This is a genomic window from Xanthomonas sp. NCPPB 3761 (assembly GCF_041475705.2).
In the GTDB taxonomy this organism is placed as follows: domain Bacteria; phylum Pseudomonadota; class Gammaproteobacteria; order Xanthomonadales; family Xanthomonadaceae; genus Xanthomonas; species Xanthomonas phaseoli.
This window is the reverse complement of the sequence record NZ_CM191262.1, coordinates 229,819-689,517: the sequence shown is the minus strand read 5'-3', so window position 1 is coordinate 689,517 and position 459,699 is coordinate 229,819. Positions and strand designations below refer to the sequence as shown.

General features: G+C 65.5%; 385 protein-coding genes, 3 tRNA genes, 4 other RNA genes and 28 pseudogenes (2 of these 420 cut by a window edge). 203 read left to right on the top strand and 217 right to left on the bottom strand.

What is annotated here, in order from left to right; translation table 11 throughout:
• Positions 1-397 carry the 5' end (the start) of a GGDEF domain-containing protein gene (locus tag ACCQ00_RS03065; RefSeq protein WP_039567599.1) on the bottom strand. Its footprint begins 1,478 nt before the window's first position, so 397 of the gene's 1,875 nt are visible here — the first part of the coding sequence; the start codon lies at positions 395-397; the stop codon falls past the left edge of the window.
• Positions 398-899: 502 nt separating this feature from the next.
• On the opposite strand from ACCQ00_RS03065, the gene ACCQ00_RS03060 reads away from it, so the two are divergent.
• Entirely contained in the window at positions 900-1,991 is a 1,092-nt protein-coding gene (locus ACCQ00_RS03060) for a DUF1615 domain-containing protein (RefSeq protein ID WP_039567535.1), read from the top strand.
• 41 nt (positions 1,992-2,032) lie between these two features.
• On the opposite strand, the gene ACCQ00_RS03055 is transcribed toward ACCQ00_RS03060, so the two are convergent.
• Positions 2,033-3,466 (bottom strand): GAD-like domain-containing protein, encoded by a 1,434-nt coding sequence (locus tag ACCQ00_RS03055; RefSeq protein ID WP_039567532.1) that lies wholly within the window; start codon positions 3,464-3,466, stop codon positions 2,033-2,035.
• A 399-nt stretch (positions 3,467-3,865) separates the two neighbouring features.
• On the opposite strand from ACCQ00_RS03055, the gene ACCQ00_RS03050 reads away from it, so the two are divergent.
• Positions 3,866-6,193 carry a S9 family peptidase gene (locus ACCQ00_RS03050; protein WP_039567529.1) on the top strand — a complete coding sequence of 776 codons (2,328 nt, stop codon included), beginning with the start codon at positions 3,866-3,868 and terminating at the stop codon, positions 6,191-6,193.
• 51 nt (positions 6,194-6,244) lie between these two features.
• On the opposite strand, the pseudogene ACCQ00_RS03045 reads toward ACCQ00_RS03050, so the two are convergent.
• Positions 6,245-6,548 (bottom strand): annotated as a pseudogene (locus ACCQ00_RS03045) (alpha/beta hydrolase family protein).
• Positions 6,549-6,594: 46 nt separating this feature from the next.
• A complete protein-coding gene (locus tag ACCQ00_RS03040) occupies positions 6,595-6,849 on the bottom strand; it encodes a DUF3817 domain-containing protein (protein WP_080948744.1) in 255 nt (84 codons plus the stop codon).
• A gap of 55 nt (positions 6,850-6,904) precedes the next feature.
• On the opposite strand from ACCQ00_RS03040, the gene ACCQ00_RS03035 reads away from it, so the two are divergent.
• Positions 6,905-6,980, top strand: a non-coding RNA gene (locus tag ACCQ00_RS03035) — sX9 sRNA.
• A 10-nt stretch (positions 6,981-6,990) separates the two neighbouring features.
• Here the strand turns inward: ACCQ00_RS03035 and ACCQ00_RS03030 are convergent.
• A pseudogene (locus ACCQ00_RS03030) lies at positions 6,991-7,071 on the bottom strand (DUF3817 domain-containing protein); the annotation flags it as partial.
• A gap of 210 nt (positions 7,072-7,281) precedes the next feature.
• On the opposite strand from ACCQ00_RS03030, the gene ACCQ00_RS03025 reads away from it, so the two are divergent.
• From ACCQ00_RS03025 to ACCQ00_RS03010, 4 genes and pseudogenes are all read left to right on the top strand, one after another.
• Positions 7,282-7,917 carry a YiiX/YebB-like N1pC/P60 family cysteine hydrolase gene (locus ACCQ00_RS03025; protein ID WP_039567522.1) on the top strand — a complete coding sequence of 212 codons (636 nt, stop codon included), beginning with the start codon at positions 7,282-7,284 and terminating at the stop codon, positions 7,915-7,917.
• 197 nt (positions 7,918-8,114) lie between these two features.
• Positions 8,115-9,202, top strand: a protein-coding gene (locus ACCQ00_RS03020) for an IS3-like element ISXac2 family transposase (protein ID WP_099770635.1) whose coding sequence is annotated in 2 segments (ribosomal slippage) — positions 8,115-8,367 and positions 8,367-9,202 — 1,089 coding nt in all. Because the reading frame shifts where the segments join, the coding sequence is not laid out codon by codon here.
• A gap of 39 nt (positions 9,203-9,241) precedes the next feature.
• Positions 9,242-9,465, top strand: a pseudogene (locus tag ACCQ00_RS03015) (alpha/beta hydrolase); the annotation flags it as partial.
• Positions 9,466-9,702: 237 nt separating this feature from the next.
• Positions 9,703-10,164, top strand: coding sequence for a DUF4126 family protein (locus ACCQ00_RS03010; RefSeq protein ID WP_039574501.1), 462 nt, complete (start codon positions 9,703-9,705; stop codon positions 10,162-10,164).
• A 146-nt stretch (positions 10,165-10,310) separates the two neighbouring features.
• Here the strand turns inward: ACCQ00_RS03010 and ACCQ00_RS03005 are convergent, their stop codons facing one another.
• The 3 genes from ACCQ00_RS03005 to ACCQ00_RS02995 form a co-directional block, all read right to left on the bottom strand.
• On the bottom strand, positions 10,311-10,706 hold the full coding sequence (locus tag ACCQ00_RS03005) for a VOC family protein (RefSeq protein ID WP_039574499.1): 396 nt from the start codon (positions 10,704-10,706) through the stop codon (positions 10,311-10,313).
• A 73-nt stretch (positions 10,707-10,779) separates the two neighbouring features.
• The gene (locus tag ACCQ00_RS03000) at positions 10,780-11,754 is read right to left on the bottom strand and encodes a glutathione S-transferase family protein (RefSeq protein ID WP_039574497.1); all 975 of its coding nucleotides are present in this window, start codon (positions 11,752-11,754) and stop codon (positions 10,780-10,782) included.
• A 159-nt stretch (positions 11,755-11,913) separates the two neighbouring features.
• A complete protein-coding gene (locus ACCQ00_RS02995; RefSeq protein WP_039574495.1) occupies positions 11,914-12,693 on the bottom strand; it encodes an SPFH domain-containing protein in 780 nt (259 codons plus the stop codon).
• Positions 12,694-13,051: 358 nt separating this feature from the next.
• On the opposite strand from ACCQ00_RS02995, the gene ACCQ00_RS02990 reads away from it, so the two are divergent.
• Complete coding sequence (locus ACCQ00_RS02990) at positions 13,052-14,638, top strand: SDR family NAD(P)-dependent oxidoreductase (protein ID WP_039574511.1); 1,587 nt, start codon at positions 13,052-13,054, stop codon at positions 14,636-14,638.
• Between the two features lie 72 nt (positions 14,639-14,710).
• Here ACCQ00_RS02990 and ACCQ00_RS02985 read toward each other — a convergent pair whose 3' ends face one another.
• Positions 14,711-15,022, bottom strand: coding sequence for a hypothetical protein (locus ACCQ00_RS02985; RefSeq protein ID WP_039574493.1), 312 nt, complete (start codon positions 15,020-15,022; stop codon positions 14,711-14,713).
• 302 nt (positions 15,023-15,324) lie between these two features.
• Here ACCQ00_RS02985 and ACCQ00_RS02980 point away from each other — a divergent pair.
• Together ACCQ00_RS02980 and ACCQ00_RS02975 are read left to right on the top strand one after the other, a co-directional pair.
• Positions 15,325-16,434: pseudogene (locus tag ACCQ00_RS02980) on the top strand (hypothetical protein); the annotation flags it as partial.
• A 42-nt stretch (positions 16,435-16,476) separates the two neighbouring features.
• Positions 16,477-16,821 carry a hypothetical protein gene (locus ACCQ00_RS02975; RefSeq protein WP_039574507.1) on the top strand — a complete coding sequence of 115 codons (345 nt, stop codon included), beginning with the start codon at positions 16,477-16,479 and terminating at the stop codon, positions 16,819-16,821.
• Here ACCQ00_RS02975 and ACCQ00_RS02970 read toward each other — a convergent pair.
• A pseudogene (locus ACCQ00_RS02970) lies at positions 16,793-17,101 on the bottom strand (DJ-1/PfpI family protein); the annotation flags it as partial. The gene ACCQ00_RS02975 and the pseudogene ACCQ00_RS02970 overlap by 29 nt on opposite strands.
• Before the next feature lie 274 nt (positions 17,102-17,375).
• Positions 17,376-18,320, bottom strand: a complete 945-nt coding sequence (locus tag ACCQ00_RS02965) for an AraC family transcriptional regulator (protein ID WP_039574491.1) — start codon at positions 18,318-18,320, stop codon at positions 17,376-17,378.
• 50 nt (positions 18,321-18,370) lie between these two features.
• Between ACCQ00_RS02965 and ACCQ00_RS02960 the strand changes: the two genes are divergently transcribed.
• Positions 18,371-19,105, top strand: a complete 735-nt coding sequence (locus ACCQ00_RS02960) for an SDR family oxidoreductase (RefSeq protein ID WP_039574489.1) — start codon at positions 18,371-18,373, stop codon at positions 19,103-19,105.
• A 345-nt stretch (positions 19,106-19,450) separates the two neighbouring features.
• Here ACCQ00_RS02960 and ACCQ00_RS02955 read toward each other — a convergent pair whose 3' ends face one another.
• On the bottom strand, positions 19,451-20,158 hold the full coding sequence (locus ACCQ00_RS02955) for a peptidoglycan-binding domain-containing protein (RefSeq protein ID WP_236493355.1): 708 nt from the start codon (positions 20,156-20,158) through the stop codon (positions 19,451-19,453).
• A 66-nt stretch (positions 20,159-20,224) separates the two neighbouring features.
• Between ACCQ00_RS02955 and ACCQ00_RS02950 the strand changes: the two genes are divergently transcribed.
• Positions 20,225-21,451, top strand: a complete 1,227-nt coding sequence (locus tag ACCQ00_RS02950; protein WP_011345585.1) for an IS256-like element ISXax1 family transposase — start codon at positions 20,225-20,227, stop codon at positions 21,449-21,451.
• On the opposite strand, the gene ACCQ00_RS02945 is transcribed toward ACCQ00_RS02950, so the two are convergent.
• The 5 genes from ACCQ00_RS02945 to ACCQ00_RS02925 all read right to left on the bottom strand — a co-directional run bounded on the left by ACCQ00_RS02945 (position 21,442) and on the right by ACCQ00_RS02925 (position 29,194).
• A complete protein-coding gene (locus ACCQ00_RS02945; RefSeq protein ID WP_127446453.1) occupies positions 21,442-22,041 on the bottom strand; it encodes a hypothetical protein in 600 nt (199 codons plus the stop codon). The genes ACCQ00_RS02950 and ACCQ00_RS02945 overlap by 10 nt on opposite strands.
• 174 nt (positions 22,042-22,215) lie before the next feature.
• A complete protein-coding gene (aceE, locus tag ACCQ00_RS02940; protein ID WP_039567877.1) occupies positions 22,216-24,903 on the bottom strand; it encodes a pyruvate dehydrogenase (acetyl-transferring), homodimeric type in 2,688 nt (895 codons plus the stop codon).
• Positions 24,904-25,840: 937 nt separating this feature from the next.
• Positions 25,841-26,842, bottom strand: a complete 1,002-nt coding sequence (locus tag ACCQ00_RS02935; RefSeq protein ID WP_039567878.1) for an arabinogalactan endo-1,4-beta-galactosidase — start codon at positions 26,840-26,842, stop codon at positions 25,841-25,843.
• A 430-nt stretch (positions 26,843-27,272) separates the two neighbouring features.
• Positions 27,273-28,598 carry an XVIPCD domain-containing protein gene (locus ACCQ00_RS02930; protein WP_372354060.1) on the bottom strand — a complete coding sequence of 442 codons (1,326 nt, stop codon included), beginning with the start codon at positions 28,596-28,598 and terminating at the stop codon, positions 27,273-27,275.
• Complete coding sequence (locus ACCQ00_RS02925) at positions 28,595-29,194, bottom strand: hypothetical protein (RefSeq protein ID WP_039567926.1); 600 nt, start codon at positions 29,192-29,194, stop codon at positions 28,595-28,597. Before ACCQ00_RS02925 ends, ACCQ00_RS02930 begins: the two co-directional genes overlap by 4 nt.
• A gap of 137 nt (positions 29,195-29,331) precedes the next feature.
• On the opposite strand from ACCQ00_RS02925, the gene ACCQ00_RS02920 reads away from it, so the two are divergent.
• The 5 genes from ACCQ00_RS02920 (at position 29,332) to ACCQ00_RS02900 (ending at position 34,362) form a co-directional block, all read left to right on the top strand.
• Positions 29,332-31,440, top strand: coding sequence for a SpoIIE family protein phosphatase (locus ACCQ00_RS02920; protein WP_039567882.1), 2,109 nt, complete (start codon positions 29,332-29,334; stop codon positions 31,438-31,440).
• On the top strand, positions 31,437-31,868 hold the full coding sequence (locus tag ACCQ00_RS02915; RefSeq protein ID WP_039567883.1) for an ATP-binding protein: 432 nt from the start codon (positions 31,437-31,439) through the stop codon (positions 31,866-31,868). The genes ACCQ00_RS02920 and ACCQ00_RS02915 overlap by 4 nt, the downstream gene beginning before the upstream one ends.
• A complete protein-coding gene (locus ACCQ00_RS02910) occupies positions 31,865-32,284 on the top strand; it encodes an STAS domain-containing protein (RefSeq protein WP_017155892.1) in 420 nt (139 codons plus the stop codon). Before ACCQ00_RS02915 ends, ACCQ00_RS02910 begins: the two co-directional genes overlap by 4 nt.
• A gap of 226 nt (positions 32,285-32,510) precedes the next feature.
• Complete coding sequence (locus ACCQ00_RS02905) at positions 32,511-33,134, top strand: HAD hydrolase-like protein (protein ID WP_039567884.1); 624 nt, start codon at positions 32,511-32,513, stop codon at positions 33,132-33,134.
• 481 nt (positions 33,135-33,615) lie between these two features.
• A complete protein-coding gene (locus ACCQ00_RS02900; protein ID WP_039567886.1) occupies positions 33,616-34,362 on the top strand; it encodes a hypothetical protein in 747 nt (248 codons plus the stop codon).
• 194 nt (positions 34,363-34,556) lie between these two features.
• Here ACCQ00_RS02900 and ACCQ00_RS02895 read toward each other — a convergent pair whose 3' ends face one another.
• The 9 genes from ACCQ00_RS02895 to mdcA all read right to left on the bottom strand — a co-directional run bounded on the left by ACCQ00_RS02895 (position 34,557) and on the right by mdcA (position 43,267).
• The gene (locus tag ACCQ00_RS02895) at positions 34,557-35,276 is read right to left on the bottom strand and encodes a GntR family transcriptional regulator (protein WP_039567887.1); all 720 of its coding nucleotides are present in this window, start codon (positions 35,274-35,276) and stop codon (positions 34,557-34,559) included.
• 78 nt (positions 35,277-35,354) lie between these two features.
• Positions 35,355-36,710 (bottom strand): SLC13 family permease, encoded by a 1,356-nt coding sequence (locus ACCQ00_RS02890; protein ID WP_039567889.1) that lies wholly within the window; start codon positions 36,708-36,710, stop codon positions 35,355-35,357.
• 87 nt (positions 36,711-36,797) lie between these two features.
• Positions 36,798-37,718 carry a malonate decarboxylase subunit epsilon gene (gene mdcH / locus ACCQ00_RS02885; RefSeq protein WP_039567891.1) on the bottom strand — a complete coding sequence of 307 codons (921 nt, stop codon included), beginning with the start codon at positions 37,716-37,718 and terminating at the stop codon, positions 36,798-36,800.
• A 226-nt stretch (positions 37,719-37,944) separates the two neighbouring features.
• On the bottom strand, positions 37,945-38,814 hold the full coding sequence (gene mdcB, locus ACCQ00_RS02880; protein WP_372354059.1) for a triphosphoribosyl-dephospho-CoA synthase MdcB: 870 nt from the start codon (positions 38,812-38,814) through the stop codon (positions 37,945-37,947).
• Entirely contained in the window at positions 38,811-39,452 is a 642-nt protein-coding gene (mdcG, locus tag ACCQ00_RS02875) for a malonate decarboxylase holo-[acyl-carrier-protein] synthase (RefSeq protein ID WP_039567900.1), read from the bottom strand. Before mdcG ends, mdcB begins: the two co-directional genes overlap by 4 nt.
• A gap of 2 nt (positions 39,453-39,454) precedes the next feature.
• Positions 39,455-40,159 carry a biotin-independent malonate decarboxylase subunit gamma gene (gene mdcE, locus ACCQ00_RS02870; RefSeq protein WP_039567902.1) on the bottom strand — a complete coding sequence of 235 codons (705 nt, stop codon included), beginning with the start codon at positions 40,157-40,159 and terminating at the stop codon, positions 39,455-39,457.
• Positions 40,150-41,052: a biotin-independent malonate decarboxylase subunit beta gene (locus ACCQ00_RS02865; RefSeq protein ID WP_180301588.1), complete on the bottom strand. Its 903-nt coding sequence runs from the start codon at positions 41,050-41,052 to the stop codon at positions 40,150-40,152. Before ACCQ00_RS02865 ends, mdcE begins: the two co-directional genes overlap by 10 nt.
• A 241-nt stretch (positions 41,053-41,293) precedes the next feature.
• Positions 41,294-41,611, bottom strand: coding sequence for a malonate decarboxylase acyl carrier protein (gene mdcC / locus ACCQ00_RS02860; protein ID WP_017155902.1), 318 nt, complete (start codon positions 41,609-41,611; stop codon positions 41,294-41,296).
• Between the two features lie 9 nt (positions 41,612-41,620).
• A complete protein-coding gene (gene mdcA, locus ACCQ00_RS02855) occupies positions 41,621-43,267 on the bottom strand; it encodes a malonate decarboxylase subunit alpha (protein ID WP_039567915.1) in 1,647 nt (548 codons plus the stop codon).
• 186 nt (positions 43,268-43,453) lie between these two features.
• Between mdcA and ACCQ00_RS02850 the strand changes: the two genes are divergently transcribed.
• The 3 genes from ACCQ00_RS02850 (at position 43,454) to ACCQ00_RS02840 (ending at position 45,653) form a co-directional block, all read left to right on the top strand.
• Positions 43,454-43,990, top strand: a complete 537-nt coding sequence (locus ACCQ00_RS02850; protein WP_039567917.1) for a PadR family transcriptional regulator — start codon at positions 43,454-43,456, stop codon at positions 43,988-43,990.
• Between the two features lie 310 nt (positions 43,991-44,300).
• Positions 44,301-45,104 carry a siderophore-interacting protein gene (locus tag ACCQ00_RS02845; RefSeq protein ID WP_039567919.1) on the top strand — a complete coding sequence of 268 codons (804 nt, stop codon included), beginning with the start codon at positions 44,301-44,303 and terminating at the stop codon, positions 45,102-45,104.
• Positions 45,105-45,269: 165 nt separating this feature from the next.
• Positions 45,270-45,653, top strand: coding sequence for a hypothetical protein (locus ACCQ00_RS02840; protein WP_039567920.1), 384 nt, complete (start codon positions 45,270-45,272; stop codon positions 45,651-45,653).
• A gap of 67 nt (positions 45,654-45,720) precedes the next feature.
• On the opposite strand, the gene ACCQ00_RS02835 is transcribed toward ACCQ00_RS02840, so the two are convergent.
• From ACCQ00_RS02835 to ACCQ00_RS02820, 4 genes are all read right to left on the bottom strand, one after another.
• A complete protein-coding gene (locus ACCQ00_RS02835) occupies positions 45,721-46,992 on the bottom strand; it encodes a histidine-type phosphatase (RefSeq protein ID WP_039567922.1) in 1,272 nt (423 codons plus the stop codon).
• Positions 46,993-47,176: 184 nt separating this feature from the next.
• The gene (locus ACCQ00_RS02830; protein WP_039567923.1) at positions 47,177-47,416 is read right to left on the bottom strand and encodes a hypothetical protein; all 240 of its coding nucleotides are present in this window, start codon (positions 47,414-47,416) and stop codon (positions 47,177-47,179) included.
• Between the two features lie 126 nt (positions 47,417-47,542).
• Positions 47,543-48,286, bottom strand: coding sequence for a YceI family protein (locus ACCQ00_RS02825; protein ID WP_080948784.1), 744 nt, complete (start codon positions 48,284-48,286; stop codon positions 47,543-47,545).
• 231 nt (positions 48,287-48,517) lie between these two features.
• Positions 48,518-49,108: a malonic semialdehyde reductase gene (locus ACCQ00_RS02820; protein ID WP_008571724.1), complete on the bottom strand. Its 591-nt coding sequence runs from the start codon at positions 49,106-49,108 to the stop codon at positions 48,518-48,520.
• A gap of 134 nt (positions 49,109-49,242) precedes the next feature.
• Here ACCQ00_RS02820 and ACCQ00_RS02815 point away from each other — a divergent pair, with 134 nt between their 5' ends.
• The 3 genes and pseudogenes from ACCQ00_RS02815 to ACCQ00_RS02805 form a co-directional block, all read left to right on the top strand.
• Positions 49,243-50,190: a mitochondrial fission ELM1 family protein gene (locus ACCQ00_RS02815; RefSeq protein WP_039567932.1), complete on the top strand. Its 948-nt coding sequence runs from the start codon at positions 49,243-49,245 to the stop codon at positions 50,188-50,190.
• A gap of 93 nt (positions 50,191-50,283) precedes the next feature.
• Positions 50,284-50,359: non-coding RNA, sX9 sRNA (locus ACCQ00_RS02810), on the top strand.
• Positions 50,360-50,377: 18 nt separating this feature from the next.
• Positions 50,378-50,871 (top strand): annotated as a pseudogene (locus tag ACCQ00_RS02805) (DUF2145 domain-containing protein); the annotation flags it as partial.
• A gap of 117 nt (positions 50,872-50,988) precedes the next feature.
• Here the strand turns inward: ACCQ00_RS02805 and ACCQ00_RS02800 are convergent.
• Entirely contained in the window at positions 50,989-51,972 is a 984-nt protein-coding gene (locus ACCQ00_RS02800; protein WP_022557821.1) for an IS5-like element ISXfu1 family transposase, read from the bottom strand.
• 68 nt (positions 51,973-52,040) lie between these two features.
• Here ACCQ00_RS02800 and ACCQ00_RS02795 point away from each other — a divergent pair.
• Together ACCQ00_RS02795 and ACCQ00_RS02790 are read left to right on the top strand one after the other, a co-directional pair.
• Positions 52,041-52,409, top strand: a pseudogene (locus ACCQ00_RS02795) (DUF2145 domain-containing protein); the annotation flags it as partial.
• A pseudogene (locus tag ACCQ00_RS02790) lies at positions 52,393-52,910 on the top strand (hypothetical protein). The pseudogenes ACCQ00_RS02795 and ACCQ00_RS02790, both read left to right, overlap by 17 nt.
• Before the next feature lie 106 nt (positions 52,911-53,016).
• Here ACCQ00_RS02790 and ACCQ00_RS02785 read toward each other — a convergent pair.
• Positions 53,017-54,978: a S53 family peptidase gene (locus ACCQ00_RS02785; RefSeq protein ID WP_039584456.1), complete on the bottom strand. Its 1,962-nt coding sequence runs from the start codon at positions 54,976-54,978 to the stop codon at positions 53,017-53,019.
• 794 nt (positions 54,979-55,772) lie between these two features.
• Here ACCQ00_RS02785 and ACCQ00_RS02780 point away from each other — a divergent pair.
• Positions 55,773-56,324 (top strand): VUT family protein, encoded by a 552-nt coding sequence (locus ACCQ00_RS02780; protein WP_017155913.1) that lies wholly within the window; start codon positions 55,773-55,775, stop codon positions 56,322-56,324.
• Between the two features lie 103 nt (positions 56,325-56,427).
• Here the strand turns inward: ACCQ00_RS02780 and glnE are convergent, their stop codons facing one another.
• On the bottom strand, positions 56,428-59,253 hold the full coding sequence (gene glnE / locus ACCQ00_RS02775; RefSeq protein WP_039570892.1) for a bifunctional [glutamate--ammonia ligase]-adenylyl-L-tyrosine phosphorylase/[glutamate--ammonia-ligase] adenylyltransferase: 2,826 nt from the start codon (positions 59,251-59,253) through the stop codon (positions 56,428-56,430).
• A 162-nt stretch (positions 59,254-59,415) separates the two neighbouring features.
• Between glnE and ACCQ00_RS02770 the strand changes: the two genes are divergently transcribed.
• Both ACCQ00_RS02770 and ACCQ00_RS02765 read left to right on the top strand, forming a co-directional pair.
• The gene (locus ACCQ00_RS02770) at positions 59,416-59,934 is read left to right on the top strand and encodes a cupin domain-containing protein (protein ID WP_039570890.1); all 519 of its coding nucleotides are present in this window, start codon (positions 59,416-59,418) and stop codon (positions 59,932-59,934) included.
• Positions 59,934-60,854 carry an SMP-30/gluconolactonase/LRE family protein gene (locus ACCQ00_RS02765; RefSeq protein ID WP_039570887.1) on the top strand — a complete coding sequence of 307 codons (921 nt, stop codon included), beginning with the start codon at positions 59,934-59,936 and terminating at the stop codon, positions 60,852-60,854. The genes ACCQ00_RS02770 and ACCQ00_RS02765 overlap by 1 nt, the downstream gene beginning before the upstream one ends.
• 420 nt (positions 60,855-61,274) lie before the next feature.
• Here ACCQ00_RS02765 and ACCQ00_RS02760 read toward each other — a convergent pair whose 3' ends face one another.
• From ACCQ00_RS02760 to ACCQ00_RS02750, 3 genes are all read right to left on the bottom strand, one after another.
• Positions 61,275-63,719 carry a hypothetical protein gene (locus ACCQ00_RS02760; protein WP_039570880.1) on the bottom strand — a complete coding sequence of 815 codons (2,445 nt, stop codon included), beginning with the start codon at positions 63,717-63,719 and terminating at the stop codon, positions 61,275-61,277.
• Between the two features lie 93 nt (positions 63,720-63,812).
• A complete protein-coding gene (locus ACCQ00_RS02755) occupies positions 63,813-65,990 on the bottom strand; it encodes a translocation/assembly module TamB domain-containing protein (protein ID WP_039570877.1) in 2,178 nt (725 codons plus the stop codon).
• Between the two features lie 817 nt (positions 65,991-66,807).
• Positions 66,808-67,881, bottom strand: coding sequence for a 3-deoxy-7-phosphoheptulonate synthase (locus tag ACCQ00_RS02750; protein ID WP_039570875.1), 1,074 nt, complete (start codon positions 67,879-67,881; stop codon positions 66,808-66,810).
• 784 nt (positions 67,882-68,665) lie between these two features.
• Between ACCQ00_RS02750 and yjjJ the strand changes: the two genes are divergently transcribed.
• Positions 68,666-70,051, top strand: coding sequence for a type II toxin-antitoxin system HipA family toxin YjjJ (yjjJ, locus tag ACCQ00_RS02745; protein WP_372354058.1), 1,386 nt, complete (start codon positions 68,666-68,668; stop codon positions 70,049-70,051).
• Between the two features lie 104 nt (positions 70,052-70,155).
• Here the strand turns inward: yjjJ and ACCQ00_RS02740 are convergent, their stop codons facing one another.
• Positions 70,156-72,978: a TonB-dependent receptor plug domain-containing protein gene (locus tag ACCQ00_RS02740; protein WP_372354057.1), complete on the bottom strand. Its 2,823-nt coding sequence runs from the start codon at positions 72,976-72,978 to the stop codon at positions 70,156-70,158.
• 500 nt (positions 72,979-73,478) lie between these two features.
• On the opposite strand from ACCQ00_RS02740, the gene xopX reads away from it, so the two are divergent.
• Complete coding sequence (gene xopX / locus ACCQ00_RS02735; protein ID WP_039570866.1) at positions 73,479-75,608, top strand: XopX family type III secretion system effector; 2,130 nt, start codon at positions 73,479-73,481, stop codon at positions 75,606-75,608.
• A gap of 110 nt (positions 75,609-75,718) precedes the next feature.
• Here the strand turns inward: xopX and groL are convergent, their stop codons facing one another.
• Both groL and ACCQ00_RS02725 read right to left on the bottom strand, forming a co-directional pair.
• The gene (gene groL, locus ACCQ00_RS02730; protein WP_039570863.1) at positions 75,719-77,359 is read right to left on the bottom strand and encodes a chaperonin GroEL; all 1,641 of its coding nucleotides are present in this window, start codon (positions 77,357-77,359) and stop codon (positions 75,719-75,721) included.
• A gap of 152 nt (positions 77,360-77,511) precedes the next feature.
• Positions 77,512-77,799, bottom strand: a complete 288-nt coding sequence (locus tag ACCQ00_RS02725; RefSeq protein WP_003483210.1) for a co-chaperone GroES — start codon at positions 77,797-77,799, stop codon at positions 77,512-77,514.
• Positions 77,800-78,228: 429 nt separating this feature from the next.
• Between ACCQ00_RS02725 and ACCQ00_RS02720 the strand changes: the two are divergent.
• Positions 78,229-80,024: pseudogene (locus tag ACCQ00_RS02720) on the top strand (endonuclease).
• A gap of 4 nt (positions 80,025-80,028) precedes the next feature.
• On the opposite strand, the gene ACCQ00_RS02715 reads toward ACCQ00_RS02720, so the two are convergent.
• Positions 80,029-80,103, bottom strand: a non-coding RNA gene (locus ACCQ00_RS02715) — sX9 sRNA.
• Between the two features lie 388 nt (positions 80,104-80,491).
• On the opposite strand from ACCQ00_RS02715, the gene cutA reads away from it, so the two are divergent.
• From cutA to accC, 6 genes are all read left to right on the top strand, one after another.
• Positions 80,492-80,833 (top strand): divalent-cation tolerance protein CutA, encoded by a 342-nt coding sequence (cutA, locus tag ACCQ00_RS02710; RefSeq protein ID WP_039570859.1) that lies wholly within the window; start codon positions 80,492-80,494, stop codon positions 80,831-80,833.
• Positions 80,830-83,148 carry a protein-disulfide reductase DsbD family protein gene (locus ACCQ00_RS02705; RefSeq protein ID WP_372354056.1) on the top strand — a complete coding sequence of 773 codons (2,319 nt, stop codon included), beginning with the start codon at positions 80,830-80,832 and terminating at the stop codon, positions 83,146-83,148. The genes cutA and ACCQ00_RS02705 overlap by 4 nt, the downstream gene beginning before the upstream one ends.
• Before the next feature lie 818 nt (positions 83,149-83,966).
• Positions 83,967-84,413, top strand: coding sequence for a type II 3-dehydroquinate dehydratase (aroQ, locus tag ACCQ00_RS02700; protein ID WP_003483185.1), 447 nt, complete (start codon positions 83,967-83,969; stop codon positions 84,411-84,413).
• A gap of 97 nt (positions 84,414-84,510) precedes the next feature.
• Positions 84,511-85,002: an acetyl-CoA carboxylase biotin carboxyl carrier protein gene (gene accB, locus ACCQ00_RS02695; RefSeq protein WP_017155928.1), complete on the top strand. Its 492-nt coding sequence runs from the start codon at positions 84,511-84,513 to the stop codon at positions 85,000-85,002.
• A gap of 76 nt (positions 85,003-85,078) precedes the next feature.
• Complete coding sequence (locus ACCQ00_RS02690) at positions 85,079-85,408, top strand: four helix bundle protein (protein ID WP_236493354.1); 330 nt, start codon at positions 85,079-85,081, stop codon at positions 85,406-85,408.
• A 42-nt stretch (positions 85,409-85,450) separates the two neighbouring features.
• Complete coding sequence (gene accC / locus ACCQ00_RS02685; RefSeq protein WP_008571860.1) at positions 85,451-86,818, top strand: acetyl-CoA carboxylase biotin carboxylase subunit; 1,368 nt, start codon at positions 85,451-85,453, stop codon at positions 86,816-86,818.
• Positions 86,819-87,175: 357 nt separating this feature from the next.
• On the opposite strand, the gene ACCQ00_RS02680 is transcribed toward accC, so the two are convergent.
• Positions 87,176-87,541 (bottom strand): hypothetical protein, encoded by a 366-nt coding sequence (locus ACCQ00_RS02680; protein ID WP_003483177.1) that lies wholly within the window; start codon positions 87,539-87,541, stop codon positions 87,176-87,178.
• Positions 87,538-88,467, bottom strand: coding sequence for a hypothetical protein (locus ACCQ00_RS02675; RefSeq protein ID WP_039570847.1), 930 nt, complete (start codon positions 88,465-88,467; stop codon positions 87,538-87,540). The genes ACCQ00_RS02680 and ACCQ00_RS02675 overlap by 4 nt, the downstream gene beginning before the upstream one ends.
• Before the next feature lie 875 nt (positions 88,468-89,342).
• Here ACCQ00_RS02675 and prmA point away from each other — a divergent pair.
• The gene (gene prmA / locus ACCQ00_RS02670; protein WP_180301590.1) at positions 89,343-90,293 is read left to right on the top strand and encodes a 50S ribosomal protein L11 methyltransferase; all 951 of its coding nucleotides are present in this window, start codon (positions 89,343-89,345) and stop codon (positions 90,291-90,293) included.
• A 31-nt stretch (positions 90,294-90,324) separates the two neighbouring features.
• Here the strand turns inward: prmA and ACCQ00_RS02665 are convergent, their stop codons facing one another.
• On the bottom strand, positions 90,325-90,834 hold the full coding sequence (locus ACCQ00_RS02665; protein WP_039570844.1) for a hypothetical protein: 510 nt from the start codon (positions 90,832-90,834) through the stop codon (positions 90,325-90,327).
• Between the two features lie 143 nt (positions 90,835-90,977).
• On the opposite strand from ACCQ00_RS02665, the gene ACCQ00_RS02660 reads away from it, so the two are divergent.
• The 3 genes from ACCQ00_RS02660 to fis all read left to right on the top strand — a co-directional run bounded on the left by ACCQ00_RS02660 (position 90,978) and on the right by fis (position 93,427).
• Entirely contained in the window at positions 90,978-91,355 is a 378-nt protein-coding gene (locus tag ACCQ00_RS02660; RefSeq protein WP_008571865.1) for a helix-turn-helix domain-containing protein, read from the top strand.
• An 890-nt stretch (positions 91,356-92,245) separates the two neighbouring features.
• A complete protein-coding gene (locus tag ACCQ00_RS02655; RefSeq protein ID WP_080948868.1) occupies positions 92,246-93,049 on the top strand; it encodes a DUF3426 domain-containing protein in 804 nt (267 codons plus the stop codon).
• 105 nt (positions 93,050-93,154) lie between these two features.
• Positions 93,155-93,427: a DNA-binding transcriptional regulator Fis gene (gene fis / locus ACCQ00_RS02650; protein WP_025981816.1), complete on the top strand. Its 273-nt coding sequence runs from the start codon at positions 93,155-93,157 to the stop codon at positions 93,425-93,427.
• A 261-nt stretch (positions 93,428-93,688) separates the two neighbouring features.
• On the opposite strand, the gene ACCQ00_RS02645 is transcribed toward fis, so the two are convergent.
• From ACCQ00_RS02645 to ACCQ00_RS02610, 8 genes are all read right to left on the bottom strand, one after another.
• Positions 93,689-94,663, bottom strand: coding sequence for a phosphatidate cytidylyltransferase (locus tag ACCQ00_RS02645; RefSeq protein WP_017155935.1), 975 nt, complete (start codon positions 94,661-94,663; stop codon positions 93,689-93,691).
• On the bottom strand, positions 94,660-95,292 hold the full coding sequence (locus ACCQ00_RS02640) for a lysophospholipid acyltransferase family protein (RefSeq protein ID WP_017155936.1): 633 nt from the start codon (positions 95,290-95,292) through the stop codon (positions 94,660-94,662). The genes ACCQ00_RS02645 and ACCQ00_RS02640 overlap by 4 nt, the downstream gene beginning before the upstream one ends.
• Positions 95,289-95,927 carry a CDP-alcohol phosphatidyltransferase family protein gene (locus ACCQ00_RS02635; protein WP_039570841.1) on the bottom strand — a complete coding sequence of 213 codons (639 nt, stop codon included), beginning with the start codon at positions 95,925-95,927 and terminating at the stop codon, positions 95,289-95,291. Before ACCQ00_RS02635 ends, ACCQ00_RS02640 begins: the two co-directional genes overlap by 4 nt.
• The gene (locus ACCQ00_RS02630; RefSeq protein WP_039583387.1) at positions 95,927-97,432 is read right to left on the bottom strand and encodes a TIGR04222 domain-containing membrane protein; all 1,506 of its coding nucleotides are present in this window, start codon (positions 97,430-97,432) and stop codon (positions 95,927-95,929) included. Before ACCQ00_RS02630 ends, ACCQ00_RS02635 begins: the two co-directional genes overlap by 1 nt.
• A complete protein-coding gene (locus tag ACCQ00_RS02625; protein WP_039570837.1) occupies positions 97,429-97,875 on the bottom strand; it encodes a hypothetical protein in 447 nt (148 codons plus the stop codon). Before ACCQ00_RS02625 ends, ACCQ00_RS02630 begins: the two co-directional genes overlap by 4 nt.
• Complete coding sequence (locus ACCQ00_RS02620; protein ID WP_039570835.1) at positions 97,872-99,206, bottom strand: phosphatase PAP2/dual specificity phosphatase family protein; 1,335 nt, start codon at positions 99,204-99,206, stop codon at positions 97,872-97,874. The genes ACCQ00_RS02625 and ACCQ00_RS02620 overlap by 4 nt, the downstream gene beginning before the upstream one ends.
• Positions 99,203-100,963 (bottom strand): bifunctional alpha/beta hydrolase/class I SAM-dependent methyltransferase, encoded by a 1,761-nt coding sequence (locus tag ACCQ00_RS02615; RefSeq protein WP_039570832.1) that lies wholly within the window; start codon positions 100,961-100,963, stop codon positions 99,203-99,205. Before ACCQ00_RS02615 ends, ACCQ00_RS02620 begins: the two co-directional genes overlap by 4 nt.
• A gap of 86 nt (positions 100,964-101,049) precedes the next feature.
• Positions 101,050-101,667 (bottom strand): CDP-alcohol phosphatidyltransferase family protein, encoded by a 618-nt coding sequence (locus ACCQ00_RS02610; protein WP_017158911.1) that lies wholly within the window; start codon positions 101,665-101,667, stop codon positions 101,050-101,052.
• Between the two features lie 73 nt (positions 101,668-101,740).
• Between ACCQ00_RS02610 and purH the strand changes: the two genes are divergently transcribed.
• From purH to yccS, 5 genes and pseudogenes are all read left to right on the top strand, one after another.
• Complete coding sequence (purH, locus tag ACCQ00_RS02605) at positions 101,741-103,324, top strand: bifunctional phosphoribosylaminoimidazolecarboxamide formyltransferase/IMP cyclohydrolase (RefSeq protein WP_017155942.1); 1,584 nt, start codon at positions 101,741-101,743, stop codon at positions 103,322-103,324.
• A 24-nt stretch (positions 103,325-103,348) separates the two neighbouring features.
• Positions 103,349-104,194 carry a hypothetical protein gene (locus ACCQ00_RS02600; protein ID WP_039570827.1) on the top strand — a complete coding sequence of 282 codons (846 nt, stop codon included), beginning with the start codon at positions 103,349-103,351 and terminating at the stop codon, positions 104,192-104,194.
• A gap of 32 nt (positions 104,195-104,226) precedes the next feature.
• The gene (gene purD, locus ACCQ00_RS02595; protein ID WP_039570824.1) at positions 104,227-105,522 is read left to right on the top strand and encodes a phosphoribosylamine--glycine ligase; all 1,296 of its coding nucleotides are present in this window, start codon (positions 104,227-104,229) and stop codon (positions 105,520-105,522) included.
• 94 nt (positions 105,523-105,616) lie between these two features.
• Positions 105,617-105,810, top strand: a pseudogene (locus tag ACCQ00_RS02590) (hypothetical protein).
• A gap of 66 nt (positions 105,811-105,876) precedes the next feature.
• Positions 105,877-108,080, top strand: a pseudogene (gene yccS / locus ACCQ00_RS02585) (YccS family putative transporter).
• A 243-nt stretch (positions 108,081-108,323) separates the two neighbouring features.
• On the opposite strand, the gene ACCQ00_RS02580 reads toward yccS, so the two are convergent.
• Positions 108,324-109,514, bottom strand: coding sequence for an MFS transporter (locus ACCQ00_RS02580; protein ID WP_039583388.1), 1,191 nt, complete (start codon positions 109,512-109,514; stop codon positions 108,324-108,326).
• Positions 109,515-109,611: 97 nt separating this feature from the next.
• Between ACCQ00_RS02580 and ACCQ00_RS02575 the strand changes: the two genes are divergently transcribed.
• The 4 genes from ACCQ00_RS02575 (at position 109,612) to ACCQ00_RS02560 (ending at position 113,674) form a co-directional block, all read left to right on the top strand.
• On the top strand, positions 109,612-110,472 hold the full coding sequence (locus tag ACCQ00_RS02575; RefSeq protein WP_039567479.1) for a LysR family transcriptional regulator: 861 nt from the start codon (positions 109,612-109,614) through the stop codon (positions 110,470-110,472).
• A gap of 68 nt (positions 110,473-110,540) precedes the next feature.
• On the top strand, positions 110,541-112,463 hold the full coding sequence (locus tag ACCQ00_RS02570; protein ID WP_039567477.1) for an MFS transporter: 1,923 nt from the start codon (positions 110,541-110,543) through the stop codon (positions 112,461-112,463).
• A 456-nt stretch (positions 112,464-112,919) separates the two neighbouring features.
• Positions 112,920-113,264 carry a CD225/dispanin family protein gene (locus tag ACCQ00_RS02565; protein ID WP_005920117.1) on the top strand — a complete coding sequence of 115 codons (345 nt, stop codon included), beginning with the start codon at positions 112,920-112,922 and terminating at the stop codon, positions 113,262-113,264.
• A complete protein-coding gene (locus ACCQ00_RS02560; protein ID WP_039567474.1) occupies positions 113,264-113,674 on the top strand; it encodes a DUF2752 domain-containing protein in 411 nt (136 codons plus the stop codon). The genes ACCQ00_RS02565 and ACCQ00_RS02560 overlap by 1 nt, the downstream gene beginning before the upstream one ends.
• Positions 113,675-113,940: 266 nt before the next feature.
• Here the strand turns inward: ACCQ00_RS02560 and ACCQ00_RS02555 are convergent, their stop codons facing one another.
• The 6 genes from ACCQ00_RS02555 to ACCQ00_RS02530 all read right to left on the bottom strand — a co-directional run bounded on the left by ACCQ00_RS02555 (position 113,941) and on the right by ACCQ00_RS02530 (position 119,982).
• Entirely contained in the window at positions 113,941-114,831 is an 891-nt protein-coding gene (locus ACCQ00_RS02555; RefSeq protein WP_039567472.1) for a cobalamin biosynthesis protein, read from the bottom strand.
• Positions 114,832-114,904: 73 nt separating this feature from the next.
• Entirely contained in the window at positions 114,905-115,795 is an 891-nt protein-coding gene (gene nudC, locus ACCQ00_RS02550; protein ID WP_039567469.1) for an NAD(+) diphosphatase, read from the bottom strand.
• Positions 115,796-116,098: 303 nt separating this feature from the next.
• The gene (locus tag ACCQ00_RS02545) at positions 116,099-117,367 is read right to left on the bottom strand and encodes a lipase family protein (RefSeq protein ID WP_039567467.1); all 1,269 of its coding nucleotides are present in this window, start codon (positions 117,365-117,367) and stop codon (positions 116,099-116,101) included.
• A gap of 954 nt (positions 117,368-118,321) precedes the next feature.
• Positions 118,322-118,708, bottom strand: coding sequence for an iron-sulfur cluster insertion protein ErpA (erpA, locus tag ACCQ00_RS02540; protein ID WP_002808218.1), 387 nt, complete (start codon positions 118,706-118,708; stop codon positions 118,322-118,324).
• 83 nt (positions 118,709-118,791) lie between these two features.
• Positions 118,792-119,241 carry a bactofilin family protein gene (locus ACCQ00_RS02535; RefSeq protein ID WP_017155954.1) on the bottom strand — a complete coding sequence of 150 codons (450 nt, stop codon included), beginning with the start codon at positions 119,239-119,241 and terminating at the stop codon, positions 118,792-118,794.
• A gap of 3 nt (positions 119,242-119,244) precedes the next feature.
• A complete protein-coding gene (locus ACCQ00_RS02530; protein WP_039567463.1) occupies positions 119,245-119,982 on the bottom strand; it encodes a DUF6776 family protein in 738 nt (245 codons plus the stop codon).
• A gap of 129 nt (positions 119,983-120,111) precedes the next feature.
• Between ACCQ00_RS02530 and ACCQ00_RS02525 the strand changes: the two genes are divergently transcribed.
• From ACCQ00_RS02525 to ACCQ00_RS02515, 3 genes are read left to right on the top strand one after another with little or no spacing between them, the layout of a single operon-like run.
• The gene (locus tag ACCQ00_RS02525; RefSeq protein ID WP_039567461.1) at positions 120,112-120,738 is read left to right on the top strand and encodes a DUF4126 domain-containing protein; all 627 of its coding nucleotides are present in this window, start codon (positions 120,112-120,114) and stop codon (positions 120,736-120,738) included.
• Between the two features lie 38 nt (positions 120,739-120,776).
• On the top strand, positions 120,777-122,753 hold the full coding sequence (locus ACCQ00_RS02520) for an EAL domain-containing protein (protein ID WP_017158545.1): 1,977 nt from the start codon (positions 120,777-120,779) through the stop codon (positions 122,751-122,753).
• A gap of 39 nt (positions 122,754-122,792) precedes the next feature.
• Positions 122,793-125,063, top strand: coding sequence for an ATP-binding protein (locus ACCQ00_RS02515; RefSeq protein ID WP_039567457.1), 2,271 nt, complete (start codon positions 122,793-122,795; stop codon positions 125,061-125,063).
• A gap of 780 nt (positions 125,064-125,843) precedes the next feature.
• On the opposite strand, the gene bfr is transcribed toward ACCQ00_RS02515, so the two are convergent.
• The 3 genes from bfr to ACCQ00_RS02500 form a co-directional block, all read right to left on the bottom strand.
• Entirely contained in the window at positions 125,844-126,314 is a 471-nt protein-coding gene (bfr, locus tag ACCQ00_RS02510) for a bacterioferritin (protein WP_017155002.1), read from the bottom strand.
• Between the two features lie 330 nt (positions 126,315-126,644).
• Positions 126,645-126,854 carry a (2Fe-2S)-binding protein gene (locus ACCQ00_RS02505; RefSeq protein WP_039567454.1) on the bottom strand — a complete coding sequence of 70 codons (210 nt, stop codon included), beginning with the start codon at positions 126,852-126,854 and terminating at the stop codon, positions 126,645-126,647.
• 80 nt (positions 126,855-126,934) lie between these two features.
• Positions 126,935-127,552, bottom strand: a complete 618-nt coding sequence (locus tag ACCQ00_RS02500; RefSeq protein WP_039567452.1) for an RNA pyrophosphohydrolase — start codon at positions 127,550-127,552, stop codon at positions 126,935-126,937.
• A gap of 118 nt (positions 127,553-127,670) precedes the next feature.
• On the opposite strand from ACCQ00_RS02500, the gene ACCQ00_RS02495 reads away from it, so the two are divergent.
• Both ACCQ00_RS02495 and ACCQ00_RS02490 read left to right on the top strand, forming a co-directional pair.
• Positions 127,671-127,747 (top strand) — tRNA-Met (locus ACCQ00_RS02495).
• Positions 127,748-127,799: 52 nt separating this feature from the next.
• A tRNA-Gln gene (locus ACCQ00_RS02490) sits at positions 127,800-127,874 on the top strand.
• Between the two features lie 223 nt (positions 127,875-128,097).
• Here ACCQ00_RS02490 and rpsI read toward each other — a convergent pair.
• Positions 128,098-128,490, bottom strand: coding sequence for a 30S ribosomal protein S9 (gene rpsI / locus ACCQ00_RS02485; protein ID WP_003483085.1), 393 nt, complete (start codon positions 128,488-128,490; stop codon positions 128,098-128,100).
• A gap of 2 nt (positions 128,491-128,492) precedes the next feature.
• Positions 128,493-128,921 (bottom strand): 50S ribosomal protein L13, encoded by a 429-nt coding sequence (rplM, locus tag ACCQ00_RS02480; RefSeq protein WP_039567449.1) that lies wholly within the window; start codon positions 128,919-128,921, stop codon positions 128,493-128,495.
• 182 nt (positions 128,922-129,103) lie between these two features.
• On the opposite strand from rplM, the gene coq7 reads away from it, so the two are divergent.
• Positions 129,104-129,757, top strand: a complete 654-nt coding sequence (coq7, locus tag ACCQ00_RS02475) for a 2-polyprenyl-3-methyl-6-methoxy-1,4-benzoquinone monooxygenase (protein ID WP_039567446.1) — start codon at positions 129,104-129,106, stop codon at positions 129,755-129,757.
• 315 nt (positions 129,758-130,072) lie between these two features.
• Here the strand turns inward: coq7 and ACCQ00_RS02470 are convergent, their stop codons facing one another.
• Both ACCQ00_RS02470 and speD read right to left on the bottom strand, forming a co-directional pair.
• Positions 130,073-130,387, bottom strand: coding sequence for a DMT family transporter (locus ACCQ00_RS02470; protein WP_003483069.1), 315 nt, complete (start codon positions 130,385-130,387; stop codon positions 130,073-130,075).
• A 162-nt stretch (positions 130,388-130,549) separates the two neighbouring features.
• Complete coding sequence (speD, locus tag ACCQ00_RS02465) at positions 130,550-131,344, bottom strand: adenosylmethionine decarboxylase (RefSeq protein WP_007967854.1); 795 nt, start codon at positions 131,342-131,344, stop codon at positions 130,550-130,552.
• Between the two features lie 137 nt (positions 131,345-131,481).
• Here speD and crp point away from each other — a divergent pair, with 137 nt between their 5' ends.
• Positions 131,482-132,174 carry a cAMP-activated global transcriptional regulator CRP gene (gene crp / locus ACCQ00_RS02460; RefSeq protein ID WP_005914205.1) on the top strand — a complete coding sequence of 231 codons (693 nt, stop codon included), beginning with the start codon at positions 131,482-131,484 and terminating at the stop codon, positions 132,172-132,174.
• 321 nt (positions 132,175-132,495) lie between these two features.
• On the opposite strand, the gene ACCQ00_RS02455 is transcribed toward crp, so the two are convergent.
• From ACCQ00_RS02455 to rpe, 11 genes are all read right to left on the bottom strand, one after another.
• The gene (locus ACCQ00_RS02455) at positions 132,496-133,212 is read right to left on the bottom strand and encodes a haloacid dehalogenase-like hydrolase (protein WP_039567444.1); all 717 of its coding nucleotides are present in this window, start codon (positions 133,210-133,212) and stop codon (positions 132,496-132,498) included.
• Positions 133,205-134,080: an indole-3-glycerol phosphate synthase TrpC gene (trpC, locus tag ACCQ00_RS02450; protein WP_172955770.1), complete on the bottom strand. Its 876-nt coding sequence runs from the start codon at positions 134,078-134,080 to the stop codon at positions 133,205-133,207. Before trpC ends, ACCQ00_RS02455 begins: the two co-directional genes overlap by 8 nt.
• Positions 134,081-134,142: 62 nt before the next feature.
• Positions 134,143-135,180 carry an anthranilate phosphoribosyltransferase gene (gene trpD / locus ACCQ00_RS02445; RefSeq protein WP_039567442.1) on the bottom strand — a complete coding sequence of 346 codons (1,038 nt, stop codon included), beginning with the start codon at positions 135,178-135,180 and terminating at the stop codon, positions 134,143-134,145.
• Positions 135,181-135,295: 115 nt separating this feature from the next.
• Complete coding sequence (locus tag ACCQ00_RS02440) at positions 135,296-135,928, bottom strand: flavin reductase family protein (protein ID WP_039567440.1); 633 nt, start codon at positions 135,926-135,928, stop codon at positions 135,296-135,298.
• 143 nt (positions 135,929-136,071) lie between these two features.
• Positions 136,072-136,650, bottom strand: a complete 579-nt coding sequence (locus ACCQ00_RS02435; RefSeq protein ID WP_007967849.1) for an anthranilate synthase component II — start codon at positions 136,648-136,650, stop codon at positions 136,072-136,074.
• Between the two features lie 10 nt (positions 136,651-136,660).
• Positions 136,661-136,822, bottom strand: a complete 162-nt coding sequence (locus ACCQ00_RS02430) for a hypothetical protein (RefSeq protein ID WP_157768394.1) — start codon at positions 136,820-136,822, stop codon at positions 136,661-136,663.
• 27 nt (positions 136,823-136,849) lie between these two features.
• Positions 136,850-137,911, bottom strand: a complete 1,062-nt coding sequence (locus ACCQ00_RS02425) for a threonine aldolase family protein (RefSeq protein WP_033481230.1) — start codon at positions 137,909-137,911, stop codon at positions 136,850-136,852.
• Positions 137,911-139,386, bottom strand: a complete 1,476-nt coding sequence (gene trpE, locus ACCQ00_RS02420; RefSeq protein WP_039567435.1) for an anthranilate synthase component I — start codon at positions 139,384-139,386, stop codon at positions 137,911-137,913. The genes ACCQ00_RS02425 and trpE overlap by 1 nt, the downstream gene beginning before the upstream one ends.
• A 732-nt stretch (positions 139,387-140,118) precedes the next feature.
• Positions 140,119-141,048, bottom strand: coding sequence for a lipid kinase YegS (gene yegS / locus ACCQ00_RS02415; protein ID WP_017157934.1), 930 nt, complete (start codon positions 141,046-141,048; stop codon positions 140,119-140,121).
• A gap of 234 nt (positions 141,049-141,282) precedes the next feature.
• On the bottom strand, positions 141,283-141,774 hold the full coding sequence (locus ACCQ00_RS02410) for a GNAT family N-acetyltransferase (protein WP_039567432.1): 492 nt from the start codon (positions 141,772-141,774) through the stop codon (positions 141,283-141,285).
• On the bottom strand, positions 141,771-142,472 hold the full coding sequence (rpe, locus tag ACCQ00_RS02405; RefSeq protein ID WP_029818472.1) for a ribulose-phosphate 3-epimerase: 702 nt from the start codon (positions 142,470-142,472) through the stop codon (positions 141,771-141,773). The genes ACCQ00_RS02410 and rpe overlap by 4 nt, the downstream gene beginning before the upstream one ends.
• A gap of 253 nt (positions 142,473-142,725) precedes the next feature.
• On the opposite strand from rpe, the gene ACCQ00_RS02400 reads away from it, so the two are divergent.
• Positions 142,726-143,565 (top strand): outer membrane protein, encoded by an 840-nt coding sequence (locus tag ACCQ00_RS02400; RefSeq protein WP_372354055.1) that lies wholly within the window; start codon positions 142,726-142,728, stop codon positions 143,563-143,565.
• A 138-nt stretch (positions 143,566-143,703) separates the two neighbouring features.
• Here the strand turns inward: ACCQ00_RS02400 and ACCQ00_RS02395 are convergent, their stop codons facing one another.
• Entirely contained in the window at positions 143,704-144,033 is a 330-nt protein-coding gene (locus ACCQ00_RS02395; protein WP_017157937.1) for a J domain-containing protein, read from the bottom strand.
• Positions 144,034-144,240: 207 nt separating this feature from the next.
• On the opposite strand from ACCQ00_RS02395, the gene ACCQ00_RS02390 reads away from it, so the two are divergent.
• The 7 genes from ACCQ00_RS02390 to ACCQ00_RS02360 all read left to right on the top strand — a co-directional run bounded on the left by ACCQ00_RS02390 (position 144,241) and on the right by ACCQ00_RS02360 (position 152,050).
• Positions 144,241-145,167: a phosphoribosylaminoimidazolesuccinocarboxamide synthase gene (locus ACCQ00_RS02390; RefSeq protein ID WP_039567428.1), complete on the top strand. Its 927-nt coding sequence runs from the start codon at positions 144,241-144,243 to the stop codon at positions 145,165-145,167.
• A gap of 222 nt (positions 145,168-145,389) precedes the next feature.
• Complete coding sequence (locus ACCQ00_RS02385) at positions 145,390-146,061, top strand: hypothetical protein (RefSeq protein ID WP_080950326.1); 672 nt, start codon at positions 145,390-145,392, stop codon at positions 146,059-146,061.
• Between the two features lie 223 nt (positions 146,062-146,284).
• A complete protein-coding gene (locus ACCQ00_RS02380) occupies positions 146,285-146,863 on the top strand; it encodes a hypothetical protein (RefSeq protein ID WP_236493353.1) in 579 nt (192 codons plus the stop codon).
• A 222-nt stretch (positions 146,864-147,085) separates the two neighbouring features.
• Positions 147,086-147,622, top strand: coding sequence for a hypothetical protein (locus ACCQ00_RS02375; RefSeq protein ID WP_039567420.1), 537 nt, complete (start codon positions 147,086-147,088; stop codon positions 147,620-147,622).
• Between the two features lie 71 nt (positions 147,623-147,693).
• A complete protein-coding gene (locus ACCQ00_RS02370) occupies positions 147,694-149,448 on the top strand; it encodes a peptidoglycan-binding protein (protein ID WP_372354054.1) in 1,755 nt (584 codons plus the stop codon).
• A gap of 421 nt (positions 149,449-149,869) precedes the next feature.
• A complete protein-coding gene (locus tag ACCQ00_RS02365) occupies positions 149,870-151,468 on the top strand; it encodes a M4 family metallopeptidase (protein WP_039567414.1) in 1,599 nt (532 codons plus the stop codon).
• Between the two features lie 96 nt (positions 151,469-151,564).
• Entirely contained in the window at positions 151,565-152,050 is a 486-nt protein-coding gene (locus ACCQ00_RS02360; RefSeq protein WP_039567412.1) for an Mpo1 family 2-hydroxy fatty acid dioxygenase, read from the top strand.
• 39 nt (positions 152,051-152,089) lie between these two features.
• Here ACCQ00_RS02360 and ACCQ00_RS02355 read toward each other — a convergent pair whose 3' ends face one another.
• The gene (locus ACCQ00_RS02355; protein WP_039567410.1) at positions 152,090-152,992 is read right to left on the bottom strand and encodes an NAD-dependent epimerase/dehydratase family protein; all 903 of its coding nucleotides are present in this window, start codon (positions 152,990-152,992) and stop codon (positions 152,090-152,092) included.
• A gap of 166 nt (positions 152,993-153,158) precedes the next feature.
• Here ACCQ00_RS02355 and ACCQ00_RS02350 point away from each other — a divergent pair, with 166 nt between their 5' ends.
• From ACCQ00_RS02350 to ACCQ00_RS02325, 6 genes are read left to right on the top strand one after another with little or no spacing between them, the layout of a single operon-like run.
• Entirely contained in the window at positions 153,159-155,987 is a 2,829-nt protein-coding gene (locus tag ACCQ00_RS02350) for a monovalent cation/H+ antiporter subunit A (protein WP_039567407.1), read from the top strand.
• A complete protein-coding gene (locus tag ACCQ00_RS02345) occupies positions 155,987-156,361 on the top strand; it encodes a Na+/H+ antiporter subunit C (RefSeq protein WP_039567405.1) in 375 nt (124 codons plus the stop codon). The genes ACCQ00_RS02350 and ACCQ00_RS02345 overlap by 1 nt, the downstream gene beginning before the upstream one ends.
• Positions 156,358-157,896 (top strand): monovalent cation/H+ antiporter subunit D, encoded by a 1,539-nt coding sequence (locus tag ACCQ00_RS02340; protein ID WP_039567401.1) that lies wholly within the window; start codon positions 156,358-156,360, stop codon positions 157,894-157,896. The genes ACCQ00_RS02345 and ACCQ00_RS02340 overlap by 4 nt, the downstream gene beginning before the upstream one ends.
• Positions 157,893-158,399 (top strand): Na+/H+ antiporter subunit E, encoded by a 507-nt coding sequence (locus tag ACCQ00_RS02335; RefSeq protein ID WP_039567399.1) that lies wholly within the window; start codon positions 157,893-157,895, stop codon positions 158,397-158,399. The genes ACCQ00_RS02340 and ACCQ00_RS02335 overlap by 4 nt, the downstream gene beginning before the upstream one ends.
• On the top strand, positions 158,396-158,680 hold the full coding sequence (locus tag ACCQ00_RS02330) for a K+/H+ antiporter subunit F (protein ID WP_003486364.1): 285 nt from the start codon (positions 158,396-158,398) through the stop codon (positions 158,678-158,680). Before ACCQ00_RS02335 ends, ACCQ00_RS02330 begins: the two co-directional genes overlap by 4 nt.
• Positions 158,677-159,096, top strand: coding sequence for a Na+/H+ antiporter subunit G (locus tag ACCQ00_RS02325; protein WP_039567396.1), 420 nt, complete (start codon positions 158,677-158,679; stop codon positions 159,094-159,096). The genes ACCQ00_RS02330 and ACCQ00_RS02325 overlap by 4 nt, the downstream gene beginning before the upstream one ends.
• A 431-nt stretch (positions 159,097-159,527) precedes the next feature.
• Here ACCQ00_RS02325 and ACCQ00_RS02320 read toward each other — a convergent pair whose 3' ends face one another.
• Entirely contained in the window at positions 159,528-160,151 is a 624-nt protein-coding gene (locus ACCQ00_RS02320; protein WP_039567395.1) for a hypothetical protein, read from the bottom strand.
• 165 nt (positions 160,152-160,316) lie between these two features.
• Here ACCQ00_RS02320 and ACCQ00_RS02315 point away from each other — a divergent pair, with 165 nt between their 5' ends.
• Together ACCQ00_RS02315 and ACCQ00_RS02310 are read left to right on the top strand one after the other, a co-directional pair.
• On the top strand, positions 160,317-160,868 hold the full coding sequence (locus ACCQ00_RS02315) for a hypothetical protein (protein ID WP_039567392.1): 552 nt from the start codon (positions 160,317-160,319) through the stop codon (positions 160,866-160,868).
• Between the two features lies 1 nt (position 160,869).
• Positions 160,870-161,062: pseudogene (locus ACCQ00_RS02310) on the top strand (hypothetical protein).
• Positions 161,063-161,201: 139 nt separating this feature from the next.
• On the opposite strand, the gene hmgA reads toward ACCQ00_RS02310, so the two are convergent.
• The 3 genes and pseudogenes from hmgA to hppD form a co-directional block, all read right to left on the bottom strand.
• Positions 161,202-162,515, bottom strand: a complete 1,314-nt coding sequence (gene hmgA / locus ACCQ00_RS02305) for a homogentisate 1,2-dioxygenase (protein WP_039567389.1) — start codon at positions 162,513-162,515, stop codon at positions 161,202-161,204.
• A gap of 71 nt (positions 162,516-162,586) precedes the next feature.
• Positions 162,587-162,973: pseudogene (locus ACCQ00_RS02300) on the bottom strand (endonuclease domain-containing protein); the annotation flags it as partial.
• A 380-nt stretch (positions 162,974-163,353) separates the two neighbouring features.
• Entirely contained in the window at positions 163,354-164,469 is a 1,116-nt protein-coding gene (hppD, locus tag ACCQ00_RS02295; protein ID WP_372354053.1) for a 4-hydroxyphenylpyruvate dioxygenase, read from the bottom strand.
• A 123-nt stretch (positions 164,470-164,592) separates the two neighbouring features.
• On the opposite strand from hppD, the gene ACCQ00_RS02290 reads away from it, so the two are divergent.
• On the top strand, positions 164,593-165,081 hold the full coding sequence (locus ACCQ00_RS02290; protein ID WP_017158904.1) for a MarR family winged helix-turn-helix transcriptional regulator: 489 nt from the start codon (positions 164,593-164,595) through the stop codon (positions 165,079-165,081).
• 378 nt (positions 165,082-165,459) lie between these two features.
• On the opposite strand, the gene ACCQ00_RS02285 is transcribed toward ACCQ00_RS02290, so the two are convergent.
• The 3 genes from ACCQ00_RS02285 to ACCQ00_RS02275 form a co-directional block, all read right to left on the bottom strand.
• Positions 165,460-166,050 carry a thioredoxin family protein gene (locus tag ACCQ00_RS02285; RefSeq protein WP_017157955.1) on the bottom strand — a complete coding sequence of 197 codons (591 nt, stop codon included), beginning with the start codon at positions 166,048-166,050 and terminating at the stop codon, positions 165,460-165,462.
• Between the two features lie 11 nt (positions 166,051-166,061).
• Entirely contained in the window at positions 166,062-167,582 is a 1,521-nt protein-coding gene (locus ACCQ00_RS02280; RefSeq protein ID WP_039567379.1) for a peptide MFS transporter, read from the bottom strand.
• A 1,380-nt stretch (positions 167,583-168,962) separates the two neighbouring features.
• Complete coding sequence (locus ACCQ00_RS02275) at positions 168,963-169,859, bottom strand: tryptophan 2,3-dioxygenase (RefSeq protein WP_017161785.1); 897 nt, start codon at positions 169,857-169,859, stop codon at positions 168,963-168,965.
• Positions 169,860-170,349: 490 nt separating this feature from the next.
• Here ACCQ00_RS02275 and ACCQ00_RS02270 point away from each other — a divergent pair, with 490 nt between their 5' ends.
• The 6 genes from ACCQ00_RS02270 (at position 170,350) to ACCQ00_RS02245 (ending at position 179,816) form a co-directional block, all read left to right on the top strand.
• On the top strand, positions 170,350-173,931 hold the full coding sequence (locus ACCQ00_RS02270) for a lamin tail domain-containing protein (RefSeq protein WP_039567376.1): 3,582 nt from the start codon (positions 170,350-170,352) through the stop codon (positions 173,929-173,931).
• A gap of 176 nt (positions 173,932-174,107) precedes the next feature.
• A complete protein-coding gene (gene pdhA, locus ACCQ00_RS02265) occupies positions 174,108-175,196 on the top strand; it encodes a pyruvate dehydrogenase (acetyl-transferring) E1 component subunit alpha (RefSeq protein WP_017156547.1) in 1,089 nt (362 codons plus the stop codon).
• Positions 175,189-176,259: an alpha-ketoacid dehydrogenase subunit beta gene (locus ACCQ00_RS02260; protein WP_017156546.1), complete on the top strand. Its 1,071-nt coding sequence runs from the start codon at positions 175,189-175,191 to the stop codon at positions 176,257-176,259. Before pdhA ends, ACCQ00_RS02260 begins: the two co-directional genes overlap by 8 nt.
• Before the next feature lies 1 nt (position 176,260).
• Positions 176,261-176,644 carry an SH3 domain-containing protein gene (locus ACCQ00_RS02255; RefSeq protein WP_008575527.1) on the top strand — a complete coding sequence of 128 codons (384 nt, stop codon included), beginning with the start codon at positions 176,261-176,263 and terminating at the stop codon, positions 176,642-176,644.
• The gene (locus ACCQ00_RS02250) at positions 176,641-178,191 is read left to right on the top strand and encodes a dihydrolipoamide acetyltransferase family protein (RefSeq protein ID WP_039567371.1); all 1,551 of its coding nucleotides are present in this window, start codon (positions 176,641-176,643) and stop codon (positions 178,189-178,191) included. The genes ACCQ00_RS02255 and ACCQ00_RS02250 overlap by 4 nt, the downstream gene beginning before the upstream one ends.
• 332 nt (positions 178,192-178,523) lie before the next feature.
• Entirely contained in the window at positions 178,524-179,816 is a 1,293-nt protein-coding gene (locus ACCQ00_RS02245; RefSeq protein ID WP_039567368.1) for a DEAD/DEAH box helicase, read from the top strand.
• 437 nt (positions 179,817-180,253) lie between these two features.
• On the opposite strand, the gene ACCQ00_RS02240 is transcribed toward ACCQ00_RS02245, so the two are convergent.
• The 5 genes from ACCQ00_RS02240 to ACCQ00_RS02220 all read right to left on the bottom strand — a co-directional run bounded on the left by ACCQ00_RS02240 (position 180,254) and on the right by ACCQ00_RS02220 (position 186,645).
• A complete protein-coding gene (locus tag ACCQ00_RS02240) occupies positions 180,254-180,589 on the bottom strand; it encodes a DUF6172 family protein (RefSeq protein WP_039567365.1) in 336 nt (111 codons plus the stop codon).
• Between the two features lie 178 nt (positions 180,590-180,767).
• Positions 180,768-181,691 carry an oxidoreductase gene (locus tag ACCQ00_RS02235; RefSeq protein ID WP_039567362.1) on the bottom strand — a complete coding sequence of 308 codons (924 nt, stop codon included), beginning with the start codon at positions 181,689-181,691 and terminating at the stop codon, positions 180,768-180,770.
• Positions 181,692-181,706: 15 nt separating this feature from the next.
• Complete coding sequence (locus ACCQ00_RS02230) at positions 181,707-184,805, bottom strand: efflux RND transporter permease subunit (RefSeq protein WP_039567359.1); 3,099 nt, start codon at positions 184,803-184,805, stop codon at positions 181,707-181,709.
• Positions 184,802-185,950, bottom strand: a complete 1,149-nt coding sequence (locus ACCQ00_RS02225; protein ID WP_039567356.1) for an efflux RND transporter periplasmic adaptor subunit — start codon at positions 185,948-185,950, stop codon at positions 184,802-184,804. Before ACCQ00_RS02225 ends, ACCQ00_RS02230 begins: the two co-directional genes overlap by 4 nt.
• A 77-nt stretch (positions 185,951-186,027) precedes the next feature.
• Positions 186,028-186,645: a TetR/AcrR family transcriptional regulator gene (locus ACCQ00_RS02220; protein ID WP_039567354.1), complete on the bottom strand. Its 618-nt coding sequence runs from the start codon at positions 186,643-186,645 to the stop codon at positions 186,028-186,030.
• Between the two features lie 86 nt (positions 186,646-186,731).
• On the opposite strand from ACCQ00_RS02220, the gene ACCQ00_RS02215 reads away from it, so the two are divergent.
• Positions 186,732-188,240 (top strand): efflux transporter outer membrane subunit, encoded by a 1,509-nt coding sequence (locus ACCQ00_RS02215; RefSeq protein ID WP_039587859.1) that lies wholly within the window; start codon positions 186,732-186,734, stop codon positions 188,238-188,240.
• 122 nt (positions 188,241-188,362) lie between these two features.
• Here ACCQ00_RS02215 and ACCQ00_RS02210 read toward each other — a convergent pair whose 3' ends face one another.
• Positions 188,363-188,794 (bottom strand): VirK family protein, encoded by a 432-nt coding sequence (locus tag ACCQ00_RS02210; protein WP_017156537.1) that lies wholly within the window; start codon positions 188,792-188,794, stop codon positions 188,363-188,365.
• Between the two features lie 227 nt (positions 188,795-189,021).
• Positions 189,022-190,431, bottom strand: a complete 1,410-nt coding sequence (locus ACCQ00_RS02205; RefSeq protein ID WP_039567344.1) for an FAD/NAD(P)-binding protein — start codon at positions 190,429-190,431, stop codon at positions 189,022-189,024.
• Between the two features lie 245 nt (positions 190,432-190,676).
• Here ACCQ00_RS02205 and ACCQ00_RS02200 point away from each other — a divergent pair.
• The 4 genes and pseudogenes from ACCQ00_RS02200 to ACCQ00_RS02185 all read left to right on the top strand — a co-directional run.
• Positions 190,677-190,799 (top strand): annotated as a pseudogene (locus tag ACCQ00_RS02200) (ExbD/TolR family protein); the annotation flags it as partial.
• 134 nt (positions 190,800-190,933) lie between these two features.
• A pseudogene (locus tag ACCQ00_RS02195) lies at positions 190,934-191,053 on the top strand (3-oxoacyl-ACP reductase); the annotation flags it as partial.
• A 60-nt stretch (positions 191,054-191,113) separates the two neighbouring features.
• Entirely contained in the window at positions 191,114-192,340 is a 1,227-nt protein-coding gene (locus ACCQ00_RS02190; RefSeq protein WP_011345585.1) for an IS256-like element ISXax1 family transposase, read from the top strand.
• A 26-nt stretch (positions 192,341-192,366) separates the two neighbouring features.
• Positions 192,367-193,029, top strand: a pseudogene (locus tag ACCQ00_RS02185) (SDR family NAD(P)-dependent oxidoreductase); the annotation flags it as partial.
• 142 nt (positions 193,030-193,171) lie between these two features.
• Here the strand turns inward: ACCQ00_RS02185 and ACCQ00_RS02180 are convergent.
• Together ACCQ00_RS02180 and ACCQ00_RS02175 are read right to left on the bottom strand one after the other, a co-directional pair.
• Complete coding sequence (locus ACCQ00_RS02180; RefSeq protein ID WP_127446451.1) at positions 193,172-193,621, bottom strand: hypothetical protein; 450 nt, start codon at positions 193,619-193,621, stop codon at positions 193,172-193,174.
• Positions 193,622-194,250: 629 nt separating this feature from the next.
• The gene (locus tag ACCQ00_RS02175; protein ID WP_022557821.1) at positions 194,251-195,234 is read right to left on the bottom strand and encodes an IS5-like element ISXfu1 family transposase; all 984 of its coding nucleotides are present in this window, start codon (positions 195,232-195,234) and stop codon (positions 194,251-194,253) included.
• A 109-nt stretch (positions 195,235-195,343) separates the two neighbouring features.
• Between ACCQ00_RS02175 and ACCQ00_RS02170 the strand changes: the two are divergent.
• Positions 195,344-196,050, top strand: a pseudogene (locus ACCQ00_RS02170) (IS3 family transposase); the annotation flags it as partial.
• 37 nt (positions 196,051-196,087) lie between these two features.
• Here ACCQ00_RS02170 and ACCQ00_RS02165 read toward each other — a convergent pair.
• Positions 196,088-197,175 (bottom strand): IS3-like element ISXac2 family transposase gene (locus ACCQ00_RS02165; protein WP_087944778.1). Its coding sequence is split into 2 segments (ribosomal slippage): positions 196,088-196,923 and positions 196,923-197,175, totalling 1,089 coding nucleotides; the frame shifts between segments, so codons are not numbered across the junction.
• A gap of 70 nt (positions 197,176-197,245) precedes the next feature.
• Between ACCQ00_RS02165 and ACCQ00_RS02160 the strand changes: the two are divergent.
• Both ACCQ00_RS02160 and ACCQ00_RS02155 read left to right on the top strand, forming a co-directional pair.
• Positions 197,246-197,686: pseudogene (locus tag ACCQ00_RS02160) on the top strand (IS3 family transposase); the annotation flags it as partial.
• Entirely contained in the window at positions 197,687-198,598 is a 912-nt protein-coding gene (locus ACCQ00_RS02155; RefSeq protein WP_236493348.1) for a cytochrome-c peroxidase, read from the top strand.
• Here ACCQ00_RS02155 and ACCQ00_RS02150 read toward each other — a convergent pair.
• From ACCQ00_RS02150 to glgA, 9 genes are all read right to left on the bottom strand, one after another.
• The gene (locus ACCQ00_RS02150; RefSeq protein WP_127446450.1) at positions 198,595-199,089 is read right to left on the bottom strand and encodes a hypothetical protein; all 495 of its coding nucleotides are present in this window, start codon (positions 199,087-199,089) and stop codon (positions 198,595-198,597) included. The genes ACCQ00_RS02155 and ACCQ00_RS02150 overlap by 4 nt on opposite strands.
• A gap of 179 nt (positions 199,090-199,268) precedes the next feature.
• Complete coding sequence (locus ACCQ00_RS02145) at positions 199,269-199,901, bottom strand: NAD(P)H-binding protein (protein WP_039567161.1); 633 nt, start codon at positions 199,899-199,901, stop codon at positions 199,269-199,271.
• Between the two features lie 16 nt (positions 199,902-199,917).
• Positions 199,918-202,080 carry a glycogen debranching protein GlgX gene (glgX, locus tag ACCQ00_RS02140; protein ID WP_039567160.1) on the bottom strand — a complete coding sequence of 721 codons (2,163 nt, stop codon included), beginning with the start codon at positions 202,078-202,080 and terminating at the stop codon, positions 199,918-199,920.
• A 117-nt stretch (positions 202,081-202,197) separates the two neighbouring features.
• Complete coding sequence (locus tag ACCQ00_RS02135) at positions 202,198-202,383, bottom strand: DUF2934 domain-containing protein (protein ID WP_008575499.1); 186 nt, start codon at positions 202,381-202,383, stop codon at positions 202,198-202,200.
• A 21-nt stretch (positions 202,384-202,404) separates the two neighbouring features.
• Positions 202,405-205,017, bottom strand: coding sequence for a malto-oligosyltrehalose synthase (gene treY / locus ACCQ00_RS02130; RefSeq protein WP_039567159.1), 2,613 nt, complete (start codon positions 205,015-205,017; stop codon positions 202,405-202,407).
• The gene (locus tag ACCQ00_RS02125) at positions 205,014-206,963 is read right to left on the bottom strand and encodes a 4-alpha-glucanotransferase (RefSeq protein WP_022558068.1); all 1,950 of its coding nucleotides are present in this window, start codon (positions 206,961-206,963) and stop codon (positions 205,014-205,016) included. Before ACCQ00_RS02125 ends, treY begins: the two co-directional genes overlap by 4 nt.
• A complete protein-coding gene (treZ, locus tag ACCQ00_RS02120) occupies positions 206,960-208,717 on the bottom strand; it encodes a malto-oligosyltrehalose trehalohydrolase (protein WP_372354052.1) in 1,758 nt (585 codons plus the stop codon). The genes ACCQ00_RS02125 and treZ overlap by 4 nt, the downstream gene beginning before the upstream one ends.
• 2 nt (positions 208,718-208,719) lie before the next feature.
• Positions 208,720-210,951 (bottom strand): 1,4-alpha-glucan branching enzyme, encoded by a 2,232-nt coding sequence (locus tag ACCQ00_RS02115; RefSeq protein WP_039567158.1) that lies wholly within the window; start codon positions 210,949-210,951, stop codon positions 208,720-208,722.
• Positions 210,948-212,531 (bottom strand): glycogen synthase GlgA, encoded by a 1,584-nt coding sequence (glgA, locus tag ACCQ00_RS02110; protein WP_007967777.1) that lies wholly within the window; start codon positions 212,529-212,531, stop codon positions 210,948-210,950. The genes ACCQ00_RS02115 and glgA overlap by 4 nt, the downstream gene beginning before the upstream one ends.
• Before the next feature lie 487 nt (positions 212,532-213,018).
• Between glgA and ACCQ00_RS02105 the strand changes: the two genes are divergently transcribed.
• Entirely contained in the window at positions 213,019-214,647 is a 1,629-nt protein-coding gene (locus ACCQ00_RS02105) for a GGDEF domain-containing protein (protein WP_039583582.1), read from the top strand.
• A gap of 80 nt (positions 214,648-214,727) precedes the next feature.
• Here ACCQ00_RS02105 and ACCQ00_RS02100 read toward each other — a convergent pair whose 3' ends face one another.
• Positions 214,728-215,669, bottom strand: coding sequence for a DUF808 domain-containing protein (locus ACCQ00_RS02100; RefSeq protein ID WP_022558064.1), 942 nt, complete (start codon positions 215,667-215,669; stop codon positions 214,728-214,730).
• Between the two features lie 243 nt (positions 215,670-215,912).
• Here ACCQ00_RS02100 and ACCQ00_RS02095 point away from each other — a divergent pair, with 243 nt between their 5' ends.
• Complete coding sequence (locus ACCQ00_RS02095; protein WP_039567165.1) at positions 215,913-217,631, top strand: ABC1 kinase family protein; 1,719 nt, start codon at positions 215,913-215,915, stop codon at positions 217,629-217,631.
• Positions 217,632-218,057: 426 nt separating this feature from the next.
• Complete coding sequence (locus ACCQ00_RS02090) at positions 218,058-220,166, top strand: phosphoglycerol transferase I (protein ID WP_372354051.1); 2,109 nt, start codon at positions 218,058-218,060, stop codon at positions 220,164-220,166.
• Positions 220,167-220,262: 96 nt separating this feature from the next.
• On the opposite strand, the gene ACCQ00_RS02085 is transcribed toward ACCQ00_RS02090, so the two are convergent.
• Positions 220,263-222,653: a DUF3772 domain-containing protein gene (locus ACCQ00_RS02085; RefSeq protein WP_180959841.1), complete on the bottom strand. Its 2,391-nt coding sequence runs from the start codon at positions 222,651-222,653 to the stop codon at positions 220,263-220,265.
• A gap of 351 nt (positions 222,654-223,004) precedes the next feature.
• Between ACCQ00_RS02085 and ACCQ00_RS02080 the strand changes: the two genes are divergently transcribed.
• Entirely contained in the window at positions 223,005-223,346 is a 342-nt protein-coding gene (locus tag ACCQ00_RS02080; RefSeq protein WP_007974834.1) for an HPF/RaiA family ribosome-associated protein, read from the top strand.
• Between the two features lie 1,418 nt (positions 223,347-224,764).
• Positions 224,765-226,333, top strand: coding sequence for a hypothetical protein (locus ACCQ00_RS02075; protein ID WP_033481227.1), 1,569 nt, complete (start codon positions 224,765-224,767; stop codon positions 226,331-226,333).
• 335 nt (positions 226,334-226,668) lie between these two features.
• Here the strand turns inward: ACCQ00_RS02075 and ACCQ00_RS02070 are convergent, their stop codons facing one another.
• Positions 226,669-227,232, bottom strand: a complete 564-nt coding sequence (locus tag ACCQ00_RS02070; RefSeq protein ID WP_022558058.1) for a lytic transglycosylase domain-containing protein — start codon at positions 227,230-227,232, stop codon at positions 226,669-226,671.
• Positions 227,233-227,605: 373 nt separating this feature from the next.
• On the opposite strand from ACCQ00_RS02070, the gene xopA reads away from it, so the two are divergent.
• Complete coding sequence (gene xopA, locus ACCQ00_RS02065) at positions 227,606-228,004, top strand: XopA/Hpa1 family type III secretion system protein (protein WP_039567163.1); 399 nt, start codon at positions 227,606-227,608, stop codon at positions 228,002-228,004.
• A gap of 724 nt (positions 228,005-228,728) precedes the next feature.
• Here the strand turns inward: xopA and sctC are convergent.
• From sctC to ACCQ00_RS02020, 9 genes are all read right to left on the bottom strand, one after another.
• The gene (sctC, locus tag ACCQ00_RS02060) at positions 228,729-230,561 is read right to left on the bottom strand and encodes a type III secretion system outer membrane ring subunit SctC (RefSeq protein WP_372354050.1); all 1,833 of its coding nucleotides are present in this window, start codon (positions 230,559-230,561) and stop codon (positions 228,729-228,731) included.
• A gap of 81 nt (positions 230,562-230,642) precedes the next feature.
• Positions 230,643-231,473, bottom strand: a complete 831-nt coding sequence (gene sctT / locus ACCQ00_RS02055; protein ID WP_039567154.1) for a type III secretion system export apparatus subunit SctT — start codon at positions 231,471-231,473, stop codon at positions 230,643-230,645.
• Entirely contained in the window at positions 231,470-231,979 is a 510-nt protein-coding gene (locus ACCQ00_RS02050) for a type III secretion protein HrpB7 (protein ID WP_039567153.1), read from the bottom strand. The genes sctT and ACCQ00_RS02050 overlap by 4 nt, the downstream gene beginning before the upstream one ends.
• On the bottom strand, positions 231,972-233,300 hold the full coding sequence (gene sctN, locus ACCQ00_RS02045; RefSeq protein ID WP_039567152.1) for a type III secretion system ATPase SctN: 1,329 nt from the start codon (positions 233,298-233,300) through the stop codon (positions 231,972-231,974). The genes ACCQ00_RS02050 and sctN overlap by 8 nt, the downstream gene beginning before the upstream one ends.
• A complete protein-coding gene (sctL, locus tag ACCQ00_RS02040) occupies positions 233,290-233,991 on the bottom strand; it encodes a type III secretion system stator protein SctL (protein WP_039567151.1) in 702 nt (233 codons plus the stop codon). The genes sctN and sctL overlap by 11 nt, the downstream gene beginning before the upstream one ends.
• Positions 233,976-234,605 (bottom strand): type III secretion protein HrpB4, encoded by a 630-nt coding sequence (locus ACCQ00_RS02035; protein WP_039567150.1) that lies wholly within the window; start codon positions 234,603-234,605, stop codon positions 233,976-233,978. Before ACCQ00_RS02035 ends, sctL begins: the two co-directional genes overlap by 16 nt.
• 7 nt (positions 234,606-234,612) lie before the next feature.
• Positions 234,613-235,374 (bottom strand): type III secretion system inner membrane ring lipoprotein SctJ, encoded by a 762-nt coding sequence (gene sctJ / locus ACCQ00_RS02030; RefSeq protein WP_039567149.1) that lies wholly within the window; start codon positions 235,372-235,374, stop codon positions 234,613-234,615.
• A gap of 1 nt (position 235,375) precedes the next feature.
• Entirely contained in the window at positions 235,376-235,768 is a 393-nt protein-coding gene (locus ACCQ00_RS02025; protein ID WP_039567148.1) for a type III secretion protein HrpB2, read from the bottom strand.
• Positions 235,769-235,801: 33 nt separating this feature from the next.
• Entirely contained in the window at positions 235,802-236,257 is a 456-nt protein-coding gene (locus ACCQ00_RS02020) for an HrpB1 family type III secretion system apparatus protein (protein WP_039567147.1), read from the bottom strand.
• A gap of 213 nt (positions 236,258-236,470) precedes the next feature.
• On the opposite strand from ACCQ00_RS02020, the gene sctU reads away from it, so the two are divergent.
• The 11 genes from sctU (at position 236,471) to ACCQ00_RS01965 (ending at position 244,949) form a co-directional block, all read left to right on the top strand.
• Positions 236,471-237,544 carry a type III secretion system export apparatus subunit SctU gene (sctU, locus tag ACCQ00_RS02015; protein ID WP_372354049.1) on the top strand — a complete coding sequence of 358 codons (1,074 nt, stop codon included), beginning with the start codon at positions 236,471-236,473 and terminating at the stop codon, positions 237,542-237,544.
• A complete protein-coding gene (locus ACCQ00_RS02010; RefSeq protein ID WP_046736071.1) occupies positions 237,538-239,475 on the top strand; it encodes an FHIPEP family type III secretion protein in 1,938 nt (645 codons plus the stop codon). Before sctU ends, ACCQ00_RS02010 begins: the two co-directional genes overlap by 7 nt.
• Positions 239,475-240,113: a type III secretion system protein SctP gene (gene sctP, locus ACCQ00_RS02005; protein WP_039567145.1), complete on the top strand. Its 639-nt coding sequence runs from the start codon at positions 239,475-239,477 to the stop codon at positions 240,111-240,113. Before ACCQ00_RS02010 ends, sctP begins: the two co-directional genes overlap by 1 nt.
• A 92-nt stretch (positions 240,114-240,205) precedes the next feature.
• Entirely contained in the window at positions 240,206-241,159 is a 954-nt protein-coding gene (gene sctQ, locus ACCQ00_RS02000; RefSeq protein ID WP_039567144.1) for a type III secretion system cytoplasmic ring protein SctQ, read from the top strand.
• The gene (sctR, locus tag ACCQ00_RS01995; protein WP_003485742.1) at positions 241,146-241,790 is read left to right on the top strand and encodes a type III secretion system export apparatus subunit SctR; all 645 of its coding nucleotides are present in this window, start codon (positions 241,146-241,148) and stop codon (positions 241,788-241,790) included. The genes sctQ and sctR overlap by 14 nt, the downstream gene beginning before the upstream one ends.
• Positions 241,791-241,794: 4 nt before the next feature.
• Positions 241,795-242,055 carry a type III secretion system export apparatus subunit SctS gene (gene sctS / locus ACCQ00_RS01990; RefSeq protein WP_008575435.1) on the top strand — a complete coding sequence of 87 codons (261 nt, stop codon included), beginning with the start codon at positions 241,795-241,797 and terminating at the stop codon, positions 242,053-242,055.
• Positions 242,052-242,879, top strand: coding sequence for a hypothetical protein (locus ACCQ00_RS01985; RefSeq protein ID WP_039567143.1), 828 nt, complete (start codon positions 242,052-242,054; stop codon positions 242,877-242,879). The genes sctS and ACCQ00_RS01985 overlap by 4 nt, the downstream gene beginning before the upstream one ends.
• The gene (hrpD5, locus tag ACCQ00_RS01980) at positions 242,876-243,814 is read left to right on the top strand and encodes an HrpD5 family protein (protein WP_039567142.1); all 939 of its coding nucleotides are present in this window, start codon (positions 242,876-242,878) and stop codon (positions 243,812-243,814) included. Before ACCQ00_RS01985 ends, hrpD5 begins: the two co-directional genes overlap by 4 nt.
• 9 nt (positions 243,815-243,823) lie before the next feature.
• Positions 243,824-244,066, top strand: coding sequence for an Hrp regulator HrpD6 (hrpD6, locus tag ACCQ00_RS01975; protein ID WP_022558045.1), 243 nt, complete (start codon positions 243,824-243,826; stop codon positions 244,064-244,066).
• Positions 244,067-244,151: 85 nt separating this feature from the next.
• Positions 244,152-244,424 (top strand): HrpE family protein, encoded by a 273-nt coding sequence (gene hrpE / locus ACCQ00_RS01970; RefSeq protein WP_162837114.1) that lies wholly within the window; start codon positions 244,152-244,154, stop codon positions 244,422-244,424.
• A 54-nt stretch (positions 244,425-244,478) separates the two neighbouring features.
• A complete protein-coding gene (locus ACCQ00_RS01965; protein WP_372354048.1) occupies positions 244,479-244,949 on the top strand; it encodes a CesT family type III secretion system chaperone in 471 nt (156 codons plus the stop codon).
• Between the two features lie 630 nt (positions 244,950-245,579).
• On the opposite strand, the gene xopF1 is transcribed toward ACCQ00_RS01965, so the two are convergent.
• From xopF1 to ACCQ00_RS01950, 3 genes are all read right to left on the bottom strand, one after another.
• The gene (xopF1, locus tag ACCQ00_RS01960; protein WP_039567141.1) at positions 245,580-247,589 is read right to left on the bottom strand and encodes a type III secretion system effector XopF1; all 2,010 of its coding nucleotides are present in this window, start codon (positions 247,587-247,589) and stop codon (positions 245,580-245,582) included.
• Positions 247,586-248,032: an Hpa3 family type III secretion system protein gene (gene hap3 / locus ACCQ00_RS01955; RefSeq protein ID WP_022558040.1), complete on the bottom strand. Its 447-nt coding sequence runs from the start codon at positions 248,030-248,032 to the stop codon at positions 247,586-247,588. Before hap3 ends, xopF1 begins: the two co-directional genes overlap by 4 nt.
• 374 nt (positions 248,033-248,406) lie before the next feature.
• The gene (locus ACCQ00_RS01950) at positions 248,407-249,390 is read right to left on the bottom strand and encodes an IS5-like element ISXfu1 family transposase (RefSeq protein ID WP_022557821.1); all 984 of its coding nucleotides are present in this window, start codon (positions 249,388-249,390) and stop codon (positions 248,407-248,409) included.
• Positions 249,391-250,171: 781 nt separating this feature from the next.
• Between ACCQ00_RS01950 and ACCQ00_RS01945 the strand changes: the two genes are divergently transcribed.
• The gene (locus ACCQ00_RS01945) at positions 250,172-252,601 is read left to right on the top strand and encodes an HrpF/NolX family T3SS translocon protein (RefSeq protein WP_039567689.1); all 2,430 of its coding nucleotides are present in this window, start codon (positions 250,172-250,174) and stop codon (positions 252,599-252,601) included.
• Positions 252,602-253,650: 1,049 nt separating this feature from the next.
• A complete protein-coding gene (gene xopAE, locus ACCQ00_RS01940) occupies positions 253,651-255,102 on the top strand; it encodes a type III secretion system effector XopAE (RefSeq protein ID WP_039567687.1) in 1,452 nt (483 codons plus the stop codon).
• A 406-nt stretch (positions 255,103-255,508) separates the two neighbouring features.
• Here xopAE and ACCQ00_RS01935 read toward each other — a convergent pair.
• Positions 255,509-255,585: transfer RNA gene (locus ACCQ00_RS01935), tRNA-Arg, on the bottom strand.
• A 476-nt stretch (positions 255,586-256,061) separates the two neighbouring features.
• Here ACCQ00_RS01935 and ubiA point away from each other — a divergent pair.
• Positions 256,062-256,967: a 4-hydroxybenzoate octaprenyltransferase gene (gene ubiA, locus ACCQ00_RS01930; RefSeq protein WP_039567684.1), complete on the top strand. Its 906-nt coding sequence runs from the start codon at positions 256,062-256,064 to the stop codon at positions 256,965-256,967.
• 295 nt (positions 256,968-257,262) lie between these two features.
• Here the strand turns inward: ubiA and ACCQ00_RS01925 are convergent, their stop codons facing one another.
• A complete protein-coding gene (locus ACCQ00_RS01925; RefSeq protein ID WP_170922336.1) occupies positions 257,263-257,988 on the bottom strand; it encodes a ComF family protein in 726 nt (241 codons plus the stop codon).
• Positions 257,989-258,037: 49 nt separating this feature from the next.
• Here ACCQ00_RS01925 and bioB point away from each other — a divergent pair, with 49 nt between their 5' ends.
• The 7 genes from bioB to lpxO all read left to right on the top strand — a co-directional run bounded on the left by bioB (position 258,038) and on the right by lpxO (position 264,751).
• On the top strand, positions 258,038-259,072 hold the full coding sequence (gene bioB / locus ACCQ00_RS01920) for a biotin synthase BioB (protein WP_017156491.1): 1,035 nt from the start codon (positions 258,038-258,040) through the stop codon (positions 259,070-259,072).
• Positions 258,996-260,369, top strand: coding sequence for an 8-amino-7-oxononanoate synthase (gene bioF, locus ACCQ00_RS01915; protein ID WP_180301596.1), 1,374 nt, complete (start codon positions 258,996-258,998; stop codon positions 260,367-260,369). Before bioB ends, bioF begins: the two co-directional genes overlap by 77 nt.
• Before the next feature lie 191 nt (positions 260,370-260,560).
• Positions 260,561-260,935 (top strand): DUF7079 family protein, encoded by a 375-nt coding sequence (locus ACCQ00_RS01910; RefSeq protein WP_372354047.1) that lies wholly within the window; start codon positions 260,561-260,563, stop codon positions 260,933-260,935.
• A gap of 102 nt (positions 260,936-261,037) precedes the next feature.
• Positions 261,038-261,799 carry a pimeloyl-ACP methyl ester esterase BioH gene (gene bioH / locus ACCQ00_RS01905; protein ID WP_017156488.1) on the top strand — a complete coding sequence of 254 codons (762 nt, stop codon included), beginning with the start codon at positions 261,038-261,040 and terminating at the stop codon, positions 261,797-261,799.
• Between the two features lie 44 nt (positions 261,800-261,843).
• Positions 261,844-262,650 carry an SDR family oxidoreductase gene (locus ACCQ00_RS01900; RefSeq protein ID WP_372354046.1) on the top strand — a complete coding sequence of 269 codons (807 nt, stop codon included), beginning with the start codon at positions 261,844-261,846 and terminating at the stop codon, positions 262,648-262,650.
• A 63-nt stretch (positions 262,651-262,713) separates the two neighbouring features.
• Positions 262,714-263,598 carry a malonyl-ACP O-methyltransferase BioC gene (gene bioC, locus ACCQ00_RS01895; RefSeq protein WP_039567678.1) on the top strand — a complete coding sequence of 295 codons (885 nt, stop codon included), beginning with the start codon at positions 262,714-262,716 and terminating at the stop codon, positions 263,596-263,598.
• A gap of 247 nt (positions 263,599-263,845) precedes the next feature.
• Complete coding sequence (lpxO, locus tag ACCQ00_RS01890) at positions 263,846-264,751, top strand: lipid A hydroxylase LpxO (protein ID WP_008578114.1); 906 nt, start codon at positions 263,846-263,848, stop codon at positions 264,749-264,751.
• Between the two features lie 204 nt (positions 264,752-264,955).
• Here the strand turns inward: lpxO and ACCQ00_RS01885 are convergent, their stop codons facing one another.
• The 3 genes from ACCQ00_RS01885 to ACCQ00_RS01875 are packed head-to-tail and all read right to left on the bottom strand — an operon-like array spanning position 264,956 to position 266,980.
• Positions 264,956-265,375 (bottom strand): ketosteroid isomerase-related protein, encoded by a 420-nt coding sequence (locus ACCQ00_RS01885; RefSeq protein ID WP_017156485.1) that lies wholly within the window; start codon positions 265,373-265,375, stop codon positions 264,956-264,958.
• 43 nt (positions 265,376-265,418) lie between these two features.
• The gene (locus ACCQ00_RS01880; RefSeq protein ID WP_039567676.1) at positions 265,419-266,036 is read right to left on the bottom strand and encodes a YdcF family protein; all 618 of its coding nucleotides are present in this window, start codon (positions 266,034-266,036) and stop codon (positions 265,419-265,421) included.
• Positions 266,021-266,980, bottom strand: coding sequence for a pyridoxal-phosphate dependent enzyme (locus tag ACCQ00_RS01875; RefSeq protein WP_372354045.1), 960 nt, complete (start codon positions 266,978-266,980; stop codon positions 266,021-266,023). Before ACCQ00_RS01875 ends, ACCQ00_RS01880 begins: the two co-directional genes overlap by 16 nt.
• A gap of 157 nt (positions 266,981-267,137) precedes the next feature.
• Between ACCQ00_RS01875 and ACCQ00_RS01870 the strand changes: the two genes are divergently transcribed.
• The 3 genes from ACCQ00_RS01870 (at position 267,138) to ACCQ00_RS01860 (ending at position 271,004) form a co-directional block, all read left to right on the top strand.
• Complete coding sequence (locus ACCQ00_RS01870) at positions 267,138-267,611, top strand: hypothetical protein (RefSeq protein WP_039567671.1); 474 nt, start codon at positions 267,138-267,140, stop codon at positions 267,609-267,611.
• Between the two features lie 570 nt (positions 267,612-268,181).
• Complete coding sequence (mnmG, locus tag ACCQ00_RS01865; protein WP_039567668.1) at positions 268,182-270,086, top strand: tRNA uridine-5-carboxymethylaminomethyl(34) synthesis enzyme MnmG; 1,905 nt, start codon at positions 268,182-268,184, stop codon at positions 270,084-270,086.
• A 207-nt stretch (positions 270,087-270,293) separates the two neighbouring features.
• Positions 270,294-271,004, top strand: coding sequence for a DUF2490 domain-containing protein (locus ACCQ00_RS01860; RefSeq protein ID WP_039567665.1), 711 nt, complete (start codon positions 270,294-270,296; stop codon positions 271,002-271,004).
• 298 nt (positions 271,005-271,302) lie between these two features.
• Here ACCQ00_RS01860 and ACCQ00_RS01855 read toward each other — a convergent pair whose 3' ends face one another.
• Positions 271,303-272,271 carry an alpha/beta hydrolase gene (locus ACCQ00_RS01855; RefSeq protein ID WP_039567663.1) on the bottom strand — a complete coding sequence of 323 codons (969 nt, stop codon included), beginning with the start codon at positions 272,269-272,271 and terminating at the stop codon, positions 271,303-271,305.
• 275 nt (positions 272,272-272,546) lie between these two features.
• Positions 272,547-273,407 (bottom strand): PA4780 family RIO1-like protein kinase, encoded by an 861-nt coding sequence (locus ACCQ00_RS01850; protein ID WP_008578107.1) that lies wholly within the window; start codon positions 273,405-273,407, stop codon positions 272,547-272,549.
• A gap of 148 nt (positions 273,408-273,555) precedes the next feature.
• On the opposite strand from ACCQ00_RS01850, the gene ACCQ00_RS01845 reads away from it, so the two are divergent.
• Positions 273,556-274,416, top strand: coding sequence for an IclR family transcriptional regulator domain-containing protein (locus ACCQ00_RS01845; protein WP_017156477.1), 861 nt, complete (start codon positions 273,556-273,558; stop codon positions 274,414-274,416).
• A gap of 337 nt (positions 274,417-274,753) precedes the next feature.
• Here the strand turns inward: ACCQ00_RS01845 and ACCQ00_RS01840 are convergent, their stop codons facing one another.
• From ACCQ00_RS01840 to ACCQ00_RS01800, 9 genes and pseudogenes are all read right to left on the bottom strand, one after another.
• Positions 274,754-275,680, bottom strand: coding sequence for an alpha/beta hydrolase (locus ACCQ00_RS01840; protein ID WP_039567661.1), 927 nt, complete (start codon positions 275,678-275,680; stop codon positions 274,754-274,756).
• A 179-nt stretch (positions 275,681-275,859) separates the two neighbouring features.
• Positions 275,860-276,273: a 4-carboxymuconolactone decarboxylase gene (pcaC, locus tag ACCQ00_RS01835; RefSeq protein WP_039567659.1), complete on the bottom strand. Its 414-nt coding sequence runs from the start codon at positions 276,271-276,273 to the stop codon at positions 275,860-275,862.
• Positions 276,274-276,299: 26 nt separating this feature from the next.
• The gene (gene pcaD, locus ACCQ00_RS01830; RefSeq protein ID WP_039567657.1) at positions 276,300-277,082 is read right to left on the bottom strand and encodes a 3-oxoadipate enol-lactonase; all 783 of its coding nucleotides are present in this window, start codon (positions 277,080-277,082) and stop codon (positions 276,300-276,302) included.
• A gap of 10 nt (positions 277,083-277,092) precedes the next feature.
• Positions 277,093-278,445 carry a 3-carboxy-cis,cis-muconate cycloisomerase gene (locus tag ACCQ00_RS01825; RefSeq protein WP_039567696.1) on the bottom strand — a complete coding sequence of 451 codons (1,353 nt, stop codon included), beginning with the start codon at positions 278,443-278,445 and terminating at the stop codon, positions 277,093-277,095.
• 354 nt (positions 278,446-278,799) lie between these two features.
• On the bottom strand, positions 278,800-279,363 hold the full coding sequence (pcaG, locus tag ACCQ00_RS01820; protein WP_039567656.1) for a protocatechuate 3,4-dioxygenase subunit alpha: 564 nt from the start codon (positions 279,361-279,363) through the stop codon (positions 278,800-278,802).
• Positions 279,364-279,367: 4 nt separating this feature from the next.
• Positions 279,368-280,105, bottom strand: coding sequence for a protocatechuate 3,4-dioxygenase subunit beta (pcaH, locus tag ACCQ00_RS01815; protein WP_039567655.1), 738 nt, complete (start codon positions 280,103-280,105; stop codon positions 279,368-279,370).
• A 78-nt stretch (positions 280,106-280,183) separates the two neighbouring features.
• The gene (gene pcaF, locus ACCQ00_RS01810; RefSeq protein WP_372354044.1) at positions 280,184-281,392 is read right to left on the bottom strand and encodes a 3-oxoadipyl-CoA thiolase; all 1,209 of its coding nucleotides are present in this window, start codon (positions 281,390-281,392) and stop codon (positions 280,184-280,186) included.
• Positions 281,389-282,173 (bottom strand): annotated as a pseudogene (locus ACCQ00_RS01805) (CoA-transferase subunit beta). Before ACCQ00_RS01805 ends, pcaF begins: the two are co-directional and overlap by 4 nt.
• Positions 282,170-283,033 (bottom strand): CoA transferase subunit A, encoded by an 864-nt coding sequence (locus tag ACCQ00_RS01800; protein WP_039567651.1) that lies wholly within the window; start codon positions 283,031-283,033, stop codon positions 282,170-282,172. The pseudogene ACCQ00_RS01805 and the gene ACCQ00_RS01800 overlap by 4 nt, the downstream one beginning before the upstream one ends.
• Positions 283,034-283,283: 250 nt before the next feature.
• On the opposite strand from ACCQ00_RS01800, the gene ACCQ00_RS01795 reads away from it, so the two are divergent.
• From ACCQ00_RS01795 to glpK, 6 genes are all read left to right on the top strand, one after another.
• A complete protein-coding gene (locus tag ACCQ00_RS01795; RefSeq protein ID WP_039567649.1) occupies positions 283,284-284,360 on the top strand; it encodes an aromatic ring-hydroxylating dioxygenase subunit alpha in 1,077 nt (358 codons plus the stop codon).
• A 100-nt stretch (positions 284,361-284,460) separates the two neighbouring features.
• Entirely contained in the window at positions 284,461-285,444 is a 984-nt protein-coding gene (locus ACCQ00_RS01790) for a PDR/VanB family oxidoreductase (RefSeq protein ID WP_039583932.1), read from the top strand.
• Positions 285,445-285,849: 405 nt separating this feature from the next.
• On the top strand, positions 285,850-286,677 hold the full coding sequence (locus ACCQ00_RS01785; RefSeq protein WP_039567645.1) for a DeoR/GlpR family DNA-binding transcription regulator: 828 nt from the start codon (positions 285,850-285,852) through the stop codon (positions 286,675-286,677).
• A 222-nt stretch (positions 286,678-286,899) separates the two neighbouring features.
• Positions 286,900-288,414, top strand: a complete 1,515-nt coding sequence (glpD, locus tag ACCQ00_RS01780; RefSeq protein WP_039567643.1) for a glycerol-3-phosphate dehydrogenase — start codon at positions 286,900-286,902, stop codon at positions 288,412-288,414.
• A gap of 174 nt (positions 288,415-288,588) precedes the next feature.
• Complete coding sequence (locus ACCQ00_RS01775) at positions 288,589-289,410, top strand: MIP/aquaporin family protein (RefSeq protein ID WP_039567641.1); 822 nt, start codon at positions 288,589-288,591, stop codon at positions 289,408-289,410.
• A 139-nt stretch (positions 289,411-289,549) separates the two neighbouring features.
• Positions 289,550-291,049 (top strand): glycerol kinase GlpK, encoded by a 1,500-nt coding sequence (glpK, locus tag ACCQ00_RS01770; RefSeq protein WP_039583938.1) that lies wholly within the window; start codon positions 289,550-289,552, stop codon positions 291,047-291,049.
• A 115-nt stretch (positions 291,050-291,164) separates the two neighbouring features.
• Here glpK and ACCQ00_RS01765 read toward each other — a convergent pair whose 3' ends face one another.
• Positions 291,165-291,677 carry a nuclear transport factor 2 family protein gene (locus tag ACCQ00_RS01765; protein WP_017156461.1) on the bottom strand — a complete coding sequence of 171 codons (513 nt, stop codon included), beginning with the start codon at positions 291,675-291,677 and terminating at the stop codon, positions 291,165-291,167.
• 450 nt (positions 291,678-292,127) lie between these two features.
• Entirely contained in the window at positions 292,128-293,312 is a 1,185-nt protein-coding gene (gene pobA, locus ACCQ00_RS01760) for a 4-hydroxybenzoate 3-monooxygenase (RefSeq protein ID WP_039567636.1), read from the bottom strand.
• 96 nt (positions 293,313-293,408) lie between these two features.
• On the opposite strand from pobA, the gene ACCQ00_RS01755 reads away from it, so the two are divergent.
• The gene (locus tag ACCQ00_RS01755; protein WP_039567633.1) at positions 293,409-294,293 is read left to right on the top strand and encodes a helix-turn-helix domain-containing protein; all 885 of its coding nucleotides are present in this window, start codon (positions 293,409-293,411) and stop codon (positions 294,291-294,293) included.
• Positions 294,294-294,835: 542 nt separating this feature from the next.
• On the opposite strand, the gene ACCQ00_RS01750 is transcribed toward ACCQ00_RS01755, so the two are convergent.
• The 6 genes and pseudogenes from ACCQ00_RS01750 to ACCQ00_RS01725 form a co-directional block, all read right to left on the bottom strand.
• Entirely contained in the window at positions 294,836-296,317 is a 1,482-nt protein-coding gene (locus ACCQ00_RS01750; protein WP_039567629.1) for a benzaldehyde dehydrogenase, read from the bottom strand.
• A gap of 30 nt (positions 296,318-296,347) precedes the next feature.
• A complete protein-coding gene (locus ACCQ00_RS01745; protein WP_039567627.1) occupies positions 296,348-297,115 on the bottom strand; it encodes a coniferyl-alcohol dehydrogenase in 768 nt (255 codons plus the stop codon).
• Between the two features lie 33 nt (positions 297,116-297,148).
• Positions 297,149-298,177 (bottom strand): annotated as a pseudogene (locus tag ACCQ00_RS01740) (SphA family protein).
• A 130-nt stretch (positions 298,178-298,307) separates the two neighbouring features.
• Positions 298,308-298,838 carry a MarR family winged helix-turn-helix transcriptional regulator gene (locus ACCQ00_RS01735; RefSeq protein ID WP_017156455.1) on the bottom strand — a complete coding sequence of 177 codons (531 nt, stop codon included), beginning with the start codon at positions 298,836-298,838 and terminating at the stop codon, positions 298,308-298,310.
• A gap of 441 nt (positions 298,839-299,279) precedes the next feature.
• The gene (locus tag ACCQ00_RS01730) at positions 299,280-300,539 is read right to left on the bottom strand and encodes an HD-GYP domain-containing protein (protein ID WP_039567691.1); all 1,260 of its coding nucleotides are present in this window, start codon (positions 300,537-300,539) and stop codon (positions 299,280-299,282) included.
• Between the two features lie 148 nt (positions 300,540-300,687).
• On the bottom strand, positions 300,688-301,998 hold the full coding sequence (locus ACCQ00_RS01725; protein ID WP_039567623.1) for an MFS transporter: 1,311 nt from the start codon (positions 301,996-301,998) through the stop codon (positions 300,688-300,690).
• Positions 301,999-302,238: 240 nt separating this feature from the next.
• On the opposite strand from ACCQ00_RS01725, the gene ACCQ00_RS01720 reads away from it, so the two are divergent.
• Entirely contained in the window at positions 302,239-302,463 is a 225-nt protein-coding gene (locus ACCQ00_RS01720; RefSeq protein ID WP_039583930.1) for a hypothetical protein, read from the top strand.
• Positions 302,460-303,005 carry a gamma carbonic anhydrase family protein gene (locus ACCQ00_RS01715; RefSeq protein WP_017156452.1) on the top strand — a complete coding sequence of 182 codons (546 nt, stop codon included), beginning with the start codon at positions 302,460-302,462 and terminating at the stop codon, positions 303,003-303,005. Before ACCQ00_RS01720 ends, ACCQ00_RS01715 begins: the two co-directional genes overlap by 4 nt.
• Positions 303,006-303,062: 57 nt before the next feature.
• Here the strand turns inward: ACCQ00_RS01715 and ACCQ00_RS01710 are convergent, their stop codons facing one another.
• Both ACCQ00_RS01710 and ACCQ00_RS01705 read right to left on the bottom strand, forming a co-directional pair.
• The gene (locus ACCQ00_RS01710) at positions 303,063-303,251 is read right to left on the bottom strand and encodes a hypothetical protein (RefSeq protein ID WP_017156451.1); all 189 of its coding nucleotides are present in this window, start codon (positions 303,249-303,251) and stop codon (positions 303,063-303,065) included.
• Between the two features lie 126 nt (positions 303,252-303,377).
• Positions 303,378-304,739 (bottom strand): glycoside hydrolase family 5 protein, encoded by a 1,362-nt coding sequence (locus tag ACCQ00_RS01705; protein WP_039567618.1) that lies wholly within the window; start codon positions 304,737-304,739, stop codon positions 303,378-303,380.
• 383 nt (positions 304,740-305,122) lie between these two features.
• Between ACCQ00_RS01705 and ilvD the strand changes: the two genes are divergently transcribed.
• Complete coding sequence (gene ilvD / locus ACCQ00_RS01700) at positions 305,123-306,961, top strand: dihydroxy-acid dehydratase (protein ID WP_017156448.1); 1,839 nt, start codon at positions 305,123-305,125, stop codon at positions 306,959-306,961.
• A gap of 115 nt (positions 306,962-307,076) precedes the next feature.
• Here the strand turns inward: ilvD and ACCQ00_RS01695 are convergent.
• Both ACCQ00_RS01695 and ACCQ00_RS01690 read right to left on the bottom strand, forming a co-directional pair.
• Positions 307,077-308,000 (bottom strand): annotated as a pseudogene (locus ACCQ00_RS01695) (integron integrase); the annotation flags it as partial.
• Between the two features lie 33 nt (positions 308,001-308,033).
• Positions 308,034-309,136 (bottom strand): IS3 family transposase gene (locus ACCQ00_RS01690; RefSeq protein ID WP_099770619.1). Its coding sequence is split into 2 segments (ribosomal slippage): positions 308,034-308,878 and positions 308,878-309,136, totalling 1,104 coding nucleotides; the frame shifts between segments, so codons are not numbered across the junction.
• A 327-nt stretch (positions 309,137-309,463) separates the two neighbouring features.
• Between ACCQ00_RS01690 and ACCQ00_RS01685 the strand changes: the two genes are divergently transcribed.
• From ACCQ00_RS01685 to ACCQ00_RS01670, 4 genes are all read left to right on the top strand, one after another.
• Positions 309,464-309,880: a hypothetical protein gene (locus tag ACCQ00_RS01685; RefSeq protein WP_039574308.1), complete on the top strand. Its 417-nt coding sequence runs from the start codon at positions 309,464-309,466 to the stop codon at positions 309,878-309,880.
• 31 nt (positions 309,881-309,911) lie between these two features.
• Positions 309,912-310,256: a hypothetical protein gene (locus ACCQ00_RS01680; RefSeq protein ID WP_039574306.1), complete on the top strand. Its 345-nt coding sequence runs from the start codon at positions 309,912-309,914 to the stop codon at positions 310,254-310,256.
• Positions 310,257-310,357: 101 nt separating this feature from the next.
• Entirely contained in the window at positions 310,358-310,792 is a 435-nt protein-coding gene (locus ACCQ00_RS01675) for a hypothetical protein (protein WP_039574302.1), read from the top strand.
• A 201-nt stretch (positions 310,793-310,993) separates the two neighbouring features.
• A complete protein-coding gene (locus tag ACCQ00_RS01670) occupies positions 310,994-311,356 on the top strand; it encodes an MAPEG family protein (RefSeq protein ID WP_039574296.1) in 363 nt (120 codons plus the stop codon).
• A gap of 107 nt (positions 311,357-311,463) precedes the next feature.
• Here the strand turns inward: ACCQ00_RS01670 and ACCQ00_RS01665 are convergent.
• A protein-coding gene (locus ACCQ00_RS01665; RefSeq protein ID WP_099800123.1) for an IS3 family transposase occupies positions 311,464-312,551 on the bottom strand; the annotation gives its coding sequence in 2 pieces (ribosomal slippage) (positions 311,464-312,299 and positions 312,299-312,551; 1,089 coding nt in all).
• 88 nt (positions 312,552-312,639) lie between these two features.
• Here ACCQ00_RS01665 and ACCQ00_RS01660 point away from each other — a divergent pair.
• The gene (locus ACCQ00_RS01660) at positions 312,640-312,975 is read left to right on the top strand and encodes a hypothetical protein (protein ID WP_046735934.1); all 336 of its coding nucleotides are present in this window, start codon (positions 312,640-312,642) and stop codon (positions 312,973-312,975) included.
• A 183-nt stretch (positions 312,976-313,158) separates the two neighbouring features.
• On the opposite strand, the gene ACCQ00_RS01655 is transcribed toward ACCQ00_RS01660, so the two are convergent.
• On the bottom strand, positions 313,159-313,590 hold the full coding sequence (locus ACCQ00_RS01655) for a winged helix-turn-helix transcriptional regulator (RefSeq protein ID WP_005920016.1): 432 nt from the start codon (positions 313,588-313,590) through the stop codon (positions 313,159-313,161).
• Positions 313,591-313,726: 136 nt separating this feature from the next.
• On the opposite strand from ACCQ00_RS01655, the gene ACCQ00_RS01650 reads away from it, so the two are divergent.
• On the top strand, positions 313,727-314,605 hold the full coding sequence (locus ACCQ00_RS01650; protein ID WP_039575146.1) for an SDR family oxidoreductase: 879 nt from the start codon (positions 313,727-313,729) through the stop codon (positions 314,603-314,605).
• 391 nt (positions 314,606-314,996) lie between these two features.
• Here ACCQ00_RS01650 and ACCQ00_RS01645 read toward each other — a convergent pair.
• Positions 314,997-315,194, bottom strand: a pseudogene (locus ACCQ00_RS01645) (hypothetical protein).
• A gap of 252 nt (positions 315,195-315,446) precedes the next feature.
• On the opposite strand from ACCQ00_RS01645, the gene ACCQ00_RS01640 reads away from it, so the two are divergent.
• Positions 315,447-316,904 carry an OprO/OprP family phosphate-selective porin gene (locus ACCQ00_RS01640; protein WP_039575149.1) on the top strand — a complete coding sequence of 486 codons (1,458 nt, stop codon included), beginning with the start codon at positions 315,447-315,449 and terminating at the stop codon, positions 316,902-316,904.
• A 153-nt stretch (positions 316,905-317,057) separates the two neighbouring features.
• Positions 317,058-318,014: a 2-keto-3-deoxygluconate transporter gene (gene kdgT, locus ACCQ00_RS01635; protein ID WP_039575175.1), complete on the top strand. Its 957-nt coding sequence runs from the start codon at positions 317,058-317,060 to the stop codon at positions 318,012-318,014.
• Positions 318,015-318,221: 207 nt separating this feature from the next.
• Here the strand turns inward: kdgT and ACCQ00_RS01630 are convergent, their stop codons facing one another.
• The 3 genes from ACCQ00_RS01630 to msuE form a co-directional block, all read right to left on the bottom strand.
• On the bottom strand, positions 318,222-319,250 hold the full coding sequence (locus ACCQ00_RS01630) for a methionine synthase (RefSeq protein ID WP_017157612.1): 1,029 nt from the start codon (positions 319,248-319,250) through the stop codon (positions 318,222-318,224).
• A gap of 28 nt (positions 319,251-319,278) precedes the next feature.
• The gene (locus tag ACCQ00_RS01625) at positions 319,279-320,262 is read right to left on the bottom strand and encodes a DUF1852 domain-containing protein (protein WP_039575152.1); all 984 of its coding nucleotides are present in this window, start codon (positions 320,260-320,262) and stop codon (positions 319,279-319,281) included.
• Between the two features lie 139 nt (positions 320,263-320,401).
• Entirely contained in the window at positions 320,402-320,989 is a 588-nt protein-coding gene (msuE, locus tag ACCQ00_RS01620; RefSeq protein WP_039575154.1) for an FMN reductase, read from the bottom strand.
• A 183-nt stretch (positions 320,990-321,172) separates the two neighbouring features.
• Here msuE and ACCQ00_RS01615 point away from each other — a divergent pair, with 183 nt between their 5' ends.
• The 4 genes from ACCQ00_RS01615 to ACCQ00_RS01600 all read left to right on the top strand — a co-directional run bounded on the left by ACCQ00_RS01615 (position 321,173) and on the right by ACCQ00_RS01600 (position 326,137).
• Positions 321,173-322,087: a LysR family transcriptional regulator gene (locus tag ACCQ00_RS01615; protein ID WP_017157615.1), complete on the top strand. Its 915-nt coding sequence runs from the start codon at positions 321,173-321,175 to the stop codon at positions 322,085-322,087.
• Entirely contained in the window at positions 322,087-322,755 is a 669-nt protein-coding gene (locus ACCQ00_RS01610; protein ID WP_039575157.1) for an epoxyqueuosine reductase QueH, read from the top strand. Before ACCQ00_RS01615 ends, ACCQ00_RS01610 begins: the two co-directional genes overlap by 1 nt.
• A 105-nt stretch (positions 322,756-322,860) precedes the next feature.
• Positions 322,861-323,760 carry a methylenetetrahydrofolate reductase gene (locus tag ACCQ00_RS01605; protein WP_039575159.1) on the top strand — a complete coding sequence of 300 codons (900 nt, stop codon included), beginning with the start codon at positions 322,861-322,863 and terminating at the stop codon, positions 323,758-323,760.
• Between the two features lie 418 nt (positions 323,761-324,178).
• Positions 324,179-326,137: a choice-of-anchor X domain-containing protein gene (locus tag ACCQ00_RS01600; protein ID WP_039575161.1), complete on the top strand. Its 1,959-nt coding sequence runs from the start codon at positions 324,179-324,181 to the stop codon at positions 326,135-326,137.
• Between the two features lie 61 nt (positions 326,138-326,198).
• Here the strand turns inward: ACCQ00_RS01600 and ACCQ00_RS01595 are convergent, their stop codons facing one another.
• From ACCQ00_RS01595 to ACCQ00_RS01585, 3 genes are read right to left on the bottom strand one after another with little or no spacing between them, the layout of a single operon-like run.
• On the bottom strand, positions 326,199-327,656 hold the full coding sequence (locus ACCQ00_RS01595) for an efflux transporter outer membrane subunit (RefSeq protein ID WP_039575163.1): 1,458 nt from the start codon (positions 327,654-327,656) through the stop codon (positions 326,199-326,201).
• Positions 327,656-330,805, bottom strand: a complete 3,150-nt coding sequence (locus tag ACCQ00_RS01590) for an efflux RND transporter permease subunit (RefSeq protein WP_039583961.1) — start codon at positions 330,803-330,805, stop codon at positions 327,656-327,658. Before ACCQ00_RS01590 ends, ACCQ00_RS01595 begins: the two co-directional genes overlap by 1 nt.
• Positions 330,806-330,814: 9 nt before the next feature.
• Positions 330,815-332,038 carry an efflux RND transporter periplasmic adaptor subunit gene (locus tag ACCQ00_RS01585; protein ID WP_039575167.1) on the bottom strand — a complete coding sequence of 408 codons (1,224 nt, stop codon included), beginning with the start codon at positions 332,036-332,038 and terminating at the stop codon, positions 330,815-330,817.
• Positions 332,039-332,198: 160 nt separating this feature from the next.
• On the opposite strand from ACCQ00_RS01585, the gene baeS reads away from it, so the two are divergent.
• Positions 332,199-333,578 (top strand): sensor histidine kinase efflux regulator BaeS, encoded by a 1,380-nt coding sequence (gene baeS, locus ACCQ00_RS01580; protein ID WP_039575169.1) that lies wholly within the window; start codon positions 332,199-332,201, stop codon positions 333,576-333,578.
• The gene (locus tag ACCQ00_RS01575; RefSeq protein WP_017157623.1) at positions 333,575-334,258 is read left to right on the top strand and encodes a response regulator; all 684 of its coding nucleotides are present in this window, start codon (positions 333,575-333,577) and stop codon (positions 334,256-334,258) included. The genes baeS and ACCQ00_RS01575 overlap by 4 nt, the downstream gene beginning before the upstream one ends.
• A 207-nt stretch (positions 334,259-334,465) precedes the next feature.
• On the opposite strand, the gene purU is transcribed toward ACCQ00_RS01575, so the two are convergent.
• The 6 genes from purU to ACCQ00_RS01545 form a co-directional block, all read right to left on the bottom strand.
• A complete protein-coding gene (gene purU / locus ACCQ00_RS01570; RefSeq protein ID WP_017157624.1) occupies positions 334,466-335,344 on the bottom strand; it encodes a formyltetrahydrofolate deformylase in 879 nt (292 codons plus the stop codon).
• A gap of 211 nt (positions 335,345-335,555) precedes the next feature.
• Positions 335,556-335,948: an XVIPCD domain-containing protein gene (locus ACCQ00_RS01565; protein ID WP_017157625.1), complete on the bottom strand. Its 393-nt coding sequence runs from the start codon at positions 335,946-335,948 to the stop codon at positions 335,556-335,558.
• 214 nt (positions 335,949-336,162) lie between these two features.
• Complete coding sequence (locus ACCQ00_RS01560) at positions 336,163-337,041, bottom strand: NAD(P)-dependent oxidoreductase (RefSeq protein WP_039574159.1); 879 nt, start codon at positions 337,039-337,041, stop codon at positions 336,163-336,165.
• Between the two features lie 35 nt (positions 337,042-337,076).
• Positions 337,077-338,174, bottom strand: a complete 1,098-nt coding sequence (locus ACCQ00_RS01555) for an NADH:flavin oxidoreductase/NADH oxidase (protein ID WP_080948991.1) — start codon at positions 338,172-338,174, stop codon at positions 337,077-337,079.
• Positions 338,175-338,254: 80 nt separating this feature from the next.
• Positions 338,255-339,136 carry an NAD-dependent protein deacetylase gene (locus ACCQ00_RS01550; RefSeq protein ID WP_039574152.1) on the bottom strand — a complete coding sequence of 294 codons (882 nt, stop codon included), beginning with the start codon at positions 339,134-339,136 and terminating at the stop codon, positions 338,255-338,257.
• Positions 339,137-339,397: 261 nt separating this feature from the next.
• Entirely contained in the window at positions 339,398-340,333 is a 936-nt protein-coding gene (locus ACCQ00_RS01545; RefSeq protein WP_039574150.1) for an alpha/beta fold hydrolase, read from the bottom strand.
• Positions 340,334-340,422: 89 nt separating this feature from the next.
• Between ACCQ00_RS01545 and ACCQ00_RS01540 the strand changes: the two genes are divergently transcribed.
• Positions 340,423-340,851, top strand: coding sequence for a MerR family transcriptional regulator (locus tag ACCQ00_RS01540; protein WP_039574148.1), 429 nt, complete (start codon positions 340,423-340,425; stop codon positions 340,849-340,851).
• Between the two features lie 17 nt (positions 340,852-340,868).
• On the opposite strand, the gene ACCQ00_RS01535 is transcribed toward ACCQ00_RS01540, so the two are convergent.
• Positions 340,869-342,149, bottom strand: coding sequence for an MFS transporter (locus ACCQ00_RS01535; RefSeq protein WP_039574170.1), 1,281 nt, complete (start codon positions 342,147-342,149; stop codon positions 340,869-340,871).
• Between the two features lie 96 nt (positions 342,150-342,245).
• Here ACCQ00_RS01535 and ACCQ00_RS01530 point away from each other — a divergent pair, with 96 nt between their 5' ends.
• Positions 342,246-343,133, top strand: a complete 888-nt coding sequence (locus tag ACCQ00_RS01530) for a LysR family transcriptional regulator (protein WP_017157632.1) — start codon at positions 342,246-342,248, stop codon at positions 343,131-343,133.
• 319 nt (positions 343,134-343,452) lie between these two features.
• On the opposite strand, the gene ACCQ00_RS01525 is transcribed toward ACCQ00_RS01530, so the two are convergent.
• Entirely contained in the window at positions 343,453-344,298 is an 846-nt protein-coding gene (locus tag ACCQ00_RS01525; RefSeq protein ID WP_039574145.1) for a hypothetical protein, read from the bottom strand.
• Between the two features lie 325 nt (positions 344,299-344,623).
• Between ACCQ00_RS01525 and ACCQ00_RS01520 the strand changes: the two are divergent.
• Positions 344,624-345,291, top strand: a pseudogene (locus ACCQ00_RS01520) (VOC family protein).
• Positions 345,292-345,433: 142 nt separating this feature from the next.
• Here the strand turns inward: ACCQ00_RS01520 and ACCQ00_RS01515 are convergent.
• Positions 345,434-346,246 carry a TatD family hydrolase gene (locus tag ACCQ00_RS01515; protein ID WP_039583800.1) on the bottom strand — a complete coding sequence of 271 codons (813 nt, stop codon included), beginning with the start codon at positions 346,244-346,246 and terminating at the stop codon, positions 345,434-345,436.
• Between the two features lie 505 nt (positions 346,247-346,751).
• Entirely contained in the window at positions 346,752-347,669 is a 918-nt protein-coding gene (locus tag ACCQ00_RS01510; protein ID WP_039574137.1) for a LysR family transcriptional regulator, read from the bottom strand.
• Positions 347,670-347,795: 126 nt separating this feature from the next.
• On the opposite strand from ACCQ00_RS01510, the gene ACCQ00_RS01505 reads away from it, so the two are divergent.
• The 8 genes from ACCQ00_RS01505 (at position 347,796) to gvpU (ending at position 358,528) form a co-directional block, all read left to right on the top strand.
• Complete coding sequence (locus ACCQ00_RS01505) at positions 347,796-348,848, top strand: aromatic ring-hydroxylating dioxygenase subunit alpha (RefSeq protein ID WP_039574134.1); 1,053 nt, start codon at positions 347,796-347,798, stop codon at positions 348,846-348,848.
• A gap of 17 nt (positions 348,849-348,865) precedes the next feature.
• A complete protein-coding gene (locus ACCQ00_RS01500) occupies positions 348,866-349,825 on the top strand; it encodes a PDR/VanB family oxidoreductase (RefSeq protein WP_039574132.1) in 960 nt (319 codons plus the stop codon).
• Positions 349,826-350,191: 366 nt separating this feature from the next.
• Entirely contained in the window at positions 350,192-351,505 is a 1,314-nt protein-coding gene (locus ACCQ00_RS01495; RefSeq protein ID WP_039574165.1) for an NCS2 family permease, read from the top strand.
• A 125-nt stretch (positions 351,506-351,630) separates the two neighbouring features.
• A complete protein-coding gene (locus ACCQ00_RS01490) occupies positions 351,631-353,175 on the top strand; it encodes an adenosine deaminase family protein (RefSeq protein WP_039574129.1) in 1,545 nt (514 codons plus the stop codon).
• Positions 353,176-353,323: 148 nt separating this feature from the next.
• A complete protein-coding gene (locus ACCQ00_RS01485; protein WP_039574125.1) occupies positions 353,324-354,466 on the top strand; it encodes a nucleoside hydrolase in 1,143 nt (380 codons plus the stop codon).
• 340 nt (positions 354,467-354,806) lie between these two features.
• A complete protein-coding gene (locus ACCQ00_RS01480) occupies positions 354,807-356,267 on the top strand; it encodes an AtzE family amidohydrolase (RefSeq protein ID WP_039574123.1) in 1,461 nt (486 codons plus the stop codon).
• Positions 356,267-357,847 (top strand): gamma-glutamyltransferase family protein, encoded by a 1,581-nt coding sequence (locus ACCQ00_RS01475; protein WP_039574120.1) that lies wholly within the window; start codon positions 356,267-356,269, stop codon positions 357,845-357,847. The genes ACCQ00_RS01480 and ACCQ00_RS01475 overlap by 1 nt, the downstream gene beginning before the upstream one ends.
• Before the next feature lie 222 nt (positions 357,848-358,069).
• The gene (gvpU, locus tag ACCQ00_RS01470) at positions 358,070-358,528 is read left to right on the top strand and encodes a gas vesicle accessory protein GvpU (protein ID WP_039574116.1); all 459 of its coding nucleotides are present in this window, start codon (positions 358,070-358,072) and stop codon (positions 358,526-358,528) included.
• Positions 358,529-358,713: 185 nt separating this feature from the next.
• Here gvpU and ACCQ00_RS01465 read toward each other — a convergent pair whose 3' ends face one another.
• Entirely contained in the window at positions 358,714-359,601 is an 888-nt protein-coding gene (locus tag ACCQ00_RS01465) for an alpha/beta fold hydrolase (RefSeq protein WP_039574113.1), read from the bottom strand.
• Positions 359,602-359,967: 366 nt separating this feature from the next.
• Between ACCQ00_RS01465 and ACCQ00_RS01460 the strand changes: the two genes are divergently transcribed.
• The 11 genes from ACCQ00_RS01460 (at position 359,968) to ACCQ00_RS01410 (ending at position 372,414) form a co-directional block, all read left to right on the top strand.
• Positions 359,968-360,900, top strand: a complete 933-nt coding sequence (locus ACCQ00_RS01460) for a LysR family transcriptional regulator (protein WP_039574110.1) — start codon at positions 359,968-359,970, stop codon at positions 360,898-360,900.
• 507 nt (positions 360,901-361,407) lie between these two features.
• Entirely contained in the window at positions 361,408-362,694 is a 1,287-nt protein-coding gene (locus ACCQ00_RS01455; RefSeq protein WP_046736042.1) for an allantoate amidohydrolase, read from the top strand.
• Positions 362,684-363,940: a pyridoxal-phosphate-dependent aminotransferase family protein gene (locus ACCQ00_RS01450; protein WP_017156074.1), complete on the top strand. Its 1,257-nt coding sequence runs from the start codon at positions 362,684-362,686 to the stop codon at positions 363,938-363,940. The genes ACCQ00_RS01455 and ACCQ00_RS01450 overlap by 11 nt, the downstream gene beginning before the upstream one ends.
• Positions 363,937-364,827, top strand: coding sequence for an allantoinase PuuE (puuE, locus tag ACCQ00_RS01445; RefSeq protein ID WP_039574104.1), 891 nt, complete (start codon positions 363,937-363,939; stop codon positions 364,825-364,827). The genes ACCQ00_RS01450 and puuE overlap by 4 nt, the downstream gene beginning before the upstream one ends.
• Complete coding sequence (hpxZ, locus tag ACCQ00_RS01440; RefSeq protein WP_039574102.1) at positions 364,824-365,219, top strand: oxalurate catabolism protein HpxZ; 396 nt, start codon at positions 364,824-364,826, stop codon at positions 365,217-365,219. Before puuE ends, hpxZ begins: the two co-directional genes overlap by 4 nt.
• Entirely contained in the window at positions 365,216-365,707 is a 492-nt protein-coding gene (gene uraD / locus ACCQ00_RS01435; RefSeq protein ID WP_039574100.1) for a 2-oxo-4-hydroxy-4-carboxy-5-ureidoimidazoline decarboxylase, read from the top strand. The genes hpxZ and uraD overlap by 4 nt, the downstream gene beginning before the upstream one ends.
• A complete protein-coding gene (hpyO, locus tag ACCQ00_RS01430; RefSeq protein WP_039574097.1) occupies positions 365,704-367,125 on the top strand; it encodes an FAD-dependent urate hydroxylase HpyO in 1,422 nt (473 codons plus the stop codon). Before uraD ends, hpyO begins: the two co-directional genes overlap by 4 nt.
• Positions 367,095-367,454 carry a hydroxyisourate hydrolase gene (uraH, locus tag ACCQ00_RS01425; RefSeq protein ID WP_080948986.1) on the top strand — a complete coding sequence of 120 codons (360 nt, stop codon included), beginning with the start codon at positions 367,095-367,097 and terminating at the stop codon, positions 367,452-367,454. Before hpyO ends, uraH begins: the two co-directional genes overlap by 31 nt.
• Before the next feature lie 169 nt (positions 367,455-367,623).
• Positions 367,624-368,097, top strand: a complete 474-nt coding sequence (locus tag ACCQ00_RS01420; protein WP_003489391.1) for a YehS family protein — start codon at positions 367,624-367,626, stop codon at positions 368,095-368,097.
• 817 nt (positions 368,098-368,914) lie between these two features.
• Positions 368,915-371,416 (top strand): ATP-dependent helicase HrpB, encoded by a 2,502-nt coding sequence (gene hrpB, locus ACCQ00_RS01415; protein ID WP_039574092.1) that lies wholly within the window; start codon positions 368,915-368,917, stop codon positions 371,414-371,416.
• 566 nt (positions 371,417-371,982) lie between these two features.
• Positions 371,983-372,414 carry a hypothetical protein gene (locus tag ACCQ00_RS01410; protein ID WP_003489387.1) on the top strand — a complete coding sequence of 144 codons (432 nt, stop codon included), beginning with the start codon at positions 371,983-371,985 and terminating at the stop codon, positions 372,412-372,414.
• 329 nt (positions 372,415-372,743) lie between these two features.
• On the opposite strand, the gene ACCQ00_RS01405 is transcribed toward ACCQ00_RS01410, so the two are convergent.
• Both ACCQ00_RS01405 and ACCQ00_RS01400 read right to left on the bottom strand, forming a co-directional pair.
• Positions 372,744-373,316 (bottom strand): pseudouridine synthase, encoded by a 573-nt coding sequence (locus ACCQ00_RS01405; RefSeq protein ID WP_039574089.1) that lies wholly within the window; start codon positions 373,314-373,316, stop codon positions 372,744-372,746.
• A gap of 91 nt (positions 373,317-373,407) precedes the next feature.
• Positions 373,408-374,262: a class I SAM-dependent methyltransferase gene (locus ACCQ00_RS01400; protein ID WP_039574085.1), complete on the bottom strand. Its 855-nt coding sequence runs from the start codon at positions 374,260-374,262 to the stop codon at positions 373,408-373,410.
• 232 nt (positions 374,263-374,494) lie between these two features.
• Here ACCQ00_RS01400 and ACCQ00_RS01395 point away from each other — a divergent pair, with 232 nt between their 5' ends.
• The 3 genes from ACCQ00_RS01395 (at position 374,495) to xopE (ending at position 378,007) form a co-directional block, all read left to right on the top strand.
• The gene (locus tag ACCQ00_RS01395; RefSeq protein ID WP_039574082.1) at positions 374,495-375,466 is read left to right on the top strand and encodes an aldo/keto reductase; all 972 of its coding nucleotides are present in this window, start codon (positions 374,495-374,497) and stop codon (positions 375,464-375,466) included.
• A gap of 135 nt (positions 375,467-375,601) precedes the next feature.
• Positions 375,602-376,630 (top strand): NADPH-dependent curcumin/dihydrocurcumin reductase, encoded by a 1,029-nt coding sequence (curA, locus tag ACCQ00_RS01390; protein ID WP_039574079.1) that lies wholly within the window; start codon positions 375,602-375,604, stop codon positions 376,628-376,630.
• Between the two features lie 462 nt (positions 376,631-377,092).
• Positions 377,093-378,007, top strand: coding sequence for a XopE/AvrPphe family type III secretion system effector (gene xopE, locus ACCQ00_RS01385; protein ID WP_236493349.1), 915 nt, complete (start codon positions 377,093-377,095; stop codon positions 378,005-378,007).
• Between the two features lie 297 nt (positions 378,008-378,304).
• Here the strand turns inward: xopE and ACCQ00_RS01380 are convergent, their stop codons facing one another.
• Complete coding sequence (locus tag ACCQ00_RS01380; protein WP_005928480.1) at positions 378,305-378,721, bottom strand: hypothetical protein; 417 nt, start codon at positions 378,719-378,721, stop codon at positions 378,305-378,307.
• A 162-nt stretch (positions 378,722-378,883) separates the two neighbouring features.
• Here ACCQ00_RS01380 and ACCQ00_RS01375 point away from each other — a divergent pair, with 162 nt between their 5' ends.
• A complete protein-coding gene (locus tag ACCQ00_RS01375; RefSeq protein WP_039574075.1) occupies positions 378,884-379,744 on the top strand; it encodes a DUF2884 family protein in 861 nt (286 codons plus the stop codon).
• A gap of 236 nt (positions 379,745-379,980) precedes the next feature.
• Here ACCQ00_RS01375 and ACCQ00_RS01370 read toward each other — a convergent pair whose 3' ends face one another.
• The 4 genes from ACCQ00_RS01370 to ACCQ00_RS01355 all read right to left on the bottom strand — a co-directional run bounded on the left by ACCQ00_RS01370 (position 379,981) and on the right by ACCQ00_RS01355 (position 383,203).
• Positions 379,981-380,409 carry an organic hydroperoxide resistance protein gene (locus ACCQ00_RS01370; RefSeq protein ID WP_003488682.1) on the bottom strand — a complete coding sequence of 143 codons (429 nt, stop codon included), beginning with the start codon at positions 380,407-380,409 and terminating at the stop codon, positions 379,981-379,983.
• 95 nt (positions 380,410-380,504) lie between these two features.
• Positions 380,505-380,966: a MarR family winged helix-turn-helix transcriptional regulator gene (locus tag ACCQ00_RS01365; RefSeq protein ID WP_039574071.1), complete on the bottom strand. Its 462-nt coding sequence runs from the start codon at positions 380,964-380,966 to the stop codon at positions 380,505-380,507.
• Between the two features lie 398 nt (positions 380,967-381,364).
• A complete protein-coding gene (zapE, locus tag ACCQ00_RS01360) occupies positions 381,365-382,459 on the bottom strand; it encodes a cell division protein ZapE (protein WP_039574062.1) in 1,095 nt (364 codons plus the stop codon).
• Between the two features lie 81 nt (positions 382,460-382,540).
• Positions 382,541-383,203, bottom strand: a complete 663-nt coding sequence (locus tag ACCQ00_RS01355) for an alpha/beta hydrolase (RefSeq protein ID WP_039574163.1) — start codon at positions 383,201-383,203, stop codon at positions 382,541-382,543.
• A gap of 66 nt (positions 383,204-383,269) precedes the next feature.
• Here ACCQ00_RS01355 and ACCQ00_RS01350 point away from each other — a divergent pair, with 66 nt between their 5' ends.
• Together ACCQ00_RS01350 and xopR are read left to right on the top strand one after the other, a co-directional pair.
• Entirely contained in the window at positions 383,270-384,145 is an 876-nt protein-coding gene (locus ACCQ00_RS01350) for an EamA family transporter (protein ID WP_039574059.1), read from the top strand.
• 96 nt (positions 384,146-384,241) lie between these two features.
• Positions 384,242-385,483, top strand: coding sequence for a type III secretion system effector protein XopR (gene xopR, locus ACCQ00_RS01345; protein WP_269468890.1), 1,242 nt, complete (start codon positions 384,242-384,244; stop codon positions 385,481-385,483).
• Between the two features lie 162 nt (positions 385,484-385,645).
• Here the strand turns inward: xopR and ACCQ00_RS01340 are convergent, their stop codons facing one another.
• Complete coding sequence (locus tag ACCQ00_RS01340; protein ID WP_039574051.1) at positions 385,646-386,971, bottom strand: GTP-binding protein; 1,326 nt, start codon at positions 386,969-386,971, stop codon at positions 385,646-385,648.
• Between the two features lie 51 nt (positions 386,972-387,022).
• Between ACCQ00_RS01340 and ACCQ00_RS01335 the strand changes: the two genes are divergently transcribed.
• On the top strand, positions 387,023-387,418 hold the full coding sequence (locus tag ACCQ00_RS01335; RefSeq protein ID WP_099800122.1) for a MerC family mercury resistance protein: 396 nt from the start codon (positions 387,023-387,025) through the stop codon (positions 387,416-387,418).
• Positions 387,419-387,725: 307 nt separating this feature from the next.
• Here the strand turns inward: ACCQ00_RS01335 and ACCQ00_RS01330 are convergent, their stop codons facing one another.
• Complete coding sequence (locus ACCQ00_RS01330) at positions 387,726-389,444, bottom strand: ExeM/NucH family extracellular endonuclease (RefSeq protein WP_039574047.1); 1,719 nt, start codon at positions 389,442-389,444, stop codon at positions 387,726-387,728.
• Between the two features lie 275 nt (positions 389,445-389,719).
• The gene (locus tag ACCQ00_RS01325) at positions 389,720-390,238 is read right to left on the bottom strand and encodes a c-type cytochrome (RefSeq protein WP_039574045.1); all 519 of its coding nucleotides are present in this window, start codon (positions 390,236-390,238) and stop codon (positions 389,720-389,722) included.
• Positions 390,239-390,520: 282 nt separating this feature from the next.
• Here ACCQ00_RS01325 and ACCQ00_RS01320 point away from each other — a divergent pair, with 282 nt between their 5' ends.
• The 4 genes from ACCQ00_RS01320 (at position 390,521) to ACCQ00_RS01305 (ending at position 393,594) form a co-directional block, all read left to right on the top strand.
• A complete protein-coding gene (locus ACCQ00_RS01320) occupies positions 390,521-391,165 on the top strand; it encodes a hypothetical protein (protein ID WP_017156923.1) in 645 nt (214 codons plus the stop codon).
• A 181-nt stretch (positions 391,166-391,346) separates the two neighbouring features.
• A complete protein-coding gene (locus tag ACCQ00_RS01315) occupies positions 391,347-391,658 on the top strand; it encodes a DUF3649 domain-containing protein (protein ID WP_017156922.1) in 312 nt (103 codons plus the stop codon).
• Positions 391,655-393,262 (top strand): PepSY-associated TM helix domain-containing protein, encoded by a 1,608-nt coding sequence (locus tag ACCQ00_RS01310; protein ID WP_039574043.1) that lies wholly within the window; start codon positions 391,655-391,657, stop codon positions 393,260-393,262. The genes ACCQ00_RS01315 and ACCQ00_RS01310 overlap by 4 nt, the downstream gene beginning before the upstream one ends.
• Positions 393,259-393,594 (top strand): DUF3325 domain-containing protein, encoded by a 336-nt coding sequence (locus ACCQ00_RS01305; RefSeq protein ID WP_039574041.1) that lies wholly within the window; start codon positions 393,259-393,261, stop codon positions 393,592-393,594. The genes ACCQ00_RS01310 and ACCQ00_RS01305 overlap by 4 nt, the downstream gene beginning before the upstream one ends.
• Positions 393,595-393,675: 81 nt before the next feature.
• On the opposite strand, the gene ACCQ00_RS01300 is transcribed toward ACCQ00_RS01305, so the two are convergent.
• The 3 genes from ACCQ00_RS01300 to ACCQ00_RS01290 form a co-directional block, all read right to left on the bottom strand.
• A complete protein-coding gene (locus tag ACCQ00_RS01300) occupies positions 393,676-394,224 on the bottom strand; it encodes an RES family NAD+ phosphorylase (protein ID WP_039583791.1) in 549 nt (182 codons plus the stop codon).
• On the bottom strand, positions 394,221-394,595 hold the full coding sequence (locus ACCQ00_RS01295) for a hypothetical protein (protein ID WP_017156918.1): 375 nt from the start codon (positions 394,593-394,595) through the stop codon (positions 394,221-394,223). The genes ACCQ00_RS01300 and ACCQ00_RS01295 overlap by 4 nt, the downstream gene beginning before the upstream one ends.
• 86 nt (positions 394,596-394,681) lie before the next feature.
• On the bottom strand, positions 394,682-395,302 hold the full coding sequence (locus tag ACCQ00_RS01290) for a TetR/AcrR family transcriptional regulator (protein ID WP_039574033.1): 621 nt from the start codon (positions 395,300-395,302) through the stop codon (positions 394,682-394,684).
• A gap of 128 nt (positions 395,303-395,430) precedes the next feature.
• Between ACCQ00_RS01290 and ACCQ00_RS01285 the strand changes: the two genes are divergently transcribed.
• From ACCQ00_RS01285 to ACCQ00_RS01270, 4 genes are all read left to right on the top strand, one after another.
• Positions 395,431-396,594: an isovaleryl-CoA dehydrogenase gene (locus ACCQ00_RS01285; protein ID WP_039574712.1), complete on the top strand. Its 1,164-nt coding sequence runs from the start codon at positions 395,431-395,433 to the stop codon at positions 396,592-396,594.
• 10 nt (positions 396,595-396,604) lie between these two features.
• Positions 396,605-398,215 (top strand): carboxyl transferase domain-containing protein, encoded by a 1,611-nt coding sequence (locus ACCQ00_RS01280; RefSeq protein WP_039574710.1) that lies wholly within the window; start codon positions 396,605-396,607, stop codon positions 398,213-398,215.
• 240 nt (positions 398,216-398,455) lie between these two features.
• Positions 398,456-400,483 (top strand): acetyl/propionyl/methylcrotonyl-CoA carboxylase subunit alpha, encoded by a 2,028-nt coding sequence (locus ACCQ00_RS01275; protein ID WP_039574707.1) that lies wholly within the window; start codon positions 398,456-398,458, stop codon positions 400,481-400,483.
• Positions 400,484-400,582: 99 nt separating this feature from the next.
• Positions 400,583-402,667, top strand: coding sequence for a S9 family peptidase (locus ACCQ00_RS01270; RefSeq protein WP_039574705.1), 2,085 nt, complete (start codon positions 400,583-400,585; stop codon positions 402,665-402,667).
• A 229-nt stretch (positions 402,668-402,896) separates the two neighbouring features.
• Here the strand turns inward: ACCQ00_RS01270 and ACCQ00_RS01265 are convergent, their stop codons facing one another.
• A complete protein-coding gene (locus ACCQ00_RS01265; protein WP_039583688.1) occupies positions 402,897-404,057 on the bottom strand; it encodes a putative peptide maturation dehydrogenase in 1,161 nt (386 codons plus the stop codon).
• A gap of 160 nt (positions 404,058-404,217) precedes the next feature.
• Here ACCQ00_RS01265 and ACCQ00_RS01260 point away from each other — a divergent pair.
• The 5 genes and pseudogenes from ACCQ00_RS01260 to ACCQ00_RS01240 form a co-directional block, all read left to right on the top strand.
• Positions 404,218-404,319 (top strand): annotated as a pseudogene (locus ACCQ00_RS01260) (NHLP-related RiPP peptide); the annotation flags it as partial.
• A gap of 56 nt (positions 404,320-404,375) precedes the next feature.
• Positions 404,376-405,167 (top strand): annotated as a pseudogene (locus tag ACCQ00_RS01255) (IS5-like element ISXfu1 family transposase); the annotation flags it as partial.
• Between the two features lie 69 nt (positions 405,168-405,236).
• A protein-coding gene (locus tag ACCQ00_RS01250; RefSeq protein ID WP_099770635.1) for an IS3-like element ISXac2 family transposase occupies positions 405,237-406,324 on the top strand; the annotation gives its coding sequence in 2 pieces (ribosomal slippage) (positions 405,237-405,489 and positions 405,489-406,324; 1,089 coding nt in all).
• 39 nt (positions 406,325-406,363) lie between these two features.
• Positions 406,364-406,558, top strand: a pseudogene (locus tag ACCQ00_RS01245) (transposase); the annotation flags it as partial.
• A gap of 111 nt (positions 406,559-406,669) precedes the next feature.
• Positions 406,670-406,882: pseudogene (locus ACCQ00_RS01240) on the top strand (NHLP-related RiPP peptide); the annotation flags it as partial.
• Positions 406,883-406,909: 27 nt separating this feature from the next.
• Here the strand turns inward: ACCQ00_RS01240 and ACCQ00_RS01235 are convergent.
• The 4 genes from ACCQ00_RS01235 to aceB form a co-directional block, all read right to left on the bottom strand.
• Positions 406,910-409,423 carry a putative peptide modification system cyclase gene (locus ACCQ00_RS01235; RefSeq protein WP_039570208.1) on the bottom strand — a complete coding sequence of 838 codons (2,514 nt, stop codon included), beginning with the start codon at positions 409,421-409,423 and terminating at the stop codon, positions 406,910-406,912.
• Between the two features lie 3 nt (positions 409,424-409,426).
• Positions 409,427-410,485 (bottom strand): GGDEF domain-containing protein, encoded by a 1,059-nt coding sequence (locus tag ACCQ00_RS01230; RefSeq protein WP_017156445.1) that lies wholly within the window; start codon positions 410,483-410,485, stop codon positions 409,427-409,429.
• 295 nt (positions 410,486-410,780) lie between these two features.
• Positions 410,781-412,076: an isocitrate lyase gene (gene aceA, locus ACCQ00_RS01225; RefSeq protein ID WP_039583425.1), complete on the bottom strand. Its 1,296-nt coding sequence runs from the start codon at positions 412,074-412,076 to the stop codon at positions 410,781-410,783.
• 159 nt (positions 412,077-412,235) lie between these two features.
• Entirely contained in the window at positions 412,236-413,852 is a 1,617-nt protein-coding gene (gene aceB, locus ACCQ00_RS01220; RefSeq protein ID WP_039570207.1) for a malate synthase A, read from the bottom strand.
• Positions 413,853-413,970: 118 nt separating this feature from the next.
• Between aceB and ACCQ00_RS01215 the strand changes: the two genes are divergently transcribed.
• From ACCQ00_RS01215 to ACCQ00_RS01195, 5 genes are all read left to right on the top strand, one after another.
• Entirely contained in the window at positions 413,971-414,927 is a 957-nt protein-coding gene (locus ACCQ00_RS01215; protein ID WP_039583424.1) for a LysR family transcriptional regulator, read from the top strand.
• A 360-nt stretch (positions 414,928-415,287) separates the two neighbouring features.
• Complete coding sequence (locus ACCQ00_RS01210) at positions 415,288-416,547, top strand: cation:proton antiporter (protein ID WP_039588047.1); 1,260 nt, start codon at positions 415,288-415,290, stop codon at positions 416,545-416,547.
• 147 nt (positions 416,548-416,694) lie between these two features.
• Positions 416,695-417,423, top strand: a complete 729-nt coding sequence (locus tag ACCQ00_RS01205; protein ID WP_039570205.1) for a helix-turn-helix domain-containing protein — start codon at positions 416,695-416,697, stop codon at positions 417,421-417,423.
• 68 nt (positions 417,424-417,491) lie between these two features.
• Positions 417,492-417,839: a VOC family protein gene (locus ACCQ00_RS01200; RefSeq protein WP_039570204.1), complete on the top strand. Its 348-nt coding sequence runs from the start codon at positions 417,492-417,494 to the stop codon at positions 417,837-417,839.
• Positions 417,840-417,901: 62 nt separating this feature from the next.
• A non-coding RNA gene (locus ACCQ00_RS01195) (sX9 sRNA) lies at positions 417,902-417,977 on the top strand.
• 34 nt (positions 417,978-418,011) lie between these two features.
• On the opposite strand, the gene ACCQ00_RS01190 is transcribed toward ACCQ00_RS01195, so the two are convergent.
• Together ACCQ00_RS01190 and ACCQ00_RS01185 are read right to left on the bottom strand one after the other, a co-directional pair.
• Positions 418,012-418,644: a TetR/AcrR family transcriptional regulator gene (locus ACCQ00_RS01190; protein WP_039570203.1), complete on the bottom strand. Its 633-nt coding sequence runs from the start codon at positions 418,642-418,644 to the stop codon at positions 418,012-418,014.
• Between the two features lie 9 nt (positions 418,645-418,653).
• Entirely contained in the window at positions 418,654-418,878 is a 225-nt protein-coding gene (locus ACCQ00_RS01185) for a hypothetical protein (protein WP_039570201.1), read from the bottom strand.
• Between ACCQ00_RS01185 and ACCQ00_RS01180 the strand changes: the two genes are divergently transcribed.
• On the top strand, positions 418,877-419,932 hold the full coding sequence (locus tag ACCQ00_RS01180) for an MBL fold metallo-hydrolase (RefSeq protein WP_017156436.1): 1,056 nt from the start codon (positions 418,877-418,879) through the stop codon (positions 419,930-419,932). The two genes, ACCQ00_RS01185 and ACCQ00_RS01180, sit on opposite strands and share 2 nt — an antisense overlap.
• 426 nt (positions 419,933-420,358) lie before the next feature.
• Here the strand turns inward: ACCQ00_RS01180 and dcp are convergent, their stop codons facing one another.
• The 5 genes from dcp to arfB all read right to left on the bottom strand — a co-directional run bounded on the left by dcp (position 420,359) and on the right by arfB (position 425,247).
• The gene (dcp, locus tag ACCQ00_RS01175) at positions 420,359-422,527 is read right to left on the bottom strand and encodes a peptidyl-dipeptidase Dcp (protein ID WP_007974956.1); all 2,169 of its coding nucleotides are present in this window, start codon (positions 422,525-422,527) and stop codon (positions 420,359-420,361) included.
• A gap of 108 nt (positions 422,528-422,635) precedes the next feature.
• Positions 422,636-423,652 carry an isoaspartyl peptidase/L-asparaginase family protein gene (locus tag ACCQ00_RS01170; protein WP_039570199.1) on the bottom strand — a complete coding sequence of 339 codons (1,017 nt, stop codon included), beginning with the start codon at positions 423,650-423,652 and terminating at the stop codon, positions 422,636-422,638.
• 104 nt (positions 423,653-423,756) lie between these two features.
• Positions 423,757-424,017, bottom strand: a complete 261-nt coding sequence (locus ACCQ00_RS01165; protein ID WP_369908164.1) for a DUF6869 domain-containing protein — start codon at positions 424,015-424,017, stop codon at positions 423,757-423,759.
• Positions 424,018-424,183: 166 nt separating this feature from the next.
• The gene (locus tag ACCQ00_RS01160) at positions 424,184-424,813 is read right to left on the bottom strand and encodes a lysophosphatidylcholine acyltransferase (RefSeq protein ID WP_017156433.1); all 630 of its coding nucleotides are present in this window, start codon (positions 424,811-424,813) and stop codon (positions 424,184-424,186) included.
• 2 nt (positions 424,814-424,815) lie between these two features.
• Entirely contained in the window at positions 424,816-425,247 is a 432-nt protein-coding gene (gene arfB / locus ACCQ00_RS01155) for an alternative ribosome rescue aminoacyl-tRNA hydrolase ArfB (RefSeq protein WP_017156432.1), read from the bottom strand.
• Positions 425,248-425,303: 56 nt separating this feature from the next.
• On the opposite strand from arfB, the gene ACCQ00_RS01150 reads away from it, so the two are divergent.
• Positions 425,304-425,882: a DUF2059 domain-containing protein gene (locus ACCQ00_RS01150; RefSeq protein ID WP_039570197.1), complete on the top strand. Its 579-nt coding sequence runs from the start codon at positions 425,304-425,306 to the stop codon at positions 425,880-425,882.
• A gap of 570 nt (positions 425,883-426,452) precedes the next feature.
• Here ACCQ00_RS01150 and ACCQ00_RS01145 read toward each other — a convergent pair.
• From ACCQ00_RS01145 to ACCQ00_RS01130, 4 genes are all read right to left on the bottom strand, one after another.
• A complete protein-coding gene (locus tag ACCQ00_RS01145; protein ID WP_372354043.1) occupies positions 426,453-427,253 on the bottom strand; it encodes a pseudouridine synthase in 801 nt (266 codons plus the stop codon).
• Positions 427,254-427,429: 176 nt separating this feature from the next.
• Positions 427,430-427,933, bottom strand: a complete 504-nt coding sequence (locus tag ACCQ00_RS01140) for a cupin domain-containing protein (protein ID WP_017156429.1) — start codon at positions 427,931-427,933, stop codon at positions 427,430-427,432.
• A gap of 9 nt (positions 427,934-427,942) precedes the next feature.
• Positions 427,943-429,616 carry a ubiquinone biosynthesis regulatory protein kinase UbiB gene (gene ubiB / locus ACCQ00_RS01135; protein WP_039570193.1) on the bottom strand — a complete coding sequence of 558 codons (1,674 nt, stop codon included), beginning with the start codon at positions 429,614-429,616 and terminating at the stop codon, positions 427,943-427,945.
• Entirely contained in the window at positions 429,613-430,257 is a 645-nt protein-coding gene (locus ACCQ00_RS01130; protein WP_017156427.1) for a ubiquinone biosynthesis accessory factor UbiJ, read from the bottom strand. Before ACCQ00_RS01130 ends, ubiB begins: the two co-directional genes overlap by 4 nt.
• A 234-nt stretch (positions 430,258-430,491) precedes the next feature.
• Between ACCQ00_RS01130 and ddlA the strand changes: the two genes are divergently transcribed.
• Both ddlA and ACCQ00_RS01120 read left to right on the top strand, forming a co-directional pair.
• Positions 430,492-431,595, top strand: coding sequence for a D-alanine--D-alanine ligase (gene ddlA, locus ACCQ00_RS01125; protein WP_039570191.1), 1,104 nt, complete (start codon positions 430,492-430,494; stop codon positions 431,593-431,595).
• 235 nt (positions 431,596-431,830) lie between these two features.
• Complete coding sequence (locus tag ACCQ00_RS01120) at positions 431,831-432,073, top strand: hypothetical protein (RefSeq protein WP_017156424.1); 243 nt, start codon at positions 431,831-431,833, stop codon at positions 432,071-432,073.
• A gap of 115 nt (positions 432,074-432,188) precedes the next feature.
• Here the strand turns inward: ACCQ00_RS01120 and ACCQ00_RS01115 are convergent, their stop codons facing one another.
• The 3 genes from ACCQ00_RS01115 to oleC form a co-directional block, all read right to left on the bottom strand.
• Positions 432,189-432,347: a DUF1328 domain-containing protein gene (locus ACCQ00_RS01115; protein ID WP_003468167.1), complete on the bottom strand. Its 159-nt coding sequence runs from the start codon at positions 432,345-432,347 to the stop codon at positions 432,189-432,191.
• A gap of 64 nt (positions 432,348-432,411) precedes the next feature.
• A complete protein-coding gene (oleD, locus tag ACCQ00_RS01110; protein ID WP_039570187.1) occupies positions 432,412-433,422 on the bottom strand; it encodes a 2-alkyl-3-oxoalkanoate reductase in 1,011 nt (336 codons plus the stop codon).
• A 239-nt stretch (positions 433,423-433,661) separates the two neighbouring features.
• Positions 433,662-435,332: an olefin beta-lactone synthetase gene (gene oleC / locus ACCQ00_RS01105; RefSeq protein ID WP_039570185.1), complete on the bottom strand. Its 1,671-nt coding sequence runs from the start codon at positions 435,330-435,332 to the stop codon at positions 433,662-433,664.
• 325 nt (positions 435,333-435,657) lie between these two features.
• On the opposite strand from oleC, the gene ACCQ00_RS01100 reads away from it, so the two are divergent.
• A complete protein-coding gene (locus ACCQ00_RS01100) occupies positions 435,658-436,041 on the top strand; it encodes a YkgJ family cysteine cluster protein (protein ID WP_005928616.1) in 384 nt (127 codons plus the stop codon).
• A gap of 152 nt (positions 436,042-436,193) precedes the next feature.
• Here ACCQ00_RS01100 and ACCQ00_RS01095 read toward each other — a convergent pair whose 3' ends face one another.
• The 4 genes from ACCQ00_RS01095 to ACCQ00_RS01080 form a co-directional block, all read right to left on the bottom strand.
• On the bottom strand, positions 436,194-437,096 hold the full coding sequence (locus ACCQ00_RS01095) for an alpha/beta fold hydrolase (RefSeq protein WP_039570181.1): 903 nt from the start codon (positions 437,094-437,096) through the stop codon (positions 436,194-436,196).
• 139 nt (positions 437,097-437,235) lie between these two features.
• On the bottom strand, positions 437,236-438,354 hold the full coding sequence (gene fic / locus ACCQ00_RS01090; RefSeq protein ID WP_039570179.1) for a protein adenylyltransferase Fic: 1,119 nt from the start codon (positions 438,352-438,354) through the stop codon (positions 437,236-437,238).
• Positions 438,355-438,525: 171 nt separating this feature from the next.
• Complete coding sequence (locus ACCQ00_RS01085; protein WP_005912222.1) at positions 438,526-439,542, bottom strand: 3-oxoacyl-ACP synthase III; 1,017 nt, start codon at positions 439,540-439,542, stop codon at positions 438,526-438,528.
• A 101-nt stretch (positions 439,543-439,643) separates the two neighbouring features.
• Positions 439,644-439,964, bottom strand: coding sequence for a DUF4156 domain-containing protein (locus ACCQ00_RS01080; protein ID WP_039570177.1), 321 nt, complete (start codon positions 439,962-439,964; stop codon positions 439,644-439,646).
• Between the two features lie 386 nt (positions 439,965-440,350).
• Here ACCQ00_RS01080 and ACCQ00_RS01075 point away from each other — a divergent pair, with 386 nt between their 5' ends.
• Together ACCQ00_RS01075 and ACCQ00_RS01070 are read left to right on the top strand one after the other, a co-directional pair.
• Entirely contained in the window at positions 440,351-440,812 is a 462-nt protein-coding gene (locus ACCQ00_RS01075; protein WP_039570175.1) for an XAC0231 family protein, read from the top strand.
• 26 nt (positions 440,813-440,838) lie between these two features.
• A complete protein-coding gene (locus ACCQ00_RS01070) occupies positions 440,839-441,315 on the top strand; it encodes a tRNA (cytidine(34)-2'-O)-methyltransferase (protein WP_008572190.1) in 477 nt (158 codons plus the stop codon).
• A 348-nt stretch (positions 441,316-441,663) separates the two neighbouring features.
• Here ACCQ00_RS01070 and ACCQ00_RS01065 read toward each other — a convergent pair whose 3' ends face one another.
• The 6 genes from ACCQ00_RS01065 to ACCQ00_RS01040 form a co-directional block, all read right to left on the bottom strand.
• Complete coding sequence (locus ACCQ00_RS01065) at positions 441,664-442,893, bottom strand: MFS transporter (RefSeq protein ID WP_022557909.1); 1,230 nt, start codon at positions 442,891-442,893, stop codon at positions 441,664-441,666.
• A 92-nt stretch (positions 442,894-442,985) separates the two neighbouring features.
• Entirely contained in the window at positions 442,986-443,603 is a 618-nt protein-coding gene (locus ACCQ00_RS01060; RefSeq protein ID WP_022557908.1) for a hypothetical protein, read from the bottom strand.
• A gap of 102 nt (positions 443,604-443,705) precedes the next feature.
• Positions 443,706-444,458 (bottom strand): hypothetical protein, encoded by a 753-nt coding sequence (locus ACCQ00_RS01055; RefSeq protein ID WP_022557907.1) that lies wholly within the window; start codon positions 444,456-444,458, stop codon positions 443,706-443,708.
• Positions 444,459-444,648: 190 nt separating this feature from the next.
• Positions 444,649-445,995, bottom strand: coding sequence for a sigma-54-dependent transcriptional regulator (locus ACCQ00_RS01050; RefSeq protein ID WP_022557906.1), 1,347 nt, complete (start codon positions 445,993-445,995; stop codon positions 444,649-444,651).
• Positions 445,980-447,422, bottom strand: a complete 1,443-nt coding sequence (locus ACCQ00_RS01045; RefSeq protein ID WP_022557905.1) for a sensor histidine kinase — start codon at positions 447,420-447,422, stop codon at positions 445,980-445,982. Before ACCQ00_RS01045 ends, ACCQ00_RS01050 begins: the two co-directional genes overlap by 16 nt.
• 49 nt (positions 447,423-447,471) lie before the next feature.
• Entirely contained in the window at positions 447,472-448,158 is a 687-nt protein-coding gene (locus tag ACCQ00_RS01040; protein WP_502269739.1) for a thiamine pyrophosphate-dependent enzyme, read from the bottom strand.
• A 51-nt stretch (positions 448,159-448,209) separates the two neighbouring features.
• Between ACCQ00_RS01040 and ACCQ00_RS01035 the strand changes: the two genes are divergently transcribed.
• Together ACCQ00_RS01035 and ACCQ00_RS01030 are read left to right on the top strand one after the other, a co-directional pair.
• Positions 448,210-448,476 (top strand): transposase, encoded by a 267-nt coding sequence (locus tag ACCQ00_RS01035; protein WP_011051331.1) that lies wholly within the window; start codon positions 448,210-448,212, stop codon positions 448,474-448,476.
• Positions 448,477-448,496: 20 nt separating this feature from the next.
• On the top strand, positions 448,497-449,297 hold the full coding sequence (locus ACCQ00_RS01030) for an IS3 family transposase (RefSeq protein ID WP_502269809.1): 801 nt from the start codon (positions 448,497-448,499) through the stop codon (positions 449,295-449,297).
• 39 nt (positions 449,298-449,336) lie between these two features.
• Here ACCQ00_RS01030 and ACCQ00_RS01025 read toward each other — a convergent pair.
• A pseudogene (locus ACCQ00_RS01025) lies at positions 449,337-450,380 on the bottom strand (thiamine pyrophosphate-binding protein); the annotation flags it as partial.
• A 373-nt stretch (positions 450,381-450,753) separates the two neighbouring features.
• Between ACCQ00_RS01025 and ACCQ00_RS01020 the strand changes: the two are divergent.
• A complete protein-coding gene (locus tag ACCQ00_RS01020; RefSeq protein ID WP_003488520.1) occupies positions 450,754-451,350 on the top strand; it encodes an OmpO family porin in 597 nt (198 codons plus the stop codon).
• Positions 451,351-451,815: 465 nt separating this feature from the next.
• Here the strand turns inward: ACCQ00_RS01020 and ACCQ00_RS01015 are convergent, their stop codons facing one another.
• The 6 genes from ACCQ00_RS01015 to ACCQ00_RS00990 all read right to left on the bottom strand — a co-directional run bounded on the left by ACCQ00_RS01015 (position 451,816) and on the right by ACCQ00_RS00990 (position 456,042).
• Positions 451,816-452,841, bottom strand: a complete 1,026-nt coding sequence (locus tag ACCQ00_RS01015) for an NAD(P)H-dependent glycerol-3-phosphate dehydrogenase (protein ID WP_039571472.1) — start codon at positions 452,839-452,841, stop codon at positions 451,816-451,818.
• Positions 452,842-452,856: 15 nt separating this feature from the next.
• Entirely contained in the window at positions 452,857-453,369 is a 513-nt protein-coding gene (gene secB, locus ACCQ00_RS01010) for a protein-export chaperone SecB (protein WP_003488515.1), read from the bottom strand.
• A 109-nt stretch (positions 453,370-453,478) separates the two neighbouring features.
• Positions 453,479-453,913, bottom strand: a complete 435-nt coding sequence (locus ACCQ00_RS01005) for a rhodanese-like domain-containing protein (protein WP_017156410.1) — start codon at positions 453,911-453,913, stop codon at positions 453,479-453,481.
• Between the two features lie 75 nt (positions 453,914-453,988).
• Positions 453,989-454,411 (bottom strand): hypothetical protein, encoded by a 423-nt coding sequence (locus ACCQ00_RS01000; RefSeq protein ID WP_039571467.1) that lies wholly within the window; start codon positions 454,409-454,411, stop codon positions 453,989-453,991.
• 28 nt (positions 454,412-454,439) lie between these two features.
• A complete protein-coding gene (locus tag ACCQ00_RS00995; RefSeq protein ID WP_017156408.1) occupies positions 454,440-454,910 on the bottom strand; it encodes a YiiD C-terminal domain-containing protein in 471 nt (156 codons plus the stop codon).
• Positions 454,911-455,232: 322 nt separating this feature from the next.
• Positions 455,233-456,042 (bottom strand): glycosyltransferase family 25 protein, encoded by an 810-nt coding sequence (locus ACCQ00_RS00990; protein ID WP_039571464.1) that lies wholly within the window; start codon positions 456,040-456,042, stop codon positions 455,233-455,235.
• Positions 456,043-456,245: 203 nt separating this feature from the next.
• Between ACCQ00_RS00990 and ACCQ00_RS00985 the strand changes: the two genes are divergently transcribed.
• The 3 genes from ACCQ00_RS00985 (at position 456,246) to ACCQ00_RS00975 (ending at position 459,368) form a co-directional block, all read left to right on the top strand.
• Positions 456,246-457,025, top strand: a complete 780-nt coding sequence (locus ACCQ00_RS00985) for a uroporphyrinogen-III synthase (RefSeq protein WP_039571461.1) — start codon at positions 456,246-456,248, stop codon at positions 457,023-457,025.
• A gap of 103 nt (positions 457,026-457,128) precedes the next feature.
• A complete protein-coding gene (locus tag ACCQ00_RS00980; RefSeq protein WP_039571458.1) occupies positions 457,129-458,106 on the top strand; it encodes a uroporphyrinogen-III C-methyltransferase in 978 nt (325 codons plus the stop codon).
• Positions 458,103-459,368 (top strand): heme biosynthesis protein HemY, encoded by a 1,266-nt coding sequence (locus ACCQ00_RS00975; RefSeq protein WP_039571455.1) that lies wholly within the window; start codon positions 458,103-458,105, stop codon positions 459,366-459,368. Before ACCQ00_RS00980 ends, ACCQ00_RS00975 begins: the two co-directional genes overlap by 4 nt.
• A gap of 223 nt (positions 459,369-459,591) precedes the next feature.
• Here ACCQ00_RS00975 and ACCQ00_RS00970 read toward each other — a convergent pair whose 3' ends face one another.
• Positions 459,592-459,699, bottom strand: the 3' portion of a protein-coding gene (locus ACCQ00_RS00970; protein WP_017156403.1) for an acetyl-CoA C-acetyltransferase. The gene runs 1,188 nt beyond the window's last position; the window shows 108 of its 1,296 coding nt (coding positions 1,189-1,296); the start codon falls outside the window, past its right edge — the gene reads right to left on this strand; the stop codon is at positions 459,592-459,594.

Here is a 459,699-nt window from a genome sequence, read left to right as displayed (position 1 = left end):
CTTCCAGCCGCGCCACCATGACGCGATTGGGGTTTTCGCGCACATCGCTGAGCGCCTGCACGATATCCAGCCACAGCCATGCCTGCGGGGTGCTGCCGTGCAGCTGGTCGAGCTTTCCGCGCGCCTGCGTCAGCACCGCCTGGCGGCGTTCGCTGTCTTCCAGTGAAATAAGCACGCGTGCCTGCGCCAGCAAGGCCCAAAACTCGGCATCCACGTCGTGGTCGCGGCTCGCCCGCTGCAGTGCGCCTTGTGCGATCTGCAACGCCGTCACCGGGTCGTCGATGGTCGCCGCTTCGATCGTCTTCCACGGCTGCGGCTGCGCCGACGCCATGCCACTGCCCAGCAGCAAGGCGAACGCGGCGAGCCCATGCCGCCACCGGACCACGAACATGCTCATCGCGTCATCACGTCGACGACGGGCCGTAACGTGCGCACGCCAGGCCGATGCCATCTGCGCAGACGTGGCGGCTTGCTGGTTGCTGCGGCATTTCAGGCACTCCCACGGTTGGATGGCGATGGAATCCAGCGAAATTTCAGGCCAAACGCCCATTCCGATGTGATGCGAGCGTCATGATGACCAACGCACACGGCCGCCAACGCGATCAAGGCGCAAGCGCTCGCGTTCGTTATCGGCCCAGGCGGGCCACTCTTGAATTCGGATGACGATAGAGCCCAGCCCATCGCACCGGCGCGCAGAAGGCAACCAGACCGCTTGGTCGCTTTGCTTGGCCCATGCACCCGACGCACCACGACAGCAGCCCAACCCATCTGCCCCGCTTGCCGTGGTTTCGGTATGCCACGACATGGCAGCCTTGCGCGCCAGCGGAGTGAAGCTCTCACGGCGCGGCCGCGTAAACTGCCGCACGGCAGCTGCCGCCCCTCGATCTTCCGGAAACGCCGTGATCTCATCCCTGCCCCGCCTGCTCACGCTGCTCGCCGTCGCCTTGCTGTCGGCCTGCGCCACACAGGCCCCGCGTGCACCGCAACGCTCGCCCGATGCGGTCAAGGCCGATATCGCGCGGCGCCTGCCGGCAACCTTGCCCGACCGCGCCGGCTGGGCCAGCGATGTGTATGTGGCGCTGTCCTCGCAGGCGTTGGACACCAGTGCCGAGCACATCTGCGCAGTGCTGGCGGTGACCGAGCAGGAATCGAGCTACCAGGCCAACCCGATCGTGCCCAACCTGGGCAAGATCTCGCGTGCCGAGATCGACCGCCGCGCCAGCGCGCATCACATTCCCGGCTTCATGGTCGATGCCGCCTTGCGTCTGAATTCGCCGGATGGGCGCAGCTATGCCACGCGCATCGCTGCCGCGCGCACCGAGCAGGAACTGAGCCGCATCTTCGAAGACTTCACCGGTAGCGTGCCCTTGGGCGCGCGCCTGTTCGACGGGTTCAACCCCGTGCATACCGCCGGGCCGATGCAGGTGAGCATCGCCTTCGCCGAGCAGCATGCGCAACGCTACCCCTACCCGCCCGGCGATTCGATCCGCCACGACGTCTTCAGCCGCCGTGGCGGGCTGTGGTTCGGTACGCAGCATCTGCTGGGTTATCCCGCCAACTACGACGCGCTGCTGTACCGCTTCGCCGATTTCAACGCCGGCTGGTACGCCAGCCGCAATGCCGCCTTCCAGGCCGCGCTGAGCACCGCCAGCGGCATCGCGCTAGCCCTGGACGGCGACCTGCTTACGCCGGGCGCCAGCCTGGACGCGCCGGGCAGCACCGAGCGCGCCGCACGCAGCCTGGGCAACCAGTTGGCGATGAGCGACCGCCAGCTCCGCCGCGCACTGGAGGACGGCAACAGCGCAGATTTCGCCGACTCCGACCTGTATCGCCAGGTGTTCGCGTTGGCAGAGCGCAGCGCCGGCAAGCCGCTGCCGCGTGCCGTGTTGCCCGGCATCACCCTGGAAAGCCCCAAGATCACCCGCACGCTCACCACCGCCTGGTTTGCACAGCGGGTGAACGAGCGCTGGAAGCGCTGCATGAGCAAGTAAGCGCACGGGCTGCCGCGCTGCCGGCGCTGCGCTCTGTCGCCTCATTCGCCGCTCAGGCGACTGGTCAACACATCGCCGACCACCGGGCCATGGTCCAGCTTGCCATCGCTGCCGCGTTGATACCTGATGCCGGCACGACACGCGGCAGGGTCCATCTCCCATACCCAGCCATACAGGGCGCGCCCTGTCGCTGGTGGCGAGCGTAGCGGCATGTTCATGCGCAGGCCATCGTCCTGGCCACGGTCCAGCGTGCACATGACGGTGCCGGCCCCGTCGTCTTCGGCGTCCGGGTCGATCTCGTCCACATGGGTGATGGTGGCGATGATCGCCTCGGCATTCACCTGTTGCTGCAACACGTGTGGAAGATCGGCAAGCGGTGGCGCGGCGCGCCCGCCGGATGGCTCCGGGACGAACGCATCGGTCAGCTCCACCTTGCGGAAGTAGTACTCGCTGCGTCCGAGTGTTTTCGAGCCATCCATGGCCGTGGCCATGTCTGCCAGTTCGTCGCTGCGCAGCAGGAACATGTCGGTACCCGAGCGCATCACCAGCAGTTGCGCATCGTTGGCATCGCTACCGCTCGAATCGCGGCGCAGGCGGATGTCCAGCGTGATGTATTGATCGCCCATCTCGGTGTGCGTCACCTCGAAGCGCCCCGAATACGCACGCACATCGCAGCGTGCAAGACTGCGATGGTCGATCTTCCAGAACAGCAGGCGATACTGCCCGTCGGGCTCCAGCGCCAGCATGCGATGCCAATCGATATACGAGGACAGATACAGGCCGTGCAGGTCGTCGCTCGCCCGTGGTTGCGGGAAGATGCCCTCGAATACGGAGCGCTGCTCTGCGGGCAATGCATCGGCATTGGTGGTGGGCATATCGGCCACCGGTGCCGGGCGGTCGACAGCGTCGCGCAGCCGGGTGTGCAGCGCCAACGCATCGACCTTGGTGACCCGCAGCATCTGCATCGAGAACAGCAACTGATCGATCTCATAGACTTCGCCCGCAGCGAGCGGGCCGCACTCCTTGCGCGCGGCGGCAAGCAGGGCCGATGGGATCAGGGAATCACAAAATGCCGCATCGCAGAGGGACTTGTTGAAGAAATCCTCCAGGTTCCAGCTCAGATCGCCGGTGGCCTTGGAGACCGGATCCACATAGACCACGTCTTCGTCGGTGGCGGTGAGCTTGCGGTAGTACAGCAGTGCGCCGAAGGGAGTGAGCGCGATCGGAATACGCTGCACCGCGTCAGGTGGCGAGACGATCCAGCGATCCAGCACCGGCTGCCAGTGCCGCGGGTCGATCAGCGCCAATTGCATGCGTCCATAGTGCCCCAGCCCTTTTTTGCGCCATAGCTCGAGCAGGCTGGCAGGCAGCACCGGCGCATATGCGGCAATCAGATCCGTTGCGGCAGGCTGCGTCTTGCCTGGCGGATGCGCCTTGAGGAAGCGGGACAGTGCCAAGCGGCGAAACCAGGACATCGGGCGGCCTCCAGTCGACGTTGCGTGGGTTCGACACCCCGCAGCGGGCCGCATGGCCTTGCAGGGACATGCGAGAAGCGTAGTGCATCGCGCAAGCGTCGCGTCGCCGCGTAGTCGGTGGCTGACCGAGTCGCGACGCACGTGCCGTGGGGTGTCTTCGCCCAGGACGGGGGCCGGCCTGGCCCCACGCGGTGCCAGGCCTGGGCGACCCACTGGGCAACCGCTCGATCGCCGACCTGCTTTCTGGGCCGCGCGGTGCCCTCCCATAGCCGGGTGTGGCCCGCAACGGACGCCCCACGCAGGCACGACTTCTGGCAGAGGCACCCGGCCCACGTGGCCGGTAGCATCGCACGGTCGCGCCGCCCGCATTGCGCGCTCCTTTCGTCCCGGAGAGTCTTCATGCCCACCACCCCGCTGCCGCCGCGGCACCTGTTCGTCGCCATCGCCCTGGCCGCCCTGCCTGCACTTGCCAGCGCGCAAGCTCCTGCCGTCAACGAGGCCGACTACGCGCGCGCCGAACGGCTGATCAGCTACGCCGCACAGCCGCTGGTCGACCATGCCCTCACCCGCATCGACTGGCTGGACGCCACGCATGTGGTGTATGTCGATCACGATGCCAAGGGCAACCGGCTGCTGCAGCTGGACACCAGCACCGGCAAGACCGCACCGCTCTTCAAACAGGCGGCGCTGGTCGCTTCGCTCAACACGCTGTTGAAGACCGGCGACAAGCCGCTCAAGGCCGACACCTTCGCACCGGTGGTCAAGCGCACCGCCGATGGTCGCTACCGCCTCACCGTGCGCGACACCGCCGTGGTCTGCGATGCGCGTGCGCGTTGCAGCAAGCTGTACGCCAAGGACAAAGCGGAACCGGGCGTGCTGTCGCCGGACAAGCGCAGCGAGGCCTTCATCCGCGACTGGAACCTGTGGGTGCGCGATCTTGCCAGTGGCCAGGAAACCCAGCTCACCCGCGATGGCGTGGAGAACTTCGGTTACGCGACCGATAACGCCGGCTGGCAGCACACCGACAATGCCATCGTGGCGTGGTCGCCGGACTCCCGCAAGATCGCCACCTTCCAGCAGGACCAGCGAAAGACCGGCGACATGTACCTGGTCAGCACCAAGCTTGGCCATCCGGAGCTGCAGGCCTGGAAATATCCGCTGGCCGGCGACAAGGACGTGACCATGATCGAGCGCGTCATCATCGACGTGCCCACCCGCAGCGTGCTGCGCCTGAAAACACCGCCGGACCAGCATCGCTCCACGCTGTGCGACGATGTGAGTTGCTCGCCCGGCCTGTGGGACGATGTGAAGTGGGCACCGGACAGCAAGACGCTGGCGTTCGCCTCCACCTCGCGCTTCCACAAGCAGACCTGGTTGCGCATTGCCGATGCCGGCACGGGCGCGGTACGCACCGCCTTCGACGAAACCGTCAAGACCTATTACGAAAGCGGCCAGGTCGCCGCCAACTGGGCGTACCTGCCGGCCAGCAACGAGGCCGTGTGGTTCTCCGAACGCAGCGATTGGGGCCAGCTGTATCTCTACGATCTGGCCACCGGCAAGCCCAAGCGCGCCATCACCACCGGCGAAGGCAACGTCACCGAGTTGTTGCGCGTGGACCCGGTCACGCGCACCGCATGGTTTGTCGGCGTCGGCCGCAGCGCAGGCGTGGACCCGTACTACCAGCAGCTGTGGAAAGTCAGCCTGGATGGCGGCGAGCCGGTGTTGCTCACGCCCGAACCGGCCAATCACAGCATCGCGCTGTCGCCCGATGGCGCACGCTTTGTCGACACCTATTCCACCTCGGTCACGCCGCCGGTCACGTTGCTGCGCGAGGCCGGCGACGGCCGCACTGTGAGCGCGATGGCCACCGCCGATATCACGCGCCTCAAGGCGGCCGGCTGGGTGCCCCCGGAACCGATCACGGTAAAGGCACGCGACGGCAAGACCACGCTGTACGGATTGATGTTCAAGCCCAGCAACTTCGACCCCACGCGCACGTATCCGGTCATCGACTACGTCTACCCGGGCCCGCAAACCGGCTCGGTGCGCGGGCGCAGCTTCCTGGCCGGCCACGGCGACAACCAGTCGCTGGCCGAACTGGGCTTCATCGTGGTCGCCATCGATGGCATGGGCACGCCGTGGCGCTCCAAGACCTTCCACGACACCTGGTACGCCGACATGGGCGACAACACCTTGCCCGATCAGGTCGCCGGCTTGAAGGAGCTGGGTCGGCGCTATCCCTGGATCGATCTGGATCGCGTCGGCATCTGGGGCCATTCCGGCGGCGGCAACGCCTCGACCGGCGCGATGCTGCGCTATCCGGATTTCTTCAAGGTCGCCTGGTCGGAAAGCGGCAACCACGACAATCGCGGCTACGAAGACGATTGGGCCGAGAAGTATCACGGCGAGCACATCGTCAACAAGGATGGCACTTCCAACTACGACGATCAGGCCAACGCCAACCACGCCAGCAAACTCAAGGGCCGGCTGATGCTGGTGCACGGCACCCTGGACGACAACGTGCCGCCGTACCTCACCTTGCTGGTGGCCGATGCCTTGATCAAGGCCAACAAGGACTTCGACATGCTGATGCTGCCCAACGCCAAGCACGGCTACGGCGATCTCACCCCGTACGTCACCCGTCGCCGCTGGGATTACTTCGTGCAGTACCTGCTGGGTGCAACTCCGCCGGCGCAGTATCAGATGAAGCCGATGCCGGCCAATTGAGCGGCGTGCAGGTGCGGCGGCCGATGCTGCGCCATGTCCGTGGCTAATGCGTCACCGCGCCAAGTTGCCGGACCACACTGTCATCCGGGCAGACCCGGATGACACGGCGGCCACTGGCTTGGCCGTGCTGCCACTCGCTTGTCTACTCAAAAACGCCAGCACGCGCGTGAGTGACCCGCGTCGATGCGGCTCGGTGTAGAACCCGTGGCCCTTGTTGGGGAAGTACAGCGATTCCGCCGGCACGCCGGTATCCTTGAGTGCCCGCTCCATCCGTTTGGCGTGTTCGATCGGCGCGCTCGTCCTTGCCACCGGCCGCAAGAAACACCGGCAGCTTGATCCGCCTGGCCAGCGTCACCGGCCAACGTATTACAGAGCGTCGCGCGCGCCGAGCGCACAATGGATCAGTGCGCAGATCGCCGCTGGCCCAGCAAGCCGAGACGCCGGAACCACAGCTCCAGCGGCACCGTCACCAGCGGCGGCAACGCCGCCAGCAGACTCAAGGCCCATGCCCACCACGGCCAGCGCAGCCGCAATGCGGCAATCACGCTGACCGCGACATAGAACAGGAACGCCGCGCCATGCAGGCGCCCGAACACCCAGACCACAAGCTCGGTGCTGTGCAGCCAGTCCTTCAGAAACATGCCGACTAAGAGCAGCTACCAAAGCTACTGCGCAGCCGCCAGGCGGGCGCGGCCGGTGCTCGGAATCGGCATGTACCACTCGTACACTGCGGTTCCTGCGCGCCGTCCGCGCCCACCTGACGGCTGCTCGCTACGTTTTGTTAGCAGCTCTAATAATCCGGCGCAGGTCAGCCCTTCGAAAAATGCAGCCAACGCAAACAGCCGGCCGATCGGCGACAACGCAGAAGACACACGCATACAACACTCCAGACGGACAGGGGTTGCCGCGACGCGATGGCGGCGGCGACGCCAGCTGGCATGGCCAGTCTACAGCCCGCATCAGCAAAACCAGGCCCAAGGACTGGCAAGCACCTGCATGTCGGTGCTCGACGTGGATGACGACAAGCGGCCCACACTTCGGTTGGCGCCCCAAGCCCACATGCAAGCGATAATGTCGGCCCCTTCGTCATGAAGCCTCGCATCATGCGCATCGCACCGCTGTTGTTACTGCTCATCGCCCTACTGCCCGCCACGGCGCTGGCGCTGAAGGTGCACGATGGCGATCTGCTGTTCGTCACCGCGGCGCGCACTGGCCTCAGTGGCGCCATCGACGATGCAACTGGCGTGCAGGGCCAACCCAGTTTCGACCATGTCGCGCTGGTGGCGCATGCAGGCGATGCGGCAGTGGTCCTGCACGCCGACGAGCACGGCTCGCGCGAGCAACCACTGCAGGCATTCGTCGACGAGGCCACCGCCAAGCAACGGCAGATCGTCGTGTACCGGCTGGGCCGCACGCATCGCCCTGCGATCCCCGATGCCATCGCCCAGGCACGGCGCATGCTCGGCAAGCCGTATAACGATACTTACGTGCAGAACGACAACAGCTATTACTGCTCGGATTTCATCGAGCGCGCCTTCCGCGCGCATCGCGTGTTTGCCCTGCAACCGATGAACTTCAAGAACCTGCAGACCGGCAAGATCTCACCGTACTGGATCGATTTCTACCGCAGCAAGGGCATGCCCGTGCCACAGGACATGCCAGGCACCAACCCGAACGACATGGCCAAGACACCTGCGTTAAGTGCGATCGGGCGGCTGAACTGAAGGCTCTGTGCCGATCTTGTTGCACGGTGCGGATCGCCTCGCCTGTTGAGCAGCCCGAACATGCGATCGCGACGCAGGAAACAACCTGTGCCGCCGCGCATGGCGATTTGCCGGCCCCGGTGTGCATGGGTAATCCCCCCGCCCATTAGCAGACGCCAGAAGTGGAATTTTCTCGTATCCTTTCTCGAGGAGGTTCCATGAAGAAGTCCCGCTTTACCGACAGCCAGATCATCGCCGTGCTCAAGCAGGCCCAGGCCGGTGCGCCCGTGCCGGAGCTGTGCCGCGAGCACGGCATCAGCTCGGCCACGTTCTACAAGTGGCGCAGCAAGTTCGGCGGCATGGACGTGTCCATGGTCGCGCGCATGAAGGAGCTGGAGGAGGAGAACCGCCGGCTCAAGAAGATGTACGCCGAGGCGCAGCTCAGTACCGACCTGCTGAAGGAAGCGCTCGCAAAAAAATGGTGAGGCCATCTCAGCGACGCGAGATGGCCCAATCGGCAGTCACGAGCGGGCGTACGAACATCCGCCACGCCTGCCAGGCCTTCGCGGTGAGCCAGACCTGCTTCCGCTACCAGGCCAAGGCCAGCGAGCAGAACGCCCGGATCGCCGACTGGCTGGTCCGCCTGACGACCGCCCATCGCGACTGGGGCTTTGGCCTGTGCTACCTGTACCTGCGCAACGTGAAGGGCTTTGGCTGGAATCACAAGCGGGTCTACCGGATCTACCGCGAGCTGGAGTTGAACCTGCGGATCAAGCCGAGGAAGCGGCTGGTGCGTGAGCGGCCCGAGCCTCTGGCGGTGCCGGAGGCTATCAACCAGGTCTGGTCGATGGACTTCATGCACGACCAGTTGGCCGACGGCCGCAGCTTCCGGCTGTTCAATGTGCTCGACGACTTCAATCGCGAGGGGCTGGGGATCGAGGTGGATCTGTCGCTGCCGTCAGCCCGTGTGATCCGATCGCTGGAGCAGATCATCGAGTGGCGCGGCAAGCCCGCCGTGATCCGCTGCGACAACGGCCCTGAATACATCAGTGGCGCGTTGCTGTCCTGGGCGCAGCGGCATGGTATCCGGGTCGAGCACATCCAGCCGGGCAAGCCACAGCAGAACGCCTACGTTGAACGCTACAACCGCACCATCCGCTACGCCTGGCTCGCCCAAACCCTGTTCGACACCATCGACCAGGTGCAGGACAAAGCCACCCGCTGGCTATGGACGTACAACCACGAGCGTCCGAATATGGCGCTCGGCGGCATCACGCCTGCCATGAAGTTGGCGATGGCCGCTTAGCTCCACTTCTGGCGACCGCTAGAAGTGGGGGGATTACCCATGCACATCGGCGAGTACGAACAAGCGCGCTATCGCCAGACGAAGACAGCGTCATCGACACCCAGAACATGGCACGTGCGTTGCGCGCGCGTGGCGATCCGTCGTTGCATCTCACGCTTGAGATTTTCCACGATGCGGACCACCTGGGCGTCGGGCCACGCGGCATCACCCACGGCCTGAAGGTGGTACTCGGGCGCAAGGCGGCCGACCTGGGCGGGCGCTGACGCAAGGCATACCGCCGGGAGATTGAAGCGCCAAGGCGATGGCATGCAGCGCAGTGGTGAGCCACCAACACCACACGTTGCTGCGGCAGCCACCGGCATGCGAGCACAACCGATGCGCGGCGTGCACAACGTCTTGCCAACTCCCACACACGCCCCGCCCTAGTCTGCGCAGATCGACAACAGCGTGCCACGCGCAGGCATCTCGCCTGCGATGGTCGAGCACATGCAGAGGTGCACATGGCTTTGATCCACTCCATCCTGATGAGCGCCGTTGCCGGCATGCGCTCGATGACGCCGCTGGCCGCCGTCGCCAATGCTGCACGCACCGGCAAGTTGCCTACCGACAATGGCGCGCCCGCCTTGCTCGCCAATCCACTGGCGTCGGCCGGCATGCTGGCATTGGCTGGCGGCGAGCTGGCCGGCGACAAGATGAAGACCGCTCCCGACCGCATCGTGCTGCCTGGCATGATCGCCCGCATTGCCACCGGTGTGATCGTCGGCACGGCATTGGCGCCGCGCGAACAACGTGGCATCGCTGCGCTGCTTGGCGCGACGACGGCAGTTGCCGCCGCTTATCTCACCTTCAATGCGCGGATGCGCGCGATCGAGCGCTACGGCCAAACCAGCACCGGCGTCGTCGAAGACGCGATCACGGTGGGTGCGGCGACGCTCATCATGCGCGATGCGGCCAAGCGATAACGCATCTCCATTGGCTCACGCGCGGTGCCGAACGGCCTGCCACTGGTTGCGCAGGCCATGGCCGCACAGCGCTTAGGCGCCATCTTGAGCGCGCGGGTCCCCAACCAGCCAGCGATGCCTGCGACAAACCGCGCCACACGCCACGTTCACGCCGGGCGATAGATCGCACACAGCTTGTTTCCATCGGGGTCGCGCACGTAAGCCAACCACGTCGGACCCATGCTGCTCTCACGCAGACCGGGCGGTTTTTCGATGGAGATGCCGCCGGCAGCGACCGCGCTGTCGTGGAAGTGCTGCACTTGTTCCGGCGAGTCGCACTTGAAGCCAATCGTTGCACCGTTGCCCGGGCTGGCGGGTTCGTCGTTGATCGGCTCGCTCACACAAAAGGTGCTGCCTACGTGCCGGTAGAACAGGCGCGTATGCCCACTCGCTGCCTGATTGACGAACGGCGCAGGCGCACCGAAGACGCCTCCCAGCACTGCATCGTAAAACGCTCGCGCACGCGCGATATCGTTGGTTCCTACCATGACATGATTGAGCATGACGTCGCCCTATTGATCGCGTGGGTGCGCAGCATACGCCACTGCACCGGCCGCGCCATGTCGACCATGCACATCAGCCGCCACGCCCATGAGGCGCATCCAGATCCAGTCGCGGCCCCATTGGGACGATACCGGTGGGGTTGATGGTGTCGTGGCTCTGGTAGTAATGACCCTTGATGTGCTGGAAGTTCACGGTGTCGGCAATGCCCGGCATCTGGTAGAGCTCGCGCAAGAATCCAGACAGCTGCGGGTAGTCGGCAATGCGCCGCAGATTGCATTTGAAGTGCCCGACGTACACCGCGTCGAACCGCACCAGCGTGGTGAACAGGCGCCAATCGGCTTCGGTGAGACGGTCGCCGCAGAGATAGCGTTGTGTGCTCAAACGCGCCTCCAGCCAGTCCAGGCTTTCGAACAACGGCACCACTGCCTCTTCATAGGCCGCTTGGGTGGTCGCAAAGCCCGCCTTGTAGACGCCATTATTGACGGTGTCATAGACACGCGCGTTCACCGCATCGATCTGCGCGCGCAGCGGCTGCGGGTAAAAATCGCCCTCTGCGGCGCCAATCTGGTCGAAGGCGCTATTGAACATGCGGATGATGTCGGCCGACTCGTTGCTGACCACGGTCTTGCGTTCGCGGTCCCACAATACCGGCACCGTGACCCGGCCCGAGTAATGCGGGTCGGCCTTGAGGTACACCTCGTACAGATACCGCGCGTGATGCTCCGTGTCGCCGACGACGCCCGGCCCATCGGCGAAGGTCCAGCCGTTCTCGCGCATCAGCCAGTGCACGATGGACACGTCGATCATCGACTCCAGCCCTTTCAGGCGCCGGAAGATCAGCGTGCGATGCGCCCACGGGCAGGCAAGCGACACATACAGGTGGTAACGCCCCGGAGCGGCCTGGAACCCGCCCTGGCCATGCGGCCCGGCGCCGCCATCGCGCGTGACCCAATTGCGAAACTGCGACTGCGAGCGCTCGAACCGGCCCTCGCTCTTGCTGGTGTCGTACCACCTGTCTTGCCATTGTCCATCGACCAACAGACCCATCGTGTTTTCTCCCGCCGCGACACCCGCAGGTGACCGTAGCCCACCGATGTTGCAGGCTGCGTGAGCAGCGATGGGGTGCGAGCGTGGCAGGCGATCACCGTGCAAGAGTGCAGGCAGATATCACCCTGCGCTTGCGCCTGGGGCAGGCAAACGACGCACCTATCTTGCAATCACCGCAGTTCCCGACGGCACCATGTAGCACGCTTGCGCTTTCTTGCAGGCCTCGGCATTGAGCTCGGCGATCTGGCTGGCCAAGTATTGCTCCGGCGTCAGCCCCATGCGGTTGCGATACGCGTTATCTGCGTCGGCCTTGGCTTCTTGCTCCTGCTCGCGCTGCCGCTCTGCGGTGGTCGCTTCCACCAGGGTCTTGACCCGCTGCTGCTGCGCGGCAGTGAGATTCATCTGTTGCAACACATCCGGATTCGGGCGTGCGCGACCCAGGGTGATGTTCTGGATCTGGATCGGCAGGCCTTGCTCCTTGACCAAGGCGCTGACATTTTGCGTCACCGAATCGTCGATCTTCCTGGCGGTGTCGGGGTCGCTCATCATCTTGGTCATGTCGTAGCGCTTGACCTGGTCGCGCACGATGGACGCGTACTGGCTGGCAACATTGTTCTTGAACCAATCCTGCCCAAACCTGGACAACAACAGCGCCGGCGCAGTAATCCTGTATTGGATCTGGGTGGAAAAGTCCAACAGGATGTTGTCGCTGGAGGAAAAATCGTCGAACGCCACCTGCACGGTCTGCGGCGTCACGTCCACATAGGTGGCCGACGTGGTCAGCCACGTGTAAGTGCGCCCTGGCTCGCGCACATCGTCCAGGCGGATGCCGCCCTTGCCGAAAAGCATGGGCTTATCCACCAACACGGCCTGCTGCCCCGGATCGGGCGACACAACGGTGCACGCACACAGCAAGCCGGCCAGCGCGATGGCCAGCATGGAAGTCTTCATCGATGTCCCCTTGAAAGCCCGGGCGGCAATCCGCGCCGGTGTGGCGGGAGATTACCCAAACATTCGACCAGTCGCATCCTCCGCGCAGCTTGAGGACGTTCACCGACAGCCCGTCGCTCAAGCAGCGCCCAAGAGCGCCAGCCGGGCGCGCGGCAGCAGCCTGGCTGACCCGCTCAGCCGCCCGCATTGGCGCCAAGCGCCCACAATCGGCGAAAATGCCCGCCTGCCGACGTCCCGGCCAGCGGCCATGCGCAGCGGCGCCCTGCCCGCCCGCTCCTGTCATCGTCTTCGCCTGCTGGCTGCCGCCATCCTGTCTCCGCTGCCAGCCGCCCATTCCGGATCTGCCTTGAACACCAACGTCCCACCCGTGCCCAACGACGAGCTGCCCCTGACCGACCGCCTGCGCGCGGCCCTGGACGTGCTGGAGGCCATCGACGCCGACCGCAGCGTGCTGGATACCCTGCCCGAAGCCGACCGCGTGCGGCTGCATCAAGTGGTCGCCAAGGTCTATCACCCCGAGCCGAAGGCGCGGCGGCAGTTGCTCAAGCAGCGCGAGCGCGAGCGCCACCAGGAAAAGGTGCGCAAGGCCGAAGCGCTGCTGGAACAACGCGGTATCCGCGCGCTACGACGCAAGCCGGTGTTCAGCACGCCGAACTATTTCCCGCCGCATGCCGCCGGCCTGCACGATGCCCACAACGGCGAAAACGCCACTGCCGCGCCGGAGCCCACGCATTCGCCCGAGCTGCGCCATTGCTATGTGTGCAAGCAGAAGTTTACCGAGCTGCATCACTTCTACGACCAGATGTGCCCCACCTGTGCGGAGCTGAATTTCTTCAAGCGCACCGAAACCGCCGACCTGCGCGGGCGCGTCGCCTTGCTAACCGGCGGGCGCGTCAAGATCGGGTACCAGGCGGGTTTGAAGCTGCTGCGCGCCGGTGCCGAGTTGATCGTCACCACGCGCTTTCCGCGCGATTCGGCCGCGCGCTATGCGCAGGAGCCGGACTTCGCGCAGTGGGGTCATCGCCTGCAGGTGTTCGGGTTGGACCTGCGCCATACCCCCAGCGTGGAAGCGTTCTGCAATGAACTGCTGGCCACACGCGAACGGCTGGACTTCATCATCAACAACGCCTGCCAGACCGTGCGTCGCCCGCCGCAGTTCTACGCCCACATGATGGCCGGCGAAACCGCCGCATTGCACGAATTGCCGGAGACCGTGCGCAATCTTGTCGGCCAGTACGAAGGCCTGCGCACTCCGGAGTTGCTCCGCGATGCCTCGGCCACCGCGTTGCCCGCCGTGCATGGCCGTGGGCTCGACAGCGCCGACGGCCTCACCCGTGCCGCCGAACTCTCGCAGATCGCGTTGCTGGACGACGAGCTGGTAGGCCAACAGCATCTGTTTCCTGATGGGCGACTGGATCAGGACCTGCAGCAGGTCGATCTGCGCGGCCGCAATTCCTGGCGGCTGCTGATGGCCGAAGTGCCGTCGGTGGAGCTGTTGGAAACGCAGCTGGTCAACGCCATCGCGCCCTTCATCATCAATGCGCGGCTCAAGCCGCTGATGCTGCGCACGCCCGAACGCGACAAGCACATCGTCAACGTCTCGGCGATGGAAGGCCAGTTCTACCGCAATTTCAAGACCACGCGCCACCCGCACACCAACATGGCCAAGGCCGCGCTGAACATGATGACGCGCACCTCGGCAGCCGACTACCAGAACGACGGCATCCATATGAACAGTGTGGACACCGGCTGGGTCACCGACGAAGACCCCGCGGAAATCGCCGCGCTCAAGGTCCAGCAGGAACGGTTTCATCCACCGCTGGATATCGTCGACGGCGCCGCGCGCATCGTCGACCCGATCATCCACGGCTTCAACACCGGCGAACATGTGTGGGGCCAGTTCCTGAAGGATTACGCACCAACCGATTGGTGATTTGCACCCGGATCCGACCAGTACTGCGTCGATGCGATGCGGCGCCGATTACACCTGCGTATCGGCTGCGGCCTATCGCCGATCCGCATCCTTGATGGCTTGCGCGCGCGCAAGCGTGTTGGTCAACGCAAGAACCTCCGGCAATTCGTGCCGAAAGGCATCTACGTGCCCGGTTCGCACCACACCTTCCACGTTTGACTGTTCGAAGATCGGGCGGCCTTCCATGTAGAAGCCATCGCGGCCCTGCACGACGAAGTGGAAGCACGATTGCCACCGTGGATCGGGGCGGCCCGACAGCTCCACATTGACGTAGCTAGTCGCGCGCCCGCTATCGCCGGAGGTGACGGTCACGGTGCGCGCCGTGATCTGGTTCGCGATATTCATGCAGGCAATGATCGGCGGTTGGCCGTCGCCGCGCTGTGATCCAAGCGCCCGCGGGTGCGTTCAACAGCACGCAACCAGGCGCCCTTCACGCCATCACGACACACCACTGAAGTCGCCAATGCAGCAGCTTAAACCGATGACGGTGGTCGGCAGCGTACGCCCGACCAGCGATGGAGTACACGGGCGCCAGAGACGGACTTACATGCACTCGCGAAACGCTTCGGGCCGGCGAAGTCGTTTATCGATTGTCGGGAGCCGCTACGATATTGCCCAGTGTCGCTGACCCGCCAAGGACATTGCCCATGTCGCAGCATGCGATCGAGGATGTGATCGAACGCGCCATCCACCTGGTCGATCGTAATGCACAGGACGCCGCGCAGCAGTCCGCGCTCATCCACGCCTTGCTTCACCTGCAGGCGCGCTACGACACCGGCCTGACCTGGTTGCGCATGCACGAGGTGCTGCTACGCCACGGCGTGCTGGTGCGCACGCCGGTGGAGGCCATCGACGATGCAGCGCTGCGCGCCCAAGCGAGGGCTGCCGAGACATCGTGCTGGTTGGAGAGCGATCGTGGCACGGGCTATCTGCACCTGGAAAAAGACGCACCTGCGCTCTACCAGCAGACGGCAACCGGCCACGCCATGCCGGTCTCCGCCTTGTTCCGTGACGTGCTGACGCTTGCCGATCAGGCCGACGATGGCGAGTTGTTCACCGACCTCTATGGCCTGCTGGTCAACGGCTGGCTCGATGCCACATTCACCGCCGAGGACGGCCTGGCGCCATCGCTGGACGGCTTGGTGGCCTGCGACGACCTGCAGGCGATCCGGGGCCTTGCCGCGCGGCGTGGACTCAAGCGCCGGCGTGGCGTGCCGGAGGATCTCGCACTGCCTCGCCCAAGCGACAGCCAGGCGCCTGGCGAGATCGAGCAAGACGCCGGCTTGCGCTTCTTCCTGCAGCCCAAGCGCACGCCCACCGCCTTGCTGGCCGCACGCGAAAAGACCCGCCGCCAGCTGGCACGCGTGCATGAACTGGTCCCGATGCTGGTGGAGCAGCGCTTGAGCGCCGCGCTGCAGCAGGCAGGTTGGCTGGCAGTCGCCGAGCAACCCCAATGCCAATGGTGCTGGACCCGCGACCGCGACGGCAGCCGCCAGTGTCTGTGGGCCACCCACGACGCGACGTACGGTGAGTTGATCGTCCAGGCAGGCCTGCAGCACGCACGGCTGCTGGACTGGCAACAACGTACGGCCACCACACAGCTGCACGATCTGCATGTATACGATCGCGCCGCACCGCTGCTCGGCAACCACACGCTCAACCCTGGGGACGTCGGCAACCAAGGCGGCTGGAGACTAGACCCCACTCACAGCGATGCGCAGCTGAGCAACGCCCTCGACCGCCTGGCCGCCGCCCTTCCCACCCTGGATGCGCGCTACTTCGATGCGATCGCGCAGCAGTTGTCCGGGCCGTTTTTCGATCGCGACCTGGATATGGTCATGCGCATGATGGAGGAAGGCGACAGCACCGGCGCAATCGCCCAGGATGTGCTGCTTGCCAGTCCCGACAGCACATTACTGGCGTTCGTGTTCCACCATCTGGAACATGGGGACGACGCCGCTGCGGCAGCGGTGGCTGAGCGCCTGCGCGCACGCAATGACGCGCGCACGCGTCAAAATGCCTGGCATCGCGGATATCTAATCCCATTCCTGCAGCAATGGGATCAGGGGCAGCGCGATATGCCGATGCCGCCAGTGCAGCACGTCCTGCTGCTCGATCACCTGCGCGCACGCGAATCCGTGTGAGCGCGGTCGCCGCCATGCCGGGGCTTGGCACCGTTCCTTTCAAGATAGCCGAACATCTCCGCGGCCCGAACACATCCAGCAGCTGGAAGCCTTCGAACACCAGCATGCCTAGCGTCAGTTGCGCTGCATCGAAGGCCACCTTGGCGCGCCGCGCGCTTGCAGGACGCGCATCGTTGCCCGTTGCGCCAGCGCGGATCCTGGCCGCCCTACCCAGCAGCGCGGTGCGTAGCACCAAACGGCGCGAATGGCTGGCATGGGCCTGTTTCGGTTCGTTAGACATGCCAGTTTCTCTGTGGGAGACCAAGCGTGCGTTGGCGTCGCATGGATGAGGCCGCACTTCACGGCGAGCGGTCGCGATGATGCGCAGGCCACTGTCTGCACCGCTGCGCAGTGCGCGGTGAGGCCGCCTCGCATCGGCGTTGCGGCCACCGAGCATGCGCCACGCGCACACGTTGACGCGCGCACGACCTACTTCAACGGTTGCTTCTCCAATCAGCACCGCAGGACAAGCAAACAAGGCTCCGGATCATCACCACAACCGGTCGCTTGCTGCGCTATGTCTCGCTCGGCCTCGTCAAGCGCCTGGGGGCCGCCCCGAACATGCGCTTGAACGCATGGCCGAACGCGCTCGGCGACTGGTAGCCGACGCGCTCGGCAACGCGGGCGATATCCAGAGCGGTTTCAGCAAGCAGCCTGTGCGCCAACAGCATGCGCCACTGCGTCAGGTAGTGGAGCGGCGCCTGCCCGACCTTCTGCGAAAAGCGCGACGAAAACGCCGAGCGCGACATGCCCACGCGCAAGGCCAGTTCGGCCACTGTCCACGCGTGAGCGACATCGCCGTGCATCAGCGCGAGTGCGGCACCGATGTGGCGATCGCCAAGTGCGCCAATCCAGCTTGTGTGCGCCTGTCTACGCGCGTGCATGTAGGCCCGAATGGCTTCCACCACCAGCACTTCGGAAAGACACGACGCGACCCGGGCGCTGCCCATCCGATGCCGGCCCATTTCCGCATCGAGCAGATCCAGTGTCGTGCGCACGGCCAAGGCGTATGGCGAGACACTCTGGATCTTCATGAGTCGCGGCAGCGCATCGATCAGAAAGCCACTGTTCTCGCCGCTGAAGAGGATGCCCGCACCAAGCAGCACGGTGTCGTCGCCATCGCCCAGACGCAGGCTCTGCTGCCCGGCATAACGCGAGACGCCATCGACAGGCGCGCGTTGCGGATCGCTCGCGACAACGTAGGGCGTATTGCCGATCAGCAGCACATCGCCTTCGACAACGCGCGTGGGCGCCCGCCGTGGAAGACGTATCCAACATTCTCCGCGTATCACCGCGACCAGCTTGAGCCGATGCTTTTCCGGAAACGACAGCGCCCAATCGCCACGCGCTTCCAGGCGGTTGAGTCCGGCGCTCCTGGCGCCCAACGCAGCCAGAACCTGCGAGAGCGGGTCATCCTTGGACGATTGCGACGAAATCATGGTTGCCAAAGCATAATCCATCCAGGCCGCAGCGCTACCGTGGGTGGCATATCCACACCATGGAGCACGCAATGACGATCGAAAACAAGGTCGTGGTCATCACCGGCGCCGGTAGCGGCATGGGCCGGGCCACGGCGTTTCACCTGGCCGCGCTCGGCGCCAAGGTGGTGCTTGGTGCACGCCGGGAGGCGCGCATTGCCGAGGTCGCCAGGCAAATCACCCTATCCGGCGGGCAGGCGGTCTACCGGCCAACCGACGTTACTGTGCACGAGGACGTCCTGGCCTTGGCGGACCTGGCCTGCTCGCAGTTCGGGCGGCTCGACGTCATGGTCAACAACGCCGGCATCAGCCCACTGTCTCGATTCGATGCCCTGCAAGTGGAGGCGTGGAACGCGATGATCGACGTCAATCTGCGCGGCGTACTCCACGGCATTGCTGCCGCGCTGCCGATCTTTGGGCGCCAGCAAAGCGGCCATGTCATCAACGTGGTCTCGACAGCAGGGTTACGCATCGTGCCGACGATGGGCGTTTATGCGGCGACCAAGAACGCGGTCAGAACCATCAGCGAGGCCCTGCGCCAGGAATCGGGGCCGCACATCCGCGTCACCGAGGTCTCGCCCGGCATGGTGCAATCGGAGTTACTGGACACCGTGAGCGACCCGGCGCTGCGGCAAACCCTGCCGGCGCAGTCCGAGGCGAGCGGCCTGCCCGCAGAAGCCATCGCGCGCGCCATCGCCTATGCGATCGATCAGCCAGCTGATGTCGAGGTCGGCAGCCTGGTCATCCGCCCGACGGCGCAAACCTAGTGGGCATTACTGCGCTCCGGCACTAGCAGGGCCGTAGTTCTTGCAACGTTTGCGGCTTGAAGATCCAACCGTGCAGCACCCTGCGCTGATTGTGCTCAAAAGCCGCTCTCCGTGCCTGTACATGTCTCGGCTGAAATCTGCTGCACCTCGCTATCAGGCTGCAGGGCAACGGTTCGTTTGTCACCCGTACCGAACCTCTGATAACGGACCAGAGCCCCTCTTTCCATCACGAATTAGTCTTCATCCCCCGAAAACGTTGGGCACGCCTCGTCGCCCGCGTACCTGCTTTGCACAGCGCGCCGCTCGCGGAGGCGTGGAAGCCCCACGCCAGGCAAACTATAAACCTCACACCATGCGGTGTTGAGGTGCGATCGATTGCTCGCGCTGCTGCTCCTGCTGCTGGGATTGCTGTTGACGCTGCGTTTCTCCAAGCGACTGCAATTGCGCCAAGGATTGCTCAACCGGCTGTGCAATCGCGTCGCTTGTCTTCATATGCGCCATCTTATGAGCGGGGTCGTTCAACGCGCCTTCCACCACGAAAACGTTCTCACCCTGTCTCACGGATTTTGTATTCTCGCTCAGTACGACGTGATCGATCCGCGATAGTCCGTTTTCCTTCGCGAGATACGCGCTGCTTGCTGCAAGGCGGGCGCTGTTATCGTCGTACTCTCGACCGAGCCCTCGCTCAAGGCGGCGAACGGCTTCTTCTGCCTGGCGATGAAGCGGATCTTGCGTGGGTGCGGAACCATGGATATTTCGATAGGTCGGCGCTGCATCGTGATCGTCCCTATTGAGCTCCGGTGGAAATATACGCGGAGCGATTTGCTGCAACGTCGCGGAATCGATATCTCCCGTCGGAGAGAGGCCACGGGCCTGCTGGTAGCTGATGACAGCCGGCTGCATCGACAGACGGTACACACCATCCTCCTGAAGCAGCTGGTTATCTGCGCCTCGGAATCCCTCTGCATTCAATATGCGCTGCACCTGCCGCACGATGTCAGACGATTCGCCAATGCGGATGGTGCCGTCGTCCACAATTGGCCTCGGCTCGATGGGCGTGTCCTAGATTTTGTGTAACCGGGCCACAGGCAGGAGACTGCCACCTAACCCGGAGACACCATGAGCCCACGCACACATGAGGTACCCGACGAGCTGCTTAGCAGCCTGTTGGTCAACTACACCAAACCCGAGGATCTGATCGGCGAGAACGGCCTGCTCAAGCAGCTGACCAAGCGGTTGGTGGAGCGGGCGCTGGACGCGGAGATGACCGAACACCTCGGTCATGACAAGCATGAGCCGGTCGCCAACGCGGCCGGCAACACGCGCAACGGACGCAGCCGCAAGACGCTCAAGGGCGAGTTCGGCGAGCTGCCGATCGAGATTCCGCGTGATCGCCACGGCAGCTTCGCGCCACAGCTGATCCCCAAGCACCAGACCCGCTGGGCCGGCTTCGATGACAAGATCTTGTCGTTGTACGCGCGCGGCATGACCGTGCGCGAGATCCAGTCGCACCTGGAGGAGATGTACGGCACCGAGGTGTCGCCGAGTCTGATTTCCTCAGTCACCGATGCGGTCGTCGAGGAGGTCAAGGCGTGGCAGGCGCGGCCACTGGATCCGGTCTATCCGATCGTCTATCTGGACTGCATCCACGTCAAAGTGCGCGAGGGCGCGGTGCGGGTCAAGGCGGTGTACCTGGCCATCGGCATCACCATGGGCGGCGAGAAGGAAGTGCTGGGCCTATGGCTGGCGCAGGCCGAGGGTGCCAAGTTTTGGCTGCAAGTCGTGACGGAGCTACGCAACCGCGGGGTGCAGGACATCTTCATTGCCTGCGTCGATGGCCTGAAGGGGTTTCCCGAGGCGATCGAGGCGGTGTTCCCGCAGACCACCGTGCAGCTGTGCATCGTGCACATGGTGCGGCACAGCCTGAACTACGTCTCGTGGAAACGCCGCGCCGAGGTTGCCGCCGATCTCAAGCGCATTTACGCCTGCGCCACCGTCGAGGAGGCCGAGCAGGCACTGACCGAGTTCGAGGCCAAGTGGGACGCCCAGTACCCGCCCATCAGCCAGTCATGGCGGCGCAATTGGTCACGACTGATCCCGTTCTTCGACTACCCACCGGAGATCCGCAAGGTGATCTATACGACCAACGCCATCGAGTCGGTCAACATGAGCCTGCGCAAGCTGACCAAGAACCGCGGCGCGTTCCCCAGCGACGAAGCCTTGATGAAACTGTTCTACCTGGCTCTGCGCAACATCACCAAGAAATGGACGCTGCCGATCCGCGACTGGAAGGCTGCGCTGAACCGCTTTACGATCCAGTTCGAGGGGCGACTTCCTCAGCGGTAACCCAAACCACGGTTACACAAAATTCTGCACACGCTCGAGAAAGTGTCGTCAATGCGATCTAGAAGAATCGTTGAATACAGCGCAAGCGGCATATCCGTTGACTCAGCCCTTACTCCTTGAAGAAATGCTTTTGCGTCACTAAGCCCATGACAGGCTTGCAAGGCGGCAGTTTTGAGGTCCAACGCCCAGAAGCTCCAGCCTGTTTGACGGAGAACTTCGTTGGCGATTGCTAACACCTTCGACCAGTCCTGAGCGGCTAACGACTCCTGCGCAGAGAGCTTCAAAGAAAGGTAGGCGTTGAGCCTATGCACGTTCCCCTCAAATATCACGAGGGACCATTTCATCTCATTTGCCAGCGTGACCGGCGTAATCGGTCCGTTATAGGCAAGACTCCTAGGGGTAGAAGCAAAAGCGCCAAGCAGTCCTCTGTGAGCAGGCGCACAGACCTTTAACTCATCCCTTAACCGCCGGTACGCATCCGGACGCAGCTCCGCACGGATGTCACCTAGTGTTTTCAATGCTTGAAAGCTAGAACGGGCCGAAATACTCCTCAGCCGCTGCCTAATAGTCTGCTTTTGCTTGCCAGCCATGCGAGTGTCCCTGTACGCATCAATATTTTTGATTATGTTGTTCCACTACTTGTGGAGCCCATGACAGTACCGTAGTAAGCCGCGCAACGCTCTCATTTCACACCAAAATGATAAACGCTTGCCTTGGAGCAAAAAAAAGGGCGGCCAAGGGCCGCCCCCTGTACTAAAGGCTACTCAAACCCCAACAGGATTCGCCTTCTCAGGATCAATCTTGTACTGCTTGATCGCCCGGGCCACATCCTTGCCCGTCATCTTGCCATCCTTCGCCAGCGCAGCAATCGCCGCATGCGCGATGTAGTAGCGGTCGACCTCGAAGAACCGACGCAGATTCGCACGCGTGTCCGAGCGACCGAACCCATCCGTTCCAAGCACGGTGTAGGTCATCGGGACGAAGGCGCGGATCTGGTCGGCGAAGGCGCGCACGTAGTCGGTGGCGGCGATGGCCGGGCCCTGGCGGCCTTCCAGCAGCTGGGTGACGTAGGGCTTGCGCTGTTCGGCCTCCGGGTGCAGGCGGTTCCAGCGTTCCACGGCGTAGCCGTCGCGGCGCACTTCGTTGAGGCTGGGGCAGGACCAGATGTCGGCGGTGACGCCGAAGTCCTTGTCCAGCAGCTCGGCCGCGGCAATGGCCTCGCGCAGGATGGTGCCGCTGCCCAGCAGCTGCACGCGCAATTCGCCCTTCTTGGGCTTGCCGGCGTCCTTGAGCAGGTACATGCCCTTGATGATGCCTTCGGCTGCGCCTTCCGGCATGCCGGGGTGGGCGTAGTTCTCGTTCATCAGGGTGATGTAGTAGTACTCGTCGATCTGGTCTTCCATCATCGCCTTCATGCCGTGCTGCATGATGACGGTGACTTCGAAGCCGAAGGTCGGGTCATAGCTACGCACGTTCGGGATGGAGCCGGCGATGACCTGGCTGAAGCCGTCTTCGTGCTGCAGGCCTTCGCCATTGAGCGTGGTGCGGCCGGCGGTGCCGCCGAGCAGGAAGCCCCGCGTGCGCATGTCCGCTGCCTGCCAGGCGATGTCGCCCACGCGCTGGAAGCCGAACATGGAGTAGTAGATGTAGAACGGCAGCATCGGCACGTCGGACACCGAGTAGCTGGTACCGGCGGCCATCCACGAGGCGATGGCGCCCGGCTCGCTGATGCCCTGCTGCAGCACCTGGCCGGTCTGGTCTTCGCGGTAGTACATCAGCTGGTCGGCATCGACCGGCTTGTACTTCTGGCCGAACGGGGCATAGATGCCGATCTGGCGGAACATGCCTTCCATACCGAAGGTGCGCGCCTCATCGGCCACGATCGGCACGATGCGCGGGCCCAGCTCCTTGTCGCGCAGGGCAATGTTGAGGCTCTGCACGAACGACATGGTGGTGGAATAGCTGCGCTCGCCGCTGTCCTTGAGCAGGCGCTCGAACTTGTCGAGCGTGGGCGCGACGAAGGACTTGCTGGCCTTGGGACGGCGCGACGGCAGGAAGCCGCCCAGCGCGCTGCGACGTTCTTTCAGGTACTGCACTTCCGGAGAGTCTTCGCCGGGGTGGTAGAACGGCACCTGGCCGTCTTCCAGCTGGGCGTCGGTGACCGGGATGTTGAAGCGGTCGCGGAAGTGCTTGACCGCCGCGTCGTCCAGCTTCTTGGTCTGGTGGGTCGGGTTGAGCGCTTCACCGGCCGAGCCCATGCCGTAGCCCTTGACCGTCTTGGCCAGGATCACGGTGGGCATGCCGGTGGTGTTCACGGCCTGGTGGTAGGCGGCATACACCTTGTGCGGGTCGTGGCCGCCACGGTTCAGGCGCCAGATGTCGTCGTCGGACAGGCCGGCGACCATGGCCGCGGTTTCCGGGTACTTGCCGAAGAAATTGGCGCGGGTATAGGCGCCGCCGAAGGCCTTGCAGTTCTGGTATTCGCCGTCGACGGTTTCCATCATCAGCTTGCGCAGCACGCCATCGGTGTCCTTGGCCAGCAGCGCGTCCCAGTAGCCGCCCCAGAGCAGCTTGATGACGTTCCAGCCGCCGCCACGGAACACGCCTTCCAGTTCCTGGATGATCTTGCCGTTGCCGCGCACCGGGCCGTCCAGGCGCTGCAGGTTGCAGTTGACCACGAAGATCAGGTTGTCCAGGCCTTCGCGGCCGGCCAGCGCGATGGCGCCGAGGGTTTCCGGCTCATCAGACTCGCCGTCGCCGATGAAGCACCACACCTTGCGGTCGGACTTCTCGATGAGGCCGCGGTTTTCCAGGTAGCGCATGAACTGCGCCTGGTAGATGGCGGCCAGCGGGCCCAGGCCCATCGACACGGTGGGGGTCTGCCAGAACTCGGGCATCAGCCACGGGTGCGGGTAGGAGGAGATGCCCTGGCCGTCCACTTCCATGCGGAAGTTGTCCAGCTGGGACTGGCTGATGCGGCCTTCCAGGAAGGCGCGGGCGTAGATGCCCGGGGCGCTATGGCCCTGGATGAACAACAGGTCGCCCGGATGGCTATCCGAAGGCGCGCGCCAGAAGTGGTTGAAGCCCACGTCGTACAGCGTGGCGCTGGAGGCGAACGAGGCGATGTGGCCGCCCAGGTCGCCGGGCTTGCGGTTGGCGCGCACGACGGTGGCCATGGCGTTCCAGCGGATGATCGAGCGGATCTTCCACTCCAGCGCGGAATCGCCGGGATTCTTGGCCTCGTTGGCCGGTGCGATGGTGTTGACGTACTCGGTGGTGGGCGAGAACGGCAGGTAAGCGCCGGCGCGGCGGGTCTGTTCGACCATGCCTTCCAGCAGCTGATGGGCGCGCTCCGGGCCTTCAACGTCAATGACGGCCTTGATCGATTCGAGCCACTCCTGGGTCTCGAGCGGGTTCGGATCGTTGTGCAGCACTTCGTTCAACCAGTTCATTAGCGCTCCCGGGGGGGACACACCCCGCGGGTGTGTCGACATCGTGAATTCGTGAACCCCCAAGTGTACCGCACGCACCTGTTGCCATTCCTCGCTACGGGTGCGTATGGAATGGGACGGTGCCGTGCGATGGCTGAGGTATCGCTGCCGGCTGGAGCGAGGATCCGGCGCAGCTGGCGCGACCGGTGTACGACCAAAGGATGAGGGCCTACGGCGGGCGATGGACGGCCGCTGCCGTACCGGGTGGGCCGATGTGCATGCCCACCCGTAGGAGCGCACCTGGGCGCGAGGGGCTTTCTCGGTAACGCCCTCGCGCCCGGGTGCGCTCCTACGTAATGGCGGGTCTGTGGGTGCGGCTGGGTGCCGTCGCCAGGACATCCCGGCGGCGGGCGCCGCCGATGTGGGAGCGGACCTGGCCGCGAAGGGCTTTATCGGTGAAGCCCTCGCGCCCGGGTGCGCTCCTACGCGATGGCGGGTCTGTGGGTGCGCTGGGTGCCGTCGCCAGGACATCCCTCGCGGCGGGCGCCGCCGATGTAGGAGCGGACCTGGCCGCGAGGGGCTTTATCGGTAACGCCCTCGCGCCCGGGTGCGCTCCTACGCGATGGCGGGTCTGTGGGTGCGGCTGGGTGCCGTCGCCAGCACATCCCAGCGGCGGGCGCCGCCGATGTAGGAGCGGACCTGGCCGCGAGGGGCTTTCTCGGTAACGCCCTCGCGCCCGGGTGCGCTCCTACGCAATGGCGGGTCTGTGGGTTCGGCTGAGTGCCGTCGCCAGGACATCCCTCGCGGCGGGCGCCGCCGATGTAGGAGCGGACCTGGCCGCGAGGGGCTTTATCGGTGGCGCCTGTCGCGCCCGGGTGCGCTCCTACGGGATGGCGTGGTCTTTGGGTTCGCGCCAGGACATCTCCTGCGGTGGGCGCCGCCCCCTAGCAGCGTGCTGTCAGAACGCTTGCAGCGCTTCGGTCAGCTGGCCGTTGTTGTTGACCGCGCCCATGGTGTACCCCTGCCAGCCCGGGTAGGCATTGGGCTCCCAATAGAACACGCCCAGGACGCGCGCGCCGATGCTGCTGCTGCGGCTGAGCAGGTTGCTGAGCATGGCGCGGGTGGTGGCCGCTTGCTGCCAGTCCATGCCGACCTCGGAAATCACCACATCGCTGCCGTAGCGCGCAATCATGTCGCGCATGTTGGTGTCCAGACGGCTGTTGTAATCCTGCCAGCTGCCAACCGGCGGGTAATGCGACATGCCGATGACGTCCCACTTGCCGCCGGCCGAGCGCAGGTTGTCGAAGAACCAGCGGAAGTTGGCGTTGTCGTAGCCGTTAGCCAGATGCACGACGACCTTGGCGTTGGGATACACCGCCTTGGTGGCGTTGTAGCCGCTGTTGATGAACTGGCCCAGGGTGGCGAAGTTGGGCGTCTTGCCCTCGTTCCACAACATGCCGCTATTGATCTCGTTGCCCACCTGCACCCAGGTGACGGTGATGCCGTTGTCCTTGAGGTATTTGAGGATGCCCTGGGTGTGGCTGTACACATCGGTATTGAGCTGGGCAACGGAGTGGCCGGCCCATGCCGCCGGTTTGGTCTGCTTGCCCGGGTCGGCCCAGCTGTCGCTGTAGTGGAAGTCGATCATGATGCGCATGCCTTGCGCAGCGGCGCGCTTGGCCTTGTCCAGGGTGTCGCGGCCATCGTTCCAGCCGCCGGACGGGTTGACCCACACGCGCAGGCGGATGGCGTTGCCGCCAACATCCTTGAACAGCTTGATGAAGTCGGTGGTGTTGCCGGCTGCATCGCGAAAGACCTGCGGCGGATTGTTGGCGGCCTGTTGGTTGATCCAGCTGACGTCCGCGCCTTTGGCGATGCCTTGCGCGCTAACGCCGGCGCTGCACAGACACAGCAGCAGGATGAGCCATACACGGTGGTAGTGCCTGCACAAAATGGTCATGGAACGCTCCCTTGATCGATGGATGTCGCGCCGGGTGGCGCCTTGCGTGATCCCCTGCCTTGCCTCGTATGCGTGCGCGGGGTGGCCAGTGCCTGGCCGCGCATCGCTGCAAATCCGCGGCGATTCAAGCACGGCCGCACAGCACGGTTGGGACCGCTATAGATGGGGGGAGTTGTGGCATAGCTCGACGCAGGAAAACCTTGCGTTCGCACATGTCGTGCGGGCCAGTTGTTGTGCAGATGCAGCAGCAGCGGTGCGCGTGACTGCGCGAACGAACGCAAAAACGCCGGGCAGGCCCGGCGTCTTGATGCAAGATTCGATGGTGGCGATGCCGTCCGGATAGTGGCGATGCCGTGCGGGTGGCTTGCGGCACGGCTGCAGCGTGATGTGTCACTTCACACCCAAACGCGGCAGCGCCACGCCTCCCCACTCAGCCCATGGCGCGTGCGCCCTGCTGCTGTTGCTGGGTCTGCGCCTGTTGCTGCTCCAATGCCACCGACTGACGCGCCGCGTTTTCGGCAACGCGTTGGCTGCTTTGTTCCAGCGGCGTATTCATTGCCGTCATCGTGTCCACGCTCACGCGCAGCTGTGCCGGGTCGTCGACGCGGCCCTGCACGGCGAAGGTGCGTGCGGCATCCGGGCTCATCATCACCGCGTCGATGCGCTGGCCACCGGCGGCGTGCATTTCCGATGCGAGCGAACCGGATAACTGCGCGCTGTGCTGGTCGGGCGTGCGCCCGGCACGTGCGTCCTGCGCATGCACGCCGCGCTGGGCATCCTGGAACAGGCCATTGCCCACGTGTCCCGGTTGATCGATCCGCAAGGAGGTGTGGCCGTTGCCGTGCTCGCGTGCGTCGCGTTTGGCCGGCTCGCCCGGCGCGAGCGGGCCGCGGATGGCGTCGATGGCGTCTTGGCCGAGGCCCTTCGGACCCCGACTCAACAAGGTGATTCCAGTCCGGATCTCGTCCAGATCGGATCGATACTCGTTGATCATTCGCTTGTTTTGATCCGCGAGTTCACGCGCCTGCGGGTTATTAAGCGGAGATCGCTCATCCAGGAAGTTTTTGATGGTATGCGAACCGAGCGAACTGACTGCAGATGTCACAGGCGAATCGGGAATCAGGAAATTCAACCTGCTGTTGCTGTAGCCCATTGCACTGAGCGTTGCGATCTCGTTGGGCCTGGCATAGATGCGCACTTCTCCGTAATGCGGAGATGCTGCGCTTACGGGATCGGCGGCCATGACGTGATTGATCACGCTGTTGCCACCTTCCGGGATGCGATACGCCAAGCTCGCTGCACCGTAAGCGTTGAAAGTTTCTCCTTTCAGATCGAAGTGGTGCGCGCTGACCTGCGCAAGCGCTCCGCCTAGCGAATGGCCAGTCACGGTCACCTCCGGAGCGTGCCCGGTGCGCTGCTCCTGCTTGGCTGCATAGCCAAGTGCACTTTTCGTCAGGGCGATCGCATCCTCCGCTTGCGGATTGATGCACTGAAGCACCATGGAGCCATCTGCCTGCATCGCGTCACGCAGGACTTCTTCGGTACCCCGGTGGGCGACGACGATATCGCCGCCGCCGACACGTTGATAGATCGTTCCCTGATAGCCCGTTCTTGGATTATTGACGTGCTCCAGGATTTCGTAACTCTCGCCACCAACATCCACTCGCTCACGTTCGCCGGGGCCGCGCTTACCGACCTTGTGATCGACGTAGCCCTCGTTGGAAAGAATGGCGTATTGCTGCGAGGTCGGTTTCACGGCGAGACCTCTTTGGCTGCAAGGGTTACCGAGAATAACTGGTCGCGCAATTCCGGCTTGAAATCCGACGCCGAGGGCAAGCCATTATCGGCATAGTCTGCAATATCTTCCTTGGGATAACCGCCTTTCCAGAAGTACAAAGTGACCGGCTTGCCAGCAATGACATCCTTGGTCTCGATGAATGGCAGAAATGCAGTTTCCTCTTTTTTACCTGTCGCCTTCAGGGACACCCGCGCACCCGTCATGTCCCAGTGACAGACCCCACGCCCGTAATAATCTTCGTCACGCATGAGATCGAGGTAGATAATTCCTTGATATTCCTGCTCAGAGACTTTTTTCAGCACAACCGGCTCGCTGCTCGTGATGCGCTGTCCAACGCCTGTTTCAGGATGAATCTGGCCGCATTCGCTGTCGTTGCTGACGTCGTACTGTGCATACCCGTTCACTGCCGTAAACGGACCAGGCGCCTTGTCCAATGTGAGCGTCAGCGCATAGGCCTGACGCGGGCTCGGATTCAACTTGGCAAGACCGCGGCCGCCGGCCTGGACGTCGGCTGCTGCAGTGGCCTCGGTGGCGGGGGAGTGGGTCTGGGTCATGCTGGTCTCCGGGGGGTGACAGGCCGTAAGCAAAAGGGCCAGCAGGCTGGGGGTCAACATCTGGCGCAAGGCCGGCCTCCGTGGCAGTGGGGCAGCCAATCTAGTCCGCTCGCGTTCGGCCGGTCAATCGAGACCAGGTGAGGATGAGGCTGCCAGGAAGAGTTGTGCGTGGCAGCAAAGCTGCCATCATCCAGCGCAGCTGCTGCCCCCAAGAGTGCGCCATGCGCAACCGCCCGCGATCACTGCCGCAACACACATCGGTCGCCGCACGCATGCCCTGGCGCCGCAGCTTGCGCATGCGTGTGCTGCTGGCTGCCACCGCCGTGCTGGTGGCCTTGCTGGCAGTGCTGGGCAGGGTGTTCTACCTGGGCGCGCGCGCCGAGCTGGTGGAGGCGGCGCGCACCGAGGTGGATGGTTTGACCGAACAGACTGCGCGCAGCCTGGCGGCCTTGCTCGATTCGGTGCAGGTGAGCGGGCGCACGCTGGCCGCCAGCAGTAGCGGCGTGGGGCTGCAACCGTTCAATCTGCGTGCGTTGCTGCTGGCCACGCTGACCGGCGACCCGGATATCGGAGCGGCGCGGCTGATCATTGCGCCACGCACGCAGAAGGCCCAAGACAGCGGGTTTGTGTGGTACGTGCACCGCAGCGGCACCCACGTCTTGGAAAAATCCGCGCTGGAACTGGGCTACGACTATCGCGCAATGCCCTGGTATCTGCGCACCCAGCGCGAGGGCCGCGCATGGTGGTCCGAGCCCTACCTGGATGCCAACGGCGGCGGCCTGTACACCAGCTACAACCTGCCGCTGCGCCGGCCTGGCGATGCACCGGATACCGCGCCGGTCGGCATGGTGAGCGTGGATCTGCCGCTGCAGCATCTGCGCGAGATCATCGACCAGCTGCCGCGTGATATCGGCATCCAGACGATGCTGCTGTCGCCGGAAGGCCTGCTGGTCTTCAGCCCTGATCCGGCACTCAATCTGCGCCATTCGCTCATGGCCTACGTGGCCCGTTCGCGCCCGGATCTGCGGCCATTGCAGCGCGCCGTGGCGGCCGGCCAGCCGATTTCGTTTTCGCATACCGCGCCCGACGGCGAGCACTTTCTGACCCATAGCGCGGCGGTGGGGCGCAGCGGCTGGACCTTCGTGTTGTCGGCCTCCGAAGGCTATGTGCTGGCCGGCCTGAACTGGCTGGCGGCGTGGGTGGCGCTGGCCGCGCTGCTGGGCGCGATGGTGTGGTGGTGGTTGATGCGGCGGATCACGCGCAAGTTGACGCGGCCGATCGAAGAACTGACAGACACCGCCGAGCACTTCCGGCGCGGCGAATTCGAGTACCCGTTGCAGCACATCGAGCGCGACGACGAGGTCGGCGTGATGGCACGCGCCTTCGACAGCGCGCGCGATGCAATCCGCCACCACATCGCCGAGATCGGCGAGATGACCGCCGCGCGCGAACGCATGCACAGCGAGCTGCAGATTGCGCGCGAGATCCAGCAGGCGATGCTGCCTTCCGGGCGCACCTTCGACCGCGCCAGTTCGCATCTGGAAACCTGCGCATGGCTGGAACCGGCCAAGGCGGTGGGCGGCGATTTCTACCACTTCGTGGAAACTGAACCGGGCTTGCTGTGGTTCGTGGTGGGCGATGTCTCCGACAAGGGTGTGCCGGCGGCCTTGTTCATGGCGCGCGCGGTGAGCGTGCTGGAGATTGCTGCGCGCCGGTACACGCGCCCGGACGCGATCTTGATTGCCGCCTCCACGCGGTTGGCCGAGAACAACGAGACCTGCATGTTCGCCACCGTGCTGTGCGGCCTGATCAACGTGGTGAGCGGCGACTACTGGCTGGCCAGCGCCGGACACGAGCCGCCGTTGTTGATCGATATCGATGGCAAGGCGCGCCCGTTGCCGCTGGAAACCGGTGCGCCGCTGGGAATCGAGCCGCAGGAGTCCTACCCGGTGCTGCAGGGCCGCATGAGCGCCGGGCAGACCTTGCTGGGCTACACCGATGGCGTGACCGAGGCGATGGACGAGCGCGGCGCCAGCTACGGTTTGGAACGGCTCGTGGCGGCACTGCACCCGCGCCGCAGCGCAGCAGCGCAGTGCAAGGCGGTGATCGCCAATATCGCCCGGTTCACCGGTACCGCCGATCCCTACGACGACATCACGCTGCTGGCGATCCGGCTGCGCCAGGAGCATGCTGGGCGGGTCGCACACGCTGGCCGGGACGCGCCCGGAAAGGCAACGACTGCATGAAGCTCGATTTGGCCATCGCGCCATCGCTGGCCCAACTGGCCGGCGCCAACGATGCGCTGGAACAGTCGCTCACGCTCGAGGGCCTGCACGCCGAGCGCATCGGCCAGGTGCGATTGATCGTGGAAGAGCTCGGCTGCAATGCGCTGACCCACGGCCAGTGCGCCGCACAGCCGCTGCGTTTGCAGCTGCAGCTGGACGCGCAGGCGCTGGTGTTGGAAATGCACGATGCCGGCAGCGCCTTCGACCCTTGCGCTGCGCCCATGCCCGAGGTGAGCGACGAGCTCGACGACCGCACCATCGGCGGGCTGGGGTTGTTTTTGGTCCATCAGTTCGCCGATCACATCGACTACCGCCGCGATGGTGCATATAACGTCGTGCGCGTCACCCTGCTGCACCCGTACGCCCCTGTCCCCGAGGCCCTGTCATGACCACCCTTGCCATCCAGATCGACCCGCCGCAAGACACCCGTCAACGCGTCATTCTGACCGGGCGGCTGGACACCCATACCTACCAGGACCTGGACGTGGCGCTGTCGCCGTTGCTGGGCACCCGCATCACCACGCTGGTGCTGGACCTGAGCGCACTGGAATACATTTCCAGCGCCGGCATCCGCTGCATCTTCAAGGCGCGCAAGGCGCTGGCCCAGCGCCAGGGCAAGGTGCTGGTGAGCAACCCGCAACCGCAGATCCGCAAGGTCTTCGACATGGTCAAGGCGGTGCCGTTGAGCGACGTGTTCGCCTCCACCGAAGAGCTGGACGCGTACCTGGCCGCGATGCAGCGCAAGGTGATCGAACAAAGCGCGCAGAGCGATACGCCGATCGTGCCGCACTTCGCCGAAGCCTGAGCGCAGCTGTACTCGCGACTGCGCTCACCGCCGTGTGGGCGCGGCAAGGCGCGGTGCGGCTTGTACCGCGCGCCGCACGGTCGCTGCGGGCCTTCCTTCTGAGCGGACGCCTGCGCGCCGCGTTTCCAGCGCCGCCGACGTCGCCTGCGCGCACATGTGGGGACCTGTGTGCGCGGGTGCCGGCACCACCTTGGTTAGGCTATGACGCCTTTTCCTGCGCGTTGCCATGCCTGCACTGATCATTTTTGATTTCGACGGCACGCTTGCCGATTCGTTTGGTTTTTTTCTGAGCACGCAGCGGCTGCTGGCCGAGCGACATGGCTTTCGCGCGGCACAAGCGCACGAGGTCGACGATGCCCGTCGACTCAGCACGCGCGAACTGCTCAAGGCATCGGGCCTGAGCGCCTGGCGCGTGCCATGGGTGGCAGCCGACTTCATCCGGCTCATGCGTGCTGCGCCGCCGGTGGCGTTGTTTCCCGGTATTGCCCACACCGTGAGCGCGCTGCATGCCGCGGGCACCCGGCTGGCCGTGGTGTCGTCCAACTCCGTGGAGAACGTGCAACGCGCGCTCGGCGCAGCGCTGAGCGCCAGGTTTGCCGTCATCGAAGGCGGCGCGCATCTGCTGGGCAAGCAACGCGCCTTGCGTCGTGTGCTGCGTGCCACCGGGCACACTGCATCGCAAGCGGTCTACGTGGGCGATCAGGTCGCCGACTGGGAGGCCGCACAGGTCGTGGGCCTGCCGTTCGCCGCAGTGGCTTGGGGCTACGCGCATCCGGAGGTGTTTGCCGGATTGGCCGGAACGCAGCTGATCGCGCGGGTGGAAGACCTGCTTGCGCTGGGGACGCGCTAGCACCAGGCGCGCCCTCGTCCGCCCTTCGGGCACCTTTTCCCACCGGTGGGAGAAGGACGTGACGACAGCTTGCGGCCGGCCGCTGGCCCGAGGTGTGCCAACGACGTGGTCCGCCTGTATCGATGGCCGCGCGCATCTGTTGGGTAGACGGCGTGGTTTCGCCGCGTGTTGCGCGCCGCCGCAGATACCCCGTCACAGGCAATGCATGTGAGATCAGGTCGCCGATTGGGCAGCGAACCCATATGCCTGCCCTGCGGTTGGCTTGCTGTCGCTGTTGCTTGCGCAGTTGGTTTCATCCAAGTCGCCTCAAAGCGAGCCGAGCACTGTCGTCATGCGTGGCCGAGGAGGCACCCTCGTCTGAGCGAAGCGAGTTTGGGCGCCGTGCCGCAGCTAACGCCGACCCGACCCGCAGACACCGGCCGACGCATCCACGTTGTATAGAGTCCGGTCTCCTCCGCGACACGACGATCCGCGACTGCCCATGACCGCACCGCCGCCCTACCTGGTCACCCCCAAGCTGCAACGCGCCACCGACGCCGATGTGCAGATGCTTGCCGACTGGCTGGGCCATCCCTTGACGACCGGCTACGCCGAATACGTGACCCGTTGGGGGGCCGGCACCTACGACAATCGCGTGATCGTGCGCCTGCCCGCCGAGATCATCGCCGAGACGCCGGCCGAACAGGCATTCGTGCGGGAATACTTCGATGAGTTCTGGGGCGAGGACCACACCTTGAGCCGCGACGAAGCGGCTCAGGGCGTGGCATTCGCGTACTCGCTCGACGGCGACAAGATCTTCTACAGCCACGCACGCCGCGCACTGTTCGTGCTGCCGCGCCAGGACGAACGCGTGTACTGGATGCCGCAGGGTTTGGCCGACCCGCTGGACTGGGGCGCTGCCGGCCCCGCCCTGCGCTCGGCCTTCGTCAGCTTCGATTCCGGCATCGATCGCGCCACTGTCGAATTGTTCACCGTGCAGGCGCTGAGCGTGGATGCCGTCGCCGATGCCATCCTGCGATTCGCACCGGCGGCCCATCGCACGGATGCGCCGTGGGGTGTCCTGCTCTATCTGCCCGACGTGTATGGCCGCGCGCAGCTCACCCAGGCGCACGGCGACCTGCGCGTTGGCGTACGGCTCGACTACGACACAGAACACTTGCCCCCGGTTGCCTCCATCGTCGCGGCCCTGGAAGCACTGGGCATGTTCGTGACGCAACGCACCGCGTGACGCATACCTGGTGCTGACCGTGAAACTCTCAGTTGTTCGCCCGCCAGGCGAACACCTGTTCGACATCAAGCATCACGCGCATGCCACTCTCCGCGCGCGACTCGCTCAGGCGTGGCTCCCTTGATCGGCCGGGTCAGTCCCCAGCTGCCGCACGTGATGCAGAGTGCAGCACTCCGCCCCGTTCAAGCAGACAACTACACCCCGCCCGAGCGCGGCAACGGCGCCGGTACATTCAACATGCCGCCGGCCGCCACGTAGGCAGCCAGTGCCTGGCCCTGGCTCAGCAAATGCCCGTGCATGGTGCGCTCGGCGCCTTCGGCATCGCCACGTCGCACGCAGTCCATCAATTGGCGATGTTCGGCCAGCGATTGCGCCATGCGCCCGGGCGTGAGCAACTGACGACCGCGGTGCATCTTCAAGATGCGGTGCAGATCGTGCGTCACCCGGATCAACCACGGATTGCCGGCGTACTGCTGCACGGTTTCGTGGATCAGGTAATTGTTGCGGTAGTACTCGGCCACATCGCCGGCCGCCGATGCGGCTTCCATCGCCGCATGCAGCTCTTCCAGGCGCTGCACGCCGGCCGCGTCGATGCGCTTGACCGCATCGTGCGCGCAGCGGCCTTCCAGCATCGCCATCACCGGGAACAACTGGTTGAGGTCTTCCAGCGTCAGCCGGGTGACCCGGCTGCCGCGGCCGGCATCCAGTTGCACCAGGCCTTCGGCAGCGAGCAGCTTGAGACTTTCGCGCAGCGGCGTGCGGCTGATGCCGAGTTCCTCGGCCAGGGCCGGCTCGTCGATCCACTCGCCCGGCGGCAGCGCGTAATCGTAGATCTTCTGACGCAGGCGCTCGGCCACTTCCTCGTACAGCGGCACGCGCTTTTTGGAGGCGCGCGAATCAGGAGCGAGGGTCATGGTGGGCAGGCTGTCGGCATCGGGGCGGGGCGCCCATTCTACGTGGGCGCCCCGCTGCGCTGTGGCGTGTGGCCCGCATCACAGCCAGCCCGGCACCACGAAGACCAGCCACGCTGCCAGCGGCCCCAGCAACACCACCAGGCCGCTGTAGATCAGGAAGCGGCGGAACAGGCCGTCGCGTTCTTCCTTGGCGGCCGAGGCCACCACCAGCGCGCCGTTGGTGGAAAACGGGCTGACATCGACGATGGTGGAGGACACTGCCAGCGCGCAGATCACCCCGGCCGCACCCAATTGGCCCTGCATCAGGAATGGCACCGCCAACGGAATGGTGGCCCCCAGCACCGCTGCCGAGGAGGCAAATGCCGAGACGATACCGCCGACGTAGCAGACCAGCAGCGCGCCCAGCAGCGGCATGCCGATGTGCGAGACACCGGTACCGATGTAGTCCACCGCACCGGATTTTTCCAGCACGGCGATATAGGTCACTACGCCACTGATCAGCAGCACGGTAGACCAGCTGATGCCATCCACCGCGCCTTTCTGTGCGTTGGGCGAAATCAGCGCCAGTGCCACCGCGACCGTGATCGAGACCAGGCCGACGTTGAGGTTGTAGATCAGCGCGGCCACGCCCAGGCCGAGCAGGCCGATCAAGGTGATCACGCGGTCGCGGGTGATCGATACCGCCTCCAATGCCAGCGGGTCGGTGGACAGGGTGCCGCCGCCCGGCGCCACCAGTGCACCGTGCCCTTCGATCGCAAAGCCGCGGTGCGACGCCTGGTCGCCGCCAACCGCAACGTACTGCGCATCGGCCAGCGACAGCTCCTGCCGACGCATCAACTTCAGTCCACCGAAGGCGCAGAAGCAGATGATCGCCATCATCAGGTTGAAGCCCAGGCTGGTGAGGAACACCGCCATCTCGCTGACGTCCAGCCCGGCTTTTTCGACAACCTTGTTGGTGATGCCGCCATACACGCTGATCGGCGAAAAACCGCCGCCCTGTGCACCGTGGATCACCAGCAGCCCCATCATCAACGGATTGATGCGGTACTGCTTGGCAAAGCGCAGCGCCACCGGCCCGATGATGGCCACCGCTGCCGGCCCCAGCGCACCGAAGGCGGTCAGCAACCCGGTAATGACGAACATCACCCACGGGATGGCGACGATGCGCCCCCGCACCGCACGCACCGCCCAATGCACCAGCAAATCGATGGTGCCGTTCTTCTGCGCGATGGCGAACAGATAGGTAATGCCGACCAGGGTCAGGAACAGGTCGCCAGGAAAGCCGGCCAGCACCTCCTTGCCCTCCAGCCCCACCCACACGCCGCCAATGATGAAGGCCAGCGCGAACGCCACCGCCCCCATGTTGATGGGCAATGCAGTGGCGACGATGAACATGATCACCAAGCCAAGAATCGTTGCAATTTGCGGGGTCATGCGCCCTCCCAGACACCTGATACGCGTACAGCACGGATGGCCGCCCGCCACCCTGGGGTCACACCGTGTGCAGCACCTGCCTGATCGTCATGCCGCGCGCTCGCACGCAGCCGTGACCCATTCGACAACACCGTGGGTACTGTGGAATTCGTCCACCGAGCGCGCTTCGCACGCCGGCAGCACCTCGCGCGCCATGCGCGCCAATGCGCTGCCAGGGCCGAGTTCGAGAAACACGCGTGCGCCGCGTTCGGCGGCTTGCACCAGCACGTCGTACCAGCGCACGGTCTGTGCGATCTGCCTGGACAGCGTGTCGACCACCAGGGCGTGCGTGCCGACCGCACGTGCATCGATGCCTGCCAAGACGCGCAGCTTGGGGGCGATGAGGTCTGCGCTTGCCAGTTCTATGGCAAAGCCTTCGGCGGCCTCGCTCAACCACGGCGTGTGCGCCGGCACGCTCACCGGCAGCAAGGTGACGCGCGCACCTTGTGCGCTGGCAGCCTCGCCAAGCGCCTGCAATGCGGCGCGCGGACCGCCGAGCACGGCGTGATCGTCGCCGTTGATGATGGCGAGCGCTGCGCCATGCGTCTGGCACAGCGTTTCCAGGGCGCGCAAGGGCACACCGATCACCGCAATCAGCCCCGCCTGCTGCGGGCTGGCCGCATCCATCAGCCGGGCGCGCGTCGCTGCCAGCTGCAGGCAGGTGTCGGTGGACATGCTGCCGGCCACCGCATGTGCAGCAAGCTCGCCAACGCTATAACCGAGCACCAGCAGCGGCGTGGGAAGCTGCGTGCGCAGTGCCTGCCAATGCGCCAGCGTGCCGGCGCAGACCAGCGGTTGTGCGATGGCATTGGCGTAGCGGCCCGGATCTGCGGCCACTGTATGTGGTGCGACGCCCAGCACACGCTGTGCGCTGGCCATGACGGCGGCTGCCGCAGGCGTATCGCCCAGTCGCGCGAACATCTCGGTGTGTTGGCCGCCTTGGCCAGGGCAGAGCACGGCCAGGCTCATGCGCTGGCCTGACCGAGTTCGCAGGAATGGCCTGCGCGCGCGCTGGCGTGTTCCATCGTGCGAGCAATGTGCCGGGTAACCTGGATGCGGCGATGGACTGGCGGGCACCATGCGAGGTTTGTTGCGACCACAGGCAGGCCAGCAGTCGCTGTGGCTGCAAGCAAAACGCTGCGGCACTGCGTCTGCGCATGCACCACATGTGCTGCAGCCAGCGAGCGAGGACGGCTCATGCCAGCTCCTGCCGATGCAGGAACCATGCACAGGCCAGCAGATCCGCGCTGCCGCCAGGGCTCAGGCGACGGGCGACAAACTGCTGGCCGATGGCATGCAGCTGTGCGCGCCATTGCGGATGCGCAATGCCGCCGTCGGCAAGGAAGGCATTCGCCTGCGCCTTGGCAAATGCCAGGCCTTCCGCCCCGCCACGATGCAAAAGATTGAGATCGTCCACCTGGGCGATGAGCTGCATCAAGGTCTGCGCCAGCGCTGCCTCGCGCGTGGCGCCACCGGCAAGCGTGGTCCGCAATGCAGGCAGGGCGATCTCACGCAGCACTGGATAGCCTGCCGCGGCTTGTTCGCGCACGCCACCGATGCGGTACTGCGCACGCACACGCTGGCCATGGCTGTGCGGGTTCAACGGTGCAGCCTGCAATGCATCGCGCCAGGCGCGTACGCCGTCGCAGACGTGTTCTGCAGTGGGCCGCCGCCCCTGCGCAACCCACAGGCGCGCCGCCTGCGCAGTGAGCAGCCCCAGGCTGAAAATCGCACCGCGATGCGTATTGATGCCACAGGTTGCGCGCAACATCGCCGACTCGGCCCCGATGCCCAGCGCGCGGAGCCGCTCGAATGGCGCGTGGTCGATGCCGGCCTGGGCAATGGCGATAAAATAGCCACGCAAGGCGAACAGGCTGCGCATGAAGGTGGCGGCATCCATGTCGGTGTGGCTGCCGCTGTCGAATGGCGTCACCAAACCCGGCTTGGGCGCGCAGGCCAGCTCCGCATGCAGGGCGCCTACTGCCAGACGACCGAGCCGGTAGGCAGCATCGCGTGGCGGTGCAGGCGCATTGTCAACCCAGGTTTGCTGCAGCTGTGCGCTCATGCCGCACTCCGGACCGGAAACAGCGCAGCACGCGGCAATAGCCGGCAATCCTGGTTGGATTTCACCAACACCTGTTGCGCGTTGCCGGCGTACTCGCGCCAGTTCACCGCGTGGTCACCGGGCAACAGCAGTTCGCCATCGGCACGCAGTCCGTGCCGCTGCTCCCAGCGCTGCAGCAGCGTGACCACCGCGTGCGCGTGCTCGGGAGTGTGGATGGGCCACAGCAGGTCCAGATCCGATTGCGCATGCACATAGGTCAGCCCGGTCAGGGCTTGCCAGGCGAAGCTGCCGAACACACGCGTGTGCAATGCGTGCGCCTGCGCGTGCGCGAGCAGGGCCTGCAGTGCCGGCTGCAGCGCGACCGGCGCATGCGGCATCACCGCATCCAGTGCCAGTGGCGCGGTGCAGCGTGCGATCTCGGTCGCGTGTGCGTGCAGGGCCAGGCGCTGCTTGCCTTCGCCGGGCGGCAGCGGCACGCCAAGCCGAACGGTGCCGGGTGCCTGACTGCCATCGCCACGCGCCACCACCGCGGGCAGGCCGGCCGCGAACCACTGCTGCAACCGTGGCTGCGCGCCAGGCGTGACGGCCTGCCACTGCGCATCCTCGCGCAACCACACCAGGGCGTGGCGGCCAGCCATGCTCAGGCCTCGCCTGCTGCCACGGCGGCAGCGACATCGCGCGCCAGGGTGCGGCCCCCACGTTGCGCGCCGAGCGCGCGGCGTTGGTCGCCATCGGTGGGCGCGGCCAATGCATCGAGCAGTGCCTGCGCCAGATCGCCCTCCCACAGCGATTCCACCGCGCCCATGCGCACGTAGTTTTCCACGCCCGGCGCAAACACCGGCGAGCTCTTGCTCAATGCCTGCAAGGTGTCGACCGATTGCTTGGTCACGCGCGCCATCGCGCGCAGATCCATGACCCGGATCTGCGCATCGGGCAGTGCATGGATATGGTCGGCCATCAACCCGAACGACAGGAATCCACCGCTGACCGATTCGCCGTAGACCAGCGTGATCAGCCGCGCGCCGCGCCTGCGTGCCAACTCCAGTGCGCGTGCCAGGTGGGCGAAATAACCGTTGATGCCGAGGAGTTCATCGCGCCGTGCCAGCCGCTGCCCGGCGGTGTCGGCCAGCATCACGATCGGGCGCTGCGGGTAGGCGCGCGTGCTTGCCAAGACGGTGGCCGCCAAGGCCAAGGCGTGGTCGACACCCACTTCGAGCTTGTTGGCGGTGCCGATCACGGTGACCTCGCCAGCGGCAGTAGTTGCGCTGCCGGTCAGCACATCGTCGTTACGCGCGATGGCGTGACCGAGCGGAAACAGCTGGTCGAGCAGGCGGCTCAGTTCCATGGGAGGCTCCGATCTGCGGTTGCGGCAAGGAAGGCCTCGGTGTCCAGCAGCGGCAGGCGCTGCGCATCGACGATGCCCTGGCGCTTCCAGATCTCCAGCCCGTCGCGGCAATCGCCGTATGCATCAATGCGCGCTGCCAGCTGCTGCTGCGCATGCTCCAACGCCTGCAATGCGGCCTCGCCGGTCGCCTCGGTGAGGGCATCGAGCGTGGCCAACGCTGCATCGGCGAATGCATCGATGCGATCGGCCACCAACGTGTGGGCTTCGCCAATCAGGTAGCGGTGTTTGCCGCCGGTGACGCGCCACACCAGGGCACGGTCGCGCGCGTCGAACTCCTCCACCCCACGCACGGTTTCGATCACGTCCGGGCCGGACAACGACAAGCGGCCTTCTTCGGACATGATCACCGCGCTGCAGCAGCGCGCCACGATGCCCATGCCGCCGAATGCACCGTTGCCGCTGCCGATCAAGGCCAGCACCGGCACACCGGCGGCACGCGCGCCCAAGGTGGCACGCATGATTTCGGAGATGGCGATGAGCCCGGCGTTGGCTTCATGCAGACGCACGCCGCCGGTGTCCAGCAGCAACAGCACCGCTGCCGGCTGCGTGGTTGCGGCGCGCTCCAGCAGGCCAGTGAGCTTGGCGCCATGCACTTCGCCCACGCCGCCGCCCATGAAGGCGCCTTGTTGCGCCGCGATCAACACATCGCGGCCGCGCAATGTGCCTTCGCCCACCACGATGCCGTCATCGAAGGCGCCGGGTGTTTCCAGTTGTGCCAGATGCGGGCTGATCAAGCGACGACGCGGGCCAACGAACTCGCGAAAGCTGCAGGCATCCAGCACGCCATCGATGCGCTCGCGCGCATCGGCCTCGTAATAGCTGCGCTCGGCCATGGGAATGGTGGTGCTCATACATATCTCCCGACAACACACGTAGGAGCGCACCTGGGCGCGACTGAAGCGGTACCGGGAAAGCCCTTCGCGCCCGGGTGCGCTCCTACGGGATTGCGGCGGTCGGCACGATCGACAATGGTGCTCCCGACGACGCGCGTAGGAGCGAACCTGGGCGCGACCGGGGCATGACTGGGAATGCCCGTCGCGCCCGGGTGCGCTCCTACGGAATAGCTGCGGCGACTCATGCAACCTCTCCCTGCAGCACATCCAGCGCTTGTTCCAGGCGCAGGCTCACCACCGCCGGCGTGGCGCCGACATCGTTGATGCTGATGCGCACATCGCGCAGTGGATGACGTGCGGCGAAATCGTCCAGCACTGCCTGCCAGATCGCGCCAAAGCCACGTGCGGCGGTGAGGATCTCGATTTCCATGGCACCGTCGAGCGGCACGCGCTCGACCAGCACTTCCAGATTGCCGGAAGCCACGACACCGACCAGCGCGTGTTCCAGCCCCGCGCGTGCACCGCGCTGGCCATCAAAGCGATATCGCAGGGTTTCCATGCTGTGCCCTTACCAATTGCGAAAACGTTTCGGCGGGTCGTACAAGCCGCCGGACCAACGCACCAGGTCCTTGACCGTGCGCGCTGCCAACAAATCGCGCGTGGCATCGCGCGGGCGAATGCCCAAATCGTCCGGCCGCTTGATGACGCCGCGGTCGCGCAGGTTTTCGACCATGCGCTTGTCGCGCCCCAGGCCCACTGCGGTATAGCCGGACACGCCACGGATGGCCTGCTCGCGTTCCTCCGGCGTGCGGCACAACAGCAGGTTGGCGATGCCCTCTTCGGTGAGTACATGGCTGACATCGTCGCCGTAGATCATCACCGGCGGCAGCGGCATGTTGGCGCGCTCTGCCAATTCCCAGGCGTCGAGTTTGTCGACGAAGGCCGGCGCCATGTGTTCGCGGAAGGTCTCCACCATCTGCACCACCAGCTTGCGCCCACGCGGCATCTCGCCCGGCATTGCCGCTTCGCGCCCGGCCTTGAGCCAGGCGGCGCTGGCATGCCGGCGACCGCGCGCATCCGAACCCATGTTGGGCGCGCCGCCGAAACCGGCAATGCGGTCGCGCGTGGCGGTGGAACTGTTGCCCTGCAAATCGATCTGCAACGTGGAGCCGATGAACATGTCGCAGGCATACAGCCCGGCGGTCTGCGACAGCGCGCGGTTGGAGCGCATGCTGCCATCGGCGCCGGTAAAGAAGACGTCCGGGCGTGCGGCGATGTAGTTCTCCATGCCCAGCTCGGAACCGAACGAGTGCACCGACTGCACGAAACCCGATTCGATCGCGGGGATCAGCGCCGGATGCGGATTGAGCGCCCAATGCCGGCAGATCTTGCCCTTCAACCCCAACGATTCGGCATAGGTCGGCAATAGCAGTTCGATGGCGGCAGTATCGAAACCGATGCCGTGATTGAGCCGGTCCACGCCGTATTCGGCATAGATGCCTTTGATGGCCATCATCGCCATCAACACCTGGATCTCGGAGATCTGCGCCGGGTCGCGGGTGAACAGCGGTTCGATGTAATTGGGCTTGGGCGCCTGGGTCACGAAATCTACCCAATCGGCAGGAATATCCACGCGCGGCAAGGTGTCGAGGATTTCGTTGACCTGCGCGATCACGATGCCGCCCTTGAACGCGGTGGCTTCCACGATCACCGGCGTGTCTTCGGTATTGGGGCCGGTATAGAGATTGCCGTGGCGATCGGCCGCCTGCGCGGTGACCAGTGCGATGCGCGGGGTCAGGTCGATGAAGTAGCGGCCGAACAACTCCAGATAGGTGTGGATGGCACCGATTTCGATACGACCTTCACTGACCAGCCCGGCCAGGCGCGCTGCCTGCGGGCCGGAAAACGAAAAATCCAGGCGCTTGGCGATGCCGCGTTCGAAGACGTCCAGATGCGCGGCTAGCGATAGCACCGATTGCACCATGTGCAGGTCATGCACGCGGGCCGGATCCACCTCGGTGAGGCAACGTGCCAGGAAATCGGCCTGCTTCTGGTTGTTGCCTTCCAGGCACACGCGGTCGCCGGGCTCGATCACCGCTTCCAGCAGCGCCACCACATCGTCGGCAGCCACCACGCGGCCCTGCGGCGCCAGCGCGGCGGCCCGCTGCAAGCGCTGACGCCGGCTTTCGGCCTGGGTGTCCCACTGTCGACTCATGCCTCTGCCTCGCCGGGGCAAGCCCGTAATGTCAAAGTAATTACATCGTAATTATGGATTCCGTGCATGTCTAGACGCGTTGCAGCATCCGGGTCGTCGCCGGAGGGGCGGTCACCCACCCGAGAGTCGGGCGCTTGTGCATCAACGCACTTCGATATATCGTTTCTCCATGCTTCGATATATCGAATGAAAAAGCGCCCCCCCTTCAGCCCATCGGCCGATCTCGATGCGGCGCCTGCCAGTGGTCGCAGTGACAGCGCACGCGTGCGCCCGCTTGAGCACGGTGATCTGCGCCTGCTGCTGCTGGCGCTGATTGCCGAGCGCCCGTGCCATGGCTATGAGCTGATGCGACAGATCGCCGCCCTGTTCAAGGGGCTGTACACACCCAGCGCCGGGGCGATTTATCCGGCGCTGGCGCAGCTGGAAGCGGCCGGCTGGGTGCATACCGATCTGGATGCCGGCCGCAAGCGCTATCAGGTCACGGCCGCTGGCGGCTACTACGTTGCACAGCAACGCGATGCGCTCGATGCCGCCTTGGCCCGTACCCATCGGCGCGCGCGCGAGTTGATCAAGTCGCAAACGCCGGCCCCGATTCGCGAGGCGATTCATCGCATCAAACATGGTTTGTTCGCGCGCCACGGGCAATGGAACGCGGCAGAGACCGCGCGGATTGCTGCATTACTCAACGCCGCCGCCGACGGCATGGAGCGCGACGACGACTGAGCCGGTGTCGTGCGGTGACGTTTGGGGCCGGCCTGACAGCGATCTGCGAGCTGCGTAGGTCGATCCAGCGACGGCACTGCCTTCGATTCCAGGCAATGCCACTGCACGCAGCTTCGCATTTCCCCTCATCTGCTCCTGCGGGACACGTCTCGCGCAGGGAGAAGGCAACGCCACTGCGCTGGGTGACAGCGCATCACCGTGGCAGGTCGCCACTCACCACCTCATTGACTGATCACGCAGTGATTTCCTAACGCTCCATCCCTCTCCCGCACCGCCGCGCATCCCTGCGGCCCTCCAGGAATTGCACCCCATGGCTGCACACACCAATACCCAACTCCGTCGCGACCCACGCCTGCGCTCCGTGCAGGTGCTGCGTTGCGAAGCGATCACCCCGCACATGCGCCGCATCGTGTTCGGCGGCGGCGAACTGGCCGGTTTCCAGAGCGAGGCGCCAGACGATCACGTCAAACTGTTCTTTCCCAATGCCGACGGCGCCTTCGTGCTGCCGACCATGATGCCGGAAGGCCCGCGCTACGAGGAAGGCGCGCTGCCTTCGCCGGCGCGCGACTACACGCCACGCGCTTTCGATCCGCAGAGCGGCGAGTTGAGCATCGACTTCGTGTTGCACGGCGAGGGCGTGGCCTCCAGTTGGGCCGCGCGCGCGCAGCCCGGCGACCCACTGAAAATCGGCGGCCCGCGCGGCTCGTTCCTGGTTGCCGACGACTATGACCACTACGTATTGATCGGTGACGAAACCGCGCTGCCGGCGATTGGCCGCTGGCTCGAAGCGATGCCCGCCGGCATGCACGCACAGGTGTTCATCGAGATCGCCGACGCCGCCGAGCGGCAGGAACTGCTCAGCGCCGCCGAAGTGCAGGTGAACTGGCTGGAGCGCAATGGCTTCGAAGCCGCCAGCAGCACCCTGCTGGAAGACAGCCTGCGCGACTACGAGCCACAGGATGGCGACACGTTCTACTGGATCGGCGCCGAGTCGACGCGTGCGCGCGCCATGCGCAAGTTCCTGGAAGAGCACCTGGGCGTGGGCAAGGACGATGTGCGCGCCAAGGGCTATTGGAAGGCGACCTCGGATGACTCAGCGGTGATTGCGGGTTGAACCCGCTCACGTAAGATGGATGCTGCAATCGCAGGTCATGCAACCGCCGTTCCCCCTGGGCACGATAAGCGAGACGCAAGCATGAAAGACTCCCCAGAAATTCATCGCCGTCGCATCCTGAAAGCCGCAGCAGTTACCGCCCTTTTGGCAGCATCGCCCTTCGCCATGTCCTCAGGGCAGCAGGGCGATCCAGCGCCCCAGCACCTCGTCGCCCCTGATCGTCAGTTGTTGGAGATCAGAGTGCGTGGCGACCTGAGCGGCAGAGACGTTGAGTTGGAGCTCACCCCTGGCGAGCTGTCTCCCATCGTCAAGCTGCCTGATCGCCGAAGCTATCGTGTAAAAGCCTCGACGATTCGCACTGACCCCAGGTTCGGACCGATCTATGCGTTGGTTCTGGCAGACGCGTCCGGCAACCCGCTCAACCGGATGAACATCGCGAGCAATACGACCGCGACGTTTGGCGAACAGCGGGTACAGGTGTATCTGCTATCGCTGGAGCAAGCCACACACGTTCAAAGCGTATCCAAAGCGCAAGGGCGTTATAGGTAAGCCCCTGATCGTGGAGGCCCTCAGCGTCAGGGCCTCCGTTCATTGATGGCACGCGATGAGCGCCAGCTCACGACCCCGCCGGCCAGGAGCGCAGCTCAGGCAAGTCCGCTTGCACCTGCGCCGGATCGATGCGCGTATGCAGCCAGGCCAGCGCGACCGGCAACGGACACAGGTACTGGCCATGACAGCCGGGCAGCACCAGGGTGGACGAGGCCAGCGCATCACCATCGAAGCGGCCGCTGCGCAACGCCGCCAGGCTGGGCATCAAGGTCCGCACGCGCAGCAACGGCGCGCCGTCGCGTTCGAGCACGTCCAGCACCAACGCGCCACCGGGCGGATAGTCGTCGGGACGATCGCTGCGATGCCAGTCCACACCGAGCAGGCCGCCGAGCGTGGCCAGATTGGTGTCGTGGCCGACCAGCACCAGCAGGCGGGTGGACGGCGGCGCCAGGGCCGCCACCGACGGCGCTTGCCCAACCGCTGCCTGCACGGTGGCCAGCAGATGCGCGAGCAGGTTGGACGCCGCCGCGCGGGCGCCCGGCAACGGGCGCTTGCTTTGAGCGAACGAGGCGTTGTGCAAGCTAATCAACTGCGCCACTGCGGCGCGATCCACCCGACCCCAGCCCAGCTGTGCGGCATCGAAACCTTCGACGTCCTCCAGCATCAGGTCCTCGGCCAGTCCACCGGCCAGCTTGAGGGTGCTGGCGGCGGCCGGCGAGCCGTCGCGCGTGGCCGGATCGTAGAGCAGGCTCTCCGGCGGCGGCACGACACAGCGCCCATGCTGGCAGCCGCTCAACACCGCCTGCAGTTGCGCCAACTGCGCACGGGTGTCGGCCTCCAGCCGCACCGGCGGTGCGGACGCCTTGCCGCCATCGAACACTGCATTGCGCTCGCCCTCCGGCAGGGCCTGGTAGTGCACTGCGCAGTCCGGCGCCATGCCCTGCAGCAGCGCTTGCGCGCTGGCGTGGTTGCGGGCGGTACTGTCGGCGATGGTGACGATCTGTTCGGTGCCCGCGCAGCCACGGGCCGGCAGCCCAAGCGGCGGCGCCAGCAGCGCGCGATAACGTGCGCCCAACGCCTGCATGCCGGCTCGTCCGTGCGGCGTCAGCTGGCCCTCGGCCACCGGCCAGTGCGGCCACGGCTGCGCGCTGTAGCGATCCAGTTCGCTGCCGGGCTGGGTCGGTGCACGGATGCCATGCCGCACCAGCACGATGCTCAGGCGTAGGTGCGCGGTTGCGGCGGCGGTCTCTTTTGCCACAACCGGTTTTGCCATCGGCAGGCAGAGCGCCAGACCCAGCAGGGCGTGCCACATCGTCGTGGCAAAAGAGCGATTACGCATGGCTTGCCTCAGAAGGTCGCCGACAACGCGAGCACGACCCCGCGTCCAGACCGACCGACAGACTGCTGTGCATGGACGGCACGCACACCGACGGTGCGCGTGCCGCCAGGCCGGACACCGCGGCGACGCAAAGGCTGCGCTTGCAAGAACAGAAGCAGCGATCTACCCAAGCGCACGACAGACATCACCGGTCCAGAAAAATGTGCCCAGCCTGCGTGGACCGGATGACGCGTGGATGACAACCGCCAACTCCGTTGCCGTGCGTTGCGCCTGGCAGTGGATGAGCGGCGATGGCGAAGGCGCGATCTGCGGACAGCGACGCTGCATCAAGTTTGCCCAACGCCGCGGCGACCACCTGTTTGCCGATGCCAGAGTCCACGCCGCTGACGCTGCCGGCGATGCCGTACGCGGCGGCGCTTCCCAAGACACGCCCCGACACGCAGGCTGCCCCAACATGTCGTGCCCACACCCGACGGGTCGCACGTGGTCGTCCCCCTCAACGACAAAGGCCCGCCGAAGCGGGCCTTTGCCTGGACAGCAGCCAGACCGCTTACTTGGCTGCGGCATCCTTCGCCGCAGCATCGCCGGCCTTGGCCTGCAGGGCTTCGGTGGTGATGCGGATCTTCACTTCGTCGCTGACGTTCGGGGCGTACTGGCCCAGGCCGAAATCGCTGCGCTTGATGGTGGTGGTGGCGTCGAAACCGGCGGCCGGCACCTTCTTCATCGGGTGCTCGCCGGCACCGTTGAGGGTGACGTCCAGCACGACCGGCTTGGTCTGACCCTTGATGGTCAGGTCGCCGGTGACGGTCAGCTTGTTGGTGCCGGCAGCTTCCACCTTGGTGCTCTTGAAGGTGGCGGTCGGGAACTTGGCCGCGTCGAAGAAGTCACCGCTCTTGAGGTGTTCGTCGAACTTGGCGGTGAAGCTGTTCAAGCCGGACAGCGGCAGGGTGACCTGCACCGTGGACTTGGTCACGTCGGCCGCGTCGTACACCAGGGTGCCGTCGACATTGCCGAAGTGCGCGCTCGGGTTGGAGAAGCCGAAGTGGCTCCACTGCGCCAGCACGTCGGTGTGCGACGGGTCCAGGGTGTAGGTGCCCGACGCCACTTCCACGGCCGGGGCGGTCGAGGCGGCAGCCGCCGGTGCCGGCGCCGGCGCAGCAGCGGCGTCGGCCGGTGCGGTGGCAGCGGCCGGGGTTTCGGCGGCCGGAGCGGCAGTGTTGTCGGCCGGCTTGGAGCAGGCGGCAATGGCCAGGGTCAGGGCGAGCGGCAGCAACAGCTTGTGGGTGGTCTTCATTGGAACTCCATGGGATGAGAGACGCGTCGGATCAACGCGGGTGGGACAGATGCAGACGGACGAGGACTGCAGGAAACGCAAGACACCATGTACGTCGACACGGCGAGCCAGATCAAGCGATCGGCCGGCAAACGGCCAACTGCGTCGCTTGAACGTGGCAGGCACACGCGGTAGCCGGGCCGGCACGCGCCGCCCATGGCGCTGCGCCGCAGCCGGCACGCATGTATCGCCTTACTCGAAACGCGCCGCTTCGTCGAAGCTCAGGCGTGGCGAACGCGGGAACAGCCCGGCCGGGTCGCCGTAGCCAAGATTGACCAGGAAGTTGGACTTGATCGGCGTACCGGCGAAGAACGCCGCATCCACCTTGGCGTTGTCGAAGCCGGACATCGGGCCGGCATCCAGCCCCAGCGCACGCGCGGCCAGAATCAGGTAGGCGCCCTGCAGTGAGCCATTGCGGAACGCCGATTCGGTGCGGCCCTCGCGCGGGCCGTCGAACCAGCTCTTGGCGTCGGCATGCGGGAACAGGTACGGCAGCTTCTCGTGGAAGTCTTCGTCGTGCGCCACGATCACCGTCACCGGTGCGGCCAGCGTCTTGGCGGCATTGCCCTCCGACAGCGCCGGCTTGAGCTTGGCCTTGCCCTCGGCGCTGGTCACGAATACAAAGCGCGCCGGACCGCTATTGGCCGCGGTGGGGCCCCACTTCACCAGCTCATACAGCTCACGCAGCACCTCGTGGCTGACCGGCGTGTCGGCAAACGCGTTTTGCGTGCGGGCGGTGCGGAACAGCTGATCCAGTGCGGCGGCGTTGAGCGAGTCGGACATGAGCACTCCAGGGGAAGGGGTGGTGCGACGGTAGGCTGCGGCGTCGGCGCCAGTGTGAAGACCCGCAGTGTAGAGTGGCGCGATTGCCGCCACACGCGTTCAATCTGAAACAAATCTATGTCGGATCTGAAACGATGGGGCTGACCTGGGCACTGAGCGACGGCCGTGCCGGCAATGCGCGCCAGGCCGAAGCGCTGGCGCGTGCACTGCAGCCCGATGCCTGTCAGCCCCTGCACCTGCAGACCAACGCGCCGTGGCGTTGGGCGGCGCCGCGGCGGCTCCCCGGCGCACGGCAGGCCTTCGGCGCGCAATTTGCCCGGCAACTGCAGCAGCCCCCGGCGCTTGTCATCGGCTGCGGCCGGCAGGCGGCGCTGGCGACCCGGTTGCTGCGTGCCCAGGGCAGCCGCAGCGTGCAGATCCTGGATCCGCGGCTGGACCCGCGTCACTGGGACCTGCTGGTCGTGCCCGAGCACGATGCACTGCGCGGCAGCAACGTACTCACCCTGCTCGGCAGCCTGCATCCGGTGGACGATGCGTGGCTGGCGGCCGGCCGGGCCGCGTTCCCCGCAATCGGCGGCTTGCCGGGCCCGCGGCTGGCCTTGCTGGTCGGTGGGCCCACCGACCAGGTGCCATGGACGCTACAGGCGCTGGCGGCCCTGTGCACGTCGTTGCGTGCCCAACTGCGCGCGCTGGGCGGCAGCCTGCTGGTGACCATCTCGCGCCGCACGCCGGGCGATGCAATCGCAACGGTGCGCGCGGCCTGCGCCGGCCTGCCGCATCTGCTGTGGTGCGACGAGCGCGATGGGCCCAACCCATACGCCGGCCTGCTCGGCTGGGCCGATGCCATCGTGGCCAGCGCCGATTCGGTCAACCTGCTCTCCGAAGCCTGCGCCACCCGTGTGGCGGTGGCCGCCGCGTTCGGCGAACAGGCACGCGGGCGCGTGGGCAACTACCTGCACGCATTGCGACAACGCCAGCGTTTGCGCCCGGCAGATGAAGTTATCGCCGGCGCTGTCGATATCGTGGCAGTGCGCGAAACCGAGCGCATCGCCATGCAGGTGCGTGCGCGCCTGCTGGCATGACCCAAGGCCCATCAGCGGGCCACTGAGACCCAGAGCGGCCAATAAAACGACTACGCAACCGCCAGGCGAGCGCGGCCGGTGTTCAGAATCGGCATGTACCACGCGTACACGCCGGTTCCTGTGCGCCGTCCACGCCCACCTGACGACCGCTCGCTACGTTTTGTCAGCCACTCTCAGGACGCTGCGCATGACCGGGACAATCGACGCGCGATGGATGGGGCACACCCGGCGCCGGGCGATCGCACTGCTGGTCCTTGCCGCATTACCGCTGGCCGCCATCGCAGCAGCACCGCGCTGCGTACCGCGCTAACCATCACCGCACGCCACCGCCGCGATGTTCGACCTGGCCGGCTCCACCGCGCAGGCACTGGATGCGTTGCCCGACGCCAAGGTGGTGCTGCTGGCACGCGGCGGGCCGGACCTAAGCCGCTAGGGCCTGAAACACAGCCACCTGGCGTTCGCCGTGCGCGACGACGATGGCATCTGGCGCGTGCGGCACCTGCTCAATCGCTGCAAAGCGATGCCTCGCAGCTCTCTATCGAAAGCCTGAGCAATTTCGTCGGCGAGCGTGCGTTGAGCAGCGATCAGCGCGTGGGCATTCTCACCCTGGCATTACAGCAACGTCTGCACGCACTGCCCAGTGGCAGCGGCGACCTCGCCCACCGCCTGCATGAGACGCGCTAAGGATGGTCTGATCAATGCGGCCAGAGGATGCGTCGACCCGCATCGGTAGCGCTGACTACGCTCACACCTTCGGTTTTTCGCTGTTTCCAGCGCATTCTCGGGGCGTTCTCCCCATTACAGGCACAACTTCCCAACGGCAGGCATCAACTGCTTCCGCTTCAGCCACAGGTTCGACAGCGCAAAGAGCGTCAGCACCTGCGCGGTGTTTTTGACCAGGCCGCGATAGCGCACCTTGGCATAGCCAAACTGGCGCTTGATCACCCGAAACGGATGTTCCACCTTCGCACGCAGGCTGGCCTTGGTGTGCTCCCAGCGCTTGGCCAACTTCAGTTCGCGCTTGTTCTTGATCTGCTTCAGCTTCGAGGGCTTCTCCGCGATCAGGTAGCGTAGCTTGCGCTTGCCCTTGATCTCATCGCGCTTCTCAAGCCCGGTGTAGCCGCTGTCCCCACACACCGTGTCTTCCTTGCCATGCAGCAGCTTGTGCGCTTGCGTGATGTCCGCCACGTTGGCTGCCGTGCATTCCACGTGGTGCACTAGGCCGGATTCATCATCCACTCCAATGTGCGCCTTCATCCCGAAGAAGTATTGGTTGCCCTTCTTGGTCTGGCGCATCTCCGGATCGCGCTCACCGTCCTTGTTCTTGGTCGAACTGGGCGCAGAGATAATCGTGGCATCCACAATCGTCCCGCCGCGCAGGCTCTGACCCTTGCGCGACAGATGCGCGTTCACCCGATTGAACAGCTTGCGCGCCAAATCGTGCTGCTCCAGCAGATGGCGAAAGTTGAGAATCGTCGTCTCGTCCGGCACCTCATCCAGCCCGCCGATCTTGGCGAAACGGCGCATCGACACCGTGTCGTACAAGGCTTCTTCCGCCGATGGATCGCTCAATGCATACCACTGCTGCAAAAAGTGGATGCGCAGCATCGTCTCCAGCCGATACGGCTGTCGTCCCGGTTGCCCCGACTTCGGATAGTGCGGCTCGATCAGCCCCAGCAGCTCCTTCCACGGCACGACCTGCTCCATCTCGGCCAAAAACACCTCACGCCGCGTCCGCTTGCGCTTGCCGTCGTACTCCGCGTCGCCGAAGGTCAGCTGCATCGAAATCGTCTACTCGGGTCGATGATCGATTGTGGCAGATCAGGACGGATTGTTCAGAGTTTCCCTAAAGCATCGTGGCGTATCCGTTTTCCACCGAATCAAAACTCCAACCAATGGGGTGCTGGAAGTGCTGGCCGCGGCGCTGGCGGCCGATGCGCCACCGGCGGTCGCGATTGCCAACCGCCGTGACGCACAGGCATGGCTGCGCACCGTGCGCTATCACCCAAGCGCCCTGCATCTGGACCTGAGCAGCGCATCGCGCGCGTTTTGTCGCGGCCAATGCGGCGATCACCGATCATCCTGTGAGCGAACATGTGTCCGGCAATTATTCGGTGGTTACGGTCGAATCGGTGTTCGACTTTCTGCATCAGCGCGACGCGGTGGACAAGGAACTTTCGATTGCACGCGCCGCCCCTACTCCTGGAGAAACGCCATGATGCACGTCCGTTTCTCGCTGCCAGCGCATGCCTGTTCGCCGCCTTGACCTTGCCCTGCGCGCATGCCGGCGAAGCGACCACACCCGGCGAAAAATCCGAGTTCTATTCGGCGCTGTCTCTCGCCATGCCAGCGCTGATCGCGTCCGGTGTGTTTGCCTGCGTTGTTGCCGGACCACTCACTGCATCGAGTGAGATGGCCGCGTCACGTCGTAAGGCGCACGCAGGCAAGCTGCCGCCAATGCGCGTGCAAGCCGTCGGCACCCTGCCTGCGGGTGCACGCCAGGTGCGCCTGCGGGACCCGCAACAAGCCGAGAACACCGCAGTGCTGCAGTGGCAGGCACACCAGGACGACCCCGGCCCAGGATCCGTGTCGGAGAAATGGTGAGGTTCCAACCTAGCCCCGCAGGCAGCGGCTGGACCGTGCATACGGGACAAGGGAAAGCATTGGCGTTCGTACCGACAGAAGCGGCTGCCGCATACGGCAGCAGCCAGACCTGGTGACATCCACTCATGCGCCGCAGGCCGGGTCCACCTCTGATCGACCGCAGCGCGATCGTCGTTGCATCGGCGGCGTTGCCACGACGCCGATGCCTCCAACCGCGCTGCGTTACGGATTGCTGGGAGAACGCGGAATGCCGGCAGGCGCCGCGTCCAGCGCGCCGATCATCAGCCGCACGATGGGGGTTCCCAAGCCGGTGGTGTAGTTGTACTTGCCGGCGATCGGCACATCGTTGCCGATGACCCCGTTATTGCCGGGGATGCCGCGGTGGTAGGCCTGCGGGCCGTTGGCGGCCAGGCGATACAGGTAATCGTTGAGATTGCCCTGGCGGCCCTGCTTCTGCACCAGCAACGCGGCCACGCTGGCGAACTCCGGCGCCGCCACGCTGGTGCCGATCAACTTGGTGAGCGCACCTGCCACGTAGATGGACACCGAGCTGGTGCCCTGCTGACAGGGATGCACGGCGATTCCCGGGCAACCACCCACCAGCATGCCGACATCGGGCAATGCGCGCATCGACGTGCGCGTGCCGCCCAGCGCGCGCAGCTGATACGCCGGCCGCTGGAACAGCGTGCTGACGCCACCACCGGCGCCCCAGTAGCCGCCACTGAGCAGTGCGCCCACGCCATACGGGTCCTCGGCCTGCAACGGGTCGGCAAACGCGCTTTCGCTCAGGTAGCTCGAATCCAGGCTGCCCTTCGTGTAGGCAGTGAGCAGGTTGCCGCCACCGACCGCGGTCACATACGCATCGGCGGCGGGCCAATGCACGCTGGGGACGTACCGGCCGTTCTTGCCTTCCACCAGGTATTGGGTGTCCGGGCAATCCAGGCCGGCATTGTCGCCGCTGGAGGCGACGAAGCTGATGCCCTGCGCGTTGCCTTGCTTGAAGACCGAATCGAACACGCCAAGGATGGAGGTGGCGTCCTTGCCGTTATAGGCCGCGGTGAAGACCTGTTCGCAGAACCCGAACGAGGAACTGACCACGTCGGCCTCATTGTCCTGCACGATCTGTCGGTAACCGGCCAGGATGGAATCGATGGACAGATCGGGGATCACATACAGCAGCACGTGCGCGCCCGGTGCGCCGCCAAGCGCCATGTCCACATCGAGCGTTGCCTCGCGCGCCGCAGCGCGATTGCCATCCTGCACCCCGGGCTTGGCACCGGCCACATAGCGGCGTGCATACAGGGTTGGATTGGCGTGGTTGGCGGCATAGCGGCTGAAGCGCTCGTGGTCGAACATCGCGGCGATGTCGGTGTCCAGCACGTCGCTGCCGATCAACACGGCGATCGTGCTGCCGCTCCCGTCGAGCCGCTGTTGCTTGCCTGGCGCACCGATCATCGTCTGGTAGGACGGATAGCCGTAGGCCTGCTTGAGATCGTTGTACCAATAGCTGGTGGTGCCACCGCCAGTGCGGTTGCCGGGGTCGGCGGCCAGCATGCGCGAGTCCATGCGTGCCGCCGGCAGCCCACGGCTCAGGCCGGTGACGGTGACACCGTTGGCACGCAGCGCGGCCGGCAGCTGCAGCGGAGCGGCAGCCGCCAGGCGTACCTGCTGGCCGGCATTCAGATCAGCCACCAACGGCGCGGCAAACAACCGCTCCACGCTGTCGGCATTCGCGCTGACATGCAGGGTTGGCCCCTGCTGCACCACGGTCATGTGTGCGGCCTGCAGGGCGGCGCGCACCTGCGCGAGCTGCGCAGGCGCCGGACCAAAACGCCGCTGGAATTCGGCCGCCGACAGCCACTTGTGGTACTGCGGCGACAGCGGGTCCTGGATGTCGGCCAGCAGCGCATTCAGCGCTACCTGGTCGCGTGATGGCAGATGCACATCGAAGGACACGGGCGCTGCGCGCAAGCTGGCCGTCATCGCGTCAAGCCGGGCATCGGGGACGGTTGTGGCAGCGCTGGCGCTGCCGAAGGCCAAGAGCGAAGCGGACAACACGGCCGCCAGCAGCGGCCGACAGCGGATGCGAGTAAGCATGGATCTCTCCGGGGGGCACAGCAGTGAGCGAGGCCGAATGGCATCGCAGGGGCGCGCACGACCGCTCGCGACCAACGGCGCGATCATGTCGACACGAGAACGAAAAGCAGATGCCGGCCGCGATCGATGGCCGCGGCGGCCGCGACACGCACACCTGACCGCTGCAACAGACGACAGCAAGACCCAACGCTGCCAGTGCATCATCGCGACACTGCACATTCGGCGGCTATCTCCATCGGCATCGGCAGGTCGCGGGGCTTGCAAGAACTGCCATCAATCAGACGGCGGGTCGGGAGCCGGGACGATACGTGCGATGTCTACCGCTGAAATACCCGCGGGCGAGATTGTGTCGCCACCAGCGAGGTGCGCATGTCTGCGGCTGCAGGTGCCGCTGCAAGCCAGCTCGCCCGCCTGGCCGTCTCACGCTGCACGCCGTTGCCGCGAGCACCTGCGAGCGCCCATTGCGCGCACATGCAGCCGCTCACGGCCCCACTTGCTACGCCGAGACTGCGGCTCGCCTTGCGATCACCGCGTGCTGCCGATGCCGCCAGTCGGGCGTCAGGTGTACGCGTGACCGATGACGCCCCGATGCCGGGGCGCAGGCTTGCCCCGCTCTGCACATCGCCTGCCGACACTGCCGACACTGCCGCCGAGCCTATGCGCCGCCACGAACGCAGGCGCGCGCGCCTTTCGACTGCAGCCGAGGCGCGCACGCGCCCCGTCGTCGTCGCCGACGATACAGGCACGCCCTGGCGCCAGGCGCCGGCGCAATACGGGAAAGGGTCTTTGCGCACCGAGGCCATGGCCGGCGAGCGCAGCGCTGCGCTGGTCCAGGCCTGCCGTCGCAGCGATAATTGCGCGCCCCATAACACCGTGTCGCCATGCGTCGTGCCTCGCCACCTGCATTTGCCCCGCTCACCACCCGTGCATTGCTCTGGGCGGTGCTGGCAATGGGCGCGGTGGTGCTGCTGTCCAACATCCTGGTGCAATACCCGATCAACGACTGGCTGACCTGGGGCGCGTTCTCCTATCCGCTGGCGTTCCTGGTCAGCAACCTGATCAACCGCCGCTTCGGTCCACGCGCTGCACGCCACGTTGCCTGGTGCGGGTTCGCGCTGGCGGTGCTGCTGTCGATCTGGCTGGCGACGCCGCGCATTGCAGTGGCCTCGTGCAGCGCTTTCATCGCGGCGCAATTGCTGGACATCAGCGTGTTCGACCGCCTGCGCGACGGCAGCTGGTGGCGCGCACCGATCGTGGCCACCACCTGCAGCGCCACCCTGGATACCACCCTCTTCTGGAGCATCGCGTTTGCCGGCGCGAGCCTGCCGTGGATCAGCTGGGCCGCAGGCGATCTGGCGGTAAAACTGGGCATGGGCGTGTTCCTGCTCGGCCCGTTTCGCGCCCTGCTGTGGCGGAGTGCGCCGCGTCGGTAGAACGCATGACGCTCCTGGGTGCAGGGCATCCCGCCAGGACAGCAAGGCACCGTTGCTGCCATTTGCTGCAGGCGCATCGAAAGCGGCGTCCTCGCCACTGCACCTACAGCGCTGTTTCATCCTTGCCCAGCGGAAACGTCAGGCCCTGCCCGCGTGCCGCGTTGAAGATGATGCCGCGCGCCTGCTGGATGGCCGGTGTCGGTGCGAGCAGGCGTGGGCGGCGGTCCAGCGTGCAGCTCAGGCCGGCATCGACCAGCGTTGCGTGCGCCTGATGCAGTGGTGCGGCGCGCTCGTCCGGGAGCCAGTGGGTGCGCGCCAGTGCGTCGATCAACGCGGGCGTATCGCAGGCGTCCAGCAGCTGCGGTTGCTGCGCTGCCAGCCCGAGCACGCCGGCCTGCAGCACGAATTCCAGATCCACCAGGCCGCCAGCGCCTTGCTTGAGATCCAGCCGGCCGGCATCGCTGCGATCCAGTTCGGCGCGCATGCGCGCACGCATCTTACGCACGTCCTCGTGCAGCTGCGCGGTGTCGCGCACCCGCATCAGCGTCTGGCAACGCACCTGTGCGAACGCATCGCACAGCGCCGCGTCGCCGGCCACCGCGCGTGCACGCACCAGCGCCTGATGCTCCCAGGTCCAGGCGCGGTCGCGCTGGTATTCGCGGTAACTGGCCAGCGAGGACACCAGGGCGCCCTTGCCGCCATCCGGGCGCAGCCGCACATCGATGTCGTACAGCCGGCCGGCGCCGGTCTCGGCAGCCAGCAATGCCATCACTTTCTGCGCAAGCCGCGCAAACCAGCGCCCGGCTTCCAGCGGGCGCTTGCCGTCGGAGGCCTCCACCGCGGGCGGATGGTCGTACAGAAACACCAGATCCAGATCCGATCCGAACCCCAGCTCCAGCCCGCCCAGGCTGCCGTAGCCGACGATGGCAAAGCTGCCGCCAGGCACGTGTCCGTGCGCGGCCGCCATGTCGCTGCGCGCCAGCTGCAGCACGGTCTGCACGACCGCTTCGGCAAGCCAGGCCAGTTGTCGGGTGCTCTCCACCGCCTGCTGGCGCCCATCCAGCGTGGCCAGCGCAATGCGGAAGCTCAGTGCGAGCCGACGCTCGTTGAGCTCGCGCAGCGCCGCTTCGGTGTCGTCGATGTGCAAGGTCTCGGCGCAGGCCGCGTGCAACGCTGCGCGATCCGGCAGCGGGCCGCTGATGCGGGTGTCGAGCAATTCGTCCAGCAGCAGCGGATACGCCGCCAGCCGCTCGGCCAGCAGCGCACTGCGCGAGAGCACATCGACCAGGCGTGCCAGCGCGCTGGGTTGCTCGTCGAGCAAGGCCAGGTAGCTGGTGCGGCGCAAGGTGGACTGCAGCAGGCCGAGCATGCGGCGCACCGCCGCATCCGGCTGGCTGGCGCGGGTGGCCGCGTGCAGCAGTGCCGGCATCACCCGATCCAGCCGCGCACGCGCGCTATCGGACAACGCGCGCACGCCGGAGGACTGCGCAAAATCGGCCAGCGCCTGGTGCGCGCCATCGGGATCGTGCAAGCCAATCCCCGCCAACGGCGCCGCATCGCCTTCCGGCAGCGCGCGCCAGTAATCGGCCAGCGTATCCGGTGCGGTGGCACGCACACGCGGAGCCAGCAGCTCGGCGAATTCCGCGGCCACGCGTGTGCGCTGCGGTGCCAGCGCGTCCAGCAATGCGGACCAATCCGCATACCCAAGGCCCAACGCAATGCGCTCGCGATCCAGCGGCGCCTGCGGCAATGCGTGGGTCTGCGCATCGCGCAACATCTGCAGGCGATTTTCCAGCCGGCGTAGAAACCGATACGCCGTCGACAGCGCCTGGCCGTTCTCCTGGTCGATCTGGCCTGCGGCCACCAGCGCCTGCAGCGCAGGCAGCAGCCGGCGTTCGCGCAGGCTCGGCTCGCGTCCACCCCGAATCAGCTGCAGCGATTGCGCCAGAAACTCGATTTCGCGAATCCCGCCGGGCCCGCGCTTGATGTCGTCCAGGCGATCGTGCCGCGCCACTTCGGCGGTGATGGCTGCCTTCATTTCGCGCAAGCCATCCAGTGCGGTGAAGTCCAGATACCGCCGGAAGACGAAGGGACGCAGCGTTTCCAGCCAGGCTTCGCCGGCGTCGACATCGCCCGCCACCGCGCGCGCCTTGAGCCAGGCATAGCGCTCCCAATCGCGCCCTTCGCGCTGGAAATACTGGTCCATGCCGGCGAACGACAACGCCACGCGGCCGGCGGTGCCGAACGGGCGCAGGCGCAGATCCACGCGATGGCTGAAGCCGTCGGCGGTGGTTTCGTCCAGCAACCTGGCCAGCTGCTGACCCAGGCGTGCGAAATATTCTTCCGCTGCCAATGCGCGCGCGCCATCGGATTGGCCGCCTTGCGGATAGGCGTAGACCAGATCCACGTCCGAGGAAAAATTCAGCTCGCCGCCGCCCAGCTTGCCCAGCCCGAACACCACCAGGCGTTGCACGCTGCCGTCTGCAGCAACGACCTTGCCGTGGCGGGTGTGGAATTGCTGCTCCAGCGCGTGCAGGCCGCATTGCAGGCAGTGTTCGGCCAGCTGGGTGGCACCGGCCAGAGTCGCCTCCACGCTGTCCAGACCGAGCACATCGCGCCACACCAGGCGCGTGGACTCGGCGCTGCGATAGCGTCGCAATTGCGCAGGCCACAGCTGTGGCTGGGCCGGATCGAGCTGCGGTAATGGCAGTGGCGGCGGATCGGGTTGCGTCAGGTGCTGCAGCAATGCCGGTTGCCGCGCCAAGGTATCCAGCGCGAATTCGCTCGCCAGTGCGACCTGCGCAAGCTGCCGATCGAACGCGCCGCCCGGCCATGGCTGCTCGGCGGGCAATGCTTGACGGACACGGGCCACGGCCCGCTCGATCAGGGCGGTAAGCGCAGCAGACATGGAAACGGTAGGCATCGGCATGACCGGATTCTGGCATCCCCGCCACGCAGGGAATACACGCATGCGCGACATTCCGCACCGCGACTGCAACGCGGCGTGCAGCATTTCGCCGCTTTGAACATCTCGCTTACGCAGCCCTGACGATCTCCATGCTGCACTGCCGCTTTCGCACGAGGTCATGCCATGTCGCCCACCACCTTGCCCGCCCACCTGCTGCCCTCGCAGATTCCGCTTCAGACCGATGGCAACGATCCTGCATTGCCGCCCAGCCTGCCCTTCCTGCATCTATGGACCGGGCCGGATGGCAACAGCTGCCTCAACGCATCGCAGCTGCCCGGCTTCGGTCGCAAGAGCGTGGGGGGCGGTGCGGCGCCACAGTGGTTGCGACCGTTTCCCGGCGAGGTGCTCGGCATCCAGTTCGCGGTGCTGCCGGTGGGCTGGGTTGGCGACTGGCATGAGAGCCCGCACCCGCAGTGGGTGATTCCGTTGCGCGGCTGCTGGTTCATCGAAACCGGCGACGGCACGCGCGTGGAGATGGGCCCTGGCGACATCCATTTCGGCCAGGACCAGGGCACCAGCGATCAGCGCGGCCATCGCTCCGGCCAACTTGGCGATGAACCTTGCCTGCAGATGATGGTGCAGTTTGCGCAATCGCCAGGCGCCGCCACCGCGCATCCGTTCGGCCATCCAGCGCCGCGCTGATGGACCGCCACTGCCGCCTGCGTGCACCCGGCGCCGCCCGGCCGGCCGACTGCCCGCCCCCCACCACGCACCACGCCGCCCTGGCGGCGCGGCTGGGCAACGCGCGCCTGCTGACCCTCTACGACCAGGCCACCTGGAGCGAGGGGCCGGCCTGGTGGGAAGCACAGCGCACGCTGGTGTGGAGCGATGTGGTCGGCCGCCGCGTGCTTGGCTGGCGCGAGGACGGCGCGGTAGACGTGCTGCTGGATGCCACCGCCTTCACCAACGGCAACGCGGTGGATGCGCAACAGCGACTGGTGCATTGCGAACACGGGCGCCGCGCGATCACCCGGAGCGATGTCGATGGGCGCGCGCATCTGCTGGTCGGGCGATTCGAGGGCAGGCGGCTCAATTCGCCGAACGATCTGATCGTGGCGCACGACGGTGCGATCTGGTTCACCGACCCGCCGTTCGGGCTGCTCAAACCCAGCCAGGGCTGCCCGGGCCCGCAGGAGCTGGACCATCACGGCGTCTACCGGCTGCCGCCCGATGGCGGTGCCCTGCAGTGCATGGTCGGCCTGGATCACCCCAACGGGCTGGCGTTCTCCCCGGACGAACGCGTGCTGTATGTCTCGCAGACGCCCGAGGGTGGCCCGACCTCGCCGGAGATCACCGCCTTCGACTGGCGCGATGGCGCATTGCACAACCGGCGCCGCTTCGCGGTGGTGCCGGATGGCCTACCGGATGGCTTTTGCGTGGATCGCCAGGGCTGGCTCTGGAGCAGCTCCGGCGCGGGCGTATGCGTCTTCGACACCGATGGCCACTGCCTCGGCCTGGTGCCGACGCCGGAGACAGCGTCCAACTGCGCCTTCGACCTGGAGCAAAAACGCTTGTTCATCACCGGCGGCAGCACGCTGTGGCTGCTGGAGTTGCGGCACTAGGCACGGTTGACGAAAACCGCCAGGCGGACGCGGCCATTGCCCGCGATGGCAGGAATCACACGTACAAACTGTTCGGAGCCCGCCGTGCACATCCAGCAGCACGATGGCTCGCCAGGTGTCGAGCGCAGCTCCAAGCCACGCAAGCCTGCTCTGCGCGATGCAGACCGGCGGCAGCCACGGCATGCGGGCGGCCTTCATTTGCAGCGGATATTGCGCCGGTTGGCGTTTGACCCGGCAACCTGCAGGCATAAAAAAGCCCGCTTGCAGCGAACTGCCAGCGGGCTTTGCTCCCTCCCCCACGTCGGGATGCAGGATCATAGTGCGCGCCCCGAATCGGACTTGCACGCTGCACTGCAAAACAACACCAGGCAGTACAGAACTGGTGTTTTTCTTCACGCCAGCGCGCGCGACATGCGGGCCTCAGCGCAACAGGTCGGGCTGCGCGCGATACCACTCTGGCGCGCCGCGCAGATGCCATTCGGGCGTGTCGCCGCGCAGGCCAACTGCCGCGCTCAGCAATCCCCAGCGGGCCAGCAGACTGCCGCTCCGTTGAGTGCCCTGCAGGCGCAGGCGCGCATCGACCTGGAAGCGTTCGTTATGTGCCTGCAACCGATCGACGATGACCGTCTCGCCTTGCCAGTGCGCGCGTGCGGTCAGCTGCGCCTGGCCAGCATCCACCAGCCGCAGCATCCAGTTCGGAATCGAGCGGTCGCGCGCGTACAACGCCATCAGAAATGCCAGATCGCGCACCTGGATGCGTACACGCCCATCCACGCCCACCGGTTGTCGCCATTGCATGCGCGCATCGTCCAGCACGATGCGCGCCCACCAGCCATCGCGACGTTGTCCATCCGGGCCGGTGAATCCGACATTGCGCAGCTGGATGCTGCTGGCATCGAGACTGAACTGTTCGGCGCGTAGATCGCCGCGCTGCAGGCGCAGATCCGCATCCACATCGCCGCGCAACGCCAGGCCGGCAAACTGCAGCCGCGCTGCACGCGCCGCGATGCGCACACCGCCCTTGCCAATGCGCCCACCCGGCTCGATCTGCAGATCGCCGCTGAGCACGCCGCTGCCGCCATCGAAACGTAGTTGCTGTTGCGGCAGATAGCGGTTGTAGGCGCGCAGATCCGGCACGCGGGCATCGGCGAACACCAGATGCGCGCGGGTGGCATCGCGCAGGCTGCTGAGGTTGTGCGCGTCGGCGCGTGTGCGCAGATCCAGGCGCAAATCGTGGCCTTGCACGAACGGCCGCGTGGGTGCATCGGTATGCGCGATCGAAAACTGCTGCATCTGCAGTGCAAGCGCCGGCAGCAACTGTCCACTGGCATCGGCGTCCACGCGCAGATCGGCACTGGCCTGTCCGGTGATCGCATGCCCCATCACGCCCACCTGCGCTTGCACGTGCGGCACCTGCAGGCGGCTGCCGGCAGCAAGCTGGCCGCGATCGATCCGCAGATCCGCGTCGACCAGGCCCTCGCCCTCCAGGGTCAGCCAATCCACATCCGGAAACAGCGCAGCAATCCAGCTCAACGAAGACAGCTGCCAATGCAGCCGTGCATGCCCGGACGTGCGTGGCAACAGGCTGCGCAGGGAGTGCACGGGCAGTTGCCTACCTTGCACGCGTATGTCGGCGTCCAGCGTCAGCCCGGCATCGGCTGGCTCGGGCATGCTGACCTTGAGCCGCAGATTCTGATCGACCTGCAACTGCGCCGTCAGTTCGCCCAGCAATGCGGACGGCACGCGCGTGCTGTCGTGCAGCGGCGCGCGCCATTGCAGTTGGCTTCCAGGCTGCAAGGCGCCGCGTATCCAGCGCAGCTCGCCATCTGCACGCCCCTTGCCGGCACGCGTCGCCAGCGTGTGCCGGCCCTGCGCATGACGGGTGATATCCAGCGCTGCGGTGTCGCCATGCACGGCGATCAGCGCATCGGTGAGTTGCAGCACCGCGCTTGCCCCTGCCTGATCCGGTGCGTGCCGCGCGATGCTGGCTTCGATACGCAGCTGTCCATTGCGCATCACTTCGTCCTGCCCCCACCGCACCCGCGCCGATTCGAATACTGCACGCGAGGGGAACAGTTCCATCGGCCCGCCACGCAGTTGTTTGAACAGGCCCAGTTGCAGTTGGCCCTGCCCTTCGATATGCAGCTGACGCAGCGACACGGCCTGCACCTGCTCGGCAACGATGTGGTCGAACTGCAGGGTCCAGGCGGTTGATGACCTGGGTGTCCTGGCTTGAGCGTCGGCGCGCCTGGCTGATTGCGGCGTCCTGTTGGTGGGCGTTGCGGGCGTTGCGGGCGTTGCGTTCGTCGTAGTCGTGATGCGCAGACGCTGCGCGGGCGGCGGCGTCGCCGTGTGTTCGACATTGGGCGTTGCGGTGGGCGCCCCCGCGTTTGCCGACGCCGGCATCTCAGCGATCCCCTTCGCCGCCGCAACAGCAGCACGCGGCGATTGCATCGCCGCAGGCGCTCGCATCGCCACCGTCCCGGGCGTTGCGACCGCAGCCTGCAGACCGCCACGCACACCGCGCGCGTGCAACTCCGGCACGAGCAGTTGGCGGTGCAGCAATGGCAGCAGCCGGATCTGCCCACTCATCCGGTGTGCACCGACACTCCAGTTCGTGCGCGCCGAATGGCCTTGCAGATCGACATCCCACAACACCACACGCCCGGGCCACCAGGTCAGCGCCGGGCCCCATTGCATCGTGAACTTATCGGGCGAGCGATTCAGCGCAGCCGGGCCAAGCGGTGTGTTGAGCAACAGATTGCCCAGCAGCAAATAGCTTGCGTACAGCGCAATCAGGGCCGATAGCGGCCATCGCAGTAAGCGCGGCAAGGCGCGCCAGCGGGCGCGAACAGGCATCGTCATGACGGCGGGCTCCTGAAGACCGCGCACGCGGCTGGGCACAGTGTGCCAAGCCAGCCGTGAGCAGGGCGCAGCACGATCACGCCGGCGACCATATCACTTGGTCTTGGAGACCGCCGGCAGCAGTCCGGGCTGCGCGTCATACCACTCGCGCGCGCCGGCCAGATGCCACTGCCGCTGCTTGCCATCGAGTTCGATGCCGGCACCCAGCACACCCCAGCGCAGATACAGATCGCCGCGCCGCTGCGCATCGTTCAAGGCCAGCCGCGCACGCAGCGACAAGCGCGCGTTTTCCGCGTGCAGGTCGTCGATCAGCACCTGCTGCTTGCGCCAACGCAATCGACCGGTGGCATCCAGTTCGCCCGAATCCAGCAAGCCCAGCACCCAGCGCGGATAGTCGGCGCGCTGGGCGAATACCGAGAGCAGTGGTGCGATATCGCGCATGCGAAGGGCTGCGTCGGCATCCACCTGGAACGGTGCCTCGGCCTGGATGGTGCCGGCCCCCACTTGCAACTCGCCCCACCAGTCGGCGTCTTTGCCGTCCTCGCCCACGCGCATGTTGCGCAGGCGTACACGCGTGCCGCTGAGGTCGAAGAACTTGGTCTTGAAGTCGGCGCGCTGCAGCGTGGCCTGCAACTCGGCATCGCCGCGCATCTGCACGTCAGCCAACGCCAGATGCGCGCCCTTCGCGCGCAGGTTCGCATGGCCGGTACCGACATCGCCGGAGGCATTGAGCGCCACATCGCCGGTCAGGCTGCCGCTACCGCCGAGCAGGCGCGCGGTATTGCCTGGCAGGTAGCGGTTGTAGGCGGTGAGATCGGGCACACGCGCATCGCTGAAACGCAGCTGCGCCTTGAGCGTGTCGCTCAGGCGCGCCAGCTCGGCATCGCCATGCATGGCCAGTTGCAGGTTGCGGCCGTCCAGCAGGAGCTGTTTGGGCGCATCGCGCGGTGCCGCCTTGAAGGTGGGAATGCTTACATACAGATGCGCCTGCGGGGTGGCGGCATCGTCGATGCGCCCGTGCGCCTTGGCCACGCCGGCCAGGCGCGTGTCCAACACCTGCGCCACCGCCTCCACGCGCGGAATATCCAGCGTGCTGCCGGCACTCAGCCGGCCCTGTGCAAGGCGCAGGTCCGCTTCGACCAGACCGCCGCCTTCCAGCTGGAACCACGGCTTGCGCACGAACAGCTCGGCGATCCAGTTCAAGGATTCGAACTTCCAGCGCCCACGCACTTGCCCCGACAGGCGCGGCAACAGCTGCGCCGGCTGTTCGAACGGAACGCTGCGCCCGGCGATGCGCAGATCGGCGTGCAGCTCGCTGCCGGTCTTCTCATCGCGCGGCAGCCGCGCCTGCACGCGGATGTCCTGGGCCACATCCAGTTGCAGTGCGAGCATGCCGCGGTCGGTGGCGCCGACGCCCGCAAGCAATGGCAGCCGCCAGACCGCGCGGCTGCCCGGCTGCAGCGCGCCGCTGGCCAGGCGGACATCGGCCTCCACGCGCGCGGCCGATGGCCCGCTGCCGATGTCCACATGCGGCGCGCCGGTATCGATCGTCAGCGCCACGGAGTTGGCCTTCAGCTGTAGCCGGGCGTTGGTGATGCCGAGCTTGCGCAGGCCCGGTGCCTGGTCGCGGTAATGGCGCGGAAACTGGAACTGCGCATCCAGCTGCGCGCCGTTGAATACCTGCACCCCGTCGTAGCTGACCACCGCATCGGTAAAGCCCGCTTCGGAAGGAAACAGTTCCGACGGCCCGCCCTTGAGCTGCTTCAGAAAACCGACCTTGCCGTGGCCTTGCCCGGCGATCAGCAATTTGCCCAGGCGGGCGCTGCGAATGCTGTTGCTGGTGATTGCATCGAAGCGCAACGTCCAGCCCTGGTGACCCCGCGGCGGTGGCGGAATGGGCGTATCGGAGGTTTCCACTTCTGCGCTCACGCCGGTGGCATGTAGCCACGGCAGGCGCACTTCGCGCCGAAACAAGGCCAGCAGGGCGATACGCGCATGCGCGCGCTCCGCATGGAAGACGTACACGGTACGGTTGGCCTGCCCGCGCATGCGCACGTTCCAGGCAATGACCTCGCCCGGGAACAGGGTCAGTGCCGGGCCGGTCTGCATGGTGAACTTGTGCGGCTGCCGATTGGTGCTGGCGTCGAACAACGGGGTATTGAGATAGAGGTTGCCGGCCAGCAGATACAGCGCGTACAGCGCCAACACCACGCCCACTGCACGACGCCACGGCCGTGGCCAGCGCTGAAAGCGGTCGCGAAGTGAGGGCATGGGGCGCAGGCAGGAAAGAGTCTGCCGCCACTATCCCGGTTGCGCTGACCGCGAGGCGTGAACAAGGCTGGTGCCGTTGTGGGAATCGGGAATCGGGAATCGGGAATTGGGAATTGGGAATCGGCGGCGAGCTGGGAGATTGGCGCGCGGCCAGTGACCGGTGCCGCACCGGCGATGCGCCGCACCGCTGCCATCGCGCCCTCCCGGTGTTTAACGCTTCTCGAACTTCATTGCTGCGCACGACATGCAGCGACATCGCAGGGTCACGTGCCAGGTGGATAACAGTCCTGCCCGCTCGCTTCATGTGACAGGAAGGCTCTCTCCCCCTGCTGTCACTGCGCGAAACGGGCCATCACTGGGTGGTGTCCAATCCGTCGGGCCGGCTCCCTGCGCCGGCCCGACGTTCTTGGCTTGCAGCGGCCAGCCAGACGCCTGCGCCCACGACCAAACCGATCGATGCAGCTAGTGGTCGTCGCTGATCGTCGCCGCCGACGGCACGCGGGGCGCCACGTCCAACGCGCCGCGCGTGCATAGTTGCGGCGCGCCAGCGCAGCCTTGTCTCCTCGGCGAGCAGTAGCCGTGCGTCCAGCGCACCCACTTGATTGCCTGCGCCGTTGCCGACCTTTGATGCATCTACGCACGTGCCAGCCACCAGACCCTTCTCTCATCGGGAGAAGGTCACGCGTAGCCAGATGGGGGGACGCGCGAGGCCCCGCGCTCACCGCAGAGCAGCCAACGCGCTGCCTCGCAATCATTCCGCGTTGGCGATGCCCCATGCAGCATCAGCAAGCGTCTGCCGGGGCTGCTGCGCCTCAGCTCACGCAGCCTCGGCAATCCGGCGCGTGCGCCGTGCGCGCACTGCGCTCGCCAGGCGTTCCAGCACCTGCACCGAACTGTCCCAGCCGATGCAGCCGTCGGTAATGCTTTGGCCGTAGGTCAGCTCACACCCCGGCAACAGGTCCTGACGCCCACCGACCAGGTGGCTTTCCACCATCACGCCGACGATGCGCGTTTCGCCGTTTTCCAGCTGATTGGCGATGTCCTCGACGACCTTGGGCTGGTTCTCGGGATTCTTGCTGCTGTTGGCGTGGCTGGCATCGATCATCAGGCGCGCAGGCAGTCCGGATGCATTGAGCACCTGGCTGGCCGCTTCCACATTGGCCGCATCGAAGTTGGGCTGCTTGCCGCCGCGCAGGATCACATGGCAATCCGGGTTGCCCGCCGTCGCTGCCACGGCGGTGTGGCCGTCCTTGGTCACGGCCAGGAAATGATGCGGATGCGAGGCCGCACCCACCGCGTCCACTGCAATCTTGACGTCGCCGCCGGTGCCGTTCTTGAAGCCCACCGGGCATGACAGCCCGGATGCCATTTCGCGATGCACCTGGCTCTCGGTGGTGCGTGCGCCGATCGCGCCCCAGGCCACCAGGTCGGCGATGTATTGCGGCGAAATGATGTCGAGAAATTCCACGCCGGCCGGCAGGCCGAGATTGTTGATATCGCGTAGCAGGCCACGCGCCACGCGCAGGCCCTTGTTGATCTGGAAGCTGCCGTCCAGGTCCGGATCGTTGATCAGGCCCTTCCAGCCGATGGTGGTGCGCGGCTTTTCGAAGTACACCCGCATCACGATCTCCAGCGCGTCGCCGAACTGATCGCGCAACGGGCGCAGGCGCTGTGCGTACTCCATCGCCGCGACCGGGTCGTGGATCGAGCAGGGGCCGATCACCACGGCCAGGCGATCGTCGCGCCCGTGCAGGATGTCGTGCAGCGCGGCGCGCGCGTTGGTCACGGTTTCGGAGGCGCGCTCATCGCAGGGCAGCAGCGACAGCAGCTGCGCAGGCGGTGCGAGGGCTTCGATCTTGCGGATACGCAGGTCATCGGTTACGGGCGGCATCACAGTGTCTCGGTGGGCGGTGTTGCATCGGGGAGCCAGGCGCGGCGGCAACAAAAAAGCCGCCAGGTGTGCGCTGGCGGCTTTTCGGGAATGCTGCTGAAGTTTCCTTCAGGGTGAGCGCAATCCTTCCTCCGCCAGCGGCATCGGAAAACCGTAGTACCAAAAATAAAACTGGCTGCGGGGTGCGTTCATGGGATGCATTCATACCACGCGTTTTTTCGCATTGCCACTGTTTCATCGGCAACGGACCATGTGTCTCGACGCAGTGGTTGCGTGGCGCGGCGCGTCGTCAGAGGCATGGCAGCAACGGTTGATCAGGGCAACAAAACGCAATCCGATCGCTGTTGAGCTGCCGATGGCCCTACGTGCAGCGGCAATGTGGCGGGATGTGCTGCACGCCACTGGCGCGGTGCGATCAAGGCGCTGGCGTGGAAGTTCACCCGCCCGACTGCGGGCGCACTAGGTGCAGGGCGCACCTTCACCCCGGCACACCAAGGGGCGTTTCAGGCCCGCGCTTCGCGGCAAGCTGATGCGCACACACCGCCTCCGGGGGAGCTGTGACACGAACGATGCCGCACTGCCGACGTGTCAGTCCTCAAGCCTCGCTGGAGCCGCCAGCTCAATGCAAGGCTGCGCTCCGGACACTGTTTCCAGCCGTGGAACACCGAAAGTATCGTTTCAACCTCAATACTCGATGTATCTCTAGATCCTGTAATTTCCCATACAAGTCAAGTACTTGTTACGCTGGCAACCCTGATATATCGTTTCATAAATCGTTTCATGAGTGATTTACGTGCCCCAGCCCGAAGCAGTAGAACGCCTGGTCACCACGCTGCGCATCGACGGCCCCTTGCGCGGCGCCGATCTTGCTGCGCGATTGGGCGTGAGCAAAGCAACGCTCTCGCGTCTGGTTGCGGCTGCAGGAGCCGCGGTGCGGCGCTACGGCAGCGCCCGCGCCACCAGTTATGCCGCCGCAGGCGAGGTGCGGGGCGCGCGCGCCTGGCCGCTGTATCGCATCGACAGCCATGCCCGCGTTGTAGCGTTGGGCCAGCTGCATGCACTCCATCACGACCATTTCTTCGTAGAGCTGCTGCAGGAAAACCCGGTGCTCCTGCATCCGCCGATGCAGTTGGGCGTGTTCGAGTCGCTGCCCTGGTTTCTGGATGACCAACGCCCGCAAGGATTTCTCGGGCGCAATCTGGCACGTCGCGTCTCCGGGCCGTTGCGGCTCCCTGAAAATCTCATGCTGTGGTCGCCCAGTGACACGCTCGTCGCGCTACTGGCCGATGGTCACGACCAGCTCGGCGACCTGCTCGTTGGCGAGCATGCGCTGGCGCGCGCGCTGTCGTCGATCGATCAGCCCGAGTGCGTCGATATCGAAGCGCGCACGCAGACATATCTCCAGCATGCCGATGCCGCCCTGCGCGGCGAGGACGTCGGCTCGTCCGCTGCAGGCGAGCAACCGAAGTTCACCGCCGTGCTGCGCGAACATGGTGTGTATCGTCCGGTCATTGTGAAGTTCTCCGATCGGATCGATCAGCCGGCCGGGCGGCGCTGGGCGGACCTGCTGCAGATGGAGCACCTTGCCAACCAAGTGCTACTTGCCGGTGGCATCGCAGCTGCAACGACGCAGCGGCTTCAGGCCGGCGAGCGCGTCTTTCTCGAATCCACGCGCTTCGATCGCACCCCGATGCTGGGCCGTCACGGCTTTGTCTCGTTGATGGCGATCTTTACCGCGTTCTATGGGCAGTCGGAGTTCAGTACATGGCGCACGCTTGCGCCGCTGCTCAAGCGCGATGGCTGGCTAAGTTCGGAAGATTCCGAGCGTCTTGAGGTGATCAGCTGGTTCGGCGTGCTCATCGGCAACACCGACATGCATCTGGGCAACGCAGCGCTGATTCTTGCCGACACGCTGCCGTTGCGGCTTGCGCCGGTGTACGACATGTTGCCAATGGCGCTGCGGCCGGCATCCAGTGGCGAAATCGTGCCAAGGGAGATCGAGAGTCCACCACCCACGGTCGGGCAATTCGCACAATGGCGACGCGCCGCGGAGATGGCCGAACAGTTCTGGCAGCGATCCATCCACGACGCTGCCTTGAGCGATCAGATGCGCGGCATTGCCGCGCGCGCGTTGGCAAGCTTGCGCCGAGCCGCATCGCGACTTGACTGACATGGTGTCTTGGCTGGTTTTCCCGCGTACATGAGTGCGTCACCGTGACACACCACTGCACGCCACGGCGATGAGGCCATGGCGAACAGTGGGGCACATGTCACTCAGAACGTAAACACGTATTCGGCAGCCACTTCGCGGCCGATCGGGTTGAACAGCGTGGTGTTGTAGAAGCCGTAGCCGTAGAAGCGTTCTTTGTGGTCGTAGCCCACTTCGTTGAAGACGTTGTTGACGTAGAAATTGACCTTGGCGTGGTCGGTGATCTTGTAGCCGGTGCTCAGGTTCCAGTAGATCGCCGGGCCCACGCGGCCGAAGTAGCGCTTGCTGGTTTCGCCCAGGTGCACGTTGCCGGTATCGGTCACCAGGCACGCATCGGAGGCGCTGGGTTGATAGCCGTCGTCGAAGCGTTCGCAGGTGCCCCAGTTGACGGCACGCACGGAACCGATCCGGCGGAAGTACACGGTCCAGTCCCAGGGGCCGCCGTTGTCCCAATGCACGCTGCCACGCACGCGGCTGCGCACGCGTTCGTCGCGGCGGTTTTCGTCGCTGTCGGTGCGGTAGATCTGCTCGCGGTAGGCGATCAGATTGTTGTAGTCCAGCGACAGCTGGAAGTTGCCCCAGTCGGCGGTGGCAAGGCGATATTTCAGCGATGCATCGATGCCGGAGGTTTCCATCTGCGCCAGGTTGATCGGGCCGCGCTCGATGCTGGCGATGGTGCCGTCGGCATTGCGCGTCACGCGCGAGGTGATGGTGTCGCAATAGCCCGCGCCGCCGGGATTGTTCCAGGTGCCGCCGCTGATGGTGGTGCCGGTACGGCAGCCGGCTTCGGCCGACAGGATTTCGTCGGGGTCCAGGTCCTTGATCATTTCCTCCAGCTGGATGCGGTAGTAATCCACGCTCAGCGACAGCCCCTGCGCGATGTCCCACACCACGCCACCGGTGAACGAGCGGCCGGTTTCCGAGCGCAGATCCGGAGTGCCACGGCGGTTCACGTCCACGGTGTAGAAGATGTTGTTGTTTTCGTCGTTGCAGCCGCCGGTCAGGTACGCGCCCGAAGAAATGCAGCGGTACTGGTCGATCACCGTCTGATTGGTGGAGCTGGGTTCGCCCAGCACGTAATGCATGTCCGGCGCGCGGAAGCTGGTGGCCACGGTGCTGCGCACCAGCAGGCTTTCCACCGGCCGCCATTCCAGACCCGCGCTCCAGGTGGTGTCGCTCTGCGTGCCCACGTCGGTGGGGATGGCGGCCGAAGAACGGTAATTGCCGTAGCGATCGTAACGGCCGGCCACATTCGCGCTCAATGTGGAGAGCAACGGAATCTGGAATTCCAGACCGGCCGAACTGCGCATGCGTTCGCCACCGCCGCTGTCCACCACGTCCACCACGTCCACCGGGTAGCATTCGTTGGCACAGGGGTCGGGAGAGAGTTGATAGCCCTGCTTTGCCACTTCGGCCACGGTGGCGAAACGGATCGGCCCGGCCCAGCCCTGCACCACATCGCCGCTTACGCTGAAACTGGCTTGATTCACCCACGAATAGGCCGAATTGTGCGATTTGGCGACCAGGTTGTCGTACTGGTCCGACGACAACGGGGTGTATAGGCGTGCTTGGTTGATCGCATAGATCGGCGTGCCATCGGCGGCAGTGCCGAGGGAGCTGCCGAGGAAGTAGTCGGTGGCGCGCGCGGTGTCCACGGTGCGGATGTATTCGTCGACGGTGTAGCGCGAGCGGCCTACGCTGAACTCCCAATCGAAACGGTCGGCCCACACACCGCGCAAGCCGGCGCTCAGATCCCAGGACTGCTCCTTGTTGTAGTTGGCAAGCCGGTCCCAGCCGCCGGCTTCGCGCCGGGTGAGCTGGCGGATCAGGTTCAACGAACGCCCGGTGGCCGCGTCCTGGAACGGGCCCAGGTAGGCGTACGGCGGGTCGTAGGTCCAACGGCCGATGCTGCGGTTGGCAGAGAACGTGGCCCAGGCTTCGGTGTGTTCGCCGAACTTCCAGGTGCCGTAGAGATATGCCGAATAATCCTCGCTGCCGGTGACCAGCCCCCAGTCGCCGTAATCGCGTGCCACCCCGCAGTAATCGCCGGCGTTGGTGAGCGCGCCGGTGTTCTGGTTGTAGCTCAGCCGCTGCGCGTCGATGAACTCGCCCCCGAAGCGCGCGCAGGTGCCGGCCGGCGGTGCCAGGCGCTCGTTGGTATTGGCATCGATCAGGCTCAAACCGGTGAACGGATTGAAACCGTACAGGCGGTTCTGGCCGGTCCAGTTGGAGTAGGACATGTCGTCCGAATCGTCCATCTGTGGGCGATCGCGTCCGCTCAACGGGTCGCGCCGGGTGGCCTGCAGCGCATAGGTCAGGCTCCAGTTCTCGCCGGTGCGCCCGCCGGCCCAGGACACGTCGAAGCTGTCGCGCCCACCTTCGGTGGCGGTGCCGCCGCGCAGGCGCACCTGGTCGCCCTGATAGTCGCGCTTGAGGATCACGTTGATCACGCCGGCCACGGCGTCCGAGCCGTAAATCGCCGACGCACCGCCAGTGAGGATGTCGATGCGCTCCACTGCGGCGGAAGGAATATTGCTGTAGTTGGAGAAGTTGCTCTCGCCGCCGTAGGGCAGCGGGTAATCGGCCACGCGATGCCCGTTGACCAGCAGCAGCGTCCGCCCCGGCCCGAGGTCGCGCAGATTGATTGGCGAGGCGTTGGGCGTATGCGAGCCCCACTGCGTATCGGCTTCCACCGAGCCCTGCTGATTCATGCTGTTGAGCACGTCGTAGACGGTGGCAAAGCCTTCCTGCTGGATCTGCTGCGCACTGATGGTGACCACCGGTTGCGCACCTTCGACCTGCGCGCGCTTGATGCGCGAACCGGTGACGCTGACCGCATCCAGCGTGGAGGTGGCGCGCGTGGCATCGGGTTCGGTTTGCTGGGCCATGAGCGGCGGCGCGCACGCAGCAGTCACGGCAAGGGAGACGGAAATCGACAAGGCAAGGCGATGACTGCGGCAGTTCATAAGATCCCCGGGAGAGGCCGGACGCGGCCGGCGTGGCAGTGCACTGCAACGACGCCTGCCAGCGATGCGTGCACCGCTGCCCCTTGTCCGATGGCCCCCCGACCGCTCGGCGCAAACGCCTGCCCAGCGACGCTAAGGCTGCGATGACATCGGTGTCAACAGGAGGTCACAGAGTGTGACGGCGATCGACGATGCGGCCGGCTGGGGGTACCTCCACCACGATTTCTGCGCGCCCAGCGCACTCGACCCTGCGCAGGTGCAACAGGTCATGCGATCACAAGTTGCCACCGTCCTGCCTGGTTGGTTCTTCCTGCAACGCAGGAGTTCGCATCGCGTTATGCCGGCCGGGCAGGCTTGTTCGAATGATGCATGTGCGCCAGCCAGTACCCGCTGGCCGCTCCCTCCCATCAAGGAAACCCACCATGGAGATCAAGAAACAGCAAACCGCAGGCCCCTCTTCCCTGGCGCCATTGCACGACACCCATACCGACAACGCTCCGGTCGCCGACGCCACGTCGCCGACGCAAACGCCGCTCCACCCCAGCTTGTCGGCGCTCACTCCGCGCAGCCGTTCGCGCGCGTCCACCGCCGACTCCGAGCACGGCGCTTCGCCGGTGCCCTCGCACGACGCTGAACCGCCAGCCCATTCACCCGAACGCGCCGCCGGCCCGTCCACCGCCCCCTCGCTTGCCGCCCGCGCAAACGCTGCATTGGCAAGCGGCGTGCAGCAGGCTTACGCTGCGGTATCGAAGGGGGCGTCCGATCTCTGGTCGCTGGCGGATCTGCGCACCATGCTGCAGATCCATGCGGACGATCCTGCATTCCTGCAGATGGTGCGTCACACCGACCCGGAACAGCAGGCGCCGCACAGTCTGGCCGCGTGCCGCCAGCAGATCACCCAGCTGCGCGATGTCATCGAAGCGGCAACCGGTCTGGAAGCACGCTTCCGCCAGCAATTGCTCGGCGACATCAAGGCCGTGGAAGACGCGCTGCAGCCGCTGGAGCACGGCACACCTGCGGCCGGGCGGGCGCTGAAGTCGCTGGCCAACCTGGTCAATCTGTGGCCCCTGGTCGTCCCCAGTCCGTTTCTGGGCAACCAGGCCAAGACCTTCGCCTATTCCATCGCCGCGGCAACCAAGGGCGTGATGACGCTTTCGGCCTCTGCGCTGCGTCCCACCGCCGACGGACTTCCGTTCCCGCTGATGGGCGGGCAGCTGGGGCGAGACGCCAACGAAATGCATTTCTACGCCATCTTGCTCAACGGACTGTTCCTCACCACCGAACTGCCCAAGAAATTCGGCAACCCGTCCATGCGGCACCAGGCCGAAGCAGTGGAAAACAACCCGGGATTTGCCGCGGCCGCATCGACCGCGTGCGCGGCGATGGTGCTCACGCCCTTCCTCTGGAACAGCCTCAACGTGCTCGGCAATCGACTGCAACACAAGGTGTCGCACCTGGGCGCCAGCATTGCAGAAAGCGCCGGTTTTCAAAGCCAGGCGCAGCGGTTGCGTGCACGCCTGACGCCCGGCCAGATCAGCGCGCAACTGCGCACGCAACTCAACGAGATCTGCGCCGCTCTGGAGAACGGCCGAGAAGCGTTTCAACAGGCACGTCGCGCGTTCACCGACCCGAGCCAAGGGCACGAGCTCACCCGTACGCTCAATGCCCAGTGCACGCACCTGCTGGAGACGCTGGACCAATGCAGCAAGCGACTGAGCACTGCGCTACAAGTGGACCAGAACCAGAATCAGGACCAGCCAGCCACCATCCCGCGCCAGGTCACCAACCACGACATTGCCCCCAAGCTGGCACTGGCGACGCTGGCGGCCGGAGTGACCGGGCTGACGGTCTACCTGATCCAACCGGATCGGATCGGCACGGTCGACCTGGTTGCCGACTCCATCCTTGTCACGACCGTGATGATGCAGTCGGCGCTCAACGCACATGCGACCCGCCAGGACGCAATGGAGCGCTTCAAGGCCATGTGCTCCGGCAGCTTGGTGATGGCGCTGGCCCTGGGCGTGGAGAAACTGTCCAAGACCTTGGCAGACAAGAGCCTGATCGAATCCTCGTCGGCATCGCCCTACTACGCCGGCGCGATCATGTCGCTGATGTCGATGACCATGCCGGGCCCGATGGCGCGTGGCGCAGAGCTGGCGATGAACTGGGGCGGCGCGCAGGTCATGCGGGTGTTCAGAGGGCCCGACGGCACCACGCTCGCCACCCGCATGCCGTCCTCGCCCGAGGAGCTCATCCAGCACGTGGAAGACACGGCCAGATATGTGCAGAGCCTGTCGCCGGACCAGGCACAGGAGTACGCGCAGCGGGTCGGCGAGATCGCCCTGCAGGTGATCGAGGACGCCGGCGCGCAGGCGCAGACCAGGCCCAGCAGCAGCGTCACGATCACCGAAATCGACGACATCGCCGATATCGAGGAGACGAACGACGATGCCGCGTTGGCCGCAGCCAGTGCATCGCCTGAGCAACGCTCGCCTGCGCACGCGCATCGGTCGCCGGATCAGGCCGCAACCAGCACAGCGCCTTCGTCCTGAGGGACGAGCGCCGGTCACCGGCAACTGCCGCGTGCATGCGCAAGTGACGCGCATAAAAAACCCCGCCATTTGGCGGGGTTTTTTTAACGCAACAGCCGAAGTGGCGTGGATCAGAAATCCATGCCGCCCATGCCGCCCATGCCACCGCCGGCCGGCATCACCGGCTCGTCCTTCTTCGGTGCATCGGCCACCATGGCTTCGGTGGTGATCATCAGGCCGGCGATCGAGGCGGCGTTCTGCAGTGCCGAACGGGTCACCTTGGTCGGGTCCAGGATGCCGAACTGCACCATGTCGCCGAACTCGCCGTTGGCGGCGTTGTAGCCGTAGTTGCCGCTGCCTTCCTTGACCTTGTTGAGGATCACGGACGGCTCTTCGCCGGCATTGGCCACGATCTCACGCAGCGGGGCTTCCATCGCGCGCAGGGCGATCTGGATACCGTGGGTCTGGTCTTCGTTGGCACCCTTCAGCTCGCCCACGGCCACCAGCGCACGCACCAGGGCCACGCCGCCGCCCGGGACCACGCCTTCTTCGACGGCTGCACGGGTGGCGTGCAGGGCGTCTTCGACGCGTGCCTTCTTTTCCTTCATTTCGATTTCGGTCGAGGCGCCGACCTTGATCACTGCAACGCCGCCGGCCAGCTTGGCCACGCGTTCCTGCAGCTTCTCACGGTCGTAATCGGAGGAGGTGTCTTCGATCTGGGTCTTGATCTGGCCCACGCGCGATTCGATCGCGGCAGTGTCGCCGGCGCCATCGATGATCGTGGTGTTTTCCTTGGAGACCTGCACCTTCTTGGCGCGGCCCAGGTCCTTGATGGTCGCCTTCTCAAGCGCCAGACCCACTTCTTCGGAGATCACGGTACCGCCGGTCAGCACGGCCATGTCTTCCAGCATCGCCTTGCGACGGTCGCCGAAGCCCGGTGCCTTGACGGCCACGACCTTGACGATGCCGCGAATGGTGTTGACCACCAGGGTCGCCAGCGCTTCGCCTTCGACTTCTTCGGCCACGATCAGCAGCGGCTTGCCGGCCTTGGCCACGCCTTCCAGCACGGGCAGCAGGTCACGCACGTTGGAGATCTTCTTGTCGTGCAGCAGGATGAACGGGTCGTCCAGGTCGGCCGACTGGCTCTGCTGGTTGTTGATGAAGTACGGGGAGAGGTAGCCGCGGTCGAACTGCATGCCCTCGACCACGTCCAGCTCGTTTTCCAGGCCCGAGCCTTCTTCAACGGTGATCACGCCTTCCTTGCCGACCTTCTGCATCGCTTCGGCAATGATGTTGCCGATCGACTCGTCCGAGTTGGCCGAGATGGTGCCGACCTGGGCGATCGCCTTGTCGTCGGTGGTGGGCTTGGAGATGTTCTTCAGCTCGACAACCGCAGCCTTGACGGCCTGGTCGATACCGCGCTTGAGGTCCATCGGGTTCATACCGGCGGCCACGGCCTTGGCGCCTTCGCGGATCAGGGCCTGGGCCAGCACAGTGGCGGTGGTGGTGCCGTCGCCGGCGTTGTCGTTGGTCTTGGAAGCGACTTCCTTGACCATCTGCGCGCCCATGTTCTCGAACTTGTCAGCCAGTTCGATTTCCTTGGCGACGGAGACGCCGTCCTTGGTGATGGTCGGGGCGCCGAAGCTCTTCTCGAGCACGACGTTGCGGCCCTTCGGGCCCAGGGTGGCCTTCACGGCATTGGCAAGCACGTTGACGCCACGGACCATGCGGGTACGTGCGTCTTCACCGAAACGAATGTCTTTAGCAGCCATTGGTTGTTACTCCGGAAATTGGGAATGGGGAATGGGGAATGGGGAATCGGTCAATCAAGGGCGGATATCGGGGCTGGGCGGGATGGCGAGGGCGCTGGCCGCTCTACCGATTCCCAATTCCCTACTCCCGATTCCCGGCGCATAGCGCCTGATCAGCCGATGACGGCCAGGATGTCGTCTTCGCGCAGCACCTTGTACTCGACGCCTTCGGACTTGTAGCTGCTGCCGGCGTACTGGCCGTAGATGACCTTGTCGCCAACCTTGACCACCGGCGCGCGCAGGCTGCCGTTGTCCAGCGGCTTGCCGGCGCCGATCGCGACGACTTCACCCTTGGTGGACTTTTCCTTGGCGGAGTCCGGAATCACGATGCCGCCGGCGGAAACTTCGTCGGCTTCGATCGGCTTGACTACAACGCGGTCGTGAAGCGGCTTGATGCTCATAGAGAAGACCTCTTAAGTGTTTGATTGGCCTGGAAATTATCGGCGATGTTAGCACTCGCACATGACGACTGCCAGCACAGCGCGCGGAAAAAACCCGACAGAGCGGGTGCGGGCCAGAGATTGTGCTGCGTGGGCGGCTTTCAAGGCCTGGCGGCAAAAATTTTTCGACGGCGGCGGTCTCGGCCAGAGGCCACTACGAGTGCGGCGCGGGGCCAGGGACAATGCACGGCCATGCCTGTTGACGGCGATTGACGCGCTGCCGATGGCCCAGAGCCGGAAGGCATGCCGGGGGCGGCGGCGCTGAATGCCTTGCTGCCACCGCAGGCCCGCGCGTTTCCGCCACGCTCTAGAAATGGAACCAGGTTCCATCGCTTGTCATGCGCGCGCCTTAAAGTCGGGAACGCATTCCCCGATCACAAGGAGCTGTCGATGAGGTTGCCGTCCCGTTTCGTGTCCCTGCGTTGCACCCTTCCGCTGGCCTGCGCGTTCGCGCTCGGTGCCACCTCCGCCAATGCCGCGGTCTTCATCAACGAACTGCACTACGACGACGCGGGCGCCTCCGGCGACAGCGGCGAAGGCGTGGAAGTGGTGGCCACCGCCGGCGAATCGCTGAGCGGCTATCGCATTTACCTGTACAACGGCGCCGCCCCCGGTGCGGCAGTGATGTATGCCAACACGGCGGTGCCGGCAGGCACGGTGGTGAGCTGCGGCAGCCAGGTGCGTATCGCCACGGTGAGCTACGCCAGCAACGGCGTGCAGAACGGCCCCAACGATGGCGTGGCGCTGGTCGACCCCAACGGGCAGTTGGTGCAATTCCTCAGTTACGAAGGCGCCATCACCGGCAGCGGCGGCCCGGCGGCCCGGCGGCCGGCGTGACCAGCCAGAACCTGCCGGTGAGCGAGAGCAACAGCACCGCGGTCGGCAGTTCGCTGCAACTGACCGGCACCGGCACCACCGCGGCCAACTTCAGCTGGGCCGGCTCGGCGGCGCAGACCTTCGGCGCCTGCAACCGCGGCCAGACCTTCGCCGGCAGCGACGGTGGCAGCACCGGTGCGCCCACCATCAGCAGCACCACACCGACGCAAGGCGCCACCGGCTTCCCGGCCGCCGGCGATCTGGCCGTGGGCTTCAGCGAAGCGGTGACGCTGGGCAGCGGCGCGTTTGCGCTGAGCTGCGCCAGCTCCGGCAACGTGGCACTGACATACCCGACCAGCGGCACCCGCTTCACGCTGTCCACCAACACTGCCCTGGTCGGCGGCGAGCGCTGCACGTTGGCCATCACCGCAAGCGCCATCCGCGATGCCAGCGGCCTGAGCCCGGCCGCCAACCAGTCCATCGCCTTCACTGTGGCCACCGCCAGCGGCGGCGCCACCGGCTACTACTCGCGGGTGAACACCACCAGCCCCAGCCAGCTGCGCTGCTCGCTCAACACCACCATTCGCGGCCACACCGTGTACCCGTACAGCGGCAGCGGCACCAGCACCTGGACCATCCTGGAAATGGCCGACGAGGATCCCAGCAACAGCGGCCGCATCCTGGACGCCTACCGCAACCGCAGCTACGCCAAGGTCAGCGACCGGGCCGGCACCGGCAGCGGACTCACCTACAACCGCGAGCACACCTGGCCCAACTCGCTGGGCTTCGGCAGCGCCACCGACGACCGCGGCCTGCCGTACGCGCCCTACACCGACACCCACATGCTGTACCTGACCGACACCAGCTTCAACGCAGACCGCGGCAACAAGCCCTATGCCACCTGCACCGGCAGCTGCGGCGAGCGGGTGACCGAGGTCAACGACGGCAGTGGCGGCGGCAGCGGGCGTTACCCGGGCAATTCCAACTGGGTCCGCACGCCGGACGGCAACAGCGGCACCTTCGAGGTGTGGGGCCGGCGCAAGGGCGATATGGCGCGCGCTGTGATGTACATGGCGATCCGCTACGAAGGCGGCACCGATGCAGCCAGCGGCCAGTCCGAGCCGGACCTGGAGCTCACCGACGACCGCAGCAAGATCGTGCAGACCGCGTCCTCGCCCGCCTACATGGGCCTGCTGTCCACGTTGCTGGCCTGGCACCAGGCCGATCCGCCGGACGATGCCGAGCGCGCCCGCAACGAGGTGATCTTCAGCTTCCAGGGCAACCGCAACCCGTTCGTGGATCACCCCGAATGGGCCACTGCCAGCCTGTTCAACTCGGCCAAGCCGGCCAGTTGCCAGCTGGCCAACTGAGACCGGCTCACATATGGCGCGCGCACCGCCAGGCGGGAGTGGACAGCGCGCTCGGAGCCGCCCTGTACGCGTGGCACCTGCCCGATTCCGGGCCCCCGCGCGCACCCGCCTGGCGGTGCGCGCAAACGGGTTGCCAATTGGTCTGGACTACCCCGGCGGGGCGAGAGAGGCGCAGGCCGGGGCGGTCGCGTGGGGCGGCTTGTCCACCAACCCGTGATGCCGGGCGCCGATGCAGACGGTGCGTGTCGCCGGCAGGCACCACGCCCTTGACCCACCCCCATCGACCGAACCCAGGTACCGCCCTGCCATGCACGGCAGGGCGCGAGCGAATCGCACACCCCCAAGGCGCAGCGCGCCGACCATGAGTTCGCTTGAGCCCGTCACCCCACCGGGCCCACGAAGTTAACGTCTTGTTCCGGAATCGGCGGTCGATCCCCCGCAAACAGGGGATTACACTGCCAGGTCCAATGAGCGCACCTTCCCTCCATTTGTTATTGAGCACCTGCCCGGATGCCGATAGCGCCGAGCGCATCGCGCAGGCCTTGCTCGAGGAACGGCTGGCCGCCTGCGTCACCGTCCTGCCCGGCGTGCAATCGCTGTACCGCTGGAAAGGCGCGATCGAGCGCAGCACCGAGGTGCAGTTGCTGATCAAGACCTGGGACGACTGCCTGCCCGACGCCATCGCGCGGCTGCAGGCCTTGCATCCGTATGAACTGCCGGAGGCGGTCGCTGTCCAAGCCAGCGCCGGGCTGCCGGCGTATCTCGATTGGGTCCGGGCCGAAACCCGCAAGGAATTCCGACGTCCATGAAGTCTCTGTCCCGCTGGATCGCCCGCTGCGCGCTCCTGGCCGCCCCCTTGCTCGCCGCGCCGCTGGCGGTACTGGCGCCCACCCCCGCGCAGGCCGCCGTGACCGAAGCCGACCTGCTGCCGGTGGACCAGGCCTTCGCGCTGAGCGCCACTGCCGACAGCCGCGACCGCATCGCGCTGAATTGGAAGATCGCACCGGGCTACTACCTGTATCGCCACCGCATCAGCGTCAAGTCCGGAAAGGGGTTTGCCGCGGGCGAACTGGCGCTGCCGGAAGGCGAGAGCAAGCACGACGAGTTCTTCGGCCAGGTGCAGACCTACCGCAGGCAACTGCAGGCCACCCTGGCCGGCAAGGCCGACCCGGCGGTGCAGACCGCCGTCCTGCAGGTGCAGTACCAGGGCTGCGCCGATGCCGGCGTGTGTTATCCGCCGCAGCGGCGCGAAATCCGCGTCGATTTGCCCGCGGCCGACGCCACCGGGGCGCAGGCCACCGCTGCGCCACGTGAAAACCTGGGCGCGCTGGTGCCACGCAGCGCCACCGGCCCGCGCCTGTTCGGCGCCCCCGGCCAGACCGCCGGCATGGACGCGTTGCCGCTGCCGGCCGAGCAGGCGTTCAACTTCGAAGCCATCGTCGGCGACGGCAACAGCCTGCTGCTGCGCTTCACCCCGGCGCCGGGCTATTACATCTACCGCGACCGCACCTCGCTGGCATTGGAAGGGGCCGGCGGCGTGCGCACCGGGCTGCCGCGCTGGCCGCAAGGCAAGGCCCATCGCGACGAACATTTCGGCGATGTGGTGGTGTATTTCGACCAGGCCGAAGTGACCTTGCCGCTGCTGCGCGACCACCCCGATCCGGCCCACGTGACCCTGGTGGCCACCTTCCAGGGCTGCCAGACCGACGGCATCTGCTATCCGCCGATGACCCGCCGCGTCGCCCTCGATGTACCGGCCGGCACCGTGTCGCCGCAGAACCAGGCGCAGGCTGCGCCATTGATGATTTCGCCGCTGGCCGCCGGCCAGGCACCGGTCGAGCCCGCGCCGGCTGCCAGCACTGCCGGCCCGGTCGCCGATGCCTCGGCCGGCAATCCGGAGCGCACGCCACCGCCGCATACCGACAAGGGCCTGCTGGGCATGCTGGTGCTGGCCCTGCTGGGCGGGTTGGTGCTGAACCTGATGCCCTGCGTGCTGCCGATCCTGTCGCTGAAGGTGCTGGGCCTGGCGCACAGCGGCGAAAGCCGCGGCCATGCGCGTCGCCATGCCATCTGGTACTCGCTGGGCGTACTGGTGTCCTTCGCCGCCGTCGGCGGGCTGGTGATCGGCTTGCGCGCCGCCGGGCAGGCCGCCGGCTGGGGCTTCCAGCTGCAGCAGCCGTGGTTCGTCGCGGCGCTGGCGTATCTGATGTTCGCGGTGGGGCTGAGCCTGTCGGGCGTGTTCACCTTGGGCACCAACCTGGGCGGCATCGGCCAGTCGCTGGCCGCGCGCAACGGGCCGCTGGGCGACTTCTTCACCGGCGTGCTGGCCTGCGTGGTCGCCAGCCCCTGCATCGCGCCGTTCATGGGCACGGCCCTGGCCTACGCCTTCACCGCGCCCGCGCTGCTGGCGATGCTGGTGTTTCTGGTGCTGGGCCTGGGCCTGGCGCTGCAGTTCCTGCTGATCGGCTTCGTGCCTTCGCTGGCGCGGCGCCTGCCCACCCCCGGGGCGTGGATGGAAACGCTCAAGCAGGTGCTGGCGTTCCCCATGTACCTCACCGCGATCTGGCTGCTGTGGGTCCTGGGCAAGCAGCGCGGCGTGGATGCGCTGGCCTTGATGCTGGTCGGCGCCACCCTGCTGGCCCTGGGGTTGTGGTGCTTGGAGCGCAGCCGCTGGAAGAGCCACCGCCTGGGCATGGGCCTGGCCACGGCGATGCTGGTGCTGGCACTGGTGCCGGTGGTCGCGGTCACGCGCCTGAGCCTGCCGGCAGCCACCGCGGCAGATGGCGTGGTGGCGTTCTCGCCGCAGTTGCTGGACCGCCTGCGTGCCGACAACCGCGTGGTCTTCGTCAATATGACCGCCGACTGGTGCGTAACCTGCAAGGCCAACGAAAAGAACGTGCTGAGCAGCGCCGAATTCCGCGACGCGTTGCGCCGCGTCGACGCGGTCTACATGAAGGGCGACTGGACCAACGTCGATCCCGCCATCAGTACCTTCCTGGACCAGCACCAGGCCGTCGGCGTGCCGCTGTACGTGGTCTACGGCCCCGGCGCCCCGCCGGCGATCCTGCCGACCGTGCTGACCGGCGCGATTACCGAAGATGCCTTGCTCCGCGCAGCGCGGTGAGGCGCGTCTTCGCTGCCACTGGCGACCTCGGCGGCAGCCTGTTGGCGGGCTAGCTCGAAGATTTTGCGCACCATGTAGACCGGCGCCGGCGCCATCAGGCGTATTGCGACACGTCCAAGCGCGAGGCCGGCCCCTGTTGGCCGGCGACCCGCGCGTCCGGCGCTCCGCAGATCTGACTGGCCGATGCCCGCATGGGGCAGGTGCGGCGCCAGGCTGCGCACGGCGTCGCCTGTTCGGTGCCCCTGACACCTCCAGAACCCGGATGCATGCGATGCATCGCGGGCAACAGCGGCCGCGGCCTGCACGGCGGGCAGTTGCATGAGGCGAGGCAGCGGACGGGATCGATCGCGCCGATCGCCTTCCTCTGGCACGCCGGCCCCGCTCGGCCAGGCGCCGCGTTGCTGGCGCCTGGATCTGCGCGCAGATCGCAGCCTGCCGCAGCGTCGCCTCCTGCGCCGTTGCCACGAACAAACCGGGCACTCACCGAATTGCTGCCACCGGCACAACATTCTGACGCCCGGCAGGAGAGGATGCCGACAACAACTGTTGCCGCTGGACGGCCGGGACGGCGCCGCATCGCACCAGGCGCAGATGCTGCTCCGCATGCGCAGGGCCGGCTGCCGGTTCCGCTCGCAGCGGCCTGTGGCTATTCAGGCCCGGCAGCATGACCTCCGGCGCATGATTGCCCGCCACCATTAGCGCCCCAGCCAAACAATTCGAATTTTAAAACAATCGTTTTAAACAGACCTAAGTTCGTCGAACTGGACAGCATCGGCGACATCGCGCAGACTTCCGGCCTTTCCGCTCTTCCGGATCCCATGGCCCATCTGCTGCTGTTGCATGGCCCCAACCTCAACCTGCTCGGCACCCGCGAGCCGGAGGTTTACGGGCGTACCACGCTGGCGCAGATCGACGCGGCCCTGGTGGATCGCGCGCAAGCGGCCGGGCACGTGCTGCACTGCCTGCAGTCCAATGCCGAGCACGTGCTGGTGGAGCGCATCCACGCCGCGCGCGAGGACGGCACCGCCTACATCCTGATCAACCCGGCCGCCTTCACCCATACCTCGGTAGCGCTGCGCGATGCGCTGCTGGGCGTAGGGCTGCCGTTCGTGGAAATTCATCTGTCCAACCCGCACGCGCGCGAGCCGTTCCGGCACCACAGCTATCTCAGCGACAAGGCCGACGGGGTGATCTGCGGCTTCGGCGCAGACAGCTACCGGCTGGCGCTGGAAGCGGTGATCGCGCGCCTGGAGCGCGACGCATGACCCCTGCCGCATCGACCTCGGCCAGCGTGTCGGCGTCCTGATCCCATTCCGCCGGCAGCCGCCGGCACTCCCCACCGTTTCACTTCCAGAGGCCCTTATGGATCTCCGCAAAATCAAGAAACTGATCGACCTGCTCGAAGAATCCAATCTCGCCGAAATCGAGATCAAGGAGGGCGAAGAAAGCGTGCGCCTGGCGCGCGTGCCCAAGGGCACCCAGGTGATGAGCGCCCCGGTGCAGCAGTACGCACCCGCACCGGCCGTGCAGGCGCAGGCACCGGCGGCGGCCAGCATGCCGATGCATTCGCCCACCGAAGCCTCCACCGGCGGCGCCAAGCACGCCGCCGCACTGCCGGACGGCCACGTGCTGCGCGCCCCGATGGTCGGCACCTTCTACACCTCGCCCTCCCCGGACAAGCCGGCGTTCGTCACCGTCGGCCAGCAGGTCAAGGTGGGCGATACCCTGGCGATCATCGAGGCAATGAAGATGTTCAACCCGATCGAAGCCGACGCCTCCGGCACCATCGTCGCCATCCTCGGCGAAACCGGCCAGCCGGTGGAATTCGATCAGCCGTTGTTTGTGATTGGCTGAGAGCCGGGAATCGGGAGTGGAGAATCGGGAATCGGCAAAGCGGCCTCATGAACGTCTGGAGGCGTGGTGCGATTCCATGGAGCTGGTGGAAATGATCTATCGGTTTACCGAGGTCTTTCCCGAGCACGAACGCTACGGCCTGATGGCGCAATTGCGCCGTGCGGCCGTCAGCATCCCGTCGAATATCGCCGAAGGTGCAGCGCGGCGCTCCACTCCCGATTACGCGCGGTTTCTCTCGATTGCGCGCGGCTCGCTCTCCGAGCTGGATACACAGGTCCAGATCGCGGTACGACTGGGCTATAGCAACACCGATGACGAGGACATTGTCAGCCAGCAGGTCGACCAGGTCTTCGCCAAGCTCACTGCATTGATGAATGCCTTACGCAGACGCGGAGCCGCGCCATGAAGCCCGCATCTCCCCATTCCCCATTCTCGACTCCCTATTCCCATGCTCGATAAAGTCGTCATCGCCAACCGAGGTGAAATCGCGCTGCGCATCCTGCGCGCGTGCCACACGCTCGGCATCCGCACGGTCGCGGTGCATTCCACGGTCGACCGCAACCTCAAGCACGTGGCCATGGCCGACGAGTCGGTGTGTATCGGCCCGGCCGCCTCCAGCGACAGCTACCTCAACATCCCGGCGTTGATCGCCGCGGCCGAGGTGACCGATGCGCAGGCCATCCACCCCGGCTACGGCTTCCTGTCGGAAAACGCCGATTTCGCCGAGCGCGTGGAGCAATCCGGCTTCATCTTCATCGGCCCCAAGGCCGACACCATTCGCCTGATGGGCGACAAGGTCGAAGCGATCCGCGCCATGAAGGCTGCCGGCGTACCCTGCGTGCCCGGCTCGGGCGGCCCGCTGGGCGATGACATCGTCGCCAACACCAAGGTGGCGCGCGAAATCGGCTACCCGGTGATCATCAAGGCGGCCGGCGGTGGCGGCGGACGCGGCATGCGCGTGGTGCATTCGGAGGCGGCGCTGAAGGCGGCGATCGAAACCACCAAGTCCGAAGCCAAGGCCGCTTTCAGCAACGATCAGGTCTACATGGAGAAGTTCCTGGAAAATCCGCGTCACGTGGAAATCCAGGTGCTTGCCGACGGCCAGGGCGGGGCGATCCACCTGGGCGAACGCGATTGCTCGATGCAGCGCCGCCACCAGAAGGTGGTGGAAGAAGCGCCGGCACCGGGCATCACCGAAGAACTGCGCAACGAGATCGGCAAGGTCTGCGTGGACGCCTGCATCCGCATCGGCTACCGCGGCGCGGGCACCTTCGAATTCCTGTTCGAGAACGGGCGGTTCTACTTCATCGAAATGAACACGCGTATCCAGGTGGAGCATCCGGTCACCGAGCGCATCACCGGCATCGACCTGGTGTGCGAGCAGCTGCGCATCGCCGCCGGCCACAAGCTGAGCATCAAGCAGAGCGACATCGTGCTGCGCGGGCATGCGATCGAATGCCGCATCAATGCCGAAGACCCGGAAACCTTCATGCCTAACCCGGGCCTGATCACCGCCTTCCATCCGCCGGGCGGTCCGGGCGTGCGGGTGGATACCCACATCTACAGCGGCTACAAGGTGCCGCCGAACTACGATTCGATGATCGGCAAGCTGATCGTGCATGGGCCCGATCGCGAAACCGCGATCGCACGCATGCGCGTGGCGCTGAGCGAGATGGTGGTGGACGGCATCAAGACCAACATCCCGCTGCAGCAGCGCATCATGCGCGACAAGGGCTTCCAGGCCGGTGGGCAAAATATCCACTACCTGGAAAAGCGCCTGGCCGAACGCAAGAACAAGTCGATCGCGTTGACCTGATCGCGCCTGCCGCTGCAGCGATGAAGCAAAAAAGCCCGGGAAACCGGGCTTTTTTGTTGTTCCCCGGTGCATCGCGCCGACACTGCGTCGCGTCGCCAGCCGGTCCATGCGTAGGAGCGCACCCGGGCGCGACCGGACTTACCGATAACGCCCAGTCACGCCCGGGTGCGCTCCTACAGAGCCCCAGGGTTCGACGCCCGGATGGCGCAAGCCAGCGCCGGATCCGATCTGCAGACCCTCGGTCGTGTACACACGTGAGAATGAGGAAAGCTGCAGCCGCAGCTAGCCGCCGTCGCCGCCTGCGCTACCGCAGACGCAGCGGCTGCGGCAATGTCGATCTGCAACGCGCCGCACCGTTCACCGCCGCGGCGCAGGCGCCTGCTGGCTGCCGGGCACCGGCACGATGCCGCTGGCCGATGACGGGTCGACCACGGTCATGGTTTCGGTGGAACCGTCCGGCCACACCACCTGGAACGTGGAGCCAGCCGGCAAGGTGGAAAACGGCATGGCACTGCTGGCGCGGTACACCGCAGCGACCTGGCTTGCGCCATGCCGTCGCTGCTGTTCGTCGGCGGTGACGCTGGTGGATTTGACCGACAGCGGCTGGTACCGGTGATCGGCGGTATCGATCATCACGATGCTCACTGCCGCCGCCGAATACGCCACGAACAACGCCACCCATAACCAGAACTTGGCGCCATGCGCCAACCGACGGTAATTCATGACTGCGCTCCCGGATCGGAGACCAATGTATCGACCATCTCATCCACCCTGTCTGCTCCCTGCCGCGGCACCGCGGCATCGAATACGAACGACACGAAATCCTGTGCGCTGTCGCGCGAGCAGATGCCCGCGTTGGCGCAATAACTGGTGACCAAGGTGCTGCCGGCGCTGCAATCGAGCCCCAGCCGGCATGCAGCCACTTGCCAGGCCAGCTCGGCGAACTGATCGCCGGCCACATAGCCTTGCAGGCTGTCATCGCCGCTGGCCCGCGCGCCCATCGCGGGGGACAGGGCCAGATAGGCCTCGGGATCGCGCGAGGCCAGCACGCGTTGCACCAGCGCGCGTTTGTAGCTGGGCGATGCCTGCAACGGTTCGCCCAACGCCAGCAGGGCGGCCTCGGCAGCCAGGCTGCCGGCGCGCGCCGCTGCCAGGCGTTGCTGCGCAACCATGCGCGGACCCAGCCCGTCGGCGGGGGCGAAGCCGGCGCAACGCTGCGCCAGGCGCTCGCGTGCGGCATGCATCGCTGCCACTCCCGGCGTGTGTTGCGCGGCGATCCATGCGCTATCGGCGGCATAGCCGGACGGGCTGGCCGCATAGGGCGCGCAGTAATCGTAGACACGGCTCAAGCGCCACCCGGCCTGTGCATCGCCGGCACGCACCTGCTGCTGCAATTGCTGCGCGTAGCGATACAGATCCGGTTGCGCTTCCACCGCATCGCGATGCGGCAGCTGCAACGCGGCGCTGTGCTCGGTCGCTGCGTGCGGCTGCGGTGTGGCAGCGCCAACCGGCGCCACCTGTGCAGCAACCGGCACCGTGCGGTCGACATCACGCTCGGCAGGTTGCGCGCGCACATGCCACCACGCGGCCGCCGCAAGCGCAGCGGGAGCGAGCAGCAGCCAGAGATGGCGGGCACGAGCGAGCGGCATGGATGACGGCGACCCTGCCGCGGAACCACCCGCAGCGACCGCGCGGAGTCTAGCACCCACCCGCGCGCACAGCCGCCGCCAAGCAGACGCTGCCAGTGGAGGTGTCGAGAATGGGGCGACATGCGTAACGGCCTGCGCGGACTGCACGTGAGTGGCGCGCTGCATGCGTTCGGTTGCGCTTTGCTGTGTGCTGTGTGCTGTGTGCTGTGTGCTGCGCTGTGCTGTTTGCTTGTGCTGTGGGGTGTGTTGGTGCTGATGTTGCTCGGCCGCTTGCCGGCTTGCTGCTGCGTTGATCGGTTGCAAATTCCGAATGCGGCGTTGACTTGCGGACTGCGCATCCGATAGCAGCGCATCTTGAAGAGAGCCGCCTCTGACCGAGCCTGCCAGTTGGCAACGTCGCCTCGCCGACGCGGCGGTGCCCAGTTGCAGCGCTGTCGTGTCATGGGTGGACGCCCCACACGCATCGCGCTGCACGGCAGGACGGAACACGGCAGCACACAAGGCAGCTGCCTGCGCACGCGACTGCACATTTGCGCAAGGAAGCAACGTCTCGCCCCGGTTGCTCGACGCGGCCGTCGACCAAGCCCGTGCTCGATCGCTCGGCAGCATCATCGGTTCAGCGCCAAGTGCGGCGGCATCGGCCTACCGCCCTCCGCAGGGCAGCACATCCAACCGCAGATACGCGTCCATGCAGCGCCACACCAGGCAATTGTCCATTCGCCAGCAGCACGCCGTCCGCCTGGCAGCGGACGCATCTTGATCGGCGAGGCCGTTTTTCACCGCCTGCATGGGGAAGACACACCGCCCAGGTCGACGGCGCCTGCGTCATGCCGTCGCCTGCCGCGCGGCAGGCACGCCGGCACGAATGGTCTAGGATGCGTGCTTTCGAATTGCCCAACGCCACGATGCCGTTTCTTGAACTGACGCTTTCCTGTTCCGAGGTCACCCTTCCCCGCTTCCAGAACGCATTGGACGATGTGGGCGCACTGGCCGTGACCATGCTCGACGCCGATGCCGATACCAGCAACGAGCGCGCCATTCTCGAACCCGGTGTGGGCGAAATGCCGCTGTGGGACCGGCTGACGATGACCGCGCTGTTCGATGGCGACAGCGACGCGCTGGTGGTGCTGGCAGCGCTGGAAGCCTTCGATCCGGGCCTGGACTGGAGCCAGGTGGCGTTTCGCATGGTCGAAGACAGCGACTGGGAACGCGCCTGGATGGACCTGTTCAAGCCGATGCAGTTTGGCGAACGCACCTTTATCGTGCCGTGGAATCACGCGCTGCCCGAAGCCGCGGACAGCCCGCATGCCGCCGTGGTGCGGCTGGACCCGGGCCTGGCGTTCGGCTCGGGCACCCATCAAACCACCGCGCTGTGCCTGCGCTGGCTGGACAGCCTGGCAGGCAGCGGCGAGCTGCAGGGCCGCAGCGTGCTCGATTTCGGGTGCGGCTCGGGCATCCTGGCGGTCGCCGCGCTGAAGCTGGGCGCCAGCGGCGCGGTCGGCGTGGACAACGACCCGCAGGCGCTGCTGGCGACCGCCGACAACGCACAACGCAACGGCGTGGACGCGCAGCTGACGGTCTACATGCCGCAAGACGAACCGGTACAGACCTACCAGGTGGTAGTGGCCAACATCCTGGCCTCGGCCCTGGACGCCCTGGCCGACACCCTGGCCGCGCGCGTGGCGCCGGGCGGACGGATCGCGCTGTCGGGCATCCTGTACGGCCAGGAAGACGACTTGCTGAAACGCTACGCCCCCTGGTTCGACCAGTTGCGCTGCGAACGCGACGAAGACTGGATGCGGATCGACGGCGTGCGCCGCGGCTGATCCGGCTGATCCGGCTGATCGTCCATGCCGGCTAGCGCTGTGGCCGGCCGGCGCGGATCTGCGCGGTGGTCACTGCATCGGCCACGCTGATCGCCCGCAACCGGGTCACCGGTTGCCAGCCGTTGCGGTGCAGCGCCGCCGTGCGCCACGGCCCGGCCTGCCGGGCCACCCAGACCCGCAGCAGCACCTCGGCCGCCAGCAGCGCCGTCCAAGCCACGGGCGACCACGCCTGCACACCCGCAAGCGCCACTGCGCCAGCCCCCACGGGCATCGGCGCGCTCACCGCCAGCAGCGGCCAGTGCCGCTGGCGTAGCGCCCAGACACGCGGTGCCAGCGCTGCTGACCAGTGCGGACCATCGGCCACGGCAGTCCACGCGGCGCCACGCCGCCAGATCGCATACCGGGCCGCACCACGAAAACGCCTGACCGCAGGGTCCACCGGCGAATGGGCCGGCCACGGCGCGTCTGCGGGCGCGGCGGACGGGGGCGAACGCTGCCACTGGGGATCGGATTTCCGACCGGCGGGCTCGACCATGAACATCCTCCTTGAGTTCGCTGTGATGGGACCATCATGAATCGAAAGACAGTATCGCAAACATATGGCGATATGAAAGTTATACGAACTATCTCGGGGCGCTGCTAGGGCTATATCTCCGGCCCCTGCCTGCCCTCCAACGGTGCCGTGTGAGCAAGCTGTACGAACGAGTACGCGAAGCCCGCAGCCTCACCAAGCTGACCCAGGAAGCCCTGGCCGGCGAGCTGGGAGTCACCCGCAGCGCGGTGGCGCAATGGGAGATGGCCGAAGGCACCGCACCGTCGGTGGAAAACCTGATCGGCCTGGCCAGGCGCAGCGGCATGGCGTTCGAATACCTGGCCACCGGCCGCGGCGACCGCGTGTTTGGCCCGCCGGTGTCGGCCATCGCTGAAGAACCGGCGCAGTACCGCCGCCTGGATGACCAGCAACGCGTGCTGCTGACGCGTTTCGACACCCTGACGCCGCGCCAGCGCGCCGGCCTGTTGGATCTGTTGCTGGCCGAAGGCAAGACGCGGCGCAGGCGGTGAATCGGGAATCGGGAATCGGCGAGCTGACGTGATCGGCGCCGAAATTCCAAGGCCGTGTTTCCGCTAGCTGTCGTCTCCTGATCCTGGATGCGCCTGGCCGTATTCGTCGGCTTGCGTAGATGTGGAGGCGGCCGTTATCGGAGAAGGAATGCGCTGCGCGCCTTGCGTCGACATCGGCGCAGACGGCGCCATGACCATGTGGGCCGGAGACGAACACCTGCAGGCATGCGCGCTGCAGCTCGATCGCATCGCCGTCGGCACAGGTTCGCCGGTGGACGTGCGCGTGGTTGAATAGGGGTCTTCCCGCTGCACGCCTGCCGATGTCCGAGACTCCGCCACCGCGCCGCCCCCTGGCCACGTTCCTGCGTGCGACGCCGGCTGCTCCGCCGCTGGTTCCGACCCCGGCGGTTCCGCCTGGGGAGCCGTCGGAGCAGGCCGCACCGGCCGCGGGCCCCGCATTGCCGCCGGCAACACCGCCGCAGGTGGACGCGCTACCGGCGCCGCACGTGCCATCGCCTGCTGCCGCGGTGGCGCCATCGCCGCAGCGCGCAGCGGCTGCGCCCGGGCACGCTGGTCTCCAGGCGCCGGTGTCCGGCCAGGCGCAACTGCCCGCGCCCGGCAGCGCGATGCCGTCCGCTTCGGCGACCGCGCCCGCAACCGGACACGTCCCTGATGGGATGCTCGATCCACCTCGCCCGGTGTCGGCCGCCAGCGATGGCCAAGCGGGCGACGACGGGCTGGCCGCGGCCGGTGCTGACGCGCTCCAGGACCACACCGCGCGGACTGCACCTGCCGCGTTGCATTCCGCGCAGCAACGCGCGCTCCGTGCGTCGGCGCCTGCAGACCTGTCGTCTCGGGATGCAGCGGGCACGCCGAGCACGCTGGCAGCAATGACCGCCGGCGAGGCTCCAGTCGCAACGCCAGCAGCGCCGGCGGGATCGACAGCGGCTGTGGCGACAGCGGCAGCCGCAACGCAAGCCGACACCAGCGCCAGCGAGCGGTCCGCGGGCACGACCGGCGGTCGGTCGCACCCCGACCGGCCCGCCAGCCATCCCGAGCCGGCAGCCGCCGAGTTCGACGCGGGCAGCGCATCGGCAGGCGAGGACGCGCCGTCCGATGCCGGCGTCGCGCCGCCCCGCACCGCCGCTGCGCAATTGCAGCCCTTGCCCACTCCCGCCTTGGCCGCGCCCGCCTTTGCGCGGCGTGGCATCGCCCGGCCGCGGCTGCGCGCCAGCGGGCGCCAGTGGGCGCTGCTGGTCGGGCTGGTCGGCGTGCTCGGAGTGCAGATCGTCATCGCCGACCGCGCGCACCTGGCCGCCAACGCGCGCTGGCGGCCGCTGGTCGGCGCGGCCTGCACGCTGGCGCGCTGCAGCCTGCCGGCCTGGCGCGAGCCGGAGGCGCTGACCCTGCTCAACCGCGACGTGCGCCCGCTGCCCGGTGTGGCCGGGGTGTTGCAGATCCAGGCCAGCTTCCGCAACGACGCGCGCTGGGCACAGGCCTGGCCGTGGCTGCAGCTGTCGCTGTCCGATGCCGACGGCCGGGTGATCGGCACCCGCATCCTGTCGCCGCAGGAGTATCTGGGACCATCGCCGCCTGCGCAGGACACGCTGGCGCCGGGTCAGGCGGTGCAGGTCGCGTTTCGGGTGCGCGAGCCGGCCGCGAGCACTGCCGCCTTCAGTTTCGACTTCCGGTGAACGGGCGCGACCGCCACGTGGGCGTGGCGAGCGATCAGGTCACGCGCTAGACTCACTCCCCCTCGCCGGCCACGCGTCCCGGCTTCGTGACACTGGGAACCTCCTTTGAACGCAGCCCCCTCTCGTCCTGACACCAGTCGTGGCGCCCCGAAGTCGCCCCTGCGCGAACACGTGGCCCAGTCCGTTCGCCGTTATCTGCGCGACCTGGACGGCAGCGACGCGGACGACGTTTACGAAATCGTGCTGCGCGAGATGGAGATCCCGTTGTTCGTGGAAGTGCTCAACCATTGCGAAGGCAACCAGAGCCGCGCTGCGGCGCTGCTGGGCATTCACCGGGCGACCTTGCGCAAGAAGCTCAAGGAGTACGGGCTGACGTAGGCCTGGGATTCGGGATTCGGGATTCGGGATTCGGGATTCGGGATTCGGGAATCGGGAATCGGGAATCGGGAATCGTAAAAGCGCGCTTCTGCTAGACGGTGCGGGCACGGGTTCCCGGTCACGGCGTGGTTTTGTGTGGTCAGCCTTCCGGTTGGCCAGACGCGGCGGCCGACCGACGCGCTGCGCAGATCCGATGCTGCAGGTCGCCAACGGCACGCGATGCACATGTTGCGATCTTCTGACGAGCCATGTTGAAGGCGATCACGCCCAGCCGTAGCGAATCAGGTGGAAAAACACCGGCGCGGCGAAGCAGACCGAATCCAGGCGATCGAGCACGCCGCCGTGGCCTTCGATCATGTGGCCCCAATCCTTGATGCCGCGATCGCGCTTGATCGCCGACATCACCAACCCGCCGAAAAATCCCATCAGGTTGGCCACCAACGCCAGGCCGAAGGCATGCCACGGCGCGAACGGGGTAATCCACCACAGCGCCATGCCGAGCAGGCTGGCCGACAACACGCCGCCGATGAATCCTTCCACCGTTTTGGACGGCGACAATTTCGGCGCGATCAAGTGGCGGCCGGCCAGTTTGCCCCACACGTACTGCAGCACGTCCGAGGACTGCACCACGATCACCAGGAAGGCGATCAACAGCAGATTGCGCCCGGCATAGCCGGGAATGTCCAGGTTCAACAGCGCCGGCACATGCGAAATGCAGAATACGCAGATCATCAGGCCCCACTGCACTTTGGCGGTGCGTTCCAGATAACGCGTGGTGTCGCCGCCGATGGTGGCCAGGATGGGTAACACCAAAAACGCGTAGACCGGAATCAGCAAGGTGTACATGCCGTACCAGCCGGTCCACACCAGGCCGTATTGCCACGGCAGCACGATGTAGAACGCGGCCAGTAATGCGTAGTAGTCGCCACGCCGAGTCGGGGTCAAGGTGATGAACTCGCGCAGCGCAAACAACGACACCAGCGCGAACAAGCCGATCACGCCGGCGCGACCAAACACGAACGCAAGGCCGACCACCGCGGCCATCACCCACCACGCACGGATGCGGGCGACCAGGTTGTCCAGCACGGCGCTGGGGCGTTCGCGTGCGCGCCAGCGCAGGGTTTCGGAAATCAGCGTGGCGATTGCCAGCACCAGCGCGATACCGCTGAACAACCACACCGTCTGCTGATGCATCGAAGACTGCTGCAGCTGCCCGCTATACACATACAGGCTCATGCGCGGGTCTCCAATTGATCCGGCGACAACGCCAGCAACGCCGCACGTGCACGCGCCAGAAACGCATCCTTGGTTTCGTCCGCATCCAGGCGCAACGGCGCACCAAAGGTGGTGGTACACAGCAACGGCAACGGCAGCCACTTGCCCTTGGGCATCACGCGCTTGAGGTTATCGATCCACACCGGCACGAACTCCAGTTCCGGGCGTTGCCGTGCCAGGTGATACAGCCCGCTCTTGAACGGCAGCACCCCCTCATCCGGGTTGCGCGTGCCTTCGGGAAACAGGATCAACGAATCGCCGGCATCCACCGCATCGCACAGGCATGCGATCGGGTCGCGCGTGCGCTGCGCCGGGTCGCGTTCGATCAACACGCCGTTGAAGACCGCATGGATCAGATAGCGCCGCAGTGCGGTGCGCCGCCAGTAGTCGGCCGCCGCCACCGGGCGCACTTCGCGGCGCAGGCTGGCCGGCAGCGATGACCAGATCAGCACGAAATCGCCGTGGCTTGCGTGGTTGCCGTAATACACGCGGCGTTCGTTGGAGGGCGCGCAACCGCGCCACAACGCACGCGCGCCGGTCAGGGTACGAATGGCGCCGCTGCAGCCGCGCGCGATCAAACGGGCAATCATCTCTGCTCCAGGGTGCGCACGATCGTGCGCAGTCGTATCGCTACCGTCAGCAAGGCACCGGCGATCAACACCGCCAGCGCTCCGATCAGTAACCAGGCCGCAAGACGTGGCTGGCCCATCCATTGCAGCGGCAAGGCCAGCGCGCCTGCCAGCGACAACCACTGCATGCGTTGCACGCGGCTCATCGGCCCCTGCCGCGGCTCTGGCGTGCCGCAAGCCAGGCCCAGCATGCGCACATACGCGGTGGCCACACAGCACAGCGCCGCCGCCCACCCCAGGTGCGCAGCCCACGGCAGGCCAGACTGCAGTCCGTAGCCCAGGCCCACGCAGACCAGCACATCGGACAACCGATCGGGCGCGTCGTTGTAGACCTCACCGGCGCGCGAGACCATGCGCGCCTGGCGCGCCAGCACACCATCCATGCGGCTGCACCACGGCCGACCCTGCAGCCCGAGCACCGCCAGCAGCAATGGCATGGCTCCTTCGCGCGCAGGCGCGCTCAAGCCGATGTAGAACATCAGCCCGGCCAGCGCCGCACATGCGATGCCCACCCACGACACGCCATTGGGCGTGGCGCCACGCCCGCGCAGCACGCGCGCCCAGTGCAGCTGCCGCTGTTGCTGTCGGTGTTGCATCAGTCGCCTCCTCCGCCACAGCCGCCACAGCCGCCGCCATCGCTGCTACCGCCATCGCCGCCACTGTCGCCACCGCCCCCGCCGCAGCTGCTGCCACTGCCACTGCCACTGCCACCGGCGTGACCATGCGGCGCACGCAAGCTGTGGTAGTCGGCCCACGGGGTTCCGATCAGTGCCGCAGTGCCGTACAGCGCCACCACCTCGCCTGGATCGCCGCCGGTACGCGCGGCATCGCGTCGCCGCGTCTGACGCAATGTCGCAAGGCGGGCCTCGCCGCCGAGCGTGCGCCGCACGCGCACCAGCGCAAAGCCCAGGACCAGCAAGGTGGTCAGCACCATCAGACACAGCAGATAGCCCACCGGATGGTTGCCCTGCACGCCGATGACCAGCTTGCACACGCCAAGCAGCCATACCAGCGCCACCGGCACGGTACATGCCAGACGCACCACGCGTGCCCGCGCCTGGCTCAGCCACAGGCCCTTGTCGATCAAGCGCTGCTCCAGCGGTGCGGCCAGCGCACGCAACGCCCGCAAGGCCCCCACCGGGTCTTCGGTGGTGCGCACCGCTTCCAGTGCCGGCTGCAGCGCAGGCGGCACTGCAATCTGCCGGTGGCAGCGTACCCAGTAACGCGCCGGTTCGGTGGCATCGCGCTCCAGATACACCGCATTGCGCACCAGTAACTCGGTGAACCACAGGTCGGCCACGCGATCGGCACCGCCGCCCAGATATGCAAGCTCGCTGGCATCCACTGCTGCCGCGGTGCGACCGCGGCGCAGCACCCGTCGCAACCATGCCGCCATCGACCAGGCCAGACCGATCAGCGCGATGAACAGCGGCAGGAAATACACGCCACGCCAGTGCAGCGGCGACAGCGCCCCGCCATTGGCCGAGCGACAGGCCATGCCCACTGCCACCGCGATGATTGCCCACGCGACGACGGCATACGGCACACCGCGCTGTGGCCCAGCGAATTGCGGCGCTCCACGCAAGGCCTGCAAGGTCTGTTCGGCAGCGTCCTCATGCGGCGGATCCAACGTCGATTGCTGAAGCCGCGCCGCTGGCCACCATTGCGCCGGCGGCTCGCCAAACTGCGTGCGGTAACGCTCCAGCGTCTGGCGGTACTGCGCCTGGAACTGCGCGTCTTCACCGGCATCGCCGCGTCCGGGTTGATGATGCAACGTGGTCTGCAGCACGTGCGGGCAGAACTGCTGCCAGTACTCGGGGGTGTCGGTCAGATGCGTATGCCAGACCTGGTCGACCAACGGGCTGGGGGTGACGTCGTGGGTGTCGGTGCAGGCAAGAAAACAGAACCGCCGGTACTCCTCCACCAAGACCTGCGCTTGCGCGGTAGTGCACTGTGCCTGCTTGGCCACGCGCCGAACAAAGGCGGCAAACGCTGCTTCGTCCTGGCCAAAACGATAGCCCTGCAGCCGTTGCCACAGCGCCCGCTGCGCGGGTGTGGCGTGGCGCGGTTCGCGCTGGGCGGAATCGGGTGCGTTGTTCATCTGGACATCCTGAGGGCGAGCGCCGCATCCACCAACAGCAGTTGCACCACCACGCTTGCCAACTGCCAACACAGCAGGCGGCGCATGCCGGTCCAGCGCGATGCCCAGTCGCGGGTGGGTGCACGCTTCGCCACCAGGCCAATGGCATGCATGGCCGCATCGAGCTGGTGCGCGGCGTCTTGCTCGCTGCCGCCGCAGCGTTCGAGATGCGCGATGGAGGCCGCCAGCAGGTCGGCATCCAGGCCCACGCGAAACGCCCAATAGCGCTGCACCACGCCGGCCAGCACGCTGATGGCATAGCTCCACTGAATCAAGGGCGGCGCCTGCGCAACGCCAAGCAAGCCGATGGCCGCCGCCAGCAGCAGCAGTGAAAAGCGGTCCAGTGCTGCACCCTGGCGCAGCACTGCGCGCATGGTCGCCAAGGTCAGCGGGGAGGGATTCATTGCGCTCTCCGTTCGGGGATGTTGTCGCCTTCATGAACATCGCATGCCACCACGATAGCCGCGCGATGCGCATGCCCGAGCACGATCGACGGCTGCACGGTGCGTAGCTGTGCGATGGCCGCATCCGCGTCCTGGGCGCGACCGCTGCGCACCAGCCAGGTGGCCACACTGGCAGCACTGCGCGAATAGCCCAATGCACAACACACCAGCACCGGCCCGTTCGCCTGCGCCTGCGCGATCGCCTGCGCGGCCTCGCGCAACTGCGCCGGCGACGGCGCGACCAGATCGAGCATCGGCACCACACGGTCCTGCGCCTGCGCGGCGTACAACGAGAGCTCTGCAGACACGTCCACCACGGCGGCACGTTTGTCGCGCTGGCCGGGCAACGGAATCCGCCCCAGCCACACGCCATCGCAGACCGCGCGCGGCGACGGCGCACGCCGCGTCCACAGTCGCGAGTTGCACCAGGCCGCCAACAGATATGGCGCATACAACCAGCGCGCGGCAAGACTCAGACACCCATCGCTGCGCTTCTGGAATCCGCCCGGGCCAAGCAGAGCGTAATTCAACGCAACCAGCAGCAAGGCCAGGGTGATCCACAGCAACCACAGGGCTGCACCGCCGCTCCACAGCGCCAGCGCAGCGCTGACCAGCGCGCCGGCCAGATACATCACGGCCAGGCGCCAGCGACGCAGGTCGCGTGCACACCGTGCCTGCGCAAACGGTGCGGCGATCCGCTCCGGCCATAGCCACACGCAGAGCCAGCCCACCGCGAGCCCGGTGGGAATATCGAGAAAGTGGTGCTGGTAGGTGGTCAGCACCGACACCCCGATCAGTGCGAACCAGCCATGCAGCAGCCAGCGCCACACCCCGCAAAGATGCTGCGCATAGCGCACCCACAGCACCACCAGCAGCACGATGTGCAGCGATGGCGCCTGATTGAAGGGTTTGTCGAAGCCCAGCAGCACCGCGAACAGCCAACCGAATACGCCCTCGGTCTGAGGCCGTACGAAGCTGTAGCGCAACGGCCACAACAAGAAACACGCCACGCAGATCAGCTGGGCACTGAGCAGGCGTCGTGCATGCGTGTCCAGCTCGCGGCGATTGCGGCAGACAAAAAACGAGACCGCGTAGAACACGTCGATCGACCAGTACGGCACGATGGTCCACGGCCAGAACGGCATGCCGTGTTCCCAGCCGAACACCACCGATGGCACCTGCGCCGCCCGCCCGGCCAGCGTGTTGGCCAGGCCGTAGCTGAGGAAGAAGAACGGCCCCAGCAACGCCAGCCACAGCGCGGCACGGCCGAATGGGCGCGCAACTTGGCTCATGCGTCGATTCGCTGCGCCATCGACACGGTGAAGATGCCGAATGCATCGATGCGTTGCGCCACCTTGCGAAAGCCCGCCGCTTCCACCAGGCCATCCATCTCCTGCTGGCTGCGTCGGCGCATCACCCAGGCCACGCCATCGCGGTGACTGGTCAGTGCGCGCGCAATGAATTCCAGCTGCGGATGCCAGGGCTGACCGGTGTAGAGCAGATAACCGCCCGGCTGCACCGCCGCGGCCAGGCCAGCCAGCGAGCGCGCGACCTGGTCGTTGTCGGCAAACAGCTCGTACAGGCCCGATACCACCGCCAGCGTCGGCGCCGGTTGCACTGCTGCCAGCGCTGCCGGGTCGAACGCATCGCCCTGCTCGAAACGCGCGATGTCGCCAGCGCCCAGCGTGTGGATCAGCGCCGTGCCCTGGGTCACGTTGAGCGGGCTGAAGTCGCGCAGCACGATCGCATCGGCACGCTGTGCGCCGCTGCCCAGCGCCTGCAGCACATAGCGGCCGTGCCCGGCGGCGATGTCCAGCACGCGTACCGGCTTGCCGGCGCCACGCAAGCGCGCCGCTGCATCGCGCAGCAATTCGCCCAGATGGCTGCCGCGGATGCGGATGCCGCGCCAACCGATCGCGTTGAGATACGTGCGGTCGATCATGCGGCCCAGCGGCCCGCGACCACGTGCCTGATTGCGATAGATGTAATCCAGCGTGCTGCCGGAATCGAAACCGGTCTGCAACCCAAGCGCGATGCCCTCGGAAAGCTTGCCGCCCAGGCGCAGGCCGGCACGCACGCCACGCCAGCGCAGGTCCTGCAGGCTATTGCGCTGCGGTGGCCAGGCCAGCCGTTCGGCCTCTTCGAAACTGGGCCCGGCACGGTGCGCATCGCGCAGCGCGGCACGTACCGGCGGTTGCGCAAAACGCGCTTGGACAAACTGGCGAATGTGCGCGACGGCAATCGCGCGATCGCGTTCGCCCAGGGTGTCGTGGAAGAACCCCGGCAACCAGTGACGCTGCTTGATCGGCGCGCGCAGGTTTTCGTAGAAGCGGTCCTGCGGGCCGCGATGCACCACGAAATCCGAACCGGAGACCAGCAACTGGGTCGGCACGGTAATGGCCTGTGCATCGTCCACCACGCGATCGGCGGCCGCGTACAGGCCGAGCAAGACGCGCACCGAAATCGGACGGGTGATCAACGGATCGGTGCGATAGCTTTCCACGCGCTGCGTATCGTGGGTGAGCCATTGCGGCTGGACGTAGCTGTTGACGAAAAAGTTACCGCGCAACGCATGCAGCAACGCCAGCCCGGCGCGTGCAAACGGTACATACAACTTCACCTTGAACGCCGGCGATGCCAGCACCAGCGCGCGCAGCGGCGGGGCGTAATCGTGCACCCAGGTGGCGGCCACCACCGCGCCCACGCTTTGCGCAATCACCACGATGTCCTGCACCGCGATGCCGTGGGTGGCGCGAAGATGCGCGATGAAGCTGTCCAGATCGCGCACCAGCGCGTCGAAGCCCGGCGCATCGCCACGCACCCCGGGCGAGCGGCCGTTGCCGCGTGCGTCCCAGGCGAAGAACTGCGCGTCGGGGATGTCGAGTTCTTCGGCCAGATGCATCACACGGCCAGAGTGCTCATGGCCGCGATGCAGCAGCACCACCGCCTTCGGCGTGCCGGTCGCAGCGGCATCGTGCAACGGCCAATGCCGGTAGAACAGTGGCACACCATCGAAACTGACGAACTCGCGCTCTAGCACTGTGCGCATCGAAGCATCCTGAAAGATCGAAAGGTTGAATCGCAGGGATCACCACAGAGCAGCGCGGCCAGCGGCATTGCTGCAGGACTGGATCGCTAGGTGCCTGCGGGCGCCTGCGCCAGCCCGGCGCGCACCCGCCGCCACACCGTGGCCATGCAGGCCAGACTCAAGGCGATGGCGACCCAGGTGACGCCGCGCGCACCCAGCAAGCCACAGGCCAGGCCAACGCCCAGCACGCCGATCACGAAGGCGCGGTCGCTCTTGCCCATCGGCCCGTCGTAGCGGCGGCTGGCGCCGACCATCAGGCCGAGCACGCCGGCGTATTCGGTCAGCGCGGCCAGGAGCGCGAAGATCCACAGCCAGGCTGCGCTCACACCGGGCACGCCAAGCAGGCTCAAGTACAACGCCGCATCGGCCACCACATCGCATAGCTCGTTGAGGTAAGCGCCCAGCCGCGACTGCTGGCCGAACTCGCGCGCCAGCATGCCGTCCACCGCATTGAGGGCCATGCGCACCAGCATCCATACCGGCAGCAACAGATACAGCACCGGCCAGCTGGGGCCGCCGCGCAACACCACCGCCGCCACCATCAGCGACACCGCCGCAGCGATCAGCGTGACCTGATTGGCGGTGATGCCACCGCGATACAGCGCGCCCACCATCGGCCGCAGCAGCGCCTGGAAGCGTCCTTTCAGTGCATAGATCGAAGCCATACGGGGTGTTGAGTCCATTCGAGCGCTGGCGCAGCCTACAATATCGGCTGCTCCGCAACGACATCCCCCACCGATGGCCTCTGATTTCCTGCCCGTGCGCCGGGCCCTGCTCTCCGTTTCCGATAAGACCGGCCTGATCGACCTGGCCCGCGCGCTGGTGGCGCGCAACGTCGAGCTGCTGTCCACCGGCGGCACCGCCAAGGCGATCCGCGAAGCCGGCCTGCCGGTGAAAGACGTTGCCGAGCTGACCGGTTTCCCGGAAATGATGGATGGCCGCGTCAAGACCCTGCACCCGCTGGTGCACGGCGGCTTGCTGGGACGCGCCGGTGTCGACGAAGCGGTGATGGCCGAGCACGGCATCGTGCCGATCGACCTGCTGGTGCTGAACCTGTATCCATTCGAGTCGGTCACGGTCAAGGCCGATTGCACCCTGGCCGATGCGGTGGAAAACATCGACATCGGCGGCCCGGCGATGTTGCGCAGCGCGGCCAAGAATTTCGCGCGCGTGGCCGTGGCCACCGATCCGGCGCAGTACGCCGACCTGCTGGCCGAGTTGGAGGCAAACGACGGGCAGCTGTCGGCGGCCAAGCGCTTTGCGCTGTCGGTGGCCGCGTTCAACCGCGTGGCGCAGTACGACGCGGCGATCAGCAACTATCTCTCGGCCGTGGCCGACAGCGCCGAGGCAGTGCCCACGCGCAGCCCGTTCCCGGCGCAGATCAATTCCAACTTCGTCAAGGTGATGGACCTGCGCTACGGCGAGAACCCGCACCAGTCCGGCGCGTTCTACCGCGACCTGTACCCGGTGCCGGGCACGCTGGCCACCTTCCAGCAGTTGCAGGGCAAGGAACTCAGCTACAACAACCTGGCCGATGCCGATGCGGCGTGGGAATGCGTGCGCCAGTTCGATGCGCCGGCCTGCGTGATCGTCAAGCACGCCAACCCGTGCGGCGTGGCGGTGGGCGCGGGCTGCGGCGATGCCTACGAGTTGGCCTACGCCACCGACCCGACCAGCGCGTTCGGCGGCATCCTGGCGTTCAACAAGACCCTGGACGCAGCGACGGCAAAGGCCATTCTGGACCGCCAGTTCGTCGAAGTGCTGATCGCACCCGACTACGAAGCCGGTGCGCTGGACTACGCCACCAAGAAGGCCAACGTGCGCGTGCTCAAGATTCCGCACGGCAATGGCCTCAACAACTACGACACCAAGCGGATCGGCTCGGGCCTGTTGATGCAGTCGGCCGACAACCGCGGCATGTCGCTGGGCGAGTTGAGCGTGGTCACCCAGCGTGCGCCCAACGAGGCAGAACTGGGCGATCTGCTGTTTGCCTGGCGCGTGGCCAAGTACGTCAAATCCAACGCGATCGTGTATGCCAAGGACAGCCGCACCATTGGCGTGGGCGCCGGGCAGATGAGCCGCGTGGTCAGCGCCAAGATCGCCGCGCTCAAGGCCGAGGAAGCCAAGCTCACCGTAGCCGGCTCGGTGATGGCATCGGATGCGTTCTTCCCGTTCCGCGACGGCATCGATGCTGCGGCTGCGGCCGGCATCAAGGCGGTGATCCAGCCCGGCGGTTCGATGCGCGATGGCGAGGTGATCGCCGCCGCCGACGAACACGGCATCGCGATGGTGTTTACCGGCGTGCGCCATTTCCGGCATTGATGTCACCGGCACAAGGATAGGTCGATGCAGCGTTTGCGTTGTTTTGCCGCGTTTGTTGCCATCGCCGTGCTGCTGAGCGCGTGCAAGCAAGCGCCTGCGCCTGCTGCGGCGCCGGTTGCCGCGGCACCTGCAGCGCCCAGCAATGGCCCCCATCAGAGCCGCACCGAGCGGCTGGATGGATTCTTGCGCATGCGCTACGGCGCCAAGGCCGCCCTGGCCGCGCAGTGGAGCGGCGAAGCCGACGGTTTCAAGGCCAACAGCGACGTCTGCGCCGAACAGCCGGTGGTGGTGGGCGACCAGGTGCAGCAACTGCTGGCGGTCTGCCACAACCTCAGCGATGCCGGCCACGGCACTCCGGGGCTCATCGATTTCTTCGTACTGCGCGGCGATGGCGACGGTTTCAAGGTCGTGGCCGAACGGCTCGCCGACGGCTACGGCAGCGCGGGCCAGCCCGGCAGCGTGGACGTCCTGCGCCTGGGCAGCGATTTCTACGGCTTTGTCGTGCACAGTTTCTGGATGGGCCAGGGCCTGATCCTCGAATCACAGGATCTGGTCGTGCCCGGCCCCAAGGGCTTGGTCAATGCCGGCTCGCTGCGGGCGCACATCGACAACAGCGGCGCACTGGCCTGCGACGACGACGCGCGCGAGCCGGACCAGACCCAGGCGCAATGTCTTGCCGACGCCTTCGACGTGGACTTCGCGCTGGAGGTGGACAACAGCGCGCCGCAGGCGCGCACCTGGCCGCTGCACATCCACGAGCACGGCAGCGATTGCGGCGTTGCCCTGGACAAGACGCACGTCTTCGCGCTCGACACCAAGACCTGGACCTACCCGTTTCCCAACGCACTGCAGCGCGAAGGCTGCAGGTAGCGCCCCTTCCCCCGTACTAGCGAGCAACTGCCTTGAAAATCCTCGTCATCGGCTCCGGCGGCCGTGAACACGCCCTGGCCTGGAAGATCGCCCAATCCGCACGTGTGAGCGAGGTACTGGTGGCACCCGGCAACGCCGGCACCGCCAACGAAGCCAAATGCCGCAATGTCGCGATCAAGGTCGACGACCTGGACGGGCTGCTCGCCCTGGCGCAGCGCGAAGCCGTCGCGCTCACCGTGGTCGGCCCGGAAGTGCCGCTGGTGCTGGGCGTGGTCGACCGCTTCCATGCCGCCGGCTTGCGCATCTTCGGGCCCACCGCCAAGGCCGCGCAGTTGGAAGGCAGCAAGGCCTTCGCCAAGGATTTCCTGGCCCGCCATGGCATCCCCACCGCGTATTACGCCGTGCACACCGACGTGGACGCCGCGCTGGCGTATGTGCGCGAGAAAGGCGCGCCGATCGTGGTCAAGGCCGATGGCCTGGCTGCCGGCAAGGGCGTGATCGTGGCGATGACCTTGGCCGAGGCCGAAGAGGCGGTGCGCGACATGCTCTCGGGCAATGCGTTCGGCGATGCCGGCGCACGCGTGGTCATCGAGGAATTCCTCGATGGCGAAGAAGCCAGCTTCATCTCGATGGTCGATGGCAAACATGCCCTGCCGATGGCGACCAGCCAGGACCACAAACGCGTCGGCGACGGCGACACCGGCCCCAATACCGGCGGCATGGGCGCCTACTCGCCGGCCCCGGTGGTCACGCCCGAGGTGCATGCGCGGGTGATGCGCGAGGTGGTCGAGCCGACCGTGCAGGGCATGATCGCCGACGGCGTGCCGTTCACCGGCTTCCTGTATGCCGGGCTGATGATCGATGCGCACGGCGCGCCGAAGGTGATCGAATTCAACGTGCGCTTCGGCGACCCGGAAACCCAGCCGGTGATGCTGCGCCTGCAGTCGGATCTGGTCGATCTGCTCGACGCGGCCATCGACGGCAAGCTCGATGGCGCGCACGCGCAGTGGGACCCGCGCCCGTCGCTGGGCGTGGTCATCGCCGCCAAGCCTTACCCGGACACCCCGGTCACCGGGGAGGTCATCACCGGGCTGGACGCAGTGCCGGCCAGCGCCAAGGTTTTCCACGCCGGCACTGCGCTGAATGCCGCCGGCGAGGTGATCAGCGCCGGTGGCCGCGTGCTGTGCGTTGCGGCGCTGGGCGACAGCGTGCGGGACGCCCAGCGCAACGCCTATGCCGGCCTCGAGCCGATCCACTGGCCCAATGCCTTCCAGCGCAGCGACATCGGCTGGCGGGCCATCGCCCGCGAGCGGCAGGCGCAGGGCTGAACCGTGTCCTTCCCCCGCCGGCGGGGGAAGCTGCCCGAAGGGCGGAGGGGGCAAGCTCGAACATCCCCTGGTATCGGCAGAACAGCGCAACAGCTTGCTGGTACTCACCGACAAGGCGCTGTTCAAGCGCGCAGCCAAAGGTTGCAAGGTCGCCAAGCGCGAACGACGCCCGTGCAGCTGGGCGGATGCGCAGTTCGCATGGCTGCGCGCGGCGCCTGCAGCGGGTTGCGGCGCAATCGTGCACTCCGCTCCAGTCCGCGCAGCTGCCGGCTACTGACAAAGAACTAGCCGCCGTCCACACCGGCAGCGCGTAGCTGCGGCAATAATGCCCGGGCTCCCCGCCTTGTAGAGACCGTGGCCACTCCCTCCTTCGAAACCCGCTTAAGCCGTTTGTGGGCTCATGAAAAGGCCAGCTATGGCCTGCGTGTGTTCATCGCGTTGGCGGTGGCGATGGGCGTGTGCTGGCACTGGCAACAGCTCACTGCGGTGCCGGCGCTGTTTCTGGGCGCCATTGCCAGCGCCATTGCCGAAACCGACGACAACTGGCTGGGCCGCATCAAATCGGTGCTGCTCTCGCTGCTGTGTTTCGCCGCCGCCGCAGCCGCCGTGGTGGTGCTGTTTCCGTACCCATTACCGTTCGTGCTGGGCATGGCGTTGGCCACGTTCTCGCTGACCCTGCTCGGTGCGCTGGGAGAGCGCTATGCCTCGATCGCGCAGGCCACGGTGGCCTTGTCGATCTACGCCATGATCGGCATGGCAGCCACGATCCGCTGATCGCCTGGCACGGCGCGGCGCTGCTGCTGATCGGTGCCACCTGGTACGGCGTGCTGTCGATCCTGTGGACCATCCTGTTCGCCAATCGCCCAGTGCGCGAGCGGCTGTCGCGGCTGTTTTTCGAGTTGGGCCGCTACCTCAAGCTCAAGGCCGATCTGTTCGAACCGGTGCGCCAGAGCGACCTGCATGCACGCCGGCTGGCGCTGGCCGAGCAGAACGCCAAGGTGGTTGGCGCGCTCAATGCGGCCAAGACCGCCATCATGAGCCGCTTCGGCCGCTCCGGGCGGCCGGGCGTGCAATCGGGCCTGTATTTCCGCCTGTATTACATGGCCCAGGACTTCCATGAGCGCGCCAGCTCCTCGCACTATCCCTACGAAGCGCTGACCGACGCGTTCTTCCACAGCGACGTGCTGTATCGCTGCCAGCGCCTGCTCGCCCTGCAAGGCAAGGCGTGCGCAGCGTTGGGCGAGGCGATTCGCCTGCGCCATCCGTTCGATTACGGCGACAGCAGCCGCCTGGCCACCGAAGACTTGCGCCAATCGCTGGACTATCTGCACGCGCGCGCCGACCCCGCACTGGCCCGCCTGCTCGGCGCGCTGGAACTGCTGGTGACCAACCTGCAGAGCATCGAACGCAGGTTGTCGGAAGCGGCGCAATCCGATTCCACCAGCGACAACCTCGACACCCGGCTGCGCGATTCCTCGCCGCATACCTTGCGCGAAATGGGTGCGCGGCTGGTGCAGCAACTCACGCCCGGCTCGGTGCTGTTCCGCCACGGCCTGCGCATGGCCATCGCGCTGTTGGTGGGCTACGCCATCATGCAATCCATCCATGCCGACAACGGCTACTGGATCCTGCTCACCACCGCATTCGTCTGCCGGCCCAACTACGGCGCCACGCGCTTGCGGCTGGTGCAGCGCATTGCCGGCACCTTGATCGGCCTGGTCGCCACCTGGGCGCTGATGCAGCTGTTCCCCGGCACCGAAGTGCAACTGTTGCTGGCGCTGGCCGGCGCGCTGGTGTTCTTCATCACCCGCACCGATCGCTACATGCTGGCCACCGCCGGCATCACGGTGATGGCGCTGTTCTGCTTCAACCTGCTGGGCGATGGCTTCGTGCTGATCTGGCCGCGCCTGATCGACACCCTGATCGGCTGCGCGATTGCCGCGGCCGCCTCGTTCCTGATCCTGCCGGACTGGCAGGGCCGCCGGCTGAACCAGGCGATGGCCACGGTGCTGGCCAGCTGCGCGCGATATCTGGCCCAGGTGCTGGAGCAGTACGCCAGCGGTAAGCGCGACGACCTGCCCTACCGCATTGCGCGCCGCGACATGCATAACGCCGATGCCGCATTGTCGGTGGCGTTATCCAACATGCTGCGCGAACCCGGCCGCTATCGGCGCAATCTGGATGCGGGCTTTCGCTTCCTGGCGCTGTCCAACACCTTGCTCGGCTATCTGTCGGCACTGGGTGCGCACCGCGCCGCGCTGGAGGGCGAACACGATGCCACCATCGCGCAGGCCGGCGAGTATCTGCAGCGCGCACTGAGCGAAATCGCCAGCGCCCTTGGCCAACGGGAACCGCTGCCGGCGCACGACGAAAGCGAAGAACTGGCCACCGCCGAGGCGCTGGAACATCATCCCGTGCAGTTACCGCCCAAGCAACGCCTGGTGCGCGACCAGCTGGCATTGACGCTGCGCCTGCTGCCCAAGTTGCGCGCTGCCGCGCTGGCAGTGACAACGGCACCGGCAGAGCGCGCGCCGCGTCTGGCGACTGCCAAGGCCTAAGGCGTGTCATGTCCCTTGAGACGAGTGCGAAGCGTACTGTGGCGCGTCGAGACAAACGTGCGCTGCGGCCCAGGCTTGCCATGCAACGCGGTATCGGCGCGCCACAGGACGTCTGGCCGTCAGCGGCACGGAGTGGACGCCGCGCCGACCATGCAGCCTCGATACGGTAAGCGATGTCGAACATGGTGATGCCGCGCAATCGCCGGCTTCGTGCGTTCGCTGCGTTGTCGCCAGCGGTTGCGCTCACTTCCATTGCTTGCGCGCCACGCTCAGCCCCACCCAACCCAATGCCGCTGCAGCCAGGACCGCGCCGCCGATCACCACCCCCATCCACCCGGCCTGCGCATACGCCGCCGTGCCCAACGTCGAGCCCACCGCACCCCCGATGAAATAGCAGGTGATGTAGGCCGAGGTGATGCGATTGCGCGCCGCCGGGTTGCGCTGGTAGATCACGCTCTGGTTGGCGATATGCACGCCCTGCACTGCGATATCCAGCAGCAGCACGCCGACGATCAGCAGTGCGATCGACTGCGGCGCAAACGCCAGCAAGCCCCACGACAGCAGCAACATCGCCAGCCCGCCCCAGCTCACGCGGTCACCATGGCCGTGATCGGACCAATGCCCGGAGCGATTGGCCGCCAGTGCACCGGCCGCACCGATCAAGCCGAACAAGCCAATCACTGCAGTGCCGTAGCCATAACTCGGCCCGGACAACAAAAACGCCAGCGTGGTCCAGAACATGCTGAAGCCGGCAAAGATCAGCCCGCCCAGCACCGCGCGCGAACGCAGCACCGCATCGTCGCGCAGCAGCGTCAGCACCGAGCCCACCAACTGCGGATACGCCAGTTGCGCATTGCCGGGATGGCGCGGCAGCCCGCGCCACAACAGCCCGGCGGTGAGCAACAACGCGACCGAGGCGATCCAGTACACCGTATGCCAGCCGCCAACGCCGGCCAGCACGCCGGCGGCGGTGCGCGCCAGCAGGATCCCCAGCAGCAACCCGCTCATCACCGTCCCGATCACCCGGCCACGCTCGTGAGGCGCCGCCAGCGTGGCGGCGAACGGCACCAGGATCTGCGCCGCCACCGAGCTGGCGCCGGTCACGATGGTACCCACCAACAACATCGCAAAGCTGTGCGAACTGGCGCTCACCAACAGCCCAAGCGCGCTCAGGACGAACAGGCCTACGATCAGGCCGCGTCGCTCCAGCCGGTCGCCCAGTGGCACCAGCAACAGCAGCCCCGCCGCGTAGGCCAGCTGCGCCGCCGTGACCACCGCACCGGCACTGCGCACCTGGATGCCGAACGCCTGCGCCAGCGTTTCCAGCAGCGGCTGGGCGTAGTAATTGCTCGCCACCGCCAACCCGGTGGCGGCCGCCATCAGCAGCACCAGGCGGCGGGGCAAGGGCGGGTGGGAGGTGGGCTCGGTCTGCATGGCGGCTGCCTGGTCAAGGAATGCGCACAGTGTGGGCAGCCGGCAGGCATCTTTCCAATGTATTGTTTTCACCATTGCCATCGTGTTTCGAGATTGCATGCTGACCTTGCGCCAATTGGAATTTGCCGTGGCCGTGGCCGACGAAGGCGGCTTCACCGCTGCTGCGCGCCGCTGCAACACCGTGCAATCGGCGCTCAGTCACCAGGTCGCCAAGATCGAAGAGACCTTCGGCGCACGCCTGTTCGAACGCGGCACCCGCCAGGTGCGGCCCACCGCCGCCGGCGAGGTGTTCCTGCACAACGCCCGCCAGACCCTGCGCGCCGCCGAGCGCCTGCACGAGGAAATGGCGCAGGCCCTGGGCACCGTGCGTGGGCGGCTGGCGTTGCTGCATCAGTTCCGCAGCGCGCATGCGCGGGTGGACGTGCATCTGCGCACCGCCATGAGCGAGGCCTTGCTGCACGATCTGGGCGAAGGCTTACTGGATGTCGCCCTGGTCGGTGTCGGCCCGCAGCTTGCGGTGCCGGCGCAGCGCCTGCTGCTGCATGAAGAGGCGCTGGCCTTGATCGTGGCGCCCGGCCACCGCTTTGCCGCGCGCAAGCGGGTGGCGCTGGCCGAGCTGGATGACGAACCGATGGCCGGGCTGGTTCCCGGTGCCGGCGTGCGCGGCATCATCGATGCTGCGTTTGCGCAGGGGGGCCTGCGGCAACGCCAGCAGTACGAAGTCACCCATGCCGATCTGGTGCGCGAACTGGTCGCTGCCAACCTGGGCGTGGGCATCGTCCCGCAGACCATGGCCGAGGCCATGCGCGGCGTGGTCACGGTGGCCTTGAAGGAGCGCTACCGCTTTCTGACCTACGCGGTGTGGCGGCCCGACCCCAGCCCGGCCGCACGCGCCTTCGTGGCCTTGCTGCGCGCCCAGCTCGCGCAACGCAGGCCACCAGCACGTAGAAGCCGCTGAGCGCAGCCGCCATCCACCAGCACGCCATGGAAGCCTGCTAGGCTGCGCGCGTTCGCAAAGGAAACTGCATGTCCGGTCACAGTCAGTTCGCCCTGCTCAGGCAGCGCCGCTTCTTGCCGTTCTTCGCTGTCCAGGCGCTGGGCGCGTTCAACGACAACGTCTATCGGCAGGCCATCATCGGCCTGCTGTTCTATCTCGGCATCGATGCCGCCCAGCGCACGCTGTATACGAACCTGGCGCCGGCCTTGTTCATCCTGCCGTACTTCCTGTTCTCCGCGCTGGCCGGGCAGATCGCCGAGAAGCTGGAAAAGCAGAAGCTCATCGTGATCACCACCACGATGGAGATCGCCATCATGTCGCTGGCGGCGGTGGGCTTCATCACCGAGAACATGGTGATCCTGCTGGTTGCGCTGTTCTGCACCGGCCTGCAGTCCACGCTGTTCGGGCCAGTGAAATATTCGATCCTGCCCTCGGTGCTGAAGCCGGAAGAACTCACCGGCGGCAACGGCCTGGTCGAAATGGGGACATCGATTTCGATCCTGTGCGGCATGATCTTCGGCGGGCTGATCTTCCAGATCGCCGGCAGTCATGGGCCGGAGGCTGCGGCCACTGCGGTGATTGCGATTGCGGTGACCGGCAACCTGGTGGCGCGGCTGGTACCGCGCGTGGATGCCGGCGCGCCCAAGTTGAAGATCAACTGGAATCCCATTCCCGAATCGCGCGCCATCATGCGCCTGACCCGACGCACGCTGGCGGTGCGCAACTCGGTACTGGGCGTGTCGTGGTTCTGGTTCATCGGCACCGTGCTGACCGCGCAGCTGCCCACCTATGCGCAGCTCAACCTGGGCGGCCAGCAGGACCTGTATGTGTTCGCGCTGGCGCTGTTTTCGATCGGCACCGGCGTCGGCTCGTTGCTGTGCGAACGGCTGTCCGGGCGTACCGTGGAGATCGGCCTGGTGCCGCTGGGCGCATTCGGCATCAGCGCCTTCCTGCTGGACTTGTACTTCGCCCGGCCTGGCGCGGCGCCGGTCGCCGGCCTGTCGATTGGCCAGTTCGTGCAGCAGCCCGGCAGCGTGCGGCTGATCATCGACCTGGTCGGCATCGGCCTGTTCACCGGCCTGTTCGTGGTGCCGTTGTTTGCGCTGATCCAGAGCCGCACACCCAAGGCCGAGCTGTCGCGCGTGATCGCCGGGCTCAATATCCAGAACTCGTTGTTCATCGTGGCCGCGGCGGTGATCGGCATCGCGCTGCAGCTGCCGCAGGTGGTGCTGTTCGGGGTGCGGATTCCGCTGCCGGGCCTGAGCATTCCGCAGGTGTTCCTGGCACTGGCGATTGCCAACACGCTGGTAGCGTTGTGGATCTTCACCCTGGTGCCCGAGTTCCTGATGCGCTTCCTCAGCTGGGTGCTGGTGAGCGTGTTGTACCGCCTGCGCGCGCGCGACATCGACGCGCACGTGCCCGACGAGGGCGCCGCCCTGCTGGTATGCAACCACGTCAGCTACATGGACGCGCTGATCCTCTCGGCGGTGATTCCGCGCCCGGTGCGCTTTGTCATGTACTACAAGATCTTCCGCATCCCGGTGATGCGCTGGATCTTCCGCACAGCCAAGGCCATTCCGATCGCCGGCGCGCGCGAAGACCCCGCATTGATGCAGCAGGCATTCGATCGCATCGATGCCGCACTGGCCGATGGCGAGCTGGTGTGCATCTTCCCCGAGGGCGCATTGACCAAGGATGGCGAAATTGCACCCTTCAAATCCGGCGTGGAAAAGATTCTGCAGCGCCGCAACGTGCCGGTCATTCCGATGGCGCTGCGCGGCATGTGGTCGAGCATGTGGAGCCGGCGCGACACGCGCCTGGGCCGCATGCGGGTGCCGCGGCGGATGCGCGCGCGGATCGAAGTGGTGGCAGGGGCAGCGGTTGCCGGCGATCAGGCCAGTGCCGCGCTGCTCGAACAACAGGTGCGCGCGCTGCGGCAGGATCAGCCCTGAGCCCAGCGGGTGCAGGCTTTGCGTCCATGGCGCGCCGCGAGTAGCCTGTGCGCCATTGCACGCTTTGCCGTCGCTGCCGCCAAGCGGACGCGGCCGGCCGTACCGGGGGACGTCGTTGTGCTCAACATCATCGCGCCTGAGGCGTCTGCCGTGACCGGCGGGTGTCGCGCATTCCAGCGGCTGGCTGTGCCGGCAGCGATGGGCAGTTCGTCCGCTGCTCAGTCGTGGTGGAGCGCCAGTTCGCTGGCGCGAGCAAAGATCCGGCGTCGCGTCGCGCGACTGGCCGCTGCCGCGACCGACACGCGGGCCCCGGCTCACGCGCGCGCCACCCCTTGCACGCAGGCCATCCGGCCATCGTCAGCGCACACCGGGCGCATCACCGCCGCGCATGGCGCCCGATAATTCACCCCACTCACCCATCAGTTCGCTGTTGTTTACCACCCAAGGAGCTTCACCATGAGTGCCATGCCACCGCCGATCCATCCCTCGTCCAGCGCAGCCCCCGGCCCGGTGCCGAATCACCTGATCTGGGCGATCGTTTCCACCGTGCTGGGCTTTTGCCTGTGCTGCCCGGCCCTGATCTCCGGCATCGTGGCGATCGTGTTTTCCAGCAAGGTCAACGGCCTGCTCAACCAGGGCGACATCGACGGCGCACGTCGCGCCTCCAACACCGCCAAGACCTGGTGCATCGTGACCAGCGTGCTGGCCGCGATCGGCCTGCTGATCAACATCGGCATGGTGGCCACCGGCGGCATGCAGGGCTACATGGACTACATGCAGCAGTTGCAGCACATGCAGTAATGGAACTGCGTCCACGCCACTGGCTTGGACTGGGGGCGGCCACCAGCGTGGCCGCCCTTGGCGTGTCGTTGCTGTATCGCTTCGATCCGAATGCGGGCAACAGCCCGTTCCCGCCCTGCGTGTTCCGTGGCGTGACCGGCTGCTATTGCCCCGGCTGCGGCATGACGCGCGCGCTGTATGCGCTGGTGCATTTCGATCTGCCCGGCGCCTTCGCGATGAACCCGGCAGCGGTGCTGGGCCTGTTCACCCTGCCCGGCCTGATCGCCTGGAAGGCCGGCTGGCGCGCGCGCTGGTTCGCCCCGGTGGTGGCCGTGATGTCCGAACCGAAATTCTGGCTATGGGCCTTGCCGGCGTACTGGATCGCAAGGAACCTGCCGTGGTACCCGTTTACGCTGCTGGCGCCGGGTTAGGCCGGAAAGGACAACACAGTGACGCTGGAAGAAGAAGCTGACCGCGCTACCGCGCTGCTCGCCGGAAAGATCGTTCACTGGTTGCAGTAACGACTAAGAGACCGCCTCTGATCAGATCGTTGCTCCAACAACTGCGCAGATTGAACGCGATATTCGAATCGCGTTGATGCAGGCCCGATAGGGAACAGCTGCGTGATCAGTTGGTGCTTCACAAGTCGCTGCGCGCAGTCTTCTGCAGTGCTCACAACTGGCAATGCGTGCACCGCTTATCGCACCCACCCGGCAATCACCAACAACGCCAGCACCACCAACCACAGCAGCAGCACGCGCCAGACCAGGCTCATCGCATCGCGCACTTCCGGCAGGCGGCGCCACACCGGCACCAGGCCCGAATCGGTGTAGTCGTGCGCTTCCTCGCGCAGCTCGGCGCTGACGCTGGCACGCGCCACTGCGCCCAGAAAATGCGGTTCCAGCGACCAGCGATTGCCGTGCGCCTCGCGCCAGGCGCGGAACACGGTGTCGAAGTTACCCACCAGCGCCATCGACATCGTCATCAACTGCGCCACCGGCCATTCCAGCACCGCCAGCAGCCAACGTGCGCCGGCCAGGTTGCGGGGCGGCAGCAACACGGCCAGCGGGCTTTCCACCGCCAGGGCAGTGAGCCGATACAACACCGCACCGAACGGCCCCAGCAGCAAAAACCACCACAGCACCGCGAACCAGCGCCGCAGGCCATTGACCACCACCGCTTCCACCAACGATGGCGCGTCTTCGTGCACGCTGCCGCCGGCGGCCTGCAGGTGCGAGATCGCTTCGCGCCGCGTGTGCGGCTCATCGGCGTCGATGACCGCTTCCACATCGCGATCCAGATCGCGCGGACCCCAGGTCCAGGCCAGCACCGCCACGCCGAACAGCAGGTCCAGAAAGCCGTGCCAGACATCGTCCAGCAGCCATTGCACCAGCAACACCAACAGCGCCGGTAGCACGGCCAGCAGCACGCCATAGCGCCCTTGCCACGCACCGCGCCCGGCCGCGTAACTGTCCAGCCGGCGCAGCCATTGGCCAAACCAGGCGAAATTGCGCAGCTTGGCCACCTGCGCCGGCACCAGATGACCCAGCGTGAGTGCGACGACGACGGCAACCAGGGTGGTGAACATGGGCAGGCCTCCTCAGCCGAGTCTAGCCGAGCGGACGCGAGCGCCGCTGCAACACCGCAACAGCCGGCCAGGCTCAGCCATGCGCACGATGCCACTGCTCGATCAATGCCCGCGCAATGGAGATCCGCGGCGGCAACCCGATGTCGCCCTCGCCGGCCAGCGCGGCGCTGACCTGCGCATGGCTCACCCAGCGCGCGTCTTCCAGCTCACCGGTGACCTGCGGCACCTCGGTGGCCGCGGCGCGCGCGGTGAAGCCCAGCATCAGCGCGCCCGGGAACGGCCACGGCTGCGCGCCCAGGTAGCGGCAGTCCTGCACATGCACGCGGGTTTCCTCGAATACTTCGCGCACCACGGTCTGCTCCAGTGACTCGCCCGGTTCGACGAACCCGGCAATCACCGAATAACGTCCTGGCGCCCAACTGGCCTGACGCCCGAGCAGCAAGCGAGCGCCATCGCTGACCGCCACGATGATGGCCGGGTCCACGCGTGGGTAATGCTCGGTCTGGCATTGCGTGCAGTGCGCAATGAAGCCGGCGCGCCGGAATGCGATCGCACCGCCGCAGACGCCGCAAAAGCGCGTACGCGACTGCCAGTGCAACATCGCGCGCGCATAGGCGAAAGCGGTGGCGATCTCGGCAGGCCAGTCGGCAGCGGCCTGGCGCAGATCGATGCGCTGCGGCGCCTGCACCGGGACACTGTCGGCCGGCACACCAAACCAGCCCGTCGCATCGCGCAGACCCAGGAAGATCGCAGCCTCCGGCCCGTCGCCCAGTTCGGCGCCATCCAGCAGCAGCGGCTGGCCATCGGCGTCGGCCAGCGCCGCGCCCTTGGCGTCAATCAACAGCACACGGCCCTGTGGCCACAGACGCGCCAGGGCGTCGGGATCGTCACGCAACACATCGCCGCGATCGAGCGGCGCGTGGGTGAAGGCAAAACCGGAAGATGAAAAAAGAGACTCTGACATCGGCGCAAGCCTGACGATAATCGGCAGCGCCTGCAACCATCGTACGCACTCTACCGAGCGCGCCTGCGGTGCGTGTTCAGACGCGGACGCCGCCCGCGCTGGCCACCGGTATGGATGTGGTTCACGGCAGCTCGCGCGGCCCATCACCGGACCGCGCGCAGGTGCGGCCATGTCAGCACACGCACGTTCGCCAATGGTCACGGCAGTGCATTGCACCGGTGGCCGTGAAGAACCATGCAGGTGCGGGCCTGGGATACGCCCGCACCTGCAAACCCCTTGCAGGGTCAAGCAACGACCGAGGCGTCAGCGCTGCTTGTCCAACAGCTGATGCCGCACCGCCACGATGCACGGCTCGTTCGTCAACAGATGGACGAAGGCCGAGTTGTCGCTGGAGTTGCCGGTGCCGATATCCACCAATGCCACCTGGTTGCTGCCACGCCGCTTGAAGCTGGCGATGGCGGTCTGCGCATTCTTGAGCGGAATGGTTGCGTCGTTGGACGAACCGCACAGCAGTGTCGGTGTTTGCGGCGCCCACGCCAGCAGATCGTTGCGCGCCAGATCCTGGCGGAACGGGTTGGCGGGGTTGCTGGCAACGTCGCGGTAGAAGCCAGGCTGGAAATACGCCTTGAGTTGATCGATGCCTGGCAAGGTGTCGCCGAGGAACAGATCGGTCAGGCTTTGCTTGCCCGGGAACAGGGGCTCCACCCTGGCAGCCCACGGATCCTGAAACACCTGTCCAGGCTCCAGATAGATGTTCTTGTACGTGTGCTGCATCGCGACGATGGCATAGCTGCCAAGAATGATGCCGAAGCTGCTTTCGCCCACCGCGTTGCTGCCGCTCCAGCTGTCCAGAAAGGTCTGCTGCAGCGCATAAGGTCCGGAGATCGGCGCGCTGGCCACCAGATGGAATTCCTTGGACAGATGCGCCTCTATCTCACGCTGGGTGGCCATCGCCGTGTGGCCGCCCTGCGAATACCCCGACAGCATCACCTTGCCGGACAGCGGTGTGTTCAAGCGCTGCAACACGCTGCGCGCCGCGCGCATCGCATCGATGGTCGCACTTGCCTCGGTGGCACTGTGCAAATACGGGTGATAACCGTAGCTGGACTTGCCAAGCCCCAGGTAATCGCTGCTGACCACGACATACCCCTGGCTGGCCAGGCGCGTGACCAGTGGATCGTTGCCCTTGGCATCGCGGATGTCCTTGGCCTGCTCCTCGGTGCGAACCGTTCCGGTCGGACGTCCCCAACCGAGCAACGGATACGGCCCGGCGCACCGCTCGCCATCCGGAATCAGCAGCACGCCAGATGCGGTTGCAGGTTCACCTTCGACACCGACGGTTGCATAGGTGAATTCGGCGACACGGACATTGCATTTGGGCTGTTCGGCCTGCGACTCGGAGGCCAGCATCGCGCCGATCGCATCACGGCTGTAGCTGGTCAGGAAATTGCTGGTCAGCAAGGTGCCGCGCGCGGGCGCGGGCGCGGCCTGCGCGCCAGGCGTAAGCACTGCGCTGGCAATGCCCAACAGGGCCGCCAAGCCAAACGCAGATCGGGAGTTGGTCTGCAACATGAAGTGATGCTCTCTGGGGGAAAGGACGGAACAGACGCGCAGCAATCACTCGACACTCGATCGGTGCCGGTGCCCGATCGAGGTGCGGAAGGAGCGGGAGAGGTCACTGCGCAACGGCTTGGAATCGACGCAGGGCATGGCATGCGCATCAGCACGGTGTCGCACACGCCTGCGGTGGATCAGCGTGGACAAGCGGCAATGCCTGGAGAAAACGCGCATATCGTGGCGCCAGCGGTAAGCACGCACGCAGTATGGTCATCTAGATCTATGCACCATCACGCACGCACGAAGCCGACGCGCGCGCTGCGAAATCTGCAGCGCTGAAAATGTCGTAGCGCGTTATGCGCGCGTGCAGGCGCAACCCAAGCAATCATGTGCGTGCCTCGCGATCGATAGCCAGCAACTCGCTGCAGCGCTGTCGTCGTACTGAAGCACCCTGTGGCGCCGCGCGTGGCGCAGGCGCCGTGAAGGACGCACGTGGCTCGCAACTACGCGGCCGGTTCGCCGTTCTACGCGTCTCTATAAGGCGCACAGCGCTGCCATCGTCCTGAAGGATTGCCGCAGTCATTGCTCAACGTGAAGGCGCTCACACGCATGCCAGACCAGCGGCCGCCATTCGCGCGCTACGCAGCTCGCATTGGCCGCATTCTGGTGATGGCGGCCGGCAGTCGCCCGACGCGCTGCAGCCGCGCGGCAAGCGATGCACCGCCCTCACCACAGCCCGCACCGCGGGACAAACAAGCCAACCCGGCCAGTCCCGCCATCTGCGCCGCGCCCACCGCATCGCCAACGGGTCAACATCTAGCGCAAACAGCGCGCAACGCTGCCGCGATCGATCGCACGTTCGGCAATCAGCCTGTCACTAATACAGATGCACCACAGGAACACGCGCTAGGCGCCAGCAAGGCGCATTTACCCAGATGCGTCGAACAATCCGCATCTATCCCAACGCAATCAGACGCTGAAGCTGCTCCCGCAGCCGCAGGTGGTCTTCGCATTGGGATTGCGGATCACGAACTGCGCGCCGGTGAGGCTCTCGGTGTAATCCACCTCGGCACCCATCAGGTATTGCAGGCTCAGCGGATCCACCAGCAGCGTCACGCCATCGGTGGCCACGGCCAGGTCGTCCTCGGCGCGGTTCTCGTCGAACTCGAAGCCGTACTGGAAACCGGAACACCCTCCGCCCTGGATGTACACGCGCAATGCCAGGTCGGCGTTGCCTTCTTCCTGGATCAGCTCCCGCACCTTGGCGGCAGCGGCCACGGAAAAGTTCAGTGGCCGGTCGATGGACTGGTAGTCCGGCGCCGGGGCGGCAGTGGGAAGCGAAACGAGCGTACTCATGGCGCCAGCATGGGGGCCAGACGGCCCCACTTCAAGCCAGGCCGCCGCATCGGCTGCCGCGGCATTCACCGCGCATGCGTCACTCAGGCGTCGGCGGTTTCGGCCTGCAATGCCGTGACCGGCTCGGCACGGCTGGCTTCCGGCGCCGGCAGCGCCGCGGTTGCGCCGGCCGTGGCGGCATGGATCAGTCGCCCGGTGAGCTGTGCGCCGGCGCTCATTTCCACCACCTGGTAATGCACATTGCCCTGCACGCGCGCATTGGCGGCCAGTTCGACCCGTTCGGCCGCATGCACATCGCCGATCAGCTGGCCGTTGATGATCACCACCGGCGCACGCACTTCGCCCTCGATGCTGCCCTGCTCGGCCACCGTCAGGGTCGCGCTGGCGCCGTCTTCGGCAATCACCTTGCCCAGGATGCGGCCTTCCACATACAGCCCGCCGCTGAACATCAGGTCGCCGCGGATGACCACCTGCGGCCCGATCAAGGTATCGACCACGGTCTGCGCACCACGGTTGGACTTGTTTCCGAACATGAGCTACTCCCCCGCGCCGTTGCCGGCGACTTTCCAATCGAATGTCTGACTGACCGGCGCCCCATCGCCGCTCAGGGAGATTTTGACACGTTGCGGGGTGAAATCCTTCGGCAGGATCACGCTACCGTCCAGCTGCTGGAAATAGCGGAACGAGTACGGCTGCCCGGCGGCATCGGGCTTCTGGTGCAACTCGTTCCAGCTCACCGTCACCAGCTTGCCGGCGCGCACGCCTTCCACCGCAAAGCGCAGCTGGCCCTGGCTGATTGCGCCACGGTTGAGGTTCTGGGTCAGCACCACGCTGTAATTCCAGGTGCCGCCGGCCTCGGCGGTGAATTGCACCGAGTGCGCGTTGAGCCCCTTGCGCTGCGCGGTGGAGCCCACCAGCCGCTCGTAGAACGCCACGTCGGCGCGCAGCGCGGCGATATGCTCGTCGCGCTCGGCCAGAGAGGCCTGCACTTCGGTATTGGCCGCGCGGCTGATCTTGTCCGACATCGCCAGATTGACCTGGCGCTGCTGCAACTGCTCGATCTGCCGACGTTGCTGGGCCTGGCTGCGTCGCGCCTGCTGCAGCGCTGCCTCGGCCTCCACCAACCGCGGGGCGGCCGTGCGGGTGGCCATCCACCACACCCCACCCAGCGACGCCAGCCACACGATGGCGACCAGCAGCCACCACCAGCGGCCACTGGAACGGCCACCGCCGGAGGCACGTTGGACGATCTGTACGCGTGCGGCTGGTCTCATGGGCATCGGGTCCGGACGGGCCGGCGCAATCATGGGCGGCGTAGTGTGCCAGAGCCCCGACAATCGTCGCGCTGGCGCTGGACCGGCGGTTATCCCAAAGTTCTGCAATTGTTTGCAGGGAACCGCGCCATGAGCCAAGCGCATCTGTTCGTGATCGGCATCCTGCTGGCCTGGCTGGCCGGCATCCGGGTCTATCTCACCGTGTTCGGCGTCGGCCTGGCCGGCCTGCTGGGCTGGATCGACTTGCCGCCGGCGCTGCATCCGGCGCAGTCGTGGTGGGTGCTGGGTACTTCCGGCGCGCTGGCAGTGGCCGAATTCTTCGCCGACAAGATTCCGGGCGTGGACTCGGGCTGGGACCTGCTGCAGACGCTGGCGCGCGTGCCCGCCGGTGCCTTCCTGGCCGCGGCAACGCTCTCGCCCGACGGCGACCTGGGCGCAGGCGCGTTGGCCGCCGGTGCAGGCGTGGCGCTCACCAGCCACACGCTCAAGGCCGGCACCCGCGCACTGCTCAACACTTCGCCCGAACCGGCCAGCAACTGGGTCGCCTCCCTGGCCGAAGACGCCATCGCCACCACGGCCTTGGCACTGGCACTGGCGCACCCCTGGCTGGCACTGGGTCTTGCGGTGGGCTCCAGCCTGCTGGCGGGGCTGGTGGTGTGGTGGGTCTGGCGATTGCTGTGGCGCGGCATGCGTCGGCTGGTTGCGCCGATGCGCCCCGCCGCCACGCCAACTGCACGCAGCTCCCCGCTACCGTGAAGTTCATCGCATAATCACAGCGACTGTAGGGAGTATCGATGGCCGCCCGAGATCCGGTTTCTTCCACCACGCGTGACGACACCGCCACGCGTAATCGTCCACTTCGCGCCGAGACCCCGCCGGCCGACCACTGGCGTCGCTGGGCCGATGAGGTTGCGTCGCCGGCCGACACCGCCGTGCCGGTGAGCGCGGCGATCATTCCTGCGCCTGCCACTGCAGCGGCGGCCCACCCGGCCGCGGCCGTGGCGGCGCCGCGCGCGGTGGCGGCCAGCGGCAGCGCACGGGTTGCCGCAGCACCGGCGCCCACGGCGTTACCCACATCGGCAGCGCACACCGCGGCGCACGACGGCGAGGACACTGTGGCCGCCGATGCGCCCTACCGCGTCCTCATCGTCGAGGACGACCGCTCGCAGGCCTTGTTTGCGCAGAGCGTGCTGCACGGCGCCGGCATGCATGCGCAGGTCGAAATGACCGCCGCCAGCGTGCCGCAGGCGATCCAGGACTATCACCCGGATCTGATCCTGATGGATCTGCACATGCCCGAGCTGGACGGCATCCGCCTGACCACGCTGATCCGCCAGCAGCCCGGTCAACAGTTGCTGCCGATCGTGTTCCTGACCGGCGACCCGGACCCGGAGCGCCAGTTCGAAGTGCTCGACAGCGGCGCCGACGACTTCCTCACCAAGCCGATCCGCCCGCGCCATCTGATCGCTGCGGTGTCCAACCGCATCCGTCGCGCACGCCAACAGGCGCTGCAGCAAGCCGGCGAACAGGTCAGCGTGCGCAGCAATCCGGAAACCGGCCTGCCCACCCGCGGCCACGTGATGGACCTGCTCGCCGACGCGCTGGAGCGCAAGCAGTCCGGCGGCCTGTTCTTCATCGAGATTGCCAGTGCGCTCGGTCTGCGCGAGCGCTACGGCTATGCCGCCTACGAGCGCCTGATGACCCAGGCCGGGCACCGCCTGGCCAGCGCCGCCCAGCCCTATCCGCTGGCGCGCCTGAACGACAACAGCTTCCTGCTGCTGGCCGTCGAGATGCCCGAAGCCAGCCTGGAACAGCAGGCACTGGAGATCCGCCAGCGGCTGTCGGCCAACGCCTTCCCGGTGCGCGAAGAAGAATCTGTGCATGTGCGCTGCGCTATCGGCGTGGCACCGCTGGGCCTGGGCTTCGACGACACCGGCAGCGCGCTGGAAGCGGTCGAACGCACCGCGCTGCAGGCACGCCTGCGCAGCGACGGCGTGCAGACCTACCTGGCGCCCAGCCAGGCCGAACAGCAGGAACAACTGCGGCTGGTCGAAGGACAGCTGGAACTGGCCTATCAACCGATCGTGGCCGTGGCCGGCGGCGACACCGCGCAGTACCAGGTGCTGCTGCGGCTGCGCCAGGCCGATGGCACCCTGCTCTCGGCAGGCCAGGTCATTCCTGCCGCAGAAGCCGCCGGGCGCATCGCCGATCTGGACCAGCAGGTCATGGACCATGCGCTGGGCCTGCTGCACCTGTACCAGCACGCCAGCCCGCCGCTGCGCCTGTTCGTGTCGCAATCGCCGCGCACGTTGGCGCGCGACGCGTTCGCCGACTGGTTGCTCAAGGCGCTGGTCGAACGTGGCGTGGCCGGCCAGTCGCTGATCGTGGATCTGCGCCTGGACGATGCCTTGATCCACGCCGTCACCGTAGAGCAGTTCTGCGCCAAGTTGATGCCGGCCGGCGTGCAGTTCTGCCTCAGCCAGTTCGAGCCCGGCGACGAAGCCAATGCACTGCTGGCCCAGTTGCCGCTGAGCTTCGTGCGCATGGCCAACCGTTTCGCCGATGCGCACGGCAATGCGGCGGTACGCGACGAACTGCGCGGCGTCATCGACATCGCCCACCAGCGCGGCCTGCAGATCATCGGCCAACGCATCGAAGATCCGCAGGCAGCGGCTGCGATGTGGATGAGCGGCGTGGACTTCATCCAGGGCAACCTGGTGCAGACCGTCGGCAAGGAACTGGACTTCGACTTCACGAGCGCGGTGCTCTGAGTGAGAGAGCGGGCAGCAGGTCTCCGCGCCTGGAGCATCTTGGCAGTGCTGGCCGCGCTGGCGGCCGCCCTAGGCGCAGGTCTGCAGTGGTCGTCGCTGCAAGGCCCCTGGCGCGCGGTCAGCGCGGTCTCGGCAGTGCTGGCGGTGGTCTGCGGGCTGTGCGCCGCGCTTGCCGCCCACCGGGCCGCCCAGGCGCAGCGTGCGTTGGCACAGCGCCTGGAAGAGGCCAACCTGGCCCGCGAACGCCTGCAGCAGGAACTGCGGCGTCACGGCGAACTCGAACAGGAACTGTTGCGCGCCAAACAGGCCGCCGAGGCCGCCACCCTGGCCAAGGGCGAATTCCTGGCCACCATGAGCCACGAGATCCGCACCCCGCTCAACGGCATCATTCCGATGCTGGAGCTGATCTCCAGCGGCCAGCTCAGCCTTGATCAGCGCGACATGCTGCAGACCGCCACCGGCAGCTCGCTGCAGCTGCTGCGCATCGTCGACGACATCCTCGATTACTCCAAGCTCGAGGCCAACAAGCTCGAACTGGAAATCACTACCTTCAACCTGCGCGAGCTGCTCGACGGCGTCATCCAGTTGCTCCAGCGCACCGCCGAAGGCCGCCAGCTGCGCCTGAGCCTGGATATCGAACCGTCGGTGCGGCTGCTGGTGCGCGGCGACCCGATCCGCCTGCGCCAGGTGCTGGGCAATCTGATCGGCAACGCCATCAAGTTCACCGAACGCGGCAGCGTCGATATCCAGCTGCGCCGCCTGGGCGAAACGCGCGCCCAGCATCTGCTGCGCTTCCAGGTGCGCGACACCGGGATCGGTATCGCCCCGGACCAGCAGGCACGCCTGTTCCGCTCCTTTGCACAAGCCGATGCCTCCACCACGCGGCTGTACGGCGGCACCGGCTTGGGCCTGGCGATCTGCAAACGCATCATCGACCTGATGGGCGGTCGCATCGGGGTGGAATCCGAACCCGGGCGCGGCTCCACCTTCTGGTTCGAAATCCCGCTGCTCAAGGTCATCGGCGACCTCCAGCAAGCCACCGGTGCCGACGCCGCACGCGTGATGGTGATCAGCTCCGACGCGCGCCTGTCGCAACGCCTCAAGCGCCTGCTCGACAGCTGGGGGGTGTCGCACGTGCTCATGGAAACCACCCAGGAAGCGCTGGAACGCGTGCGCCGGCACAGCGACAGCGAAGGCTTCCGCTGCGTCATCGCCGACCACGACACGCTGCGCTACAGCGCGCGCGCGGTGCACCGCGCGCTCGCCCGCCCGGAAAACGCCAACAGCGCGCGGCTGATCTGGTTGTACGGCGAAGAACCGGTACCGGCCGAACTGCAGGATCATGCCACCCTGGTGCCGCGCCAGAGCCCGGACGAAACCCTGCGCGCCCTGGTGCTGCCGCCCGAGCCCAAGCCGGCCCACGTCACCACGCTGGCGGCGGCGATGATCCCCGAGCCGTTGCCGCCACCGATGGCCAATGCGCGCGAGGTGCGCATCCTGCTGGTCGAAGACAACCCGGTGAACCTGCTGGTCGCGCAGAAGCTGCTGGCCGTACTTGGCTTCGAGGCCGACACCGCCACCGACGGCGAAGCTGCACTGGCCAGCATGGAATCCACCCGCTACGACATGGTCTTCATGGATTGCCAGATGCCGGTGCTGGATGGCTACGCCGCCACTCGGCGCTGGCGGGCCATGGAAACCGAAAGCGGCGGCCGCCCGATCCCGATCGTGGCCATGACCGCCAACGCCATGGCCGGCGACCGCGAACGCTGCCTGGCTACCGGCATGGACGACTATCTTTCCAAGCCGGTCGCACGCGAACAGCTCGACGCCTGTCTGCAGCGCTGGCTGCCGCGCCAGGCGCTGCTGCCCGGCCCAAGCAGCGCCGGCCAGGCAACCCACGATCCCGAAAGCGCCAGCGCCGCTGCGCAGGCACGCGCACTGCCGATCCTGGACAACAGCGTGATCGACGAGCTGTACGAAGTGGCCGGCGCGGACACCATCACCATCCTGCAACTGTTCCTGGAAGACGCACCGCTGATCATCGAACAACTGGAATCGGCCGCCGCCAACCGCGACAGCATGCAGCTGCGCGACCTCGCCCACACCCTCAAGTCCTCCAGCGCCAACGTCGGTGCGCAGGCGGTGTCCAACGCGGCCCGGCGCATCGAACTGGCCGCCCGCACCGGCACCATCGAACGCCCCTCGGTGATGGTCGCCCTGGTCATCGCCGAATACGCCCGCGCCCGCCTGGCGCTGCTAGGCCAGGTTGCCCGCCTGCAAGCCACCGCCAGCACCGCAAATCCGTAATCGCAATCAGCGCTGTCGGAGCATCAGAAGAAGCCCGGCGCCGTCACCTGCTTCGAACTGCTTAGGGATGCCATCCGGAACGCGCAGACGCTCGGGTAGAGCCGCCCTGACCACGACCGCCATGCGGCCACGGTTGCCCTGACAGCTCGGTGAGCGGATCCGTGATATCGCTACATCTGGCGGCGCGTCGTCGTCCTGCCAGGCTGCTGGCGCGCCTGCAGGCCGCCACCCACAAGAGCGGCGAATCATCGAGCAAGCATCATCAGGAATTGGAGCGTCGCCGAGAGCAAGCGTCACCAGGCAAGCGCCGACAGCGCTATGCCGACCATCTGGCCTCCACGCACCGAGCATCTGCAGTCATTAGCGCGATGCTCAAATCGCCCTGATGCTCAACGCCTCCTCACACGCAAGGACACGCAAGCCTCTCCATTCCCGGAAGGGCACCAAAGCCCCTCTCCTGCGGGAGAGGGGTTGGGGTGAGGGTACGGATAAAGCCGCGCACTCTCACTCGGCAACAGAAGATGCTCAAATCGCCCTGGTGCTCAACGCCTCTCACACGCAAGGACGCTCAAGCCTCTCCATTCCCGGAAGGGCACCAAAGCCCCTCTCCTGCGGGAGAGGGGTTGGGGTGAGGGTACTGACGAAGCCGCGCGCGCTCACCCGGCAACAGAATCTGTAGAAGCACATCATCAGCGAACAATCGCTGAGAACACCGACCGGCAGCAGTACCGCGCACCCGCTAGTCAGGGCCAAACAAGACAACCCCGACCAGAGGCGCGTTTAGTCGTCCAGCTTGGTCAGCAGGTAATTCGGCTCGCCGATGCGCGCCACCAGGTCCAGCTGGGTTTCCAGCCAGTCGATGTGCTCTTCTTCGGACTCCAGGATGTCCACCAGCAACTGGCGGCTCACATAGTCCTTGACGGTCTCCGCATACGCCACCGCCTCGCGCAGCACGACAACCGCCTCGCGTTCTAGGGCCAGATCGCAGCGGAACATCTCGGTGGGGTTCTCGCCGATGCGCAGCTTGCCCAAGGCCTGGAAATTGGGAAGACCTTCGAGAAACAGAATGCGGTCGGACAGCTTGTCCGCATGCTTCATCTCGTCGATGGACTCCTTGTACTCATGCTCGGCCAGTTCTTTCAGGCCCCAGTTCTTCAGCATCTTGGCGTGCAGGAAGTACTGGTTGATCGCAGTGAGTTCGTTGTAGAGCACCTTGTTGAGGTACTCGATGACCTTGGTATCGCCCTTCATGCGATGTCTCCGAGACAGTGAGCCGGCCGCACTCTAGCGCGTTGGCGCAGGGTATGAAGGAACGCGAATCGTGATCAGTTGCGGGACGCGCCGCGCGCTGCAAGGAGATGCCAGGCGCCTGGCCGCTGCCAGCTGCCACGACGGATCAGGCGGGGCAACCGACTGCAGTCGCGTGCCGTCCGTCTACGGGCAACCACTTCGCTGCAGGTGGCACCAGATGCAGGATGCTACTGATATCTGCGGTGCCGACCGGCAGATACACCTGGCATCAGGTACCGCGTGGACATCGCGGACCGGCAATCGTCGGGACCCCAGTCCCGAATTACTGCCTCAGGCAGCGCTAGCCAGCCCCAAGAGCGGCAACGGCAGTGCGCGGGTGGCATGTGCCTGGTTCAACAGATCGCTCGCCATCTCCAGGCACGAGCCGCAATTGGAACCACAGCCGGTGCGCATGGTCAGTTCGGCAAGGCTCGCGCAGCCATTCTCGGCCGCTTCGCGGATCTGGTGGTCGGTGACCCCATTACAGATGCAGACGTACACAGTATCGGTCGGGCGTTGACGATCCGGAAAGGACCGGAGCTGATTGCACCGCAAACGAGAATAGGTGTCAATTCCATCCGTTAATCATTATTAATCCGCAACGCGCGAGTCCCGTTGCGCTTGCGTGGCCGCTTGCGTGGGCTGTCGTGCCCCGCCGCGCTGCTGCCTGGCAACCACGCCTCCAGCGCACGTTCGGGCATCGCACCCACTGCCGCCGGGCCGGCCAGGCTCTGCGCAAGCGGCGCCAGATGCCGCAGCGCGCGCGCATAGACACCGCGCTTGAACATCACCACGTGCTCGACCGGATACCAGAAATCCACCCAGCGCCAATGGTCGAACTCCGGGGTGTCGGTATGGTCGAGCTTCAGATGGGACTCGTCGCCAGTGAACTGCAGCAGGAACCAGACCTGCTTCTGTCCGATACACACCTGCCGCTCATTGCGGCGCACTGCCCGGCTGGGCAGCCGATAGCGTAGCCAGCCAGGCGTGGCGCCGAGCAATTCCACATGCTCGGGCAACAACCCGGTTTCTTCGCGTAACTCGCGGTACATGGCTTCAACGGGCGTCTCATCGGTGTTCATGCCACCCTGCGGGAACTGCCAGCCGTCCCTGCGCACACGTCGTGCCCAGAACACCTGACCGTCCTGCCGCATCAGCACAATGCCGACGTTTGGCCGGAAACCGTCCGGATCGATCACGATGCGGACTCCTGAAAATCTACTGCCACCGACTCTGCCACGGCGACGCCCGGCTCACAAGCTGAAAACGAAATGCTTGACAACAGCACGGCGCATCGTGAGAATTGCCGGCTCCCTAGGCTATGTAGCTCAGCCGGTTAGAGCACAGCACTCATAATGCTGGGGTCGGTGGTTCGAGTCCACCCATAGCCACCAAGGTATTCACGCCCTCACCGGCATGCAGTAATCTTGGGCCAACACGTTTTATTGCCCCGTCGCCAAGCGGTAAGGCACCTGACTCTGACTCAGGCATTCGGTGGTTCGAATCCATCCGGGGCAGCCAAACACCAAAGGTCCGATCGAAAGATCGGGCCTTTTTTGTTGCCCCGTGCCGGTGGCGGCACATCACGCACCGGCGCGCATGCGCATTGCGCTCAGTTTCCAAAGCGATCTTGGCCACGCGCTCGTACAGAGCGGACACCCGGATCCGAAACGACAAAAGCCCGGCATGGCCGGGCTTTTGAAGCAGGCATCCCGGCGAACCGGGATGCGCCAGACGCGATGGATCAGCGCTTGGAGAACTGGGTGGCGCGACGGGCCTTGTGCAGGCCGACCTTCTTACGCTCGACTTCGCGAGCGTCGCGGGTCATGAAGCCAGCCTTGCGCAGCTCGGACTTCAGGGTTTCGTCGTACTCGACCAGCGCACGGGCGATGCCCAGGCGGATCGCACCGGCCTGGCCGGTGGTGCCGCCGCCCGAAGCGGTGACCATGATGTCGAAGCTTTCGGTGTTCTTGGTCAGTTCCAGCGGCTGGCGCACGATCATGCGCGCAGTCTCGCGACCAAAGAATTCGTCCAGCGGACGGTCGTTGACGGTGATGTTGCCGGTGCCCTTGCGCAGGAACACGCGAGCGGTGGAGGACTTGCGGCGGCCAGTGCCGTAGTTTTGCGTGATAGCCATGCTTAGATATCCAGAACTTGCGGCTGCTGGGCGGCGTGCGGATGCTCGGCACCCGAATAGACCTTGAGCTTGCGGCACATGGTGCGACCCAGTGGGCCCTTCGGCAGCATGCCCTTGACGGCGATTTCGATCACGCGCTCCGGGTGGCGCTGCAGCGCCTGCTCCAGGCTCTCGGTCTTCAAGTTACCGATGTAGCCGGTGAAGCGGTGATACTTCTTGTCTTTCAGCTTGTTGCCCGTGACGACGATCTTCTCGGCGTTGATCACCACGAGGTAATCGCCAGTATCGACGTGAGGAGTATAAACCGGCTTGTGCTTGCCGCGCAGGCGGCGGGCCAGTTCGGTGGACAGACGGCCGAGCGTCTTGCCGGCGGCGTCAACGAGATACCAGTCGCGCTGGACGGTCTCGGACTTGGCGGTGAACGTAGTCATGAGAAAACTCTTGAGTGGTCGGGCGGATTGCAGCGGCCGATGACCACTGGAACTTTGCCACGCGTTGTGAAGGCGAAACAGAAGAGGCGGGATTGTACGGGACGTTCGTCGGCGGCGCAAGTTGCAGCAACGACTGCGCCATGGCGGTTGGCAGCACGCCGGAGCGGGGCCAGAATCGTCGTATGACCCAGATCTCCCCTACCCGCCTGCATAGTCCGCTCGACCGGCTGCTGGTCGAAGCCCAGCGCGCGCTGGATACCGTCTTCGGCAATCCGCCGGCCGAGCGCCCCAATCCCGCTGCCGACACACCCGACGTCGTTCTGGACCCGGAGCAGCGCCGCCACGCGGCCGGCCTGATGCGCATCAACCATGTCGGCGAGGTGTGCGCGCAAGGCCTGTATTTTGGCCAGGCGGCCGTCGCCCGCGACGTGCATACCCAGCACCACCTGCTGGAAGCTGCACAGGAAGAGACGGACCATCTGGCCTGGTGCGCCGACCGCCTGCACGAGCTGGACAGCCGCCCCAGCCTGTTCAACCCCGTGTGGTACGCCGGCAGCTACGCGCTCGGCGCGCTGGCCGGGCTGCGCGGTGACGACTGGAGCTTGGGGTTCGTGGTCGAGACCGAACGCCAGGTCGAAGCGCACCTGGACGAGCACCTGGAAACCCTGCCCCAGAATGACAAGCGCAGCCGCGCCATCCTGCGCGTGATGAAGATCGACGAGGCCCGCCATGCAGACCAGGCCGAGCAGGCTGGCGCCCGCCCGCTCCCCGCTCCGATCCCCAGCGCGATGGCCCTGGCCTCCAAGCTGATGAAGACGGTTGCCTACCGCCTCTAGTCGGGAATTGGGAATTGGCGCTGGGAACCGGCGACCGGCGACCGGCGACCGGCGACCGGCGACCGGAATCTAACCGCACCCCGTGCACCCGACACAGCGAGTCATTCCTCCCCAGCACGACATCTGGAGGGCCCCTTTATTGAGGGGCGCTCCGGAGGCGTGGGTAGAAGCAGACCTTGAGTCGGGGCACAAGGCTTGCGCAGCAAACGGCCGGGGCTGTGCCCGCATTGCGGGTGCAGCCACGGCCGAAGGCGTGGGGATAGGCAGCCTCCGAGTCGGAGTCCGGGGTTTGCGCCGCAAACGCCGGGGGACTGACTACCCGACCAGCTTCAGCCCGATCACGCCAGCCACGATCAGACCAATGCACGCCAAGCGCGACCACGAGGCGCTATCGCCGAAGAGCGCGATACCGGCAATGGTCACGCCCAGGGCGCCGATGCCGGTCCAGATCGCATAGCCGGTGCCAACCGGAATGGTCTTCAGTGCCTGCGTCAGAAACCACAGGCTGATGCCGGCAAGGCCGATCGTCAGCACGGTCGGCCACAGGCGAGTGAAGCCGTCGCTGTATTTCAGTCCCATGGCAAAGCCGATCTCGAACAGGCCGGCCAGCAACAGATAGATCCAGGGCATTGCGGTACTCCTCACAGAAAAAATGGGCAAAAAAAAAGCGACCCAGTGTTTGCACACTGGGCCGCCGTCGGCTGTGGAACGCGAGGTCATCGCGTGGCGGGCCGTCCCGCCTTGTGGCGTTTGCGCGCTTGCGACCAAGCACGCAACAGGATGCTCCCGCGTTTATTCGCTCAGGTTGCGTCCGTGAAACAGTTCTTCGATTTCGCGCTTGAGCAGCGTTTCAATCTTCATGCGCTCCTTGAACGAGAGGTTCTTGGCGCGCTCTTCGAACAGGTACTGATCCAGGTCGAAGTCCTTCAGGTGCATCTTCGTGTGGAAGATATTTTCCTGGTAGACGTTGACGTCGAACATCTCGTAGCGCGACTTCACGTTCTTGGCGAGAAATTGCTGGATCGAGTTGATCTTGTGATCGATGTAATGCTTCTTGCCCTTCACATCGCGCGTGAAGCCACGCACGCGGTAATCCATGATCACAATGTCCGATTCCAGACTCTCGATCAGGTAATTGAGCGCCTTCAACGGCGAAATCACGCCGCAGGTCGCGACGTCGATGTCGGCGCGGAACGTGGCGATGCCTTCCTGCGGATGCGTTTCCGGATATGTATGGACAGTGATATGACTCTTATCCATATGAGCAACCACGGCATCGGAAATCAACTCCTTGCCGGCCTGCTTCTTGTCGATCACCGGCTCTTCGGAGATCAGGATCGTCACCGATGCACCCTGCGGATCGTAGTCCTGACGTGCGATATTGAGGATGTTGGCGCCAATGATCTCGGCCACATCGGTCAGGATCTGCGTCAGACGATCGGCGTCGTATTGCTCATCGATATACTCGATGTAGCGCTGACGCTCCTCTTCGGTACGCGCATAACAGACGTCGTAGATGTTGAAGCTCAACGCCTTGGTGAGGTTGTTGAACCCCTGTAGCCTCAGACGAGGCAACGGCTTGACCACGTCGGTCTGTCCTTATGGAAAGCGGGAAAGGAGTCAATTATGAGCCAAAGATCCCAGCAACGAAATGCCGATGTTAAGAGTGGTTTACCTTGCATGACTCATGCCGTTAAGCTTCAGGAATCACACGCGGAACTACCATGAGCCCAGGAAATACGACGGTTGTCACTACGACGGTACGTAACGCTACCCCTTCCCTGGCGCTGGACGCGGGCACCATCGAGCGTTTCCTGGCGCACAGCCACCGACGGCGCTATCCGACCCGGACCGATGTGTTCCGGCCAGGAGACCCGGCCGGCACCCTCTACTACGTGATCAGCGGCTCGGTCAGCATCATCGCCGAGGAAGATGACGACCGTGAGTTGGTGCTGGGCTACTTCGGTAGCGGGGAATTCGTCGGTGAGATGGGGCTATTCATCGAATCCGACACCCGCGAGGTGATCCTGCGTACCCGCACCCAGTGCGAGTTGGCCGAGATCAGCTACGAGCGGCTGCAGCAGCTGTTCCAGACCAGCCTGTCGCCTGATGCGCCGAAGATTCTGTATGCGATCGGTGTTCAGCTTTCAAAACGGCTGCTCGATACCACAAGGAAAGCCAGCCGCCTGGCCTTCCTCGACGTGACCGACCGCATCGTGCGCACGCTGCACGACCTGGCCAAAGAGCCCGAAGCGATGAGCCATCCGCAGGGCACCCAGCTGCGTGTTTCGCGCCAGGAGCTGGCACGCCTGGTCGGGTGCTCACGCGAAATGGCTGGCCGCGTGCTCAAGAAGTTGCAGGCCGACGGCCTGCTGCACGCACGCGGCAAGACCGTCGTGCTGTACGGCACCCGCTGACGGCGCTGTGCAGCCAGTGCCTTGTGCACTGGCTGCATGCCGGGTTGGGCACCGATTGATTCGATTGCGACGGTGCCGACATCGTCACTTTCATGACCCCTGCAGCGGCACTTTTGCGCGATACCTCTTATAAGAGAGTCTTCGAGCCGTCGAACCGCACGATCTGCATCGCGACTGCGTCACGATCCTGAAGATTCGTTGCATTACAGCTCGCATCCGCTTGCCCGTGCGATCCGCTGCCCGAATGCGCCATCGCAAGCTGGACTGCGCAATTGTCTCGCTCCGCGCGAAACGACCTGGCTGCCTGGATGTCGCGCTCGCCTACGGCGCCTTGCCGCCACGGTCGCGGCAACCCCAGTTGAGGATGGGCGTGCCTGTCGGCAGCACCTGGCGGAACAGCGCTTCGCGATTGGCCTTGGGATTGACCACCACCGGCGCGCGCGCGGCCTTCAAGAGCGGCAGATCTGCGGTGCTGTCCGAGTAGGCGATGGCGATATCGGCGTAGCCGCGCTCGCGCAGCATGCGCATCTTTTCTTCGTTATGGCAGTGACGCCGCGCGGTGACTGCGCCCAGGCGCGGGCCGACCAGGCTGCCGATGACCGGCACGTCCTGGTGGGCCACAAAACCGAGAATGGCGCGCGCCAGCTCCGGCGGTGCGCCGGTGGCGACCACCACACGGTCGCCGGCAGCGCGGTGTTGGGTGAAGACCTTCAAGGCATGCGGAAGCAGACGCTGGCGGATCTGCGCTTCATGCTTGAGCACGTATGCGTCGATGAAACGGTTGAACTCGCGCGCGCGGTGCAGGCCGAACGTGGCGATCCACACATAGCCGGATACGCCACGCCGCCGGGTTGGCAGCATCGCCACCATCGGGCCGAGAATGGGCGAGGCCAGCAACGCAACCAGCAGGCGCAACTGGTTGCGCTTGATCAGCCAGGCAAACAGATGACTGCCGGAATCGCCGTCGTACAAGGTGTGGTCGAAGTCGAAGACCACCAGCGGTGCGTCTTCGCGCGGGACGGGATACGACTCAGTCATGCGCGAAGAATAGCTGACGCAGCGACTCGCCGGGTTCGGCCGCGCGCATGAAGGTCTCGCCGACCAGAAACGCATTCACATCGTGACTGCGCATCCGTTGCACATCGGCCTGGGTGACGATGCCGCTCTCGGTGACCAGCACGCGATCGCGCGGCACCGCCGCGCGCATGTCCAACGTGGTCTGCAGCGTCACTTCGAAAGTACGCAGGTTGCGGTTGTTGATGCCGATCAACGGCACCGGCACCTGCACCGCACGCTCGAGCTCGTCGATATCGTGCACTTCCACCAGCACGTCCAGGCCCAGCTGCATGGCAAGACCCGATAGATCGGCCAGTTGGGCGTCTTCCAGCGCGGAGACGATCAACAGGATGCAGTCGGCGCCGAGCACGCGGGCTTCGTAGACCTGATACGGGTCGACGGTGAAATCCTTGCGCAGCACCGGCAGCGTGCAGGCGTCGCGCGCCTGCCGCAGATAGGCATCGGAGCCTTGAAAGAAATCCACATCGGTGAGCACCGACAGGCACGTCGCGCCACCGAATTCGTAGCTGACCGCGATATCGGCCGGTTGGAAGTCCGGCCGGATGACACCCTTGGACGGGCTGGCCTTCTTCACTTCGGCAATCACGGCCGGGTCGCCTGCGGCGATGCTGGCCTGCATGGCGGCTGCAAATCCGCGCGTGAGCGGCAGGTCGGCGCTGCGCGCAATCAACTCGGCCAGCGGCACGCGCGCACTGCGCTCGGCGACTTCGTCGGCCTTGCGGGCAAGAATGGTGTTGAGGATGTCGCTCATCGTATCGGGTCCTGGCGGGCGGGCATTATCGGTCAAGACGGCCGCACTGGAGCGCGGCTGCGCGCCAGCACGCAGCATGCCAGCGCGGCTGTGAGGATGCCGGCCGGTGATGGCCGCTGCGTGGCGGTTGCCGGCATGGCTCAGGGCTGCACGGCGAGCTGGCGGGTGTAGGCGATATAGGCGTCGACCCGCGCGCGCGCCGAGCCATCGGCGATGACTGCGCGTGCGCGCAGTACGCCATCGGCAATACTGTCGGCGATGCCGGCCACGTACAACGCAGCACCGGCGTTGAGCGCCACGATATCCAGCGCGGGGCCGGGTACGTTGTCCAATACCTGCAGCAACATCGCGCGCGATTGCGCAGCATCGGCCACCTTGAGGTTACGGCTGGCCGACATGGCGATGCCGAAATCTTCCGGGTGCACTTCGTATTCGCGTACCTGGCCATCGCGCAATTCGCCAACCAGGGTGCCGGCGCCAAGCGAGAGTTCGTCCATGCCGTCGCGCCCCCACACCACCAGCGCGCGCTCGGCGCCAAGCTCCTGCAGCACACGCGCCTGGATGCCGACCAGATCCGGATGGAACACACCCATCAGGATGTTCGGCGAGCCTGCCGGGTTTGTCAGTGGGCCAAGAATGTTGAAGATGGTGCGTACACCCATTTCGCGCCGCACCGGCGCCACCACCTTCATGGCCGGGTGATGCACTGGCGCATACATGAAGCCGATGCCAGTGTGCGCCAATGCGCTGGCAACCTGCTCGGGCTGCAGCTCGATCACCGCGCCCAATGCTTCCAGTGCGTCGGCGCTGCCGGATTTGGACGAGACGCTGCGATTGCCATGCTTGGCCACCTTGGCGCCGCCGGCTGCGGCGACGAACATGGCGCAGGTGGAGATGTTGAAGGTATGCGAACCGTCGCCGCCGGTACCGACGATGTCGACCATGTGCTGGCGATCGCTCACCTCCACGCGGCGCGAGAACTCGCGCATCACCGTGGCGGCGCCGGCAATTTCGCCGATGGTTTCCTTCTTGACCCGTAGCCCGGTGAGGATGGCCGCGACCATCATGTCGGAGACCTCGCCGCGCATGATCTGCCGCATCAACTCGACCATTTCGTCGTGGAAGATTTCGCGGTGTTCGATGGTGCGTTGCAGGGCTTCTTGCGGAGTGATGGGCATGGGACCAACCGTGGCAGAACGTGATGGATGAAGACGCAGGCGGCTTGTAGCGCGCGCGATCAGTGCAGGATGGCGCAAGCGCCGAGCGACGCGACTGCCGTTGCAGCTGCGACGATCATTGGCCCGGACGCGTCATGCGAAAACGTGCCTGCGGCTGCACTTCGTAGTAATCGGCCGGTCCGCCCGCGCGCAGAATCGTCTGCACCGCAGCCGGGTCGTAGATGCCCTCGTGCAGCGCGGACCTGGCCAGGTGCACGCCGACCACTTCGCCCAGCACCAGCCAGGTCTGGATGGCATGACCGGCGGCGGTTTGCAGCGGCAATAGCTGGCTGAGCCGACATTCGAAACTCACCGGGCTGGCAGCGCCCCGTGGCGCACCGATCAGCCGCGATGGCGCCACCTGCAGGCCGGCCAGATCGAATTCATCGACCTCCGCCGGTACCATCGCCGCACTGGCATTCATCGCCTCGGCCAGCGGGCGGGTGGCCAGGTTCCAGGTGAATTCGCCGGTGGCTTCGATGTTGCGCAGGCTGTCCTTGCGACCGATGCTGGCAAAGCCGACGATCGGCGGAATGTAGTTGAAGGCATTGAAAAAACTGTATGGCGCCAGATTGGCAATGCCCTCGGCGCTGCGCGAGCCGATCCAGCCGATCGGGCGTGGGCCGACGATGGCGTTGAACGGATCGTGCGGCAGCCCGTGACCCTGCGTCGGCTCGTAGAAGTGAATGCTGTCGTCGGGTGTGCTCATCGTGATCCGGATGCGATGGAAGGCGGTGCAGCGGTAACGTTACGTTGCGCGGTACGGTGCGCAGGTTGAGTGCCGCTGCAATTCTGCGTTGGGGTTGTAGCGACGCAGCGCGATACGGGCGTCACGCCGAGGCGCAGACACTATCACCGCTGCAAAAAGTTTTTCAGCAAGGCATGTCCGTGCTGGGTCAGGATCGATTCGGGATGGAACTGCACGCCTTCGACCGGAAACTGGCGATGGCGCAGGCCCATGATCTCTTCCATCGAACCATCCGGATTTTCGGTCCAGGCGGTGACCTCCAGTGCGTCCGGCAAGGTGGTCTTGTCCACAACAAGCGAGTGATAGCGCGTGGCCTCGTAGCTGTCCGGCAGGCCGGCGAACACTCCCTTGCCCTGATGACGAATCGGCGAGGTCTTGCCGTGCATGATGTTGCCGGCGCGGATCACATCGCCACCGTAGACCTGGCCGATGCTTTGATGGCCCAGGCACACGCCCAGGATCGGTGTGGTCTGACCCAGCCGCTCGATCAATTGCAGCGAGATCCCGGCCTCGTTGGGCGTACACGGACCGGGCGAGATGACGATGCGCTCGGGCTTGAGCGCGGCGATCTGGTCGACGCTCATGGCGTCGTTGCGCACCACCGTGACCTCGGCGCCCAGTGCCTGCAGGTACTGCACGAGGTTGTAGGTGAAGCTGTCGTAGTTATCGAGCATCAGCAGCATGGCAGGGGACTCATTGCGCGATCAGAAAGACCGCATAGATGTTTTGGGTGAAGGTCTGGCTGCCGGCTTCAGGTGACTCTGCGATCGGTGATGGCGCGGCGTGACTGCCACTCACCTGACCAGCATCGAGCGAACCGGGATAGGCAAAATTCCGGCGTTCGCGTTGCTTCATCTGTTTCGCTCCCTCTGGTGCGCATGCTTACGGCGTGCCGCGATGAAGTGCGGCAACATCCGCACACAGCCGATCGACCGACGCGGCCGTGGTTGCCCACGAGGTCACGAAGCGGATCACCTGACTGCCATCGGTGCGCACTTCCCAGCGCTCGAAGTCGTAGCGTTGCGCCAGCTGCGCGGCGTGTTGCGCGCTGACGGCGATGAACTGCTGGTTGGTCGGCGAGTCGCTGGTGAAGTGCGCACCGGCCGCGAGCAGGCCGGCGCGCAGGCGTTGCGCCATGCCGTTGGCGTGCGCGGCCAGTTCGAAGAACAGACTGTCTTCGAACAACGCCGCAAATTGCACGCCAAGCACCATGCCCTTGGCCAGTAACGCGCCGCGCTGCTTGATCAGATAACGCAAGTCGGCCTGCAACACGGGATTGACGATGACCAGCGCTTCGCCGAGCAGCGCACCATTCTTGGTGCCGCCGATATAGAACGCGTCGGTCAACGTGGCAATGGTCGGCAGATCCAGATCGTTGCCATCGGCGGTCAGCGCCGCACCCAGACGCGCGCCATCCAGGTACAGCAGCAAATCGTTCGCGCGACAAAACCGCGACAACGCATCGAGTTCGGCGCGCGTATAGATGGTGCCGCTTTCAGTGCTGTTGGAAATGTAGACCAGGCGCGGCTGCACCATGTGTTCGTTGCCATGCACAGCCAGCACCGGCTGAATCAGCGCAGGCGTCAGCTTGTCGTGCAGCGCCGGCACGGTGAGCACCTTGTGCCCGGTCGCTTCGATGGCGCCGGTCTCGTGCGTGGCGATATGCGCCGCTTCCACCGCGATGACTGCCTGATGCGGGCGCAAGAACGCGCTGATCGCAATCAGATTGGTCTGCGTGCCGCCGACCAGCAGATGCACGTCGGCCTGCGGCTGCGCGACTGCATTGCGGATCAACGCAACCGCACGCGCTGTGTGCCGATCGGTGCCATAGCCGGCGTGCTGCTCGGCGCTGGCCTGCGCCAACGCCTGCAACAGCCGCGGATGCGCGCCTTCGCTATAGTCGTTGCGAAAGCTGATGCGCATAGCGCTACCCTGCCCGTCCATCACAGGCCTTTCGCCGCCTGGGCAACTGCGCGAAACAGCGCACGCCCCTTGTTCATGGTTTCCTGCCATTCCAGGTCGGGGTCGGAGTCGTAGACCACGCCGCCGCCGGCCTGCACATACAGGTAGCCGTCCTGGATGACGGCAGTTCGGATGGCGATAGCGGTATCGGCATCGCCATGCCAGCCGATATAGCCGACCGCGCCGGAATACACGTTGCGCTTGACCGGCTCCAGTTCGCGGATGATTTCCAGCGCACGGATCTTCGGCGCGCCGCTGACGGTGCCGGCCGGGAAGGTGGCGCGCAGCACGTCGCTATAATTCAGGCCGGCTTTCAGGGTGCCGGTCACTTCGCTGACGATGTGCATGACATGGCTATAGCGTTCGATCACGAACTGCTCGCCGACCTTGACCGTGCCCGGTTCGGCCACGCGGCCGACATCGTTGCGGCCCAGATCGATCAGCATCACGTGCTCGGCGCGTTCCTTCGGGTCGGCCAGCAGTTCTTCTTCCAGCGCCTTGTCCAGTTCGGGCGTTGCGCCGCGTGGGCGGGTGCCGGCGATCGGGCGCACAGTGACCACGCCATCGCGCAGGCGCGCCAGAATTTCTGGCGACGAGCCCACCACCTGGGTAGCGCCGACATCGAGAAAATACATGTACGGCGACGGGTTCAACGCACGCAGCGCGCGATACACATCCACCGGGCGCGCGCGGAACGGCACGCGCAGGCGCTGCGACGGCACCACCTGGAAGATATCGCCGGCGCGCACGTATTCCTGCGCCTTGCGCACCACGGCGTGGTACTGCTCGCGGGTAAACGAGGAATGGAAGTCCGCTTCGTCGATGGCGTCGGAAATTTGCGCCTGCGGATACCCGGCGCCGCCCTGGCGCAGGCGATGCGCCAGCTCGTCCAGGCGCCGGTTGGCGCGCACATAGGCCTGCGGCTGGCGCGGGTCGGCATGCACGATCAGGTACAGACGGCCCTTGAGATTGTCGAACACCGCCAGCTCTTCGGAGAGCATCAGCAGGATGTCGGGCGTGCCGAGTTCGTCGGGCTTGTCGCCGCTGCCCAGGCGCGGTTCGATGTACTGGATGCACTCGAAACCGAACCAGCCGACCAGCCCGCCGGTGAAACCGGGCAGCCCATCCAGCTGTGGCACCGAATGTTCGGCGCGCAGCGCATCGACTTCGGCCAACGGGTCGGCGACCTGCCGGGTGTCGACGACTTCGCCGTGCTCACTGACCTCCAGCGTGTGGCCCCGAAAGCTGTACACGCGCCGCGCCGGCAGGCCGATGATGGAGTAGCGCCCGAAGCGCTCCCCGCCTTCGACCGATTCGAACAGATAGGTGTAGGCGCCGTCGGCGAGCTTCAGATAGACCGACAGCGGCGTGTCCAGGTCGGACAGCACTTCGCGGACAACGGGGATACGGGTGTGACCTTCAGCGGCCTGGCGCTGGAACTGCTCTGCAGTGATCAAGACGACTTTCCTTCCGGGACTCTGTGGCGGGGCGGACGACGGCAACGGGCCACCATCGCCACCAGCGGCGAGCGGAAGAGAAGGAGCGTGGAGTCGTCAGGCGGGACACGCGGGTACTGTAGCGCAAGTGTCGGCCGAGGGCAGCAGGCCGCGGCCAACGCGCTTCGGAATGCGAAGCACGGAAGGGGGTTGGCGGACGTAGCCTTGCGCACCGGGTAATATCTGGTGCGAATAACCTGCGGTTGGCGACAGGCGTCGGTGTTGCGCGCTGCACGGGTTGATTCCCGTGCGGCCTGGGTCGTGGCAGCGGCACCAGTGTCGGCGCAGGGACCCTCACCCCAACCCCTCTCCCGGCGGGAGAGGGGCTCAGGGCTGCGTGCTTGTCACCGCTCCGTTTCTGCCGCCCTACTTCGCCTGAGCTGCAGCCAACCCGTTGCGCCGATCGTCGCTCCGGCAGCCGCAGCGCTGCTCCGCTTTAGCCGCAGCGTTGCACCGATCGTTTGCTCCGCTGAGCCGCAGCGCCGCCTTTAAGCCGTCGTTGAGCCGGCATCGCTTGGGTTGGCATGCGATTGTCCGGATCTACCGGACTCGTTCATGGTGGAGGCATGGCACTGCACGGTGCGCGCGCATGCATCAACCGGACGACCGCACATCAGCGCGGGCCGATCGCGCTCTTCCGAATCCCGATTCCCGATTGCCCATTCCCGACTCCCGACTCCCGATTCCCCGCACTCATCCACCGACCAACGGACAGTCGGCAGGCAAATGCATCCGCAGCCGCGCCGGGACGCATTCGATGCGGAAGTGCCGCGAGGTTTCCGGTTCGCCGTCCAGGTTCAAGGTCAGCGGTTGCTGGGAGACGATTTCCAGCCACGGCACGCGGGCGCGCACGGCCACGCGTTCGAGCGCGGCCTGTTTGCCGCCGGTGACCAGGGTGCCGAGGGTGGCAGCCACCTCGCCGTCGAGGTCCGGGACGATGGTGACATCGAGCAGGCCGTCGTCGATCAGGGCCTCCGGGCACAGCGCCTGGCCGCCACCGGCCTGGCGCCCGTTCCCCAGCCCGAGTGCGATGAATTCGCCTTCCCAGCTGAACTCCGGGCCGCTGAAGCGGGCGCTGATCGGGTCGATGCGGCCCAGCCGCGACATGCCGGTGATGAGATAGGCCAGACCGCCGAGCATTTTCTTCAGGCCTTCGTCGGTTTCCACCGTGACCTGGGTACCGAAGCCGCCGCTGGCCACATTGGCGCACCAGTGCGGGCCATGGTCGGCGTCGATCCGCAGCAGGTCGACCGGCTGCGCGACGCGCTCGGCGATCAGGTTCAACGCCTCCAGCGGGACGATCGGGACGTTGGCGGCGGTGGCAAAATCGTTGGCAGTGCCCAGCGGCACCAGGCCCAGCGACGGCAGCGTGGCCGCATCGCCCTCGTGGTGCGCCAGCGCGGCGGCCACTTCGCTCAGGGTGCCGTCGCCACCGGCGGCCACCACCGTGTGCACGCCATCGGCCACCGCCTCGCCCACGTAGCGCTCGGCATCGCCGTCTTCCCAGGTGACCCGCACATCGAGCTGGATACCGCGCTCGCGCAGCGTTCCCACTGCCTCACGCAGGTCCAGGTTATCGGTGGACTTGCCATTGAGGATCAGACGCCAGTGGGACGGGGCCATGCGCGCTGCCGATGCCGTGAGGGGAATGGCCGCAGGCTAGCAGTGGGCCAATGGGCAGATCGTGAATGGGCGCCGCCGGGACACTGTCATTGCGGTGTCATCGATAACCAGGAGAATAGAAGGCCATAGCAGGGACGACGGGCGGAGGCAGGATCAGCCTCCAGTTTTCTTGAAGGCCGCTTCCTCGGGAGCGGCCTTCCTTTTGCGGGATGCTGACCTCCCGGCGCGCCCGGCTCAGCCGCCCGCCGCAAACGCGGCCAGCCGTTCGCCGTCGAGCCGGTACACGGTCCAGCCCTCCATGGGGTGCGCACCGACTGCCTTGTAGAAGTCGATGGCCGGCTGGTTCCAGTCCAGCACCGACCATTCGAACCGCCCGCAGCCACGCTGCACGGCCAGCTGCGCCAAGTGCCGCAACAGCGCAAGGCCCGCGCCGTTGCCGCGCGCTTCCGGCCGCACGAACAGGTCTTCCAGATACAAGCCGTTACGGCCCAGCCAAGTGGAGTAGTTGAAGAAATACACCGCAAATCCAAGCGCTTGGCCGTCGCGCTCGCAGATCAACGCATGCGCGGTGGCCCCTTCGCCGAACAGACTGGCGCGCAACTCCTGCTGGCTGGCCTTGACCGCATCCGGCTCGCGCTCGTACACCGCCAGCGCGGTGATGAGTTCATGCAGCAGCGGCACATCCGCAGGCGTGGCGCTGCGGATCTGCGGCGCAGGCCGGCTCATCGCACCGCATCCACCGCCGCGCGCATCTGCGCAATCACCTGCGCATAGTCGGGCGCATTGAAAATGGCCGAGCCGGCGACGAAGGTGTCGGCGCCGGCGGCGGCAATCGCACCGATGTTGTCGGCCTTGACCCCACCATCGATCTCCAGCCGGATCGGCTTGCCCGTCGCGTCGATCTTGCGGCGGATCGCGCGCAGCTTGTCCAGCGCAGACGGGATGAAAGCCTGCCCGCCGAAGCCCGGGTTGACCGACATCACCAAGACCAAGTCCAGCTCGGGCAGCACCCAATCCAGGATGTCCACCGGCGTGGCCGGGTTGAGCACCAGCCCGGCCTGGCAGCCATGCGACTTGATCAGCTGGATCGTGCGGTGCACGTGGCGGCTGGCTTCGGGGTGGAAGCTGATGGTGGTGGCACCGGCTTCGGCGAAATCCGGCACGATGCGGTCCACCGGCTCGACCATCAGATGCACGTCGATCGGCGCGGTGATGCCGTGCTTGCGCAGCGCCTGGCACACCATCGGGCCGATGGTGAGGTTGGGCACATAGTGGTTGTCCATCACGTCGAAGTGCACCCAGTCGGCACCAGCCTTGAGCACGTTATTCACTTCCTCGCCCAGACGGGCGAAATCGGCGGACAGGATGGACGGGGCGATCGCCGTCGGTTGCATGGGCAGCTCGGAAAAATGCAGGAGCGCCATTGTCGCAACCGTGGCCCGGCGAGGAAAGCCGAACGCCGCTGGGCGCTCGGGGCGCACGCCGCGGGCAGGCCGCCGCTACCACCGCAGGCTGGGGCCGGCAGCTCGCAGTCATTGCGCGATCGCGCACCTGCCGGCGGCGCCAGCGGCTCTGCCGCTGTGCAATGCCGCCCCCAAGTCAGCCCACGTGCATCCGGAGCGGACGCGAGCGCGTAGTTACCTGACCGGCGCGCCGCGCCAGATGCAAGGAGACCGCATGAAACCCACCCCGCTCGCTTCCGCCGCTTTGGCCCTTCTCGTCCTGGCGCCCTCGGCCTGGGCGCAATCCGGCCCAGCTGACTGGTCCGGTTTTTCCATCGGTGCCAATGCCGGTGGTGCCGATCCGGCCGGCGTCTCCGGTGGCCGCTTCGGCTTCGATACCAATCTGGATGGCCGCGACGGCGACCAGGTCAGCACCGTGACCGGTGCAGATGCATTTTCGCCCGGTTTCTGCGGTGGCGCAGCGGCGGGGCGCACGCCGGCCAGTGGCTGCAGCAAGGACAAGGGCGGTGCCGAATATGGCGCACGGCTGGGCTACGACTGGCAGGCCGACAACTGGGTCTATGGCGTGGTCGCCGAATACACCCGCAACGATGTCCACGACAGCGTCAGCGCCTTCAGCACGACACCTGCGTTTTATACCTTCACCCGCCAGCTCAACCGCACCGCGGCGTTGCGCGGGCGCATCGGCTACGCCTTCGGCACGCAGGGCGATTACCTGGCCTACATCACCGCCGGTGTGGCGCGTGGCGAATTCGACCACCGCTTTGCCAGCAGCAATACCGCCAACAGCTTCACCAGCAGTGGCGGCGACAGTGCCGATGGCTACCAGGCCGGCATCGGCCTGCAACGGCGCTTGAGCGACAAGGTCTCGGTCGGCGTGGAATATCTGTTCACCCGCCTGCAGGACGACGACACCCGCGTGCGCGTCGGCCCCGGCACCGCGCCGGCCACCAACCCCTTCCTGCGCGTCAATCCGGCCGGTACCGACCTGCGTCGGACCGATACCGATGTTTCGACCAACGCGGTGCGGCTGACCGCGACCTACAGGTTCTGAGAGCCGGGTGCGTGCGTGCCCGCGGCGCCTGATCGTGACGATCAGGCGTTTTATTGGGTGAGGCCTTTCCGGGGGAACAACACGCTGCGCTGACGTCCGGCACTGCTGGACGCAGCAGATGTCGGTGCGCCCCTTCGCTCAGCGCCTGCGCAGCCGCTGAATCCGGTCGTAGGCGGCGTTGATCTGGCTGGCCTTCTTCTCGGCCTGGCGGCGGGCTTCCGGGTCGGCGTTGGCGACCTTGTCCGGGTGGTAGCGCGACATCAGCCGGCGATAGGCCAGGTCGATCTCGGCGGTGGTGGCATCCGGCTCCAGGCCCAGCGCTTCGTAAGGATTTTCCGCGCGCCGTTTGAACCAGCCGGCGTCGACCGCGTGGCCGATCGCCAGCCCGATCATCAGCCCCACCACCGGCGCCCCGCGAAACAGCAAGGCGCCGGCCAATGCGCCGAGCAGTTTTCCGTACCAGGACATGGGGCGATCGGGGGCGGGAGGCGGGCTGGCGATCTTACCCGAACGCCCGCCCGGCCTGGCTGACGGCGCCTGCACAGGCCCCACTGCGCGGGCTCCAATAAATTCTGCGGGCGGCGGCGAAGCGCCGTACACTACGCGGCCCGCTGCCTACCCGCGGGCCCGCCGGGTCCCGGGGACAGCGTCATAGCGACGTCCTTAGGAGTGCCTGTGTCGACCACGCTGTTGCAATCCGATCTGCCCGGCCTGCCGTTGCGTCACCGTGGCAAGGTCCGTGATGTCTTCGATATTCCCCGCGACCGCCTGCCCGCCGGTGCGCCCCCGGGCGACTATCTGTTGATGGTGGCCACCGATCGCCTGTCTGCGTTCGACGTGGTGCTGCCCGACCCGATTCCCGGCAAGGGCGAGATGCTGTGCCAGGTATCCAACTTCTGGTTCCACAAGACCGAGCACCTGATGCCCAACCACCTGGTGGACATCCGCGTGGAGCAGGTATTGCCCGAGGGTGTCGACCCGGCCTTGTACGCCAAGCGCGCCGTGGTCACGCGCAAGCTCAAGCCGGTGCCGGTGGAAGCCATCGCCCGCGGCTATGTGATCGGCAGCGGCTGGAAGGATTACCAGCGCACCGGCAAGATCAGCGGTATCGAATTGCCCGACGGCCTGCGTCAGGCCGAGAAACTGCCCGAGCCGATTTTCACGCCTTCGACCAAGGCAGCGGTTGGCGACCACGACGAAAACATCGACTTCGATGCAATGGTCAAGACGGTCGGTGCCGAGCTGGCCGAACGCGTGCGCGACGCCACCTTGCGCATCTACCGTTTTGCCGCCGATTTTGCTGCCGAACGCGGCATCCTGCTGGCCGATACCAAGTTCGAATTCGGCACCGATGCCGATGGCCGTCTGTACATCATGGACGAGATGCTGACCCCGGATTCCTCCCGTTATTGGCCGGCCGACCAATACGAACCGGGCACCAGCCCGCCGAGCTACGACAAGCAGTTCGTGCGCGATTATCTGGAAACCCTGGACTGGGGCAAGACCGCGCCCGGCCCGCGCCTGCCGGCCAACGTCATCGATCGCACGCGTGCGAAATATGCCGAAGCGCTGCAGCGGCTGGCGGACATTTCGGTGGATTGATGGCCTGCCCCCGATTGAAGGGGGCGAGTCGGCGCAGTACGCAGACGCCGTCATGACTGAAGCACTGAAAATAATCGGCGTGTTGCGAGCCCGTCGCCTGCCAACCAAGGCCAAGCTGGCGGTGGTGCATGAAACTTCATGACGGGCACTGCACACAATCGCATCTAATTCATTCCACCATGCTCGCCACGATGGTGTGCGCTCTTGCCCAACGAGGTCGCAATGGCTCGGTCAAGTCACTTCTTTCGCACGTTGCCTGCCTTCCGCAATGCGGCACTGTCCAGTTTGTTGCTCGCGCTAGGCGCCTGCACGGCCGGCCAATCTGCAGCCCCGTCAGCTCCAGAAGCAGTGCCAGTAGCATCTGCGAAAAACAACACAGCTGCGGTTTCGCAGGTCAACGACAGACTTGGCGCATTGATACAGGCCACGGGCGTCAGCTGCACGGATGCGAAGGCTGCAAATGGATGCACAGCAGGCAATGTCGATCGTGGTGATTTTTATGACGTGGAGTTTTCACCCGATTGCGGCAATGAGGGATTTTTCGCCGGAGTCGCCCAGGCGAACGGAGTAGATCTAATGAACGTGGTGCCCACCACCGGCAGCAGCGCAACGGCTACGGCAAACCTGACCCAAGGTCAGCTCGTCTGCGTCCAGGCGATCGGCCGCGCCGGACAGAACCCGCGTTATTACTACGTCGCCGCAATTCCAGCGGACACCATTGCAAAGTGCAAGAACAACGCATTGTGCAAAACCTATGGCGACAGGCCGATCAAGCAGATCAAGCCTGAAAGTGGTGAGGGCTGCCACGCGGCGGCACCAGGACAATCCGTTGGCAATTGCGCGCAAGGCTGGGTGAGTGCGGATGCACTGGATGTATTTTCCAACGAAATTTAGTTGTTCACGCCAACGGGTGATTTCAAGGTAATCCATCCATCACTGCGTGACGATTTTGGCGATGGATCGAGGTACCCGGCCTGTGTTGATGACCATCATCGGCCTTGGATTCGTTTGAGCATCGGCCACTGGCACACCGGTCACTCTCCCGGGGTGCGGGCCTGCCGCGTGCCAGCCGGCCCGCTGCACGCTCGCCCCGCCAGCCTTCACGCATTTGCACGCAATGCGCGGATACCATTCCGCCCGCTCGCACGTCGCCCGATACGATCAGGAGGATCCGTTGGCCCTTTTACGAACGTCCCTGCATGCCCTCGCACTGAGCCTGGCGCTGGTTGCCTGCAAACCGCAAGCAGAGCTAGCAGGCGCGGCAATGCCCGCGGCGACAGCAGAGGCAGCGAGTGCCACGCCTGCCGCCTCAACGCCTGCTACAGCGGCGGCCACGCCCGCTCAGCCGACAGCCTGCCCCGCGACCGACTTTTCTGCATTTCTAAAAAGCTTCAGTGCAGACATCGCGGCCCAGGAGAACGCCACGGCCGACCCGCTGACCATGATCCGGATCGATCCGGATGCGCAGCCAGAACCGGCGCCAATCACTCGCCAGGTTGCGCTGGCCGACGTCCAATGGCCGGTGATCCCGAATCTGGACGTGGCCCGCTCCGCGGGACGCGAGGTGGTGGTGTCCGAGGATGCAGACGGTCGTCAGGTACTGGTCCGCACACCTGACAGCGGCGATCAACAGGTCTACCACTTCGCCCAGCGCCCATGCTGGACCCTGGTCAAGGTCGACGACCAGTCGCTGTAACGGCGCAGGCAACACCGCGCCATGCACCCCCCCCCACATCAGGAGACGGCCGTGCCCCGCTTCAGACTGCTCATCCCCGTGCTGGCAGTAGCGCTTGCCGCGTGTAACGGTCCGCAGGCCGCCGATGCGCCTGGCACGCCCGCCAGTGCACCGACGGCCGCGACTCAATCACCCGCCGCGGCCGCGTCACCCCCTGCCACATCGACACAAGGGACTGTACCCATGGCAACGATAGACTCCTTCGTTCCAGCAGGATCGAAGGCACTGGATACCCAGCGCGGCGACCTGACTGGCGCCGGACATTCGGACGCACTTGTGGTGATTTCTCCGCCGGCAACCGGTGACGAAAAGCTCGGCGAAGGGCAGCCGCGTCGCGTCCTGCTGCTGACCCAGAACGGCGATGGCAGCATGCAAAAGGCCGCTGAAAATGATCGCATCGTGCCCTGTGCCCGCTGCGGCGGCCTGGCAGGCGACCCGTATGCATTTTCGCGCGTCCAGCCCGGGCAATTCACCATCTCCATTTCAGGCGGGTCGCGCGAACGCTGGGCCGACGACTTCACGTTCAAGTATTCGGCAGACAAGCAAACCTGGTTGCTGGACAAGGTTGTGCGCGATCTTTCCGATACCGAGACCGAACAACACAACACCCTGGAATTGACCGACAAGGATTTTGGAACGGTGACGTTCCAGGACTTCGACCCCGCCACGCTCAAGAAAGTCGCAGCGCTGGATGAGGCTGGAGCCCAAAAACAAAATTAAAAGGAAGTAATGGCTTACGCGGACAAGGATGGGTCCGTTTTTCATGTTGCTGAGAAATGAGGAGTTACACCATGGCAACCGATCGCGAGACAGGGCTGCTGCAGGCAGCCTATGCAGCGGGAATCACCCGGCCAACCGAATTGGCCAATTTCATGGCCCAGGTAGGCCACGAATCGGGCGGACTTAATCGCCTGGAAGAAGGGTTCCGCTACACCCGCGGCCCCTCGCAAGTGAGTTCGAAAGTGCGTTCCGCACTGCGCGAAGGACCGGAGGCGCTGGAAGAAGCGCGCCTGGAGGCATTGCGCGGCCAGCCGGAGAAACTTGCCGAGTTGATGTATGGCGGACGCATGGGCAACAACGAACCCGGCGATGGTTATCTTTACCGTGGTCGCGGCTACATCCAGCTCACCGGCAAGGATCAGTATCGCGAGGCCGGCGAAGCGTTGAAACTCGACCTGGTCGCGCACCCCGAACTGGCCGCGCAACAGGAAAATGCGTCGCGGATCGCAACCTGGTACTGGCAGCACAATGTGCCGCAAGCGGCCAGGCAAGATGCGCATGCAGCAGGCGTTGCGATCAACGGTGGCGACCCGCCGAATGGACTGGCTGGTCGCGAAAGCCGCTTCGCGCGCTGGCAGCGCGACCTCACGCCCGATGTGATGCACAAGCTCGAACACGGTCAGCTCGGACAGACTGTCGCGCCTGCGCAGCATGCGACACCGGCGCAAACACCGCATGCCGGTTCGAACGCGCAGTCGTTCCAGGCCACCATGGAGCGCATGCTTCCGCCGCAGAACGGCACCGCGCCGCATGTCACCGGGCATTACGGCGAGCACCGCAGCGCGCGCGACCACGGCGGCACCGACTTCAATTATCAGGGCGGTCAGGCAGGACGCAATCTGCAGCATCCAACCGTGCATTCGCCGGTCGCCGGGACGGTGACCTTTGCCGGCGGAAGCTACGGCACCGTCAAGATTCGCGATGCACAAGGCAACTCGCACGAGATCCTGCATCTGGATGGCGTCAAGGTCAAAGAAGGTCAGACGCTGTCGGCAGGCGATGCCATCGGCACGATGGGGGGACGTGGACCCAATGGCGCAAGCCAATATGCCCAGCATGTGCATTACCAATTGCGCGATGCCAACGGAAAACTGACCAGTCCCGAGACCTTCTGGAATCAGGGTCGCCAACATGACGCAGGTGCGCATAACACCCATGCAGCACCGGCAAGCGGCACAGGTGCCTTGCGGCATGGCGACAACAGTCAGGATGTGGGAAAGCTGCAGCAGGACCTCAACCGCCTGGGCGTGCGCGATGCGCAGGGCAACCGGCTGGCCGAGGATGGGCGTTTCGGCGATAACACGCGCGAGGCAGTGATGGCGTTCCAGAAGCAGCATGGGCTGCCGCAGGACGGTGTTGTTGGCCGCGACACGCGGGCAGCGTTGTCTGCGCAACCGGTGCAGACCCGCGAGGCGCAGGTTGCTGCGCCGAAAGGGCCTTCGCTTAACGATGCATCGCATCCCGACCACGCGCTGCAGAACGCAATCCGCAGCAAGCTGCCCAGCATGATCTCCAACGAGACCGCGGCACATGTCACGCTGCAGGCCAAGCAGAATGGGATCGACAGCGCCGACAAGCTGCAGAACGTGACGGTGCAGGACGGCAAGGCGTTCGTCTTGGGCACCACGCCGGGCTTCCGGGCGGCGGTGGACCTGAACCAACCTGCCCCGCCACTTGAGCAAACCAGCGCGCAGTTGCTGGCTGGTCAATCGCAGCAGCAACAGGCCCAGCAAGAACAGCAAAAGGTTGCGATGGGAGGTCGCTGATGTATCGGCGATAGATCAAGAGAACGCCGGCCAGGATATTGGCCGGCGTTTTTGTTTGCGCATGCGCCGCGGAAGTAATGACATCGCGCAAACTGACCATCGTTCGACGGCCAGCGCGTGGCGATGGGATACCGCAGCGCCCCTGCGTCGGCGCAACGATGCGGCGCAACCCGGCCTGAAATCACTGCGTTGCGCGCATGCATGGCCGCAGCGGCCAATGACACCCTGCATCCGCTGCACCTCTGCGATGTACGCCACAGCGGAAAGTGGCCGGGCGCACAGAACGCAATACATCCGTAATTTTTACTACTGTCCAGTTCGTGACTGTGCAAGCGTAGCTGCCGGCACCCAAGGTGCCATCGGCGACCGGCCGTCGGGGGCTGCCGGTCTTTGCATTGCACGTTTTCTGGAGAGAGTCGTCATGCAATTCCATGTCCTGGGCGCGGCAATCTGCTGCGCGCTCACGTTTTCTGCTGCCGCAACCGCTGCGGATCTGTCGGCCAATGCCGCCGTTTCGCGCGCGCAATCGTTATTGGGGAACAACGCGTCGGCATTGGCCAATCGCGCGCCGGCCGACGCCTTCATCGCACGCGACAGCATCGTCGATGCCGACGGCACCGAGCATGTGCGCTTCGATCGTACCTATCAGGGACTGCCCGTGATCGGTGGCGACGTGGTCGTGCACTCGCGCCGTGGGGTGATGCGTGAATTGAGCCAGACCATGGACACCACGGTGCGTCCGAGCCTGGTGCCGGGTATCGATGCGGCAACCGCATTGCGTGTGGCCGGATCGCACTTCGATGTGGCGCAGGATGCTGCGCCACGTGCAAGTTTGGCGCTGTATGCACGCCAAGGCGCGCCGCGCCTGGTGTACGAGGTGATCTACAGCGGTGTCAAACCCGACCAGACGCCGACCGAGATGCATTACATCGTCGATGCGGTGAACCAGCGCATCCTCGAATCATGGGACACGGTGCATACCGCGTGTAGCGGCGGCACCAGCGCCGCTGGTACAGGACGTTCGTTGTATGCAGGCAGCGTGACGGTGAACACGACGCGCTGCAGCAGTACCAGCTATGAAATGACCGATATCAGTCGCGGCAGCGGTGCGACCTACAACATGCGCAACAGCACCTCCGGCAATGGCACGCTGGTCACCGATGCCGACAATGCCTGGGGCAGCGGCACCACCGGCGATACGGTCACCGCAGCGGTCGATGCGCATTACGGCGTGGCGTTGACCTGGGACTATTACCGCACCACGCATTCGCGCACAGGCATCGCAAACGACGGCGCCGGTGCACGGAGCCGGGTGCATTACGGTAGCCGCTACAACAACGCCTTCTGGCAGGACAGCTGTTTCTGCATGACCTTCGGCGATGGCGACGGCAGCACGTTCACGCCGTTGGTGTCGGTGGATGTGGCCGGCCATGAGATGACCCATGGCGTGACCAGCCGGACCGCCGCGCTGACCTACTCGGGCGAATCGGGCGGGCTGAATGAAGCCACGTCCGACATCATGGGCACCATGGTGGAGTACTCCGCTGCCAACAGTGCCGAGCCGGGCAATTATCTGATTGGCGAGAAGATCATCCCCAACAACAGCACCGGCACACTGGCGTTGCGTTATATGTTCAAGCCTAGCCTGGATGGCAAATCGCCCGATTGCTACAGCAGCAGCCTGGGCTCGCTCAATGTGCACTACAGCTCGGGCGTGGCCAATCACTTCTACTATCTGCTGGCCGAAGGGGCGGTGGTGCCGAGCGGATTCGGTTCCGGCACCAGCTACAACCTAACCCCGACCAGTCTGGTCTGCAGCGGCTCCACGGCGCTCACCGCGATCGGCCGTGCCGCGGCCAGCCGTATCTGGTATCGCGCACTGACGGTCTACATGACCTCGTCCACCAACTACGCGGCGGCCCGTCGGGCCACGCTGAGCGCGGCCACCGATCTGTACGGCAGCACGTCCACGCAATACCGCGCGGTAGCAGCGGCGTGGAGCGCAGTCTCGGTGAACTGACGGTGCACCCTCGTCGCGCCGCCAAGGCGTGACGGGGGATACATCTGCCATGGCGCCATCCGCGCGCGTATGCTTGGGTCATTCCTGGGAGGGAACATGAGCCAAAGCACCACGACCGCGCGACCGATCGAGCGCTATTTCGCCAGCTATTCAGACGATCATCAAAACGCGACCAATCAGCAGATCCACGTGCTGGCCGTGCCTGCGATCCTGTGGTCGGTGGTGGCGCTGTTGTGGTGCATCCCGGTCGGCGGTAGCTGGTTCAGCAGCGGCGTGTGGGCCGCGCTGTCGATGTTTGCGGCGTGGTCGTACTACAACCGGCTGTCGCGCCCGCTGGGGTTGGGCATGCTGGGGATCTTTTTCTTCTTCGGCTGTCTGTGCCGGTTGATCGAAGGCCGCATCGGGCTTGCCGGTCTGTTGGCCACCGCGCTGACGGTGTTCGTGCTGGCCTGGATTGCCCAATTCGTCGGCCACAAGATCGAAGGCCGCAAACCGAGCTTCCTGACCGATCTCACCTATCTGCTGATCGGGCCGATCTGGGTGCTGGCCAAGGCGTATCGCCAGCTGGGGTGGCGCTATTAAGCGCCGCCCGCCAAGCGACGCCCGCAGACCGGCTAGGCCTTACTCGCCGATCCCAAGCTCCTCGGGCAGTGGGCGAAATGCGCGCGGCGCATAGCCGAAATCGCGACGCGCCGGTTCCAGATCGAATACCAGGTCCTCGCGCATGCGCTGTAGTGCGGCGGCATTCAAGCCCCGCAGGCGGCCCACGCGTTGCGCTGCGATGAGTGCAAGACCGAACAGGCTGGGCGGCACCTGATACAGACGTGCAGGCCGTGGCAGCGCTTCCAGTACGCGCTCCACCATCTGCGTGTACGCCAGCACTTCACCGCCGCCCACGGCATAACTGCGCTGCTGGGTGGCCGGCTGGCCAACCACCGCCAGAGCGGCGCTGGCCAGATCTTCCACATGCACCGGCTGGCGCAGGCCAGTGGCGTTGGCCGGCAGTACGAACGCGCCGGTGCGCTGCGCCAAACCGGCGATCTGGGTCAACGTCTTGTCGCGTCCCGCGCCGTAGACCAGGGTCGGGCGCAGCACCGTGGCACTGGCGCTGCGCGCGCGCGTAGTGGAAAACAGCGCCTGTTCGGCAGTGGCCAGACGCTGGGCCACGTCGCGCTCGGCCGCGTCGATGGAGTGTTCCTTGACCTCAACGCTGGTGGAACCGAACGCCACGATGCGCGGCGCCACCACCGGGTTTTCGGCATACCAGCGGGCGAAATGGTCCAACGGGCCACAGCTGAAGATGACATCGAAGGCCTCGCCAGGGGTTGCCGGTACGGCCAGATCGGCCTGGCGCCAGATCAGACCGGCGCGTGCTGCGCGCGGCTGCCGCGACCACGCTGTCACCTGCCATCCGCGGCTCAGCAGGCGGGTCAGCAAGCGCTCGCCGATTTGCCCGCTGCCACCGAAGACCAGGGCGCGCGGCGCAGATGCAGCGGTGGACGGAGCGGGATTGGCGGCAGTCACGTGGCAATTATCGAGGCATGAATGCCTCCAGCATAGCGAGTGCGGCATGGCGATGTGCGGCCCAGTGAAGCCGATCGCGGGTCATGCGCGCCGGCGGCGTTGACGCGGACGTCAGTCAACGGTTTGTTAAGCTCTCGGGCCTGCTCGCGAATCTTGTGTTCCCTGCATGCCTTTCTCGTTGGAAATTCTGCTGGCGCTGCCCTTTGTCATGGCCGCTGCCGCTGCGCTGCTCTGGCGCGCATCCCGTTCGATCACTGCGTGGTTGGCTGCGGCCGCGCCGTTGGCCGGGCTGCTGGTGCTGGCATTGTCGACGCCAGCGGTGCTGCGCGGCGAAGTGATTGCCAGCCAACACGCGTGGCTGCCGCAGATTGGCCTGATGTTCTCGCTGCGGCTCGATGGCCTGGCCTGGATGTTCGCCCTGCTGGTGCTGGGCATCGGCGCGCTGGTGGTGCTTTACGCGCATTACTACTTGAGCGCACGCGATAGCGCGTCGCGTTTTTTTGCCTATCTCTTGCTGTTCATGGGCGCGATGCTCGGCATGGTGCTGTCGGGCAATCTGCTGTTGCTGATGGTGTTCTGGGAACTCACCAGTATCAGCTCGTTCCTGTTGATCGGCTTCTGGTCGCACCGCAAGGACGCGCGCGAAGGCGCACGCATGGCCTTCGTACTGACCGCCGGCGGCGGCTTGGCGCTATTGGGCGGCGTGTTGATGATCGGCCGCATCGTCGGCAGCTTTCAGCTCGATGCCGTCCTGGCCGCCGGCGATGTGATCCGCGCCAGCCCGCTGTATCCGTACGCGCTGGGCCTGGTGTTGCTGGGCATCTTCACCAAGAGCGCGCAGTTCCCGTTCCACTTCTGGTTGCCGCACGCAATGGCGGCGCCTACGCCGGTGTCGGCGTATCTGCATTCGGCCACGATGGTGAAGGCCGGCGTGTTTTTGCTGGCGCGCTTGCATCCGGCGCTGGCCGGTACCGATCTGTTTTTCTACACGGTGACCGGCATCGGCGCGATCACGGTGTTGTTGGGCGCCTGGCATGCCATCTTTCAGCATGATCTCAAGGGCGTACTGGCGTACTCGACCATTTCGCATCTGGGCCTGATCACGATGCTGTTCGGCCTGTCCACGCCGATGGCGGTGGTGGCCGGCGTGTTTCACCTCATCAACCATGCGGTCTTCAAAGCGTCGTTGTTCATGGCCGCCGGCATCATCGACCATGAGACCGGCACGCGCGACATGCGCAAGCTGGGCAATCTGCGTCGGTTGATGCCGGTGACCAGCGCCCTGGCCATTACCGCCTCGCTGGCCATGGCCGGCATTCCGCTGCTCAACGGCTTCTTGTCGAAGGAAATGTTCTTCGCCGTTGCGCTGGATACCGAAGCGCCGCAACTGATGCGCATCCTGGCCAGCACCGCTGCGCTGCTGGCCGGCTTGCTGGGCGTGGCGTACAGCCTGCGCTTCGTGCACGACACGTTCTTCGGCGAAGGCCCGCGCGCGCTGGACACCACGCCGCACGAGCCGCCGCGCTGGATGCGGATTCCGGTCGACGTGCTGGTACTGACCTGCGTGGCGGTGGGCATCGTGCCGGCGTGGACAGTGGCGCCCGTACTGCGCGCCGGTGCCACCGCGATCTTGGGCGACCGGCTGCCCGACTACAGCCTGGCGCTGTGGCATGGCGTCAATTTGCCGCTGGCGATGAGCGTTGCCGGCATCGTCGGCGGTGCGTTGTTGTACATCGCGTTGCGCCGCACGCTGGATCTTTACGCGATCCAGAACCGTTCGCCGGGCAAGGCGCTGTTCCAATGGAACCTGCGCGCCTTGTTCGCTGCCACCGCACGCATGACCGACGCAGTCACCAACGGCAACCTGCAGCGCATGTTGATGCTGCTGGTGCTGAGCGCCGTCGTGGTGGCGCTGATGCCGTTCCTGCAAGGCGGTACATTGCCGCAATGGCCCGCCCCCATGCCGATGCCGGCGCTGGGCTGGATGGTGTGGCTGTTGATGATCGCGTGCGCCCTGGGCAGCCTGTTCCTGTACCAGCAGCGTCTGCTGGCGGTGCTGGTGCTCGGCGGCACCGGGCTGGCGGTCAGCCTGACGTTCGTGTTCCTGTCGGCGCCGGATCTGGCACTGACGCAGTTGCTGGTGGAAATGGTCACGCTGGTGCTGATGCTGCTGGCGATGAACTATCTGCCCGAGCGCTCGTTGCCCGAACGTGCGCGGCTGCGCAAGATGCGGGATGCCGCACTTGCCATTGCCGGCGGTGCGGGTCTGGCGGCGTTGGCGTATACCCTGATGACCCAACCCAGCCATTCGGTCGCCGGCGAACTGCTGCAGCGCGCTTTGCCCGAAGCGTATGGGCGCAATGTGGTCAATGTGATCCTGGTGGATTTCCGCGGCTTCGATACCTTTGGCGAGATCACCGTCTTCGCCATCGCCGGGCTGGTGGTGCACGCCCTGCTGCGCCGCGCGCGCATGGCACCGGAGCGCACCATGCCGGGGCCGCCGATCAAGTTGCCGGTGCCGGCCGATCTGGCGCAGATCATGTTCCCGCTGACACTGACGGTGTCGCTGTTTTTGTTCCTGCGCGGGCACAACGCGCCGGGCGGTGGCTTCATTGCCGGGCTGGTGCTGGCGGTGCCATTGCTGATGCAGTACGTGATTCAGGGGACGGCCTCGGTCGAGTCGCGCTTTGGTTTCGACTACATCCGCCTGATCGGCATCGGCTTGTTGTGCGCGCTGGTCAGCGGTGCAGGCTCGCTGGTGTTCGGGCTGCCGTTCCTGAGCAGCGGGCACCTGGAAATTCCGCTGCCGCTATTGGGCGAACTGGAACTGGCCAGTGCGCTGGGCTTCGATACCGGCGTGTACCTGGTGGTGTTCGGTGCGGCGATGTTGATGCTGTCGATGATGGGCACGATCAAACCCTCGCGTACGCGTAGTTCGCAGCGCGGCGAGATCGACCCCACCCAACGTTCGACACGCACCGCGGAGCAGCATTGATGGAATTGGCAGTGGCAAGCGCAATCGGCGTCCTCACCGCATTGGCGATCTATCTGCTGCTGCGTGCGCGCAGCTTCGATGTGATCCTGGGCATGACCTTCCTGTCGTATGCGACCAACCTGCTGATCTTCGCCGGTGGGCGCTTGCGCAGCGGCCAGGCGCCGGTGTTGCGCGACGGCGTGCCGGCCGAGCTGATGCATCACACCGACCCGCTCCCGCAGGCCTTGATGCTGACCGCCATCGTGATCGCGTTTGCGATGACCGCGGTGAGCCTGGTGCTGGCGATCCGCAGCCGTAGCGACAATGGCAGCGACCATGTGGATGCGCACGAAGATGCCGCCACCGGCACGGATACGCGGCAGGCCCGGCGATGAACCATCTGCTGATCCTGCCCATCCTGATCCCGATGCTGGGCGCGTCGGCATCGTTATTCGTCGAACACCGCCGCTATGGGCCGCGCGTGCAGCGCAGCGTGGCGTGGGTCAGCATCGCCCTATTGGCCGCGGCGGTCATCGCCCTGTTCGCACGCGCTGCCGACGGCCAGATCCTGGTCTATCTGCTCGGCGACTGGCCGGCGCGCATCGGCATCGTGCTGATGGGCGATCGCTTGTCGGCGTGGATGCTGCTGACGACCTTGATCCTGGGCTCGGCGTGCCTGCTGCATGCCTGCGCAGGCTGGGACCGGCGCGCACCGCATTTCCATGCGTTGTTCCAGTTTCAGTTGATGGGCTTGAACGGTGCGTTCCTGACCGGCGACATCTTCAACATGTTCGTGTTCTTCGAGGTGATGCTCATCGCCTCCTATGGCCTGCTGCTCAGCGGCGGGCGCGGATTGCAGATGCGGGTAGGCCTGCATTACGTGGTGTTCAACGTGTGCGCATCGACGTTGTTCCTGATTGCGCTGGGCCTGCTGTTCGGGGTGTTCGGCACGCTTAACATGGCCGAGCTGTCGCAGCGCATTGCCGATCTGCCGGCGCAGGATGTGCCGCTGGCCAAGGCCACGCTCGGCCTGTTGCTGCTGGTGTTCTGCAGCAAGGCCGCGTTGTTGCCGCTGTATCTGTGGCTGCCGGAAACCTATTCGCGAGCGCCGGCGGCGGTGGCCGCATTGTTCGCCGTCATGACCAAGGTGGGGCTGTACGCAGTGCTGCGGGTATCGTCGTTGTGGTTCGGCGCCGGCGCGCTGCAAGGCTTCGGTCGCCATGCGCTGTTGTGGCTGGGCATCGCGACGCTGCTGATGGCCGCGTTCGGGGTGATGGCCGCATCGCGGCTGCGGGTGATGGTGTCGTACCTGGTGGTATTTTCGGCAGCGACCTTGTTCATCGCGTTTTCGCTGGACGATGCCGGCGCGCTGGGCGCGGGGCTGTATTACCTGCCGCACAGCAGCTTTGTGGCCGCTGCGTTGTTCATGATTTCCGACCTGATCCGCCGCCGCCGCGGCAGTGCCAGCGACCGCAAGGAAGTGGTGGCGCCGCTGCCCGGGCGAGCCATTCCGGGCACGATGTTCATGATTGCCGCGGTCGCGGTGGCCGGGTTGCCGCCGCTGTCCGGATTTCTGGCCAAGGCCGCATTGCTGCAACACGTGCCTGAGGGGCTGGTGGGACCGGTGTGGACTGCGGTGCTGGGCAGTAGCCTGCTGATCGTGATCGGCCTCACCCGCGCCGGCGTGCGGTTGTTCTGGCGGGTGCCGGCCGCGGCGGAAACTGCGCCGGAACTGCAGCCGCCGCGACGTGGCCGCATGCGTCCGGTGGAGACCGCCGCCACGGTGCTGTTGCTCGGCGGGTTGGTTGCGATGACCGGCGCCGCAGGCCCCCTGATGCATTACACCGATGCGGCCGCCGCGCAGTTGCGCGACCCCGGCGCGTATGTGGACCAGGTACGCGCCACCACGCCGCAACGGAGGCAGCCATGAACACACCTCTGCCACTGCGTCGCCGCCTGTTCCCCTCGCCGCCCTTGAGCGTGACGGTCTTCGTGTTCTGGCTGCTGCTCAGCGATAGCTTCGGCCCGCAGCAATGGGTTTTGGGCGTGCTGCTGGGCGTGGTGGTACCGATCTTCGCAGCGCGGCTGGACCGCGAGTTCGCACAGATCGGCTCGCTGCGCTCGGTGCCGCGCATGCTGCTGGTCGCCGCGGGCGACATCGTGCGCTCCAACATCAAGGTCGCAGCCCAGGTGCTCGGGCCGGAAGCGCGCATCCATCCCGGTTTCATCTGGGTGCCGCTGGATATCGCCAACATTCACGGCATCGCCGCGTTGACCAGCATGATCACGCTGACGCCGGGGACCGTCTCGGCCGCGCTGTCGGACGACCGCAAATATCTGCTGGTGCATGTGCTGCATCTGGACGATCCGGAGGCCTTGATCGCCGAGATCAAGACCCGCTACGAAAAGCCCCTGATGGAGATCTTTCCATGACCGGCCACATGTTCATCGAATCGACCATCGTGATCTGCATGCATGCGGTGGGCCTGGCCATCCTGATGGCCTTGTGGCGGCTGCTGCGCGGGCCGACCGTGCCAGACCGCATCCTGGCGCTGGATACGCTCTCGGTTACCGCCATCGCCGAATTGATGCTGCTGGGCATGTACCTGGATTCGCCGATCTATTTCGAGGCGGCATTGGTCATTGCAATGCTCGGCTTCGGCAGCACCGTGGTGCTGAGCAAGTACGTGTTGCGGCGGAGCATCGTCGAATGATCGCCCTGACCGAATACTTGCTCAGCGCCTTGTTGCTGGCGGGCACGTTCTTCATCCTGATCGGCGCCTTCGGCCTGGTGAAGCTGTCGGATTTTTTCAAGCGCCTGCATGCACCGACCAAGGCCAGCACACTGGGCGTGGGCTGCGTGCTGCTGGCCTCGGTGGGCTACCACCTGTTTCTGGGTGTGGACCCGCAACCGCGCGAATTGCTGATCACCGTGTTTCTGTTCATCACCGCACCGATCAGCGCGCACTTGATGGCCAAGGCAGCGCTGTCGTTGATGATGGAAAACCGCCCGGAAGTGCCCAACCACGGCGATGCGCAGCAGGAAGGGTTGCCGCAGGTCAAAGGCGACGTTGGCGAGAACGAAGAAAGCGAGAAGCAGCATCCGGGACCTGCGTCTGAGGGTGACTGAGGCGTTGTTGCTCGGCGTGGATCGTTTTCCGGGAAGGTCCCGTTGCTGCTCAAGACCTTCTCAACGGCACGACCGACTGGCGCGGCAATCAGCACATGGGGCATCGATTCACGCGCGCTCGCTGCGTGCGTTCGCCAACCGCACATGGGCATGCACCTGCAGTGTTGCGCAGCTCAACAATCACGGGCAGCGCTGTGCCGCCGTTGCACAGAGCACTGCTGCGACCGCCCGCCATCGCTCACCGGTCGCGACGCTTGGGCCGATCAGGGTGATGCCGATGTTGGTCGACGTTGCCGCAGCGTGACGCACGCGCCATTGCGCGGCTGATCTAGATGGCGGCGAGCAGTCGTATCGCAGCAGCAATTGCACGCCCTCCCCTAGCGCAGGATACAAATGCCTGCGCAAGACGCCACCACCATCGCACGTTGCGTTCAGCCGCAGCCTTCGACGTAATCCACCTGCGGTGGCTTGCCCACGCGCCAGCTGGTGACGTTGCCGTCTGCATCGGTCTCAAACACCAGCGCGGTCTGCGTGTCAGCGTCGGGCAGGCGCAGCGTCAGCGCGCCTGGAATGTACTTATGCGGCTGCTCGGTCAGGCCGTTGGGGTACAACGCGCGCAGCTGCGCCAACGTCATGCCCACCTTGCCGCCGCCCGGCGCCGTCTCTTTCGGTTCACTGGTCTGCACGCGCACCAATTGCCCGCCTTCGAACATGAAACCGAAGCGACGCGCATCGCTGGCCCACCGTGGGCGCAGCAGGTAACAGCCATCATCGGTTGCCGCTTCGCCCTGCAAATCGCCACCCCAGGCAGCCCGCGCCTGGCTGGCATCCATCCCGAAGCGCAAGTCGCCGTAACCGTCCATGCGCGCAAGCGCAGCGGGGTCCGGCTGGGTGTGCGATGGAAATGTGCCTGTTGGCGCCGTGGCCGGTGGCACAGTGACCGCCGGTTGGTCGTCAGCGGCCGCAACCGGTGCGTGGTCGGCGCTGGCGGACGCGGCCGGTGCAGGCGATTGATCGGCGCGGTTGCAGCCGGCCAGGACGAGCAATGCGCTCATCAGTGCCAATGATCTGGATGTCATGCGTGCGTTCCCTGGAGGTGCGCTCCAGCGTACACAGCCGTCATCGCGAGCATGTGGAGAGCGTGGCGACACACCGTTGCCGCCATGTCATCGGCGCTTCATTGGCGGGCGTCACGCTATTGGCTCCGCAGGACCGTCGCCATGATCCCACGCAAGACCGAGCTCGCCCTAACCACGCTGCAATCGCACCGCAGCCCGTTGACGCTGCTGCAAAGGCGCGCGTTGATCCTGGCCGACGGCCAGCGCGACCTGGCGACGCTCGCCATGCTGCTGGACAGCGACGGTACCGGCTTGCTGCAAAGCCTGTGCGCGATGGGGTATCTGGATCTTGGTAGCGCTGCAGGCGGTGTTGCGGGTCAAACGCGCACGGCAGCCACTGCCGCGCTGCCCGACGCGGACCACGCACCTGCGGCCCTATCCGACGCTGGGCCCAGCGAAGAAGAACTGCAGCGCCTGCGTCGCCGTGCAGCGACCAATGCTCGCCTGTACCTGCTGGATATCCTGCAGTTGCAACGCAATGCCCTCGCCGTTGCGCTGCATCGGCAACTGCACGCCGCGCGCGACGACGATCAGATCCGCACGACCATCGCCGAGGCGTTGCACGCGCTGCCGCAGATCACGTCGGCAAGTTATGCCGAACGCGTCCGCGCACGGATCGGCGAGCTGCTGCCGGAGACATTGCAAGCCGCATGACCTGGCAGTCCTGTCCAGCGCGCGCCAACTGGCGCTTGCCGAGTCGCGCAACACGCCGCGAGGGCTCGCGCTGATCGCCGCATCACCGCAATCACCGCAACGACAGCAGCCTGCGCACCGGCAACTCCAATGGCAATCACAGCGCCGACGCGCAGACAGCGCAGCTGCAGCACCGTAGCTGCGGCCTGGCATGAGCGCAGCTGATAAGCCTGCTGCTCGGCCAGGCGGAGGTGGCTGGTACTCGGTCAGGCCGCTAGCCGCCGTCCACTCCAGGCACTTCGTGCCTGGGCAACGTCCGCACCACCTGCCACTGCTTGCGAGGTATTGAGCGCGCTAGGTTGCGTCTTCCGGCGTCGGCGGTTGAAACGCGGCGCGCAGTCCGGACCAGCACTGCTGGTAATCGGCTTGCCGATGCGCGGCGTCAAGCGCCTGCTGCGTTGGGCGCAACACCGCACGCGTCTCGAACATGAAGGCCATGGTGTCGGCAATCACGTCGGGGCGCGACAGATCCGCCTGCGAGGCCTTATCGAAGGTGGCCGCATCCGGGCCGTGCCCGCTCATGCAGTTGTGCAGCGACGCACCGCCGGGCGCGAAACCCTCGGCCTTGGCATCGTAGACGCCGTGCACCAGGCCCATGAACTCGCTGGCCACGTTGCGATGGAACCAGGGCGGGCGGAAGGTGTGCTGCGCCACCAGCCAGCGCGGCGGGAAGATCGCAAAATCCATATTGGCGGTGCCGTGCGTGTCGCTGGGCGAGGTCAGCACGGTGAAGATGCTGGGATCGGGATGGTCGAAGCTGATCGAGCCGATGGTGTTGAAGCGGCGCAGATCGTAGCGATACGGCGCGTAATTGCCGTGCCAGGCCACCACATCCAGCGGCGAGTGATCGATATCCGCCCGCCACAGATGGCCCTGGAACTTGGCTACCAGCTCGAACGCGCCGTCGCACTGCTCGAACGCCGCACACGGGGTCTGGAAATCGCGCGGATTGGCAAGGCCATTGGCTCCAATCGGCCCCAGATCCGGTAGCCGCAGCAGGCCGCCGAAGTTTTCGCAGACATAGCCACGCGCTTGGCTATCGAGCAGTTCCACCCGGAAACGCACACCGCGCGGTATCACGCCGATCTGTTGCGGCTCCAGTTCGAGCACGCCCAGTTCGGTGCAGACCCGCAACCGGCCGAGCTGCGGCACCAGCAGCAGCTCGCCGTCGGCGTTGTAGAAGTATCGCCCGTGCATGGACGCGTTGGCCGCGTACAGATGCACGGCCACGCCGGTCATCGCCTCAGGGCTGCCGTTGCCGGCCATGGTGTACAGGCCATCGACGAAATCGGTGGGCGTGGCCGGCAACGGCAGTGGACTCCAGCGCATCTGGTCCGGCGGCACCGGGCCGCTGCCGAAGTCGTTGTGGAGCTGGGACTGTTCGATCAGCGAGAAACGGCCATGCACGGCCGCTGGACGAATGCGATACAGCCAGCTGCGCCGGTTCTCGCCGCGTGGCGCGGTGAAGGCGGTGCCGGACAACTGCTCGGCGTACAAGCCATGCGCCACGCGCTGCGGTGAGTTCTGCCCGACCGGCAGGCTGCCGGCCACCGCTTCGGTTGCGAACTCGTTGCCGAAGCCGGTCATGTAGGAAGTCTGGTCATGCATGGGCGTGGGCTCTTCGGTTGTGGCACCACCGTTGCAGGGAGGTGCGTTATTAGAGAAGCGCAATGCTCAAGCCCCTCTCCACCGGGAGAGGGGTTGGGGTGGGGGTACGGCGGCGCGACTATCGTGGAGATCGCCTCAACCACAGCATCCAGCGAAAGCAACACATCGTTGTTCCAGAAGCGCAGCACCGCCCAGCCATTCGATTGCAGCCATTGCGTTCTTGCTTGATCGCCGACTGCATGATGCTGCGATCCGTCCAGCTCGACAATCAACGTGGCTTCAATGCAACAAAAATCTGCGATGTACGGCGGAATCGGATGCTGCCTTCGGAACTTGAAGCCTTGGAGCTGAATCCCACGCAGACCGCGCCATAGTGCACGCTCTGCGTCGGTCATATCGCGACGCAATGCGCGTGCGTGGGCGAGTGCAATCGTGGGTAACGGCGGTTTGATTTTCATCGCTCCACCGTACCCTCACCCCAACCCCTCTCCCGTCGGGAGAGGGGCTTCGAGCACGTGCGGCTTTACTGCGTTGATCAGTCAGATTGCCCTGGGATATGGCCGGAAAGGTCACGGCTTGCGTCACCGCGCCGGAACATGACTGGCCCTCGATGCACTTCACGCTTCGCACCGCCTAACCGGCCCTCATGCACCCACGATTCGCATCACCTCGGCTGATGCGACTGGCGGCCAGACTGCGGCCCCCGAGGTCAATCGCGACTCACCACCCTGGCCCTCAAACCGCATCACGCTTTGGCATCAACGATGCAACCTGGCGTTAACAACCAAGCCGCAGCGCCTGACACCAATCCCGAATAGCGAATCCCCAATCCCCGCCCTCAAAGCACCCCACGCTTCATCTGGTCGCGCTCGATGCTCTCGAACAGCGCCTGGAAATTGCCTTCGCCGAAGCCTTCATTGCCCTTGCGCTGGATGATCTCGAAGAAGATCGGGCCGATGCAATTGGTGGTGAAGATCTGCAGCAGCTTGCGCTGCTTGGTGTCGGGGTCGGCATCGATCAGGATCTTGTTGCGGCGCAGGCGTTCGACGTCTTCGCCATGTGCGGGGATGCGCAGGTCCACCACATCGAAATACGTATCCGGCGTATCCAGGAAACTCACGCCGGCGGCGCGCATCTTTTCCACGCTGGTGTAGATGTCGTCGGTGAAGCAGGCGATGTGCTGGATGCCTTCGCCCTGATACGCGTCCAGATACTCGTTGATCTGGCTCTTGGGGTCGGACGATTCGTTGAGCGGGATGCGCACGATGCCGTCCGGCGCGGTCATCGCCTTGGACACCAGCCCCGTCTTGGCGCCCTTGATGTCGAAATAGCGGATCTCGCGGAAGTTGAACAGGCGCTCGTAATAGTCCGACCAGCGCTGCATGTTGCCGAAATACAGGTTGTGGGTCAGGTGGTCGATGAAGGTCAGTCCGAAGCCGGCCGGGTGCTGGTCGGCGCCTTCGATCGGTTCGAACTCGGCGTCATAGATGCTGCCGGCCTCGCAATAACGGTCCACCAGGTACAGCATGCAATCGCCGATCCCCTTGACCACCGGCGCCGGCACCGCGCGGGTGTCGGGCTTGTTCTGCACCGCTTCCCCGCCATTGCCCAGCACGGTCTGCAGCACGGTCTCGGCCGGGGTACGGAAACGGATGGCAAAGCCGCAGGCGCAGGGGCCGTGCGCGGCGGCGAAATCGGCGGCGAACGAATCGGGATCTTCGTTGAGCAGGAAGTTGACCCCGCCCTGGCGATAGACGGTAATGGGGCGGCTGCGGTGACGCAGCACCGCGCTGAAGCCCATCTTGCGGAAATAATCGTGCAGCTGCTCCCCCTGGCCGGCCGGTGCGGCGAACTCGACGAATTCGAAGCCGTCGATGCCCATCGGATTGTCGAAGGTGGTGACCTGCATGCCCGGATCGGGGCGGGTTGCGGTGGTGTTCGGTTGTGCGCTCATCTTCGTTTTCTCCACGCTTGGGGGGCCGCAGGGCTATGCGGAGTAGCAGAAGACCCGCGAGAATGCGCAGGCCACCCTCGGTTTGTAGTTGCAAATGAAACCAAAATCAAGACACAGTGCAACATGAGCGATCTCGACAGCCCCCACCCGCCGCACTATCCCGTGCTGCTCAACCTCGAGCAGTTCCTGCCGTATCGCCTGAGCGTGCTGTCCAACCGTATCAGCAGCAACATTGCCAAGGTATACGGCGATCGTTACGGCATGGCGATTCCCGAGTGGCGGGTGATCACGATCCTGGCGCTATATCCGGGTTCGTCGGCCAGCGAGGTCTCCGATCGCACGGCGATGGACAAGGTCGCAGTGAGCCGCGCCGTGGCGCGCCTGCTGGAGCGCGGCTTCATCCGCCGCGAGACCCACGGCGATGATCGCCGCCGCTCGATGCTGGCGTTGTCGCCGGCCGGGCGACAGGTCTACGAGACCGTTGCGCCGCTGGTCAACGAGATGGAACAACGGCTGATGTCGGTGTTCAGCGCCGAAGAACAGCAGGTGCTGGAAAAGCTGATCGACCGGCTGGCCAAGGACGGTCTTCCGCGCATGGCCAGCAAGGACTGAGCAGCGCCACGCTGGGAGCGAATGCGTGGTGCCTTGGCGCTGCGCAGGATCTGCTCCAGTTGCCATGGATGCTGGTGCACCGCGCCGGCGCAGCACTGGCATCGATGCCGTGCCGCGGCGCTGTCGTGGCGGGATTTCGATCGGTAGTAAGCGCGCGATCGGCAGCGGCGCTTGGGTGGCTCGCACAGCGCGCATCGCCGCAGAGCCTCACATGCCGGTGTGCGCCACCTTCGACAGCAAGACATCATCACGGTGCGCCAGGCTGCGCGCATCGAAGCAACCGGCCGCGTTCGCGCAAGGGCAATCGCCATCGACACGATGCAAAACAAAAACCCCCGCAGCAGTGCGGGGGTTCTTGTTTGACGCGTCCGCGCAGAATCAGGCCTGCGGTGGCGCCCACTGCTTGAGGAAGTCGAACAGCTTCTTGCGGTCGAAGCCCTCGCCCTTGCGCAACTCCGGGCCGGACTGCGTGGTCAGCAGCTTGCCGTCGCTGTCCAGCACCAGCAGCGACGGGGCATCGTTGAGCTGGGCGAACGCCGACAGGAAGGCGGCGTTCTCGTTGGCTGCATCGCGATTGACCTTGACCACCACGAAGTGCGCGTCGCGGAAGCTGCGCAGCTCCGCATCGCCGCCCATCAACTCGTCCAGCGCCTTGCAGGGCTCGCAGGCGGCATTGCCGACATTGAGCACGATGCGCTTGCCGCCGCGCTTGGCCTCGACCTTGGCCGTCTCCAGATCGGCCGCCGGATCGCGCGAGGGGTCGTATTGCGCATTGAGCGCAGCGGCCGCGGCGATGTCGGCCGCGGTCGGCGTGTTGCCCGAGGACACCGGCTGGCTGGGATCGGCGCTGGGCGGCTTCTGCATCGAGGTATCCAACGGCTTTGGCGCCTCCTGCGGGCTGCTGGTCTGCCCGCAGGCGCTCAACAGACCGCTCAGCAGCAGGCCACAGACAAGGGGTTTGATCGGCATCGCTGTTCTCCTCACTTCACACCATGCATCAATTTATTGATCAGCGGCGCGATCAGGAACAGCAACGCGCCGGCGCCCACCAGCGCCCAGAACCCGAACGTATACCCACCCAGCGCCGAGGACACGCTCATGCCTTCGTTTCCGCTGACATGGCCGGCGAAAATGCCCGACAGGTTGTTGCCGATGCCGGTGGACAAGAACCAGCCACCCATGCCGAAACCGACCAGGCGTACCGGGGCCAGCTTGGTCACCATCGACAGACCGATCGGCGACAGGCACAGCTCGCCGACCGACTGGATGACGTAGACCATGAACAAGGTCCAGAACGGGATCTTGCCGGCGTCGTTGACCAGGCTGGACAGCGCAAACATCAGCAGCAGGAAGGCCAGGCCGTTGAACAGCAGGCCCAGGCCGAACTTGCGTGGAATCGACGGATTGAAGCGGCCGGACTTGACCCAGATCCATGCAATGACCGGTGCCAGCGCAATGATGGCGATGGAGTTCACCGACTGGAACCACGCGGTGGGGAAGGTCCAGCTGCCGAAATTGCGGTTGACGATGTTGTCGGCCAGGAACGTGAACGAGCTGCCGGCCTGTTCGAAGAACATCCAGAACAGCACGTTGAAGGCGAAGATGATCAGCATCGCGATCACCTTGTCGCGCTGTACCTTGCCTTCGCGGATGCCCTCCACCAGCAGCATCACCGACAGGCCGATGAACAGCACGGTCAGCACGATCTGCAACACATCCGCGCCGACCGCGAGCAGGAAGTACACGCCCGGAATCGCCAGCAGGCAGCCCACCAGCACCATCAGCACGCGGCCCATGCCCTGCGCGTTCGGCGCCGGCGCGCCGATGCCCTTGAGCTGGACGCGGCCGAACCAGAACCACACCAGGCTGATCAGCATGCCCACCCCGGAGGCCATGAACACCATCTTGTAGGACGGCATGGCTTGGGTGCCGAACACCTTTTCGGCCAGCAACTGGGTCAACACCGGCGAGATCATCGCGCCCAGGTTGATGCCCATGTAGAAGATGGTGAAGCCGCTGTCGCGGCGCGGATCGGCCACCGAATACAGCTTGCCGACCATGGTGGAAATGTTCGGTTTGAACAAGCCGTTGCCAACCACCACGGTGGCCAGGCCGATCTCGAACATGGTGTGGTCGGGAATGGCGATCAGGAACAGACCGGTCGCCATGACGGCCGCCCCGACCAGGATCGAGCGCTGGTAACCGAGCACGCGGTCGGCCACGTAGCCGCCGAAGATCGCCGCCGCATACACCAGCGCCAGGTAGGCGCCATAGGTCCGCCCCGCCGGCGCCTGGCCGGTGGCATCGCCATTGAAGAACTGCGCCACGATGTACAACACCAGCGCCCAGCGAATGCCGTAGAACGCGAAGCGCTCCCAGAATTCGGTCATGAACAGCAGCCACAACGGCCGGGGGTGGCCGAGCAACGTGGGGAACTCGGGGGGCGCCGGCGGCTGCGGCGGGTTGGAGGCGGATGTCGGCGCGGTCGCGTCAACGCTCATAGAGGTCCCTTGCGTATTCAGTGATGGCTGGGTGCACCGAGGCGAGCCCGGGCGACGCGCGAGGATCACTTAGACGTCATGTACGCGTCAAATTCGCCGGAGTCAGCGGCCTGATGACCGTGGGTGGCGTAAGCGGGATTTGGCGGGTGCGATGGGTCTGCCGTCAGCGGGGCGGAGACCTTTTCCAGGCCCCAGGATGGTACGGGGCGTCTGCGTCGGCAGTGCCCACCGCCCTTACCTCCTGCGTCGCCGCACCTTCCCCCTTGTCCCACCGGGAGAAGGTGGCGGCCATGCCCGCATTCCCTTCTCCCACCGGGAGAAGGTGCCCGGAGGGCGGATGAGGGTGCGGTACCACTGGCCACTGGGTAGCGCAGATTGTGGGACCAGCCTCGGCGCTGGCTGATCCAAGAGGATGAAACCCGTACCCTCTCCCCAACCCCTCTCCCAAAAGGAGAGGGGCTTTGAGAATATGCCCGCCTTCCCTTTTCCCGCCGGGAGAAGGTGCCCGAAGGGCGGATGAGGGTGCGGTGTCACTGGGTAGCGCAGATCGCGGGACCAGCCTCGGCGCTGGCTGATCCAAGAGGATGAAGCCCGTACCCTCACCCTAACCCCTCTCCCGAAAGGAGAGGGGCTTTGAGAGCATGGCGGCCGTGCCCGCATTCCCTTTTCCCGCCGGGAGAAGGTGCCCAAAGGGCGGATGAGGGTGCGGTATCAGTGGCTGGTGCCGATCGCGGGACCAGCCCCGGCGCTGGCTGATCCAAGAGGACGAAACCCGTACCCTCACCCCAACCCCTCTCCCGAAAGGAGAAGGGCTTTGAGAACCTGGCGGCCATGCTCGCCATCCCTTCTCCCACCGGGAGAAGGTGCCCGGAGGGCGGATGAGGGTGCGGTACCACTGGGTAGCGCAGATTGCGGGACCAGCCTCGGCGCTGGCTGATCCAAGAGGATGGAACCCGCACCCTCACCCCAACCCCTCTCCCGAAAGGAGAGGGGCTTTGAGAACCTGGCGACCATGCCCGCATTCCCTTCTCCCACCGGGAGAAGGTGCCCGAAGGGCGGATGAGGGTGCGGTATCAGTGGCTGGTGCCGATTGCGGGACCAGCCTCGGCGCTGGCTGATCCGAGAGGATGAAGCCCGTACTCTCACCCCAACCCCTGCTCCGCGCCCCGGCACGCGCTGGCGGCGCGGGCGCGCCAATCCACGCGCGCCCGCGCCGCCAGCAATGCCTGATCGCCCCGCCGGGAGAGGGGCTCCAGCGCGCTCCACCCTACCGCTGCGCAGCGTTCGCCTCGCCGAGCCGCGTGCCCTGCTCAGCTGCTCGCGCTGCTCGGTTCGACCCCTCATCAGACGTGTTCGCTCCCGCTCGGCTGGGCGCCCTGCTCAATCGTTCCGAGCGTCCGCACCGCCTTGCGTTGGGCGGCTATCCACGCCCACCGAGGTGCGCACGTCGAACAGTTCCGGGAAAAACGTCAGTGCCAGCGCCTGCTGCAAGAATCCCACGCCGCTGGAGCCGCCGGTGCCGCGCTTGAAGCCGATCACCCGCATCACCGTGCGCATGTGGCGGAAGCGCCATAGCTGGAACTGGGTTTCCACATCCACCAGGTCCTCGCACAGCGCGTACTCGCGCCAGTAGCGGTCGGTGTTTTCGTAGATGCGCTCGAAGACCGGCCGCAGGCTGTCGTCGGCCACATGTGCGGCGGTCCAGTCGCGGGCCTGGTAGTGCTGCGGAATCGCGTGACCGAAGCGCGCCAGATAGCGCAGAAACTCCTCGTACAGGCTGGGTGCTTCCAGCGCCTCGCGCAGCCGCGCCTGACCGTGCGGGTCGTAGGCGAACACCTGCAGCATCTGCGGATTCTTGTTGCCAAGCAGGAACTCGATGTAGCGGTATTGCAGCGACTGGAAGCCCGAGGAGGGGCCCAGCACATCGCGAAACCCCATGTATTCGCTCGGGGTGAGCGTTTCCAGCACCGACCACTGCTCGGTCAATTGCCGCAGTACCTGTTTGCTGCGCGCCAGCACCTTGCGGCATTGCCAGACTTCGTCGCGCTGCAGATGCACGATGGCCGCGCGCAACTCGTGCGCCAGCAGCTTCAGCCACAGCTCGGAGGTCTGGTGCTGGATGATGAAGAGCATTTCATCGTGATGCGCCGGCTCGGACAGCGGCTGCTGCGCAGACAGCAATTGGTCCAGCCGCAGATAGCCGCCGTAGGTCAGCCGCCCCTCCAGGTCGGTGTGGATGCCAGGTTCCAGGTCACGCAGGTTCTTGTCGACGGGCATGGCATCGCGCTGAAGATCGGGCCACGCAGGGTAGCGCAGCGGCGGGGATTCGGGATTCGGGATTCGGGATTCGGGATTCGGGATTCGGGATTCGGGATTCGGGATTGGCGGATGGCGGATGGCGGATGGCGGATTGCAGATTGCAGATGACGAAGCGTATTCGCCCACGGCCATCGGCGGCCTTGGCTGGCTGCATGCAGCCCTGGCGGGATTCGTTTGAGGGGATCTGGGCCAGCGAGATACCTGCGCAGGTGCCTCGTAGAAAATCCGTATGCACGATTGGCACGCGCAGGCCTCAGCGTCGAGCCCGCTTCGTTCACCTCTGAACCACTCAGCAGGCGCGCGGTGGGGTCTCAGCCACTGCGCCGCTGTCACCGTATCGTCAACCTAGGTCTGCAAATTCATGCAGAATCGAACGGCGCTGCCGGCCAGGGACGTGGCCGGACCAGGGGAGCGTTTCACGTCTCAAGGATCAGGGGACTCTCATCTCATGCATGTGTTGCAGCGTCGTGCAGCCGTATTCTTGTGTGCGCTGGCCGTGGCCGGTCACGCCGATGCCCAGGTCGTCATCAGCCAGGTCTACGGCGGTGGCGGCAATAGCGGCGCCACTCTCCGCAGCGATTTCATCGAGCTGCACAACATCGGCAGTGCCCCGGTCAGCCTGGATGGCTGGTCGGTGCAGTACGCCTCCGCCGCCGGCAGCAGCTGGCAGGTCACCCCGCTGGCGGGCACTGTCGCGGCCGGCGGCTATTACCTGATCAAGCAGGCCGACGGCAGCGGCGGCAGCGTGGCGCTGCCCACGCCCGACGCCACCGGCACGCTGGCCATGAGCGGCACCGCCGGCAAGGTGGCGCTGAGCACCACGGCGGGCGCGCTGAGCGGTACCTGCCCTACCGGCAATGCCGACCTGGTCGGCTATGGCAGCACGGCCAGCTGCGCCGAAGGCAACGCACCCACACCGGCCCCCAGCAACACGCTGGCGGTCCTGCGCGGCAACGACGGTTGCACCGACACCGACAACAACGCAGCCGATTTCGCCACCGGCGCGCCGGCCCCGCGCAATGCCGCCAGCCCCGCGCGTCTGTGCAGCGGCGGCGGCCAGCCGGTCGCCACGCTGGCCGATGTCAGCCAGGCCGAAGGCAATAGCGGCACCCGCAGCTTGGTGTTCACGCTAAGCCTGAGCCAGCCGGCCGGTGCGGCTGGGGTGAGCTTCACCGCCGCCACCGTCGATGGCACCGCCACCGCCGGCAGCGACTACGTCGCCCTGCCCGCCACCAGCCTGCGCATCGCCGCCGGCGAACGCAGCGCCACCATTGCCGTCGATGTGCTGGGCGACGCCGCGCCGGAGCCGGATGAGAGCTTCCGCTTGCAGATCAGCGGCCTCACCGGCGCGCTGCCGGCAACGCTGAGTGCCACCGGCATCATCGTCAACGACGACTTCAGCCTGCTGCCGATCCACGCCATCCAGGGCAAGGGTGCGCGTTCGCCACTGGAGGGCCAGGTGGTGGCCACCTCGGGCATCGTGACGGCACGCCGCAGCGCCGGGTTCTTCCTGCAGGCGCCCGATAGCGAAGCCGACGCCGACCCGGCCACCTCCGAAGGCGTGTACGTCTATACCGGCAGCGCACCGCCGGACGCGGCCGCCATCGGCAACCGCGTGCGCGTGCAAGGCACCGTGATCGAATACGTACCCACCGCCGACCCGACTCAGCCACCGCTGACCGAGATCGGCGGCAGCGTCACCGTGCTGGCCGATTCCACCGGCAACCCGTTGCCGATGCCGGTGGCGTTGAGCGCGAACTTCCCCAACCCCAACGGTGCTTTTGATCAGCTCGAAGCGCTGGAAGGCATGCGCGTGGCCGCCGCCAGCCTCACCGTCAATACCCCCACCGGCGGCAGCGTCAACGAGACCAATGCCACGGCGAGCAGCAATGGCGTGTTCCATGCGGTGATCACCGGCGTGCCGCGTGCCTTCCGCGAACCGGGCGTGCAATTGCCCGACCCGCTGCCGGCCGGCTCGCCTGCCGGGGTGCCGCGCTGGAATACCAACCCGGAAGTGATCGCGGTCGGCAGTGCCGGCGTCGGCGCCGAGCGCCTGGATCTGGCCTCCGGCTGCCAGGTGTTCGATGTGGTCGGCCCGCTGGACTACAGCTTCCGCCGCTACACGCTGTACCCCGAACGTACCCCGCAGGTGGTCTGCAACGGTGCAGACCAACCACGCCCCGCACCGCTGCCGCAGGCCGACGACGTGGCCGTGGCGACCTACAACATGGAGCGCTTCTTCGACGACCAGAACGACCCGGCCATCGGCGAACCGGTACTCACGCCGGCCGCGTTCCAGGCCCGCCTCAACAAGGCCTCGCTGGCGATCCGCAACTACCTGCATACGCCCGACGTGCTGGGCACGGTGGAAATGGAAAACCTCAGCGTGCTGCAGACCCTGGCTGCGCGCGTCAATGCCGACGCGGTGGCCGCCGGCCAGCAGGATCCCAAGTACGTGGCGTATCTGCAGGAAGGCAATGACGTTGGCGGTATCGATGTCGGCTTCCTGGTCAAGACCGCCGAGGTTGCCGGTGGCATGCCGCGGGTGGAAGTGCTTTCCATCGCCCAGGAAGGCAAGACCACCACCTGGACCGAGCCGGCCGGTGGCGTCAGCCTGCTCAACGACCGCCCGCCGCTGGTGCTCACTGCCAACGTGCACCAGGCGGACGGCCGCGTGCTGCCGCTGACCGCCATCGTGGTGCATCAGCGCTCGCTCAACGGCGCCGAAACCGACGATGCGGCCGGCATGCGCATCCGCGCCAAGCGCCAGGCGCAGGCCGAGTACCTGGCGCGCCTGCTGCAGACGCGTCAGCAATTGAACCCTGACGAAAAAGTGCTGGTCATGGGCGACTTCAACGCCTTCGAATTCAACGACGGCTATGTGGATGCCATGGGTACCGTCACCGGCAAACCGGCGCCGGATGCGCAGACCGTGGTGAGCGGCGATGGCGCCGATCTGGTCGACCCGGACTACACCGACCTGACCTGGTTCAACACGCCCGACCAGAGCTATTCGTACGCCTTCGACGGCAACGTGCAATCGCTGGACCACATCCTGGCCAGCGATGCGCTGATGCGCACGCCGCAGATCGCCTCGTTGTTGGTAGGCCATGCGCGCATCAATGCCGACTTCCCCGGCACCGCGCGCAACGATGCCAATACGCCCACGCGCCTGTCCGACCACGATCCCACCGTGGTGTTGTTACGCATGAGCAAGCAGGTCAACGCGGACCTGGGCGTGGCGGTGAGTGCTGCGCGTCCCGAGGTCACCGAAGGCGAGCGCATCGAGTACACGGTGGACGTGGACAATCGCGGGCCGGAGAGCGCCGCGTTTGCCGCGGTGGCGTTGGCATTCGATGCCACGGTCAGCCCGCGCGTCAGCGCTGCACCCGGTTGGGCGTGCCAACCACCGCAGACCGCTGCGCAGACCGTGGTTACCTGCACCATCGCGTCGCTGGCGCCTGGCAATGTGCAGCGTTTTGCGGTGCAGGTGGAGGCCGGCGCCGCGCTGGCCGGTCGCGCGTTGCTGCTGGCAGCGTCGGTGGCTTCGCAGACCCCCGATCCGCGAGCAGACAACAACACCGACACAGCCAGCGTGGCCGTGCTGGCGCAACCGCGCAGTGACCTGGCAGTACGGCTCGATGGCCCGGCCAGCCTGCCGACCACCGCCTTCAACGCCAGCTATCGGGTGCTGCTGGACAACATCGGCGCCGCCCCGGCACAGCGTCCCGGCGTGGTGATCGAAGGCAATACCGTGTCTGCACTGTCGCTGCTGGTTCCGCCGCGCGGCTGGCGCTGCGACAAGCAGCTGCAGTCGCTGCGCAGTGCCCGCTTCGTCTGCAGCACTGCGGCGGCGATGCAGCCGGGCACGCAGGCGGTGTTCCAGCTGACCGTTGCATCCCGGCCCATCCCGGCCGAAGGCGCGGTCCGCGTGCAGGCCAGTGCCACGTCCGCATCGCCGGACGCGAACCCGGCCGACAACACTGCGCTGATCGTCACCCCGATCGGCGGAGGTGATGGGCGCCGCTGATCGCAGTGCAACACGTCGCAGTTTTCTACTGCGACAAAGGGCGCGGCCTGGTCCGCGCCCTTTTTTTGTGCAAGCCAGCATGATGGTCTGCTGCGGTGCAGGACAGCGTTTTGCTTCGCCGTCCTTAACATGGCAACTCATATCATTTGAAACTTCTTGATGAAGGTGTCGTCGCAATGAGCGTAGCCGCGCAGTTCCAGATCGACTATCTGCAATACATGGACGCGGACGGCCAATGGGTCCGCGACGACCTTCCGGCCGACGCCGCCAATCCGCAACAGCTGCTCGCCCTGTTCAAGCGCATGTTGTTCGTGCGCACCTTCGACACCAAGTCGGTCGCCTTGCAGCGCACCGGCAAGCTGGGCACCTATGCGGCCTGCATCGGCCACGAGGCCACGCATGTGGGCATCGGCGCTTCGATGCGCAGCGGCGATGTGTTCGCACCCAGCTATCGCGAATACGGCACCATGTTCGAACGCGGTGTGCGCCCGCGCGATGTGCTGCTGTACTGGGGCGGCGACGAGCGCGGCAGCGACTATCCGCGCGATGCCGATGCGGCGATCGACTTCCCGATCTGCGTGCCCATTTCCACCCAGTGCCTGCACGCCGCCGGCTCGGCGCTGTCGTTCAAGCTGCAGGGCAAAGCGCAGGTGGCCGTGGCCTGCTGCGGCGACGGTGGCAGCTCCAAGACCGACTTCTATGCCGCGCTCAATTCGGCCGGCGCCTACAAGCTGCCGCTGATCCTGTGCGTGATCAACAACGGCTGGGCGATCTCGGTGCCGCGCTCGGCGCAGACCGGTGCGCAGACGCTTGCGCAGAAGGGCCTGGCCGGCGGCCTGCATTGCCTGCAGGTGGACGGCAACGACCTGGTGGCCGTGCTCGAAGCCATGCGTCAGGCACGCGTGCGCGCACTGGCCGGCGATGGCGGCACGGTGATCGAGTTTTTGACCTATCGCCTGTCCGACCACACCACCGCCGACGACGCGCGGCGTTATCGCGGCGAAGAAGAGGTCAAGCAGGGCTGGGCGCGCGAACCGCTGCTGCGCCTGCGCCGCTATCTCACCGCGCAGGGTCTGTGGGACGACGCCCAGGAAGACGCCTGGAAGGCCGAATGCAGCGCGCGCGTGGACGAAGAGGTCAACGCCTATCTCAACACGCCGGTGCAGCCGGTCGAAGCGATGTTCGATTACCTCTACGGCGACCCGCCGGCCGAGTTGCTGGCACAGCGCGCCGAGGTGATGGCGCTGGAGTCGCGCCATGGATGAGCTCACCCATGTGCCCGCCGACACCTCCCAGCACGCCAGTGCCCCTTACAACGCTGCGGCAACGCGCGGAGAGATCGCCATGAGTTCGCCCATTACCCTGATCGAAGCCATCACCCAGGCCTTGGCCTGGGAGCTGGAACACGACCCCGCGGTACTGGTGCTGGGCGAGGACGTCGGCGTCAACGGCGGCGTGTTTCGCGCCACCGCCGGCCTGCAGCAACGCTTCGGCAGCGACCGCGTGCTGGATACGCCGCTGGACGAAACCACCATTGCCGGCCTGAGCGTCGGGCTGGCTGCGCAAGGCATGAAGCCGGTGGCCGAAGCGCAGTTCGACGGCTTCGTGTATCCCATGGTCGACCATCTGATCTGCCACGCCGCACGCCTGCGCAACCGCACCCGTGGCCGCCTGCATTGCCCGATGGTGCTGCGCGTGCCGTGGGGCGGCGGCATCCGCGCGCCGGAACATCACAGCGAAGCCAACGAAGCCATCTTCACCAACGTGCCGGGCCTGCGCGTGGTGTTGCCGTCCTCGCCGCAGCGCGCCTACGGCCTGCTGCTGGCCGCGATCCGCGACCCGGATCCGGTGATCTACATGGAGCCCAAGCGCATCTACCGCCAGTACAAGGAAGTGGTGGCCAACGATGGGCAAGCGCTGCCGCTGGATGTGTGCTTCGTGTTGCGCGACGGTACCGATGTGACCCTGGTCACCTGGGGCGCGCAAGTGAAAGAGGCGCTGGAAGCGGCCGACAAACTCGCCGGCGAAGGCATCAGCGCCGAAGTCATCGACGTGGCCACGTTGCGCCCGCTGGACTTCGAGACCATCGCCGAATCGGTGGCCAAGACCGGCCGCTGCGTGATCGTGCAGGAGGCCCCGCGCACCGCCGGTTTCGGTGCGGAAATCGCCGCGCGCCTGGCCGAACAGTCGATGTACGACCTGGTGGCGCCGGTCGAGCGCGTGACCGGTTACGACACGCATATCCCGCTGTTCCGGCTGGAAATGAAGTTCCTGCCGAGCGTGGAGCGCATCGTCACCGCGGCACGTCGCGCGGTGGCTGCCGGCTGACATGCGCGCCCGTCTGCTTTGCGACCATCGCGCTGCCTACGCCAACCCGGTCCGCTTCCAGGCAGGCCAACAGGTCGGCGTGGGAGTACGCGACGAAGAATGGCCGGCGTTTGCCTGGGTCACCACCGATAGCGGCCGCGCCGGTTGGGCGCCGCTGGCCTGGTTGCGCCCGTTAGGGGACGGCCGCGCCGAAGCCCTGCGCGATTACGACGCACGCGAACTCGATGCCCAGACCGGCGAGGACGTGTTGCTGCATCACGAACACGGTGGCTGGTGGTGGTCCGAGCGTGCCGACGGCACGCAGGGCTGGCTGCCGGCCGCCGACCTTGAACTCCTCGACGACACCACGCCGCAGCTGCCTGCCGCGCAAGAGAACCTGCCATGAGCGACAACAAGAATTTCCACCTTCCCGACCTGGGCGAAGGCCTGCCCGACGCCACCATCGTTGAATGGTTCGTCAAGGAGGGCGACAGCGTGCGCCTGGACGACCCGCTGGTGTCGATGGAAACCGCCAAGGCGGTGGTCGAAGTGCCCTCGCCGTTTTCCGGCACGGTGGTCAAGCTCGCCGGCGCCGCCGGCGATGTGATCGTGACCGGCTCGGTGCTGGCGCAGTTCGCGCTCGATGCCTCGCAGCCGCAACGCGCCGACGGGCAAGACACCGGCCATTCGCACGGACCGGCGCCGACGCACTCACCCACGCCGAGCACCGGCGACAGCGCGGCCGGCCCCACGGCGCGCGTGGTGGCCTCCGACAACGGCGGCGAGATTGCCGATGCCGGTGAGACGGGCAGCGGCGATCGCGACGATGCCGGCACCGTGGTCGGTGCGATGCAAAGCTCCAATGCGGTACAGACTGAACAGGCCATCGTTGTCGGCGGCGTGCGCGCCATGCCGGTGGTGCGGGCGCTCGCACGCAAGCTGCGCGTGGACCTGGTACAGGTGCAAGCCACCGGGCCGGACGGCACGGTGACGATGGCCGATGTGCAGCAGGCCGCAGCGGCCGGGACCGCGCAACTCTCGGCCGCGCGGCCCTCACCCGGCGTGCAAGGCGCGCCGACCTCTCCCGCAAGCGGGAGAGGTGGCCTGCTCGGTGACAGTGGGAGAGGTGGTCCGCTCGGTGAAGGTGGCAGAGCCGCCGGCATGGCTGCCGACGGCGGGAATCGACCGGCGACGGCGACCCTTCTCCCGCCTGCGGGAGAAGGTGCCCGCAGGGCGGATGAGGGCAGCTCGGCGCGTTCCACACTCTCTGCCAGCGGCAAGCCGATGCGCACCCAATCGCCCGGCACCAGCGTCAAGGGCCAGCCCGAGCAACTCAAGGGCGTGCGCCGCAACATGGCACGCGTGATGGCCGACGCACACACCAAGGTCGTGCCGACCACGCTCAACGACGACGCCGACCTGCATGCCTGGCAGCCCGGCAACGATGTCACCGTGCGTCTGGTGCGCGGCATCGTGCGCGCCTGCCAGGCCGTGCCCGCACTCAACGCCTGGTTCGACGGCGACGCCCTCAGCCGTACCCTGCACCACCAGGTCGATATCGGCATTGCCGTGGATACCGAAGAAGGCTTGTTCGTGCCGGCGCTGCGCAACGCCGACATGCTGGATGCGCACGGCATTCGCGAAGGCGTCAACCGGCTGCGCCAGCAGGTGGAAAGCCGCAGCATCGCCGCGTCCGAACTGAGCGGCTACACCATCTCACTGTCCAACTTCGGCATGTTCGCCGGTCGCTACGCCACGCCGGTGGTCGTGCCGCCCTGCGTGGCGATCGTGGCCGCCGGCCGCGCGCGCTACCAGCTCACCCCGGTGATGGGCGGCGTGGAAACGCACAAGGTGATGCCGCTGTCGCTGACCTTCGATCACCGCGCCGCCACCGGCGGTGAAGCGGCGCGCTTCCTGCGCGCCTTGCTGGACGATCTGGCGTTGGCCAACTGAGCAGCTCGCACACCCCCTCGCTCACCGCCAGGTGAGCGCAGCCGGCTCTGCTTTTCTGCGGCATCCATGCCGCAAAGGATCCATTGCCGATTGGCGTGCAAGGGCCAGTGGAGGTGTCGGTGCGCAGGGTTGTGAGCGCTGCGCAGTGGGCGGGCGTCCCATGCAATGCGCTTGCCCAGCGCATGCGAGTCGTCTTCGATCGACGGCGCTGGGATACCAGACATGGCTGCTGTCGCCATCGCCTCATCACGGACGTTCGAGGCATTACCCGACAGCAGCCTGGCGTGCGGCACCACCGGCCATTGCGGCACGAATGCCTGGATAATGGGCGCATGCCCTTTTCCGATCTCTCGCTGTCGCCGCAGCTACAGCCGTTCTTTGCTATCGCGCTGGCCAAGGCCGGCGTGCGCACGCCCACGCCGATCCAGCAGCAGGCGATTCCGCCGATGCTGGCCGGGCGCGACCTGATTGCGATGGCGCAGACCGGCTCGGGCAAGACCCTGGCCTATGCGCTGCCATTGCTGCATCAACGCTGCCTGGCACCCGAGACTGCCCCACGCGTGCTGGGTGCGCTGGTATTGGTGCCTACGCGTGAACTCGCCGCGCAGGTGGACAACACGCTGCGCCAGCTGGCCGCGCATCTTCCGCGTCGCCTGAAGACGGTGGTGGCCACTGGCGGCAGTTCGATCAATCCGCAGTTGCTGGCCTTGCGTGGCGGCGCCGACATCGTGGTGGCCACGCCCGGACACTTGCTGGATCTGGTCGAGCACAACGCGCTGCGCCTCTCGCAGGTAAGCACGCTGGTGCTGGACGAAGCCGATCGCCTGCTCGAGCTGGGCTTTGGCGCCGAGCTCGATCGCATCCTGGCCTTGCTGCCGGCGCAGCGGCAGAGCGTGCTGGTCTCGGCCACCTTCCCAGCCGCCATCGCGTCGCTGGCCAAGCGTCGGCTGCGCGATCCGTTGCGCATCACCATCGATGCCACGCCCGAACACGCACCGGCGATCGCGCAACGCGCCATCGCAGTGGATGCCGGCCAGCGCACCCAGCTGCTGCGTCACCTGCTGCTGGAACACGCGTGGCCGCAACTGCTGGTGTTCGTCGCCAGCCGCCACAGCGCCGACAAGGTGGCAGAGAAACTGAGCAAGACCGGCATCGCCGCCTTGCCGCTGCACGGCGAATTGAGCCAGGGCCGTCGCGAACGCACGCTGCGCGCCTTCAAACAGGCCGAGGTACAGGTGCTGGTGGCTACCGACCTGGCCGGGCGCGGCATCGACGTCGACGCCCTGCCGGCGGTGCTCAATTACGATCTGCCACGCTCCACTGTCGACTACACCCACCGCATCGGCCGCACCGCACGCGCCGGTGCCAGCGGCGTGGCGATCAGCTTTGTCACCGCAGATAGCGCCCAACAGTGGCGGTTGATCGAAAAACGCCAGGGCCTGCGCGTGCCGACCAGTGTGGTCGAAGGTTTCGAGCCGACCCCGGTCCAGGCGCCTGCCTCCGACCATGCGCCCGGCACCGCGCTGCGTGCAGCGGATGACAACGGCGGCATCAAGGGCAAGCGGCCGAGCAAGAAGGACAAATTACGCGCCGCGGCGCAGGCGCAGGCTGACAAGCCGGGCTGAAGTAGCGGACGCACCGTCGCGAGCAGCCGTGGCACCGGCGCGTGATGACGGTGCCCACACCGTCGCACTGCGGCGCGGACTGACCAGCAACCGCCGGGCCTGGCAGCCGAATGCGCACAACATGCGTGAGGCGCAACCGCCCAACGAAACGCAACGCGCAGGCGCAACGGCAGTCAGTTAGCCACGGCCCGCGCAAACCGCTGCGTCCGAGCGGTAAGTGCCCGCTATCGCGCACCAGCAGGTTTGGCCGGTGGTCGCGTCATCGGCGCACCGCTCAGGAACGCTCGCAACCGCAGGGCACCGCAGGCCTCCTGTAGCCCGCCAGTTGCCATCGGCGATGCCCGGCGCCTCACCCGTCCAATGCGATGCGGTCAGAAATTGCGCCAGGAACCCCTCGTCCCGCAGCGGTGCACCGCCAACGGGACGAGGGCGAAACCTCAATCCTGCTCGAAATCCAGCTCGCCATCGCCGAGCGCATGATCGCTCTCTGCGCGTGGCGTGCGCTTGCCCGGCTTGCGCAGGATTTCGACGAAGAACTGCTCGCCACCGTCGGCAACGAGTGCGTTGATCGAGCGGATCAGCTCGGCCGGCGGCAGCGCCACGGCACTGGCTTCATCCACACCGAAGCGCATGTCGAAGTCCCAGTAGTCCGCGCCGGCCGGCAGCTCCTTGCGGCGCTCGCGGCGGATGTACTTGCGGATATCGTGCTTGCTGGATTCCAGCAGACGATCGCGGTTCTTGCCTTCGAGGCTGAGCTGGTAGGTCTTGCGCATGGCGACATCGGTGGTGGGAACTGGCCGCCTATTGTGAGGCCAAGCCGGCATCCTCGGTGAATCCAGCATCGCCTGGCGCCGCAGAATCGCCACATGGCGACATGCGCGCCTGGACGATGCAATCACGCGGTACGGCCCAATCCTCGCGTTTTCGGCCGCACCGATGCCCTGACGCATCTCATCGCAGCCCGAGCTGCTTGCGCAGGCTGCGGTCCACCGCGCTGGCGGGCAGGAACCGGCGCAGCTTGCTCAGCAGCGATGCTTGCCCGGCGGGTGTGCGGCGCATGCGCCACCTGCCCAGCGCCGCCTCCACCACCGTGGCGGCCACGCCATGCGGTTCCGGCGCGGTGTCGATGCTGTGCGTGACTGCCCGCGCCACCACGCCGCGCTCGCGGTCGTAGTCGGCGATGGCGGCCTGCACCACCGGCGAATTGCTGCCCAGGCTGGTTTTCGTATACGCAGGCTCTACCAGCGTCACGCGGATGCCGAATTGGCGCAGCTCGTGATCCAGCGTTTCCGACAGCCCTTCCACCGCATGCTTGGAAGCGGCATACACACCCATGTACGGCGCCGGCAGGAACCCCAGCACCGAGCTGACATTGACGATGCGGCCCTGGCCGCGTGCGCGCATGTGCGGCAGCACGGCCTGCACGGTGCGCAGGATGCCGAGTACGTTGATGTCGAATAAGGCGGCCGCTTCATCGACGCTGGTTTCTTCAATGGCACCGACAAGATTGGTGCCTGCGTTGTTGACCAGCACATCGATGCGGCCCGCGCGGGCGATGATGCCATCGACCGCACGCTGCACCGACGCGGCATCGCGGATATCCATTTCCACCAGCTCCACGGCCGTCAACGGCGTGGCACCGGCCAGGTGACGCACGCTGCCGTAAACGATGCAGCCGGTTCGGGCGAAGTGTTCTGCGGCGGCACGGCCAATGCCGGACGACACGCCAGTGATCAGCACAACGGTCTGCTGTTGCATTGCGGTTCCTTCGATCAAGAGAAAGACATCGGCGGTACGCGTGCTGCCTGCAGCGCGTGCGCCTGGAAGGCGGTGGCGATGGAGGGCGACATCGCGCTGCGACGGCAGCGTGGCCACCGTCGCAGAGGGGCGTCATGCACGCTGGGCAATTTCCGGTGCGTTATTCCCACTACCGGGATCGGGCCGGATCTTGAACCAGATCGAATACATCGCCGGCAGGAACACCAGGGTCAACACGGTGCCGGCCAACGTGCCGCCGATCAGGGTGTAGGCCAGGGTGCCCCAGAACACCGAATGGGTAAGCGGGATGAATGCCAGGATCGCCGCCAGTGCCGTCAAAATCACCGGACGCGTACGCTGCACGGTGGCTTCCACCAATGCATGGAACGGATCCAATCCTTCGGCTTCGTTGTGATGGATCTGACCGATCAGGATCAGCGTGTTGCGCATCAGGATGCCCGACAGCGCAATCAACCCCACCAGCGCATTGATGCCGAACGGCTGCTGGAACAGGATCAAGGTCGGCACCACGCCGATCAGGCCGAGCGGGCTGGTGAGAAACACCATCACCATCGCCGAGATCGAACGCACCTGCAGGATGATGATGAGCAACGTGGCCGCCAGCATGATCGGGAACAACGGCAGCATCGCGGTGGTGGCCTTGCCGGACTCCTCGATGGAGCCCGCCTCCTTGATCTGATACCCGCTGGGCAATTTGTCGATGATCGGCTGCAGTTGCTGGGTGATCGCCGCCGAGACATCCGGCGGCTGCAGCTGGTCGTCGACATCGCCGCCCACGGTGATCGTCGGCACCCGATCGCGGCGCCGCATGACCGGTTCTTCCATGCGCACATCCACCTTGCCCACCTGCGCCAGCGGGACGCGTTGGCCATTGCCGCCGGCCAGGGTGAAGTCGGCGATGCGGGCCGGATCCAAGCGGGTATCGCCGGCCGAACGCGCCACCACCTGCACGCTGCGGATATCCTCGCGCACCAGCGTGATCGGCACGCCGGTCAGCAGGAACTGCAACTGCTGGGCAACCGCGGTCGAGGTCAGCCCCACTGCCTGCAGGCGGTCCTGGTCCAGGCTGAAATGCAGGGTCGGTGTGCGCACGCCCCAGTCGGTATTGACGGTGCGCAGCATCGGGCTGTCCTGCATCACCTGCATGACCTGCGCCGCGATGCCGCGCAGCACCGTCGGGTCGGGACCGCTCACCCGGTAGGCCACCGGAAATTTCGAATACGGGCCGAAGGTCAATTGCGTCACGCGCACGCGCGCTTCCGATGCCAGGCCTTGCGCGATCGCTTCACGCAAGCGCAATTTCAGCGCATCGCGCTCGTGCTGGTCGTCGGTACGCACCACGATCTTGGCGAACGATGGGTCCGGCAGTTCCGGGCCCATCGCCAGGAAGAAGCGCGGCGCACCCTGACCGATGTAGGCGGTCACGATCTTCGCTTCCTTCTGCTTGGACAGCCAGGCTTCCACCTTGGCGGCCGCCGCGCTGGTCTGGTTGATCGAGGTGCCGTACGGCAGCTGCACTTCGACCAGCACTTCGGGGCGGTCGGAGATCGGGAAGAACTGCTTCTTGACGATGCCCATGCCCACGATGGCCAGCACGAACAGTCCCACCACCGAACCGGCCACCAGCCACTTGCGGGCAATCACGCGGCCCAGCGCTTGGCGAAAGCGGTTGTAGCGTGGCGTGTCGTACATCGCCGCGTGGCCGCCTTCGACCTTTTTCAAGTCGGGCAGCATCTTGACGCCCAGATAGGGCGTGAACACCACCGCCACCACCCACGACACGATCAACGCGATACCCACGATCCAGAACATGTTGCTGGTGTATTCGCCAGCCGTGGAGGCGGCAAATCCGTTCGGCATGAAGCCCACCGCGGTGACCAGGGTGCCGGACAACATCGGCGCAGCGGTGTGGCTCCACGCGTACGCCGAGGCGGCAACGCGGCTATAGCCTTCTTCCATCTTCACCACCATCATCTCGATGGCGATGATGGCGTCGTCCACCAGCAAGCCCAGCGCCAGGATCAGCGAGCCCAACGTGATGCGGTCGAAATTCTTGCCGGTGGCCAGCATCACCACGAACACCGCCGCCAGCGTCAGCGGCACGGCTGCCGCCACCACGATGCCCACCCGCCAGCCCATGCTGACGAAGCACACCAGCATCACCACCAGCAGCGCGACGAAGAACTTGGTCATGAACTCGCCGACCGACGCGTCGATGTTGACCGCCTGGTCGGTGACCTTGCTCAGGCGCATGCCAAGCGGCAGTTCGGCATTGATTGCGCCGACTTCGGCGTCGAGCGATTTACCCAGATCCAGGCCGTTCCAGCCATCGCGCATGATGATGCCCAGCAACAACGCCGGTTCGCCGCCGCTGCGGATCATGAAGGTGGACGGATCTTCGTAGCCGCGTTCGACGGTGGCGATATCGGACAATTTCAGCGTGCGGCCCTGCACCACCAACGGGGTGTCGCGGATCTTCTGCAGGCTGTCGAGCGCGCCATCCAGGCGAATGAACACCTGTGGCCCGCGCGTTTCCACCGACCCGGCGGCATTCAACGCGTTTTGCGCGTTGAGGGCGGCAAACACGTCCTGCGGGCTGACGCCCAGCGTGGCCAGACGCTCGTGCGAGAACTCGACAAAGATGCGCTCGGGCTGCTCGCCGATGATGTTGACCTTCTTGACGCCCGGCACGTGCAGGATGCGCTGGCGCAGGGTCTCGGCATCGCGTGCCAGCAAGCGCTGCGGCTCGCCCTTGGCCTTGAGCGCGAACAGCGCGAAGGTGACGTCGGCATATTCGTCGTTGATCAGCGGCCCGATCACGCCTGCCGGCAGGTTGGCCACTTCATCGCCGGCCTTCTTGCGCGCCTGATAGAACTGCTCCTGCACCTCACCAGGCGGGGTGCTGTCCATCAAGGTCAGCGTCGTAAATGCAAGACCCGGGCGCGTGTAGGTTTCGGTACGGTCGTACCAGCGCAATTCCTGCATGCGCTTTTCGAGTTTCTCGGCCACCTGGTCCTGCATTTCCTGCGGCGTGGCGCCCGGCCAGGCGGTCACGATCGTCATCACCTTGATGGTGAAGGCCGGATCTTCGGCGCGACCGAGCTTGAGAAACGCGACCAGGCCGGCCAGCGAAATCAGGAAGATCAAAAACAGCGTGATCGAGCGCTCGCGTACGGCGAGCGCCGACAGATTGAATCGGCCCTCGCTCACGGCTGCGCTCCTGTCGCCTTGACGGTGCTGCCAGCACTGGCCGTGCTGCGACCGGCCGCGCTTTCGCCGGCTATGCGAACCTGCTCGCCTTCGCGCAACAGATGCGCCCCCAACGCCACGATGCGCTCGCCGCGTGCCAGCTTGCCGGTAACGTTGGCGTGGTCATCGTCCAGGCCCAGCACCGTGACCGGCCGCCAGCTCACCTTGGTCGGGTTGCCGGCAATCACCCACACGCCCGGCCCCTTGCCGGCGTCGAACAGCGCGGCCAGCGGTACCTGCAGGCCGGCCTGGTTCGCCGAGGCGGTGCCGCCGGGTACGCGCACGCTGACCGTGGTGCCGAGCGGCGCCTGCGCCAGCGCGCCGTCCAGCACGTAGCGTGCCTCGAAGGTGCGCGTGAGCCGGTCGGCACTCTCGGACAGCTGGCGCAAGGTGGCCGGCACGCTGACGGCGGCGTTGCCGAACAGCGTGGCCTGGGCCACCGAGCCGACCTGCGGGCGCAGGGTTTCCGGCAGCTGGATCACCGCCTCACGCGGGCCGACGTGCGCCAGCCGCACCACCGTCTGCCCGGCCGCGACCACCTGGCCCGGCTCGACCAGCGTTTCCATCACCACGCCATCGGCATCGGCCAGCAGGTCGGTGTAGCGGTTGGCGTTGCGCGCCACGTCGGCCTGGGCCTGGGCGGCGCTCAGCTGCGCCTTGGCCGCATCGGCGGCGGCCTTGATCTGGTCGTAGGCCGAGGCTGAGATGGCGCCGGTGCCGCGCAGATCACGGTAGCGGGCCTCATCTTCGGCGGTCTGCTGCGCGCGGGCGCGCGCGGCGGCCACCGCGTCCTGCTGCGCACGGGCAGCCAGCTGCAGATCCACCGGGTCGATGCGCATCAGCGCTTGCCCGCGCTTGACGCGCTGTCCGGCATCGACCAGCCGCTCGGACACCTTGCCGGCCACGCGGAAGCCCAGATCGCTCTGGACCCGCGCCGCGACCGTGCCGGAGAAGCTGCGCGCCGCACTGCTGGCGTCGCCCACAGTGGCCGCCCGTACCAGCGGTGCGGCGGTGCGTGGATCGGTCTGCGCCTTGCCACCGCAGGCGCTCAGCGCCAGCGGCAGGACACAAAAGAGGGTAGAGGCGACAAGGCGGCGGCGACGCATGGAAATCCCGGAGCGATCGGATGAAGGCTCGCATCCTGAGACTTGTGACCAAATCAGTCAATAGTCACAACCGGTTTTTATGGCGACAGGCTCCGCAATACCAGGCTGGACAACAGCAGCGGCACGTCGCCGGCATGATCCAGGCTGTGCTGCAGCAGCACCGGGTTGATGTAAGGACGCATCACCAGATAGGTGGCCTGGGTCAGTTCGTCCAGCGGCGTCTTGCGCTCGAAATCACCGTTCTGGCGCCCTTGCACCAGGATCTCCTGCAGCAGTGCCTGGATGTGGCCCTCGTACGCGATGACCGGCGGCCAGCGCTCGGTCGCGGCCGAGGTGGCGATCTCGTACAACTTGCGCTCGCGCGAATACAGCCGCAGGCTCGCCTCGATGATGGCCCTGAAAAGGCTACGCAATTTCTCTGGCGGCGAGGCCGCAGCAGACACCGCGGCCAGTACTTCGGCCTCGATCTCCCCCAGGCAGTGCGAGCAGATCATCTCGCCGATGGCCTGCTTGGACTCGAAGAACTTGTAGATGTAGGCCTTGGAAAAACCGATCTCCCTTGCCAGGTCGGACACGGCCGTCTTTTCGTAGCCATAGCGGCTGAAATGCTCGGTGGCGGCCACGACGATCTGGTCGCGGACATCATGGTCGGCCGGGCCGCGGCCCGACACGGGATAGTTGGATGCTTTGCTCATCGCGACAGCTTAGCGCCGTCGTGTGTGACTTACAAAAGTGACTATTTCGTACTATAGTCACTCACCATCCGTCACTCGGCCCTGCCATGTCGTCACTCCGCACCCTCGCAGCGCTCGTTGCCGCCAGCCTCGTCACAGGCTGCGCGGTTGGTCCCGACTACGCCCGGCCGGACGCGCCACTGCCGGACCGCTACATCGGCCAGGCAGACATCGCACAGCGCCAGGCCGCAGTGCCCGCCAACCTGCCGACCTGGTGGGACGGCTTCAACGATCCCGACCTGAGCCGCTACGTCAACGCGGCGCTGGCACAAAACCTGGACCTGGCCCAAGCCGGGGCGCGCGTGGCCCAGGCGCGCGCCGGGCTGAGTGCCGCCACCGCCGCGCTGCTACCGGCCGGCAACATCAGCGGCAGCGGCACGCGCGCCTACCAGTCGCTGGAAACACCGCTAGGCCAGGTGCTCGACAGCACCCCCAACTTCGATCGCTACGCCAGCATCTACGAAGCCAACCTGGGTGCCAGCTGGGAGCTGGACCTGTTCGGGGGCCTGCGCCGCGGCCGCCAGGCGGCCATGGCCGACTACCAGGCCACCGAAGCAGGTGCTGCCGCCACCCGTCTGGCAGTTGCCGCGCAGACCGCCGATATCTACATCAGCGTCCGCGGCTTGCAGGCGCGACTGGACGTGGCCCGGCGCCAGGTGACCACCCAGCAGGGCCTGCTCTCGATGGTGACGCTGCTGCACGGCAAGGGCCTGGCCGCCGAGCTGCAACTGCAGCAGGCCCAGGGCGCGCTTGCGCAGGCGCAAGCCGGCGTGCCGCCTCTGGAAGCAGGCCTGGCTGCGGCAATGAACGCGCTGGACGTGATGCTTGGCGTGCCACCCGGCACGCACCGCACCGAGCTGTCGGCAACCAGACCCATTCCGCCGGCCCCGCAGATCGCCGACAGCGGTACCCCCGGCGACCTGCTACGGCGCCGGCCCGACCTGATCGTGGCCGAGCGCCGGCTGGCCGCCTCCAACGCGCGCATCGGCGTGGCGATGGCCGAGTACTACCCCAAATTTTCGCTCAGCGGCCTGCTTGGCAGCGCCACGGCCATCTCCGGTGCGAACCTGTTTACCAGCGACGCCGCGCAATCGTCCGGCGTGCTCGGCCTGCGCTGGCGGCTGTTCGACTTCGGCCGCATCAATGCGCAGATCGCGCAGGCCAAGGGCCAGCAAGCCGAACAACTGGCGGCCTACCGCCTGGCGGTACTGCGCGCCACCGAAGACGTCGAAAATGCGTTCACCGCACTGATCAAACGCGAGCAGCAAGCAGCGGTGCTGACGCAGGGCGTGGATGCACTCGGCAAGGCGCGCAGCGCCTCTGCGCTGGCCTACGAAAAAGGGACCGTCAGCCTGATCGAAGTGCTCAATGCCGACGACAGCCTGCTACGCGCCTCCGACGCGCAGGTGCAGGCGCGCACCGAGGCTGCGCGTAGTGCGGTTGCGACCTTCAAGGCGCTGGGCGGCGGTTGGCAGGCCGGTGGTGCGGGTGCGGGTCCGATTGCTGTCGCCGTGGACAGCAACCGGCGCCACGACGCCACGACAGCACCCGAGTGAATGACGCGCCACGCCGACCTTGATGGCGTCTGCGCAGGTGGCACCCACTGCTGCCGATGTTGCCGGGTGCACGCAACCGCAAGCGCTACCAACCGCCTCAGCGGATGTCCTGCCAGCCGTGCTCAATCGGCATGGAAGCGCACACCTGCATTGATCTTGCACTGATATGCCAACACCGGCCCGCGTTGCTGCAGGCCCGGCAAGTCGTACATGTAGGTGGTGAAGCGCAGCGTGTCATCCGGGCGCAATTGGTAGCGCATGAATTGCTGGATCGGCTTGCCGTCGTTGGCCACGGTGAAATGCGCATCGGAAAAGGCCAGGGTGCCGTCTGCGGTGATGCGATAGGCATCGATGTGGCGGCCGCCGCGGGTCTGGGTGGCCGGCGTGCCTTCTTCGGGCGTGCACCGTGCAAGGTCGGTGCTCACACTGACGTCGTAGCCGGCGTCCAGGGCAGCGACAACTTCGGCACGGTTATTCAGCGATTCGGTGGCCAGCGCAGGCAATGCACACGCGCACAGCGTGGCGAACAGCGCGGCAGGAACAAGACGCGGCATGGTGGACTCCAGGCAGAGAGGGATGCGATGGCTCGGGCGTGCATGCGCCCAGGACCGCCAACATGCCCCAGTTCGGCCTGCATGCGCGCGCGACACTACGCATCGCGCGGCATGAGTGCGCTTGCCGGCGGACGCCGCGCACAGATCCAGATGTCGGCCATCACGGCGCACGCGCAGGCGGCGCGATACGCGGTCGAGATCGTCAAGGATCTCGTCAATTGCCACACCTACAAACGCGCATTGACCTCGCGCGGCACGTGCTCGGGCGTGGGCTGTAATGCTGGCGTTGCGCCCAGCAACAAGCGGTCGGCCAATGCGCGCGTGGCCACGCGCAGCTCGGGCACGGCGGTGATTTCCCAGTAACGCCCCCGCAACAGTGGCCCGACGCAATACAGTCCCGGCACGATCTGACCGGCGCTATCGCGCACGCGCAGTTGCGCATCGGTGTCCACGCCCAGGCCCAAGGGATCGGCACGCAACAGACCGGCTTCGCGCATGCCGGCGATCAAGGGATCGCTGGTGCGATCGATGTCGGTGTCCAGTCCGGTGGCGCGAATCACTGCATCGTAATGACCGGTCTGCGCGTCGGCAGCACCACGCGGGCGGATCACCGCCTCCACGCCATCTGGCACCCAGCGCGCCCGCAGCAGGCGCGCAGAGACGATCTGCAACTGGCCCGATGCCTGCAGTTGCGCCAGCTGTTCGGCCGCACCGGGTGCCACGCGATGGCGCGCCACTTCCCAGTACGGGCGCAGATGGCGCAAAAAGCGTGCACGCTGGGGAAGTTCCAGGCGCTGCCACAGCGGCTGCAAATGCGGGCGCAGCGCATCCACCACGCGACGCCAATCGTCGACCACCGCACTGAGCTGACGCACCCCGCGCAGCAGGCCGCGCAGGTCGGCGTCCTTGAGCGCACGCTGCAGATGCGGCGGCAATTCCAATGCAGCGCCGGGCTGGCGCAGATGCGCCTGCGGCGCCAGCCCGCGCCGCGAAATCGCCAGCAGGCGGCCGCGATGACCGCGCGTGTGCAAGGTCAGCGCCACGTCCACCATGGTCAACCCGGTACCGACGATCAACACATCGTCGTCTGGCGACAACCGCGCCAATGCATCGCCCTGCCACGGCCACCCGATGTAACGTGGATGCACGCTCAAGCGCGGGCCGATACCCGCCAGCGCCTGCGGTTGCAGTGCGCCCACCGCCAGCACCACGCGATCGCTCTGGAAGGCATCGCCATTGGCCAGAAACACACGAAACCCCTTGCGCACGCGCTCCACCGCCACCGCTTCCTGCGATAACCGCATGACCGACGCCTGCGCACTGCTCACTGCTGCATCCAGTTCGCTGCGCAGATAGTCGCCGTACGCCAGCCGCGGCAGGAATTCCAGCCGGCCGCTCTCGCCCAGGTGCAAGGTATCGGCAAAGGCACCGGGCGCCTGTGCGTCGATACCCAGGTCCTTGGCACGCACGTTGAGCAGATGCTCTGGCCGCGCTGCGCCGTAGGCGATCCCGCTGCCAAAGGTGTCGGCCACGCCGACCAGGGTGATGCGTACCTGCGCATCGGCCGTCTGCGCCAGCGCACGGACCAGCGCGGTGCCGCAGAAGCCGGCGCCGATCACGGTGATATGGGTTTCCATGTGCAAATCCCGCTGAATGACTCGCACGTTTTGCCCGCAGCGCGCCGCCGATGTGTAAACGTTTGGTTAGCGCCGAGCAAGCAAAAACGCATGAGCTGATCGCCGGCAGTGATGAGGCACGCGGGGCATGCAACGCCGATCGCACATGGCAGCGATATGACAGCGGTCGCCACCGTTCGCGGTGATGGTGCGCGCGTTTGCGCATGCCCGTTTTCTGCGGCGCTGCGCAATGCGGTGCGTCACCAATCGAGGTGGATCTGCCGCAAGCCACCCACCAACCGCGCGTACCACTCGAGCCGCCTGCACCGCTCGCATTGCGGCTGGATGCCGACGGACAGCTGTTCTGGAACGCCAGCCCGGTGACGTTGCTCTGGTCGAGCCAGACCTACAGGTGCGGGGCGTACACAACTATTTCATGGAAGGTGCCGACGTCAGCGATACACGCAGCGGCCGTGCATTGCCCGGCTGTCTGATAATGCTGGTTTCCAATGGAGCGCCTGCCATGCCGACCCCCGCAATACGCCCGCAACGTGTCCTGATCGCCGGCGGCAGCCGTGGCATTGGCCTGGCGATCGCAGAAGGCTTCGTGCGTGGTGGCGCACATGTTTCGATTTGCGGGCGTGTCCTAGATTTTGTGTAACCGGGCCACAGGCAGGAGACTGCCACCTAACCCGGAGACACCATGAGCCCACGCACACATGAGGTACCCGACGAGCTGCTTAGCAGCCTGTTGGTCAACTACACCAAACCCGAGGATCTGATCGGCGAGAACGGCCTGCTCAAGCAGCTGACCAAGCGGTTGGTGGAGCGGGCGCTGGACGCGGAGATGACCGAACACCTCGGTCATGACAAGCATGAGCCGGTCGCCAACGCGGCCGGCAACACGCGCAACGGACGCAGCCGCAAGACGCTCAAGGGCGAGTTCGGCGAGCTGCCGATCGAGATTCCGCGTGATCGCCACGGCAGCTTCGCGCCACAGCTGATCCCCAAGCACCAGACCCGCTGGGCCGGCTTCGATGACAAGATCTTGTCGTTGTACGCGCGCGGCATGACCGTGCGCGAGATCCAGTCGCACCTGGAGGAGATGTACGGCACCGAGGTGTCGCCGAGTCTGATTTCCTCAGTCACCGATGCGGTCGTCGAGGAGGTCAAGGCGTGGCAGGCGCGGCCACTGGATCCGGTCTATCCGATCGTCTATCTGGACTGCATCCACGTCAAAGTGCGCGAGGGCGCGGTGCGGGTCAAGGCGGTGTACCTGGCCATCGGCATCACCATGGGCGGCGAGAAGGAAGTGCTGGGCCTATGGCTGGCGCAGGCCGAGGGTGCCAAGTTTTGGCTGCAAGTCGTGACGGAGCTACGCAACCGCGGGGTGCAGGACATCTTCATTGCCTGCGTCGATGGCCTGAAGGGGTTTCCCGAGGCGATCGAGGCGGTGTTCCCGCAGACCACCGTGCAGCTGTGCATCGTGCACATGGTGCGGCACAGCCTGAACTACGTCTCGTGGAAACGCCGCGCCGAGGTTGCCGCCGATCTCAAGCGCATTTACGCCTGCGCCACCGTCGAGGAGGCCGAGCAGGCACTGACCGAGTTCGAGGCCAAGTGGGACGCCCAGTACCCGCCCATCAGCCAGTCATGGCGGCGCAATTGGTCACGACTGATCCCGTTCTTCGACTACCCACCGGAGATCCGCAAGGTGATCTATACGACCAACGCCATCGAGTCGGTCAACATGAGCCTGCGCAAGCTGACCAAGAACCGCGGCGCGTTCCCCAGCGACGAAGCCTTGATGAAACTGTTCTACCTGGCTCTGCGCAACATCACCAAGAAATGGACGCTGCCGATCCGCGACTGGAAGGCTGCGCTGAACCGCTTTACGATCCAGTTCGAGGGGCGACTTCCTCAGCGGTAACCCAAACCACGGTTACACAAAATTCTGCACACGCTCCGATTTGCGCGCGCAATGCCGCCGGTCTTGCTCAGGCTGCAGACGCACTGGCAGCGCATGGCACTCCGGTGCACGCACTGGCCTGCGACCTGGCAGACGCCACCCAGATCGATGCCTATGTACAGGCCGCCGCGCAGGCATTGGGTGGCCTGGACGTGGTGATCAACAACGCCTCCGGCTTCGGACATGGCAACGACGATGCAAGCTGGCAGGCCGGACTGGATGTCGACCTGATGGCCGCGGTGCGCTGCAACCGCGCCGCGCTGCCGTATTTGCGCCGCAGCGATGCAGCAGTGATCCTCAACATCAGCTCGATCAATGCGCAACGCCCTACCCCGCGCGCGATCGCCTATTCCACCGCCAAGGCCGCTCTCGACTACTACACCACCACACTGGCTGCAGAGCTGGCGCGCGAGCGCATTCGCGTCAATGCAATCTCGCCTGGATCGATCGAGTTCCCCGATGGCTTGTGGGCCACGCGCAGCCGCGAGGAGCCGGAGCTCTACGCACGCATCCGCGACAGCATCCCGTTCGGTGGCTTCGGGCAGGTGCAGCATGTTGCCGATGCCGCGTTGTTTCTGGCATCGCCGCAGGCCAGTTGGATCACCGGGCAAGTGTTGGCCGTGGATGGCGGGCAGTCGCTGGGGGGATAAAGCGCTATCTAATACCTTGGATATGTGCGAGCTAGACATAGAAGCGTCGGCAGCCCCATGCGTCATGGCGATGTCAAATCTAGGTGGATTATTTACAAAATTGATTTACAGAAGTGCCGCCAGTTAAATAACTAATATATCTTTATATAAATTTGCTTTTTTTCGGAGGCATTTCTGCAATTTCCTCAAGTTGTTCACGATCATCAGTAAATCTAATTACTGCCATGGTTTTAAGGTAAGTCATACGAGTTCTATCGGACGAATATACGAACGGAAGATACTCGTCGGAATTTTCAGCAAACCCTGATTTCGACGCCAAAAATCCGAAATCGATAAAATCACGCATGGTTGATTTTGGCGAAATCATCACAATCATATATTTACTACAAGAATTTCGAATCACAGACAATTCCTTTCCCTTGGCAGCAATTACTCCATTTATTAATATCTTCGGATCTTCATCAGCCTTGCTTCGCGCAATTTCGACAACAACAACTCCATTCCTAATACACTCCCCCCTCTCATCAGAAGCATAAGCTACGGATGACGCCAGAAGAAAAAGCAAGAAAAAAAATATCTTCAGTTTATTCACCCGTGTACCTCTTAAAGGTTATCGAAGAATCTCCCCAGCCATCTGCTCCAACTGGCCCAACAGTTGATTCATGCGCGCCAATAGTGCTGTTTGCTCCATTATTGTCATGTACAACAATCGCTGCGTGCCCTGTATACCCCTCCCCGCCTCTTGCTATTGCAGCTATATCGCCGGGTTCGCGCTCTTCATAAGGCCCAAGTGTACGCCAATCCTTTATGTTTCCCTTAGCCCACTCAGCCGCTGTCGGACATCTATCGACCCTACCACCCTTTCCGTCGGGCACAGAAACATTCGAGTTCGCACCCGCATCCTGAAGTGCATCACACACATATGCTGCACACTTATATGAAGGTGAAGGGTACTGAGACGAGTGATTTTTATAGTACCCCCATGCGTCGCTTCCATTCTTGCCAAGTGCCCACAGCGCTATTTGCTGCCGTTTTGCTTCGTTTGACGGGCTTCCTTCCCTCAGGCCGAGCGGATCTACAAAATTCAGCGGCGCATTGCTTACATAAGGATGGTCTGATCAATGCGGCCAGAGGATGCGTCGACCCGCATCGGTAGCGCTGACTACGCTCACACCTTCGGTTTTTCGCTGTTTCCAGCGCATTCTCGGGGCATTCTCCCCATTACAGGCACAACTTCCCAACGGCAGGCATCAACTGCTTCCGCTTCAGCCACAGGTTCGACAGCGCAAAGAGCGTCAGCACCTGCGCGGTGTTTTTGACCAGGCCGCGATAGCGCACCTTGGCATAGCCAAACTGGCGCTTGATCACCCGAAACGGATGTTCCACCTTCGCACGCAGGCTGGCCTTGGTGTGCTCCCAGCGCTTGGCCAACTTCAGTTCGCGCTTGTTCTTGATCTGCTTCAGCTTCGAGGGCTTCTCCGCGATCAGGTAGCGTAGCTTGCGCTTGCCCTTGATCTCATCGCGCTTCTCAAGCCCGGTGTAGCCGCTGTCCCCACACACCGTGTCTTCCTTGCCATGCAGCAGCTTGTGCGCTTGCGTGATGTCCGCCACGTTGGCTGCCGTGCATTCCACGTGGTGCACTAGGCCGGATTCATCATCCACTCCAATGTGCGCCTTCATCCCGAAGAAGTATTGGTTGCCCTTCTTGGTCTGGCGCATCTCCGGATCGCGCTCACCGTCCTTGTTCTTGGTCGAACTGGGCGCAGAGATAATCGTGGCATCCACAATCGTCCCGCCGCGCAGGCTCTGACCCTTGCGCGACAGATGCGCGTTCACCCGATTGAACAGCTTGCGCGCCAAATCGTGCTGCTCCAGCAGATGGCGAAAGTTGAGAATCGTCGTCTCGTCCGGCACCTCATCCAGCCCGCCGATCTTGGCGAAACGGCGCATCGACACCGTGTCGTACAAGGCTTCTTCCGCCGATGGATCGCTCAATGCATACCACTGCTGCAAAAAGTGGATGCGCAGCATCGTCTCCAGCCGATACGGCTGTCGTCCCGGTTGCCCCGACTTCGGATAGTGCGGCTCGATCAGCCCCAGCAGCTCCTTCCACGGCACGACCTGCTCCATCTCGGCCAAAAACACCTCACGCCGCGTCCGCTTGCGCTTGCCGTCGTACTCCGCGTCGCCGAAGGTCAGCTGCATCGAAATCGTCTACTCGGGTCGATGATCGATTGTGGCAGATCAGGACGGATTGTTCAGAGTTTCCCTAGACATCTCATGGCCATGGAAAATAGTCGATTCGGAGATGTCTATGAGCAGCAAGCGGTATACGGATGAGTTCAAGATCGAGGCGGTCCGGCAAGTGACGGATCGTGGGTTCAAGGTGGCAGACGTCGCCGAGCGGCTGGGTGTCACGACGCACAGCCTGTACGCCTGGCTGCGCAAGTTCGGCAAGCCCGGCGTGGTACAGCGCGCCGAGGTGGACCAGAGCGCCGAGGTTCGGCGGCTGAAGGCAGAGTTGCGTCGAGTGACCGAGGAGCGCGACATCCTAAAAAAGGCCGCCGCGTACTTTGCCAAGGGGTAAAGGCAAAGTACGCCTTCATGCAAGCCCACTGCGGGGAGTTCAGGGTGTGTGCGATGTGCCGGGTGTTGCGGGTGAACCGGGCTGGATACTACGCGTGGCTAAAGTCGCCGGACAGTGAGCGCGCCAAGGAAGACGAACGCCTGCTGGGGCTGATCAAGCACCACTGGCTGGCCAGCGGCAGTGTGTATGGGCATCGCAAGATCGCCAAGGATCTACGCGATCTGGGTGAGCGTTGCAGTCGCCATCGGGTGCATCGATTGATGCGCGCCGAGGGATTGCGTGCCCAGGTGGGCTATGGTCGCAAACCGCGCTTCCATGGAGGGATGCAGTGCAAGGCGGCGGCCAACCTGCTTGACCGACAGTTCGACGTGACCGAGCCGGACACGGCCTGGGCGAGCGATTTCACCTTCATCCGCACGCACGAAGGCTGGATGGGTAATCCCCCACTTTTAGCGGTCGCCAGAAGTGGAGCTAAGCGGCCATCGCCAACTTCATGGCAGGCGTGATGCCGCCGAGCGCCATATTCGGACGCTCGTGGTTGTACGTCCATAGCCAGCGGGTGGCTTTGTCCTGCACCTGGTCGATGGTGTCGAACAGGGTTTGGGCGAGCCAGGCGTAGCGGATGGTGCGGTTGTAGCGTTCAACGTAGGCGTTCTGCTGTGGCTTGCCCGGCTGGATGTGCTCGACCCGGATACCATGCCGCTGCGCCCAGGACAGCAACGCGCCACTGATGTATTCAGGGCCGTTGTCGCAGCGGATCACGGCGGGCTTGCCGCGCCACTCGATGATCTGCTCCAGCGATCGGATCACACGGGCTGACGGCAGCGACAGATCCACCTCGATCCCCAGCCCCTCGCGATTGAAGTCGTCGAGCACATTGAACAGCCGGAAGCTGCGGCCGTCGGCCAACTGGTCGTGCATGAAGTCCATCGACCAGACCTGGTTGATAGCCTCCGGCACCGCCAGAGGCTCGGGCCGCTCACGCACCAGCCGCTTCCTCGGCTTGATCCGCAGGTTCAACTCCAGCTCGCGGTAGATCCGGTAGACCCGCTTGTGATTCCAGCCAAAGCCCTTCACGTTGCGCAGGTACAGGTAGCACAGGCCAAAGCCCCAGTCGCGATGGGCGGTCGTCAGGCGGACCAGCCAGTCGGCGATCCGGGCGTTCTGCTCGCTGGCCTTGGCCTGGTAGCGGAAGCAGGTCTCGCTCACCGCGAAGGCCTGGCAGGCGTGGCGGATGTTCGTACGCCCGCTCGTGACTGCCGATTGGGCCATCTCGCGTCGCTGAGATGGCCTCACCATTTTTTTGCGAGCGCTTCCTTCAGCAGGTCGGTACTGAGCTGCGCCTCGGCGTACATCTTCTTGAGCCGGCGGTTCTCCTCCTCCAGCTCCTTCATGCGCGCGACCATGGACACGTCCATGCCGCCGAACTTGCTGCGCCACTTGTAGAACGTGGCCGAGCTGATGCCGTGCTCGCGGCACAGCTCCGGCACGGGCGCACCGGCCTGGGCCTGCTTGAGCACGGCGATGATCTGGCTGTCGGTAAAGCGGGACTTCTTCATGGAACCTCCTCGGGAAAGGGGACGAGAAAATTCCACTTCTGGCGTCTGCTAATGGGCGGGGGGATTACCGATGTACCTGGCTGTGGTGATCGATCTGTTTTCCAGGCAGGTCGTCGGCTGGGCGATGCGCGATCGGGCCGACACCGAGTTGGTCGTGCAGGCCTTGTTGTCTGCGGTGTGGCGGCGCAAACCCAATGCTGGTTGCTTGGTTCACTCAGACCAAGGGTCGGTCTACACCAGCGATGACTGGCAGAGTTTCCTGGCGTCCCATGGCTTGGTGTGCAGCATGAGTCGGCGTGGCAACTGCCACGACAACGCACCCGTGGAGAGCTTCTTCGGCCTGCTCAAACGCGAGCGGATCAGGCGACGAATCTATCCCACCAAGGACGCCGCACGCGCCGAGGTATTCGACTACATCGAGATGTTCTACAACCCCAACCGCCGCCACGGTTCAACTGGTGACCTGTCCCCTGTAGAGTTTGAACGGCGCTACGCGCAACGAGGGTCTTGAGTGTCTACGGAACCCTGGGCGTATCAGACACTGGCCTGCAGCTCATGCCATGACCCCAGCAAGGCGTTTGCCCAAGACGTCGCGGTTCCCACTGTCTATGGTCAACGCACTGGCACCCGGAACGTGCCGAGCTTGCAAGACCTTCCTCACTTCACTCACTTCTTCTGGGATGGTCGCGAGGAGCGGCTGGACCAAGCTGCGGTGGCAGCCTTCACCAATCAGGCCGAAATGGCTCAACCCGATATGAGTGCGGTGATCAGGGCAGTGTCACAGAAGCCGGACTACCGAATACGGTTTAAAGCGGCATTTGGCAATGAGCATGTCGACCAGGAACGGATCTCCAGTTCCATCTTGGCTTACCTGGCTTCTGTGACCACTGGCCGCAGCCGATACGATGCTTTTGTCGCGGGGAATACCGCTGCCTTGACAACGGCAGAGCGCCGCGGCCTGGATGTGTTCCGGGGGAAAGCCGAATGTTCCTCATGTCACGCATTGGAGGGAGCACCGGCTGCTTTCACGGACAATCAGTTTCACCATTCCAACGTCGGGATGGATCGGATGGCTGGGCAAGTCGGCACCACCATTGAATCCTTTAAAACCAAGCGCGAGCAGGGTGTCCCAGTAGCTGCGCTAGTCTTGTCAGACCCAGACATTGCCGCATTGGGACGGTTTGCAATCAGCGGCCAAGGCAATGACTTGGCGGCCTACCGCACACCAACGCTACGCAACGTCACCCGCACGCCACCATATATGCACGATGGTAGCGTTCGAAGCCTTGAAGAGGCGATCCAACGCGAGATCTATTACCGCAGCCTTGCTCGTGGCGCACCTATCTCGCTGACTGCAGCAGAGCAACAGGATTTGCATGCATTCTTGTATGCACTGGAAGACCTACCAAACGACACGCGTTAAGATTTAGCGTCAACTTCGGCAGCACCAGCGGGCCGGCTTGGCACCACGTCAAACTCGCGCTGAACTACTTTTCCAGTCTTACCAAGCCGCGCTTCTAACAAGTGGCGCCCCTCAGACCAAGGCTGAGTAGGCTTGAACTCGAAGTGCGCCGAATCACTATTCGCGGCTACCGGTTGAACCTTCTCACCTAGCACCTGGCCATTCTTCAGATCGATCAACCGCAGCGAAATAGATGGCACCTCAGACCCAGAATGGGTGACTGACACTGTGACTGAAATCGGTGAGTCAGGACCTACCGGCTCGGACCGGTTCTGGGTTGTGGCCCCATTTCCCTTGGTCACCACCAAAATTTCCCGAATCTTTGCCGAACTCGCAGCTGCGGAAGGCGCTGTTGATGCTTGCGGCTCTTTTCCACCGCTGCCCGCAGGCGCGGTGCAACTGCACAATGCGCCAGCCAACAAAACCAAAGTCCCTTTCATCAACAAATGCATGGCCGTTTCCTTTTGGCGAACCTGTCGCGGACAAAGAAGGTTATCAGGAACCAGGGCTCCGCTGCATCTCAGCAAAGCATACGATTGTTCGAACAGACTCGTTGAGATTTGCTATGACTACGAGTCTGGCGAGACCATTGTTCTCTTAGCGTTATCCTGAGTTAGGCAGACACCTCGCGTTAGCCAGCCAGCTCCGCTGCCTCGACGCTGTGCTCACCCCGCGCCGGTGCCAGCGCGGCAGACACCATCGCCACGGCAATCCGTTCGGCCGGATTGATGCGGAACCGGCGCGGCAGGAGTGGGCCGAGTGCGCCGAGGACGACGCTGCCGATGTGTTCGCCAGTGCGGCGCTCTTCGCGTTCGCCGCCGATCAGGCCGGGGCGCACGAAGGTGAGCGAAGGGAAGCCGATCTCGCGCAGGTCGCGCTCCAGCTCACCCTTGACGCGGCTGTAGAAGATGCGCGACTGCGTATTGGCGCCGGCCGCGGAGTTCAGCACGAAGACCGAGGTGCCCTGCGCGCAGGCGGCGCGCGCGATGGCGAGCGGGTAATCGTGGTCGATACGATAGAACGCCTCGCGCGAGCCGGCCTGTTTCATCGTGCTTCCCAACGCACAGATGGCCGCTTCCATGCGCGGTGCCGTCCAGTGATCGAGCCGTTCGAAGTCGATCACCTGGTTGCGCAGCTTGGGATGGATCTGCGCCAGCGGCCGCCGCGTGATCGCGACCACGCCGGTGCAACGCGTATCGCCCAGCAATTGCTGCAGCACGTGCTTGCCGACCAGGCCGGTCGCCCCTGCCAACAAGACATCCATCAGGCCACCCTCGCCATCAGCGCGCGCCTTCGGAGACGATCCGCGCACTGCTGACGATGCGGTCGCGCTCCACCGCCAGCAGCGTCAGCGAATGCGCCGGGGCCTTCCATTCGCTGCCACCGGCCACCACACGCCCACCGTGGCGTGCGGTGTCCACCAGCACGCGCCAATGTTCGTCGTGCATGGCCGGCAGCGTGAACGACACGGCGGTGGAGGCGGCATTGATCAGCATCAGCAAGGTCACGTTGGCGGCAATCTCGCGCAGGCCGGTGGTCGGCGAGCGGCCATCCAGGCGCAGCATCAGCGCACGCGCTTCCGGGTCGTGCCAGCCGGCTTCATCCATCTCGGTGCCATTGGGCGCCAGCCAGGTCAGATCCTTCAGGCCCAGCGCTTCGTCGAACTTGCCGTCGAAGAAACGCGCGCGATGCAGCAACGGGTAGCGCTGCCGGATGCGGATCAATCGGCGCACGAATGCGGCCTGGTCGGCGGCTGCGGCCTTGGTGGCGGCAGTCCAGTCGATCCAGGTCAACTCGTTGTCCTGGCAATACGCATTGTTGTTGCCGTTCTGGCTATGGCCGAACTCATCGCCTGCCAGCAACATCGGCGTGCCCTGCGACAACAGCAAGGTGGCGAGCAGGTTGCGCATCTGCTGGCGACGCAGCTGCTTGATCGCCGGATCGTTGGTCTCGCCTTCCACGCCATAGTTGGAAGAGATGTTGTGGTCGCTGCCGTCCCGGCCGTCTTCGCCGTTGGCGAGGTTGTGCTTGCCTTCGTAGCTGACCAGATCGCGCAGGGTAAAGCCGTCGTGCGCCGTGACGAAATTGACCGAGGCGGTGGGACGGCGGCCGCTGTGATTGAACAGGTCCGCAGAGCCGGTGAGGCGCGTGGCCAACTCGGCCAGCTGGCCACCGTCGCCGCGCCAGAACGCGCGCACGTTGTCGCGGAACTTGTCGTTCCATTCCACCCAACCGGGCGGGAAATTGCCCACCTGATAGCCACCGGGGCCGATATCCCACGGCTCGGCGATCAGCTTGGTCTGGCTGAGCACCGGATCCTGGCGCACCGCATCCAGGAAACTGCCGGATGGATCGAAGCCATAGCGTTCGCGGCCCAGGATGCTGGCCAGATCGAAACGGAAGCCGTCCACGTGCATTTCCTGCACCCAGTAACGCAGCGAATCCATCACCATGCGTAGCGCGCCGACGTTGGTGAGGTCGAAGGTATTACCGGTGCCGGTGTCGTTGATGTAGAAGCGACGATCGTCGGCCAGGCGGTAATAACTGGCGTTGTCGATGCCCTTGAACGAGAGCGTGGGCCCGAGCTCGTTGCCTTCGGCGGTGTGGTTGTAGACCACATCCAGCAGCACTTCCAGGCCGGCGTGATGCAGGCGCGCCACCATCTGCTTGAACTCGGCCACGGTGCGCGTGGACATGTAGCGCGCTTGCGGCGCAAAAAAGCCCAGCGTGTTGTAGCCCCAGTAATTGCGCAGGCCTTTTTCCAGCAGGTATTGATCGTCGACGAACGCATGCACGGGGAGCAATTCCACGGCGGTGACGCCGAGCGAGCTGATGTGGTCGATCAATTCGTCGGTCTTCAGCGCCGAAAAAGTGCCGCGCTGTTCCGGCGGCACCGCCGGGTGCAGCATGCTCAGCCCGCGTACGTGCGCTTCATAGATCACCGTACGGTTCCACGGCGTCTGCGGCGGGCGGTCCTGGCCCCAGGTGAAGGCTGGGTCGATCACGGCGGACTTGGGCATGAACGCGGCGCTGTCGCGGCGGTCGAAGCTCAGGTCCTTGTCGCGATGACCGATGGTGTAGCCGAACAAGTGCGGCGCCCATTTGAGTTCGCCAACGATCTGCTTGGCATACGGGTCCAGCAGCAATTTGTTGTGGTTGAAGCGGTGCCCGGCATCGGGCGCATATGGCCCATGCACGCGGTAGCCGTACAACTGGCCGGGCCGTGCGTCGGGCAGATAGCCGTGCCAGACCTCGTCGGTGTATTCCGGTAGCGCAATGCGCTCCTGTTCGCGGCCACGATCGTCGAACAGGCACAGCTCCACCCGGGTGGCGTTGCGCGAATACAGCGCGAAGTTGACGCCCAACCCATCCCAGGTGGCACCGAGCGGGTTGGGACGGCCTTCGCGAATGCGCGAGCGCTGGGTGAACTTGCGAGTGGCCATCGGTGACTCCTTAGAACGGTGAACGCAAACGGTGCGCGATTTTGCACTGGCGGAGCGATCCGCCGCACATGGGCCGGCCCGCAGCAGGCCGACCCATGCACGCTGCCAGACACGCCGTTACTGGCGTGCAGCGATCGGTGTGGCCGCGTATTCGGCGGCCTGTTCGGCGGCGCGCTCTTCGGCCTCCACCAGCCGCTCGGCCATGGCCCAATGGCGGTCCGCGTGCCCGTCCGGGCGGCCCTCCGCCTCCCAAATTTCCCGTGCCAACTGGGCAAGCCGCGCCTGCCGTTCCATGTCATTCATTGCGTACGTTTCTCTCGGGGATCAATTGTCTTGGGACAGCAACACTGCCACCGGCGCACGTGCAAACAGCGTGGATAGCGCCACACGGCCGCGCTGCGGCTGCAGCGTGCTGCCGTCGAGCACATTACGGTATGTGCCCTCGCCCAATGCCAACGACGCCTGATCCCAGGCGGCAGGCGCCACCAGCAACGGCAGATCGCCCTCGCCCTCAACCCCGGCGCCCAGCCGCGTAACGGCCACCACCAGCGACTGACCGCGGTATTGGCGACGGAATGCCAGCGCCTGCGCATCGCCGCTGACCGCCACATTCAGCGGCTGATAGTCGCCCTTCGCAAACAGCGCTGGAAATTCGCCGCGCAACTGCAGCAACAGCGCCGTCAGGCGTGCCTTGACCGCGCCATCGCGCCAGCTGCGCAGCAACCCGGTGAAGTCGCGCGCCTGCTGCAGCCACTGCTGGCGCTGGGCGTAATCCACCGGACGGCGGTTGTCCGGATCCACCAGCGACAGATCCCAGCCTTCGGTACCCTGGTACAGGTCGGGCACGCCGGGGACGGTCAGGCGCAAGGTGGTTTGCACCAGGCTGTTGCGCGTGCCCGCGGCAGCGATGTGGTTGCTGGCGCGCAGCAGCGCGCGCCGCAACGGCAGCCCGGCGCGGCTGCACAGCACCTGCTCCACGGTGGCCTGCACGGCTTGCTCATAGGCCGGCGAGCCGTCGGTCCAGCTGGTGTGCAGCTTGGCTTCGCGCACCGCCTTGAGCAGCCACTGCGCGATGCGCTCGGCGTAGCCGGCAAGTGGCTCGGTCTGGTCGGCGCCCAGGCCGATCGGCCACGCCGCCACCAGGGTTTGCCATAGCATCTGCTGGTCGCCGCCAGCCAGGGCCGGCGATTGGAGCGCGTCGGCCAGCGCATCGAACTGGGCGCTCTGCTCGATCCACCAGCGCGGTTGCTCGGACAACACCGCCAACCGCATGCGCAGGTCTTCGCCACGCTTGTGGTCGTGGGTGGCGGTGGCCAGCAACGCGCGTGGGTAGTGCTTGGCACGCTCGAGATTCTGCGCGTGGAACTCGGCCGCGTCGTTGGCGAAATGGGTGGGATGGCTGCCGACCTCGTTGCGCGACAGCAGCACGCCATGCCGGTAGAACGCGGTGTCTTCCACTGACTTGGCATTGAGCGGTGCGGACAGCTGCTCCACGCGACGGCGCAGGATGCGCCGCAAGGCGATCTGCGCCCGGTCTGCGCCGGCATCGTCGAGCAACCACCGCTCGATCGCATCCACGGCCGCCACGATCGATTCCGGCATCCCCTCGCGCGCCTTTGCCGCGGTGGCGCGCAAACGCTCCGCTTCGCTGCCGGTGATGCCCTTGGCGCCGGCATAGGTGCGATACACCGGGAACCAGCGCAGCAGCACGCACAAGCCGCGCGCCAGCATCTGCGGGCTGAACTCGCGCGTGGGCGGATCCAGCCGCGCCAACGCCGACAAGGCACCCACGGCGCGATTGAATTCGCTCTGCAGCGGGCCACGCAGGATCTCGTCGCGGGCGGTGCGTTCTTCCTGCGCAAAATCGCCACTGCGTCCGCTCAGCTTCTGCCAGGCACGCGCCAATGGCTTGAAGCCGGCCGCGTCGTGCAGCAGCCCGCCCACCTGGTCCATGAAGTCGTAACCGGTGGTGCCATCGCACGGCCAGTCGGCCGGCAGGTGCTCGCCCGGTGCGAGGATCTTTTCCAGGTACAGGCCCAATGTGCCGGGCTTGAGCCCACGCGTGCGGCCGGCCGCATCCAGCCGGCTGCGCAGCTTGCGCACATAGCCGGTGGGGTCGGTCAGCCCGTCCACGTGGTCGATGCGCAAGCCGTCCAGATGGCCTTCGGCCACCAGCCGCAGCGGCAACGCGTGCACCGCGTCGAACACCGCCGGCAATTCCACCCGCAAGGCCACCAGCGAGGTGATATCGAAGAAGCGGCGGTAGTTGAGCATGTCGTTGCCCACGCGCCACCAGTTCAGGCGATACGGCTGGCGTTCGATCAACTTGTGTAGGCGGCCGTCTCCGCGTTTGGCGCCGTCGTTGTAGTCGCGCAGCCACTGCGCACGTGCGGCTCTTTCGGGGATGTCCAGCGTCTGCGGACGAATCGGGTAACGCTGGTCGTAATGTGCCAACGCGGCGCTGCCGTCGTCGTCGTCGATCACCAGCGTGATCAGGCCTTCGGCCAGCGCCGTCGCATAGGGGCGGTCCAGGACTGCCAGCCACAGTTTGCCGTCGCGCCCAGGCGCGCGCCAATCGATGTCGAACCAGTCGGCGTGCTTGGCGCTGCGGCCATTGCGCAGCACATCCCACCACCACGCATTCTGCACATGCGTGGCCATGTGGTTGGGCACGATGTCGGCGATCAGGCCCATGCCGTGTTCGCGCGCGGCCTGCGAGAGCGCCACCAAGGCGTCTTCGCCGCCGAGTTCGGGATTGACCACGGTCGGGTCGATGTTGTCGTAGCCGTGCGTGGAGCCCGGCACGGCCGTGCCGATCGGCGACAGGTACAGGTGACTGATGCCCAGGCCTGCGTAGTACGGCACCTGCGCGAGCGCATCGTGCAGGGTGAAGCCGGCATGCAGCTGCAGGCGGGCGGTAGCGCGGAGGTCGATCATGGATGCGGTTCCGAAACGGCCGCGACGCGACGCGCCTCGGCAAAGCCCTGCAGCGCCGAACTCAGGCGCGCATGCGGCAAGGGATCGGGCAGGCGTCGACGCCAGTTGGGATGCACTTCGACGGTGCCCGGCAGGTTGGGTTGTTCGTCCAGGGCCAGTGCGTCTTCCACTGGCAACAAGGCCAGCGGCGAGACACTGGTGGCGGTGAAGCGCAACGCGCCCAGCAGCGGGTCGCGCGTACTGCTCAGGCCGGCGTGTTCGACAGCGGCATCCAGCCGTGCCACATCCTTGTCGCGCGCGGCGGCATCGTCGCTGGCCTGTGCAGGCTGGATCAATTCCAGCTTGCGCCGCCATTCGATATCGCAGCCGGTGCGCCAGCCGGTGAGCGTGGGCAGATCGTGCGTGGTGGTGGTGGCGATGGCGTCCGGCCGCCACAGCGCTGGCGAGACGAATGCGCCATCGTCGTTGCGGGTGAACATCAACACATCGATGCCCATCACCCCACGCTGCGAGAGTTCTTCGCGGATGCCCGGCGGCACCACGCCCAGATCCTCGCCGATGACGATCGCCCGGTGCCGCCACGATTCCAGCGCGAGCAGGTTGAGCAGATCGTGCAACGGGTAGGCCAGATACGCACCTTCGTTGGAGCTGGCGCCATCGGGCACCACCCATAGCCGCATCAGGCCCAGGATGTGATCGATGCGGATGCCGCCGCGGTCGCGCAGCACCGCGCGCAACAACGCGATATACGGTGCGTAGCCGCTGCGCCGCAGCGCGGTGGGCGAATACGCACCGATGCCCCAATGCTGACCATCGGCATTGAAGGCATCCGGCGGCGCCCCCAGCACCAGACCGCGCAATACGGTATCGGCGGCCGCGGCGGCTTCGGCGCCGTTGGGGTCGAAGCCCACCGCCAGATCGGCGATCAACCCGATCTTCATGCCGCGCTCGTGGGCCTCGCGTTGCGCATCGGACCAGCTGCGCGCTGCCAGCCACTGCGTGAACACATGCAGCTGCGGATCGTTGTCGCCGAAGTCCTGCGCAGCAAAGCGTGCAAAGCCCTGCAGCGCTGCGCCGCCTGCGTTGCGGAAGGCGACCAGATCGGCATGATCGGGCGAAACGCGTGTGTACAACTGGCGCAGCAATTCCCACTTGGCGTGCGCCGAGGCCTGCCAGTCGATCAATGCAGCGTTGTGCAAGCCATCGAAACGTTCGCGCAGGCCGGGCACCGCATTGATTGCATCCAGCGCCAGTTCGCCAAGGATGCGCACCGGTGCGGCATGCAAGGGATCGAGAAAGCGCCGATCGCTGGGCGAATACGGGCTGTAACCGCCCGTCACCGGGCGCGAGGCGTGCACCGGACTCAATGCCAGGGCGTCGGCGCCGGCCAAGGCCGCGTGCCGCAACCATTCCACCGTGCCGGCGGCATCGCCGATACCGCCGTCGTCCAGGCTGCGTGCCGAATACACCTGCAGCGCCATGCCCCAGGCACGCGGCGATGGCTGGCCACAGGCATCGGCCACGCTGAAGCAGCGTGGCGGCGCCACGGCCACCTGCTGGGTGATCGCGCCGATCTGCAGCGTCCAGTAACCGAAACGCTGCGGCGCGCGCACGTGCCCTTGCGCATCGGCGCGTGCGTCGTCGCTGGCACCGCTGTCGTCGGTCCAGCGGCCGCTGGCATGCGCCTCCACGCGCAACGGCAGCGGCTCGCCCACCTGCACCGTCAACAGCGGTGCGGCTTCAGCAGCCTGTGCCTGGCAGCGGCGCAAGCTATCGGCGCGTTGCGCCGCGGTGGCGGCGGGCAATTCCAACGCGCTGAGTACCGCATGCACCGATTGCTCGCAGACCTGCCGCGGCTGGTCGCTGGCATCCACCCAATCCACCATGACCCCAGCCGCGGCGGCCAGGGTGCCGAGATCGTCCCCGCCGGGGTCGCGCGCACTCATGCCTGCGCCTCGTGCCAGGCGACGAAGCCATCGACCGGCAAGTGCTGCGCATCGGCAGCCACGTTTTCGACATGCGCCACGCGTCCGCGCACCGGCGGCAACGGCACCGGCTGGTTGCCCACGTTGAAGGCGATATGCCACAGCCCGCCCGGCAGCTCCCACGTGGCCGTCACCGCGCCATCGGCCAGCACGCTGGCCCGCACCGCACGCGCTTGCGCCGGGCCCGGCACCAGCCACTGACGACGCACGTCCAGCAGCGCCTTGAACCAGCTTGCCCACTGCGCGCCGTCGCCATGCGCGGCATCGGCAATCGGCGAACGCGAGGCCGCGAACGTGGAATGGCTGTTCGGGTCCGGAATGGTGGCGCGCTGGGCTTCATCGGCGAACGCGGCAAAGTGCGCGAACTCGCGCCGGCGCCCTTCGCGCACCGCCTCGTCCAGCGGCGGGCCCAAGTCGGTGAAGAACAGGAACGGTTGCTTGGCGCCCCACGGTTCGCCCATGAAAAACAGCGGAATCATCGGCGTCAATGCCGTCAGCGCCAAGGCCGCGCGCAAACGTTGCGGCGACACCAGCACGGTCAGCCGCTCGCCGCGGGCGCGGTTGCCGATCTGGTCGTGATTCTGCGCAAACACCACGAACTTGTGCGGCGGCAGGGCGCCACTGGGTTCGCCCCGCACATGGCCGCGCGGGTCCGGCTCGCCCTGATAGGCAAACCCTTCGCCCAGCACGCGTGCCAGGTGTTCAGTCGGCTTGTCGGCGAACGCAGCGTAATAGCCTTCCTCTTCGCCGGTGAGCAGCACATGCAGGGCGTTATGGAAGTCGTCGTCCCACTGCGCGGTATAGCCACGCTGCAGTTGCGAGGCCTGGTTGGCCTCGTTTTCCAGCACCAGATGCACATGCCGCCCGGCCGGCAGGCTGGCCTCGATGGTCTCGCGCAAGGTATCCAGGAACGCGTTCGGCGATATCGCATGCACCGCATCCAGGCGCAGGCCGTCAAAACCGTATTCGTGCAGCCACATCAGCGCGTTATCGAGAAAATACCGCTGCACCGGCGGCTTGCGGAAATCGATCGCCGCACCCCACGGGGTGGGCTTGTCTTCGTTGAAGAACGGCGCGGCGTAGCTATGCAGGTAATTGCCGTCCGGGCCGAAGTGGTTGTAGACCACATCCAGCAACACCATCAGGCCGTGCCCGTGCGCGGCATCGATCAGCGCCTTCAGTTCGTCCGGTGTGCCATAGGCTTCCACCGGTGCATACGGCAGTACGCCGTCGTAGCCCCAATTGTGCGCGCCGGGAAACGCGCTCAACGGCATCAGTTCGATGGCGGTGATGCCCATTGCCGCCAGCTGCGGCAATTGCGCCTGCACACCGGCATAGCCGCCGCACGTGCCGACATGCACTTCGTAGATCACCGCCTCGTCCCACGGCCGCCCCTGCCACTGGGTGTTTTGCCAGGCATAGCCGTCGGTTGGCTGTACCGCGCTGGGGCCGTGCACGCCTTCGGGCTGCCAGCGCGAGGCTGGGTCCGGGACCGGCTCGCCGCCGTCGACGCTGTAGCGGTAACGCGCATCGGCGGCGCAGTCGATGAGGGCGCTGAAGAAACCGTCCTGTCCCGCCTGCAGCGCGCTGCGCGCGCCGTTGGCGAAGACCACATCCACGTTCTTGGCCTCTGGAGCCCAGAGCGCAAAGCGCACCTGTCCCTCACCCGCCGGCCAGGCGCCCCAGGCCGGTGTGATCGCATTGCGCTGGTTCATCGTTATTTCTCCGCTTGCAGATAGATCGTGGCCAGCGGCGGCAGGGTCAGGCGCAGACGTTGCGCATGCCCATGCATGCCCACCGGCTCGGTCGCCAAGCGACCGCTGTTGCCGAGGTTGCTGCCGCCGTAATGGGCACTGTCGGTGTTGAGGATCTCGCGCCAGAGGCCGGCACGCGGCACCCCCACGTGATAGTCGTGATGCGGTTGCGGGGTGAGGTTGCTCACTGCCAGCAACGGTGCGCCACCGTCAGGATCGTGGCGGACGAACGCCAGCACGCTGTTGCGCGCATCGTCGGCCACACTCCAGTCGAAGCCTTCAGCGCGATGGGGGCCGCGATACAGCGCTGGCGTACGGCGCAGTGCGGCGTTGAGATCGCCCACCAGTTGCTGCATGCCGCGATGCCGCGCGCCATCCAGCAGGTGCCAATCCAGCGACTGGTCGTGATTCCAGTCGGCCCACTGCCCGAATTCGGCGCCCATGAACAGCAGTTTGTCGCCCGGGTGCGCCCACATCAGCGCCAGATAGGCGCGCAGGTTGGCGAAGCGGCGCCAATCGTCGCCCGGCATCTGCCCGAGCAGGCCACCGGTGCCGTGCACCACTTCATCGTGCGAGAGCGGCAACACGAAGCGTTCGTCGAATGCGTACACCAGCCCGAAGGTGAGCTGGCTATGGTGATGCGCACGTTCGGCCGGATCGCGCTGCATGTAGCCCAGCGTGTCGTGCATCCAGCCCATGTTCCATTTGTGCGTGAAGCCCAGGCCACCCTCGTTGATCGCGGCGGTCACGCCCGGCCAGGCGGTCGATTCTTCGGCAATGGTGAGCACGCCGGGGAACTGCGTGGCGATGTCGCGGTTGAGCTGGCGCAGGAACGCGACCGCCTCCAGATTCTCGCGGCCGCCATGCGCGTTGGGCACCCACTCGCCTTCGGCACGGCCGTAGTCGCGATACAGCATCGAGGCCACCGCATCCACGCGCAGGCCGTCGAGGTGGTAATGCTCGATCCATTCCAGCGCGCTGCCCAGCAGGTAAGCGGTCACTTCCGGCCGGCCGTAGTTGTAGATCAGCGTATTCCAGTCGCGATGCATGCCTTCGCGCGGGTCGGCATGCTCATACAGCGCGGCGCCGTCGAACTGGGCCAGCCCATGCGCGTCATCGGGAAAGTGCGCGCTGACCCAATCCAGGATGACGCCGATACCGGCGCGGTGGCAGGCATCGACGAACTGCGCAAAGCCATCCGGGCTGCCATGGCGCGCGGTGGGCGCATACAGGCCCAGCGGCTGATAGCCCCAGGAACCGCCAAACGGGTGTTCGGTGATCGGCAGCAATTCGATATGGGTGAAGCCGAGCTGCTGCACGTAGGGAATCAACTGCTCGGCCAGGGTTGGCCAGTCCAGCGGTTGGTTGTGTCCGTCGCGACGCCAGGACGCGGCATGCACCTCGTAGATCGACAGCGGCGCCGGCACGGCGCCGGGGTCGCGGCTGGCCATCCAGGCCGCATCGGTCCAGGCGAATGTGGCGGCGCTGGGCACCACCGATGCGGTTGCCGGCGGCAATTCGGTCTGCCGCGCCACCGGGTCGGCCTTGAGCAGCACCCGCCCATCGGCCGCGGTGACGGCATATTTGTACCGGGCGCCGGCGTCCACGCGCGGCAGGAAGAGTTCCCAGAAGCCACCGATGCGCTGCCGCATCGGATGCCGCCGCACGTCCCAGCTGTTGAAGTCGCCGACCACCGCCACGCGTTGGGCATGGGGTGCCCACAGCGCGAAGCGCACGCCCGGCACGTCGCCACAGTGGACATGCTGCGCGCCCAGCGCACGGCGCAACGCCTGGCCGTCGCCGGCAGCGATCTGCAGCAACAGCGATTCGTCCAGCGTGGCCGCGAACGCGTACGGGTCTTCGACCTCCTGCACCCGGTCTGGCCACACGATGCGCAGCCGGTACGGCCCATCGACCGCCAGAGTGCCTTCGAAGACGCCATCGATAGCGCTGGCCTGCATGCGCGCGAGCAGCTTGCCGCGTGGGTCGATCAAGCCCATCGCCTCGGCGCCCGGGGCCAAGACGCGCACCTGACGGCGGCCATCGGCGAGCGGCTTCGGTCCAAGGACCGCAAAGGCATCGGCCGGCAAGCCATCGGCCAGGGCTTGCAGGGTCTGCGACATTTCCGAGATCCCTTCCGTGGTCATGCCGTCCGCTTGCGCGCGTTGCTCCTGCCCGCCCTGCCGTTCGCTCATGGCACCGTCGCGAGCGCGGGCGCGGTGGCAGCGGTGTGTTCGTAGAGCGAGAGGTATTTCTTGCCTGCCACGTCCCAACCGCTGGGACGCAGCATGGCTGCGCGCCGCATCGCAGACAGCAGGCTGGGCAGGCGGAAGGTGCGGAAGGCGCGTTCCAGGCAGCGGCGCAGGGCTTCGACGCTGGCGTGCTGGAACAGGAAACCGGTCACGCCGTCGTCCACGGTGTCGATCAGCCCGCCGGTCGCGTGGGCGATCGGCAGGCAGCCGAAGCGCTGTGCATACATCTGGCTCAGGCCGCAGGGCTCGAAGCGCGAGGGCATCAGCAGGAAGTCGGCACCGGCGAACATCCGCCGGGCCAGGCCTTCCTCGAAGCCGATGAAGGCGCCCACCTGGCCGGGATAGCGCCTGGTCAGCTCGGCCACCTGCTGTTCGATCTCCGGCTCGCCGCCGCCGATCACCGCGATCTGGCCTCCAGCGGCCACGATTTGCGGGGCCACCTCGCAGATCAGGTCAAGGCCTTTCTGATGCACCAACCGCGACACCACCGCAAACAGCGGGCCGGTGCTCTCGCGCAGCCCGAATGCCTTGCGTACCTGCGCTGCGTTGGCCTGGCGGCCCTGCCATTGGTTCACGCTGAAGTGCGAATCCAGGTATTGGTCGGTGCGCGGGTCCCAGCTGGCGTCGATGCCGTTGACGATGCCGGTGAGCGCGCCCTTGGCGGCGCGCCCGGCCAGCAGCCGGTCCAGGCCGCAGCCCTGTGCCGGGCCGGTGATCTGCTTGGCGTAGCTGACGCTGACCGTGTTGACGTGGTCGGCATTGACGATGCCGCCGCGCAGGAACGACATCTGTCCGTAGAACTCCAACTCGGCCACCCGCTCGGCGGGGATGCCCAGTGCGGCGGCCATCGAATACGGCACCAGGCCCTGGTAGGCCAGGTTATGGATGGTCAGCAGGCACGGCGTGGTGCCGCCGGACCAGCGCACATAGCCAGCCGCCAGCGCGCAGGGCCAGTCGTTCAGATGCAGCAGGCGCGGCTTCCAGCCCAGGCCGGCATGGCCGGCCGCGATCTGCGCGGCGGCATGCGACAAGGTGGCAAAGCGAATCGCGTTGTCTTCGAACTCCGAACCGCTGGTGCTCACATAGGGCGAGCCGTCGCGCTCAAACAGTTCCTTGGACAACAGGATGTAGATCGGCAGCCCGTCCGATTGCACGATGCGGCCGATATCGCAGGCCGGCAGCGCGGCATGCGCCAACACGCGCCCCACGATCTCCACCTTGCCTGCGCGCTCGAGCACGGCACGGTAGCCGGGAATCAGCACGCGTACGTCGTAGCGGTGGCGCAGTGCGCGCGGCAGCGCGGCCGCCACGTCGCCCAACCCGCCAGCCTTGATGAAGTCCGCCATTTCCGACACCACGAACAAGGCGCCGCGCGTGTCTGCCAACGAAACCGGCAAGCGCTCGTGGTGGCGGATGAAGCGGCCACGCGCATCGCGCGGCCGCCCGCTCTTTTTCAGAGTCGGGAGCAGCGTACTGCGCTCTAAGCGTGCGGTGGTAGCGTGAAGCGGCATCATGGCAACCATCTAAACGTCCGTCGTAATGTGGGTGGAGACGGAAAAACGGCGAAGCGAAAACCGCCGTCTGCCGATTCAGCCAGACGACTTGCTACGAGTGAGGAGCGTGGGCAACGCGCGGACTCCACGTCGCCCTTGCAGAGGAATCTACACCCCGACCAAATAAAATATGCGTGAACACGTGCTGACTTTTCTGCGACAGCCCACATTCCTTTACGCACAGTTGCGCATGCCGCAAGGCATAAGCGCCACATTGCAGTGCAATGACATCCCCGTATCGGTGCGTGGGCCGTGACATGCACCGAATACGGGAACGTTCGGCCGCGCTCGCCCTCATCTGGGTAACCGGTTCATTGACGTTTCACTTCGTTGATCGCGACAGCGCTTCGCGTTTGGCCTGCAGGCCGTCGGTGCGCGCTACGGCCCGGCTTGCTCAAGCGCCCCTGCCGCGCGCCGATATCGAGCGTTAGCACAAGACCTCTCGAGACCCTGGCGCATGGCAGACCAGCCCGAACACCCAAGCCGCCCCCGTGGCGGGCTGCGCCGCCTGTTGCCCTGGGGCGGCACGGACACCGCGCGCCCTGCCGCTGCCCTGCCGACGGTGATCAATGGCGAGCGCGGCGGTCACGGCCTGGCCGCGCACCAGCTGGTGCCGGCCAAGGCGAAGTCCGGCGCACACGATCCGGCCGCTGCCACTGCATTGCTGATACGGCTGTTTTCGCATGCCGCGCATCCCGAAGCGCTGCTGCTCGCGTTCGCCGAAGGCATCGCCAGCCTGCATGGCGAGCTCGGCGACATGGGCGTGCGCCTGAGCGCGGCGTATGCGGCCGGCGATTGGCCCGGCTATGGCCGTGCCTTGCGCCAGCTCATTGACAAATACATCCGCACCATCGACATCGGCGATTCGCTGGCCGAAGGCCGCACGGAGGCCGAGCAACTGCGCGACCTGCTGCGCCACGCGCTGGGCAATGCCCTGGCCACGCTGCTGCAACGCAGCCCCGAGCTTGCCGAAGAGGCACAAACGCTGGCATCTGCACTGCGCCACTGGCGCCCGGGACACGAGCTGATCACGCTGGAACAGCGCCTGCGCGAACTCAGCCACCAGATCGGCCTGCGCGCCGAAGATGCCAGCGAACAACAGAACCTGTTATTGGGCTTGTTCGACCTATTGCTGGAGAACGTCGGCGAACTCCTCGACGATCGCAGCTGGTTGCAGGGACAGATCTCGGTGGTGCGGCAGCTGATTTCCGGGCCGCTGGACGTCAGTTCCATCGAACAGGCACGCGGCACCTTGCGCGAGGTGACCTACAAGCAGGGTCTGCTCAAACAGGGCATCGCCGAGTCCAAGACCGCCATGCGCGAAATGATGGTGTCCTTTGTCGACCGGCTGGACGGCATGGCCACGAGCACTGGCGAATACCACGACCGCGTTGCCGGGTATTCGCAGGCGATCAGCGAGGCGCGCGGCATTCCCGACCTCAACCGGCTGCTGCAGGATCTGCTGCAGGACACCGCCGGCGTGCAGGCGCAGGCCCTGGCGGCGCGCGACGAACTGCTCGCGGCACGCCGGCAGGTGGAAGATTCCGAACAGCGCATCGCCTCGCTCGAACAGGAGCTCAAGGACGTCGCCGGCCTAGTGCGCGAAGACCAACTCACCGGCGCGCTCAACCGGCGCGGCTTCGAAGAACTGTTCCAGCGTGAGGCCGTGCGCACCCAGCGCAGTGGCCAGCCCTTGTGCGTGGCGATGCTGGACCTGGACGACTTCCGCCGCCTCAATGAGACCCATGGCCATGCCGGCGGCGACGCCGCGCTGCGCCACACCGTGGAGGTGGCCAAGGCCGTGCTGCGCACCACCGACGCCATCGCCCGCTTCGGTGGCGAGGAATTTGTCCTGCTGCTGCCGGACTCGACCATCTTCGAAGCCAGTGCGGCAGTGGTCCGCCTGCAACGCGCCCTGTCGCAGCGCTCGCTGCTGCATGACGACGTGCGCGTGTTCATCAGCTTCAGCGCCGGCGTGGCGCTCCGCGGGACCGACGAGACCCAGGACGAGGTCATCCGCCGCGCCGACCGCGCCATGTACGACGCCAAGGCGGCCGGCAAGAACCGGGTGATCAACGCCGATTAGATCGGCGGCGAACCCCGGGGCGCCCGAGCAATCGCCGCGCGGCGTTTACCGTGCGGGCTTGTCTGGCGGCTCGCCGCGCATCAATGCGCGGGCTTGGTCCCGCGCAGCTTCTGGAACAGCATCACCGCGCCCAGCACGACGGCACCGGCGACCACGCCAACCAGCATGTTGCCCAGCGCTTCGACCAGCCAGCCCATGCCGCCGGCCGACTTGGCCAGATCCACCACCAGATGATGCAGCGCCGGGATGTTGTGCACCAGGATGCCGCCGCCGACCAGGAACATCGCCAGCGTGCCGGCCACCGACAGGAACTTCATCAACCACGGTGCCGCCACCAGGATGCCGCGACCCAGGGCCGCCAGCGCGGCGCCCTTCTTGGTCAGGTACAGGCCCAGGTCGTCCAGCTTCACGATCGCGGCGACCACGCCGTAGACGCCGATGGTCATCGCCAGCGCAATGGCCACCAGCACCGCCACCTGCTGCCCGAAGGACACCTCCGAGACCACGCCCAGCGAGAGCACGATGATCTCGGCCGAGAGGATGAAATCGGTGCGGATCGCGCCCTTCACCTTGTCCTTTTCCAACGCCACCACGTCCACGTTCTGGTCGGCCAGCGCGCGGGTGCGTTCGGCATGCCGCTGCGCTTCCTGCTCATCGTTGTGCAGAAACTTGTGCGCCAGCTTTTCCACGCCCTCGAAGCACAGGTAGGCGCCACCGATCATCATCAGCGGCACCACCAACGGGACGTTGTAGCCGCGCCCGCGCAGCCACGCTTCCAGCGCGCTGATCGCCAACGCCGCCGGCACCAGGATCATCTTGTTGACCAGCGAGCCCTTGGCCACCGCCCACACCACCGGCAATTCGCGGTCGGCCGTGACGCCGGTGACCTGCTGCGCATTGAGCGCCAGATCGTCGCCCAACACGCCTGCGGTCTTCTTGGCCGCAACCTTGGTCAGGATGGAAACGTCGTCCAGCAGCGTGGCGATGTCGTCGAGCAGGGTGAACAGGCTGGCACCGGCCATGCGGAGGTCCTTCTAGGGTGGTCGCAAATTCTCGCCGATCCGGCACCCGCGTGGGGTGATGAGCGGCCATTGCGCGGTCGTTTGCACGCTGTTGGCGGAGCGATGCAGGCACCGCAGCGCCTGCGCTTGCGGCCGTTCGTACTCGCCTTGGGCAAGTTTGCCTGCGGTGTGCGGGAGCGCGCGGATTCACTACGCGACGACCCGTCGCTGGCCACACTCGCCGCCTGCATGACGCCCCCGGAGATGGCCTTGAGTCAGAACGACCCGCACCGCGCCCCGGCCGCAAGCCCGGCAGATCATGCCGTGGTTGGCGGCATGAGCCGGCGCACGCAGATCCTGCGCTTGTTGTTGCGCTATCGCGGCTCGGGCGTGTTCGCTGGCATGAACCTGGACCCGGCGGCCATCAACGAATACGAAGTGCCCGCAGAAGGCACCCCGGACCAGTTCGTCTCAGACCTGGAATCGCTCGGGCCCACCTTCGTCAAACTGGGCCAGATGCTGTCGACCCGGCCGGACATCGTGCCGCCGGAATTTGCCACCGCGCTGGAGCGCATGCAGGAGAACACCAGCTCGGTGCCGGTGGAGCGCATCCGCCAGATCATCGAAGAAGAGCTCGGGGTCTCGGTCAACAAGGCGTTCTCGTTCTTCGACCCGGTCCCGTTGGGCTGCGCCTCGCTGGCGCAGGTGCACCGCGCTGCGCTGCGCGATGGCACGCCAGTGGCGATCAAGGTGCAGAAACCCGAAGTGGCCGCGCAGGTGCGTTCGGATCTGGACGTGCTCAAGAGCTTCGCCACCGCCGCCGACCGCCTGACCGGCATCGGCCGGCGCGTGCGCTTTGCCGACTGGCTGGGCGAATTCGGCAAGACCCTGCGCGCCGAGCTCAACTACGAAGACGAAGCCGAAACCCTGGCGCGCTTCGGCAAGCACCTCAAGCCGTTCCCCTTGCTGTGGGTGCCGCAGCCGGTGTGGGACCTGAGCAGCCGCAAGGTGCTGACGATGCAGCTGGCCGAAGGCGTGCGCGTGGACAAGATCTCCGGCCTGCGTCGCACCGAACAGCCGATGGACGACCTGGCCGCGGAACTGGTCAAAGGGTATCTGGACCAGATGTTCGTGCATGGCGAAATCCATGCCGACCCGCATCCGGGTAATTTGCGCGTACTGCAGGACGGGCGCCTGGCCATCTTCGACCTGGGCATGGTGGCGCATGTGCCGCCGCGCCTGCGCGAGCGCCTGCTCAAGTTGCTGTTTGCCGCAGTCGATGGGCGCGGCGAGGAAGTGGCCGAAGAGACCATTGCGCTGAGCACGCGGCTGGAGGATTACGACGAGGAGCGCTACCAGCGCGAAACCGGGCAGATGATCGCGCGCTACGCAGCGCACGATGCCACCTCCGAAGGCCTGGTGGTGCTGGATCTGGTGCGCATCGCCACCTCGACCGGCCTGCGGACGCCGCCGGAATTGAGCCTGCTCGGCAAGACCTTGCTGAATCTGGAAGGCGTGTGCCGCGCGTTGTCGCCCACCCTGGATACGCGTCGCATCGTCGAGCGCCATCTGCAGCACGTGATGCGCGCGCGCCTGAAGAAGTCTCTGTCCGCCGCCAACCTGGCCAGCGAGGCGATGGAACTGCAGCACCTGGTGCGCGAAGGACCGCGCCGCATGTCCGAGATCCTGTCGCTGGCTGCGGAAAACCGCCTGCAGATGCGCGTCACCGGGCTGGAAGAATCGCACCTGATGGAAAGCCTGCAGAAGATCGCCAACCGCGTTGCGGCGGGCATCGTCACCGCCGCGCTGATCATGGCGTCGGCGCAGATGATGCGCATCGAAACCGGCTTGAAGTTGTGGGGCTATCCGGCCATTGCGATGGTGCTGTTCCTGCTCGGGGTGGTACTGGGCCTGGGCATTGTGGTCAGTGCGCTGCTGTTCGACCGCCGCGTGCGTGCGCGCGAAGAGCGCGGGCACCGCTAGTCGTCAGCACGGGCTGCAGCAAGTGGGCGCCTTGGTGCCCCGCAGTCAGGTGCTTGTGACCATCGCGCGTTGCATCGTGCTCGGTCTAACTGACTGCAAGCGTCCTGCGCGCACCATCGCTTGCGCACATCTTCTCGCTAAGGGTGGCAACGCCGCAGCGAGCACAACCACTATCGCGCATGGGCGCACTGCATCTCGGCGCCACCTGCGTTTCAGCAGCGCCGTGCGGCTTGGTGCGCGGAGATGCGTAACCGCTGTCCGGCGATGCGGGGTCAGAGGTCGCCGGGTCTTGGCCACAACAAACATTTCAGTCAGCTTGGGCGCGGCATAGTCCGTCATCCGGGTGCCACATGGCAGGTGGCGCACAGGACATGGCGAGCAAGGCGTCCGGGACGCGCTCGCATCATTCCCCCACGGACGCTGCGCATGCATTGGATGTTGTTGGTTTCGTTGTTGCTCTTGCTGTGGCTGTTGGTCGCCTCTCCGCGTCTGGCATGGCTCAAGGCTGGCCTGTTGTCGCTCTTTCTGCTGCTGCTCAGCGCCTGGGGATTGGTCGACAGGCTCAGTGGCGACGGCATCAATGCAGCCACGCTGTATCACCTGCGCGCCGACATGGACGGCGCCGGCGTCAGCGATTTTTCCGGCTATATCGCGGTTTTCGTCGGCATGCTGTTGCTCTCGCTGAGCCCGCTGTTGCTGGTGCGGGTACGACGCTTCCAGCATCCGCGTGGTGGCGGCGCCGTGTTCGCAGGCTTCGTGGGCATGTTGCTGGTCGGCATCGCCGCAAGCCCGCTGTATCGCGATGGCAAGCGCCTGTACTACCAGCTGCGCCCGGTCGATTACGCCACCGTGGTGCCGGAATACCAGGTGCCGCAGCAACCGTTGCAGAAGCGCAAGAACATCGTCTGGATCTATGGCGAAAGCCTGGAGCGCACCTACTTCGACGAACAGGTGTTTCCGGGCCTGATGCCCAACTTGCGCGCGCTTGCGACCGAAGCGGTGGACGTGCGCAATCTCGCCTCCACCGAAGGCAACGGCTGGACCATCGCCGGCATGGTCGCCTCGATGTGCGGCGTGCCGCTCACCACCGCGCCGGGCGATGAAAACAGCATGGACCGCATGGGCATGTTCCTGCCCGAAGCGCGCTGCCTGGGCGATTACCTCAAGGACCAGGGCTACCGCAACCATTACGTGGGCGGCGCCGATGCCAGCTTCGCGGGCAAGGGGCGTTTCCTGTCCAGCCACGGCTTCGACGTGGTGCATGACGTGCACCATTTCCACGACAAGGGCGTCGCGCAGAAGCACTTTTCCGCATGGGGCGTGCACGACGACGTGTTGCTGGACGATGCGTGGGACAGCTTCCAGACGCTGTCGCGCGCCGGCCAACCCTTCATGCTGACTACGCTGACCATGGACACGCACCACCCGGCCGGCCACCTGCCGTTGGCATGCAAGGGTCAGCACTACGACAGCGCACTGGGCGATATCGGCCTGCTGCACGCCATCAAGTGCAGCGACCGTTTGATCGGCGAGCTGGTCGCACGCATCCGCAACAGCCGCTATGGCAAGAACACCATCATCGTCATCGCCTCGGATCATCTGGCGATGCCCAACGATTTGAGCGACGTGCTGGCAAAGCAGAAGCGCGAGAACCTGCTGCTATTCCTGGGCAAGGACATCGCGCCACAGCAGGTCGTCACGCGCGCGGGCAGCACGCTCGATTCGGGCGCAACGCTGCTGCAGTTGCTGGAACCGGGCATGCGCACGCTGGGCTTTGGCCGCTCGCTGCTGGCCAGCGATGCCCCGCCCAGCGCCAGCGTTGCCGCCAGCCGCGACAGCGGCAAGGACTATCCGCGCTATCTGGCCTACGCGCGCACGCTGTGGACCGGGCGCAGTACGCGCATGCTGCGCATCAATGGCAATGGCGATGTGGTGGTCGGCGTGCAACAGGTGCGCCCACCGGTGCTGCTGGAATACGACAAGGACACCAACCTGAAAACGGTGTACCTGGAAAACACCTCGCGTCAGTTCGACCGCACGCATTCCAAGGGCACGCTGGCCTATTTGGATCGCTGCACGGCGTTCGAAGACGGCTCGGCCGATGGCGACTGGTGCGCACTGGTCGTAGACCGCCACCAGAGCATGAAGCTGTATCGCGACCCGGACCTCACCCGCGGCATCGCCGTCGACGCGCCGCTGGAGGCCACCCAGCAGGGCCCGCGTCCACGCGTGCGCCAGCCCATCATGCTCACCCAGGAAGCGCGCAAGACCGATGCAGGCCGCTACATGCTCGAGCTCTACGCCAAGCGCCGGCCCACGCGCGCGTTCTGGGTGGAAGCGGTGTCCTCCGAACGTAAGGTCGTGCTGGCACAGCAATGGGTGGTGCCCGACGCCGCCGGGCGCATCCGCATGCCGGTGGGCCTGGAACATGCGGTGGAAGACCTGGAAATCCGCGCCTGGCTGGACTACACCGAAGACGTCAGCGTAGACGATCTGGCCTTGGTCAAGGACATCCCGGTGGCGGATCGCTCCTGATGCGCCGAGATGCATCCAGCGATAGTCAGGCATGGCTGCGCAATCAGCGCAAGCCGACCGACTCACCGCTGCGCAGCCCTCGCAGCCCTCGCCAGCTCAGTCATCCGACGCAGCCGCACCGTCTCCCGTCTCGCGCGCCACGGCTGCACCTGCACGACTGAAGCGGATCTCCTGCGGCGACTGCAATGCAATGCCCACCGTCGCCATGCGCTGCAGCAGCGCGAAGAACAACTGGCTGCGCACGCCATAGGAATCGCGCGGGCTGCTCACGTAGGCGAACGAATTGAAATTGACGTGCCCGCCGGCCAGCGAATCGATGAACACCGATGGCGCCGGTTCGGCCAGCACCTTCTCGTGCTCGGCAAACAAGGCCAGCAACATGTCGCGCACCTTGGCCACGTCGGTTTCCAGCGGCACCGAGAACTGCGACTGCACACGGCCCATTGGATTGGACAGCGTCATGTTGCGCACGCTCTTGGTGATCAACTCCGAATTGGGCACGATCAACGTGGAGCGGTCGCCCACCTGGATTTCGGTCGCACGCACGCTGATCTTGCGCACGTCGCCTTCCTGATCGCCGATACGCACCCAATCGCCGATCTTCACCGGCCGCTCGGCCAGCAAGATCAATCCCGACACGAAGTTCTGCGTAATCGCCTGCAGACCAAAACCGATACCCACCGACAGTGCGCTCAATACCAGCGCCAATCGCTTCAAATCCAGACCCAGCGCCGTGAGCCCCCACACCGCCACGATCAACCAACCCAGATAACGCGCCACCGTGCTGATCGAATTTCGCGCTCCCGCATCCAGTTCGGTCTTGGGCAGATACGTGTTGAGCAGCCACTTCTGCACGATATGGACTAGGCCCATGCCGAGCAGGAACACGCATAGCGCCCTGGCCACGTCGCCGGGCGTGATGACAAGTTCCTTGCCAATTGCAATCCCGTGCGAAACGTTTTCCAACCAGCCGGTCACTGCGGCGAGGTTGGCGCCGTACGGCGTCACCAGCGCGGCAATACCCAGCAGCACCAGCAGCACGCGTACTGCCGCAGAGATCAATAACCCCACCTGCACCAACCGCCCGCTGCCGACATTCAGTGCATGCGACAGCGCACGGCTGAAACGGCTCTCCGGCTTGAACACCCAGGTCGTCAGGTCGTCGGCAAACATCACCAGTAGCGCGAGCACGCTGCACACCAGGGTGATCCAGATGATCTGCTGCTTGACGAACAGTGCCAGATTGATGTAGCCGAACAGGGCCGCCACCAACGCGAAGATCACTGCCAGATGGCCCAGCAGACGGATCAACACGATGTAACCGCCGCCACGCGACACCACCGGCGGCGGTGCGCTGCTGTCCGCATCGGCCGCACCCACGTTTGCGGCATGAGCGCGCAACGACAGGGTCAGGCCAGCCAGTGCCGACAGGATCAATCCCGCATACAACAGCGCCGCAACCGCATCGGTAGCGATCGTCAATGCGCCGCTGCTGCGCGCCACGTCGTTGATTCTGATCGCCATACCGCTAAACCAGCTCACCGCGGCCGTGGCAAGACAATGCACGCGCAAACGATCGACGGTTGCATCGTCCAACGGGAACAGACGCCAGGTGGGCTGGTGCTTCATCAACAGGCTGGCGCTGAGCGAACCGACGAAGGCCGACACGCAACTGATCACAACAAATGCACTCAGCAGCTGCTCCAGATCCGTCGGCAGCTCACTCAGTGCGCGGACGCTCTCGGCCAATGCCCATGCCGCCATGCCCAGCGTCAGGGTGCCGACCAACAAAAACCACAGTGCAAGGCCGGAGCGCCGCAAGCGGCCACCGGGCGCACGCGAGGCCGCATACCGCCGCCCCAGATGACGCAGGAAGATGCGCAACGGAAATGCCAGCATCAATGCCGCCAGCGTCCCGATCACCAGACCGGCGATACCGTTGGTCGCCGTGCCGGTGCGCACCGCCTGTACGGCCTTGTCGGAAAGCGCCTGCAGGCGCGTGCGGTCGTCGGGCCATTCCTGCGCGATCTCATTCCACAACGCGGGCGACAGCGGCGAGGCAGCGCGCGCGGAGAGTTTCTCGCTGAAGCGCTGGGCGCGCTCGCCTTCGAGCCGGTCGGCGAGATCCTTGGCATCCAGTGCCAGCAGGTTCGCCCGCTTGAGCTCGGCATCCAGCCCGTTGCGCTCGCGCGTGAGCGCGCGGCGTTGGTCGCGTAGATCTGGTGGGTCGGTCTTCTGCTCTTCGCCAAGGCCGGCCAGCCGGACGGACAGCTCTTTCAGCGGAGGCTCCAGCGAGCGCGCCAGATCCTGGGCCTGGCGCTGCGTGCCGGTGACATCGTCAGCCAGCTTGCGCAACTGGTCGGTGTCGGATTTTTCCATCCCCGCTTCGGCTTGGGTCAGCACTTTTTGCATGCTGTCCAGTTGGGTCTGCGCGGTCTCCAGCACCGTGTCCTCGTCCTGGGCCACAGCCGCGCCAACGCAAACCATCCACAGCGCGGCCAGCAACAATAGACGCCGCAACAAGCCCTGGCGGGCACCACAGGTAAATCGGAATTCGGACACAGGCAGGCATCGAACAGGCGCGGGCAACCGCGGGTGCCGGCATCTTAAGGCACCGCCCTCGATCGAGCCGATCGCTGGCGCCGGTGGTTCAGCCGCGGCAGGTCCGCGTCCGCGAACCGATCGGACGATCTCCCCGCACCGCGACGATGGCGGCAAAGGACCCTGCTAGCGCATGAATGGGCATGCCGCGTTGTCACTTTGCGACAACACGCCGCTGACGCAGAATCAAGCCACCGTTGCGGCAGACGCAGCGGATGACCGCGAAGGAGATCCTCTATGCAGATTCAGATCCAGACCGACAAGCACGTGCCGCACGATCCGTCTGTTGTGGCGCATGTCGAAAAGACCTGCACCGCCCAGCTGGCGCATTTCGCCAGCGACATCACCCGTGTGGAAGTGCATTTGCGTGATGAGAACGGCCAGCGCGGCGGCGCGGCGGATCGAACCTGCAGCATCGAAGCACACGTCGCCGGCCTGCCGCCGATTGCGGCCACCAACAGCGCCGAAACGACGGCCTCTGCCGTGACCGGAGCGGCGCGCAAGCTGCGCACTGCCATCGAACATGCACGCGGCAAGCAGCACTCCAAGGCCACCGCGCCGCCGCCGGACATGCTGTGATCTGATCTGGAGGTTGGCACATCGCCCTGGCTGCTGCCAACCCTTGCACCGACGGCATCGCGGTACGTCATCCGCGATGCGCCGAGCGCCACTCCAGACGCTGTGAGCCCTAAACGACTTCGGCCCGTCGCACTCACCCTGCGGCGGGCCGAATGCTCTGAATAATGGTGCCTGCCGAACGCTTCCAATCCTAGGCACCAGGCCCTGTCTATAAGGGATATCGATCTACGATCTGGCACTTACGCCAGCGGCGACACAGACTTCCGGGCCACTCACCGGCAACTCGGATGACCCGCGTAGAGATAAGCCGAGCCGAACCAGTCCGGTGCAATGTAAGTCTTGACGCCTTACCCTATTGCACAGGCAACGCTGAAGACACGCGTCTGGTGTGCTGCCAACAGCAGCACCGCATTATGTGGTGGGCCGGCTGCAAACGAATCGGCCTCGCCTTGAACCGTTCGGGTGTCGATATCTCGTGTTTGCTGGTGGATTCGCAGGTCGGGCCCTTCAGGTTCCGGGCAGGTGCGATGACCGTAATTGCAGGCCTCGAAAAATAGGCAACTCCTGCCGCAGTTTTCCCTGATCGTCGCACCGGAATCGCTCGACAGCGGCCTAACCGGCGGACCGACGCATTCACCTGATTCCCCGATCCAGCGAAGCTCGACCTGGCCCGCCGCGCTCGGTGGCGTGTGCCCTGCATGCGGGCAAGGATATGCGCAGAACCAAATAGGTCGCAGTGGTGGTAGGCGAAGCGACGCTCCAAACAGATGTCTGAAACCTTGGCGGATTGCACCTGGGCTGGCTTGCCGATTTCCATGCAGCCACCTGCTTTGCAAGTCCGTACCGCGCGCACCGAACGATCGCTCAAGCAAGCGGATCCCGCCACTGCGCCATCAATCCGCACCAGGGCGCCGGCGTCGGACCCATTGATGCATCGCGCAGCGCTGCCGGGACACGCGCAACTGTATTCGGCCGTGCGAAGACGGCGCCGGCATCAAACATATCTTGCCCGCACACGCGAATTGATTGTTCGGATGTGGAATGATCGTTTCGCAAGGCGCGCGTCCAGATTTCCTGGATTTATGCGAATTTCAAGCTCGCCGACGACGATGACACAAACCACGCAAGGCGGCCCTGGATAGCAGGTACGCCTGGGCGCCTCGAGTGCGAGCGAAGAAGTCACGCTGTAATTGCAAGGCCAGCTAGGCACAGCATATGCACCATGCCGGGTCGGCGTGCCGCACATTACGCACGATTGTCAGGTCGACACGTCTGGCTACGAAGCGATCTTCCGCTGCAATCAGAACGCTCGCCGCCACGCCCGTCTTGATGAGGCACCCATCGTCCGGCGCCATCGATCAGTCGGCATGCGAGCCTGGGCGACGCATGCCGATATCCCACCAACACGAGGACATGCCGTGACGAAGATCTCTTCAGCCAGTACCTCCCAGCAACCGCAGGCCACAAGCGGCGACATTGTGATCGAGATACCGGCACAACAACGCAACGATACATCGACGCCTAGGATCGATTCTCCCTTATCCGCCCTGCCACCCAGACCTTCGGGACGACGCAATAGCGCAGGAAGCGACAGCGGTTACGAAACCGCCACTGACGCAGACCTGTCTGCCCCCTATGGAAGTCCGCGGCTGCAGGCTTCGCTGCGCAGGGAAGACAGCGACAGCGAGCGATTCTATGACGCTGAAGACTCCTTTGAACCATCGGCTCCATCGGCGCTTCCCCAGCAACACGCTGCACAACATGGTTACCAAGCGCATGCATCCACCTCAGCGACGGGCGCTGCGCGCTTAGGCACACTGGCTGCGTCGGTCCGGGCAGGTGCAACCCGTGGAGTCACCACCATCCTTGGACCCACCGCGACAGCGGTCGCAGCTGCGGCGCGCGGTGTCCTGCCGATCAGCTTCGACACACAATACCTGGGCGCTGCGCTGGGACATCTCGTGCACCAGACCACCTCCGTGGGGCCAACCACGTTCGTGCGCGAGTTGCTGGGCGAAGGACTGTTTGCCACCCTTCGCCAACTCCCACCCGAAGCGGTCGTCGCCATGCAGGCGGTGTCGGGCACGCTGCATCTGGCGCTGCATACGCTGCGGCGCAACCGCGAGAACCGTAACCCCGACGCCGCCGCCCGAGGCTTTCACAACCTTAATCTTGAACAGTGGGAAGCGCTGTCCGAAGACGAACGTCATCACAAGAGGAGCGAGCAGCAACATTATTCGGATCTGGTCACCCGGCTCGCGCTGGTCGGCATCTTGAGCAATATCGCCATAGGCGCCGCAGGCAAGGCCTCTGGCCGACCGGATCTGGCGGCCAGGCTGCTGGCCAGTGAGCTCAAGGTCGCCCCCTATGCAGCGGCTCGCGATGCCATCCAGGCGACGTTCCGCATGGTGGGAATGCGGGCGCCTACCAACGGTGGCGTCAGCGACCCCCACGTCACCAGTGCAGGCAGGTTTTATGGCATGGCCAACGTCCTGACCAACCTGGCATCCAATGAGCTGGAGTTACCAGACTTTGCATCGGCCAGGCAGCGCTGGGCGGGACTGATGTCGCCCTTCAACATGGGAGAGGCGACCAACGTCGTCTTTCAGCAAGCAGCAGTGAATGCAGCCTTGAATGTCGGTCTGGAGACAGCTGACTGGCTCAATGTCACCCAGCACGAGGCCGACGAAGCCGGTACGCAGCAGATCTGGGAACCAACCTTCAAGGCCAGGCGCGAGGACTATGAGCGGGTCATGGACCATTCTGTCGCCCGCACCGCCGCCATCAATTCCAACATCGCATTTGGTACAGCCGTCAACATGATCGGCACCTGGCTCGGTTTGTCGCCAGCACGCAGCGCCTTGCTCTCCAATGCGTTGGCCGGCATGGCCGCCGGCATGCAGTACAAGATCATTGCCGGCACCTGGCAGGCTGCAGCGGCAGTTCGCGAGGCCGAAGCAGCTCGCACCCAAGCTGAGTCAGCGTGACCGCGCACGGCGGTGGCTATCGAGCAGCCGTCGGTCAGGGCAGCACTCGACCGTCGCATACGCGCTGCCGGCGTACCGGCAGTGCGTGTGCGGCAGCTATGTGATGACGCCACGCGCAGCCTCCAGCACAGACTGAAAGGCATTAGGTGGCGACGGACGGCGGAGATTAACCTCACTTCAATCACCGCATGCGCGACGACAGGGTAAACGCGCTATTTCCCGCAGATAATTCCGTATCAGCGTGTCGCCGTCTTGCACGATCCTGCGCCACCTCACACACGGGCCTCTCCACACACCTGGGCTGCACCTACGCACGCCTGCAGTGGCGCCCCGCACTAGTCGGCGATCACGCCGCGCCTGAGCAGAATCGAATGAATGGCATGCGCATATTTATCGCGTTCCCCCGGCGTTTCGGAATGGTAGGCCCCGACTGCAGCCCAGGTATTTCCATATTTGTTGGTCATCTCGCGCAACCGCCACGCTGCCACATACACACTGATGCACGGATGCATCAATGCGTCCCTGGAGATTCCATAGCTGGATAGCCGCCGCAGATGGATGGAGTTGATCTGCATCTTCCCGTAATCAACCGTGCCGTTGTTGTTGCGATGGATGGCGTCGGCACGACCGCGCGATTCCTGCCATGCAATGGCACGCAGCACCCAAGGGTTGACGTGCTGATAGCCGGCGGCCTCCTCGAAGCAATCCGCACGTGCGAAAGGCGCCGCGCATGCCAGTGCTGCTGCAAACAAAATACGCTGCGGACCAGCTCCTGCCCGACGACCACATCCGGATCTCTTCGTGCGCACGGGTCGCTTTGGCGAAGGCCCGGACGAGCGCCCCAAGTGCCAATTGGATTGTTGATCGACATGCTGGTATGCGATCGTTGATTCGCTCATCTGCCGTTACCTCGATCTCGATTGAATACAGGTCTCCAGGGGAGTAGAGCGCCGGCACACAACGACCCGCAACGCTCGACGGCGGCACCATAACGCCACCTGTACGTGATTTACTCAGGACCGACGAAACACTTAGCAGGCAAGCGAAAAGACGTCCTTCAACCACGCGCCCGGGATTTTCTTATCGATCCCAAAACATCTTTCACTTGCCTTCTTCGCCCGTACAAGCGCAATTTCGCAAAATTTATGGCGATACCAGGTTGCCGCTTCTACTGTTCGTTCGGGGCGAAAAACGCGCCCCACAACTGCCGTTGCTTACGCCCGGCAGTTGAGCGAAAGACAAATCCCAGTTAATCAGAGAGGAATCGTCATGATGAATTCTTTGAACACACAGCTCGGCGCCAACTCGTCCTTCTTGCAGGTTGACCCAAGCCAGAACACGCAAACGGGTTCGAACCAGGGCAATCAGGGCATCTCGGAAAAGCAGCTGGATCAGCTGCTCACCCAGCTCATCATGGCCCTGCTTCAGCAGAGCAATAACGCTGATGAGGGTCAGGGTCAGGGTGGTACGAGCGGAAGTGGTCAGGGCGGCAATCCGCAGCAGGCCGGGCAGTCCAACGGCTCCCCCTCGCAATACACCCAGATGCTGATGAATATCGTCGGCGACATTCTGCAGGCACAGAATGGTGGTGGCTTCGGCGGCGGGGCCGGCGGTGGCTTTGGTGGCGGCCTCGGCGTCAGCCTTGCGAGCGACACCGGATCGATGCAGTAACGAACTGTTGGTCGCCCCTACCGGCCACGACCTGCAGGCTGCCGCCTCATGCGTCAGCCTGCAGGCACCACGCTTGCTGTAACGGCGAGCCTTCGCCACCCACATCGGCACGCGCTTGTCTCTTTTGCGCTGCAAGTGCCTGACATACAGCCATCGGCATGCGAGCAGAGCCGCTCCGGCTTCAACGCGGCACGCGATCACCAGATTCTTGTTCCAGACACGCCTTCTCAAATGGGCTTTCGCTGCTGGCGTGACCTTGGTTGAACGTTCAATCGCACGCCATCGTCGCTCGACTAGAGCCTCCATACCTCCGCACCGGCCATGCACACTGCTGCCGGCCCAGGCATCTCGCTGCAATCGCGCGTAATCGCTGCCAGTCAAGGTAGACGCCACTCTGCCCTCGTGCCGTCTACCGCAGATGCCGAGCTGACTGGCAGGATCTTGTCTTGCGCAGGCCAGAAGCCTGCCAGGTGATCGCCCAGGCAGGCTTGGGTATCGCATCAGAATCAGTATGTGCGAGTGACACATGCTGGTTCCAGGCACCACCGATGCTCATCCAGACGGCGGTCTCAGGCACCCTGGTCGATACACATCCGCACCAATCACCTGGCCCGCCTGATGATTCCCCCAAACGATTCCTGCAGGATTTGGCCGGTGGCATGCACCCAATGTCAGGCCATCACAGCGAACCTCTGATCGCCCACCGATGGTTGTTCGCGAACCATCAGGGCGACACCACGTGCGGGGTCAGCAGAAACAGCCGTTGCATGCGGGACCCGCTCTTTTGCCGGTGTTTGAACAGGTTACCGAGCAACGGAATCTTCGACAGACCCGGCACCGCATTCAGATCGGTCTCGTCGGCATCGTAGGCGTAGCCTGCAATCAGCAGGCTTTGGCCTTCATTGACGAACGCCTGGGTCGTGATCTCGCTGGAGGTAATGACCGGAATGCCGTCCACGGTGTTGGATCCAAGCTGGCCATCCTCGATACGCACATCCAGACGCATCTGACCGTTCGGCGAGCCTGGCACTACGCTGGGCAATACCCGCAACGACACCCCGGCGGAGAGGTTGTAGAGATCCGCCGATGCGTATCCGCTGACCCGGACGAAGGCCTGTTGCTTGTGGTCCATGACCGCCTCGACGTTGTCCAGTGTCGCCACCTGGGGCGACGACACGATCTTGGCCTTGTTGGTCGTCTCCAACGCCGACACGCGCGTCATCAGATAGCGTCCGGCGTCTCCCAGCACGGCCGTCAAGGTGCCCCCAGCCGGGGTGGTCGCGCCATCGGTGGCAGCGCCGCTCAATGCGCCGTTGAAGCCCAACTGACTGCCACTGCCGTTGCCGGTCTGTATGTCCGTGTGCTGGCTGTGGAAGCGCCAGTCGACACCGAGATCCTGCATGGCGCCATCGCGGATCTCGATGATGGTGGCATCGATCTGCAGCAACTTGGGCCGATTGTCCAACTGTTGGATCAGGGTGCCATAGCTCTGCATCCTCTCGGGTCGGTCGCGGATCAGGATGGCATTGGTACGCGGGTCGGCTTCGATCACCGGCGCATCGGAGGCCAGCTCTGCTCCACCACCGGCGTCGATGGGAGTGGATTCATCGCGCCGTGCCTTGCTGAGTTCCGGCCAGACGCTGGCGGGCGACCCCGCAGCCGCGGCAGCTCCGCTACCGGGCAGCGGCGGGCTGACCGGCACGCGATCGGACGACGAGGCGCCGCCGAACCAGGACGAAGGCAGCCCGAGGATGCCGCTGGCTCCGCCGCCTTGACCCTGTGCCGCATTGCCGAATGTGTTGGAGGACCCACCGCCGATCGGCTGTACCCGGCCAAAGTTGGCGCCAGGCCCCGCTATCGCCGCGACCGGCGCGCCGCGTGCGCCGTACATGCTGCGCAACAGGCTGGCCATGCCTGGAATCTGCACATCCTGACCGCCGATGCGCGTCGTGTGGTCGGCCGCTTGCGCGTAATGCAGCTGAAACACCTGCACTTCAGTGGCGTCGCGCTGACGCGCGCCCTGCTCGACCTGCTTGGCTATGGCCGAAACGGTATCCACATACCCTGGCGGTCCGGAGACCACCGCCACATGCGCGGCCTCGTCGTAACGCACCGGAAAGCGCGGATCGTCCAGGCGCATGCGCGCAAGTGCGTCGCGCAGCGACTTCGTCGATGCAGTCCCCAGGCTCAAGGTCGCGCTCTTGGATTCGTTCGCACCCCAGATCCTGAGCACGGCGCCGTCGTAGTACCAGACAAAGCCGTAGGTGGCCGCCAGGTCGTCGAGGAATTTCTGCGGAGATGTTTCAAATTTCCCGCTCAACGTGCCGGTCACTTCCGGCGAGATCCAGGTGGCGATGGACTGGCTGGCGGATAAATCGCGCAGCACCTCCTTGAGATCCTTGTTGTCGGCGACGTATTTGAACGTGCGCGAATGCCACGGGACCTGGGCGGCGTCGGCATGTGGCGACAGCAGCGGCAGCAGCGGCAGCAGGCTGAGCATCAGGACGGCGGCCATCGGAGCACGTCGGCGGTGGGCGGTGGTACAGGCAGGAGCCATGGCGTTCCCTCTGCTAGGCAAGTGAAAAAGTCGGTAACGACCAGTGTAGGAAGTGCAAAGCCGGGAATGTCTCAATAAAGATCAGTGCCTCGCGCCTCCCTTACCACCGACGTTGGCGGCATCGTGCAATTGCTGCTGGAAATGCAGGAACCCAAGCGCTTCGCCAAATTGCGCGACGAAGACGCTGGTCAGCAAGGCGAGCAGCAACAACGCCAGCACCCCGCGGATCGGCTGACTCAGGTTCGACGGTTCGAGTTTGTCGGCCGCTCGCGCCACCAGGCCGATCGCAAGATCCACCAGCACAAGCACCAGCATCACCGGTGCGGACAGCTTGACGACGGCGGTCATCATGCTGTCCGATTGCTGGATCACGAACGATTCGGCAACCGACCCCATGTTCGGCCCAAGCTGGGTCAGCGGCCACCAGCGAAACGATTCGAATAACGCTCCCAGCAATAGCAACATGCCGCCCAATGCGTAGAACGACACGATGGCCAGTTGCAGTAGCACCGTAGACACCGGCGTGCTTTGCTGGCCGCTGAGCGGATTGGTCATCTGCACATTGTTGTAGCCTGCAAGGTCGTCGATCAGCAGGCCAACGCTCTCGGCGATCCAGAACACCGTCGATGCTGCGAACCCGATCAGCAGACCGATGAAGGCCTCCTTGAACACCACCCCGACCAGGCCGACCGTCTGGATCTTCGCCAGCGCATCGGCCGGTTGCCCATAGGCGATGAACGAGCTCAGGACGTAGATCACGCCGTTGCGCGCAATCCCGGGAAGACTGTCCTGCGCCGTTGCCGGCAGCACGATGAACATCACGAACACACGCACCCCGCACAGTGCCAGCAGGGCCAATAGCGACACGCCCTGCGAGGAAAGGGCCAGCAATGCTTCGGTGACGTCGTTCATCGGGCGCCCCTCTGCGCGGCGCGGTGCGAACGCAGCGCGACCAGCGCCTCGATTGCGTCTTCCTCTTCTGCCGCGTCGCGTTGCGCCTGCCGGGCGCGGCGCGCACTGGCGGCTTTGTCTGCGTATACCTGCGCCTGTGCCTGCAGCTTGCTCAGTGCCTGCTGCACGGATGCCAGTTCATCGCGCGCGCTCTGCAACGACTGATCCGCCGCTGCCTGCGCCTGCTCGGCGGCGCGACAAGCCTCGACCAGCACGGTGCGAAAGCGTTCATGCTGCAGGATCGTGTCGATGTCGATCGACGCCCCTACACCGGCCTTGTCCAACAGTGCGGCATCGCACTCGGCCAAGCGCGTGGTGCAAGCGCCTGCTTCCTGTCTGCACCTGGCAAGTTCGCGGTCGCAGTGTTCCAGCGCACGCCTGCAATCGCTCAGGCGTTCCTGCATGCGCTCGCTGCGGCGCACCTTGAGCTGATGCAGGACCGACCAGGTGTGGGCAGGCTCACGCATCGTCGGTCACGCTGGCCAGCTGTTCCAGCGTACGTTCGTACGCACTGAGCTGGTCGGTCGGTTGGCTGAGAAAGTCGCGGATCGCATCGATCCGGTCGATCGCCTCGTCGGCAACCGCGTCGCTCCCCTCGCGGTATTCGCCCACCTGCACCAGCGTTTCCACTTCGTTGTACTTGGCGAGCAGGCGCCGCAACCGTCCGGCGGCCTGGGAATGGTCTGATGGGACGATCTGGCTCATCACCCGGCTCAGGCTGGCCAACACGTCGATCGCCGGATACTGGTTCTTGGCCGCGATCTCGCGAGAGAGAATCAGGTGCCCGTCGAGGATGCCGCGCACTTCTTCGGCGATCGGATCGCTGCCGGTCTCGTCCTCGGCCAGCACGGTGTAGAACGCGGTGATCGAGCCGCTCTCGCCCATGCCCGCACGTTCGAGCAGGCGCGGCAACTCGGCGAACACCGATGGCGGAAAGCCCCGGCGTGTGGGCGGCTCGCCGGCAGCCAGACCGATCTCGCGTTGCGCACGGGCAAAGCGCGTCAGCGAATCCATCATCAGCAGGACGCGCAGGCCACGATCCCGGAAATACTCGGCGATGGCGGTGCCGACATAGGCGGCCTTGGCGCGCTCGATCGACGAACGATCCGAGGTTGCACAGACCACCACGCTGCGCGCCAGGCCATCTTCGCCAAGAATCAGCTCGATGAACTCGCGCACCTCGCGCCCGCGCTCGCCGATCAGCACGATCACGTTGACATCGCACTGCGTGCCGCGCGCGAACATTCCCATCAAGGTGCTCTTGCCGACGCCGGCTGCGGCGAAGATGCCCATGCGCTGGCCCTCGCCCAGCGTCATCAGGCCATCCACGATCCGCACGCCGGTCGGCATGGGGTGTTCAATCAGCCGCCGACGCATCGGGTCCGGTGCCTGCGCCTGGATCGGTACCCAGGTGTCGCAGGCGATGGCTCCCTGCCCGTCCGACGGCACGCCCAGGCCATCGAGCACGCGCCCCAGCAAGGCCGGTCCGACCGGCACCGCCAACGGGCGGCCCAATCCGATCACGCGCGTCTCGCGCGACAGCCCGATCAGCTCGCCGAACGGCGCCAGCAACGCCAGATCGCGACTGAAGCCCACCACCTCGGCCCGCTGCAACACGCTGCCATCGCGCTGGCGCAACTCGCACACCTCGCCCAGGCTGACCTGCACGCCGGCCACCTTGAGCATGGTGCCGACGACTTCGACCACCTTGCCGTAGCGACGACCGAACGCGAGCGTGGCCAGCTCGCGCTCGAGCGTGGTCTCCAGCAGGGGCGCCTCAGCCAGCATCCGCGAGCTCCTCCGGTGCAGCCAATACACGACGAATGACGCGCCGCAGACTGCGCAGCTGATCGCGCAGATCGGTCTCGAACACGCCCGTGTCCCATTCGCACACGCAGGCGCCCACGGCCAGGTCGGCATCGCCGCACAGCTCTATTTGCAGGGTCCAGCCCGCCTCGGTGGCGGCCGCATCGAAGGCGCGCCGCGCAGCGTCCACCGCGTCGGGGTGCACGCTGACGCGCAGGGCCTTGGCCTCGTCCAGGGCACCTTCCAGCGCCTGCGCCGCCCGCGCATACAGCGCCGCAGGGTCGTGTCCGAGGATGATGTGTTCGCAGGTGCGCGCCACAATCTCGGCCAGGCGCTCACGTGCCCGCTGCGCGGCCGTTTCGGCGGCAAAGGCATGGCGCAGGCCGGATTCGTTCCACTCATCGAGCTGGCGTCGCAGACCGGCTGCATATCCCAGGCGTGCGCTGCGCTCGGCCTTTTGGCGCGCATCCTCAAGGATCGCTTCGGCCTGCTGCTTGGCCTCGTCGATCAGCGTCTGTGCCCGTGTCTGCGCCTGGCTCAGGGCCTGCTCGCAGCGTGCGTGCACCTCGGCAGTGGCAGCATCCAGCGTCAACACCGAGGCCAGCGCCTCGCGCGGAATGACATCGCACTCCAGGCCGATCGCATCGGGCGTTGACCTCAACCACAGACGCATGACGCCTCCGGCATCAGGGTGGGAAGCGCACTCAGGAACGCATCGCTCGCCCCGTCTGCTGCGACGGTGGCCACCTGCGCGGCGTCCAACGGCAAGGACAGCGCCAGCAGCTTGGCAACAACCGGATTGGACCAGACGCCATCGGCCTGCATCCGACGCCACCCGTCGCCGACCCACGCTGCCTGGTCGGCATCGCGTGGCAACAAGGGCACGGGTAGGCCGGCGGACGCGTTCTGACGCACATGCTCAAGCACGGCCGGCCCCACACACTGTTCGAGCCAGTCCAGACGTTCGCGCTCGATACAACGGCGCACGGCCAGCCCGCGCGAAAACAGCGCCCGCGCGATCAGGACCTGCGCCAATTGCGCGGCCGTCAGTAGGGCCAGTTGATTCGCCTGCAGGCCGAGTGCAGACGGCGATACTCCCGACCACCCCGACCACGCCTGGATTACCCGCTTACGGCGGTAGACGGGCGCCACTGCCCAGCCCGACGCTGCCACCGGGCCAAGCCAATGCGCCACCCGTGCGGGGTCCAGCGATTCGGCCAGATGCGCCAATGCGTCCGTCCAACGCTGAACACATCGTGCTGCAGTGTCGATCCGCGTGTTGTCCATCCCGTGCTCACCCGGCTTTGCCTTTCGTCAACTCGCGCAGGCGTTGCCAGCCGCCCCAGCGGCCCGCCTGCGGGTTTGGCCACCAATACAGGGCCGCCGCAACCGCCAGACCCAACGCCAACGCACATCCGGCCAACCACGGCCACGGTGAAGATTTCGGCGGTGCCGATACGGTGAACTGCGCATCGCTCTCCGCTCCACCCGGCACCAGCGTCACACTGACGTTTTCGTAGGTGAGTCCTTCCACGCTGTGCATGACCATTGTCTTGATGTTGGGCACCAGGCTGGTCAAGTCGCTACCGACGCGGAACTTGATGAACACCGCAGCGCTGGACGGTTTGACCGAGGTGGAAAGCGGATCGTTGTTGGGCAGCACGATTTCCACATCGGCCGAGATCACCCCATCGATATTCGACAAGGTCTGCGATAGCTGCTGCGACACGCCATAGATGAAACGCACGCGTTCTTCGGTGGGCGTGGAGATCAGCCCGTCCTTCTTGAACATCTCGCCGAGATTGGCATGCCGCTCATGCGGCAAGCCGTGCGCGCGCAGCACCTCCAGCGAATAGGACACCTGATCGTGCGGTGCGTTCACCGCCCAGGTCTTGCCATCGTCCGGGGTGACCTTGGACGCGTCTACGCCGGCATGCAGCAGCACCTCGAGCATGTCGTTCGCATCATTTTCGGTGAGCCCGGAATACAGCTGCTGACTGCACGCAGACAGCAGCAGCGCCACCAGCAGCACCACCAGATATCTCAGCGCGCGCATGCTATTGGTTCTTGACCAGTGTCTGCACGGCGTTCTTTCCCGACTGCGCTACGCCGACGCTGACATTGAGGTTGAAGCCGACCATGGTCAGCTCGTGCATCAACTTGATCTGCTGCGCTGCCATTTCCTGCAGCCCCATGGTCGGTGCCTGCATGCTGAAGGCATCGATATGCTCGGCGATGGTGCGCACGCCATCGTTCTGCACGTCGACCACCCGGCTCATCATGCTCGGGTTGCCCACCCGCTGCATGGCGGGCGGCAACGGGCTGGAGGACTGCATCAGCGCTTGAAAGCGATTCACCAGCGCCTGGTTGGGCGCTGCCACCGGCGACAGCGCCTGGGCGGTGGCAGCACTGGCGCCGGTAATCGCTTGGACAGGAGGAATGAGCGTCATCGCATACTCCTATGGGGTCGGGACTGGCGTCACTCAGGCACGCAGGTATTGCGAATTTGGAACTTCCATCGGTGCTGAAGATTCGACCGGCACGTCCGCCGGCGCGGCCGTTGGGGTTTTTCGTCCGGACAGCGCCTTGACCAGGGCAACGGCGTCGGCATCGGCGTCTTCTTCGATCAGCCCGTCTGCAATGCCATGCCACGACTGGTCGCCCATCGCGAACAGGCAGCAGGCGTACAAGGCCTTGCACAGCGGCTTGGAGCCGGCGTCGCCCTCCAGCTCACGCAGCAGGCGCGCGCCTTCCACGTAATTGCCGCGCTTGATCGAAATCCATGCATCGAACGTGTCGAGCGCTTTCAGGTCTGGCCGCAGTACCCGGACTGCGGCCAGGACCGCGGCAGCGTCCTGAATCTTGTCATGGGTGAGTCCGACCGTGATCAGTTCGATGAGCCCACTCACGACCGACCCGGGACATTGAATCTTCTCCACACTGCACCTCGTTTTAATGGAATGCGGACCGTACACGTGGGGAAAGCTACGCGCGCCACGGCGGCCAGATCCTTTTGGAAACGAATATCGGAATTCGCTGGCGAACAAATCATTCCGGCTTCGCCAGGCTATCCACACATTCGCCTGGCACGCGGATCGCTCGACCACAGCCGCCCACAATCGGGGGCGCAGCGATCGCGGAAGGAGCAGGCAATGTCGGAAGAAAAAACCGAGAAGCCGACCGAGAAGAAACTGCGGGATGCGCGCAAGGACGGGGAAGTGCCGGTCAGCCCGGACGTCACTGCAGCCGCGGCGCTCTTCGGCGCGTTATTGGTGATGAAATCGGCCGGCGATTACTTCGCAGATCACGTGCGCGCATTGATGACGATCGGCTTCGATTTTCCGGAGAATACACGCGATGCAGCGGCGATAAACCGCGCACTCGGCCATCTCGGCATCCAGGGATTGCTGTTGATGCTGCCGTTCTTGGTTGCGTGCCTGGTGGCTGGCATGGCAGGCGGTGCGTTCCAGACCGGCCTGAATGCCTCGCTCAAACCGGTGGCGCCCAAGTTCGATTCCCTCAATCCCGCTGCCGGGGTCAAGAAACTCTTTTCGTTGCGAAGTCTCATCAACTTACTGAAGCTGATCGTCAAGGCCATCTTGATTGGGGTGGTGCTGTGGGTCGGTATCCGCGCCCTCATGCCGATGATCATCGGGCTTGCCTACGAAACACCGGTCGACATTGCCCAAATTGCCTGGCGCACCCTGGGCATGCTCTTCGCACTGGGCGTGCTGCTGTTCGTACTGGTGGGCGCGGCAGACTGGAGCGTGCAGCACTGGCTGTTCATCCGCGACAAGCGAATGAGCAAGGACGAGCAAAAGCGCGAATTGAAGGAAAGCGAAGGCGATCCCGAAATCAAGGGCAAGCGTAAGGAATTTGCCAAGGAACTGGTCTTCGGCGACCCACGCGAACGCGTCGCCAAGGCCAAGGTGATGGTGGTCAACCCGACCCATTACGCAGTGGCGCTGGCCTACGAGCCCGATGACTTCGGCCTACCGCAGGTCGTTGCCAAGGGCGTGGACGATGGTGCGCTGGAACTGCGTGCCCTTGCGCATAACCAGGGCATCCCGATCGTCGCCAATCCGCCCCTTGCCCGTGCGCTGTACCAGGTTGAATTGGGCGACGCAATTCCCGAGCCCTTGTTCGAAACGGTTGCGGTGGTGTTGCGCTGGGTCGATGAGCTCGGTCGGGACCACGACGACGGTGATGGAGCTCTGCCATGCTAGGAGACCGCGTACGCGCGACAAGATATTTCGCTTACAGCGGCGAAGTGGCCATCGCTGCCCTGGTGGTGGCGGTCATCGGGCTGATGATCCTGCCGCTGCCAACGCCCATGATCGATACGCTGCTGGGCATCAACATCACCCTGAGCGTGGTGCTGCTGATGGTCACGATGTATGTGCCCGACTCGATCTCGCTCTCGTCGTTTCCTTCCCTGCTGCTGTTCACCACGCTATTGCGGTTGTCGCTGAATATCGCCTCGACAAAGTCGATCCTGCTGCATGCCGAGGCGGGCCATATCATCGAGAGCTTCGGCGAGTTGGTGGTCGGCGGCAATCTGGTGGTGGGCCTGGTGGTTTTCTTGATCATCACCACCGTGCAGTTCATCGTGATCGCAAAGGGCTCCGAACGCGTTGCTGAAGTCGGTGCGCGCTTCACCTTGGACGCAATGCCCGGCAAGCAGATGAGTATCGATGCCGACCTGCGTGGCGGCAACTTGACCGCAGATGAGGCACGCCGCAAACGCGCGCGGCTGGCCATGGAAAGCCAACTGCACGGCGGCATGGACGGCGCCATGAAATTCGTCAAGGGCGATGCGATCGCCGGCCTGGTCATTACCATGGTCAACATCCTGGCCGGCATCGTGGTCGGCGTGACGTACCACGGCATGACGGCCGGCGACGCCGCTAACCGCTTTGCGATCCTGTCGGTGGGCGATGCCATGGTGTCGCAGATCGCGTCACTGCTGATATCGGTGGCTGCCGGCGTCATGATCACCCGCGTGGCGAACGAGAACGAGACCAGGCTCAGCTCGCTCGGGCTCGATATCGGCCGCCAGCTCACCAGCAACGCGCGTGCCCTGATGGCAGCGAGCGTGCTGCTGGCCTGCTTCGCGTTCGTCCCTGGCTTTCCGGCCGTGCTGTTCCTGTTGCTGGCAGCGGCCGTCGGCGCCGGCGGTTATACGATCTGGCGCAAGCAACGCGACATCAGCGGTACCGATCAGCGCAAGTTGCCGTCGACGAGCCGGAAAGGTGCCAAAGGCGAGGCGCCGCATATTCGCAAGAACGCCCCCGATTTCGCCTCGCCTTTGTCGATGCGGCTGTCGCCGCAGCTGGCCGCTCAGCTGGACCCTGCGCGGCTGGATCAGGCGATCGAAAGCGAGCGCCGCCAATTGGTCGAGTTGCTGGGTTTGCCGTTTCCCGGGATCGCGATCTGGCAGAGCGAGTCCCTGCACGACATGCAATACGAGGTGCTGATTCACGATGTCCCCGAGACACGCGCCGAATTGGAGAACACCGATGACATGCAGGCAGCATTGGCGCGGCAGGCCATCGCACCCCTGCATGCACGCGCGCACTTGTTCGTCGGTATCCAGGAAACCCAGTGGATGCTGGAGCAGGTGTCCGTGGACTACCCGGGGCTGGTTGCGGAGGTGAACAAGGCAATGCCCGCCCAGCGCATTGCCGATGTGTTGCGACGCCTACTGGAAGAACGGATTCCGGTGCGCAATATCAAGAGCATCCTGGAAAGTCTGGTGGTATGGGGTCCGAAGGAAAAGGATCTTCTGATGTTGACCGAGTATGTGCGCTGCGATCTGGGCCGTTATCTTGCGCACACCGCAACCGCAGGCACCGGGCAGCTACCCGCAGTAATGCTCGACCATGCGGTGGAACAACTGATCAGGCAATCGATTCGCGCGACCGCGGCCGGCAATTTCCTGGCACTTCCGCCCGAGCAGGCGAACCAGCTTGTCGAACAGGTCGAACGCATCGTCGGCGATCAGGCGCAGCATCCGCTGGCGGTGGTGGCATCGATGGACGTCCGCCGCTATGTGCGCCGCATGATCGAAGCACGGCTGACGTGGCTGCAGGTCTACTCGTTCCAGGAGCTGGGTTCGGAGGTGCAACTGCAACCGATCGGCAGAGTGGTGGTGTGATGCGCAAGCCGCCGCTCCGCCCTGTGCGCATCCTGCCGGTCAGCGGCGGACTGCAGCGGCCGGCGGCTGCCGCCACGCCTGCTCGGTCGGCGCAGCGCTCCAGCTTCCTGCAACTGCGTCAGCGTCTGCGCAGCGCCCAGCTCGCGCTTCCCTGCATGGTGTTGTCACCGCAGTGCGACGAAGATCGGCCGGAATCTGATGCCGAGGAGAGCTTCACCGAGGCGCATGACAGCGCACCCATACAAACGGACACGCCATTCCGTATCGACGCGCCGAAACACCAGGCGCCGTCGCAAGGCACCGACGATGGCACCGTAGGGCGACAGATTGCGACCGAGTGGATACGCACGCAACGCGCCCAGATGGCGATCGACCACATCGCGCTGCGCGTGGCCGAGTTCTGCAACGCCACGCCAGTGCGCAGCGCAGGCAGCTGGGAAGCCTGGCTGGATATCGATCAAGAGGTCGTTGCACAAACCACGTTGTTTTTGCGGCTTTCGCCGGACCAGCTATCGCTTCGCTTCAATACCCGTTCGCCTGACGCGCGCGAGGTACTTTGGTGCGGAAGGCAGCGTCTGGAGGCTGCGCTGACGTCCACGCTGAGCAGCACGCTCCAGATCAGCATCGAGGTTGTCTAACGCGGCACTGGCGACAGAAAGCCATTTGGAGGAACTCCATCTTGCTAACCGAGCAGAGCCAGGCTCCACCGGCACGTGCACTCTCCCAGGCGTTGACGCGCGTTGCGGCCGAGCGCGCACAGCTGGGCAGGGTGTTCGGCGACCCACGCGCGGCACGCCACTGCGGCTTCGTCACGCATTGCCGTCGCATCTCACCCAGTGATGCGGCCCGCCTGCGACTGCAGTTGGACACCGGCCAGATGGATATGCGGATTGCCGCACGCGATGGCCTAGCGCCGCTATTGAACGAGGACGACGACGCCCTCCGCGTTTCGCTCGCAGGAATGTTGCTGGCCGATCGCCTGGGCGCGCTTGCGCCGCTCGGCCTGGGCGCTGCCGAGGTGATCGGCTTCGAGCGCGATGCAGCGCCGGACCACTGCCACGGCATCGGCATCACGCTGGGCGATCTGGATGCGATTGCGCTGACGGCAAGCGCGTCGCTGCTGGCCACGCTGCAGGCTGCAGTCGACGGACTTGCCGGGCCTACGCAGCTGCCAGCCTGGCTGGCTGCACTGCGCGTCAACACGCGCCTGCGCATCGGCGGGCGCGCCGCATCGGCGGCAGTGCTGCAGTCGCTGCGGCCTGGCGATGTCTTGCTGCATTGCACCGCCTCGGCGGCGGTCACCAGCGGCGAGGTGCTCTGGGGTATCGCCGGAGGCGCGGTATTGCGCGCTCCGGTGCGCTTGAACCTGCAACAGATGATTCTGGAGGCCACCCCCACCATGCAGCACGATACGTTTGAGCCGGACGTCGCGCCGTCCACCAGCAATGTGGCGGAACTGGAACTGCCGGTGCAACTGGAAGTGGATCAACTTGCGCTGTCTCTATCGACCTTGTCGGGTTTGCAGCCCGGGCAGATCCTGGAGTTGTCGGTGCCCGTCGATCAAGCCGACATCCGCCTGGTCGTTTACGGCCAGACCATCGGCACCGGCAGGCTACTGGCAGTGGGCGAACATCTGGGTGTGCAGATCCTCAGCATGTCGGAGAGCACGCATGCAGATGCCTGACGTTGGCTCGCTGCTGCTGGTGGTCATCATGCTGGGCTTGCTGCCCTTCGCAGCGATGGTGGTCACCTCCTACACCAAGATCGTGGTCGTGCTCGGCCTGCTGCGCAATGCGATCGGTGTACAGCAGGTGCCGCCGAACATGGTCCTCAATGGCGTTGCATTGCTGGTGTCGTGCTTTGTGATGGCGCCGGTGGGCATGGAAGCGTTCAAGGCCGCACAGAACTACGGTGCCGGATCGGACAACAGCCGCGTGGTGGTGCTGCTCGACGCCTGCAGGGAGCCGTTCCGGCAATTCCTGCTCAAGCACACACGCGAGCGCGAAAAGGCCTTTTTCATGCGTTCCGCACAGCAGATCTGGCCCAAGGACAAGGCTGCCACGCTCAAGTCGGACGACCTGCTCGTCCTGGCACCGGCTTTCACGCTCAGCGAATTGACCGAAGCCTTCCGCATCGGGTTTCTGTTGTATCTGGTGTTCATCGTCATCGACCTGGTGGTGGCCAACGCGCTGATGGCGATGGGCCTTTCGCAGGTCACCCCGACCAACGTGGCGATCCCGTTCAAGCTGCTGCTGTTTGTCGCCATGGATGGCTGGTCGATGCTGATTCATGGCCTGGTTCTGAGCTATCGGTGACGCCGTGGACCACGACGATCTAGTGCGATTTACCTCCGAAGCCTTGCTGCTCTGCCTCAAGGTGTCCTTGCCGGTGGTCGGCGTCGCTGCGCTGGCCGGGCTGCTGATCGCCTTCGTCCAGGCGGTGATGTCGCTGCAGGACGCATCGATCTCGTTCGCGCTCAAGCTGGTGGTGGTGGTGGCTGCCATTGCCGTAACAGCACCGTGGGGCGCCTCGGCCATCATGCAGTTCGGCCAGGCATTGATGCAGGCGGCATTCCCATGATCCGTCGCATTTCGCCCGGCACCTTGCGGCCCTCGGTTTCCATCGAGCATGGCGGCTCGCATCACCATGGCGATCATCATGCCGATGCGGCAGGCACCAGCGCGGGGTCGCCTACCGACATTGCGGCACGAGCTCCGCGCCTGCGCCCTGCTCCACCGCGCAGGCGACGACGCGGGATCCGGTCGCTGGACGGCCAGGAGGATGAATTCGACGCCACCGAGCAGGAAGAGGCCGAAGCCAAGCGCGAGTGCGTACTGCGCGGACGGGTGAGCGTGGCCGTCGTTGCAGCCCAGGGGCGTGAGCAGGGCCAGGGCGATCAGCATGGCGGTGGCCGCAACGCGCATGCCGACGATCCGCAGACAGGACCGTGGCAGGCGGCCGCACCAGCAGATTTTAGCGATGGCGTACGTGCGCGCATCGACGGCATTCTCGATCGCTATGTGATGACGCGCGACGCCGATCCGATGGTCAGGCGACACGCGCTTGCCGCTGCGCTTGTCGAGCTACGCGCCATCGGCGTTTCGCATCCCGCCCTCGCCTCGTTGACCACGACGGTCTGGAGATTGATGCGGGAGCATTTTCGCTCGTCCGGCAGGGCCACCCCGGCCGAAAATCTGCAGGCTTTACGGAAGCGATTGATGGAGCTGATGCCATCAGAGCTGGAACCAGTGCCAGCACTCCGCAACTTTCACCTTTTGCTCCCGTTGATACTGCTGAATGCGGAAAAGCCGCGCAGGCAGGTCGATCGTACACATGCCATCACACGTCTGAACACACTGCTGATTGAGCAACCACAACAGGCGGCTCAGGAGGTTCGCCCATGACCATGCAGCTTCGCGTACTGACAGGAACCCACGCAGGCGCACGATTAGATTTGGCACAAGGTCGTTACACCCTGGGGAGCGATCCCCAAACCGATATCCGAATAGACGATTGGCCTGGTTGCTCACTCATTCTCGAGGTAGACCATGACGGTCAAATCCGATATAGCAGCGACACGCTACCAGAAACATCTTTTGTTGCGTTTCAGCCAGTTCGCTTCGGCCCCCTTGTACTGTGTGTTGGCGAGGCTGCTGCCGATTGGCCAGACGATGTGGCGCTGCTGGAGCGGCTGCTTTCCCCAGCCCCCACGCCGGCGCCGCCCGCGTCCAGGCGCAAAGTCCTGCGCACTGCGGTGGGTGCCATGCTAGCGCTTTCTGCCGCGGCGTTGATCCCCTCGTTGCAACCGGCATTTCTGTCCGATGCCGCCCCCCCGCAGCGTCCAGAAAATGCAGTCAACCAGGCCAACGCCTTGTTGAAACAACTCGGTTTTCGCGAAGCGCACGCCCAACGCGTCGGCACGCGCGTGCTGATCGAAGGCCTGGTCCCCAGTAGCGCCGATGCTGCGCGCTTGCGTGCGCAGGTGCATCGCTACCATCCAGGCGTTGCCGTCAACGTGGCCGTGGTGGACGAGGTCGTTGCAACGCTGCGCGATACCCTGGCTGACCCCGCTCTCAGCGTACGTTACCAGGGCGATGGCATTTTCTCGGTGTCCGGCAGCAGCGACTACGCAGAACGCTCAAGCCGCCGGATTGCCGATGTCCGCAGCGACCTGGGCCCTGAGGTACGTGCGCTGCACGTGGAGATCAGCCAGCAAGATCCGTCCATCAAGCTGCCGGACAATTACGACGCGGCATTGCTCGCCGACGGCCTGCATTATGTCGAGACGCCGGACGGTACCAAGCACATGACATCCCTGCCGCAGCAGGCGGCGCAATGAGAGCCCACTATGTTCGATGCCATGACCGAGACGGTCACCCAGGATATGAGCAAGATTTTGCAAACCAAGGCGATGGATGTGTCTGGCGAGCGGCTGCGCAGCATCGAGGCAGCCCTGCACGCGACAGCGCAACAGCTTTATGCGCACTGGTCCGCCGCGAGCGATCAGGTTGTTCGCAACGACTTCACCGTGGTGCACGACGGCATCAATGCCGCGCGCGAAATCGTCGCACACATCTCCGGAATGCCTTGATCATCGATTTACTTGGCCATGGTGGTCAAGCAAAACGCGCCAACAGGCGCTACATGTTGCGTTTACCTATCTAAGGAGTATTTGTATGCCAGCTATACAATCTTTAGGGTCAATGTTCGGCCAGGGCGTTGATGCGGTCACATCGGACCTTTCAAGCAGATGGAGCAATCACATGACCACTCAGGCGTCGGGCAATCAGATGAATAATCTGATGGGTAGCATTGGCGATTCAGCCGCCCAGCAGGAGCGCATGAACAACTACCTAACTATGAAGAAGAACGAACTTGACTTCAACGTCGCGCTCAACAAGTTCATCGGCAAGGCAGGCGACAACGCGAAGCAGCTGGTTGGCCAGTAACCGGTACAGGCATGCGCAGGGCTTGTAGGGGGTCCTGCGCATGTACCACCGCCGATGAGCAGCGCACGATTCGAAACCATCGTTCGACAGATGTGCGAGGCCTTGGGCCTACCGGATGTGCAGTCTGTGCTCAGCAGGCGTGCGCTCTGGGTAGAAGGGTTTGAAGTCTACCTCCACGAGCCGACGCCACAGCCCGACGACGAGGTGCAGGAACAGGCACTGTATCTGCGCATCTCCTACGGGCTGCCACCTGCCGGACGGACATTGACGGTTTACCGGCTTTTGTTGGAAGCCAATCTGTCCGTGTACGCGCAAGACCAGGCACAGCTTGGACTGAATGATGCCGGCGTCATCGTCCTGATCGTGCGCGTGCCGCTGGACGATGATGTGGATGGATCATGGATATGCGATCTGCTTGCCCACTACGCCGAGCATGGTCATTACTGGAACAATAATATCTTCGTTGCGCACGACGAAATGTTCGAAGGAATCGCAACCGGCAATTTTCTGTGGCTGCGCGCCTGATACATGCTTGTTGGCATATTGCCGCAACGTCAATCATGGCTGCGGCCGCGCCGATCAGCCACGGCACAACAACTTGGCTTGCCAGCCACCTCAGCCCAGCTTGACACCCTATCTGCCCGATGTCACGAGTGGCTCTGAGTGAAATTCACTTGGCCACTTCGATCTTGGCATCTCTGCCATCTGTCTTGGCTTGCGCCCCGGTAGACGTCAGGTGTAGGAGACATCGTAGGCCTCCATTGCCAGCGTACCGCGATCGCCGACACTGCACAGACCAAAGAACGGCGCGGGCTGATGTTCTACACCGTGCACAGCCGCTACAGCCGCTTACGCAGCGGTACTGTTGGCGCTAACGGAGGGCACGACCGCTTTGCCGGCGAGTTCTTTCCGGCGTTGGGATTCCGCGTTAAGGCCGGCGCGTCCCGAAACGACTGCGCAGCCGAGTCGCAGATGCAATGCCTGCCTCGTGCAGTGAGCAGCCTACGACGCGGCTCGAAGTATGTGGCCGTGGCATTCCATCCTTGCTGGTGACGGCTAACCTGCCAGACACCACCATCAAGCCACAGACGCGACGACAGTGACGTCTGTGGCGGAGGCGGACAACCATCCTGAGTATCAGCGGCAGCTGAGCGCTCATGCTCGCCCGCTCTGCCACTGACGAAGTTCTTCGCTGTCATGCAGTGCACGCTTGAGCGTTTGCAGCTCACCATACAGTGCCTGCGTAGCCGCGTCGCGGGGTACGCCGCTAAGCGTTTGACTCCAACCCTCGCGCAGTGCAGTGCGTACCGCATCGATGGTCGCGATCGAGACGGACTGCCTGCCGATCTCTGTACGCAATGTCTCCAGGGCCATACGCAGTGTCTGGCCAAGCGGCCCAGGTCTAGGCGCAGCGCGCACCCCTTCCTCCATGGCACGCTCTGCCTCGGCAAGTGTCGGCCCCGAGAGCCTGACGATCGTCTGGTCCACGGGCTCGGCCAGGGCCTCAAAGGCTCGTTCGATGGTGCGTTGATGCTCGGCTGCAAGCGCGGCACGTTCGTTGTCCAGGCGCGCCGCCTGGGAGGTATTGGCGCCGTTCTTGGCCTTGAGCGCATTCCATAACATATCGCTGAACAGGGTTTGTATGGCCTGCTGCACGACCACAGCCTTGGAATTGATTAGTTCGCCAGCAACAGGGAGGTTGCTCCAGCCACGCAACGGCGACGCGATCATGTGCCCAGCCCCAACTGACGCAAAGGTGACCAGCACATTACTCAGCATGTGGCGAGCAAGCAGGTCGCGCGCCGTCGTGACGACCGCGTTCGCGCTGGTAAAACCCTGCCTTGCCAAAGCCAGGGCTTCCTTTCCGATTTCCAGTAAATACCTGGGCGGAAAATGCACGGCGTCGGACCATTGTGCAGGCCGGCGCGTTTTGTCGGGCAATGCCAATACGAACAGATTCAATCGTTGCTGTCCTCCAAGCAGATCCGGGACGCTCATCTGCCCCGTACGTGCCACGGCTTTGCCTGTTTCAAGCAATGCCTTTTGCACGATCCCGGCGCCGCCACTGGCGAGCGCGCTCAGCCCCAGCTGGCCGGCCGGCGTCAGCAAACCCCGGGCACTACCGCTCCGCCGCGCGCCATTGAACCCTCCATCGATCGCTGGCTTGAGCAACAAGGTATCGAGTGACCTATCCTCCAAGGTCGCTTGGCGCTGAGTGATCCCCAGGCGGCGGTCGTAGGTCTGGGCCTTGAGTTCGGCAAGCGTCGGCGCACTGTTCTCGCCCAGGCGCCTGAAACGCTTGCCCCCAGCGGTGACTTCCAGAATGACTGGCGGTGGATCGGGCACCAGGATTTTGGGGTCGATAGCCTGGAACCTCGGCAAGTTGGCGACGCGCGCGCGGCGGTCCATTGCCGGGATCAACAATGTATCGCCGGTGTAGGACGCCGTTCCCGCCGTCGCACCAGCAAGCGCAAGCGTCGCTGCACTCAGTTGCTCCTCGTCAGCCGCGTGGGCGCCAACGTAGGCCGCAGCCGTGGCCAGCCCGATCGGGTTGCGCATCGCGCCGGTGATGAACGCCCTGAGACATTCGTAGACGATCGGCAATGTTGCTTTCGTGCCTTCGGGCTTCATATCACCAACGGCTCGGTACCCGGCACCCGGGCCGAAGGCGGTGATGCGTTCCTGCACGCGTGCGTCCGCCCATTCAAGATAGCTGGCCTGCAGGGCAGCCTGCTCTTCCGAGGGCGCAGCAAATGGCAGAGCGTCCAGGCGGGCTCGTAGCTGCGCTTTTACCTCGGCGGCCGCCGCTGTGCTGCGTTCGGCATAGGTCGCCGCAGCGGCAGGCACATCCGATGTTTCGGTTTCCGGAGGTGGGGACGCGATCTGCGCGGTGTAAAGGGTTGCGTCCGACGACTGCGACGACTCGGACCGATGTGATCCGCCGAGCATGGGTCCTTCTTCATCTGCATGAGGCCTGGCGCGATCGGCCAAAGATGCGCGGCGACCACGCAGCGCCGCACTTGAAGAGGCCAGGCCCGCAAGCGGGCCGGTCGGTGCCCGTTCTTCCCGCAGGGTAGCAACATCTTCGGTCTGCGTTGGTTGTACGGGAAGGCGCGAGGTTGCACAGCTACTGGAAGCGGTCCCGATATCGCTGGAGAGTTTCATGAGGCCACCTTCATCGTCGTATCGACCTGCGTCGCCAGCGCGTCCAGCACGACACGGGCAACCACCTGCCCACGGTCCAGTGCAGCGGCCACCTCTTCAGGCGTGCGCACGAGCAACAGCGGACAGACGCAGAGCAGACCAAGATCCGAGAGCGTGAGCCGCCAACCATACTCGGTCAGCAGCTGCTCCTGCAGCGACAGCAGGGTCACCACCTCGTCGCCACCGAATTCACGTGCCGCCAGGGGCAAGATCACTTCCGGAAAGGCCATCAATTCGTCTTGCTCTACCTGCGTATGGACACGGCACAGCATGCCGGCTGGCCCCAGAATGGTTTCGCCTTCGCCGAGCCGCTGCGCAAGCTCTCCCGGCAAGCCGAGACATGCGCTCAGGCCGATAAAGAAAGCGGTATTCGCTGATTTTCGATTGTGCGATTCCAACGTCATCAGAGGTACTCCGTGAGGACATATTCGATGTAGGACTCATGCACCAACATGTCGTGCCAATGCACCAATTGTGTGCGGCAAGATTGTCTTGCGCCGTGCTTCGCGCCCGAGCGAAGCACAGCGAACCACCTGCGCTGCACACGAAGCTGGGGCACGGCTAATCGGCTAACCAAAACCTGCGCCACACTTTCGGAGCGGACACAAGCGAAGCGGAGGCGGCTTCGATCCGGTGAGTCATCCGGCGCGACAGCTGTACCTAAGGATGGTCTGATCAATGCGGCCAGAGGATGCGTCGACCCGCATCGGTAGCGCTGACTACGCTCACACCTTCGGTTTTTCGCTGTTTCCAGCGCATTCTCGGGGCGTTCTCCCCATTACAGGCACAACTTCCCAACGGCAGGCATCAACTGCTTCCGCTTCAGCCACAGGTTCGACAGCGCAAAGAGCGTCAGCACCTGCGCGGTGTTTTTGACCAGGCCGCGATAGCGCACCTTGGCATAGCCAAACTGGCGCTTGATCACCCGAAACGGATGTTCCACCTTCGCACGCAGGCTGGCCTTGGTGTGCTCCCAGCGCTTGGCCAACTTCAGTTCGCGCTTGTTCTTGATCTGCTTCAGCTTCGAGGGCTTCTCCGCGATCAGGTAGCGTAGCTTGCGCTTGCCCTTGATCTCATCGCGCTTCTCAAGCCCGGTGTAGCCGCTGTCCCCACACACCGTGTCTTCCTTGCCATGCAGCAGCTTGTGCGCTTGCGTGATGTCCGCCACGTTGGCTGCCGTGCATTCCACGTGGTGCACTAGGCCGGATTCATCATCCACTCCAATGTGCGCCTTCATCCCGAAGAAGTATTGGTTGCCCTTCTTGGTCTGGCGCATCTCCGGATCGCGCTCACCGTCCTTGTTCTTGGTCGAACTGGGCGCAGAGATAATCGTGGCATCCACAATCGTCCCGCCGCGCAGGCTCTGACCCTTGCGCGACAGATGCGCGTTCACCCGATTGAACAGCTTGCGCGCCAAATCGTGCTGCTCCAGCAGATGGCGAAAGTTGAGAATCGTCGTCTCGTCCGGCACCTCATCCAGCCCGCCGATCTTGGCGAAACGGCGCATCGACACCGTGTCGTACAAGGCTTCTTCCGCCGATGGATCGCTCAATGCATACCACTGCTGCAAAAAGTGGATGCGCAGCATCGTCTCCAGCCGATACGGCTGTCGTCCCGGTTGCCCCGACTTCGGATAGTGCGGCTCGATCAGCCCCAGCAGCTCCTTCCACGGCACGACCTGCTCCATCTCGGCCAAAAACACCTCACGCCGCGTCCGCTTGCGCTTGCCGTCGTACTCCGCGTCGCCGAAGGTCAGCTGCATCGAAATCGTCTACTCGGGTCGATGATCGATTGTGGCAGATCAGGACGGATTGTTCAGAGTTTCCCTAAGGCGATGCAGAAAGGCCTCGCAACCTGGCGACTTATATGCGCACGGCGCATGACATCGGTATTAACTCGCCTCGCACATCATCGACTTCGATTCCAGAGATCTCCATTACGATAATGCGTGTATTTCCACCCGGAGCAGCCGGATATTCCGAACAATGCGTATGACACCAATTCTTGCAACGCATCGGTGTGCGACGTCACGACATGCCGTGCGAGCAGTCGTCTGCAAGGCCTGGTGTTCGCCGCTGAATCCAGGTCTCGGCGCCAAAGGTTGTCGCGCACAAGGCCGGTAGCCACAGCGCCCACGGTGCTAGCATGTGGTACGGCATCGGCAACGTGACGCCGAACGCGGATGATTTGAGCAGATCGCCACCGGCGGGACGTGCGCGCGCGCGCGCGCGGGTGTCGATCGAAGCACGCGACGCTATCGGCATCGCACACCCAACGTCGTATTAACTCGATCGTCATGGTTTTTGCAGGCCACAACAGGGGTACGCGTCTACCGGTCAGCTGCGCGCAACCGAGAAGTTCCTGAATAGGACATCGACGCATCGGTCTTTGCGCTTTTTTCGCCAAAATAGTTCGTCGATCAAGATGGACAGTGCGCACATTGGCACCATACGGCTACACCGCACGGGCGCGCCCGTGCGGCCGTATAAGACAATGCTTATACGCAGGTACTCTGCCAATTCTGCTATTGCGAGGCCGCCTATATGTCGCTCAATACACTTTCTACCGGGAGTAACCCCAGCCAATTGCTGGGTACTCCTCTCAACGAGTCGGATTCGTCGGAGCTGTTCGGGTCCGATTCGTCCAAGGACGACTCCGATCTGCAGTCGACGATGGACGACATCTTTCTGTTGATCTACCAGCTGCTGGCAGCCCTCCAAACCAACACGCCAACGAGTGCGTCAAGCAATGCGTTTAACGATGCACCGGCAAACGCGCCAAGCGGCGATGCCAGCACCCCGTCCTCTGCATCGGACGATCAAGCCAACCAGCCGATCGAGAAGCGCACCTCGTGGCCATCGCTGGGCTACGATTTCGATCCCAAGGACATCAAGGGCAAGGATGCGCCGCCGGCGCTGGAAGGCTCGACGGTCACCTGGAACGGTGGCACGCTCACTCCATCGGAGCTGCAGATCGTTTCGACCTTGAATGCCCACAAGGATCAGATGCCGCTCGAGTACAAGAATCTCGACGACAAGATCAACGACCCTTCCACGCCCGCCGACCTGAAGGCCGCATTGCAGGGACTGAAGCAGGACCCGCGCCTGTTCTTTGCGATCGGTTCGCAGGGAGACGGCAAGTGCGGCGGCAAGATCAAGGCGCAGGATCTTTGGGATTTCTCCGATTCGCATCCGCAGGTCAAGGCGATGGGCGGGAAGAACGACCAGTTCAACCCCAAGGACATCAAGGGATCCACGCCGCCCCCCGCCGTCGATGGCTCATCGGTCACCTGGGATGGTGGAACGCTGACCCAGAACGAGCTGGAGATCGTCAGCACGCTCAATCGCCATAAGGATCGGTGTCCGCTCAAGTGGTCCGATCTGGATGCAAAGATCAACGACGCGTCGACTCCACCGGATCTGAAGAAGGCATTGACGGACTTGCAGTCCGATCCGCGGTTGTTCTTCGCGATCGGCTCGCAAGGTGATGGCAAGTGCGGCGGCAAGATCACCGACGGCGATCTCGGCAACTTCGCCTCCCACCACGCGCAGGTTGCCGAATACGCCGACAAGCAAGCGAAGAACTACACCCAGAACTACGTTGCCTCGGACAGCCCGGACAAGACCAAGGCGTCGGTCATGACCGAGAGCGACGCAATGCGTGAGCTGTACCGCTATTCGGACTATCTGCCGGACGATCTGAATCAGGATACCTTCAAGTCTTTGGTGGACGGCGAGAGCAGCACCAAGAAATGCCCACCGCAGGTCATCGCCGCCGCACAGTATTTCCGCGATCATCCCGACCAGTGGAAAGCGCTGGCAGGAGACTCCGGCTCGATGAGCAAACCGGACTTCCTGCAGAAAGCCAGCTCCCAGATTCACCTGACGGCGGACGAGCAGAAGACGCTGGACACCATCAACAGTCATCAAGACGCCTTCTACGGCGACGGCAAAGAGGTGACCCGCGACAAGCTCGAGACGATCTCCAAGGACGACAAGGCCGACCCCGCGGTGAAAGAGGCCGCAACGCAGTTGTTGAACGATCCGTTGCTGTTCGGGTTGTTGAACAACTCGATCACCGGCTACAAGAAGCCACATCGCTTCTTCGGCGGCGGCCATGTCGTCGACTCGGGCAAGATCAGCCAGGACGATTTCCGGCGGTTCTACGACAACATGAGTGCGGCAAACAAGACCGTGGACAACCCGGTCACGCACGATGCGACGTCGCCCGACCAGCAGAAGGCCGTGTCGGACATGGTGATGGGCAAGGACGATCCGCCCGCGATCAAGAAGCCCAAAAAGGACGTCGGCGTGTTCCAGGAGGGCTTGCACGAGTTCCTCAAGTGGGACAGCAAGATCCTGGACTGGATGTCCGTCGGCATCAGCGCATTGAATGGGATTCCCATCATCGGCGAAATTACCGATGCGGCGTCGATTGCATTGGAGAGCGAGGCGCAGGCGGCGCAGGTAGTCGACACCGCGATTCAAGGTGGGGACATGTCGCTTGCGTTGAAGCTGGCCGGCATCAATATGGCCGGGGCAGTGGTTGGAGCAGTCGGCGGGCCCACGGCCAGAATCGGAGCCAAGGGGGTCGCCAAAGGCGTTGCCGAAGCCGCGGCCAAGGGAACGGCTGAGGGTGCGGCCAAGGGAACTGCAAAGGGAGCTGCCAAGGGCGTGGCCAAAGGTGCGGGTAAAACGGCGGCCGAACGGCCGAGCGCCGCGGAGTTCGCAAAAGGCTATGTCGGCGGCACCGCCATCAGTAAATCGGTTGAAATTCTCAAGACGCCCGTATTGGCGGGCCTGCATTACGAAGAATACAAGTTGGACCAGCAGAAAGACGGACAAATCCACCAAAATCTGGAGAAGTCGGGCGGCGTTCCTGTAGGTAAGCAAATTATTCCCACGAACATTGCCAACAACTTCGAGGGAGACATGCGCCAGAATCTGAGGAACATCAGAATACGTCGTCGATAACTGTGCAGGGCGATAATCCACTCAACGTCTTGCAGCGCGGCGTCGGCGCTCGAGAGGGCCGGCCTTGAGGCAAGGCCGGTCGATCCGCCACCACGTGCCGCAGCGCGCGCTGCGATGATGCGTTGCGCTATCGCCTGGCAGATTCGCAGCGCGCGCCTCCAAGCGCCTGCAGGCACGTTGCGACGCCGCTGTGGCGGTGACGTGCTTGCAGGCGCAGGGATGCCGGGCGCTCTCCCCGGATCATCTACGTCCTTGCAATGAAGACGATCGACGCGCGTGAATACTGCGTCGCAAACGATGCGCCACACCGCCCCCTCGATCGCCTGCCGCCATCGCGTGCATCACGTCGAAGACCGATGCGATCGAACGCCGAACCATCCACCGCTGTCGGTGAGCAGGTATGCAGCACAGGGGCGCGCTTGCGAGGCGGTGCCCGATTCGTCAGGCGATGCAACCGCTTCGCTTTGGTGCAGCGATTGCAGGTGCATCGTCGTAGCCTGGCTTCGCAAACGCTGCACTCAGCCGAATACGCAGGATGGATCTCCATGTTCAATGTCAATCGCCTACTCCGCTCTCGCCCGCGAACCGATACCGCCGATCAGGCGCCTGCTGAAGACAGGCCTGCACGGCAATCTTCCAGGCCGGAGGGCTTGCTAAGCCCTTTGCTCGCGCGGCCGCGACGGCGCGAAAGCCCGTCAGCGGCGGGCACGTCGACGCCTGGAAACCCAGGGCACGGGAGCCCTTTCCGATCACCTCTGCGTCCGTCGGGCCAGCCGGCTGCACTTGCGGGTATCTCTTCTGCACCACCGGGCAGTATCGACTACGACATCGACCAGTGGCTTGCGCAAAACCTGCCGATGGCAGAGCGGGTCCGAACCGGCTACAACCTGCACAACGGGCAGAGGGATACGTCGCGGGAGGTGCTGCAAAACGTAGCAGAGGCAATCCGCGGTGCAGCGACCCGCCGCCGCACCGAGCTTGCCCTCAACTATGGCCTGCCTGCCACGACGCTTCCTGAAGCGGTCGGTCGGCTCCACGCACTACAGCAATTGACGCTGTTCCATACCGGGCTTCAATCGCTGCCGGACAGCCTGGGACAGCTGCGCCAACTCCGCGATCTGCAGGTGGTTGGCGCGCCGGATCTGAAAAAGCTGCCATCTTCGTTGACGCGCCTGTCCAATCTGGAAAACCTTCAGTTGACATTGATCCCGTTGGACGAGTTGCCCGCGGACATGGGGCGCATGCAGGGCCTGCGCAGCCTCACGCTAAGTGGCGGCCACTATGCGCGCCTGCCGGCCAGCATCGTCGACCTGAGCCGGTTGACCGAGTTGAGCGTGTCGCGTTCTGCGCATTTTCGCGAATTGCCTGAAAACATCGGCGCCCTGCAGGCTCTCACATCGCTGGAGGTGGCATCGAATTCCCAGCTGGAGCGTCTTCCTGGCAGCCTCACCCAGCTGCATAGGCTGGAAAAACTCAATCTGTCGTCCAACCGCCGCCTGGCGCACTTGCCTGAGGACATCGGGCAACTGCGCGGCTTGACGGAACTGTCGCTCAAACATTGCGCCGCGCTGCGGGAGCTGCCCGACAGCGTGGGGGACCTGGCCCAATTGCAACTGCTGGACCTGAGCGGCACGGGGCTGCAGACCCTTCCGCAGTCGCTGGCCCGACTGCCTGCTCGATGCGATATCAAGGTACCGGAGCATCTGGCAGACCAATTGCTGCAGATCCGCGACCCAGAGCGCGCGCAGCGCGAGGCACAGCGCGCGGCACAGCGGCTGGCCGACAGAAGGCGGCGCGCGCCCGTGCCGGCAGCACAAGCGGCTGGGTCGTCCTGGAACCGCGTCCCCGAGTTCACGCGCGCGTTGCGCAGTGTCGATGCCGACCTGGGCGAGCGTTTTGACAAGTGGGCGCAGGGCCTGGCGCAAAATGCCAGGATGTTCGGCGCAGCCATCACGGCGGCCGAAATGCCCTTACTGTACCAGGTGGTGGCCGAGGCCCTTCGATCACCCGAATTCCGCAGCAATTTCGGTCAATTCTTGAGCGACCACACCGTCAAAACGCTCAACATGGATGGCATGACGCAAGTGGGCGGTTTCGGGCCCGCCGTGCGAGGAGACGTCAAAACCGCGTTTGCGGAGATGCTCAAGCACAAGCTCATGCACACGCAGGACCACGAGACGGCGCTGCACCTGCTGCAGGAAGCTCTTCAAAATCCCGACCTGGGGCTGTCCAGGGAGAGGCTGCTGCGCAGCAGGAATGCACTCAACGGGCATGCGGAGATGTGGCCGCCATTGAAGGCCTACATCTCCATGCACGATGTGGAGGGAGAAGCGGCGCAGGATGCGGCGATCAAGTGGGCGATGGCCCAGCTTGACGAAGCGCATGAAGGTGTGATTAGCGAAGCAGACGCCAAGAAGGAGTCCGAACAGGCCCAGGCCAACGCGAACCGCTTCATCGAGCGGCGGGCGCGTGTACTGCTCGGGGAATGGGGCATCCGTTAGGCCCTGGTGTGCGGCGATGTCACGCCCCGCAGTCAAGAACGAACAGGCATGCTGGTGATGTTGATTGCAGAACGCGGCGGGTGTTTGCCCGCCGCGTCCATGCAGTGGTTATTGGCTGCCGGCAACCAGCCACACGGCGGCGGTCTGTTTGTTCGCTTCGCTCAATGCGGAACCCGTGCCTCTCCAGGACGCCGCGTTGGTCGCTGTCGTTGCAGCGTTCCATGAAGCCGCTTGACTGCATGGGACATCCATCTTCTGCGTGTCTGCGTTGAGGGCGGGTGCGCCCATCTATGCCCGATCAGCCTGGATGCCAATGGATCCGGGTGGACCTTCCGCTGTACAGGCAACAAAAAACCCCCGATCTCTCGAGGGTTTCTTAATCCCAGCACGAGCTCTGGAACTGAACTGGTGCGCCCGGAGGGATTCGAACCCCCGACCAATGGCTTCGGAAGCCACTACTCTATCCGGCTGAGCTACGAGCGCCTGGCCGCGCATTATGCCAGAACAGCCGGCGTGCGCGTGATGGGGCCGGGCGACGCGAGTCCTGGCGAGCCGCGGCGTCGCTCCAGACGTGATGACGCCGGCGTCTCGGCCCGGGCGGCCGCTGTGCGACACCGCGTGCCCAGGTTCAAGCGCGCAGGGCCACGCGTACAGCCGCGTGGCCATCTCAAGCGGCCGTTGCCAGACGCAAGCCTGCTCAGCACCCCACCTGATAGTGAGCTTGAGCACGCGCCTGAGCGCGCTCACTCCCAAGCTTGCGTGGCAACCGCACCGCCTGCCGCAGCCCGCCCGCATCAACGCCCGCCCCTGGCCGCTCCCAGCCTTGATTGCTGCGGCCAGCCGCACCGCGTGAACAGCCGGCCATCGCGCAGGCAGGGCATCGCCAGGATTGCCGCCCGTACCGCGCCCACCCCGCGCCCACATGACCACGGCCGAGCCGCGCTGCTACCCTTTGCCGCATGAGCAAGCATGGTGTCGAACAACTGCCCACAGCGCGCGCGCTGACGTGGCCGCAGCGATTGGGCCAGTACTGGAAGCTGGTCCGTGGCGACCGCCCGATCGGGAGCCTGTTGTTGCTCTGGCCCACCTGGTGGGCGTTGTGGCTGGCGGCCGATGGCCTGCCGCCGCTGTGGACGCTGTTCGTGTTCACCGCCGGGGTGTGGCTGACCCGTTCGGCCGGCTGCGTGATCAACGATTACGCCGACCGCTGGCTGGATCCGCACGTGGAGCGCACCAAATCGCGCCCTCTGGCCACCGGCGCAGTCTCCGGGCGCGAGGCGCTCTGGGTGTTCGTGGTGCTGATGCTGGTGGCCTTCGCACTGGTGCTCACGCTCAACTGGCTCACCGTGGCGCTGAGCGTGCCCGGCGTCTTCCTGGCCGCCAGCTACCCCTATCTCAAGCGCCATACCCACCTGCCGCAGGTCTATCTGGGCATGGCGTTCGGCTGGGGCATCCCGATGGCTTTCGCCGCCGTGCAAGGCAGCGTGCCGTTGCTGGGCTGGCTGCTGTATGCGGCCAACATCCTGTGGGCCACCGCCTACGACACCTGGTACGCCATGGTCGACCGCGACGACGACATCCGCATGGGCAGCAAATCCACCGCCATCCTGTTCGGCAGATTCGATCTGATCGCGCAAGGCATCTTGTATGCGCTGATGGCCGCGACGCTGGGATTGGTCGGCCTGCGCGCCGATCTCGGTGCGGCGTACTGGGCCAGTCTGGCCGTTGCGGCGCTGCTGGTCGCCTACGAATTCCGCATCGCCGGCCACCGCGAGCGCGGCCCCTGCTTCCGCGCCTTCCTGCACAACAACTGGGTTGGCCTGGCGATCTTCGTCGGCATCGCAGTGGCGGTGGCGGGGCGGTAGCTTCGGGATTCGGGATTCGGGATTCGGGATTCGGGATTCGGGATTCGGGATTCGGGATTCGGGATTCGGGATTCTGTTGATTACAGAGCAGATGTTGGGATTACGGGTGAGGGTTCGAAGCATGCGGGCATCTTTGACGGCTCGACTCCTCGTCTAGTCCTCCGCCGTCCACCCACCGAAGCCGCATCGCCATCCACCGCGCTGTCCTGTCAGCCAGCGAGCCCCTCTCCTGCGGGAGAGGGGTTGGGGTGAGGGTACGGGCGAAGCCGCGCGCACCCGGTGCCGGCAGGCCAGGTCACGGCACCCGCGCGCAGACCCAGGCATCCACCCGTTGAACACCCGCCTTGCGCAAGGCCTTCGCCGCAGCGTGGAGTGTCGCGCCGGTCGTCATCACATCGTCCACCAAGGCCACATGCGCCGGCAAGGCGCCGCGGGCCTCGAACGCATCGCGCAGATTGCGCTGCCGCTCGACCGCATCCAGTTCGGATTGCGGTGCGGTCGCGCGAACGCGTCGCAGCAATGGCAGGCACGGCAGCTGCAGCGCGCGGCCCAGCGGTCGGGCCAGCTCCAGCGCCTGGTCGTAACCGCGCTGGCGCAGGCGCTGCCGGTGCAGGCTTACCGGCACCAACGCCTGCGGGCGCGGCAGCCCCACGCAGCGCCGAGCCATCAGTTCGCTGAGCAGGCGGCCTGCCGCCAGGTCCTGATGGAACTTGAACCGCCGCAGTAGCCCATCCACCGGCCAACGATAGGTAAAACAGGCATGCACCCGCTGCAGCGGTGGTGGGTGCTGCAGGCACTGCCCGCACAGCGCCACCGCGTCGGAGGCGAACAGCTGGGTGGCGCAGCACAGGCAGGCGTGGCCGTGGTCGGGCAAGGCGGCGCGGCATGCGGGGCAGAGATCGCCGTCAGGCGTGCCGGCCTCGGCGCAGACCAGACACAGGCTCGGCAGCAACAGCCGCAGCACCCGCTGCGGCCATCTGTAAACCGATCGGACCTGATTGAAGTTGACAGCCTCTTCCATGCTCACCAGACTGCCTGGCTTCCAAGCCGCTGACTGTCAGGAAACTCCGATGTCTGTTGTCCTCCGCCATGACTGGGATCGCAAAGAGCTGCAGGCGTTGTTCGATCTGCCGTTTCCGGAGCTGCTGCATCGCGCGGCCAGCGTGCATCGCGCGCACTTCGACCCGGCGCAAGTACAGGTGTCCACCTTGCTCTCGGTCAAGACCGGCGGTTGCCCGGAAGACTGCGCGTATTGCCCGCAGGCGCAGCGCTACGACACCGGCGTGAGCGCGCAGAAGCTCATGGAGACCGAAGAGGTCGTTGCCAAGGCGCGCCAGGCCAAGGCCGCCGGCGCCTCGCGCTTCTGCATGGGCGCCGCCTGGCGCTCGCCCAAGGAGCGCGACATCCCCAAGGTGGCCGCCATGATCCGCGAGGTGAAGGCCATGGGCCTGGAAACCTGCGCCACGCTCGGCATGCTCGACGCCGGCCAGGCACGTGCGCTCAAGGATGCCGGGCTGGACTACTACAACCACAATCTGGACACCGCGCCGGATTACTACGACTCGATCATCCATACCCGCCAGTACCAGGACCGCCTGAACACGCTGGAGCATGTGCGCGATGTCGGCCTGAAGACCTGCTGCGGCGGCATCGTCGGCATGGGCGAAACCCGCGAACACCGCATCGGCCTGCTGCTGGCGCTGGCCACGTTGCCGGCGCATCCGGATTCGGTGCCGATCAACCAGCTGGTGCAGGTCCCCGGTACGCCACTGCATGGCACCCAGCAACTGGATCCGTTCGAGTTCGTGCGCATGATCGCCGTGGCCCGTATCGCCATGCCGAAATCGATGGTGCGCCTGTCTGCCGGCCGCGAGGCGATGAGCGACGAACTGCAGGCGCTGTGCTTCCTGGCCGGTGCCAATTCGATTTTCTACGGCGAAAAACTGCTCACCACCGGCAACCCGGACACCGAGCGCGACCAGGCCCTGTTCCAGCGCCTGGGCCTGCGTCCGATGCAGATCACCGTCGATGCGGCCGAGCACGATCACCCCGGCACCGTCCATGCGGAGATCACCCGCGGCGCGGCCTGCGAGCACGCCGCCTGACCCGGTGCCGGGCACCGGTCGTCGGTGGCGGCTGGGCGCCCCGAGCCCGGCACGCTACGCTAGCGGACCTTCCCTGCCGTTGAACGCCCCCATGGCTCGCCCCGATCTGCACGAACGGATTTCGTCGCTGCGTAAATTGCGTGTGGCCCAGGAACGGGTGCGGGTGCGGCGACAGGTGGGCCGGCGCGATGGCGTGCGGCTGGAGATCGATGGCCGTTGGCTGACCGGTTTCTGTTCCAACGACTACCTGGGTCTGTCGCAACAGTTCGAAGTGGTCGCCGCGCTGCAGGATGCCGCTGCCCGCGATGGTGCCGGCGCCACCGCCTCGCATCTGATCTGCGGCCACCACACCGCGCACGAAACGCTCGAACGCGAAATCGCCGAGTGGCTGGGCTATCCGTCGGCGTTGCTGTTCGGCAGCGGCTTCATCGCCAATCTGGCCGTGCAACAGGCATTGCTCAGCGAAGAAGACGACGTCTGCGTGCAGGACCGGCTCAATCACGCCAGCCTGTTCGATGCCACGCGGCTGGCCGGCTGCCGGTTGCGGCGCTATCCGCATCTGGACGTGGAAGGCGCGATGCGCCAGCTCAAGGGCGCGCCCGAGGGCGCGGCGATGCTGGCCACCGACGGCGTTTTCAGCATGGATGGCGATGTCGCGCCGCTGCGCGCCTTGAGCCTGGTGGCACGCATGCAGCAAGCGCTGTTCTATGTGGACGACGCGCACGGTGTGGGCGTGCTCGGCCCGCAAGGGCGCGGTTGCGTGGCCGATGCCGGCTTGGGCGTGGCCGAAGTGCCGTTGCAGTTGGTCACGCTGGGCAAGGCGCTCGGTGGCTACGGCGCGGTGGTGGTGGGCGAAGAAGCGCTGGTGCGCCATCTGGCCGAAACCGCGCGTCCCTACATCTACACCACTGCATTGCCGCCGGCGCAGGTCGCGGCCACCCTGGCGGCGGTGCGCCTGGCGCGTCGCGACGATTGGCGGCGTACGCGTCTGGTCGAATTGATCGGTGCGTTCCGCGATGGCGCGCGCAAGCATGGCTTCGAACTGATGGCCTCCGACACGCCGATCCAGCCGCTGCTATGCGGCGAGGAAGCAACCGTGATGGCGATGTCGACTGCACTGGAACAGGCAGGTTTCATGGTGGGCGCCATTCGTCCGCCCACCGTGCCCGAAGGCAAGGCGCGCTTGCGCATCACCTTGTCTGCGTTGCATACGCCGCAGCAGGTGCAGGCATTGATCGAGGCCATCGTGCAGGCGCGCGATGTGGTCAGTCGGCAGCCGCTGCGTGCCTCTGCCTGAGGCACGTGGCCGTGCGTGGCCGGACTGCGCGCAATCGCGCGCGGGCCACTCAGCTACTGCAGCGATTGCACGAGACAGCTGCACGGCAGGCGACAACAGCGCGCTGAGCGTGCATTGCGGGATGGCTTGCCTGCAGTGGGCCAGCCGCGCAACCGGTGCGCGCCGGCATCCAATTGCAACCGGGTGCTGACATGTCACTCGCGATGACTGGCCCAGACACGGTGGCGCAACGGCGCGTGTGGGAAGCCTTGTCGCGGCTGTACCTGGACAACGACAGTTGCGACCAAGACGGCATTGCGTGCGTCCTGGCTGCCTCGCCCTTCACCCTGGAACGATTGCGCACGATGTTGTTGCATGAGGTGCATCCGGTACTGATCGGCAATCTGCGCAGCGTGGCTGGCGTCTGGGATGGTTTCGATCCCGATTGGCTGGCTGCGGCGATCCAGGCGCGGCGCGCACGGCGCTGGCATTGGCCGGCGCGCTGGCACCGCTGCGGTCATGCGCGTGCGCAATGGGCGTTGCTGGCTCCAAAGATCGTCGCACTGCGTGCAGCCGCCACGCATTGACGCCTGGGCGCTGCACCCAACATCGGATCTGCGTGCCCCCCCATCACCAGCGCGCAGTTTCACGATGCATGCCGGCACGCCACAATCGGCGACAATGCGCGCATGCATATCGATGTCATCGGCCACGGGCCTGCGCTGGTTCTCCTGCACGGTTGGGCACTGCACGGCGGCGTGTTCGCACCGCTGGTAGAGCGCCTGTCACCGCACTATCAACTGCATCTGGTCGACCTGCCCGGGCACGGCTTCAGTCGCGACGACAGCACGCCGTTGGCATTGCCGTATGTGGTTGCAGAAATTGCAGCCGCCACGCCGCCGGCGGTATGGCTCGGCTGGTCGCTGGGCGGGCTGTTTGCGTTGCATGCGGCCGCCACCCTGCCGCAGGTGCGCGGGTTGGCGATGATTGCCGCCACCCCGCGTTTCGTGCGTGGCAACGATTGGCCAAGTGCCGTCCAGCGCGAGGTGTTCGTGCAATTCGGTGTCGAATTGTCGCGCGACTATCGCGGCACGCTGGAGCGTTTCCTGGCGCTGGACACGCTCGGCTCGGCGCATGCACGTAGCGAACTGCGCAGCCTGCGCGAGACGCTCACCGCGCGCGGCGAACCGGCACCGGAGGCGTTGCAGCAAGGCCTCACCCTGCTCGAACGCACCGATCTGCGCCGCGCCCTGCCGCAACTCGCACGCCCCAGCCTGTGGATCGCCGGGCAACGCGATCGCCTGGTGCCTGCCGCCGGCATGCATGCCGCCGCCGCGCTCAGCCCGCACGCGCAGGCGCTCACCATTGCCGGCGGTGGTCACGCGCCGTTTCTGGGTCATGCAGATCAGGTCAGCGAGGCGCTGCAACGCTTCGTTGCGTCCGTGCCATGAGCCGATCGTCGATCATGCGACATCGCTGATCGAGGACATCTCGCATGGATCTGGAAATCGCTGGCCGCTGGGCGCTGGTCTGCGCCGCAAGCAAGGGGCTGGGTTTGGGCTGCGCACGTGCATTGGCCGGCGAAGGCGTCAATGTGGTGATCGCCGCGCGCGGCCGTGAGGCACTGGAGCACGCCGCCAATGCCTTGCGCGCACTGCCCGGCGCCGGCCAGGTGTGCAGCGTGGTGGCCGACATCGCCACGCCGGAAGGACGCAGCGCGGCACTTGCGGCCTGTCCGCAGGTCGACATCCTGATCAACAACGCCGGCGGCCCGCCGCCGGGCGATTTCCGCCAGTGGGAACGCGAAGATTGGCTACGCGCGCTGGACGCCAACATGCTCGCCCCGATCGAACTGATCCGCGCCACCGTCGATGGCATGCGCGCACGCCGCTTCGGCCGCATCGTCAACATCACCTCCAGCGCAGTGAAGGCGCCGATCGATATCCTGGGCCTGTCCAATGGCGCGCGCGCCGGCCTGACCGGCTTCGTCGGCGGGTTGGCGGGTTGGCGGGTTGGCGGGTTGGCGCGCAGTACCGTGGCCGACAACGTCACCATCAACAACCTGTTGCCCGGGCAGTTCGCCACCGACCGCCTGCGCGGCAACTTCGCCGCCCTCGCGCAGCAACAGGGCAGCACCGTCGACGAGGTCGCCGAACGCAAGCGTGCGGGCATTCCGGCGGCGCGTTTTGGCGAGCCGGACGAGTTCGGCGCGGCCTGCGCCTTTCTATGCAGTGCGCAGGCCGGCTACATCACCGGACAGAATCTGTTGATCGATGGCGGCAGTTATCCCGGCACGTTCTAGCGCGGCGCCTTGCAGGCCCGATCGATTCCCTCCGCCCCTGCCAGGGGCGACAATAGCCTTGCCATGACCAGTACTTTCGACCCCCGCCACGTCCGGCGCGCGTTTGCGCGTGCCGCCAGCACCTATACCGCCGCCGCCGCACTTCAGCGCGAAGCGGAAACCCGCCTGTTCGAATCGCTCGACTACCTGGGCGAGCAGGTGCCCAAGGTGGTGCTGGATGTCGGCGCCGGCCCCGGCCATGCCAGCGCTGCAATCAAGAAGCGCTGGCCCAAGGCGCAGGTGATCGCGCTGGATCAGGCCATGCCGATGCTGCGCCAGGCGCGCAAGGCCGCGGGCTGGTGGAAGCCGTTCACGCAGGTGTGCGCCGATGCGCGCGCGCTGCCGGTCGCCGACGGCAGCGTGGATGTGATCTTCAGCAATCTGTGCCTGCAGTGGGTGGAAGACCTGCCGGCCGTGTTCGCCGGTTTCCGCCGCGCGCTGCGCCCGGGTGGGCTGCTGCTGTGCTCCACCTTCGGTCCGGAAACGCTGATCGAATTGCGCGAGGCCTTTGCGCAGACCGACCCGGCCCCGCACGTCAGCCGTTTTCCGCCGATCGCCCAATTCGGCGACGCCCTGCTGATGTCCGGATTCCGCGACCCGGTGCTGGACCGCGACCTGTTCACCCTGACCTACAACGACCTGCCCGCGCTGATGCGCGAACTGCGTGCGATGGGGGCAACCAATGCACTCAGCAACCGCCGCGCCACCTTGACCGGACGCGGTCGCTTCGCAGCCGCCAGCGCTGCCTACGAACCGCTGCGGCGGGCGGACGGCACCCTGCCCAGCTCATGGGAAGTGATCTACGCCCATGCCTGGGCGCCGGCGCCAGGCGCGCCCATCCGCGAACATGGGCATGACGTCGCCAGCGTCCCGGTCAGCGCCATCCCGATCCGCCGCCGCATCGACTGAGCGGCGGTACAGAACGCCGGCCATCGCGCATCCACTGCCGGTGAGACACAGAGTCTTGCGCCCATGCCAATACTCGGCCGCCAGGCTCGGCGGTGACACTTGCTAGAATTCTGAAGTGACCGGCCGCACTTCCTTGGTTGCGGCTCATCTGTTCGATGGTGGCTACCGACACCGCGCAGCAATGCGCGTGCACGTGTTGGAAGCCGCTCTTACGTTTGCGGCTCCCCGCCCCCAATCGGCCTCCCCCATGTTGAAGTGGCTCCTCATCGCGCTGTTCATCGCATCGGCGCTCTACATCCATTACCGCGGTCGCGTGCGGCACCGGCTCAGCCGGCAGTTGCTGGACCATTCCACCTTCATGGCCCCGATCAACACGCTGATGTACCTGTGTTCACGCGTGCCGACCACCCCGTTCATCGATCCGGGCAAGGAATTTCCCGAGCTGGCGCCGCTGCGCGCGAGCTGGCCACTGATCCGCGACGAAGCAGTGGCGTTGCAGCAGATGCAGAAGATCCGCGCTGCCGAAGGCTATACCGACATCGGCTTCAATTCGTTCTTCCGGCGTGGCTGGAAGCGCTTCTATCTGAAGTGGTACGGCACCGCGCACCCGTCGGCAGCCGAGTTGTGCCCGCAGACCACCGCCTTGCTGAAGTCCATTCCCACCGTGAAGGCCGCAATGTTCGCCGAGCTGCCGCCGGGCAGCGAACTACGCCCGCACCGCGACCCGTTCGCCGGCTCCATGCGCCTGCACCTGGGCCTGGCCACACCGAACGACGACCGTTGCTTCATCGACGTCGACGGCCAGCGCCACAGCTGGCGCGATGGCGAGTGGACCATGTTCGACGAGACCTATATCCACTACGCGCGCAACGACACCGACCAGGACCGCATCATCCTGTTCTGCGATATCGAACGCCCGATGCGTTGGCGCTGGGCAGCGGCGGTGAACCGCTTTGTCGGCCGCAGCCTGCTCTCGGCCGGCGCTTCGCCAAACCAGGAAGGCGACAAGACCGGCGGCATCAACCGCGTGTTCCGCTATTTCTACGCCGCACGCCTCAAGGCCAAGGCGCTGAAGGAACGCAACAACCCGCTGTACCAGGTGCTCAAGTGGAGCATCTTCATCCTGGTGGTGGTCGGAATCGTGTTGCTGTAACCCGCCCACCCGCGCAGGAGCGCACCTGGGCGCGACCGGCATCGCCGGTAACGCCTCATCGCGCGCAAGCGCGCTCCTACATAGGCGCAGCTCCGGCCGCGATACCCCACCAATCACGTAGGAGCGCACCCGGGCGCAACCAGGCATTGCCGGTAAGGCCTTATTGCGCCCAGGTGCGCTTCTACGCAGCGCTGGTCGATACGCTCAGCGCGATACCTGCGCAATCCATTCCTGCAGGTTGTAGTAGTTGGTCACGCGGGTGATCTTGTCGCCGCGCACCTCGAAGAACGCACCGCCCACCAGCACATAGGTCTGCCCGGTGGCCTCGGGCAGGCCTTCGTCGGTGGTGTGATAGACGCCATGCACCACGTACTCGGCACCGACCCGGGTGCCGTCGTCGCTGGCGATGACGACCACGTCGCGCAATTGCTCGCGGTAACTGTCGTTCATGCGCTGCAGGAACGCGGCAAATTCGTTGCGGCCGATTTCGCGCGGACCTTGATTGAGGTCGTGGGCGACGTCCTCGGCCAGAAACGCCAACATGCCGTCCCAGTCGCCACGGTTGAATGCTGCGTAGTAGGCCTGGACCAGGCCAATGGCGTGTTGCCGATGGGTCTCGCTCATGCTCGAACCTGCCCGCTGGGAAAGCCGCATCATAGGCCTGCGGTCACGGCCCTTGCACCACCAGATCGCGGTGGAAGTAATACACCTCCTGCAACAGGAAGCGCCAGCTGGTGTGGAAGCTGCGAAACCGCGTGCTCGGCGTGGACGAAGCCAGCGCGTCGATACCCAGTTCCTGGCTCAGCCGCAGCGCGCGCGCCATGTGCAGTGGGTCGCTGACGATGATCGCCCGATGCAAGCCGTGCCGTTCCATCAGCGTGCGCGCCTGTTCCAGGTTCTGCCGCGTGGTGCGCGAGGTGGTTTCGATCACGATGGCCTCCGGCGGAATGCCGTGACGCAGCGCGTAGCGCCTGGCCACCTGCGATTCGGCAAAGCGCGCACCGTTGCCGAAGCCGCCGGTGAACAACAGCCGCGGCGCATAGCCCTGCGCGTACAGATCCAGTGCATGCCGGATGCGTTCTTCAAACACCGGCGAAGGGCGCGCATCGTAGGCCGCCGCGCCCAGCACGATGATGACATCGGCCGGCGCGGCCTGATCGCGGTCGCCGACCCACACGATCCAGCCTGCCACGGCCACCAGCCAGATCAGCGCCAGCATGCACAACCGCCAGCCCCAGCCCCACAGGCCGAGCCCGCGCGAGCGCCTGCTCACGCCGCGGCCCAAGGCAAGGCGTCCAGATCGACATTGCCGCCGGACAGGATCAGCCCCACCCGGCGTCCGGCAAACCGTGCCGGCTGGGCCAGGACCGCCGCCAGGGCGATCGCCGAAGACGGCTCGACCACTTGCTTGAGCAACTGCCAGACCAGCCGCATGGCCTGCACCACCGCGGCATCGTCCACCGTGACCACCTGCGCCCCGGCGCGCTGCAGCACTGCGAAGTTGGGCGCGCCCAAGGTGCCGCGCAGGCCGTCGCAAATGGTATCGGGCACGAAATCGACCAGCCGCTGCCCGGCCGCCAGCGAACGCGCGGTGTCGGCTGCGCCGGCAGGCTCGGCCAGCACCAGCTCGCAGTCCGGCGACGCCTGCAGCGCCAGTGCGGCGCCGGCCGCCAGCCCACCACCGCCGACCGGCGCCACCAGCACATCCAGCCCGCCGCTTTGGTGCAGCAGCTCCAGCGTGGCGGTGCCCTGCCCGGCGATCACCGCACGATCGGTATACGGGTGCACCAGCGTGGCGCCGCTGCCGGCCTGCACCTCGGCGCACATCTGCTCCCGCGCCGCGATGGTCGGCGCGCAACGCCATAACGTGGCGCCGTGCCGGGAGATATTGGCGAGCTTGGCCGCCACCGCGCCCTCGGGCACCACCACATGGCAGCCGATGCCACGCGTGCGTGCGGCAAGCGCCAGCGCCGCGCCGTGATTCCCGGAGGAATGCGTGACCACACCGCGCGCAGCCAGCGCATCCGGCAGCGACCATACGGCATTGCAGGCGCCCCGGAACTTGAATGCGCCACTGCGCTGCAGATGCTCGGCCTTGAAGAACAACTGCGCACTGCTGAGCGCATCCAGGCCGTGCGATGTCAGCAACGGTTTCGGCGCGCAGTGCGGCGCAATCCGCGCAGCGGCTTGCAGGACGTCGGAATGGGCAAGGGGGACCGTCTCGATCATGCCTGCAAGATTAACGTATCGCCTCCTCTTCACGGGTCGCACGCACTGCCGCCGCGCATGCTGGATCGATGACAAAGCGTCGCAATGCCGCACAATTAAGGACCGATTCAATACATCGGTTCGACAGTGGCACCATGGTTGCAGGAGGGCACCATCCATGAAATTCCGTCTGATCTTCGCCGCCGGGCTATTGGCCCTGAGCGGCTGCGCAACCTACGACTACACCGGCGGTGGGTCGGGCGGCTATTACCGTGGTGCGCCTGCCGTGCAGTATCGCTATCCGCCCGGCTACTCCCCGTACTTCTACGGCAACCCGTATGGTTTGCCGTATGGCTATGGCGCCGGGTCGATCGGCCTGTACGACTACCCGGTGTACCCGGTCTATCGTGGTGGTGGCGGCTACTACTACCGGCAGTACGATCGCCGTCCGCAGTACCGTCCACCGCGCCCGAACGGCTCGTTCAACAACGGGCAGCGCCCCGGCAGCTCGCGGCCGCAGCAACCCAATCGCCCGCCGGCGACCGGCGCTCCGCCGTCGCGGCCGCCACCGCGGATCGGCGCTCCGCCGCGTGTCATTCGCGAGATCCAACGGCAAACCGCTCCGCGAAACACACGCGAACAGATTCCGTAAGACGCTGACTGCGACCTGGCCCACATTTGGCGATATTGGGGGCTTGCGTTCAGCTGACGATTGGCCGCAAGCTAGGTGCTCTGTGTGACCTGCCGCGTCATTTTTTGACCGCGCCAGCCCCACTGAACGACTTATGTCGATGTCCGACAGGGAAATCTGGATCCCCCCTGTTCCGGCCCTGTCGGATATCGGCGCCTACAAAAGCAGAAAGCCCCGGCATGCCGGGGCTTTCTGCTTTTTGTTTCGATATTGCCTGGCGGGCGCTGCAGCGGAGGGGTGCGTGCGCCGACTGGCAGGAATAAAAAAATAAGGGTCGGCAGTCCCCCGACTACCGACCCTTACGCTACCCCATCGCACGCGCGGCTGGCCCCTGTTCCAATTCCAGCCTTTGCGCCCATGTCGCAATGCCACGACGGGTGCAGTAGGAATATCCGCACGAAACATGCCAACTTGAGGGTCACTTGCGCATAATGTGATTTACGTCACTTTTTTAGCGAACAAGTGACCTGAACCGCCCTTCAGCCGATACTTCCGCAGCCGTTTTTCCTTTTCCGCTCCTGGTCCACGCCCATGTCCGACTCCTTCTATCGCTACGACGTCATCGTGATCGGAGGCGGTCATGCCGGCACCGAGGCCGCCCTGGCGTCTGCACGCGCAGGAGCGCGCACCTTGCTGCTCACCCACAACATTGAGACCGTGGGGGCGATGAGCTGTAACCCGGCCATCGGCGGGATCGGCAAGGGCCACCTGGTCAAGGAGATCGACGCACTCGGCGGGGCGATGGCACGCGCATCGGATCTGGCCGGCATCCAGTGGCGCACGCTCAACGCCTCCAAGGGGCCGGCAGTGCGTGCCACGCGCTGCCAGGCCGACCGCAACCTGTATCGCACTGCGATCCGCTGCATCGTCGAGGCCCAGCCCAACCTGACCGTCTTCCAGGCGGCCGTGGACGATCTGATCATTCATCACGGCGCCAGCGAAGCCGACAGCGTACGTGGGGTCATCACCCAGACCGGGCTGCGTTTCCAAGCGCCGTCGGTGGTGCTGACCGCCGGCACCTTCCTGGCCGGCAAGATCCATGTGGGCGAAACCCAGTACGCGGCCGGGCGCATGGGCGATCCGCCGGCCACCACGCTGGCCGCGCGCCTGCGCGAGCGCCCGTTCGCGATCGACCGGCTCAAGACCGGCACCCCGCCGCGGATCGACGGGCGCACGCTCGATTACGGCGTGATGGCCGAGCAGCCTGGCGACGACCCGTTGCCGGTGATGTCGTTCATGGGCCAGGTCAGCGACCATCCGCGCCAGGTCAGCTGCTGGATCACCCAGACCACCGAGCAAACCCACGAGATCATTCGCAACGCGCTGCATCGCTCGCCGCTGTATTCGGGGCAGATCGAAGGCATCGGCCCGCGCTACTGCCCGTCGATCGAAGACAAGGTGGTGCGTTTTGCCGAGAAGACCAGCCACCAGATCTTTGTCGAACCCGAAGGGCTGGAGGTGGCCGAGATCTATCCCAACGGCATTTCCACCTCGCTGCCGTTCGATGTGCAGCTGGCGCTGGTGCGCTCGATCCACGGCTTTGCGAACGCGCACATCACCCGCCCCGGCTACGCCATCGAGTACGACTTCTTCGACCCGCGCGGGCTCAAGGCCTCGCTGGAAACCAAGGCAGTGGGCGGGCTGTTCTTCGCCGGGCAGATCAACGGCACCACCGGTTACGAAGAGGCCGCCGCCCAGGGTCTGCTGGCCGGGCTCAACGCAGCGCGCCAGGTGCAGGGGCTGCCGGCGTGGTCGCCGCGCCGCGACGAGGCTTACCTAGGCGTGCTGGTCGACGATCTCATTACCCACGGCACCACCGAGCCGTACCGCATGTTCACCAGTCGCGCCGAATACCGCTTGCAGCTGCGCGAGGACAATGCCGATGCGCGCCTGACCGGCGTCGGGCGTGCGATGGGCCTGGTGGACGACGCGCGTTGGGCGCGCTTTGCGGCCAAGCAGGAGGCCGTGCAACGCGAAACGACGCGGTTGGCTGCACTGTGGGCCACACCGGGCAACGCGCTGGGCCGCGAGGTGGCCGACGCACTGGGCGTGACGGTCAGCCGCGAAACCAACGTACTGGATCTGATCAAGCGCCCGGAACTCACCTACGCCACCTTGATGCGGGTGCCGACCCTGGGGCCCGGCGTGGCCGATGCGCAGGTGGCCGAGCAGGTCGAGATCAGCGTCAAGTACGCCGGCTACCTGGATCGCCAGCGCGACGATATCGCGCGTCAGCAACGTCACGAAACCACGCCGATCCCGGACGGTTTCGATTACGCCAGCGTCCGCGGGCTGTCGATCGAAGTACAGCAAAAGCTCGAACGCGTGCGCCCGCAACACATCGGCCAGGCCCAGCGTATTCCTGGCATGACGCCGGCGGCGATCTCGCTGCTGCTGGTGCATCTGGAGCGCGCACGCCGCAGCCAGGTGGCGTGATCGACGCGACGATCGCTGCCCGTCGTCAGCGATCGTCGGGGCATCCATTCCGTAAAGACAGCGGTGACCGCGCCAGTCATCGCGAAGCGATGGCGTGTCCCGATGCGCGAACATGCGGACGAGCAAAGGCGCCCTGAGCCGACCGAACGGTTGAAGCGGGCTCAAGCGTTATTGCTATGATTTGCCAACGACGACACATTTCGACACATGAACGCATCTCGCACGTTGTTGCCGGCACTTTTCCGCAGCGTCTGCGCCCTGCTGCTGTTGACAGTGGCATGCAGTTGGCCGGCGCATGCCAAGACCGAAGAAGACGGGCGTTACTGGCTGAGTGTCTACGCGCAAGGCAAGCTGCCGGTCGAAAACCTGTACTGGAGCATGGATGTGCATCCGCGCTGGCGCGAGGAAGGCGAGCAGTTCGATCAATTGATCCTGCGCCCGGCGGTGTTCTACCTGCTCAACTCCAAGGCCAGCGTCTGGATGGGGTACGACACCATCATCAGCCATCCGGCCGGGCAGCCATCCAACCGCGAAAATCGCTGGTGGGGGCAATTTCAATATCAATTCGATCCGATCGCCGAGATCACCATTACCAGCCGCACGCGCCTGGAACAGCGTCACCGCGAAGGCTTCAGCGATGAAGGGTATCGCGTGCGGCAAATGATCCGCGCGGTGCGCCCCAGCGGCTTCAGTCCGCAATTGTCGTGGGTGGCGTTCAACGAAGTGTTCGTCAATCTGGATCAGACGCGATGGGGCGCGCAGCGCGGACTCGATCAGAATCGGGTGTTTGTCGGCATCAACTGGAAATTCAATGCCATTGCCAACGCCGACGTCGGTTACCTGCATCAGTTCGTCAACACGCGTGCGGTGGATCGGGAAAACCACGTCTTGATGACCACGTTCCGCTTCAATTTCTGAGCGCCGCGCGCGCGGGCCGGTTGCAGGGCGAGGTTGAAAGCGGTGCGTTCAATCGACGCCGGGCTGCGATGCGCTGGCCGATTCGATTACCTGTGAATTGCCAACGAGCAGCCGATGCCGACTGCGACACTCCGCGTGGTTCGCAGCGCCCATCGGCGCCGGCATGCAGGCCGGCGCATGCCTGCATCCAGGTGTTCTTTTGCGAGGCGGGCGAGCACGCCGTGACACCCGCACCGCCGCTACAGTGACACCGTCGGAGTTGCGGCAGCGCGTGCCTGGGCACGGCTGCCACAGGTTGTCAGGCGGCCCTGCGTTCGATCGCGGGCAGCAGGCGCTGGCGCAGCGTCAACGCCGCCAGGTCCAGCGTTTCACCGGCGGCACGCAAGACGCTGCCCATGTTGATGAAGCCGTGGATCATGCCCGGGAAACTGTGCAGGGTGACTTCCACTCCCGCCGCACGCAGGCGCTCGGCATAGGCGCGGCCTTCGTCGTAAAGCATGTCGCGGTCGCAGACCACGACCAGCGCAGGCGCGACGCCTGCGACATCCGGCGCCAGCATCGGCGAGACACGCCAGTCGTTGGCCACCGCCATATCGGGCAGCAGATGGCGATTGAAGAATTCCACCGCTGCCGCAGTCAACGGTGGCAGGCCGGCGTTGAGCGAGCGCGATGGATACAAGCCGCTGTCCTGGCGCGCGTCGGTCAGCGGATAGACCAGCAGTTGGCAACGCAAGGCGATGCCGGCATCGCGCGCGGCCAGTGCGGCAACCGCGGCCATGGCGGCGCCGATGCTGTCGCCGCAGATCGCAAGGCGCTGCACATCGGCCCCGACCGTGTCCGGGTGCGCAACCAGCCAATGCAACGTGGCGATGACATCTTCCACGCCGGCCGGCGCCGGGTGCTCGGGGGCGAGACGGTAGTGGATCGCCAGCACCTGACAGCCGGCACGCGCCGCCAGGTGCCGGCACACATCGTCATGCGACTCGAGATCGCCGACCAGACCGCCGCCGCCGTGCACGAACAGGCAGGTCGGGGCTGGGCCGGCCGCGAGCCCGGTGGGGCGATACAAGCGCAACGGCACTGCACCGGTAGCGGCATCGGCCTGCAGATTGCGTACCTCGGCCATTTCGATGCGGGGGAAGCCGAACTGCGCGCCCACCGCGCGCATCATCGCGCGCGCGCCTTCGATCGGCAGGGTTTCCATGGGCGGCTGCGCCGCCTCTTGAAGCTGGGCGAACAGGCGCACGACATCAGGATCAAACGACATGACGAAACTCTCCGATAAGCAATTGTCGAGCTTGCCAGATTGTTATGAACCATCACTATTCGAATCGTTGACTAGTGCTGACGGAAAGGTCGGTGGGCCCGGCACGAGTGCAAAAAGTCCCGAATTGCGGGAGAAAAGTGGCCACCCACGCGTAGATCGGCCGCTCGACGACAGTGCAGGTACCGCAGCGCGCGCGTTGAATTTGCTGCACTGCATCGCGACCGATGCGCTGCTGCTGCGGACCTGGCGGCCGGCGCAGCGGCCAGTGGCGCTGCCTAGTCGTTGTCTTCGGCAGCCGCTTCGCGGCCTTGCTGGCGAATGAGGTTTTCCTGGCGCGCATCTTCGATCGAGGCACGGACGGCGCGTACATCGGCGCGGCGGGTGTCGAACTTGAAGCGCCCGGTGAGCACGCTGTCCGGACGCAGTTCGCCCTTTTCGAACAGCGCCCACATCTCTTCGCCGTAATGGGTGTCCAGCAGCTCGGGCGCGAAACGGCCCAGGCAGTCGCGTAGGTTGTGCACGTCGCGCAGCAGCATGTCGCGCGCGGCATTGTTGCCGGCGGCGCTGACCACCTGCGGAAAGTCGATCACCACCGGGCCATCGGGCGAAACCAGCACGTTGTATTCGGACAGATCGCCGTGCACCAGGCCCAGCGACAGCATCTTGACCACATCGCCGATCAGGCTGGTGTGGAAGGCGCGCGCCTGCTCGGGTTCCAGGTCCACCTCGCCCAGCCGCGGTGCGCTGTGACCGGCGTCATCGGTGACCAGGTCCATCAGCAGTACCCCGTGGAAATAGCCGCGCGGTTTGGGCACATGCACGCCGGCATCCACCAATTGGTAGAGCGCGTCGGCTTCGGTGTTCTTCCAGGCGGTTTCGGCTTCCTTGCGGCCGAACTTGGTGGCCTTGCCCATCGCACGCGCCTGCCGGCTGCCACGCACCTTACGGCCTTCCTGGTACTGCACGCGCGCCTGGAAACTGCGTTGCGCCATGTCCTTGTAGACCTTGGCGCACAGGATCTCGGCGCCTGCGCTCACCACGTAGACAGAGGCTTCCTTGCCGCTCTTGAGTGGTCGCAACACTTCGTCGATGACGCCGTCGTCGATCAGCGGCTGCAGGCCGTTGGGGGTTTTCATGGACTAAGCGCACCGATCCGTCACAAACCAGCGACGATTATGCGGCAAGCAGGGTGAAGCGCTTACATGCCCACGCGCAGAGTGTGAGCCGGGGCATGCCATGGCGCGAGCGCTTACCATGCACGGACCTGTCCGCTGCCGCATTCCTATGCCCGAGCCCGCCTCCAGCCGCCGCAAACGTCCCGCCGCCGTGGTTGCGGCCGGCAGCGAGCGTGGCCTGCCGCATGAACTGATGCAGCAGATCGCCGCCGCCCAGGGCGATCCGGACTTCATGACCTCGCTAGGCCGCGGGCTGGTGGTGCTGAGCGTGTTCGCGCAGCACGCGCGCGAAGTGACGATGTCGCAGATCAGCCTGGAAACCGGCATCTCGCGCGCGGCGGTCCGGCGCGTGCTGCATACGCTGGCCAAGCTGGGCTATGTGGGCGAGCAAGGGCGTGGCTACGTGTTGCTGCCGCGCGTGCTGGGGATCGGCGGCGCGTACGCGGCGTCGTCATCGATGACCGCGGCCGCGCAGCCGGTTCTGGACGGGCTGCGCGACCAGTTGCACGAATCGTGTTCGCTGGGCGTGCTGGATGGCGACGACCTGCTGTACGTGGCGCGGTCGGAAACGGTGCGCATCATGTCGATCGGGCTCCGGCCGGGTACCCGCCTACCGGCCTATTGCACCTCGATGGGGCGGGTATTGCTGGCCGCGCTGCCCGGCGACACCTTGCAGGCGTATCTGGAACGTACCACCTTGCGTCCGCGGACCGACCGCACGGTGACCCAGGCCTCGGCGCTGCTGGAGGTGCTGGCGCGCACGCGCCGCGAAGGCATGTGCCTGACCGATCAGGAACTGGAAATTGGCCTGCGCTCGATCGCCGTGCCGGTGCGCAACCTGCGCGGCGAAGTGATCGCCGCGCTCAACATCGGCGCCCAGGCTGGGCGGGTGAGCCTGCAGACGATGCAAACGCAGTTGCTGGAACCGCTGAAGCAGGCAGCGCAACGGCTGGGAACCTTGTTGAGCTAGAGCCTGACAAGGCGGTGCCGGCGCAGCGTGCAACCTGGCGCTTGCATTGCGTCAGCGCTGGCGGTGCAGCGATCGATCGCACAGTTCAAGCAATTGCAAGCGCGCATCTGGCGTGGGACGACGCTCAGGCGGGCGACGGGTCGCAACGCGCGTGCACGCCAGGTGCGAATCGTTTGCCACCCGGTGCTGCGCGCCGACCGGCTCGGAGCGGCGATGAAGCGTCGCGATCCGTCACTGGCGCGGAATGTGTGCAGGCGCCGAAGTTGCGACTGGCAGGCGCCAGGTCGAACATGCGCCGCGCCCACCTCGCGGCTGCGCAGTCATCCGTCCGCTGCGCTTAGCGCGGCCGGCGCAAAAAGCTCACCACCGCGTCCACCCAGGCTGCGTGGCTGTCTTCGACCTGGGCCACGTGGTCGGCGTGCGGCAAGGTCACCCAGCTGCGATCTTCGCTGCGCAGACGTGCGTAGAGATGAGCATTGTCTGCCTGGGTGGCGATCGGGTCGTCGACGCCGCGTAACAGCAAGACCGGAAGCGTTGCGACCTGCTCGGGGTGGAAGGCGAACTGCTCCATCGCGCGCCAGTCGGTGCGCACCGGGTCCGCTGCCAGCGCCTGGGCGACGTAAGCCGCACGTACGCTCGGTGGTGCCGCGTTGACGGTGATGAAATCCTCGCCGGCCGCAGCGGCCGTGGTGGGTGTGCGCAAGGGCCGATCCGCCGGAACCGCTGACGCGGGTGGTGTATCCACATCGTCCGGGAAGCCGAACAACACCAGTGCGGAAATCTCTTGCGGTTGCTGCTGCGCGAGCAGCAACGCCACTCGCGCGCCGTTGGAATAGCCCAGCAGTGCGGGCGGCGGCACATCGGGATGGGTCTGCGCGACCCAGGCCAGCACGCTGCGGACATCGGCCACTGCACGGGCGGGCGTATTCCAGCCCGTGCGGTCGCGTGCGCTGCCGCCGTAGCCGCGCAGATCCACCGCGTACGCGGCAAACCCGGCCTGCGCGAGCGCCGCAAGGACAGAGCGCGCATCACGCGGCTCGTCAGGCACCTGCAAATCGAAGTTGGGCAATGCGCTCCAGGTGCGGCCGTGCACCAGCACGATCGTGCCACGCGGCTGCGCGGGCACGCGCGACCACACGGCCAGCGTCTGGCCATCGTCGGTCCGCACCTGCGACACCACGGTGCCGGGCCCGGGTTGCGGTTGTGCGTGCAGCGCCACCGTGACCAAGGACAACAACAGCAGGCAGACCAAGCGACGCAGCATGCGATGTCTCCGGTTACAGTGGATTGAGCGTGGCCAACACACGCGTGCGCGCAGTCGGCGGGCGACCGTGGATGGCGCGCCAGGCACCACAGTGAACGAGTGGTGCACGCCGCACCGAGTACCGAGCACGCGCGCCGGACGCTGAGCGCCATCGTTTTGCCCACCGCACTGAAACGACCTTACCGAGGTTGCGCCGTCGATGCTACGCCGGCCTCGGCGGCTTGCTCTTCCAGGATCGGCCTGGCCAGCGCGAACGCGTGGTTGGCGGCCGGCACGCCGCAGTAGATCGCCGCCTGCAGCAATACTTCCTTGATCTGCGCAGGCGTCACGCCGTTGTTGCGCGCCGCACGCACGTGCAGCTTGAATTCTTCGTCGTGGCCAAGCGCGATCATCATCGACAGGGTGATCAGCGAACGGGTATGGGCCGGCAGGCCGTCGCGGGTCCAGATGCTGCCCCAGGCATAGCGGGTGATCAGGTCCTGAAATTCTTCGGTGAAGTCGCTACGCGCGGCCAGCGCGCGGTCGACATGCGCATCGCCAAGGACGCGCCGGCGCTGGCGCATGCCGGCTTGATAACGTTCGTCTTTGTGCATGGAAGGTCCTTGCAAGGTGGGAAAGCTCACTGACCCTGAAGAAAGCCGAGCACCGCCTGATTGAACGCGGCCGGCGATTCCAGGTTGCAGATGTGGCGGCCGGGCACCTGGGCGTAATGACCGTCCGGCGCGGCATAGGCGATCTCGCGCAGGTCAGGCGGTGGGCACACCGGGTCGTCGTCGCCGGCCAGCGCCAGCAGCGGCAGGTTCAACCCATCCAGCGCGCCACGGAAATCGGCATCGGCCACCGCCTGGCAGCAGGCGATGTACCCGGCCGGCGAAGTGGAGACGAAGGCAGCGGCGATCATGTCCAGGCGCTGCGCGTGGCTGACGGCAAATTCCGGTGTAAACCAGCGTTGCAGCGTGGCATCGATCAGCGTCGGAAGGCCTTCGCTGCGCACCTGTTCGATGCGGGTTTCCCAGGTGGCGGCATTGCCGATCTTCTGGGCGGTGGCGCATACCACCAGCCGGCGCAGGCGCTGCGGTGCATGCAGGCCCAGCCACTGGCCGGTGAGGCCGCCGATCGACAGGCCACAGAAATCGCTTTGTGCGATCTCCAGCGCGTCCCACAGTGCCAGCACGTCCAGACCCAGGTCGGCCACGCCATACGGGCCGGGCGGCGTCTCCGAATACCCATGGCCGCGGCGGTCGTAGCGCAGGATGCGGTACTGCGGGGCGAAGGCTTCGATCTGCACGTCCCACATGTGCAGATCGGTGCCCAGCGAATTGCAGAAGGTCAGCCAGGGGCGTCCTTCGGTGCCGTCCAAGCGGTAATGCAGGCGATGCGTGGGCAACTGGAGATAAGCCATCGAGGCACCGTCAACAGGAAGAAGATCCGGCCAGCACGCGGTCGATCCAGACCGAGGACATGCCGCGCCAACTTGCGCTATCGAACACTGCCTGCAGTTGCGCGTGCGTGAGCACCGCGCTCACCTGCGCGTGCTCGCCAAGCACCTCGCGCAGATGCCGTTGCTGTGCCTGCGCGCGCAGCGCTGCCTGTTCCACCAGGGCGTGCGCCTGCGGCTTGCCCAGGTGTGGCGCGAGCGCGAACACCGCCGCCTCGGCGTAGAGCAGCCCGCCGTGGCTGTCCAGATGCGCCTGCATGCGCGTGCGATCCAGTTCCAGGCCGGACAGGCACAGCTGCATTTGCGCCAGGCTGCCGGCGGTGAGGCAGACGATCTGGGGCAAGGTGTCCCATTCGGCATGCCATTGCCCGGCCGCGCGCTCGTGCGGCTGCGCCATGGCGCTGAACAACGTGGCGACCAGGCCCGGTACGCGGGTGGCCGCAGCCACCGCTGCCACGCTGGAAACCGGATTGCGCTTGTGCGGCATCGCCGACGAGCCGCCCTTGCCGGCGGCGGCCGGCTCGAACGCTTCGCCCACCTCCGATTGCATCAGCAACACCACATCGCCGCCGATCTTGCCCAATGTGCCAGCCAGCAGGCCGAAGGCGCAGCCGACCTCGACGATGCGGTCGCGCGCGGTATGCCAGGGCAGCGCGGGCAGCGGCAACGCCAGCGTGCTGGCCAAGGCCTGCGCCACTTCCAGGCCACGGCCCTGCAACGAGGCCAGCGTGCCGGCCGCGCCGCCGAACTGCAGCACCAAGGCATCGCGCCGCAAGCCGTGCAGGCGCTGCTGCGCCCGCTGCAGGGCGTCCAGCCAACCGGCGACCTTGAGCCCGAAGGTGACCGGCACGGCCTGCTGCAGCAGGGTGCGTCCGGGCAAGCCGGTGTCGCGCTCGCGTTCGGCCAGCACCGCCAGATCGGCGCACAGGGCGTGCAGACGCGGCAGCAACAGATCGAGCGCAGCGCGCAGCTGCAGCACCGTGCCGGTATCGATGACGTCCTGGCTGGTGGCGCCCCAGTGCACCCAGCGCGCGGCGGCGCTGTCGTGTGCGGCCACCTGCGCGGTCAGCGCCTTGACCAGCGGAATGGCGGGGTTGCCGGCCAGCGCCGTGGCCTGCGCCAACGCGGCCAGGTCGTAGTGCTGCACATCGCAGGCAGCGGCAATGGCCTGCGCGGCCTCGGCGGGAATCACCCCGCACTGCGCCTGGGCGTGCGCCAGCGCCGATTCGAACTGCAGCATCGCCTGCACGCGTGCGGCATCATCGAACAAGGCCTCGCACGCAGGCGCGCCGAACAAGGATCCCAACAACGAAGATGTCGCGCTCATGCATTGCATCTCTAGGCGTGCCTTCAGCATCGCACCGAAGTACCAGGGTGCCAACTAGACCAAAGGGCAATGCATCGGGCGCGCCTGGCACTGCCGGAGTGAAGGAAATGAGGCCATGGTACTTGCGGTGCGTGCACGCGCGTCTGCGCGCGCGTGCCTGCCACGCGGCGCGCCGCCCCTGATGCGTGTGCGTGCGCCGTCATGGCGCATTGCGTGCCGCTGGAGAGACCTGGGCGGTTAGGTAGCGGTGGACGCTTGTGCCCTCTCGCGTCGGGCGCTGTTGGCGCGGCAGCGTGCCGGCAGGATGCAGCGCGGTCCCCGCACACAGAGGGCGTTTCAAGATCGGCATGCGGATCAATAGCGGAAGAACACCGTTTCCGCGTCGCCCTGCATGTGGATGTCCCAGGTGTAGGCACCACCTGGAAGCGGCTGGGCCAGCAAGGTGGCGCGCCGCTCGGCCGGCACCAGCGCCAGGATCGGGTCGCTGCCCAGCTGCGGGTCGTCGGCGAAATACAGCCGCGTCGACACCGCGCGCAACAGGCCGCGCATGAACACCAGCACCGTCAGATGCGCCGCCTGCTGCTTGCCGTCCGGGCCATCCACCCTGCCCGGCTTGATGGTGCTGAAGGAAAAACGCCCGTGCGCGTCGGTGGGCACGCGGCCCCAGCCGTCGAAGCTGGGGTCGTGCGCCTGGCAGCGAGGGTCGGCCGCATGCGCATAGATGCCGGCAGCATCGGCTTGCCACACTTCCAGCACCGCATCGGCCACGGGCGCGCCGGCACCATCGAAGATGCAACCGCTGATCTGCACCTGCGCGCCCGCGGCCTGCGCAGGTGCGATCTGTTGGCGATACAGCGGCTCCAAGCCAAGCCGGTAATACGGGCCGACGGTTTGCGACGGCGTTGCATGCAGGCTCATCGTGTCACTCCCAGACCGTTTGCTTGCGACCGCGCAAGACGATGTCGAAGCGGTACGCCAATGCGTATTCGCTGACCGCATTTTCCCAGTCGAAACTGGACACCATGCGTTCACGCGCCAACGCATCGTCGACGCAGTTGTAGATGGGGTCTTGCGCCAGCAGCGGGTCGCCGGGGAAGTACATCTGGGTGACCAGCCGCTGCCCGATGCCATCGCCGTGCAACGAAAAATGGATGTGCGCCGGCCGCCAGGCGTTGTAGTGATTGCGCCACGGATACGCGCCCGGCTTGATGGTCTTGAAACTGTAGCGGCCGTGCGCATCGGTCAGCACCTGGCCGGTGCCGCGGAAGTTGGGGTCCAGCGGTGCGTCGTGCTGGTCGCCAGCGTGCTGGTAGCGGCCGGCCGCATTGCATTGCCACACTTCAACGATGCTGTCGCGGACCGGCCTGCCGTTTTCGTCGAGCACGCGGCCGGAGACGATGATGCGCTCGCCCAGCGGCGCGCCACTGAAACCGGCAGTGAGATCGGCCGCGTGCGCGCCCAGCGTAAGCCGGTCCAGGCGCGGGCCGGTGACTTCCGACAGCGTGACCGGCAGGTCGATCGGCGCACGCGTGGGCCCGCGCAGGGTGGTGGAGGCGTATGCCGGATGCAGGTAGGCCGGCTGCGTACCGGGCCGGCTGCGGCGGTAACCGAGCAGCGGTTCGGCGGCGATGGCAGGTTGCTCAGCGGTGGGATCGCGCATCTTGAATCTCCGTCGGCAGCAAGACGACTAGAACGACATGGGTGCGAGGCAAGGACGAGGGAGGTTGCAACGGCCGGTTCACAGGCGCTCGATCGCCAACGCCACGCCCTGCCCCACGCCGATGCACATGCTGGCCAGCCCGCGCCGCCCGTTGCCCGCCTCCAGCTGCCGCAGCAAGGTCAGCGCCAGCCGCGCGCCGCTCATGCCGAGCGGATGCCCAAGCGCAATGGCGCCACCGTTGGCATTGACGTGTGCGGCATCGTCGGCCAGGCCCAATGCACGCGTGCAGGCCAGCGCCTGCGCAGCGAAGGCTTCATTGAGTTCGATCGCATCGAACTGCGCGATGCGCAGGTTCAGGCGCGCCAGCAGACGCTCGGTGGCCGGCACCGGGCCGATGCCCATGTACGCCGGCTCCACGCCCGCCGAGGCGAACCCCAGCACGCGCGCACGCGGCGTCAGCCGATGCGTCTGCACGGCCTGCGCCGAGGCCAGCAGCAAGGCGGCGGCGCCATCGTTGAGACCGGAGGCATTGCCGGCCGTCACGGTACCGGGCTGGCGGAACACCGGTTTGAGCTTGGCCAACATCTCGGCGGTGGTGTTGGGCCGCGGCGCTTCATCGTGTTCGACGGTGGAGGCATCGCCGCCCTTGCGCGCGGCCACGGCCACCGGGGTGATTTCGCCATCGAAAAAGCCGGCCGCCTGCGCCGCGGCTGCGCGCTGCTGGCTACGCAGGGCAAACGCATCCTGGTCTTGGCGCGCGATGGCGTACCGCTGCGCCACGTTCTCTGCCGTTTCGCCCATCAATTCGGTGCCATAGACGGCTTGCAGGCGCGGATTGATGAAGCGCCAGTCCATGGTGGTGTCTTCCAGCTGCTGGGTGCGAGCGAAGGCGCCGTCGGCCTTGCCCATCACCCAGGGTGCGCGCGACATCGATTCGACACCGCCGGCGATGGCAAGATCCAGTTCGCCGGCACGAATGCCGCGCGCCACCGTGCCGATCGCGTCCAAGCCCGACCCGCACAGACGATTGAGCGTGCTGCCCGGCACCGAGGGCGGCAAGCCGGCCAGCAACAGGCTCATCCGCGCGACATTGCGATTGTCTTCGCCGGCCTGGTTGGCGCAGCCCAGGTACACATCGTCGATTGCGGCCGGCTCCAGCTGCGGATGCCGCGCCAGCAACGCGGCGATCGGCACTGCGCCCAGGTCGTCGGCGCGCACGCTGGACAAGGCGCCACCGTAACGGCCGATCGGCGTGCGGATGCCATCGACCAGGTACACCTCGCTCATGCCTGGGCTCCCGCTGCCTGCGCGCCATGCGCCGCATCGGTGCGCGCCTGCAGCGCGCGCAGGGCGTCCAGCTCGGCACTGCTGGGCGGCGTGGTGTATGCAAGGTCGGCGGCGAACCGGATCGGCCACCCGGTCGCCGCGCTGACCTGCTCGCGCGTGGTGCCGGGGTGCAACGAGGTCACGGTGAGTTCGCAGGTCACGGGGTCCGGCTCCATCACGCACAGGTCGGTGACGACCACGGTCGGGCCGGCGCCGGGCAGGCCGGCGCGCGCGCATCGCCCCCGTCCAGATGCCCGACCGTGGTGATGAAGTCCAAACTCGAAACGAAGCTGCGTGTGGATTGGCGCATGATGATGAACACCTGCTTGGCGCTGGCTGCGATTTCCGGCGCGCCGCCGGCGCCGGGCAGGCGTGTTTTCGGCGCATCGTAGGAGCCAATCACGGTGGTATTGAGGTTGGCGTGCCGATCGATCTGCGCCGCCCCCAGAAAGCCCACATCCACGCGCCCGCCCTGCAACCAGTAACGGAAGATCTCTGGCGTGGAGACCACGGTGTCGGCGGTTTCGGCCAGCTCGCCGTCGCCGATCGACAACGGCAACACCTGCGGGCGCGCACCGATCGGGCCGGATTCGTAGATCAAGGTGACGTCGGGCGCATGCGTAAGCCGCGCCAGATTGGCGGCAGTGGACGGCAAGCCGATGCCGACAAAACACACCGCGCCATCGGGCAGGCGACGCGCAGCGGCCACCGTCATCATTTCGTTGGTGCTGTAGGCGCTCATGCGGCCACCTGCTGCTGCGACTGTGCATACACGCGCTGAAAACCGGCGAAGTCGTCGGTGTCGAGAATATGCGCCTGGATCCAGGCCTGGAACGTCGCACGGTCGCGCGCGATCGCATCCCAGGCCAGATAGAACCGGTTGTCGCGCGCGTAATAGCCATGCGCATACGAGGGCGCGGCGCCACCGGGCACCACGCAGACCGCGTCGACAACCCAACGCGGCAGGATGCAGGCATTGGGTGGCGCATCGAGGCTGTCGACGATCTCTTCCACCGTCACGATCACCTTGCGCGCTGCCAGCGCGGCCTCTTTCTGCACACCCAGAATGCCCCACAGCAACACGTTGCCGCGGCGATCGGCCTGCTGGGCGTGGATCACCGTGACATCGGGATTGACGGCCGGCGAGGTGGCCAGTGTCTGGCCGGTATACGGGCACTGCAGGAACCTGATGCTGTCGTTGACGCGCGGCAGATCCGAACCGACATACCCGCGCAGCACTGCAAACGGCAGCCCCGACGCACCGGCCACGTAGGCATTGGCCATATCGGCGTGACTGTGTTCGCGAATCTGCAGCGGCTGCGGCCAGGCGTGTTCCACTGCATCGCGCAACCGGTGCAACGAGCCGACGCCGGGATTGCCGCCCCAGGAAAACCGCAGCGCTGTCGCGCAGCCGGCGCCGATCAACTGGTCGTAGATCAGGTCCGGCGTCATGCGCACCAGACGCAGCGCGCGCTTGCGCTGGCGAATGACTTCGTGCCCGGCCGCATGCGGAATCAGATGGGTGAAGCCTTCCATCGCCACGCAGTCGCCATCGGCGATCAGCTGCGACACCGCGTCGGCGAGAGCGACGATTTCGGCCATTGCGTTCCCTTCAGCACAGCGAGCGTGGGGTCACGGTAGGCGCAGCCGACGGGACGGTCAATCCGATAATCGGTGATTCGAATCGATATTCGCACAATTTCGCCAGACCGGTGGCGCACCCATATTGTCTCCGGTGTATACATAACTTCGCTCGCAAGCAGACGCCAGCTTTGCGATGCGCGCTAACTAGCCGCAGGCCGGCGCGAGCCCCGTCGCGTCCAGGTTGCCTACATACCCAGGAGTCACGGTCATGTCGCAGTCCAAGCCGCTGTTTCCCCTCAACGCGTGGTACGCCGTTGCCTGGGACCATGAGATCAAGCACGTGCTCAGCCCGCGCAAGCTCTGCAACCTGGACGTGGTGGTCTACCGCACCACCGCCGGCACAGTCGTTGCGCTCGAAGACGCGTGCTGGCATCGGCTGGTGCCGTTGTCGATGGGCAAGCTGCGCGGCGACGATGTGGTGTGCGGCTATCACGGGCTGGTCTACAACACGCAGGGGCGCTGCGTGCACATGCCCTCGCAGGACACCATCAATCCCTCGGCCTGCGTACGCAGCTTCCTGGTGGCCGAAAAACACCGCTACGTCTGGATCTGGCCGGGCGACCCGGCCAAGGCCGATACGCGCCTGATCCCCGACCTGCATTGGTCGCACGATCCGGCCTGGGCCGGCGATGGCCGTACCATCCACGCCAAGTGCGACTATCGGCTGGTGCTGGACAACCTGATGGACCTGACCCACGAGACCTTCGTGCACGGCTCCAGCATCGGCCAGGACGAAGTGGCCGAAGCGCCATTCGATGTGGTGCATGGCGATCGCAGCGTCATCGTGTCGCGCTGGATGCGCAATATCGACCCGCCGCCGTTCTGGGCCAGCCAGATCGCCCGCCACCTGGACTACCGCGGCAAGGTCGATCGCTGGCAAATCATCCGTTTCGAGGCGCCCTCCACCATCGCCATCGATGTGGGCGTGGCCATCGCCGGCACCGGCGCGCCCGAGGGCGATCGCAGCCAGGGCGTCAACGGCTACGTGCTCAACACCATCACTCCCGAAACCGACACCACCTGCCATTACTTCTGGGCGTTCATGCGCAACTACGCGCTGCACGACCAGTCGCTGACCACGCTCACCCGCGAGGGCGTAACAGGCGTCTTCGGCGAAGACGAAGCAGTGCTGGAAGCGCAGCAACGCGCCATCGATGCGCACCCGGATCACACCTTCTACAACCTTAACGTCGATGCCGGCGGCATGTGGGCGCGACGCGTGATCGACCGCCTGATCGCGCAGGAACAACGCGCGCAGGATCTGTCGTTGCGCATGGTGGGCTGAGCACGTCGCATGCGGACCGCCCTGTCATCGATCACAGCGACGCATTGCAGCCCCGTCACAGCCGGCGCCGGCCCACAGACCTCATTGCCTGGAGCCCTTCATGCGTAAAGACACCCAGTGGCATCGCGCCCGCGTGGTCAGTATTGCCGACGCCTGCCCGGGCGTGCGCGAAATCGTGCTCGATCCCGGTACCGCCGCGCGCAGCTTCGAGGTGGGCAGCCACGTGGATTTCCGTTTGCAGTTGCATGGCCGCGACGATGTGCGCTCGTATTCGTTGGTGGGCGAACCGCGTGCCGATGGGTACTACCAGATCGCAGTGCGGCAAATGCCCGACAGCCGCGGCGGCTCGCTGCAGATGTGGGCGCTTGCGCCGGGCGACGTGGTGGAGATGTCCCCGCCCAGCAACAACTTCGCGCTGGACGAAAGCGGCGAGGAAATCCTGCTGATCGCCGGCGGTATCGGCATCACCCCGATCATCGGCATGGCGCAGCGGCTGGCGCGCCGGCATCGCGCGTTTCGTCTGCTGTACGCCGGCCGCTCGCGCAGCGCAATGGCGTATGTCGACACGCTGGAAGCACTGCTGGGCGAACGTTTGCAATTGCAATGCGACGACAGCGCCGGCCCGCCGGATCTGGCTGCCGAACTGGCGCGCCTGTCGCCCAATGCCGAGGTGTATGTGTGCGGCCCGCTGGGCATGCTCGAAGCGGTGCGCCAGCACTGGCACGCCGCCGGACGGCCACGTGCGCGCCTGCACTTCGAAACCTTCGGCAATAGCGGGCGGGTGCCTGCGCAGGCGTTCGTGGTGAAGTTGCCGGAGCTGGGCCTGGAAGTGCCGGTGGCTGAAAACGAATCGATGCTGGACGCATTGGCCGATGCCGGGGTGGAGCTGATCGCCGAGTGCCGCCGTGGCGAATGCGGTTTGTGTGCAGTGGACGTGCTGGACAGCTCCGCCGATATCGACCACCGCGACGTGTTCTTCAGCGACGAGCAGCGCCGGGAGAATCGCAAGCTGTGTGCCTGCGTGTCGCGTGCGGTAGGCGGCAGCATCAGCATCGATACTGGCTATCGCAGCGCGCTGGGCTGAATCCGGCCGGCCAGCCGTTTGGCGGCCAGCCACTCCTGCGTGTTCACATCTCGCCGGGGTGCAGCGGCAGGCGCACATCGCTGCGCGTATCGTCTGGCGGCTGCGGTTGATACTGGGCTTCAGCGAGGAACGCGTTTGCGGCGCCCGCGTTGCATCGGCTAACCCACTGCCGTGTCCACGCATGCTGGCAACTTTCTCGTTGGCGCTTCAGCAGCACACATCGAAGGCGATAATTCTTACCAAGCCCTGGCCGAGCCTGCTGGGCAATCGGATGCGTCCAGGAACGCAAAGCCTGGGCGCAGCGCATCCGGCAATCGTCAAGCGTGCACCGCTTCAGGCCGATGTTCGCCCGCAAGCCCATGTCGCGCGCTGCGTGCACGCTGCCGTGTTTGCATCCTCACGCGTATGCGCGATCATCTGCGCATGGAGTCGACTCACTACAGGACTGTCCCGGCGCCGGCATTGAACCCGCGCCAGGAGCAATTGGTGGCGCTGGTGCGGCAGCAGGGCTTTGCCGAGGTCGAAGGTTTGGCCACACGCTTCGAGGTGACGCCGCAGACCATCCGGCGCGATCTGACCCTGCTCTGCGATGCGGGCGTGCTGCGCCGCTATCACGGCGGCGTCAGCATGCCCTCCAGCGTGGAGAATCTGGCCTATACCGCACGCAAGGCGCTGCAGGCCCGCGAAAAACAGCACATCGCCGCACGTGTCGCGCGCTTCATTCCCGACGATGCCTCGCTGTTCATCAACCTGGGGACCACCAACGAAGAAGTCGCACGCGCGTTGCTGCAGCACCGCGGACTCCGGGTGATCACCAACAATCTCAACGTGGCGGTGATGCTCAGCGCCAACCCCAGCTTCGAGGTGATCGTGGCCGGCGGTGTGGTGCGCGGGCGCGACCAGGGCGTGACCGGCGAGGCGACGGTGGAGCTGATCCGCCAGTTCAAGGTGGATTTCGGGGTGATCGGCATTTCCGGCATCGATCTGGACGGCACCCTGCTGGATTTCGATTACCAGGAAGTGCGGGTGGCGCAGGCCATCATCGAGCACTCGCGGCACGTGCTGCTGGCCGCCGATCACAGCAAATTCGGCCGCAACGCCATGGTGCGGCTGGGCGCACTTGCACAGGTGCACGACTGGTTCACCGACCGGCCGCCGCCGCAGGAGCTGGCGAGTGTGCTGGCCGAGGCCGGTACCCGGGTGCATCTGGCGGACGCGGACGAAATCGACTGAGGCCGATGTTCGTTTTTGATCGTTTTTATGCGATGGCCGCCAAGAACCACCGAGTTCGCCAAATAAACCGTATTTAATCCCTGTTTCCACAGCCGATTTGCGTGCCTGTCCCTGGTCGCGTTGGCGCCAACCATCTTCACGCCGCCGCAAGGTTCGATGTTCGAATATGTTCGAACATGACAACTTGGGTTCGCTCGTCAGCGCGCCCGGACGGAGGCACCGATGGGCGAGATGTACGATCTTCTGGTAATCGGCGGCGGCATCAACGGGGTCGGCATTGCCCGTGACGCGGCCGGGCGCGGTTTGTCGGTGTGCCTGTGCGAGCAGGACGACCTGGCCGCGCACACCAGCAGCGCCAGTACCAAGCTCATTCACGGCGGCCTGCGCTATCTGGAGCAGTACGAATTCGCGCTGGTCGGCAAGGCACTGGCCGAGCGCGAAGTATTGCTGCGACTGGCCCCGCACATCATCTGGCCGTTGCGCTTCCTGCTGCCCCACCAACCGCACCTGCGCCCGGCCTGGATGATTCGCGCCGGGCTATTCCTGTACGACCATCTGGGCGGCAGCAAGCGCAGCCTGCCGCGCTCGCGCCGGCTATCGCTGCGGACGCACCCGGTCGGTGCGCCGCTGCAGGAGTCGCTGCGCACCGGCTTCGTGTATTCGGACGCCTGGGTGCAGGATGCGCGGCTGGTGGTGCTCAACGCCATGGACGCCGCCAGGCGCGGTGCCAAGATCCACACCCGCACGCGTTGCGTCGGTGCGTGGCGCGATGCGGGCTTCTGGTATGCCGAGCTCGAAGACCGCCAGGGCCGCCGCCGCACGGTGCAGGCGCGCGCGCTCGCCAATGCGGCCGGCCCCTGGGCGGTGTCGTTCCTGGACACCGTCGCCGCGGTGCCGCACGAACACGCGCTGCGGCTGGTCAAGGGTAGCCATATCGTGGTGCCCAAGCTGTTCGATCACGACCATGCATACATCTTCCAGCAACCGGATCGGCGCATCGTGTTCGCCATCCCCTACGAGCACGACTTCACCTTGATCGGCACCACCGACGTGGACTACGAGGCCGACCCCGCCGCGCCGAAGATCGATGCGGCCGAAGTGCAATATCTGTGCGATGCGGTGAACCTGTATTTCCAGCAGCAGATCTCCCCCGCCGATGTGGTGTGGAACTACAGCGGCGTGCGCCCGTTGCTGGACGACGCCGAAGACAACGCAGCCGAAGTGACCCGCGATTACCAGCTGGAAGTGGTCACCGAGGGTGCGCCGTTGCTCAACGTGTTCGGCGGCAAGCTCACCACTTATCGCAAGCTGGCCGAAGAGGCGGTGGACCGGCTGACCCACGCGCTGGGCGCACGCAAGCCGGCGTGGACCGCGCGTGGCGAAGCATTACCGGGCGGCGAGCAGCGCGATATCGCCAGCTTGCTGGAACGCGTCGGCCGCGCGCGCCCCTGGCTACCGGCAGCGACCGCGCAGCGGCTGGTGCGCAATTACGGCACCTGCGCCGAGCAGCTGCTTGGCGATGCGCAAAGCCTGGCCGATCTGGGCACGCACTTCGGCGCGGACCTGTATCAGGCCGAGGTGGATTACCTGCGTGAACACGAATGGGCGGTGGCTGCCGACGATATTCTGTGGCGGCGCAGCAAGCTCGGCCTGCGGATCGATGCGGCCGCGCGGCAGCGCCTGAAAGACTATCTGCAGGCGCAACCGATCCGGCAACGCGACGTCGTTTCTGCTTGAACACACCGCGTTGTCGGCGAGGACGGGTCGTCCGGCAACGTATTACGGCGCTTCAGCCAGCATCACCCAAGTCACGTGGAGGGCACCCCAGATGAGCATCACCGACCACCGCTGCGCGCAAGCAAGCGTGCTGCACGCTGTTATCCGCATCACCGACCTTGCGGGCATGCACGCATGAGCCGGCAACTCATGGGTGAGTTGATCTCCGAGGCGGTCGCGATGTTCATCATCATCGCGCTCGGCGATTCGGTGGCGGCGATGTACATCCTGTACGACCCCAGCCCCTATCAAAACGCCTATTGGGGCGTATGTATCGCCTGGGGCCTGGCGGTGACGCTGGCGATCTACGTGACCGGCTCGGTGTCCGGTACGCACGCCAATCCGGCGGTCACGCTGGCGCTGGCGCTGTTCCGCGGCTTTTCCTGGAAGAAGGTAGTGCCCTACTGGGTCGCGCAGGTGATCGGCGCATTCCTGGGCGCAGCCATCGTCTATCAGTTGTACGGGCCGGTGATCGATCACTTCAACCAGGTGCAGCAGCTCACCCGCGAAGCCGGCGGCGCAGCCGGGGTGTTCTTCACCGCACCGGGGTTGGCGGTCACGCCGATGCATGCGCTGGTCGACCAGATCATCATCACCGCGTTCCTGATCTTCGGCATCTTCGCCATCACCGAGCAGTTCAACGAGGCCGCACCGACTGCCAACTCCGGCGCGTTGATGATCGGCTTGCTGGTCGCCACGCTGGGCGCGTCGATGGGCTATCTGGAAGCCTGGGCGATGAATCCGGCGCGCGACTTCGGCCCGCGCCTGTTCGCGTATTTCGCCGGCTGGGGCGAGGCCGCGTTGCCGGCCAAGGACAACTATTGGTGGATCCCGATCGCTGGCCCGTTGATCGGTGGGCCGATCGGCGCGCTGGCCTATCAGTGGCTGATCCTGCCATTCCTGCCGGCGCGGGTGCGCCATCTGCAGGGTGGCGGCAAACCACTCGATCCACTGTGATGGTGCTGCGCGAAGTCAACGATCACTCTGGCCACGCATGACGTTATCTGTGGCCAAACCCTGACGGCCACGCGTCGTCATCGCCTGCACCGACCTTTCTCGCCGTGCGCCAATGCCGGCATTGTTCGAGGAATCTTCGATGGAAAAGCAGTACGTCCTTGCGATCGATCAAGGCACCACCAGCTCACGCGCGATGTTGTTCGACCGCCAGGGCAAGGTGGCCGGCGTGGCGCAGCGCGAATTCGGCCAGATCTTTCCGCAGCCGGGTTGGGTGGAACACAACCCGCGCGAGATCATGACCAGCGTCTATACCACCATCACCGAGCTGCTCAACAACGCGCAGATCGATGCGCGCGCGATCGCCGGGATCGGCATCACCAACCAGCGCGAGACCGCGGTGGTGTGGGACAAGGCCACCGGCCAGCCTATCTACAACGCCATCGTGTGGCAATCGCGACAGACCAAGGACATTTGCGCCCAGCTCAAGGAAGCCGGGCATGAGCAGATGGTGCGCGACAAGACCGGTTTGCTGATCGACGCGTATTTTTCCGGGACAAAGGTCAAGTGGATCCTCGACCACGTCGAAGGCGCGCGCGAACGCGCGCAAAACGGCGAGCTGGCATTCGGCACCATCGACAGCTGGCTGATCTGGAATCTCACCGGCGGCAAGGTGCACGTCACCGACTACACCAATGCTTCGCGCACCATGATGTTCAACATCCACACCCTGGAATGGGATGCCGAACTGCTGGCCATGCTGGATGTGCCGGCGCAGATGCTGCCGGAAGTACGCTCCTCCAGCGAGGTCTATGGCATGACCCAGACCCAGTACTTCTATGGCGAGCAGGTGCCCATCGCCGGCATTGCCGGGGACCAGCAGGCCGCGTTGTTCGGCCAGGCCTGCTTCGAGCCGGGCATGGCGAAAAACACCTACGGCACCGGCTGTTTCATGCTGATGAACACAGGCGACAAGGCGGTGGCTTCCAAGGCCGGTTTGTTGACCACGATTGCCTGGGGCATCGACGGCAAGGTCGAATACGCCTTGGAGGGGGCCATCTTCGTCGCCGGCTCGGTGGTGCAGTGGCTGCGCGATGGCCTGCGCATGCTGGGCAAGGCCAGCGATTCGCAAGCCTACGCCGAGCGTGCCGGCGACAACGACGGCGTATACATCGTGCCGGCCTTCGTCGGCCTCGGCGCGCCGTACTGGCGCAGCGACATCCGCGGCGCGGTGTTCGGGCTGACGCGTGGCACCACCAAGGAACACTTCGTGCGCGCAGCCGTCGAATCGATGGCCTACCAGACCCGCGACGTGCTGACCGCGATGCAGAGCGATTCCGGCATCGAGCTGAAAGAACTGCGTGCCGATGGCGGCGCCATCGCCAACGACTTCATGGCGCAGTTCCAGAGCGACATCCTCAATGTGCCAGTGCTGCGGCCGGAAGTGGCGGAAACCACCGCGCTCGGTGCGGCCTATCTGGCCGGACTGGCAACCGGCTTCTGGGGCAGCCGCGAGGAAATCGCCAAGCAATGGGCGGTGGATCGCCGCTTCGAACCGGCCATGGCCGACGACAAGCGCGAGGCCTTGTACGCCGGCTGGCAGCAGGCAGTGGAAGCGACAATGGGGTTCCGCATCAGCTGACACGGGCCTCGCCCACACGACAGCGCCCACCATGAGGTGGGCGCTGTGACGAGCGAATCCTCTACGTCGAGGACACACGCAAGGCTAGGCAACGCAGCCTGGTGTGCAGCAGTGATTACTGGCCGCCGGTGCTGGCACGGCCAGCGATGGTATCCGGGTCCCAATGTTCCTTGATCAGACCGTTCTCGATCCGGAACATGTCGAACCACGTGGTGGTGTACGTGGTGCCGGGCTTGTTGGGGTTGGGCAAGGTGCGCACCGACACCAGGGTGACCAGATCGCCATCGGCGGTGATGGCGACCAAGGGCAGTTGCACCCGCGGCTGCACCGGCGTCGGCTTCACGAACGCGGTCAGGAAGGCGATGAAGGCGTCGCGTCCATTGGCCACGTTCGGATTGTGCTGGATGTAGTTCTTGTCCATGTACATCGGCGCGTACTGCACCTGGCCAGCTTCGAACACGGTGCGCCAGAAATCGTAGACCAGCCGCTTGTTGGCAGTTTCATACCAGGTGCTGCCGAGCAGCATCTTCTGATGATTCGGATTGGCCGTCACCGCGGTCTGCGCGAACGCGGCCATTGGCGCGACCAGCATGACCAGCAACAAGGCACGGGAGAGCAACTTCTTCATGGAGTACTCCTGGGTGGAGAGTGGCATTGCGCTCATCGGAGAGGCCAGCAACGTGTCCGTTGAGCGGGGGGAAGACGCGTGCGTGTGCACAGCTGCATGAACGCGTCATCGCCACCCTACCGGGGCCGTTGATTGGCCCGCTAGACGCCTGAAAATGTACCTGGGCACTTGCGCAACAGTTGGTGAGAAAAACATCACCGGTATGGTGGCCACCCGCGTGCCGTGCCCCACGTGCTGGATGGACCGGGTGTTGCGATTGAGCGGGCGTCGGCTGCCACGGAAGCAACGCATGTGCGCTGACGGGTGTCATGCAAGCCGGTATGTGGAAGCCTGTTGTGCGCACGCATCGCATGTCTGGAGCCAAGGCGGCATTGAATCCTTACTGCCACCGTGCGCGATGATGGAGATTCGTTAGGCGGTGTCTGGCGTTAAGCAATCACCGACGCCCCATCAATCGGCCAGCGCGGCCAGCGGAAGACCTGCATAATTTTCCGCCAGCGTTGCGCGTCCCGCCTCACTACCGAGCAGATAGTCCAGCTCCGCTGCGTGCAGCCGCGCCGTGAATGCGTCTTCGTCATCGAAGCGATGCAGCAGCGTGGTCATCCACCACGAGAAACGTTCGGCCTTCCACACCCGCTGCAAGGCCAATGTCGAATACTGTTCCAGCACACTGGCATCGCCGCTTGTCTTCCACCGCTCGAACAGCTGCGCCAACAGGCCGACATCGCCAAGCGCCAGGTTCAGCCCCTTGGCGCCGGTAGGCGGCACGATATGCGCAGCATCGCCGGCCAGGAACAGGCGACCATACTGCATGGGTTCGGCAACGAAACTGCGCAGCGGTGCGATGCTCTTCTCGATCGATGCGCCGGTGACCAAGTGCGCCGCCAACGCGGGCGGCAACCGTGCACGCAATTCGTCCCAGAACGCCTGATCGCTCCAGGCCTCCACCTGCGCGCTGGCCGGTACCTGGATGTAGTAGCGCGTACGGGTGGGCGAGCGCATCGAACATAGTGCAAACCCACGCCGATGGCGTGCGTAGATCAATTCGTCGTGCACGGGTGGGGTATCGGCCAGCACCCCAAGCCAGCCGAACGGGTACACGCGCTCGAACAGACGCAGCCGCTCGGTGGGGATGCTGGCTCGGCTGACGCCGTGATAACCATCGCAGCCGACGATGTAGTCGTACTCGAGATGCTTGCGCTGGCCGTCGTGCGTGAACTCCACGGCAGGCGTGGTGCCTTCCACGCCGCACAGGGTCACGTCCTGCGCGTTGTAGTACGTCGGTGCCCCGCTGCGCTGGCGCGCATGCATCAGATCGGCGGTGACCTCGGTCTGCCCGTAGACCGTCACGCCACGTCCGCAGCCGCGCAGCAGATCGATGCGCTCGCGCTGACCGTCCAGGGACAATTCGAAGCCGTGATGCAGCAGGCCCTCGCGCTGCAAGCGCTCGCCGACGCCGGCGCGCTGCAGCAGTTCCACACTGCCTTGCTCCAATACCCCGGCGCGGATGCGCGCCAGCACATGCTGGGGCGTTTGCCGCTCGATGATGACGCAGTCGATGCCGGCCAGCCGCAACAGTTCGCCCAGCAACAGGCCGGATGGGCCGGCGCCGATGATCGCAACCTGCGTTCGCATGCATTGCTCCTGGCCTGGATGACGATGCGTGCAGTGTCGGTAGCCAAAGCGCTGCATTGAAGGGATGATTGCCTGCAGTGCTTGGACTTTTCGACGATGGCCACATCCGTGCCCGACCCCGCCGCCGTCCCCGCCTTCGGCTTGTACGGCGAGCAACACGCCGATGCCGCGGAATTGCTGCATTGGGAATCGATTGCCGCACGCAGCCGGCTGCACGACTGGCAGATCGTGCCGCACCGACACGAGGATTTAGCGCAACTGGTCTATGTGCAACGCGGGCCGGCCACGCTGCAGCTGGACGGGCGCACGCAACGCCTGCGCGGCGCCAGCGTGGTGTGGCTTCCACCGCTCTGCGTGCATGGCTTTGGCTTCGACCCGGCAGTGCGTGGGCACGTCATCACCATGTGCATGCCGCTGGTCAGGGCCGCGTTGAACGCTGCGCCATTCCTGCAACAGGTCATGGCCGCGCCAGCCGTTGTGCACGCGCCGCCTGCACGCAAATGGCTGGATGTATTGTTTGGCAGCATTGCGCAGGACCACGCACGCCGGTCGGTCGGCTATGACGTCGCAGCGCAGGCCGCCGCGGCGCAGCTGGTCATCTGGATGGCGCGTACGGCACTGGAACGCGCCCGGCATGCCGCAGCAATCAGCCCGCAGGCCGACCCGGCGCTGCGCCATCTGCGCGCCTATCAAGGCCTGATCGACCAGCACTACCGCGCCCACTGGCCGATTTCGCGCTATGCCGATCAACTTGGGTTGACGCCCGGTCACCTCAACGCGCTGTGCCAGCGCCTGGCTGGCGCCTCTGCACTGCAGTTGCTCCAGCGCAGGATCATGCTGGAAGCACGCCGCAGCCTGCGTTACACCAGCCTGAGCGTGCAACAGATTGCCGCCAGCCTTGGATTTTTCGACGCTGCCTATTTCAGTCGCTACTTCGCACGGCACGCCGGTTGCTCGCCGACGCGCTTTCGCGCCGGTTAGCAGAAGCGACCAACCGAACGACGTCACTCAATCGCTGTGCGCGTTGTAGAGAGAAGCATCTGCAGACTTGCTGCAGACCCTTGCCCGCCAACCGTCACAGGACACGCTGCAAGTACGTCCACGCAAGCTTCGTGGCGGCGTCCACGCCACCAATGGTTCTGCGACGGTGAGCGGCTACGGACCAGGCGAGTGGTCCGGCCTGTCAGTGCAATCGACAGGCGACGCCCGCTCGCGGTGCAGCGGCGTCTGCGTATCAGGAGCATCCCACATCAAACTGCCGACAAACGTCCTGGCGCGGTGGCCTTGCCGATGGCGGGACCGTTGGCGGCATGGATGCCGCCATCGAGGCTCCCTGGAGGGATGCACGGCGTGCTCCGCGAGCGGTGAGGCACCGCACGCTCGACTCACCAGGCTTCCGGCTGCATCTGAGAAAAGCCATGCCAGGCCTACACAAGTGACCAAGGCGAATAGGCTCAGCCCAGACCGTCATCCTGCAGCGATGGAGAGGCAGAACCAGCCACTCCATCACCAAGCCATTGCGCTCAGAACGGATACTGCGGCACGTCGCTCTTGATGGTCAGCCACTGCCAGTGCGTGTACTGCTCACAATCGGCCGGGCCGCCCACACTGGTGCCGTTGCCTGATGCACCGGTGCCGCCGAATGGATTGACGACCTCATCAGCCACCGTCTGGTCGTTGATATGCAGCAGGCCGGTGTGCAACTTCTCACCCAGGGCCAGCGCGCGCGCGACCGATGCCGACAGGATGCCTGCCGCAAGCCCGTACTCGCCTTGGTTGGCCAGCTCGGCCGCTTCGTCGTCGGTGTCGAACACGGTGATGTTGATCACTGGCCCGAACACTTCTTCGTCGAACGCGCGCATGCCCGGGCGCACGTTGGACAACACGGTGGGCGCGTAGAACAGGCCTTCATGGGTGGCGCCAGCTTCCACGACCGCGCCGGCTGCCACGCTATCGCCGACGATGTCGACGACGCGCTGCAGCTGGCGTTGGTCGATGATCGGGCCCAACGCCACGGTGCCGCTGACCGGGTCGCCCACCGGCAAATGGCGCGCTTTGTCGGCCAACCGTTGGGTCAGTGCCTGCGCCACATTGCGGTGCACCAGCACACGCCCGGTCGCCATGCAGATCTGGCCCTGGTGCATATAGGCACCGAATGCGACCGCCGAGGCAGCCTTGTCCAGATCCGCGTCGTCGAGCACGATCACTGCGTTGTTCCCCCCAAGTTCCAGCGAGACTTTCTTCAGGTGGCGTCCGGCAATTTCGCCGATGCGGCGGCCGGCGGCCGTGGAACCGGTGAACGCAATCATCGGAACATCCGGCGATTCCACCAGCGCCTGACCAATCGGCGCATCGCCATGCAACACGTGCAGCAAGCCCTTCGGCAGGCCGGCGTCTTCGAGCACCTGCGCGATGATCACACCGCCGGTGTAGGGCGTGCGCGGGTCGGGTTTGAGAATCACCGCATTGCCCATCGCCAGCGCCGGCGCCACCGAGCGCAGCGACAGAATCAACGGAAAATTGAACGGCGAAATCACCCCGATCACGCCCAACGGCAGGCGGCGTGCGAGGCTGAGTTGGCCGGATGCCGTCGGCAACATCTGGCCGCTGGCCTGTAGCGGCATGGCAGCGGCCTGCTGGTAGAACACCACCGATTCGTCCACCTCGCGTTGGGCCTTGGGCAGGATGCCGCCGGTTTCGCGCGCAATCAGCAAGGTGGCTTCGGCGCTGCGTGCCTGCATCGCCTGCGCAGCACGATGAAACACGGCCGCGCGTTCGCGCGGCGGTGTTGCGGCCCAGGCACGCTGCGCTTGCTTGGCCTGTGCGATGGCAGCGGCGACATCGGCCAGGTCGGCCTTGCCGACTTCATGCAGCAAGGCGCCGGTTGCCGGCTCGTGGATGGACAAGCTGCCGCCGCGACCGGGCACCCAGTCGCCATTGAAGATGCAGCCATGCCACGCCGGCGTGTCGGTCGCAGCGGCGGCTGCGCTGGAAAGAGCATTCATGGTCTAGCCTCCTGCTAAAGCGTGTAGGGATTACAGCGTGGTGGAAGCCAGCCCGCCATCGATCGGCAGGGTGATGCCGTTGATCCAGCGGGCAGCGTCGGATGCGAGAAACACGATGCCCTCGGCCACTTCATCGGCATAGGCCGGGCGGGTCATGCGCTTGGCGTCTGCCTTGACCCGTTCCTCGCCGAGCATGGCGGCAAAATCGCCCAGGATCGGGGTGAACACCGGACCCGGAGACACGTTGTTCACGCGCACGCCGTGGTCGGCGAACCAGGGCCGCGATTGCAGCAAAGTCCACACGATCAACGCCTCCTTGAAGTATTGGTAGCAGGTGTCGTGCGCTACCGGATGCGCCGCCAGCCACGCGCTGCCGCTGTCGAAGCTGTCGGTTGCCGCCAGCTGCTTGTGCAGCTCCAGACGCTGCGGCCATTCGGCGCCCAGGATCGAGGCGACATTGATGATGGAACCGCCAGAAACGATGCGTGGCAGCAGCCCCTGGGTCAGGTGGCGCAAGCCCAGATAGTTCACCCGCGCCACCACATCCAGCGGCGCGGTGCCCGGCACGCCGGCAATGTTTGCCAGGGCATCGATGTGATCCGGCAAGGCCTTCACCAAGGCATCGATGGATGCCGGGTCGCCGAGATCGGCCTGATGAAAGCCGTGCAGTGTCATCTGCACGGGCATGCGATCGACGCCGATCACCTTGGCGCCGTGAAACCGTGCCAGCCGTGCGACCTCCGCGCCAATGCCCGACGCCACGCCGGTCACCACGATCGTCTTGTTCTGCAAATTCATTGCCATCCTCCGAAGGAGCCAGCCGTGCCGGCGCTAGAACACATGGACATACTCGAAATTGACGTTGTTGCCGGACGCGGCATTCCTGACTTCCACCGGTAGATAGACGTTGGCGAACAGGATGTTTTTTGCATCAAAAGCCCACACGCCACCCGGCCCTGCATAGAACGCGCGTTGACGGCTATCCGGCACGCGCTGGTCGTTGGTGCGGTTGTCGCGGAACTGGGTCAGGTAGTACGCATTGATGCCCAGCCGCAGCTTCGGTGCCACGTCCCAGGACGTGGCGAAATTGATCCATCCCGCATCGCCTGCCTGACCATCGCGGAAGTCGAAGCCTGGCGGCAAGTTCGGACGGCGCTCGCTGCGGAAGTTGTAGATGTAGTTGATGCGTGCACTGACTTCCCAACTGGGCGTGGGAAGCACCGTGAATGCGTAGCTTGGAATAAGCGACCAGTAACCGGAGCTCTGGTTGAGATCGCGATGGCCGTCTTACTTGCCGATCGGTGCCACGGCGTCGAATTCGAACCGCTGCGAGAACACCGCTCGCCCGTTGCGTATCACCGGTGGCATTTGCAGGTACGGTCCGAACGTCACATCCCCCACGCCGGCGCCATTGTCGCGCAGCGTGGCAATGCTGTTGCGGCCGAAAGACGCATCCAGATTGACCAGCGGCACCAGCGCAGTGATGCCCAGCGACCCGCCGAATAATCGATACGGCGTGACGTAAGCGAACTGGGTCAGCAGCACGGTGGAATCGATCCGCGGGTTGTCGAACACCCGGATATCGTTGCCACGGGCGTCCTTGATGGCATCCAGCGCGTTGTGCCGCAGGTAGGTGACGACCGCCAGGCCTGGCGTGGTGCTGGTGAAGCCATCCAGGAAACTGGTGCCCCCGGTATTGATGCCATTGGTCAGCGCCGCGCTCTGTGGCGCACTTTGCGCAGGCGCCGCGCCCGTCGCCAAGCCTGCCGCCAGGCCGAGCAACGCGCGCAGCCGCCAACCTGCCGCCACACCCGCACCACGCGTCACCGATGATTCAATCACTGCAGAGATCTCCCGCATTGGAAAGGAACGCGGTGCGTGCCACATCACCAACGTCAGGCAAGCGCGCGCGCCGCGTGACGCACAGCACGTGCAGTGGAAACGTTCGTTGAGAATCGCTGCCGGGGGACAGGCCGCCGACGGAGGCGGGTTACGGCGTGTCCAGACGATCCAGACGGTCCAGGGCGCGCAACAACGGCGCTTCGCTGGAACCGAGCACGGCGCTGAGTTGCTGTTCCATGCGCAGCACTTCGGCCTCGGCGGCGGTCAGCAGCGCAGCGCCGGCCGCGGTCAGCGAAAGGTGCTGCATGCGCCGGTCCTGCCGCCCACGCACCTGCCGCAGCAGGCGACGCTTGACCAGCCTGGCCACCACGATCGCCAGATTCGGCGGCGACACGTGCAGCACATCGCCGATCTGGCGCTGGTTGATGCCCGGGTTGCCATCCACCAGCATCAGCAGCGAGAAGTCGACCGGCTTGAGATCGAACGCGGCCACGCACTCCTGAAACATCCGCCGCACCATCAACTCGGTGCGGGTGATGCGATACCCCAGCAACCGCAGCAGCCGCGCCTGATCCACCGTGGTGACGGCATCGGGCAAGGGCGCAGCAAGGGCGGTGACGGGCATGGCGGTTCTCGCGACTGAGGCAGCGGGCGGACCGGTACGCGCAATGCGCCGCATCCGCAACGCCGATCGACGGCGTGCATCGCATTGTAGACGCCACCGGGCCTGCCGATGTGGTCGGACACGCTGCCGGTGCACGCGCCGCCGGCGTGTCAGCCAGGCCACCCTGCCACGCACGCAGCGTGCAACGGCGGACCAGCGCTGCGGCGGATGGGGGGCGGCGATGATCCGGGCAAGGCTGAGACATGGTTCCAGTCGGCAAGTGATTGCGTTCCTGAACAGTTATTGATCATAACTACATTGCCAAGCTGCAGCGCAGCATGGTCGCGCTCGCTAGCAGCCAGCGCTCGCGGGCATGGCGGCCACGGGCGCAGCCAGGACGCAGGCGCATCGCATGGACGCGTGGCGCCTCTGTCCAGGGGGGCACGATGATCGGCACACACGATGCACCGTGCGCATGATCGCGACGGCTATCGGCTCACTGCCTGTGCAGCCCGCTCAGGGCAGCCAGAGCTTTTCCAGATCGCGGAAGCCCCAGTCGGCAGGACTTTCCATCTGCGCGATGCGGTCATGGCAGTCCGGACGCGACAGGTCGATGTCCTGCACCAACACGTGGCTGCGCAGCTTGGCCGAATAGAACACGCGCACCTTGGGCTTGAGCAGCGCATCGGGCGTCTGTTCGATCACCACCGCAAGTTTTTGCGACTCCAGCCGCACCAGCGAGCCGACCGGATAAATGCCCAGCCGGCGCACGAAGGCCTGGAACACCACCGGGTCGAAATGGCCTTTCCAGGAGGCCATTTGCTTGAGCGATTCGGCCGGATCCCAACCGCGTTTGTAGGGGCGGTCCGAGCTGATGGCGTCGTAGACATCGCAGACCGCCCCCATCCGCGACATCAACGAAATCTTCTCGCCCACCAATTGATTCGGGTAGCCGCTGCCGTCCATCTTTTCGTGGTGATGCAGCGCGATTTCCAGCACCACCGCGTTCTGCACGCCGCCGGCCACCAGCAGCCGATGGCCGTCCAGCGGATGCTGGCGCATGATCTCCATCTCTTCGTTGGTGAGCCGGCCAGGCTTGTTGAGAATTTCCAACGGTGTCACCGCCTTGCCCATGTCGTGCAGCAGGCCGCCCATCGCCGCTTCCACCACCTGCGATTCGGGCAGGCCGAGCTGGCGCGCTAAACCGCTCATCAGCCCCGCCACGGCCATCGAATGCAGATAGGTGTAATCGTCGGCAGTCTTGAGCCGCGCCACGCTGATCAGGGCTTGCGGATGCCGCAGCACCGAGTCGTTGATGGCTTCCACCAGCGGCATGGCCGCTTCCGTGTCGACGGTGCGCCCCAGCCGCACATCGCGGAACATCGCCTCGACCATGTCGCGGCCGTCTTCGAAGATGCGGCGTGCGCGTACCACCTCCGCTTCGATGCCGACCTGTGCGGTCACGCTGTTGGTGCGCACGCCACGCGGCGCGGCGGCAGGCTCCGGCGGTTCGGGCGCCGCAGGTGCCGGGGCAGGCGCCGGGCTCGGCGGCACGGCCGGTGCGGCGGACGCGCCGGAGCTCGTGGGCGCCTCCACATCCAGCCCGCGCTCGGTGTCGATCACCAGCTGCTCGATGCGGCTGTCGTGGATCTTCTCCACATCGTCGGAATCGACCAGAAACGATGTCTTCCAGAACGGATGGTGCACCCACGCACCCAGCAGCTTGCACACGTACATGCCGGGACGGAGTTGATCTGAGTCGATGGTTCTGAGCATGCCGGCGCTGGTTTGCACAATGTCCAGGGAAGCCCGCCACGACTTGGCGGTCTGCGGTGTTATCGGCACCTGGCCCAATTTCTTTGGCCCGCGGCCGGGTCTACGCAGGGCCAGGATGTGATGCCGGACACGGCTGTTCCGGGGTTGCTCAGCGGTTCGGCAACCGCATCGCCAGCACGGCAACGACGGCGAACAGCAACGGCAGGCTGCAGGCCAGATACAACATGGCCGGCGACCATCCGGCGTCCAGCAGCACCCCGGCGCAGAACGGCGACAGGATCGCCCCGAAGCGCCCCACCCCGATCGCCCAGCCCAGCGCAGTCGAGCGCACCGCAGCGTCGAAGACGATCGGCACGATGGCGTACATGCCGCCCACCGCCGCGAACATCGCGGCCCCGGTAAGCAAGGCGAAGGCGAGCGCCCAGCTCAACTGCGTACTGCACAGGCCGGAGGCCAGCATCGCCAGGCCCATCAGCAACAGGGACCCGATGGTCAGGCGCGACAGCCGCACGCACGATGCCAAGCCACTGAACAGCAAGCCGCCGCCGATGCCACCAAGATTCAACAGCACCCCGCCCGTGACGCCCTGCGTGGCCGACGCGCCAGCGGTCACCAGCAGTTTCGGCGTCCAGCTGATCACGAAGTAAAACGCGAACATCAGCGAGAAAAAACCAAGCGCGATCAGCAGCGTGTGCCGCCGCATGGCAGCATCAAACAGGGCCCGATACCCTTGTGCCTGCGTGGCTGACTGCGGCGGTAGCGGCGGCAATGCGTCGTGCGGCGGCATTCCCATCCGCGCCAGCACGGCGTTGAAGCGCACGACGGCATCGGGTGGCCGGCGCATGATCAGAAACTCCAGCGACTCGGGCAGGAATGCAAGCACCAACGGCACACACAGCAACGATGCCACCGCCCCGAGCACGAACACCGCCGGCCACGACCACTGCTGCATCAACAGTTCGGCAATCGTGCCCCCCAGCGTGGCACCGACCGGGTAGCCGGTCACCTGCAGCACGATGGCGGTGTTGCGCCAACGGGGGCTGGAAAACTCCCCTGCCGTGACCGCAACGCAGGCCAACATGCCGCCGATGCCCAGACCGGTCAGAAGCCGCAACGCTCCGAGCTGCCATGCAGTGCTGGCCAGTGCGGACAAGCCCATGCCGACGGTCAGGATGGCCAGACACGCCAGCGTCAGCGCGCGACGGCCGATGCGGTCGGCCAGCGGCGCCAACCCAAGCGCACCAAGCGCCATGCCGATCAGGCCCGCGCTGAACAGCATGCCCAACTGCTTGCCCGACAGCTGCCAGTCCGCCGACACATGCGGTGCGGTGAACGCCATCGCCATCACGTCGAAGCCGTCGAGCATCGTCAGCAACACGCATACCGCGACGGCCCTCCACTGAAACGGCGTCATGCGCTCCAGCACGAAATGCCCGAACGATGCAGTGTGCTGAGGCATTGGCATGTCCTGTGATGAGAGAGGGTTGGTTCGAAGGCGCTGCGGGCGCCGTTGAACGACGCTGTGTGCAAGACCGACTGCGCGGCGGCGCCACGATGCATGCAATCACCGATGCGCGATGTGTTGCGACCGCCTGCGCACGCTAGCCGATTGCACAGCCGGCTCAAGACCGATGACCGCAGCGCTGTGCGCTTATCGGAAATGCGTAGATGCGCGTGGCCCGCGCTGCGATGTCGTCGCATGCAGCGCGTGGCTTGCCGTTCGCGACATTGGAATCTCTGGCGACGCGACACGATCCATTGCACGTCGACCCACCCGGCCACGTCTGCCAACGACCTTGCACGCAGTGCATTCGTGCGTTGGTTACTGCAGCGCGGCGCGCTGCCGCAGCAGCAACCGCAGCGCAGGTATCATCCGCGGCGTGTCCGCAGTGGGCGGCACGCTGACTTGACGGAGATGCCGTGACCCCGATTCGTTCCTTCCTGGACCACACCCCGCAGCTGGGGGCCCGCGTCTACGTCGATCCTGCCTGCACCATCATCGGCAAGGTGAGCCTGGGCGATGACGTCTCGGTCTGGCCGGGCACCGTGATTCGCGGCGACGTCAATCATGTGCAGATCGGCGCGCGCACCAACGTGCAGGACGGCACCATCATCCACGTCAGCCACCACAGCCCGTTCAACAAGGCCGGCTACCCCACCGTGATCGGCGAGGACGTCACCGTCGGCCACGGCACCATCCTGCATGCCTGCACCATCGAAGACCTGTGCCTGATCGGCATGGGCGCCTGCGTGCTCGATGGTGCAACGGTCAAACGTTATGGCTTTGTCGGGGCCGGTGCGGTGGTGGGCCCGGGCAAGGTGGTTGGAGAGGCCGAGCTGTGGCTGGGCAATCCTGCGCGCCTGGCGCGCACGCTCAGCGACAAGGAAATCGAAAGCCTGCATTACTCCGCGCAGCATTACGTGCGGCTCAAGGATCAATACCTGGGCGCCTCACCCGCCGGCTGAGCCGCAGCACAGGCAGTCCGCCTGGCGCGTGCGTGACGGTACCGGGCGTGTGCGCGGCTACGGCTGCGTGGCGTGCTCCAGTGCCCTCAGCATGGCCAGCGCCTGGGCGCGCGATGCACCGCACATGTCCTGGGACGGACGCAGGCTGGTGCAGACCGCTGGCCGCGTCGGCAGGCCGAACAGGCGGCAGCGCCCCTGCCCGTCTAGTTGCACGCACGGCACACCCGCCGGCTTGCCATGCGGCATGCCGGGAATGGCCGAACTGATGGAGGGGGCGATACAGCAGGCCGCGCAGCCGGCGCGGCAGGGAATGTCCATGTGCATGCCGCAGTGTAAACCGCCGCCACCTCCCGGCAGCGGCGGCGATACCGGCTAGCGGGGCGGAATGTAGCTGGACAGGCGCACGTCGAAGAACGCCTGCACGGCAGCCAGGTTGGACTTGGCCTGGATGTCCGCACCCACGTCGCGGCTCATGCCCAGCACGTCGTCGTCCGGCCACCCGGGGCCGAAGCACCATTGCGTGCTGGGAATGTTGAAGGCCTGCAGATGCGCCAGCATGCGCGTGGTGGCGATTTCCGCGCTGCGGTTGCCGGCCGGATAGCCGTGCTCGCCCAGGTAACCGCGCTTGCCTGCCTGCTGCAGCGCTTGGATAAACGGGTTGACCATGTCGATGCCGGTATCCGGCTGGATCACCTCGTTGCGTCCACCGGGCCCGATCCAGTTGCCGCCCCCGCTGCCGTTGCTGTCGAGATAGTTGTGCGCCTCGTACACGATGCGATCGTACGGGTCCGGAATGTCGAACAGGTCCATCGAATCGTCCTGCCAGCGCCGGGCGCTGGCATAGCCGTTGCCGCACACGAACACGAAATGGTTTCGATCGCGGTCGATGATGGCCTTGGAGCAGGCGGTGGCGGTCTTCTGCCAATGTGCGGCCATCGACAGCACGCTGCCATCGGCATTGCGCTCGGCGCCCTGGTACGGCTCGTTCATGACGCCCCAGCCGAACATCGCCGGGTGCTGCTTGAACCGGTTGACGATGCGCGCCCACAGATCCGGCAAGCCGGCGTCGTTGTAGAGCGTGCACCCCGGCGTGCCGATCACCCGGTATTCGTAGAGCTTGAGCAGCTGATCGCGACTGTCCAGATAGCCCACGTAATTGAAGTTGCGCAGCGGGTAGGTGTCGGCCCACAGCCCGGCCGCCGCCAGATCGCCGACGCGGTTGCCGCGCGCGTCGACCACTGCACCGCTGGCATCGCGTCGATACCCGCTCTTGGCCGCCACCCGCTGCGGCAGCCGCATGTAATCGTGCAACTCCACGATGGCGCGCTTGCCGCGCGCAGCGATGTTGTCCAGCGCGTCCTGCACCTGCGTGCAGTAGCTCTCGTTCAACGGCGCGCCCTGCCCACGCGTGAAGCGCGCGGCGGTGGTCGGCAGGCGGAAGAGCGGGCAGCGCCCTGCCGCAGCCACATGCTGGGCAGTGATGGCGCGGTAATGCGTGCCGATCTCGGCGTTCTCCACATAGCTATTGGAGGCCAAGCCGGACAGGTTCAGGCCAGCGAACGGCAGGCTGGCGCTTTGCGCGGCTGCACGGCCTGCCCAGCCGGTGGTGGCCACGACGGCGGCGCCGGCCGCGCCTTGCAGCACACGCCGGCGGCTGATGCCGCCAGCGACCGGTGGCGCAGTGGAGTGGGATGATGCCGTGAGTGCGCGGCGTGGAGATGGATGGTCGGACATCGGGGCGCCTCCTGCGGTGCCGTTGGAAAGATCCTCGCCGGCACAGCTCCCCTCGGCCGCAGCGGTCCCTGTCGATGGTGGCTGCGCCCCGGCGCCCGGATCTGCGCGCCGGTTCGCACTCCCGCCACTGCATGCCCGAACGCATACGTTTACATCGCATTACATGACAGGCCAACGACGCCGCGCATGTGCAGGCCCGCAACGCGATGACCGATGAGCGGCAACTGCACGGCATGCCGGCAGCGCCCGACGCTGCACCTCAGGTGCACGCCGGCGTGCGTGCTACCGTGCGGACCTGCGCGTGCGGTGACGGTTGCAGCAGCAACAGTCACGACGCGCTCTAATTACCAGCCACCGCTCGCCAATCAGCCGTCGAATTCGCCATGCCCGAGTACCGCTCCAAAACCTCTACCCACGGCCGCAACATGGCCGGCGCCCGCGCCCTGTGGCGTGCCACCGGCATGAAGGATGGCGACTTCCACAAGCCCATCATCGCCATCGCCAACTCGTTCACGCAGTTCGTGCCCGGGCATGTGCACCTGAAGGATCTTGGTCAGCTGGTCGCGCGCGAGATCGAACGCGTCGGCGGCGTGGCCAAGGAGTTCGACACCATCGCCGTGGACGATGGCATCGCGATGGGCCATGACGGCATGCTGTATTCGTTGCCCAGCCGCGAGATCATTGCCGACTCGGTCGAATACATGGTCAATGCGCATTGCGCCGACGCGCTGGTGTGCATTTCCAATTGCGACAAGATTACCCCCGGTATGTTGATGGCCGCGCTGCGGCTCAATATCCCCACCGTGTTCGTCTCCGGCGGCCCGATGGAAGCCGGCAAGACCAAGCTGGCCGAGCACAAGCTCGACTTGATCGATGCGATGGTGATCGCCGCCGACGACAGCGCCTCCGACGAAAAGGTGGCCGAATTCGAGCGCAGCGCCTGCCCCACCTGCGGCTCGTGCTCGGGCATGTTCACCGCCAACTCGATGAACTGCCTGACCGAAGCGCTGGGCCTGTCGCTGCCCGGCAATGGCACGGTTGTCGCCACGCACGCCGACCGCGAGCAGCTGTTCCTGCGTGCCGGACGCGTGGCGGTGGAACTGTGTCACCGTTGGTACGGCGGCGAAGACCCCACCGCCCTGCCACGCGGCATCGCCACCTTCGAAGCATTCGAAAATGCGATGACGCTGGACATCGCCATGGGTGGCTCGACCAATACCATTCTGCACCTGCTCGCCGCCGCGCAGGAAGCCGAGGTTGCCTTCGGCATGCAGGATATCGACCGCCTGTCCAAGCGCGTGCCGCAGCTGTGCAAGGTCGCGCCGAACACGCCCAAGTACCACATCGAAGACGTGCATCGTGCCGGCGGCATCATGGCTATTCTCGGCGAGCTCGCGCGCGGCGGCCTGCTGCATACACATGCGGCCACCGTGCACGCACGCACGCTGGCCGAAGCCATCGCGCAATGGGATGTCACCCAGACCGACGATGAAGCAGTACACACGTTCTACAAGGCTGGCCCGGCCGGCATTCCCACCCAGATCGCCTTCAGCCAGGCCACGCGCTGGGACAGCCTGGATACCGACCGTAGCGACGGCTGCATCCGCGATGTCGCGCACGCGTTCTCGCAGGAAGGCGGCCTGGCCGTGCTGTACGGCAATATCGCGCGCGACGGCTGCGTGGTGAAAACTGCCGGCGTGGACGAATCCATCCACGTCTTCGAAGGCAATGCCCGCGTGTACGAGAGCCAGGACGCAGCAGTCAAGGGCATTCTTGCCGACGAGGTGGTTGCCGGGGATGTGGTGGTGATCCGCTACGAGGGCCCCAAAGGCGGCCCCGGTATGCAGGAAATGCTCTACCCCACCAGCTATCTCAAATCCAAGGGCCTGGGCAAGCAATGCGCCCTGCTCACCGACGGCCGCTTCTCCGGCGGCACCTCGGGCCTGTCGATCGGCCACGCCTCACCGGAAGCTGCCGCAGGCGGCGCGATTGGCTTGGTGCGCGACGGCGACAGGATCCTGATCGACATTCCCCAGCGTTCGATCAACCTCATGATCTCCGACGAGGAACTTGCGCTGCGGCGCGCAGCGCAAGATGCCAAAGGCTGGAAGCCGGTGGAAGTGCGTCCACGCAAGGTCACTACTGCACTAAAGGCGTATGCGTTGCTGGCCACCAGTGCGGATAAGGGTGCGGTGCGAGATAAGGCGTTGCTGGATGGTTGAGACATTCGGCCGACTGCACTAGCGTCGGCTGATAGTTCCGTCTGCATGCAGCACATCGGCAGCGGAGCAGCACCTGCGACCCAAGAGCGGACGCACCACCGCCGGCAAGGTCGCCTCACCCATCGGCGCCCATGAGGCCGAGCCCATCCAAGGGACTGCGAACCGCGACGCACCGCGTCCCAGCACATGTATGTAGATCTGCGTGGTGCTCACGTCCATGTGCCCCAGCAGTTCCTGTACGGTGCGGATATCGTGGCCGGCCTCCAGCAGATGGATGGCGAACGAATGCCGCAAGGTGTGGCAGGTCGCCGGCTTGACGATGCAGCCTGCTGCCGTGCCGACTGTACCGCACGCTGCAGAATTTCTTCAGAGACATGGTGCCGGCCAGGCCGGCCGCTGCGCGGATCCTGCAACCGGCGCACAGACGGGAACAGATATTGCCACCCCGGCTCAATGTCGGCATTGGGATACTTGCGTGCCAACGCGTGCGGCAAGAAGACCCGACCAGCACCGGCCGCCAGATCCGCCGCATGCACCAACAGTGCGCGTTCGCGTTGCCGCGGTAGCGCCTCTCGCAGGCTGTGCGGCAACGGCACCCGGCGGTCCTTGCCGCCCTTGCCATCGCGCACCACGATCTCGCCACGCGCGGCATCCACGTCCTTGATGCGCAGGCGCAGGCATTCCATCAACCGCATCCCGCTACCGTACAGCAGGCTGGCCATCAGCCAGCACGGCCCCTCCAGCACCGCCAGCAAACGTGCAACCTCCTCGCGCGAAAGCACTACCGGAATCCGCCTGGGCCGCTTGGCGCGTACCAGGTTTTCCATCCACGGCAACTCGATGCGCAGCACTTCGCGGTAAAGAAACAACAGCGCAGCCAACGCTGGTTCTGGGTGCCCGCAGACACCCGGCCATCAGTGGCCAGCCGCGTCAGGAACGCCTCGACTTCCGCCTGCCCCATCTGCGCCGGATGGCGCTTGCCGCCGGCCAGGATGAAGCGCCGTATCCAACTGACATACGCCTGCTCGGTGCGTAGGCTGCGACGTCCCCCCGCCCTGAGTAGCGGCCAGGTTTAGAGTCCGGGGTTGATGATAGCGGCGTTGGCCAACTGTTGGGCATACGCGGAGGGCGTCATGCCGCCAATTGCTTTCTTGGGTCGCTCCTCGTTGTATTCGCGGCGCCAGCGCTCGATCTCGGTGCGTGCATGCAGCAGTGTCGGGAACCAGTGTTCGTTGAGGCATTCGTCGCGCAGGCGGCCGTTAAACGATTCAACGTAGGCGTTCTGATTCGGCTTGCCGGGTTGGATGAGTCGCAACTGCACGCCACGCGCATGCGCCCAGGCCACCATCGCCTTGCCGCAAAACTCCTTGCCGTTGTCCGTGCGGATCACCTGCGGCAAGCCGCGGCGGATGGCGAGCCGATTCAGCACACGCGTCACGCCATGGCCCGCTATTGCGCGCTCCACCTCGATGGCGACCGCTTCGTGCGTGGCGTCGTCCACGATCACCAGACACTTGATCACCCGACCGTCGGCAGTGCGGTCGAACACGAAGTCCATCGACCATACCTGGTTGGCCTGCGATGGCCGCAGCAGCGGCTGACGCTCGCCTACCGGGACTTTCTTGCGCTTGCGGCGGCGGACTTGCAGCTGCTGCTCGCGGTACAACCGCTCCACACGCTTGTAGTTCACGATGCGGCCTTCCTGTCGCAGTTTGAGATAGATCATGCCCACGCCATAACGGCGATGGCGATGCGCCAACGCACCGATGCGCTCGCGCAGCTCAACGTTGCGATCTTCGCGTGGGCAGTAGCGCAGCGCGCTGGCGCTCATGCCGATCGCTGCCAAGGCGCGGCGCTCGCTGGCACCGCACCCCATCCACTCGCGCACCAGCGCACGACGCGCCGGCGCGCTCACCACTTTTTTCGCAGCGCATCCTTGATCAGATCGTTCTCAAACAGCTGCTCGGCCAGCAACTTCTTCAGCCGCGCGTTCTCCGTTTCAAGGTCTTTGAGCCGCTTGGCATCGGGCACGCTCATCCCGCCGAACTTGCTGCGCCACAGGTAGTAAGAGGCCTCGCTGAAGCCATGGCGCCGGCACAGGTCCTTGATCGCCACGCCCGCTTCGGCTTCGCGCAGGAAGCCAATGATCTGTTCTTCGGAAAAGCGCTTCTTCACGTCCAATCTCCTCGGGGTAGGGAATTGGACTCCAAACTGCGGTGCTACTCAAAATCGGGGGGACGTCGCCGGATAGAGGAAGACTTCAGCCAGCGGTCTTCCCCAGACCGGCGGACCTTGGAAGAGTCATCCTGGTGCGCGCGGTTCAGCCAGTCCGTGAGGCTGCTTTCGCCCTCGAGTGTGCCGGCTCGGGTGGGCACACCATCTGGCTAGCGGAGATAGTCGGGGCAGAGTCAGAGCGGGCTTCCACTCGTTCGGCCGGCGCCTAGCATTCACCAAGCCCGACCTGCCTGGCGGGTCGGCTTTAACTCAGGTATCAAGTGGCTCATGCGCAATACGGCGGCTTGGGGTTATCTCCACGACGGCTCCCTGGATCGGGCCGAGGGAATCGTGCCCGGTGATCTGATTCTCTCCGTCTCACTCCCTTACCTGCGCAGGTATTTCCAGCCAGAAGGTGAAGGGTTCGTGCTCATGCTAAGGGGCTGCACCCTTTTCAAGCTCAAAGATCATGATGGTGCCGTGCTGGAAGACCCACACCAAATCGCTGAGCGCTCACCCGAGCTGCTCTCGATTGTCAGTGAGGCACCGCTGGCCATCTACACCACCCTAGGTACACTCACGCTCGCCTATCGGTCACTGGAGCTCGCGCTCGATACCGGCCAGACACTACCTGCTGCGTCGCTTGCTCAGGCAAGCTCCAACTACTGGAAGGGGTGGTCCGAGCGGCACGGCGGAAGTGCCTAGCAATTCGTACAAGCCGACGTGGCTCCGCAATGTGGCTCAACTCAGGGTTAGTCTCATGCCAAAATTCTGCAGCGAATGTGGCTCGGAGCTCAGAGAGATTGGCGACTTTCGCCCTTGCTGGTTCAGCGTGTACGAATGCACCAGCGGTGCACCTCTTCACGACTTCATCGCGATCGGAGACCCGCAGCGGGTCTTCCCTCTACTTCCGCTCAGCCTCGGAGTCAAACAGCGGCTTGTCGGTGCAGAGCCATCACTGATAACGCTGGCCGCCTCACGCATCCAGACGATTGATTACAAGACAGTGTCCATTGTTCAGTTCGAGCACACGCTCTTGGGCTGCTACAAGGACACGGGCTCCATCGGTGCAGCCTCGTAGATCCTAACCATGCACGCATGCAAACCTGCGCGGGATAAGCTGCCCGCTCGGTCGACATCCAGGTCGCGCAGCTCGCTTAGCTTAGGCGCAGGTAATCCAACATGAGCCAACCTTCGGCCGCGATCAAAGAAGAAGTCCTGCGCGAGATGGCCACAGCCATCGCCAACAACGATTGGCAAGCCACCTACGATCTCTTTTCTCTCGCTCAAAGCATTCCGGATCTGGAGCAGAAGGTTGACGTGTTCAATCGCCTGCTCGTGATGCCTGGGCATGAACTCCATCAAGAGGTCACGCGAGAGATCCAGCTACTTCGTAGCCCATCCAGCGTTACGTACATTCGACAGGTGCTTGCCAATGGGTTTCAGACGTTTCAGTACACGTGTTCCGAGCCAGGCGTCATCGCGAAATGGTTTAGCCATGCGCTCGCTGATATCGATACACCCCAGTCGATTGCGGTCATTGAAGAGTTTGCGAAATGCAGTGACCCGGAAATCGCAGAAGAAATGACCTACCGTCTAAGGCGTATCAATGCATGAAGCCTGCGCCAAGGTGACCTCGAACATTCGCCGGCAGAGCGAGCCATGGTGCATCTAGACAGAAAGCAACGAGGAGTGGTCCTCGGCATGGCATCGGGACTTCTTGCTTCTCTATTCGTTGTGTTCCTGGCATCACGCGCGTTCTTGAGCTGGGACGCACCAGAGCGCGCAGGTACCGGCTTATTGTTGCCCGCTGCGGCAATGTTCCTCGCCATCGCGCGCATCGCCAAGCACCGCTTCGTTACGCCCGCAGACATCGACGGGAGCGCACTGAGTGTTGGCACTGCTCGTGCCAGGACATTGCAATCCTTACTTCAGAACACGACGGAGCAGCTAGCGTTTGCGCTCCCGGTCTACGTCGCCGCCCTGCTAAGCACGCGCCCCGCTATCCAAGCCGCAGTTCCAGCATGCGCTTGTGCCTTCTTGCTTGGGAGGCTGATCTTCTTCGCAACCTACAGTGGCGGTGCTGGCGCCAGGGCCCTGGGGTTCGCACTGACCTTCTATCCCACTGTGCTGCTGCTCAGCTGGCAACTCGTGCTGCTTGCAGTTAGTGTTGCCGGCTAGCAAGTCATTGAGGCATTGGGCCGCATGCAGACATCCCTAGAACCTGTCGGCTCCGAGATCCAGTGGCATGGTAATCCCCCCACTTTTAGCGGTCGCCAGAAGTGGAGCTAAGCGGCCATCGCCAACTTCATGGCAGGCGTGATGCCGCCGAGCGCCATATTCGGACGCTCGTGGTTGTACGTCCATAGCCAGCGGGTGGCTTTGTCCTGCACCTGGTCGATGGTGTCGAACAGGGTTTGGGCGAGCCAAGCGTAGCGGATGGTGCGGTTGTAGCGTTCAACGTAGGCGTTCTGCTGTGGCTTGCCCGGCTGGATGTGCTCGACCCGGATGCCATGCCGCTGCGCCCAGGACAGCAACGCGCCACTGATGTATTCAGGGCCGTTGTCGCAGCGGATCACGGCGGGCTTGCCGCGCCACTCGATGATCTGCTCCAGCGATCGGATCACCCGGGCTGACGGCAGCGACAGGTCGACCTCGATCCCCAGTCCCTCGCGATTGAAGTCGTCGAGCACGTTGAACAGCCTGAAGCTGCGGCCGTCGGCCAGCTGGTCGTGCATGAAGTCCATCGACCAGACTTGGTTGATCGTCTCCGGCACCGCCAGTGGCTGCGGCCGCTCACGCACCAGCCGCTTCTTCGGCTTGATCCGCAGGTTCAACTCCAACTCGCGGTAGATCCGGTAGATCCGCTTGTGGTTCCAACCAAAGCCCTTCACGTTGCGCAGGTACAGGTAGCACAGGCCAAAGCCCCAGTCGCGATGGGCGGTCGTCAACCGGATCAGCCAGTCGGCGATCCGGGCGTTCTCCTCGCTGGCCTTGGCCTGGTAGCGGAAGCAGGTCTGGCTCACCGCGAAGGTCTGGCAGGCGTGGCGGATGTTCGTGCGCCCGCTCGTGACCGCCGATTGGGCCATCTCGCGTCGCTGAGATGGCCTCACCATTTTTTTGCGAGCGCTTCCTTCAGCAGGTCGGTACTGAGCTGCGCCTCGGCGTACATCTTCTTGAGCCGGCGGTTCTCCTCCTCCAGCTCCTTCATGCGCGCGACCATGGACACGTCCATGCCGCCGAACTTGCTGCGCCACTTGTAGAACGTGGCCGAGCTGATGCCGTGCTCGCGGCACAGCTCCGGCACGGGCGCACCGGCCTGGGCCTGCTTGAGCACGGCGATGATCTGGCTGTCGGTAAAGCGGGACTTCTTCATGGAACCTCCTCGGGAAAGGGGACGAGAAAATTCCACTTCTGGCGTCTGCTAATGGGCGGGGGGATTACCGCATGAGGGCTCAGACGTCATCGAGATCACCAGCACTCGCTCTGGCCTGCGCATTGTTGTGGCGGCGCCGGAAGGGGTCGATCGCTACCTTGAGCTCCACTTTCCTTTCGTTCGGGCGTTCCAGGTGATGGACGAGGGGGACATGCTTGAGTACTGGGAAAGCCCACTCACTACAGGCCACGTCCTCTACAAAGTCGTTTCCGGAGGATGGCGGGATCGCACTGCAGGTCACTTCCTGCACGTCACCGCATCGTTAGGCGCGATGCACGAGTGGCTCATCGTCTCCGAGTGCCTCTGTGTGTCTGTCCTCTCAGCGTATGTGCCGCATCTTCGCGAATTCGGCGATGCGGCGTAACCATTCGCGCTGAAGCCACTTCACAACGCGGCTTTACTCAAGCGTCAAGCGCACATGAGAGAGAGGCAAGCACGGACGTTTGCGAGCGCACTTTGCAGTCAGGGCCGACAGTCGAAGCGCACGACTGGAGCGCTGCTGCACCACGTCACCGCATTCGCTTGAACGCGCTGACGCAGCGTGCACCTATGCCATCGCTTCGTCGGGATCCAACGCCACTGCTGCCTGCTGCGCGCGATCGAATCGCTCGCGGGCCGCGCGGATGCTGCCGTGGTTCTCGCCCGCCCAAGTGAGCAGTTGCGAGACTGGGCCGAGTAGCGCGATGCCCAGCTTTGAGAGCGCGTATTCCACGCTCGGCGGCTTGGTGGCGTAGACCTTGCGGGTGATCATGCCGTTGCGCTCGAGATTGCGCAGGGTCTGGGTCAACATGCGCTTGGAAATGTCCGGCACGGCGCGTTGGATGGCGCTGAAGCGGGATGGGCCGGGGATCAGCGTCAGCAGGATCAGCAGGGTCCACTTGTCGCCGATCTGGTCGAGCACATCGCGTACCGGGCACTTGGTAGCGTCGAAGGGTCCTTCCAGGGAAGGCGGCAGCGGGAACAGGGCAATCGCATTCACGTGGGGTATCTCACGGTAACCAGGGGGAGCAAAACTGCCTACTTGCGGGAGCCCGCGCGGGGCTGACACTATGCGGGCGACCAGTTAGGTCTAGATAGTAGACCAAATCTCTTATGCAAACCTACCGGAACCCGTCATGACATCTGCATCCCCCCTGATTCTTGTCACCGGCGCCAGCGGGCAGTTGGGTGCGCTGGTTGTCGAAGCGCTGCTTGGCCATCTGCCTGCCAACCGCATCGTAGCAACGGCCCGTGATACCGCGTCACTTGCCGAGTTCGCAAAACGCGACATCGCGGTACGTCAGGCCGACTATGCGAACCCGCACAGCCTGGACGCGGCCTTCGCCGGCGTAGGCCGCGTGTTGCTGGTCTCGTCCAATGCAGTGGGCCAGCGCGTGCCGCAACACCGCAACGTGATCGAGGCGGCCAAGCGCGCCGGGGTGGAATTGCTGGCGTATACAAGCATCCTGCATGCCGATACCAGCACGCTGTCGCTGGCCGCCGAGCATGTGGCCACCGAAGCGCTGCTGCGCGAGAGCGGCGTGCCGTACGCATTGCTGCGCAATGGCTGGTACACCCAGAACTACACCGGCTCGATCGCCGCGGAAGTCGCCCATGGCGCAGTGATCGGCAGTGCGGGCGACGGCAGGATCAGCGCCGCCACGCGCGCCGACTATGCTGCGGCCGCTGCAGCAGTGCTGGCTTCGGATGCCCAACAGGCCGGGCAGGTATACGAGTTGGCAGGCGATACCGCTTTCACGATGGCCGAGTACGCCGCCGAGGTGGCGCAACAGTCGGGCAAGCCGGTCGCCTATCACGACCTGCCGGAAGCCGATTACGCGGCAGCGCTGGTGCAGATCGGCCTGCCGGCCGGCTTTGCGCAGGTGCTGGCGCAGTGCTCGGCGGCCTCGCGTGGCGGTGACCTGTTCGACGATAGCCATACGCTGAGTCGGTTGATCGGCCGCCCCACCACGCCGTTGCGCGACGCGGTGGCGTCGGCACTCGCAGTGCGCTGAGCCACCGCTGGGACCACGGCGCTGGCGGGGCGTTCGGCACGTGATCGCTGGCGCAGGGTTGCGCAGGTGTGCCGTGACCGCCTGGGATCACGGCGACCTCCGTGCGGCTTCACCCCATGCGACCGTCGGCGATGGCCGGCTGATCGGCGTGGCCGGGTGTGTCGGGAAGTTCGCCAGTGCGTTGGACCAGCGGCATCGGTTGAGGCGATCGGCAGTGGCGCTGCGCCAACAGCCGCTCAGCAACCGCGCGCATCGCCGTTGGTCAATGCATGGTGCAGTGATCGAGCCGACGTGACCCTGGTAGCTGCTCACGCTGGAGACCTGCACAGCCTGGACACGGCGCGATGCACCGCCGCCGCAACACACGGCAACGTGACCGAGCCGCTGCCGCTCACATGCTTGTGCCACTCAGGTGCTTGCCCAGACGCAAGGGTGGCGCAGGCGCGCCCCACGCCGGCAAATCCAGCAGGTACTGCCGCGCAGCCATCGGCGATGCTCAACGTCGGAGCATGGATGGCGCGCGCGCAATCTCGTCGTGCTGCGGCCGCACGTTCCCGCAGGCAGTTTTGTACGAGCGCCTCCACCACATCGTGCGCAGCTGGGCTTGCCTCACAGTGGTCGCATAACTGCCATCGCCCCGACACGACCGTGACACAAGGCCCGCTGCAGCAAAGCCGGGCAGTGTCACCAAACTGACATCAAATCTAAATATAACTGCTGCCATTGCCGCTACGTCAGGACGACCGGCGCCTGGCAGGCGCTTCCACGCCGTGCAGCCGCCCTCTTGGCAGCACCGGATCGACGCAGCCGCCGACCCGTTTCCCTTGCACGAGCCGGACCAATGAAAAGACGCAATCTCGCCACTGTTCTGTGCGCCCTCAGCGCGACCGCCAGCGGCAGCACGCTGGCCGCCGAGCTGGAGCTGTACGTCGACCGCAAGACCAAGCAGATCTTCGCCGAGCCGGCGCCAGGTCGCGACAAGCTGGGCACCTTCGTGCAGGTGGACGAAAACGGCAAGCTGCCGGCGTCGGCGATGCCGGCAACGCCTGCGCAACCGCTCCCGCCCGCGCTGGGCGCCGCCACGCCCGCCGACACAGCCGTTGCGCAGGCCGCACCTGCGCCTGCGCCGGTTGCAACGCCAGCGCCGGCCAAGTCCGGCGACGCCGGCAAGAAGTGGTACGACAAACTCAGCCTGCGCGGCTACACCCAGATCCGCTACAACCAGGGCATCGGTGGCGATGCGCAGGACCTGCGCGCGCCGGGCGACCGCTTCATCGGCAACGACCAGAGCCTGGGCATCCGGCGTGCGCGCCTGGTGCTGAGCGGCGATCTCAACGAGCATGTGTCGCTGTATTTCCAGCCCGACTTCGCCAGCACGCCCACCGGCTCGACCACCTCCAACTTCGCGCAGCTGCGCGATGCCTACGCCGATATCTTCTTCGACAAGAAGCGCGAGTACCGCGTGCGCGTGGGCCAGTCGAAAATGCCGTACGGCTGGGAAAACCTGCAGTCCAGCCAGAACCGCCTCACGCTGGACCGTGCCGATGCACTCAACTCGGGCCTGCGCGACGAACGCGATATCGGTGCGGTGTTCTATTACAGCCCTACCGTGGCCAAGGGCCGCTTCCAAGACCTGGTCAAGTCGGGATTGAAAGGCTCGGGCGATTACGGCGTGATCGGTGCCGGTGTGTCCAACGGCCAGGGCGCCAACCGTGCCGAGCGTAACGACAGCATGCACGCGGTGGTGCACGCCACCTACCCGTTCAAGTTCGCCAACGGCCAGTACCTGGAAGTGGGCGCCGATGCGTACAGCGGGCGCTTCGTACCGACTGCGGCGGCAGTGAACATCGGTGGCCGCAGCTTTACCCCGGCGATTACCGAGCCCAGTGGCTATACCGACCAGCGCGTGGCTGCGCACATCATCTACTACCCGCAGCCGTTCGGCCTGCAGGCGGAGTGGACGGTGGGCCGTGGCCCGGAACTGGATGTGGCCCAGCGCCGCATCCGCACCCGCTCGTTGAGCGGTGGCTATGTGCAGGCCATGTTCAAGCACGATTTCAACTACGGCACGCTGCTGCCCTATCTGAAATGGCAGACCTACCGCGGCGGCTCCAAGTTCGACACCAATGCCCCGCGCATGCGCCTGGACGAAGTGGAAGCCGGTGTCGAATGGCAGCCGATGGATGCGCTGGAACTGGTGTTCGCCTATTCGAAGATGAAGCGCACCGACGTCAGCACCGCGCCGTATCCGGTCGTGGAAGGCGATTTGCTGCGTCTGCAGTTGCAGGTCAATTACTGAGCAAGGTGGGCAGCGCCGGTCATGGCTGCTGCGGCGGTCATGACCGGCGTATTCGTGTGCGGCTGCGTGCGTTCGCGCCGGGATCTGCATGCACGCAGGTGCCTGCGCGATGCTGCCAGCCTCGCGCGTGGTGACGCGCTCACTGGAACGCAGATGCGCATCAAGGCCACGGTGGAGCGGCTTCCTGGCGGGATGATGCTGGTCCCCTTGTTGCTCGGGGCGCTTTGCCACACGCTCTGGCCGCAGGCCGGCAGTACCTTGGGGTCTTTCAGCAACGGCCTGATCAGCGGCACCGTTCCGATCCTGGCGGTGTGGTTCTTCTGCATGGGAGCGAGCATCCAGCTGCGCGCCTCCGGACGGGTGCTGCGCCGTTCGGGCAGCCTGGTGCTGACCAAGATCGCGGTGGCCTGGCTCATCGCAATGCTGTGCGCCCCATTGCTTCCCATCGGCGGTGTGCCGAGCGGGCCGCTGGCCGGGCTGTCGGTCCTGGCGCTGGTAGCTGCGATGGACATGACCAACGGCGGGCTGTACGCCGCATTGATGCAGCAATACGGCAGCAGCGAAGACGCAGGTGCGGTGGTGCTGATGTCGCTGGAATCGGGCCCGCTGATCTCCATGCTGATCCTGGGTGCCAGCGGCCTGGCCAGCTTCGACCCACGGCTGTTCGTCGGTGCGGTGCTGCCGCTGTTGCTGGGCTTTGCGCTGGGCAATCTCGACGCGGAATTGCGGCAGTTCTTCGCACAGGCGACCAAGACGATGGTGCCCTTCTTCGGCTTCGCGCTCGGCAACACGCTGGATCTGTCGACAATCGCGCGTACCGGCGCAAGCGGGGTGCTGCTGGGCGTGGCAGTCATCGTGATCACCGGGCTGCCCTTGCTACTGGCCGACCGCTGGATCGGCGGCGGCAACGGCACGGCCGGGGTGGCCGCCTCCAGCACGGCGGGTGCCGCCGTGGCCACTCCGGCGCTGATCGCCGGCATGGCGCCGCAGTTCGCATCCGCGGCGCCGGCTGCGACAGCGCTGGTGGCCAGCGCGGTCATCGTCACCTCGTTGCTGGTGCCGCTACTGACGGCCTGGCATGCACTCCGTCGCGTTGCACGCAGCGGCTGAAGGCCGGAAGGGCATCCTGCGGCCTGCGATGAGATGCGTGGGCCATGCGCGTTGCGCCCCGCGTGGCGCCGGAGCGATCAGGCTCCGGCGACGCCCGTGCGCAACCGCTGGCGATGAAGTGGACGCCATACACGACCGCCATCTGCTGCGTTCGCGCGCATGCCAGGCCCGCCCGACGGCACGTGGCGCACTGCCGTGGCAGCGGGACTAAGCCGACAGCTCTCCACGCACGATCTGCGCGCCTGCACTGAGTGCACTGAGTTTGCCGCGCGCCACGTGCCGGGCGAGCGGTGCCATGCCGCAGTTGGTGGAGGGATAGAGCTTGTCGGCATCGACGAAGCGCAGCGCCTTGCGCAGCGTCTCGGCCACTTCCTGCGGTGTCTCGATCGTGCTGCTTGCCACGTCGATGGCACCGACCATCACCTTCTTGCCGCGGACGAGTTCGATCAGATCGATCGGCACGTGCGAGTTGTGGCATTCCAGCGAAATGATGTCGAGCGAGGATGTCTGCAGCTTGGGAAACGACTCTTCGTATTGGCGCCACTCCGAGCCCAGCGTCTGCTTCCAGTCAGTATTGGCCTTGATGCCGTAGCCATAGCAGATGTGGACGGCGGTCTCGCACTTCAGCCCTTCCACCGCGCGTTCCAGGGTGGCAACACCCCAGTCGTTGACCTCGTCGAAGAAGACATTGAAGGCCGGCTCGTCGAACTGGATGATGTCCACGCCGGCGGCTTCCAGTTCCCTGGCCTCCTGATTGAGGATCTTGGCAAACTCCCATGCCAGTTTTTCGCGGCTTTTGTAGTGCGCATCGAAGAGGGTGTCGATCATCGTCATCGGGCCCGGCAGCGCCCACTTGATCGGCTGGCGGGTCTGCTGACGCAGGAATTTGGCATCGTCCACGAACACCGACGTTGGGCGGCTGACCGCGCCGACCACGGTCGGCACGCTGGCGTCGTAGCGGTCGCGAATCCTCACCGTCTCGCGCTTTTCGAAATCGACACCGCTGAGATGTTCGATAAAGGTGGTGACGAAATGCTGACGGGTCTGTTCGCCGTCGCTGACGATATCGATGCCGGCATGCTGCTGTTCCTGCAGCGCCAACCGCAATGCATCCTGCTTGCCTTCGATCAGTTCGGCGTCCTGCAATTTCCAGGGCGACCACAGGGTCTCGGGCTGGGCAAGCCAGGACGGCTTGGGCAGGCTACCGGCGGTTGAGGTGGGGAGCAGCTTGGTCATGGTGAGGGATATCGTGGGTTCTGGTTGATTAGGAAGCGTGGCTGGACGCCCACTGCGCAAGAAGGCTGCCGTAGGGCCGGATGAAATGCTCTTCGGTGAATCTGCCCTGCGTCACGGCGAGCTGGCTGCGCTCTTGGCGGTCGTAGACGATCTGGGTGGACGAATAATCCTGATGCTTCAGGCTCGGCCGATAGGTCGGCCCCGCTGCAGCGTTGGCGTTGTAGATTTCTGGCCGGTAGATCTTCTGGAACGTTTCCATCGTGGCGATGGTGCCAATCAGCTCCAGGTTGGTGTAGTCGCCGAGCAGGTCGCCGAAAAAGTAGAACGCCAAGGGCGCAACGCTGTTGGGCGGCATGAAATAGCGCACCTTGAGGCCCATCTTTTCGAAATACTGATCGGTTAACGAAAACGCGTCCTGCCGGTATTCGATCCCCAGGATGGGATGCTGGTTGCCGGTGCGGTGATAGGTTCTGCTGGTGGAGACGCTGATGCAGATGACCGGCGACTTCCGGAAATGCGCGCAGTACGCGTGCGAGTGCACGAAGTGCTTGAATAGCTTGCCGTGCAGGTCGCCAAAATCGTCCGGAATGTTGAAGCCGGACGCGTCTTGGTTGTGCGCGGGCAGCAGCACGCTGAAATCGTAGTCGCGCACGTAGGAAGAGAAATTATTGCCTGCAATGCCGTCGATGCGCGCACCGGTGTGCCGATCGACGATGGTGGGCTTCAATATCTCGATCAACGGGAACGCATCGTCCAGCGCGCGTTCGCCGATCTGCATTTCGACCGAAATGATGTCCAGCTCCAGCGCATAGCGGTCGCGGTTGGGGTTATCCCAGTGCGCCAGGTCGTTGCAGCGGTTGTTGATCATCGCCAGCGTGTTACGCAAGTTTTCCTGGCGTCGCTGACCTCTGGCCAGGTTGGCGAAATTGGTGGTATTGCGCGTCGTGGCCGAGGGACGGTAGTCCTCATCGAAGCGCAGGCTCTTGATGGCGAAATTCAATGCGTGAGTCATTGCGAACTGCTGCCTTGTTTCTGAGATGGGAACGCGCATGCGCTGCGTAACGGCGAATGCCGGCGGCATGCAGGCCGGGAATTGGAGCAGTGCGCGCTCGCCTGCTGCTCCGGTTTCCTGGCGATCGCGAGCTGGGCCCTCAGGCTGCAGCCACGCCCTGCGCGGCGATGGACCGCGCATGCCGGGTCAGCTCGATCAAAGGCAATGCCCGCTGTACCGCCAGCCTGGCCCGCTCGGCCAGCGCCTCGTTGTGCACGCGGTAGTCGAGAAAGTCGCGGTCGGTGGCGTAGACGCCCAGCGGCAGGGTGCGTGCCTGGAAGAAGCTGAAGAGCGGGCGGAGCTGATGGTCGATCACCAACGCATGGCGGTCGCTGCCCCCGGTTGCGGCGAGCAGCACGGGCGTGTCGATCAACGCGTCTTGATCGATGAAATCAAAGAAATGCTTGAACAGCCCGGTGAAGGAGCCGCGGTAGACCGGGGTTGCCACCACCAGGATGTCGGCCTGCTCCACCAGGCGCAGCGCCTGCTCCACCGCGCCAGGCACCTGGGTCCGCCAGAGCGCGCCAGCGAAGTGCGGTGCCAACGCTCCAATTTCGACCAGATGGCGCTCGCACGGCACCTGATCGGCGATCAACGCCAGCAGGTGTTCTGCCAGGGCGACAGCCTTGGAGGGGCGTTGCATCCCGCCGGAGACCGCAACGACGCGGAGTGGGTGTTTGACAGTCATGCTGGGAAACCTTGACGGTGGGGATGTCGTGCAGCGCGCCGGAAGATGGCGGTCCGACCCATGGGCCGGGCATTGGTCTGAACCGTCGAGCGGCAGCGACTGAACAACGAACCCGATGCTAGGGCTCGCATTCGATGAAGTAAAATGGTGTTATTTCAACAATCCATGAATTCGGATCATTGAATGCTTGAGCGCATCCATCTCACCATCGTCCAGCAGGTCGAGCAGCAAGGCTCGCTGACAGCCGCTGCCGGCGTGCTGAATCTGACCCAGTCGGCGCTGAGCCACAGCATGAAGAAGCTGGAACAGCAGTTGGGCACCGACATCTGGTTGCGCGAGGGCCGCAGCCTCCGCCTGACTCAGGCCGGCCAGTACCTGCTGGCGGTGGCCAACCGGGTGCTACCACAGCTGGATCTGGCCGAAGAGCGGCTGGGGCAGTTTGCGCAGGGCGAGCGCGGTGCGCTGCGCATCGGCATGGAATGCCATCCTTGCTACCAGTGGCTGCTCAAGTTGGTGGCGCCGTATCTGGCCACCTGGCCGGATGTGGATGTGGACGTGAAGCAGAAGTTCCAGTTCGGCGGCATCGGCGCCTTGTTCGGCTACGAGATCGATCTGCTGGTCACACCCGACCCGCTGTTCAAGCCAGGGCTCAGGTTCGAGCCGGTGTTCGACTATGAGCAGGTGCTGGTGGTGGCCAAGCGCCATGCGCTGGCGTCGGCGGCCTACGTCAAGCCACAGCAGCTCACGCGCGAAGTGCTGATCAGCTACCCGGTGGATCTTGAGCGCCTGGATATCTACAGCCAGTTCCTGTTGCCGGCCGGCGTTACCCCGCGGCGCCACAAGGCCATCGAAACCACCGACATCATGATGCAGATGGTGGCCAGCGGCCGCGGCGTGGCTGCCATGCCGCGCTGGCTGGTGGAGGAATATGCGGCCAGGATGGACGTGGTGCCGGTGCGGCTGGGTGCGCGCGGCATCCCCAAGCAGATCTACCTGGGCGCACGCGAGGCGGACATCGGCATCGATTACCTGCGCGCGTTTATCGAACTGGCGCGTGCGCCGGCCAATGCCACTGCCTCCACGCAAGGACCCCACTGATGGATTCCACTGCCCAGCGCATGCCACTGCCACTGCCTGATGGCCACGCCAAGGTCTTGCTGCATTCGTGCTGCGCGCCCTGCTCTGGCGAGGTCATGGAAGCGATGCTGGCCTCGGGCATCGACTACACCATCTTTTTCTACAACCCCAACATTCATCCGCGCAAGGAATACGAGTTGCGCAAGGACGAGAACGTGCGTTTTGCCGAACAGTTCGGCGTGCCCTTCATCGATGCCGACTACGATCGGGACAACTGGTTCGAGCGGGCACGCGGGATGGAAAACGCGCCTGAGCGCGGCGTGCGCTGCACCATGTGCTTCGACATGCGCTTTGAACGCACGGCGCTGTATGCCCACGAGCACGGCTTTCCGGTAATCACCAGTTCGCTGGGCATCTCGCGCTGGAAAAACATGCAGCAGATTAACGACTGCGGCGTCCGCGCTGCGGCCAGGTATCCCGGCCTGATGTATTGGGAGTACAACTGGCGCAAGGGCGGCGGCGGCGCCTCGCGCATGATTCAGATCAGCAAGCGCGAACACTTTTATCAACAGGAATACTGCGGTTGCGTCTATTCCCTGCGCGACACCAATCGGCATCGTGTGGAGAGCGGCCGCAAGCGCATTCAACTCGGCGTGAAGTTCTACGGCGATGACGCGCCGGAAGACTGAGCCTTTCGCCAGTGCCACGCAACCACACGTGGATTCCGCGCTGCTTCCCGCCGATCGGTGCGTGTGACGACGCCACCCAATCATCATGACAAGACCGCAAGACCCGTGATTTCTACCGACACGCCACACCTGGCGAGCACCGTTACCGACGCCTATTCGCTGGAGGTCAGCGTCAAGGACATCGGCGCGTTGACCAACGCAGCGCCGCGCATCGTGCCTGGCTGCGCCATGTTCATTCCCTACTTGCCAGGCCAGAACGAGGCTGCGCGGCTGGCCGCAGCACGGACGGTGCGCGGCCTGGGTTTCGAACCGGTACCGCATCTTTCCGCGCGTCGCATCGGCTCGCCTGAGGAACTGCAGGCATCCGTCGCGCGCCTGGTCGATGAGGCCGGCGTCACCCGCTGCCTGGTGATTGCGGGCGATCCCGCTACTGCGAAGGGCCCGTTTCCCGACAGCGTGTCGCTGATCGAGACCGGTGTGTTTGAACGCGCAGGCATCCGCAGCGTCGGCGTAGCGGGTCATCCGGAGGGACATCCGATCATGCGCACGACAGAACAATGGGACGTACTGGAACGCAAGTGTCGCAGCATCCAGGAGCGCGGCATGGCGCCCCTGATCGTGACGCAGTTCGGGTTCGATGCCGACCTCGTGGTGACATGGCTGGAAGCGCTGCGCGCGCGTGGCATGAGCCATCCGGTGCGGGTGGGCGTGCCTGGCCCGGCCAGCGTCGCTGTCCTCGCACGCTATGCGGCACGCTGCGGCGTCGGCGCCTGCGCGTCGGTGCTCTCGAACCATGGCATCTCCATTGGCAAGTTGTTCGGGAACGCGGGGCCAGATCGCTTTGTCGATCGCCTCGTCAGCCGCCTGACGCAAGCGCATGGAGATGTCCGCCTGCACCTGTTTCCGTTCGGCGGCATCGCCCAGTCGGTGGAATGGGTTGCGCAATATCGCTCTCGCAATGCCTCGCAGCGTCTGGTTGGCTCCGAGCCTGCGGATCAGGCGTAAAACCAAATCTGTCTGTGTGTTCGTGAACGCGGGCTCGAGGCGGTCACACCGTTGCTGGTCGGGCCATGAGTCCGCCGCGAGGTCGGCCAGGATGAGATCAGCCGAATGCGCTGCATCCCCGGTTGGCCAATGCAATCTGGCCTCTACGGCGGCAGTGCGCGAGATTGAAGCAGAATTCTGTCTGCAAGCGCTGCGTGCTTTTGCCTGCACCAAGGCTGCACCCGCCATTCCGATCACCCTGTTTGCTCGTTGATTCCTGGCCAGCTGCGCGCAGCGCCGCGAGTGTTGCAGCGCACAGCAGACCTGTCACAAGAGCGCGGTATAACCATCGACGAATCGCGGCGAGGGGGCGCTGCATCCGATGTCGTTGCCATGCGCGATGGCATCGCTTCTGCAATGCTCACGGAGAGATCTTGTCATGCCGAAGCCGTCGCTATTGTCGCTGTTGTGCTCCCTCTCACTGCTCTGTGCGCCGCTTGCGGCGGCCGAGTTGCAGCCCAAACAATTGGCTGGTCCACCGGAAGAGTTCGCGCAAATGCGTGCCCCAGATCCGGCCGAGTCGGCGATCTTGTCCAAGAGTGCATTGCTGCCGGTGGAACTGGCACCGGCCGGTCAATCCGCACGCTGGCAAGGCAACTTGCCCGTTGAAAACGGGCGCCTGCGCTTCATGGTGCTGTCAGGCGATCAGGTCTGGGATGCTGCGGTGGCTGCACCTGAGCTTGCCGGCGCGCGCACCGCCGCGGTGGCGACGCCGCTGCAAGCGCAGCGCACGCTGCTGGGCAGCGCCGAGCATGGCACCAGCGGCATGCGCTACGCTGTGGAGTCGGCGCGCAACGGCGCCTGGTCATTGACGCTGCAGTCGTCCTCGCCGGTGGCGCAGCGGGGCTACGTGCTGATGGAAGGCGATGCGCGCACGCAGCTTGCTTCGTACCTGCGCACGCGTCAGCAGCAGGTTGGCCGGTCGCTCACGCTCAATGCGCTGCTGGGCGGCAACGATGTACGCGGCGCCACGCTGCTGACGGCACAAGCCGGAACGATCGACCAGGCGAGCCTGCGTGTGATCGATCCGCAAGGCGGTGTGCGCAGCGTGCCGATGGCCGACGACGGCAAGCACGACGATGGCGCCGCTGGCGATGGCGTGTACGGCGGCACGTTCCAACCGACCAGCGAGGGCACCTGGATTGCGCAGGTCATCGTGCATGGGCATGACCAGGCTGGCCAGCCGTTCGTGCGGACCAGCGAGCATGTGGTACCGGTGGTGGATACGTCGTTGCGTCTGCTCGGCAATGCACTGGGCGCACGCGCTGCAGAGGGCACGCGGCTGACGATTGCGCTGCCGGTCGCGGCGCGTGGCAACGTGCCGTCGCATTACCGCGTGTTCGGCCAGATATGGGGCACCGATGCCAAGGGCAGGGATGTGCCAGTGGCGTGGATCGGCGGCATGCTGACGCCGCAGCAAGGCCAGTTGCCACTGAGTCTGGACGAACGCTGGATTGCGCGTGCCGGTGCGCGGGCACCGTTTACGCTGCGCAACCTACGCATCGAAGACCCGGACCATTACATTCCGCTGGTGCAGGCCGGCACGCTGCCGCTACAAGTACCTGCGTTGCGCCGTGCCAGTATCGCCCGCGCCAGCGCGGCGATCGACGAGAGCATGCGCATGGGCCCGCGCCCCACTGCGCTGGCTTCTGCGATGGCGACGGCACAGCCCCAGGCCGCCACGTCGCAACTGGTGCTGGTGCACGGCTATTGCTCCAACGGTGTGTGGCCGCAGGCGCAATTCACCAATGCATCGACGTTCCTGGATGCCAAGCAGAACCGCAGCAACGACCAGTTCGCGCAGCGCATCGCGCAGTTCGCCAGCCAATGGTCGTCGTTCTCCACGGTCGCGCACAGCCAGGGCGGCATGGCCGCGTTGCACCTGTATACCTACTACTGGAGCGGGCTGGATAACGCCAGCGGTGGGCGAGTGATGCAATCGGTGGGCACGCCGTATCAAGGCACCAATCTGTCCGGCGTGCTGGCCGCGGTGGGTTCGTGGTTCGGCGTGGGCTGCGGCACCAATAGCGACATGACCTACGACGGCGCCAAGGCGTGGCTGGCCGGCATTCCGGCCGACGCGCGCGCCAAGGTCAACTACTACACCACCTCGTTCGCCAAGACCAACTGGTACACCAACGACTACTGCAACGCTGCCTCGGATCTGGTCTTGAACGATCCGGAAGACGGCACGGTGGAGCAGGTCAATGCGCAGCTGCCGGGGGGCGTGAATCGCGGCCACACCACCGGCCAATGCCACACCACCGGCATGCGCGACCCGGCGCAGTATCTGGATGCCAACCGCAATGCAGTGATGAATGCGAATGCGGCCCGGTAAGACCGGTTGATCTGCGGTGCGATGGCCGGTGCGTGCGCCGGGCATCGCGTTGCATCCGGCGCTAGCGTTGCGGGGCCGGGGCTTGGGTTGATACCACGACCGATTGCGCATCGGCGCCACCGCCGAGCACCTTGTACAGGGTCACCCGATTGCTCGCCTCGGTCAGCCGCAGGCTGATCAGTGTCTGTTGTGCGCTGTAGAGCGTGCGCTGCGCATCCAGCGCCACCAGGTAACTGTCCACGCCACTGCGATAGCGCGCATCCGACAGGCGGAAGCTGCGTTGTGCGGCGGCCACCATCGCCTGTTGCGCATGCATGCGTTCTTCGAGCTGGGTGCGTTCGGCGAGCGCATCGGCCACTTCACTGAAGGCGGTCTGGATCGCCAATTCGTACTGCGCAATGGTGATGTCCTTTTGCAAGGTGGCTACATCCAGTTCGGCCTTCAACGCACCGGCGCGGAAGATCGGCAAGCTCACGCTGGGCGAGAACGACCACGTATGGTCGCCATCGAACAGGCTGGACAACGCATCGCTGCCGCGCCCGGCATTGGCGGTCAACGAAATGGTGGGGAAGAAGGCCGCACGTGCCGCGCCGATATCTGCATTGGCGGCCTTGAGCGTGTGCTCGGCCGACAGCACGTCCGGGCGCTGCAACAACACCCGTGATTCCAGCTGGGCCGGCAACGGCGCCAGTGCCACGCCCGTCTCGATCGCATCGCTGGCAGGTAGCAATGCAGCCGGCACCGAGGTGCCCACTACCAGATTCAAGGCATTGCGCGACTGCGCCAGCTGGGTGGTGTAGTTGGCCACATCAGCGCGCGCGCTTTCCACGCTGGTCTGGATCTGCGCCAGATCCAGGCCGGACACGATGCCATTGTCGTGCTGCAGCTCGGTCAGATGCAGCGTCTGGCGCTGGCTGTCCAGGGTCTGTTGCGCGAGGGCCAGACGCTGTTGGTCGGCGGCAACGGTCAACCAGTCGTTGGCCACTTCAGCGACCAGACTCAGACGCGTGCTGCGCTGGGTTTGCTCACTGGCAAGATAGTTTTCCAGGGCCTGGTTCTTGAGGCTGCGGATGCGGCCGAACAGATCCAGCTCCCAGCTGCTGATGCCGACCTGACCGCTGGCGCTGCGGATGATCTGCGGCGCGCCGGTGAAACTGGTCGCTGCAGCGGCGCGCTGCGCGGTGTGCGAGACCGTGGCATCGACGGAAGGAAACAGGTCTGCACGTTGGATGCGGTACTGCGCGCGTGCCTGCTCGATATTGAGCACCGCCACGCGCAGGTCGCGGTTGTTGTCCAACGCCAGCGCGACCACCTGCTGCAGACGCGCATCGGTCACCACCTGTCGCCAATCCAGGGCGGCCACATTCGGCATGCCGGTGCCTGCGTTGCCGGTGCTGCCGGTGTCGCCGATCACGCTGGGCACCGGCGCATCCGGGCGCGCGTACTGCGGCGCCATGCTGACGCAACCACTCAAGGCGATGGCGCAGGCCACTGCCACACTTGCAACGCGGTAACGCATCACGGGGCCACCTCTAACGTCTCGGCGGCTGTCGCGCGATCAGACGCCCTACCAGGAAACACACTGCGCACCACCACGTAGAACAACGGCACGAAGAAGATGCCCAGCAGCGTCGAGACCAGCGTGCCGCCGAACACACCGGTGCCCAGCGAATGGCGTCCGCCGGAACCGGCGCCGCTGCTGACCACCATCGGCAGCACGCCGAGCAGGAACGCCAGCGAGGTCATCACGATCGGGCGCAAGCGCATGCGCGCGGCATGCAGGGTCGCTTCGATCAGCGGCTGGCCTTTCTCTTCCAGTTCCTTGGCGAACTCCACGATCAGGATGCCGTTCTTGGCCGCCAGGCCCATCGTCGCCAGCAGGCCGACCTGGAAATAGATGTCGTTGGAGAGCCCGCGCAGCCACGTTGCCAGCAGTGCGCCGACGATGCCCACCGGCACCGCCAGCATCACCGAGATCGGGATCGACCAGCTTTCGTAGAGAGCGGCCAGGCACAGGAACACGAACACCAGCGACACTGCGTACAGCATCCAGGTCTGCGCGCCGGCGGCCTGCTCCTGGTAGGACATGCCCGACCAGGCGTAACCCACGTCCTTGCCGATCTTGCCCACCAAGCCGGCGACGCCGTTCATCGCTTCGCCGGAACTGATGCCACTGGCGGCGCTGCCGGTGATCTCCATCGACTCCACGCCATTGAAGCGGCTCAGCACCTGCGGCGCATACGCCCACGCGCTGCTGGAGAACGCCGAAAACGGCACCATCTCCGAACTGCTGTTGCGCACGTACCAGCGGCCGATGTCGGCAGGCAGCATGCGCGCGCTCGCCTCGCCCTGCACGTAGACGCGCTTGACCCGGTTGTTGTTGAGGAAATCGTTGACATAGCTGCCGCCCATCACCGTGGCCAGCGTGGCGTTGATGTCCGAAGCACTCAGACCCAGCGCGCCGGCCTTGGCGTCGTCGATCTGCACGCGGTAAGTGGGCGCATCTTCCAGCCCGTTGAAGCGCACGGCAGTCAGGTCCTTGTCGGCGTTGGCCAGCTGCAGCAGGTGCTGGCGCGCGGTGACCAGCGCGTCGTGGCCCTTGCCGGCCACGTCCTGCAACTGCAAGGTGAAACCGGAACTGGTCCCCAGGCCGTTGATTGCCGGCGGCGACAGCGCGAATACCTGCGCATCCGGCAGCGTGCCCATCATCGCGCCGGTAATGCGGTTGGCGATCTCCTGCGCAGGCGCGTCGCGCTGCGCCCAATCCTTGAGCTTGATGAAACCCATGCCCGAGTTCTGGCTGCTGCCGGCAAGGCTGAAGCCGGAGATGGTCATCATCCCCGCCACTTCCGGTTGCTTGAGGATGAAGCTGGTGGCCTGATCGATCGACTGCTGCGTGCGCTGCTGGGTGGCGCCGGCCGGCGTGGTGAACATCACCATCAACATGCCCTGGTCTTCGTCGGGCAGGAACGAACTGGGCAGGCGCCAGAACAACACCGCCATCACCACCAGCAGCATCAGATAGACCAGCCCGCCGAGTTTGCGATGGCCGATCAACTTGCCCACGCCGCGGCCATAACCATCGGCGCTGCGGTCGAAGCGGGCATTGAACCAAGCGAAGAAGCGCCCGAGCACGCCCTTGCGCGACACCTGTCCACCGTGCGCGACCGGCGTGAGCAGGCTGGCGCACAATGCCGGGCTCAGGGTCAACGCCACCAGCAGCGACAACAGCATCGCTGCGGCGATGGTCACCGAGAACTGGCGGTAGATTTCGCCAGTGGCGCCGCCGAAAAACGCCATCGGCAGGAACACCGCGGTCAGCACCAGGGCGATGCCGACCAGTGCGCCGGAGATCTGCCCCATCGAGGTGTGGGTGGCCTGCCGCGGCGACATGCCGTCCTCGCTCATCAGGCGCTCGACGTTCTCCACCACCACGATGGCGTCATCGACCAGCAAACCGATCGCCAGCACCATCGCGAACATGGTCAGCGTGTTGATGGAATAGCCGAGCAACGCCAGCACGCCGAAGGTGCCCAGCAGCACCACCGGCACCGCGATCACCGGGACCAGGGTGGCGCGCCAGTTCTGCAGGAACAGGTACATCACCAACACCACCAGCACGATTGCCTCGAGCAGGGTCTTGACCACTTCCTCGATGGAAATGCGCACGAACGGCGTGGTGTCGTAGGCGATCTCGTACTTCAGCCCGGCGGGGAAATACGGCTTGAGTTGTTCCAGCTTGGCTTCCACCGCCTTGGCCGCATCCAGTGCGTTGGCGCCGGTCGCCAGTTCAAGGCCCATGCCCGAGGCCGACTTGCCGTTGTACTTGGAACTGGAGGCATACGACTTGGACCCCAGCTCCACCCGCGCCACGTCGCGCAGATACACGGTGGCGCCGCCGGGCTGCGACTTCAGCACGATCGCCTCGAATTGCGCCGGGGTCTTGAGCTTGCTGCGCGAGGTGACCGTGGCGTTGAGCTGCTGGCCCTGCACCGCCGGCAACGCGCCCAACGCGCCGGAGGAGACGTCGGCGTTCTGCGCCGCAATCGCGGTGCTCACGTCCGCGGGCATCAGCGCGTAGGTGCGCAGTTTCTCCGGATCCAGCCACACCCGCATCGAATACTCGGAGCCGAACACGTTGACTCCGCCGACACCGTTGATGCGGCTGATCGGATCCTGCAGCGTGGACACCATGTAGTCGCCGATGTCGGTGCTGTCCATGCTGCCGTCTTCGGAGGTGAAGGCCAGCACCATGAACATGCTGCTGCCCATGGACTTGGTGACGGTCACGCCATTGCTCTGCACCGCCTCCGGCAGCATCGCCTCGCCCTGCGACACCTTGTTCTGCACCTGCACCTGGGCGGTGTCCGGGTCGGTGCCGGAGTCGAAGGTCAGGGTGATGGAGGCGGTGCCGGCGGAACTGCTGCTGGAGGACATGTACAGCAGATGGTCCAACCCGGTCATCTGCTGCTCGAGGATCTGCGTGACCGAGTTCTGCACGGTCTGCGCCGAGGCGCCGGTGTAGGTGGCGCTGACATTGATCGTCGGCGGGGCGATGTTGGGATATTGCTCCAGCGGCAACGACAGGATCGAGAGCGCGCCGGCCAGGGTGATCACGATGGCGATGACCCAGGCGAAGATGGGACGGTCGATGAAGAAACGGGCCATGGCGGTTCCTCAGTCGGCCTTGGGCGCCGCCGCGGCGTCGCCTTGCGGGGATGGCGAGGCGTTGGCGGTCGTGCCGGCCGCAGCGGCCTGGCTCGCTTCCACGGCCTTGACCTCGGCGCCGACCGACACTTTCTGCAGGCCCTGCACGATGACCTTGTCGCCAGCCTTCAATCCCTGGCGCACCACCCACTTGTCGCCGATCGCATCGCCGGTGGTCAGCACCCGCTGCGCGACCTTGTGGTCGCTGCCGACCACCATGGCCAACGCCTCGCCCTTGCTGTTGCGGCTGATCGCCTGCTGCGGCACCAGGATGGCCTGTTCGTCCACGGCCATCGACAGCTTCGCGGTGACATACATGCCCGGCAGCAGCACGCGCTCGGGATTGGGCACCACCGCGCGCAGCTTCACCGTGCCGGTGGCGGTATCCACCGCGGCATCCACCACCTCCAACGTGCCGGTGTGCGCATAGGTGCTGCCGTCCTCCAGTTGCAGCGTCACCTCGGCCTTGCCATCCACCGCCTTGAGCTGGCCGGCATCGAGCTGGCGGCGCAACTGCAGCAGCTGTGCGCTGGACTGGGTGAGGTCTACATAGATCGGGTCGAGCTGGTTGATGGTGGCCAGCACCTCGCTCTGGCCGGCGCTGACCAGCGCGCCCGGCGTGTAGCTGGAGGTGCCGATGCGGCCGGACACCGGCGCGGTGATGCGGGTGTAGTCGAGATTGATGCGCGCGGTCTGCAGCGACGCCTTGGCCGCGACCACCGCCGCCTCGTTCGAGCGCAGCGTGGCCAACGCATCGTCGCCATCCTGCTTGCTGACCGCATCCAGCCCGACCAGGGTCTGGTAGCGCTGCGCCTTGGGCCTGGCCGACAACACCGCCGCCTCGGCCTGCGCCAGATCGCCCTTGGCGGTGTCGTATGCGGCCTGGTAGCTGGCCGGATCGATCTCGTACAGCACCTGCCCGGCCTGGACGTCCTGGCCTTCGGTGAACAGCCGCCTGCGCAGAATGCCGCCGACCTGCGGGCGCACGTCCGCGGTGACGTAGGCCACGGTGCGGCCGGACAAGGTCTGGTCCACGGCCAGCCGCTGCACCTTCAGCGTCTGCACGCCGACCTGCGTCTGCGGCATCTGCGGCGGCTGCCTGGAGGAACACGCGGCCATGAGCGTGGCCACGGCCGCAAGCAGCAGCCAGCGCAGGGACGCAGTGCGAAAACGATGGGCGGCGACGGGCAGCATGCGGCGAACTCACGGTTTATCCGAAGGTGGCCACGCTACGGCGCGAATGTGCAGCAAATTTGGAGATTGCCGGCAGCGGCGTCGATTCGCTTGATTTCCCCTGGCCCGACCCGGCTAATACGCAGCAGCTGCGGTTACCGCGCTTCGCATCACCTCTTCGATGAAACTGGGTATCACCGCCAAGCTGTTTCTCGCCATCCTCGCCGCGTGCGTGGCCGTACTGCTGATCAACGGCATCGCGGTGCAGGCCTTCGTCAAACGCCAATTCCTGGACTACCTCAACGAACAGGGCGTGGAGCGCATGCAGGAGACCTTGCCGCGGGTCAGGGCCGAATACGCGCGGCACGGCAGCTGGGAGTTCGTGCGCGACAACCCCGATGCCTGGTTCGTGCTGATGCGCCCGGAGCGTGGCCCCGGCCCGCCGCGCGAGGCACCGCCGATTTCCGACCAGACCGGTGCGGTGTTTCGCTTCGCACTGCTCGACCAGGACTATAGGCCGGTGATCGGCAATCCGGAGGTCGGCCGCCACGACATCCTGCGCCCGGTGGTGGTTGGTGGCCGCACTGTCGGCTGGATGGCGATGCTGCCGTTCCAGAAGGCGCTGGCGGCGGCGGACGCGCGCTTCTACGCCGCGCAGCAACGCGCGTGGTGGGCGATCGGCGGCGCCTGCCTGCTGGTCGCCGCACTGCTCGGCTGGCTGTTGTCGCGCACCTTGCTGCGGCGCCTGCGTGGCCTGACCCAAGCCACCCACCTGCTGGCTGCGGGCGACTACGCCACCCGCATCGACGCCGCCGCGCGCGACGAACTGGGTCAGCTGGCGCGCGATTTCAACCTGCTGGCGCAAGCGCTGGAGCACAACGAACGCGCGCGGCGCGACTTCATGGCCGACATCTCCCACGAGCTGCGCACACCGCTGGCGGTCCTGCGCGCGGAACTGGAAGCGCTGCAGGACGGCATCCGGCCGATGACACCCAACTCGCTGGGGTCGCTGCACCAGCAGGTCGGCCAGCTGGGCAAGCTGATCGAAGACCTGTACGACGTGTCGCTGACCGATGTCGGTGCGCTGGCGTATCGGCGCGCTCCTCTCGATCTGGCGGTCATCCTGGCAACCGTGCTGGACGGCTTGCGCGCGCGCTTCGCCGCCGCGCAGCTGCAGCTGCAGGCGCAGATCGATGCCGGCCCGCTGCAGGTGGACGGCGACGAGCGCCGTCTGCAGCAACTGCTGGGCAACCTGCTGGAAAACACGCTGCGCTACACCGACGCCGGCGGCACGGTGCAGGTGCGCTGCGTGCGCCGCGGCGCGATGCTGGAGCTGGTGGTCGAAGACAGCGCGCCAGGCGTGGATGCAGACAAGCGCGCGCGTTTGTTCGAACGCTTCTACCGCACCGAGGCCTCGCGCAATCGTGCCAGCGGCGGCAGCGGCCTGGGGCTGGCGATCTGCCGCAACATTGCCGAGGCCCACGGCGGCTCGATCCACGCCGAGGCGTCCGCACTGGGCGGGCTGCGCATGGTGCTGCGCTTGCCGGCGCTGGCCGCATGAGCAGCGCGTCCCCGCTCGGGCATGTGCTGATCGTCGAGGACGAACCGCGCCTGGCCGCGGTGTTGGGCGAGTACCTGCATGCGGCCGGCTATTCGCACGACTGGATCGCCGATGGCGCGCAAGCGCTGGGCGCATTCCGCGCGCAGCAGCCGGACCTGGTGCTGCTGGACCTGATGCTGCCCAACCGCGGCGGCCTGGACATCTGCCGCGACCTGCGCAAGGAAAGCGCGGTGCCGGTGATCATGGTCACTGCGCGCGTGGAGGAAATCGACCGCCTGCTGGGCCTGGAGATCGGCGCGGACGACTACATCTGCAAGCCCTTCAGTCCGCGCGAAGTGGTGGCGCGCGTCCAGGCCGTGTTGCGCCGTCATCGTCACGACCCGCACGGCGCACCGGCACCGGGCCTGCAGATCGACGAAGACGCCTGTCGCGCCAGCGTGCATGGCCGCGTCCTGGACCTGACCCAGGTCGAATTCCGCCTGCTGCGCACCCTCGCCGCCGCCCCGGGGCGGGTGTACTCGCGCGAGCAACTGATGGGCCGGCTCTACGCCGACCACCGCATCGTCACCGACCGCACAGTCGACAGCCACGTCAAGAATCTGCGCCGCAAGCTCGCCGACGCCGGCGGCGAGGACTGGGTCCGCTCGGTCTATGGGGCGGGGTATCGGTTTGAGCCGTGATTGGGGAATGGGGAATGGGGAATGGGGAGCGGGGCGTTGTTAATGTCTTTTCTACTTCGCGTTTGAAGCTTGTGGTTCACATCGGCTTGCGAAACGGAACCGTCCGGGGCAAGCCCCTGGCCTTTGATTTTGCGATTCCCGATTCCCCATTCCCCAATCCCCAATCCCCAATCCCCAATCCCCAATCCCCAATCCCGACTCCCCGCATCATCGAAACACCACCGTGCGATGTCCATTGAGCACGATGCGGTGTTCGACGTGGCGGCGTACTGCGCGCGCCAGCACCAGTGACTCGGTGTCGCTGCCCAGGCGGATCAGGTCGCGTGGGGTCATGGCGTGGTCCACGCGCGCGACGTCCTGTTCGATGATCGGGCCTTCGTCCAGATCTTCGGTGACGTAGTGCGCGGTGGCGCCGATGATCTTGACCCCGCGTGCGTGCGCCTGGTGATACGGCTGCGCGCCCTTGAAGCTGGGCAGAAAACTGTGATGGATGTTGATCGCGCGCCCGGCCAGTGCCCGGCACAGCTGCGGCGACAGGATCTGCATGTAGCGCGCCAGCACCACCAGATCGATCTGCAGATCATCGACCAGGGCGAGCAGCTGCGCTTCCTGCGCGGCGCGCGTGTCGGCGCCCACCGGAAGATGGTGGAAGGCGATGCCGTAGGAGGCTGCCAACGGCGCGAAGTCGGTGTGGTTGGAAACCACCGCAGCGATGTCCACCGGCAATTGCCGGCTGTGCATGCGGAACAGCAGGTCGTTGAGGCAATGCCCCTGCTTGCTCACCAGCACCAGCAGGCGCGCGCGGCGGCGTGCGTCGTGCAGTTGCCATGTCATCTGGAATTCGTCGGCCAGCACGGCAAAGCGCTGCTCCAACGCGGCAATGTCGGTCTTTGCCGGTTTGTGGAAATGCACGCGCAGAAAGAATCGCCCGCTTTCGTCGTCGCCGAATTGCTGCGCGTCGAGGATGTTGCAGGCCAGGTCGAACAGCAGCCCGGTCACGCGATAGACGATACCGGTACGGTCGGGACAGGACAGGGTGAGGATGTAGTCGGAGCGCATCGGCGCATGATAGCCAATGCACGACATCACCGACGCAGTGCTTGCGTCGGTAACTTTTGCAGTGCGAACAGGTTCAGGAAACGGTGTGCCGTCCAGCCGATGTTCAACGCTGACCGTGGTCGCGTTGCGCTCGTGCTGCACGATGACGTGCGGCCAAAATGACGTGCAGCGCGGCAGTAAAGCGCATCACGCGCCGATGGCCGGTGACGCGGCACCGCCACGCAGGTCGCAACGCCTCTCAGCGCGGCGGCAAACGCAGCATCAGCCGCCGATTGATCTCGTCCAGCTGCGCAAGCGATGCGTCCACCGATGTTTCCATGGCTTCCTGCGTTGTGATATGTGCACGCAGATGCGCGGGATCGGACAGCTCGCCACGCACCAGGAACACGTTCTCGCCGACCTCGCCCAGATGGCGGCTGAGCACCACGTAGTCCACCTGATCGAAGCCATGCTGCTTGGCCAGCGGCAGCAGGCGCGCGGCCATGCGCTCGCTCGCCTGGTCCACCGGCTTGCCCAACTCGGCGTCCAGCACGCTGACCGCTTCGCGGATCTGTGCGAACAGGTAGTGGTCCGGGTGCTCGGGATGGTCGGGGCCCACCGGGCCCTGGTTGATGACCGGTGCGTCGGTCATCGTGTGCCACCGGCGCACGCCAGTGCGCGCGGCGCGCGCTCGGTCGAACCGAGCGTGATATGCAGGTGTCGCATCGCATCCTCCCTGGAGCGGCGGCTGTAACGAGCCGGCATTTTAGAAGGTCTGCTGCATGTTGAGGTGAGCAAGCGGTGGGCCGCCGTGGCGCGAAGCGAAGCGCCCTGCGCAGGGCTCAATCCACGTTGCGCAAGGGTGATCAGGCCACCTGCCCTGCCCGCCGCGCCGAGACTTCCGCCAGGACCGCCCAGTCTGCATTGCCGTCGCCATGCGCAATGGCCTCGTCCAGCCCTGCGCGCAGCAGCTCGCCCAACGGCATCGGCACCTGCTTGTCGGCGCCGGCCTGGATGGCCAGGTCCACATCCTTGCGCCCCAGCGTGGCGGTGAAACCCGCCGGCAGGTATTGGCGCTGCATGATCAGCCGGCCATAGCCCTGGTAGGCGGGCGCGGCGAACAAGGTGCTGGTGAGCATGCCCAGAAATTGCGTGGCATCCACGCCATGACCGCGTGCCAGCGCACTGGCTTCGGCCATGGCGCCGATGGCGCTGGCCAGGCAGAAGTTGGCCGCCAGCTTCACTGCATTGGCCTGCTCCGGTGCGCAACCTATGTACCAGGTCTTCTGCCCCAGCGCGTCGAACATCGGCTGCACGCGAGCCACGGCCGCTTCATCGCCGGCGGCCAGGATATTGAGCTTGCCGGCTTCGGCCACGTCCACACGCCCGAGCACCGGCGCGGCCACATAGGCCACACCGCGTTCGGCATGCAGCGCGGTCAATTCATGTGCCAGCGCCACCGAGATGGTGGCCATGTTGACGTGCACGCTGCCTGCCGGCAACGCATCCAGTACGCCACGCTCCAGCAAGGTCTGGCGCACTGCGTTGTCGTCGGCCAGCATCGAAAACAGCAGCGGGCCGTGCGCGGCATCGTGCGGTTGCTCCACCACCGTGGCGCCAGCCTCGCGCAGCGGCTGGGCGCGTTCGGGCGCACGGTTCCAGACGCTCAACGCGAACCCGCCACGCAGCAGGTTGTGCGCCATCGGCAGGCCCATCGTGCCCAAGCCCAGAAATCCTATCGGCATGCGGTGTCCTTGTTCGGTATGACGTCAGGTGCAAATCAGGTGGCGAACACGCCCCGCGCATCGCGCGGTTCGCAACGCAGGTATTGCGGTGCCGGCGTGACCGAGGCGCCCAGTGCCGCAGCGGCATGCCACGGCCAGCGTGGGTCGTACAGGATGCCACGCGCCAGCGCGATCGCGTCGGCCTGGCCTTCCTGCAAGATCGCCTCGGCCTGCGCCGGCTCGGTGATCAAGCCTACGCCAATCACCGGCGTGTTCACCTGCGCGCGAATCTCCTGCGCGAACGGAATCTGATAGCCCGCCTGCAGCGGAATCTGCTGGCGTGGATCCAGCCCGCCGCTGGAGACATGGATGTAGTGCGCGCCGCGTGCATCCAGCGCCTGCGACAAGGCGATGCTCTGCTGCACATCCCAACCGCCTTCGACCCAATCGGTGGCCGAGATACGCACGCCAACGGCGATTTTTTCCGACACTGCCGCACGCACCGCATCGAAGATGCGCAGCGTCAGCCGCATGCGATTTTCCAGCGACCCGCCATACGCATCGCTGCGCTGATTGCTCAACGGCGACAGGAATTGATGCATCAGATAACCGTGTGCGGCGTGCAGTTCGATCAGCTCCAGGCCCAGCCGTTCGGCACGTTTTGCCGATGCGACAAAGGCATCCACCACCGCATCGATCCCCGCCTCGTCCAGTGCCTGCGGCGCTGGCTGCCCCGCGCGGAACGGCAGCGCCGATGCAGACACGGTCTGCCAGCCATATGCATGATCGGGTGCGATGGCCTCGCCGCCTTTCCACGGCAGATCGGTCGACGCCTTGCGGCCGGCGTGCGCCAGCTGGATGCCGATCGGCATCGGCGACCAGCGTCGTACCGATTGCAGTACCTCGGCCAGGGCCTGCTCGGTCGCGTCGTCGTACAAACCAAGATCGGCGTAACTGATGCGCCCCTCCGGCACCACGGCCGCCGCTTCGAGAATCAGCAAGCCAGCGCCGGATTGCGACAAGGTGCCCAGGTGGATGCGGTGCCAGTCGCTGGCGCAGCCGTCCTGTGCCGAGTACTGGCACATCGGCGCGATGACGATGCGGTTGGCGAGCGCGAGCGGACCGAAGGAGATGGGAGAGAACAACTGGCTCAAGGCGGCATCCACAGCTGACATGGGGTGCTTATTGCACTGCGCCGCGCGCGCCGGCACAACCGCTGCGATGGATCACTGCGTCATGCAGAGCGCGCACTGGCGTCATTGACGCTGCGCCCACGCGGCAGGTCCGGCGGCGCGTGCAGGAAGGCCAGCGCCTGCGCGCACGACTGCTCCACCTTCAGCGTGAGCAGCGCGTCGGCGCGCGTGCGCCCGAAGTTGAGCGCGGCGATCGGCAAGCCATTGCGCGCGGCGGTCTGCACGAAACGAAACCCCGAATACACCATCAACGACGAGCCCACCACCAGCACGGCGTCGGCAGCGTGCAGATGCGCAAAGGCGCGCTCCACCCGCTCGCGCGGCACGTTCTCGCCGAAGAACACCACATCCGGCTTGAGCACGCCACCGCACGCCGGGCACGGCGGCACCACGAAATGCTCGAAGGCCACATCGTCCAGATCGGCATCGCCGTCGGGTGCTTGCGCGGCCTCAAGCGCTGCCCAGCCGGGATTGGCCTGCTCGAGCAACAGTTGAAATTCGGTGCGTGGCATGCGGCGCTCGCAGCCCATGCAGCGCACCACATCGAGCCGGCCGTGCAGATCGATCACCGCCTGGCTGCCGGCGGCCTGGTGCAGGCGGTCCACGTTCTGGGTGAGCAGCACTTCCAACTGGCCGCGCGCTTCCAGCGCAGCCAGCGCGTGATGGGTGGCATTGGGTTGCGCCAGACCGAAGCGCGGCCAGCCGACCAGGCTGCGCGCCCAATAGCGCTGCCGCGTGGACAGCTCGCCCATGAACGCCTGGAATGTCACCGGCTGTGGACGCTTCCAGCCGCCTTGCAGATCCCGGTAATCGGGAATGCCCGAATCGGTGCTGCAGCCGGCACCGGTCAGCACGAACAGGCGCTGATGGCGCTCGATAAAGTCCTGTAGCGCTTGGTCGTCGTGGGCAGGGACAGCGGTCATGTGGTCGTTCCGGAAAGCCATGGGAGCACGTCGCGCCAGCGCCACGTGCCAGGCCCGCTGCGGCGCCGTGTCGGCCGCCAGACCGGCGTGCTTGGTCGCACATAGCTGTGCACATCACACCGTCGTCGACGAGTGAAGAGACAGACCGAATACGCGCAACGCGCCGCCCTGGATGCAGCACGCAGACGGTACGGCATCCCGTTGTGGCTGCGCAGTTGGTGCGATCCGTCCGCGCGGTCGGCCACGCCGTGGCAGCCGAGCTCAAGGCGCGGCGCGCCTGTGTTCGACAAAGCGCAGCAGATCCCGATTGAAGCGCGCGCTGTCCTCCAGGAACGGCGCGTGCCCGGCATCCGGATACAGCACGGTCTGCGCGCGCGGCTGCAACTGGCGCGCACGCGCCAAGGTCGGCTCGGTGGCGACCAGGGCATCGCGCACGCCGTACATCAGCAGGACCGGCAGGCGCGTGCGCTGCAGGCCGGCGACATCGATCGACATGCCCTGCACGGCACGCTGCATGTCCCACGAGGCCAGCGATGCGTTGGCCAGCAAGCTCTCGAACACCGGCACCGGCGGTTGGGTGGCGAAGCACAGCCGCAGGAAATCCTGCACCGCCTGCAGATGCGTGCGCAGGTCGGGCGAAACCAGATCGCGATAGACCGCCGGATGCGTGCCCAGCTGCTCGGCGCGCAGTTCGATCACACCGTCGACGTACACCACGCCGGCAAGCCCGGTATCGCCATATCGGCTCAGGTAGTTGCTGATCACCGCGCCGCCCAGGGACCAGCCCACCAGGATCGCCTCGCGCGCATCGGTGGCCTTCAACACGGCAGCCAGGTCGTCGGCCCAGCGCATGCCCTCTTGATACGCCGACGCGGCGGCCGGCTTGCCGGACTGCCCGTGGCCGCGCAGGTCGTAGGTGATCAACCGGTAGCCCTGCAGCTGCGGGTCGGCCAGCTGTGCATCCCAATTGATGCGACTACCGAGCAGGCCGTGCACGAAGACGATGGCCGGGCCGTCGGTGGCGCCGTGCTCCTGCACCGACAGGCGCACGCCATCGGGCGCGGTCACGGTATAGCTGCGTGCGTCGGCAACGACGCCCGGGCTGGCTGTGGCCAACATCGAGCACACCGACAACACACAGGCCATTAGGCAGCGCAGCGGCAGCATGCGGCTGCCAGGCAAGAGGCGAACAGACATCGGGGAGAGCTCCAGGCAATGGGAGCGACGATCCTGCAGCCTCACATCAGTGTGAGGGTCAAGCCGTGCGTGCAGCGTATGCTTGGCGCATGGCCGCTTGTTCCGAACCCTTGCTGCGCATTGGCGCGCTGGCGCAACAGACCGGCGCCAGCGTGCGTTCGATCCGTCATTACGATGCGCACGGGTTGCTGACATCCTCGCGCAGTGCCAACGGGTACCGGGTCTTCCCTCACGCATGCATTGCACAGGTGCGCCAGATCCAGCGCTTGATCGCGACGGGTTTCAACCTGGATGAAATTCTTGGCTTCCCAGAGTGCATGCGCCTGGTGGAAGGCGCGCAGATGTGCCCGGACACCGCACACGCGCATCGCGCGCGCCTACAGCTGATCGAGCGCCAGCTGGCCGATCTTGAGCGGCAGCGTGGGCGCCTGTTGGCAACCTTGGCGCAGTCAGGCGCGGATGCAACGGCTGCCATGTCTTCAGCCGCGCAAACCACACGGCGCAAGCGGGCGCGCTAGAAGCGCTCGGTCGCGCGTCACTCGCCCCGGGCAGGATGCGGGGCGAACCGGCCATAGGGGCGTGCATCGTCGGCACGCTGGCGCAGCACGTAGGCCGACGCAAGGGCCAGCATCAACAGCGTCAGGCACAGGCCGACCAACGCGGCCCAGCCGCCGTGTTGCCAGAACCAGCCACCCAACGCGCCGATCACGCTGGAGCCGGCGTAATACGCCAGCAGATACAGCGAGGCGGCATGGCTGCGATGCGCCCCGCCGAGCCGGCTCACCCAGGCGCTGGCGGCCGAATGCGCGATGAAAAACCCGATCGTCACCACCACGATGCCGGCCACCACCAACGCCAGCACGTGCGCCAGGGTCAGCGCCATGCCGAGCACGCACAGCACGATGCCGGTGGTGACCACGGGCCCGCGCCCGAACCGGTCCGACGCCGCGCCGGCCACCGAGGAACTGACGATGCCGAACACATAGGCGCTGAAGATCATGCCGATCTGGCTCTGGCTCAGGCCGAATTCCGGCCCGCCCAGGCGAAAGCCGGCGTAGTTGTACAGGGACACAAACACACCCATCAACAGGAACGGCAGCGCGAACAAGAACGGCAGGTTGCGATCGCGCAGATGCCCGGCCCAGGCGCGCAGATGGAAGCGCAGGTTGATGCCGTGCCGGCGCACGAAGTTGCGCGACGGTGGCAGCAACCAGAAGAACGCCAGCGCGCACAGCAGATCGAACACGCTCAACACCGCCAAGGCGGTGCGCCAATCGGTGTGGTCGGTCAGCACGCTCATCACGATGCGCCCACTCATGCCGCCAAAGGCATTGCCGGCCACGTACAGGCCGGTGGCCGCCCCCATCTTGCTGGCCGGCAATTCTTCGCCCAGGTACACCATCGCCACCGCCGGCACCCCGCCCAGCGCGATGCCGGACAAGGTACGCACCACCACCAGCGCGCCCCAGTGCGGCAGGAACGCCGCAATCAGATTGAGGACTGCCGCCAAAGCGATCGACACGAACATCAATCCGCGCCGGCCCAGGTTCTCCGACACGGCGCCAGCACAAAAGATCGCCAATGCCAGCGCGCCGGTCGCCAGCGACAACGGCAGCGAGGCGGTCGCTGCGTCCACCTTGAAGGCATGCGCAAATTCCGGCAGCAGCGGCTGCACGCTGTACAGCAGTGAAAAAGTCGCAAAGCCGGCCAGAAACAGCGCCAGGCGAATACGCATCGCTGCCGGTGCGTCGGCGCCACTGCCGGAAGGCGTGGATGGATCAGGCAACAAGCCCAAGCGGGGATCGGAGGAGGACACAGCCATACACGTGCAGCGTGGGAAGGCGAGTATTCGCCCGTCCGCACCCCCTGTCCAATATATGATGGTGGCAGTTACCATATCTGGAACAGATAGATGGAGCTGCGTCACCTGCGCTATTTCCTCGCCGTTGCCGAAGAGGGCAACTTCACCCGCGCTGCTGCGCGCGTGGGCATTGGCCAACCGCCGCTCAGCCAGCAGATCCAGACCCTGGAACGCGAGCTGGGCACGCCCTTGTTTCGGCGCACTCACAGCGGCGCCGAGCTCACGCCGGCCGGCGAGGCGTTCGTGGGCGAGGTGCGCCGCGTGCTTGCCGATGTGGAACGCGCCGCCGAAACCGCCCGCCGGGTGGCGCGTGGCGAGTCCGGACGGCTACGCCTGGGCTTTACTGCTTCGGCCGCCTTCAGCCCGGTGGTACCGCGCCTGATTCGCGACTTCCGCCGCAAGTGGCCGCAGGTGGAGTTGCTGTTGGAAGAGACCAATACCGCCAGCCTGCTGGTCGGGCTGGCCGATGGCCGCCTGGATGCGGCGTTCGTGCGCTATGGGCTGAGCACGCCAGCGGATCTGCAGTTGCTGCGCTTTGCCGATGAACCGATGAAGATCGCCGTGCCCGCCGCGCATCCCCTGGCCACGCGCAACAGTGCGCCGTTGGCGGCGCTGGCTGGCGAACCCTTCATCCTGTTTCCGCGCAGTTTCGGCTCGAGCCTGTACGACGAAATCCTCGCCGCCTGCCGCGACTCCGGCGTGACCTTGCGCATCACCCAGGAGGCGCCGCAGATGTCGTCCATCATCAACCTGGTGGCCGCCGAGCTGGGCGTCTCGGTGGTGCCTGCTTCCACCGCGCAGCTGCAGCGGCCCGGCGTGCGCTATCTGGATATCGAAGGTCATATGCCGCTGGCGCGGCTGGCCCTGGCCGCCGCGCCGGGCGGATTGGAAACCACACCGTTGGTGCGGCATTTGTGGGCGCTGGCAAGGTTGCTCTAGCGCTGGCAGCACGACTCACGCTACAGCGACGTTTTTGCCTGATGCCGTTGGAACGATGTTGCCCCTAAGCACTGCTCACTGCCGACTGCATGCACCGACCGCGGAAGGCCGGCGCTCACTGCAGACATCGTCTGAGTAGGGATCGGGCATTTTCCAGACCCTCGAAGTCTGACGCGGTCTCGGGTTGTTGTTCGTGTAGTAAAACAAAGCCGGAATGTACCTCGCTCCGCTTCGGAACACCCACCGCCGTCCCATGCAGACCATCGAGACGCTGCAGGTTTGCTCTTCAAGAAATGCCACCGGTGTCGCCAGCATGTGTTCAAGAAGCGCTTACCGCCCTCCGCCTGCTTGGTGGGTAACCATCCTTGAGGACAGCCGCCAGCGCGGGTCGCATGTAGTCCTGATAGCCGGGATCTTGACTTCGAAGCATCGCTTCGAGCGCTGCAGTTACACTATCGAAGTACGCCATCGTATTCCCGCGGTAGCCGCTGTATTCGATGCCGGTACCATTGGCATCGATACCCGTCAGTTCATTCAAGATGGTTTCCAGATCGTGTATGTTCAAATCGATTTTTTTTAAGAGTTCCTGGTCATCGCCTCGAGTTGAGAGTTCGTTTTTCAGGCGTTTCAGCCGGTCCAGGAAATCGTTGGCTCTTGCAAGATGTGATTCCAATTTTTTTTGATTGCTGATTTTTTTCTCAAACTTCCGCAGGTTGCGATCAATTCGGTCAAGGCTGCCATCAATGATATCGCCACCTTCATCGCCGATACTCTCCAACGCCTGTTTGTCCCGCGAAATGATTCCCTTGAGAATATTCAGATTGGATGCTTGCCGGCCGCCGGCGCTGCTTCCCGCGCAGCGTTCCTGAAGGCGCCGCCACTGGTCATCCAGCATGATCGCGCGTTGCAGCATCGATCGGCGTTTCCCGGCCAACTCCTCCGCCTTCGACTGGAGGCGCGACTGGGCAGTGGATTGGCTTCTACTCCCGGAAGATCTGCGGGCCGGTCGCTCCAGGGATGACAGCCACATATCGGCAATCCGGCTTCCGGCGCAACTCTCGACGGCGCCGTGCTCCTGCGGCCCGGCCGTCAGGCTTCCTGCATGCGACATGGGGTTGCTGGTGGACGCTTCGGCGGTGTCATGCTCGCGCACCTCTGGCGCCATGTGTGCAGAGGGTATGCGTAGACAGTTTCCCATTTTACGTCTCCCGTGCTTTTTTAAAGCATAGGCAATGATGCGCATGCCGCGTCCACGCCGACGGAAATCCCGCTTGCGGATGCGAAGGCCTGGCCTGCCATGAAGCGACCTGTCGGGCAGCGAATGGCTGCGAATATTGGAATTGGGAGATGCCAGCAATTTCAGACAAAGTCCGCCAGGTCAGCCTGCGGGCTGGCACTCACTCACTACAGGTACGAGGCGCAGAATGAAGCGCTTGACCTCAACTGCGCTTGAGGTCGTTCAATGCCGGTTTCCCAACGACATTGCCGCCATGCATCTGCGTCATCTGGTACTGCCCTGCCTGGACCCCGACCTGACCCTGCGCTTCTACCGCGATGTGCTGCAGTTGCCCGTACATGGCAACGCGGTGCGCATCGGCTGGAGCACACTGGAGTGTGTGCAGGCGCAGCACCCGGTGGGCAGCGTGCATCTGGCCTTCAATGTGGCCCCGTCGCGCTTCCAAGCCGCTGCGCAGTGGATTGGCGCACGCGCCACCTTGCTGAGCGATCCACACGGCCGCAAGCACTTCGCCCTGGACGGCGCGTGGCAGTCGCACTCGGTGTACTTCGCCGGGCCGGATGGCGCAGTGCTGGAGTTGATCGCGCGCAATGCCTTGCAGGATGCAGCAGCCGGTGATGGCCAGTTCGGCGGCGAAGAACTGCTGTGCCTGAGCGAAATCGGCTTGCCTAGCAACAATGTCGAGGTGGTGACGCGCAGCCTGGCGCATCACTTCGGCCTGCAACCCTTCGCCCCGCCGCTGGAGGGCTTTGCAGCCTTGGGCGAGACCACGGCCTGTTGATCGTGGTCGACCAGCGCCGGCGGTGGTTTCCGCAACAACGGCAACTGCCCTGGGCCGACGGCCTGCGCATCAGTGTGGACGCGCCAGAACCCGGCCTGCGCCTGCGCGATGCGCAAGGGTGGGAATTGCTGGCGGCGTAACTGCCGCGCGGCCCGATCCAGGTAGATCCATGCGCAACAGCACTACGTTCACCACCGATAGGTACGGCCGGCCCGGCGCGGCATGCGGCGCGCGTACGCTGCGGTACCGGCGCGCCGTTGCGGCCACGAGTGCGACATGGTGTCAGCCGCTCGTGGCGCTGGCAGGCTCCGGCAAGCGGAAGAACGCACGTGCCGCGGCCGTGCTGTTGGCGGCGGTCACCGCGACATCCTCGCCACGATCGCGCGCCAGCTCTTGGACAATATGCGACAGGAACATCGGCTCGTTGCGACGATCCTTGGGCATCGGCTTGAGCGTGCGCGGCAGCAGGTACGGCGCATCGGTTTCGATCATCAACCGGTTGGCCGGAATAGTGCGCACCAGCTCGCGCAGATGCGCACCGCGACGCTCATCGCAGAGCCAGCCGGTGATGCCGATGTAGTAGTCGCGGTCCAGATACGCAAACAGCTCTTCGCGCGTGCCGGTGAAGCAGTGCACCACCGCCGCACCCAGGCGGCCTTCGAAGCTGCGCATGATGGCGATGAAATCCTCATGCGCGTCGCGCTGGTGCAAAAACAGCGGCTTGCCGTTGTCGGCGGCCAGCTGCAACTGGCGTTCGAAGGCCTTGTGCTGCGCAGGGCGTGGCGCAAAGTCGCGAAAGTAATCCAGCCCACACTCGCCCACTGCCACCACCTGCGGATGCGCCTGCAGGGCGCGCATTTCCGCTTCGCATTCGGCGGTGAATTCCACCGCGTGGTGCGGATGGACGCCGGCGGTGGCGTAGAGGAATCCGGGGTGTTGCTGCGCCAGTTGCAGGGCCAGCGGCGAATGCTCGCGGCTGGCGCCGGTAATCACTAGCTGCGCCACGCCGGCATCGCGTGCGCGTTGCAGCACCGCATCGCGATCGCGATCGAACGAGTCGTGGGTGAGGTTGGCGCCGATATCGATCAATTGCATGCTGCGGGTATCGTGTGGGGTGAGCCGCGTAAGTGTAACGAGCGAGAGGTTAGCTCCGCTGCCCCTCGCTTCTCCCGCTGGCGGGAGAGGTGGCGTGCAGCGCCCGCGCAGGGAAGCGTGCCGGTGGGGCTTGAACGCCCGGGCGCAGCATGGCCAGGCCCAGGTCGGCAGCTCGTTGATTGTGCAGACCAACTGCCCCCATCCGCCCTTCGGGCACCTTCCCCCGCAGGCGGGAGAAGGGAGGCTTAGCGCTGCATGAGGGTGGGGCGTCGGTGGGGCTTGAACGCCCGGGCGCAGGAAAGCCGCACCTATTGAATCAGCTAGCTGATTGTGCCGACCGACTGCCCCCATCCGCCCTTCGGGCACCTTCCCCCGCAGGCGGGGGAAGGCAGGCGGTGTTGACGATCTCCCTTCCCGCAGGCGGGGGAAGGCGGGATTGACGATCTCCCTTCTCCCGCTGGCGGGAGAAGGTGGCGCGCAGCGCCGGATGAGGGCCGGATGAGGGCTACTCCACCGCCGGCACCGCCATCGCATCGATCTTCGCTGCCAGCGCCTGGATCGCCAGTTGCGCCGAACGCGACAGTTGCCGCTGCGGCGCCACGCATAGCGCCAGTGTCATCGGCTTGGTCAGGTGCTGGCGAAACGGCACGAAGGCCAGCCGCCCGTCGGCCACGTCCGGGGCGGCATCCAGCCACGACATCAGGCCCACGCCGGCGCCGGCACGCACCAGGCCGCGCAGCGTGCGCACGTCGTTGCAGTGGGTGAGCCGCTTCACGTCGATGTGCTGGCGCTGGTACAGCACCTTGGCGTGCTCGCCGACGATCAACGGGGCGGCCGGCAGCAACAGCCGATGCTCCAGCGTCTCGCTCAGCTGCAGCTCGGTGCGGCTGCTCAACGGATGCCCCACCGGCATCGCAATGCCTAGCGGAATATCCGCAAACGCGCGCACTTCCAGGTCCACGCTGCTGACCGGGTCCAACAGCAAGCCGATATCCACATCGGCCGAGGTCACCATTTCCATCACCCGCTGGTTGCGCGCGGTGGACAGGTTGAAGGTGATGCCCGGGTACTCCTGCACCAGCGCCGCCACTGCCGCCGGCACCACGCCTTCGCTGAGCGCGTCGATCATGGCGATCTCCACATGCCCGCGGCGCAGGCCCTTGAGCTCGTCGAAGCGCTCCAGGGTACGGGCGTAGGCCTTCTCCCAGCCGCGCACGTCCACCAGCAACAGCTCGCCGGCAGCGGTCAGCCGCAGCCGGCCGGGCAGGCGTTCGAACAGCTGCGCGCCCAGTTCTTCCTCGGCCTTGAGGATCTGCCGGTCGATCGCCGACGCCGACACGTGCAGCACTTCGGAGGCCTTGCGGATGCTGCCGCAGCGGGCCACTTCGATGAAATACCGGGTAAAGCGCGAAAAGGTCAGCATGCGGCGGGGCTCGGTTGGCGTTGCATTTTTTGCAATGGCTAAGCTGAAAATCGATGTTTGATCACACACCCCTGGCTTCCTAGAGTCAATCCGGCACCGCTCCCGCCTCGTGCCCGAGACCGCCCCATGGATGTCGCCGTTCCCGCCCTGCCGCTGCACTGCACCTTCGAGGCCGCCGATTGGCAGCGCCTGGCCCAGCACTGGCATGCGGTGGCGCTGAGCAGCGAGGTGAGCGAGGCGCCGTTCAAGGCCACCCTGCTGGACGAGCCGCTGGTGTTGTACCGGCTGGGCAGCGAGTTGGTGGCCGCACGCGACGTCTGCCCGCACCGCGGCGTGCCGCTCAGCATGGGCAAGGCCGATGGCGGCGGCGTGGTGTGCGCCTACCACGGGCTGCGCTTTGGCGCGGGCGGGCGTTGCAACCATATCCCTGCCAGCCCCAGCCAGAACATCCCGGCCAAGATGCGCCTGCACACCTATGCGGTGGCCGAGCGCTACGGCCTGGTCTGGGTGTGCCTGGCCAAGCCGGCCGGGGTGAACGAGGCCGAGGTGCAGATTCCGCCGATGCCGGGTTGGGACGAGGACGGCTTTCAGCAGATCGTGTGCCCGGCCTTCGACATCGCCGGCAGCGCCGCGCGCCAGCTGGAGGGCTTCATCGACGTGGCGCATTTCGCCTTCGTGCACACCGCCACCTTCGCCCAGCCAGACAAGCGCGAAGTGCCGGCCTACACCACCACCGAAACGCCGACCGGTTTCAATGCCGATTACCTGAGCACGGTAGCCAACTATTCGGTGGACATGCCGCTGCCGGAGGTGGACCCGAACTTCCATTGGCTGCGTCATTTCGAGGTGCATCTGCCGTTCACCGCTACGCTCACCATCCACTTCCCGGTGCCGGGCAAGCGGCTGGTGATCATGAATGCGGCCAGCCCGGTGTCCAAGCATAAGACCCGGCTGCTGGTGCCGATCGCGCGCAACTTCGACACCCATCTGCCGGTGGAAGACATGCATGCATTCAACTTGCGCGTGTTCGAGGAAGACCGCGCCATGGTGGAAGCGCAACGGCCGGAGTATCTGCCGCTGGACCCGCTGCTGGAAGTGCACATTCCCGCCGATCGCAGTTCCATCGCCTATCGCCGCGGGCTGCGCAGCCAGGGCTATAGCGACTTCTTCCTGCGCTGACGGCCGAGGACACCCGCATGAGCCTGCATGAGGTGCGCGTTGCCGATGTCGTCGACCAAGGTCACCGCCAGCGCGCCATTCGGCTGGAACCGGTGGGCGCGCAATTGCCGGCATTCGAGGCCGGCGCGCACGTCGACCTGCATCTGCCGGATGGCCTGATTCGGCAATATTCGATCGCCAGTGCGCCGCATGTGCGCGACCACTATCTGCTGTGCGTCAAGCTGGCCGACGCCTCGCGCGGCGGGTCGCGGCACCTGTGCGAACAGCTCGCGCCTGGCGACCGCTTGCGCATCTCCACACCGCGCAACCTGTTTCCGCTGCACCCGGGCGAGCGCCACGTGCTGCTGGCCGCCGGCATCGGCATCACCCCGCTATTGTCGATGGCCGAAGCACTGGAGGCGCGCGGCGAGCCCTTCGTGCTGCATTACTACGCGCGCCGGCATGCGGATGTGGCTTTTTCGCAGCGACTGCAACAGGGCTTTACGCATGGGCAGGTGCACCTGCATCTGAGCGATGGCGGGCAGAGCCCACGCGTGCATGTGCCCGAGGAACTGGGCCAGGCGCGTACGCGCGATCAGCTGTACCTGTGCGGACCGGCCGCGTTCATGGACCACTTCACCGTGCTGGCGAAGGCGCATGGCTGGACGGCGGCGCAACTGCATCGCGAACACTTCGCCGCCCCCGCGCCCAGCCTCGCCCACGACGCCGACAGTGCGTTCGAGGTGGAACTGGCCGCCAGCGGCCGCGTGGTGCAGGTACCGGCCGATGGCAGCATCGCCAGCGCTCTGCTCGATGCCGGCATCGAGGTGCCGCTGTCGTGCGAACAAGGCATGTGTGGTGCCTGCCTGACCGGCGTGCTGGCTGGCACGCCAGATCACCGCGACAGCGTGCTCGGCGACGCCGAACGCGCCACCAATCGGCAGATCACCGTGTGCTGCTCGCGCAGCCGCACGCCGCGGTTGGTACTGGATCTTTGAACGCAGTGTTCGCGGTGCCACTGCAGTCGTTCAGTCACCTCGCGCAGCCCGATGTCTCGCGTGCCTTTCACAATGGCGCGCAACGGAGTGCGCCATCGCTCACCGCATGTGTGCTGTCATGCTTGCATCGTTGCCGCGACATACGCCGCAACGATGGGCGCTGCCGCGTCACGCTGCCGCGCTACGGTGTGCGTGCGCTCCTGCGGCGCAATCCGTGCCCGATGTCCGTGGCAAGCGCAACGCAACAGGGCAAGATGGGCCGCCCGCATGCGGGCCCTGCCACGCCATTCGCCCCGTATCGATGAGATGTCCGCCGATGTTCATCTGTCCTGCCGTCAACCGGCTGCACGCCCCGAGCGCCTGCTGATGCGCTGGCCCGGTTTTGCGCTCGCCGCCAACGGCAGCACCGTGCGCACCGAAATGCTGGCCGGTGCCACCACCTTCCTGACGATGGCCTACATCGTCTTCGTCAACCCCGACATCCTGGCCACCACCGGCATGGATCACGGCGCGGTGTTCGTGGCCACCTGCCTGGCTGCAGCACTGGGTTCGCTGCTGATGGGCGTGCTGGCCAACTACCCCATCGGCATGGCGCCAGGCATGGGCTTGAACGCGTTCTTCGCCTTCAGCGTGGTCGGCACCTTGGGCTACAGCTGGCAGCAGACCTTGGGGCTGGTGTTTGTCTCAGGCTGCGTGTTCCTGCTGCTCACCGTCACTGGCGCGCGGCGCTGGTTGGTGGACGGCATTCCGTCCACCTTGCGCAGCGCCATTGCGGTGGGCATTGGTTTGTTCCTGGCGCTGATCGGGCTACAGAAGGCCGGATTGGTGGTGGCCCATCCGCAGACCTTGCTGACCTTGGGCGATCTGCACCGGCCCGAGCCGCTGCTTGCACTGGCCGGATTGCTGCTGATCGGCGTGCTGGAAGTGCGCCGCGTGCGGGGCGCCATGTTGCTCGGCATCCTGGCTGTGACCGCAGCGGCGCTGGTGTCGGGACTGGTGCGCTACGAAGGCGTCCTGGCGCTGCCGCCCAGCCTGGCGCCCACCTTGCTGCAGCTGGATATCGTCGGCGCCCTGCACGGCCATGGCGGCGGTGGTGCGCTCGCTGCGGTGCTGCATGTGGTGCTGGTGTTCGTGCTGGTGGAAATGTTCGACGCCACCGGCACGCTGATGGGGGTGGCGCAACGCGCGGGCCTGCTGCACACGCCCGCCCAGCGCCGTCAGTTCGACCGCGCGCTACTTGCCGACAGTTCCGCCATCCTGGCCGGCTCGCTGCTCGGCACTTCCAGCACCACCGCCTATGTGGAAAGCGCCGCCGGCGTGCAGGTGGGCGGGCGCACGGGCCTCACCGCGCTGGTGGTTGCCGCCTTGTTCCTGCTTGCCCTGCTGTTCTCGCCGCTGGCCGCGATGGTGCCGGCCTACGCCACAGCCCCGGCCTTGATCTACCTGGCCTCGGTGATGCTGCGCGAATGCACGCAGATCCGGTGGGACGATGTGGGCGACGCGTTGCCGGCCGCCATCTGCATGCTCGCCATGCCGCTGACCTACTCCATTGCGACGGGGCTCGCGTTCGGCTTCATTACCTATGCCGCGCTCAGACTCGGCAGCGGCCGCTGGCGTGACGTGCACCCGGCCACCTGGGCCATCGCGGGCTTGTTCGTGCTGCGCTATGCGCTGGGATGATGCGTGCCTCCAGGTGTTCCACGCCTGCTGACCGGCGCGTACGTGGTGGCCTCGGATCGCGCTGGCGGGCAAGCTATGTGGTCGCCGGCTTCGCACGCCACCGTCTCTCCAAACGAGTCTCCTGCATGCCCTTTCTTCGCCGCTGTCTGATCCTGAGCGTGTGGGCGTGCTTGCCCGCTGCCGTGCACGCACGGCCTGCGCCTGCGCCTGCGCAACAACGCGAACAGCAGGTGGCGCAGTTGTTCCGCGAGGCGGCCGCGCAGCCGGCGCAGCTACGCACCTGGCTACAGGCCATGCCGAAAGGTGGCGACCTGCATAACCATCTGTCCGGTTCGGTGTATGCCGAAGACTATCTGCAATGGGCCAGCGACGATGGCGCCTGCGTGCAACTGGACGACCTGAGCCTGCGCGCGCCGCCGTGCGGGGCCGGCCAGGAGTCGGCGCGGGGCCTGGCGACACGCAACGCCGCGCTGTACGGGCGGATGGTGAATTCGCTGTCGATGCGCAACTTCCTGCCCGGCCCAACGCACCCCAGCGGCCACGATCAGTTCTTCAGCACCTTCGGCAAGTTCGACGCGGTGGTGCGCAGCCGTGTCGCCGACACCGTCGCCGCAGTGCTGGAGCAGGCCGCACGCGACCGCGTGCCGTATGTGGAGATCATCGCCAACCCGCCGCAGATGGACCAGGCTGCAAAGCACATGCAGTCGCTGCCGTGGAAAGGCGAGGACGACCCAGCCAATCTGCGTGCGTTGCAGCCCGACCTGGCGCCACTGGTGCAGGCCGCGCAACGCGATCTTGCCGACATCGACGCGCAGGTCCGGCGCGTCCTGCGTTGCGACCAGGCCGATGCACGCCCCGGCTGCACGGTCGACTACCGTTATGTTCCCTACGTGCTGCGCGTGCTGCCGCAGCCGATGGTGTTCGGGCAGATGGCGCTGGCGCATGCGCTGATCGCGGCCGGCGGCAGCCGTGCGGTGGCGCTGAACATCGTCGCACCGGAAGACAATCCCGTGGCATTGGCCGATTACGCGCGGCACATGGCGATGTTCCGCTTCTTTGCAACGCGCTATCGCGGCGTGCCGCTGTCGCTGCATGCCGGCGAGCTGGCGCTGGGGCTGGTGCCGCCGGCACAGCTGCGCTCGCATATTCGGCAGGCGGTGGATGCGGGGGCGCGCCGCATCGGTCACGGCGTGGACCTGCCGTACGAAGACGATGCCCAAGCACTGCTGCAACGCATGCGGGAAGAGCACGTCGCGGTGGAGATCAACCTCACCAGCAACGATGTAATCCTGGGCGTCAAGGGCCCAGCGCATCCGTTGGCGCTGTATCTGGGTGCCGGCGTGCCGGTGGTGTTGTCCACCGACGATGCCGGCGTCTCGCGTGCGGACTTGACCCACGAGTACCAACGCGCGATGCAGGAGCAAGGCATCGACTACCCCACGCTCAAACGACTCGCCCGCAATGGCCTCACCTACAGCTTCCTGCCGGGCACCAGCCTGTGGGATGCCGACGGTAAAGGTGCGCAGGCCTGCGCCAGTGCGTTGCAGCGCGAAACAGATGATGCTGCCTGTCGAGCATTCCGCCACGGCAGCGAGAAGGCGCGGCTGCAATGGCAGCTGGAGACCGACCTGACCCAGTACGAGCGCACGCTGTTGCTGCAACACGGATAGCGCCGAACGACATGACATATGCACCGTAGGAGCGCGCCCGAGCGCGACCGGCTTTACCGGTAACGCCCCGTCGCGCGCAGGCACGCTCCTACAAATGCCGCTCTCCATCGCCGCTGCAATGCCTTCAACCTTCCACGACAAAAACGCAATGACCGACCCGCACCTCCCCTCATCCAAGCGCCGCGTCATTCTCGAAGACGACATCGACGGCTTCACGCCCGCGCAACTGCTGCTGTTGCAATCGCCCGAGGTACAGGTGCTGGGCATCAGTGCCGTCAGCGGCAATATCTGGCGCGATGAGGTGCTGGCGCACACCTGCCGCCTGCTGGAACTGGCTGGCCATCCGCAGATTCCAGTGCACCCAGGCCCGGTGCATCCATTGCTCAACAGCGAGCTGGCCACCGAACGCTGGGAAGCGCTGTACGGCAAACTCGTCTGGAAGGGCGCATGGACCAAACACTGGGTGGACGGCGACACCGTGCAAAGCGCGCCGCGCTATCACGCCCACGATGTGGTGCCCGATCTGGCGTTGGGCAATCCCAGCGTGGTGCGCCCGGCAGACGAGCCGGCCGCGTTGTTCATGCTGCGCATGGTGCGTCGGTACCCGGGCGAGGTGAGCATCATTGCCACCGGCCCGTTGACCAATCTGGCACTGGCGCAATCGCTGGACCCATCCTTTGCCAGGTTGGCGCGCGAGCTGGTCTACATGGGCGGCAGCCTCAATCCACGGCAGCAACGCAACAGCGTGAGCGCGCAGCAATTCGCGCGCGAGTTCGTCAATTCGCCGCGACGCGAATTCAATATCCGCTGGGACCCGGAAGCGGCCAGCATCGTCATGCGTGCGCCGTGGCGGCAGATCACCATGGTGCCGGTCGACCCGTCCACCGCGACCGAACTCAGCGCCGACTTGCTGGCGCGCATGAGTGCGGCCGACACCACGATTGGCCACGCACTGCGCCGCCGCGAGCCGGGCTTTCCGATGTGGGACGAACTGGCCACCGCCGTGTGGCTGCGCCCCGACTTGGCCACGCGCACCGAAACGCTGTACGTCGACACCAACACCGCCTTCGATGCCGGGTACGGCGACATCGTGTCGTGGGCACCGGGGTATCAGCCCGGGCTGGGCGAGCAGCCGCAGACGGTGGTGCATGCGGTGGACGTGCCGGCATTCGAGCAGTTGCTGGTCGACCGCCTCACCGCGCCGCAGCCACCGGCGGTGGGATTACCGCTCCCCTTGCTGCCATCGGGAGAAGGGGCCCGCAGGGCCGATGAAGATGCGGTATGTGGATGACAGTGCTGCATCGGTTGAGTCGCTGGTGAGCAATACGGGAGCAAAAACCTGAGACATCTCGAAACACCGTGGCACCCTCGCCTCAACTGCGCCAGCGCCCCGGCCCGCATTTGCAAAGCTGGACGCGTCATACCGCTGCTGCATGATGAAATCGAACGTCCGAAGCTGCACGTCCGCAATCCTTGCGGTAACAGCGACTGCTTTCACGGTGACGCGCAATCCCAACGGCTTCGTTTCAGCTCCCAACGCATCGGCAAGCACGTTGCACACCCCGTACGCCAAGCAAACAAGCGAATCTCACCTCTCCAATCCCTAATCCCCGCTTTCCAACAGGTGATCCATGCAACTTCCAGCGCAGTGGCAGGCCGGCGTCGATCGCAATACCGAAGTGCTGCGCGGGCACACGCAATTGCTGGCCAGCTTCCATGCGCCGGCTGCAACGGCACATGATGGCGGCGGCCCACGCGGTCAGATCGCCTCCATCGTCAGCACCACGCGCAGCCAGCCCGCGCTGGCCGCGCGACTGGCCACCCAGACGCTGGCACGCATCCACCAGGCCAACGACCGGCTGTGCGCCATCACCCGCCTGCTGCCGGCGCGTGCCGCGGCCGATGCCGCGCGCGTGCAGGCAGCGCTTGCCGGGGGCGGCGACGGGGGCGCGTTGGCCGGCGTGCCATTCGTGGTCAAGGACCTGTTCGATGTCGCCGGGCAGGTCACCACCGCCGGCGCCGCGGTGCGCGCGCACTGCCCGCCGGCCAGCCGCGATGCGGCGGTGGTGCGACGGCTCGGCGACGCCGGGGCAGTGTTGGTGGGGACCGCCAACATGGACGAATTCGCGTACGGCTTCGCCACCGTCAACGCGCATTACGGCACCACCGCCAATCCGCACGATCTCCAGCACCTGGCGGGCGGCTCATCGGGCGGCTCGGCGGCAGCGGTGGCCGCCGGGCTGGTGCCGTTCGCGCTTGGCTCGGACACCAACGGCTCCATCCGCGTGCCGGCCGCGTTGTGCGGCATCTATGGCCTGCGCCCCACGCACGGCGCCGTCCCCGTCGATGGGGTGTTCCCGTTTGTCGACGCACTGGATGTGGTCGGCCCATTCGCCACCTCGGTGGCCGACCTGCGCCGCGTCTACGAGGTACTGCGCGGGCAGCCGCTGCCTGCGTGCCATGCCGGCAACCTGCGCGTCGCACGGTTGGGCGGCTGGTTTGAACGCAATCTGGATCCGGATCTGGAGGCCGGGCTGCAGGCCCTGCTCACCGCTTGCAACAGCGTTTCGTCGATCGACCTGCCCGAGGCCGAACGCGCGCGCGCCGCTGCCTTCGTCCTGACCGCTGCCGAAGGCGGGCATCGTCACCGCCGCGCGCTCACCGCGCACGGCGCGCAGTTCGACCCGGCCACCCGCGACCGCCTGCTCGCCGGCTTGCAGCTGCCCGCCAGCGCAGTGGCCGACGCGCACCGCTTCGCGCAGTGGTTTGCCGATGCCATGCACGCGCTGTGGGACCAGGTGGAGGTGCTCATCGCGCCGGCCACGCCCTGCGTGGCGCCGCGCATCGACCAGGACACCATCCAGATCGACGGTTTGCCGGTCTCTGCACGCGCGAATCTGGGCATCTTCACCCAGCCACTCGGCCTGGCCGCCTGCCCGGTGCTGGCCGCACCGTTGCCGCGTCCCGGGCGCCTGCCACTGGGCGTGCAACTGATCGCCGCGCCCGGCCGTGAAGACCGCCTGTTTGCGCTGGCCGCGCAACTCGAGCGCGACGGCCTGCTCGCCTTCAGCCCACCGCCGGAGCCACGCTGATGTTGCATACCCCGCGCGCGCGCCGCGGCATGGTGGTCGCACCGCACCATCTTGCCGCACAGGCCGGACGCGATGTCTTGCGCGACGGTGGCAATGCCATCGAAGCGGCCGTCGCCACCGCCGCCTGCCTGGCGGTGGTCTACCCGCACATGACCGGCATCGGCGGCGATGGCTTCTGGCTCATCCACGAACCCGATGGCCGCGTGCATGCCATCGATGCCTGCGGCCGCGCGGCGCAGGCGGCCACACTGGATTTCTATCGCGGCCATGCCCACATTCCGTGGCGCGGGCCTGGCGCGGCCAATACCGTGGCCGGTACCGTCTCCGGCTGGGCGCTGGCCCTGCAGCAGGCAAACGGCAGCGTGTCGCTGCAACGCCTGTTGAGCGATGCGATCCATCACGCCAGTGCCGGCGTACCGGTCACGCTGGGCGGCGCGCAGGTGGCCGCCAGCAAGCGCGCAGAACTGCGTCCACAACCCGGCGCCTATGCCGAGATCTTCGAGCCGCGCGGCGCGCCGCTGCGCGAAGGCGCGCTGCTGCGCCAGACGCAGCTCGCGCGTACCTTGCAGCGGCTCGCCGATGAAGGACTGGAGAGTTTCTATCGCGGCGCGATCGCTCACGACATCGCCGCAGACCTGCAGGCATTGGACAGCCCGCTCAGCGCACACGACCTGGCGACCCATCGCGCCGACGCCAGCGTGCCGTTATCGGTTGTCATCCAGGGCGCGCGCCTCTACAACCACGCGCCGCCCACGCAGGGGCTTGCCTCGCTGCTGATCCTGGCGCTGTTCGATCGCCTGGAGGTAGAAGATGCAGACAGCTACGCGCACCTGCACGGGCTGATCGAAGCCAGCAAGCAGGCCTTCCTGATCCGCGACACACACCTCGGCGACCCCGCCTGGATGACGCTCGACGCACAAGCCCTGCTCGACGACAGCGCCGCACTCGATACGCTCGCCGCACGCATCGACATGCGCGCCGCACTGCCGTGGCCCCAGCCCTCGCTGGCAGGCGACACCGTCTGGTTCGGCGCCATCGACGCACACGGCCGCGCGGTCAGCTGCATCCAGTCCACCTACTTCGAATTCGGCTCCGGCCTGGTGCTGCCGCGCACCGGCATCACCTGGCAGAACCGCGGCTGCAGCTTCCGCCTCGCCCCCGATGGCTGGAATGCGCTTGCCCCGGGACGCAAGCCCTTCCACACGCTCAACCCGGCGCTGGCCACCTTCGACGACGGCCGCGTGATGGCCTACGGCACCATGGGCGGCGAAGGCCAACCGCAAACCCAGGCCGCCGTGTTCTCCCGCTACGCCCGTTTCGGCATGCCGCTGCAGCAGGCGGTCAGCGCACCGCGCTGGCTGCTGGGCCGCACCTGGGGCGAAGACAGCACGGCGTTGAAGCTGGAAGACCGCTTCGACCCGGCCGTGGTGCAGGCCCTGCGCAATGCCGGGCATGCGGTGGAACTTCTGCCGGCGTACAGCGCGGTGATGGGACATGCCGGTGCCCTGGTGCGCGAGCAAGATGGCCTCCTGAGTGGCGCCAGCGATCCGCGCTCGGATGGAGCAGTGGCGGCGTGGTGACCACAGTGGTCGTTCCGCTGCGGCCGCTCGCCCTACGCGCACATGCGCGCGCACTGGATGAAAGCGTCCACGTGTCGCAGGACCGCGGTGCCGGAGCCTTGATAGCGAACCCAACCACGGCAACTTTGGCGATCCGTGTGCCATGCTTAAGCACGCCAAGAGCGCGCCATCCACATCTGCGTTACGGCTAACGCGTCGTCCAATCCACTCAAGGAGAGCAACATGACAGACCAAGATCAACATCAACCGTCGCTGGAAGACGTCAAGCTGGCGTTCGATGGCCAGAGCGTGGATTGGTATCTGCAGAAGCTGGTCGGCATTGCCAACACCTCGGACGTGCAGTTCGGCGTCACCCTGTTTGTCGAAGGCATCGTCATTTCCGGCCAGCTGGTCAGCGGCAAGCGCTATTTCGAAGCGTTCGCGCAGGAGTTCTCTGCTGCCTATCCGGGCGATGCCGATGAAAAAGAGGATATCCGTCGCGCGTTTGCCAGCCACGCCAGCATCTACGATGCCGAAGACGACACGCAGCAGAGCAGCACGCCGCCGCAGTTCATCCACCTGATCGATGCGCGTTGCTTCTCACCGGGCGGCCAGCCGCTGCCCAGCAACCGTGGCGTGTTGTGGCGTGGCAAGGTCAATGCGGTTTCCGGATTCACCCTTGGCTCGCTGTCGGCAGACTGAGCCCGGTTCCGTCTGCTCCAGTGTGAGTGCCCGCCATCTCACACTGGACGACCAAACACATGCTCAAGGAGTGCAACGCCGCGCCAGGACGGCAGCAGGTAGCGATCCTGTGTCAGGCCGCCGCCGGCGGACCTCGGCGCACGATGGCGATGCAGCGTCCACGACGGCATCGGCCACGGCCCGCGTCATGCCGACGGCGCGATGGTCCGCGACAAGAAATCACCGATGTAGTGCGCAATCTCCAGCGCATGCGTCTCCAAGGCGAAGTGCCCTGTCTCCAATAGATGCACTTCGGCCCTTGGCAGATCCGTGCGGTAGGCCTGCGCGCCGGCCGGGATAAAGGCGGGATCGTGCTTGCCCCACACGGCCAGCAACGGCGGCTGATGGACACGAAAATACGCTTGAAATGCGGGGTACGCCGCCACATTGCTGCGGTAATCCAGAATCAGGTCGAGCTGGATCTCTTCGGCGCCCGGGCGCGCCATGTAGGCGATATCCAGGGTGTAGCCGTCCGGCGACAGTGTGCCGGGCGCGACACCGGTGCCGTATTGCCACTCACGAATGGTCTGCGCCGACAACGATGCGCGGCAGGCCTCGCGATTGGCGGCGCTCGGCTCCCGCCAGTAGGCCTGCCAGGCGTCCCATTGGTCGCTGAAGCCCTCCAGGTAGGCATTGCCGTTCTGGCTGACGATGGCGCTCACCCGTTCCGGATGCGCGGCCGCAAGGCGGAAGCCGACCGGTGCACCGTAGTCGAACAGGTACAGGCTGTAACGCGTCAGTCCCAACGCTTCGGTAAAGCCTTCGATCACCTTGTAGAGCGCATCGAAGGTGTAATCGAACTGTCCACGCGGCGGTGCCTTGGTCATGCCGAAGCCGGGGAGATCCGGGGCGATCAGACGGTATTGGCTTGCCAGCAACGGCATCAGGTCGCGGAACATGTGGCTGGCACTGGGAAACCCATGCAACAGCAACAGGACCGGCGCGTCCTTGCGCCCTGCTTGGCGATAGAACAGCTCGACATCGCCAACCTGCTCGGTGCGATAGCTGACGCGCTGGGTGGTGTCGTGGGACATGCTGCCTCCGTCGAGTCATGGGGTGTGGGCGCCGCACCTGTCGGCTGCACGCAATCTGCCGGCCCCCAGCAACAGTGCGGTGCCAATCCACCACAGTTGCAGGATGGAGCGACGCGCGTCCACCGACGGCGCATGTTGCCGGTGGGTGTTGATGGATGGGGCGGCGCAGATGCGGGTGCGGCAACGCATGTGCAATGGCGGCCATGCTAGGTGCGCCGGCCTGGCACGAGAACCACCCTGGCGTTCAATGGAGCATTCCATCGCGCGCAATACCGCAACCACTGTTGCGTTCGCATGCGCTGCATGGCGCATGCGGCATCCAGGGGTTGATCACACCGGGCTGCTAGGCTGCGTGCCCGGTCGAAGGTGATTGTCGAAGACGAGGCGCAGGTGGACCGCATCCAGGAAATGACGCTGTTTGCCGCGCTGGCCGAGCACACCAGCTTTGCGGGTGTGGCGCGCCATCTGGGCATTTCCACCGCCACGGTCACGCGCACCATCGCGCAGCTGGAATCGCGGCTGGGCGTGCTGCTGGTGGTGCGCAGCACACGCACCATGCGGTTCACCGCGGCAGGGCAGCAGTATGCAAGCGACTGCCGGCGCCTGTTGGCCGAGCTGGAGGATGTCGAAAGCCGCGCCGCCAGCCTGCATGCGCTTCCCAGCGGCTTGCTCACCGTGACTGCGCCGCAGATGTTCGGCGCTCTGCATGTGACACCTGTCGTGGCCCACTTCCTCGGCCGCTACCCGGCCATGCGCGCCCGTGCCCTGCTGGTGGACCGTGTCGTGCCGCTGCTGGAAGAAGGCATCGATGTGGCGATCCGGATCGGCACGTTGCCCGATTCGTCGCTGACTGCCATCCCGGTCGGCAGCGTCCGTCGCATGGTGTGCGCCTCGCCCGGCTATCTTGCACAACACGGCATACCGCAGCACCCGGACATGCTGCCGCAGCACGCAACGATTTCCACCGCTGCGGCCGAACGCGCGCCCAAGTGGACGTTCCGTCTGGATGGCCGTGCGCATGAGGTGGAGGTTGCCTCGCGCCTGAGCGTCAGCGCATTCAACGCCGCCATCGTTGCCGCAGTGGATGGGTGGGGCCTCACACAAGTGCCGTCCTACCAGGTTCGCCAACACCTGCAAGACGGAACGCTGGTCAGCGTGCTGGATGCCTTCGAGATCGCGCCCGAACCGGTACACGTGGTCTATGTCGAAGGCCGCCGCGGCTCGTCGAAGGTGCGCACGTTCGTGGACGAGTGCGTGGCTGCATTACGGCACGACCTTGGATGTGCGGACGGCGGTTGAGCGGCGCCAGGCAGCCCGGTCATGCCGTTGGCTGCCGCACGCGCGCGAACGCGCGCCTGACCGCAGCAGCGCCATGCAGTCGATCGGCAGATGCAGTTGCAGCGCGATCCTCCCGAACTGTACGACCAGCCGTCTCCGCCCACGTGCGCGCTTTTTTCCCGACGTTTTCCTTCGCGCGGGGTGTTCGCATGGCCTGCGCGTGATGCAGGCACCCGCGGCGGTGCGGTGCGTCCGCTGCGTTGCTGACGATGGGTGCGGGCAAGACCGTGACCTACGGGCCGCTGGCACGCGCACGCGTTCGCCGGATGAAGTCCTCGCAGGGGCATGCCTGCGCCGGCAGCCCCATGCCAGCGGGTCAGGCACCGCGTTGCATTTTTTGCAGCCCAAGCCCGCGAAAAAACTCTTTGATGGCGACAGGACTGCCTCCCTATAGTCGAGGCGCCACCTCTCCCGCCTGCTCCCGGACTGCACTTGCGCCCTCCGCGAGCCCCCCGTTTGGTCCCGTCGATGCCCGCTGCCCTGCCGTCCCGCCTAGTCGCTCCCGACCTCGCTGCTCCTGGCGGTGCGCGTGCGGTGGCACGCTGCGACGCGCTGGGCGTTGGGCCCTACAGCGACAGCGATACCGGGCTATTCCGTGGCTGGCTTGGTCCTGCCCACCGTGCCGCGGTGGAACAGGTAGGCACCTGGATGCAGGCGGCCGGCATGCAGGTGCGCATCGATCCCCTGGGCACATTGGTGGGCCGATACGCCGGCACGCAGCCAGACGCACCGGCGCTGCTGATCGGCAGCCACCTGGACAGCGTGCGCGATGCCGGGCGCTACGACGGCCCGCTCGGCATCCTGCTCGGCATCGAATGCATCGCCGCGCTGCATGCGCAGCGGCGCCGGCTGCCGTTTGCCATCGAGGTCATCGCCTTCGGCGACGAAGAAGGCTCGCGCTTTCCCGCCTCCATGTTCTGCAGCCGCGCGGTGGCCGGCACCCTCGACCCCACCGCGCTGGCGGTCACCGATGCCGCCGGCATCACGGTGGCCAGTGCGCTGGCCGCCTGGAACCTGGACATCGCCCACGTGCAGCACGCCGCCCGCGCCCCGGGCAGCGTGCTGGCGTATCTGGAAACGCATATCGAGCAGGGCCCGGTCTTGGAAGCGGAAGGAGTGCCGCTGGGCATCGTCAGCGCCATCGCCGCGCAACGACGCTTCGCGCTGCGCTTCGAAGGTCGCGCCGGACATGCCGGCACCACCAGCATGGCGCTGCGCCGCGACGCCTTGAGCGCCGCGGCCGAAGCGCTGCTGGCCATCGAACGGATCGCCCGCGCTGGCAGCAGCGACCTGGTCGCCACCGTCGGCAAGCTGCAGGTGGCGCCCGGCGCCGCCAACGTGGTGCCGGGGCGTGTGGACTGCTCGCTGGACGTACGTGCCGGCAGCGATGCAAGCCGCGATGCCGCCGTGCAGCAGATCCAACAGGCACTGGCGCAGATCGCCATCCACCGCGGCGTCGCCATCGCCATCGAGCCACTGCAGACGCTGGCCGCCAGCCCCTGCGCCCCGGCACTGATCACGCGCCTGGAACACGCGGTTGCCGCGCAAGGCATCGCACCGCGACACCTGGTCTCCGGTGCGGGCCACGATGCCATGGTGATGGCAGCGCTGTGTCCCACGGCGATGCTGTTCGTGCGCTGCGCCGGCGGGATCAGCCATCATCCGGACGAACATGTCGATCCGGCCGATGCCGAGATTGCGCTGGCGGTCATGCGCCACTTTATCGACCATCTGGGAGATCCCCTTGTCACCTGATCTGCGTCAGCTGCACACCTTCGGCGAACTCGATCCCCCGCAGCGCCTGTTGATGGGCCCGGGCCCGGTCAATGCGCATCCGCGCGTGCTGCGTGCGATGGCGGCCGATCTGCTGGGGCAGTTCGATCCGGAAATGACCACCTACATGAACGAGGTGATGGCGCTCTATCGGCCGCTATTCGGTACCGAGAACCGCTGGACGTTCCTGGTCGATGGCACCGCGCGCGCCGGTATCGAAGCGGCGCTGGTATCGTTGGTCAGCCAGGGCGAGCGCGTGCTGGTGCTCAACTTCGGCCGCTTCGGCTTGTTGCTCACCGAAATCCTGGGCCGCCTCGGCGCCGAGGTGCACAGCGTGGATGCGCCGTGGGGCCAGGTGCTGCCGCTGGGCGCGATTGCCGAGGCCATCGAGCGCGTGGCACCCAAGCTGGTGGCCACCGTACACGGCGATACTTCCACCACCATGGCGCAGCCGCTCGATGGCGTCGGTGCGCTGTGCCGCGCAGCCGGCGCGCTGAGTTATGTGGACGCCACCGCCACCATCGGCGGCATGCCCATCGCCAGCGATCGCTGGGACGTGGATGTGGTCACCGGCGGTTTGCAGAAATGCCTGGGCGGGCCATCCGGCTCGGCGCCGATCACCGTGTCCGAGCGCGCGGCCGCGGCCATCTTCGCGCGTCGCCATGTCGAACGCGGCATCGTGCGCGACGACATCGCCAACGGCAGCGGCCCGCGCATCGTCTCGAATTATTTCGACCTGGCGATGATCATGGATTACTGGTCGGACAAGCGCCTCAACCACCACACCGAAGCCACCACCATGCTGTACGGCGCCCGCGAATGCGCACGCGTGGCCTTGCAGGAAGGCCTGGATGCGCGCTTCGCGCGCCATGCGGCGGCCGGGCGCGCGGTCAGCGCCGGCATCCGCGCGTTGGGGCTGGAGGTCTTTGGCGACGATGCGCATCGCATGACCAATGTCACCGGCGTGGTGATACCACCCGGCATCGACAGCGAGGCGGTACGCCGGCGCATGCGGGAGGATTTCGAGATCGAGATCGGCACCGCGTTCGGGCCGCTGCAGGGAAAGATCTGGCGCATCGGCGCGATGGGCTACAACGCGATGAAGCACAAGGTGCTGATCACCCTGGCCGCACTGGAAGCGGTACTGCGCGCCGAAGGCTATGCCTGCACGCACGGCCTGGCGGTGGAAGCGGCACTGGCCGCCTGGCATGCGGAAGCGCAGGCATGAACGCCGCGCGCGACCTGCTCGGCTATGGGGCCAGCCCGCCTGCGGCGCACTGGCCTGGCGGCGCGCGCATCGCCGTGCAGTTCGTGATCAACTACGAAGAGGGCGCGGAGAACTGCGTGCTCAACGGAGATGCGGGCTCGGAGGCGTTTCTGTCGGACATGGTCGGCGCGCAAGCGCAGCCCGGCGCCCGCGCCATGGCGATGGAAAGCCTCTACGAATACGGCAGCCGTGCCGGCTTCTGGCGGCTGCATCGGCTGTTCACCGCACGCAACGTGCCGGTGACCGTGTTCGGTGTGGCGCAGGCATTGGCATCCAATCCGGACGCGGTGGCCGCGATGCAGGCAGCCGACTGGGAAATCGCCAGCCACGGTCTGCGCTGGATCGATTATCAACACGTGGACGAGGCCACCGAGCGCGCGCATATCGCGCAGGCCATCGCAGTGCACACCCGCGTCACCGGCAGCCGCCCGCAGGGTTGGTACCAGGGGCGCACCAGCCCCAACACCGCCCGCCTGATCGCCGAAGAAGGCGGCTTTGTCTACGACGCCGACAGCTACGCCGACGACGTGCCGTACTACGACAGCCGCCACGGCCGCGCGCAGTTGATCGTGCCGTACACGCTGGATGCCAATGACATGAAATTCGTCGCCTACAACGGCTTTGCCGATGGCGAGCCATTCTTCCGCTACCTGCGCGACAGCTTCGAGCAGTTGCGCAGCGAAGGCGGGCGCATGCTCTCGATCGGCCTGCACGGGCGCATCGTCGGCAAGCCGGCGCGTGCGGCAGCGCTCGCGCGCTTTGTCGATCATGTGCTGGCCAGCGGCGATGCCTGGATTGCGCGCCGCATCGATATTGCGCGCCATTGGCTGCAGGTGCATCCGGCATGAGCATCGCAAGCGCCGAGATCGATCTGCCGGAGGTGATCGCGCAAGTGACGGCCGCCTTCCATGCCTACGAAACGGCGCTGATGGGCGACGACATCGCCGCGATGGATGCGCTGTTCCATGCAGCGCCCAGTACCGTGCGTTATGGCGTGGGCGAAGTGTTGTACGGCATCGATGCGATCCGCGCATTTCGCAGCGGCCGCGGTGGCTCGCCGCAGCGCCGGCTGATGCATGTGCAGGTGCATGGCTTCGGCCACGATTTCGCCACCACCCACGCCGAATTCATTCGCGAGGGCAGCAGTACGCGCGGGCGGCAAAGCCAGAGCTGGGTGCGCTTTGCCGACGGCTGGAAGGTGGTGGCCGCGCATGTCTCGCTGCAAGGCACGCACGCATGAGCGTGGTCGACGACCCCGGGCTGGACGATGCCGCCTTCATGACGCGCTATCGCGACCTGTTCGAGCACTCGCCGTGGGTGATCGAACGTGCGCTGCGGCGACGGCCGTTCGCCGATGTGCACCGCGGCCTGATGCAGGTTGTTTACGACGCATCGCCGCAAGATCAGGTCGCACTGATCCGCGCCCACCCCGAGCTGGCCGGCAAGGCCGCGCTCGACCGCACGCTCACTGCCGCATCGGCCGCAGAGCAGGCTTCGGCCGGGCTGGACCGGCTCGACGAAGACCAGTTCAAGCGCTTCCACGCGCTCAATCAGGCCTATCGCCACCGTTTCGGATTTCCATTCGTGATCTGTGTGCGGCTGCACGACACAGCCGGCATCCTGGCCGCGCTGGAGCAGCGCCTGGACGCATCGCGCAACGCAGAGATCGCCACCGCCATTGCCGAAATCGGCAAGATCGTGCACCTGCGCCTGGAGGCACTGCCATGAGCCTGGCCCACCTCGAACGTACCCTCGCCCACGACCTGCAATGCCTGGCCCACGGCGGCGATGCCTGGGTGCAACCGCGTGTGCATCCGGGCGGGCATGTGTATGACGTGATCATCGTCGGCGCCGGGCAGAGCGGCCTGGGAGCGGCGTTCGCGCTGCAACGCGAGCGTGTGCACAACGTGCTGGTGATCGACGAAAACCCGGCCGGCCAGGAAGGCCCGTGGGTGACCTACGCACGCATGCAGACCTTGCGCACGCCCAAGCACATCACCTCGATCGATCTGGGCGTGCCATCGCTCACCTTCCGCGCGTGGTGGGAAGCGCAATACGGCAGCGCCGCATGGGATGCGCTGGACAAGATCCCGCGCGCGCGCTGGATGGATTATCTGCGCTGGTATCGCACAACGCTGCGCTTGCCGGTGCGCAACGCCACCCGCCTGGTCCGGGTTGAGCCGGACCTCGCACCGGGCATCCATCGCCTGCATCTGGCGATGGGCGCGCCCCTGCTCACACGCAAGCTGATCCTGGCCACCGGCATCCAGGGCGGCGGCCAGTGGGTGGTGCCCGAGTGGATCAGCCGCGCCCTGCCCGCGCATCGCTACGCGCATACCTCCGGCCACATCGATTTCGCCGCACTGGCCGGCAAGCGTGTGGGCATTCTGGGCGGCGGCGCCTCGGCCTTCGACAACGCCTGCTTTGCGCTCGAACAAGGCGTCGCCAGTGCCGAGGTGTTCGTGCGCCGCAGCGAGTTGCCGCGCATCAATCCGTTCCGGCACATGGAACAGGCCGGCATCATTCCGCGTTTTCTGGCACTGCCGGATGCAGACAAGTATCGGATGATGGCTAGCTTCTTCGCGCACAACCAACCACCCACCAACGACACCTTCCAGCGCGCCTGTGCGCATGCCGGCTTCGCGCTGCACCTTGGCGCGCCGTGGCTGGACGTGGCCGAGCGCGACGGCGAGATCGTCGTGCGCACGCCGCAGCGCGAACACCGCTTCGATTTCCTTGCCATCGCCACCGGCCTGGTCACCGATCCGCGGCTACGTCCGGAACTGGCCGCGCTGTCCGGGCGCATCGCCTGCTGGGGCGACCGCTATCGGCCACCGCCTGGCCAGGCCAATCCGGTGCTGGACGCACATCCCTATCTGGGACCCGGGTTCGAACTGCTGCCGCGCACGCCCGACGATGCCGCGCTGCTGCATGGGCTGTTCGCCTTCAACTATTCGGCGCTGATCAATCACGGCCCGTCGGCCGCGGCACTGTCCGGGCTGAAGGTGGCACTGCCGCGGCTGGCCCGCGCAGTGGCCGACCAGTTGTTCCTGGACGACCGCCAGGCCATCGTCGACCAGTACTTGGCCTACGACCAACCCGAATTCGTCGGCCAATGGCCGCAGCCCACCCAGGCGGTGGCATGAGCACGCTGTCCACGCACGTGCTGGACACCGCCAGCGGCCGCCCCGCCGCCGGCGTGCCGCTGCGGCTGTTCGCTGGCGATACGCTGCGCTTCGAGGGCGTCACCAATCCCGACGGCCGCTGCCCGGACCTGGCCGCGCTCGCGCTGCAGCCCGGCCTCTACCGGCTGGAATTCGACCTGGCACGCTACTGGCAGGCCACCGGCATGGCGCTGGCCGACCCGCCGTTCCTGGACCGCATCCCGATTGCCTTCGGCATCGCCGACGACGGCCACTACCATGTGCCGCTGTTGCTCTCCCCGTACGGGTACTCCACCTACCGCGGCAGCTGAGCGCTGCGTCGTGCCGCAATACACACCATTCGGGCCCTTCTGCACGATGGTCTGCGCTTCCATCGCACTGCCAGCGCGGGGAACCCGCTGCGCACCGTGTCAGACCGGTTTCACTCAAGCCCCGTAGAATGGCCGCTTTCCGGCGACAGGCCGGGACACCGGAACGGTCATGATCCACAACGATGTACTGCGCAGCATCCGCTATATGCTCGACCTCAGCGACGACAAGGTGGTGGACATCACCCACCTGGCCGACCCCGAGTTCGCGCTCGACAAGCCGCAGGTACAGGCCTGGCTGAAGAAGGAAGACGAGCCGGGCTTTGAGCCCTGCACCGATGCGATGCTGGCGCGTTTTCTGGATGGCCTGGTGCTGCGCTTCCGCGGCCGCGACGAGAGCCAGCCGCCACGCCCGCTGGAAACCCGCGTCGGCAACAACCTGGTGTTGAAGAAGCTGCGCGTGGCCTTCGAATTGAAGGACGTCGACATGCATGCCATCTTCGCCAGCGCCGGCTTCCCGCTGTCCAAGCCGGAACTTTCCGCACTGTTTCGCCAGCCCGGCCACAAGAATTTCCGCCCCTGCGGCGACCAGTTGCTGCGCGCCTTCCTCAAGGGCCTGACCGCGCGGATGCGCGAAGCCGGTTGATGTCCGGAGGGTGCGCGTGGCCCGACTCGGCCGGTCCGACCCCGATGCCATGCGACGTACGGTTGCCGTGTTTACCCAAGACACTGGCCGGCGCGATTTAGATCACGCGTAAAGCAGATGAGCCGAAGCTGGGCTGCACGCCCCTGCCGGCCCACTCTCGCGGGACACGCTGCAAGGACGTCCCTGTCAGCTCTTACGCGGAATCCATGCCATGCAAGGTCCCGCGACGGCAGGCAGGCAAGGACCCGTCGCGTTGTTTGTACTGCAGCGTTTTCAATAAGCAACGGGCAATGGCCTTGCGCTGCGCCCTTTGTTTTCGAACCAACCACCAGCCAACTGTCCGGCGCGCTGCCCTCGCCGCTTGCGTGACCGTTGGCGGCATGGATGCCGACATCGCGCCCCATGGACGGGTTTGCGGCGTGTCCCGCAAGCGGTGGGGCGCCGCGCCCTCGACACAGCGAGCCTGCCACAGGGCCCGTGCCCACCCACCAAGGCAGGCGGCTTCGCTTCCGAGCACTTCCGCTCCAGGCTGGCCGTCGCAACGTTATCGATGACCGGTGCACCGGAACACCCTGCACGCAACGCGGGCGCGACAGCGCCTGCAGACATGCTTCGGCAAGCAGTTCCAGGGCGATGTGTCGCCGCCCACGCTTCCAGGGATTGATGGTGCTGCAGGCACAGCCTGCGCTGCATCCGCCTGACGCAGGCACATCGATCCACAGACGGCGGCATGGCGCACCACACACCATCCAAGTTGCCGTCCGGCCGCACCCGACATCGTCGCCGCAGCCTGCCGCAGCCCGTATCCTTCCCGCGCATGACCGACCCCGCTTTTCCGATCTCCCCGTTGTTGCCGCAGATTGGCGACAGTCTCGCCGCACATCCGCGGCTGGTGCTGGAAGCGCCGCCCGGCGCCGGCAAGACCACCCAGGTGCCGTTGGCACTGCTGCACGCGCCATGGCTGGCCGGCCGCAAGATCGTGATGCTGGAGCCGCGCCGCGTGGCCGCCCGCAGCGCAGCAACGTTCATGGCCCGCCAGCTCGGCGAGCCGGTCGGCGAGACCGTGGGCTACCGCATCCGCTTCGAGAACAAGACCTCCGCGCGTACCCGGATCGAAGTGGTCACCGAGGGCATCCTGACCCGGCTGATCCAGGACGACCCGATGCTGGAAAGCGTGGGCGTGCTGCTGTTCGACGAATTCCACGAACGGCACCTGGCCGGCGACCTGGGCCTGGCGCTGGCGCTGGATGTACAGGCGCAGGTACGCGAGGACCTGCGCATCGTGGCGATGTCGGCCACGCTCGATGGCGAACGCTTGGCCAGCTTTCTGGAAGCGCCGCGGCTGAGCAGTGCCGGGCGCAGTTTCCCGGTGGAGATTGCGCACTTTCCGGCGCGCCGCGACGAAGCGCTGGAGCCGCAGACGCGGCGCGCGGTGGAGCACGCATTGTCCACGCATCCCGGCGACGTGCTGGTGTTCTTGCCCGGCCAGCGCGAGATCGCGCGCGTGCATAGCGCCCTGCAAGATGCGCTGGATCCGGCGGTGCACGTGCTGCCGCTGCACGGCGAGCTGTCGGTGGAGGCGCAAAGCCAGGTACTGCAGCCCGACCCGCAAGGCCGCCGCCGCGTGGTGCTGGCCACCAACGTGGCCGAATCTTCGGTCACCTTGCCCGGCGTGCGCGTGGTGATCGACAGCGGGCTGGCGCGCGAGCCGCATTACGACCCCAACAGCGGCTTTTCGCGGCTGGACGTGGCCACCATTGCGCAGGCCTCGGCCGACCAGCGCGCCGGGCGCGCCGGACGCGTGGCCAGCGGCTGGGCCTACCGGCTGTGGCCGCAGTCGCAGCGGCTGGAACCGCAGCGCCGCGCCGAAATCACCCAGGTGGAACTGGCCGGCCTGGCACTGGAACTGGCCGCCTGGGGCAACAGCGCGCTGCGCTTTGTCGATGCGCCGCCCAGTGGCGCGCTGGCGGCCGCGCAGGAGCTGCTGCAGCGGCTGGGCGCGCTCACCGCAAGCGGCGGCGTCAGCGCACTCGGCAGGCGCATGCTCGCGCTGGGCACGCATCCACGCCTGGCGGCGATGCTGGCGCAGGCCGGCGATGCCTCGCGTGTGGCGCTGGCCTGCGATCTGGCCGCGCTGCTGGAAGCCCGCGATCCGCTGCGCCAGGGCGGCGATGGGCTGGCCGCGCGTTGGCGGGCGCTGGCGGCGTTTCGTCAGGGCCGCAACGCGACCGACGCCAATCGCGGTGGCCTGGCGGCCATCGACAGCGCCGCCAAACAATGGCGGCGCCGGCTGCGCTGCGACAGCGCCCCGCCCGCCAGCGTGGAGGCGCACGTACTCGGCGACCTGCTATCGCATGCCTTCCCCGATCGCATCGCCGCCCGCCACCCGGCCGACCCGCTGCGCTACCTGCTCGCCAACGGCCGCAGCGCGCGCCTGTTCGAGCACAGCGATCTGCGCGGCGAACCGTGGCTGGTGGCCAGCGAGCTGCGCTACGAAGCCAAGGATGCGCTGTTGCTGCGCGCCGCGCCGGTGGATGAAGCCTACCTGCGTCGCAGCCTGCCCGAGCGTTTCGTGCAGCAGGACGTGGTGCAGTGGGACGCGGACAAGCGCGCCCTGGTCGCCCGCCGCCAATCCAGCTTCGACCGGATCGTGCTCGACAGCCGCCCGGCCGGCCGCGTCGACCCGGCGCACGCGGCAGCCGCGCTCACCGACGCAGTGCGTCAACTCGGCCTGGACGCCCTGCCGTGGACCGACAACCTGCAGCAGTGGCGCGCCCGCGTGCAGTCGTTGCGGACATGGATGCCGGAGCTGGCGCTGCCCGATCTCTCCGATGCGGCGCTGCTGGAAACGCTGGACACCTGGCTACGCCCGGCCTTCGCCGGCAAGACCCGTCTGGACGCGCTGGATGAGCACAGCCTGGGTGAAGCACTGAAGAGCGCGCTGCCCTGGGAGCGCCGCCAATCGATCGACCGCCATGCGCCCACCCGCATCAGCGTGCCATCGGGCATGGAGCGGCAGATCGTCTACGCCCTCGACCACGCCGGCCAACCGCTGCCGCCAGTGCTGGCGGTCAAGCTGCAGGAACTGTTCGGCCTGGCCGAAACCCCACGCATCGCCGACGGCCGCATCCCGTTGACCTTGCACCTGCTGTCCCCGGGCGGGCGGCCGTTGCAGGTGACCCAGGACCTGAAGAGTTTCTGGGCCAATACATATCCGGACGTCAAAAAAGAGATGAAGGGGCGGTATCCCAGGCATCCGTGGCCGGACGATCCTTGGACGGCTGCAGCGACCCATAGAGCAAAACCGCGTGGCACCTGAAACGCATCGACCCGCAGCGGCGGTGACACAGACAGGCGCTCCAAATCCACTGCGGCGCGGACGGCTGCAGCGACCCATAGGGCAAAACCGCGTGGTACCTGAAACGCATCGACCCGCGGCGGCGGTGACACAGACAGGCGCTCCAAGTCCACTGCGGCGCGGACGGCTGCAGCGACCCATAGAGCAAAACCGCGTGGCACATGAAACGCATCGACCCGCGGCGGCGGCGAAACAGACAGGCGCTCCAAATCCACTGCGGCGCGGACGGCTGCAGCGACCCACAGAGCAAAGCCACGCGGCACCTGAAGCGCACCGACCCGCGGCGGCGGTGACACAGACAGGCGCTCCAAGTCCACTGCGGCGCGGACGGCTGCAGCGACCACCGAGCCAAACCATGCGACACCTGACACGCACGGAACGGCGGCGGCGGTGAAGGAAACCGATGCTCGAATCTCCTGCGGCACGCTACCTAACCGTAAGCCAAACGGCACCCAGCCCCGCTAACGCCGCCTATACGCATCAGCGCACAGACTGCAGATCACGTACTCAGAAAGGAAACGCCTCCGATGAGCAAGCTGACTGTGATCACCGAACGCGCCCTGGAGCGTGCCCTGGAACTGGCTGGCACTGCGGGCGACCAGCTGCGTCATGCCGCGTCAAATGCGGGCGATCAGGCACGCAACGCTGGCAGCAGCCTGCGTCATTTCGGACCGAGCGCAAGCGAATGGCTCAAGACCGGCGCCGCACTCGGCGCAGTGCGCACCGGTGGCAAGGCCGCCAGCAAGCTGGTCAAGCGCAACCCGGCCGTGACGGTTGCCGCCGCGGTCGCAGGCCTGGGCCTGATCGGCTATGCGGTGTATCGCAAGCGCCAGCGTGACCAGCAGGTCCTGGGCGGCAACGTGCATCGTCTGGATCGCGAACATGCCAGCAATGCCAACGCACGCCGCGCGGCCTATCAGCGCCGCGGTGCGGTGACCCCGAGCGACGGCATCGAATAAGCCATCGCGCGAAGCAGACCTCGAACGCCACGGCCTTGTGCCGTGGCGTTTTTCGTTGGTGGCGTGCACGGCGGCGCGCAGCACAATGCGCCGATGTCGGCGATCGATGGAGCCACGCCGTTTGTCGTCTAGGTCAGTAAAGGTGCAGCCATCACCGCCACGAACACCGGTCGGCCATGCGTGGCTTGGATGAAGCGGGAGACAAGAACAGCGATCTCCCCGGTCACACGCTCCGGTCATCGCGCCCGACGGCGATGCGATCGTCTTGTCGGCGGCTACACGCCTTGGCGCCATGCCACGCGTGCCGCGCACACCAGAGACGCAACACTTCAGCGCCGGCCACGGCCCGGACGCGCGCTGGCCGTCTCTTCAGCGCGCCACTGCCCAGGTGCAAGCGCATCCAGCCGCCAGTGGCCGATGGCCACGCGTACCAGGCGCAAGGTCGGCAAGCCCACCGCTGCGGTCATGCGCCGCACCTGACGGTTGCGGCCTTCGGTGATCTGCAGCTCCAGCCAGGCATCGGGCACGGTCTTGCGCACCCGCACCGGAGGCTCGCGCGGCCACAGCTGCGGTGCCGGGTCGAGCATGCGCACCCGTGCCGGCCGGGTGGGGCCATCGTTGAGCACCACCCCGTCGCGCAACGCCTGCAGTTGTTCGGCGCGTGGCGCGCCCTCCACCTGTATCCAGTACGTTTTGGGCTGTTTGTGGCGCGGGTCGGTCAGCCGATGCGCCAATGCACCGTCGTCGGTCAGCAACAGCAGGCCTTCGCTGTCATGGTCCAGACGGCCTGCGGCGTACACATCGGGCGGCAGGCCGAATTCGGCCAGCGTGCGCTTGGGCGGTTGCGAGCGGTCGCTGAATTGCGAGAGCACACCGTAGGGTTTGTTCAACAACACCAACATTGCCAATCCTGTTGCGCAAGGCGCTGCACCGACCCGATGACGTCCAACATCTGCATGCCGACGCGCAACGCGTCGGCATGCACGTTAGGCGTCAGCGCTTGACGAACTTCAAGGTCATGCGGTCGCTCTCGCCGATGGCCTGGTACTTGGCATCGTCGGCCTTGTCATGACTATTGCTGGGCGGCAGCGTCCACACACCGCCCGGGTAATCCTTGGTGTCGCGCGGGTTGGCGTTGACCTCGCTCTTGCCCACCAGGGTGAAACCGGCGGCTTCGGCCATTGCAATCACCTGTGCCTGGCCGACGTAGCCGCTCTTGTCGTCGGCCGGCACATCGGCCTTGGCGCGATGTTCGACCACGCCGAGCACACCGCCGGGCTTGAGCACCTTATAGAAGCCGGCGAACATCGCCTCGGCATTGCCGGCCATGCGCCAGTTGTGCACGTTGCGGAAGGTCAGCACCAGGTCGGCGGAGTTGTCCACGCCGAAGGACGGCGACTTGGGCACATACGACACGAGCGACGGCTTGCCATACACCTCAGGCTTGGCATGGAACTTCTTCTCCAGCTCATCGCGCGCACGCTGCGCGTACTCGCGGCTGCGGCCTTCCGGTGCAGATGCCGGGTCGACCACCGCGGCCACGTACTTGCCCTTTTCGCGCAGGTACGGCGCCAGGATTTCCGAGTACCAGCCGCCGCCCGGCGTAATTTCAATGACGGTCTGAGTCGGCTTGATGCCGAAGAACGCCAGCGTCTGACCGGGGTGGCGATATTGATCGCGCTGCACGTACACGCGGTCGCGCCAGTTGCCATCGATGGCCGCCTGCAATGCGGCGTCGGGCGCCGGCAAGGTCGCGCTGTCGGCGGGCTTTATTGCCATCGCCAGCGGCGCGCTCATCGCCACCACCACTCCCATCACACATGCACAGGCCAGCTTGTTGCGGATCATCGCAGCACCCTCATCCGGGGAAAAAGTAGCGCGAGCCTAGCATGCGCTCCGGGACCTGCCATGTGCCCGCCATGCATTCGCGCAAGGCCTGATGCGGCCTCCCCGTCGCCGATATGTTCAGATCCTGTGAGCTGCTGAGGACGATCGGCGGAACGCTGAATCCACGCAGATGTCACACGCAACATCGGTATGCGTGACTATCCTGTTGCCAGTTCGAACAGGATCATCCACGATGACCCAACCCCGCGCACTGGGCCGCTCCGGCCTGCAGGTTCAACCGATCGTCTTCGGCGGCAATGTGTTCGGCTGGAGTGCCGACGAGGCGACATCGTTCGCCTTGCTCGATGCATTCGTGGATGCCGGCTTCAATCTCATCGATACGGCCGATGCATATTCCGGTTGGGTGCCCGGCAATCGCGGCGGCGAATCGGAAACCATCATCGGGCGCTGGCTTGCGCGCAGCGGCAAGCGCGACAAGGTGCTGATCGCCACCAAGGTGGCCAAGTGGAGCGAGCATCCCGGCCTGTCGCCGGACAACATCGCAGCGGCAGTGGAAGATTCGCTGACGCGTCTGCAGACCGATGTGATCGATCTGTACCAGGCGCACGAAGACGACGAATCGATTCCGCTGGAAGCCACGCTGGCCGCGTTCGGCCGATTGATCGAACAGGGCAAGGTGCGTGCGATCGGCGCGTCCAACTACAGCGCCGCGCGCCTGCGCGATGCGTTGGATATTTCCGAGCAGTACAAGCTGCCGCGCTATGAAAGCCTGCAGCCGGAATACAACCTCTACGATCGCGCCGGTTACGAAGCCGAACTGGAGCCGCTGGTGCGCGAGCGCGAACTGGGCGTGATCAGCTACTACTCGCTGGCCAGCGGCTTTCTCACCGGCAAATATCGCAGCGCCGACGATGCCGGCAAGAGCAGCGCGCGCGGCGCATCGGTGGTCAAGCAGTACGTCAACCCGCGTGGCCTGCGCATCCTGCAGGCGCTGGACGATCTGGCCGTGACGCACAACGCCACGCCTGCACAGATTGCGCTGGCCTGGCTGATCGCACGCCCCGGCCTGACCGCGCCGATCGTCAGCGCCACCAGCGTGACCCAGTTGCACGATGTGCTGGCAGCCGCACGCGTGGCGCTCAGTGCCGATCAGATCGCGCAACTGGACAGCGCCAGCGCGCCGGAATCATCGGCATCCCGTTAGTGCATCGGTGGGCAGGTCGCGTTGTTTGCCGAACATGCGCTCTGCTGCGTCCATGACCGCATTCCCTCGCGCAGCCGCACCGGCGGCTGCGCTCACCCGACCGCGCACGCGCGGACTGCTCGCGAGCCATTCCCCATGACCTCCATCATTAACCGCCGCATCGTGCTGGCATCGCGCCCGCACGGAGAACCCAGCGCCGACAATTTCCGCATCGAAGAGGTCGCCGTCGCACCGACCGGCCACGATCAGATTCTGGTCCGCAATCGCTTCCTGTCGCTGGACCCGTATATGCGTGGCCGCATGGACGAAGGCCCGTCCTACGCCGCGCCGGTGGCCATCGATGCGGTGATGGAAGGCGGCACCGTCGGCGAAGTCATCGCATCCAATCACGCCGACTATCATCCTGGCGATCTGCTGGTGCTATCCGGTGGCTGGCAGACGCATGCCCTGCTGACCCCGACCACACCCCTGCGCAAGCTGCCCAAGGACGATAGCCTGCCACTGAGCACCGCGCTCGGCGTGTATGGCATGCCCGGCTTTACCGCGTACGCGGGCCTGCATGAAATCGGCAAGCCGCAGCCGGGCGAAACGCTGGTGGTTGCGGCCGCCAGCGGCCCGGTCGGCGCCACGGTGGCGCAGCTGGCACGCCTGCAGGGCCTGCGTGTGGTCGCCATTGCCGGTGGCGAAGAGAAGGTACGCTACCTGCGTGACACGCTGCAGGTGGACGTGGCGCTGGACCACCGCGCCGACGACTTTGCACAGCAGTTGCGCGACGCGACGCCGGACGGCATCGACATCTATTTCGAAAACGTTGGCGGCAAGGTGTTCGATGCGGTGCTGCCGCAGCTCAACGACTTCGCACGCATCCCGGTCTGCGGCGTGATCGCCACCTACAACAGCCGCGGGCAAGCCCACCCCGGCCCGGATCGCCTGCCCGACTTCATGGGCCAGGTGCTGCGCAAACGCCTGACGGTGCGCGGCTTCATCCAGCACGATTTCATCCGCCTGATGCCTGCCTTCCTGCGCGAAATGGGCCAGTGGCTGCGCGAGGACAAGATCCAGTACCGCGAGCACGTGCTGCACGGCCTGGACAGCGCCCCGCAGGGCCTGATCGACGTATTGCGCGGCAAGAACTTCGGCAAGGCCGTGGTCGCCCTCGCCTAACGCGATTGACCGCGCTCCTTCCACCCGCTCGCTCTTGCGATCTCCATTCCAGTGGCAATGCGATGCGTGGGGCGCCGGCGCCACTTATTCGTGATCCCACACACGACTTCGGCGAACCAGCAACGTTCGCCGCGCACCTTGCCACACTGGGTGCGGGGTTCATGATCGGAGAGCGACATGGGACTATGCATTTCAAAGCCAGCAATGTCGGGATCGAGCGTGGCAGCGTCGCCCGAGCATCCCGAAAGCCCTGCCTCAGAACAGGTCACCGCCCCCACGCCTTTACCCGAGCCATCGGTGCCGCCTAGCCTGCAGGGCTTGGCGAGACTCGGCGCTCCCCGTGCAAGGCGGGGGCGCTCCGGGAAACTGACCCTGCAGCCGCACGAAGTTCAGCAAGCCGCCTACCAATTCGGCATGCGCCTCAGCGGCAGACCCATCTAAGACGTTCGCGACCGTCAACGCCTGGCCGATGCGACGGAGACGGTGCACGAGGTGCGGCTGGCCTTGCACCATGGACGAGGAAATATCGATGACGATTTACGGCTCAGCAAGGGGTGCAGCTCCACCTGTAGTTACCTCTCTTACAGTTTCCTCTCTTACTGGCCCGGTAAACATGACATCAATTTGATGGCAGGTTGCGCGCTGGCTGTCAGCGCAGGCAATTGTGACCAAAACGCGGCGATCAACACGCGCCGGCATGCGGTCCGCATGGAGAGTGGCGGGCAGATAATGAACGTCTTTGACGATGATTGCGCCCACATGTACGCGCTGTATCAGCCCCCGGGCTCGGCAGAGGCGGACGACTCGGCCGTCGTTCTCGACTCGTGGTCCGACGGTCCGGCGGTTCTGCTCAGGGATTCGCGCTGGGCCGGAACATACGGCACACATACCACTGTGATTGAGCGCTTCGACCAGCCGGGTGCAATCGATGCGCTGGCCAGGACCAACGCATTGCAAGCCGAAATCGAGGATCCGCAAACCGAGTTCCATGCACATCTGCGCAGTGTGGAGAGCGTCCTTCGCACCCCGCCAGTACCTCGCAAGGTCTATGCCTCGACTCCGGTCATCGGCCCCGATCTGGCCGAACGTACGCGTCAGCGGCTGCAGGAGCTCGCGCCGCGGACGCGTAAGGCTCTGGCCGCCGATGCTGCACGGCAAGCCTACGGGCTGGATGACGCACAGCCGGTCTCCCCGCGCACGACGTCAGCGATCCTGAAAGACGCAGCACGCCTGGATGCATTGGGTCGCCCGCCCCTGAGCTGGGCGCCAACGCCTCACGCAAGGCTGAAGCGTTTTGTCACCAACGCCCGAACCAATGCAAGGCAGACTTTCTGGTATCGGCGCGGTTGGCGCCCGCCTGTTGTGGGAGCGAGATGAACACACTTCGATTCAGACGAACAGCTGCCTGATCGATTTCGTTTCTGCGCCGTCATCGCCCTGATAGGCCGGTGGCGGCCCGCCTGCGCGAGACGTTGTTGGCAGACGGTGGAATGCGGCTGCGCCGCACGGCGACCTGCGCGCAAGACCAGACCGTCATGCACCATCCGTGCAAAAACCTGGGGTTGAAGATGATCCGGTGATGCTGTTCGATCGCGCGCCGGTTCCGCCGGACGCGCAAACGTCGGCTGCTAAGTGCAAGACACGCAGGATTCCGAGGGCGCGGACCGATTGCCGCTAGTTCAACGGTCCGATCGCCATCGCCTGGCGGTCGATGCGGTGCTTTTCGGCAAGCGCCTGCATGCCTTGCAGGGTCGAGGCGATCAGGCTCGCATAACGCAACCGCCACAGGGTGGCGCGGTCGTTGTCGTCGTGTGTGCTGCCCAAGCCGTCGAGCACCTGTGGCAGACGGCGGTCGGCGAGCGCCGAGGCAGCCAGGTAGGGCTTCGCAGGTGCGATGACATCCACCGGCTCGCGCCAGTCGTTGGCCACCTGTCGGGCGATGCCGGCCAGGTGGGAGAGCTGGTGCATGCCGATCAGCGTCTCGTGCAGCATCTCGCGGCATGCCCATTGCCACAGCGCCACCTTTTCCGATGGGTCCTGGGCGATCTCGGTAAGCGCCAGGTCTACCTTTTCGATGCGTGGGTCGAGCATTGCGTGGCTCCGATGCTGCTGTGCAACATAATTCACACCATCAGCCGTGAGAATCAAGTGAGCTAGTCGTTTGAATGCTGTCAGTGCGTCGATGCTCGACCGGGTTCACGCTTCGCCGCCACTGCCTGTCGGGGGCACCAACGGCACCCTGACTTCCTTCCCATGGCTGCGACCTGCACCGCGCGCAATGCTGCAGACCCCGATTCCAAGGCCACTCCCATGCGCAGCACCGTGTTTCTCGCACCGTTGTGGCTGCTGCTGGCCTGCACCGCGCAGGCCCAGGCCACAGCCCCGCGGCTGTCTTCGCAGCAATGCGATGTCAGCACCTCCTACGACGTGCTGGCAGACACCGGCGGCATCTGGCTGCGCCGCAAACAGGGCCTGCCGCGCGAGATCTTTTTCCACGGTGGCGAGCTCAACGTGGACCGCCAGCCGCAGCCGGTCAGCGCCGCCGACGCGCAACGCCTGCGCGAGCTGGAGCAAGGCACGCGCGCGTTGATGCCGGCGGTGGCGGCGGTCGCCCAGTCGGTCGTCGACATCACCTTCGATGCGCTCGATGGCGTGGTGCACGTGCTGTCCGGCAGCGCGCGCCAGCAACGCAAGGTCGAGCAATTGCGCACGGCAGCACGGGCACAGGTGGCGGGTACCCTCGGACGCGGGCGATGGGAGCAGGCGCTGTTCGACGAGCGCTTCGAAGCCAAGGTCGAACATGCCGCCGAAGCGCTGGCCGGCAGCCTCACCCGCAGCGTGATGTGGACGGTGATGACCGGACGCACTGCGCAGATGGAACGCCTCGGCGACCAATTGGATGCACAGATGCAGCAGCAGATGCAGGGCCGCAGCGACGCGCTCCAGGCCCAGGCCCGCAGCCTGTGTGTGCAGGCGCAAGCGCTCTACGCGGTGCAGCAAGCGCTGGAGTACCGCTTCAATGGCGAGCGCCTGCAGATGCTGGAGCTCAACGCGCATCCGCAGCCACCGGATGCGCCGGCCTCCATTAGCGTGGTGGCAACGGCGACGCGCTAAGCGGCCTGTATTGCCTGGCGCGCGTCTGCTCGTTGCGCTCGCCATGCAACACGGTGCGTGCGCTGCGGGCGGCACATGCCATCACGGGCGACGCCGAAGTGCCCGCTGGCGCGTCCTGCCTGGAGACGCATGCGCGAGCCAGCAATCTTCTTGAGCACAACGCATAACGGCCCGACGCATGCGCCGGGCCGTTGTTGAAACCGTGACACGCGCTGCGCATCACGGCCTGGCCTGCATTACGCCAGGGTCAGGGTGACGTCGATATTGCCGCGGGTCGCATTGGAGTACGGGCAGACCTGATGGGCCTTGTCGACCAGCGTCTGCAGTTCGGCCTTGTCCATGCCGGGCACGGCGATACGCAGTTCCACGACGATGCCGAAGCCGCCCGGGATCTGGCCGATGCCGACGCTGCTGTCGATGCTTACTTCGCCCGGCAGCTTGAGCTTGTCCTGTGCGGCCACGGCCTTCATCGCGCCGATGAAGCAGGCAGCGTAACCGGCCGCGAACAGCTGCTCCGGGTTGGTGCCATCGCCGCCGGCGCCGCCGAGCTCGCGCGGGGTGGACAGCTTTGCGTCGAGCGCCTTGTCCGAGGACACGGCACGGCCTTCGCGGCCGCCGGTGGCAGTGGCGTGGGCGGTGTAGAGGACTTTTTCGGGTGAGGCCATGGTGGTTCTCCAGGGTGAGCGCTAGGGGCGCATGAGGGGTTCAATAGTTGACGATTGAATCGTGTACGACGTGTGCAATGGGACGCGCCAGGAGCTCATCCCGCGCCAAGGCTGGAGCGTAGCTTCTCCAGTTCCTGCTTGAGTTGACGCAGTTCGTCCAACGAACAGGCCGATGCACAAAACACCTGTTCCGGTACCGCGCCGGCCTTGCTGCGCAACGCGCGGCCGGTCTCGGTCAGCGCGATGATGACCTGGCGCTCGTCGCTGGCCGCCCGCGTGCGGGTCACCAACCCGGCCGCCTGCAGGCGCTTGAGCAGCGGCGTCAGCGTGGCCGAATCCAGGTACAGGCGCTCACCGATCTCCGACACGCTGCGTTCGTCGGTCTCCCACAGCACCAGCATGACCAGGTATTGCGGATAGGTCAGGTCCAACGCCTTCAGCAAGCCGCGGTAGAGCTTGTGCATCGCCAGGTTGGCCGAATACAACGCAAAGCACAGCTGGTTGTCGAGCTGCAGCAGCGTATCGGTGCGGGCGGTGGTGGCCGTGGTGGTGTCCATGGTTGCAATTTATATAGTGCACGATCTAATTGCAAGCGATTTATCTGAATGTCCTCTGCGGCTTGGCTCCGTGAGGGACCATCGGCCATCTCGGCCAGAACGTCGGACGCTGACTGGGAGCTGAGACCGTCGCAGTCGCGCTGCAGGAGGATCAGCGCTGGAAGCAAGAGGCCAGCCGCCGGTGACATGCGGCTGCACGCATCACGATCGCCGGATGCGCCCGGCAGCCCCCGCGGCGCCTCATTGGATCCACGAAGGAATTGAAAGACGCACCAGCAACAACCCCGACCCTCGTCGTCAGCCGATGTTGAGCGATCACTTCACCGGCAGTGCAGTGCCACGGCCGCACATGCACGGCAATGGCTACCGCGCAGGCCCTCGCCTACCCCATCATCCGCTCACGCGCGATGCGCCGTTGCCAGGTAATCGGCGCTCTGCATTTCGATCAGGCGCGAAGCGGTGCGCTCGAACGCACCGGCCAGGCGCTGGCCGCTGTACAAGGACGGCGGTGCGTCCTGCGCAGTGCAGACCAGATTGACATGGCGGTCGTACAGCTCGTCGATCAGGTTGACGAAGCGGCGCGCGGCGTCTTCGTTCATGCGGTCGAAGTGCGGAATGCCGCCCAGCAAGACGGTGGTGAATTCGCGCGCAATCTCGATGTAGTCGCTAGGTCCGCGCGGACCTTCGCATAGCGCAGCAAAATCGAACCAGGCGATGCTCTTGCCGCGTGCGCGCACCGGAATCTTGCGTGCTTCGATTTCGATATTGCCGGCACGCGCCTCGGCGTTGCCGCTCAACTCGGCCCAACGCTGCGCAAGCCAGTCGTCGGCCTGTGCATCCAATGGCGCGCGATACACCGGCGAACGCGTCAGTGCGCGCATGCGGTAATCCTCGGTGCCTTCGGCGTAAAGCTCCACGCAGAACTTCTGCAACAACCCGATCGCCGGCATGAAACTGTCGCGCTGCAAGCCGTTGGCATAGAGGTTTTCCGGCGCGGTGTTGGACGTGGTCACCAGCGTCACGCCTTCGGCGAACAAACGTTCGAGCAAGCGTGCCAGCAGCATCGCATCGCCGATATCGGTGACGAAGAATTCGTCCAGCACCAGCACGCGCAGGTTCTCGCGCCACTGCTGGGCGATGCGTGCCAGCGGATCGCTTTGACCGGCGTGCTCGCGCAACTGCTCGTGCACGCCGCGCATGAAACGGTGGAAGTGGGTGCGGTATTTCTGCTTGATCGGCAGGCCGTCGTAGAACAGATCGACCAGAAAGGTCTTGCCGCGTCCGACACCGCCCCAGAAGTACAAGCCGCGCACCGGCTCGGGCTTCTTCCAGAATGCCGACAGCCGGTCCAGCCAACCATCCTGCGCGCTGTCCACCAGCGCCTCGTGGATGCGGTCCAGCTCCGCCAGGGCCGCCTGCTGCGCAGGGTCGGCGCGCCAATCGCCGCGTTGTACGCCGGCGGCGTAGCGCTGCGACGGGGTCATCTCACTCATTGCATTCTCCGCGGGCCGCCGGCTGTTGCCCGGACCGCTCAACAGCGCATCGCCTGGCGATACGCGTGGGCCGTGCCGCGGTCAGACGGCGGCCGGCAACCAGCGCCGGACACCATGCTGGATCGCACCGCGCAGGTCGATCAATTTGCGGTGGAAGAAATGGCTGGTATCGGGCATCCGAACCAGCTCGGGTTGCTGTTCCAGCGTGTCCAGCCAGTCGTAGACCGCTTGCGGGTCGACGATTTCGTCGGCATCACCCTGGATCACCAACCATTGCGCCGGCGGCTGGATGTCGCTGAAATCCCAGCGCCCGGCCGGTGGCGCGATCGAGATCAGCACCTGCGGTTCGAGCGAGCCGGCGGCGCGCAGCGAAACATATGCGCCGAAGCTGAAACCGCCCAACCACAACGTATGGCCTGGCCGCTGCGCACGCACCCAGTCGGCAACCGCGCGCAGATCGTCCTGCTCGCCATTGCCATGGTCGAACGCACCGGCAGAATTGCCGACGCTGCGGAAATTGAAGCGCACCACGGTGATGCCCAGCTCGCGCAGCGCGCGCGCGGCCATGGTGACGACCTTGTTGTGCATGCTGCCGCCCTCGGTGGAGAGCGGATGGCAGAAGATGGCGGTGACCGCGTGTGCGGCAACATCCGGCTCGGGCAGATCGACCGCAACATCCAGCGGGCCGACCGGCCCCTCCAAGGTCAACGCAGCCGATTCGGTGGGGAATGAAGGATTGGACATGCCTGCATAATAGCCGCCCCGCCGGCCGCGTTCATCGCCCTGCCTGCACACTTCGTTGCGTTGCCCATGCATTTTCTGCTGTTTGCCGTTGTCTGCAGTGTCCTGGTGTCGGTGCTGTTGAAGCTTGCGCCACGCCACCGGATCGACGTGTTTCAGGCCATTACCTGGAACTACGCCACCGCTGCACTCCTGGCCTGGCTGGTCCTGCATCCTGCGCTGGACACGCTGCGCTCCACGACCGCGCCCTGGTTGGCATTGCTGTTGCTGGCCGTGGCGCTGCCCTCCATCTTCCTGGTGCTGGCGCGGTCGGTCGCGGTGGCCGGCATCGTGCGCACCGATGTTGCGCAACGCTTGTCGTTGGTGCTCTCGTTGGCCGCCGCCTTCACCGTTTTCGGCGAACCGGTCAATGGCTGGAAGCTGGCAGGTCTTGCGCTGGGCATGGTGGCCATCGTGTGCATCGTGCGACGCCCCCGTCAGCACGTCGCGACCGATCCACTGCCGAGCACAACCGGCCTGCCCTGGCTGATTGGCGTCTGGATGGGCTTTGCGCTCATCGACCTGCTGCTCAAGCACATCGCGCAGGCCGGGACACCATCGCTGACCTCGTTGACGTTGTGCTTTGCGCTGGCCTTCTTGCTGATGCTTGGCGTGCAGAGCGTGCGTTGGACACGTGGCGCACGCCTGAGCACGCGCAGCATGCTAGCCGGCGTGCTGTTGGGTGCGCTCAATTTCGGCAACATTCTCTGTTACGTACGTGCGCACCAGCTGCTGCCGCACAGCCCGGCGATCGTCTTTGCCAGCATGAATCTGGGTGTGGTCGTGTTGGGGGCAATGGTGGGCAAATTAGGATTTGCCGAACGCCTGGGCCTGCGCGGCTGGTTGGGGCTGGCACTGGCCGCACCGGCCATCGCGGCGATCGCCTGGGGAATCGGTCTGGGTTGACGCGGGCTTTCGGCCTGCGCGACGTCGGTTCGCCATCGGCCTTCCGCGCCGCTTGGCGGTCGCTAGCATGAGCGTGCATTCCCGCGGGAGTTTGTGATGCGCCTGACTTCGCTCTTTCGCAGCACTCATCCAGTTGCCCCGGAGCCGCTCAATCCGGCAGCCACCGATCCGAACACGTCCGCTGCGGCCACGCCTTCGTTGCACCCACTGTCTTACGCGCCCAAGGCCGGCACCGCGCAGGGGGCGGCCAAATTGCGGCAAGGCATGCTGGCATCGGCACGCAAGTCGCTGGCAACGCTACGCAAACAGTTGCCGTTGATGTGCATGACAGCGCCAGCCACAAAAACGGCGCAGAGCCAGCCTACGCAGATTGCACCTGCACCTGCACCCGCACCCGCACATCACGGTGCCAGGCGCGAAATAGGCCAACCCTCAACGCGACCGCAGGCGCGCGTCGAGGCACGATGGAAGGCGCCTACCGCAGTGCCAGCGCCGCGCAGTGGGGAACCGAGGCAGACCGCAACGCTCAGACAGCAGCCGCTGCCGACGGCACGCACTGCAGAGCGCCCCCAACGACCTCAAGACGGCCCCGGGCAACCGTGGCAACAACATCTTCCAAGTGCAGCCAGGCGCGATCAGCTACGGCAGCCGCAGCAGCCAATGCCCCCGCTGCGGCCGGCGCCGGCTGCATCCCCGAGCGCGGCGATACCGGCGCGGCCCTCGCCGTCCAGGCGGCCACGCCCGGTGCGCAACATGAATCTGGAATTGGCCGCGCTGAACGCGCAGTGCCACCGCATCAGGCAGCGTCTCTACAAAGAGCGCCGCGCCCCCGGCACGGAAGAGCGAGCGGTGTTCGAGATGCGTGCAGCCCTGATCGCCGAGCGCGACGCCGTGCGCGATCGGCAGCTCGATGGAATGTTGGCGGCGCTGGCGCCATTGGAGAAGATCGCTGCACCGAGAACCACCACTAGTCGGCTGGCCATGGTCCAGCAGGATGTGATGCAGTCCAATCGCCGTGCGTTGCTTGCGGTCCGTCGCGAGAATATCGACATGACCAAGATGGCCAGGTATCACACGCGCGCACAGCGGCGCCTGGAATCCTTGAAGGAGAGCGGTGCTGAGCCCGACAAGATCGAACGCCTGGAACGCATGATGCAGGGCTACACCAACGTGCTGGCACTGGAAGAGATCGTCAAGCGCACCGACGACCAGCTGCACCGGATGGGTGCGCCACGCTTGATGGACAGCATTCCCACGACCGCGCAGGAGCGTGCGCGAATGGAGCAGAGCGAACGTGATGCCCAACAGGAACAGTTCGAAAACGGCTATTTCTATTGAGCACTTCCTCGTTGCGCGCAAGCATGCGCGGGCGCCAGTGCCCGCTTAGGCCTCGGAGCCAGCCACGACACGGCGCGCCGTTGACCTCAAACTTGGATGTCGCCAGCGCGATGAGGCTGCCGATGGCAGCAACTCGCCTGGCAGGTAGCAGCAGTGCTGGCGTCAACGCGCCCAGTGCGGGAACGGGTCGTCCAGCAGTTGCCATTGCGCCGGCCCCTGCCGTAGTTCCTGATCGCTGAGCAGGCACGCGTCCAGCGCGGCGCGTGTACGCGGTGCATCCATGTCCACGCCGATCACCGCCAGCTCCTGGCGGCGGTCGCCCCAGAGCGGATGCCACAGCCGCTGCATCGCGGCGTATTCGTTGGCATCGCCCACCTCGTGCGGTTGCGGCAGTGGCGCGGTCCAGCACTGCGTCTGTTGCCGTTGCCAGCCGATATCGGTGTAGGGCAGCGGCGTGACGCTCGTCTGCAGCGGCTGGCCGACCGCCTGCGCATCCACACGGTGGCGCGCAGCGAACCAGAACCCGGCCGCGCTGGTCTGGGTGGCGCCGCCCACGCTGGACAACTCGCCGACCCAATCCATGCGACTGGCCAGCCAGAAGAAGCCCTTGCTGCGGATCACCTGCGGCAAGCCACTGTGCACCATGCGCGCGAAGCGCTGTGGATGGAATGGCCGGCGTGCGCGGTACACGAAGCTGCTGATGCCGTATTCCTCGGTCTCGGGCGTGTGCTGGCCGCGCAGCTCCTGCATCCAGCCCGGCGCCAGCTGCGCACGGGTGAAATCGAAACGCCCGGTGTCCAGCAGCTGCTGCAGCGGCACATCCCCGTGCGCGGCATCCACGATTGCCGCGTCGCGGTTGAGCGCACGCAGCACGGCGCGAAGGCGTTGCCGCTGCGGCGCGTCGATGCGGTCGCACTTGCTGATCACCAGCACATCGGCGAACTCCACCTGTTCGCCCAGCAACTGCACCAGCCCGCGCGTGTCGTCCGGGCCGGCCTGCTGGCCCAGTTCGGCCAATGTGGCAGCCGAGCCGAAGTCCTCCAGGAAACGGCTGCCGTCCACCACCGTCACCATGGTGTCGAGCCGGGCGATGTCCGACAGGCTGAAACCATCGGCATCGCGCACCGCGAAGGTGGCTGCCACCGGCATCGGCTCGGCAATACCGGTCGATTCAATCAGCAGATAGTCGTAGCGGCCCTGCTCGGCCAGCCGCCGCACTTCCTGCAGCAAATCGTCGCGCAGCGTGCAGCAGATGCAGCCGTTACTGAATTCCACCAGCGTCTCTTCGGTGCGCCGCAACGCCGCGCCGCCCTCGCGAACCAGCTGCGCGTCGATGTTGACCTCGCTCATATCGTTGACGATCACCGCCACCCGCAAGCCGTCGCGGTTGTGCAGGATGCGATTGAGCAAGGTGGTCTTGCCCGCACCCAGGAAGCCGGACAACACGGTGACGGGAAGGCGCGCATCGCGCTTGGGGGACAGAGACATCCTGAGAGCCTGGCGGGAGAGAGGTGTTACTCTATAACATTAATCGACCGGATGCTTCTGATGCGCGCCACCGCCTCCCTGCTGGACAGCTCGGCCATCGCCTTGTCCGGGTTGTGCCTATTGCATTGCCTGGCCCTGCCGCTGCTGGCGGCCACGCTGCCGCTGCTGGGCGCCTGGAGCCGGGCCGAGTGGGTCCACGTGGTGTTCGCCACGGCGGCGGTGCCGATGAGCGGCTACGCGCTATGGAGTACGCATCGCCGGCACGCGCTGCCGGCGCCGGTCTGGGTGCTGGCGCTGTGCGGACTGGCCGGGCTGGCGATTGGAGCGAGCGGCCTGGTCGGCGATGCGCTGGAGACAGCGGTCACGGTCGCCGGCAGCCTGCTGCTGGCCAGCACGCATCTGCTCAATCTGAGGCTGCGTCGCCGACATGGGGCGTGCGCGAACTAGCGGCCGTTCGGCGTACGGCGCCATTGCTGGAGCGGCGCCAGGCGGAAGTGAAGTTGCACACGCATCCGCCGGTCGATGCGCGCCCTGCTGGCGCTCGAACACCTCAATGCATGCCGTGCACCACGTCGGCGTCGGCGTCGGCGTGCAGCATGCTGCCGCCGTGATCACCTTCGCGTCCTCGTCCGCCGCGTCCGCTTGGCTTGACGGCGGCCTACGCAATCATCGATGAGCGGCCGGTTTGCAGCAGTACGCTCGTCCCCGATTTGCCCAGGCACGCACGCAGCCTGCACAGCCATGATCGGCAGCGCTACAGCGAAAAACCCAGCAACACCGGGTCGTGATCGGAGCTGCGCCACGGCCCGGGCAGGTTGCGCTTGAGGTAGCCGGCCGCGTCCATGACATCGGCATTGATATGCCATTCGGCCGCGCCACGCAGCTGCTTGGCCATCGCCGGGCTGAGCAAGGCATGGTCCAGCCGCCCGCTCAGGCCGTCGTACACGTAGCTGTAGGGCTGCTTCACGCCGGCCACGGCAAACGCGTCCTGCCAGCCGCTGGCGCGCAGGCTGCGCATCGGCATTTCCATCGCATAGGCATTGAAGTCGCCCAGCAGCACGGCGAGCTTGGTCTGCGCCCCAGTGGGGTCGGTCTGCAGCCACTGGTGCAACCGCTTGGCCGATTCGGTACGGGTGGCATTCCAGCAGGCCTGGCCGTCCTGCTGATCGGCGTCGGCACCGCTGGCGTTGCCGCAGCCCTTGGACTTGAAGTGATTGGCGACCACCACGAAGGTGGCGCCGCGCGCACTGCGGAACGCCTGTGCCAGCGGCACGCGACTGTGGTTCTCGAACGGCCCGCCGGTCAGCGTGGCCGGCTTGCCGACCGGGGTGACCTGCGAGCTGCGATAGAGGATGCCGACCCGGATCGCATCCTCGCCCGGGCCGCTGCCGGTATCGACGAACTGCCAATCCTTGTCCTTGCCGGCGGCGTTGAGCGCGGCCACCAGTTGCGAGACGGCCGCATCGGCGCCGTTGCCGTCGTTTTCCACTTCCATCAGCGCAGCCACGTCGGCGCCCAGGGGCACGATGGTGGCGACCAGCTTGGCCAGCTGCGCCTGGAACTGTTCGTGCGTGCGTGCGCCACGCTTGGTCGGGAAGCCACCGCCACGGCCATTGCCGTTGAAGAAATTCTCCAGGTTGAACGAGGCAATACGCAGATCGCCGCCCACCTGCGGTGCAACGGCTGTGGGCATCGCCGGCAAGGTCAGCGGGCTCAGCACCTGGATGCGGTAGTTGCCGTCGTAGCGTTGATCGACGATGCCATCGACCGATTTGAGCAAGCTGCCGCTGCGCAACACCGGATCGGCCGGCAGATACGACACCGTCTTCGGGCTGCGGCCGTTGCGCGCATCGTCCAGCAACACGCGACGGCGTGCGTTATCGGCCTGCACCTGCGCGAACGCCGGCGTGCCGGCAGCGGCGACCTCGCTCGGCTGCCACAGACGTCCGCCGAACGCGGCGACCAGCTCGCCATAGGTGTCCAGGCGGTCGCTGCCATTGAGCGTGAGCGAGGCGATACGCACGTGTTCGCCTTCCAGCGCTTCCCAGTTGGCCGGCGGGCCGCTGAGCATGCGCACCGGCACCGGCTGGCCGCTGGCAAGCCGCTCGATGCTGCTGGCGTCCACGCTGGTCAGGCTCGCCTCGCCACCTGCCGAGACCTCGCGCACGGTGCCGACGATGCGCACGCGGTCGCCCACCGCCAGCTCGGCATTGCCGGCCCCGGTAACGAACAGGCCATGCGAGCGCCGCGGTTCGAACCCGGGCTGCTGCACGAACAGGCCGGCCAGCCCCACGCGCGTATCGGCGGTGACGATGCCTTCCACCTCCACCACGCGGCCGTCGTACGGGCTGCGGCTGTCTTCGCCCTGCACGTCGGCAATCGAGAGCCGCTGCGCGGCACCATCGGCAGCGCTGCACAGCAACGGGGCCAACAGACCAATCAAACCGAGCACAACCAGCGGGCGAGGCGACATCGAACGACTCCGATGAGTGGATCAAACGCAAACGCCGCCCGGAAGGCGGCGCGTGATAACGAAAAAGCGCGGAAACAGGCTAGCAAACCAGGGGGAATGACCGCCAGGCACGTGCGCTGCGCAACCGCGATGCGGCTAACGCGTGCACTGATGCGGTGCTGCAGCGCCTAGGTCACGTCTGCGGGCGACGCGTTGGATCGGGTACGCCACGCAGCCAATGCGCGGTACCAGGCGGGAAATCGCAACCCCATCCTCCCCCGCCAACCTGCCAAGCCCTACTTGAGGTTGCCCAGCATCCAGTCGACGGTGGCGCGTACCTGCTCTTCGGTCAGCGCCGGGTTGCCGCCCTTGGGAGGCATGATGCCGCCATCCGGACCGGTGTAGCCCTCGATCGCGTGCTTGTACAAGGCGTCCTTGCCCTGTGCGATGCGTGCATCCCAATGCGAATGGTCCAGCGTGGGCGCCTTGCCGACACCGGTGGTGTGGCAGGCGGTGCACAGGTTGTTGAAGATGGTCTTGCCGTCGGTCGTACCGCCGTAAGCGGACTGCGAGGCGGCCTTGGCCAGCGCTGCGGCCTGGGCTGCGGCCTGCGCGGACGCGCCAGTGGCACCGGCATAGACCGCGCCGGCAGGCGCAATGCGTTGCAGCACGCGTTTTGCGGCAGTGGGCGAGACTTCGTCGGGGATAGCGCGTTGCAAATACGCTGCCAGGGCGATCAGGCCCAGGGTGATCACCACGAGTAAACCGATCACCATCGAGAATTTTTTCAGGAACTCGAGGTCGTAATTCCGCACGCGCTCACCCCTGGCTGTTGGTCGAAGACCTCTGCTAGCGCCGCAGTATAGAGCACACTTTGCGCCAGTCTGACCAGCCTGCATGACAGTTTTCGCAGCGATGGGCGCTGCGTGCCCGGTGGGTGGATGCTTCTGTGCGTGGGCACGCTCGCCTCGGCGGGTCAATTGCCGCAGCGCCGCATACCGCGCATTGGTCTGCGTTGTGGGAATTGCGTATCATTCCCAACAACCACGGTGGCGCGGTTCTCGCCTCGCCGGTCCCGTCCTTGAGGAGTCGTCGCGATGAAATCCTTCCTGCTGTCCTGCCTGGCCTTGGCCAGCATCAGCCTGTCTGCCCAGGCCCACGAAATCTGGATCGAGCGCGACGGCAGCGGCCCGGTGCGCATCTTCTTCGGTGAGCCGGCGCAGGACGCGCTGGACCACGGCGAAGACGAGATCAAGCGCGTCGTCAAACCAAGCGTATTCGGCACTACCGGCAAGGCCGGTCCACTGCAGCGCGGGACCGAGTTCCTGACCGCGCCGCTGGCCGGCAGCGGCGATGCGTGGTTGAGCGACGACAGCGTGTTCGAGCCATGGAAGGGCGAAGCCGGCGGTTTCGAGACGGTGAGCTATTACGCACGCGCCGGCCGTACCACAGCGGCTGCAAAGCTCGATTTCGAACTGGTCCCCACCGCTGCCAACAGCAATACGCTGACCGTGCTGTATCGCAATAAGCCACTGCCCAAGGTGGACGTGACGGTGATCGACCCGCAGAAATGGCAGAAGACGCTGACCTCCGATGCCAAGGGCCAGGTGACGCTGCCCACGCTGCGGGCGGGCCGCCACATCCTGGTGGCCACCAACAAGGAACCGGTGAAGCGCGAGATCGCCGGCAAGCAGGTATCGATGGTGCATCACATCAGCACGCTGACGTTCCTGGCCGAGTAAGCATGGTCGGCACAGCTCCCGTGCACGCATGGAACAGGCGTCGCTGCTGCGCCGCGGCGACTCCTGGCTTGCGCGTCCTACGGCATAAGCGGGAACCACTTGCGGTTGCCGGCCCACCCGGCCTGGCGACGTGGCGCTGCGCTGTGGCGCTTGCTCCACGTCCATTGCGCGCGGTGGCGTGATGTCCAGCGCATCGCCCCTGCCGCTTGGCTGGTTCAGGCGCCCCTGGCTGGGCGTGCTTGCGCGCACGCTGGCAGCCATCTTCGGTGGCTACGCGCTGGCCAGCGCCACCAATCTGTCGCTGGCGCTGGTGTTGCCGATGCCCCGCAGCGAAGCGGTATTGACCAGCATGCTGATCGGGATCGTGGTGTGCGCGTGTGCGCCGTTGTGGGCCTTCGCCACCGCCAGCGTGTGGCGTGCCTGGGCCGGCATCGCGGTGCCGGCGGCGCTGCTGTTTGCGCTGGCCGCGTGGCTGCAACGGAGCGCGGCATGAAGCAGGGTTTTCGCCAATCGATGGCGTGGCTCCACACCTGGACCGGGCTACTGGTCGGCTGGGTCTTGCTGCTGATCTTCATGGGTGGCACGGCCAGTTATTACCGCGACGAAATCAGCCGCTGGATGCGCCCGGAACTGCCCGCCACTACCGTGAGCACCGCCACCGCACTGCGCAGCGCCGAGCAGTATCTGCAGACACACGCAGCCGATGCGGTGAGCTGGAACATCACCTTGCCGGATCCGCGCACTCCGGTGGTGAGCATGTACTGGCAGAATCCCGCGCCCGCCGACGGCAAACCGGCAGAGCGCCGGCAACTGTACGGCACCGCCATCATCGACCCGGCCACCGGCAAGGACATCGCTGCACGCGACACGCTGGGCGGCGAATTCTTCTACCGGCTGCATTTCGACCTGCACTACGTGCCGGTGATGTGGGCGCGCTACATCGTGGGGTTCTGCGCGATGTTCATGCTGGTGGCGATCATCAGCGGGGTGATCACGCACAAGAAAATCTTCAAGGACTTCTTTACCTTCCACCCGGGCAAGGGGCTGCGGTCGTGGCTGGATTTCCACAACGTCAGCGCGGTGACCGCGTTGCCGTACCACGCGATGATTACCTATACCGGCATCGTGACCTTGATGTTCATGTACCTGCCGTGGGGCATCAAGGCGCGCTATGCAGGCGATGAGATGCGCTTCTACGACGAGGCGGCCAATCGTGTGGCCGATACGCGCAAGGCCGCGGGCATACCGGCGCGCATGCTGCCGCTGGAGCAGTTCGTGGCACGTGCGCGCAGCGACTGGCGTGGTGGCGAGGCAGGCAACGTGGCGGTGTCGCTGCCCAACGATGCGCATGCTGCCGTCGGGGTGAGCCAATTGGCCGACAACCTGTCCACCGACGTGCCCTCCATCCTGTTCGATGCAGTGAGTGGCGAGCGCCTGCAACGCAGCGGGCCGCCGGGCGGTGCCAGCCAGACGCGTGGGGTGATGGTGGGTCTGCATCTGGCCCATTTCGCCGGTCCATGGCTGCGCGCGCTGTTTTTCGGCTCCGGCCTGCTGGGCTGCCTGATGGTGGCCAGCGGGGTGGTGATGTGGGCGGTGAAAGAACGCCCCAAGCATTTGAAAGCCGGGCGCATCGGCTTCGGCCTGCGCCTGGTGGACGCACTCAATATCGGCACCGTGGCCGGTTTGCCGATCGCCTTCGCCAGTTTCTTCTGGGCCAACCGCGTGTTGCCGGTGAACCTGGATGCGCGCGCAGCGATGGAGGCCAATGTGTTTTTTGCTGCGTGGGCCACGGCATTGCTGGCGGCATTCGCGTGGCCACGGCGTGGGATGTGGAGCTGGCAGTTGTATCTGGGCGCGGCGTTGTTCGCGCTGGTGCCGGTGCTCAACGCACTCACCACCGATGTGCACCTGGGCGTGACGCTGCCGGCCGGGCAATGGGCACTGGCTGGTGTGGATCTGGTGTGCCTGTTCCTGGGCCTGTGCCTGGGCATCGCCGGCTTTCGCTTGCAGCGTTGGAAAGCGCCGCAGCCGGCTTCGGCGCGACGCGCGCGCGCTGTTGCCGCAACGCCGACCGCGCCGCTCCAGGAAGGCGCATGAGCGTGCTGCTGTTGCTGGCGTTGAATTTTTCCGGCTTTGCTGCGCTGTGCCTGGCGATGGACAAGCATCAGCAGCAGTTGCGCGGCCGCCTGCTGGGCACCACACGGTCGCGCCAGTTGCGTGTGGTGGGGTGGTTGCTGCTGTGTCTCACCTTCGCGTTGGCGGTGCATGCGCAGGGTTGGGGCATCGGCGCAGTGCTATGGCTGGGCACGTTGACCGCCAGTGCGGCGGTGTTGTCGCTGTGGCTGCTGCCGTATCGGCGCGGCGCGATCGTGCCGGCCGCAGTGGCCGCACCGGTGCTGGCGGGTGTGGTGCAGGTGCTGCTTGGTTGAAGGTGGGGCGCAGCTGTCAGATGCCTGCTGCGTGCGTTTGCATGCCGACCCGGCGGCAACGACCAGCATAAGGAACACGCGTCATCGTTCGACCGGATCGCCGAGCTCAACGGTCGGCGGATCACCCCAGCTGCGGCCATCGCGCGGCAGGCGGCCATCGTCAAGCACCTGCAGCACGCGCTCGGGCTGCAGCATGTCCAGAAACAGCACCACGTTGACGCCTGCCGGCCGCGCCATGCTGGGGAAGATCACGCCAGGAATCTCTGCTTCGCGCAGCAGGTCGCCGAGCACCCAGCTCACCGGTTCGATCTTGTTGACCAGCGCCTTGCGCCAGTCGTCGGCCCAGTCGGCCCACACCGCATCCCAGCTGGCATCGAGCAAACGCAGATCGGCCAATGCCGGAAGATCGGCGGCGTAACTGACCAGCGTCAACGGTGGCAGGAACGGGGCGGCATGGGCATATTCGGCCGCGGTGGTTTCCAGTTGCAGCGACAGATAGAGCGCCGGCTGGCCGAAGCGATTGAAACGCCCACCCGAGCGCGCCGCACCGGCACCGCTCAGCGGTTCGGCGGCCCAGCGCGGGGTAAAGGCGCGATAGAGCGTGCAGTGCGCCGGGGCGCTCAGCTTCAACCGGCCGCCCCTGCGGCGACCGTGCGCAGATAGGTCAGCGCATCGTCGGTGCGCCCCTGCTTGACCACTTCCAGCAAGGTGGCGAACTCGAACGCCGGAATCGGCGTGTTCTTGAGGTGGAACACCACCTGGCGCTCGTCCGGTTGCACCTGCGCCATCGCCACCAGCAGCCGCGACAAATTGCGCAGCAAGTCCTGCACGCGCGGGCTTTCCGGGTGCACGCGCAGGCTGTTGCGATGCACGCCGGCCAGCTCGGCCAGTTCCTGTTGCGAAAGATCCAGCAGGCCGGCCATGGCCGACGGCGACAAGATGGTCCGGTCCGGCACGCGCAGGCGTTCGGTCAAGGCCAGGGGATTGAGAACGGCGACCATCGCACGGCTCCGGCAGGGTAGGTGCACAGTATATGCACAGTCAGCTGTATCTGGGAGGCACATCTCCGTGCGTGGTCAGTGCACTGTCAGCTGCCCGCTTGCGCTGCCCCTACCGCACGCAGACAGAAGCTGCAGATCGCTTCGACCAGTTGCTCGCCCTGGTGCGGATCGCCACGGCTGGGGGCGATCGGCCCCACCAAGGCCTCGGTGAACGCGCCGACGATGCAGGCAGCCGCGGCGTCCAGCGACTGCTGCGGAAACTCCCCGGCCGCCACGCCTTCGGCAAGCAGCTGGCGAAACACCTCACCGAACTGGCGGCGGCCGCGGATGCGCTCGGCGTCGACCTCGCTTTCCACCGGCTCGGCGATGAAGGCGTATGCCAGCGCCGGGCCGGCCAGCGCCCGCCGCACGAAGGTAGCGATTGCGCTACGCAGACGTTCGGCTGCGCTGGCCTGGGTGGCCGCAATGGCACGCAGGATGGCCATCTCGCGCTGTACTGCCTCGTTTAAAACTTCTACGAAAAGTTCGGCTTTCGATGGGAAATGTCGATAAATCTGCCCGGTCGAGACGCCCGCGGCCGCTGCCACCGCGGTGACCGGTGCATTGCGGTAGCCGCCTTCGGCGATCAGGACGCGGGCCGCGTGCAGGATGCGCTCGCGGTTGCCGGCCAGGCGTTCTTCCATCAGGGCGGAGCGTCGGTAAGCCATGGTGTGATTCTGGGTTCAATAGTTGAATTTTAGTTCACTTTTTTGTCGCGGACCGCTAGTCTGGCCGCATCCGCCGCGCGGCCCGCCCGCTCCCACCCGGCACATCCCGATCCCTGTGGAGTTGTTGCATGCATGTGCCGTCCTTGAACTTCGAGCTTGGCGAAGAGATCGACCTGCTGCGCGAAAGCGTGGCCGCCTTCGCCAGCCACCATATCGCTCCGCTGGCCGCGGCAGCCGACCACGATAACGTGTTCCCCGGCCAGCTCTGGCGCCTGCTCGGCGAGCAAGGCCTGCTCGGCCTGACCGTCGAAGAAGAATACGGCGGAAGCGGCATGGGCTATCTGGCGCACGTGGTGGCGATGGAAGAGATTTCGCGTGCTGGCGGCGCGATCGGGCTGTCGTATGGCGCACACTCCAATCTGTGCCTGAACCAGCTACGTAAGAACGCCAGCCACGAGCAGAAGCAACGCTACCTGCCCAAGCTGTGCAGTGGCGAGCATGTGGGCGCGCTGGCGATGAGCGAAGCCGGCTCCGGTTCGGACGTGGTGTCGATGAAGCTGCGCGCCGATGCGCGCGGCGACCGCTTTGTGCTCAACGGCAGCAAGATGTGGATCACCAACGGCCCGGATGCCGACGTGCTGGTGGTGTACGCCAAGACCGACCCGGACGCCGGCGCGCGCGGCATCACCGCCTTCATCGTCGAGAAGGGCATGCCGGGCTTTTCCACCGCACAGAAGCTGGACAAGCTGGGCATGCGCGGCTCCAACACCTGCGAGCTGGTATTCACCGATTGCGAAGTGCCGGCGGAAAACGTGCTCGGCACGCTCAACGGCGGCGTGCGTGTACTGATGTCCGGGCTGGATTTCGAACGCGTGGTGCTGGCCGGCGGGCCACTGGGGCTGATGGCCGCAGCCATGGACGTGGTGTTGCCGTACGTGCACGAGCGCAAGCAGTTCGGCGAGCCGATCGGCACCTTCCAGTTGATGCAGGCCAAGCTGGCCGACATGTACGTGGGGCTCAACGCCTGCCGCGCGTATGTCTATGCGGTGGCACGCGCCTGCGATGCCGGGCGCACCACCCGCCAGGATGCAGCCGGCGCCATCCTTTACGCCGCCGAGAAGGCAACCTGGCTGACCGGCCAGGCCATCCAGGTGCTGGGCGGCAACGGCTACATCAACGAATACCCCACCGGACGCCTGTGGCGCGATGCCAAGTTGTACGAGATTGGCGCGGGCACCTCGGAAATCCGGCGCATGCTGATCGGCCGCGAGTTGTTCGAACGCACCGCCTGACGGAGCCACCATGAGCGTGATCGATAGCCAGCTGCAGGTCAGCGGCGAGAATTTTCAACACAACGCTGCGGCGATGCGCGCGGTGATCGACGACCTGCGCCGCACCCTCGCCCAGACCGCCCGTGGCGGCAGCGACACCGCACGCGCCAAACACACCGCACGCGGCAAGCTGCTGGTGCGCGAGCGCATCGATGCCTTGCTCGATCCGGGCAGCCCATTGCTGGAAATCGCTCCCCTGGCCGCGCATGGCATGTACGACGACCAGGTTCCGTGCGCGGGCGTCGTGGCCGGTATCGGCCGCGTGTCCGGCGTGGAATGCGTGATCGTGGCCAACGATGCCACCGTCAAGGGCGGCACCTATTACCCGATGACGGTGAAGAAGCATCTGCGTGCGCAGGAGATCGCGCAGCAAAACCGGCTGCCGTGCATCTATCTGGTCGATTCGGGCGGTGCATTCCTGCCGTTGCAGGACGAAGTGTTTCCCGACCGCGACCACTTCGGACGCATCTTCTACAACCAGGCCAACCTGTCGGCCAACGGCATTCCGCAGATTGCGTGCGTGATGGGCTCGTGCACCGCCGGCGGCGCCTATGTGCCGGCAATGAGCGATGAAACGGTGATCGTGCGCGAGCAAGGCACCATCTTCCTGGGTGGCCCGCCGCTGGTAAAGGCCGCCACCGGCGAAGTAGTCAGTGCTGAAGACCTGGGCGGCGCCGATGTGCATACGCGCATTTCCGGCGTGGCCGATCACTTTGCCGACAACGATCTGCAGGCGCTGGCGCGCGTGCGCACCATCATCGCCCAGCTCAACTGGCGCAAACCTGCCGCAGCGCTGGCGCTGCAGGCACCGTTGCCACCACGCTATGCCGCCGACGAACTGTATGGCGTGATTCCTGCCGACACGCGCAAGCCGTTCGATGTGCGCGAAGTGATTGCGCGCATCGTCGACGATTCGCGCCTGGACGAATTCAAACCGCGCTATGGCAGTACGCTGGTGACGGGGTTTGCGCATCTGCATGGCTACCCGGTCGGCATCATTGCCAACAACGGCATCCTGTTTTCCGAGTCCGCGCTCAAGGGCGCGCACTTCATCGAGCTGTGCACGCAGCGCGGCATTCCGCTGGTATTCCTGCAGAACATCACCGGCTTCATGGTCGGACGCAAGTATGAGCATGGCGGCATCGCCAAGGACGGCGCCAAGCTGGTGATGGCGGTGGCCTGCGCCAAGGTGCCCAAGTTCACCGTGGTGATCGGCGGCTCGTTCGGTGCGGGCAACTACGGCATGTGCGGGCGTGCCTATTCGCCGAACTTCTTGTGGATGTGGCCAAACGCCCGCATCGGCGTGATGGGCGGCGAACAGGCGGCCAGCGTGTTGGCCACCGTGCGTCGCGACGGCATCGAAGCCAAGGGTGGCGCGTGGTCGGGCGAAGACGAGGATGCGTTCAAGGCGCCGATCCTCGCGCAGTTCGAGCAGCAGGGACATCCGTATTACGCCAGTGCACGGCTCTGGGACGATGGCATCATCGACCCGGCCGATACGCGCCGCGTGCTGGGCCTGGGATTGTCGGCAGCCTTGAATGCGCCGATCGAACCCACGCGCTTTGGTGTGTTTCGCATGTGAGTACAGGGGGCACCGCCGCCGCACTTGTGCGTGCTGCGGCGCCCGCTGCCGGTGTGCAGGCTGTGGCGTGAGGTTGGGATATGCGGGCCGGCAATCGTGGAGGTTCGCGCAGTTGGCTTGCAGCGACACCATGCCGTGTAACAGGCAACCTGCTCGCGCTCGATGTCCAGATGCAAACAGACAAGCCGTTTATCTTCGTAAGACGACCCGCCGCTACGGCGACGTGCAGAGACTGATCCGATGACCCAGCGCGACCCTATCGCCGCAGCAACGCAAGCGCCCTTCGACAAGATCCTGATCGCCAATCGCGGCGAGATCGCCTGCCGGGTCATCGCCACCTGCCGCACGCTGGGCATTGCAACGGTGGCGGTGTACTCGGATGCAGACCGCAATGCACGGCATGTGCGCCTGGCGGACGAGGCGGTGCATATCGGCGCCGCCCCCGCGCAGCAGAGTTATCTGCGTGGCGAAGCGATTCTGCAAGCGGCACGCGCCACCGGTGCGCAGGCGATCCATCCTGGATATGGCTTCCTGTCGGAAAACGCGGCATTTGCCGAGGCATGTGCGCACGCTGGCATCGTCTTCATCGGCCCGCCGGCAGCGGCGATTCGCGCGATGGGCGACAAGAGTGCGGCCAAGGCACTGATGCAGCGGGCCGGCGTGCCGCTGACGCCGGGTTACCACGGCGACGAACAAGTACCGGCATTTCTGCGTGCGCAGGCCGATGCCATCGGCTACCCGGTGTTGATCAAGGCCAGTGCGGGCGGTGGCGGCAAGGGCATGCGCCGCGTGGATGCCAGCGCCGCCTTCGAAGACGCGTTGGCCAGCTGCCAGCGCGAAGCGCAGTCGGCATTCGGCAATGCACACGTGCTGGTGGAAAAATATGTCCAGCGGCCGCGGCATATCGAAATCCAGGTGTTCGGCGATACGCATGGCGAGGTGGTGTACCTGTTCGAACGCGACTGCTCGGTGCAGCGCCGCCACCAGAAGGTGCTGGAAGAAGCGCCTGCGCCCGGCATGAGCGAAGCCAGGCGCGCAGCGATGGGCAAGGCAGCGGTGGATGCGGCGCAGGCAGTGGGCTATGTCGGTGCCGGCACGGTGGAATTCATCGCCGGGCCGGACGGCGATTTCTATTTCATGGAAATGAACACCCGGCTGCAGGTGGAGCACCCGGTGACCGAGTTGATCACCGGCACCGATCTGGTCGAATGGCAATTGCGGGTTGCCGCTGGCGCGCGCTTGCCGCGCAGGCAGCACGAGTTGCGCATTCACGGGCATGCGCTGGAGGCACGCCTGTACGCCGAAGATGCCGAGCGCGGTTTTCTACCGTCCACCGGCACGCTGCGTCAGTTGCGGATGCCTGCTGCCAGCGCGCATGTGCGCATCGATGCGGGCGTGGAGCAAGGCGACACCATCAGCCCTTACTACGACCCGATGATCGCCAAGCTGATCGTCTGGGATACCGACCGCCCGGCTGCATTGGCACGCATGCGCGCGGCGTTGTCGCAATTCCACGCGGTAGGTGTCACCACCAACAGTGCATTCCTGTCGCGCCTGATCGCGACCGATTCGTTCGCGTCGGCCAATCTGGATACCGCGTTGATCGAGCGCGAACACGCCGTGCTGTTTCCGGAGGCGCGTAGCCCCGACACCGCCTGGTGGTGCCTGGCAGCGGTGTTGATGGCCGATGCAGTGCCGGCAGTGGCCGTTGATCCGGCCGATCCGCATTCGCCGTGGCAGCACACCGATGGTTGGCGCATCGGTGCGCATGCGGCGCAGCGCATCGTGCTGGAAGCGAACGGCGAGCGCCGCCAACTCGCGGTGCGTCCGGATGCCGATGGCTGGCAGGTCGGCAATGCAGACCAGACACATGCCTTGCGCTACCACCGGCATGAGACGGGCGTGCGGGTGGAGATGGACGGCCGGCAATGGCGTGCACAGGTGCTGCGCGACGGTGCCACGCTGACCCTGATCGGGGCCACGCAGCGGGCCGTCTTCCGTCACCACGATGCACTGGCAGAAGCCGACCAGCCTACCCAGGACGCCGGCGGCCTCACCGCACCGATGCCCGGGCGCATCGTGTCCCTGCCCGCAGCAGTGGGCCAGCCGGTCGCCCGAGGGCAGGCGCTGGTGGTGCTGGAAGCGATGAAGATGGAGCACACCCTGCACGCGCCCAGCGATGGCACCGTGCAGGCGTATCTGGTGGCCGAAGGCGATCTGGTGGACGACGGTGCGGCGCTGGTGGAATTTGTGTCCGCGTCTGCGTAGCGGCGCATGGCAGGGTGACCAACGGCACGTTCGCCTGCGCGCACGCTGCCGCTAGCGTGGCACATCGGCCGGCTTGGCCGCCTTGCCACCGGAGTGCCCATGCAACGCCTGCTTCTTGTTTCCAGCATGCTGCTCGCGCTGTCTGCGTGCAGCGACAAACCTGCGCCCGCTGCCGAGAAAGCGGCAGCACCTGCACCGGCTGCCACAGCGCCCGCGGCGCCGCCTGCGCTGATTACCCGCGATGCGCTGTTCGGCAATCCCGAGCGGGCCACTGTCAGCATCAGCCCGGACGGCAAGTACCTCAGCTGGGTGGCGCCGCTGGAGGGCGTGCTCAATGTCTGGGTTGCGCCGGTGGATGCGCCCGACCAGGCGCGCGCAATCACCAAGGACACCGCACGCGGCATTCGCAATTACTTCTGGACCTATCAACCCAATACCTTGCTGTACCTGCGCGACAACGGCGGCGATGAAGATTTCCACCTGTTCTCGGTCGATCTGGCCGACGGCAGCAGCAAGGATCTCACCCCGTTCAAGAAGACCAATGCCGAGGTGTATCGGGTCAGCGCGCAGCATCCCGAATCGATCATGGTCGGCATGAACGACCGCGACGCCAAGTGGCACGACCTGTATCGCGTGGACCTGGCCTCCGGCAAGCGCACGCTGGTACAGAAGAACACCGACAGCCTGGATGCGTACCTGCTCGATGGCGATTACCAGCTGCGCTACGCCACGCGCGCCACCGACGATGCCGGCAGGGAGTTGCTGGTGCCCGATGGCAACCGCTGGAAGAGCGTGGACCGCATTCCGTTCGAGGACGTCAGCAACACGGCGCCGGAAGGCCTGACCGAGGATGGCAAGACGCTGTACATGCAGGATTCGCGCAACCGCGATACCGCAGCGCTGTATGCCATCGACACGGCCAGCAATACACGCACGCTGCTGTTCGAAAGCCCGCGCGCCGACGTCGGCGCCACCTTGAACGATCCCAAGACCGGGGCGGTGCAGGCGGTGTCCACCGACTACCTGCGCGAAGAATGGAAGCCGCTGGACAACGGCATTGCCGCGGATCTGCAGAAACTCAAATCCCTGGGCGACGGCGATGCCAGCGTGGCCGCGCGCACGCTCGATGATCGCATCTGGATCGTGGGCTATTCCGCGGCGGAAACCCCGCTCACCTACTACCGCTACGATCGCGCCGATGGCGGCAAGCTGACCAAGCTGTTCTCCGCGCGGCCGGCACTGGAGGGCAAGCCGCTGGTGCCGATGTGGCCACAGGAGCTGACCGCACGCGACGGCCTCAAGCTGATCAGCTACCTCACCCTGCCGGCCGAAGCCGATGCCAACCACGACGGCAAGGCCGACAAGCCGGTGCCGTTGGTGCTGTTCGTGCACGGCGGCCCGTGGGCGCGCGACAGCTATGGCTACGGGCCGTACGAGCAATGGTTGGCCAACCGCGGCTATGCGGTGTTGTCGGTGAACTTCCGTGGCTCCACCGGCTTCGGCAAGGCGTTCACCAACGCCGGCAATGGCGAGTGGGCCGGCAAGATGCACGACGACCTGCTCGATGCGGTGCAATGGGCGGTCAAGCAAGGGGTCACCAAGCCCGAGGATGTCGCCATCATGGGCGGCAGCTACGGCGGCTATGCCACGCTGGTCGGCATGACCTTCACCCCGGATGCCTTCAAATGCGGCGTGGATATCGTGGGCCCGGCCAATCTCAACACCTTGCTCGGCACCGTGCCGCCGTACTGGGCCAGCTTCTACAAGCAGCTGACCCGGCGCATGGGCGACCCCGCCACCGAAGCCGGCAAGCAGTGGCTGACCGACCGTTCTCCGCTGACCCATGTCGACAAGATCAGCAAGCCGCTGTTGATCGGCCAGGGCGCCAACGACCCGCGCGTCAAACAGGCCGAAAGCGACCAGATCGTCAACGCGATGAAGGCCAAGAACATTCCGGTCACCTATGTGCTGTTTCCCGATGAAGGCCACGGCTTCCGCCGCCCGGAAAACAGCAAGGCCTTCAACGCAGTGACCGAAAGCTTCCTGAGCCAATGCCTGGGCGGCCGCGTGCAACCGATCGGTGCGGATCTGGAAGGCTCCAGCATCACCGTCCCGGAAGGCGCGGACAAGATCAACGGCCTGAGCGAGGCCTTGAAGACGCATACGCAGGCGATTCGGAAGTAAGCCTGCGCGGCACTTGCTTTAGCCGGGACACGAAGGCCGACGGCACTCTGCCGTCAGCCTTCGCAGGTGCTACGCAACACCGGAGCGCTGCTCGGATTGTCAGCAAGCGGCGCCAGATATCGGCGGGTAAACCGGGTGTATCAAGGGCAGCTACCAATACGTCGACGGCACACGCTCGGACATAGCGAGAAAGCGAGCAGACTGGCCTCACGCGATTGTCCGATACGTCTCAAGTCGCTGCGGACCAAATCGCACCCACAGGATCCAGCTCTGCCGTCACCATGGTCGTGGCGCGCCAGCCAAAGCCGCATACGGCGAGAACGCCTTGCGAAGTCGGGTCCAACCCAAGCGCGCGCTCGAGATGTTTTTCGTTCACCGCACCGGTGATAAACGCCCCCAAACCGAGGTCGGTTGCCGCCAGATACAGCGTCTGCGACAAGTGCCCGGCTTCCAACGCAACCACGCGATACCCTTTGGCATGCTGCCTGTATTTCCAGAAGGTTCGATCAAAGCGCGGCACCAAGGCAACCAGCACATGCGCGTCTGCGAACCAGTGTTGCTGTCCTACAGCCTGCATGACGAAGTCATCGGAGCACTCAAGACCTGACATACGCTCTAAGGCGTGACTATCTGCACGATAGTGGTAGACGCCAGATTCCAGATCTTGGACGTTCCTCACCAAAATGTAGGCCTCGATAGGATGCAAGCCACCACCGGAGGGCACACTCTTTTTGAGAAAAACCAGGTCATCGCCCACCTTTACCTTGGCATGAGCAGCGAACACCCGCTGCAACACGTGGGCGAACGTCGGTAGAGGAACGGGTCTGCTCTGATCGAAATTACGACAAGTGACACGCCGTCCCAGCAGGTCGTCGAAATCGTTTGCGACCATGGGCGGCAGGCCGATGAGTGTTCGATGGTCATTTGCCGGCAACACTTCCGGGGGCGCAGGCCCCAAGACACGCCGCATTGCAACCGCTGTATCGGTGCCAGAATCCCGGGTGTTCTTGACCGCATCTACCCCATCCCATCGCGTAAATGCGTGCAGCACCGCGGCAAGCGGATGCCAGTGCGAGGCCCTCAGACGCGAATCGGCTTGGGCAAACCTGCTGCCTTGCGTTTGCTCCTCCAGCACCAGGCCCTGCGCGATCAAGCCGTCAAGCGCTTCACTGTCGTATGGCAAGCGAGTCCTCCCGTGCGAGGGACTAAGCTCACCCAGCAACGCCCGCTGAGTTTCTGACACGGCCACCGGGGCATCGAGATGCGGCGCGAGCGCAAACCACTGCATCGAATGGTCCAGCCCATTGCCGCCTCGTAGAAGACTGTCCAATGTGTAAGACACGGTCTCACGTGGCTCCAGCACGACAATTGCGCAACGCTTGACCAGCATCATCTTCTCCAGCGATCTGAGGTAACCGTGTGCAGATATTTCTGCTCCAGGGATAACGCCCCGCCGCTGCCTAACTTGAGCCAATGCGTGATACCGCTCAAGCCAGCTCCCTTAGAGCCGCTATGTGTTACTTCATCCCACTGAAGTGCCAGCGATGCCAATACTGAAGCTTGAACCTGCTGTTGCAAGCAACCTGATCGATCTACTGTCTACCGACGATGCCTTCCGTGCATTATTCGTCTCAGACACGTTAGGGAAACTCTGAACAATCCGTCCTGATCTGCCACAATCGATCATCGACCCGAGTAGACGATTTCGATGCAGCTGACCTTCGGCGACGCGGAGTACGACGGCAAGCGCAAGCGGACGCGGCGTGAGGTGTTTTTGGCCGAGATGGAGCAGGTCGTGCCGTGGAAGGAGCTGCTGGGGCTGATCGAGCCGCACTATCCGAAGTCGGGGCAACCGGGACGACAGCCGTATCGGCTGGAGACGATGCTGCGCATCCACTTTTTGCAGCAGTGGTATGCATTGAGCGATCCATCGGCGGAAGAAGCCTTGTACGACACGGTGTCGATGCGCCGTTTCGCCAAGATCGGCGGGCTGGATGAGGTGCCGGACGAGACGACGATTCTCAACTTTCGCCATCTGCTGGAGCAGCACGATTTGGCGCGCAAGCTGTTCAATCGGGTGAACGCGCATCTGTCGCGCAAGGGTCAGAGCCTGCGCGGCGGGACGATTGTGGATGCCACGATTATCTCTGCGCCCAGTTCGACCAAGAACAAGGACGGTGAGCGCGATCCGGAGATGCGCCAGACCAAGAAGGGCAACCAATACTTCTTCGGGATGAAGGCGCACATTGGAGTGGATGATGAATCCGGCCTAGTGCACCACGTGGAATGCACGGCAGCCAACGTGGCGGACATCACGCAAGCGCACAAGCTGCTGCATGGCAAGGAAGACACGGTGTGTGGGGACAGCGGCTACACCGGGCTTGAGAAGCGCGATGAGATCAAGGGCAAGCGCAAGCTACGCTACCTGATCGCGGAGAAGCCCTCGAAGCTGAAGCAGATCAAGAACAAGCGCGAACTGAAGTTGGCCAAGCGCTGGGAGGGTAATCCCCCCGCCCATTAGCAGACGCCAGAAGTGGAATTTTCTCGTATCCTTTCTCGAGGAGGTTCCATGAAGAAGTCCCGCTTTACCGACAGCCAGATCATCGCCGTGCTCAAGCAGGCCCAGGCCGGTGCGCCCGTGCCGGAGCTGTGCCGCGAGCACGGCATCAGCTCGGCCACGTTCTACAAGTGGCGCAGCAAGTTCGGCGGCATGGACGTGTCCATGGTCGCGCGCATGAAGGAGCTGGAGGAGGAGAACCGCCGGCTCAAGAAGATGTACGCCGAGGCGCAGCTCAGTACCGACCTGCTGAAGGAAGCGCTCGCAAAAAAATGGTGAGGCCATCTCAGCGACGCGAGATGGCCCAATCGGCAGTCACGAGCGGGCGTACGAACATCCGCCACGCCTGCCAGGCCTTCGCGGTGAGCCAGACCTGCTTCCGCTACCAGGCCAAGGCCAGCGAGCAGAACGCCCGGATCGCCGACTGGCTGGTCCGCCTGACGACCGCCCATCGCGACTGGGGCTTTGGCCTGTGCTACCTGTACCTGCGCAACGTGAAGGGCTTTGGCTGGAATCACAAGCGGGTCTACCGGATCTACCGCGAGCTGGAGTTGAACCTGCGGATCAAGCCGAGGAAGCGGCTGGTGCGTGAGCGGCCCGAGCCTCTGGCGGTGCCGGAGGCTATCAACCAGGTCTGGTCGATGGACTTCATGCACGACCAGTTGGCCGACGGCCGCAGCTTCCGGCTGTTCAATGTGCTCGACGACTTCAATCGCGAGGGGCTGGGGATCGAGGTGGATCTGTCGCTGCCGTCAGCCCGTGTGATCCGATCGCTGGAGCAGATCATCGAGTGGCGCGGCAAGCCCGCCGTGATCCGCTGCGACAACGGCCCTGAATACATCAGTGGCGCGTTGCTGTCCTGGGCGCAGCGGCATGGTATCCGGGTCGAGCACATCCAGCCGGGCAAGCCACAGCAGAACGCCTACGTTGAACGCTACAACCGCACCATCCGCTACGCCTGGCTCGCCCAAACCCTGTTCGACACCATCGACCAGGTGCAGGACAAAGCCACCCGCTGGCTATGGACGTACAACCACGAGCGTCCGAATATGGCGCTCGGCGGCATCACGCCTGCCATGAAGTTGGCGATGGCCGCTTAGCTCCACTTCTGGCGACCGCTAGAAGTGGGGGGATTACCGGAGCACACCAAGGCCAGCCTGCGTGCGAAGGTGGAACATCCGTTTCGGGTGATCAAGCGCCAGTTTGGCTATGCCAAGGTGCGCTATCGCGGCCTGGTCAAAAACACCGCGCAGGTGCTGACGCTCTTTGCGCTGTCGAACCTGTGGCTGAAGCGGAAGCAGTTGATGCCTGCCGTTGGGAAGTTGTGCCTGTAATGGGGAGAATGCCCCGAGAATGCGCTGGAAACAGCGAAAAACCGAAGGTGTGAGCGTAGTCAGCGCTACCGATGCGGGTCGACGCATCCTCTGGCCGCATTGATCAGACCATCCTTAGAGGCACTACGACAGGTTGGGCACATCGCCGCACCTGGCGACGACATCGAGGCATTCGTTCGCGATTGCGCATGCAATATCCAGTTGGCAGATAAGGATGTAATCGCAGGTGCGCGTGAGCAGATCAACACCATGCTGACGTCTGGGACCTCACACATCGTCCCTCAGCTGGATGCCGGTTACAACGGCGATAGGACGCTCAAATAAAGGACAGCTTTTTAGCCCGCTGCAGGTTTACCCCTGCGCCTCTGCTATCCACGAATCTTCTGCTGTTCTCAGATCTACCAGATTGAGCGGCTGCAGACAGTATCCGCATTCGATCTCCGCGTAAGCCAAACCTCGATGCTGGCGGATCCAGTCGTGTTGAATCCGCGCATCTGCGTTACGCTGTCCGAGTCGGGCAGCGCGCATTGCGGTTGCCCTTGTCTGAAATCGCGACATCGAATCCAGATAGGGACTGAGCATGCGGAATGCATCGTCTGGCCGCTGCTCGGCCAATAGAATTTCCGCATCGACAACCGCACCCAGTTCCACCACCAAGCGGTTGGCGTAGGCCAGTGGCGCCACCTTGACCTGCTGCCGGACCTTAGCGGCACCTTGGGTATCGCCGGCGCGGGCCATGATGAGCGCGGCAGCCAATGCGGTGGACAGGTTGTCGATCCTATCGATTGGGACATCTGCCCCTAAATCCCGCAATGCCAACCTTGCGCCCTCTTCGGCGACCTCCGCGGCCTTTGGTCGCTGCCCGGAGGCAAGCAACGCAGTCGCTAGCGGGACGTAATAGTTGATCCGATCAGTTCCTCTCCTGTTCAATCCTGCGCTCAGTCCGACTTGGGCATGCGCGACCGCCGCGTGCAGATCCCCTTCATCAAGAGCGATAGTGGTTCGCGTGATGTCGGCATGGAAATTCGTCTTGTCGACTCGAGCAAGCGCGTCGCGTGCGCCCGAGTAGTCACGCTTCGCAGCCGCGACAGCAGCCTGACGCAGCAGCGCGCCATTCCATCCTGATCCGACCGCCTTTCTCACTGCCTGATCGGCTTGGTCGTATTGACCAAGAGCCAGCAAGATACGCCCATACATATCGAGCGATACGCTGGAAAGATCGTACTTCCCCTGCGCCGAAGCACGCGCGTACGGCAGAGCGTCAGCGAACCGATTAGCGACGAACAAATCCATCGCTGCGTTCGCCTGGGCAGGTGCATAGTCGGGATACAACTCCGCCATCTGTATCCAGGAATCGGCCGCCTGCGCTGGATCGAGAATCTGCACGCCCCAGCTTTTTACGTAAAGCGCCTCGCGCGGGGGGAGCCTGGACTTGAATTGCTCAGCAACTCTGAGCGTTTCGGTCGCCTTCTTGTAATCGACATTGGCAAAATGGGCGCGCACTTGACCAAGCCAGGCCAGCGCAAAGTGCGGATCGATATCGACTGCTTTCTGGAAGAAATCCAAAGCAGCACCGTATTTCCCTTCCGAGTATCGTTGTTGTCCTAGTGCATAAGCGCGCAACGCATCGAGACTAGATGTGGTGACATCCGGCAAGGCAGGACTGTTTTGTCGAATACTGTCACGGTTTTCGCCGAGCTGCGTCCTCAGTTCGCCCGTCACTGTATCAACAGCAGAAAGAATCGACGGATTTGAGCCGAATGCGGTACTTACAGCAACAGTCTGCTGAGTTTTCGGGTCGACCACCTCCACGACGAAACGTGTGCGCCCCCCAACGTAACCCACAGAAGGAAGTAACACCGCTCTGGCACCGGTGCGTAATGCGACATCCGACGCGTTCTTGCGGTCCAGCGGATCTTTGGCGGGATCTTTGCGCATCAGTGCTAACAGTTTCAGTGTTCTGTCTTCACTGAGAACGTTGACGTATCGCGACTGCTCCAGGCTGATCCGAAATGCCTGATCGAGTGCTCCGTCCAGCATCACGTCATTGGTGAGATTGCGGACCGTCCCGACAACCACCCAGTCGCGTTCTGCAAACGCGAGCGCTGGTTGCGGCCGTGCAAAGAACCAGATTGCCAAACCGATCCCCAGCACCACCCCCACCTCAGCCACCAACGCGGCCGGCCTGCGCCACAGCGGCACATCGCGCCAGGCCTTTGCCGAATTCTTCGGCATGCGCAGGGGAGTCAGGCCGACTTCGCCGACCTCGTAGATCTCCATCGCGGTGGGCATGCCCTTGAAGCGCCAGCGCCCGTGCGATTTCCACAACAACCGGTCGGCGCGGTTGCCGAGTTCGCGCGCGGCGCGATGGGTCAACGACTCGGCCACCGCCGAGAGCAACATCTGCCCGGGCCGGGCCATCGACATCAGGCGAGCGGCGGTAGGCTTGGCGAGGCCTTCGACTTCCAGCGGCTTGGCGCCGATGCTGATCGCTTCGTCGCTGTTGCGCCAGGTCAGCACTTCGCCCACATGCAGGCCCTGGCGTGCGCGCAGCGTGAGCGCATGCGCATCGCCCATCGTCTTGAGCCCACGCGCGTAATCCAGCGCGAAACCCAGGCCATCGATGGGGCGATCGAACAACAGCAGCAGCCCGTCGGAACGATCGATCAGGCGGCCGCGCCAGTGCTGCTGCAGCTTGACCACCAGGCGGTCGTGCTCGCGGAACAAGGCAGCCGCCGCGTTGTCACCGATACGCTCGACCAGCGCGGTCGAATCGCAGAGATCGGTCAACAGCAAGGTGCGCAGCCGCGGCGCCTGGATCGCTTCCGACGACGCGTCCTTGCGTGCGTGGGTGCGGCTGCTCATCGTTCAGCGGTGACCGGTTGCAGGCGGCTGATCCAGGGCCAGCGTCTCCTGCATGCACAGCACATTGCCGCCCTGCCGCTTGGCCTCGTACAAGGCGCTGTCGGCGAGCGTGTACCAGTCGTTCCAGGCCGCGTCCGCATCGATCATGCACGAGCCTACGCTGACCGAGCAGCCTTGCTCGCCCTGGCCGTTGCACAACCGCGCTTCCACCGCGCGCACGATGCATTCGCCGATGTGGTGCACCAACTCGCTGGTGCCTTGTGCGACGAGCACGCAGAATTCATCGCCGCCGAGACGGCAGGCCAGGTCGCCTTCTGCGATCACCGAACGCAGGGCATGCGCCACGTTCTGCAGCACGCGGTCGCCTGCCAGATGACCGAACTCGTCGTTGATGCGCTTGAAACGGTCGCAGTCGATCAGGATCAGGCCCACGCCCGGTACATGGCCGGCACGCCGGCATTCCTGCAGGTGCAACGCCAGCCCGCGCCGGTTGTGCAGGCCGGTGAGCTCGTCGGTCCGGCTCAGTTCTTCGGTGTGGTTGAGCTGGTGCGAGGTGACGTAGAGGTTATCCAGCGCCGCTTCCAGATCGTGGTTGCGGCGGCGCAACTGGCGGATCAGCAACTGTTCGTTGTTGACCACCCGCACGATGGAGCGGCGCAGGAAGTGCGCCACCATCGAGGGATCCTGGTCGACCAGGCGCTGGAAATCCTCGTGTGCCAGCTCGATCAGACGGCTGTCGGTGGAGGCGCTGGCACCGGCGCTGCGCGCGTGATCGCCGATCAGCAGGCCGAGCTCGCCGAAGAACTCGCCCGGGCCCAGATGCTTGAGCATCAGGTCCTCGCCGAAATCCAGGTCGATCTGGCCGCTGACGACGATGTACATCTGCGTGCCCACCGCACCGCGCTCGAACAGCGACTGGCCCGCGGACACCTCGCGCGAACGACCGAAACGGGCGAAAAACCCCAGTTCCTCGGCGGTCATCAGCGCATGCAGCCCGTCGGGGACCGTTTTGGCAACGTTCCCCGTTGGCTCGAGTGCGCCTGCGGTGTTGTGGCAAGTCATCGGTTTTCCCTTAGGCCAGCCTGCAACATTAGCCTATCGACAAATCCTACAGGACCCCTTTGTTCAGTACCAGATCACATTATTTCTCATGAAGAAAGAGACGAATTGACGGGTATCGGGCGAAAAAAAGGGCTCGGTTTCCCGAGCCCTCCCCCTCCCAGGGTGGCGCAATGTGGCGCCTGCTGAATCTGTCCTCGACGTCCGTTGCGGCAGAGGCAGCTGCATCAACCCGGCGCCCGCGGGCTGCCACAATGCAAAGCGTCATGTACCACCGGCATTGCGGTACTGCCAGCCATCAGGCCGCCTTGTCGCTGTGGAATTGCTCTTCTTCGGTGGAGCCACGCAATGCGGTGGTGGACGATTGCCCCTGCTGGATCGCCTGCGTCACTGCATCGAAATAGCCGGTGCCTACTTCGCGCTGATGCTTGACTGCGCTAAATCCCTTCTCCGCCGCCTCGAACTCGGCCTGCTGCAATTCGACGAATGCACTCATCTGCCGGCGCGCGTAGCCGTGCGCCAGGTGGAACATGCCGTAATTCAAAGCGTGGAAGCCGGCCAGGGTGATGAACTGGAACTTGTAGCCATAGCTCGCCAGTTCGGTCTGGAACTTGGCGATGGTGGCATCGTCCAGATTCTTCTTCCAATTGAAACTCGGCGAGCAGTTGTAGGCCAGCAGTTTGCCGGGGAACCGGGCATGGATGGCCTGCGCAAACGCACGCGCAAATTCCAGGTCCGGCTTGCCGGTTTCGCACCAGATCAGATCTGCGTACGGGGCATACGCCAAGCCGCGGCTGATGGCCTGGTCCAGGCCATTGCGGGTCTTGAAGAAGCCTTCGACCGTGCGCTGCCCGGTGGTGAACGGTTGGTCATTGGCATCCACATCGCTGGTGATCAGGTCGGCGGCTTCGGCGTCGGTGCGGGCAATCAGCACCGTCGGCACGCCCAGCACATCGGCGGCCAGGCGCGCGGCATTCAATTTTTCGATCGCCTCACGCGTGGGCACCAGCACCTTGCCGCCCATATGGCCGCATTTCTTGACCGACGCCAGTTGGTCTTCGAAGTGAACGCCAGCCGCGCCGGCTTCGATCATCGCCTTCATCAGTTCGAAGGCGTTGAGCACGCCACCGAAACCGGCTTCGGCATCGGCCACGATCGGCTGCAGGAAGTCGATGGCATCGTTGCCTTCGGCATGATGCAGCTGGTCGGCGCGCAGCAAGGTGTTGTTGATACGATTGACCACCGCCGGCACCGAATCGGCCGGGTAGAGCGATTGGTCCGGATACATCTGCCCGGCCAGATTGGCATCGGCGGCAACCTGCCAGCCGCTCAGGTAGATCGCCTTCAACCCGGCCTTGACCTGCTGCATGGCCTGGTTGCCGGTCAGCGCGCCCAGCGCATTGACGAACGGCGTGGCATGCAATGAGGTCCACAATTTTTCTGCACCCAACCGCGCCAGCGAATGCTCGACATGCACGGTGCCGCGCAGGCGCACCACATCGGCAGCGCTGTAATTGCGGATGATGCCGCTCCAGCGCGGGTTGTTGGACCAGTCCCGCTGCAGTTGTTCGGCGCTTTGCAGTGTAGTGCTCATCTTGCGTTCTCCTGAGAGGTACGGCGGATGGAACGAGGAAAAATGGCAGGCGTGCGGCATGGCAAGGCCGTCGTTGCGCATGCGTGCGCAACGGGCGGTGTTGTGCGTTGAAGTGGAAACTGCGGAACGCCGGTGGCGAGGCGTCGCCGCAGGGTGAGATCAATCGATCAGGCGGTACGCCGGGACAGTGAGGAAGTCCGCCAGTTCGTCGGCGCCGCTCAACTCCTCCAGCAAGGCGATCGCTTCATCGATCCGTGCAGCGCCGGGCAGCGCGGTGGCGGTTCCCAACCGTGCGGGCAGCGCGCGCAAGGTCGCCTGCAGCAGGTGGTGATCGATGGCGGTGCCATCATCCAGGTGCTGGCCGTGATGCAGCCATTGCCACAGCTGCGCGCGGCTGATCTCGGCCGTGGCGGCGTCTTCCATCAGGTGGTGGATCGGTACGCAGCCATTGCCGTCCAACCACGCCGCCAGATAGCGCACGCACACTTCGACATTACCTTCGAACCCAGCGCGGGTGACATTGCCCGGCGAGGGCGCGATCAGCATGTCGCGCGTCACCTGCACGTCGTTGCGCAATACATGCTGCTGGTGCGCGGTGGGCATGTGTTCGTCGAACAGTTTCATCGCCACCGGAATCAGCGCCGGATGTGCCACCCAGGTGCCATCGTGGCCGGCGGTCACTTCGCGCAACTTGTCGGCACGCACGCGGGCCATGGCCTGTTCGTTGGCCGCTTCATCGTGGTTGATCGGAATCTGCGCGGCCATGCCGCCCATTGCATGCGCGCCGCGGCGGTGGCAGGTCTTGATCAACAGCTCCGAATAGGCCTTCAGAAATGGCTGGGTCATGGTGACCTGGCCACGTTCGGGCAGCACGCGGTCGCGGTGCGCACGAAAGGTTTTCAGGTAGGAAAAAATATAGTCCCAACGCCCGCAGTTCAGGCCCACGATGCGCTCGCGCAGCGCGTAGAGGATTTCGTCCATCTCGAACACCGCCGGCAGCGTTTCGATCAGCACGGTGACCTTGATCTGCGCATGCGGCAGGCCCAGCATCGCTTCGATATGCGCCAGCGCGGTGTCCCACAGTGCGGCTTCTTCCATGCTCTGCAGCTTGGGCAGATACAGGTACGGGCCACGGTCCTTGGCCAGCAACGCGCGGCCGTTGTGGAAGGCAAACAGCGCCGCATCGAACAGGCCGCCGGCCAGCGGCTGGCCGTCGATCAGCACGTGCTTTTCGTCCAGGTGCCAGCCGCGCGGGCGCACGATCAGCACGGCACGTTCGGCCTCCGGGCGCAGGGCGTAGTGCTTGCCGTTGGGCGCATCGAAGCTGAGGTCACCGCGCACCGCCGCAGCCAGGGTGCGCTGGCCGGCCAGCAGGTTGCGCCAGGTCGGCGCGGTGGAGTCTTCGAAGTCGGCCATGAACACCTTGGCGCCGGAGTTCAGCGCGTTGATGACCATCTTCGGGTCGGTCGGGCCAGTGATTTCGACGCGCCGGTCCTGCAGCGCCGCCGGCAGGGGGGCCACGCGCCAATCGCCGGCACGGATGGCCTGGGTATCGGTCCGAAAGTCTGGCAGCTGACCGGCATCGAAGGCGGCCTGGCGCTGGCGCCGCTGGGCCAGGCGCTGTTGGCGGCCGGGCTCGATCGCCCGGTGCAGCGAGACCAGCAGGGCCAGCGCGGCGGCCGGCAGCAGCTCTGCCTGGCTGGCGATCTGAGTGGTCAACGAAATGCCGGGCGTGGCGTGGTCGGTGGGACGGGGAGCAAACGCGATGGCAGCCATGTGGGGGTCCTTGTGCATCCGGACCTGCACCGTGCGCCCGATGCAACTATTTGACAAAGCAGTTTTATCAATGCTGTAAATAAGCCTGACTTATATTAGACCAGCGCAGCGCAACCGCATGGCGCCAACCCCCCGATTTTCCTACAAATCCGATCGACTCAAGCCGCTGCGCGCGTTCTGCCAGACGGTGCGTCTGGGTTCTGTCTCACGTGCGGCTGAGGCGCTGTATGTCAGCCAACCGGCGGTGACCTTGCAGTTGCAGGCACTGGAGCGCGATCTGGGCGTGCCGCTGTTCGAACGCTCCGGGCGACGCATGGCACCCAGCCGCGAGGGCCAGTTGCTGTACGACATGGCGCAGCCACTGGTGGAAAGCCTGGATGGGCTGGAAGCGGGCTTTCGCGAAAAGGTACGCGGGCTGGATGCCGGCGAGCTCAATATCGCTGCCAACAGCTCCACCATCCTGTACCTGCTGCCGCGCATCGTGGCCAACTTCCGCGCGCGCCATCCGGACGTGCGGCTGACCCTGCACAACGCCATCAGCGCCGATGGCACCGACCTGCTGCGCGAAGATGCGGTGGATCTGGCGGTCGGCTCGATGCTGGACGTGCCGGCCGACCTCAACTACGCGCCGGTCTACCGTTTCGAGCAATTGCTGATCACCCCGCCCGATCATCCATTGGCCGGCAAGGCCGAGGTCGCGTTGCAGGATCTGTCGCCATATCCATTGATCCTGCCGCCGCGCCGGCAGGTGACCTACCGCCTGGTCGATCTGGTCTTTCAGCAAGCGCGCGTGCCCTACACCGTGGCACTGGAAGTGGGCGGCTGGGAGGTGATCAAGCAATACGTGGCGATGGGCATGGGTATTTCCATCGTCACCGCGATCTGCCTCACCGACGCCGACCGCGACAAGCTGGCCACGCGCTCGCTGAAGGATTTTTTCCCGACCCGCAGCTACGGCGTGGTGGTGCGCAAGGGCAAGTATCTGTCGCCGCAAGCACGTGCGTTTATCGAGCTGATCCAGCCGGATCTGTTCACTCCGCGCGGCTATGACGAGAGCGGCGCTTCGGAGCGTTGAGTCGTTCGCTATGGCCCGGCGTTATCGCCCGGCATCGCGGCAATGCGGGCACGCATCGCGCCATCGATCACGCGCACCCGCCGGAAGACGCTCGGTCAAGCGCGCAGAATGTGTGTGCCATGCAGCAATGCGAGCGAACGCGACAAGATGCTGTTACCTGCATCGGACCATCTATTCCGCACGTCAGGACGCTTTGCGTGCGTGCGTTGATCGCCCACCTGATCGCAGCGCGTCGCCACGCATAAACTTAAGCGCCGGAGCAAGCCGCGCATCGTCGCGTCGTCGGTTGGGGGGAATGACTGGCCGATGACCTGCAGGACGCGAAGGCTGGGCCGACTCAACCACTGGAATGCTGACGCGATGAATCCGACCACGTTGTTGCTGGTGCAGTTGGTAGTGATCCTGGGCGCTGCGCGCCTGTGCGGTGCGGTGTTGCAACGCATTGGGCAGCCACCGGTCATCGGCGAAATGGCGGCAGGGTTGTTGCTCGGCCCGATCGCCTTCGGTGCCTGGCTGCCCGAGCTGCACACGGCGTTGTTCGCCGCCAACAGCCTGCCGCCGCTGTCCGGCCTGGCCACGATGGGCGTGGTGCTTTTCATGTTCGTGGTCGGCGCGGAATTGCGGGCGCCGGAAGGCACCAAGGCGCAAGTGCGCGCCTCGATCCTGGTGGGCGTGTCCGGCATCGTGTTGCCGCTGCTGCTCGGGCTGGCTGCCGCACCGTGGCTGTTTCCGCGCTTCGCACCGCCCGGCATCGGCTTCTGGCCGTTCGCGCTGTTCATCGCCGCGGCGATGTCGGTGACGGCATTTCCGGTGCTGGCGCGCATCCTCAAGGACCGCAACATGACCCGCACCCCGGCCGGCCGCCTGGCGCTGGGCGCGGCCGTGATCGACGATGCCACGGTCTGGATCTTCCTGGCGATCGTGCTGACCCTGACCGGCAACAACGCGCATGGCGGCGTCGCGTTTACGGCCATCGGTGCGTTGGTCCTGATCGCCGCCGTGTTCGGTGTGCTCAAGCCTGCCTATGCGCGCCTGCTGCGCTCCCGCGCGCATGACGGCCGGTATGCACCGAGCGCGCTGGTATGGGTCTTGATCGGTCTGCTGGCGTGCGCTGCGCTGGCCGAGTGGATCGGGCTGCATGCGATCTTTGGCGCCTTCCTGTTCGGTATTTGCCTTCCGCGCGATGACCGCCTGCTGGAGCATCTGGCCGGGCGTATCGAACCGCTGGCCATCACCTTGCTGATGCCGGTGCTGTTTGCGGTTGCCGGTCAAGCCACCAGCCCTGGCGCGTTCGCCGGCGCCGGCCTGAGCGGACTTGTGCTGGTGATCGGCGTGGCGGTAAGCGGCAAGTTGCTCGGCTGCACGCTGGGCGCGCGCCTGAGTGGCCATCAATGGCGCGACAGTCTCACTGTCGGCTCGCTGATGAACGCACGCGGGCTGATGGAGTTGGTGGTGATCAAGATCGGCTTGGATAGCGGTGTGATCGGGCCGGACCTGTTTACGCTGTTGTTCGGCATGACGCTGGTGACCACGGTGATGGCCTCGCCGATGGTGGCCTGGTTCCAGCGCAAACGGCACGCAGCCGCCGATGCGCTGGCCGCAAGCAACTCGCCTCGATGATGAGGGCGCGATGCTGCTGCAGTGCCGCGATAGGCCGGATATCGTGCATGCAACGGAGCTGGGGCCGAGCGCACGGTGTTGAATCACCGCACGCTCCACGTTGCGGCACTGCACACACCCGCATCCGCTTCCAGGCAGGGCGCCATCATGTCCAACCCAGCTGAGCCGTGTTATGCCGAAAGCGCGGCACCGCCTGCATTGCGCGCGCAGCTGCAGTGCACTTGGCAATTTCGCCAGGGCAGTCACACGCCGCAACCGGTGCTGGTGTTGCCCGATGGCAGCGTCGATCTGATCTGGAATGGCAGCGAAGTATTCGTTGCCGGGCCGGATCGCACTGCCAATCCCGCACTGGTGGCAGCAGGCACGACGCTGACCGGCGTCCGTCTGGCGGCGGGCGTGGCGGCCGGTCTGCTGCAGCTGCCCTTACACGCCATTGCCGACCAACGCGTCGCGCTGGAAACGCTGTGGGGCGTGCAGGGCCGCACGTGGCAGCATCGCCTGGAAGACGGCGCCGACCCGTTACAGATATTGCAGACACTGTGCCAACAGCACGCCGCAGCGCGCGATCGGCAGATGGCGTGGCTGTTCGAACAACTCACCGTCGGCACGCCGACACGGCTAAGCGCGTTGACCGAGGCATTGGGCATCAGCGAGCGCTCGCTGCGCCGCCGCTGCCAGGACGCATTCGGCTACGGCAGCAAGACGCTGGAGCGCGTCCTGCGCCTGCAGCGCTTTCTGCGGATCGTGCGAAGGCACCGCAACTTGACCGAGGCCGCGCTGCACGCCGGCTACGGCGATGCGCCGCATCTGGTGCGCGATGCACGCCAACTGACCGGTCTGAGCCCGCGCGCACTGGTGCAGCAGCACGCCCGCTGACTTGGCCGTTTTCGCCAAGCCAGCGGCCTGCGCTATCTGCATGCTGTGCACTCGCTCAGGAGCACGCCATGACCGACACCACGCAACACCGCATCGATTACCTGGAATTTGCCGTCGACTCGATCGCCGTCGCCAAAGCTTTTTATGGCCAGGCCTTCGGCTGGACATTTCAGGACTACGGCCCGGACTACTGCGAATTCCGCGACGGCCGCCTGAGCGGCGGTTTCTTCCATGGCACGCCGCAACCGGGTGGCGCGCTGGTGGTGCTCGCCTCCGATGATCTGGCCCACAGCCAGGCGCGTATCGAAGCGGCAGGTGGACGCATCACCCAAGCGGTGTTCGCATTTCCGGGCGGGCGCCGTTTTCACTTTGCCGACCCGCACGGGTATGCCTTGGCGGTGTGGTCCAAAGATTAAGCGCAGCGACCGAAACGCCTACGCGCACCGCCTGGCGGGCGCGGTCGGCGCGCGGAATCGGCAGGTACCACTCGTGCACTGCTGTTCCGCGCGCGCTGTCGGCGCCCACCTGAAGACTGTTCGCAATGCTTGTTGGCCAATCAAAGAGCACAAGTGAGCGTGCCGCCCGCGCTCACTTGCGCGCGTACAGCCCCAAAAACATCGCCACCGCCGATTCGGCCACCTGCGTCTGTTGCTGCGGCGACAGCGGCGGCTGGCCCATGGTGATCTGCGGCCAGAACGCAAAGCCCTTCACCAGCGCCTGCAACTGCTGCGCGGCGAATTCCGGCTCCACCCCTGCCAGCCGGCCGTCGGCCAGTGCGGCACGCAGCCAGGTGGTGGTGCCCTCTTCCTTGCTGCCCAGCTGCGACAACAATTCGCGCGCGCGCGCCGGCGAGTGAATGCCTTCGGCGATGGCCACGCGCGACAGATCGATAAACGCCGGGTCGTCCAACAACCGCAGTTTCTGTTGCAGCAGCGCGATCAACTGCAGGTGCAGCGGTTGATCGGGCCGATACGCCAGATTCACCGCCTCGGCGCTGCGCTGCCACAGCCCGCGCAAAATCTCGCCGAACAAGGCGTCCTTGCTTGGGAAGTGGTTATAGACCGTGCGTTTGGAAACGCCGGCGGTGGCGGCCACGCGGTCCATGCTGGTCGCTTCGAAGCCGTGCTGCCGGAACTCGGCAATGGCGGCCTCGACGATGGCGTTGCGCTTGCGGTCGGTCAGGCGCTGGGGTGTGGTCGGTGAGGAAGACAAGGTCGACATCCGGTAATTTTACACCCGGTAGTTTACTTTCACGCAGATAAAACTACACTGTGTAGTGTAATCACTCTGGTGCTGCTGGCCCGCCGCTGTCATCTCGCCGCAGTTGGTCTGTAGGAACCTGCCTGTGCAACCGTCCATGCCGATCCTGACGCCAGTTGCACCCAGTGCTTGTTGCATCGCCGTTGCCTGATTGCTCGTCCTTTTGCTTTCCCACGTCTTGCTCGGACTTCCCATGGCCTCCCCACGTCCTTCCCCGTATGCCGATTCGCCACAGTTTCGCGCTGGCCGCTTCCGTAATGCGATGCCGTTGCCGACCACCGTCATGACCCTGCGCGAACAGCTCGGCCTGATGTGGGCCATGGTGTTCGGCAAGCCGCGCACCACGGTGCCCGCCGCGCCCTTGCCGGTGCAGCCGCTGACGCGCGCGCAACTGCTGGCCGCGCCGGATCGCAGCCTGTACCGGCTGGGCCATTCCACACTGCTGATGAAGCTGGCGGGCGGGCTGTGGCTGACCGACCCGGTGTTTTCCAAACGCGCCTCGCCGGTGCCGTTCGCCGGGCCCAAGCGCTTCCACGCCCCGCCGATTGCGCTGGACGCACTGCCGCCGCTGGCTGGGGTGATCCTGTCGCATGACCACTACGACCATCTCGACCGCGCCACCATCCGCGCGCTGGCCGACCGAGTCGGCGTGTTTGTGGTCCCGTTGGGCGTGGGCGACCTGCTGGTGCGCTGGGGCGTGGATCCGGCCAAGGTGCGGCAGCTGGATTGGTGGGAGTCGATCCGCGTTGCCGGCCTGCAGCTGACATCCACCCCGTCGCAACATTTTTCCGGCCGCGGGCTGTTCGACAACGGGCGCGCGCTGTGGTGTTCCTGGGTGATCCAGGCAGGCGACCTGCGCCTGTTTTTCAGCGGCGACGGCGGTTATGGCCCGCACTTCAAGACCATCGGTGAGCAGCTCGGGCCGTTCGATGTGGCATTGATCGAAAACGGCGCCTACGATCAGATGTGGCCGCACGTGCACATGCAGCCGGAGCAGAGCCTGCAGGCGTTCATCGACGTCGGCGGCCGTAGCCTGCTGCCGATCCACAACGGCACCTTCGACCTGGCCTTGCACGCGTGGCAGGAGCCGCTGGACCGGATCGTGGCGCTGGCCGACTCCGCTGGTGTCGCACTGATCACCCCGTGCATGGGCGAGCGCGTGGACCTGAATGCCCCTGGCAACCGCGTGCGTTGGTGGCGGCAGGACGCTGCGGCCACCGCATCGGATGGGTTGGTGGCAACGCCGTAAGCGGCGGGCGACGGGCGGGCGTGGGTTGCGGGTGTGACTACGCCATCGTGCTTGTGATGCTTGTCGGCATCCTGATGACTGCGTGCACCGCGTGAGGCAAACATCGGCGATGTCAGTCTGTTTGACATCGCGAGTGCCATTGCCACGCGTCTGGATCTGCGTGTCTCGATCTGCGTGTCTCGATCTTCGCGTCTGGCACTACAGCGGCAGGCAGTCGGAGACGACTGGCACGTTCTGGCATGTCCCTGCGCACGGTGCGTTGAAGACCTGAATGCTGATCCTGAAAGTGGCAGCACCATCGTGTAGCGCGTCACATCCGCATAAACAAAGACGGGATGGCCGTGGCCATCCCGTCTTTGTTTGCTAGTCGCATTGGCCAGGCATGCATGCCTGCGCATGCAAACATCGCCTACGCACGCACGTCGCTCACTCGGTCAACCCGCGGTTTTCCAGCAACGCCTTGACGCTGGGATCCTTGCCGCGGAAATCGCGGTACAGCGTGGCCAGGTCGACGGTGTTGCCGCGCGAGAGGATCTTGGCGCGGAAGGTGTCGCCGTTCTTGCGGGTCAGGCCGCCATTTTCCTTGAACCATTCGAACGCATCGTCGTCGAGCACTTCCGACCAGAAGTACGCGTAGTACCCGGCCGAATAACCGCCGCCCCAGATGTGGTCGAAATAGCTGCTGCGGTAGCGTGGCGGCACTTCGGCCAGATCCACCTTGAAGCGCTTCAAGGCGTCGGCTTCGAACTTGCTCACATCCTGCAACGGCGCATCGGCCGGCTGGGTGTGCCAGGCCAGATCCAGCAGCGCGGCCGACAGGTATTCGGTGGTGGCGTAGCCGCTGTTGAAGGTCTTGGCCTTCTTGATCTTTTCCACCAGCTCGGCCGGCATTGCAGCGCCGGTCTGGTAGTGCTTGGCGTAGTTGGCGAAGACCTTCGGATCGGACGCCCAGTGCTCGTTGAACTGCGAGGGGAATTCCACGAAGTCGCGCGAGGTGCTGGTACCGGCAATCGAGGGGTACTTCACCTTGGAGAACATGCCATGCAGCGCATGACCGAACTCATGGAACAGCGTGGTGACGTCGTCAAAGCTCAGCAACGCCGGCTGGCCGGCGGCCGGCTTGGTGAAGTTGCACACGTTGTAGACCACCGGCTTGGCGCCGGTCAGGCCGTCCTGCTCGACGAACACGTCCATCCACGCGCCACCGGACTTGCTGTCGCGCTTGAAGTAGTCGGTGTAGAACAGCGCCATCGAGGTGCCGTCGGCATCGAACACCTCGTACACCTTCATATCGGCGTGATAGGTCGGGATGTCGGTGCGCTGCTTGAACGTGATGCCGTATAGCTGCGTGGCGGCGTAGAACACGCCGTTCTGCAGCACGTTGTCCAGTTCGAAATACGGCTTGATCTGGGATTCGTCCAGGTCGTACTTGGCCTTGCGCACCTGCTCGGCGTAGACGTCCCAATCGGAGGCGGCGAGTTTGAAGCCGCCTTTCTGCGCGTCGATGACCTTCTGCATCTCGGCCGCTTCGCGGCGTGCCTTGGCAGTGGCAGCCGGCACGGTGTCGGTCAGCAGCTTGAGCGCGGCATCCGGCGTCTTGGCCATCTGGTCGCCCAGGCTGTAGGCGGCGTAGTTGTCGAAGCCGAGCAACTTGGCCTTTTGCGCGCGCAGCTGCGCCAGCCGCTGGATGGTCTGGCGGGTATCGTTGGCATCGCCCTTTTCCGCGCGCGTTTCAGAGGCCTTCAATACCTCGGCACGCAGCTCGCGATTTTTCAGCGACGCCAACACCGGCTGCTGGGTGGTGTTCTGCAGGGTGAGCAGATACTTGCCATCGAGCTTGCGGGCCTTGGCGGCATCGGCCGCGGCGGCGATATCGCCTTCGCTCAGGCCATCGAGCTTGGCCTTGTCGTCCACCACCACCGCGCCGGCAGCCGAGGCGGCGACCAGGCGGGTATGGAACTGCGTGGAGAGGGTGGTTTCTTCCACGTTGAGCTTGCGCAGGCTGTCCTTGTCGGCATCGGACAACTGCGCGCCGGCGCGTACCAGCTCTTCGTAGTCGCGCTCGACCAGACGCTTCTGCTCCGGATCCAGATTCAGCGTGTCGCGCTGGTCGTAAATGGTTTTGACGCGTGCGAACAGTTTGGGGTCGAGATTGATCTCGTCCTGATGCGCGGCCAGCTTGGGCGCGATCTCTTCCTGGATCTTCTGGCGTGCGTCGCTGGTATCGGCCTGCACCAGCCCGAAGAAGATGCGCGACACGCGCGTGAGCGTTTCGCCGCCGCGCTCCATCGCTTCGATGGTGTTGTCGAAGGTCGGCGCTTCCGGGTTATCGGCGATCTTGCGGATGTCGGCCAGATGCTGGCGCATGCCTTCTTCGAACGCCGGCAGGTAATCGGCGTCCTGGATCTTGTCGAACGGCGGCGCCTGGAACGGCAACGTGCTGGCGGTCAGCAAGGGGTTGGATGCAGCATCCGCGGCCGGGGCCGGGGCAGTTTTCTCGGGCACGGTGGTGGACTCCTGGCCAGACGACTCTTTTCCAGAACAAGCAGCCAGTGCCAGGGTGATGGCAGCGGCCAGAACGACGGTACGCGACATGGTGTGTGATTCCTGAGTGGGTAGTGCAGCCAGGCACGCTAGCGGGTTTCGCGACCGCTGGCATGTGCCGTTGGATTGGGTGGAAGGCCGCGGTTGGGGATGGCGGCGTTACAACGTCTCGTCCTTGAAAATCGCCACATGCGCGGTGCCGTCGGCGCCGATCCAGCCGCGGTACATGCCCTCGGTATTGAATGGAAACGCCAGGTTGCCCTGTGCATCCAGCGCGATGGCGCCGCCGTCCCCGCCGGCCTTCGGGATCTGCTGGTCGATCACGGTCTCGGCGGCCTGCTGCAGCGATTGCCCGGCGTATTTCATGCGCGCACAGATGTCGTAGGCAGCGACGGCGCGGATGTAGAACTCGCCCCAGCCGGTGCCGGACACCGCGCATTGGCTGTTGGCATAGGTGCCGGCCCCGATGATCGGCGCATCGCCGACCCGGCCATAGCGCTTGTTGGTCATGCCGCCGGTGGAGGTACCGGCAGCCAGATGGCCGTCGCGGTCCAGCGCCAGCGCGCCGACGGTGCCGAAATGCTTGGCGGTCTCCAGATCCAGCTCGGCCTGCGCCTGGCGGTCGCCGGCCTCGGCCTTGAGCGCTTTCTGCAGCTGCTGCCAGCGCTTGTCGGTGCGGAAATAGCCCGGGTCCACCAGGGTGATGCCCTGCTCGCGCGCGAACGCTTCAGCGCCGTCGCCGACCAGCATCACGTGCTTGGAGCGGTCCATCACGCTGCGTGCCAGCAGGATCGGGTTCTTGACCGTGTGCACGCCGGCAATCGCACCGGCCTTGCCGCTGGCGCCATCCATGATGGCCGCATCCAGTTCGTTCTTGCCGTCATGGGTGAACACCGCACCGCGGCCCGCGTTGAACTGCGGCGCATCCTCCAGCACGGTGATGGTGGCGGCCACTGCATCCACTGCACTGCCACCGCGGTTCAACACCGCGTGCCCGGCGCGCAGTGCGCGTTGCATCGCCTCGCGCGCCTGGGCTTGTTCGTCGGCCGAGAGGCTGGATTTCTCCACGCCCGCACCGCCGTGGATCACCAGCATCGGTGTGGCTGCGAGCGCCGGGCCGGCGATAAGCACGAAGGATAGCGACAGACACAATGCGCGTGCGGATGAAGCGATCATGATGCTTCCTTACTGCAAGTCTAGGGTGAGCCGATGTTGCCGGACATGGCGGCCAGCGTCAGCTGTTTGGCAAAGTGGACTGGACAAGAGCAACCCGTCACGCGTTACCAAGTGGCGCCTCTTGCTGCCTCTACGCGCATCCACACCTCTGGTGTTCCGCTCTTCCATACGCCACCAAGTAAGTGACGAAATCCCGGGTTACGCCGTGCCTCCAGCTCAATTCGCTCAATATAGCGAAGCCCCGAATCCTGGATTAGATCTTCAAGTGGCCCAGCTGCGAGCACGCCTATCACAGAACTGGGAGGATTCTTGGCCAGGATTGCGAGAATCGCGGCCCAAGATTCCTCACTGCCTGGCGCATCCATGAATCTTTCAACCGCCCACCAAAGCGGGTGGTTTTCGTTTACGCGCGAGCCATCTTGCTGACAGGCGATGTATGCCGATGCCCAGGCTTCAATGTCCATAAGCCCTCTATCGCGCTTTACGTAGGTCGGGAGTTCCTGAGCAATTTTTCGACTGCTCTCCCGCGCATCACAACGTATCGCGATGCTTGCCACGCCACGGCCGGTACCAGGTACGAATGGCGGCGATGTCGGCGGCCATGTCGTTACCGGTCCAGAACGGCTCGCCGATGCCCACGGTCTTGCTGGGGTAGTCGAAATACACCGGCAGGATCGGCACGTTGGAATCGGAGGCGATCTTCCAGAAGCCGGCCTTCCACTGCTCCACGCGTTTGCGCGTGCCTTCGGGCGTGATCACGTACCACATCTGCTCGGAGTTGCGGATCAGCCGCACCGCCTGGCCGATGGTGCCCTGCGGCGAGCTGCGGTCCAGCGGGATGCCACCGAGCTTGCGCAGCAGCGGGCCCAGCGGCCACCAGAACAGCTGCGCCTTGCCCAGCACGCGCACTTCGAAACCCAACGCGAACTTGGCCGCAAAGCCCAGGAAGCCGTCCCAGTTGGACGAATGCGGGGCCACGATCATGACCAGCTTGGGTTCGTCGGGCAGCCGCCCGAGCAGGCGCCAGCCAGTCACGCGCAAGGCGGTACGGCCCAGCCAGCGGATGAAGCGGCCATGGGCGCGCGGCATCCGGGGCGGAGGTGGCTGGAGCAGGATGTTGGCCTGTGTTACCGGTGGCAACGACGGGTCGGGTTGACTCACGCTTACTCCCAGTGGGACGCAGAGCGTCCACGCTTGATTTGGCTGCGTTCCCGCTTGGCATCCAGCCGCCGCAGCTTGGCACCATGACTCGGTTTGGTGGCGACCCGGCGCTTGGGCACCGACAGGCATGCACTGATGATCTCGACCAGCCGCTCGCGCGCATCGTCGCGGTTGCGGTCCTGGGTGCGGAAGCGCTGCGCGTCGATCACCAGCACGCCCTCGGCCGTCATGCGGCGGTCGCGCCGCGACAGCAACCGCGCCCGCAATGGCTCGGGCAGCGAGGGCGAGCCAGCCACGTCGAAACGCAGCTCCACCGCAGTGGACACCTTGTTGACGTTCTGCCCGCCCGCGCCGCTGGCACGCACGAAGCGCTCGACGAGTTCGCTGGGCGGAATCGTCAGGCTGGGGGTGATCTGGATCGGGTCGCTGGCCATGTGCGCCGATTGTATCGGCAGCGGCGTGGACGCGCGCGCGAACGCCGGCTTCCCGTATGCTGCGGCCGGTCCCCCGTTTGCAGGATGCTCCGATGACACCTACTTCTTCGCTCGCTGCCACGCGCCGCCTCGCACGCCGGCTGCTGCTGTCGGCCCTGCTGGCCGTGGCCGCCCCGGCGGCACTGGCGCAGGCGCCCAGCGATGCCGACATCAACCGTCTGCTGGCCGCCTCGCGCGCGCAAACCATGCTGGACACGATGCTGCCGCAGATCGAAGCACTGCAGCAGCAGCAATTCGCCCAGGTCACCGCACAGCGCCAGCTCGACCCCGACCAACAGGCGCAGCTGCAACGCATCCAGGAACGCACCCGCCAGACCGTGCGCAAGGCGCTGTCGTGGTCGGAACTGCGCCCGATGTATGTGGATATCTACAAGCGCTCGTTCTCGCGCGAGGACGTGCTGGCCATGGCCGAGTTCTACGAGAGCTCGGCCGGCCAGAGCCTGCTCGACAAGACCCCGGCCCTGACCCAGAACCTGATGGGCGCCATCCAGCAGAGGATGCTGCCGCTGTTTGCCGACCTGCAGAAGGATCTGGAGACCATCGTCAACGAGCCGGCGCCGGCGAAGAAGCCCTGAGGGGCGGGGAATCGGGAATCGGGAATCGTTAGAGCATGGCTTGCTGGTATTTAGATCAATAGGGCGCTTTGGTGAAGCCCTCTCCTGCGGGGCCAGAAGGCACAGCTTGCGCGCCACTTGCGCGCGTGCCTTGGAACGCCCTCGCTGCTGGCGCGGGCCGGGGCATGGAGCGAGGGTTGGGGTGAGGGTACGGGGCGAAGCCCTCGCGGTACCAACTGCACGAGGCTTTGCCCGTCCCCTCATCCGCCCCTGCGGGGCACCTTCTCCCCCATGACGGGGGACAATGTCCCGGTGGGGGAAGGAAGTATTTGCTCACACGAGTGCGTCGCTGCCGCGAGAAACAACACGATACGCATGCAACGCCCCTCTCCCTGCGGGCGAGGAGGCGCCGCTTGTGCGCGTGCCTTGGAACGCCCGCGCTGCTAGCGCGGGGCGGGGGCTGGGGTGAGGGTACGGTTCACCAGACGCGTTGCGGATCGCCACTGCCGCGTCGACAGACCGCTGCGCACCCCCGCATCACTGGGCGAGTGGCATCGCCTGCAATTGCGCCATGTCCCAATCAAACAACGCCTACGCCTTGGTAAATTCCGCATCCAGCGGCGCGGTGACGCTGATGCGCCGGCCATCGCCCGGATGCGGAAATTCCAGGCGTTCGGCGTGCAGCAACATGCGGTGGATGCCGAGCATGCGGAAACTGCGGTTGTGGCGGCCGTCGCCGTGGCTGGTGTCGCCGATCATGTGATGCGACAGATGCTTCATGTGCCGGCGAATCTGCCGGAAGCGGCCGGTCTGCGGCTGACAGCGCAGCAGTGCGTAGCGCGAGGTGGTGAACCCGGTGGACGGAATCTCCAGCTCGCCGGTGGCCAGACGCTGGAAATGCGTCACCGCCGGCCTCTTGACCGGCTTGCCCGGCCCGCCGTCCAGGTCATGGTCGACGATGAAGCGCTGCTCCGCGGGCCAGCCGCGACAGACGGTGAGATAGTGTTTCTCCACCTCGCCCGCCATCAAGGCCTTGCCCAGCACACTGGCGCTGTCGCGATCGAAGGCCAGCAGCAGGCAGCCGCTGGTGGCGCGGTCGAGCCGGTGCACCAGGAAGATCGGCTTGCCCAGCTGCTCGCGCAGGCGGTCGGCCAGGAAATCGTCTTCCCCGCGTGCCAATTTGCTGTCATGGACCATCAGGCCGGCGGGTTTGTCGACCACGGCCAGGACATCGTCCTGGTAGAGAATCTGCAGATGCTTGGGGGATATGCTCACCGGCGGATTATCCGCGTCGCCGACACCGCATGCCACTGCATCGCCACGCTGCCGGCAGCGAACACTGCAACTGTTCTGTCGCCAGGCCACGCGCACGGCAACGGCTGCGGCCCGCACCGCGTGTACGCTGCGATCGCTGCGCGCTCCCCACGCAGCTGATGCCTGCCTGCTGCGTGCGTGGCTGCCTGACGTCTCACTTGCCCGAATCACGCCAGCGTCAGAGCAGGCGGATACCCGTATCGCCGTATGTTGGACCATCGTGCAACGCCAACAGATGGCCCCCACCGGCGCGCTCAGTAGGGCGTGCCGTCCTTGTGCCGGTACGCGCGCTGGCCGTCTGCCAGGGGGACCAGCATCAGGTCATCGTCCGGATAGGTCACGCAATCGCCGGCACTGCGGTCGCCCACTTCCAGGTACGTCACCACCGCCTGGCTGCGATTGATCAGGCAATGCGCATCGCCATCGCCGGCGCGGAAGCCGACGCACATGCCCGGCTGCAGCAACTGCTCGCCGGCGTTGGTGATCAGGCTAGGCGCGCCGCTGACGATGTAGACGAACTCGTCCTGCTGCGAATGCCCGTGCCGCAGCGCCGAACGTGCACCAGGCGCCAGCGTGGTCAGGTTGACGCCGAAGTTGCGCAGCCCGAACACCTCGCCCAGCGCGCGCTTCTGGCGGCCGCCCATCTGCGCGGCGAACACCGGCGGATAGCTGGATTCCTGCGTGCGCGGTGGCGCGTCCAGCGCAGCCATCGCCGCCACCGGTGTGCTCGCGTCCAAGGCATCGGTTGCGTCAGGCATGGTCGTCCCCTACCGCCGCAACCAGGCAACCAGCAGCGCGGCCGAACCGGCGCCGCCGCTGATCCAGCTCCACACCGGCACCGTGCCCAGGTACCAGCCATCCGGATGCAGGCCATAGAGCACGGCCGCGACCACCAATAACCCGCTGCCGGTGATGGCGGTCACCACGCGGGTCTGCAGCTTGCGCAGGCTCAGGTCCAGGGCGAGCAGTTCGGGCGAGCGGATGTCGATCTGATGGCGGCCTTCCACCTGCTGCTTCAGCCAGCTGTGCACCAGCCGCGGCATGTCCGGCGCATGGGTCATGATCTCCGGCAACCGCTTGCCCAGTTCGCGCAGCACGCGGCGCGGGCTGTAACGCTCGCGCAGGATGCGTTCGAGCACCGGGCGCGCCACCGCCCAGATGTCCAGCTTGGGGTCCAGTTGCCGGCCCACGCCTTCGATATTGAGCAGCGTCTTCTGCAGCAAAATCAGCTGCGGCTGCAGCGTCAGTTCATAGCGCTGCGCCACCCGGAACAACTTGATCAGCACCTGCGCCAGCGAAATTTCCGACAGCGACCGGGTGAAATACGGCTCGCAGACCGAGCGCGCGGCTGCTTCGAGTTCGTCGATGCGCACGTTGGACGGCATCCAGCCAGCCTCCACGTGCAACTCGGCCATGCGGCGGTAATCCTTGTGGAAGATCGCCATGAAGTTCTCGGCCAGGTAGTACTGATCCTCCTGCGAGAGCTGGCCCATGATGCCGAAATCCAGCGCGATGAAGCGCGGATTGAGCCGGCGCTGCGGATCCGAATCGACCCAGATGTTGCCGGCGTGCGCATCGGCATGGAAGAAGTTGTCGCGAAATACCTGTGTGTAGAACACCCGTACGCCCTTGGCCGCGAGCGCCTTGCGATCGATACCGGCTGCATCGAGCTTGGCGATGTCGTCGGACGGAATGCCGTACACGCGTTCCAGCGTGAGCGCGCGCTCGGCGGTGTGCGACCAGATCACTTCCGGCACGTACAGATCGTCCGAGCCTTCCCAGAACCGACGCAGCACGCTGGCGTTGGCGCCTTCGCGTTGCAGGTCCAGTTCGGCGGCCAGCGTGCCTTCGATCTCGGCCACCACTTCGCGCGGACGGATCTTGTCGGCGCGCGGATGGGTGCGCTCGACCAAGGTGGCCAGCGAGTGCAGCAACGCGATATCGGCATCGATCTGGCGTTCGATGTCCGGACGCAGCACCTTGACCACCACTTCGCGGCGCACGCCGTTGGCATCGGGCGGCAACGTGGCCGCATGCACCTGCGCGATCGATGCCGAGGCCAGCGGCACGGTATCGAAGCTGGCGAACGCCACGCTGACCGGCAGGCCGAGTGCGGCTTCGACGATCAGGCGTGCAGCCTCGCCATCGAACGGCTTGACTCGGTCCTGCAGCAAGGTGAGTTCTTCGGCCACGTCGGCCGGAATCAGATCGCGCCGGGTGGACAGAATCTGTCCGAACTTGACGAAGATCGGCCCCAATTCCTGCAGCGCCAGGCGCAGCCGCGCACCGCGCGATTGCGCGGCGATTTCGGCGCTGGCACGCGGCACGAAGGGTTTGGCCAAACGCAACCAGCGCTCGGCCGGAGTGCCTTCCAGCAAGGCATCCAGGCGATAGCGCAAGATCACCAGGCCGATGCGGCTTGCCCGCAGGATCGCCTTCATGCCGCGTCTCCGCTCGCACGCAGGCGGCTCACGCGCGCGGCCAGCCGTTCGACGTCATCGCGTAGCTCGTCCACGTCGTCATGGAAGGCCTCGAGCTCGGCGCGGGGCACCACATCGCGCGATTCTTCGGTGACGAATTCGGCCGCGTTATGCGCCAGATCCACCGCACTGCGACGTGCCTGCTGCAGCGCTGCGCGCACCGCACCGGCGATCTGCACGCCCAAAATCTCGCCGAACACCGCAACGAACGGCAACTGCCAATCCGGGTCGAAGCGGCTGGCCAGTTGCTGCAGTTGGCGCGCCAACTCGGCATCGCCGGACACCTTGAGCCGACCGGCCGGCGCGCCGCTGCGACGTGCATTGGCCAGCAGCGGCAGTTGCCCGAGCAAGCCGGCCAGGCTGCTGCGCACCGCCAGGTCAGGTTCCTGTGCCGGATCGACCGGGCCGACCAGCAACCGGCGCTCGTGCACGCGGATCTGCAGGGCCAGCGCGGGCGCCTCCAGGGTCAGCGCGATGCGCTGGCCTTCCAGCGGCAGCAGGGCGTCGCGGGTATCGGGGTCCAGCGCCAGCGCACGGTTGAGCGCTGCCTGCAGGGCCTGGCCGGCGAGCGGCTTGAGGGAATTGAAGAGTGATCCGGGCATGGGCGCATTCTACCGCCCCTGCATGTCGCAGCTGCCTGACGGCGGCGTGGCACGTGTGCCGGCTGCCGGTGTGGCGGTTGTGCGGTCGTTGCTAGGGGGCGTCGCCGGGCAAGGCAGGGCATTGACAGGCGCATTGGGCACGCCGGCGTTGTTTGCCATGGCTGGCTGCAGCAAGACTTCCTTCAGCGCATACGCCACAGGCATCCTGTCCACTTCGAATGGCAGGAGCAGGCAATGCGCATGATTCGGGTCGGCCTCATCTTCGGTGGCAAATCGGCCGAGCACGAGGTCTCGTTGCAATCGGCGCGCAATCTCCTGGATGCGCTGGACCCGCATCGCTTCGAGCCGGTGCTGATCGGTATCGACAAGCAAGGCCAGTGGCACGTCAACGACCCCGACAGCTTCCTGCTGCATGCCGACGACCCGGCGCGCATTGCGCTGCATCGTAGCGGCCGCGGCGTAGCGCTGCTGCCGGGCGCGCAACAGCAGCAGGTGCGGCCGATCCAGCCGGAGCAGGCGCTGGCGCAGATCGATGTGGTGTTTCCCATCGTGCACGGCACCCTGGGCGAAGACGGCTCGCTGCAGGGGCTGCTGCGCATGGCCAACCTGCCGTTCGTCGGCTCCGGCGTACTCGGCTCGGCGGTCGCGATGGACAAGGACATGGCCAAGCGCGTGTTGCGCGATGCCGGGCTGGCGGTGGCGCCGTTCACCTGCTTCAACCGCCACACCGCCGCAATGGCCGATGTGGATGCGTTGATCGCGCAGTTGGGCTTGCCGCTGTTCGTCAAACCGGCCAACCAGGGCTCGTCGGTCGGCGTCAGCCAGGTGCGCAGCGCCGATCAGTTCTCCGCTGCACTCGCCCTGGCCTTGGCCTACGACCACAAGGTGCTGGTGGAAGCGGCCATTGCCGGGCGCGAAATCGAATGTGCCGTGCTGGGCAACGATGCGCCCCAAGCCAGCGTCTGTGGCGAAGTGGTGGTGCATGATGCGTTCTATTCGTACGAAACCAAATACATCAGCGAACACGGTGCGGAGATCGTGATCCCGGCTGACATCGATGCGCAGACCCAGCAGCGCATCCAGCAAGTCGCGGTGCAGGCCTACCAGGCGCTGGACTGTGCAGGCATGGCACGCGTGGACGTGTTCCTGTGCGCCGATGGACGCATCGTGATCAACGAGGTCAACACGCTGCCGGGCTTCACCCGCATCAGCATGTATCCAAAATTATGGCAGGCAAGCGGGCTGGACTATCGCAGCCTGATCACGCGGTTGATCGAGCTCGCACTACAGCGGCATGCCGAGGACCACTTGCTGCGCAGTGCGGTCCAACCGCAGTGATGGCGCTGCCGCCACGACATGCCGTACCGCCGCACGACCACGACGCGGCGCTTGCGCTCAACAACGCCGATGCCACCGCTTGTCTTTGCCCGATTCGATGGCCTCGCCGCGTTGCTGGCCATGGCCTGGCACATCCGTATCGCCGCGCCGGCTGACGGCTTGCTGCTCGCGCTGGATCAGGATGCAACGTGCCACTGCGAACTTCGCGTGGACGGCCGATCGCATTGCACACTTCGTGGAAGTCGATCGCATCGTGATCGCCGCACCCGCACGTCGGCGCGGTCTTGCCACGCAGTTGCATGGCGAACTCATCCGCCAGTCGCGTGCAGCAGGACAGCGGCTGCTGGTGTGCGAGGTCGATCCGAGGCCTGCCAAAACCGCCTTCAGCGCGCTGCATTGGTCACCGGAATTTGCTGCGATCGGCGATGCCGTGCTGGCCCATGGAAAGCACGTGCGGTCTAAGGGAAAACAGCGGTAATCAGCCGAAATTCGGGCACATGCTGCCACAACGCACAGGGCCCGCGTCCTTGCGGACGCGGGCCCTGTGAGCGCCAACCGGCAGCGCCGCTGCCGTGACGGATCGCAGCGAAGCGTTATACCTTGCCGCGACGGAACATCGAGATCACTGCCAGGATCAAGAACACCACGAACAGGATCCAGGCGATGTTGGTCGCCGCACCGGCGATACCGCTAAAGCCCAGCACAGCAGCGATGATGGCGATGACGAAAAAGATGATGGCGTAATGCAGCATGGCAAGGTATCCAAAAGTTGTCGTGCCGAATCGGCGCAGACGTATCTTGTGGATATGCCGGTCTTTATCCGGTGATGGCGATGTCGTTGGAAGATGAGGATCGCAGCCGTTGCAGACCTTCGTCGATGCTGACGCGCGGTACGTAGCCGAAGTCGCGACGTGCCGGCTCCATGCTGTACCAATGCGGCGTACACAGCTGTTCTACCAGAAAACGGGTCAACGGCACCTCGCCTGGCAGACGCAACAGTGGCCATAGCGTTTCGCAGACCGCGCCAATGCGGTAGGCGGTGTTGAACGACAACGAACGCGTGACTGCCGGCGCACCCACCGCAGCCAGCAGGCGATTGAGCAACTCGCGCATCGGCAGCGGTTCGCCATTGGAAATGAAGTACGCCTTGCCTGCGCAAGCAGCGCCCACGGCAAGGTGCTCGAACGCATCGAAATGCGCCTGCGCGGCGTTGTCGATGTACGTGCTGTCGACCAGATTGCTGCCATCGCCGACCATGCGCAGCCGCCCGGCACGCGCACGCGCTGCCAGGCGCGGCAGCAAATGATTGTCGCCCGGCCCCCAGATCAGGCGCGGTCGCAGTGCCACTGTCGCCAACTGGGCGCCGTTGGCGGCCAGTACTGCACGTTCGGCGATGGCCTTGGTCGCCGCGTAGGCGGCGCGCAGATTGTCGCCATACGGCACTTCATCGGCACCGAGTCCTTCCACCGGGTTGGTGGCGCGATGGGTGACGCTGGGCGTGGAGGTATAGATCAACCGCGGCACGCCATTGGCGCGACAGGCCTCGATCACGTTCTGCGTGCCCACCACATTGGCCTGGTGATAGCTGTCGTAACTGCCCCAGGCGCCGGCCTTGGCAGCATTGTGGAATACCGCATCGATCCCGGCGAAGGCATGCCGCACCGCTTGCGGGTCGGCCAGGTCGCCGCGGATCTGGCCCACGCCCAGGTGTTGCAGCACCGGGTAATCGCCGCGCTGAAAGCTCACCACCTCGTGCCCACGCGCGCGCAGGCCGCGGCACAACGCCTGGCCAAGAAAGCCGCCACCACCGGTCACCAATACCTTCATCGCACCACACCTCGCCTCTGAGGGACGACACCATAGCCGGCCACACCCGACTTGGCGATCTTGCCTCGACGCGCGGCCATGCAATCTGCCGCAGGCGACCCGAAGCGACCAACGCACATTGCGCCTGATGTCCGGCGCAGTGTGCAGTGCTCGGAATCGATCGCTCGCACACCGCGATTTCTGAGCGCGATTTCTGAGTGGGCCATCCACGCCCGCCCACCACTGCGCGCGCCCTGTGGTCAGCCGCTCTTCTGCAGCTGCTGCGCTGCCCACACCGCCAGCGTTTCGCGGCCGATCTTGGCGTTATGGCGGATATCCACCGGAAAGCCCGGATGGCACAGGAAATCGGCGATGCCGGCGGTGAGCGGATGCGCAGCAGCGGTACTGCGCAGCTGCTGCCTGAAGTCCTCCTGCTCCATCGGGCTGGACATCCAGGCGTAGGCGTCCGGTTCGTAGCACAGCACCGGACGCTGCCGGCCCCTCTCGCCCACGCCCACCAGCGCGCTGCGCCCCATACCGGGTAGCGCATTGAAGATCTGCTCCACCTGCTCGGTGTACATCGGGCCTTGCGCGGTTTCCACGCGCTGGGTCTTGCGCCCACAGAACCACAAGCGTCCCTCGGCATCGAAATACCCCACATCGCCCATGCGGTGCACGATGCGCTCGTTGCCATCGCCGCAACGTTCGCGGATCTTGGCGATGCGCGTGGCCGCATCGCGGTTGAAATAGGTGTCGGTGGCGGTGGGGCCGGCCACGGTGATCTCGCCGACCTCGCCCGTCGCCAGTTCGCGCACGCCGCTCCAGTCGGCAATGGCCGCATCGTCAATCGCAATGATGCGCACCTGGTTGGGCGGCACCACATGGCCCACGCAGGTGCCGGCACCGGCTTCCGTGGCGCTGCGCGTCGCTTCCAGGGTGCGGCCTTCGATCGCGGCCACCGGCAGGCACTCGGTGGCGCCGTACGGGGTCCAGAACTGCGCATCGGCCGGCAGCAGCGCGCGGATCTTGGCCACCACATCCGGCGGCACCGGCGCACCGGCCGAAGTGGCCAGGCGCACGTTGGGAAGCGGCTGGCCATACTCGGCCAGCACGCGCATCAAGGCGGGCGAACCGAACAACTGGGTGACGCCAAAGCGCGCGATCGCATCATGCAACTTGCGCGGGTCGGCGCTGCCCGGGCGCGTCGGGTCCATGTCCGGAATCACCGAGGTCAGCCCCAGCGCGGGGTCGAACAAGGCAAATGGCGGGAACGTCGGCAAGTCCACGCCGCCGGGCTGCATACCGAAGGCATTACGCAGCAATTCGATCTGCCCGACAAAATGCCGGTGCCGGTAGACCACGCCCTTGGGCACGCCGGTAGAGCCGCTGGTGAACAGGATCGCCGCCACATCGTCGGGCGCGGTGTCGGCCAACTGGCTGCCTGCGCCGGCGCCATCGCGCTCTACACGTGCCAGCGTGACTCCGCCCCAGCCGTAAGGTCCGCCGACGGTGACGATCTGCTTTGCCGAGCGCGCCCAGCGCAACAGGCGACGCGCCAGCTGCGCCAGCGCAATGCCGATAAACGCCTGCGGCTGCGCTTCGTCCAGACATTGCTTGAGCGCGCGCTTGTCGATGCCCGGGTCCACCAGCACCGGCACCGCACCGGCCTTGAACAAGGCGAACATCAGCAAAAAGAATTCCGGCGACGGCCGCACCATCACCACCGCACGCGCGCCGCGCCCGATGCCGTGGCGTGCCAGTCCGGCGGCAATCGCATCGCTGCGCGTATCCAGCTCGGCATAGCTCAAGGTCACATCGTAGGCGGCAAACCCGTTGGCGCCGCGACCGCCCGGGCAGCGGATGGCGATCTGGTCGGGGCGCTCGCGCGCCAGTTGCGGAAGGGTGGCCGCGATATTGCAGAGGGTCGTCATTGGCGCATTATCACCCATGCACCAATGCCGCCGGCCGCCTGCAGGCTACCTGGAGACAACGCGCGGCGCAGGGGGAGGCAAGCGCGGCTCACCATCGCACGGCGCCCATGACGCATCGATGCGCGACAGTGGCCGACCCGATCGCGGCAATAGGTTCGCAGCGCATGCCAGAGCGCGACGGCACGCGTGGAGCCCCGCGTCCCCAGGCATGGCGGCGCATCTGAATCGCTAACCGGCCACCGCAGCACGCTACTTGTATCACGGCGCGGTTCGGTCAAAATGCCGCGCTTCCCACGCGATTTCGCCGCGCCAGGCCCGGCATTCCATGGCACACCCCTGCCTTACCTGCGGCGCCTGCTGCGCCTATTTCCGCGTCAGTTTCCATTGGAGCGAGGCCGATCCTGCATTGGGCGGCAGGGTGCCGATCGAGCTGACCGAGGCGCTACGCACGCATGAGCGGGTGATGCGCGGCACCTCGCAATCGCAGCCGCGCTGCATTGCGCTGGACGCAGACATCGGGCGCTACAGCCGCTGCAGCATCCACGACCGCCGCCCGTCGTCCTGCGCGGCCGTGCCGGCCTCGCTGGAATTCGGACAGCGCAGTGCGCAATGCGATAAATCGCGCCTGGCGCACGGCCTGCACGCGCTGACCGATGCCGATTGGGTCGGCGTGGACGACGCGCAACGCAATCCGCTGCCGCCGGTGTAAGACGTAGCGCAGCACCTGTGTCGTGCTCGCAACAGCGTCGGCAGGCAGATGACCCAGATGTCCGGTGCGCTGCATCGGATGTCGATGCAGTCATTGCAGTCATTGCGTGCGGTGAGCTGACGTGTCCCCGCACGCTGTGCCGGCGCGATGCGCTACAGCCGATTGCGCTCCAGAAACGCGCGAATCGCCGGCACCAGCACCTCATGCTTGTCTTCCAGCACATAGTGATTGGCATCGTCGAATGCAGTCACTTCGGCCTGTGGCAATGCCTTGCGAAAGCCGGCCAGGAAGTGCTTGTCGAAACAGATGTCGCGCAGGCCCCAGGCAATGAAGGCCGGGCGATCGGCGAACGTAGGCAGCGCCTGCGCCGAGCGCTCCAGCAACGACCACCCCTTGTCGGCCGGCGACAGCGGAATATCCTGCATGAAGCGGATGGTGGAGATGCGATTGCGCCAGTTGTTGTATGGCGCCACATACGCACGACGCACTGCTGCCGGCATCCGCCGCGACACGCCTAGCCACGAAGCGCCGGACGAGAACGCATTGAACGTGCGGATGAACCACTCGCCCAGCCGCCAGTGCCGGCCCATCGCAATCTGCCATGGCATCGGTTTTTCCGCCGGCAGCGGGAACGCGGCCGTGTTGGTGATGACCAGCCGCTTGACCTGCGCGTGATGCGACAACGCCCAGCCGAAACCGATCATGCCGCCCCAATCGTGGACTGCCAGCGCGACGGGCCCGGTAATGCCCAAATGCCGCAACAAGGTGTCCAGATCGTCCACGCGCGATTGCAGCGTGTAGTCATAACGCGGCTGCGCGTCGGGTGCATCGTCCGGCTTGTCGGACAAGCCCATGCCGATGTGATCGGGCACGATGCAGCGGTAGCGATCGGACAGGCCGCTCACCAGATGCCGCCACAAATAGCTCCACGACGGATTGCCGTGCAGCATGACAACCACCTCGCCATCGCGCGGGCCTTCGTCCAGATACGACATCGCAACGCCGGGTCGCACCTCAAGGCGCTTGGGGGTGAAGGGATAGCCGGGGTAGTTCATGCAAAACGTATCCGATGTGGTTCAAGAGGGTCTGCACGGCTCAGGCGCTGACCTGGCGCATGTACGGCAACGGCTTCGCGCATGTCGACAAGCTCCAGCAAGACAGGCGATGCAAGCTCACTGCTTTGCTTACTTGGCATCAGTGCTGGATTCTTTGCGGCAACGCATAACGCTGCGCTGCATGCGCATTGTCGGACAACAGGCGCAGATACGCCGGATGTAGGAACAATTTCTCTTTCCCCATGCGCTGCTCGTGCAGTACGCCGATGTCCACCAAGTCGCGAAGATAACGCGCTGCAGTTTCGCGCTTGGCGATACCGGCATCCACTACGTTTTGAATGCGGCAGTAAGGTTGGCTGAAAAGCACATCCACCAGCTCACGGCTGTAGGTTTTCGGGCGCTCGGCGCGAACCCACTCACATGCCCGCTCATGCAGTTGGCGAATGGCCTCGATCTTGGCGCCGGTCCAGCGTGCGGTATCGGCAACCGCATCCAGCATGTAAGCGACCCATTCGGCCCATGCGCCGTCGCGCGTGACGGCCAGCAGCAAGCGGTAGTAATCCGCCTTGCGCTCGATGATGTAACGCGACAGGTACAGCACAGGTTGGTCCAGCAGATCCTGCTCGACCAACATCAGAAGATTGAGCACACGTCCAGTACGCCCATTGCCGTCGGTGAACGGATGGATAGCCTCGAATTGATAGTGCGCCACAGCCATGCGAATCAATGGATCGATCTCGGGCGCCTCATGGATGAAGCGCTCCCAGTTGGCCAGCTTCTTCCGTAACACCGCTTCGCCGACCGGAGGCGTATAGATCACGTCACCGGTCTGCTGATTGGCCAATGCCGTGCCAGGTACGCGCCGCACCTGCATTTCTGCATTCTTGATGCGAGTGCACACGATCTCTGCGGTGCGGGTGGAGAGCGGGCGCGTACGCAGCGAAACAAAGCCCTCCTGCAATGCAGTGCGATAGCGCAAGGCTTCTCGCGTTGCTGGATTGGCGGCGTCTTGATGCTCGGCGTAACGAAACAGCTCATCCGTGGTGGTGACGATGTTCTCGATCTCCGAACTCGCCTGTGCTTCCAGGATGGGAATGGTATTGATCAACACAGACGGGTTTGGCAGATGTCCGGTGGCCTGGCGAAGCGATGCCAATGCCTTGTGTGCCTCGATGCACGCCTTGAGCAATCCCCGGGTTTCAAGCTCCACCGCAGGCGGCAACGGAGGCAGATCGTTATACGGACGCTGGGGATCCATGCGATGCGCTCATGTCGATAGAATCGACATGATGCCAGCGACATGTCGAAAAATATGGAATCTCATACGCGATGAGACTGCCATCGGCGCAATCAGCGCCTGGAATGGGATGCGACGAGGCAATTGCACGCTACTAAAGCGGCCATCCTATCTCTGGATGGCCGTGCGGCTTTACCAAACCACTTCCGCCATCGAGCAATTCAGGCCCGAGCCAATGCCCAGCAGCGCGATGCGGTCGCCCTTCTTCAGGCGCCCGAGCTCCTTGAGCTTGCTCAGCACGATCGGCACCGAGGCCGGACCGATGTTGCCGTGCTCGCCGAAGATGGTCATGACCTTGGCCGGGTCGATGCCGAACGACTTGACGAAGGCGGCGGTGTGCGGGCGGCTGACTTGGTGGATGACGAACTGGTCCAGCTCGTCCACCGCCCAGCCCAGCACCTGCCTGGCGGCCATGAAGGTCTTCTGGGCCAGCTTGATGCCTTCGATCAGCAGCAGGCGGGTATCGGTGACCATGCGGTCCAGGTTGCCCCGGCACAGCTTGTTCCACTCGGTGGCCGAGCGGGTCACGCCGCCCTTGTAGCGCGGCGCGTCGGGCACCAGCTCGGTGCGCGCCATGACCATGGCTGCTGCACCGCACCCCAGGGTCAGCGCGGCAAGTTCATTGCGGAACTCCTCCTCGGTGACATCCGGCGAGGTCATGCGCTCAAGGGTTTTTTCGTAGACCAGGTTGGCCGTCTCGCCATCCACGACCAAGGCATAGTCGATCTCGCCGCGCTCGAGCATGCGCGCGGCGATGTCCATGCCGTTGATGAAGGCAAGGCAGGCGTTGGCCACGTCGAAGGTGACGCAGTGGTCGCCCACGCCCAGGTTGCCGGACACGATGGACGCCGTGGACGGCTCCAGGTAGTCGCGGCTTACCGAGGTATTGACCAGCAAGCCGATCTTCTCGATGCCGATACCGGCATCGATCAGCGCCTTGCGCGCGGCCTGGGTGGCGGCGTCCGATGCCTGGACATCCTGGTCCCACAAGCGCCGTGCATGGATACCGGCAACATCGCCCAACACGTCGGTCTTGATCCCGAGACGGTCGTAGGTCGGTTGCAGGCGTTCGTTGATTTCCTTGGAAGTCAGCGTGTGCGGCGCATCAACATGCGCCAGTCCCGCGATGGAGACATTCTGGAAGAGCATCGAAGTAGCGCCATGGCGTCAGGCGAGGGGGCGCTAGTCTAGCCGCTGGCCGGTTTTACCGCATCTTTACAATTGAATCGCCTGCGCCCCAGCCCAACGGTTCAGCGCGACGGGCAGCGGAAGGCGTTGAAACGCTGGCTGCCGTCAGCCGGCTGGCCTTGCGCCTGCACCGCATTGGCGTTGGCGCCGGGGGCCTCGTTGCGCGCCAGCGTTTCCAGCTCTTCCTGCACGCGCAGTGGGTTGCGATTGTAGAAACCGACCTTGCTCTTGACCGTCACCACCACTTCGCCCTGCTGCTGACACTCCGCTGGCACAGGGCCTGCGGGCAGCACCCGCACGCTTTTGCCGCTTTGTTCGATCGGCACCCAGGTGCACGCCGCAGTGGTGGTGGCAACCAGAACAGACAGCATCAGCACGCGCATAAGTCATCACACCTGTGGGGAAAGCCGGATTGTGCCGCAGTTGCCTGCTGGCGATCCGGCGCGCCGTGGTACCCGCCATCCACCCATTCAGCGCACCGAACCGCCCTGCCGTGAGCGCTCATACCTGTCTGGCCGCGATGTCCGGCGTCCTGCAGTGCGTCCGGGTGTCCGGACGCGGACACCTTCAATTATCTAAAAACCCTTTAAAAACAATGGTCTTTGGTTGGCACATCATTTGCTTTGCTGTATCTCGCAACCGCCGGCAGGAGATGAAACTGACTCTTCGCTGAACAAAATAAAAAACCACGCAAAAGTTCTTGTGTATACCGAAACGGTGTACCACCTTACTACCACACAACAGACTAACAACACCAAGAGACCTCGCCATGAAGACCCAGACCCTGCGCATCGCCCTCTCCACCGCCCTGCTCGCCGGCGCCACCCTGGCCGGGCTTGCCCAGGCCACCGGCCTGACCACCCTGGAGACCGTGCAGGTACGCCCGGCCGCCGACCAGATCGCCCAGCAGACAGTGGAGCGCAATAGCGACATTCGCACCCTGACTGCCGTGCAAGTGCGTCCCTCGGCCGAGCAGGTGGCCGCCCTGGCCGCCGAACAGGCTGGCCCGCGCATCGTCACCCTGGCGGCGGTGCAAGTGCGCCCTTCGGCCGAACAGCGTGCCGATCTGGTGGTGCGCAGCGCTGCCGTCAGCGCGCAGAGCGTCACCGGCCAGGCAGCTGGCGCCATCGGTGCACTGATGGGCCAGGTCGTCGTGAACCTGCCGACGCCGCAGCTGCAGCCCTCGCCGGCCGAACTGGAAGCGCTGGTCAACGCCGCCATCAGCCTTTAAGCACGCCCGCCGCTACACTTGCGCGCATGCCAGCACCTGTCCTCGACGTCATCCTGTTTCAGCCTGAAATTCCGCCCAATACGGGCAATGTGATTCGCTTGTGCGCCAATACCGGCGCGCGCCTGCACCTGATCGAGCCGCTCGGCTTCGACCTCAGCGACAAGCAGCTCAAGCGCGCCGGCCTGGACTACCACGAATACGCGCCATTGCAGGTGCACACCGACCTGCCTAGCGCACTGGCCGCGATCGCGCCCAAGCGCGTCTTCGCACTGAGCACCCGCAGTACGGTGCGCTACGACACGCCGCAGTTCGCCGATGGCGATGCGTTTTTATTTGGTCCGGAAACCCGCGGCCTGCCGGCCGAGGTGCTGGAGTCGATTCCGCCGCAGCACCGGCTCCGTCTGCCGATGCGCCCGGACAACCGCAGCCTCAATCTGTCCAATACCGTTGCGGTGATGGTGTTCGAAGCCTGGCGGCAATGGAATTTCGCCGGCGGCCAGTAGCCACGCAATCGCCGGAACCGTGCGCAACGGCATGCGCCTGCGTGCCCGCTGGCAAGACCGCATCGCGGACGCGCGGGCAGATCCTGGCTGTCGCATCTGCTCTCTCGCCAAGACGCGTCATCTGTGTTGGCGGCGATCGGTAGACGGCCAACGACAGTGCCTCGATCCGGACTCACGAAGCGATGCTGCGCGTCGCGTCATCTGCGCGCCTTTCAGGCCTCTCGCCGACGCGATCCGCCGCTGGACAGCACGCACTTGCCCGCCCTTGCCCGCGCAGTGCGGTCGATAACGCGCAAGCCGCAACGGCCAGCGATCGGTAGCCACCTTCTTGCGCGCACCGCGCACCGGTCACAGCATTGTCTCGGCCTGCACGGAGGCCCCTGCCTGCAACATGCCGCGACAGCCAGCCCACAACGCCACCGCCAGCAGCGCGATCGCACCCAAGCTCAGAAACGCGATGCGATAACCGAAGGCATGCGCCAACCAGCCACCGAACGCCGGACTCAGTGCCGCACCGACGCCCTGCACCGTCATCACCGCGCCCTGGCCGACATTCACGCGCCCGGTGCCTTGCAATAACCGCGCGACCAGCGCCGGCACCACCACGCTTTGCAGGCCGGCGCCGAGCCCATCGAGGATCTGCACCGGAAACACGCCCCAGCCATGGATCACCGATGCCGCCACCAAGGCACGCAACGGCAGGGCCATGAACGCCACCAGCAGCACCCACCAGTGCCCGTGCACACGGATCCAGCGCATCGCCAGCAGCGCGATCACCACCATCGTGGCCTGTGCCACCACGATGGTGGTGGCCGTCAACGCACTCGGGTCGCCGGCATGCGCCGCCACGATCGCCATGCCGTACAGCGGCAGCATCGCCGCATTGCCCAGATGGAATAGCCCCAGCGTCACCGCCAGCAGCGCCAACGGGCGGCACGTCAGCAGCACGCGCCACCCACTCAGCGCATCGCCACCGTTGGTGCTCGCAAGACCGCGTGCTGCGCGGTGGTCGATGGCCGCCGCTGGAATCGCCAGCACGGCCATCAGCGCCAGGACGCCGAAAAATGCGGTCAGCAGGAACACTGCGGCAAAGCCATAACGCCATCCCAACCAGCCGGCCAGCACCGCGGCCAGCACATTGCCGGCATGGTTGGCCACCTGGTTGCGCGCCAGTTGATGGTCGAAACCGCGCGCGTGCACCAGCCCCAGGGTAATGCCCGTCAATGCCGGGCCGATGCCCGCTGCCGCCAACGCCGAGGCGATCTGGGCGGCGACCACGCCGGAAGAGGTGGGCTGCAGCCAGATCAAGGCGGTGGCCAGCAGGATCGCCAGGCAACCGATCACCACCACGGCGCGTTTGCGCCGGGTGGCATCGACCAGCGCGCCGGCCGGTGTGGTGGCGAGCATGCCGGCAATGCCGCCCACGCTCATCACCGTGCCGATCGCCGCCACCGACCAGCCTTTGGATTGCAGGAACACGCTGAGGAACGGCCCCAGCCCGTCCTGCACATCGGCCACGCTGAAATGCAGTGCTTCCAGCGCGCGCGTGCCACGGGGCCTGGCCTTGGTCATCGGCATGGCAGTGCTCCACTGCGAGCGCGCACGAAGGCGCACGTGACAGACCAGGGGGCAAGCATCTCAGTGGCGCGCGGTGGCCGCATGTCCGGCTCCTAGTGTTTGGGCTTGGGCTTGGGTTTATGCGCGGGCCCGCGCGGCGGATGCTCGATCTGCTTCAGCGTCGCCGCCTTGCCACCCAAGGCATGGGCATGGATCAGCACACCGTGCGGCGTGGCCTTGGTCTCGCCTTCGGCCACCAGTGGCTTGCCGACCACCAGCTGTTTGGCGAAGTCGCCACCGGCATGCGGCGGAAACCGCACCGTGACCGCATCGTCCAGCAGCACGCCATGCACCTGCCCGTGCGGACCATGCAGCAATCGGGTGATGGTGCCGCTGTGCTGGGCCACTTCCGGCTTGGTCGGTTTGCCGGGTGGCTTGGGTTTGGGCTTGGCATGCGGCCCATGCGGGCCTTCATCGAGGATGCGCTTGCCACCTTCCGGATCGATCGCCAGCGCCACCAACATCTCCACGTCGCGCGGCTTGAGGCCACGCACGGTGAGCGCGCTGCCCGGCTTGAGCGCCTTCAGCAGCGCCTCGGACAGATGCGGCGGGGTGTGCACTTCGGTGCCGTCGGTGAGTAGCAGGCCGTCGATATCGGCCTTGGGGTTGAGCAGGAAACGCGCCAGGGTGCCGCGGGTGGCGGGGAGGAAATCAGGGTCGACCCAATGCATGGTGTTACTCCGAAAAAGGACCGGCAGTGCCGGTCAAGCCGCTGGCCACGCGGGTGCGTGACCAGCGGAGGAAACCAACGAACAAGTCAGGGGTGGTACGACTCAACGGCCGGCCGGCGGAACCGGAGCGCCTGGCGGGGGCGGCGGCAGCGGGCCGTCCGGACGCGGCGCGGTGAACAGCGCGCGCAGCGAGGAGCGATCACGCCCCAACTGGGTCGCCTCGATCGCACGGCCGTCCGGGGTGGCCACGCCGAGGCCGCTGGCGCTCAGCGGTGCGCCCACGCGTAGCAGATCGGCAAACTGCAGCGCCAGATGCGGCGGCATCCGCACCACCGTGCCATCGCTGACCAGCGCGCCATTGACCTCGCCGGCAGGCCCATAGACCAGGCGATGGATCGTGCCATCGGACTGCAATGGGGTCAGCTGGCCGGGGGTCGGCGGCGGCGGCGGGGCAGCGCCGAAGGTGGGCGGGCGGTCGACCACTTCGCGGCCGCTACGGCCGGAGCGGATCGAACTGACCTGCAGCACCGGCAGATTGCCCAGGCGGAAGCCCTTCACGACGACACTGTCGCCGGCACGGACGGCCGCCTTCACCTCGCTGGACAGATGCGGCGGAAACCCGACCTGAGTGCCGTCGCGCAGCCACAGTCCGTCGACGTCGCCATTGGGATTGAGCAGGAAGCGCTCGACGGTGCCGCTCACGCTTACCGGTGTGGCGGCAACCGGGGTCGGCGGGGCTGGCGGACCGCCGATCGGGCCATTGGGAGCCGGCGGCGGCGGCGGGGCGGCCACTTGTGCGGCGGCGGCGCCGATGGTGCAGGCCAGGGCAATTGCAAGAACAGTCTGACGCATCATGGGGATGTCTCCTGCGCGGCGGGGAAGGGCCGCGTACCAGAGACAAAGCAACAATCGTGCCAATTTATAAGTGCTTGTTTTGAAATGATTTTAATTGGTCGACAGCCGGAGAAAGACGTCTGCATTTCATCCACCCTGTCCGGTTTGGGGACAGCTGTCCCGCAGTCTGCGGTCGACGCCTGCGCGAGTGTCACAGGCCGTATTCCTCCAGCTTGCGGTAGAGCAATTGCCGGTGGATCCCCAACCGGCGCGCGGCCTCTGCCCGATTGCCCTGGCTCTGTTCCAGCGCCGACTGGATCATCTGTTTTTCCAGCTGCGCTACCGCTTCGGGCAGGGTGCCGGTCAACGCCGACGCAACATTTGGCGGCGCTTCGCCGGCCTCGCCCAGCGCTTCCTCCAGATCCGCCGCATCGATGCTGGCGCCGCGCACCAACACCTGGCTGCGCTGCATGACGTTGCGCAACTCGCGCACATTGCCAGGCCAGCGGTGCGCGAGCAGGCGCTCCTGCGCGGCGGGCGACAGGCTCTGCGCATGCGCTGCATTGGCGCTCAGGAAGTGCTGTGCCAGCAACAGGATGTCCTGGCCACGCTCGCGCAATGGCGGCAGTTCGATCGGCACCACATTGAGGCGGTAACGCAGATCGCTACGAAAGCGCCCGTCGGCCACGCAGGCCGCCAGGTCGCGATGGGTGGCGGCCAGCACCCGCACATCCACCTTCTGCGGGCCGCTGCCACCCAATGGCGTCACCTCGCCTTCCTGCAGGAAACGCAGCAGCTTGGCCTGCATCGGCAGTGGCATGTCGCCGATTTCGTCCAGAAACAACGTGCCGCCATCGGCTTCGCGAATCAGCCCGCGCCGGTCGCTGCTGGCGCCGGAAAACGCACCCTTGCGATGGCCGAACAGCTCGCTCTCCATCAACTCCAGCGGAATGGCCGCGCAGTTGACTGCAACGAATGGCGCACTGGCGCGCGGGCTGGCGCGATGCAGCGCGCGTGCCGCCAATTCCTTGCCGGTGCCGGTTTCCCCGGTGATCAGCACCGGCAGATCAGAAGCGGCCGCCAGGCCGATGCGCTTGTGCACGGTGCGCATCGCCGGGCTGTGGCCAACCAGCGCATCGTCGTCCTCGGCCGGCGCAGACAACGCATCTGTCGCTGCAGCCCGCGCATCGGCGCGACCGAGCAGCGCGCGCTCCACCACCTCCACGATGTCGGCACGACCAACCGGCTTGACCAGATGATCGAAGGCGCCCAGCGTCATCGCCTCGATCGTGTTGCCGCTGGACACATGGGCGGTCAGCATCACCAGCGGCACCTGCCGCGCCTGCGCATCGTCCAGGCGCGCACGCAGCACCGCGATGCCATCCATGCCCGGCATGCGGAAATCCACAAACGCCATGTCGATGCCGCCTTCGCTCAACCGGGCCAGCCCGTCCGGCCCATTCTCGGCGGCGACCGCCGTATGCCCGAGCGAGCGCAAGGTGGCCTGCAAGGTGGTGCGAAACGCTGCATCGTCGTCGATGATCAGGATACGCGCCATGGCAACTCCAGAATGAAATGGGTCAGTCCGTCGGCATGTGCGTAGCGCGCGTGTCCGCCATGCGCGCGCGCGATCTCGCGCACCAGCGCCAGCCCCAGGCCATTGCCGTCGGCGCGGCCACTGACGAACGGTTCGAACAGGTGCGCAGCGATCGGTTCTGCGATCGGCGCGCCACGGTTGCAGACCTGCAGTTGCAAGATGCCCTCCACGGCTTCCGCTTGCAGCGTGACCTCGCTGCCTGGATCGGCGTGCTGCGCGGCATTGCGCAGCAGGTTGTGCACTGCACGCCCCAGTTGCTGCGGATCCAGGGTCCAGCGCAACGGCGCCGCCGGCAGCAGGACGCGGGGCGGCGGCGTGCCGGGCGGTAACGGACTGGGCTCCAGCAGCGTCGCCAGCCAGTCCTGCACCACCACCGTCTCCAGGTGCAGACGGATCGGCTGCACCATGCCGAGCAGGCTCTCGACCACGCCATCCAGACGACGAATCTGCCCCAGCATCAACTCGCCATGCGCAGCATCGTCCGGCGTCGCATCGTCGCGCGCGATCTCGTTTTCCAGCGCCAACCGCATCGTGGCGATCGGGTTGCGGATTTCATGCGCCACAGTGGCCGTCATACGCCCGAGTGCGGCAAGCCGTTCGTGCCGCGACAGCTCGTCGGCCAGCCGGCGCGTCTGCGCCAGCGCCTGCGCGTTGCGCTGCGCATAGTCGTTGACCGCCGCGCCCAGGCGGTCCAGTTCCGGCGTCCCGGTCGGCGGAATGTGCGGCGTCTCGGTGTCGGCGGCCAGCGCCTGCTGGATGCGCTGCAGGCGCTGGCTCCAGCGCCGCACCAGCACGCCCAGCGCGATGGCCGATATCGCCACCATCGCGAAGATCAGCAGCATGCCGACGACCAGGGGCCGCCATGCGTCGGCCTTGCTGGCCGGCACCCGCGTCATCGTCCATGCCGCGCTGCCGGATGCCAACGGACATGCGCTGATCAGCAGTACCTCGCGGCGACCGTCGCGACGGTACTGCGCCGCTTGCTTTGTCGTCACGCTCTGCTGCGCCGTGTTGACGATGTTGGCCCACTCCGCGGCGGGAATATCGGTCTTGTGATCGCTGCCGTCGTAGGTCGGGTACGCGTAGGCAACAAAGCCCTTGTGCAAGTCCCAGACGCCACCTTCGACGCCTGGCGCATCGGCCAGTACCAGCTGCACCACCACCGCTGCCAGGCCCACGCCATCGTCGCCGCGACGCGCCGCCTCGCTTGCCCCGGCATAGCGTTGCACGATGCGCGCGCATTGCCCGCCCAGTTGCTGGCGCGCCTCCTCCAGCCGCACTCCCTCGGTCTGCCGATACAGGCCGTACAACATCGTGGCCACGCCCAGACAGGCGGCCACGATCACCATCCAGATCAGCAACAGTTGCCGTAGCAGCGAACGGGGCATGGACGAAGCGGCCTGAAGAGGACAGCCAGTGTGCGTGAGTGCGACTGAATTAACGCAGGTTGGTCTTCACCAACGCGATGACCTCATCGCCACGCCCGCTCATCACTGCCTTGAGCAGGTACAGGCCCATGCCCTTGGCCTGTTCGAGCTTGATCGCCGGCGGCACCGCCAGCTCCTGCGTGGCGACCCGCACATCCACCAGCGCCGGACCCGAATGCGCGAAGACTTGGCGCAATGCACGCTCCAGTTGCGACGACTCATCGACACGAATGCCCAGGATACCCATCGCGTTGCTCATCGCCGCGAAATCCGGATTGCGCAGCTCGGTACCGGTATCCAGATAACCGGCCGCCTTCATCTCCATCGCCACGAATCCCAGCGAGGCGTTGTTGAATACCACCACCTTCACCGGCAGATTCAATTGCGCCAGCGAAATGAAATCGCCCATCAGCATCGCAAAACCGCCATCGCCCGATAGCGAAATGACTTGCCGACCAGGAAATGCTGCTTGCGCGCCAAGCGCCTGCGGCATCGCATTGGCCATCGAGCCGTGATTGAACGACCCCAGCAAGCGGCGCTTGCCGTTCATGCGCAGGTAACGCGCCGCCCACACCGTGGGCGTGCCGACATCGCAGGTAAACACCGCATCCTGATCGGCAATCTGACTGATCAACCGGGTCACGAACTGCGGGTGCAGCGGTTCGCCGGGATCTGCCGGGGTAATCCCCCCGCCCATTAGCAGACGCCAGAAGTGGAATTTTCTCGTATCCTTTCTCGAGGAGGTTCCATGAAGAAGTCCCGCTTTACCGACAGCCAGATCATCGCCGTGCTCAAGCAGGCCCAGGCCGGTGCGCCCGTGCCGGAGCTGTGCCGCGAGCACGGCATCAGCTCGGCCACGTTCTACAAGTGGCGCAGCAAGTTCGGCGGCATGGACGTGTCCATGGTCGCGCGCATGAAGGAGCTGGAGGAGGAGAACCGCCGGCTCAAGAAGATGTACGCCGAGGCGCAGCTCAGTACCGACCTGCTGAAGGAAGCGCTCGCAAAAAAATGGTGAGGCCATCTCAGCGACGCGAGATGGCCCAATCGGCAGTCACGAGCGGGCGTACGAACATCCGCCACGCCTGCCAGGCCTTCGCGGTGAGCCAGACCTGCTTCCGCTACCAGGCCAAGGCCAGCGAGCAGAACGCCCGGATCGCCGACTGGCTGGTCCGCCTGACGACCGCCCATCGCGACTGGGGCTTTGGCCTGTGCTACCTGTACCTGCGCAACGTGAAGGGCTTTGGCTGGAATCACAAGCGGGTCTACCGGATCTACCGCGAGCTGGAGTTGAACCTGCGGATCAAGCCGAGGAAGCGGCTGGTGCGTGAGCGGCCCGAGCCTCTGGCGGTGCCGGAGGCTATCAACCAGGTCTGGTCGATGGACTTCATGCACGACCAGTTGGCCGACGGCCGCAGCTTCCGGCTGTTCAATGTGCTCGACGACTTCAATCGCGAGGGGCTGGGGATCGAGGTGGATCTGTCGCTGCCGTCAGCCCGTGTGATCCGATCGCTGGAGCAGATCATCGAGTGGCGCGGCAAGCCCGCCGTGATCCGCTGCGACAACGGCCCTGAATACATCAGTGGCGCGTTGCTGTCCTGGGCGCAGCGGCATGGTATCCGGGTCGAGCACATCCAGCCGGGCAAGCCACAGCAGAACGCCTACGTTGAACGCTACAACCGCACCATCCGCTACGCCTGGCTCGCCCAAACCCTGTTCGACACCATCGACCAGGTGCAGGACAAAGCCACCCGCTGGCTATGGACGTACAACCACGAGCGTCCGAATATGGCGCTCGGCGGCATCACGCCTGCCATGAAGTTGGCGATGGCCGCTTAGCTCCACTTCTGGCGACCGCTAAAAGTGGGGGGATTACCCCGGCACCGCCAGATCGTCCAGCCCTTCGCGCGCCTTGCGGTAGTGCGCAAGCGATTTTTCCAGGAAGCCACGCTCTTCGCGGCGCTGTAGCTGCGGCAGCAACGCTGCGATGGTTTCGCCCACATCGGCGGCAATGCCCAGCTGCAACGGCGTGCGCCGACCAAGCGCGCTCGGGTCGCGATCCACCTGCACGATGGTCGCGTCCTTCGGGTAGAACTGCCGGTACGGAAAATCCGTGCCAAGCATGAGCAAGGTGTCGCAATTGAGCATCGCGTGATAACCGGAACTGAAGCCGATCAGGCCGGTCATGCCGACATCGAAGGGGTTGTCCCATTCCACGTATTCCTTGCCGCGCAACGCATGCACCACCGGTGCACCCAAAGTGTCGGCCAATGCCACCACTGCGTCATGCGCCCCGGCGCAGCCACTGCCGCACAACACCGTCACCGCCTTGCTCTGCTGCAGGAGCTCGGCCAATTGCTGCACATCCTCGGCGGCAGGCAGCACCCGTGGCTGACGCAGCGCCGGCCACGCACTGGAGACATGCTTGTCGACCTCCAACAACGCGATATCGCCGGGAATCACCACCACCGCCACACCTTGCTGCAGGATGGCCGAGCGCATCGCCCGATGCAGCACTTCCGGCAATTGCGCCGGGTTGGTCACCAACTCCACGAAGTGACTGCACTCGCGAAACAGCTCCTGCGGATGGGTTTCCTGAAAATAGCTCAGCCCGATCTCGGACGATGGGATATGCGCGGCAATCGCCAACACCGGCTGGCGGCTGCGATGGCAATCGAACAGCCCGTTGATCAGATGCAGATTGCCCGGCCCGCAACTGCCGGCACACACCGCCAGCTCGCCGGTCACCGCCGCCTCGGCACCCGCCGCAAACGCGGCCACTTCTTCGTGCCGCACATGCATCCACTCGATGGTCTGCATCTCGCGCAAGGCATCGGTCAAGCCATTGAGGCTGTCGCCGGTCACGCCCCAGATCCGCTCGACCCCGGCGCTCTGCAGCGTCTCGGCCAGAAAGCGCGCCAACGTCTTTTTCTTCGCCACGATGCAGCTCCGCAAGTGTGTTCAACAGGCGTGCAATGCTCCCAGCGGGGGCGTCAGTGCAATGTGCTCGTGTAGCGAGGCGCGCAAAACGCTGGAAACCAGGCGATCTATCGCGTTTGGGCACATACGCCTTACATCGGTGCCATGTAAGCGCTAGAGCATCACGTTTTGCGCGTGCTGCACGCGCATTCGCATGCGACACAGAAAGCGCAGCTGAATCTGGCGCGATGATTCATCAACTGGTCAGTCCAAAATTCATGTCGCGTTCCATCGAATAACGGAGAATTTACATCTCGGCAGCGAACGGCATCCGCCTCAGCGCCGGTCCAATCAAATAAGTACAGGTATCCCGATCATGAAGACTTCTTTGCTGGCCCTCGGCCTTCTCGCAGCCCTGCCGTTTGCGGCCTCCGCTGCTGAAAACCTCTCCTACAACTTCGTCGAAGGCGACTATGTGCGCACTCCGACCGAAGGTCGCGATGCGGACGGTTGGGGCGTGAAGGCCTCGTACGCCATCGCTCCGAACTTCCACGTGTTCGGCGATTACAGCAAGCAGAACGCTGACGACAACAACAACGTGTTCGAGAACACCGACTCGGACTTCCAGCAGTGGGGCGTTGGCGTGGGCTTCAACCACGAAATCGCCACGAGCACCGACTTCGTTGCGCGCGTTGCCTACCGCAAGCTGGACCTGGACACCCCGAACATCAACTTCGACGGCTACAGCGTTGAAGCCGGTCTGCGTAACGCCTTCGGCGAGCACTTCGAAGTCTATGCCCTGGCTGGCTACGAAGATTTCTCCAAGAAGCGTGGCATCGACATCGGCGACAACTTCTACGGCCGCCTTGGCGCCCAGGTGAAGTTGAACCAGAACTGGGGCATCAACGGCGACATCCGTATGGATGGCGACGGCAACAAGGAATGGTCGGTCGGCCCGCGCTTCAGCTGGTAAGCCGCACGTTTGACTGCAACGCGATCTCTCTCCCGCGTTGCACTGGAAGCCCGGTCCCCCGACCGGGCTTCTTTCTTTTGGGCGACCGGTTGGCGGTGTGGGCACGCAGGTCACGACACGCGTCGCTTTGCACAGGGAAGCTCGCCACCGATGTACCTGCGCCACCAGGGTTGGCCGCGCTCGCGTCGGGCCCCCAACTACCTGGCGCCTGATCCGCCAAGGCCGTGCTTGCGCCACGTGCCACGCAGCCAAACAAAAACGCCCGGTACTGCCGGGCGTTGTGTTGTGCATCTTCGCGACGGATGCCGAGGTACTACCGGACCTGGCGCGGCGAACAAAACCGAGCGGGCAATCGTCCGGGGGCGTGGCGGGGGCGCGGAACCAGACTGAAAGCTTGGTGCGCGAAGATTCCGCGCACTGGCCACGCACGGCCTGGCAGTAGGCGCGGACGTTTTGTCGACGTTCTCAGGTAAACAAGGTCTGCGGATACTCTGGCTTGCGCTCGCGTGCCAGCAGCTCCTTCAAGCCTGCTTCCGGGGTGATTTCACCGTGCAATACCGCGCGCACGGCATTGGAGATCGGCAATTCGATGCCGTGGTGTTCGGCCTGGCGCATGACCTCATCGGCCGTCTGCACCGATTCGACCACCTGGCCGATCTCGCGGATCGCATCGTCCAAGCTCTGCCCGCGCCCCAGGGCCAGACCCAGGCGCCGGTTGCGCGACAGATCGCCGGTGCAGGTCAGCACCAGATCGCCCAATCCGGCCAGGCCCATCAGGGTTTCCGGGCGCGCACCGATGACCGCGGCCAGACGTAACATCTCGTTCAAGCCCCGCGTGATCAGCCCGGCCCGTGCATTGAGACCAAGCTGCATGCCATCGGCCACGCCGGTGGCCACCGCCAGCACGTTCTTCATCGCCCCGCCGAGCTCGGCACCCACCATGTCGTCGCCGGTGTAGGCGCGGAAGGTGGGGCCATGCATCGCGTCGGCCACCACTTGCGCAAACGCCGCATCGTCGCCGTGCACGGTGATGGCGGTCGGCAGGCCAAGCGTGACTTCCTTGGCGAAGGAGGGCCCGGTCACCACGGCCAGCGGAACGCTGGGGCCGAGGATGTCGCGCGCAACCTCATGCAGGAACCGCCCGGAACCGGGCTCAAAACCTTTGGTCGCCCAGGCCACGCCGGCACCGACCGGGCGCAGCGGTGCGATCAGCCGGATGGTCTCGGTGAAGGCATGCGAGGGCACCACCACCAGGATCCAGGTGGCGTCGGCGACCGCCGCCTGCAGGTCGGTGGTGGCACGCAGGCTCTCGGGCAATGCAATGCCCGGCAGATAGCGCGCGTTCTCATGGGTGCGGTCGATGGTGTCCACCATCGCCGCATCGCGCCCCCAGAGCACGGTGGGATGACCGTGTCTGGCGAGCAGCGCGGCCAGGGCCGTGCCCCAGGAACCGGCGCCGAGAACGGCGATCTTGTGGGTCCAATCGCTCATCGGCGCAATCAACGCTTAGGCGTTGCCGGCCGGCTCGGAATCGGCCAGCGAGGTGCCTTCGTTCTGACGCTGACGCAGGGTTTCTGCGTACAGGGCTTCGAAATTGATCGGCTGCAAATAGAACGGCGGGAAGCCACCGGCCTGGATCAGGTCGCTGACCAGGGTGCGCACGTACGGGAACAGGATGTTCGGGCACTGGGTGCCGAGCAGCACGTCGATCGCCTGCGGGTCCAGGCCGACCAGGCCGAACACGCCGGCCTGCTGCACTTCGGCCACATAGGCCGTCTTGCCACCGGCGGTGCAGGTCAGGGTCACGGCCAACACCACTTCGAACGCGTTGTCGTTGAGGCGCTGCACCTTCTGGTTGAGGTTCAACTGCAGCTCGGGCTGGTTGGCGTCATTGAAGACGGCCGGTGCGTTCGGAGATTCGAAGGACACGTCCTTGACGTAAATCTTTTCGATGGTGAAGGCGGGACCAGCAGCGGCGTCGGCCGGCGCAGCGGCGCCGTTGAGGATTTCGTCGGACATTCCTAACTCCAGAAACGGTTCGGTGGATGCAGCGTTGAGTGATGCGGACGTGAAAGCGCAAGTCTCTCACGCCAGCAATGGGGGCGTGCCGGTTGCCGCACAAGGCGGATCAGCGGCCCTTGATCAGTGGCAGCTCGGCCATCTGCCAGGCAGCCACGCCGCCTTCGAGCCAGTACACCTTCTCGAAGCCGGCCTTCTTGAGCGTCTTGGCCGCGCCCGCGGAGGTGTTGCCGCTACGGCAGACCACCACCACGGGCGATGCCTTGGCGTTGGCCAGCAGCTTGCCGGCCGGATCGAACTTGGCCAGCGCCACGTTGCGGCTGCCGGCGATATGGCCCTTCTCGAAATCGGCGGTGGGCGACAGGTCGATCACCAGCGCGTTTTCGCTGTTGATCAGACGGGTCAGCTCGGCCGGCTTGAGCGCGCGATAGCCGCGGAACAGGCGCGCGACCTCGGTGACGATCAGGGCGATGGTCAGGCCCACCAGGGCCAGCGACAACATGGGGTTGCGGCCGACAAAGGCCTGCAGCTCTTCGAAATTCACGGGGTCAGGGTCAGTCGAGCGGGCGGGAATTGTCGCACAGCTGGCGCACGCGACGCCCGGCGCGCAGGGGCCAGGCTACTGGCCCTTCCACAGATCGGGCAGGCCGCTGGCCAGCCACCAGCGCTTCTGCTCGGGATTCCAGCGCCAGAGCTCGGTGCTGCGCACCAGCCGTTCGGCCTGGGTATTGCGGTTGATCACCCGCAACTCGACCTCGCGCCGCAGGTCGCCATTGGGGTCTTGACCCACGCGCACTTCGCGATAGCCGGAAATCTGCACCTGCTCGTAGCGCGAGCGTTCCAGGTCGCTGAGCGGGTGCGCCTGGGCATAGGCCGGCTCGACGAAGCCCTGCGCGGCATCGAAATCGTTCCAGCGCACGGCGGCCGTGTAGGCGGCCTGGGTGGTTTCCAGCGCACGCGCCTGGGCACGGCTGCCGGCATCGGCCACCCCGCTCAGCAGTGCCAGCCCAAGCAGCACGATCGTTGTAATGACTGCACGCATGCGTATTCCCCCGGATCCAGCCGGCATCCTACCGTTTTGGAAACGCCACGAAGCGCCCGCTCAAGGTGGCCGCAGCAGCGCCGGAGCCCAGCGCGATCTGCGCGCGCATGCCGATGCGCGCCTTGCCGCGCTGCCGGAACGTCGCCAGAAAGGCCTCCCAGCTTCCCAACTCGGACGGCTCGGCATTGGCGACCAGGTCTTCGTACACCGGCGCGACATAGCGCAGCTGGCTGTCGGCGACATAGACATCGGCGTGATGCCCGGCCAGTTGCAGCTGCAGTGTCAGCCAGCCCCAGCTGGCCAGCGTCATCAGCGAGGCCAGGCTGCCGCCGAAGGCATTGGCCTTGTCGTTGACGTTGGCCTGCAGCGGCGCCCGCAGGCGCAACGCACCATCGTGCAACCCGTCAACGGCGATGCCCATCGACAGCACCGGCGGCATGGCGATGAACTGCTGCTGCAGCGACTGCAGGGCGGATGCGAGCGTGCACGAAGGAGTCATCGGCAAAGACTAAAGACGGCGAAGGGCGGCATCATGCCGCAATGTGCTGCAAGCTTCTTGTGCACCTGCATGACATGCGGTACCGCATGGTGAATGCAGTCATCGCCACCTGCGATGTGCGGGCCAGCATCGCCCTGGTGGCGTGCAACAAACCTCTCGACATCTTGGCCAGCCCGGATCACGCGCTCGGTCAGCGAGCGGTGTCCGCCACGGTGCCTGCCGGTGGCGTTGCAGATAGCGCACCATGCCTGAAACCGCCCGCCAACGACCGTGCAATCGCCAGGCATAGCCGACGCCTGCGCGCGACGATTTGTTTACCGCGCTACGGCGCAAAGACCACCTTGCGATAGCCCTGCGCCACGCGCAACAGCGCGATGGCCTTGGCTTTCCAATGCGTACTGCGCCGCTTCTGTGCGTGCGTCAGCGGCGCATCGATCGTGCTGGTAAACACGATGTTTTCCGCAGCTGCGTGGAAGAATTTGTCCTGGATACACGCAGCCGGCGAGAGTTGATAGGTGGACAACTGATGCGCCACTGGCGACTCGTTCCAGCCGAACAAAAAAATATCGGCCATGGTGTGCCAGCGCGCCTGTGCGGCCAGCAGCAATCGCGCCGCATCCCTGCTGATGATCAGCGCGCCGGCACACACCGGCCAGCAATGCTGATACGTCGATGGCCGCACCAGGCGCAGTTGGCGCCCGGCGACATCCGCCACCTTGGCATCGAGCTTGATGCGGTTGTAGGACGGCTCCAGCCGCACGATGCTGGGACCGCCCGGCAGCCAGTGGGTGCTGCCCAGCAACGCCGGCAGTGCATCGGACAGATGCATGTCGTCTTCGAAAATCGCCGTGTAGGCGTCGTCGGAATCGGCCGCAATGCGCCACGCTGCCTGGTGACTGAGAAAACAGCCGATGTTGGACGCTGTCCACTTGCGCGGGCCGGTGCTGAAGGCATCGCCCGACCCTTCCAGCGGGCGCTCGCGTACGAACTCGGCAATCTGCTCGTCCGTCAGCGTAGCGCCATCGACGGCAGCAATGCGCTCGAACGGCAGGCCCAGCGCATCCAAGCGCGCCGACATGGCCTGCAACCGGTCGCCGCTGCGCTGCATATTGATGAGGTAGGACTTGATCACTTCGCCGCTCCAGCACGGTTGTCGGCCAGGAGCGTGACCGGATTCCCAGCGCTTGCAAGAGGTTCTGGAATGAGTCGAAGGGCGCCGGTCAGGATGCCAACACCATCGCTCCGGTTGCCGGCACTCGCCGACGATTCGCACTGGCGCCCCTGGATGCGGCGACAGTGCGCCGCTGGTGACCGGCGCTCTCGCATAATCACCTCATGACCGGCCTTGCCCATCCCGATGCTGCCTGGACCCTGATCTCGCTACGCCCCAGCGGTGAACATGCGCCGCTACGGCGGGCAGTTGCGCGGCATGGCGGACGGGTACTTGCGCTGTCGCCGTGGCGCTTGCAGACCAACGACACCGCACAGGCGCGGGACGCGCTGCGGCAGGCGCTGGCAGCGCCGATTGCGATCTTCACCAGCCCGGCAGCGGTGCAGGCCGCGCATCGTCTGGCGCCGCTGCAGCGCCCGGCGCAGGCGCACTGGGTCAGCGTGGGCGAAGGCACTGCGCGCGCACTGCACGCCTGCGGCATCGACAGCGTGGTGCGGCCGGCGCGCATGGACAGCGAAGGCCTGCTTGCGCTGCCCTTGCTGCAGGCGCCGCTACAGGCCGTCGGGCTGATCACCGCCCCCGGCGGACGCGGCATGCTGGCGCCAACGCTGCAGCAGCGCGGTGCGCGCATCGTGCGTGCCGATGTCTATCAACGCATCCCGCTGCGCTTGCGCGCCTCGGCCATCCAGGCATTGTCGCTTGCGCTGGCGCGCAGCGTGCTGGCGCTCAGTAGCGCCGAAGCGCTGGCACTGGTTCTGCAGCAGCTGCCTGCCGAACTGGTCGCTGCGTGGCAACAGCGCCCTGTGGTGGCATCCAGCGATCGCATGCTCGAAGCCGCACACGCCGCTGGCTTCGTGCATGGCATGCGCGCACAAGGCCCGCTGCCGTTGCAGCTTGCAGCTGCTGCCGAAGCGGCGATCATGACACCACCGCGACCTTGCTGAACTGCGAACTCAAGCACAGCTTGCCGCCATCCGGCGCTGCACGCCATGCTGTGTGCGATGACTGCGGCGCCTGCGCCGGTCGTGACTGCCCGAGGATGTCCGAATGACCGAAATGCCCGCTCCTGCGCGACGCTTTCCCTTGGCATGGCTGCTGCTTGTCGTGGCCGTGGCGGCCGTCGGCGTGGCGCTGTTGCTGGGCTGGCGGGCGTGGCAGAACTATCAGGCAACGCAACTGCAGGCCGCGCAGGCGCAGCAGCAACGCTGGGACGCTACCCAGCAACTGCTGGAGACGCTGCGCCGCGATCAGCGCCTGGCCAATGAGCGCCTGCAGGATGCGTCGGCCACCAACCGCGTACTGCGCGACGAGATGCTGGGCCTGAGTCAGCGCAGCGCCTTGCTCGAAGACACCGTGCAAAAGCTGGCCGACCCCAACCGTCATGGCGCACAGGCGCTGCGCCTGGATGAAGTGGAGCTGCTGCTGCGGCTTGGCCAGCAGCGCCTGAGTATCGCCGGCGATGCCGATGGCGCGCGGCGCGCCTATGCGCTGGCCAACAGCGCACTCAACGGCATCGACGACCCCGGTTACCTCAATCTGCGTCAGGCATTGGTGCAGGAACGCGATGCGCTGGAGCGTCTCGGGGCCGGCCCGCAGGCGGAGGCCGGCAAGAATCTGGACACCTTGGCCGCCGAGTTGCAGCGCCTGCCGGAACAGACCGTACAGGCCAGCGACGCGGCGCAACCGTGGTGGCAAAAGGCGCTGGCGCCGCTGGTGGACATCCGTCCCAGCCGCGGCGACGCCTTGCTGACCGGCGCCGACCGGCGTGCTGCGCGCGATGCCGTGCAGATCGAAATCAGCCTGGCCCGCGCGGCCGCCGAACGTGGCGATGCTGCCGGTTTTGCGCAATCGCTGCGCCGCGTGGACACCTGGGCCACCCGGCTCTGGCCGGATTCGCCGCAACGTCGTCAGCTGCGTGCACGCTTGCGCAGCCTGCAACAAGCGCCACTGCGTCCGCGCCTGCCGGAGCTGGGCACCACCCTGCTGCAACTGCAGGCCATGCGTGAAGGGAGATCCACCCAATGAAAGTGTTGCGTACCGTCTTGATCCTGCTGGTTGCCGTGGCGCTGGGCGTGCTCGGCGCACAGTGGCTGTCGCACCAGAACAGCTACGACCTGGGCAATGTCGTTGTCAGCGTGGGCGGTAACGACTATCACGCCGCCATGCCGCAGGCGCTGCTGATCCTGCTGATCGCATTGCTGGTGCTGTGGCTGCTATGGACGTTGATCAGCCTGCCCTTCCGCGTGTGGGGCAAGTACCGCCGCAACAAGGGCCGTGCGCGTTTGATCGAAGGTCTGCGCGCTGCCGATCATGGCCAGTGGCAGCGCGCCGAGCGGCTGCTGGTCAGTGCCAGCGAAGACGACGAGGTGAGCGGCATTGCCCTGGCCAGCGCGGTGCGCGTGGCCGATGCGCGCGGCGACGAGGCGGCGGCCACCGCACTTGCAAAGCAACTGGCCGAGCGCGACCCGACAGGATATGCGCTGTTGCAGGGCGAGCGGCACCTGGCGCGCCAGCGCCCGGTGGATGCGATCAACGCACTGGATAGCGCCAACGCGCAGCCGTTGCCGGCGCGCGGCCTGCTGTTGCGCACCCACGCCCTGGCGCAGATCGGCCGCGCCGACGAAGCCTATGGCCAGCTCGGCGCCCTGCGTCAGCAGGCGGTCCTGGCGCCCGATGCCTACAGCACGCTGGAAGCGACGCTGGCCGAGCAAACCCTGTTGCAGGCCAGCGACGCCAATGCACTGGCCGAGCGCTGGGAAACATTGCCCAAGGCATTACGCACCATTCCCGCAGTGGTGGGCGCCTATGCGCAGCGCGCGGCCGTGCTGCATTGGGACGATGCCGCCGTGCACAGCCTGGAACAGGCGCTGGACGCGCAATGGGACGAATCGCTGGTGCGCCTGTACGGCGTGCTGCCGTTGGAAAAATACGATTCGCGCCGCGCCAGCGCGCAACGCTGGCTCACCCAATATCCCGACAGCCCAGGTCTGTTGCTGACCCTGGCGCGGCTTGCGCGGCATCAACAGCAGTGGTCGCAGGCCGAGGAATTCCTGCATCGCGCCATCGCAGCCGGCGCCGGCGGTGAGGCCTGGGAAGAGCTCGGACACGGGTTTGCCGCCTCCGGCGACCTGCTGTCGGCACAGCATTGCTACGCCAATGCCTTGCGCGCCGCACGCGGCGAGCCGGTGATCGAGGGCATGCCACAGCAGTCGTTGCGCGGGCCGGTCATCACCACGGACGACACCGCGCCACTCGGTCCGCACGCGGCGGACGATCGCATTCTGTAGTCGGAACAGCGGCGGTATGCGATGTGCCTACCGCCGCATTGCACTCCGAAGAACGAGGCGACTGCGCGCCAAGCGGGCATCTACTTCATCGCAGAAGCTGACGTCGCGTTGTTAGCCATACAGCGATGGAATTAAGGATGGCGGACCGGCAACGGCAGGATTCAACGGCCGCTTCTGCAAATCCCCAGTCCCGAATGCCCAATCCCGTACCGCACCGGCGGCATCAGCGCTCGACGATGGCCACCACGCCCATGCCGCCGGCAGTGCAGATCGAAATCAATGCACGACCGCCGCCGCGTTCTTCCAGCTGCTTGGCAGCGGTGGCCACCAC

Excerpts from the sequence above, each read along its gene's own strand:
- trpD (WP_039567442.1), bottom strand. The coding sequence starts at position 135,180 with ATGCCCATCACTCCGCAAGAAGCCCTGCAACGCACCATCGAACACCGC.
- ACCQ00_RS01755 (WP_039567633.1), top strand. The coding sequence starts at position 293,409 with ATGGCCACATCCGTGCCCGACCCCGCCGCCGTCCCCGCCTTCGGCTTG.
- ACCQ00_RS02530 (WP_039567463.1), bottom strand. The coding sequence starts at position 119,982 with ATGAGACCAGCCGCACGCGTACAGATCGTCCAACGTGCCTCCGGCGGT.
- ACCQ00_RS02645 (WP_017155935.1), bottom strand. The coding sequence starts at position 94,663 with ATGAGCCTGTATGTGTATAGCGGGCAGCTGCAGCAGTCTTCGATGCAT.
- ACCQ00_RS02360 (WP_039567412.1), top strand. The coding sequence starts at position 151,565 with ATGAGCCAAAGCACCACGACCGCGCGACCGATCGAGCGCTATTTCGCC.
- accC (WP_008571860.1), top strand. The coding sequence starts at position 85,451 with ATGCTCGATAAAGTCGTCATCGCCAACCGAGGTGAAATCGCGCTGCGC.
- ACCQ00_RS01575 (WP_017157623.1), top strand. The coding sequence starts at position 333,575 with ATGAGCAGCGCGTCCCCGCTCGGGCATGTGCTGATCGTCGAGGACGAA.
- ACCQ00_RS01075 (WP_039570175.1), top strand. The coding sequence starts at position 440,351 with ATGAAGACCCAGACCCTGCGCATCGCCCTCTCCACCGCCCTGCTCGCC.
- ACCQ00_RS01675 (WP_039574302.1), top strand. The coding sequence starts at position 310,358 with ATGAGCCAACCTTCGGCCGCGATCAAAGAAGAAGTCCTGCGCGAGATG.
- ACCQ00_RS01510 (WP_039574137.1), bottom strand. The coding sequence starts at position 347,669 with ATGCTGACCTTTTCGCGCTTTACCCGGTATTTCATCGAAGTGGCCCGC.
- xopF1 (WP_039567141.1), bottom strand. The coding sequence starts at position 247,589 with ATGAAACTCTCCAGCGATATCGGGACCGCTTCCAGTAGCTGTGCAACC.
- ACCQ00_RS01705 (WP_039567618.1), bottom strand. The coding sequence starts at position 304,739 with ATGTCCGACCATCCATCTCCACGCCGCGCACTCACGGCATCATCCCAC.
- ACCQ00_RS01400 (WP_039574085.1), bottom strand. The coding sequence starts at position 374,262 with ATGATCCGCAACAAGCTGGCCTGTGCATGTGTGATGGGAGTGGTGGTG.
- ACCQ00_RS01985 (WP_039567143.1), top strand. The coding sequence starts at position 242,052 with ATGATCCGTCGCATTTCGCCCGGCACCTTGCGGCCCTCGGTTTCCATC.
- ACCQ00_RS02385 (WP_080950326.1), top strand. The coding sequence starts at position 145,390 with ATGGCTCGGTCAAGTCACTTCTTTCGCACGTTGCCTGCCTTCCGCAAT.
- ACCQ00_RS03005 (WP_039574499.1), bottom strand. The coding sequence starts at position 10,706 with ATGCTCAATCATGTCATGGTAGGAACCAACGATATCGCGCGTGCGCGA.
- glgA (WP_007967777.1), bottom strand. The coding sequence starts at position 212,531 with ATGGTTGCCATGATGCCGCTTCACGCTACCACCGCACGCTTAGAGCGC.
- ACCQ00_RS01315 (WP_017156922.1), top strand. The coding sequence starts at position 391,347 with ATGTCCAGCGCATCGCCCCTGCCGCTTGGCTGGTTCAGGCGCCCCTGG.
- ACCQ00_RS01370 (WP_003488682.1), bottom strand. The coding sequence starts at position 380,409 with ATGGCCTCACCCGAAAAAGTCCTCTACACCGCCCACGCCACTGCCACC.
- mdcA (WP_039567915.1), bottom strand. The coding sequence starts at position 43,267 with ATGAGTCGACAGTGGGACACCCAGGCCGAAAGCCGGCGTCAGCGCTTG.
- ACCQ00_RS01205 (WP_039570205.1), top strand. The coding sequence starts at position 416,695 with ATGTCCAACCCAGCTGAGCCGTGTTATGCCGAAAGCGCGGCACCGCCT.
- nudC (WP_039567469.1), bottom strand. The coding sequence starts at position 115,795 with ATGTCAGAGTCTCTTTTTTCATCTTCCGGTTTTGCCTTCACCCACGCG.
- ACCQ00_RS02965 (WP_039574491.1), bottom strand. The coding sequence starts at position 18,320 with ATGGATTATGCTTTGGCAACCATGATTTCGTCGCAATCGTCCAAGGAT.
- ACCQ00_RS02240 (WP_039567365.1), bottom strand. The coding sequence starts at position 180,589 with ATGCGCAAGACCTACCAGCTCAGCCTCGAAGGCAAGAACCGCGATCGT.
- ACCQ00_RS02905 (WP_039567884.1), top strand. The coding sequence starts at position 32,511 with ATGCCTGCACTGATCATTTTTGATTTCGACGGCACGCTTGCCGATTCG.
- hrpD6 (WP_022558045.1), top strand. The coding sequence starts at position 243,824 with ATGTTCGATGCCATGACCGAGACGGTCACCCAGGATATGAGCAAGATT.
- xopX (WP_039570866.1), top strand. The coding sequence starts at position 73,479 with ATGGAGATCAAGAAACAGCAAACCGCAGGCCCCTCTTCCCTGGCGCCA.
- ACCQ00_RS02610 (WP_017158911.1), bottom strand. The coding sequence starts at position 101,667 with ATGGCTTCGATCTATGCACTGAAAGGACGCTTCCAGGCGCTGCTGCGG.
- ACCQ00_RS01130 (WP_017156427.1), bottom strand. The coding sequence starts at position 430,257 with ATGCCCGGATCACTCTTCAATTCCCTCAAGCCGCTCGCCGGCCAGGCC.
- ACCQ00_RS02600 (WP_039570827.1), top strand. The coding sequence starts at position 103,349 with ATGCAGCGTTTGCGTTGTTTTGCCGCGTTTGTTGCCATCGCCGTGCTG.
- kdgT (WP_039575175.1), top strand. The coding sequence starts at position 317,058 with ATGCGCATCAAGGCCACGGTGGAGCGGCTTCCTGGCGGGATGATGCTG.
- bioH (WP_017156488.1), top strand. The coding sequence starts at position 261,038 with ATGCATATCGATGTCATCGGCCACGGGCCTGCGCTGGTTCTCCTGCAC.
- ACCQ00_RS02765 (WP_039570887.1), top strand. The coding sequence starts at position 59,934 with ATGGACCGCCACTGCCGCCTGCGTGCACCCGGCGCCGCCCGGCCGGCC.
- ACCQ00_RS00980 (WP_039571458.1), top strand. The coding sequence starts at position 457,129 with ATGACCGAAATGCCCGCTCCTGCGCGACGCTTTCCCTTGGCATGGCTG.
- cutA (WP_039570859.1), top strand. The coding sequence starts at position 80,492 with ATGAGCGCACCTTCCCTCCATTTGTTATTGAGCACCTGCCCGGATGCC.
- ACCQ00_RS02220 (WP_039567354.1), bottom strand. The coding sequence starts at position 186,645 with ATGAGCAAAGCATCCAACTATCCCGTGTCGGGCCGCGGCCCGGCCGAC.
- xopA (WP_039567163.1), top strand. The coding sequence starts at position 227,606 with ATGAATTCTTTGAACACACAGCTCGGCGCCAACTCGTCCTTCTTGCAG.
- purH (WP_017155942.1), top strand. The coding sequence starts at position 101,741 with ATGGCCTCTGATTTCCTGCCCGTGCGCCGGGCCCTGCTCTCCGTTTCC.
- ACCQ00_RS02145 (WP_039567161.1), bottom strand. The coding sequence starts at position 199,901 with ATGGATGTCTTGTTGGCAGGGGCGACCGGCCTGGTCGGCAAGCACGTG.
- glpK (WP_039583938.1), top strand. The coding sequence starts at position 289,550 with ATGGAAAAGCAGTACGTCCTTGCGATCGATCAAGGCACCACCAGCTCA.
- ACCQ00_RS02270 (WP_039567376.1), top strand. The coding sequence starts at position 170,350 with ATGCATGTGTTGCAGCGTCGTGCAGCCGTATTCTTGTGTGCGCTGGCC.
- trpC (WP_172955770.1), bottom strand. The coding sequence starts at position 134,080 with ATGCTGCGTGCTGGCGCGCAGCCGCGCTCCAGTGCGGCCGTCTTGACC.
- ACCQ00_RS01490 (WP_039574129.1), top strand. The coding sequence starts at position 351,631 with ATGCCCTTTCTTCGCCGCTGTCTGATCCTGAGCGTGTGGGCGTGCTTG.
- ACCQ00_RS03000 (WP_039574497.1), bottom strand. The coding sequence starts at position 11,754 with ATGGGTCTGTTGGTCGATGGACAATGGCAAGACAGGTGGTACGACACC.
- ACCQ00_RS01320 (WP_017156923.1), top strand. The coding sequence starts at position 390,521 with ATGAAATCCTTCCTGCTGTCCTGCCTGGCCTTGGCCAGCATCAGCCTG.
- ACCQ00_RS02995 (WP_039574495.1), bottom strand. The coding sequence starts at position 12,693 with ATGCTGGCCATCGCGCTGGCCGGCTTGCTGTGTGCGTGCACCGTTGTG.
- ACCQ00_RS02950 (WP_011345585.1), top strand. The coding sequence starts at position 20,225 with ATGAGCCCACGCACACATGAGGTACCCGACGAGCTGCTTAGCAGCCTG.
- zapE (WP_039574062.1), bottom strand. The coding sequence starts at position 382,459 with ATGAGTGAGATGACCCCGTCGCAGCGCTACGCCGCCGGCGTACAACGC.
- pcaH (WP_039567655.1), bottom strand. The coding sequence starts at position 280,105 with ATGCGCGATCCCACCGCTGAGCAACCTGCCATCGCCGCCGAACCGCTG.
- ACCQ00_RS02090 (WP_372354051.1), top strand. The coding sequence starts at position 218,058 with ATGCATTGGATGTTGTTGGTTTCGTTGTTGCTCTTGCTGTGGCTGTTG.
- ACCQ00_RS02815 (WP_039567932.1), top strand. The coding sequence starts at position 49,243 with ATGGGGCTGACCTGGGCACTGAGCGACGGCCGTGCCGGCAATGCGCGC.
- ACCQ00_RS01625 (WP_039575152.1), bottom strand. The coding sequence starts at position 320,262 with ATGACTCACGCATTGAATTTCGCCATCAAGAGCCTGCGCTTCGATGAG.
- ACCQ00_RS02785 (WP_039584456.1), bottom strand. The coding sequence starts at position 54,978 with ATGATCGCGCCGTTGGTCGCGAGCGGTCGTGCGCGCCCCTGCGATGCC.
- yegS (WP_017157934.1), bottom strand. The coding sequence starts at position 141,048 with ATGGCCCCGTCCCACTGGCGTCTGATCCTCAATGGCAAGTCCACCGAT.
- ACCQ00_RS01795 (WP_039567649.1), top strand. The coding sequence starts at position 283,284 with ATGTCGCAGTCCAAGCCGCTGTTTCCCCTCAACGCGTGGTACGCCGTT.
- xopR (WP_269468890.1), top strand. The coding sequence starts at position 384,242 with ATGCGCCTGACTTCGCTCTTTCGCAGCACTCATCCAGTTGCCCCGGAG.
- ACCQ00_RS01030 (WP_502269809.1), top strand. The coding sequence starts at position 448,497 with ATGGCCCAATCGGCAGTCACGAGCGGGCGTACGAACATCCGCCACGCC.
- ACCQ00_RS02625 (WP_039570837.1), bottom strand. The coding sequence starts at position 97,875 with ATGAATCCCTCCCCGCTGACCTTGGCGACCATGCGCGCAGTGCTGCGC.
- ACCQ00_RS01215 (WP_039583424.1), top strand. The coding sequence starts at position 413,971 with ATGGCGCCAACCCCCCGATTTTCCTACAAATCCGATCGACTCAAGCCG.
- pcaF (WP_372354044.1), bottom strand. The coding sequence starts at position 281,392 with ATGAGCGAGGTGTACCTGGTCGATGGCATCCGCACGCCGATCGGCCGT.
- ACCQ00_RS02070 (WP_022558058.1), bottom strand. The coding sequence starts at position 227,232 with ATGAGCGAATCAACGATCGCATACCAGCATGTCGATCAACAATCCAAT.
- ACCQ00_RS01375 (WP_039574075.1), top strand. The coding sequence starts at position 378,884 with ATGGCTGCGACCTGCACCGCGCGCAATGCTGCAGACCCCGATTCCAAG.
- ACCQ00_RS02225 (WP_039567356.1), bottom strand. The coding sequence starts at position 185,950 with ATGCGTCGCCGCCGCCTTGTCGCCTCTACCCTCTTTTGTGTCCTGCCG.
- ACCQ00_RS02325 (WP_039567396.1), top strand. The coding sequence starts at position 158,677 with ATGATCGCCCTGACCGAATACTTGCTCAGCGCCTTGTTGCTGGCGGGC.
- ubiB (WP_039570193.1), bottom strand. The coding sequence starts at position 429,616 with ATGAAGGCGATCCTGCGGGCAAGCCGCATCGGCCTGGTGATCTTGCGC.
- ACCQ00_RS02350 (WP_039567407.1), top strand. The coding sequence starts at position 153,159 with ATGCCTTTCTCGTTGGAAATTCTGCTGGCGCTGCCCTTTGTCATGGCC.
- ACCQ00_RS02125 (WP_022558068.1), bottom strand. The coding sequence starts at position 206,963 with ATGAGTGCGCGCGACCCCGGCGGGGACGATCTCGGCACCCTGGCCGCC.
- ACCQ00_RS02285 (WP_017157955.1), bottom strand. The coding sequence starts at position 166,050 with ATGCCGATCAAACCCCTTGTCTGTGGCCTGCTGCTGAGCGGTCTGTTG.
- ACCQ00_RS01340 (WP_039574051.1), bottom strand. The coding sequence starts at position 386,971 with ATGTCTCTGTCCCCCAAGCGCGATGCGCGCCTTCCCGTCACCGTGTTG.
- pcaG (WP_039567656.1), bottom strand. The coding sequence starts at position 279,363 with ATGAGCCTGCATGCAACGCCGTCGCAAACCGTCGGCCCGTATTACCGG.
- ACCQ00_RS02470 (WP_003483069.1), bottom strand. The coding sequence starts at position 130,387 with ATGCCCTGGATCTATCTGTTGCTGGCCGGCCTGTTCGAGATCGGCTTT.
- ACCQ00_RS01850 (WP_008578107.1), bottom strand. The coding sequence starts at position 273,407 with ATGAAAACCCCCAACGGCCTGCAGCCGCTGATCGACGACGGCGTCATC.
- ACCQ00_RS02260 (WP_017156546.1), top strand. The coding sequence starts at position 175,189 with ATGGATGAGCTCACCCATGTGCCCGCCGACACCTCCCAGCACGCCAGT.
- sctC (WP_372354050.1), bottom strand. The coding sequence starts at position 230,561 with ATGGCTCCTGCCTGTACCACCGCCCACCGCCGACGTGCTCCGATGGCC.
- ACCQ00_RS02960 (WP_039574489.1), top strand. The coding sequence starts at position 18,371 with ATGACGATCGAAAACAAGGTCGTGGTCATCACCGGCGCCGGTAGCGGC.
- ACCQ00_RS02190 (WP_011345585.1), top strand. The coding sequence starts at position 191,114 with ATGAGCCCACGCACACATGAGGTACCCGACGAGCTGCTTAGCAGCCTG.
- ACCQ00_RS02080 (WP_007974834.1), top strand. The coding sequence starts at position 223,005 with ATGCAGATTCAGATCCAGACCGACAAGCACGTGCCGCACGATCCGTCT.
- ACCQ00_RS01745 (WP_039567627.1), bottom strand. The coding sequence starts at position 297,115 with ATGAATTTGCAGAACAAGACGATCGTGGTGACCGGCGTGGCGTCGGGC.
- aceE (WP_039567877.1), bottom strand. The coding sequence starts at position 24,903 with ATGAACTGGTTGAACGAAGTGCTGCACAACGATCCGAACCCGCTCGAG.
- ACCQ00_RS01495 (WP_039574165.1), top strand. The coding sequence starts at position 350,192 with ATGCGCTGGCCCGGTTTTGCGCTCGCCGCCAACGGCAGCACCGTGCGC.
- mdcC (WP_017155902.1), bottom strand. The coding sequence starts at position 41,611 with ATGGAAACCCTGCGATATCGCTTTGATGGCCAGCGCGGTGCACGCGCG.
- ACCQ00_RS02565 (WP_005920117.1), top strand. The coding sequence starts at position 112,920 with ATGAGTGCCATGCCACCGCCGATCCATCCCTCGTCCAGCGCAGCCCCC.
- ACCQ00_RS02425 (WP_033481230.1), bottom strand. The coding sequence starts at position 137,911 with ATGGACGGGCAGGGTAGCGCTATGCGCATCAGCTTTCGCAACGACTAT.
- ACCQ00_RS02050 (WP_039567153.1), bottom strand. The coding sequence starts at position 231,979 with ATGCGTGAGCCTGCCCACACCTGGTCGGTCCTGCATCAGCTCAAGGTG.
- ACCQ00_RS01965 (WP_372354048.1), top strand. The coding sequence starts at position 244,479 with ATGAGCAGCGCACGATTCGAAACCATCGTTCGACAGATGTGCGAGGCC.
- ACCQ00_RS01800 (WP_039567651.1), bottom strand. The coding sequence starts at position 283,033 with ATGGCCGAAATCGTCGCTCTCGCCGACGCGGTGTCGCAGCTGATCGCC.
- groL (WP_039570863.1), bottom strand. The coding sequence starts at position 77,359 with ATGGCTGCTAAAGACATTCGTTTCGGTGAAGACGCACGTACCCGCATG.
- pobA (WP_039567636.1), bottom strand. The coding sequence starts at position 293,312 with ATGCGAACGCAGGTTGCGATCATCGGCGCCGGCCCATCCGGCCTGTTG.
- ACCQ00_RS02115 (WP_039567158.1), bottom strand. The coding sequence starts at position 210,951 with ATGAGCGAACGGCAGGGCGGGCAGGAGCAACGCGCGCAAGCGGACGGC.
- ACCQ00_RS01730 (WP_039567691.1), bottom strand. The coding sequence starts at position 300,539 with ATGCTCAGAACCATCGACTCAGATCAACTCCGTCCCGGCATGTACGTG.
- accB (WP_017155928.1), top strand. The coding sequence starts at position 84,511 with ATGGATCTCCGCAAAATCAAGAAACTGATCGACCTGCTCGAAGAATCC.
- sctN (WP_039567152.1), bottom strand. The coding sequence starts at position 233,300 with ATGCTGGCTGAGGCGCCCCTGCTGGAGACCACGCTCGAGCGCGAGCTG.
- fic (WP_039570179.1), bottom strand. The coding sequence starts at position 438,354 with ATGGATCCCCAGCGTCCGTATAACGATCTGCCTCCGTTGCCGCCTGCG.
- glgX (WP_039567160.1), bottom strand. The coding sequence starts at position 202,080 with ATGGCCACTCGCAAGTTCACCCAGCGCTCGCGCATTCGCGAAGGCCGT.
- ACCQ00_RS02440 (WP_039567440.1), bottom strand. The coding sequence starts at position 135,928 with ATGAGCACACCCGACGACAGCATTCACTTCTACGAGCCGACGCAGGGT.
- ACCQ00_RS01505 (WP_039574134.1), top strand. The coding sequence starts at position 347,796 with ATGGATGTCGCCGTTCCCGCCCTGCCGCTGCACTGCACCTTCGAGGCC.
- glpD (WP_039567643.1), top strand. The coding sequence starts at position 286,900 with ATGGGCGAGATGTACGATCTTCTGGTAATCGGCGGCGGCATCAACGGG.
- ACCQ00_RS02675 (WP_039570847.1), bottom strand. The coding sequence starts at position 88,467 with ATGCCGCTCGCTCGTGCCCGCCATCTCTGGCTGCTGCTCGCTCCCGCT.
- ACCQ00_RS02755 (WP_039570877.1), bottom strand. The coding sequence starts at position 65,990 with ATGCCCTCACTTCGCGACCGCTTTCAGCGCTGGCCACGGCCGTGGCGT.
- ACCQ00_RS01290 (WP_039574033.1), bottom strand. The coding sequence starts at position 395,302 with ATGGCTTACCGACGCTCCGCCCTGATGGAAGAACGCCTGGCCGGCAAC.
- ACCQ00_RS01775 (WP_039567641.1), top strand. The coding sequence starts at position 288,589 with ATGAGCCGGCAACTCATGGGTGAGTTGATCTCCGAGGCGGTCGCGATG.
- ACCQ00_RS01720 (WP_039583930.1), top strand. The coding sequence starts at position 302,239 with ATGCAGCGCGTGGCTTGCCGTTCGCGACATTGGAATCTCTGGCGACGC.
- ACCQ00_RS01180 (WP_017156436.1), top strand. The coding sequence starts at position 418,877 with ATGGCCTCCCCACGTCCTTCCCCGTATGCCGATTCGCCACAGTTTCGC.
- ACCQ00_RS02900 (WP_039567886.1), top strand. The coding sequence starts at position 33,616 with ATGACCGCACCGCCGCCCTACCTGGTCACCCCCAAGCTGCAACGCGCC.
- ACCQ00_RS01875 (WP_372354045.1), bottom strand. The coding sequence starts at position 266,980 with ATGATCGAGACGGTCCCCCTTGCCCATTCCGACGTCCTGCAAGCCGCT.
- aceB (WP_039570207.1), bottom strand. The coding sequence starts at position 413,852 with ATGGCTGCCATCGCGTTTGCTCCCCGTCCCACCGACCACGCCACGCCC.
- ACCQ00_RS02985 (WP_039574493.1), bottom strand. The coding sequence starts at position 15,022 with ATGAATATCGCGAACCAGATCACGGCGCGCACCGTGACCGTCACCTCC.
- ACCQ00_RS01590 (WP_039583961.1), bottom strand. The coding sequence starts at position 330,805 with ATGGCCCGTTTCTTCATCGACCGTCCCATCTTCGCCTGGGTCATCGCC.
- ACCQ00_RS02635 (WP_039570841.1), bottom strand. The coding sequence starts at position 95,927 with ATGCAACACCGACAGCAACAGCGGCAGCTGCACTGGGCGCGCGTGCTG.
- ACCQ00_RS01600 (WP_039575161.1), top strand. The coding sequence starts at position 324,179 with ATGCCGAAGCCGTCGCTATTGTCGCTGTTGTGCTCCCTCTCACTGCTC.
- erpA (WP_002808218.1), bottom strand. The coding sequence starts at position 118,708 with ATGAGTACGCTCGTTTCGCTTCCCACTGCCGCCCCGGCGCCGGACTAC.
- ACCQ00_RS01545 (WP_039574150.1), bottom strand. The coding sequence starts at position 340,333 with ATGTCTGTTCGCCTCTTGCCTGGCAGCCGCATGCTGCCGCTGCGCTGC.
- ACCQ00_RS02400 (WP_372354055.1), top strand. The coding sequence starts at position 142,726 with ATGAAACCCACCCCGCTCGCTTCCGCCGCTTTGGCCCTTCTCGTCCTG.
- ACCQ00_RS03050 (WP_039567529.1), top strand. The coding sequence starts at position 3,866 with ATGCCCACCACCCCGCTGCCGCCGCGGCACCTGTTCGTCGCCATCGCC.
- ACCQ00_RS02770 (WP_039570890.1), top strand. The coding sequence starts at position 59,416 with ATGTCGCCCACCACCTTGCCCGCCCACCTGCTGCCCTCGCAGATTCCG.
- hap3 (WP_022558040.1), bottom strand. The coding sequence starts at position 248,032 with ATGACGTTGGAATCGCACAATCGAAAATCAGCGAATACCGCTTTCTTT.
- dcp (WP_007974956.1), bottom strand. The coding sequence starts at position 422,527 with ATGTCGCGTACCGTCGTTCTGGCCGCTGCCATCACCCTGGCACTGGCT.
- ACCQ00_RS01610 (WP_039575157.1), top strand. The coding sequence starts at position 322,087 with ATGGATTCCACTGCCCAGCGCATGCCACTGCCACTGCCTGATGGCCAC.
- prmA (WP_180301590.1), top strand. The coding sequence starts at position 89,343 with ATGCGTGCTTTCGAATTGCCCAACGCCACGATGCCGTTTCTTGAACTG.
- ACCQ00_RS02555 (WP_039567472.1), bottom strand. The coding sequence starts at position 114,831 with ATGTTCACCACCCTGGTTGCCGTCGTCGTCGCACTCACGCTGGGTCAT.
- ACCQ00_RS01565 (WP_017157625.1), bottom strand. The coding sequence starts at position 335,948 with ATGACCGACGCACCGGTCATCAACCAGGGCCCGGTGGGCCCCGACCAT.
- ACCQ00_RS01925 (WP_170922336.1), bottom strand. The coding sequence starts at position 257,988 with ATGGAAGAGGCTGTCAACTTCAATCAGGTCCGATCGGTTTACAGATGG.
- ACCQ00_RS01410 (WP_003489387.1), top strand. The coding sequence starts at position 371,983 with ATGAGCAAGCTGACTGTGATCACCGAACGCGCCCTGGAGCGTGCCCTG.
- rpsI (WP_003483085.1), bottom strand. The coding sequence starts at position 128,490 with ATGGCTATCACGCAAAACTACGGCACTGGCCGCCGCAAGTCCTCCACC.
- hppD (WP_372354053.1), bottom strand. The coding sequence starts at position 164,469 with ATGAGCGCACAACCGAACACCACCGCAACCCGCCCCGATCCGGGCATG.
- ACCQ00_RS02545 (WP_039567467.1), bottom strand. The coding sequence starts at position 117,367 with ATGTTGCAGACCAACTCCCGATCTGCGTTTGGCTTGGCGGCCCTGTTG.
- ACCQ00_RS01270 (WP_039574705.1), top strand. The coding sequence starts at position 400,583 with ATGCAACGCCTGCTTCTTGTTTCCAGCATGCTGCTCGCGCTGTCTGCG.
- ACCQ00_RS01825 (WP_039567696.1), bottom strand. The coding sequence starts at position 278,445 with ATGAGCGCGACATCTTCGTTGTTGGGATCCTTGTTCGGCGCGCCTGCG.
- ACCQ00_RS01885 (WP_017156485.1), bottom strand. The coding sequence starts at position 265,375 with ATGAGCGAGACCCATCGGCAACACGCCATTGGCCTGGTCCAGGCCTAC.
- ACCQ00_RS02840 (WP_039567920.1), top strand. The coding sequence starts at position 45,270 with ATGTCCTCAGGGCAGCAGGGCGATCCAGCGCCCCAGCACCTCGTCGCC.
- treY (WP_039567159.1), bottom strand. The coding sequence starts at position 205,017 with ATGATCGACCTCCGCGCTACCGCCCGCCTGCAGCTGCATGCCGGCTTC.
- ACCQ00_RS01845 (WP_017156477.1), top strand. The coding sequence starts at position 273,556 with ATGCCCGAGCCCGCCTCCAGCCGCCGCAAACGTCCCGCCGCCGTGGTT.
- hpyO (WP_039574097.1), top strand. The coding sequence starts at position 365,704 with ATGAGCCTGGCCCACCTCGAACGTACCCTCGCCCACGACCTGCAATGC.
- baeS (WP_039575169.1), top strand. The coding sequence starts at position 332,199 with ATGAAACTGGGTATCACCGCCAAGCTGTTTCTCGCCATCCTCGCCGCG.
- sctT (WP_039567154.1), bottom strand. The coding sequence starts at position 231,473 with ATGAACGACGTCACCGAAGCATTGCTGGCCCTTTCCTCGCAGGGCGTG.
- ACCQ00_RS00975 (WP_039571455.1), top strand. The coding sequence starts at position 458,103 with ATGAAAGTGTTGCGTACCGTCTTGATCCTGCTGGTTGCCGTGGCGCTG.
- ACCQ00_RS02205 (WP_039567344.1), bottom strand. The coding sequence starts at position 190,431 with ATGGAAACCCATATCACCGTGATCGGCGCCGGCTTCTGCGGCACCGCG.
- ACCQ00_RS01735 (WP_017156455.1), bottom strand. The coding sequence starts at position 298,838 with ATGCGGCGCATTGCGCGTACCGGTCCGCCCGCTGCCTCAGTCGCGAGA.
- ACCQ00_RS02740 (WP_372354057.1), bottom strand. The coding sequence starts at position 72,978 with ATGGCCCAGCAAACCGAACCCGATGCCACGCGCGCCACCTCCACGCTG.
- ACCQ00_RS02915 (WP_039567883.1), top strand. The coding sequence starts at position 31,437 with ATGAAGCTCGATTTGGCCATCGCGCCATCGCTGGCCCAACTGGCCGGC.
- ACCQ00_RS01710 (WP_017156451.1), bottom strand. The coding sequence starts at position 303,251 with ATGCCGCATGGCAAGCCGGCGGGTGTGCCGTGCGTGCAACTAGACGGG.
- ACCQ00_RS01765 (WP_017156461.1), bottom strand. The coding sequence starts at position 291,677 with ATGAAGAAGTTGCTCTCCCGTGCCTTGTTGCTGGTCATGCTGGTCGCG.
- ACCQ00_RS01065 (WP_022557909.1), bottom strand. The coding sequence starts at position 442,893 with ATGCCGATGACCAAGGCCAGGCCCCGTGGCACGCGCGCGCTGGAAGCA.
- ACCQ00_RS02680 (WP_003483177.1), bottom strand. The coding sequence starts at position 87,541 with ATGAATTACCGTCGGTTGGCGCATGGCGCCAAGTTCTGGTTATGGGTG.
- ACCQ00_RS01140 (WP_017156429.1), bottom strand. The coding sequence starts at position 427,933 with ATGCCTGACGCAACCGATGCCTTGGACGCGAGCACACCGGTGGCGGCG.
- ACCQ00_RS02835 (WP_039567922.1), bottom strand. The coding sequence starts at position 46,992 with ATGCGTAATCGCTCTTTTGCCACGACGATGTGGCACGCCCTGCTGGGT.
- ACCQ00_RS01355 (WP_039574163.1), bottom strand. The coding sequence starts at position 383,203 with ATGTCCAATCCTTCATTCCCCACCGAATCGGCTGCGTTGACCTTGGAG.
- hrpD5 (WP_039567142.1), top strand. The coding sequence starts at position 242,876 with ATGACCATGCAGCTTCGCGTACTGACAGGAACCCACGCAGGCGCACGA.
- ACCQ00_RS01860 (WP_039567665.1), top strand. The coding sequence starts at position 270,294 with ATGAACGCATCTCGCACGTTGTTGCCGGCACTTTTCCGCAGCGTCTGC.
- ACCQ00_RS02085 (WP_180959841.1), bottom strand. The coding sequence starts at position 222,653 with ATGGTTTGCGTTGGCGCGGCTGTGGCCCAGGACGAGGACACGGTGCTG.
- sctR (WP_003485742.1), top strand. The coding sequence starts at position 241,146 with ATGCAGATGCCTGACGTTGGCTCGCTGCTGCTGGTGGTCATCATGCTG.
- ACCQ00_RS02760 (WP_039570880.1), bottom strand. The coding sequence starts at position 63,719 with ATGACGATGCCTGTTCGCGCCCGCTGGCGCGCCTTGCCGCGCTTACTG.
- ACCQ00_RS01465 (WP_039574113.1), bottom strand. The coding sequence starts at position 359,601 with ATGTCCCACGACACCACCCAGCGCGTCAGCTATCGCACCGAGCAGGTT.
- ACCQ00_RS01485 (WP_039574125.1), top strand. The coding sequence starts at position 353,324 with ATGACCGACCCGCACCTCCCCTCATCCAAGCGCCGCGTCATTCTCGAA.
- ACCQ00_RS01945 (WP_039567689.1), top strand. The coding sequence starts at position 250,172 with ATGTCGCTCAATACACTTTCTACCGGGAGTAACCCCAGCCAATTGCTG.
- ACCQ00_RS02725 (WP_003483210.1), bottom strand. The coding sequence starts at position 77,799 with ATGAGCATCAAGCCGCTTCACGACCGCGTTGTAGTCAAGCCGATCGAA.
- ACCQ00_RS02890 (WP_039567889.1), bottom strand. The coding sequence starts at position 36,710 with ATGACCCCGCAAATTGCAACGATTCTTGGCTTGGTGATCATGTTCATC.
- bioC (WP_039567678.1), top strand. The coding sequence starts at position 262,714 with ATGACCAGTACTTTCGACCCCCGCCACGTCCGGCGCGCGTTTGCGCGT.
- ACCQ00_RS02665 (WP_039570844.1), bottom strand. The coding sequence starts at position 90,834 with ATGTTCATGGTCGAGCCCGCCGGTCGGAAATCCGATCCCCAGTGGCAG.
- mdcE (WP_039567902.1), bottom strand. The coding sequence starts at position 40,159 with ATGGAACTGAGCCGCCTGCTCGACCAGCTGTTTCCGCTCGGTCACGCC.
- ACCQ00_RS02335 (WP_039567399.1), top strand. The coding sequence starts at position 157,893 with ATGAACACACCTCTGCCACTGCGTCGCCGCCTGTTCCCCTCGCCGCCC.
- ACCQ00_RS01855 (WP_039567663.1), bottom strand. The coding sequence starts at position 272,271 with ATGTCGTTTGATCCTGATGTCGTGCGCCTGTTCGCCCAGCTTCAAGAG.
- ACCQ00_RS02620 (WP_039570835.1), bottom strand. The coding sequence starts at position 99,206 with ATGAGCCAAGTTGCGCGCCCATTCGGCCGTGCCGCGCTGTGGCTGGCG.
- ACCQ00_RS00995 (WP_017156408.1), bottom strand. The coding sequence starts at position 454,910 with ATGACTCCTTCGTGCACGCTCGCATCCGCCCTGCAGTCGCTGCAGCAG.
- ACCQ00_RS02245 (WP_039567368.1), top strand. The coding sequence starts at position 178,524 with ATGCCCTTTTCCGATCTCTCGCTGTCGCCGCAGCTACAGCCGTTCTTT.
- ACCQ00_RS01475 (WP_039574120.1), top strand. The coding sequence starts at position 356,267 with ATGTTGCATACCCCGCGCGCGCGCCGCGGCATGGTGGTCGCACCGCAC.
- ACCQ00_RS02895 (WP_039567887.1), bottom strand. The coding sequence starts at position 35,276 with ATGACCCTCGCTCCTGATTCGCGCGCCTCCAAAAAGCGCGTGCCGCTG.
- ACCQ00_RS01365 (WP_039574071.1), bottom strand. The coding sequence starts at position 380,966 with ATGGACACCACCACGGCCACCACCGCCCGCACCGATACGCTGCTGCAG.
- rplM (WP_039567449.1), bottom strand. The coding sequence starts at position 128,921 with ATGACTACGTTCACCGCCAAGTCCGAGACCGTCCAGCGCGACTGGTAT.
- ACCQ00_RS02705 (WP_372354056.1), top strand. The coding sequence starts at position 80,830 with ATGAAGTCTCTGTCCCGCTGGATCGCCCGCTGCGCGCTCCTGGCCGCC.
- ACCQ00_RS02250 (WP_039567371.1), top strand. The coding sequence starts at position 176,641 with ATGAGCGACAACAAGAATTTCCACCTTCCCGACCTGGGCGAAGGCCTG.
- ACCQ00_RS01185 (WP_039570201.1), bottom strand. The coding sequence starts at position 418,878 with ATGGGAAGTCCGAGCAAGACGTGGGAAAGCAAAAGGACGAGCAATCAG.
- ubiA (WP_039567684.1), top strand. The coding sequence starts at position 256,062 with ATGAGCAAGCATGGTGTCGAACAACTGCCCACAGCGCGCGCGCTGACG.
- ACCQ00_RS01500 (WP_039574132.1), top strand. The coding sequence starts at position 348,866 with ATGAGCCTGCATGAGGTGCGCGTTGCCGATGTCGTCGACCAAGGTCAC.
- ACCQ00_RS02290 (WP_017158904.1), top strand. The coding sequence starts at position 164,593 with ATGAGCGATCTCGACAGCCCCCACCCGCCGCACTATCCCGTGCTGCTC.
- ACCQ00_RS01790 (WP_039583932.1), top strand. The coding sequence starts at position 284,461 with ATGCGTAAAGACACCCAGTGGCATCGCGCCCGCGTGGTCAGTATTGCC.
- ACCQ00_RS01015 (WP_039571472.1), bottom strand. The coding sequence starts at position 452,841 with ATGAGCGATTGGACCCACAAGATCGCCGTTCTCGGCGCCGGTTCCTGG.
- ACCQ00_RS03010 (WP_039574501.1), top strand. The coding sequence starts at position 9,703 with ATGGCTTTGATCCACTCCATCCTGATGAGCGCCGTTGCCGGCATGCGC.
- ACCQ00_RS01035 (WP_011051331.1), top strand. The coding sequence starts at position 448,210 with ATGAAGAAGTCCCGCTTTACCGACAGCCAGATCATCGCCGTGCTCAAG.
- bfr (WP_017155002.1), bottom strand. The coding sequence starts at position 126,314 with ATGAAGGGCGATACCAAGGTCATCGAGTACCTCAACAAGGTGCTCTAC.
- ACCQ00_RS01750 (WP_039567629.1), bottom strand. The coding sequence starts at position 296,317 with ATGAATGCTCTTTCCAGCGCAGCCGCCGCTGCGACCGACACGCCGGCG.
- ACCQ00_RS01525 (WP_039574145.1), bottom strand. The coding sequence starts at position 344,298 with ATGGCGCCAGAGGTGCGCGAGCATGACACCGCCGAAGCGTCCACCAGC.
- ACCQ00_RS01420 (WP_003489391.1), top strand. The coding sequence starts at position 367,624 with ATGATCCACAACGATGTACTGCGCAGCATCCGCTATATGCTCGACCTC.
- bioF (WP_180301596.1), top strand. The coding sequence starts at position 258,996 with ATGCGGCCGAGCACGATCACCCCGGCACCGTCCATGCGGAGATCACCC.
- ACCQ00_RS02630 (WP_039583387.1), bottom strand. The coding sequence starts at position 97,432 with ATGAACAACGCACCCGATTCCGCCCAGCGCGAACCGCGCCACGCCACA.
- rpe (WP_029818472.1), bottom strand. The coding sequence starts at position 142,472 with ATGGCGCTCCTGCATTTTTCCGAGCTGCCCATGCAACCGACGGCGATC.
- ACCQ00_RS02375 (WP_039567420.1), top strand. The coding sequence starts at position 147,086 with ATGGCAACGATAGACTCCTTCGTTCCAGCAGGATCGAAGGCACTGGAT.
- ACCQ00_RS01900 (WP_372354046.1), top strand. The coding sequence starts at position 261,844 with ATGGATCTGGAAATCGCTGGCCGCTGGGCGCTGGTCTGCGCCGCAAGC.
- ACCQ00_RS01230 (WP_017156445.1), bottom strand. The coding sequence starts at position 410,485 with ATGACTTGCCACAACACCGCAGGCGCACTCGAGCCAACGGGGAACGTT.
- mdcG (WP_039567900.1), bottom strand. The coding sequence starts at position 39,452 with ATGGCTGGCCGCCACGCCCTGGTGTGGTTGCGCGAGGATGCGCAGTGG.
- ACCQ00_RS02575 (WP_039567479.1), top strand. The coding sequence starts at position 109,612 with ATGCTGACCTTGCGCCAATTGGAATTTGCCGTGGCCGTGGCCGACGAA.
- ACCQ00_RS01040 (WP_502269739.1), bottom strand. The coding sequence starts at position 448,158 with ATGGGCGGGGGGATTACCCCGGCAGATCCCGGCGAACCGCTGCACCCG.
- ACCQ00_RS02025 (WP_039567148.1), bottom strand. The coding sequence starts at position 235,768 with ATGACGCTCATTCCTCCTGTCCAAGCGATTACCGGCGCCAGTGCTGCC.
- ACCQ00_RS01150 (WP_039570197.1), top strand. The coding sequence starts at position 425,304 with ATGCTGCGGCCGGTCCCCCGTTTGCAGGATGCTCCGATGACACCTACT.
- puuE (WP_039574104.1), top strand. The coding sequence starts at position 363,937 with ATGAACGCCGCGCGCGACCTGCTCGGCTATGGGGCCAGCCCGCCTGCG.
- ACCQ00_RS02280 (WP_039567379.1), bottom strand. The coding sequence starts at position 167,582 with ATGAGCGTTGACGCGACCGCGCCGACATCCGCCTCCAACCCGCCGCAG.
- ilvD (WP_017156448.1), top strand. The coding sequence starts at position 305,123 with ATGCCCGAGTACCGCTCCAAAACCTCTACCCACGGCCGCAACATGGCC.
- ACCQ00_RS02330 (WP_003486364.1), top strand. The coding sequence starts at position 158,396 with ATGACCGGCCACATGTTCATCGAATCGACCATCGTGATCTGCATGCAT.
- ACCQ00_RS02640 (WP_017155936.1), bottom strand. The coding sequence starts at position 95,292 with ATGATTGCCCGTTTGATCGCGCGCGGCTGCAGCGGCGCCATTCGTACC.
- ACCQ00_RS02845 (WP_039567919.1), top strand. The coding sequence starts at position 44,301 with ATGGCTGCACACACCAATACCCAACTCCGTCGCGACCCACGCCTGCGC.
- ACCQ00_RS01335 (WP_099800122.1), top strand. The coding sequence starts at position 387,023 with ATGCTTCTGATGCGCGCCACCGCCTCCCTGCTGGACAGCTCGGCCATC.
- sctU (WP_372354049.1), top strand. The coding sequence starts at position 236,471 with ATGTCGGAAGAAAAAACCGAGAAGCCGACCGAGAAGAAACTGCGGGAT.
- ACCQ00_RS02910 (WP_017155892.1), top strand. The coding sequence starts at position 31,865 with ATGACCACCCTTGCCATCCAGATCGACCCGCCGCAAGACACCCGTCAA.
- ACCQ00_RS02570 (WP_039567477.1), top strand. The coding sequence starts at position 110,541 with ATGTCCGGTCACAGTCAGTTCGCCCTGCTCAGGCAGCGCCGCTTCTTG.
- ACCQ00_RS02395 (WP_017157937.1), bottom strand. The coding sequence starts at position 144,033 with ATGTCCTGGTACGGAAAACTGCTCGGCGCATTGGCCGGCGCCTTGCTG.
- treZ (WP_372354052.1), bottom strand. The coding sequence starts at position 208,717 with ATGAACCAGCGCAATGCGATCACACCGGCCTGGGGCGCCTGGCCGGCG.
- ACCQ00_RS02365 (WP_039567414.1), top strand. The coding sequence starts at position 149,870 with ATGCAATTCCATGTCCTGGGCGCGGCAATCTGCTGCGCGCTCACGTTT.
- msuE (WP_039575154.1), bottom strand. The coding sequence starts at position 320,989 with ATGACTGTCAAACACCCACTCCGCGTCGTTGCGGTCTCCGGCGGGATG.
- coq7 (WP_039567446.1), top strand. The coding sequence starts at position 129,104 with ATGACCCAGATCTCCCCTACCCGCCTGCATAGTCCGCTCGACCGGCTG.
- ACCQ00_RS02175 (WP_022557821.1), bottom strand. The coding sequence starts at position 195,234 with ATGCAGCTGACCTTCGGCGACGCGGAGTACGACGGCAAGCGCAAGCGG.
- oleC (WP_039570185.1), bottom strand. The coding sequence starts at position 435,332 with ATGACGACCCTCTGCAATATCGCGGCCACCCTTCCGCAACTGGCGCGC.
- ACCQ00_RS02935 (WP_039567878.1), bottom strand. The coding sequence starts at position 26,842 with ATGACCATTTTGTGCAGGCACTACCACCGTGTATGGCTCATCCTGCTG.
- ACCQ00_RS01330 (WP_039574047.1), bottom strand. The coding sequence starts at position 389,444 with ATGTCGCCTCGCCCGCTGGTTGTGCTCGGTTTGATTGGTCTGTTGGCC.
- ACCQ00_RS02580 (WP_039583388.1), bottom strand. The coding sequence starts at position 109,514 with ATGCAGACCGAGCCCACCTCCCACCCGCCCTTGCCCCGCCGCCTGGTG.
- ACCQ00_RS01070 (WP_008572190.1), top strand. The coding sequence starts at position 440,839 with ATGCCAGCACCTGTCCTCGACGTCATCCTGTTTCAGCCTGAAATTCCG.
- ACCQ00_RS01095 (WP_039570181.1), bottom strand. The coding sequence starts at position 437,096 with ATGAACTACCCCGGCTATCCCTTCACCCCCAAGCGCCTTGAGGTGCGA.
- arfB (WP_017156432.1), bottom strand. The coding sequence starts at position 425,247 with ATGGCCAGCGACCCGATCCAGATCACCCCCAGCCTGACGATTCCGCCC.
- hpxZ (WP_039574102.1), top strand. The coding sequence starts at position 364,824 with ATGAGCATCGCAAGCGCCGAGATCGATCTGCCGGAGGTGATCGCGCAA.
- ACCQ00_RS02095 (WP_039567165.1), top strand. The coding sequence starts at position 215,913 with ATGGCCTTGAGTCAGAACGACCCGCACCGCGCCCCGGCCGCAAGCCCG.
- ACCQ00_RS02380 (WP_236493353.1), top strand. The coding sequence starts at position 146,285 with ATGCGCGGATACCATTCCGCCCGCTCGCACGTCGCCCGATACGATCAG.
- ACCQ00_RS01685 (WP_039574308.1), top strand. The coding sequence starts at position 309,464 with ATGCGCAATACGGCGGCTTGGGGTTATCTCCACGACGGCTCCCTGGAT.
- hrpB (WP_039574092.1), top strand. The coding sequence starts at position 368,915 with ATGACCGACCCCGCTTTTCCGATCTCCCCGTTGTTGCCGCAGATTGGC.
- ACCQ00_RS01280 (WP_039574710.1), top strand. The coding sequence starts at position 396,605 with ATGAGCGTGATCGATAGCCAGCTGCAGGTCAGCGGCGAGAATTTTCAA.
- ACCQ00_RS01395 (WP_039574082.1), top strand. The coding sequence starts at position 374,495 with ATGACCCAACCCCGCGCACTGGGCCGCTCCGGCCTGCAGGTTCAACCG.
- mnmG (WP_039567668.1), top strand. The coding sequence starts at position 268,182 with ATGTCCGACTCCTTCTATCGCTACGACGTCATCGTGATCGGAGGCGGT.
- pcaD (WP_039567657.1), bottom strand. The coding sequence starts at position 277,082 with ATGGCTTATCTCCAGTTGCCCACGCATCGCCTGCATTACCGCTTGGAC.
- ACCQ00_RS02035 (WP_039567150.1), bottom strand. The coding sequence starts at position 234,605 with ATGGACAACACGCGGATCGACACTGCAGCACGATGTGTTCAGCGTTGG.
- lpxO (WP_008578114.1), top strand. The coding sequence starts at position 263,846 with ATGTTGAAGTGGCTCCTCATCGCGCTGTTCATCGCATCGGCGCTCTAC.
- ACCQ00_RS01670 (WP_039574296.1), top strand. The coding sequence starts at position 310,994 with ATGTTCCTCGCCATCGCGCGCATCGCCAAGCACCGCTTCGTTACGCCC.
- ACCQ00_RS01550 (WP_039574152.1), bottom strand. The coding sequence starts at position 339,136 with ATGACCGCTGTCCCTGCCCACGACGACCAAGCGCTACAGGACTTTATC.
- ACCQ00_RS02850 (WP_039567917.1), top strand. The coding sequence starts at position 43,454 with ATGAAAAAGCGCCCCCCCTTCAGCCCATCGGCCGATCTCGATGCGGCG.
- ACCQ00_RS02690 (WP_236493354.1), top strand. The coding sequence starts at position 85,079 with ATGGAGCTGGTGGAAATGATCTATCGGTTTACCGAGGTCTTTCCCGAG.
- mdcH (WP_039567891.1), bottom strand. The coding sequence starts at position 37,718 with ATGAGCCTGGCCGTGCTCTGCCCTGGCCAAGGCGGCCAACACACCGAG.
- mdcB (WP_372354059.1), bottom strand. The coding sequence starts at position 38,814 with ATGAGCGCACAGCTGCAGCAAACCTGGGTTGACAATGCGCCTGCACCG.
- ACCQ00_RS01080 (WP_039570177.1), bottom strand. The coding sequence starts at position 439,964 with ATGCGCGTGCTGATGCTGTCTGTTCTGGTTGCCACCACCACTGCGGCG.
- ACCQ00_RS02455 (WP_039567444.1), bottom strand. The coding sequence starts at position 133,212 with ATGACTGAGTCGTATCCCGTCCCGCGCGAAGACGCACCGCTGGTGGTC.
- oleD (WP_039570187.1), bottom strand. The coding sequence starts at position 433,422 with ATGAAGGTATTGGTGACCGGTGGTGGCGGCTTTCTTGGCCAGGCGTTG.
- ACCQ00_RS01595 (WP_039575163.1), bottom strand. The coding sequence starts at position 327,656 with ATGCGTTACCGCGTTGCAAGTGTGGCAGTGGCCTGCGCCATCGCCTTG.
- ACCQ00_RS01870 (WP_039567671.1), top strand. The coding sequence starts at position 267,138 with ATGAAATTCCGTCTGATCTTCGCCGCCGGGCTATTGGCCCTGAGCGGC.
- ACCQ00_RS01725 (WP_039567623.1), bottom strand. The coding sequence starts at position 301,998 with ATGCCTCAGCACACTGCATCGTTCGGGCATTTCGTGCTGGAGCGCATG.
- sctL (WP_039567151.1), bottom strand. The coding sequence starts at position 233,991 with ATGCGTCTGTGGTTGAGGTCAACGCCCGATGCGATCGGCCTGGAGTGC.
- ACCQ00_RS01405 (WP_039574089.1), bottom strand. The coding sequence starts at position 373,316 with ATGTTGGTGTTGTTGAACAAACCCTACGGTGTGCTCTCGCAATTCAGC.
- ACCQ00_RS01305 (WP_039574041.1), top strand. The coding sequence starts at position 393,259 with ATGAGCGTGCTGCTGTTGCTGGCGTTGAATTTTTCCGGCTTTGCTGCG.
- ACCQ00_RS01210 (WP_039588047.1), top strand. The coding sequence starts at position 415,288 with ATGAATCCGACCACGTTGTTGCTGGTGCAGTTGGTAGTGATCCTGGGC.
- ACCQ00_RS01650 (WP_039575146.1), top strand. The coding sequence starts at position 313,727 with ATGACATCTGCATCCCCCCTGATTCTTGTCACCGGCGCCAGCGGGCAG.
- ACCQ00_RS01950 (WP_022557821.1), bottom strand. The coding sequence starts at position 249,390 with ATGCAGCTGACCTTCGGCGACGCGGAGTACGACGGCAAGCGCAAGCGG.
- ACCQ00_RS01100 (WP_005928616.1), top strand. The coding sequence starts at position 435,658 with ATGGCACACCCCTGCCTTACCTGCGGCGCCTGCTGCGCCTATTTCCGC.
- ACCQ00_RS02340 (WP_039567401.1), top strand. The coding sequence starts at position 156,358 with ATGAACCATCTGCTGATCCTGCCCATCCTGATCCCGATGCTGGGCGCG.
- ACCQ00_RS01310 (WP_039574043.1), top strand. The coding sequence starts at position 391,655 with ATGAAGCAGGGTTTTCGCCAATCGATGGCGTGGCTCCACACCTGGACC.
- pcaC (WP_039567659.1), bottom strand. The coding sequence starts at position 276,273 with ATGCACAAAGACGAACGTTATCAAGCCGGCATGCGCCAGCGCCGGCGC.
- ACCQ00_RS01840 (WP_039567661.1), bottom strand. The coding sequence starts at position 275,680 with ATGCTGCGTCGCTTGGTCTGCCTGCTGTTGTTGTCCTTGGTCACGGTG.
- ACCQ00_RS01285 (WP_039574712.1), top strand. The coding sequence starts at position 395,431 with ATGCATGTGCCGTCCTTGAACTTCGAGCTTGGCGAAGAGATCGACCTG.
- ACCQ00_RS02105 (WP_039583582.1), top strand. The coding sequence starts at position 213,019 with ATGGCAGACCAGCCCGAACACCCAAGCCGCCCCCGTGGCGGGCTGCGC.
- purU (WP_017157624.1), bottom strand. The coding sequence starts at position 335,344 with ATGTCGTGCATTGGCTATCATGCGCCGATGCGCTCCGACTACATCCTC.
- ACCQ00_RS02655 (WP_080948868.1), top strand. The coding sequence starts at position 92,246 with ATGACCGCCGGCGAGGCTCCAGTCGCAACGCCAGCAGCGCCGGCGGGA.
- ACCQ00_RS02865 (WP_180301588.1), bottom strand. The coding sequence starts at position 41,052 with ATGGCCGAGCGCAGCTATTACGAGGCCGATGCGCGCGAGCGCATCGAT.
- ACCQ00_RS01515 (WP_039583800.1), bottom strand. The coding sequence starts at position 346,246 with ATGCAATTGATCGATATCGGCGCCAACCTCACCCACGACTCGTTCGAT.
- ACCQ00_RS01190 (WP_039570203.1), bottom strand. The coding sequence starts at position 418,644 with ATGTCGACCTTGTCTTCCTCACCGACCACACCCCAGCGCCTGACCGAC.
- ACCQ00_RS02800 (WP_022557821.1), bottom strand. The coding sequence starts at position 51,972 with ATGCAGCTGACCTTCGGCGACGCGGAGTACGACGGCAAGCGCAAGCGG.
- ACCQ00_RS02825 (WP_080948784.1), bottom strand. The coding sequence starts at position 48,286 with ATGAAGACCACCCACAAGCTGTTGCTGCCGCTCGCCCTGACCCTGGCC.
- ACCQ00_RS01455 (WP_046736042.1), top strand. The coding sequence starts at position 361,408 with ATGCCCGCTGCCCTGCCGTCCCGCCTAGTCGCTCCCGACCTCGCTGCT.
- ACCQ00_RS02275 (WP_017161785.1), bottom strand. The coding sequence starts at position 169,859 with ATGCCCGTCGACAAGAACCTGCGTGACCTGGAACCTGGCATCCACACC.
- ACCQ00_RS01540 (WP_039574148.1), top strand. The coding sequence starts at position 340,423 with ATGGCCGCTTGTTCCGAACCCTTGCTGCGCATTGGCGCGCTGGCGCAA.
- ACCQ00_RS01350 (WP_039574059.1), top strand. The coding sequence starts at position 383,270 with ATGCATTTTCTGCTGTTTGCCGTTGTCTGCAGTGTCCTGGTGTCGGTG.
- ACCQ00_RS01200 (WP_039570204.1), top strand. The coding sequence starts at position 417,492 with ATGACCGACACCACGCAACACCGCATCGATTACCTGGAATTTGCCGTC.
- sctJ (WP_039567149.1), bottom strand. The coding sequence starts at position 235,374 with ATGCGCGCGCTGAGATATCTGGTGGTGCTGCTGGTGGCGCTGCTGCTG.
- ACCQ00_RS01785 (WP_039567645.1), top strand. The coding sequence starts at position 285,850 with ATGCGCGATCATCTGCGCATGGAGTCGACTCACTACAGGACTGTCCCG.
- gvpU (WP_039574116.1), top strand. The coding sequence starts at position 358,070 with ATGACAGACCAAGATCAACATCAACCGTCGCTGGAAGACGTCAAGCTG.
- ACCQ00_RS01910 (WP_372354047.1), top strand. The coding sequence starts at position 260,561 with ATGTCACTCGCGATGACTGGCCCAGACACGGTGGCGCAACGGCGCGTG.
- ACCQ00_RS02320 (WP_039567395.1), bottom strand. The coding sequence starts at position 160,151 with ATGAGCGCATTGCTCGTCCTGGCCGGCTGCAACCGCGCCGATCAATCG.
- ACCQ00_RS02255 (WP_008575527.1), top strand. The coding sequence starts at position 176,261 with ATGCGCGCCCGTCTGCTTTGCGACCATCGCGCTGCCTACGCCAACCCG.
- ACCQ00_RS02345 (WP_039567405.1), top strand. The coding sequence starts at position 155,987 with ATGGAATTGGCAGTGGCAAGCGCAATCGGCGTCCTCACCGCATTGGCG.
- sctP (WP_039567145.1), top strand. The coding sequence starts at position 239,475 with ATGCGCAAGCCGCCGCTCCGCCCTGTGCGCATCCTGCCGGTCAGCGGC.
- ddlA (WP_039570191.1), top strand. The coding sequence starts at position 430,492 with ATGCGCATGATTCGGGTCGGCCTCATCTTCGGTGGCAAATCGGCCGAG.
- curA (WP_039574079.1), top strand. The coding sequence starts at position 375,602 with ATGACCTCCATCATTAACCGCCGCATCGTGCTGGCATCGCGCCCGCAC.
- ACCQ00_RS01380 (WP_005928480.1), bottom strand. The coding sequence starts at position 378,721 with ATGCTCGACCCACGCATCGAAAAGGTAGACCTGGCGCTTACCGAGATC.
- ACCQ00_RS02010 (WP_046736071.1), top strand. The coding sequence starts at position 237,538 with ATGCTAGGAGACCGCGTACGCGCGACAAGATATTTCGCTTACAGCGGC.
- ACCQ00_RS02135 (WP_008575499.1), bottom strand. The coding sequence starts at position 202,383 with ATGAATGACATGGAACGGCAGGCGCGGCTTGCCCAGTTGGCACGGGAA.
- ACCQ00_RS02615 (WP_039570832.1), bottom strand. The coding sequence starts at position 100,963 with ATGCGCACAGTGCTAGAGCGCGAGTTCGTCAGTTTCGATGGTGTGCCA.
- ACCQ00_RS01045 (WP_022557905.1), bottom strand. The coding sequence starts at position 447,422 with ATGCCCCGTTCGCTGCTACGGCAACTGTTGCTGATCTGGATGGTGATC.
- ACCQ00_RS02370 (WP_372354054.1), top strand. The coding sequence starts at position 147,694 with ATGGCAACCGATCGCGAGACAGGGCTGCTGCAGGCAGCCTATGCAGCG.
- ACCQ00_RS02210 (WP_017156537.1), bottom strand. The coding sequence starts at position 188,794 with ATGCCGCGTCTTGTTCCTGCCGCGCTGTTCGCCACGCTGTGCGCGTGT.
- ACCQ00_RS01275 (WP_039574707.1), top strand. The coding sequence starts at position 398,456 with ATGACCCAGCGCGACCCTATCGCCGCAGCAACGCAAGCGCCCTTCGAC.
- ACCQ00_RS02535 (WP_017155954.1), bottom strand. The coding sequence starts at position 119,241 with ATGTTCGGAAACAAGTCCAACCGTGGTGCGCAGACCGTGGTCGATACC.
- ACCQ00_RS02560 (WP_039567474.1), top strand. The coding sequence starts at position 113,264 with ATGGAACTGCGTCCACGCCACTGGCTTGGACTGGGGGCGGCCACCAGC.
- ACCQ00_RS03025 (WP_039567522.1), top strand. The coding sequence starts at position 7,282 with ATGAAGCCTCGCATCATGCGCATCGCACCGCTGTTGTTACTGCTCATC.
- ACCQ00_RS02945 (WP_127446453.1), bottom strand. The coding sequence starts at position 22,041 with ATGGCTGGCAAGCAAAAGCAGACTATTAGGCAGCGGCTGAGGAGTATT.
- ACCQ00_RS02435 (WP_007967849.1), bottom strand. The coding sequence starts at position 136,650 with ATGCTGCTGATGCTCGATAACTACGACAGCTTCACCTACAACCTCGTG.
- ACCQ00_RS02820 (WP_008571724.1), bottom strand. The coding sequence starts at position 49,108 with ATGTCCGACTCGCTCAACGCCGCCGCACTGGATCAGCTGTTCCGCACC.
- ACCQ00_RS00985 (WP_039571461.1), top strand. The coding sequence starts at position 456,246 with ATGACCGGCCTTGCCCATCCCGATGCTGCCTGGACCCTGATCTCGCTA.
- hmgA (WP_039567389.1), bottom strand. The coding sequence starts at position 162,515 with ATGCATGACCAGACTTCCTACATGACCGGCTTCGGCAACGAGTTCGCA.
- ACCQ00_RS01530 (WP_017157632.1), top strand. The coding sequence starts at position 342,246 with ATGGAGCTGCGTCACCTGCGCTATTTCCTCGCCGTTGCCGAAGAGGGC.
- glnE (WP_039570892.1), bottom strand. The coding sequence starts at position 59,253 with ATGCCGATGCCTACCGTTTCCATGTCTGCTGCGCTTACCGCCCTGATC.
- ACCQ00_RS01165 (WP_369908164.1), bottom strand. The coding sequence starts at position 424,017 with ATGGATGCGCCAGGCAGTGAGGAATCTTGGGCCGCGATTCTCGCAATC.
- secB (WP_003488515.1), bottom strand. The coding sequence starts at position 453,369 with ATGTCCGACGAAATCCTCAACGGCGCCGCTGCGCCGGCCGACGCCGCT.
- ACCQ00_RS01170 (WP_039570199.1), bottom strand. The coding sequence starts at position 423,652 with ATGATCGCTTCATCCGCACGCGCATTGTGTCTGTCGCTATCCTTCGTG.
- ACCQ00_RS02750 (WP_039570875.1), bottom strand. The coding sequence starts at position 67,881 with ATGCCGCCCGTAACCGATGACCTGCGTATCCGCAAGATCGAAGCCCTC.
- ACCQ00_RS02215 (WP_039587859.1), top strand. The coding sequence starts at position 186,732 with ATGTCGTCACTCCGCACCCTCGCAGCGCTCGTTGCCGCCAGCCTCGTC.
- ACCQ00_RS02150 (WP_127446450.1), bottom strand. The coding sequence starts at position 199,089 with ATGCATTTGTTGATGAAAGGGACTTTGGTTTTGTTGGCTGGCGCATTG.
- pdhA (WP_017156547.1), top strand. The coding sequence starts at position 174,108 with ATGAGCGTAGCCGCGCAGTTCCAGATCGACTATCTGCAATACATGGAC.
- ACCQ00_RS03055 (WP_039567532.1), bottom strand. The coding sequence starts at position 3,466 with ATGTCCTGGTTTCGCCGCTTGGCACTGTCCCGCTTCCTCAAGGCGCAT.
- ACCQ00_RS01560 (WP_039574159.1), bottom strand. The coding sequence starts at position 337,041 with ATGCCGATAGGATTTCTGGGCTTGGGCACGATGGGCCTGCCGATGGCG.
- ACCQ00_RS02780 (WP_017155913.1), top strand. The coding sequence starts at position 55,773 with ATGCGTCGTGCCTCGCCACCTGCATTTGCCCCGCTCACCACCCGTGCA.
- aroQ (WP_003483185.1), top strand. The coding sequence starts at position 83,967 with ATGGCCCATCTGCTGCTGTTGCATGGCCCCAACCTCAACCTGCTCGGC.
- ACCQ00_RS01060 (WP_022557908.1), bottom strand. The coding sequence starts at position 443,603 with ATGCATTGGGTCGACCCTGATTTCCTCCCCGCCACCCGCGGCACCCTG.
- bioB (WP_017156491.1), top strand. The coding sequence starts at position 258,038 with ATGTCTGTTGTCCTCCGCCATGACTGGGATCGCAAAGAGCTGCAGGCG.
- ACCQ00_RS01115 (WP_003468167.1), bottom strand. The coding sequence starts at position 432,347 with ATGCTGCATTACGCCATCATCTTTTTCGTCATCGCCATCATCGCTGCT.
- ACCQ00_RS01085 (WP_005912222.1), bottom strand. The coding sequence starts at position 439,542 with ATGCTCTTCCAGAATGTCTCCATCGCGGGACTGGCGCATGTTGATGCG.
- ACCQ00_RS01615 (WP_017157615.1), top strand. The coding sequence starts at position 321,173 with ATGCTTGAGCGCATCCATCTCACCATCGTCCAGCAGGTCGAGCAGCAA.
- uraH (WP_080948986.1), top strand. The coding sequence starts at position 367,095 with ATGGCCGCAGCCCACCCAGGCGGTGGCATGAGCACGCTGTCCACGCAC.
- ACCQ00_RS01630 (WP_017157612.1), bottom strand. The coding sequence starts at position 319,250 with ATGACCAAGCTGCTCCCCACCTCAACCGCCGGTAGCCTGCCCAAGCCG.
- ACCQ00_RS02100 (WP_022558064.1), bottom strand. The coding sequence starts at position 215,669 with ATGGCCGGTGCCAGCCTGTTCACCCTGCTCGACGACATCGCCACGCTG.
- ACCQ00_RS01235 (WP_039570208.1), bottom strand. The coding sequence starts at position 409,423 with ATGAGCAGCCGCACCCACGCACGCAAGGACGCGTCGTCGGAAGCGATC.
- ACCQ00_RS02410 (WP_039567432.1), bottom strand. The coding sequence starts at position 141,774 with ATGAGCCGGCCTGCGCCGCAGATCCGCAGCGCCACGCCTGCGGATGTG.
- ACCQ00_RS01000 (WP_039571467.1), bottom strand. The coding sequence starts at position 454,411 with ATGCGTGCAGTCATTACAACGATCGTGCTGCTTGGGCTGGCACTGCTG.
- ACCQ00_RS02430 (WP_157768394.1), bottom strand. The coding sequence starts at position 136,822 with ATGAAGCAACGCGAACGCCGGAATTTTGCCTATCCCGGTTCGCTCGAT.
- ACCQ00_RS01295 (WP_017156918.1), bottom strand. The coding sequence starts at position 394,595 with ATGGTCGCCGTTCTCAATCCCCTGGCCTTGACCGAACGCCTGCGCGTG.
- ACCQ00_RS01265 (WP_039583688.1), bottom strand. The coding sequence starts at position 404,057 with ATGCTGGTCAAGCGTTGCGCAATTGTCGTGCTGGAGCCACGTGAGACC.
- ACCQ00_RS02520 (WP_017158545.1), top strand. The coding sequence starts at position 120,777 with ATGGCCGCCCGAGATCCGGTTTCTTCCACCACGCGTGACGACACCGCC.
- ACCQ00_RS02525 (WP_039567461.1), top strand. The coding sequence starts at position 120,112 with ATGAGCCAAGCGCATCTGTTCGTGATCGGCATCCTGCTGGCCTGGCTG.
- ACCQ00_RS01480 (WP_039574123.1), top strand. The coding sequence starts at position 354,807 with ATGCAACTTCCAGCGCAGTGGCAGGCCGGCGTCGATCGCAATACCGAA.
- ACCQ00_RS01055 (WP_022557907.1), bottom strand. The coding sequence starts at position 444,458 with ATGATGCGTCAGACTGTTCTTGCAATTGCCCTGGCCTGCACCATCGGC.
- crp (WP_005914205.1), top strand. The coding sequence starts at position 131,482 with ATGAGCCCAGGAAATACGACGGTTGTCACTACGACGGTACGTAACGCT.
- hrpE (WP_162837114.1), top strand. The coding sequence starts at position 244,152 with ATGCCAGCTATACAATCTTTAGGGTCAATGTTCGGCCAGGGCGTTGAT.
- ACCQ00_RS02315 (WP_039567392.1), top strand. The coding sequence starts at position 160,317 with ATGATCCCACGCAAGACCGAGCTCGCCCTAACCACGCTGCAATCGCAC.
- ACCQ00_RS01050 (WP_022557906.1), bottom strand. The coding sequence starts at position 445,995 with ATGGCGCGTATCCTGATCATCGACGACGATGCAGCGTTTCGCACCACC.
- ACCQ00_RS01585 (WP_039575167.1), bottom strand. The coding sequence starts at position 332,038 with ATGCTGCCCGTCGCCGCCCATCGTTTTCGCACTGCGTCCCTGCGCTGG.
- ACCQ00_RS01640 (WP_039575149.1), top strand. The coding sequence starts at position 315,447 with ATGAAAAGACGCAATCTCGCCACTGTTCTGTGCGCCCTCAGCGCGACC.
- ACCQ00_RS01020 (WP_003488520.1), top strand. The coding sequence starts at position 450,754 with ATGAAGACTTCTTTGCTGGCCCTCGGCCTTCTCGCAGCCCTGCCGTTT.
- uraD (WP_039574100.1), top strand. The coding sequence starts at position 365,216 with ATGAGCGTGGTCGACGACCCCGGGCTGGACGATGCCGCCTTCATGACG.
- aceA (WP_039583425.1), bottom strand. The coding sequence starts at position 412,076 with ATGAGCACTACACTGCAAAGCGCCGAACAACTGCAGCGGGACTGGTCC.
- ACCQ00_RS02925 (WP_039567926.1), bottom strand. The coding sequence starts at position 29,194 with ATGACCCAGACCCACTCCCCCGCCACCGAGGCCACTGCAGCAGCCGAC.